Origin of the sequence: Acinetobacter lanii, from assembly GCF_011578285.1 — a bacterium.
GTDB classification, from domain to species: Bacteria; Pseudomonadota; Gammaproteobacteria; order Pseudomonadales; family Moraxellaceae; genus Acinetobacter; species Acinetobacter lanii.
Window position 1 is genome coordinate 1,787,599 of record NZ_CP049916.1, and the last position, 461,373, is coordinate 2,248,971.

A 461,373-nucleotide genomic window follows, 5' to 3' on the forward strand; every position below is an offset into this window, starting at 1 on the left:
TTAATGACTCCGCCAAGATTTCTCTGAGTTTGAATTTCTGAATTTTACCTGAAGGGGTCATCGGAATTTCTTGCCAGACTTCTAAACGCTCAGGAATATATTGCATGGCTAAATTATGGGTTTTGAGGAAATCGCTAATATTGCTCAACTCAAGTGTTTGAGCACTGTCTTTGAGTTTCACAATGGCACATGCCCGTTCACCTAAGCGCTCATCGGGGTATGCCACTAGTGCCACTACAGCAATATCGGGATGCTTATAGAGCAAGGATTCAATTTCAGCAACAGGAATATTCTCCCCGCCCCGAATAATCACATCTTTTTTACGCCCGCAAATACGGATATAACCTTGCTCATCTTGATAGGCAATGTCCCCAGTATCAAACCAATCCTCAGCATCGGTGTCGTTCAGATGTGGGCGTTTCAAATATCCACCAAAACTTGAACAGGCACGAATCATTAAACGACCTGCTTCACCATGGGCTTTAATATTACCTGCTTTATCGACGATTTTGATTTCAACCCCGGGTAAACCGATGCCATCAGTGTTAAATGAACGTTCATCATCATCACTGATTAAAGTGGTCGTAATAGCACCACATTCGGTCATGCCCCAAGCTGAAATCACTTTGACACCCAAAGCATCACGGGCTTTTTGAACTAAGGGTCCGGGAATCGGTGCACCTGCGCAAAGGAAGGTTTTCAGTGAGCTGACCTGTTCTTTCTGTTCGGCCACTGTATTGGATAAATCATTTAAGAAAGGTGTCGATGCCATGGTGAAGCTGACTTTGTATTTATGAATCAATTCAATCGCTTGATTGACATCCCAAACATCTTGCAAAATCGCTTGAGCATTCAATTCAATCGGCATAATCAAGCCATACATAAAGCCGGTTTGATGTGCCATTGGGGACGCCATCAGCACTACATCATTTTTATTCAAATTCAAACGTTCTGCATAAGGCACGATATTGGCATACAGTGTATTTGCCGTATGCATCACGCCTTTAGGTTCACCGGTTGTGCCTGAGGTAAAAATCAGTTGGGTAATATCATCCGGATGTGCTTCAAATTGATCAAGCTCAGCAATTGCAGATGAATTTTGCTCTAAAGCATGATTGACCAAGACTTTGTCAAAATTGTTATCCGCTTTGCCATTGATCACAATCACATGTTCTAAAGTGGGCAGTTTTGCTTTCAGGGTATGTGCCAACTGTTCATGGTCAAAACCACGGTATTTTTCAGGCACCACAAAAACTTTAGATTCACCATGTTTCAACATGAATTCTAGTTCACGTTCTCGAAAAATCGGCATAAGTGGGTTCAGCACTGCACCAATACGGCTACATGCCAAATAAAGCAATGTAAACTCCCACCAGTTGGGCAATTGGCAAGACACTACATCATTTTTGACCACACCCAATTGCTTTAAACCCAAGGCAATTTTATTGGTGGTATCCCAGATCTGCCGATAAGTGAAACTTTGCTCTGTCTTGGTTTCTGTTCTAAAACTGACCAAGCCGACTTTATCTGGATTGTGTTGCACTGCTGAACGCAGTGATCCAATCACGGTTTTGTTTAACCAGAATCCATCCTTCAGCATCTTCTCCCGTCTGGGAGCAATCAGAACCGCATCAAATTCCATTTCATGACATCCTATTCTTATAATATTTGGGTTTTTTTAATCCTAAATCAGGCTTTTAGCACCATTTCAGTTTAAGCCGGAACAGACTTACGTCCGACTTTGTGACGTGCAATGATGGTTTTCATAATTTGCGCCGTACCATCACCAATTTGGAAGCCTAAAACATCACGCATGCGCTGTTCCATCACTCCACGGTCATATCCTGCATGACCAAAGGTCAATAAGCATTGATGGATCACGTCATAGGCAAGCTTCGGCCCCCACCATTTACACATACCCGCTTCTGAGGTATGTGGCAGATGATTGTCTTTGAGCCACAAGGTCTGTAAGCACAATAGGCGTGCTGCTTCGACTTGGGTTTCATAGTCTGCCAAAGGATGTGACACGCCTTGAAATGCGGTGAGCGGTTGACCAAAGGCTTGACGTTCTGCCGCATACGCCCATGCTTCATCTAAGCTGACACGTGCAACTGCCAAGACTTGTAAACCAATCAAGGCACGGGAAAAGTCAAAACCTTGCATCACTTGTACGAAGCCTTTGTTTTCATCACCTAAGCGATGGTTAACTGGCACACGCACATTATCAAAGAAGATCGATCCGCGTCCGATGGCACGTTGCCCATGACAGTCAAAACGTGTGGTGCTAATGCCCGGTAAATTCATCGGCACCAATAAAGCAGTCACGCCATGTGCGCCATCTTCATTGGCACCTGTACGTCCAAATACCACCGAAGCATCGGCTTGATCTGCGGCAGAAATCGAGGTTTTTTCGCCATTCATGACGTACTCATCACCATCACGTTCGATTTTTAAACGCAGGTTTGCTGCATCAGAGCCACCACGCGGTTCTGTTAATGCAATGGAGAAAATCACTTCACCTGCGGTGAGTTTTTTTAGCCATGGTTCAACCACTTCAGGCTGACCATGTTCTGCCAAAATTTGACCATTTAAAGATGCAAGCAAATTGATATAGGAAAAACTCAAATCTGCTTTAGCTATCGCTTCATGAATCACGCCTGCTGCCAAGCGTCCTAATCCTTGCCCACCATATTGCTCAGGCAGTTCTGGAGCAATAAAGCCCATTTCGCCCATCTTTTTGACTAAATCTCGGTCAAAGACACGACTTTGATCACGTGCTAAGAAGCCTGGAGCCACATATTTCTGTGCGAATTTTTCTGCAGTTTCCGCCAAGAATTCTAAATCTTCATTGATATAAGGATTTTTTGACATGTTTTGACTCCTTATTTAAAGAATTTACGGAATTCAGGTTTACGTTTTTCTTTCAGCGCATTGACGCCTTCACGCGATTCTTCCGTGTCGTAATACAGTTTCAACGCATACATGCCCATGCCTGCAATACCAGCTTGGTGTGCGGTGTCCATATTGAAACTACGTTTTGCAATCGCAATCGCGGTTGGGCTTTTTTCACAAATTTCTTCCGCCCAAGCTTGTACTTCAGCATCAAGTTGATCTGCGGGCACACATTTGTTGGCTAAACCAATATCCACCGCTTCTTGACCTTTATAGCGACGGCATAAATACCAAATTTCACGGGCTTTCTTTTCACCCACGACACGTGCTAAATACGCTGTACCAAAGCCGGGATCGACTGAACCCATTTTTGGACCCACTTGACCAAATACCGCATTTTCAGAACAGATGGTAAGATCGCAGATGGTCGCTAAAACATTACCGCCACCAATTGCAAAACCTTGCACACGTGCAATCACCGGTTTCGGCACATCACGAATGGCAGCATGTAGTTCTTCCATCGGCAGACCAATCGTGCCACGACCATCGTAATTACCATCATGTGCAGATTGGTCACCCCCGGTACAGAATGCACGGTCACCTGCACCGGCAAGCACGATTGCACCGACTTCACGGTCATAGCCGGCTTTGTTTAGGGCTTTGATCAGTTCATCACAGGTGGTACCACGGAAAGCATTCATTTTTTCTGGGCGGTTAATCGTGATCCATGCCACGCCATTTTTAACTTCATATAAAATATCTTCAAAATTCATTTTGCTACATCCTTTTATGTGTTTTCGCTCAGGTCATTGAGCCTACATTTCATGTGTTTTTTCTGCACCAAACTTCTGGTTTAATGCTTTTTAATTTTTTTTAATCTCAATTAACCATTCATGGTTAAACCGCCAGATACGCTTAGTACCTGACCGGTGATGAAACTTGAGTCATCACTTAAGAAAAAAGCAATCGAAGAGGCCAAGTCATCAGGCTGACCTAAACGACCCAATGGAATCGCTTTGACAAAGGCTTCACGTAATTTTTCAGGGTTGGCTGCACCATCTGTGACTTGTGCCAAAAGTGCAGTATCTGTAGGACCTGGGCAAACCACATTAACCGTAATGTTATGACGAGAATGTTCACGCGCTAAAGTTTTAGAAAAAGACAGCAACCCACCTTTGCACGCTGCATATACCGCTTCACCAGAAGAGCCGACACGTGCAGCGTCGGAGGCAATATTGACAATGCGTCCAGCTTTACGTTCCACCATGCCTTTAAGAACTGCATGGTGCATATTTAACATACCGACCAAGTTGATTTGAATCAGTTTTTCCCATTCTTGCGGTTCAGATTTCACAAAAGGTTTGAAAATATCAAAACCCGCGTTATTAACTAAACCATCGATCGGACCCAATTCAGATTCCACTTGTGCAACCGCTTGGTTGACCACATCGTGTTGAGTAATGTCACATTTGATCACTATAGCTTGACCATTTTGGGCTTTGATTTCATCTGCAATCTTATTTGCTGCTTCAAGATTCATATCAAATATCGCCACTTTGGCACCTTCTGCTGCCAAACGACGACAGGTTGCAGATCCAATACCACCTGCGCCACCGGTTACGATTACCACTTTATTGTGCAGTCCTTTCATTGTTGTACATATCCTTATTTTTACGGCTCTAGGTCATTGTTATTGAGCATCTAGAATCAGCATAATTTTAAGCTGAATTTATGTCAACATATTTACCTAATATTTTTATAAATTATTTTTAGTTATTAAAATTCAATACATTATAAAATTAAATTAGAAAGAACTTGACATAAATTTTAAATCTCCTTAGCTTTTTCATGAACTTAATTAATTTAAATCACATTTCAATTCAATCGATCAAGGTAAAGTTTTCTATGCATAAAAAAGGTTCGGTACATGATCGACAGGCGTTATATCAGGTACACAACCGATTATTTTTTCGTCTTTTTCAAGTCAGTAATCGTCTTGATCGCCAGTGCTTAAATGAGCTTGGGTTATCTTCTATTCATTGGGCGGTACTTGGCGCACTCGCTCGATCACATGTTGAAAACGGTATGGTTTTTTCAGATTTGACTGAATACCTACAAGTCAGTCGTCAAAATTTAGATGGTGTTTTAAAACGACTTGAGCGAGATCAACTGGTGCAAAGGCGAATTAATCTGGATGATCGTCGTTCTAAAATCGTGTCATTGTCTACTCAGGGACAGCAGTTATGGCAAGATTTACAAGACAATATTTCTATTTTTTATCAGCAGGCATTAAGTGATTTAGCTTTTGATGATTTAATCAGCTTGGTGCATCTACTCAATAAAGTCCACTCAGGTCTAGAACAGATTTCAATTCACTCAGCAAAAGTGGAATACCCAAGTGTATTAAATAATTGCAATCAATAGGATGAGGTTGATCACCTCATCCTATTTTGGTTTAAGCTTGTTGTGGGTCGTATTGTTTATCTTTAATAAATAAACCTGAAACAGCACCACATAAGAAGTAAGCACCCCCCATAATTAGGAAACCTAAACCAATTGATCCTCCACTTGCTGCTGCCCCAATAATGGCAGGTGCAAACATGGCACCAATACGTCCTGCATTATATGCACCACCCACAGCTGTACCCCGAATTGAAGTCGCAAAGCTTTCAGTCATATAGGTCGCATTAATGGCATAAGGAATGCCATACAAGAAGCCAAAGAAAATCAATAAATAAGCAATATTATCTGGGCTGTTAAACAACACAATAATCGGTAAAAAAATAGCCGTTCCGATTGCACCAAAAGCAAAGACAAAACGTCGTCCTAAACGATCTGCTGCATACCCCGCAAGAACTTTGCCAAAAATCATCGCCACATACGTCCCGATCATATAGCCTGCCATGGATTTAAAATTCATATGCAGTTCTGACTCTAGGTATGCTGGCATCCAGTTATTGACACCGTAATAGCCGAACTGTAGGAAACCTGCAGTTAAAATCCATAACATAAACATACGGCGGTTGGCAGGTTCAGCAAAAATCGTTTTAAAGGTGCTTTTCTTTTCAACCGTAGTGGTCGTGAATTGCTCAGGTGCATGTAGACGCATGAGTCGTGCACGTTGCCATGACTCAGGTTCAGGCACTAATTTTTGTATAAACAGCGCCAATACCGAAGGAATAATCGCAACGAAGAAAAGCATACGCCAACCATGCTCAGGAATGATCCACCCTGCAAGCAATGTCGCTACAATGTAACCCACGGTCCAACCGGCTTGGAGTGTGCCAAGTACTGTGGTGCGATATTCAGTCGGTACATATTCAGCCATTAAAGTATTGGCTGCAATATAAAGTGAACCAATCCCAAAAGCAGATAAGAATCTTAAAACTGCAAATTGTTCAAAATTTTGTGTAAAGCCCAATGCTGCAGTCAGTATTGAGAAAACTAAAATTGAGATAACGACGGTTTTTACACGACCAAGCCGATCACACGCCCAGCCTCCCATAAAACCACCCACAGCCATTCCTGCTAAAGTAAAACTGCCGAGCGCACCCGCTTGTAAATTACTCAAACCAAACTCGGCTTTTAAGCTGTTTAAGCTAAATGAGAGCAACAGCATATCGGCACCATCGACCAGTAAAGCGATAAAGGCGAAAATAAATGCAATCTTTTGTGTGGTTTTGGTGGTGGGCTGAATCTTATTGAGTGCAGCAGTTAATGTATCTGACATAAGGTAAAAATCCTTCTCATTCATTCTATTTGTTTTGTATGACAAAATTTTATTCTGCTCCGTAGAATAAAATTTATTACCCTTACTGTTGATATGTACTTAAGTTAAATGACCTATCTTTTTAGATATTGTCTTTCAATTTCTCCTTAGTTGATTCAATTTTTATAGTCAGACTACGCATTCATGTATAAGAATTCAACATTTTTTGATATTTTATTTTGTATAATGAAATTTACAATCATTTAGACCTATAATCTTCAAACTGAATTGCTAAACAAAAAATTCAGTGAGAAGTCAGAACAATAAACAACATGGAGTGTGAAATGGGTGCATTAACAGGTTATCGGGTATTGGATTTAAGTCGTATTTTGGCAGGGCCTTGGTGTAGTCAAATTTTGGCGGACTTGGGTGCTGAAGTAATTAAAATTGAAAAGCCGCAACATGGAGATGACACGCGTAAATGGGGCCCCCCATGGCTCAAAGATAATGCAGGCAATGATACACGTGAATCTGCTTATTATTTGTCTGCGAATCGTGGCAAACATTCCGTTGCTGTCGATTTGTCCACCCCAGAGGGTCAAGCCCTGATTCAAAAAATGGTCATTGAAAGTGATGTATTAATCGAAAACTATAAGGCAGGTTCACTTAAAAAATATGGTTTGGATTATGAAAGCTTGAGTCAACTTAATCCCAAACTGGTTTATTGTTCGATTACAGGTTTTGGCCAACACGGTCCGAGAGCGGCGGAACCGGGTTATGACTTTATCATTCAAGGCATGGGTGGCATGATGAGTGTGACCGGTGAACGAGATGATTTACCTGGCGGTGGACCACAAAAAGCGGGACTCGCCTTTGCAGATTTAACCACAGGTCTATATGCAGCAATTGCGATTCAAGCCGCACTGCTCTCCCGTGAAAAAACTGGAGAAGGTCAACACGTCGATATGGCGCTATTGGATACGCAAGTCGCCTCATTATCTGTATTGGCTATGAATTATCTTACATCTGATAACATTCCAGGTAGATTTGGTAATGCTCATGCCAATATTGTGCCTTATCAAGTCTTTAAAGCTAAAACTGGGGAATTTATTATTGCCTGTGGCAATGATCAACAATTTAAAGCTCTATGTCGCAGCATTGAACGAGCTGATCTTGCAGAGGATTCACGTTTTGAAACCAATGCCGGTCGTGTGATTCATCGTGAAATTATCACAGATCTTTTACAACAGCATTTTTATACCCAAGCTGCAGAATTTTGGGTCGATCGAATCCATGCAGTTAATGTCCCTGTCGGTATGATTAATAACTTAAAGCAAACGCTTGAAGAACCTCAAGTCATTGTCCGTGACATGGTCATTGATATGCCCCACACTTTGCGTAAAGACTACCGTTCGATTGGCTCTCCCATCAAACTCTCTAAAACCCCAGTGCAATATCAAAAAGCGCCGCCTTGCTTAGGCGAAGATACCGATCAAATCCTGAGAAAATTTCTTTCAACTGAAGAGTTAGCACAGTTAAAGTCCAAAGGAATTATTCAACAAAGTTAATCATTTAACGCATCTTAGATTAGCATTAAAAAAGGAACCAAATGGTTCCTTTCTTATTTATTCAATCACAGATGTGGATTGAACGAACTCGATTCATCTTATAGCGATCCAAAACGTCAAATACCACAGTCAACAAACTAAAGCCCAAACCAAATAGACAACATCCCATCCACCCCCAATGCGACCAAGCATATACACCAACCGTAGAACCTAATGCCGCCCCCATAAAGTACAGAAACATATAAATTGAATGTTGGCGTGACCGGGTGTCGTCCGCTTGTCGTAAAATTAAACTTTGATTAAGTACGTGTAAGACTGAGATTGCAAAATAGCCACTCAATAATCCAATGATATAAATGACTAAAGATTGTTTGGCAAAAAATAACATCACCCATTGCAAAATCAATAAAGTACATCCCATGATCGCCACTTTCTTTTCTCTAAAGGCATCGATATGTCGCCCTGCCCATTTGGTTGCATAAACACCCGCCGCACCGACCAAACCAAACATCCCAATATAGAATTCAGACATCGAATATGGTGGATTGGCCAATACAAATGCCATGGTACTTAAAGCCAAGATCATAGAGGCAAAAGCCATTGCACCGACGCAACCGCGTCGTATCAGTTGAGGTGAACGCCAAGCAATATGCAACATGGAATGATAAATCGAAAACAGTTTGATCTGCTGAGTGACAGGTTTAGGCACCGGTAACTTAAGATACATCACTAAGGTCAAGATCAGCATTAAAATGCCACTGCTTATATAAACAGTATGCCAGTCAGCAAAAGTACTGATTGCACCTGCATAGGCTCGTGCCAACAAGATTCCCAAGAATAAACCACTCATTAATGTGCCAATGATCTGCGACATTTTTTCTGAGTCGCCTAAGCTCGAAATGAAGGGAATCAGCACTTGAGAACCAATTGAAAATGTCGTCGCCAAAAAAGTAAGTAAATACAAACTCCATAGCTGCTGCGAGTAGCCAATTAGAATTTGAGCGATACCACTGATGCTCATCAGGCAAAGTACCAGTTTACGTTTAGAGAATTTATCTCCCAAAGGAATCAGTAAAATTAAACCCAACGCGTAGGCAAACTGACTGATCACGATGGTAAATGCTGCTTTTTCGACAGGCACCTGCAGCGTCTTGGCGATTTCATACACCAAAGGCTGATTATAGTAATTGGAGCCTGCACAGACACCACAGGTAATCGCCATAATTAAAATAAAACTACGGCTAAATGTGGTGGATGTTTGCATCAATCAATCCTTCCGTCGGTTTCAATTAAGCAGATTGTTTTGGGTTTGATAAAGCCGTACGGGCATCAATCAATGCACATCCTGTCATTTGTTGTAATGCCTCAAAACTTAAACCGTCCACAATTTCAAGGACGTATGCTTTTTCATCTTTTAATTCAATAATGCATAGATCCGTATAAATACGGTCAACACAGGTTTTGCCGGTTAAAGGATAGGTTAACTGCTCAACAATACGCGCTTCACCATTTTTAGTGACATGCTCCATACACACGTAGACACATTTCGCACCGACAGCCAAATCCATTGCTCCGCCAACAGCAGGTACCGTTTTGGTCGATCCTGTATGCCAGTTGGCAAGATCCCCATTTACTGCAACTTGGAAAGCCCCCATAATGCAGCAATCTAAGTGCCCACCGCGCATAATGTCAAAAGAGTCCGCAGAATGCATAAATGCACCACCCGGCAACATAGAAATCAGTTCTTTACCCGCATTAATCAAATCATCATCCGCTTGCTCAGCATCAGATAACGCTGTAAATCCTAAGACGCCATTTTCTGAATGAAGCGTAATATCCTGTTCTGGCTTTAAGTAGCCTGCCACTTTTGTAGGCAAGCCAATACCTAAATTCACATACGCGCCATACGGAATATCTTGAGCAACACGTTCTACAATTTGGTCACGGGTTCTTTTTTGAAAACTCATGCAATATCTCCTACACGAACAACATGCTGAACAAAAATGCCTGGGGTAATAATATGTTCTGGGTCTAATGCACCTGAGTCGACCACTTCATGTACCTGTGCAATTGTGACTTGAGCCGCTTTTGCCATCAGTGGCCCAAAGTTTCGAGCAGCTTTACGATAAGTTAAATTCCCCAATGGATCAGCTTGATTGGCAAAAATAAAGGCATAATCTGCCGAAATGGGATATTCCAACACATAATGTTTACCGTTAATCTCACGAGTTTCTTTCCCTTCAGCCACAGCGGTTCCATAACCTGTAGGGGTAAAGATTGCGCCTAATCCTGCTCCTGCTGCTTGAATACGGGCTGCGAGGTTCCCTTGGGGCACCAATTCTAAATCGACTTTTCCAGCACAATACAGCTCTTCGAACACTTTGGTATTATTGGCTTTCGGAAATGAACAAATCATTTTCTTCACTAAACCAGACAGTAGTAATTTGGTTAGACCACGATCGCCAGAGGCTGCATTATTATTAATCACCGTTAAGTCTTTGGGTCCAAAATCAATCAATGCCTCAATCAATTCAATCGGCTGCCCTGCAAGACCGAATCCACTGGTCATAATGCTCGCACCATCTGGAATCTGCTTTAAAAGCGTTTCAACATCCTGTGTGATTTTATTGATCATACGTCTTCCTTATCCTTTATTCTCAATCTTCACTTAATCTGCTTTTTGCGGGTCAAATAAACGGTCTTTAATAAATAACAGTGGGATCAGACCACATAAAAAGTAAGCAATGCCCATGATCAATAACCCTGTTCCAATTGAACCCCCTTGGGCAAAGAAACCAATGGTCACAGGCGCCAACACCGCACCCAAACGTCCGATATTGTAGGCACCGCCAATAGCTGTACCACGCACTTTGGTTGAAAAACTTTCTGTCATATAGGTGGCATTAATGCCATACGGGATGCCATAGAGAAAACCGAAGAACAACATCAGCCATAAAATATTGTCGGGAGAATTACCAAACACAATGATTGGAATAAAAATTGCGGTTCCCATGGTGCCAAAGGCGAAGACCGCACGACGACCAATTTTGTCCGCAATCATGCCTGCAATGACTTTGGTACACATCATGATGATGAATGTCCCAATCATATACATGGTCATGGCTTTAAATTTGATGCCTAAATCGGACTCAAGATATGCAGGTAACCAGTTACTGACACCGTAATAGCCAAACTGTAAAAATGCCGTACTGAATGACCATAGGATAAACATGCGACGACTTGAAACATCCTGCATCACCATTTTAAAGGTATTTTTTGGTTTATCTTTGATATTACCCGACGTTTTCAACAGCTCACGTTGGCGACGGCTTTCCAGCCATGCTTTGGGTTCTGGGACCAAGAAATGCATGGCCACTGCTAACACAATGGGAATAATGGAAATGAAGAATAAAATGCGCCAACCATGTGTTGGGATCAGCCAACCTGCTAAACCCGTTGCCACAATTGAACCTAAAGTCCAACCTGTCATAAGCGCTGCTAATGCGGTGGTACGATATTTGGTTGGGACATATTCCGCCATTAAGGTGTTACAGGCAATATAAAGTGCCCCTAATCCAATGGCGGAGATAAATCGCAAAGTCACAAACTGCTCATAACTTTGAGTAAAGCCTAACCAAAACGTTAACAAAGAAAACAGTGCTATAGCCAAAACAATCACTCTGACACGTCCAAAGCGGTCACATGCCCAACCACCAAAGAAGCCACCCACAGCCATGCCTGCTAAGGTCCAACTACCGAGCGCACCCGCTTGAATGCTACTTAAGCCAAATTCTTGTTTTAAACTGGTTAAGCTATATGACAATAATGCGATATCAGCACCATCCACCAACAATGCAAGAAAGGAGAAAATAAAGGCAAAAAGCCATACTTTTTTAGATGGGGCGTCCTGACTTACCGCTTCAGTTGCAGAATTTGCTGTCATTTCAATATCCCTTTTTGTTAAGCACTCCTGTGCTTTCAACATCTTGTTTTGAAATACAGTGGATTCACTGTATTGAGTATTAAATCTAATTTTGGTTTTAGCTGTGACAAACGTTGATCCATTACGTTTGGTCTATATATGTCTCTTCTCTTGTTCTCTACAAAACGAATGTCGTCCAATCCACATCATTTTTTTAAAATGCAAAAACCTAAGATGAATACTTTCGATTCAACTTTGAGAACTTGAGAAAAATGACCTAGTGATCACTAGGTCATGGTTTGAGACTACTTAGTTAGAAAAGGCAGCAATTCCAGTCTGTGCACGACCGAGAATTAAAGCATGCACATCATGAGTCCCTTCGTAGGTATTCACCACTTCAAGATTGACCAAATGACGTGCTACGCCAAACTCATCAGAGATCCCATTGCCACCCATCATGTCACGTGCGACACGTGCGATATCGAGCGCTTTACCACAGTTATTACGTTTGATCAGTGACGTTCCTTCAACTGAAGCAATACCTTCGTCTTTCATACGACCAAAACGCAGTGCGATTTGTAGACCGAGTGCAATTTCAGTTTGCATATCTGCCAATTTCTTTTGTACCAATTGGTTCGCAGCCAATGGACGACCAAATTGTTTACGATCCATAGTGTATTGATGTGCAGTATGCCAGCAGAATTCAGCAGCCCCCATTGCACCCCAAGCAATGCCATAACGCGCACTGTTCAAGCAAGTGAATGGACCACGTAAACCGCGAATCTCAGGGAAGGCATTTTCTTCAGGCACAAACACATTGTCCATCACGATTTCACCTGTGATCGAGGCACGTAAACCGACTTTACCGTGAATTGCTGGTGCAGAAAGCCCTTCCCAGCCTTTTTCTAAAATGAAGCCACGAATATCACCGACATTACCTTCAGCTGAGACTTCTTTTGCCCACACCACAAATACGTCAGCAATTGGACTATTGGTGATCCACATTTTCGCACCCGTTAAGCGATAACCGCCATCCACTTTCTTAGCACGAGTAATCATGCTGCCTGGATCTGAACCATGGTCAGGTTCAGTTAAACCAAAACACCCAATAAACTCGCCTGTTACCAATTTCGGTAAGTATTTTTGTTTTTGTTCTTCTGTACCAAATTCATTAATTGGCACCATTACCAGTGAACTTTGTACGCTTGCCATCGAACGGTAACCTGAGTCTACACGTTCAACTTCACGTGCTATTAAACCATAACTCACGTAGTTCAGACCTGCACCACCGTATTGCTCTGGAATGGTTGGGCCTAATAAACCCAATTCACCCATTTCGCGGAAAATCGTTGGATCAGTTTTTTCATGACGGAATTGCTCCAACACACGAGGTTGAAGCTTATCCTGACAATAGGCGCGCGCAGATTCCATAATCATACGCTCTTCTTCCGTCAGCTGTTGCTCAAGTAAAAATGGATCTTGCCAGTTGAATCGAATATTTGCAGCCATGCTCTATTTTCCTTAAATTATTGTAATCAACATTATGCGCTTACTGATTTAATCATTTCACGCGCAATAATAATCTGTTGAATTTGGGTAGTACCTTCATATAAACGGAACAAACGCACATCACGGTAGAAGCGTTCAATTGCATATTCACTGATATAACCTGCACCCCCGTGAATTTGCAAACAACGATCTGCGACACGTCCACACATCTCGGTTGCAAACATTTTTGCACACGATGCTTCAACAGTGACATTCTGACCCGCATCTCGCTTACGTGCTGCATCGAGTACCATACATTTGGCTGCGTAAATCTCAGCTTTTGAGTCGGCCAACATGCCTTGAATCAACTGGAAATTAGCAATTGGCTGACCAAACTGTTTACGCTCAGTCGCATAATTTAAGGCATCATTCAGCATACGTTCTGCCATACCTACGCTGTATCCTGCGATATGTAGACGGCCTTTGTCCAATACACGCATTGCGGTTTTGAAACCAATCCCTTCAATACCACCAATCAATTGGTCTTGATGCACACGACAGTTATCAAAAATCACGTCACAGGTATATGAGCCATGTTGCCCCATTTTTTTGTCAATTTTACCCAAGCTTAAACCTGGGGTACCTGCTTCCACTAAAAATGCAGAAATGCCACCTGCCCCTTTAATTTCAGGATTAGTACGCGCCATAACAGTAAATGTCGTTGCACGCGGAGCATTGGTAATAAAACGTTTAGTGCCATTTAAGATGTAATGATCACCCTCTTTAACTGCTGAGGTTTTAAGCGATGCTGCATCCGAGCCTGAATCAGGCTCAGTTAAACAAAATGAACCAATGATTTCACCACTGGCATAACGAGGTAAGTATTTTTGTTTTTGCTCTTCTGTACCGTCAATAATGATGCCACTCGAACCAATGCCATTATTGGTCCCAATTAAAGAGCGGAATGCTGCTGATGTTTGCCCTAGCTCCATGGCCACTAGAATTTCTTCTTCCATGGTAATGCCCAAACCACCGTATTGCTCTGGAATGGTTAAACCGAACAAGCCCAGTTCTTTCATTTGGCCGACAATATGCTCAGGAATCGCATTATTTTCTTCAACTTCATGTTCAAGCGGCACCAGTTCATTTTGAACAAAATCACGAATGGTTGATAGCAGTTGATCAAGCATCTCAGGATCACGAATCATTCTTTACTCCATATTTATAGTATTGGGATAAATTCCTTTATCCATTTTTGTATTTCGCAATACGAAATAAATAACCACATATTTCAAAAAATATCAATAAAATTTCAGTTTTTTTCATCTTTTCTTTCGAAAAACCAGCCTAACATTCGCAGAGTAAAAAATGAATTAGACTCAAAATGTATCGTCCAAACGTGGCATTTTTGAATCAATTCTACCCACACCAACACCCTTCGCTAAAAAGGCTATTCAAGGAGAAATGGAATAAACGCGTGCCAAATTTTAGATTTTTAATATTTAAGAAAGACGGTGATAACGCTGAAATTTTGAGAAACTGAGATGGTATCGTAGAATTTTATCTTAGCTTAAGCACATTAAATTTGATCAAATATCATTTTAAATACAATACTTTATTCAAAAAATTTCATTTATTTTGAATATTTTTTTATTGAAATTTTATCCTGATAATATCGATTTAAATACGCTCTTAAACTGCATTAAAGACATGAGTGATGACTCACTTTAGATGATGATTCAATTGATTTTCAATGCTGTAATCTCAAAAGATACCCTTATAAATATGCCACGCATAAAACATACTCAAACCTTAAAGAGCGATTCAACCATAGAAAAATTGAATTAAATGATGAATTTATTTTGTATCGTGAAATTATATTGATATCATGCATTAAATTTACTATGAACGCTTTCACATGACTCTAAAAAATAAATCAGGCGAACATCCCAATTTTGATGAGATCCGTTTGGATCCTATTTCGCATATTCATCGCGAAAATAATCCGCAATTTATCGCTTCAATTGCACGAGGCTTTGAAATTTTACGCTGCTTTTCATCTACCAATCAGCTTTTGGGTAATCAAGAGATTGCTCAGCTCACCAATCTGCCTAAACCGACTGTAGCCCGTATCACCAGTACATTGGTCTCATTGGGGTATTTAAAGCAATTACCCAACACCACCAAATACTTACTCGATGTTGGCGTATTGGCCTTGGGTTATTCTGCGCTATCTAATATTTCTGCACGTACCCAAGCACAACCATTTATGCAAGAAATGTCCCAATATGCTCAAGCGCCTGTGGCTATGGCAACCCGCGATCGTTTGAATATGATTTATTTAGATGTCGTGCATACCGAATCAACATTAACCATGCGTCGTCCAGTGGGTTCTACACTTCCGATTCATTCGAGTGCCATGGGACGTGCTTGTCTTGCAGCAATGGAAGCCAAAGAACGGGATTATTTAATTGACGCGATTCGTCAACGTAATTTAGAGAATTGGCCTACGATTAAACGTAATTTAGAACGTTCTTTACGTGATTTTCAAGATTATGGCTATTGTCTTTCGATTGGAGATTGGGCACGTGATGTGAACTCAGTGGCTGTTCCCCTGATTCATCCTAAGCATGGTATCTTGGTATTTAACTGTGGTGCTCCGAGCTATTTACTCAATCAAGAAAAATTAGAAAATGAAATTGGTCCACGCCTCATTCATATGGTCAGTAATATCTCCATTGGCTTAAATAATAACTAACTCATCCTGTAGCCATAACCGACTTAATTCTGTTGTGGCTACAATGAATTTCGATTCAAACATGATTGTGTCACACAGCGACTGTCATGTTTTTTCATAAGATCATCAGTCTATTTTTCGCTGTTACACATATCATATACACACGCTATTTATAGGCTATCCCCCTATTTTTCTTAAAGTTAAAATCTGTTCACTTCTTCCAAATGGGCCTTTGCTATCATGCAAAATAGCACTAGTCATGCCAATGCCATCTTCACCAAATTGTTGAATCGCCTCCATACCTAACCAATGTCCTTCTGGATAGCGTAACAAATGAATTTGAAGATCGAGGTTCGGATATGCCCAGCCTTGAGCAGGATCAATTCGGGAAACAATGCCATTGGCGGTATCCACCATGCCCATCAATTTCACAAAATCTGAGGTGACTTGGTTTTCCACCATGTCACATTCATTGGTCATCCATACGATGCCTTTGCCATGACGATGCTCATCATTGGCACGCGTAATCGTGCTCTGAATAAAACCGCCAGGCCATTTTTTCATTTCTTCCCATATTTGACACTGTTCAGGTTGTCCTATTGCAGTATCCTCTTGCCCTGAAATACTACGGGTGTCTTGGGTTTGCATACGCCACGCACGTGCCACAATACAGGTTTTACCTTCAGCCTTCATTTCTGCTTCAATCAGTTCAATGGTTTTTCCTGCACGAACTACCCGTGTCGTAATACTAAAATCACCAAAATGAATTAATCCAAAAATGTCTAGACTGATACGCCCAATACGCATATGTGATCGCGGCTGAAAATTCTCCAGCTCTAGACTCAAAATTCCGGTCGCAGGTGCCATATGCTGCTCATGCGGATTCCATGCGCCTTGTGCATGAATGTTTGCTCGATAATAGGCTGTTTCAGATCCATCTGAATGTGATTCACGATTGAGTAATGAATAGTATGCTGACATATATTTCCCTATAGATTATTGATTATTGATTATTATCATCTTCAATAGTTATGATTGAGCTACTGAGTAGCTTTAAATGAATGCTTTCTACAATCTCCTGTATCGACTTTAAATGATTTTTTGCATGAAATGAACGACTTTTTATAGGTGTTGCGTCATTAAAAAACCTGAGCTTATCGCTAAATAAGACTCAGGTTCTATGTTGCTTTAAATCAATATGTGAATCATCAAATTTTAGATCATTCAATCATGATCATTCAATCATGATCATTCAATCATGATCATTAGATCTCTTGCAAAAGTCGAAAAATATTCAAAATTGAATAATAAAATGAAGATTGAAAGGTTCCTTTAAACTTTACGAGAAGGTCGGGATGAGGGGAATTTTCATATAAATCCTCTCCCTAACCCTCTCCTTTAAAAGGAGAGGGAACTTTCATTATGAATTAAACCGTGGTTAAAATTTGATTTATGCAAGAAGTCTATTGATTTTCAAATTGTAGCTTAGGTTTCACCACAGGCTGTGCTGTTAATTCCGCACTGATGGCAGCATCTGAACGACGGTGGTTAATCAATGACAATGCCACCGCACCAATCAAACCAGCCAAGCTGATGACCATGAAGTTTTGTTCAATCGGCAAGTTTAACGCCACGATGAAACCGATCAGTAATGGTGCCAAAATAGCCCCCATACGACCGATGCCTGCGGCCATCCCAATACCGGTTGAACGAATCGCACTTGGGTAGAACTGACCGCAATAGGCATACGCCACAATTTGCGCACCTGTTGTACATGCCCCTACGACACCAATCACGATATACAACATTTCTGTCGCCATTGGTAAAGTCATCATGTAGAGGAACACACTGCCCAAAGCGTACATGGTCACCAAGACCCATTTGATATGGAATTTGTCTGCAAGCCAACCACCACCGACTGCGCCAACCACTGCCCCTACGTTCAGTGCAATCACAAAGCTTAATGCAGAACCTAAACTATAGCCTGACATTGCCATCAGTTTGGTTAACCATGTGCTTAAGGCATAGACCATAAACAGACCCGTGAAATATGCGCCCCAGAACATAAAGGTACTCAATGCACGACCTTCTTGGAACAATTGTGCAATCGCAGGTTTAGAGTCATCGGCTTGAATGGTTTGGGTAAACTCAACGGTGTGATCCAATTGAATGGACGGTTCCATATCACGAACCACTTTTTGCAGATCTTGCTGATTTTGTTTCTTTAACAAATACGACAACGACTCAGGCATTGATTTCAAAATAAAGGGTAGTAATAACACCGGTACTCCCGCAGCGAAGAACACCACTTGCCAACCAAATTCTAAAATGAATTGTTTACCAATGACTGCGGCTAGTACACCACCAATGGCATAGCCTGAGAACATAAATGTAGTCATTAAACTACGAATTTTCTTTGGTGAATATTCTGTCATTTGCGCCACGATATTTGGCATGACTCCACCAATACCTAAGCCTGCAATAAAGCGCAAAATACTAAAGGTCACAGGATCATCGGTCAGACCTGCTGCTGCTGTAAACACACTGAATAAAAATACGCAGATTGCAATCGTCAATTTACGACCAATTTTTTCAGAAATTGAACCCAAGAAAATTGCACCAAACATCATGCCGAATAATGCTGAACTTGCCATGAACCCTGCTGTAGAGGCATCTACACCCATCCCACTCATAATTGAAGGAAGTGCTGCACCTGCCACCGCAATATCATAACCGTCGATAATAATGATGATAAAACACCAAGCTAAAACTTTTGCATGAAACTTATTAAATTTCGCTTCATCTGCAACCTTATGTACATCGATGTACTGCATGATCATCTCCTTGATTTTCATGTTTTTTATTTATTATCAAAAAATCAAATCATTTGATTTTTGAGTTATTCAACGATTAAACAGTCAATAATCCGCTCATTGCATCTGTTTAAAAGCCTGTTATATCCAATCAAATTTAATCGTTAAGGTATACTTAATAGTCATTGATTAAAAATAACCCACCCCAACAAACTAATCACTATCAAAAATTATGTCAATATCATTACACATATAATTTTATACTTTTTAAATATGATCTTTTAAAAAATATAAAATCCATTAATTTAAAATTAAAATCAATAACTTATAATTAAAAATAGATAGAATGATTATTTTATAGATTTTAAATTTATGCAGTTTTAATTAGAATTTACTTTTAGAACCTTAAACCAGAAATAAGTTAATAAAATATAAATCACGTAAACAATTTAATAATTTTTAATAGTGAGTCAATTCCGACCACGATTAATGAAATATCACGGCTTTGATCTTTATTTTTGTATAAACATAGAGGAGATTAAAACAGATCCACTGATCATCTAATCAAGATAAAAAGATGAACAATAGATCTGTTGCAAAAGTCGAAAAATGTTCAACATTAAACAATAAAACGAAGATTGAAGGGTTCCTTTTCACTTTGCAAGAAGGTCAGAATGAGTAAATTTTTCATATAAATCCTCTCCCTTGCGTACTCAGAATATATTCTAAGGATACTCATCTGCTTTAAAGGGAGAGGGAACTTCCATTATGAATTAAATCGTGGTTAAAATTTGACTTATGCAAGAAGTCTAATATATTGAAAGTTGGTCAAAAAGTCGCTACTGGGATGATCTAATGATGGGTCAATGTTTAAGTTGCATGGATGAGAATGCACAACAAAGTAATCGATTAGAATCTGGAAATAAACGAAAAATTAAAGATTAGATTTCAGCGATAGAGGTACTTCAAAGATCATTTCAATATTTTGGGATTAACAGGATAAAACGCTTCATCGCTTGGCACGTTTAGACTTAAATCTTGAGTTACTCGATCCAACATATGAATTTTGGGATAGCCCTTCTTTCAGCAAAATTCAAATCCGGTTTAAAACGTAAGTCAGCTTATTTTTAATTTAAACAGCATCTTGATCAATATGAACCTGCGCCATACTTTCATTTAACTTATTGATTAAATGTACGAAGGTCACCATATCATCAAAGGAAAATCCTTCAAAGGTTTGCTGATAGAACTGAGAAATCTTGGTTTGTAGCTTAACCCAAGCTTGTTGTCCTTTTTCAGTCAATGCCACATTTTTGACTCGACGATCTTGGGTATCACTGACGCGCACCACCTCCCCATCACGTTCTAATCGTTTTAGTACACCATCTAAGCTTTGACGACTCACCCCGAGATAACTGGTGAGCTGTGAAAAAGTCATGCCTGATTGAACCGATGGACGTGATAATGCGCCTAACACTGACCAATGAATAGAAGAAATACCAATCTCTTTTTGGCATTGGCGGTCTAGCGTATTACTTGCCTGAAACAAACGGAAAAACAGTCGATTATGAATCGGAGCAACTGTATTAAGATAAACCGATGGGTCAACTTGACTCATTTTTAATCCTGTATCCGTAATAGTGTAAGGCACTGTCTAATCTCTAAAGGAAATTATTGAATGATTTAGAGGTATGAAGCATTTATTTTTAATGGATTGATCATCCAATTTAGCTGTTTAATTCTACACAACTTCATCTCTTAAGTATTGACTTTTCAGCCATAATTTTAATAATGATCGCCATTTTTATTTTGTAATTCAATGCATTTCTTTGTCTCTTTTGCACTTTTGTGAGCTTAAAGCCGTCTTATCTTAGAAAACTGCGCGATCATAACGAATCGCTTCTAAGTCATAAACTTGATAAATACAGTCAAACAGTGAACGAATATGTTCCCCTTCATCCATGCTCCGATGTGCCAAAAAGATTGGACTGACCGCTGCATCATCTAATAGTGGAATATAATTTAAATGCGATAAGTTAATGGTTCTGGCACTCGCAGGTACAACACAAACCCCTTCTCCTGCAGCGACTAAACCAAGTGCCAATTGAATCTCTCGAATTTCATTAATGTTTTTTGGGTCTAACCCATATTCAGAAAATAAAGCGCGCACTTGGGTAGAAAAATTCGGTTTATTATAATTGGGGTATAAAAATAAATGTTCATCGACAATATCTGACAGATATACGCCTTGTTTTTGTTGCGCAAAACGATGCCCACTATGAACCGCCACCATTAAGGGTTCTTCGCGCAATAGCACTCGACGTACTGCTGGATCTGAAATTCGCAAACGTCCAAACCCCACATCAATACGCCCTTCTTTTAAAGCATCAATTTGATCTTTGGTGTTCATTTCCACCAATTCAATTTTTAAATTGGGGTGTTGCTGCCGAAACAAATACACGATATTCGGCAGTAATCCATACAGCAAAGAGCCGACAAAACCCATGGTCATGGTTTGTTGCACCAAGCCCACGCGTTGAGTCATGGTTTTAATTTCTTCAGCATTAGACAAAAGTTTAAGCGCATGCTGGTAAAAGAACTGACCTGCTTCAGTGGTCAACAGCGGTCGACTGCCCCGCTCAAACAGTTGCACCCCCAATTCAGCTTCTAAATTCTGGATCTGACGACTTAAGGGAGGTTGTGCAATAAACAGTCTTTCTGCAGCTTTGGTAAAGCTTTGTTCTTCAACCACTGCCACAAAATAGCGTAAATGTCTGAGTTCCATGTCTTATTCTCCATGTTTTATTTCATACCTTTAAAGCATATTAAAATGCTAATTTGGTCTTAGACAGTCTATTTTTATTCTTTTAAGGTATATCACAAGAGATACATAAAGCAAGGTTGCTGAGAATTCCAATGTATAAATCGATTGAAACACTCATTGTTGATATTCCCACGATTCGTCCACACAAGATGGCCGTGGCAACAATGCAAACCCAAGCGCTGGTGCTAATCAAAGTCACAACGGATGATGGCTTGATCGGCTGGGGTGAAGCGACCACCATTGGTGGCTTAGGCTATGCTGAGGAAAGCCCTGAAAGTGTACGCACCAATATTGAACATTATTTTGCACCTCTGTTGAAGTCGTTGAAAAACTTGAATGTGGCGCAAACCATGCAGATTTTAAAACGCAATATCAATGGGAATCGTTTTGCCAAATGTGCCATTCAAACGGCGTTACTGGATATTCAAGCACAACGCTTAAATGTGCCCTTAAGTGAACTTTTAGGCGGTCGTTTACGTGACAGCGTGCCTGTGCTTTGGGTGTTGGCTTCAGGAAATACTGAAAAAGATATCGCTGAAGCGAACAAAATGATTGCGGCGAAACGCCACAATACCTTTAAGCTCAAAATTGGCTCACGCGCTGTCGAAGCCGATGTTGAACATGTCTTGGCCATCAAAAAAGCGCTGGGTAAGGATGTCTCAATTCGTGTTGATGTCAATCGTGCATGGTCCGAACTTCAAGCCATTAAAGGCATTCAATTGTTACAAGATGGTGGTGTCGATTTGATCGAGCAACCGTGTGCGATTGATAATTTGGATGCGATGCAACGCCTCACCCGACGTTTCGACATTGCGATTATGGCGGATGAGTCTTTAATGGGACCACAGAGTGCATATGAGATTGCACGACATAACGGCGCTTCAGTTTTTGCTGTGAAAGTGGCGCAATCAGGTGGCTTAATCGAAGGATGTGAGGTTGCAAAAATCGCACAACTTGCTGGTATTGATCTTTATGGCGGCACCATGCTCGAAGGACCTGTAGGAACAGTTGCATCTGCACATGCATTTTCGACCTTCGAAAATTTGGCCTATGGCACTGAATTATTTGGTCCCCTATTACTGACTGAACAAATTTTACAAACACCACTGCAATATGAAAATTTTGAATTGAAATTACCTAATACACCGGGTTTAGGGATCGAACTCGATTTGGACAAAATTGATCATTTACGCCGTCGTTAACACAGCGTCATTGAATTAGATTTAAGGAGTTAAAGAATGTTGTTTCAAGTACGTATGGATGTGAATATTCCTCGAGATTTACCTGTTGATCAGGTCGATCAAATCAAGGCAACAGAAAAATCCTATTCACAGGATTTACAACAACAAGGTAAATGGCGTCACATTTGGCGCATTACAGGACAGTATTCCAACATCAGTATTTTTGATGTGGAAAGCAATGAAGAGTTGCACAACATTCTGCAAGGTTTACCGCTTTATCCCTATATGACTATCGAGGTGGTGGCACTCAATCGACATCCTTCATCGATTCGTGACGATGATCGATAAAATGCTTAGAACATGTCGAAAAAATGGATGATAAGCAAAGGATTCGAACTCAAATGAATTGAGAAATGGATCAATAAAACAGGGATTGTGGCCAGCTGTAGGTTCAATGAACGAACATTGCCCGCCACACAAAAATAAAGACATACTTAAGGAGATTAGTATGAACCGTCAACAAATTGATGCATTGGTTAAAAAAATTAACGTTGACTCAGCGTCAGGTCCTGTCGATGCCCGTGTACAACAAGTGGTTGTACGTTTATTGAGTGATTTATTTCAGGCCATCGAAGATTTAGATTTAAGTCAATCTGAGGTGTGGAAAGGTTTAGAGTATTTCACTGATGCTGGTCAAGCCAATGAACTTGGTCTATTGGCTGCAGGCTTGGGCTTAGAACATTTCCTTGACTTGCGTGCAGATGAAGCCGATGCCAAAGCAGGCATCAGTGGGGGTACACCACGTACCATTGAAGGTCCACTCTATGTTGCAGGCGCACCTGAATCTGTGGGTTTTGCCCGTATGGATGATGGTTCAGAATCCGATCATGTCGATACCCTGATCATTGAAGGTAAAGTCACTGATACGGAAGGCAATCTTATTCCCAATGCCAAAGTTGAAGTGTGGCATGCCAACAGTTTAGGCAATTACTCTTTCTTTGATAAATCCCAGTCTGACTTCAATCTACGACGTACCATTTTCACAGATGCAGACGGTAAATACACGGCTCTTACCACAATGCCAGTGGGTTATGGTTGCCCTCCTGAAGGCACCACACAATTTGTATTAGACAAACTCGGTCGTCATGGCAACCGTCCATCACACGTCCACTACTTTGTCTCTGCACCGGGTTATCGCAAACTTACCACGCAATTCAACATTGAAGGTGATCAATATCTATGGGATGACTTTGCTTTCGCAACACGTGATGGCTTGGTTGCAACAGCGCATGACATTACCGATGAAGCTGAAATTCAACGTCGTGGTTTAGAGAAAGCCTTTAAACACATTCAGTTCGATATTGAATTGGTTAAAGAGGCTCAAGCAGCACCAACGACTGAAGTTGAACGCCGTCGCGCAAGCGCTTAAGACCTATAAAACAAACATACAATGGAACCGAAATATTTGATCAATCTTTCAATATTTCGGTGACTTCCACACATTTGGAAAGTCGGAGAACGGATATGCCACGTATTCCCGTGATTAATACGAGCCACCTCGATCGTATAGATGAATTACTCGTTGATAATTTTGAAACAGGTGAATTTAAGCTTCATCGTTCGGTATTCACAGATCAAGCCCTCTTTGATTTAGAAATGAAATACATCTTTGAAGGCAACTGGGTCTATTTGGCACATGAAAGCCAAATTCCAAACAATAATGATTTTTATACCACCTATATGGGCCGTCAGCCGATCATCATTGCACGTAACCGCAACGGTGAACTGAATGCCATGATCAATGCCTGCTCACACCGTGGCGCACAACTGTGTCGTCATAAAAAAGGGAACAAAGCCACATATACCTGCCCTTTCCACGGTTGGACATTTAACAATTCAGGCAAACTACTTAAAGTCAAAGATCCTGCGGATGCAGGCTACTCAGACTGCTTTAACCAAGACGGTTCACACGACTTAAAAAAAGTCGCGCGATTTGAAAGCTACAAAGGTTTCTTATTTGGTAGTTTGAATCCAGATGTACCGAGCCTTGAAGAATTCTTAGGTGAAACCACCAAAATTATCGACATGATCGTAGGTCAGTCTGATCAAGGCTTAGAAGTACTGCGTGGTTCTTCAAGCTATACCTATGAAGGCAACTGGAAACTGACCGCTGAAAATGGTGCCGATGGTTATCATGTGTCAGCTGTACATTGGAACTACGCTGCCACCACGCAACAACGTAAAGAAAAACAAGCAGCAGATAATATTCGTGCCATGAGCGCAGGCGCTTGGGGCAAACAAGGCGGTGGTTCATATGGCTTTGAAAATGGTCATATGTTGCTATGGACCCAGTGGGCCAACCCCGAAGACCGTCCAAACTTCCCTAAAGCGGATGAATATACTGAAAAGTTTGGCGCTGCGATGTCGAAATGGATGATCGAACGCTCACGTAATTTGTGTCTCTATCCGAATGTGTATTTTATGGATCAATTCGGTTCACAAATTCGAGTGTTACGCCCAATCTCAGTCAATAAAACTGAAGTCACGATTTACTGTATCGCGCCTGTGGGCGAAGACAAAGAAGCACGTACCCGCCGTATTCGTCAGTATGAAGATTTCTTTAACGCTTCAGGTATGGCAACGCCGGATGACTTAGAAGAATTCCGTGCCTGCCAATCCGGTTATGCCGGCATTGAACTTGAATGGAATGATATGTGCCGTGGTGCAAAACATTGGATTCAAGGCCCTGATGACGCTGCCAATGAAATCAACCTGAAACCGATTTTGTCCTGTGTAAAAACGGAAGATGAAGGGCTATATTTGGCACAGCATCAGTACTGGTTGAAGCAAATGAAGAAAGCCATTCAAGCTGAAAAAGAATTGGTCAATCAGCAATATGCAGAAGGAGAAGTCGCATGAATGCCGCTACTCAAATTAATAGCATCTCCATCGACAAAGTTGCTCAATTTCTGTATCAAGAAGCACGCTTTTTAGATGATGAACAATGGGATGACTGGCTTCAATGCTATGCCCCAAGTGCAGAGTTTTGGATGCCTGCTTGGGATGATGACGATCGACTGACTCAAGACCCTGAATCTGAGATTTCATTGATCTATTATCCAGACCGTCAAGGTTTAGAAGACCGTGTATTCCGTATCAAGACAGAGCGCTCCTCTGCCACGATGCCCGATACCCGAACCAGTCATAACATCAGTAATGTTGAAATCATTGAACAAAATGGTGATCAGATTACCGTTCGTTTTAACTGGCACACCTTAAGTTTTCGCTATAAAACCACCTATAGCTACTTCGGTACGTCGAAATACGTGATTGATTGTTCAGGTGAACAATTCAAAATTTTAAATAAATATGTGGTGCTTAAAAATGATTATATCAATCAAGTCATTGATATATACCACCTCTAATCAAGCATAAATAAAAAAAGACTGTAAAACTTCAGCCAAATGGAATACCCATGATTGGGTTTGGCTGAAGTCAATCAATACGTTAAAGGATGCTCGCTATGTCTAATTTAAATGTTGCCCTTCAGTTTGAAGACGGTGTTACACGCTTTATCAGTGTTGCTGAAGGTGAAACCTTGTCAGACGCTGCATACCGTCAAAAAATTAATATTCCCTTGGATTGCCGTGATGGTGCGTGCGGAACCTGTCGTGCATTTTGTGAATCCGGCAGCTTCGATATGCCTGAAGAAAATTATATTGAAGATGCATTAACACCTGAAGAAGCTGAACAAGGTTATATCTTGGCCTGTCAATGTCGTCCAACCGCAGATGCCGTCTTCCAGATTCAAGCATCCTCCGAAGTGTGCAAAACACAAATTCATCAGTTTCAAGGCACCCTGACGCGTGTAGAGAATTTATCTGACTCAACCATCACTTTTGATATTCAACTTGATGATGACCAACCTGAAATTCATTTTCTCGCAGGTCAGTATGTCAATGTCGGAATTCCGGGGACAACTGAAACACGTTCATATTCATTTAGTTCAAAGCCGGGTAATCGTTTGACGGGTTTTGTAGTACGTAATGTGCCTAATGGCAAAATGAGTGATTATTTAAGTGCTCAAGCCAAAGTGGGTGACAAAATGACCTTTGCAGGTCCATTTGGAAGTTTCTACCTCCGTCCTGTCACACGCCCTATATTGATGCTGGCAGGTGGAACAGGCATCGCGCCATTTATGTCCATGTTACACGTCCTTGAAGAAAAAGGTTCAGAACACCCTGTGCGTTTGGTTTTTGGTGTGACCAATGACTTTGATCTTGTTGCGATCGAAAAACTCAATGAATTGCAGAACAAGTTGGACTGGTTTGAATATCGAACTGTGGTTGCCCATGAAGACTCTGCTCATGAACGTAAAGGCTATGTCACAGGGCATGTTGACAACAACTGGTTGAATTCAGGTGATGTCGACATTTATCTCTGTGGCCCTGTTCCTATGGTGGAAGCCGTGCGTGGGTGGTTAGATACTGAAGGCATTCAACCTGCAAGCTTCTTATTTGAAAAGTTCTCTGCCAATTAAGGATTGAAAACATACTTATTTACTTCAGGGAATGCTCTTCATGAATGAATGTCAAAGATTTAAAGATAAAGTCGTGATTGTAACGGGTGCTGCGCAAGGCATTGGACGTGGCGTTGCGATCCAGCTTGCTGCTGAAGGTGCACTTTTAGTCATGGCGGATATCTCTCCCTTGCTTGAAGATGTGCATCAAGAAATTCAAGTGACTCAAGGTCAAGCGACACCGATTATTGCAGATATGGAAAGTTATGCAGGTGCTGAAGCTGTGGTCGCAAAAGCGCTGGAATTATATGGCCGTGTTGATATTTTAATTAATAATGTCGGCGGAGCTATTTGGATGAAACCCTTTGTTGAATTCAGTGAACAAGAAATCATCAAAGAAGTGAGTCGTTCTTTATTTCCAACCCTGTGGGGATGCCGTGCGGTTCTGCCATACATGATCGAACAACAGCACGGCGTCATCGTCAATGTCTCTTCCATTGCGACGTGTGGCATTCATCGTATTCCCTATTCTGCATCCAAAGGTGGGGTCAACAGCATGACTAAATCTTTGGCCTTTGCCCATGCCAAAGATGGGATTCGAGTCAATGCGGTCGCTACAGGTGGAACCGATGCACCACCTCGTAAAATTCCACGCAATAGCACACCTTTAACGCAACAGGAAAAAGATTGGATGCAAGACGTGGTGGATCAAACCATTGATCGTAGTTTTATGCATCGTTATGGCAGTATCCAAGAGCAAGTCAATGCCATTTTGTTTTTAGCCTCGGACGAAGCTTCTTACGTGACGGGCACAGTTCTGCCTGTCGGTGGTGGTGATCAAGGTTAAATGAAAGGCCAAGACACTTTGACCCATGGATCAGATCAAGACGACAAAGTATTCGGTATTTGATCCATGAAAAGATAAATTGAATATGCATGACATATTCACAGCAATGTTAATGTACTGCATCGAACATAACGAAAAATAAAATGGAATGATCAAAATCGATAGGATGGTTGAGTTGCATGGAGGCAAACCAAGATGACAACAGTATTGAAGACACTTAAAGAAGATTGGTCAATTTCGGCAACGGTGGCTGGATTTTTAGCTGTACTGATCTCGTATTCAGGACCGTTGATCATTTTTTTCCAAGCCGCACAAAAGGCCCAAGTGTCGAATGCCATGATGGTGTCATGGATCTGGGCCATCTCGATTGGTGCTGCCATCGCGGGCATTTTCCTTTCGATCAAATTCAAAGTCCCAATCATTACTGCATGGTCGGCACCTGGCACTGCACTATTAGTGACCTTGTTTCCCAATATTAGCTTGAATGAAGCGATTGGCGCCTATATTGCTTCAGCCATTGTAATTTTCATCGTGGGGATTACGGGATATTTTGACAAATTACTCAAATGGATTCCTCAAGATGTTGCCGCAGGGATGATGGCAGGCATTTTATTTCAATTTGGTTTGGGTCTTTTTACTGCAACAGATTCGATGCCCATTATCGTTTTTAGCATGCTGATGGTATTTCTCATTGCAAAACGTATTAATCCCAGATATGCCATGATTTGGGTCTTGGTTGCAGGTACAGCACTCAGTTTAATCATGGGTAAAATGAACCCTGTCGATGTCCATTTTAGCCTCGCGATTCCGCAGTTTATTTCACCTGAATGGACATGGAATGCCACCTTAAACCTCACAATTCCTTTAATTCTCGTCAGTCTAACGGGACAATTTTTACCCGGCATGGCGATTATGCGCTTAAGCGGTTATGACACACCTGCCAGACCGATCATTACTGCCACCAGTTTAGCTTCACTCGCTGTGGCCTGTATTGGAGGGATTACGATTGTTTTGGCCTCTATTACTGCGGCTTTATGTATGGGGAAAGATGCCCATGAATTCAAAGAAAAACGCTATATCGCTGGGATTGCCAATGGCATTTTTTATATTTTAGGCGGGCTATTTGCAGGCAGTATCGTGATGCTGTTTAGCTTACTGCCGAAAGAGTTGGTGGCTGCCTTAGCCGGTCTTGCATTATTAGGCGCCATTGGCACCAACATTACTGCAGCGATGAAAAATGATGAACACCGAGATGCGGCGTTGATTACTTTCTTGGCCACAGCATCAGGTATGAGTTTTTTAGGATTAAGTTCGGTATTTTGGGGCATCTGTATTGGCGTGATTGCACATTTGATTTTGAGCAAGAAGCCCGATCAAGTGATACCGCAACCTCAAACTGAGTCTGCATCTATAACTGCAGCAACAACAAAAACATCATCCACAACACCGAATTCAGCTTCATCATCCAGAATTGCAAAAGCAAAAAACTCATAACCCACATTGAACAACGAATTACATCAGGTCAGATATTATGATTGATAAAACTACCGCTTCATTACAACAAGCCCTCACACAGATCAAAGACGGCGCCACCATTATGATTGGTGGTTTTGGCACCGCAGGTCAACCCGCAGAACTCATTGATGGTTTAATTGAGTTCGGTGTCAAGGATTTGGTAATTGTAAACAATAATGCCGGCAATGGTGATTATGGTCTCGCTAAACTGCTCAAATCAGGGGCGGTGCGAAAAATTATTTGTTCTTTTCCGCGTCAGTCAGACTGTTATGTGTTTGATGAGCTTTACCGTGCAGGAAAAATTGAATTGGAACTTGTCCCTCAGGGTAACCTAGCTTGTCGTATTCAAGCTGCAGGCATGGGGCTTGGCCCGATCTATACACCTACAGGTTTTGGGACACTTCTGGCTGAAGGTAAACCAACCTTAAATTACGACGGCAAAGACTATGTCCTTGAAAACCCTATCAAAGCAGATTTCGCACTGATCAAAGCGCATCAAGGCGACCGTTGGGGAAATTTGGTCTATCGAAAATCTGCACGTAACTTTGGTCCGATTATGGCGATGGCGGCAGATGTGACCATTGCCCAAGTATCCAAAGTGGTTGAACTCGGTGCTTTAGATCCAGAGCACATCATTACACCCGGCATTTTTGTACAACATGTTGTGCAAGTCCAACCTGCACAGTAATCACGGATAAGGAGAAGAGAAATGAGCTATACCAAACTAACCCGTGACCAAATTGCAGAACGTGTTGCACAAGATATTCCTGATGGTGCTTATGTCAATCTTGGCATTGGTTTACCCACCAAAATTTCAAGCTATTTGCCAGCAGATAAAGATGTATTTTTACATTCTGAAAATGGCTTGCTTGCCTTTGGTCCACCACCGGCGGAAGAAGACCGTGATCCTGAACTGATTAATGCAGGTAAAGAATTTGTCACGTTATTAGCAGGCGGTGCGTATTTCCATCACGGTGATTCATTTGCCATGATGCGTGGTGGTCATTTAGATATCGCTGTCTTAGGTGCATTCCAAGTGGCACAAAATGGTGACCTTGCCAACTGGCATACTGGCACGCCGGATGCGATTCCAGCCGTAGGAGGTGCAATGGATTTAGCCGTTGGAGCAAAAAAAGTCTATGTGACCATGGATCATGTGACTAAAAATGGTAAAGCTAAAATTGTGGAGGATTTAAGTTACCCTGCAACAGGTTTGAAATGTGTCGATCGAATCTATACCGATCTTTGTGTGATTGATGTGACAAAAGATGGAATGAAAGTGATTGAGAAAGTACAAGGTTTAAGTTTTGAGGAACTCCAAGCCAAAACAGGTGCCAAATTGATTGATGCGACCTAATTACTTGTCTTAATTCTATCTACTCACCGATATTCACTGATTGATCAATAAGGACAGTATCATGCCAACTATTACTTCAAACCAAGCTCAAATTCATTACCACACCTTTGGAGATCCTACTCGTCCTGCCATTATTTTTTCCAATTCTCTGGGTACGCAGTACAGTATGTGGCAGCCACAAATTGACTTTTTTCAAGATCATTATTATGTGGTGTGTTATGACACCCGTGGACATGGCAAATCCTCTACACCACAAGGTCCATATACGCTCGCGCAATTGGGTGAAGACATCATTGCCTTACTTGATCACCTGCATGTAGAAAAAGCCAATTTTTGTGGCATTTCAATGGGCGGGCTGACGGGTCAATGGCTTGCAATTCATCATCCAGATCGTTTTAAACATATCATCATTGCCAATACCGCAGCGAAAATTGGACAAGAACAGGCTTGGCTTGATCGTGCACAATTAGTCCGTAAACAAGGTTTGCAACCGATCGCAGACACTGCGGCTGCTCGTTGGTTTACGGCAGGTTTTATTGAAGCACATGCAGAAACAGTTAAACAACTCAGTGAAAATTTAGCCAAAGGAAGTGCTGAAGGTTATGCCAGTTGTTGTGAAGCTTTGGCCAAGGCCGATTTAAGATCAGACTTAAAAAAAATCACTGTGCCTGTGCTGATTATTACAGGTCAGCAAGACCCTATCACCACAGTTGCAGATGGACAAGCCATGCAAAATGTGATTCCCCACAGCCAGTTGTTTCAAATAGAAGCTTCGCATATTTCCAATATTGAGCAAGCTCAAGCCTTTAACCGTGCTGTGTTCGACTTTATCCAAGCATAAAAAAGAGAGTGCTCTGCCACTCTCTTTTATGTTTTTCTCTCGATGAACTGAATCAGCAAAAGTGGGTTTAGCCTACATCACTGCGAATATTGTTCACCATATGCAATAAACGAGGTGCAATCTCCTGCTGTAGCTTGTCTTGATTTAACACAAAACTTGGACCACCACAGTTAAACACCAATAAACCATGTTGATCATGGAAATATGGCACAGCAACAGAATTGACATCTTTATGCCAATCGCCCATTGAAAAACAGCAACCATATTGTGCGTAGTCACGAAAAGCTTGATCTAAAGATGCCTTTATTTGCTCCCAATCTTCAGGATTTTTCTGCTGAATGGCACGCATCAAAAATTCACGTTCATCCACTGGCATAGCCGCAAGACACGCACGCCCCATTGAACTTAAGTGAATCGGTAAATAGGTTCCGACCTGCCGACGCATGGTCACATTGCCTTTGCCTTGTACTACATCCAAATACACCATATTCAGACGATCTCGACTCGCCATTGCCACAGCCGCCTGTGCATAGTCTGCTAAGTTTTGCATATGCGGATGTGCAATCGAACGTAACGATACATTGGCAATCATTGAATATCCAAACGCCAATACCCCAACCGACAATTGATATTTACTTGAATTGGGCACTTGCTTCAAATAGCCCAAACGCGACAAAGTATGTGTGAGTCGAGTAATGGTCGGTTTGGGTAAACCGGTCATTTGCGATAACTCTTGGTTGCCTAATTGTTGATGTTTGGGTGTAAAGCAGCGTAATAACTCTAATCCCCGCGCCAAAGCTGTAATATATTGACGGTCATTTTCTTCAAGCATGTCCTCTATGGGATGCAATAATTCATGCCGAAGCGGAGCCATCATTTCGTCTTGATACTCCAGAGTGGTCGTGTCATTCATCTCTGATTCAGCCTAAATTGTATTTATGTTTCGCATAGCGAAAATTATAGTCTATATTTTCTATGAATAGCAAAGCCGTGTACCCTCCATCACTACGGCGGATGCCAATTGAATAATCTATTGTTTTTCTTATTCAATTTTAAATGGGCAATCTTGAATTGCCCAAGCACATATTAACCAATAATCCCTTGTTGTTTGAGTTGCTGAATTTTTTCTTCATCCACCCATTGTGACAATACTTGGTCGGTATGTTCACCCAGCATTGGTGGCGGGTTTCGATATTCGACCGGTGTACGGGACAACTTCATGGGTGAGCCAATCACGGTCAGCTTTTCTTTCAAAGGATGAGGAATCTCCACCAACATGTCACGCGCTTGTAGCTGTGGTTCTTGAAAAGCTTGCTCTAGATTATTGATCAAACCCACAGGCACTTTTACCGCATGAATCACATCTACCCAATGTTTAGCGGTATTGGTCAGGAAATGCTTGGCTAAAAGATCAGTGATCTCAGCACGATGTTGAATACGTAAAGCATTGGTCATAAAGCGAGGGTCTTGAGCTAAGTGTGCAAGTCCAATTGCCGCACTCAAAGCGACAAATTGTTTGTCATTACCACAAGCAATAATAAAGTCCTGATCAGCTGCACGGAATACTTGATAAGGCACAATATTGGCATGGGCATTGCCATAGCGACCTGGGATTTTACCCGAAGCTAGATAATTCATACCTTGGTTCGCCAGTAAAGCAACCTGTACATCAAGCAATGCCATATCGATATGCTGACCAAGACCTGTGACATGACGGTTCAACAAAGCCGCCTGAATGGCAATGGTCGAATATAAGCCTGTGGTCAAGTCTGCAAAAGCCACGCCGACTTTTTGCGGTCCACCACCTGGTAAATCATCTTTCTCACCCGTGACAGACATTAACCCGCCCATCCCCTGAATAATGAAATCATAACCTGGTTCAGGGGCACGTGGACCGGTTTGACCAAAACCGGTAATTGAGCAATACACCAGTTTAGGATTGATTGCACTCAGGCTATCATAATCCAACCCGTATTTCTTCAATGAACCCGCTTTATAGTTTTCAATCACCACATCTGAATCAGCAGCCAATGCCTTAACCAGTTCCTGACCTTCAGGTGTCGAGATATCAATGGCAACGGACATTTTATTACGATTCGCTGACTGATAGTAAGCCGCTTCACGTGTATTTTCACCTTGGTCATTCTTCATCCAAGGTGGCCCCCACATCCGAGTATCATCGCCCGTTTTTGGACGCTCTACTTTAATGACTTCCGCACCCAAATCTGCTAAAATTTGACCACACCAAGGACCAGCCAGTACACGACTCAAGTCCAATACACGAATTCCAGTTAATGCACCCATGTGTTCTTCCTTTTAAACACGCTCAATAACGAGTGCAAGACCTTGACCTACGCCAATACATAAACTAATCACGGCATATTTTTTACCGCTACGTTGTAATTGTCGTGCAGTACTGAGAACCAAACGGGCACCCGATGCTCCCAATGGATGCCCAATAGCAATGGCACCCCCATTTGGATTCACGCGTGGATCATCAAATGCCACATCTAAACCTTTTAGACATGCCAACACTTGCGAAGCAAATGCTTCATTGATTTCAATGATGTCCATGTCATCCAACGTTAGGTTGGCACGTTTTAAAGCCAATTTAATCGCATCCACCGGCCCTGCGCCCATAATGCGTGGCTCAATACCTGCAGCCCCTGAAGCAATGATTTTCGCCATGGGTTGAATGCCCAGTTTTTCCTGAGCGGCTTCAGAACCAATAATCAATGCTGCTGCACCATCATTGACTCCGGATGCATTGCCCGCAGTGACTACTCCCCCTTCAAACAATGGGCGCAGTTTTTGTAAGGCTTCAAAATTAGAAGATGGTCGTGGATGTTCATCTTGATCAACCAGTTTAGGGGGTAATTTACGACCTTGTGGTACTTCAACACCCACAATCTCGCCTGCGAAAAATCCGGCTTGTTTAGCGGCTTCATATTTGGCTTGGGATGCTGCTGCGAATTGGTCTGCATCTTCACGAGTGACCCCATATTCCACCGCAACGTTATCCCCAGTTTGCGGCATAGTATCGTTACCAAACTGTTTTTCGATTTTTGGATTGGGAAAACGTGCACCAATGGTGGAATCAAAGACTTTAAAATCACGACTAAATGGCGTCTCTGACTTGGCAAACACAAAAGGTGCACGAGACATCGACTCGACACCACCAGCCAAGAATATATCCCCTTCATCGCAGGTCACTGCACGTGCCGCATCAATCACCGCTGCAAGCCCCGAAGCACATAAACGATTGACAGTCTGTGCCGGTGTTTTCACATCCAAACCTGCCAACAAAGTTGCATGACGAGCAATATTACGGCTGTCTTCACCTGCTTGGTTGGTATTCCCTAAAATCACATCACTGAAGATATCGACAGGTAATTGGTGTTTTTCCACCAAAGCTTTAATCACATGGGCAGCCAAATCATCTGGACGAACTTGAGCTAAACTACCTGCATGTCGACCAAATGGGGTACGTAATCCATCATAAATATAAGCATTTAGCATAATTTTTATTCCTTAAACTGCTACAGTATGAAGTAAAGACAGCTTTAAACGAGCACGACGTTGTAACCATGGGCTTGGGCGATAGCGTTGATCCCCCGTATTGGCGAGCATTCTTTCTAAAATCAGTAAAATACGATCTGCACCCAATACATCTCCCCATGAAATTGGACCATATGGATAGCCCAAACCTAATTTTACTGCTTGATCAATATCTGAAGCCGTTGCAATTTGTTGTTGAGCAATATCACATGCCAAATTCACCACCATGGACAAAACACGCTGTGAAATAAAGCCAATACTCTCTGCAATCACCGATACACCGTGACCATTTTTAGCGAACAGCGCATGTGCCTGATCAATATAATTTTTCTCGGTCACGATAGAAGGCATGAGCGTCCGATGTTTAGCAAAGTCTGTGAGTAAGTCGATACTGACTGTACGTGTTGCATCGACTCCAAAACGAAGTGCGGCAGTCGTGGTGTCTTCACCATAGGTTGCCAATACAATTAAGCTATCTTGAGCAGGTGTCTCAGCATGATCTAGCGTGATTCCCTGCTCACGAATATACGCTGCCAATAAGTCTGCATCTTCAGCACGATCGGTTCTTATCCAAACTGTATTAAAGGTCCGTACATCTGGAACTTCTTGAGCAGAAACCTCATTGATCTTTTGACCATCGACATATTTATAAAAGCCTTCACCCACTTTACGTCCGACTTTTTTACCCGCCAACATTTGACGAGTTAAAGCGCTTGGACGGTAACGATCTTCTTGATAATACTGATTAAAAATCGACTCCATGACTGGATGTGACACATCCAATGCGGTGAGATCAAACAGTTCAAAAGGTCCCATACGGAAACCTGCACCTTCACGTAGAATACGGTCGATCTCTGAAACTGAAGTCACACCTTCACCGAGGATTTTCAATGCTTCAGTGCCATAAGCACGGCCGGCATGATTCACAATGAATCCTGGCGTGTCTTTGGTACGAACACCCAAGTGCCCCATACGTTGTGCCAGTTCGAGTAGATCCGCAACCACCTGTTCATCGGTCGCCAAACCTGCAATCACTTCGACAATTTTCATCAACGGCACAGGATTAAAGAAATGGAATCCCGCCATACGTCCTTGATACTCGAGATTGGAAGCAATCGCGGTCACTGAAAGTGATGAGGTATTGGTGGCCAGAATGGTCTCTGGCGAAACAATAGATTCCAGTTGTTTAAATAAACTTTGCTTGATGTCCAGATTTTCAATAATGGCTTCAACCACCAAATCAACGCCAGCTACTTCTTCAATACTGTCCAATATCTTGAAACGTGCCAAAATTTCATTCAGGACTTCTTCGGTAAATTTGCCTTTAGCTTGTAATTTTTCTAAAGTCGCTTTGAGTTTAGCCAACCCCGCTTCTGCTGCACCAGTTTTTGCATCGAACAAACGCACTTCTAAACCTGCCTGAGCTGCAATTTGCGCAATGCCCATACCCATTACACCAGTACCAATGAGCGCCATAGTTTGAATAGTCATGTCTTATTCTCCAATGTACTGTGCAGGACGTTTTTCAAAGAACGCGTTCACGCCTTCTTTTTGATCTTTGGTATCAAATAATATTTGGAATGCTTTACGCTCTAAAGCCAAAGCACCTTGCAAAGATTGATCTTGACCAAGATTGGTCACTTCTTTGATCTGCTGAACCGCAATTGGTGAGAAAGATGCAATGGTTTGAGCAATTTTAATGGCATGTGCAATGGTATTTTCATCTGCCACCACTTCTGAGACCAAACCCATACGCTCAGCCTCAGCAGCTTTTACCAGTTTACCCGTGAGTACCCAAAGCATGGTTTGATATTTACCAATTGCACGTAATAAACGTTGTGTTCCACCCGCACCTGGCATCAAGCCAAGTTTCACTTCAGGCTGACCGAATTGGGCACTTTCACCTGCGATAATAATGTCAGCATGCATTGCCAATTCACAGCCACCACCCAGTGCATAACCATTGACTGCCGCAATAATCGGTTTTGGACAATCAGTTATGCTCTGCCAGTATTGCTCAGTATGGCGTAAATACATTTGGCTTGTGGTCGCCGTAGTAAAGTCTTTAATGTCTGCACCTGCAGCAAATACTTTTTCACCGCCTGTAATCACGATGGCACGCACAGTCGAGTCTTGACTGAGTTGTTGAAACGTTTCAGACAATTTTTGTCGTAATTCTAGATTGAGTGCATTTCGTGCTTCAGGTCGATGTAACTGAACTAATGCGACACCCTCTTGTGAAATATTTAAAGTTAAAATCGAATTGTTTTCCATAACACTTCCATTTCGCAGTGCGGTATTTTTAACTTAATATACAGCATAATGAGCACTTGTAAACGCCTTTAAAACAGATCAAAGAAAAACAAATATTTTTTTATTTTATATTTATTTTTAAAATTCAATAATTTAAATATAAAAAATACACAACACTAAATACCGCTATGCGAAATTTATTTTCAAAATAGTTTGATTCTTTTTATTTTCTTATTTACTATCCGACCAAATTGATTCTTTTGCGACCATTTTGCATATGTTCATGAATGGCGCATTGACAAAAATAAATGGAGTAAACACATGGTTCGTGACCAAGAAACACTAGATCAACTGGTGGATATGATTCGTCAATTTGTTGAAGGTGTACTCATTCCAAACGAAGAAATCGTGGCTGAAACAGATGAAATTCCACAAGACATCATTCAGCAAATGAAAGAGCTTGGTCTCTTTGGATTAACGATTCCTGAACAATATGAGGGTCTTGGTTTAACCATGGAAGAAGAAGTTTATGTAGCCTTCGAATTGGGTCGCACTTCTCCTGCCTTCCGCTCTCTCATAGGAACCAACAATGGTATCGGCGCATCAGGTTTAATTATTGATGGTACGGAAGAACAAAAACATCACTTTCTGCCCAAATTGGCGAGCGGTGAAATCATTGGTTCATTCTGTTTAACTGAACCAGATTCAGGTTCAGATGCAGCATCTTTAAAAACAACGGCAATTAAAGATGGTGATGAGTACATCCTGAATGGTACCAAACGCTTTATTACCAATGCACCACATGCTGGGGTGTTTACAGTGATGGCACGTACCAATACTGAACTCAAAGGTGCAGCGGCGATTTCCGCATTTATTGTCGATAGCCGCTTACCCGGTATTTCTTTGGGTAAACGTGACAAGAAAATGGGACAAAAAGGTGCGCACACCTGTGATGTGATCTTTGATAACTGTCGTATTCCTGCTTCATCACTAATTGGTGGCGTTGAAGGTGTCGGTTTTAAAACCGCGATGAAAGTCTTGGATAAAGGTCGTATCCACATTGCTGCACTCAGTGTGGGCGCCGCAACCCGTATGCTCGATGATTCACTACGTTATGCGGTTGAACGCAAACAATTTGGTCAACCAATCGCCAACTTTCAACTCATTCAAGGCATGTTGGCAGACTCAAAAGCTGAGATTTATGCGGCACAATGTATGGTGCTCGATGCTGCACGTAAACGTGATGCAGGACTCAATGTGAGTACTGAGGCTTCATGTGCAAAAATGTTTGCAACTGAAATGTGTGGTCGTGTGGCTGATCGTGGCGTTCAAATCCATGGAGGAGCGGGTTATATCAGTGAGTATGCGATCGAACGCTTCTACCGTGATGTCCGTTTATTCCGTCTATATGAAGGTACAACACAAATTCAACAAGTGATTATTGCGCGCAATATGATTCGCGACGTTACGCAGTAACTCTTTTGGCTAGGTCAATTCTCCTTGTGACCTAGCCTTTTTTTATTCATAGGTAATGGATTATGGCAATAACAAATACGATGTCCAGAATTGGACCGCACACATGGAAAATTGCATTTATATTTGCATTCCTCGCACTATTGGTGGATGGTGCAGATCTAATGATGCTGTCTTATAGCTTAAATAGTATTAAAGCTGAATTTGGCCTGAGCTCCGTTCAAGCCGGTATGCTGGGTAGCTTTACCCTAGCGGGTATGGCCATTGGGGGGATCTTTGGTGGATGGGCTTGTGACAAGTTCGGACGTGTTCGCATTGTTGTTATTTCTATCCTTTTGTTCTCCATACTCACTTGTGGTTTAGGATTTACCCGTACCTTTGCTGAGTTCGGTATTCTACGTTTTTTTGCATCTTTAGGTTTAGGATCTCTCTATATTGCCTGTAATACCCTAATGGCAGAATATGTACCGACTAAATTTCGTACCACTGTATTAGGAACGCTTCAAGCAGGTTGGACTGTTGGGTATATCGTTGCAACAGTATTGGCAGGTTGGCTGATTCCTGATTACGGTTGGCGCGCCCTGTTTTATGTTGCCGCTATTCCTGTAATTATGGCCATTATGATGCATTATCTCGTCCCAGAACCTGCTGCATGGCAAGAAAACCGTTTTAGAAAAGTGGAAGCGAATGCACCGAAAGCTCAATCGACATGGAAAATGATTTTCCAAGATAAACCTAATCGTAATATGTTTATCCTTTGGGCACTGACCGCAGGCTTCCTTCAATTTGGTTACTATGGTGTAAATAATTGGATGCCATCTTACCTAGAAAGTGAACTCGGTATGAAGTTTAAAGCCATGACGGCTTATATGGTGGGAACATATACGGCCATGATTTTAGGTAAAATCTTAGCCGGGTATATGGCAGACAAATTAGGTCGTCGTTTTACCTATGCATTCGGCGCAATGGGTACCGCGATTTTTCTTCCATTGATTGTGTTTTATAACTCACCTGAAAACATTCTGTATCTCTTGGTGATTTTTGGATTCCTGTACGGTATTCCATATGGCGTAAATGCAACCTACATGACAGAAAGTTTTGCAACCAATGTTCGCGGTACAGCCATTGGTGGTGCATATAACGTCGGACGTCTCGGTGCAGCGATTGCACCTGCAACCATTGGTTTCTTGGCAAGTGGTGGTTCTATTGGTCTTGGTTTCTTAGTTATGGGGGCTGCTTACTTTATCTGTGGTGTCATCCCTACACTCTTTATCAAAGAAAAACTCTACGATCCACAGAAATCCTAATACTCAAACTCAGGTCTATTTATAGACCTGAGTTTATTTGATGTCTACTTAAAACAACAAAATTAACATACTCAATCTAGGTCTTGATATTATGGAAAATATTGTTCGTGAAGCCATGGAATTTGACGTCGTTATCGTTGGCGCAGGCCCTGCCGGTCTTTCAGCCGCGATTAAAATCCGTCAACTTGCAATTGAAAATAACCTAAACGATTTGTCCGTTTGTGTCGTCGAAAAAGGCTCTGAAGTCGGTGCGCATATCCTCTCCGGTGCTGTGCTTGAACCGCGTGCCATGAATGAGTTGTTCCCAGATTGGAAAGAACAAGGTGCACCTTTAAATGTACCTGTAACTGAAGATAAAACTTTCTTCTTACTGTCTGAAACAACCTCTAAAGAAGCACCGCATTGGATGGTGCCGAAAACCATGCACAATGATGGTAATTACGTGATCTCACTGGGTAACGTGGTACGTTGGTTGGGGCAAAAAGCAGAAGAGCTTGAAGTGTCGATTTTCCCTGGTTTTGCCGCTTCTGAAATCCTTTACCATGAAGATGGTTCTGTAAAAGGCATTCAAACCGGTGACATGGGCATTGGTAAAGATGGTGAACCAACGCATAACTTTACCCCAGGGTATGAACTACATGCCAAATACACCTTATTTGCTGAAGGTTGCCGTGGTCATTTAGGTAAACGTCTCATTTCTAAATTCAATTTAGATAAAGATGCAGATCCTCAGCACTACGGGATCGGGATTAAAGAACTGTGGGAAATCGATCCAGCAAAACATAAACCGGGTACGGTGATGCACGGTGCAGGTTGGCCTTTAAGTGAAACAGGTTCTTCAGGCGGTTGGTGGTTATACCACGCTGAAAATAATCAAGTGACTTTGGGTATGATCGTGGATTTATCGTATGAAAATCCGCATATGTATCCATTCATGGAAATGCAACGTTGGAAAACACATCCGTTGATTAAGCAATTCCTTGAAGGTGGTAAGCGTATTTCTTATGGTGCGCGTGCAGTGGTTAAGGGTGGTTTTAACTCACTTCCTAAACTGACCTTCCCTGGCGGTTGCCTCATTGGTGATGATGCAGGTTTCCTCAACTTCGCCAAAATCAAAGGCTCACATACTGCAATGAAGTCAGGTATGTTGGCAGGTGAAGCGGTATTTGAAGCCATCGCTGCCGGTGTAGCAAAAGGCGGTGATATTGCGGTTGCCCGTGTGACTGAAGGTGAAGACCTATTTGTTAAAGAACTGACCTCTTACACCGACAAATTTAACAACAGTTGGCTGAAAGAAGAGTTATATAACTCTCGTAACTTCGGCCCTGCGATGCATAAATTTGGTCAATGGATGGGCGGCGCCTTTAACTTCATCGATCAAAATGTCTTTAAAGTGCCATTCACACTACATGACCTAGTGACTGACTTTGGTGCTCTAAAAACAGTTGATGCTGTGAGCTTTAAACCAAACTATCCAAAACCAGATGGTAAGCTCACATTTGACCGTTTGTCTTCTGTATTTGTATCGAATACGGTGCATGAAGAAAATCAGCCTGCGCATTTAAAACTCACTGATCCTTCGATTCCAGTGAATGTAAACTTACCAAAATGGGATGAACCTGCTCAGCGCTACTGCCCTGCGGGTGTTTATGAAATTATGGAAAATGATGATGGTTCTAAGCGTTTCCAAATCAATGCTGCAAACTGTGTGCACTGTAAGACCTGTGACATTAAAGACCCATCACAAAATATCACCTGGGTAACACCTGAGGGTGCGGGTGGTCCGAATTATCCAAATATGTAATGTATTCAATTTGAATGAACCCGCTTAGGCGGGTTTATATTTTCACTTATAAATTTATATTTTTTTTAATTGCATTACTCTCAACTCCCCTTCCTAAAACTCTTCGCAAACGCAATACATACACCAACAAAAAATTATTTTTTATAGTTATCACAACTACTTATACCATTTTTATTATAGTATAAACCTATAACCCATGAACTCAGATCATCATATGTAATTTCATCACCATTTTGATTTTTTTCAATTGGATTCTGAGGATATAAAATACTTAACAACTGATATAGCTAAAAGTTTAAGATGAGCTACAATAGAAAAAACTTTAATCTTTAAGACCATGCCAAAAACATATTCTGTCGATTTACGCGAAAAAGCCATGCAGTTTTATAAAGAGTCAAAGCATAAATCTAAGACGTGCGAAATATTTAATATTGCCAGAACCACGCTCGATGATTGGATCCTGATCGAACAGCAGACTGGTCAACTCAAACAACCTAAGTCTCCAAATGTAGGACGTCCCTCAAAGATTCTGGACCTGCAAGCTTTTGAAGCATTTGTAAAAACAACGCCATTTACCCAAGCTAAAGATCTTATTCCTTTGTTCGAACAGAAATTCGGTTATAGCGTTGGCTATCATGTCATTTTAAAAGCTCTAAACAAGATGGGTTGGTAATCCTCCCATAAATAACCGAAGTTAAAAGTAGAGGTTAAGCAGCCATTAGAGGTGGCTTTCCTTTGTTTGCTTGATGTGGTCTTTCATGGTTGTAATGCCACAGCCAACTCGTTGCATAATCTTGTACTTCATCCAAAGTATCAAATAAATGTTTACTCAGCCAGCTATAACGTATGGTCCGATTATAACGTTCAATATATGCATTCTGTTGTGGCTTACCCGGTTGAATATATTCAATACGAATGCCGTGCTCAGTAGCCCAACGTACAAATTCATGACTGATAAACTCCGGGCCATTGTCACACCGAATAACTAACGGTTTTTCTCGCCATTCCAATAGCTGATTCAACGTACGAATAACCCTGATTGTGGGCAATGAGAATCCTGCTTCAATGGCTAGGCCTTCGCGGCGGTAATCATCAATTACATTCAATAGCCGATACTTTCGACCATCGGAAAGCTGATCATGCATAAAATCTAATGACCAAACTTGATTTTCTCGGATTGGTTCCTTTAGTGGTTCTGGTGCATGTCTTTTTAGTCTTCTTCTTGGCTTAATACGCAGATTCAGTGCCAACTCACAGTAAATGCGATAAACCCGCTTGTGATTCCAGCAGTGATTCTCAACATGTCGTAAATATGAGAAGCACAGACCAAATCCCCAATCTGTATTTTCTTCAGTGAGTTCAATGAGCTGTTCAGCAATTAATGCATTGTCATCGCTGAGTTTGGCTTGATAGCGGTAGCAGGTTTCACTAATGCCAAATGCTTTACAAGCCAAACGAATACTAATGGCATGCTGGGCAACTACCTGATGTGCCATCTTACGCCGGCAAGATGGCTTCACCACTTTTTTACCATCGCTTCCTGGATGATCTCTGCCTTTAATCGTTCTTCCGCATACATCTTTTTAAGTCTGGTATTTTCTGCTTCCAGCTCTTTCAGTCGAGCCATCAATGAGGTATCCATACCGCCATATTTGGCACGCCATTTATAAAACGTGGCATTACTCATGCCGTGTTCACGACAAAGGGCGGCTACAGGTGTGCCAGATTCCGCCTGCTTCAAGATGGACATGATCTGACTGTCAGTAAATTTCGATGTTTTCATGCAGAATCTCCTGCTTGTATCTTAAGAGAAAATTCTACTTTTAGATCCTTTTATTTTTAGGGGGGATTACCGGTTAGCTGGGATCCCTATTTAAGTGTAATTGAACGAGATTCTAAAGTACGCACACTTATCGATGACGAACATTTCCCTGATGCTTATCAATTTTATATCGCAAACCCGAAATTTCTAAGCACTCATCCAACTGCTGTGCCTAAATTCATTCAAGCGACGCATGAAGCGAATACATGGATTGCACAACATCCTCAGGAAGTTTTAAATTTCTATTCAAAAACTGTTGGATTAGATTCAGATATAGCAAAAAAATACTTAGACAAACGACCTTCAGATATTACGGTAAAGCCGATTGATGAGCTTGTGGTAAAAATCCAACAAGCCATTGCAGATACTTTCTTCCAAGAAAAGTTGATGCCTAGAAACGTAGACATTGCCAAAGCTGTTTGGAAATAAATCAAGACCGCCGCATCGATGCGCTAATACAATCCTCTATCCTGTTGTTTAGCGCAGATTTACAATTTGCATAGCTAAAATGATTGTTATCTCATCAAATATTCAAGCCAACTTCCAATGCAGTATTAGAATTTTAGCGCTGTCCGTTTAAACTTCGATTAAAAGATTTCAACAAAACGTGCAAATCATGAAGCAATTAAGAACAGCCTCTACCTAAAAACACATTTGCTTACCTACATTAACAGTATGTAGCTTTATACCGTATTCGTGTAAAAAAACTACTTTTCCATCATTATTTTTGTTTAATTATTAATCATTATCAGTCACACAGGTTTACACGATGTTCTCGTCGAATACTGAATCCATGACCGATGGTGAGCAATTCATTTCTGCTGAAGATTTGATCGCACAGCACTTTCAGCCTGAACAAGCCTATGCGCTATTTCTTGATATTGATGGTACGATTTCTGAATTTCATGTCGATCCTCAGCAAAGCTTTATTCCAAAACACACTTTAAAAGCACTCGAAAATTTACAACAACATTATCCCATTATTGCGGTGACCGGACGCTCAGTCTCAGACGCTTATCGGCTTTTTAGCCCTTTAGATTTAGCTATCGCAGGTACCCATGGTCTTGAAATTCAGCTTTCTCAACAGTCTGACATTCAACATCCCAAACATCATTTAAATTTTGATGATCTATATTCGGACATTGAACAGGCGTGTCGTGACTATCCAGCATTATTGTTCGAACGCAAAAAGTATGCAGTAGCGATCCATTATCGCAGTCAGCCTGATTTAGAGGCAGATGTTAAAGTCATTGCGCAAGCACTATTAAAAAAATATTCAGCTTTAAAACTCAATTTAGGCAAATGTGTGGTCGAACTAATCTTAGCTCAAGCAGACAAAGGACAAGCCATTACGACTTTATATACGCAACTTGATTTAAACGGTGTCACACCGATCTTCATCGGTGATGATGTTACCGATGAATCGGGTTTTAAAACAATCAATGATTTAGGAGGCATATCCATCAAGGTCGGTAGCGGGGCTACCCATGCAAAATATAGATTTAAGAGTGTGCAAAACACCTTGCGCTTTATTGAATTATTTTTGGCGTTTTCTAACAACAATAAGACTAGACAGTCTCATGTCTTAACAACGGATGGAGAAATCACATGTCTAAATTAATCGTACTTTCAAATCGAGTCAATTTACCGACCCCTGAGGGTCATTCTGCAGGCGGTTTAGCAGTTGCACTTCAAGACGCACTATCGGATATCGGTGGCGTTTGGTTGGGTTGGAACGGCGAACAAATCCAAAATCAACAAGATCAATATTTTAATTGCACAGAAATCAACGGAATCGAATACATCACCTGTCCACTGACTGAACAACAATATCAACAATACTATTCAGGCTTTGCCAATACCACCCTTTGGCCGGCAATGCATGATCGCGATGATTTGATCACATTCGACCCACAAGAATTTCAAACCTACCAAAATGTGAACCGGCTTTTTGCTGAGCAGTTACATCGCATTGCGGGCGAGGATGACATGATCTGGGTGCATGATTATCACTTTTTGAGTGTCGCAAAATATTGTCGTGATTTAGGCATGAAAAATCGTTTTGGCTTCTTTTTACATATTCCTTTTGCAGATCTTAACATCTGGAAGCAATTGCCTATTGCCCAACAATTGATTGAACATTTATCTGCATTTGATGTGGTGGGTTTACAAACCGAGCATGATCAACAGAATTGTCTGGATGTGATGCAATATTATGTCGGTGGACAGATCGATGCCGACATTTTAAAACTGTCTGAGCGTGAACTTAAAGTGCAATGCTACCCGATTGGGGTGAATCCTGATTTAATTCAACAGGTCGCACAAACCCATGACAATGAACTTGAAAATTCAGTGTTTAAATTTGATGAATTGTCCAATCAAAAAACCATTATTGCGGTGGACCGTATAGATTATTCTAAAGGTTTAATTGAACGTTTTAATGCCTATGCTGAGTTTTTAAATCAACATCCTGAGTACCATGAATTAGTCACTGATTTACAAATCGCCTGCCCTTGTCGTATGGAAATCCCAGCCTATGAAGACTTATATAAACGGGTTCAAGCTAAAGTAAACTCAATTAATTTAAAATATGCACAAAATGAATGGGCACCGATTAACTGTGTTCATGAGACTATCCAACACGCGCAGCTGATGCAAATTTATCGTCGCGCGGATATTTGTTGGGTCAATTCATTGCGGGATGGTATGAATCTGGTGGCGAAAGAATTTATTGCCGCGCAAGACCCCAGCGACCCCGGTGTGCTGATCTTATCCAAATACGCCGGTTCTGCCGAGCAAATGCCGGAAGCCATTATTGTCGATCCTGAATCAAAAAGCAGTATGATCAGTGCTTTAAAACAAGCCATACAAATGAACAAGGCGGAGCGTATTGAGCGTTATCGACATTTGATTCGAGGAATTAAACATTTTGATATTAATGACTGGCGCAATGCCTTCTTAAAAGATTTAAAGCATTTCAACAGCTCTTTGTTACAGCGTACTCCTATTAAACAGGCAACAGTTTACAGACCGCTTGTCACTTGAACTATAAATACTGCAATTTAATAGCCGATAAAAAAAGCTGAAGTTGAATTATCAACTTCAGCTTTTGAATGAATGCTTTGGATGAGCGATCTATTTAGCATGATGCCTTTTTTGCAATCCATGCATTTAACAACGGAATCAACAGAATCATCGCTGCAATCGCGATAAAGACTTTCGTTAACCCAAAATACTCACCACAAAACCCGATCATGGCAGGTCCAACCAATACCCCACTATAGGCAATGGTGGATACATAAGATAAAGCGGTGGCTTGTGGCATCACATTTTGACGACCCACTTGCGAAAAAATCAAAGGGACAATGTTCGAGCAGCCAAGCCCCATCATTAAATATCCCACCAGTGCACCGATCCATATTGGTGAGAAGACCACAGTCATTAAGCCCGTCATTGCCAGTAAAGCACCATAGACAATGGTATTTTTCTCACCCAAATAGCGTTGAATGCTTTGGCCAGCAAAACGCCCGATGGTCATGGCAATCGCAAAACACGTATAAGCCAATCCCGCATAGGCATGATCAATGTTAAATTGATCGATTAAATAAATGCCACTCCAGTCCATCGCTGAACCTTCGGATAAAAAGCCGATAAAACACATCACGCCAAACACCAAAATTAACGGTTTAGGTAATGTCCATTTTTTGTTTTTTACATTAGAGTCAACCGATTGATCGCCTGTTTCTGTACGATTTAAGCTTTGTGGCACGGCAAAACAGCACAGTGCAATCATCAAGCCACTGATCACCATTGCACTCAACACCGGCTGACAACCGAGTGCCAATAACAGCGTCACAAACATCACACCGAGTAAGCCACCCAAACTTGCCATTCCATGGAAACTCGACATCATATTGCGTGATAAGTTTTTTTCCACAATCACCGCTTGGAGATTGATTGCCACGCCTAAACCGCCTGCAGCACTGCCGAAAACAAACAGCGCGATCGCCATCATTTGTGCGCTAGGTGCTAAAGTTAAAATGGGAAGCACCACCAATAACACACTCAAAAGCATCGCAATTACGGCTTTACAGCCCAGCTTTTGAATAATCAATCCTGTGGCAGGCATTGCAATCATTGAACCCAAACCGCCACACAGTAGTAGGCCTCCAAAATCGGCGTGGTTCAGATGAAGACGCTGCTGCGCAAATGGAATCAAGGGTGCCCAAGCGGCCGTACTAAAGCCTAGACAGAAAAAGCATAACAATGTTGCAATATGTTGATAAGGTTTGGTTTGAACTGTATTTTCAAGATGAAAATATTTCGAAAATTGCATAGTGATTCGCCATTTTAAAATACCGCCCGTCATTCCTTACCCAGTCAGCATCCATAGAAAAACCCCTGATCTTTTATAGATAAATCTATAAATACACAGGGGTTGATTTGGCGAAATTATATACAGTTGAAAATAATTTAAAAGCGATTTTTTTAAAATTTAAAAAAAGATTTGTAAGCCTAAAATCCTTTATTCATGGCATGTTTAACTGTTTTTGCTTTGTTGTTCAATTTATTCAGTTTTTATATTTTAAACATTTAATCTTCAATCTTTTTTTATAGATATAATGTCTAAATAAAAGAGATCAAGATGAAGCTGATGATTGTGTAAGAAGTAGTGTAAAAAACAGCATTAAGATGCATCTAAAGGTTTGGTCTCACTTTCGAGAGTCTTTAAAAAATAAGAAAACCCTTCAGGTGTTTTGGCATTTAAACGACTACTGGTTTTCACCCGAATTTTATTCGACCACAGAATATTCAGACCAAGACCTTGCATTTGCTGGACCAAATCGACATCCTCATGGCTGCAAAGTGCTTTAAAACCACTGGTCCGTTGGTAAGCCTCCACACTAAAACTTAGATTGGCACCATGAATATGCGAATGGCCCATTTTATCTTGATAATGTGCCTGATATTTTGCTTGAGCAGATTGGGATAAATGCTGCCAATCATCCACCTCAACCACTCCACAAATCAGATCTATCGGCTGGCAACTCAGTTGCTGAACCAACCATGCGGTATCTACTTGCGAGTCCGCATCTGTACAGGCAATCCATTCATAGCCTTGCGCTATACAATGCTGCACCCCAAAATGACGCACAGCGCCGACACATTCAAACTGACACACTAAAACGTTTAGTTTAAAGCTCAAGCTTGGCTTAAGCTGCTCAACTCGCTGCTGTGAATGATCGGTACAACTGTCGAGTACCAGCACCACTTCGATCTGCAAATTTGGGTCATCGACCTGTTTAATCGCGATCTCTAAGGCACTCAAACATGCAGGAAGATAATCCTGTTCATTGTAAGCAGGAATCACCACAGCTATTTTCATATTAAGCCCTCATGCTGGGCTAGGCTTTCAGACTGGACACTCCATAGATCAATCATAAAATCAGGATCATGACAGGCCAGATAATGATGCAACGTCAACTCAGACTTTAAAATCTCATGCACAGTCTCACCATTGAGCTCAAAACCTTCGATTGGGTAACGCCAGTGACAGCATAAAACCACGCCGTCTGAGGTGAGTGCCTGTTGAACTTGTGCCATACATTGGCGTAATTCGGCCTCGGACAAATAATATAAAATTTCACTGATCACGATCAGATCATATTTCTGTTCAGGAAATTGGTGCGGAATACAGTGTTGCTGAAGATCAACATGACTCAGATGTCCCAATTTTTTTTGCGCCAATTGAATTGCTTGTGCGTTGGCATCTAAACAAGTCAAACGCTGACAGCGCTCAGCCAATTGTTGACTAAACACCCCGTTGGAACAGCCAATTTCTAAGCCATGCTGATACTGCTCTTTCATTAACAATGACAAGCAGATTTGACGCTTACGTGCTTCATACCAACGCTTCTCATAGCCCCAAGGGTCATCATTGTTGTGATACAGCACATCAAAATAGCCCAATTGATTTGGATCAGTTCGCATCGAGATAGACCTCATAAGGCATTAATATACGGTCAATGGTCTGCGCGGATAAAATCGGCGCTTGTCCGGTGCTCGAGTCGGGCTCAATTTGGCTTTTAAAACATGCGATTGCCTGCTGCTTTTTAAGGACTTGCTGGGTACTTAAATCAAGCCTGTAGGCATGTTGCCAAGCAATTTGAGGGTCATTGGGCTGCGCCCAGTGCCATGCCCAAATCAACACCTGATAATGTTTTAACTGCTTTGCCTGTGCAATCTCTTTTACCAATACGGCGGTGTACTCATGATCAGGATGTCCATCCTTTTCAAAAGTCGTGATCAGAATATCGTCTTTCTCTAGGATTTGATCTAAAAATGCATATAGCTGCTGTTGTGACTGACGAATTTGTCCATCTTGAATACCCGCTTCAAGACGAAGCACATGTGACAGCCCTAATACCTTCAATGCAGATAACGACTCCTGAGCACGAAGCTGTCCAAGTTGCTCAGGTGTAAATTGCTTTGAATGGGGATGGCTGGCTGTGCCATTGGTCACTGCAATGAGTACAATTTCATGTGTCAAGGACAACTGTTGCATTAAGCCTGCACAGCCTAAAATTTCATCATCAGGATGAGGTGCCACAATCACCACACGCGCATCTTGATTAAAATGCTGATCTAATCTAAAACTGTTTAAATCTTTAAGCCCTTGCCAGTTTAGCCACTGCTGTTTGGGTGTGCCATCAGCGTAAATCAAACGATCGGATTGAGCAGAATCGTCTTCTGATTGATTCGTCTCACTTTGATTCATTTTAGTTTTTTTTATGTTATCACAAACCTGGTTTAAAGCTGACATGAGTACTGCTCCGAAAGCCCCAAGACTGCAATCTGTTTCAAATCAAAGGCCGCATGGCTCTGACGCATAAAGACCGGTAAGTCCGCCGCATGTTGAGCAAATACCGCATCTTCACAATAGGGTCTTGCACCAAGCGCTTTGCCGACCCGATCCAGCACTACCGTCGCAGCGTGTTCTACGTGCGCTCTTAAAATCCGAATGGGTAACTCATGACTCAGTTCGGGCTGTTGATCAATGAGTTCAGCCACGCGATAAAAATGCTGTTTTGCAGTCTCTAGGGCGGTGATCACTTCACCTAAATACATTAAGTGATAATCATGCTGACGCGTTTCACAAGCGCCAATTAATATCTGTGCTAAACGTGATGCACTCCCATACCAACAGGCAGCAACACCAGCAGCACCATGCCAAAATCCAGCACGGGTTAAATACTGATTGGGCTTCCCAATCAAGGTGGCTTTCACCTGATTAAAATCAATGATACCGGTTTGCGTATGTTGCATCCCCAGCGCATGCCAATTGGAAATGTCTGTGTGTATACCGGCTTGATCGAGTTCGATACTGATTAATTGTGACTGTTGCTGTTGATTTTTATAGGTCAATACAGCTTGTTGAACCACACCAATGCCAGAACACCATGTTTTTAAACCGCTCACATAGCCATCTTGATAACTTAAAGGCTTTGGACTTCCCTCTGCCGCCCAAATTGCCCAAAGCCCTTGCGACTCATTTTCAATACCCAACTCATGTAAAATACTTAAAGCATCTAGATGTGACTCAAACCATTTCACCAAATTTAAATTACACGATGCGACTTGCGCCAAAATTTGCCAACGTTTTAAGGTTTGTCCTTCAGCAGGATGTGGTATAGACGGCGTCAACTCAACCAGTTGAGCAATAGCCATTTTTAAGCGTGTAGGCAAATCAAGATGAGAATACTCAAATTCATTTAATATGCTTTTAATTTGATCCATGAACTGCCCTGTATCTGCTCAAAATAAATGATGGTGTTGAACTTCTATTTCGTTATTCTTTCTTGTTTAAATGCTCGATCTTAAAATCGTTTTTTAATTTTTGGTTATATGGCTTAGTGAATTTGATCTTCAATATATAATTACCTTAATCTGTAACCCTCTACGCAATAAATCGAATTTCATTGCTGATCATTCCATTTAAAAAAATTGATCAAATATAAATTCTTAATCTGATTGAAATGCACAGCAATGTAGGTATACATTGCTGTGCAAAAATATGTCATTACATGAGTTCATCACGTAAAAAGATCATATAAAACGATCATGCAAGAGCATAGGCTTTAAGCAGGGATACCTTCTGCTGCTGGCTCACGCTCCCATACACGATGATCAATAATCAATTGTTTAAACTGATCTTTGACTTGATCGAAACGATCGGTCACAAGGGTGCCCTTATCTTTGGTCAAATCTAAGCGATCAATGAGCTCAGACTTGTCGCCTAAGAATATGATCGGTTTTAAGTGCTTATACGCTTCTTGAAGATAATGCTTGGTCACACCATCTGCCTTAACGGCATCGAGATTATCTCCATCAACAATAATCACTGCATCATAGGCAATCGAAGGCTCCGCTTTTTGCATACCATCTGAAGCGACTTCTGCTTTTTTCAGGTCTTTCACCGGTGCCGGTGTTGGGGTGAGTACTTCTGCAACCGCACTTTCAGACTCTGCCCATTTTTGAATGGCTTTGACCTGATCCCCATTAACCTGATCATGCACCAACACAGCAATTTTTTTGGCTTTAATGTCTTTCGGTGCAAATGCTTCCATGGTCAACTTCTTCGATGGTTTAACCTCCGCATTATTTTGATCTTTAGGCTTATTCAGTGTAATCCCTAGATTATCTGCGACTTGTTGAGCCAAATCTAAATCGATATAAGCCAACACTTCATTGACCTCACGCTCACGAATATGTGGACGCTCAACTTTACTCAATTCAAAAGTATAGGCATCGACCACGTGTTTTTGCTCATGTTTAGCAAGGCTTTGATAGTACAAACGCGCTTGAGAGAAGTGATCTGAGAATGACTCACTGCGCTGACGAATTTTATTGCCATCGATACGCTCTTGATAACTTTCAAAGCCACCGTATTGCGCTGCAGCAGGCGTTTCAGCCGGCCAATTCTGATCAATTGAGTTCGGTTGATACGCCGCTTGACCTTTATGAATATGACCTTGATGCATGGCGTCACGTTGTGAATTATGGAATGGACACACCGGTTTATTAATAGGTAATTGATGGAAATTCGGTCCACCTAAACGGCTGATTTGCGTGTCGGTATATGAGAATAGACGTGCTTGTAACAATGGATCATTGGTAAAATCAATCCCCGGCACCACATGACCCGGACAGAACGCGATTTGCTCAATTTCAGCAAAGAAATTGTCAACATTGCGGTTTAATACAAATTTACCAATCGGTGTCACAGGCACCAATTCTTCAGGAATAAGTTTGGTTGGATCCAACAAGTCGAAATCAAATTTCATCTCGTCTTCTTCTTCGATCACCTGAATCCCTAGTTCCCATTCCGGATAATTACCGGCTTCAATCGCATCATATAAATCACGACGGTGGAAGTCAGGGTCTTTACCTGCCAGTTTTTGTGCTTCATCCCATAACAGTTGGCTCAAGCCTTGTTTAGGCGTCCAATGGAATTTAACAAATACGCCTTTACCTTCAGCATTGATTAAACGGAATGTATGTACCCCGAAACCTTGCATAGAACGTAAGTTACGTGGAATTGCACGATCTGACATCGCCCACATCACTGCATGCGCAGATTCAGGGACTAAAGAAACAAAGTCCCAGAAAGTGTCATGCGCTGAGCCACCGGTGGGAACTTCATTGTGTGGCTCAGGTTTAACCGCATGCACAAAGTCTGGAAATTTAATCCCATCTTGAACGAAGAAAACGGGTGCATTATTGCCCACAAGGTCATAGTTACCTTCTTGGGTATAAAATTTAATCGCAAAGCCACGAATATCACGCACCGTATCTGCTGAACCTCGAGGGCCCTGAACGGTTGAAAAACGCACGAAAATTGGCGTTTGAATACTCGGATCTGTTAAAAATCCTGCTTTGGTATATTTTTCATTGCCTTCATAGGCTTGGAAATAACCATGTGCACCGACACCACGCGCATGCACAATACGTTCAGGAATACGTTCATGGTCAAAATGGGTGATTTTTTCTCGTAGAATAAAATCTTCAAGTAAGGTTGAACCACGTACACCCGCTTTTAAGCTATTTTGATTGTCTGCAATTTTAACCCCTTGATTGGTGGTTAATGCCTGACCTGTAGCATCGCGACGATATTGCTCCAATTGATCTAATTTAGTGGACGTATTTTGTTTATCAGGTGCATCTGCCCCTGCCATTTGACTTTTTTGTTCGCTATTGTTCGGATTTTTATTGGACATACCCTTGGCTACCTTATTGTGCACCGATACGAACTTTTCAAAAGCACATATCTGTGATGATTTATTTGCTGTTGGTGATGATGAAACGTTAAATATAAAAGCTAAATTGAATTGCGCGAAGGTTAAATACTGATGAATAACCGTATCTCATTACAAAAACCATACATTGTGGTGATTTACAATGAAGTCCATCTAAATATTTTAAATATCACACAATTAAATTAATTGTTAACTATGAGCATACGACTAAAAAATGGACATGTTGTTGCTATTGGTAAAGTTATGTATCCAAGTATGTAATTTCAGTAACAACTTAAGATTTATTTAATTAAGTTATTCAAAAACCACAAAAGTTAACAAATTTGATATAAGCCAATGCTGTTTGACATGCTAATACTAAAAATTCACGTTTAAACATAAACATAGGAAATTAAAAACATGACTACAGAATTACAAACCGTTTCCAATTTTGATTTAAACCGTTATTTAGGGACGTGGTACGAAATTGCGCGTTTGCCGATGAAGCATCAACCAGAAGACAGCACCGATATTTCAGCGACTTATACATTACAAGAAAATGGCAATGTTAAAGTCGATAATCGTTGCTTAGATGGCAACAAAGAATTGGATGGTTCGATTGGTGAGGCAACCATTGTCGATGGTCCAAATGCTAAGCTTGAAGTGAGTTTTTTACCTGAAGGTTTCCGCTGGATTCCATTTACCAAAGGTGATTACTGGGTATTGAAATTGGATGCCAATTATCAAACCGCATTGGTAGGTGAACCAAATCAGAAATACTTATGGTTATTACACCGTGATACTGAGCTTGATGAAGCAACCAAAGCGGAATATTTAAATTATGCCAAAAGTATTGGTTATGACCTAAGTGATTTGATCCATACTGTGCATACCGGTCATAAAACGGCTTAATTTTAAAATCGCTTTTCAATATTCAGTTTAACTGAATCATAGCTCCAAAATATCGCTGATGTTTTGGGGCTTTTTAAAGCCTCAGAGATTTATGCTTAAATCAGAATCTTCTATTAAAAAATTCAAATTAATTAACACCTTAATCATGCCCACTTTCCCTCTTATCTAGCTCCATGATGCATTGTGTTAGGGAGAATTAAAGTACTTTAAAATTTAACTCTATGCGCTCAGAATTGCTGATCATTATGCATCGGTAAATCACTTTTTGAGTTTGCTGTTTTTTCTTATTGATTCAGTGTGGATCATCTCAATCGTAGCTTAAGTGATTTTTAAGACTCGCGCTTTAATCTATAGACATCAAATACCCATTATTTAAATCCAATGTCTAGATTCCTCGCGCGATATAAAAATGTTCAGCCAATTTCATTAAGTTCATTTAATTTGATTTTTTCGCTTTGGATTGCTTTTGGTCTAAATATTAGGGTGTGTTCTCATTTGGCTTTACACCAAATAAATATACAGGCGAGTCTAAGCATGGCTTTATAATTTCTCGCTAATTTATCAAATCTTGTTGCTATGCTACGAAAATGCTTTAAGCGTGCGAAGGCATTTTCTACTAAATGGCGTAGCTTATATAAGTAAGCATCAAATTCAGGATTGCTTTTGGCGCTATTGGATTTTCTAGGAATAACTGCAATCATGGCGTGATTTCTAGCATATTCTCTAATTTTTTCAGAGTCATAACCCTTATCTGCCACCAAATATTCAGCACTCCCAATCAAGTCAATTAACCGCGGTGCAACTTGACTGTCGTGGACTTCACCTCCAGTGATTTCAAAATCAAGCGGATATCCATTGGCATCGGTGGCCAAGTGTATTTTTGTAGTTGCTCCGCCTCTTGAGCTTCCAATTGCTCTATTTTCACCGTACCTAGCTCCACTTGCATGCTGATGAGCGCGGATGTAGCTTCCATCAATGAATACCCATTCTGTATCCAATGTTCCTCGTAAGCTAAAAAAAACTTATCCCACAAGCCCTTAATAGCCCAACGATTAAATCGATTATAAGCCGTTTGCCAAGGACATAAGTCTTCAGGGATATCGCGCCAAGTTGCTCCAGTGCGCAGCTTCCAAAATATGGCTTCCATGATATTTCTACTGTTTTTAGAGCGGTAACATCCATAAAGCTGCATTGTTTCTTGTAATTGCAACCATATATCATCTGTTATAACTCGGCGTGTCATGTTCAAAATATCAATAAAATGAATAAGAAGTAGATTTTACACTGATCGAATTATGCTTACACCATCATTCTTTGAAATGAAAACACGCCCTAGATTTCTACAGCAGTTAAAAATGCTGACGCCGTATCAAGGGCTGCATTCGCTCTTGTTTATTGCGGCTTCAGCTTTTGTCCTGACGGCTTTATACAATCTTATTTTTCAAGTCATTCATTGGAAGTTCAATGCCAAATGGCTGGCTGCTATTTGGATTGTTTTAGGCGGGATGAGCGCTTATTTCGTCAATAGTTTGGGGGTAACCATTAGCCCTGATCAAATTCAAAATATGTTGCAAACCGACACCCGAGAGACGTTTGATTTAATTACTCCGACTTGGATAATGTGGGGTGTGGCTTTTGTGGTCTTACCGCTGATCGTTCTGTATCTCATCCAGATTAAGCCTGAAGCACTAAGTCAAATCATCTTGAAGAAAACCATGAGCAGTACCTTCTCCTTGATGGTTATTGCAAGTTTAATGTTTGTCTATTACGTCGATTATGCTGCAATCTTTCGGGAAAATCGTGATTTAAAAGGCATGATTTCTCCTCAAAATCTCATCGCCTCGTCTATTTCTTATTATCGACACCTGTCACCTGAAGCCCATTTACCCTTCATTGCTTATGGGCAAGATGCGCATCTAGTTCAACATATTGACTTAAAACATCACCCGAAGCTCATGGTGTTGGTCATCGGCGAAACGGCCCGTGCTGAAAGTTTTACTTTAAATGGTTATCAACGCCCGACCAACCCAGAACTGTCTAAGCTGGATATGATTAATTTCAATCAAGTCAGTTCTTGCGGTACCGCAACTGCGGTTTCAGTGCCTTGCATGTTTTCAGGCATGCCACGTCAAGACTATGATGAACGTTTGGCGAGTCATCGTGAAGGATTACTCGATATTGCAAAACGGGTCGGTTATCAGGTGACTTGGATTGACAACAACTCAGGCTGTAAAAAAGTTTGTGACCACGTCAATACCTTTGTCATTCCCCAATCGCTTCAAGATAAATGGTGCGATGCGGAGGGTGAATGCCATGATGAAATCTTGGTCGATGCTTTAAATGCGTATGTTCAAGCGCTACCGAAGAATGATACCCACAATCATTTGATTGTGTTACATCAGATGGGCAGTCATGGTCCTGCGTATTACAAACGCTCGACGCCACAATACCAACCGTTTAAGCCTTTTTGTCAGACTACTACCATTCAAGGCTGTAGCCGTGCTGAATTGATCAATAGTTACGACAATTCAATCGTGTATACCGATCATGTCTTGAGTTCGATCATTCAAGAATTAAAGCAAATTTCGCATTATCAAACGGGGTTTTGGTATCTGTCGGATCATGGTGAATCCACGGGTGAACATGGTTTATATTTACATGGTGCACCCTACCGTATTTCACCGACACAGCAGACCCATGTGCCGATGTTGATGTGGTTTTCAGACGCATGGAAAAATCATCAAGCCCATGAAATGATGTGTTTAAATGCGCAAAAAAGTGCACCGTTATCGCAGGATCATCTGTTTCCAACCTTGTTGAGTCTGTTGGATATTAAAAGTAATGTGATCAATCCGAATCTCAATATCATTCACCACTGTAATCCCACCAAGTTGCCGAGAACCTAACCATGCCGAGACTATTGATCATTGAAGATGATTTTATGATTGCTGAATCGACTCGCACTTTGCTTGAGTTTCAGCAATTTGAAGTGGAATGGGTGAATAATGGTTTAGATGGGTTAAAAAAATTGCTTGAGTCTAGTTTTGATGCGGTATTACTTGATTTGGGATTACCGATGATGGATGGCATGCAGGTGCTAAAAAAGATCCGCACTCAATATCCCGAGTTACCGGTGCTGATTATTTCAGCACGCGATCAATTGCAAAACCGGGTCGATGGACTTAATCAAGGTGCAGATGATTATTTGGTTAAGCCTTATGAGTTTGAGGAACTGTTGGCGCGAATTCATGCTTTATTAAGACGCGCCAATAAAGATATGAAAACGACACAACATCAGATTTTAAAATATGGCGATTTAGAACTCGATCTTGAGCTGCATATTGCTCAGTTTAGAAATGAAGTGATTGAGCTTTCAAATCGTGAATGGGCGGTTCTGATTCCCCTTATGACGTTCCCCAATAAGATATTTTCCAAAGCCAATTTGGAAGAAAAATTATACGATATAGACCGTGACATTAGCAGCAATACCATTGAAGTGTATATACATCACATACGTGCCAAGCTCGGCAAAGATTTTGTGCATAATGTTCGGGGCTTGGGTTACCGTCTAGGTATAGTTGAAGCATAAATGATGATGCCGAAAAAAGCTTATTCACTGAAAAAGAAGCTGATTTTTTATACTTCATTGTTCAGTATTGTTATGGGTTGTCTGTTGGTGATTTCGGCCTACCGCATTGCTCTTGAAGAAACCAATGAAATTTTAGACGCGCAAATGAAAAATTTAGCCGAACGCGTGGCAAAGTTTCATCCTGAACCGACTCAAAGTGAGTTTAACCAAGATCAGCATTATCACGAAGAAGATCTATTTGTCGATGTGTGGTCTTATCAACATCAAGCAGATCTCTCGCATCAATTTAAACTGTTGGTCAGCCCGGTTAAATCAGCCGGTTTTTATGAACATGAAACGGCACAAGGTGCATGGCAAACCTATGTGCTTCCCCTAAAGGATTTACAAGTTCAAGTCAGTCAGCAAAAATCGGTTCGGCGTCATCTCGCACTTGAATTGGCTGCCAATATGTTTTGGCCGTATTTACTGATCATGCCCTTTGCGATTTGGGGTTTGAGCACCATTATTCGTAAAAACTTCGAGCCCTTTGAGCATTTTAAAACTGAGCTGATGCATCGTGACCCGAATGAACTAACAGCGATCTCTGCTAAAGACTATCCCACCGAAATCATTCCCAGTGTTGAAGAAATCAATCAATTGTTTGCACGTATTTCAGAGGCACAACAAGAGCAGCGCCAATTTATTGCAGATGCAGCCCATGAATTACGCACCCCGATTACCGCACTGAATCTGCAAACTCAAATTTTATTGCGTGAATGTCCAAATCAAGCCTCGCTCCTCAAATTGAATAAGGGTCTAGCCCGTATTCAACATCTGGTCACTCAACTGTTAAGTTTGGCAAAACAAGATGTCTCGGTACTCAGTCATGAGCAAAAATCAGACCTATTGGTCAGTGATGTTGCATTGAACTGTATCGAGCAATTGATTCATTTCGCGATGGAAAAACAGATTGATTTGGGCATGGAACGCGCTGAAGAAATCCGACTGTTCACCCAAGAATCTGCGGTTCATTCGATTATTTTCAATTTAATCGGCAATGCAGTCAAATATACCCCCGAACAAGGGATGATTAATGTGTCTATTTTTAAAAAGAATCACATTGAACATCATCAAAATAAACAGCTTGCAATCATCCAAATCGAGGACAGCGGTCCCGGCATTGCACCTGAACTGTATGATCAGATTTTAAAACGGTTCTATCGTATCCATCAGCACTTAGAAATGGGCAGTGGCTTAGGTCTTTCCATTGTCGATAAAGCGACTGAACGTTTGGGTGGAACGCTTCGTTTTTCGCAGAGTGAAAGTTTGGGTGGCTTAAAAGTCACAGTTGCTTTGCCTATTGAATAAATGATGGATGTAATTTGATTAAAACAATCATCTGCATCAGACCACAGGATCAACAGCCGACTTTGTATTGAATGACCATAAATATGGGGCTGTTCACATGGATCTGTGTTTATTTTAAAGGTGACAGACAAAGCTATCCATTTAATTTCGGGCAGAATTCAAATTCAAGTCAGTCAAAAAAGCTGTTCATAGCTTCATTTAAACATCATGTCCAACATTTGCGTTATTCTTTAAGCGCTTGTTTCTTTAAGTTTCAATTTGGATTGCAATATTCCATACACCATGACATTGATTGCCCACGTGATCCAGCCTGTCCAAAGATTATGGCTGAGAAAATGGGCACCGCGCATCATTTGCGCCCAGCCCATAGCAAACCCTAAAATCAGACCCGCCAGCAAATAAAAGTGTGCACGTTTTTGATCTTGATCTTTAAAGGCAAAATAGCCTGCCCATAATGCAAAGCCTGTAGAGGCATGCCCACCTGGGAAACAATGTCCATTTATTTTATGCATCACCCAGCTATAACTCTGCTGCTGTTGCAGGATCATATCCGAAGGACAAGCATGATCTGATTGTGATTTTAAAATGCCAATCGTGGAGGTTGTGATGATCACCAACATTAAAAAATAGCCATAACGGGAGCGATTTTTTTGCAATGTAGAATATTTGGTAGTGTACAAAAACAACGTGTTTTAATTTAGAATAGACGTGAAAATGTCTGAGCAATAAACCTTTAACATGATCATAGAAAAGACAACTTATGTCTGCACCCGTTGCCAATCACCCAATATCCATAAGAATGGTCACAACAAAAGTGGAAATGCACAGTTCAGATGTAAAGATTGTGGGCGCTCTAGTGTACTCAAACCCAAAATTAAATATACCGAAGAACAGAAAGAACTCATTATCAGTACCTATCTTGAACGAGGCAGTTTGAGAGGCATGCAGCGTCTATTCGGTGTTGCACCCGAAACACTGATGGGCTGGATAAAAAAAAGTAAACAGCAGGAAACTGAGTGACGAATTACTTGATGCTCATCCAACAGATGTCCTTGAGCTTGATGAGTTATGGAGTTTCGTAAAAGCCCGTCGCCATAAGGTTTGGACTTGGATTGCACTCTGCCATCGTACACGCCAAGTAGTGGCTTATGTGTGTGGTCAGCGTAATGATAAAACGTGTACAGATTTACGTTGCCGTATTCCCACAAGCTACTTTAATTTAGCAACCTGTAGTGATTATTGGTCAAGTTATGCTGAGGTATTTGATCCTGATACTCATCGCTCTGTAGGTAAACATACAGGTTTAACCAACCATGTTGAGCGTTTCAATGCCACATTAAGAAATCGCTTAGGGCGTTTTACACGGAAAACTTTAAGCTTTTCGAAGAAGAAAGAAAATCATGAAGCTGTCTTGCATCTATTTTTATTAAAATACAATCAAGACATGAAAGATAGGTGGTTAACACGTCACATTTAGACACTACCGAATATTTAAAAGATGCAATGATCAGCATGAGAAAACTCAAATACACAGCAATTAAAATAGTTTTGACATATTGGTGATTCAGCGCCTCTAAATAAAAATTATGCTTGAGATAAAACTCACCTGAAGCGGTGATCCAAGCTTGAATGAGATAAAAATTTAAGCTTCCATCAATTGGAAACCCTTGCCATAGCAAGAAAAAAGTGAAGACCAATAAAAGAATCTGTTGAGTGATGAAATCGGTTTGAATCATAGAATAATGGACAAAGCTAAATTTTTAAGCCATTAAAATTCAAGCAACTTAAAATAGGCTTAAATCCTGTTACTCTTCATTTAAGCATCTAAGCTTTAATTAACTTTATTTGCATTGCGACTTTTATGAGATCCCTTCTTATCTAAAGGCTTTTATTGATATATTCGAATGCAAACTAAAGCGTTAAAGCATAGCTTCGATTAAAGAGTGATCTCTTTCATCCTATCTAATAATGTAAAAAATATTTGCTTGAAACGATAAATACTTTAAACATAGAAAACAAAAAAAGCTTCAATTCTAATTTTTTTAGTGCTAAAGGTAATACTTATCAACTTTTATCATATAAAAATACCTAGCATTCATATGCCCCGATGAAAAAAAAGGAAGAACAAAATGGAACTTCAACAGATTTTTATCCCTCACGGTAAACATCAAATACAAGCCGATCTTTATGGGAATTTCAAACAGCAATCCTCTGCTGTCATCCTGATGGCACATGGTTTAGGCGGGGAAAAACAATGCGGATTACAATCATTTGCCGAATTTTATACAGATCTTGGTTTTAAGGTCTGTGTATTTGACCATCGTGGTTTTGGTCAAAGTACAGGTGCTATCAAAAACTTAGTTGATAAGAACAGTCAATTAGAAGACTGGAATTGTGTTATTCAATATATGCAGCAACATTTTCATATTCCTACAGAACATATGATTCTATGGGGTTATTCATTTAGCGGTGGACATGTACTGACACTGGCAAGTCAGCAAAATTTTAAAGGAGTCATTGCCAACTCCCCCCATGTCGATGGATTGGCAAGCCTGACCTTATATCCTAAAAAATTTTTAACGCCTGCCACGTTCGTCGCTCTTCAAGATTTAGCGCTCGCACCTTTTGGTAAAGTTAAAACCATGCCCGTAGTGGCTGAAGATCGTTTTGCCATATTGGCAGGTGAAGATTGTTATGCCGGCTATCATTCGCTTATTCCGCCAAATGTAAATTGGGATAATGCTGTACCGGCAAGAATTGTGGCAACCATTGGATTATATCGCCCAACAACAGTTGCTCATAAAATCCAATCGCCGACTTTAATACTCGGTGCTGAAAATGATTCCTTAATCCCAATTTCTGCTACACGTAAAACGGCGCAAAAAATAAAAAATGGGCAATATTATGAGTTAGCCTGTGGTCATTTTGATTTATTTCATGCGCCATTTCAATCGGAAGTAATGAATCAGCATCAATTATTTTTAGCAACACTTGAGTAAATCCAACTGGCTCATAAGATGATTCGATTTAGGGCTTTAAGCTTTTAGGGCTTTTTAGTATTGGCGTGGATATACAGGTCACTAAGCTGAAGACATTCTCTTAAAACCTCAGGGTTAATACTGCCAAATTTATAAAAACTATGTTTCATTAAGGCAAAAACAATTTCAATTAAATAACAGATTTGTTCATCCCGCTGAAAAATTAAAGGCGGTTGTTGCTGTGCAAATAAGGTTTTTAAATCTTCCGCGATTTTTTCAATCACCATTTCTTGAAGATTAAAACCATCGACATGCACAGGACCTCCTAAAATCAATACACTAGCTGCACGATTGGCATTATAAAACTGTGCCACTTTATTGATTAAATCATGGGTAACCGACAAAGTTTCCCATTGTCTGTAATGCTCACTTTTAAAAGAGACATACTGTTGAAGTTCATCCAAGTAGCGTTTTACCAGAATACTCAGTAAATGATTCACCGTGGGAAAATATTGATAAATATTAATTTTGGGCAGATTCGCCACTTTGGCAATTTCTGGAATGGTGCATTTTCCAAGTCCCTCTGCTTCCAAAATTTTGATGGTCGATTCAATCACCAATTCTAATCTTGCCTTACTTCTTTTTTGCACAGGCAATTTAATTTCTTCAAACAGCATGCAATTTCCTTTGGTCTTGCCGATCAAAAATAAATCAATTATAGTCTCTAAATCCAACTATAGTTGGTTATGAATAAAAATAACATTCAAGGATGAGAATATGAGCACAGTTTGTATCATTGGTGCAGGACCATCAGGCATTACAGCCGCGAAAAATTGCCAGCAAAATGGCATTGCCTACGATATTTTTGAAAAAAATGACAAAGTCGGTGGCAACTGGGTATTTAACTCCAAAACTGGACATTCATCTGTGTATGAAAATACCCACATTATCAGCTCACGCACCATGTCTGAATATGAAGACTATCCGATGCCGGAAGACTATCCTGATTATCCACGACATGATCATTTACAACGTTATTTTGAAAATTATTCCAAGCATTTTAACGTTTACGACCAAATTAAATTTCAGCATACCATCAACCATGTCCATAAAAATGGTGATGGAAAATGGTCAGTCGATTACACCGATGATCAAGATCAAAAACATACTAAAATTTACGATTATTTAATGGTCTGTAATGGACATCATTGGATGCCCAAGTATCCCGAATATGAAGGTAAATTTACCGGAAAATGGATGCATTCGCATGACTTTAAAGGTGTCACGGATGAGTGGCGGGATCAAAGAATATTGGTCATTGGCGCAGGAAATTCTGGCTGTGATGTCGCAGTTGAATCTGCGCGTGTATCTAAAGAGATCTATATTTCCATGCGTAGCCCGCAGTGGTTTGTACCTAAATTCATGCTCGGTTATCCAGCGGATATTTTGGTTAAATCGATTGAAAAACTTTCACCGAAAATGCGTCAAAAGCTCCTCACCAAAATGGTAAAAACCTTTACTGGTAACTATGCTGACTTTGGATTACCGGTCAATACCAAACCGATGCTGACTCAACATCCGACCGCAAACTCAGATTTTATTGATTATATTCGTCATGGCAAAATTCATCCCAAACCTGCAATAAAACGCTTAGATGGCAGCTTTGTCGAATTTATCGATGGAACCCGACACGAATTCGATATTATCTGTTGTTGTACTGGCTTTTGGACGGTGTTTCCCTTCTTCGATAAAGATTTCATCGATTTCCAACATGCCGAAAAATTACCGCTTTATCGCAAAATGATGCATGCCGAACATGACAATCTGTATTTTATTGGGCTTTTCCAACCTTTAGGCTGTATTTGGCCTGCCTCCGATCATCAAGCCAATTTGGCTTGCCAAGAAATTCTAGGCAAATATAAACGCCCTCAAGACATGAATAAAGCCATCCAACAAGAACTTGATCATCCGCATCATCAGTTTGAAGGTGGTCAACGGCATGCGGCGGAAGTGGATTACAATGACTTCAGAGCTGAATTGGTGGCTGATTTAAAAACCGCAGGGATTCACATTCCTGAACGTAAGCCGAAAGTGTCTTTACGCCAATTATTGGGTTCGCTCCTTACAGCCTAAAAGACTTTGACTTGTAACTTTACTCGATGGACTTTTTAGTGTATTGATTTAAAGACCAAATCATGAGAACGATTTGGTCTTTTTAATCCTGTATTTTTAAATTTTAAAAATGATTTTCTAAGCAAAAATAAGCACATTCAACTGAATATTAAAAACAAGCATTCAAGGCTTGAACCACAATGAAAATAAGGAGCTTTCCATGCATGGACGTATGATGTTTCAACCTTTACTGATCAGTGATTTACTTGAGCATGCCGCTCAGTATCATGCAGATACACCGATCTATTCAAAAAACACCAATGGTCAAATGTATGAAACCCATTGGAAAAATATTGCAGACAATGCCAAACGAGGCGCCAAGGCCTTTGAGGCTCTCAAACTTGGACACGGTGATTGTGTCGCAACCTTGGCTTGGAATAATCATCGGCACTTGGAAGCGTGGTACGCCATTTCAGGCAGTGGACTGATTTGCCATACCATTAATCCTCGTTTATTCCCTGAGCAATTGATCTTTATTATTAATGATGCCAAAGACAAAGCGATTTTATTTGATAAAACCTTCTTGCCTTTAATCAATGCCATTAAGGCGCATATTCCGTTGGTTAAATCCTTTATTTGTTTGGATGCGCCTGATGCCGAAATCGTGAAAGCGCTGCCTGAAGTGCTGTTTTATGATGATTTAATTGCGGCACAAAGTGCTGAATATACATGGCCTGAATTTGATGAAAATACCGCAAGTTCATTGTGCTATACCTCAGGAACCACAGGCAATCCGAAAGGTGCATTGTATTCACACCGCTCTACCGTATTGCACTCATTGGTGGCAAGTTTACCGGATTCCATGAATTTGTCTGCCAAAGATATTATTTTACCTGTGGTGCCGATGTTCCATGTGCATGCATGGGGAACACCTTACTCAGCTGCTTTGGTAGGTTGTACTGTTGTCCTGCCAGGGCCAGGCTTAGATGGGGACAGCTTAGTGAAATTGATTGACGATTATAAAGTCACGATTGCACTTGGCGTCCCGACCATTTGGCAGAGTCTATTGGTTGCAGCCAAACAAAGCGGAACAAAATTAGAGTCACTCACCCGCAATGTGATTGGCGGTTCTGCATGCCCACCGTCGATGCTGGCAACCTTCCGAGATGTCTACCAATGTGAAACCATCCATGCATGGGGTATGACTGAAGCCAGTCCTTTAGGTACGGTCAATCAACCCAAAGCTAAACATTTATTATTGCCGATTGAGCAACAACATAAATTGCGTCTGTCGCAAGGTCGTCCACCTTTTGGGGTGAAACTCCGCTTGGTCGATGAAGAAAATGGCACAAATGAAGTCGCTTATGACGGCGAAACCCATGGTAATGTTCAACTCAAAGGTCATTGGATTATTGAACGTTATTTTGGTAAAGATCAGAGCAGTTTAACTTCAGACGGTTGGTTCGACACCGGCGATATCGCCAGTCTGGATCAAGATGGCTACCTGCATATTTCCGATCGTGCCAAGGATTTGATTAAGTCTGGTGGTGAATGGATTTCTTCGGTAGAGCTGGAAAATATAGCCATGGGTCACCCTGAAGTTGCGATGGCAGCGGCGATTGCTGCAACCCATCCAAAATGGGATGAACGCCCTGTCCTGATTGCGGTGAAAACCCCTGAAAGCACTTTAACTGAAGAGGCTCTCATTCAATATTACAATGACAAGATTGCCAAATGGCAGATTCCTGACCGTGTAATTTTTGTCGATGCCATTCCACTGAGCGGTACAGGAAAAATGCTCAAGCGTAAATTGCGTGAAGACTTTGGCGATGTGTTACTGAACAGCGCTGAAGCGATTTAGACAGGATGAGATTTGAATCTTAGAAACAAACGTTCATCCAGAAATCAACGCACTGAAAGTTTTAAATTCTGATAAAAAAGTCCCCAAAACAGCAGACCGTTTTGGGGATTTTAAATGACACTAAAATCTATAATTTATGATGCTTTCATCTGTCCTGTTTCTTCAAACTGTGCATGCCACGATAAAGCTTCTTCTAATATATGCGGGGTTTGACCACCACGAACACAGGCACGCTCAAAATAATCATTTAAAGCCTCTTTATAACTTGGGTGTGCACAATGATCGATGATTTTACGTGCACGCTCACGTGGCGCTAAGCCCCGCAAATCCGCTAAGCCCTGCTCAGTTACCAAAATATCAATATCATGTTCATTGTGATCGACATGACTCACCATCGGCACCACAGAGGAAATTGCCCCATTTTTCGCAATCGATTTTGACACAAAAATCGCCAAATGTGCATGACGGGTAAAATCACCTGAGCCACCAATGCCATTCATCATACGGGTTCCCATGACATGGGTTGAATTGACATTGCTATAAATATCGAACTCGAGTGCCGTGTTGATTGAGATTGTACCGAGACGGCGAATCAATTCAGGATTATTGGACACATCCTGCGGACGTAAAATAATCTTGTCTTTGTAACGATCAAAATTTTTCATCACATGCGCATTGCCCTGTTCAGACAAGGTCATGGAACAGCCTGATGCAAATTTCATTTTGCCTGCATCAATCAGCTTAAAGGTACAGTCTTGTAGCACTTCAGAGTACATTTCCAAATCTTTAAAATTGGAATGCTCAAAGCCTGCAAATACGGCATTGGCGATCGAACCCACACCCGACTGTAAAGGGCCTAAATTGTCCGGTAAACGACCTAAAGCCACTTCCTGTTCAAAAAAGCCAATCAAATGTTGTGCAATGGCCAACGTTTCTTCATCGGCTTCGTCCATTTTAAACGATGAATCTGGAATATCATTCATCACAATCGCGGCAATTTTTTCCGGATTGATATGAATGCCGATTGTACCAATACGATCATGGGACTGAGTCAATGGAATTGGACCACGATGTGGGCGTGACGGTGCCACATAAATATCATGCGCCCCCTCTAAAACTGGATTGATGGTGCAGTCTATCTCCACAATCACTTGATCGGCAAATTCAGCAAAATTGGCGGAATTGCCTACCGATGCTGTTGGAATAATTTGACCATCTTCGGTAATGGCAATCGCGGCAATAATCGCAATATTCGGGCGCGGTAAATTATGATGGCGCATATCATCTGCGGTGGAGGATAAATGCTGATCGACATACATCACTTCGCCATTGTTAATCATTTTACGTAACACAGGATCTGCTTGGTAAGGATAACGACGAGATAGGGCTTGCGCTTCACCCAATTTTTGATCAATTTTATTGCCTAAACTTGCGCCCGTTGCCAAAGTGATTTTCAATGGATGTGTTTGTGCATAATCAGCCAAAGCCAAAGGCACTGTTTTGGCTTCTCCTGCCCCGCCAAAACCACTCATACCAACCACCATGCCATCTTGAATCAACTGAACTGCCTGTTCAGCCGACATCACTTTTGCATGGAGTGATGTTAATCGGATGCGTTCTAAACCGTTATTCATATAAAAAATCTCAAATCAAGCACACGATCAAATCCCTTTATCTCGATCCAATGAGATAAAGGCTTTGATCTATTTTTAGGGTTTATAAATAGGGTTTTTAAATCTTGATTAAACCAATTCAACCGCAATGGCTGTGGCTTCTCCGCCACCAATACATAAGGCTGCAATGCCTTTTTTCGCACCAGTGCGTTTTAAGGCATGAATTAAAGTGACAATAATGCGTGAACCTGAAGAACCGAGTGGATGACCGAGCGCACATGCTCCCCCATTCACATTGACCTTTTGTTCATCGAGCTGAAATGCATCCATCGCCAACATGGTCACCATAGCAAAGGCTTCATTAATCTCCCAAAGATCCACTTCAGCCGCAGTCCAACCCGTTTGCTTCAATACTTTTTCAATCGCACCGACCGGCGCAATGGTAAATTCAGACGGATGCTGTGAATGTGTCGCATAAGCCACAACTTTGGCCAGCGGGGTTAAACCACGTGCAGTCGCAACGTCTTCAGAAGTGATCAATAGCGCTGATGCACCATCGGAAATCGAGCTGGCATTGGCTGCGGTAATGGTGCCGTCTTTCTTAAACGCTGGACGTAAGCTTGGAATTTTGTCGGCTTTGGCATTTAAAGGCTGTTCATCTTGCGCAACAGTCACATCACCTTTACGGGTTGAAACTGTAACTGGTGTGATTTCAGCGCTGAAATAACCATTGTTGATTGCGGTAACGGCTTTGTTGAGTGAACTGATTGCAAAAGCATCTTGCTGTTCACGGCTATAGCCTTTTTTATCGGCCATATCTTGCGCCAATACGCCCATAGAAAGACCCGTTTCAGCATCTTCCAAACCTTCTTGGAACATATGATCGGTGGTTTTACCATGTCCCATACGGTAACCCGCACGTGCTTTTTCTAAAAGATACGGCGCATTACTCATCGACTCCATACCTCCCGCCACAACCATGTTCGCTGAACCGGCTTTAATGGCATCGGCCGCTTGCATCACTGCTTTCATGCCCGAACCACAAATTTTATTAATTGTGGTCGCCCCCGTTGAATCAGGCAAACCGGCTTGACGCATCGCTTGGCGTGCAGGCCCTTGCTTTAAACCGGCAGGCAGTACACAGCCAAAAATCACTTCATCCACCTCAGATGGCGCTACACCTGCACGTTGAATCACCTCTTTAATCACCACCGCACCTAAGTCAGGTGCTGTGCATGCTGAAAGTGAGCCTTGAAACCCACCCATTGCGGTACGGACTGCATCTACAATAACGATCATTATTTTGTCTTCCTATTTTGTGTTGTTGAGCACAGGTCATTCAATTGACCTATGTTTTTCCATGTGTCTTAAGCACATGCTTGCTTAATTTTTAAGCCTGAGCGGTGAAATAATCATGCTGAAATTGCATCATCACTGACGCGCCGGATTGAATGCGTGCCGCACGTGCCGCCAAATCAGGTAAGACTTTGGCAACATAGTATTCACCTAGCATGATTTTATTTTGGTAAAAAGCTTCAGATTTGCTTTGCGCCGCTTGACTGATCCGCGCAAACATATACACAAAACTCAATAAGCCTACGGCATGTAAATAATCCACAGCGACTGCACTTGGGAAATCAGCTTGTGTTTTGGCTTGTTCAACAATGAACTGGGTCAGGTCTTCAACCTGCTGACAAATCGCTAAGGTTTTGGCTTTAATGGTTAATGCATCGTCCAAACTTGCAACCGATTCACGAATTTCAGCTAAATATTCGCCCATATAACCTGCATTACATTTGATGGTTTTACGACCAATCAAATCAAGAGCTTGAATGCCATTGGTGCCTTCATAAATCTGCGCAATACGTAAGTCACGGATACACTGCTCCATACCCCATTCACGAATATAACCATGACCGCCAAACACCATTTGCGCATCTAAAGTGGCTTGCAGCGCAGTATCGGTTAAATAGGCTTTAGCAATCGGGGTTAACAGTGCGACACGATGATTGGCTTTTTCGACCGCCTCTGCATCTGTTGAAAATTTGGTGATATCCAGTTGTTGTCCCACATACACTGCAAAGGCACGAGAAGCTTCATTGTTGGCACGCACATTTAACAACATACGGCGCACATCGGCATGTACCAAAATTGAATCGGCTGGCTTTTCAGGTGAATGTGCGCCAGTACTGGCACGACCTTGTAAACGATCGGTTGCATATTGTGCGGCGTTTTGATAGGCATATTCAGATGCCCCAATGCCTTGAATGCCCATCGATAGACGCTCATAGTTCATCATCACGAACATTGCCGCTAAGCCTTCGTTTTCATTACCAACCATATAGCCTGTTGCAGCATCGAAGTTCATCACACACGTAGCTGAGCCTTTAATGCCCATTTTATGTTCGATAGAACCTGCAGCCACCGCATTGCGCTCACCCAATGAACCATCGTCATTGACCAAATATTTAGGCACAATAAACAAAGAAATCCCGCGTGAACCTGCCGGTGCATTTGGAGTCTTCGCCAACACCAAGTGAATAATATTTTCACATAGGTCATGCTCACCGCTGGTGATGAAAATTTTGGTGCCACTAATTTGATAGGAACCGTCTGCATTGGGTTCAGCTTTGGTCTTAATGATGCCTAGATCTGTACCTGAATGCGGTTCAGTCAAACACATCGTGCCTGACCACTCGCCGCTATACATTTTGGGTAAATAGGTTTGTTTTTGTTGTTGAGAGGCACGATCATTTAACGCCATGCCTGCACCGACCGTTAAAAGTGGATAGAGCATAAACGATGGGTTGGTGCTCCAAATCATCTCGTCCGCCAGAACAGTCAGCATTTTCGGCATATTTTGCCCGCCCCATTCTTCACTCGCGCCTAAGCCTACCCAACCACCATCTGCAAATTGCTTAAATGCTTCTTTAAATCCCGCCGGTGTGGTGACTGACCCATTGTTAAACTGTGCACCGCCAGATTCATCAGCTGGACGGTTTAAATCTAAAATCACATGTTTGGCAAATTTCGCCATTTCTTCTAAAATCGCGCTCGCGGTTGCCCTATCTATATGTGCAAGATTTTGGTTATTTTTCCAAAATTCATCCGCCTTAAATACGTCATTGAGTATAAATTCCATATCTTTCAGAGGTGCATTATAAATTGGCATAGGATTTCCTTGTAGTGAACGTGCGCTTAGCTTGCGTGAGTCGTTCAATTTTTTAAAATAACCATCTCAAAACATCATCGCTTGGCATTATTCAGTCGATTCTAAACAAACCCTCGATATCATTTGTCTTAAGCTAAAACCCAAAAACAATATGCTAATTTTTTTTAAATAGGAAACAGATTCTGTAAAACTGACCTCAAGGGGTCAGAAATATTGACTAGTATTATATATTGTGTTTATGTGATTTTTCATTTATTTGAATTTGATTGGTTACTTTGTAAGTTATTAACAAGACCAAGGTTGAATTTTATTAAAACTCAATTGGGTTAAGCTGAGCGAGCTACGGATAGATATCAGCGCAAAGGCGAAAATAATGAATTCAGTTCGCAAAGAAAATTTCCTGTTACGTAAGGAAAAAATTTTAGCGATGGCAGAAAGCCTGCTGTTGGATAATCATCAAGATATTACCCTTGCAGAATTGGCTGCCGAATTGGATATTGCCAAAGGGACGATCTACAAACATTTTAAAAGTAAAAATCAGCTGTATTTAGAATTGATCATTCTCAATGAAACACGATTACTTGAGATTTCTAAACGTTATAAGCACGATATGAAAACCTATACAACCCAATATATGTTGTATAACTTGCTCAATTCAAATCGCACGATTTTGTTGTATATGATTGAAGAACGCCTCACCAATAATGAAAAAAATTTGAAAACATTATTTGAAGCGCTGTACTTGATCCGTGAAGAACGGATTATTGAAATTAAAGAGATCACCGATCAGTATTTAAAATCGTTTGAAAGTGACATGTCGATCCGAGATTATTTATCTTATATTTGGACAGTGACCTACGGGGCATGTTTACTGCTGAATTCAAGCCATTACCAAAAATCAATTGGCTCAAGGGAGCGTTTGATCAGCTTATATATCAATCAAGCTCTAATGACACCGAATTCTAATGCTGTTGTTTAGGGTGTCTTTTAGTATTTTTTTACGACATATTCAGATTTAACGTAAAGACTTAAGTTTAAAAGCTCGATATTAAAATCTTTGCTCAATTTTCAAAATGTAAATGTTGATTCAGCCACTAAAATTATCAACAAAGCATCATAGTTTGTGTAAAAGAGGTATAAAAAACACCCTAAATTCAATTGAATTTAGGGTGTTTTTAAAAGCTGAAATCATGCAGTCAATGGATTAAGTATCTCTTCATCCATTCTGATCTAACAAGCATCAATCCGCAGAGATATCTTCAAACAACACAGAAGATAAGTAGCGCTCACCTGCATCCGGTAAAATCACCACAATATTTTTCCCCGCATGTTCAGGACGTGCTGCCAATTTCGCCGCTGCAGCCAATGCCGCACCACTTGAAATCCCCACAAAAATCCCTTCTTGGGTTGCAGACTTTCTTGCGTAATCAATCGCCTCTTGATTAGAAATCCCAATCACTTCATCGACTAAATCTAAATCCAAATTACCCGGAATAAAGTTCGCGCCAATCCCCTGAATTTTATGGGGTCCCGGAGTCAAGCTTTCACCGCTTTTCGCTTGAGCAATGATCGGAGAATCCGCTGGTTCAACTGCTACAGAATACAATGCTTGACCTTTCACTTGTTCAAAGTAACGTGAAATACCGGTGATGGTACCGCCAGTACCGACACCCGCCACCAAAATGTCCACTTTACCGCCTGTTGCTGCAAAGATCTCAGGACCCGTGGTTTCCTCATGAATTTGTGGATTGGCGGGATTTTCAAATTGTTGTGGTAAGTAATACTGATCAGGATGTTCTGTGGCTAAGCGTACAGCTTCTTCAACTGCCCCTTTCATGCCTTTAGCAGGATCTGTGAGTACTAGTTTTGCACCCAAAGCTTTCAACACTTTACGGCGTTCGATACTCATGCTCGCAGGCATGGTTAAGGTAATCTCATAGCCTTTCGCTGCCGCCACATACGCCAAAGCAATCCCGGTATTCCCACTGGTCGGTTCAACAATATGCATGCCTTTTTTCAACTTTCCAGTTTTTTCAGCATCAGCAATCAGTGCAGCACCCACACGGTCTTTTACCGAAAATGCAGGATTACGGCTTTCAATTTTAGCTAAAACAGTGGCAGCACCGGTGATCAAACGATTAATGCGTACCAAAGGTGTATTACCAATCGCTTCAGCATTATTACTATAAACGGCTATACCTAAATTTTCATTTTGTGGAAATTGTGGATCTGTAGACATGACCTTTCCTATTTCAATTATTTCAAACTGTTGAATTGATCATAATCCTTTTTAAATCAAGTTGGATAACCATTTGTAAGCAATTGATATAAATTTATTCGAAATATTTATGGGAAATTTTGCACTAGAACAGTGCTGTTCGTAGATTCCATCATCTATAAAGCTGAAATGCATCCTCCATTTCACTATAAATTCAAGCATAATAGTGCGGTATCAAAAGGTCTTGAGATTTAAATGGCAACAAACGCGTTTCAAAAGATGTATCGTCAATTGAGTAAAAAGATGATGGGCACTGTGGTACGTCCGCAGATTTTAGGCGACCGTGAGCTTGTCACATCCGCGTTAAGTGATGAAGATCAACGCAATACGCCGATCTGTTATGTCATTCAAGACAATGCCATGTCGAACAAGGTGTTAATTGATAATGAAACTGAGAGCAATCAACTCCCAAGCGCCTTTACACCATTGGTTTTACAAGATCATTATCAAGAAGATGATTGCTTTTTGGTGTTAGAGCCTAGCAAAAATAACAGCTCCGATTATTATCCTGACAAGATTATTCGCATGGTCGAATATTTACTGAAACATCCTGAAGAAGATGTTTTGCTGATTCCAACCACCATCCTTTGGGGTCGTGCACCTGAGCATGAAGATCGTTGGTATAAAGCCTTACTTGCTGATGCATGGACCAAGCCCACCGGTTTAAAGCAAGCACTCAATATCAGTTTATATAACCGAGAAAACTATATTGAGTTCCATCGACCCGTGTCCTTACAAAGTCTGGTGCAAACCGCAGTTGTAGTAGCGCCCCATCATGCTGCTGCGCATTATGTGGTAAAAGAATTTGAGCAGCTTTTCAAAGACTATAAAGAAGCGATTTTAGGGCCTGATCTCTCGGACCGACGTAATGTCATCCATCAATTGATGGTTTCCGAAAATGTCAAAGCGGCCGTATTGCAAGAAAGTATTGGCAATCAAATTAAAGTCAGCGAAGCAGAAAATCGTGCACGAAGTTACCTTGAAGAGATCGTGTCAGACTTTTCTTATTCAACCTTACGTTTTGCACAGTTGGCCTTATCTAAACTTTGGACACAATTATATGATGGCATTGAAGTTCATCATTTTGAAACTGTTCGTGAACTCGCCAAAGATTACCAGATTGTATATACACCCTGCCACCGTAGTCATATTGATTACTTACTCATGTCTTATCTGATCTATGATCGTGGTTTGATGGTCCCTCATATCGCTGCAGGGATTAATCTGAATATGCCTGTCGTAGGTCAGATTTTGCGTGGGGGCGGTGCGTACTTTATTCGCAGAAGCTTTAAAGGCAATGCCTTATACACCGCCGTATTTAAAGAATATATGCATAGTTTGCTCAGTCGTAACACGCCACTTGAATACTTTATTGAAGGCGGACGCTCTCGAACAGGTCTATTACTGCAACCGAAAAAAGGCATGTTAGCGATGACGATTCAAAGTCATTTACGTGGCAATAGTAAACCCATTGCTTTTATCCCAACGTATTTTGGCTATGAAAAACTGCTTGAAGGTTCAAGTTATATTAAAGAATTAGGGGGTGAGAAAAAACAAGCAGAGTCTTTGTTTGGTTTACTTAAATCCATACAGAAAATTGAAAAAGTATTTGGTACTGTGCATGTCAGCCTAGGAGAACCTGTTTTCTTGGAACACATTCTTAAGCGTAACCAAGCACCTGAAAAACTGAGTATTCAAGAAGAAGTCCCTGAATCTGTCAAACAAACCGTCGATGATGTGGCGCAAAACATTCTTGAGAATATTAATAAAGCAGTCGTGATCAATCCCGTCAGCTTAATTTCGTTAGTACTGCTCAATGCCCCTACATATGCCCTGTCAGAACGTGAGGTCTTACTTCGATTACAGCAACTGCGTAATTTATTGCAGTTTCATCGTTATGATGCACGTATGAGTATTACAGCGTTATCCAACAGTCAGATTATCCAATATGTCATGGACCTCAAACAAATCGAATGGATGGAGCATGACCACGAACGTTGGGTTAAAGTCAGTGATACGCAAATTGGCTTACTCAAGTACTTCAGCAATAATATTTTACATACCTTCATTTTACCGGCTTTAGTTGCGCATATATTGAAAGTGCGATTCGAAAAACATGATGGGTGTATCACACGTGCTCAAATCAATACTGAAGTCAAATTGGTCTATCCAGATTTACAACGCCACTATTTCCTAAAATGGAATGATCAAGACCTTCTTAATGAGATTAATGAAATTTTAAATTTCTTGGTTTCAGAGAAAGTCATTCAGATTAAAGAGGCAGAATTCCATGTTTCAAGTGAGGATCAGAAAATTAGATTCTTAGCGTCGTTAGCACATTTGTACGATGTGAATGTGTTGGAGAAGGATACTCTTTCATCATCCACGATGATCAATTGATATTTTGATGAAAGGCATCGATCTGCTGAAGATTGGTGCCTTTTTATTTATAGCCTAGACTTCCATAATACTGAAGCACTTGAGCAAAACGATGCACAGATTGAAAACCCACGTCTTGGTACAACGCCTTCAACTGATCAATACTGATCAAACTAAAGTCATCCTCCAAGCGATTTAACATTGCATCTGCTTGTGCTTCTGCCAAGCCCGTATGTAGAGCCATTTGTCGAAGCACCTGTTGATCCATATCCTGCTCCAATTGTGCCAATTCAACACTGATACACAGACCACCTGACTTTAGACTGTCATATAGATCCTGAAAAAAATACTGCTTTGCAGGCATCGGAATAAAGTGGGAAACCAAAATACTGAGCACAACATCAAATTTCTCGTGAGGTGCTGCATCTCCCCCTTTGAGTACCTGCGTATCACCCATACACCATTCCAGATTTGCTTGAAATCCATTTTCACTCATCCGCTGCTGCGCATATTCGATCATTTGAGCTGAAGGGTCTAAAGCAACAATGGTTGCATGAGGAAATAATCGGGTTAAATAGGTTAATTCATACCCTGTTCCACAGCCTGCAACCAAAATTCGAGGACTTGCGATCTGTTGAGATTGTATATAGATCTCCAAAATCGATTGAATCTGCATATGAAACAAGTCATAGCCCGGAATCAACTTTCGGATATGCGTATCGTAACTTTCGACCACTTTAGGGTGATTAAAATCTTTTGCCATAGGAGTATTGATTTGTATGTAAAGATCAAAGAAATAAAAAATGCCATATCTACACCAGGTAAAAATGGCATTTAAAATTGAAAGTTAATTATGCTGTTGCATCCAGCAGATTCAGTTCTTTACACATCAATTCTTGTAGCTTGAACTTTTGTGCTTTACCTGAAGCGGTCAATGGGAATTCATTGACAAAACGAATATAACGAGGAACTTTATTGTGCGAGATGTGCTCTTTGCAATATGCACGAATACTTTGTTCAATCGCATCATAATCATGCGTTGTGCCTTCATGGTCATGTAAAATAATGCAGGCACATAACTCTTCACCATAACGCGGATCAGGCACCCCAATCACTTGAACGTCAGACACGGCTTCATGTTTATACAAGAAATCTTCGATTTCTTTCGGGAATAGATTTTCACCGCCACGAATCACCACATCTTTAATCCGACCTTTAATTTTAATAAAGCCATAGTCATCCATTTCGGCAATATCCCCGGTATGCATCCATTTCGCCACATCGACCACTTCACGGGTTTTCTCTTCTTCCTCCCAATAACCGAGCATTACTGAATAACCACGCACGCACAGTTCACCCAATTTACCCCGTGGTACGACTTTCCCCTGTTCATCCACAATTTTAATTTCAATATGCGGATGCACACGACCGACCGTACTGACACGTTGCTCTAAAGAATCAGAAGTTGAGCTTTGTGCACTGACAGGTGCGGTTTCTGTCATACCATAACAAATCGTAATATCACGCATATGCATACGGTCAATCACGCGTTGCATAATCTCACGCGGACATGGACTTCCCGCCATAATACCGGTACGTAAACTACTTAGATCAAAATCATCAAATTGCTCTAGCTCTAGCATGGCAATAAACATGGTCGGTACGCCGTAAGCGGCTGTACATTTTTCTTTTTCAATGGCTTTTAAACTTTCAAGCGGATTAAAAACTGCTGCCGGATAAACCATGGTTGAACCATGAGTAATACATGCCAGATTACCCATCACCATACCGAAGCAATGGAACAGTGGCACAGAGATACACACCCGATCTTGTGGGGTTAAATGGATGGCTTCCCCAACAAAATATCCATTATTTAAAATATTGTTGTGAGTTAGCATGGTGCCTTTCGGATTACCCGTGGTACCTGAGGTGAACTGAATATTGATGGTTTCATCAAACTGTAGTTCACTGGCAATCTCTTGTAATTGCTGTAATTGTTCTGCTGTCGGTTTAGGCATCAAATCACAAAAACGATGAAAGCCGACATGCTCCACATCATCAATTTTAATCACCGCTTTTAAATGCGGTAACTTTTCAGCGTTGAGGACTTTATCGGTCGCTTGCGTAATTTCAGGGGCAATTTTAGTCAAAATTTCCTGATAATCCGTGGTCTTAAAGCTTGATGCAATAATTAAAGCCTTACAAGACACTTTATTCAATACAAACTCAAGCTCGCTACTTTTATAAGCGGGATTCAAATTCACCAAGATAATGCCTGCTTTAAACGCAGCAAATTGTGCGATCGTCCACTCGACGCAATTTGGCGACCAAATACCCAAGCGATCGCCTTTGACCAAGCCAAGTTTAAGTAAACTGCAGGCAAATGCATTCACTTTTTGTTGTAACTCAGCATAGCTGAGGCGAACATTTTGATGAACACTCACCACTGCATCTTGATCTGCATATTGTTGACATGCTTGATCAAATTTATCGCCAATGGTCATACCCAGTAAGGGTTGCTGACTGGTGCCATAGGCATAACTGAGTTTTAATGCTGTCATTGAATCTTACTCCTTGATTCTTTTCTACTTTTTATTTCTTGATTTTAAAATTATAGGTTTTTAAATTAGATCATTAAACATGCTTAAACAAACACATTCCGCTGTGTTTGCTGCTTCATTTGCGTCAGTTTATTTAAATTGTATTTCCCCCCTTTGGCTGCACCGCATTGACACAAAAATCAGCGATTTGTTTAACAAAATAACCCTTATAACCTTCATCAAACATCACATTGCGAGAAGGATTGAGCGGCTCAATCACCACAAAAGTCATGGCACCGACCACACACAATGCAGCGGTATTGAGATCTTCAAAATCAAACTCGCCATTAATTTTCCCTTCCGCCAGAATCTCTTTAATCGATTGTTTGATCAATTGCTTACTTCGAAAACGTTCATGTTCCAAGGTCGGATCAATCGGTTCAAACATCAATGAATAAGACAATTGCGGGCTATTCAGCGCACGTTTCACAAAGGTCGTCACCGCTTTGTGCAATTTTTCTGTACTGCTCAGTTCACTTTTAGAAATGTGATTTAAGATTCCCACTTCATGTTGAATGGCATTGGACAGTACCTCAATCAAAATCTGATTTTTATTTTCAAAATAGCGATACACCAAACCACTTGAAACACCAGATTTCTCAGCAATAGCCTGCACTTGCGCATCTTTAAAGCCACCTTCCGCAATCAATTCACGGGCAGATTGCAATATCGATTGTCTATTTTGTGCCATGCGCTCTTGCATCAAAGATGATCTTTTATAGCTCATAATTGTGTACCAAATCAACTTAAATGAATTATAAATCATTTTGTGAATTTAGGTTCACTTTTTCAAAAAATAAATGTATTGTATTTTCTAAGCACAACAAAAAATGCTTTTTACGGAATAAAAAATAGAACGTTAAGGAAGAAACACTATGAACTTACAAAGCATCGACTTTGGCCTAGATGAAACTTTAATCGCACTACGTGATTCAGTTGCTGCGTTTTGTGCAAAGGAAATTGCGCCCATTGCGGCCCAAGTGGATCGTGACAACCTATTCCCTGCACATCTATGGAAAAAGTTTGGTGATATGGGACTACTGGGTCTGACTGTGAGTGAAGAATATGGTGGCGTAAATCTAGGTTACTTGGCTCACATTATTGTGATGCAAGAAATCTCTCGTGCCTCAGCATCGATTGGTCTGTCTTATGGTGCACATTCAAATCTGTGTGTGAATCAAATTAACCGGAATGGTTCTGAAGAACAAAAACAGAAATATTTACCAAAACTGATTTCAGGTGAATACGTCGGTGCCCTTGCAATGTCTGAACCCAATGCTGGTTCTGATGTCGTGAGCATGAAACTTCGTGCAGAAGATCATGGTGACCATTTCGTTTTAAATGGTTCAAAAATGTGGATCACCAACGGTGGTGATGCCGATGTGTTGGTGGTGTATGCCAAAACAGATATCAATGCGGGTGCCAAAGGCATGACCGCTTTCCTGATCGAAAAAGGCTTTGAAGGCTTTAGTCACGGCAGTCATTTAGACAAACTCGGTATGCGTGGATCTAATACTTACCCACTGTTTTTTGACAATGTCAAAGTACCGAAAGAAAACGTCATGGGCGGTGTAGGTAATGGGACTAAAGTCCTGATGAGTGGTTTGGACTATGAACGTGCTGTGCTCAGCGGTGGTCCACTCGGCATTATGGATGCCTGCTTAGACGCTGTCATTCCATACATTCATGAACGTAAACAATTTGGACAAGCCCTCGGTGAATTCCAATTGATGCAAGGCAAAATCGCGGATATGTACTCAACTTGGCTGGCAAGTAAAGCACTGGTGTATGCAGTCGGTGCTGCATGTGATAAAGCCGATCATGACCGTGGTCTACGTAAAGATGCAGCCAGTGCAATCCTCTACTCTGCTGAAAAAGCAACCTGGATGGCAGGCGAAGCGATTCAAACCTTAGGCGGTAATGGTTATATCAATGACTATGACACAGGTCGTTTATGGCGTGATGCGAAGCTTTATGAAATTGGCGCAGGCACATCAGAAATTCGCCGTATGTTAATTGGTCGTGAACTGTTTAACGAGACCAAATAAGTTTCATTTTCCTAACCCTCTCTTCAAGGAGAGGGTTAGATCAAAATTTAAAAATAATTGCTTTCAAAAAAATCAACAAAATACAAAGCGATTAGAAATAACTGCTTATGAATACAAGGACGTAGGAATGAACGAGATTCAAAGTAAAATTAATGTTCGATCTGAAGATTTCAAAATCAATCAAGCTGCCATGCAAGCTTTGGTCGATGATTTAAAACAAAAAGCGCAGACGATTGCTCTGGGTGGTGGTGAAAAAGCACGTCAAAAGCATTTAGACCGTGGCAAATTACTGCCTCGTGAACGGATCGATCAACTGATTGATGCAGGGACGGCATTTTTAGAAATTGGACAACTCGCAGCTTATCAAGTCTATGCAGATGATGTGCCTGCCGCAGGTGTGGTTGCAGGTGTGGGTCAAGTGCATGGCGTGACCTGTATGATCGTGGCCAATGATGCAACCGTAAAAGGCGGAACTTATTATCCACTGACTGTAAAAAAGCATTTACGTGCACAAGAAATTGCTGAACAAAATCATTTGCCATGTATCTATTTGGTCGATTCAGGCGGCGCATTCTTACCACTACAAGACGAAGTATTCCCAGATCGCGATCATTTTGGACGTATTTTCTATAACCAAGCCCGTATGTCGAGCATGGGCATTGCCCAAATTGCTGTGGTGATGGGTTCATGTACTGCGGGTGGCGCTTATGTACCTGCAATGTCAGATGAAACCATTATTGTACGTAACCAAGGCACGATTTTCTTGGGTGGCCCTCCTCTGGTGAAAGCTGCGACTGGTGAAATCGTAAGTTCTGAAGACTTGGGTGGTGGGGATGTACATACCCGTCTTTCAGGTGTTGCCGATCATTTGGCTGAGAATGATGAACATGCGATTGCGATTGCGCGTAACATTGTGAAAAACCTCAATATCAAACCAAACCCACCCTTACAAGCGATTGAAGAACCCCTGTTCGATGCCAAAGAACTTTATGGTGTCATTCCTAGTGATTCACGCAAACCATTTGATATTCGTGAAGTGATTGCCCGTATTGTCGATGGTTCACGTTTAGATGAATTTAAAGCGCGTTTTGGTACAACTTTGATTACTGGCTTTGCCACCCTATATGGCATGCCAGTTGGGATTATCGCCAACAACGGGATTTTATTTTCTGAGTCTGCGCAAAAAGGTGCACATTTTATTGAACTGTGTACGCAGCGCAATATTCCGCTTATTTTCATTCAAAACATTACTGGTTTTATGGTTGGCCGTCAGTATGAAAATGAAGGCATCGCCAAAAATGGGGCCAAGTTGGTAATGGCAGTGGCAACAGCCAATGTGCCTAAACTGACCCTAGTCGTCGGTGGTTCATTTGGTGCAGGGAACTACGGCATGTGTGGTCGTGCTTATTCGCCTCGTTTCCTGTGGACTTGGCCAAACTCACGTATTTCGGTGATGGGTGGTGAGCAAGCAGCCAGCGTGCTTTCGACCTTAAAGCATGACCAAATTGAAGCGCGTGGTGAACAATGGTCTGCCGAAGAAGAAGATCAATTTAAACAACCCTTCCGTGATCAGTTTGAAAAACAAGGGCATCCATATTATGCCTCAGCACGTCTTTGGGATGACGGTGTGATTGATCCTGCTGAATCTCGCCAAGTGTTGGGCTTAAGTCTAGCTGCTGCATTAAATGCACCGATTCAACCGACCAAGTTCGGCGTGTTCCGCATGTAAGGTCAGGGAGGAAGAAATCAAATGAGTTATCAATATTTAGAACTCGAACAAAAAAACCAAGTGGTCACCGTCTGGCTCAATCGTGCGGAACTGCATAATGCATTTAATACACAAGTGATTGAAGAATTGGATACTTGCTTTACTGCATTGAATACACGTGATGATGTACGTGTGGTGATTTTAGCCGGTCGTGGCAAAAGTTTTTCTGCAGGTGCGGATCTGAACTGGATGAAACAAGCAGGTCAGGCATCGAAAGATGACAATGAAGCCGATGCCTTAAAACTGGCAAAAATGCTGAAAAGTTTAGCGACTTTAAAACAACCCACCATCGCACGGGTGCATGGTATTGCTTTTGGTGGCGGTATGGGGCTCGCTTCAGCCTGTGATATTTGCGTGGCAAGCTTTGACGCTAAATTTGCAACTTCAGAAGTGCGTTTAGGCCTAGCCCCTTCCACCATTAGTCCTTATGTGATTCGCGCCATTGGTGCGCGTCAAGCATCGCGATATTTCCTTACGGCTGAACGTATCAGTGCGGAACAAGCACAGAATATTGGCTTAGTGCATGAAGTCTGTTCCGCTGAAGACTTAGATCAAAAAATTGACGAGATTGTTCAAGCCTTATTGCTCGGTGGGCCTGAAGCGCAAGCAGCATCTAAACAGTTGATTCAATTGGTCGATCAACAGGAACTCACGGAACAATTGTTGCTTGAAACTGCACAACATATCGCGCATGTCCGCCAAGGTGCAGAAGCCAAAAATGGACTGACTGCATTTTTAAATAAGCAAAGCCCAGATTGGATTAAGACTGCGGTTTAAAACACCAATAAGAATAAGGATATTGTTATGTTTAATAAAATTTTGATTGCTAACCGTGGTGAAATTGCATGTCGTGTGATTCGCAGTGCGAAGAAACTGGGTATTAAAACGGTTGCGGTTTATTCAGATGCAGATGCCAACTCACAGCATGTCAAACAAGCCGATGAAGCGATTTATATAGGCAAATCCCCTGCTGCACAAAGCTATTTACAAGCGGATCGTATTATCCAAGCGGCTTTAGACACAGGTGCTGAAGCAATTCACCCAGGTTATGGGTTCTTGTCTGAAAATGATCAATTTGCTGAAGCCTGTGAAAAGAACAACATTACTTTTATTGGACCTCCAGTTGCGGCAATTTTGGCCATGGGTTTAAAAGCCACTTCTAAATCCCTGATGGAAAAAGCAGGTGTACCTTTAACACCGGGCTATCATGGCACCAATCAAGATGCTGACTTCCTAAAACAACAAGCGGATGTCATCGGTTATCCTGTGCTGATCAAAGCCTCAGCAGGCGGTGGTGGTAAAGGCATGCGTTTGGTGGAACGCAGTGAAGATTTCTTAAGCTCATTAAGTTCATGTAAATCTGAAGCCAAATCAAGCTTTGGCAATGATGATGTGTTGATTGAACGCTATGTGGTGAATCCACGTCATATTGAAGTTCAAGTTTTTGGCGACAAACATGGCAATTATGTGCATTTGTTTGAACGTGATTGTTCAGTACAACGCCGTCATCAAAAAGTATTAGAGGAAGCCCCTGCGCCAAAAATGCAGGAAGCAAAGTTAGAGGCCATGCGTGAAGCAGCGATCAATGCAGCGCGTGCGGTCGATTATGTCGGTGCAGGAACAGTCGAGTTTATTGTTGAACAAGACGGTACGGCTTACTTCATGGAAATGAACACGCGTCTCCAAGTTGAGCATCCTGTAACGGAAATGATTACAGGACAAGACTTAGTCGAATGGCAACTTCGCGTCGCATTCGGTGAGCCTTTACCAAAACAACAACATGAGCTGAGCATTTATGGTCATGCACTAGAAGCACGTGTCTATGCAGAAGAGCCTGAAAAAGGCTTTATGCCTGCGATTGGTAAAATCAACTATCTGCATTATCCAGAACAAAATGCGGGTGTACGTGTAGACAGTGGCATTGTTGAAGGCGATGAAATCACCACTTTCTATGACCCGATGATTGCTAAGCTGATTGTTTGGGGTGAAAACCGCGAAGCAGCTTTGGTGCAAATGCACAATGCACTCAGCCAATTCCATGTTGAAGGACTGGGTAATAATATTGCCTTCTTGGATCGTTTAGTGGCGAGTGAATCATTCACCCATGCCCATCTCGACACCAATTTGATTCAACGTGAAGATAACTATTTATTCAAATCAGAAGATCAAACATCGAATGAGTTAATTGCATCTGCAGCACTGACTGAACTGTTACTGCGTTTAAATCAAAACAAAGTGGCGAACAATCCGGTTTGGCAAGCTAGTACTTTATGGCGCAGCAATGTGAACAGCCGCTTCCCTGTCAAATTTAAATTGGCAGATCAAGAACTTCAAATCAACCTGTTTGCAAAACCCGATGCGGCTCAGAAAGATGTATTTGTCGCTGAAGTGAACGGCCAACAGATTGAGCTTCGTGGTGAATTGCTCAATCGAAATACAGTCGCGGTTCAGATTCAAGGCAAAAAAGACAAATTGGCGTTTAGTCAATCGAAAGATGCGCTGACCATTTTTAAAAATGGCAAAACCTATGCCTTCCATTACGTGAAGAACAACTTTAGCAGTGATGAAGCAGCAGGTTCAGATGCCAACTTAAAAGCGCCAATGCCGGGTGCTGTGACACAAGTGTTTGTCTCTGCAAATCAGAGCGTGAAAAAAGATGAAGTGCTACTCACGCTTGAAGCGATGAAAATGGAATATGCCATTCGTGCACCTGCGGACGGGGTTGTCGTCGCTTCGTATTTCCAAAAAGGCGATCAAGTGAAAGCGGGCGACGAACTGGTTGAATTCCAAGCACTTGAGGAGGTTGCATGACGACTTTCTCTGAACACCTAACGCACAGCAATTCGAACTTTGTCAAAATCGTTGAAGTCGGTCCGCGTGACGGACTTCAAAATGAAAAGACACCGCTGACTTTAGATGACCGTAAAAATCTAATTTTGGATTTGATGAAAACCGGACTCAAAAATATTGAAGTCGGTTCATGTGTCTCTGCCAAATGGGTGCCACAAATGGCAGATAGTGATGTATTGTTTAGCCAACTCCCGCAAGACCCAAATATTCAATTCAGTATATTGACGCCGAATTTGAAAGGTTTTGAGTCTGCACTCGCGGTCGGCTGTACTGAAGTTGCGGTCTTTACCGCAGCGTCAGAAAGTTTTACCCGAAAAAACATCAACTGCACGATTGATGAAAGTTTTGACAAATTTTCCGATGTTTTAGCTTTAGCCAAAACCCATAACATCAAAGTACGTGGCTATGTCTCTTGTATCGTGGACTGCCCTTATGAAGGAGCCATTTCACCTGAAAAAGTCGCGTATGTGGCAAAGCGACTTTTGGATATGGGCTGTTATGAAGTGTCTTTGGGGGAAACCATTGGCACAGCAACGCCTGATCGGGTCAAAAAAGTATGGGATGCCTGTTTAGCCCAAATTCATGCTGAGAAACTCGCAGGTCATTTTCATAACACCTATGGCATGGCGATTGCCAATATTTACCAATCATTGCAACAAGGTATTCGGATTTTCGATTCTTCAATTGCAGGACTCGGTGGTTGCCCTTATGCCAAAGGAGCTTCAGGCAATGTGTCTACTGAAGACCTGTACTACTTGCTCTCAAAAATGGGCTTCGAAACAGGGATTGATTTAGATGCACTGATGCAGGCATCGCAAAACATCAGTCAGGTGTTGCAACGCCAAAATCCATCCAATTATGCCAATGCCTATTGGCAAACCCGTTGTGCATAAAAATGAATTCATGCTGAAGTTGAGTCTGTTCAGCTTCAGTCACTTATAACAATGAAATCAACACCGAATGCTGAAAAGGTATTTGGCGACACACTCAAAATAAAATTGAAATTGAGAAAGAGGTGTTCAATGACCAATAAAGTATATGACAGCGCTGAAGCTGCATTAAAAGGCATCGTTCAAGATGGACATACCTTAGCTGTGGGTGGCTTTGGTTTGTGTGGTATTCCTGAAGCCCTCATTACTGCACTCAAAGAGACAGGTGCAAAAGATTTAACCTGTATTTCAAACAATGCAGGCGTGGATGGTTTTGGTTTGGGGCTACTGCTTGAGACCAAACAAATCAAAAAAATGATTGCCTCTTATGTCGGTGAAAACAAAGAATTCGAACGCCAGTTTTTAAATGGTGAACTCGAGGTGGAACTGACCCCTCAAGGCACATTGGCGGAAAAACTCCGCGCAGGGGGGGCTGGCATCCCTGCTTTCTTTACCCAAACAGGCGTGGGCACACTCATCGCAGAGGGTAAAGAAGTCCGTGAATTTAAAGGCAAAGAATACATTTTAGAAGAATCGTTAACTGCCGATGTCGCATTGGTGAAAGCCTATAAAGCCGATAAAGCAGGCAACTTAATCTTCCGTAAAACGGCACAAAACTTTAACCCTGTTTGTGCTATGGCAGGAAAAATCAGCATCGCGGAAGTGGAAGAAATTGTTGAGATTGGCGAACTTGATCCTGACGACATCCATTTACCCGGTATTTATATCAACCGTATCGTGTTAAATGCACATCCAGAAAAGCGCATTGAACAAATGACGTTAAAGGCGGAGGCTTAACCCATGGCTTGGACACGCAATGAAATGGCGCAGCGCGCAGCTTTAGAGCTTGAAGATGGTTTTTATGTGAATTTAGGTATTGGATTACCGACGTTGGTTGCCAACTATATTCCTGAAAATATCAATGTTTGGCTGCAGTCTGAAAATGGTTTATTGGGCATAGGTGAATTCCCTACTCAAGAAACCGTGGATGCTGACCTCATTAATGCAGGCAAGCAAACGGTGACTGCCCGTAAGGGTGCTTCCTTTTTTTCCAGTGCTGACTCATTTGCCATGATCCGTGGCGGTCATGTCAATATCGCGATTTTGGGTGCAATGGAAGTGTCGCAAACTGGTGACCTTGCCAACTGGATGATTCCCGGTAAAAAAGTCAAAGGCATGGGCGGTGCCATGGATTTGGTTGCGGGTGTACAAAAAGTCGTGGTGCTGATGGAACACTCTGCCAAAGATGGTACACCGAAAATCGTCGAGCAGTGTGCTTTACCTTTAACCGGTAAAGGTGTGGTGCATCGTATCATTACAGATTTAGGCGTGATGGATATTACTCCACAAGGCGTAAAATTGGTGGAATTGGCAAAAGACGTAAGTTTTGAAGACATTCAAAACGTCACGGGTGTGTCACTTATTCAATAGCAGTTGATTCAATAGTATTAAAAATTGAGCATCCTCACAGGACACATCCTGTGGATCATCTACTTGGTTTTTTCATTCACCCTATCACTTCGGTTTTAGGGTGAATTCCATTTAGACAAACATTAATGTGTAAAAAATGAGTCGTGATTTCCAACTCAATTTCAAATAATAAAATAGGACTAGAATTATGGATAATTCTCAAAATATATTGCAAAGATTTGCTTTAAAAGTCAGTGATTGGTCAGAGAAATGGTTTCCTGACTCCTATATTTTCGCTTTACTTGGGGTGATTATTGTTGCCGTCGCGGCACTTGCCATTGGTGCCCCTGCTAAAGATGTTGCGATTTCATTTGGTGATGGATTTTGGAGCCTAATTCCTTTCACCATGCAAATGTGTATGTTGATCATTGTGGGCTATGTCGTTTCAGTCTCCAAACCGGTTGAAATTCTTATTCAGAAAATGGCACGAATCCCAAACTCAGGGCGTAGTGCGATTGTTCTGGTTGCGACAGTGAGTCTATTGATTTCATTGATCAATTGGGCAATGAGTACTGTGTTGACAGCACTTTTGGTGATTGCTCTAGCAAAACGTAAAGAGCTGAATATGGATTATCGCGCCGCAGCTGCAGCTGCAATTATTGGCATGGGCGCAACATGGGCACTTGGTATCAGCTCCTCTGCGGCTCAGCTTCAAGCCAATAAAACCAGTCTTCCTGAACCGATATACAACTTAACCGGTGTCATTCCCTTTACGGAAACCATTTTCCTCCCTCAGTCGATGATCATGACTGCAGTACTCATTGTGGCGTCTATTGCAATTTGCTATTGGTCAGCACCGAAAGGCAACCACATCAAAACCATAGATCAATTTGATGTTCAACTTGATGAAGAAAAACCTACCCAAGATGCAAATGCGCCAAAACGTCCGGGCGATTGGTTAGAAAACTCTCCGATTTTAAGTATTTTAATCGTTGTTCTAGGTCTGATTTGGATGTTCAACGAATTTGGTAAAAGCAATCCGATTCTTGCCATTTCAAGCCTGAATACCTATAACTTTATATTTCTGATGCTCGGCATTGCTTTGCATGGCACGCCACGTAACTTTTTAAATGCTGTGTCGAAAGCCGTTCCTGCTGTAGCAGGCGTACTGATTCAGTTTCCACTGTATGGCAGTATCGCCTTTATTATGACCAAAGCTTTAAATGGCGCAGATCTATCGCTTTCTCATTATATTGCGGAATTCTTTGTGTCGATCGCTTCTAAAGAAACCTTTGCCATCGTGATGGGCATTTATTCTGCAATCTTAGGTTTCTTTATTCCTTCAGGTGGCGGTAAATGGATTATTGAAGCGCCCTATGTAATTCAAGCGGCACATGATTTAAAAGTACATTTGGGTTGGTCAGTGCAAATTTATAATGCGGCTGAAGCCTTACCGAATTTAATTAACCCGTTCTTTATGCTCCCCATGCTTGGCATTTTAAAACTCAAAGCCAAAGACGTAATTGGCTTTACCGTGACCCAACTGATTTTCCATGTCCCATTGGTGCTGTTCTTATTGTGGATTTTAGGTCGATCACTCGCCTACACCCCACCTGTTTTCTAAATGACTATTTTTTAAATGGCTGCTTATAAAATTTACCCAATAAAAAACCGCCAACTAAGGCGGTTTTTCAATTGAGTTTAAGCAGTGATTAGCATGCTCGTTTTTCTAAACGGAACATTTCATGAAGTCCAGTATAAAAACTACGACCATCCAAGTTTAATTCAATTTCTAAACCAGATTGAAGAAGCACTTTTTTACCCACTTCAACCCATTTAAATCCATCACGGGTACTTTGCATTTTTTGAGAAGGCACCAACGATACAAGAATTTCACTACCATTTACAGATTTTGCAATTACATTTTCGATTTTGTTCAATTTCTACACCAATAATTTATTTTTTATGGTCATTCAAGACATTACATGCCCTGCAAAACCATTTTGCATAAGATATTGATCAATATTTTAAGAGAGCTTATTAAATTTGCTTAAGCATTCATTGGGGAGGTAATCATGCAATTCAGTTTTTTTAAAAATTATGAATCACAAACTTCGGCAATATTAGATTAGTTAAACAAACACATATTGATCATCGATCATTTTCACCAATCGTTTAACGCACGCTTTTTTCTCTGAGCATACATTTTATGATTGGTAGCGGGAGCTGGATTTGAACCAACGACCTTCGGGTTATGAGCCCGACGAGCTACCAGACTGCTCCATCCCGCATCAATAACAACAGTTATACGCTAAAGGTATTAATATAACAATCTAAATTATGTACTTTAATGTCAAAGATGCAACAACCGTCTAGTTATTAAACAAATACAGGTTTTATTCGAATGAATGGTCAATTTTTCTAACTACTGAAATATAAATAAACGATAACTGGTAAAAAAATGAAACGTTCTAGGGTGAGATTTAATTCGAATATTGATACTGCGTTGAATCTAAATCATCAACATCTAAGTTAAACATTAAACTTAGACTCATTTAAACACACACGACTTCACTTGTGAGTGGGCTTGATCAATAATAAGCTTATTACTCTTAATATTTAAGGTGTTGGATTTGCGCTCTATTCAGTATCTGTGTTTCGCCATGACATTGGGAATCAGCCTCAACCCTGTGGCACATGCAAATCCGGATTTTCTCCCTGCTGAACAAGCCTTTCAATTTTCAGCAGAATCGATCAACAAACAAAAAGCACAGTTAAAGTGGGAGATCGCAGCGCATTATTATCTGTATCATGATCAGTTTAAAGTGCTTATCGATAGTCAAGATGATTCTGCGAAGAAGAACATAATCAGTTTAAAACTGCCTCAAGGGCATCAAAAAAATGATCCGACATTCGGTGTGACAGAAGTGCATTATGATGCAGTTACTGCAGAATTTATTGCAAAACCCAATACCACCTACACTGTGTATTGGCAAGGCTGTTCCCAAGATGGACTGTGTTATCCACTGCAAAATAAAACCATTAAAACCGATGCTGATGGATTACTGGCTCAAGAATGGTCAAGTTTAGGATTTAGCAATAGACAATTGCTGAATTCTTCTGCCAATAATCATGCAAATCTATTAGGCAATAATGCAATTGATGCGCGGTCTAATTCATCGGTCTCAAGCAGTGATGCAAGCTCTACGTCGGATTTAAGCCAAATAGATCAATCACAAATTTTGCAAGATAGCGCAATAGAACAGCAAGACTTAAGCAACACCGATCTTAACGATAACCCAAAAAATCAAAAAGCCAATATTAGTCAATCCAACGTCAGTTCAACGTCATTACAATGGAATGATGATCAATCCTTTTTTAACTTATTATCTAAAGATTCAATATTTCTCAACCTTTTAATTTTTTTAGCACTCGGTGTCTTATTGGCATTTTTACCCTGCTCACTTCCCCTGATTCCGATTATTTCAACCCTGATTATTCAACGTAAGACCGGTTATAAAGCTGTAGCGATTGTCAGCAGTTTTATTATGAGTATGGCCGTGGTGTATGGCTTGATGGGTGTATTTGTCGCTGAAATTGGCTATAGCTTTCAGCGCTGGTTCCAAAGCCCAATGTTCATTTCAGCTTTTGCACTATTGTTTGTGATCTTTGCATTGAATTTATTTGGGTTATTTCAACTGTCCTTACCACAAAGGTGGATCAACACACTCAATCAATTTCAAAATAAGCAAAAAGCAGGCACCTTGCTCGGTTCAATCGGTATGGGGGCGTTGTCCGCACTGATTGTAGGTCCTTGTATGAGTGCGCCACTTGCAGGTGCCTTATTGTTTGTTTCGCAAAGTCATAGTGCGGTTTTAGGCGGGCTATACTTGTTTGTGTTGGGTCTCGGCATTGGACTTCCGCTGTTGATCGCCAGCCTATTTGGTACTCGACTTTTGCCTAAACCCGGACTGTGGATGAATCATTTAAAAGTCTGCTTTGGTTTTATGATGCTGTGCATGGCGATTTATTTTATCCGTCCAATGCTCAGTCAGATGCTGTATAGCGGGCTCTTGGCTATGATTGCGCTAGGCTTGGCTATATATTTAATCAAGGTCTTTAAGGACACGCAGACTGCTTTGAATAAAGGCTTGGTGATATTTGCTATCATGGCTTCAATCGCAACAACTTTTTACTTTGCCTATCAAGCTTACCTAACGCAATTGATTGTTCATCAACACAATGATCGTTCTTCATGGCAACAAGTTTCAACCGAAACCGCATTAAACCAAGCTTTAGAACAAGCCAAAGCTCAACAAAAGTTTGCGGTTGTTGATGTCTATGCGGATTGGTGTGTGGCCTGTCAACCTTTAGAAAAAGAGGTTTTTCCACGTGCAGATGTACAGCGCGCATTACACGATTTTGTTTTAATCAAACTTGATCTATCCACTTATGAAAAATCACAAGATCTGATTTTAAAACAACATGAAATTCTAGGTCCTCCGACCCTATTGATTTTTAATGCGGAGGGTGAAGAAATCCGCGACTTGAGGTTAACCGGAAGCTTTAAAGCAGAGCAATTGATTCAACAACTGCAAAAGACCGAATGATCTAAACATTTGACCATAAAAAAACCACTCCTTTGAGTGGTTTTTTATTGAAGCGATAATAATTACGGTGCTTAGAATGCATTCATCAAAGATACACCCAAGCCAACGTAAGTGGCACGGTGGTTATAGTCGATTAAGCTCTCTCCATAACCATCAAATAATTGAAAGTGTCCACGCAGTTTGCCACTGATTGGGAATGCCCAATCAAATTGCGCTGCACCATGTGCATCATCCCCACCTTTTAAAGAATGACGCAGCATTAAGCTGAATTCATTGTCTTTCCAACGATAGAACGAGGTCAGATCACCCCGACCGATATAATTTTTAATGTCTGGATTATTATCATCTTTAAAGTCTTCTTCTATGCGATACCACGGACGCACCATCATGGCAAAATTGCCACGTTCAAAGCCCAAATTCAGCATCAAACGGTTCCAACTACGTGATAGCGGATCTGAACGACCATTGGATTGGTGATTCAACGTTAAACCCAATAAGCGACCATTTAACCCCAGAACATTATAGTTGGTATGGAACACCAAACTTGCTTCAGGCTCATAGTTGGTTTCACGAAATGGTCGTGATTCTTGCGAGTTATACACCTGCCAACGTGAAGATTGGGTATAGCCAATCCAAACATCGCCATTATTGCCAATCAAATTTTCAAGCGCTTTGGTCTTTAATGAAATCTGAAATTTCGCTTCCATTGATTTAAGGTTTTGATCTTCCTCTACCGTATTTTCAGGGTTTTCACTTTGAGGAAATTCATTCTTTTTTGAGGTCCAAAATCCTGGCAATAAATACACGGGCTGATGGGCACGAATATTCCACGTACCCAGCTTACTGTCTTCAGACAGTTCCCAGCGTTTATCTAATAAAGAGGTATTCGGGTCGACTTTAGCCCCATGAATAGAAAAAAGATTTTCGACTTTTTTTTCAATTTTATCGGTTAAAGTTTTAGGTTGTTGTGTGTTTTCTAATTCTTGTGCTGCACGTTGTTCTGAAACATAAACCGGTTTATCAGGTTCTGTCGTTTTAAACAATGCATCGTAACATGCCAAGCGATCTGCATTTGATTCCAAAGCCACACAGGCTTGGGAACTTGCGGGTTTTATTTGTTCTGATGAGTCTTGCGCATAGCTTGAAGTTACGCCCCAAAAACTGAGCATCGTGACGATGCTCAGGTTCAATGGTGTGCGTTCAATCCTATTGAACGACATAGAGTTCTCCCATATTTTTAATTTACTTGTTTTATATCAAACCCCATTTGTTGAAGGGTTTCTTTTTTCGCTACAGGTGCAACAACTGCTTTGGTTGGCTTTTGTGCTATTAAATACGTTTTTGCGACACGTTTCAAATCCTCTAGCGTCACTTTTAGCAAACGTTCACGCAACATCTTTCTAAATGCAGGCGTACGACCATGCAGCAATGCATAGCAAGCGGTAATCGCTTCACCAGCAGGTGAACCCGGTTTGTCCATCCCAGAGACTAAACCTAAAATCGCTTCTTCGAGCTGATGCGGTTTTTGTTCTGTATTCAGCAACCATTCCACACTTGCTTCAAAATCGTCAAAGGTTTCTGCTAAACGTGGGTCACGGTAGCTATAGAAACGGAATGCACAGGCATTGCCATCGTAGCTTGCGCCCCCGCCGTATGCGCCGCCTTTTTCACGAATGGCACTGTGCAAGAAACCATTACGCAAATAGCCTGCCAATGCCATCAGGGGCGGTGCATCTGGATGAGAAACGTCTACCGCAGGATACGCTGACGCACAGAATTGAACATTGGCTTGAATGAGCCATGCTTCATCACGATCTGATGGGCTAAATTCAACTGATTTAAGCGCAACAGGCGTTTGATCAATCGCCAGTTTGTCCCATACCGTTTGTATTTCTTCAATCAGACGCTCTGAATGATGCTCTTCACACACCAAAAGGAACTGTTTTGGCGCAAGTAACAATGCACGGTGAATGGCTTTTAATTGACTGATCAAGTCATCATAGGCTGCTTGATCTTTTTCAATTTTAGCGACCAATTCCCCGAGCCAATTTAAAGCACCCAAACCTGTGGTGTTGTAATCACGCTGTGCTAATGCGCTCATGTTACGCGAGGCAATTTGCATCGCATAACTATGACCTGAACCCGACAAACGAGATGCCCAACGGGTTTTACGCTGTTGTAGCAATTCAATTATGCGGTCTTTTTCATCAAAGCGAAGCTGCTCAAATGCCAATTTCAGCAATTGAATCGTATCTAATTTATCGGTTAAAGATTTGGTGGTGAGGGTCAGCCAAGCACTGATTTGACCTTTATTGTCCACTTTACTACGTAGTGATGCGCCCATACCCAAACCACCACTTACCGCAGTTTGCAGTTGTTGTAGCTCGAGGTAACCATACTCACCTGCACCCACTTCACCCATTAAGATTGACAATAGGTTGAAATATGGAGATTGCACGATGTTATCTGGAATTTGAATCAAGACTTGTTGGTAATAAATACCGTTGGTACCTGCATGGTATAGATTCAAAGGGGTATCTAAACCATTGCAGATAATCTCACGTAACTGTCCTTGCACAATCGCCAATTCAGCAGGAATGTCTTCTAATCCCACTTTTGGTAACAGATCCAAATTATCAGGTGTGGCTTGACGCTCATTGAGCGCTTCCGTTTGACGAATGATCTCCTGACGTTGTTCTTCGGTTAAGTTTGCACCGATTTCTGCTAAACGTGCTTTTTCTGCTTCTGCTTCTTTTGCAGATTTGCTTGCATCTGGAATTAAGGTCATTTGTACACGGTGTGGATTGTCAATCAAATGAGTTTTGATTAAGTTCGATATCCACATTGGGTCTTTGAGTTCTTCTTTAACTTTTTCGATGGTTGCATCGACATCCCATACTTCAATTGGATCATTGTGATGAATTGCACTGCCCAAACCATTTAAAATCAGGCTTAAACCATAAGGTGTACCATCACCACCAATTTCACGTTGATGCAATTCAATTTGATGCAGAATTGCATCAATCAAAACAGGATCGACAGGTTTAGACGCGACGTCCTGAAGAATATTTAGAACCCCATTTTTAAAGGTTTCAGCATGTTCAGCATTAGACCCTTGGACACCGACATAAAAGGTCATTTCAAAGTTCGAATCATCTAAACCTAAAATTGGACCCGTCGATTGTGCATAACCACAGGTTTCAAGGTAATGACGTAACGGTGATGCTGAGTCTTCGAGTAAAATCCCTTCAGCCAAACGTAAACCTAAACGGAGTTTAGTGTCGCTTGACTCAGGCAATAACCAAGACATGACATGATAGGTTTTGTCATTGAGGTCTTCTGCATCCACTGCATAGGTTTCAGTCACTTCAATCGGCGCAGCTAAACGCTGTTCATGCACAGAGCTTAAAGTTTGCCCTTTTTCAAACTTAGACAATGCCAAAGTTTCAAACTTCTCTTGTAGGTCATAAGCCGATTCATTACCAAAGGTCATAAAAATCGCATTACTTGGATGGTAGTGTGACTTATAAAAATCAACTAACTCTTGGTAAGTCAGGTCGGGAATATCTTTCGGATCACCACCTGAGTTGTAGTGATAGGTGGTTTTTGGGAACAAATGATGGGCTAACTGATGATAGAGCTGATCTGAAGGAGAACTCATCGCCCCTTTCATTTCATTGAACACTACGCCTTTATAAACCGGCTCACCATTTTCAAGCTCAATACGAATACCTTCTTGCGCAAAATCAAGTGGATTTAAATTTGCTGCAAATGCGGCATCCAAATATACCGCCAATAAATTTTGGAAATCTTTTTTGTTTTGCGTCGCAAATGGATACGCCGTCCAATCTGCTGCGGTAAACGCGTTCATAAAGGTATTAAGTGAACGGCGAATCATCAAGAAGAACGGATCACGTACAGGGAATTTTTCAGATCCACACAATGCCGTATGTTCTAAAATATGCGCCTCGCCTTTTGAGTCCATCGGCTGAGTACGAAACGCCACCAAGAATACATTTTCATCATGTTCTGTGGCTAAATGATAGTGAACAGCATTGGTCACTTTATGTTTATATTCAGATACTAAGATATCGAGTGCGGCTACATGGTGTTGACGTACCAACTGAAACGCAGGATGTACAGTGTGGGAAATGGTTTCAGTAACATCTACTGTCATGTGAGCTCCTAAAGCTAAATTATTCTCATTCATCATTATACCGATCCTTAGACATAATTCACTCATTAATACTCGGCTGATTCAAAATAACCGAGTATTTTACTCAGAATAAATTTGTCATTTTAAATCTCGGCATATTTGTGATTGCCTTGCCGCAAATTGTGATTTTAAAAGTTTGAAACTAAATCTGCTTAGGCTATTTTAATTGGGTTATTGATTATCGCCTTAGCTGTACCCATGCCCTGATCTCAGTTTAAAGATTGCAATGAATAAGCATAACTAAACTGTTGCTTTACAAACTCATGTTATTTAATTTTAAAAAGACTTAGATCTAGTACGGCTACATCTTGAGATCAATCTATATTGCAAATTGACTTGAATTACAGATTAATAAGCGATCTCTAGCCTGCATTTTTTCAAATTCATTATTAAGTTAAAGCCAGTATTTGTTTAAACGTCTGACACCTCTCTCAACCCCATTGTTGGATGACATAAATTGAATATATTTGCCGACTGTACTTAGCTAACCAGTCCATAGATCGCAACACATAGCATTTAAATATGAAACTTCAAGTGAGTAAGCGTCGACATCATCCCTTCTAAGGTGGATTGATTGCGCTGATTTAAATCACGGTGTTGTTTTTTAGTTTCACATCGAACAGACGCGATATGGTCTGTTCGAAATAATCAATGTAATGAATGACTCAAATTAGATCATTGACTGAGTTGGTTCATCAAGCGTCATTCAACTGAACCCAATGAATTGATCAGATATTTAAAATAGTTGTAGCTCGGATGGTTAGCCACATGTACATAATTCATTTTTTGGTAAAAATGCGCTGCGGATTGCGTGTCGGTATTGAGACACAGTGCCGAAAAATGACTTACAGCTTTCTTTTCTAAATGCTGAAGCAATTGTTTACCGACCCCATATTTACGATACTGCGGTAATACATAAAAACGACGCACTCGACCAATGTGCTTGCCATGAGTGTCTTCACTGCGTTGTTGATTTAAGCCCCCACAAGCAATCAGTTTTTTGCCATCATAGGCCATCAGTAAAAACTCACCCTGCTGATCAAATTTGTTTGTCCCATTGTTAAATTCTTCAATCATTCGACCAACAAAACTAAAGCCTTCAGACACTGCCTGTTTTTCTAATTCGGCAATTTCTTTTGGTAATTCTGTAACTGGTTGAATTTCAATATCCATGGATCCATTCCAAATCTTTATTTTCCTCCTTTTTACACCAATTCCAGTTGAAAAATCACCCCATCTTGAATTTTATTCATCAATCTATAGTCTAAGGAGATATTGGTGTAAACTTTGCTCTTTTACATTGATGTGATTAAGAACATGGCTACTGTTGACCTTTTTGCAATTGGTAATGCACTGATTGACCAAGAATTTAAAGTTTCAGATGAGTTTTTAGCAGAACAAAATTTGCAAAAAGGCACTATGCAATTGACCGATGGTGAAACGCAAGCCCAACTTTTTCAAAATCTACAAAACAGTCAAGTCTATAAAGGTCAAGCCTCAGGCGGTTCAGCTGCCAACACCACTGTGGCTTTTAGCGCACTGGGTGGTTCTGCTTTTTATGGTTGCCGTGTGGGTAATGACGAATTAGGCAGCGTGTATCTAGATGGTCTCAATGATGCCGGCATTCTCACTTCAAAAAAATCAATCAGTGAAGGCGTCACAGGCACTTGCATGGTTTTGGTCAGCCCTGACTCAGAGCGTACTATGCATACCTATTTGGGGATTACCGCAGAACTGACCGATAGCCAAATCGACTTTGAGTCGCTTAAAACAGCAAAATGGTTGTATATCGAAGGTTATTTGTCTACCAGCGATAGCGCACGTGTAGCGGTTCAACAAGCGCGCCAAATTGCCAAAGATAATCAAGTGAAAATCGCTTTAACTTTGTCTGATCCTGCAATGGTGCAATATGCACGTACAGGCTTAGAAGAACTTTTGGATGATGGTGTAGATCTATTGTTCTGTAATGAGCAAGAAGCAGTGATGTATACCCAAACAGAAACTATTGAGGCTGCTTTAGCTGCTTTGAAAAGCTTGGCGAAAACAGTGGTGATTACACTGGGTGCTGAAGGTGCTTTGGTTGCAACTGCCGAAGAGCATATTCAAGTTGCCGGTCGAAAAGTCACTGCTGTTGATACCAATGGTGCTGGAGATGCATTCTCGGGTGCATTTTTATATGCCTTAAATGCCGGTAAAGATTTACAAACGGCAGCAGAATTGGCTATCTTAATTTCTAGCCAAGTGGTTGCACAGTTTGGACCACGTTTAGCTGTTGCAGACTACCCAAAATTACTCAAACAACTTGAAGTGGAAAGCGTATAAGATGGAAAAAATTTGCATGATGGAAGAAATTCCTGAACGTGAAGCTCGATCTTTTGAAACGAGCGAGGGAGATAATATCTTTATTACCCAACGAGATGGTGCCTTCTTCGCATACCAAAACTTGTGTCCACATCTGCAAGTTGAACTTGAGTTTTTAGAAAACCAATTTTTAGATCGTGATCAGCAGTTTATTGAGTGTTCGACCCATGGCGCGCTGTTCGATGTTGAAACAGGACTGTGTATTTCAGGACCTTGCCAAGGCGACTCGCTTGAAAAAGTAGAGATCAAAGTGCATTCCGATGGTGGTATTTATTTACAAGATTGATCCCTTGCATCAAGTGATGCGATGATTGATTAGAACTATTGATTAGAACTTCAAAATGTCCCATTCAAGTGCTGAATGGGATAGCTCTAAAGATTTAGAACAGTTAGAAATACTTCAATAATATCGCTTAATAGAAACATAACCCGAGAGTTCACTATGCTTGCATTCTTATTTGAATATGACTTAATGCCGTTTCATCTAAGTGTGCTCATGCTGTTTATGCTCAGTATGGCAGAAACCTTAGGCTATTATATTGGGCTGCGTCCAAGTACCTTTTTTAAAAAAGTTGCGCCACATTGGCTGATTGACTCGCCATGGATTCAAGTCAAATTTTCCAAAGTGCTGATCTTTGTCTTTCTACTGATCAATTTCAGCTTCTCAGGGTATTTCATCCAACTGATCAGCTTTGCTTATCAACACGAATTTATGCCGTGGTACTACGCTGTTTTGCCTGCCTTGATCATTGGCATTTTTTTTACTGTGTTTATGATTCATTGTTTGGATCAAGTGATTCGTCCAAAGTTTCAAACCTCTCATTCCAATCTGCTCGGTCGTTTAGCCACCGTGTCAAGTGGCAATGCCCGCCCCGGTTTTTCCGCACAAGCGCGAGTGCGTGATGAATTTGGACAACTGCATTATGTGCAGGTTGAACCTGAATTTGGTGAGCTTGAGTTTCAGTCACAAGTGCTATTGATCCGCTTTAAACGCTCACATTACATTGCCAAGAAAATTGCCCACTCCAATCAATTGTTTTGCGCCGAACAAATCTAAGCTATAAACATTTAAAGTCAGCATTCCAGATTAAATTTCTCTATTCCGACTCCTTAAAAATGATCAGCAGAGTCGTCAGCTACGTCCTTATTTTTTTAAATTTGAATTCATTCCTGTATCGATCGATTGTGATGTATAGACACTTTTTGATCAAATACCATTGTCAAATATTACTCTTCCTTGAGTGCATTTTACGAATATTGCTTGTGTTCAAACTGCACTATTATTAAACGTCTTTCATAAATCAATTTTCATCCTATTAAAATTTAATAATGGAGATTCCCTCTCCTTTTAGGAGAGGGCTAGGGAGAGGTTGTTTTTAGATTAAAATACCCTTATCCCTACTTCCTCACAGAGAGAATAGGAAATTTGATTGATCCTTTAGATCGTGGTTCTATGATCATTTTTTGATTTTGAAAGAGCTCTATTCTGATGACATATAGCTAAGTATAGAATATAAGCTACATCATCTTGAATGCAATATCCAAAGCGTCGGGAAGTGTTTTATTGCTATGGGCAACCATATGTCTGACTTTACTTTTTAGGACAGACCATGCTCTCTCAATAGGATTTAGATCAGGACTATATGCAGGTAGATAAACAATTCTTATCTGATATCGTGCTGCCAAGTCATCAATTACTCGACCTTTATGAATGGATGCATTATCTAGAATCAGCAAATAACTCTTAGTCTGATCATCCTTTTGCTTTAAATCCTGCAACAAATATTCCAACCAACAGACAAAAATATTCCGATCACACGAACCGTGAAAAACTAAAGGTTGAGTAAACTTGAATGGTGCATTTGATCTGACCGCACTGATCATACTGAGTCTCGTGCCATGCCCACCTGACTTAAATGCATGACAACGTTGACCTTTTGGAGACCAACCATATTCTGCGGTTTCATTGGTATTGATGCCTGATTCATCGATATAAAGAATGTGATCTTCACCATATTGCTGCTTCCACTGAGGCAAACACCATTCAAATACAGCACGGCTTAACTTGCAGGCTTGTTTGTAGAGAAAACTCTTTTTTTACGCGTCCAACCCATCTTATTTAGAGCTTTTAAAATGACATGATAGCCAACGCTATAACCGAATTTCTGTTCAAACAAAGGAATAAGATCTTTAGCTTGGGTAAATGGCGTTGTTTTTACAAATGCTTCAAAAGCTTGCAGGTCCAGAATCTTTGAGGGACGTCCTACATTTGGAGACTTAGGTTGTTTGAGTTGACCAGTCTGCTGTTCGATCAGGATCCAATCATCGAGCGTGGTTCTGGCAATATTAAATATTTCGCACGTCTTAGATTTATGCTTTGACTCTTTATAAAACTGCATGGCTTTTTCGCGTAAATCGACAGAATATGTTTTTGGCATGGTCTTAAAGATTAAAGTTTTTTCTATTGTAGCTCATCTTAAACTTTTAGCTATAAAACCCTCTCAATCCTTTATTTTTAATTTTAAATTGATTTTTATTTAAAACCAAGCAAACAAGTTGGTTATTAAAAAATTAAACCCTAGCATTTTAATCAGTATTATTTTATTAAAATCAACCAAATTAGTCGGAATTAAATACTCATTAAATTAGAATATTTTTTGTTTAATTTATTTTTTAAGTTGATGTTTTATATATAATTAAAAAATTAATAATATTTATATTTTTTGATCTATTTATTTTATGTTTCAATTTGTTTAATAATATACCCGTAACAACAAATATAGGCTTTTTCTATGAGCTTAAATACCAAAGATTCAAACAAAAATCTGATCAAAGAAATTACTTTTATTCTGATTATTAAAGTCATTCTTTTGCTGACGATTAAAAATATTTGGTTTGATGCACCGACGATTCCCAAAAATTTTGATAACCAAGTTGCCGAGCGTATTGCTGGCAGTTCTTCCTCAATCAAGGAGACACGTTGATGATTTCTGAAAGCGTGGTCGATCTTTCGCGGTTCCAATTTGCAATGACCGCAATGTATCACTTTATTTTTGTACCACTGACCATTGGTCTTGCCTTTATTCTTGCCATTATGGAAACCACCTATGTGATTACCGGCAAAGAAATTTATCGTGACATGACCAAATTTTGGGGCAAGCTTTTCGGGATTAACTTTGCCTTAGGTGTGACCACAGGTCTGACCATGGAGTTTCAGTTTGGTACTAACTGGGCCTACTACTCGCACTATGTGGGAGACATTTTCGGGGCACCATTGGCCATTGAAGGCTTGATGGCGTTCTTCCTCGAATCGACTTTCATTGGCCTATTTTTCTTTGGCTGGGATCGCTTGTCTAAAGTGCAACATTTGGCCGTGACTTGGCTGGTGGCCATTGGCTCAAATATGTCAGCGCTGTGGATTTTGGTGGCGAATGGTTGGATGCAAAATCCTGTTGGTGCGGCATTTAACTATGAAACTATGCGTATGGAATTGGTGGACTTTGGTGCGCTGATTTTTAACCCTGTGGCACAGGTGAAATTTGTCCATACAGTGTCCGCAGGTTATGTCACTGGTGCGATTTTCGTGTTGGCTATCTCAAGTTTTTACTTACTGAAAAAACGTGATGTGCCCTTTGCACGTCGTTCATTCGCCATTGCGGCTATTTTCGGACTCGCATCTACACTTTCAGTGATTTTATTGGGTGATGAATCGGGTTATGAATTAGGCGATGTTCAAAAAACTAAACTTGCAGCGATTGAAGCAGAATGGGATACCCACCCTGCGCCTGCGCCATTCACTTTGTTTGGTATTCCAAATCAAGAAGAACAACGCACGGATTATGCCATCAAAATTCCATATGTGATGGGCATCATTGCAACACGTTCTCTTGATAAAGAAGTGATGGGCATTAAAGACCTGATGGTTCAGCATGAACAACGCATCCGTAACGGTATGGTGGCTTATGCACAACTTGAACGTTTACGTGCCGGCGATACCTCTCCTGAACTGAAAGCCGCGTTTGATCAAACTCAAAAAGACTTAGGTTATGGCTTACTCCTGAAGAAATACACGCCTGATGTGGTTGACGCAACAGAACAACAAATTCAAGCCGCAACCAAAGACACCATTCCGAATGTGACTGCATTGTTCTTTTCATTCCGTGCCATGGTTGCATCTGGTTTCCTTATGTTGCTGTTGTTTATTTTGGCGACCTTTGCGGTGGCAAAACGCAATGCCGAAGAAAAACCATGGTTACTTAAATTTGCGTTGTACTCTCTTCCATTGCCATGGATTGCAGCACAAACCGGTTGGTATGTGGCTGAGGGTGGTCGTCAACCTTGGACCATTGGTGAAGTTTTACCTACTCACCTTTCTGCATCTAGCTTAAGCACAGGTGATGTCTGGGGATCCATCATTGCTTTGGCAGCGTTCTATACCGTCTTACTGATTATTGAAATGTACCTAATGATTCGCTTCTCACGTCTTGGACCAAGTTCATTGCATACCGGTAAATACCATTTCGAGAAACTTGAAGCGAAACAAGCTGCGCAGGAGGCTCAATCATGATCGAATATGAATTATTGAAAATCATTTGGTGGGTGCTTGTTGGCATACTCTTGATCGGCTTTGCGTTGACCGATGGTTTCGACATGGGCTCCATGGCGATCATGCCCTTTGTTGGTAAAAAAGATGAAGAACGTCGTGCAGCCATCAATACCATTGCCCCGCATTGGGATGGTAACCAAGTTTGGTTTATTACCGCAGGTGGAGCTTTATTTGCGGCATGGCCAATGGTATACGCCACTGCCTTCTCTGGCATGTACTGGGCACTGCTGTTGGTACTATTTGCTCTGTTCTTACGCCCTGTGGGCTTCGACTATCGCTCTAAACTTGAAAATAACCAATGGCGGAATGCATGGGATTGGGGCTTAGCCGTTGGGGGTGCCGTGCCTGCACTCGTGTTCGGTGTCGCGTTTGGCAATATGTTCTTGGGTGTCCCGTTCACCTTAGACGAAACCGTACGCTCAACCTACACAGGTAGCTTCTTTGCCTTACTCAATCCATTTGCATTGGTCTGTGGTCTGGTAAGTTTATCGATGCTGTGTGCACATGGGGGTGCATGGTTGATGCTGCGTACTGACGGCGACTTACGTGCTCGTTCTGCAAACGCAACGAAACTGATGGGCATCCTATTCTTAGTGTGCTTCTTAGGTGCAGGGGCTTGGTTATACTTCGGCAATATTGAAGGTTATACATTAGCCCAACCATTTGACACCAATGCAGCAGCCAATCCTTTGGCGAAAGAAGTAATCACCAATAACAATCATGGTTGGATGAATAACTATTCAATCTATCCAATCACCATGGTTGCACCCATTATGGCAATTATTGGTGGATTGATTATTGTGATCGGCGCAGCTAAAGCCAAAGCCGGTATAACTTTTACAGGTACATCATTGGCGGTAACAGGTTCGATTTTAACAGCAGGTTTTGCCCTATTCCCATTCCTGATGCCTTCAAGCTTGAACCCAAATGTCAGCTTAACCATGTGGGATGCGGTATCCAGCAAAATGACGCTTAGCGTGATGACCGTTGCGGCGTGTATCTTTGTTCCACTTATTTTGTGCTACACCACTTGGTGCTACTACAAAATGTGGGGCGTCATTACCAACAAACATGTGCAAGACAACTCGCACAGCTTGTATTAATCCAACCGATTCGGAGAATAAAAATGTGGTATTTCGCATGGATCCTGGGTGTTTTGATGGCTTGCTTTGCAGGTGTACTCAGTGCCATTTATTTAGAACAATATCAAGATTTGGATGAGGAATAAGCCATGACAGAAGTTGCAATGACACAAGAAAAGAGTCAGCCAAACCGTTTTGCCATGCTTATTTCTTTCCTCATGGCATTGCCACTTGCAGCGGTTTTGTTGATTCATCCAAGCATGATGCTCGATGCCAATGGAGAGTATAGCCACCGCGCCATGATGTTCATTATGATCGGCATTTCAGGTGGATTTATTCACGGTGTGGGCTTTGTTGCCAAGTTTTGGCTATGGAAATATTTATTTAACCCTTATGTGGCGTGGCCATTAATGATCTTTGGCTATTACACGTGGCTGTTTAAATAGTTGATTTGCATAGGCTCAAACAATCGGCACGATTAAAAAAAGCCCTCAATTGAGGGCTTTTTTTAGCAAGATTGAAGAATAAAGCACAGATTCTTTTTTGGTTTTCAGTTAAATCAACGAATCGTATGAATATAAACAATAAAAATTAAGTCCCGACTTGCTTTTGCATTTGAATCATTTTCAGTTCAACCAGCGGTTCACCGACATCCGCATCCGCTGGATAGTCTTCCACTACACCGGTCACCACATAGCCACGGCGTTCATAATAAGCAATCAACTCTTCACGCACATCCAAAACCCACATGGTGAAAGTTTTCAATTTCGGTTCATGCTTAATCGCATATAATTCTGCTGCTTGTAAGACTTGTTGACCAAACCCTGAGGCTTGCCAAGCCGGCGCAATACAATAAGTGCCAATTTCAGCATCGAATTTCGAGTAGCTCAATGCAATACAGCCCACGATTTCTTCATGTGATTGGGTGTTCAGTTCAGCAATCAACAATTGCGCGTCATGACTAGGGCTATGTTGACGCTGTAACAAGGCCTCAAGTTGCGCTTGATTAATACGATCCCCCGAAATAATACCCGCTTCACTGGTCCAACTTTGATCATGTTGCTGTCGATATGCGGCATTAATCATTTTCAATAAGGGTGCAATGTCCTTGTTTTCAGCCAATCTAAACTTAAGCGTTTGCATACCATCCATCTACATCCATATCATCTTCACTGTTTTAGCACAGATTGATTCAAGTTTTGATGAATATTTTTAGCTATATCAGTCACTCATGATCGCTTAACCAAGATATAAATTTTTGTCGCTCAGGTTTTGACGCCTTTTGCCACAGTTCAATCATTTGCTGATCTTTGGACACTTGCATTTTATTATTGTCAGCGTTGGTTAAAGGCGAGTGAATCACTGATAGATTAGATGCTGTTGGGCTAGGAACTGACTGCTTGGATGTCGATTGATTTACAGTGGCAGGAGCATATACATCTGTTTGAAGCTGACCAAGCAAACCACTCAATAAAGATTTTGAACGTTGCATATTGCGTTGTTGAATTGCAACCTGTTGATGATTTTGGTCATATAAAGCGATGACAGGTTGCTCAACATATTTCTTGGCTGCATCAAAGTCTTCAGGCGCTTGCACTAACCCCAATCGGTAACGCTGTTGATCTTGTAGCTTGGGAATTTGAATCAATATGTCATCGGACTTTAAAATGTCATGTTGCGAATTACCATGATCAAAATACTGTTGATAGCGTACCGTCAATTCAGCAGGGCCTGACTCAATTTGATATTCTTTCGCATTCTTCAAAAAACCACTTTTGACTGCGTGTTGGTTAATCGACAGCACCACAATATTTTCAGGACTGTGCAAAGTACTTGCTGACCATACGCTGGCACTGAATAAACCACTTATACAGATCAATGCTACTTTTAATGCGTGATGACGAAACTGGATATTTTTAGGTTTAAAGTCTGATTTGAAAAAAAATTGCTTGGATTTTAATCCAACAATGGATAGTGGGTTCAACATGCGTCATCGTAATTTTATAAGAATGTTGTAGTGAATATGCCGATCACTTATTGCATTTATATGACAATGCTCAGCGCACATCCCAAATTGACACAAAAAAGGATGCCGAAGCATCCTTTTCACATCAAGACATGGATTGAAACTTAGTTAAAGGTTTTAAAACGAGTCGCATCATCAATAAAGGTTTTATCACCTGCAGGAGCTTCAATTGAACCCAATACCAATTGGGCACGAAGTTTCCAACTTGCAGGAATATCAAACGTTTGTGCCACTTCTTCATCTACAATTGGATTGTAATGTTGTAGTGATGCACCAATATTCTGTTCAGCCAATGCTGTCCATACCGCAAATTGTGCGATTGCAGTCGAATGTTCAGACCATACTGGGAAGTTATCTGCATACAGTGCAAACTGCTCTTGTAATGCTTTGACCACATCTTGATCTTCATAGAACAATACGGTCGCATAGCCTGCTTTAAAACTGTTGATCTTGTCACTTGTCCCTTGGAATGCATCGGCAGGCACAATTTTACGCAAGGTTTCAAGGACAATTGTCCAGAACTGTTCATGCGATTGACCAAACAAAGTCACCACACGTGAAGTTTGTGAGTTAAAAGACGATGGACTGTGCTTTACTGCTTCTTTGATGATGCTTTCAATTTTAACGTTGTCTAAAGTGACATTTTTACCAATGGCATAAATGGTACGACGTTGTTTAATTTGATCTAAAAATGACATGTTTAAATCCTTATTTTGCGATAGAGGTCTTATTAAGATGAATCCATCATATAAACAAATTTTCAATCCGTCAGCCTGATCTATATAACAATGTGTTCTAAATTTGGAACACAAGCTGCTAAGCCAACTACCGCACTACGCATTCATTGCTTAGAAATAATGGATGAAGATAAAAAATCCGAAGATGGCCTTCGGATTTTGTTGATGACTTAAATCTAAGCTTTCAATACCCTGTTAAATATCATGATAAACACGGAACAATGTTTCATCATCTTCAACAAATTTTTCTGCCGCCGACTTTTGAATTGAACCAAACACCAATTGTGCTTTCATATGCCAGCTTGCAGGCAAGTCAAACATCGCTGTCGTTTCAAGGTCAATTGCAGGATTATAATGATGCAAAGCTGCCCCTAAACCTGCACTCGACAATGCAGTCCACACTGCAAATTGTGCCATACCTGAAGTTTGTTCAGACCAAACCGTAAATTCTGCCGCTTGTAGCGGTTTAAGTTTTTGCAGTTGACGCACCACTTCCAAATCTTCAAAAAACAACACCGTGCCATAGGCTTTCATACACTGATCAATTTTCATATGCGCACTTTCAACAATGTGTTCAGGTAAGTTTTTCGCTTGAACACTTTTGACCATGTCCCAAAATTTAAAATGCGCTTTATCGGTCAAAATAATCACCCGCACACTTTGAGAGTTCAGTGCAGATGGACAGCAATGTACCGCTTCTTTGATCAAATCGCTTAAAGAATCTGAACTATACAACACCTTTTTACCCAAGCTTTTGATGGTGCGGCGCTGTTTCATATAGTGCAGTAAATCTTTATCTGCCTCTTCATTACTCCGATTTTTCTGACGTGAATCGCGCGATAAATCGGTTTTTAATACCTGCCCCAAGCGTGACAATAAAGCCATGACATCTTCCCCAAGAAAATCTGCATTATTAAAATTTAATGATTCTATTTTAAAGACTTATGGCATATTTCGCACTTTTCTGGAGCTTAAATTGCACAGTTATAAAGCAGTTGAAGCGCTAAAAGCAGAAAAACCCTACATTAAGTAGGGTTTTTCTAAATTCAAGTTCAATTTTCACATTTAAATATTGAATTTTAAACTGATCAAAAATTATTTATCAGTCTCAAACAGTGCTGCAACAAATGATTTTGCAGAGAATGGACGTAGGTCATCAATTTTCTCGCCGACGCCAATAAATCGAATCGGTACATGAGTACGACTCGCGATATTGAACAATACCCCACCTTTGGCAGTACCATCGAGTTTGGTAATGGTTAAACCGGTTAAACCCACCGCTTCATCAAACATTTCAACCTGATTAATCGCGTTTTGACCGGTACCTGCATCCACCACCAACATCACTTCATGTGGCGCAGTCGCATCAATTTTTTGCATCACACGTTTAACTTTGGTCAGCTCTTGCATCAAGTGACCTTTGTTATGCAAACGACCTGCGGTATCTGCAATCAGGACATCAATGCCTTTGGCACGCGCACTTTCGAAAGCATCAAAAATCACAGAAGCACTGTCAGCCCCATGACCTTGCGCAACCACGGCAATATTATTGCGCTCACCCCAAATTTGCAGTTGTTCAGTCGCTGCGGCACGGAAAGTATCGCCCGCTGCCAACATCACCTTCTTGCCTTCACCTTGCAAGCGTTTTGCCAATTTACCAATCGTGGTGGTTTTACCTACACCATTCACCCCAACCACCAAAATTACATACGGACTTTTAGCCGGGTCAATGTGTAAAGGTTTCACACGCGGTGCAAGCAATGCCACCAATTCTTCCTGAAGCGCTTTATACAGTGAGTGTGAGTAAATCAAATCACCACGCGCCGTACGTTCGGTTAAATTGGTAATAATGGTTTTGGTCGCTTCAACACCAATATCGGCAACCAACAATTGCTCTTCCACTTCTTCAAGCAATTCATCGTCAATCTCCTTGCCACCGATCAAAATATTGACCATACCATCGGCAAAGTTTTTACGAGACTTGCTTAAGCCCTCTTTCATACGGCTAAAGAAACCGCCTTTTTTTGGCTGTTCTTCTTCAGTTTCAGACTCAATACTATTCGCCACAGGCGTTTGCGGTGCGTGTACTGCAGCGCTTACTTTATTATTTTCAATAATAGGCACATCAACCGCGGGCAAACTCGGTAAAGTGACATCGTCATCACCGATATCCGCATCAATCAAGAATTTATTTTGCTGTTCTTGCATGCCGATTCCTTGAAAAGCATAGCGATTAAAAGAAATAAGTTTAGCATAGATTCTTGATATTTCATGTCCTAGCGCGACTTTTAAAGCGCTAAACCAAAATGCAACACGCTGAACTTGCAATCAAATGCATTATTTTGAAAAATAGCATAGATAATAAACACATTCGGATGTCATGTGATTGGTTTCAAATCTTCTATTTGGGCATATAGGTCACATCTATCAGGTTTTAGCTCACGCTTCTGCGCAATCAGTCTGAGCTTAGCGGGTCTCTTTCACTGCACACAAATTCAAGCTGCTGAATCTGTCAATGCTAGTCGTAACACCATTGATACAACCTTGAGCAATGGACTCAAAGTGATTATTCGAGAAGATCATCGCGCGCCGATTGTACTGAGCCAAATTTGGTATGCGGTGGGCAGTAGCGACGAATCTGGTAATCTGCTCGGCATTTCGCATGTACTTGAACACATGATGTTCAAGGGCACCAAAAAAGTTCCTGATGATGAATTTACCCGCTTAAGTCGGATTTATGGCGGCAGTATCAATGCCTTTACTTCGACCAATTACACCAACTATTTTCAACTTTATCCCAAAAAATACTTTCCACTGGCTTTAGAGCTAGAAGCCGATCGTATGCGCAATCTGGTGTTACGCCAGCAAGACTTTGAACCTGAAATTAAGGTAGTAATGGAAGAAAGACGGCAACGGACCGATGACAATCCGCGTAATTTGGCTTTTGAACGTTTTAAATGGATTGCTTACCCCACCAGTCATTATCGCCAACCCACCATCGGTTTAATGAAAAATTTAAATAACATTCAACTCAAAGACTTACAACACTGGTATCAAACCTGGTACACCCCGAATAATGCCACTTTGGTGATTGTTGGCGATGTCAATCCCGAAGCGACCATTCAACTGGTTGAAAAGTACTTTGGTCAAATCCCGAAGCAAAATACGCCTGATCGTAATGATGTTTTAGAATTTGACCGTTTAGGCTTTCGCCAATTGGAGATGAATCTGCCGGTACAAGTGCCCAATCTCTATATGGCATGGAATGTCAAATCCTTAAAAACTGCCAAAAACCCGCAAGACGCCTATGCCCTCACCATTATTCAAACCCTTTTGGACGGCGGAATTTCATCCCGTTTACAAGATCGCTTGGTTCGAGATCGTAAAATTTTAACGTCGATTGATGTCAGCTATGATCCTTATAACCGTGGTGACAGTCTGTTTATTATTTCAGCCCTACCTGCTGATGGAGTCAGCCTCAATCAAGCGCAAACCGCCATTCAAGCTCAAATGGATTTATTTAAAACTGAATTGGTCAACCAAAATGAATTAGACGCAGTCAAAGCCAATTTCGTGTCGCATTTGGTCTATAGCCAAGATGATATTGCTGGACAAGCTCGGATGATTGGACAACTTGAAGTCAATGGATTGGACTATCGTTTTCTCGATCAATTGCCCAAGCATTATGAGACAGTGACTTCAGCAGACATTCAACGGATTGCCAATGTATTTTTTGTCCGAGACAATTTAAGTGTTTTGCATCTTATGCCTGAACAACAACAAAAATAAAGGAACAAAATATTGATGTTGAATTTGAAAAAAATAAATACACAATCGAAAGATTTACAGGCAAACATTCCATCTGCAGAGCCGCAATACCTTCAAAAAAAATCAGCTTGGCGTTTAAGATGTGTTGTTCATCCAGTCTTCAGTTTATGTTTATACCTATTATTTCCATTAAGTAGCTTTGCCGATGTTGAACAATTGATTAATGAAAATGAAGACTCAAGTCTATCCACCCGTGGCTTAAAATCGATTGCTGTGTTGCAAAGCCTAAAGCATCTTGAAAAAAAATCTTTAAATTCCGCACCCTTTGTCCAAGAACTCCCCAATGCACAACAGGTCCGTAGCTTATTTGTAGCGACTCAAGCCTTACCCATTGTCGACATTCAACTGACCTTTCATGCCGGTTCTGCACATGATGAAAGCATTGAAAAAGGCCTATTTGGTGTGGCCAACATGGCAGCAAAACTTATGCCCGAAGGGACCGATCAATACAGCGCTAAACAGCTTGCTCACGCCTTTGATGCTTTAGGCGCACAATTCAATGTCAATGCCTATCGGGACATGTTTATTGTGCGGTTAAGGGTACTGTCGGATCCGAAAAAGTTAGAGTCGGCTTTAGATTTAATGTTGCATTTGATTAATCATGCCAACTTTAATGCTTCAGGGCTGAATTTAGTCTTAAACAACACCAAAATTGGACAAAAACAAGTTCAGGAAAATCCAAGTCGGCTGATGGGAATCAAATTTTATCGGAGCCTATATGGTCAGCATCCTTATGCTGAACCCAGTGTGGGTACGCAAGGCAGTGTCAAAAAAATCACGCCTGAAAGGCTTAAAACCTTTAGAGATCGATTGTTAGTGGCGCAGAATTCTAATATTGCCATTACCGGCGATTTAACCGCACCCCAAGCCACAGCATTGGCCAATAAAATTACACAAAACTTACCGCAAGGCGAGCCAGCAGCCGCCATTCCTGAAGCGATTGAACACCAAGATTTTAATCTTCAATTTATCCCACATCATTCAAGTCAGGCATATATTACTATGGGGCATTTGGGCATACGTCATGCCGATCCTAATCGGGCAGCACTCGAGGTCGCCAATCGAATTTTTGGTGGTGGAAGTTTCAGCTCATTACTCTCGAAAGAACTTCGAATAAAACGCGGCTACACCTACAGCGCATCGAGCAATTTAACCAGTACTGAAGCTCCCGGGGTGTTTTCACTGACCTACTCCACCCAACAAGATCAACTGATGGACAGCATTCAAGTTGCGCATCAAACTCTGATCAATTTTATTCAACAGCCTTTAACCAAAACCCAACTCGAAGAAACCAAAGAAGGTTTGTTACGCGCCTATCCGATGAGTTTTAGCAGCAATGCCAACATTAATGCACAAATTGCTTCAATTGGTTTTTACGGTCTACCCACCGATTATTTGAATCAATACCAAAAGCAAATCAACGCCCTCACTGTGAAAGACGTACAAAAAGCAATACACCAACACTTACATGCAGATAAGTTGACTGTCGTGGTGGTGGCACAATCGCTTGATATGAAAGCCCTTAAGAACAGCTTAAACCGCAATATCGGGATTGAAGTGGAGCAGAATGTTCATTCCACTGATGCCAAGACACCAACTAAAACTACATTAGCAACCCAATAAGGGCATCAGACATAAGGTATTGTGATAGCGTCTAGGTCTAAATAACAGAGCTGATTCTATTCGTCTTCTATCGCCATTGCTGGATATTGATTAATACGCGAAGATTCAAAGTGATGTGCATGCATTAAACGATAAAACTCAAAGTTACTCATTTTTTCTTGAATTAAAAGTTCGCGTGCCATCTCTTGGGTTTCGGCAAAAGACTGCTGTTTGGACAATTGCACCACTTGGTTGAATTGTTCATTATTGACTGGACGGATTAAGGCATAAATTGCAGTCATTAAAATGAACGCAATAATTCCACCTAAAATGGCATTAAAGAGAGACTCGATTTGAAATTGCGATTTAAATTTTAAAAATTGATCTTTGGAAATGAGCATGTACTACCTCTAATTGCAGGTAGTTTAATCGGGCTTGCGTAAAAAATACAGTGTATCGCTCAACAAGGCATTGAAAATACTTTGCTGAGCGCATTTCATCACGTTCTCTATAATTGTCCAAAGCACTCTATTTCGAAAGCTTTCTAAACAAAAATAGATTTGAATAAATGGATTGTATGCTTAGGAAATCATGCCACGAATCACTGTAAAGTACAAAATAAAGGCAATCAGTGCTAAGGCTAAAATAATCACAAAAACGCTAACCCCTGCCTCAGCATGTGGAGGATGCAGATCATCATCATCTGCAATACGGCGTAGCTCGCCATCATAGTAACGATAAAACGCTGCTTTTTGCGCAGGATCTAAAGTGTTGACGAAGTCATAGACGCGTTTGCGCTGTGCCAAGCAATAATCACCGAGCCGAATATCTTGACGAAAAATTGCTTCATCTAGCTGTTTTCTATGAAATTGTGCCAATGCAACCACTTGAGACTCAACTGGAGGAACATCAAAATTAAATCCATCAATTGTATTTGACATCTTCTTCTCCTTTTAAAATTTTATTAGATGACTTAATATACCGCTATTATGCTTAAAGTTTAAACATTTAAGCAATCATAATATGAATAAAACAATTATATTTAGTTGACAAGTTAAATAATTTGTAATATTAGTTTAACAATACGATGTTATCTTGATTTTTGACCTCTTGGGTCATCTTCATCTGTAATTGTTGTACATATCATAATTAGAAAATAAGGAGTTTTATATGATTAATCAAATCTCTCAACAAGAACTCGAGCATTTATACTCGAACGCTGTAAACACCATTCAATTTGAAATGAATTTTTCAGATGCGGTGTCTGAACTTGAACAAGCAGCACGCGCTGGTCATGGTAAAGCAGCAATGTTCTTGGCTGAATTATACCTTCAAGGTTTCCGTGTTGAACGAGACTCGCTCAAGGCGCAGTATTGGCAACAGATGGCCACCATGCAAGCATAAAACGTCACTTCGGTGGCGTTTTTTAAACCCTAAATTTCTTAAACATATTGATAAAAATTCATAAATTCTTACGATTCAGATCAAAGCCGCAACTGAACTTTCACATAATCAATTTATAATAAAAACACTAAATTTTTAGTGATCAATGTTCCATCGTCATGAAAAAATATATTAAGTTGCACCCTTCAGCAAAAGATTCAATGTTAAAAATTTCAATTCTAAAAACCATGATGTATTGCGGGGTACTTTGGGGCCTTTATCATCCTGAACATCAAGGCTGGGCGATTAAAGCCGAAAAAAATGATTATATCTTCCCGTTTTGGCTCAGTTCTTTACAAGCCATTCATTACGCCAAAATCCATTGGCCAAACTATGTGCCAAAAAAAATTACACCCAAAGACTTTGAACAATCACTCATGCCGACATTGACCCGTTTGCATGTTTCACCGACCTTGTTTAACCATAAATCACGCCGTTTCAAACTGTCTACTGCACAGATGCGTTTGTTTTTCTTTAATGATGCTGATTTAAACTTGGCAGTTGCTTAACTGCGTTTAGGGTATGCAGATCGACATTATCACTATAGCGTCATGCATGATCTGTTTGAACTCGAGCGTACTGTGTTGAAACCATGAAAGTCATTGCAATCACAGATAATTTGGTTTATTAAAATAGTTAAATAAATAGAACAATGCCAAGCGAGGTACATACATGACTACCGTTGCACAAGTGCTTCAAAATAAAAACAACGTTGAAACATCAACCATACCTCCAAGCGCAACTGTCCTTGAAGCCATTCGCCTAATGTCCTCTAACAGTATCGGTGCGATTGTGGTGGTTGAGTCAGAAAAAGTCGTCGGCATTCTTTCCGAACGGGATTACACCCGCAAAGTGGCGTTAATGCACCGTAAATCAGATCAAACTTTAGTATCCGACATTATGACTTCCAACGTGATTTCGATCAGTCGTAGCCATAGTGTAGATGACTGTTTAAGCCTGATGACCGAACGCCATATTCGTCATTTGCCTGTCGTTGAAAATGAACAATTGATTGGCATAGTCTCGATTGGAGATTTGGTCAAAGCCACTATGCAAGATCAGAAAGTGCTGATCGAGCAGCTACAACAATATATCTCAAGCTAGTACACCCAGCTTCCATCGAAAAGCATACTCATAACGCATAAAAACCTCTCAATCGAGAGGTTTTTTAGCTGAATCAAACTTTAAAATCAATTCAGTCCGAGTTTTTCAGCCACATAATCTGAGTCTTTATCGCCACGACCGGAAAGATTGACCACAATTTTGGTGTCTTTTGACATTTGTGGCGCTTCACGAATCGCCCATGCCACTGCGTGTGAACTCTCCAATGCCGGCACAATCCCTTCAACGCGTGACAGCGTCATGAAAGCATCTAAACACTCTTGGTCTGTGGCAGTACTGTACTGCACACGGCCTAAATCTTTTAAGAAACTGTGCTGCGGCCCCACGCCTGGATAGTCCAGACCCGATGCAATCGAATGCACCGGTAATGGCTCACCATTCTCATCTTCAAGCACATAGCACGCCATACCATGAATTTGACTTGGTTTGCCCAACGTCAACGTTGCAGAATGTTGTGTGGTGTCTAAACCATGACCTGCAGGCTCTACACCCACTAACTTTACTTCAGGGTCATTTAAAAATGCAGTGAAAGCACCCATTGCGTTTGAACCCCCGCCTACACACGCCACAATATAGTCAGGGTAGGCATTAAAACGGTCTTGGCTTTGTACTTTAATTTCATCACCAATAATGGCTTGGAAGTCACGTACCATTTTTGGAAATGGATGTGGGCCAACCACAGAACCAATCGCATAAATAAAGTTTTTCGGGTCTTTTAAATATTCCTCAAAAGCGCTATCCACCGCATCTTTTAAGGTCGCAGTACCACGCGTCACGGAAATCAGGGTTGCACCCAAAATTTTCATTTTCACGACATTAGGATGTTCTTTTTCAATATCCACTTGTCCCATGTGAATTTCACATGGAATGCCCACCAAAGCACATGCAGTTGCCAAAGCGACTCCGTGCTGACCTGCACCGGTTTCCGCAATGACTTTGGTTTTACCCATATATTTGGCAAGCAATGCTTCACCCAAGCAATGGTTGATTTTGTGTGCACCGGTATGGTTTAAATCTTCACGTTTTAAGTAAATTTGCGCGCCACCCAACTGCTCTGAAAGTCGTTTGGCATGAAATAAAGGACTTGGACGTCCGACATAATGCGCAAAGAGGTCTTTCAGCTCATCCTGAAATTCTTTCGTATGACGAATTTCTTCATACGCAAGATTGATATCATCCATGGCTTGTTTTAAATCAGGTGGAATAAACTGACCACCGTAGACACCAAAGAAACCCGCTTCATTGGGTAATGCAATTCCATTGATTTGATGATCCATATCTTTTCCCCCTCGATTTTATTGAACAATGTTCTTGAGTAATACCAATCCATGAACGTGTTTAACCATCAGCATATTACAAATGATTCATGCTTGAATCGAACATTAAGCCATTTTTAGCGAGATAAATATTTGGTCATCTCTTCAATGCCTTTCAAACTCATTGGGTACATATGATCATCAAAAATTTGTTTGATCAAACCAATGGTTTGGGTGTAATGCCAATAGTTTTCAGTTTCAGGATTGAGCCAAGCGGTTTTTTCATAATGACTGCGTAGACGACGTAACCAGACTTCACCCGCTTCTTCATTCATATACTCAACCGAACCGCCTGCTGAACGAAGCTCATACGGTGCCATACTGGCATCGCCAACCACAATTACACGATAGTCTTTAGCATAGGTATTGAATAAATCTTGCGTATTCATACGGGTTGAATTACGGCGGTAATTGTCTTTCCAAACATAGTCGTAAAGGCAGTTATGAAAATAGAAATATTCAAGGGTTTTAAATTCGGTTTTGGCGGCACTAAACAGTTTTTCACATTGCGCAATATGCGCATCCATTGAGCCACCGACATCAAAGAGCATCAGGACTTTAATGCGGTTACGACGTTCAGGCACCATCTGTACATCTAAAATGCCTTGTTTAGCCGTTTCTCGAATGGTTTGATTGATATCAAGTTCTTCTTCTGCTCCTTGACGTGCAAACTTACGCAAACGACGTAGCGCCATTTGCATTTGGCGTGTCCCTAAAATCTGCTCATCATCCAAATTTTGATATTTGCGTTGTTCCCAAACCTTTACTGCTGATCGTTTACGTCCCGGCCCACCAATCCGCACCCCTTCAGGATGATCACCAAAAGCACCAAAAGGTGAAGTTCCACCGGTACCAATCATACGATTGCCCCCTTGATGCTTTTTATGTTGTTCGCGCAAACGCTCTTCCAACATTTTCATCAATTCTTCAAGCGAACCCGCTTTCTGTAAGGCTTCTCGTTGTTCAGGGGTAAGATGTTTCTCTAAAAGCTCTAGATCAAACCATTCTTTCGGCAGTTGACCTACTTTACTCAACAGATCTTCGACATCAAAGGTATGAATCCCCTCAAAGTAGTCTTTCATAGCACGATCATATTTATCAAAGAAGCGTTCATCTTTGACCATGACCGTTTTTACAAGCTGATAAAAATCATCTTGATCAGCAAAGACTAAACCGGCACTAATGGCTTGATTGAGATCGATGAGTTCACGCGTCGAAACGGGAATCCCGTATTTTCGCAAGGTATAAAATAATCTTACGAACATCAGCATTCACCCCATTAACGACGTGTCATAAACGCGAGACGCTCAAGCAGTTGTACATCTTGTTCGTTTTTAATCAGTGCACCATACAGCGGTGGTATGGCTTTAGAACGATCATGATTGCGTAGCACATCTTCAGGCATATCATCTGCCATGAGTAAGCTTAACCAATCAATCAATTCAGAGGTTGAAGGTGGTTTTTTTAAACCTGGAATTTGGCGAAGTTTAAAAAATACCTGTAGTGCTTCACTGACCAAAGTGCTCGATATACGCGGGAAATGCACCGCAATAATTTCACGCATGGTCGCTTCATCAGGAAATTCAATATAATGAAAGAAGCAGCGACGTAAGAATGCATCTGGCAATTCTTTTTCATTATTTGAGGTGATAATCACGATCGGACGCTGTGTCGCGGTAATGGTTTCCCCTGTTTCATAGACAAAGAACGACATTTTATCGAGTTCATGCAACAAATCATTCGGGAACTCAATGTCTGCTTTATCAATTTCATCAATTAACAGTACACAGCGTTCTTCGCTGGTAAAAGCATCCCACAATTTGCCCGGTTTAATGTAGTTATTGATGTCATAAACCCGTTGATCGCCCAATTGGCTATCCCGTAGACGAGACACCGCATCATATTCGTATAAGCCTTGTTGCGCTTTGGTGGTCGATTTGATGTGCCAAGTAATCAGTTTTAAACCTAAACTTTCAGCCACCTGTTCAGCCAATAAAGTTTTACCTGTACCTGGTTCACCTTTAACCAACAGTGGTTTTTGTAATGCACGCGCTGCTTTCACAGCAAGTTTTAAACTATCCGTAGCGATGTACTGATCAGTACCTGAGAATTGTTGAGCGTCCGCTGTCATGTTTGACCTTATTTTTATTAAATAACAATTAAAGTGGAGAAGAAATTTTTACTGTTTTAGAAGCCTGTGTAGCAGCTTTATTGGCACGATATTTCGACCAAAAATAGCCTGCGATTAATCCCACCGCCATGACAAATGCAATCAGAGAAAGATTAGACCAAATTAAAGGTGAATCCTTGGTCAATACACCAAACAGAAAACCAAAGGCCGCAGGTGCAATCCCTGAATTTGGACCTTCGGAAATGGTCGGTGTGGCTAAAATGGCAAAAATCACCACCCACGTGATGCCACCGAGTGGCGAAGGCATGCGTTTTGCAATCGCATACCAGCACCACAAAATGATCAATGTGCCAAGAACATAAACTGTAATGGCAATACTGTCTTCAGGGATTGAATCGAGTACTGATAAGACGTTGGTCCATATTCCTGATTGATCTTCACGCACCGCGCAATCCTTCTGGTTCTACCGCATTTGGGTTGATTAAGCCTTCTGGTGGCAATTGAATATAATAGCCTTTGGTTTGAATGGAATCCATCACATGTAAGACATTAGCACGGGCTAACTTTTTTTCTGCATGCAATTCAAGTTTCATCACAAACGTAGCACGACCAAATGCTGTTTTCAGCGCATCTGACAACACCGCCAATGGATCAGCTTGCTCTTGCTCATCTGAACCATTTACACTTGCAACGTAAAGATACATTTCATCTTTTTTGCTTGATTTGTAGATTTCACACAACATTTTTATACAACACCCATAAAACACAATGCAAAGCATACAACAAAATAATGTTGGAAACATTAAGCTTTGTTAACGCAGCAGTCGTGAATAGAATCTAAACACCTTAGTTGTTAATTCTTTGATCAATTGATGCTATAAAAGTGCGATTTAAACGCAGGCTCACTAAACAATCCTGACCATTAATCATCCACTTTCATTTGTGCAGTTAAATACGCGGCGTCTTTATTTAACAACTCAATTAAAGGACGGGTGAGCACTTCATAACGCCAGCCCAACAAATAACTCGGTAAATCTTGTTCATCACCATGAAAAACCACATGCTGATACAAAGCACTCAGCCACTTCTTACGCATCAACACTTCTTTAGGTATATCGATTTCAGTGGCTATTTGCGTGATTAAATCATCGACATCTTGGGTGACCCCTTTCGATGAATGACGTATTGGACGCGCAATGCGGAGTGGCCATTCTTCTGCCGGCGGTAACATTTTAATAATGTCTAAAATGGTTTTACCGTGTTCACGGATCACGTTGGGACGGATTTGCTTAATCTGAGCCAATTGGAAGTTATTCTTCGGATTTTGCTCGACCAAATCAATCATGGTGGCATTTTTTAAAATAAAGCTGCGCGGTTGATTCAGCGCTTTGACCATTTCTTCTCGCCATACACTGAGTAATTGCAACTGCATCAACTGACGGCGCGAATGACGATAGTTGCCCACATCGGTGTAGAGCTTTTGTTTGGGCGTTTCGGTGGCAATCTCGAGGGTGAGATTGCGACAATCTTCTAAAACCGCTTCATACATGCCTTTGGTATGCAGTTCACATTTCAGTTTATCTGCCAATTGCATAATGTACAGTACATCATTGGCCGCATAATTTTTCTGTTCAATGCTTAAAGGACGTGCCAACCAATCTGAACGGGTCTGATCTTTATCAATATCAATATTTAAAATATTTTTCAGGGCATTTTGATAACTGACTTGTAAGCCATGTCCTAAGAAAGACAAGGCCACTTGCGTATCAAAGACATTATTCAGCGGTAATTGATCTGCATAATGATAAATGAGATCAATGTCTTCACCACAGGCATGAAATACATTTTGATTGGCATTAAAAATTTTTAGCCAAAATTGAGAAAGATCTAATGTGGTGCCATCGAGCAGAAAAATTTGACCTTTGATATTAATTTGTAAAACGCCTAGCTTCGGCCAAAAAGTATCAACTTTAATAAACTCGGTATCTAAACCATAGATGGTCGTCTGATCCATCAGGTTCAGCACATTCTCAAGTTCGCTTTGTTGACTAATAAATTGGAACATAATATGTATGATTTAAAGTTTTAGATCTTAATAGCTGATAATTCTAACCTAATTATCCATTTTAAATATAATACTTTAAGCCACATCCTCCTCAACTATCTGTTTTTTAACCAGTTCAATTCATATGATCTATAGTTTAAATGAATCAGTTAAAACCACACATTCGAGTGCATTTTTATTCAATAAATCGATTATTGTTGATTTACTCCGATTGAAATAATGTTACATATCTGAAATGCATTACCGTAAAGATTTGTAATTTATAGATAAAAAAATAAGCACATTGAGTGCTTATTTCATTTGCATACGATTATGAAGCGCTTGGCTTAAAGTATGGCTGTCGACATACTCCAATTCGCCCCCTTGTGGAACGCCTTGAGCAATGCGGGTCATCCGAATCGGCAAATGCCGTGTCGCCTCAACCAAGTAGTGTGCAGTCGCTTGACCTTCCACCGTGGCATTGGTGGCCAACACCACTTCCTGCACATGCCCTGCGGACAAGCGTTGAATCAGAAAGGGAATCCCGACTTCTTCAGGACCAATCCCATCGAGGGGTGATAAATGTCCACCCAACACATGATACTTGCCACGGAAACTGCCACTTTGTTCAATTGCCATCACATCTGCAGGTGATTCAACCACACACAATAAACTGTCATCGCGTTCATTGGACAAGCAGATATGACATACTTCATCCTCAGTCAATGAGTGACAGATCGAGCACTCATGAATATATGAGGTTGCTTCATTAAGTGCATGTGCTAAACCTACTGCGCCTTGCTTATTTTTCATAATCAGGTGCAATGCCATACGCTGAGCCGATTTCGGCCCAACGCTAGGTAGGATTCTCAATGCCTGAACCAGCTGATCAAAACGATCGCTAAACATTGATGATCTTCCTTAGAACATACCTGCTAAACCAGGTGGCAAGCCCATGCCTGCATTGGCAGACTTCATTTTTTCTTCAGAGATCACTTCTGCTTGACGTGCTGCATCATTCATTGCAGCAGCGATCAAGTCTTCGATCATGTCTGGATCATCTTGAAGTAGTTCAGGGTTGATTTCGATGCGTTTTACCACATTACGACAGGTCATGGTCACTTTCACCAAACCACCGCCCGCTTCTGCATGAACTTCAGTATTGGCAAGCTCTTCTTTGGCTTTCTTGACATTCACTTCCATGTCTTTTTGCATGCGCTGTGCTTGTTGCATCAACATATTAATGTTCATAAAGATCTCCGAACATAAATTTCAATTTTAAATCAGGGAATAATCGGTTCTAAAACGATCTGTTGTTAAAGCAAATCTAAACCACGTTGAATATCACGAATGATATCATCAATATCTTCTAAACCAACAGAGACACGGATTAAACCTTCACTAATTCCAGCAGCTTGTTTGGCTTCAGCCGACATTCTGCCATGCGATGTGGTCGCTGGATGGGTAATGGTGGATTTTACATCCCCTAAATTACTGGTGATGGACAAGAATTTAGTGTTGTCAATCACCGTCCAAGCGCCTTGACGCTCACCTTTCACCACAAAGGACACCACGCCACCAAAACCGGACTGCTGTTTCTTGGCAAGCGCATGACCTGGGTGCTGTGGTAAACCGGCATAATAGACTTTTTCTACATTCGGATGTGCATCTAACCATTCAGCAAGTTTTTGCGCGCTGGCACAATGTGCCTTCATACGCAAACTTAATGTTTCCAAACCTTTTAAGAAAATCCAGGCATTAAATGGACTGAGTGAATTACCCAGTGTACGAATCACACCGGTAATCTCTTCCATCAGTTTTGCACTACCAACCACAGCACCACCTAAAGCACGGCCTTGACCATCAATGTATTTGGTGGATGAATAAATCACCAGATCCGCACCAAATTTTAACGGGCGCTGCAATATCGGTGTACAGAAAGTATTGTCGACTGCAAACAATGCCCCATGTGCATGGGCAATGTCGGCAATGGCTTGCATGTCACCCACTTGAGCCAATGGGTTGGATGGCGTTTCAATAAACAGTAAGCGTGTGTTTGGACGAATCGCTTGCTTCCAAGCGTCTAAATCGCCCAAATCGACAAAGGTCACCTCTACGCCAAATTTGATCACATATTTTTCAAATAAAGACAGAATCGAACCAAACACTGCGCGCGAGCAAACCACATGATCACCCGACTTTAAATACGCCAAGGTAATCGCATGTACACCGGCCATACCTGAACTGGTTGCAACCGCAGCTTCGGCACCATCTAAAACGGCCAAACGCTTTTCAAAGGCTTGTACCGTTGGATTGGTATAACGTGAATAGGTATTGCCTTCGATTTCACCTGAGAATTTGGCTGCGGCATCTGCTGCATTTTCACATACGAAAGATGAGGTTAAAAAAATCGGTTCGCTGTGTTCGCCTTCGGCTGTGCGATTGTGACCGGTACGGATGGCTAAAGTATCTAAGTGATATTCGATGTCGTCTTGCTGGCTCATTGTCATTACTCAGTCCATCGACTGCCTTTGTGAATAATTGCCAACATTTTGAGCGTTTCAAGCATTTAAGGTCAAGGCAAAATAAGCAATTATCGTATACACTTCGAACAAATCATATGATTCTGAGATATTCACTCCTCATGCAACATTTAAAAAAGCACTTGAAAGATCAACAAACTAAATTTAAAAATTTGGGCAAGCGTGTTTTTTACGGTAAATCACTGGTCTTATCTCAGGCCATGCCCTATGAGGTGATTGGTGAATATAAAAAATCAAAGATTCGTTATTATGCCTCTCCCAATAAAAAATATGCTGAGCCCTTGGTCTTTGTTGCCCCGTTGGCGATCAAAATGGATATTTATGACCTCTATCCATATCGATCTTTAATTAAATATTTTGTTGAACAAGGCTTTGATGTGTATTTGTTGGATTGGGGTCGTTTTAGTTATCAAGACCGTGATCTTAATTTTTTAAGTTTTATTGATGATGCGATCCCTGAGTGTATTGCTCAAATTCGTGCACATTCAAAATCAGATCAAATTTCATTGCATGGTTGGAGTATGGCCGGGGTTTTTGTGACCTTATATACCGCACTTCAGCAACCGAATTATGTAAAAAACTTGATCGTGTTAGGTACGCCAATTGACAGTTTTGCATCCGGTGCAATTGGTAAACTTTACCAAAAAATTAACCAATTTTTAGATGGCAAATATGCCCTGCAACATCGCCTGTATCACGGCGGTATTCCAAAACGTCTCCTGCATACGCCGGGAGTGCTCAATGCGATTGGCTTTAAAATTTTAGACCCGAAAGGTTGGTACGAGGGTCAAAAGCAATTGCTCTCCAATTTAGATGACACTAAATTATTGCATGAACATGCCACCTTAGGTCATTTCCTCAATCACATGATTGACTACCCAGCAGGCATCAATCAGGACATGCTGTTCAATGTTTGGCTCAGAAATCCACTCAATCAAGGCTATATACAATTAGGCGATAAGAAAATCGAATTAAAACATATAGATTGCTCGCTCTTTGTTGGCGCGGGTCGCAGCGATCAAATGGTCACAGCGGATGCTGTACGACCATTGACTGGATTGACAAATAGTGGAGATGTCACGTTTACTCTGATTCCCGGAGGACACTTGGGACTGATGTCGAGCCAAAGAAGTGCCGATGAATTTTGGCCTCAATTGTCCACATGGTTGGCGGACAGATCGACCTCTATTTCAGCAAGCAAAACGCAAAAAAATGCTTAACAGATGAGGTCGAGGTTCAATCTATTCAACATCGCTTCACATTAAACATGACATAAAAGAGACAGACATGACGACAGTTGCATTCATTGGATTAGGCGCAATGGGTTACCGCATGGCAGCGCATTTACCCAAACATTTTGAGACCGTTTGGGTATGGAATCGAAATTTTGAAAAAGCCAAACAACATGCAACTGAGTATGGCACCCAAGCGGTTGAATTGAGCCAAGCCGTACAAGCCGATCTGATTTTTTCATGCTTACCCACCAGTCAAGACGTTGATGCATTAATCGATCAAGTGCAGATTAAATCCGGCGCGATTTGGATCGACTGTACCAGTGGTGTGCCTGAAGCAGCTCGCGCTTTATCGAGCAAGCTTCAACAGCACAATGTGCAATTTTTAGATGCGCCTGTCAGTGGTCAAACCATTGGTGCTGAAAATGCCACACTGACCTTTATGGTCGGTGGTGATGCAGATGTATTTGCACAAGCGCTGCCTGCGATGCAAGCCATGGGTAAACTGATCAAGCATGTCGGTGAATCAGGTGCAGGTTTTGCGGTAAAAGCGGTGAATAATATGCTAATGGCGGTACATTTGTGTGCTGCGGCAGAAGGATTTACCACTTTAAAAGCGCATGGTGTGAATTTGCATGAAGCACTAGATTGTATCAATGAATCGAGTGGTAAAAGTGGCGTGACTGAAAATGTATTACCACAACGTGTACTGAATCGTGCTTTCCCTTTGACCTTTGCATTGCCTTTACTCGCTAAAGACACTGGTATTGCGGTAGATCTGGTGCGTGAAGCAAAACTTTCAGCCCCGATTATTGGCTTAACCCAAAGCTTAATTCAAGCCGCGAATGACACTGCTGCGCCTGATAGTGACTTTTCTGCTGCAGTAAAAATGTACGAATCATGGAGTAAAATTACCTTAGAATAATTTTTAAGCATTGAAATCCCTCAATCTGACCCTATAATAAAAAGTAAGACAAAATATTACATGTCTCATTGAGGGCTCTCATGAAAAAATTATTTCTAGGTACCATGTCTGCGATTTTAATGACATTTGGGGCAAGCGCATTTGCTGACAATGCGAAAGAATGCGAAAAACTGCAGGATGATTACAATGTGATTTATGCAGCCAAAGGCTTCTGCTTTAAAGACCCTGAAACCAAAGCCAAGTTTGGCAATGACAATTGCAATACCACCAAGCCAAAATTCTCAGAAAGAGAACAACAAAAGCTTGACGCCATCAAGGATCGTCAGAAAGAATTGAATTGTAAATAATTCAATTTTCAACTGAATCAAGGAATACACAATGACTTACGATGATCAAAACATTTTTGCACGAATTTTACGTGGTGAACTTCCTGCAATTAAAGTCTATGAAGATGATCAAGTCTTGGCTTTTATGGACATCATGCCTCAAGCTGATGGCCATACCCTTGTGATTCCGAAATCACCTGCGGTGACCTTGTTAGATTTGGCGCCTGACGCTGCAGCCTATACCATTCAAATTGTACAAAAAGTGGCAAAAGCCATTGAAAAATCCTTGGATGCCAAAGGCATTGTGTTGATGCAATTGTCGGGTGCTTCAGCGGGTCAAACGGTACCGCATGTTCACTTTCATTTAATTCCAAGCTCTGTACATGAGTTAGGCAAACACGCCTTAACCATGGGTGATCAAGAAAAAATTAAAGCACTTGCGGAAAAAATTAAAGCGGCGCTTTAAATCATAGTCATTCATTTATTGTCATTTCAAGCATATAAAATAAGTAAAGAAATGAGGCCCAGTGCCTCATTTTTTATGCCCTATTTTTAATGAACCCATTGATATTTTAGTGCTTGAATGAGCCTAAATACGCTGCAACTTTTCATCAGCATTATTGACAGTGGTTCTTTAAACCCATTCAGTCATTGCACTCTTTTGTGATTCTAATAAAGTCCATTTCTACATCCAGACCTAGACCTTGTCATATTTCTTCAATCAAATCTTCATCATTTTGCAAGATAAGCTTCATTAAACTGACTTATCTATATCCAATACTGAGTCCAACCAATATATCTTCACAATCTGTGTAAGGTATTGAGTCAAAACCAAATATAAGGCGTTGTTGGAGCAAAAATGAATAAAACAGTCTGTGTATTTACCATTGGGGCAATTTGCATGACATCGGTCTTAAGCCATGCTGCAGACGTTAAAATTTACGGTCGCGCAAATATTTCGCTCGACTATTTAGATGATGGCAAAGACTATAACGTGTTCACAGTCACCTCAGATGCGTCACGCATTGGTTTCAAAGTCGACCACAAACTTGAAAATGGCATGACGGCTTTTGCACAAATCGAACAAGAAATTAATTTTGCCACAGGCACCAATGATGCCAAAGCCAATACTTTTGCGACACGTGATACTTTTGCCGGGATCAGCAGTGAGCAATATGGTCAACTGCGTGTCGGACGTTTTGATGGCCCCTTTAAAATTGCACGTAGTCCGGTCAATTTCTTTGGCGATATGGTCGGTGACATGCGTAACTTGACCCGTGCAGGCAGTTTAAGATTTGATGAACGTAACGACAATACGGTGGAATATAAATCACCAAAATTTGGCGGTGGCTTTAATGTTTTAGCCGGCATCTCAATGCAAAATGGCGTGCAAGTGGCTCAACAACCCAATGGTGATGAAGTCAGTGACACCAAAGCCTATGATGCAGCCATTACCTATAAAAAAGACCGTTATGATTTGGCAGCGGCCTATCAAAAATTTGAAGAAAATGCATCAAATTCTTCACCGACCACCGCCCGTGATTCTTACCGTGTGGCAGGCGCTTATAAAATCACTGATGCACTAAATCTTGGTGCTTTATACCAGTATTCTCAATATGATGAAAACACCGCAAGCAATGCTGATGCTCAGATTTTTGGTTTAGCCGGTGAATATAAATTCACCCCAAAAACCTTGCTACGTGGTGAATACTTTTACCGAGATGTCGATGCCGAGGACAGCAACTCAAGCATGATTGCTTTGGGCTTGGAACATAAACTTGACCCACAATTTCGGGTATATGGTAATGTCGCAACCGTCTTGAATGACGAAAATGCCAACCTTGCACCTTGGCGAGAGGGTCGCGCCAACGCCAATGCAGCCTCTCCTGTGCTAGCAGCGATGGGTGAAAATGCCACAGCGCTTTCACTGGGTTTCCGATACGACTTCTAAAGAACTGATTCAGCGTTTCGTGATTAAATTTTTATTTAAACCCTATAAAAAAAACACGCTACGGCGTGTTTTATATTTTTATACGGACAAAACTGGAATTAACTTAATAAAACAATACACAGGCAAATGAAAAAATCGATACCGCTTCTATGATCTCGATACTGGCGCCTACCGTATCCCCTGTAATCCCACCAATACGCTGAATAAATTTATGCCTTAAATAGACTAAGCTGAACATAGCGATCATCGCCGTGAATATACCAACCCAAGAAAAGATCAGACACATCAGCAAGCCGGCAATGATCATGATACTGGCCCACATTTTAGGGAGATGTTCCCCCATCGCTGTACCCAAACCTTTTTGACGCACATAATTTGTGCTTAGAAATAGGAACAAAGGACACAGTCGGCCTAAGATGGGAAATAAAATCAAGGCCAAACTTTGCTGTTGTTGCAAGATGATATAAACACTTACAAACTTGATCATACATACCATGATCAAACTCAACACCCCAATTGGACCACAGCTCGGATCTTTCATAATGTTTAAGGTGCGTTCAGCATCGCCAAAACCGCCTACCCAAGCATCTGCAGTATCCGCCAGTCCATCGAGATGTAAGCCTCCGCTCATCCAAATCCATAGCACACTCACCATGACCGTCAGCAGAATCATCGGCAGTGCATGTAAAAGCGTCACGATTCCAAATAAAACCAAGCCCATCAATAGACCGATGATCGGATAAAACAACAAGGATTGCGCATTTTCTTTGGGGGTCGGCATACGTTTAAGCTGTACAGGCAAGGTGCTTAAAAACTGCAATGCAATCCAAAATGGCATCATGGTTGTTGCTCCAACAGGCGAATCCCTCGTTCATCACTCAATAGGAATCGATTCAATTGTCCCAACTCGGCTGACATACTGAGGATCTTATCTAAAGGTTGGTTTTCAGCTAAACATTTGAGTAATTTAATCACCCCACCATGCGTGACCACCAAAGCCGATTTGAATTGATGTTGATGCATCGTCTGTTGCATGTGCGCTAAGGCTGTGCCAACACGATGTTTAAAATGAGCTAAGCTTTCCGCATTTGGGGGTGTATAGAAGGTGGGCTGCTCCCAAAACTGCGCCAATAAATCAGGCGATTTTGCATAAATCTCAGCGGTGGAAATCCCCTCCCAGTCACCAAAATGCATTTCTTGAAGCGACGCATCCAAAAACAGAGGAAGTTGTCGTTGTGCTGCCATAGATTCAGCAAATAGTCGACAACGCTGTAAGGGTGAGCTAAAAATCACATCCCACGAAATATGATGCTGTTGTATCGACTGATCTACCGTAACATGCATTTGTTGCCAACCGAGTTCCGTCAAAGCATCATCGGTAGAGCCTCGCAAGGTATGACTCAGCGTGGTTTCTCCATGGCGAAGTAGATCAATCTGATACATCTTTATTATCCCTTTGCCATTCAGACTTTATCACCAATCACAGCCGCTTCGGCAAAGGTCGCCATGTGATTGTGTAGACTGCATGCCAGTTTAATCACCCCCAATGCTGCCCCTGCACCACTGCCTTCACCGAGCCTTAAATTGAGTTTCAACAAAGGTTCAGCTTTAAGTTCAGCCAGTAAGCGGCGATGACCATATTCTGCTGACTGATGACCAAATAGCATCCATTCACGTACCGCAGGATTTAAGCGCACAGCGACTAAGGCAGAAACCGTACTGATAAAGCCGTCCACCACCATCGCTAAACCGAGTTGCGCACAACGAATATAAGCACCGGTCATGGCCGCAATTTCTAAGCCACCTACTGCACATAAAGCTTTAAATGGATCTTGAGCCACATAGTCTTGATGCAATGCAATTGCTTGATCAATCACCTGTTTTTTATGACTCAGTTGTTCTTGACGAATACCTGTGCCCACACCGGTGAGTTGTTCCGCTGGTTCATTTAATAAAAAACACGCCACAGCAGAAGCTGAACAGGTATTACCAATGCCCATTTCTCCTGCCACATAGATCGAAGCACCTTTTGCCACCGCATCTTCTACACTTTTAGCACCCAGTGACATAGCTGCTGCACATTGAGCTTCAGTCATGGCTACGGTTTTAGCAAAATTCGCTGTTCCTGGGGCAATACAATGACGCTCAACCCCAGCATATTCATAAGTATCGCCGACTGAACCACAATCAATCACCTGTAAGTGCGCATTATATTCTTTGGCAATCACACTGATACAGGCACCGCCAGTGGTGAAATTTTGCAACATTTGGCGGGTGACCGCTTGCGGGTAAGCCGAGATATTCTCTTCCATGACCCCATGATCACCGGCAAAAATGCTAATCCAAGGTGCATCAACATTGGGCCGTGGCGTGTTTTGCAAACTTGCCAAGGTGATTGCTGTATTTTCAAGTTCAGACAATGAACCGGTCGGCTTAGTCAATTGTAGTTGGCGTTCAGTCGCCGCTTGTTTTGCCTCGATACTCGGGACTTTGCATGACGCTAACCACCAATTCATTGTTTCTCTCCTTTTAAGGTCATGGGAAATCCCGCAACACAAAATATAACGCTATCGGCAATTTGTCCCAATTGCTGATGAAGTCTTCCCGATTCATCGACAAATTTTCGACTCAACTGCCCCATTGGCACTACACCTAAGCCGGTTTCATTGCTGACTAAAATGACATCGGACTTTAATTTTTTTAATACCTCTAGTAGCTTTTGACATTCAGTCGCTTGCAGGGCTGACTCATCATGGATAAGTAAATTACTCATCCACAAAGTCAAACAATCCACCAAGATCAAATGCTGTTCTTGATCTAACTGTTCTAAGCATTCAGCCAAATACAGCGGTTCTTCCACCAAAGTCCAGTCAATCGGTCGTTGCTGTTGATGATGCCCAATACGTGCACGCATTTCATCATCATGCGCTTGCGCCGTGGCAACGTAGCTGACCAATCGACCCGATTGAATCGCATGTTGTTCTGCCAAGCGACTTTTGCCGGAGCGTGCACCGCCCAAAATCAGTTCAATCATAATGACCTCAATGGATAGTGATAAAGTTCAGTCAAAGGACCTTGTAACTGTTGCGCTTGATAAATGCCAAAGGTGAGCTGGTGTACCTCAAATTCAAACTGTTGTTGTGGCATCGCCTCAATTCGCTCAAAAATACGCTGACTCAGCATCTCATGCTGATACAAACCGAGCGTAATATGCGGACAATAACTCAGCGGTGCGATTTCTTGCGTATCCGCTGAGAAAATCGATCGAATCTGACTGAGCATCTGTTCTGAATCTTCTACTTCTACAAATAGCGCACTGTCAAAACTGTTAATTCGACCGGTTTTTAGCTTAAATTGAGTCAGTTTATGCGTGTCTAGGTGTTGAATCTGGTTCTTGAACTGACGCTGAGAGAAATCATCATCAAAGATTGGGGTTTGTTCTGTATAAAATCCGCAAATGAACAGCGTAATATGAAACTGACGTGTGTTGGGCTGAAACAAAAGGTCTGAACACTGGTGGCGCAAATCATTCAAATAGCTGAACAGCGCTGGATCATGCAGCTCTAAATACCACAGTGCATAGTGCTGACGACCACGATGCCACTCCGGATAATCATGCGCTTGCGTGGGAATCACCAAGGTGTCAGGTTTTAAAAACACATTCTATTCACGAGCGAAAATGGAGTGCTATTAAAACATGAAATATCCTACGCTTTGCATAGGAGCAAAGTCTAAAACGCTCATTTTTCTTCAATTTATGTCATTACTAGGGTCGAGTTGAGTCAATCTGATACACATTTCTCCTCGTTTGATCTCGCTTTTCATCTTGGGCTGATGCATCAGCGTGAGTTTTCGTGTACAGCATGATGATCAACTGAGGTTTCATTCAAACTGTGTGGGTGGATATTGCGCTGAGTAGCTAGATATTTTTCACGCCAGGCATACGCTGTTAATGCGATTAAGCCGATGATGAGTAAGCCATAAGGTAATGTGCTATGCCATTGGTACAACCCTGTACTGATCAGTGGACCGATGACGAAACTCAAGGCTTGGGTGGCGGTACACCAACTGGCGACTTGAGTTTGCATATGTTGTGGGGCTTGCGCTGCTGCCCCTGTGCTAAAGGCCGGCATCAAACACGCCACGGCGATGCCATAGAACAGATAACAGGATTGGAAAATCCGCAACTGATCCGTGCTGATACTAATGATCAGCCCCATTGCCATCGCTAAAATTCCGACACCCAATAATCGATACAGCGACCATGTTAAATAACGCGCAATCAACACTTGCATACACACCATACTGATTCCGACGATCAGTGAACATTGTGAAAAATACATTGCACTGTCTTGGATGCTTATTTGAAAATGATCTTGCAGATAAAAGCCTGCGGTTAAATTTAAGGTGACAATAGCCACATACAGATAAAAGCCAAGACTCAACCAAAACAGCATCTTTCGGATTGAAGCTTTAGCATTTGCTATATTTGGATGATCGGTTTGTGGTACAGCATCTTTTATCGGGCTTAACTGATCCTGTGGTATCACACCTGTTGAGGGCTCGCTTGAAACAAGGGTTAGGTCTTGCGTTTGATCCTGATGTTCATAGCAGAACACAATCAAAATCGTCACTACAGCCAGCAGTGAAACCGCAATCCAGAGTGGGGTTTGCAAACCTCCAATCAAAAAAACTGTGGTCAGAAAAGGCCCTATAACGATGCCTAGACTATTTAGAGCACCGAATTTTGCCATGGCTTGGCTTCGGGTGTGCTCTGCATTGAAAGCAGTCATCACATAGCTTTGTAAGGCGATTTGTGGCATGGCCATAAAAACGCCAGTACTGGCGCGCGCCACGAGCAACCCTAGGAAAACACTCATGATGCCAAGTGTGCTATTGAGGCTATATAGTAGTACCCCTGAAAACAGTGTCCAAGTCAGTGTCATTCCCACAAAGCCAAGCATAAGCAGTTGATAAACACTGTATTTGGCAGGATGTTTTGAAATATATAGCGCTGCAATCGCCATCCATAGTGCACCTGCTGAGACCATTGCCCCACCTTGTAATTCAGACAACTTTAACTGCCGAATAATCGGTGCCAGTAAAGGTAAAATCATGGAAAAGCTGATGCCATTGACCAAACTGGCGAGGCTAAAAATATGTTGATTGCGCGTCATACAGCAGTTTCACTCTGTCCATTTTTAAGAAACATCAATAAAAAGATGCAACTTAAAAAAGGGAGCAATGCTCCCCTTAAAATTGTGTTTAGTATTTGAAGCTATAGCTCAAACCATAGGTTCGACCTTGCGCAGATAGACTGGAAATCGGGCCATAGACCGTTTCAACCGACTGACTATAGACGGACTTATAATCGGTATTCCATGCATTATAAATCCCTAGCCCCAGCGTTCCCGGTCCGACTTTGGCATTGGCAATTACATCCATGGTCACAAAACCTTTAATTTCAGCAGGCACGACCTGTCTTTGTGCAGCGACAACGCTACTGTTAAACGCTTGTGCATCTTTGGCGGCTTTGTCCGTCCCTGCAATCGCTAAGGCTTGGACTCTTAGGCTTTTATTGTCATCAAATTGCCACTCTGAATAGGCCGTCCCTTTTAAAGGCGCGACCCGAATCGCATCCAATTCTTGCCATTTATTTAAGCTATTTTTAAATTGTCCTCGGGTATAGGCCAGCGTTCCCCCGACCGTCCAATCTTTACTGAGTTGATAGGATGCATTGCCCTCGACCCCATAAACCCGTTCATCGGTGTCGACCACATCAATGGTGAAATTAGGACGACCAAATTTCAGGCTTTTATCTGAGTCATTGTAGAAAGCCGTTAATCCTGCATTCAGACCACGATCGGACTGGGTACGCCAACCCAATTCATAACTGTTGACTTTAATCGGATCAATCGACTGACTGTTCACCGCAAAACCTGCAGGCACATCACGTAACATGCGCTGTACATCCGGCAAGTTAGAGCCTTGTGAAAAATTGGCGAACAGCTGTTGCGCATCGCTTAGGTGATAGACCCCACCGATATTAAATAATGTCGCATCATGTTTGATTTTACCGCCATTTAATGGTTTTGGATCATAGCCAGCAACGCCATCTGCGACAATTTGCTCAGAGTATGGGGTCGACTGACTGACCTCACTTTGCACACGTTCATGGCGAATCCCGGCTTGTAGCCCAATACGATCACTCAAATCGAATTGACTCTGTACAAAGAAACCCAATTTGTCGGTTTCTACATCCGGTCCAAATGAATAACGTTTTTGTGGACTGTAATTTAAGCCATTACTTTGCATAAAGGTGTTTAAATCGTATTGACGAATGCTGGCTTGATCGGTTTCATTTTCATAATCCACCCCATAAGTCAGACCGAGTTTTCGACCATTTAAATCAACGTCTTTTTGCAAAGCCAGTCGTGCACCCCATACATCAATATCGGTTTCGGATTGATAGACCAAATAGGTTGATTGTGGCAATGCACTATGCGCTAAACCGCTGACTGAGGGATAATAACGTGCCAACTCATTACGATAATAAGCCTCAGCATTTAAGCTGTGTCCCAAGAGGTCACTATTTTCATATTGGGTGTTCACGCTATAGCGTTCAGTTTTCGGTTGATCCTTCAGCTGTAAGCCTAGAATGGCGTTTTGCGAAGGTTTGGCACCGAACAAAACCGCCAAATTGCTTCCATAATCTGGCCCATAATCACTGTCTTGTTCATCATTAAAATACTGTGTGCCCACACTTAGACTTTGAGTATCACTGATTGACCATTTGACACGACCATTGACATCCAATGTATCAGTGTCTTGACGATCAGTTTGTGCGACTTCAGGACCGACTCGATCACCATGACTGTCTTGAAATTCCCCGCGTTTGGCATAACTTGCACCTAAACTGCCTTTCAGCGCACCTTGATTAAAGGATAGGGTTTGCGAGGCTTCATAGGCCATTGCATCAGATTTGACGTTGCTGCCTGAGGTAATACCGAGCTTGGTTTCAAAATTCAGCGGGTCTTCACCGCCTTGTTTGGTGATGATATTGATAATCCCGCCGGTTGCGCCTGAACCGTAGATACTGCTTGCACCGGATACCACCTCAATCCGCTCGATCATGGCAGGACTGATACTGTTCAACTGACGTGAACCATCGCGATAACCGGTTTGCGGTACGCCATCAATCATGTATTGCACCACCCGCCCACGCATGGTCATGCCATAATTGGAGGTTGTACCACTGCCTGCGGTTAAAGATGGCACAAGTAAACCTAAAATATCTGAGGTGCTTTTTCCAGCATTGGCTTGCTTTTCAATCTCTTCACGATCAATGCGATACACCGTCCCTGCAATATCAGCAATGCTTTTGGCAGAACGGGTGGCTGTGGTCACAATCGCAGATAACTGAGTGGCCTTATTATTTGAGGCTGTCGCAGTAGAAGTTGATGATATGTCATTTTCAGGCTGTGGCTCTCGTGCATACAGTTGCGTTGAAATGGCCAAACTCAATAGACTGAGTTGCATCGGCTTTTTCAAATGGGTAAATGAACGATGTACTTTGAAAGTTTTTTTGAGCTGTTGTATGGCTTTTTTTTGATTTGATCTTGTCATTTTTTAACTACTCATTTTGATCGATGTTGTATTGAGACATTAGGGATTGAGGGATGGATGCTGCACTGAGACATTTTTTTGGATTTGGGAGATAATCAGTTGACTCAAAATCACACTGAGTAGGGATGCAATGGTGAGCACCACATAAAAGTTGCCATAACCGAGTGACTTGGCGAGAAAGCCTGAACTGGCACCGCCAATGAAATACACCAACAGCTCAAAACACACCAAAATGGTGAAATCTGTTCCCGCCTGTTTTTTGGAACTGGTCTGCATGAAGTAAGCATAAAGGGAGGTCATGGCGATATAGCGAATCGCCAATAAAGCCACCACAAACAGCCCTAACAGCAAATGCCATTGCGTAAGCCAACCCAATAAAATCGCAGCGCCTAATAATGCATACAAGGCTGTTCGACACCAACCTGCCCATAACAGCAATCGCGTGGCTTGGACTTTTTTGAGTAAATATGCAGCGCTGACCGCTGCCACCAAGCCCACTCCTGCCCCGACCACTGACATTAAGATGCCGATTTGTGATAAGGACCATTTTAGATCGATGAGCATGGGATTAAGCATCGCCATAGCCGGTGCTTCAACCACACGATAGACCACGATCAACAATAATGCCCACAGCATGTCTTTACGTTTAAAGGCACGAATTAAGCTCGGACGTTCATGTGTGGTTTGATCTGATATCGGCTTTTCTTGAATTTTAAAAACCGCGAGCATGGTTAAAGCAGTCATCACTGCCAAACTGGTCAGTGCCACTTTCCAACCATAATATTGGTACAGCCATAGCGTGACCGCGCCCCCGATCATACTACCGAGTGCCACGCCCATACTTTGTGCCATACTGCCGAGTCGATATTCAGATTCATTGAATGCCTCAACCGTATAGCCATCGATGGCAATGTCTTGGGTTGCTGCAAAACTGGAAATCCATAACCCTACGACGACAAATTCGGTCAAGCCATAATCAAACTGCGTCCACGCTAAAACCAAAACACCGAAGACCAAAGCCATTTGTGTCAGCAATAACCAAGTTTTGCGTTTACCGAGGGCTTTGATATAAAAACGATCAATCAACGGCGCCCAAAAGAACTTAAATGCCCACGGGATATACAACAAAGACAACATGCCAATCCAACGCAAATCGACCCCTTGAGAGCGGAGAATGGCAGGTAAAGCCACATTATAAAAATACAGCGGTAGAGCATGTGCCAAGTACAGCACCACCACCACGCTGAGACCTAATGTGGTGACGGTTTTGAGCGGCGCCGTTGACGATGTCACGGATGAAGGATTTAAGTTGGACATAGCCACCTCTGTACGGCCCATTGCAACGCATCAGCATTGTTGAGGGTCACGTAATACGGTACCCGCCATGCAGCATGCAGAGCTGGTGAATTGAGACGTTGTTGATCGTGTCGATCCTGTGCAATGCGCACCAGACCTAGACAATATTGAAAGAAAAGTTGCTTATATGTTTTATACCAAACCGCTTGTAGCTGGCGGTATTCTTCAGGGAATGTGGTGCCCACAGCGCTGTGCATGACCAAAACAAAGTGCTGTTTTTTTAGTAACAGTCTTTCAACTTGCGTCAGCCACAGTTCAAACTCGGCGATACTGACCTGCCCAGAAAAGCGCATGTCCATAATTTGCATATGCGTGGCAACGTAGCTCATGCTAGCGCCTCAATAGTTGCTCCTTTTATGCCTTGCTGTGATGCTAATGTTTGGGCATAGGCATTGGATTGAGCGAGGTAGTCAGCAAATTTTTGGTAAAAAGCTTCACGGTAGCAGTAATACAACATGGCAGTTTTTTCCGGCATCGGAATCAGCCCTTGTGGCTCATAACACAGCTCCTCAACCACTTTGGCATAGGGCTTAACGGTATGATCAGGCTCGCCCACGATTTTTGCTGAAGCGGCATGTTCAAAAATGTAAAAACTCAATAGACGCATCACAGGTCTTAAATAACCTTTGCCAAATACTGATTTTTCACCGAACAATAAATGCCAACCGAGATCTAAATCATCGCCTTTGTAATAACGCCCAATTCGATCACGCTTGCCTTCATAAATTTCGGTATAACCTACATCTTGACCATTTACACCCACAATCAATAAGCGTTGATGATCATCCGCCAACATCTTGTCGTAATAGACCGTTAGTTCCAGTTCAGATTTATTCAATTGCCACTGCTTTATCACGTGCGGTTCATTCATCCACTGGTGTAAAAGTGGAATATCTTGCGGATATTGCACCTGACGTAAATAATATTGCGTCTCATTCTCATGGTATGGATAAAAATCAGGGAGTTGCTGAGATAAAGTCGTCATATGTTTTGCTCTTCATTCGGGTTTAAATAAGGATTAATTCGCTGTCTTAAGCACTTAAAGTGCCTTGAAAATCAGGTGAAGATTCATCTTTGTGAATTTGATCGGTATCTGCCGCATGCGCACTGTTTTGAATGTGATATTGATCTGCGTATTGGGTTCTATTACGCCAAATTTTTAAAGTATCGGGGCTGACAGGATTAAATATAGGATCTAAGAACACTGGCACTGGGCGTTCAGCTTCATCGTTATAACTGGTGGTAAATAGACGGACCCGATTCAGACAAATTTTGTCAAATTTTGCTCTAAAAATGTCAAATTTAGCGATGCGCTGTGACAGTTCAGGATGTGCTTGATGTAAAGCTTCAATACTCTCTGAAATGGTCTGCCAAAACTCAATTTCACGATGCTGCGAATATTCTTTAAGAAATACATTACAGATATAACGGTAATGCACCATAAATAATCCTGTGAAAATAAAATGACTCAGTTCTTGGGCTGGGTGTCGAAGCAAAAGATCAGCTTCCGCTGGTAAATTTTTTAACTCAGGGAAATCTTCATCGACCAAATTGATATCATCGACAAAGTCTTTGAGCACCATGGCTTTAGGCAGACCCTGTTCATGCACCAGCATGCTGTTTTCACCATGTGGAGAAAAAGCCAAACCGTATTTGTATAAGCAAATCAATAAGGGATGAATACAAACATCGGCAAAACAGCGTAACCAAGCCAATGGATCCAAACCTGATGCCTCAATCAGAGTTTTAAGGACTGAGTTTCCGTCGAGATCGACATGCAGTAATGCGGCTTGCGACAACACCTGTTGATGTGGCTTTACATAAGCATCGACACTTTCACGCCATAAACAACCAAACAACTCTTTAAATTGATACGGCGCACTCTCAATCTGATCAAAACAGGGTTGCTGAATGGTAAGGCTTGCCACTTCACCCAAGAAAATCACCCCTGACTTTTGCAGGTCATGATCTTGCACATGTATCTGTTTTAACCATTGGGTCACTACAGGTGCAGCTAAATTACGTTTAGAGGGCAATCCACGATAAACGGCTGTATTAAAAATACTCACCGGTAACTTAATATAATGACGTTGTGCTTGTGTTGTATTACACAAGGTACGAATCGATTGCATCGGGATATAAGCGTCATGACTCATGCCGAGTTCAATGATGCGCTGATCGACTATTTCATTGGCATAGGTCGCCACCAACCATTGATTCCATTGCCAATCATGTACAGGAATCAAAAAATAATCATGGGTATTAACCTGTTTGTCTTGTAACACTTGCTCAAACTGCTGTAATTCGGATGGGTCAAATTCATGCTGATATAAGGCTTGTGCATGCCACTCATTTGTAGACCGGTACTGCGCTAAATCACGATGTACCGCCAGCCAAAGTACTTTGACTTCAGGTGAAAGCTCAGGTGCGGCATTTAAATAATCATCATAGCCAAATCCCATCCGACCTTTACTCATGATTAACCAAGGGTGACCTCGGAGCATGCCTTCAATTTGATGGTGCGGTGCAGTCAACACGGCTTGGCTAGGCAAACGTTTTGGATCAAATAAATGCGCTTCAGCCAACCATGTATTGTTCATCTCCTTGATTAAGTAGGCACGTGTAAAAGCTTTCACTTGTGCTTGCTCAGAAAATGCAGCAATAAAATGATGTAAATTCCAAGCAACCGCTTCAGTGCCTGCGGTCATATCGCGTACAGAACCTGATTGGATCTGCCAATGCCCGAGTAAATATTGGTAGCCCTCAAACTGATAACATCGATCTGCCAATTTCAGTTCGAAACGATTTTCACTCAAGTGTTCAACTTGAATGATTTCCTCATACAAAAACTCTGCAATTGCCATTTCAATTAAGCGTTGCCCTGCCGCTCGCCACTGCTGTTGATTAATTTGTAATGTTGCGAAAGTCATATGCTTTTCTCATAGCGCACAGTCGAACTGTGATTTTTTAAGAATTGGGTTTCAGATGCGTCACGCAACATGCAGATCTTTTTTGCATCCGATGCCAGTGCGTGCTTGCCCTGTTTTTCTCGCTCGTGTTGCGAGGGTTGATAGGGTTGAGAATTTTGATCGGTTCGATCGTGTGGCGATGGTTGCGAAGATTGATCGTGTTGATGTTTTTGTGAATCCAGCGCGGCAATCATCTGTACATGCGGATTATGATCAGGTTCGAAATGCTGAAAACATTGCGATTGACCTGATATTTCATAGAGTTCAAATCCTGCCAGTTGATTGGCTATGATCGCAGCTCGATAAGCCCCCATGCCTAAGTCGGGTGTCACCACACCATGACTGTGCATCTCTTGATTTTGAACATAAATTTCGCCATAGCCACTATAAGTTACTCGGTAATCCTGACTGATTTTCCAATGCCCTTGATGGTCTTGTTCGATCCACTGTTCTAGCGGTTTTAAAAATTCAAATTTCGGAGTCCGGTATCCGGTTGCAGCCACCACGACGTCAGCATCCAGATAAAACTGTTGTTGAGTGAGCTTATGCTCAAACACCAAGCGAATACGGGTATCCAATTGCGGAATTGCATTAACCAATTGAGATTGACTGTGTAAATGCGTTGCAGGCGGTGTATTGGCAATACTGCGGTTGTATAATTTTTCATAAATGGCAGTGATATTTTTGCCACTAATCCCTTTATAGAGCAGTCCCTGCTGTTGCAATTGAGCCTGCTTGCACGATGCATCCAAGCGATAAAAATGCTGTGCATAATCTGGACTAAAATGTTCGAGTCCTAGAGGGCTATATTCCATTGGGAAAAAACCCTGCGACCGTGTCAACCAATGCAAGTTAAACTGTGGCAACTGCATTTGATCATGCTGAAATTGACGATCAAATAAATCTTGGAATACTTCTGCGGCCGATTGCCCTGAGCCCAAGACCACCACATTGCCCTTGAGCATTTGATCTGATTTTTCGACTACATTTAAGTATGCTGCGGAATGCATACAGCGCTCGGGATACTGCTGCTGCACCTGTTCTAAGCATTCAGGTAAATTTGCCACATTGCCTGAACCTAAAACCAAATTTCGGCAACGATAGCGGTTTAAAATACCAGCTTGTTCAACCGTGACTTCAAAACCAAGCTCTTTGGGAATGACCGCAATCACAGTGGATAAGTATTGAATCGAATCCAACTGATCTGCCACCCATTGGCAATAATGGTTATATTCACGGCGTGGAATATGCGCTTGTTCTAAAAAATAAAACTTGTACAGGCGTTGTTGCTGTTTTAAATAGTTTAAAAAACCAAAGGGACTGGTCGGATCAACCATCGAAACCAAATCTGCCATAAAGGGCACTTGCAACACGGTATTGGGAAGTTGCATACCCGCATGCCAATCAAATTGTGCTTTCTGCTCAAAAAATAAATAATTTAGAGACGTTTTGGCGTGTAGCAGACTGGCCAAACTTAAATTAAATGGGCCAAGTCCAATCGCAATAAAATCAAGCATAGGCCACATCCTGGTGTTGTATCTGTAATGGATTAGCCAATTGAATATAGACCGACTGCTCTGACACCGGTGCAGTCAGTTCATCCAATTCATACAGACGGGTCAATAAATTGCCTTTATAGGGCAAGGTGTCCTTATACAGTAACCCGTGTAATAGTGTGCTTTCAGGATATTCCAGCAACAGTGATTTAAGTTTTTCTTGTAAGGCATGAATTAAGCGCTGTTCAGTTATATAGCCTGTAACGCCAATCGCATTGATGATGCCAAATAAAGTATTGCCAAAGAAATAATAACTAAAACGCTCATCGACAAAGGCTTGTGTTCCCACCGCATGCGCTTTATCGCTTAATTCGGGGAATGCCACTAAAATGTCGTGTGCCAATTCTTCAATATAATAAAACCCTTGATTGTCACGTAGCCACAGGTGTTTTGGCATACCGTGTTCCAGTTCCACCAGCACATTTTGTTGATGCGATTCAAACGCCATGCCATAGCGATGATAGAGACACATCATCGGATCGAGACTGATCTCTAAAAATCGCTGAAACCACGACAAGGCAATCTCGGATTTCTGCCCTTTTGAAGCCTGCTGAATACCTTGATCTTTTTCAATATGCTGAAACAGCGCATTAAAACGATTGATCGGTTGGGTTAAATGATCTTCACATAAGGAAGCAATACAGGTGATTTGTTGGGTCGAATGAAAAGGTTGTTCTCTAAAAATGCATAGGCTTTCATTGATCAATTGTCCGTCTATTTTTAATGACATCCAAGCCGGATCATTAAGTGCTTTCAAGCTTGGACATTGCTGTAAAATCTGTTGACCCAAAGGGCTATGCCACAGCTTATACGTCATCACACCACGATGACCTTCTTTTTCTAAATTAACGCGGACTGAGTTGGTCACCATAACTGACAATGACGGTTTGAATTGCCACGGCGCATCAAAACTCGCTAAGGTGCGAACAGAGGTTGTTGGGGACAACTGCCACCCCAGCTCACCTAAATCAATTAAATGATCCTGTTGTTTCAGTGCTTTAAACCAAGTCTGAGATTGTAAATAACGTGCTTGCCAAGGATGAAGCGGGACAAGTTTATAATTCGGATATTGTGCGAATAATTTCAACTCACCTTCAGACAGGACTTGTTGAAGCTCGGTTTTTAGTTGCTCTGAAATTTCAAGATATGTTGTTTGTTGAGAAGATTTTGAAGAATGATTGGATGGTGTATCTGATGCGATGCATTCAGATTGCATTAAGGCAGAATCTTCAGCCACATATTCAGATGAAACCAACCAAAAATTTAATTGGACTTTAGCTTTTGTTTCAGGTGAATATTTTTTCCAATCATCGTGTATGAAACCAGTCCGACTTTTTGGCGCAGGATGCATACTGTGACCACAGATTAAGGATTGTTCAGTTTCAATAAAATTTTGCTCAACACCTCTCATCTGATTAAAATCATGTTTTCGCTCATTTAAAAAGTGTGCAAGTGCCTCACGACTTTGAATCCAACGCTCTAATAGAGAGGCTGAGTCTAGGGTTCTCACTGTGTTTTGTAGCAGTTCTTCCAACAATAAACTTGCGAGGGTTACTGAACTAAATGAATGTAAATGACCTTTAATCCATATATTTGGCAGAGCCGCAATGCGATGTCTGCCCACCAAACTCACATAAGAAAGTGGAACTAAAACTTGACCTTTTAAGTGGTCAAGTGAAATCGATAACAACGTCAAGCCTTGGCTAAACGAAATTTGAGTCGAGTTTTGTTGATATTTTTCAAGTAACGTGGCTTGACCCGTTTCTTGAGCATATGCATTGACTAGATGTTGCATCGCCAGTCGATTGGCAAGCTCTTTCATCTGACCATATCCTCTTCTTGAGATTTCCTGTGAAATCTTATGTCCGTTTGATCATTATTAGATACGCGTTGGCCAACGCAAAGTTCATGTTAATGATAATCGTTATTATTTATATTTGCACTTTTGTGAAGATTGGTTAATCAATACGATAAGAATCTTTAAGTGACTATTTTTGATCATTTTAATGATTCATATTATTTTTATTGATAAAGCTAAGCGCTAAATCAGAAATGGTTTAAATAGATGAGCTTTGATTTCAGGATTCGGTTTCCCTATAAAATATCCATATAAAAAATAAGCCTTAATGTACGCATTAAGGCTTAGAAAGGAGTTAAAGGGCCACATTAAACCCTAAACACATTTATTTTTAAGACTTCAATCCATAAACTTCTTTCATTAAATAATTTTCACCCTATTAAAATTTAATAATGAATATTCCCACTCCTTTTAGGAGAGGGCTAAGGAGAGGTTATTTTTAGTTTAAAGTACCCTCATCCTCTTGCGAAGCAGTGCTTCTCATCCCAGAGGGAGAAGGAAATTTCATTGATCATTTAGATTGTGCTTCTATTTCCATTTTTTTAATTTTTGAAAGAACATTAATAGACTTCTTGCATAAATCAAATTTTAACCACGATTTAATTCATAATGGAAATCCCCTCTCCTTTTAAAGGAGATGAGTATCCTCAGAATATATTCGGAGTACGCAAGGGAGAGGATTTATATGAAAATTTTCCTCATCCTGCCCATCTCGCAAAGTGAAAAGGAACCTTTCCATCTTCATTTTATTATTTAATTTTGAACATTTTCGACTGTAGCTAGAGATCTAATAATATCCAATTTAAGCATTGAATGCTGGTTACGATTAATCCAATACATCTACAAATTGAGCAGACAGCACCTGTGCCAAATCTTGAGGTTTTAGACCAATATCCAAACCGCGTTTACCGCCACTGACATACATTTTGCTCAAAGATTCTGCACTTGCATCAATCACCGTTTTCAGGCGTTTTTTTTGCCCCACTGGACTGATCCCCCCCACCAAATAACCAGACAAACGTTCTGCGATTTTTGGATCTGCCATCTGCAGTTTTTTACAGCCAAATGCTGCTGCTACTTTTTTCAGATTCAACTGGTGATTGACCGGTAGTACAGCCACGAAGTAATTTTTGTCATCTGTGACCATTAATGTCTTAAACACTTCTTCAAGTTTCAGATTCAGTTTTTCAGCCGCTTCTAATCCAAAACTTTTGGCATTGGCATCATGCTCATATTCGTGAATGGAATATTCAATTTTATTACTTTTCAAAACTTTACATGCTGGAGTCATTTCACTATCTTTCATGATTTTCGAACATGTTGAATTATATGCCCTTTCTCAAAACTTGTTAATTTGCTTAGGCTATTTATTTGATTGTACAAGCCATTCAAATTTGCTTAAAATTAAATCAAATATAAATAAAAATGATAACAATGCCATCCATTTATCAATTGAAACCTGCCTTTCAAAATCTACTCCGCCCATGGGTCCAAAGACTGTTTAGCCTCGGCATCACCGCCAATATGGTGACACTGTTTGCCATGTTAATTTCTTTGGCTGTGGCGGGCTTTATTTATTTTTATTATCAACATCATGCACCTTCACTGTGGTTGTTGATCTTCCCGATATGGATGTTAATCAGAATGGCATTCAATGCGGTTGATGGTATGTTGGCACGTGAGTTCGGTCAGCAATCGCATTTAGGGGCTTATTACAATGAGCTATGTGATGTGATTTCGGATACGGCGCTTTATAGCTGCCTCATGTGTTTTGGTTTTATTCAGCCACAGTTACTTTTAGCAGTGGCTTTTTTGGCCAATTTGTCTGAATATGCTGGTGCCATGGCACCTCTAATTGGTCAAGCACGTCGTTATGACGGTCCGATGGGCAAAAGTGACCGTGCGTTTTGCTTTAGTGTGGTGGTGATCATAATCATGATCTTCCCCTATTTCTCAGCCAATGAAACGATGCTTAGCGATATCATCAATACGATCTTTGCCATCATTAGCTTACTATTGTGTTCTACCCTGTATAATCGAATTAAAAATAGCTTGGCTGACGCGCATAACTTGATTAAATGAATGCGACAAAATTGTACCGACTGAATGTCGTGTATTGATATCAGCGTATTTTGATCCGCTGCTATGAATAGAAGATATGAATAAAAATTCAAAACCCAATTTTAAAAATAATGACCTTAAGCAGTTTAAGGCTAATGACATAAGAATGAGAATCTCACATGCATCACAATACACAGCACACCTTTGTCACCCACGATCAAACCAAATTGTTTTATCAACATTGGGCATCCAAGCACACAGCAACTCCAACCCCATTCAAACAAGATCAATCCAACCATGATCAATCTCACCATGCTCAAAGCACATCCGATAAAAAAGCCATTTTAGTCTTTCATCGCGGGCATGAACATTCAGGTCGAATGCTTCATTTGGTTGAAGAGTTAAATCTACCGGATTTTGATTTTTTTGCTTGGGATGCACGGGGGCATGGACAGTCACCCGGTGAACGTGGCGATGCACCGAGCTTTTCAGCCTGTGTGAAAGACATTCAAGCTTTTGTACAACACATTCAAGAGCAATATGGCATTCAGTCTGAAAATCTAGCGATAATTGGCCAAAGTGTCGGGGCTGTCATGGCTGCAACTTGGGTACATGATTATGCCCCCAAAATCCGTGCGCTTTGTCTTGCCTCACCTGCCTTCGACATTAAATTGTATGTGCCCTTTGCAGAACCCGGTTTACGGGTCTTAAATAAAATCAAAGGCAATTTTTTCATTCAAAGCTATGTCAAATCCAATATGCTGACCCATGATCTTGAACGTGCAGCAAGCTATGATGCCGACCCGCTGATTGCACGGGCAATTTCAGTTCGCATGCTTTTAGGCTTATACGATGCTTCCAAACGCATCGTGGATGATGCACAACATATTTTTGTACCCACCCAAATCCTTTGTTCAGGTTCAGATTTTGTGGTGCGCCGACAACCTCAACAGGACTTCTATCAAAAGCTCCCTCACCCACAAAAAGAGTTTCACATTTTAGATGGGTTTTTCCATGACACACTTGGAGAAAAAAATCGGATTGTTGCGATGCAGAAAATACGTCGCTTTATCTTGCAATGTTTTGCTCAACCCTATCGAGCACCCGATGTGTTAAATGCCGATAAAATTGGAGCAAGTTGCGCAATCGCTGAAAATCTAAGTGCAACACTGCCAGAAAAATCCCTCAAAAATGCATTTTGGCAATTGATCAAGAACAATCTAAAAATCGGGAGTCTGTTCTCAACAGGCTTAAACATTGGAGAAAAGACCGGCTATGACTCAGGCAGTACCCTCGATTTTGTCTATCGCAATCAAACCGAAAGCCGTAATCCTGTCGGTAAAATCATCGATCGACAATATCTGAATGCCATTGGGTGGCGAGGAATTCGCGTCCGAAAACAACATATTGAGCAACTTTTTACTCGATATGCCGAAAAAATACAACAACATAAACCCCTGCATATTTTAGATATTGCCTCAGGGCATGGTCGTTATATTTTGGATGCTGTGGCACAGTTAAAACAGCCGCCTGAATCCATTGTGCTCCGGGATTATAGCGAGATCAATGTCAAAGCAGGCACTGATCTTATTCAACAACGTGGTTTAAGCGCAATTGCACAATTTTTCCAAGCAGATGCCTTTGATGCTCAATCCTTAGCCTCCATTCAACCCAAAGCCTCTTTAGCCGTGGTTTCTGGGCTGTATGAATTGTTCAGTGACAATGATCTGTTGCGTCAGTCCTTATATGGGCTAAGTCAAGCTGTGGAGCAAGGGGGCTATCTGATCTATACCGGACAAATCTGGCATCCTCAGCAAGCGTTTATTGCACGTGCACTGACCTCACATCGTGAGGGAGATGCGTGGGTCATGCGTCTGCGTTCACAGGCTGAAATGGATGCCTTGGTCGAGCAAGCCGGCTTTCAAAAAGTGAATCAATGTATCGATGAATACGGCATCTTTACCGTATCCGTTGCACAAAAAATTTAATTCAGCGAGAACAGATCATTGCTGCGCCAAACAAATTCGAATAAAAACCAATCATAAAGTGTGTAATTGAAGATGCTAAAAAACTTGGAACGAGAACATGGAACTTGGAAGTGGGGACTACTGTGTTTAGTGGTTTTAGCCCCATTGTTTTTTTTAAGCTATGGTTTTGCCAATCAATATGCTGCGAGTCTAAGCCATGTGCCCTCTATCGTATTTGACTGGGAAAAGCATATTCCGCTCTGGCCATGGACGATTGTGCCGTATTGGTCTATTGATCTGTTTTATGGGCTTTCACTGCTCTTGTGTTGGAATCGATTCGAACTAAAACAACATACACTGCGCTTGCTATTGGCACAGTTGATCTCGATTGCTTGCTTTCTCCTGTTTCCGCTCAAATTTAGCTTTGAACGTCCTGAATTTCAGGGTTTCTTTGGACTCTGGTTCGATGTATTGATGGGCTTTGACAAGCCCTTTAATCAAATGCCGTCCTTGCATATTGTACTGTTGGTCATACTTTGGGATTTTTATCGTCGGCATAGTCCAGCACATTTGAAGTACATCGTCGATGTTTGGTCTTTCTTAATTGCACTCTCCATCCTGACCACTTGGCAACATCACTTTATTGATCTACCGACAGGGCTGATCGTGGGTGGTGTATGTATTTGGTTATTGCCTATCGAGACGATTTCACCTTTTAGTAAAGACTCTTTACAACGCTTAACCCCCAAGCATTTAAAGTTAGGGGGATATTATCTCTTGGCATCGATAGCACTCGGCATGATTGCTGGGTTATTCAAAGGGATCTTTCTTTGGCTCTACTCCCCGGCCATCAGCTTATTTTTGGATAGCTTGGCTTATTTTCTCGTGCGTCCGCATTTCTTCCAGAAAACTTCAAATGGACACATGAGTGCAGGAGCATGGATTTTATTTGCGCCTTATTTTTTATTTGCATGGTTGAATAGTCGCATTTGGACCAGAGCACATCCCGAAGATTCATTGCTCATCGACAATCAACAGCTTCAAATCTATTTGGGTCGAATTCCACATCCTAGCATTGCGCAAAAATACACCCTTCTCTTTGATTGTTGTGCAGAACTTCCTTGCTCAACATCCATAACTCAGACTCAACCTCAACCTCAACCTCAATGCAATGGTCATTATGCAGCCTACCCAAGTCTAGATTTAATTCCATTACAAGCCAATCAGCTCCATCATGCTGTCGAACAATTGGATCAGCTCTATCAAGATTTTCAACAACCTGAATTAAAGCATCCAAAACTGCTGATTTTCTGTGCGCTGGGATACTCCAGAAGTGTTTCAATTTTGGCAGCATGGTTGATCAAACATCATCATTGTCAAAATGCACATGACGCCATGACATTCATCCAAAACGCCAGACCTTGGATCGTGCTCAAAGATGAGCAACTGAAAAACATCAATCTTTATGCATTGAAATTAAAAGGTTTAGCCCCCTGATGATGAATTTTTATGTGCTGTCTAAATTACTCAAACAAACGCATTCTGTGCTGTGGTCTGGCTATTTGGCTTTACTGATATGCCTATATTTTCTTTTACATACTGCCATGACGGGTATTGTTGTTCATGTGATTTTTATCGCCCTCATTACGCTATCTTTGCTGCATCACTACATTTCATTTCGGGTGCAATTCGATGCCGATCTTTTAGATCAGTTCAGTCAAACCCATCATGATCAGCCTGAAAATATTGAACAGATGACTCAAGCATTGGATCAAAGTTTAATGTATTTTAAATTAATGCCAGCAGATAAAGCAGGACGGGATTGGGCGACCCGCTTTCGAGGTTGCCTTAAGCTTTTTAAAATTCAAATTCTACTGGTCATTTTGCAATGGATCTCGGTGATCTTATTATTTTAATACGCATAATCAAAACGGGAATAACATGAACAATTTACCCGAATCAAAAGCCGATCGAAACAATAAAATTAAACCCAACAATGTCTTGACGCAATCATGTGGCAGATTGATTGCGTTTTTAACACGTCGTAGTGCACGTCTGCTGACAGGTGCTAGAAGTGTTTGGTTAGGCTGTGAGCCTGAAAGGAAGCAAAGAATCTATTATGCCAATCACAACAGTCATATTGATTTTATCTTACTGTGGTCCTCTCTTCCTACTGACATTCGCAGAATGACCCGACCGATTGCGGCATCTGATTATTGGATGAAAGATGCTTTTCGTCGATTTCTGATTCAAGATACCTTTTCAGGTGTCACCATCAACCGCAATCGCAGTGATCAAAATGATCCTTTACAACCCGTCAAAGAGGTCTTGGCTGATGGGTATTCCATTATTTTCTTTCCTGAAGGGACACGGAATCTAGAGGATGATATTGACCTATTAAATTTCAAAAGTGGTCTTTATCATTTATCGCAACAATTTCCACATGTTGAACTGATACCTGTATGGATTTCCAACTTAAAAAGAGTCATGCCTAAGGGTTCAATTGTGCCCCTGCCGTTACTTTCAACTGTTATTTTTGGTACACCTTTAAACTTAAACGCCCATGACAATAAAACAGAATTTTTACATTACGCCCAACAAGAATTACTGAAACTTAAACAGGTAGAAAACCAATGAGCTTCAATAACTTGCAACAAACCTATGTTTTATTCGGCATTTTTGCAGCAATATTGGTTTTCGCATCATGCATAGGGTATATCCTCAAAAGAAAAACTGCCGCAAAACCCTCGCCAGTCATCGATAATTTAAATGCCCGAATTAATGCGTGGTGGGTCATGCTGATTGTGATTGGCGCTGCCATTTTAGTCGGCAATATGGCTTTTATTGTTCTGTTTGCATTGGTTTCACTGTTCGCATTACGCGAATTTATCAGTTTATTGCCGACCCGACGGGGTGACTATTTTCCATTATTGGTGGCATTTTATTTTGTCATCCCCTATCAATATTATTTAATTTATATCGATTGGTATGGCTTATATTCTATTTTTATTCCACTTTACGTGTTTTTACTCATCCCGATTGCAAGCTTAAAACAAGAAGATACCACCCATTTTTTAGAGCGCAGTGCCAAAATTCAATGGGGATTGATGATTTCAGTCTTTTGTATCTCCCATGTCCCCGCTTTACTCAATCTCAAATTAAAACACTTCGATGGTGAAGCGATTTGGCTTGCGATTTGGCTGATTATGGTGGTGCAAGCCTCTGATGTACTTCAATACGTTTGTGGCAAACTTTGGGGTAAGCATAAAGTTGCCCCTATATTGTCTCCATCAAAAACGGTAGAAGGTCTTTTAGGAGGGATTCTATTGGCCACTGCTTTGGGCACAGCCATGGCATGGCTAACACCTTTTACCTATTTCGAAGCAATATGTATTGGACTCGTGGTGTGTATATTTGGCTTTTTGGGTGGACTCGTGATGTCCGCCATTAAACGCGATCGTGGTGTCAAGGATTGGGGGCAATTGATTCAAGGTCATGGAGGCATGCTGGATCGGATCGACTCAATTTGTTTCTCGGCACCTGTATTTTTCCATATTCTACGTTATTGGTGGGTGTAGCGTTGCTATGGTTAATTATAAATACACGATATTCACGTAAGCCATAGCCTACATCAAATGGCGTTTTATTCGCCTATACACGGGCTATAGACGAGCATACATTAGAAATAACAGGAAATAGGATGTTTCCGGAAACCTAAAACAATAATGATAAGTTTCTACATCAGGATGTGAGATAAAACCTCAGTTTTATCGCAAAGACTCATAAAAAAAGCTCAATTGTATTGAGCTTTTTTTATTGGCTGAGAGATAATGATCAATTCAACATGTTTATTTAACTTGAAGATCATCATCAATACGCAAAGTTTAACAAAACTTAAAATTTCAAAAGTTTCATTTACTTGACCCATAGACTATTGCCCCATACTATCCCTATATCCTAGCTGTATAGTGGTTTTGATTTTGTTCATTCTGTTTAAAACGCAAAAGCCTCGTTCTTCATTTACTCAGCCATTTTTCAATTGGAAAATAATCACTCTTTCACTCTGCTTAAGTGCATTGGCAGGCTGTTCAAGCCTCGGTGGTGGCTCCGTAGAAAAACGCGCAGGAAAATTAGCTGTGGGTATTCAAAAAGCCTACCGTGTTGATGCAACGACTGCACAACGTGTTTCGCCGATGATTGTACAAAGCGCTGAACAATATGCTGTAGATCCAATTCTTATCGCAGCACTGATTCGTCAAGAATCTTCCTATCGGAACTCTGCCGTTTCGCCAGCAGGTGCTGTTGGTTTAACCCAGATTATTCCACGTTATTGGCAACAAAGCTGTCCAGGTGACTTATTTCAAGAAAATATAAATATCAATTGTGGAACGTATGTACTTGCGCGCTACAACCAAAGAGCTGGAAACTGGAAGAAAGCATTGGCTTATTATAATGTTGGACCATCAGGTTATAACAATCAGCGAAAAATGAAAAAGCAAGGTAAGCGTTATGCTAAACAAGTGAAACAACACCAAAAAACACTCAAACAAGCACTTTAAAGTCTTAAACTCTCAAATGAAGTGCCAACAATGGCACTTTTTTATGGGTATCCAAATTATCGTCCGCCCATCAAAAAGACCCGGATGAATCCATCCGAGTCTCTGTCCTGATTAAAATATCAGATTGTATTTTTATAAATGAATAAAATGGACTGAAACTTTACTCAACAATCACCTTTGATGTCGGAACAATTGAAGTTTGAGCTAAATTGGTTTCCTTTTCTCGTTTAATGCATAAAATAGCCATTCCGCCAACTATGGCGGGGATCGCAACCGCGATAAAGTTCATCTTATGAGGTAGCTCTAAACCCAGCAAATATCCTATGACAATAGGACCCACAATCGCACCCATACGCCCAATACCAGATGCCCAGCCTAAACCTGTTGAGCGTACCGCCAATGGATAAAATTGTGCAACGTAACTATATAGTAAAATACTACAGCCGACTGAAGCTGCTCCTGCCAAAGAGACCAATAAATAAATCACCGGCTGCGGTGAATTAAAGCCCAGACCGATGAGTGCTAAAACGCCCACACTGAGCATAGATATAATAACGGGTTTAATATGAAAACGATCTGCCAAGATCCCACCACCTGCGGTTCCAATGACTGCACCGATATTCAGAGCCAAGAGAAACATTAGACTGCTACCCAAAGAATATCCTGCTGCCATCATAAGTTTTGGCAACCAACTACCCAATGCATAAAGCATCAATAAGCACATAAAAAAGGCTAACCAAAACAATAAAGTACCGGTTGCTCGTCCTTCTTGAAACAATGCAGATATAGATGCCGCAGGCACTTTACTTTCATTAAAGACCAAAACCGTTTGCGAAGTCACCCGGTCTTCAGGTGATAATTTTTGTACGATAGCCTTCGCTTTATCTATCTTTTGTTGTTTAACTAAAAAGGCCAATGATTCAGGCAAAAATTTCCAAATTAAAGGAAGAAGCAGAAGGGGTACACCGGCAATCCAAAACATGATCTGCCAGCCAAAACTTGGTGTAAACCACGCACCGAATAATGCAGCCATGATACCACCCATCGCATAACCACTAAACATACCTGTCACTAAAGTACTTCGTAGTTTTTCAGGCGCATATTCAGAAGTTAGGGCAACCAAATTAGGCAATACACCCCCAATACCTAGACCGGCAATAAACCGCAACACACCAAACTGAGTTGGATTGTTAGAAAAGCCACCAAGGAACGTAAATCCACTGAATAAGGCTACACAAATTAAAATGACATTTTTACGTCCAATTTTATCGGCTAGCATCCCAAAAAACATTGCGCCAAACATCATGCCTGCCAAAGCTGTACTGGCAAGCATACCCGCTTGCACTGCACTCATTCCCCACTCTTGCATGAGAAGCGGTAAAGTAACACCATTAATCGCGAGATCATAACCGTCAAATAACACAATAATTAAGCACCAAAGTACCACGGTCAAATGTAAAGGTTTAAACTTTGCTTTATCGACTACAGCATTCACATTCATTGTATTCGTTGCCATTTAAGCTCAACTCCTATTGTGAGTTTTTCTTATGATTTAAACGCTTTCACTTGCGTTTTATCAGTTGTGATTCTTATCATTAAAAAACTAAATATCCTTTTAGTTTTATACAAAATGGAGGATTAAGAACTAAATGTCTAGGCAATAGAAGCTAATAATGTTGGCACTACACCCAAAGTATAATCATTCATTTTTTGAATGATAACTTTGTTTCATATTTTAATTAATTATCAACCAAAATCATCAAATTTTAATATTCGCCAATGCATTTATTTTCAAGCATGAATACTCGGAATATCATGATGTCTTATCTTTGTTTTAATATTTTATTTCGCGCATAAAAAAACACCCTGCTCATGAGAGACAGGGTGTTTTTAGGAATAATGAGCTGGCGATGACTTACTCTCACATGGGTAACCCCACACTACCATCAGCGCTAAGAGGTTTCACTTCTGAGTTCGGGAAGGGATCAGGTGGTTCACTCTTGCTATTGTCGCCAGCACAACTGTTTATGGATACTCGCTTAGTCTTACGTATGTGCTAAGTGTTTTTCCAAATGAGTTATTAACAGAAATACTTGAGTTGTTTAGTTTAACTAGCTTGATCACTAAATCAAGGTGTTTTGATGAATATCGAATCAACTGATGCTTTATACAACAACTGTTTGGGTGTTGTATAGTCAAGCCTCACGAGTAATTAGTATTGGTCAGCTTCACATATCACTATGCTTCCACATCCAACCTATCAACGTTGTAGTCTTCAACGGCTCTTTAGAGGACATATAGTCCTAGGGAAATCTAATCTTGAGGTAGGCTTCCCGCTTAGATGCTTTCAGCGGTTATCCCTTCCGAACATAGCTACCCGGCGATGCGACTGGCGTCACAACCGGTACACCAGAGGTTCGTCCACTCTGGTCCTCTCGTACTAGGAGCAGATCCTCTCAAATTTCCAACGCCCACGGTAGATAGGGACCGAACTGTCTCACGACGTTCTAAACCCAGCTCGCGTACCTCTTTAAATGGCGAACAGCCATACCCTTGGGACCTGCTTCAGCCCCAGGATGAGATGAGCCGACATCGAGGTGCCAAACACCGCCGTCGATATGAACTCTTGGGCGGTATCAGCCTGTTATCCCCAGAGTACCTTTTATCCGTTGAGCGATGGCCCTTCCATACAGAACCACCGGATCACTAAGACCTACTTTCGTACCTGCTCGACTTGTGGGTCTCGCAGTTAAGCGCGCTTTTGCCTTTATACTCTACGCGTGATTTCCGACCACGCTGAGCGCACCTTCGTACTCCTCCGTTACTCTTTAGGAGGAGACCGCCCAGTCAAACTACCCACCAGACATGGTCCTCGCTCCAGATCATGGAGCAGAGTTAGAACCTCAATATTACCAGGGTGGTATTTCAAGATTGGCTCCACTAGAACTGGCGTCCTAGTTTCAAAGCCTCCCACCTATCCTACACAAGTAAGATCAAAGTTCAATGTCAAGCTGCAGTAAAGGTTCACGGGGTCTTTCCGTCTAGCCGCGGGTACACCGCATCTTCACGGCGAATTCGATTTCACTGAGTCTCTGCTGGAGACAGCGCCCCCATCATTATGCCATTCGTGCAGGTCGGAACTTACCCGACAAGGAATTTCGCTACCTTAGGACCGTTATAGTTACGGCCGCCGTTTACTGGGGCTTCGATCAAGAGCTTCGCTTACGCTAACCCCATCAATTAACCTTCCAGCACCGGGCAGGCATCACACCCTATACGTCCACTTTCGTGTTTGCAGAGTGCTATGTTTTTAATAAACAGTTGCAGGGGCCTGGTTTCTGTGGCTGTCAATAGCTCAGGAAGCAAGTTCCATCACCGTCGACAGCGTACCTTCTCCCGAAGTTACGGTACCATTTTGCCTAGTTCCTTCAGCAGAGTTCTCTCAAGCGCTTTGGTCTACTCGACCTGACCACCTGTGTCGGTTTCGGGTACGATTCCTGTGTAACTGAAGCTTAGAGACTTTTCCTGGAAGTATGGTATCAGCCACTTCGCTGTACAAGTACAGCTTGCTATCAACTCTCAGCATAGAGCACCCCGGATTTGCCTAAGATGCATGCCTACTGTCTTTCACCTGGACAACCAACGCCAGGCTGACTTAACCTTCTCCGTCCTCTCATCGCATTACACAGAAGTATTGGAATATTAACCAATTTCCCATCGACTACGCCTTTCGGCCTCGCCTTAGGGGTCGACTCACCCAGCCCCGATTAACGTTGGACTGGAACCCTTGGTCTTTCAGCGAACGAGTTTTTCACTCGTTTTGTCGTTACTCACGTCAGCATTCGCACTTCTGATACCTCCAGCAGACTTCTCAATCCACCTTCATCGGCTTACAGAACGCTCCCCTACCACTTGCAATAAATTGCAAATCCGCAGCTTCGGCATGTAGTTTTAGCCCCGTTACATCTTCCGCGCAGGCCGACTCGACTAGTGAGCTATTACGCTTTCTTTAAAGGGTGGCTGCTTCTAAGCCAACCTCCTAGCTGTCTATGCCTTCCCACATCGTTTCCCACTTAACTACAATTTTGGGGCCTTAGCTGGCGGTCTGGATTGTTTTCCTCTTGACTACGGACGTTAGCACCCGCAGTCTGTCTCCCGGATAGTACTCATTGGTATTCGGAGTTTGCATCGGTTTGGTAAGTCGGGATGACCCCCTAGCCGAAACAGTGCTCTACCCCCAATGGTATTCGTCCGAGGCGCTACCTAAATAGCTTTCGGGGAGAACCAGCTATCACCAGGCTTGATTAGCCTTTCACCCCTATCCACAAGTCATCCCCTGGCTTTTCAACGACAGTGGGTTCGGTCCTCCAGTTAGTGTTACCCAACCTTCAACCTGCTCATGGATAGATCGCCTGGTTTCGGGTCTACACCCAGCAACTAAACGCCCTATTAAGACTCGATTTCTCTACGGCTCCCCTATGCGGTTAACCTTGCTACTGAATGTAAGTCGCTGACCCATTATACAAAAGGTACGCAGTCACCGAACAAGTCGGCTCCCACTGCTTGTATGCATGCGGTTTCAGGATCTATTTCACTCCCCTCACAGGGGTTCTTTTCGCCTTTCCCTCACGGTACTGGTTCACTATCGGTCAGTCAGGAGTATTTAGCCTTGGAGGATGGTCCCCCCATATTCAGACAAGGTTTCACGTGCCTCGCCCTACTCGACATCATCATATCAGCCCTTTCGTGTACAGGACTATCACCCACTATGGTTGCACTTCCCAGAGCATTCCACTAAAACTGATATGACTTAATGGGCTTTTCCCCGTTCGCTCGCCGCTACTAAGGGAATCTCAATTGATTTCTTTTCCTAAGGGTACTGAGATGTTTCACTTCCCCTCGTTCGCCTTGCAACACTATGTATTCATGTTGCAATACCTACCTTATAGTAAGTGGGTTTCCCCATTCAGAAATCTCCGGATCACAGGATATTTGCCGCCTCCCCGGAGCTTATCGCAGGCTATTACGTCTTTCATCGCCTCTGACTGCCAAGGCATCCACCACATGCACTTAATTACTTGACTATACAACCCCAAACAGTCGTTAACCCTTACAAGTGGGGTTAGCAACAGATCGATTGCTCGATCATACAGTTGGCGTCTCGTAGATTTAACTACAGTACAGCTTCAATTAGATTCATATACCAAAACGCTTGATTCAGTTAATTTCGCTAGTTCTCATTCAATCACTTCAACTTCATAACTTACGTTATGTCGTTTCCGCTTTTGGAATGAGTTAAACAATTAATTTCAACTCAAATATATTCTGTTAATGATTGTCTACGTCCTCATCGGAGCGCAGCAACTGTGATAAATCACAGAAGTTAACAAGACGCGCATTATACGCAATTTCTTACTAATTTCTATAATCTAACCAACTGATCGCTTACTCAGTGCTCGAAGTATAACTTCTCGCTTAAATTTTAAGGAAAAGCAGTGCTTTTCTGATCTTAAAATTTGGTGGAGACTAGGAGAGTCGAACTCCTGACCTCCTGCGTGCAAAGCAGGCGCTCTACCAACTAAGCTAAGTCCCCAGCTTATCATATAGATTCGATATATCTTTACGTTCTGTTCGCTTCAGTATTTTCATACTGCGTTAGTCAGATAGTGGTGGGTCTGACAAGACTTGAACTTGTGACCCCACGCTTATCAAGCGTGTGCTCTAACCAACTGAGCTACAGACCTCAGATACATCTTCATGAAGAACAACTTGTTGTGGATTCTTACCGATCGTCAATCTTTCGTTAAGGAGGTGATCCAGCCGCAGGTTCCCCTACGGCTACCTTGTTACGACTTCACCCCAGTCATCGGCCACACCGTGGTAAGCGTCCTCCTTGCGGTTAGACTACCTACTTCTGGTGCAACAAACTCCCATGGTGTGACGGGCGGTGTGTACAAGGCCCGGGAACGTATTCACCGCGGCATTCTGATCCGCGATTACTAGCGATTCCGACTTCATGGAGTCGAGTTGCAGACTCCAATCCGGACTACGATCGGCTTTTTGAGATTAGCATCCTATCGCTAGGTAGCAACCCTTTGTACCGACCATTGTAGCACGTGTGTAGCCCTGGTCGTAAGGGCCATGATGACTTGACGTCGTCCCCGCCTTCCTCCAGTTTGTCACTGGCAGTATCCTTAAAGTTCCCGGCTTAACCCGCTGGCAAATAAGGAAAAGGGTTGCGCTCGTTGCGGGACTTAACCCAACATCTCACGACACGAGCTGACGACAGCCATGCAGCACCTGTATCAGAGTTCCCGAAGGCACCAATCCATCTCTGGAAAGTTCTCTGTATGTCAAGACCAGGTAAGGTTCTTCGCGTTGCATCGAATTAAACCACATGCTCCACCGCTTGTGCGGGCCCCCGTCAATTCATTTGAGTTTTAGTCTTGCGACCGTACTCCCCAGGCGGTCTACTTATCGCGTTAGCTGCGCCACTAAAGTCTCAAAGACCCCAACGGCTAGTAGACATCGTTTACGGCATGGACTACCAGGGTATCTAATCCTGTTTGCTCCCCATGCTTTCGTACCTCAGTGTCAGTATTAGGCCAGATGGCTGCCTTCGCCATCGGTATTCCTCCAGATCTCTACGCATTTCACCGCTACACCTGGAATTCTACCATCCTCTCCCATACTCTAGCCAACCAGTATCGAATGCAATTCCCAAGTTAAGCTCGGGGATTTCACATTTGACTTAATTGGCCACCTACGCACGCTTTACGCCCAGTAAATCCGATTAACGCTCGCACCCTCTGTATTACCGCGGCTGCTGGCACAGAGTTAGCCGGTGCTTATTCTGCGAGTAACGTCCACTATCTCTGGGTATTAACCAAAGTAGCCTCCTCCTCGCTTAAAGTGCTTTACAACCAAAAGGCCTTCTTCACACACGCGGCATGGCTGGATCAGGGTTGCCCCCATTGTCCAATATTCCCCACTGCTGCCTCCCGTAGGAGTCTGGGCCGTGTCTCAGTCCCAGTGTGGCGGATCATCCTCTCAGACCCGCTACAGATCGTCGCCTTGGCAGGCCTTTACCCCACCAACTAGCTAATCCGACTTAGGCTCATCCATTAACGCAAGGTCCGAAGATCCCCTGCTTTCCCCCGTAGGGCGTATGCGGTATTAGCAGTCGTTTCCAACTGTTGTCCCCCATTAATGGGCAGATTCCTAAGCATTACTCACCCGTCCGCCGCTGAATCCAGTAGCAAGCTACTTTCATCCGCTCGACTTGCATGTGTTAAGCCTGCCGCCAGCGTTCAATCTGAGCCATGATCAAACTCTTCAGTTTAAAATCAGTAGTGCCTAAAGGACACCAATCTTGGCTCATCAATTTTCTGACAAATATTTCTCAAATAAACTTCGAGTAATTTCTACCATCAATCAATGAAAATAATTTCGATCAATCAACCAGTAAAATCCACACAAGTTGTTCTTCATAATCTCTTAATGATCTTCTTGCTCTTCGTCAGAGACAAGTTCAACGCAAAACATCTAACAACTTAACCTATTCAGCTAAGTTCGTTTGCTGTATCGCGTCGGGATGCTGCGTATTCTATACAGTTTCAAACCAAGCACAACCCCTATTTTCATTTAATTTAATCGGGTGTTTATTTTTTAAACCAAATATCCATAAAATCTAGTTTTACGGTGATTTAATCATCAAGTTGGTCGAATTAATTTGATTTATTGTCTGTAGATAATCAATTTAGCATGCGACTCTAAGCTGCAATTGCTGTTTTTGAGAATAAGTTATTCGAACTACTATTCATGAATCAAATGATTCACTCTCTCAAAATACTCAATTAGGCTTTGAGGATAGAAACAACGAGGAGCGTGTTTACTGTTTACTCTAAAGGCTGTGAAAATTTTGCAGAAAAGCGTTCTGCCAAAGCGGTAATGGTTAAACTTGGATTCACGCCCACATTGACAGGTATCGCACTTCCATCCACCACATACAGGTTAGGATAGCCAAATACCGCATGATTGGCATCGATCACGCCTTCATTGGGGATTTCAGCCATCACCGCACCACCGAGTAAATGCGCGGTCACTGATAAATTGCCGACACTTTCTAAAAGGACATTATGCGGTTGTCCACCACTCACTTCAGCATAAATCTGAGCGGCTTGATTGGCACGTGCCAAATAGGAGGGTGATCGCTCTCCTACCGAAATTTGAGACTTGAGTGATTTACGAAATCCTTTTAACAGTGATCGACCATAACTAAATTTAAGTTGATTGTCTGCCTGTTGCATGACGGTCAGTACAGTGACTTTTTTATACCAATTTTTTGTACGCCATACTTTTGAACTCCTGATCGGATGCAGCAGCATTTGAGTCAACACTTTAAGCGCACGTCTGAATGGCTGCTCACCACTTATCAACGGCCCCATATAAAACTTCATAAATTCATAACTTTCAGGAAAGCGATTTTGAGTGATATGGGTTTGATCATCGGGATGGAAATGACTCGAGATAGTCGTACCCTGTGTGACATCGGTCTGTTCATCATTCGATAAAATGCTTACGATGGCTTCGCTATTGGTTCGTACATGTTCCCCAAGTTGCGCTGAAATATTGGGTAAAGTTTTATAATCATCACGTGATGCAAATAAAATTTCTAATGTTCCAATTACCCCTGCGGACAGGATCACCATTTTAGCTGTCCGTGGCTGTTGTGGATTTTTTTTCCAAGGGTGTTTGCGATGAATGCGATAACCATCTGCATAGCATTCCACATGGGTCACTTTAGATTCAGCAATAATTTCCACGCCTAATTGTTCAGCTAGATAAAGATAATTTTGATCGAGGCTATTCTTTGCACCTTGCGCACAACCGGTAATGCATTGACCACATTGATTACAACCACGGCGTTCAGGCCCCTTCCCATCTAGCAAAGGATCTGCAACAAACTGATCAGGGTTTCCAAAGAATATTCCTTGCGGGACCGTGCCGTAAGTATGTTGAGCCTTCATACGAATCGCAGTTTTTTCTAACCATGCATCTTGTATACCTTTATAGGGGTTATTGGCGACACCAAGCATTTTCTTCGCTGTTTGATAATAAGGTGCCAATTCCTTTGACCAATCGTCACTGAGGTTTTTCCAGGTTGGATCTTGATAAAAGCGTTCGCCCGGCTCGAGTAACACCGCAGCATAGACCACACTGCCCCCACCGACTGCAATTCCTCGTACCACGCCCATATGTTGATAAATATCTTGTGCTAAAAATCCATAGCGTCCTAGCGCAGGTGCCCATGTTAAATATTTACTATTTTTTCCTGCTCGCGAGAGATCCTCAGGTGTGAGTCGTCTACCTTGTTCTAAAACACACACTTTATAGCCTTTTTCTGCCAAACGTAACGCAGAAACACTTCCCCCAAAACCTGAGCCCACGATGAGCACATCATAATCAAAGATTTCACTCATGATTCACGACTTAGAATAAAGGGAAAAGAAAAATGCTTTAAAACAGGTAGATTGATCACGGTCATACACAAGAAGGTATTCTGATCAAGGGTGCGCATTTCATCGATGACCCAACGCCAAGGTACAACTGCATCATCCCTATACTGCAAGGCAACACTGCGTTTTCCATCGATCAACGACGTGACCGCACTACAACGCATGTGCAGCTTTTCAGACACACCCTGTTTATTTTGAATGATATTGGTGGCATGAAAAGGATCGAGGAATTTTTTTCCCTGCCATCCACCGAGACCACTGAGTGCAATACTGGGCATCGCACTAACACGTAGCCACCATGGACCGATAAATGAGGCACGAAAAAAACCTTGACGCAGCTCCTCAGAAACAGGGTCTAAATTTTTAAATACCTCACGGATCTGACTTAAAGATGCTTTTGCTAATGAATCCATCTGCATGACTTGAAACTCTCCATAGATTCAAGAACCACGATTTACGTAATGCTTTCCAAGCTAAAGTGATATATTTTTTATGTTGTTAAGCGCTTATTCTGATTAATTATTATGCATACTTATAAATTAAACCCAAGCGCTTTCAATAGAAAATTAAGCGATTACCTTACCTAATGCTCAGTTTATAGAATTAGTGTGATTTAAATCTAATTGCTTGAGATTTATATTTAGGTTGAGTGATATTTATATAACGAAACTACATTAACCCCAAAAAGTTGATTCATGCTTAGGTTAAATCAAATTCAAACAATTAGTTTAAGCAAGAAAAAACCAACTTAAATCAAGTTGGTTTTTTTCATGCAATATATTGCAATCCAGCTTATTTTTTCAAAAAGGCTGAAACCAAATTCAATACATTTTGAATATCTGAATTTGCTTCATGATGATCCGTTTCACCTGCTTTCGGTGTTAACGAGTCAATAATTTCAGGCAATACCGATGAAATCGCGCCATAGACTTGGTTGGTCGGGACTTGCGCTTGCTGTGCAACTTGCTCAACCTCATTTTGATCAAATAAATTCTGAACCGCTTGTTCATTTATATTGGCGTTAGCACCAGGACCTGTTGATACCCAATCATCAACTTGGCTCGTTAAACCTTGTCCTTTGAGTTTATCTAAGGCACCTTGCAGACCGCCATTTTTTTGAATCCATGCCAATACAATCGGCACAACTGCAATTAGTAACGACTGAGCATTAAAACCACTTGATTGTTGAGCAGGCGCATGTTGTTGACCACCAGTCAAATTACCCAACACTGAACCTAAAATCCCGCCCAAACCACCTTGTTGTTGGGTTTGTTGTGGCTGTTGAGATTGATTGCCCAAATTACCCAACACTGAACCTAAAATACCACCCAAACCACCTTGAGATTGAGCATTCGATTGCTGACCGCCAAGCGCTTGCTTCGCTAAAATTTCCACGATATTGCTTAAATTTGTCATATTCTTATCCTGAATAAAAATCGCTATACAGAGCGAATGTCTTATTTATAAATGATTTATTGGTTTGCATTGTTGTATTTTGATGATGTTAGAACACTACTGCTTATTTTACCAACGGAATTTATTCCAATTTTCCGGATTTGCCCAAAATTTAGAATTAAACCAATCGGGTACATGCTTATAGGTCAGAATATTGAATTGCCAAAGTGCAAAATCTTGATCATGCTTAGTCTTGTCAATGAGTTGGGTAAAACCCAAACTTCGCATCAATTGTTCGTCCTTTAGTGCAGTCACCACTACGATCCGTTTTGCCATTAAGTCCCTTAACTTGACCAGTAATTGAGATTTCTGTATCCCGGCTAAATCTTTAAACTCATCTGTGTCCATCAACACGAAACCCAAATCATAACGCTGCGTAAAAGGAAGCATTAAAAACTCAGTTACGCTAAAATATGTCCACTGAATTAATTGATGATGGTCTGGGTTTAAATTCTGCCCTAGACATAATGCAGTTTGAATTGGCTGTTCTTTAGATAAATCGTCTAGCATTGACGTGATGACATTTTTCTCAGCCATAACTGCACCTTAATATTGCGAGAGTATTGAAATGGAACTACACGGCATTTGCCATAAAATGCATGCAGGTTTAAGCAACCTAAGTGTAACTGAACAACAAACACATCAGGCAAATGTAGAATATAAATTTATTTTAGATCGTTCAGAAGTCGATTTTCCGTTCAACTTAGGGCAAGAGATCGAGATTGAAGCTACAGGCAATATTTACTGTGTGTCTTGCGGGACCAAAACCCCAAAATCTTATTCACAAGGTCATTGCTTTAAATGCATGAAAACCAAAGCTTCTTGTGATATGTGTATCATGAAGCCAGAAACCTGTCACTACCATTTAGGCACCTGTCGTGAAGAAAGCTTTGCACAAGAAGTGTGTTTTCAACCGCATATTGTGTATTTGGCCAATTCAAGTGCACTCAAAGTTGGGATTACTCGCTTAGGGCAAATGCCAACCCGCTGGCTCGATCAAGGTGCGACTCAAGCACTCCCGATTATGAAAGTCGGTTCACGTCGTTTATCAGGTCAAATGGAGGTGATGTTTGGCGCTGAAGTGGCTGACAAAACCGATTGGCGCAAACTGCTCAAAGGTGAAGCTCAGCCTTTAAATTTGATTGAAATTCGAGATGAATTGCTCGATTCATTTGCCCCGCAAATTGAATTGATTCGTGACGAATTCAGCATGAGCTTAGATTTTAATGAAAACGTCGAAATTTTGGAAAATGAATTACCGCGTGAATTTATTTATCCAGTTGAGCAATATCCTGAAAAAATCAAATCACATAATTTGGATAAAACGCCGATCATTCGAGGAAAATTACACGGAATTAAAGGTCAGTATTTAATTCTGGATACAGGTGTAATCAACATTCGAAAATACACAGGTTATGAGATCAAGATCCGCGCTTAATGATCTTTAACCCATAAAAAAGCGACTCAATTGAGTCGCTTTTTTATGCAAGAACTATTGAATCAGTTTTAAAATTTCACTGACAGGATCTTCACTGTTATCTGCCAATAATTGCTTATGCATGGTCAGCAATTGCATCGATTGAATCTTAGATTTTTCAATATCCATTAAACTTTCAATTTCAGCGGCTAATTTTTCAGGCGTTGCATTGCTTTGAATCAGCTCCTCAATGACTTTTTTGCCAGCAATGATATTTGGTAAAGAATAATAAGGAATTTTCACCAATAACCTGGCAATAAAATAAGTTAGGCGATTGAGCTTATAGAAGGTCACCATAGGACGATGTAACAACATTGCCTCTAAGGTTGCAGTCCCCGATGCCAATGCCACAATGTCACTAGCATCCATGACCATACGCCCAATTTTTGATTCAGTGTCTATATTTTCAAGCAATTGAATCTTGTTTTTTAAGTCTTGAGGGTAAGTGTCAAGCAGACTTTCAATTTGCTGTTTTCGCGCATCATTGATCGCTGGAATTATAAATTGATACTCAGGATGTTTCTTAGAGACCAATGCCGCAGCATCCAACACCAAAGGTCCGAGTTTTTCAATTTCACCACGACGACTCCCCGGCAGCAGCGCTATATGTTTTTGCTGAAGATTCAGTCCGAGTGCCTGTTTGGCATCCATCAATGCATTTTTCAAAGGCAATTGGCTTGCCAATGGATGCCCGACAAATGCGGCATTCACCTGATATTTTTCATAGAAGGCTTTTTCAAATGGGAATAAACACAGCACCAAGTCAATAGTCGCTTTAATCCCATGCACACGGCCTTGACGCCACGCCCAAACCGACGGACTGACATATTGAACGGTTTTAATCGGTAGATTTTTTTGTTTAATGCTTTTTGATAGACGCAAATTAAAATCAGGTGCATCAATCCCAATAAAAATATCAACAGGATTAGCAGTCCATGTCTCAATTAAACCATCACGTACGGCGAAAAGCTTTTTGATATCTTTCAGGACTTCGACAATTCCCATGACAGACAGAATATCCATCGGATAATAGCTTTTGAAGCCTTCCGCAATCATTTGTGGACCGCCAATGCCTTCAAATTCAGCATCAATCCCTTGTTCTCGAAAACGTCGAATCAGTTTTGCACCTAAAGTATCACCTGATACTTCACCAACCACGATGCCTATTTTTAATTTGGACGAAATCAATGAATTTTACTCAAGTTTAAAATCTTCAGCAGTTTAACATGTCCGACAAATGAATGACCATGCAACTCGTATGCATTTAAATCACTGTGCAATTGAATGTTTTAAAATATTCAAAGTTTTAACTTTTCAAAATTTGCTTTCAGTGTCGGATTCTGAAGTTGTTCAGCATATTCAATCCATTGATCTAAATCACTTTGTTTTGCGTTCTTTAAAATCTTGTTTCGATCTAATAATTTAGCAATAGCGTCAAGGGCTAATTCAGAATTCACTTGGACTGCTTTTTCATAATATTCGTAGGCTGTTTCCACATTCTTATCAACACCACGCCCTTCTTCAAATAATATACCCAATATATAATGTGCATTTGGATTATTCTGTTCGGATGCAGCATGTAAATAATGAGCTGCATTTTGTTCATCTAAATAATCATCTTCGGTCAAATAAATATAGCCAAGGTTCAAAAGTGCATCTGAGTCATTCTGATCAGCAGCTTTATTGTACCAGTCGATGGCTTGTGTAATATCCTTTTTAACCCCTTTGCCTTTATGATAAAGGTAACCCAATGCAAATTGCGCATCAGAATAGTCATCTTTTGCTGAAAGACGATATAAAGCTATCGCTTTTTTAGGATCGGGCGACACACCAATCCCGTAATCATACAGTTTTCCTAATAAATATTTAGCAACTGTTCCACCAAATTGAGCTGATGTGGGGTTTTTTTCTATTTCCAGGGATTTTGTTGCCCATAGAAAGGCTTCATTGGGGTTATAAATTGGAGTGTTCGGAATTATTAACCAGTCCACCAACAGGTTTATTGATTCTATTAAATCTTGATTGGCATTTTTTAATATTATTTTTTTGGCTTCAGCATAGTTTTGATCTACCCCCTCTCCATTGGCATATTTTATAGCAAGATTCTTTATCGCTCGAGTTTCACCTTGATCTGCAGATTTGCGATACCATTCAATCGCATTTTTATGATTTTGCTCAACTTCTTCACCCTGATCATAGGCATAACCCACATAAAATTGTGAAAAAGAATCACCTTCTTTCGCACTTTCCAACATACTTTTAAAATATTCTTCATCTGCATGAACGATCAAAGCCAGGTGGAGCAAAAATATAAGGGCTAGAATTTTTTTCATTTTAAGTCTCTAATTTTATAATATTGAATTTTTATCAATTCGTTTTTACTGACCCAGTATAAAAGTGCTCACCATAAATTAACAATCAATTTTTAAGCAAAGCTAAACTTACTTCATTGTTTATAATTCAACTTCTTTAGCATTTTTTGGAATAAGTAAATCAATAATCAAGACAACTACTTATCTTTAAAAGTCATAAGATAAGCGCGTTTTTAGATATTGGCATATATAGATGTTTGGACCTTTAGAATTTATTTTAGCTGGCGTGCTAGTTGGTTTTTGTGTCGGCATTACAGGTGTCGGTGGTGGTTCTTTAATGACGCCAATTCTAATCACCTTATTACGTGTTGAACCGCATATCGCGATTGGCACAGATCTTCTCTATGCTGCTATTTCTAAATTTTGTGGTTCTTTGGTTCATGCCAAAAAAATGAATATTGTCTGGCCCATTGTGATTTGGCTGGCAGTAGGCAGTATCCCTGCTTCTTTTGCAACGCATTGGGTGTTAGATAACTTCCTCAGTCAATCCACGCATTACAAATCTGTCCTCACTATGGTACTCGGTTTCATGTTGACATTGACGGGCGCGTCGATTGTATTTCGTGCACAAGTTGAAAAGTTCTTTAATAAATACCGCAAGCAAGAATCGACCGATTTAACCTTTGATATGGAAAAAGTGAAACAGCAAGCCAAAGACAAGCGTTTCTATATTATCTTTATGGGCATCGTTTTAGGTATCTTTGTGACCTTGTCTTCTGTCGGCGCAGGTGCTTTCGGTATTATGGCATTGATCTTAATGTTCCCGAATTTGCCCATGATTCGTATTATCGGTTCAGACGTGGTGCATGCGGTATTACTTACACTTGTCGCTGGTTTAGGTCATATGAGCTCAGGGAATGTCGATTTCACATTACTCGGTTGGTTACTCTGTGGCTCGATTCCTGCCATTGTGATCGGTACTTTAATCAGCTCACGTATGCCTGAGAAATTTATCCGTAAAGTTTTGGGGATTACCTTGTTCTGTCTAGGCATCAATTTCATTGTGAATCCAGTGAAATCTAAACCTGTAAAAGCAGCTGAGCCTGTAGCAACGATGCAGGTGGAAAAAGCACAGTCTATTTAAGCTAACTATTTAATCTAACTATGTGATTGATCACTTTTTCTTGAAGGATGTATTCGTCTTTTTTATAACAAAGTGACCTGTTAATCATGTTATATTCAAGCAACTAACAATATCTACGTATCTTCTAATACCAGTGACGGCAATGAATACACAACAGTCTAATAGCATTACACAATCTGAAATTAATGATGTGAATGTGCAAAGTTTTCAACCTCTTGTTCCACCGGCACAGCTCAAAGCAGAGCTTCCTCTGAATGAAAAAGCCTATCAAACTGTGCTTAATGGTCGCGAAACTGTTCGTCGAATTTTAGATGGTGATGATAAACGTCTGTTTGTAGTGATTGGACCATGTTCAATTCATGACGTCGAAGCTGCGCATGACTATGCAGATCGGTTAAAAGTGTTAAGCGAAAAAGTGAAAGATACGCTTTATATTATTATGCGTGTGTATTTTGAAAAACCGCGTACCACGGTCGGCTGGAAAGGTCTGATCAATGACCCTGATATGAACGACTCATTTAACATTGAAAAAGGCTTACGTTTAGGTCGTAAACTTTTACTCGAATTGAATGAAAAGGGTTTGCCCTGTGCCACTGAAGCACTCGATCCGAATTCACCACAGTATTATCAAGATTTAATTTCATGGTCTGCCATTGGCGCACGAACTACTGAGAGCCAAACACACCGTGAAATGTCTTCCGGTCTTTCATCCCCAGTGGGCTTTAAAAATGGTACCGATGGCGGTTTAACCGTTGCAACCAATGCCATGCAATCGGTTAAACATGGTCATAGCTTCTTGGGTCTAAACGATCAAGGTCAAGTGTCTGTGATTCGTACCAAAGGCAATCCATATGCACACGTGGTATTGCGTGGTGGTAATGGCAAGCCCAACTATGATGCGGGTTCTGTGGCAGAAGCTGAAAATGCATTGGCGAAAGCGAAAGTCAGCAACAAAATTATGATTGATGCCAGTCACGCCAATTCTAATAAAGACCCGTACCTCCAACCGCTTGTTCTGAAAAACATTACCGAACAAATTTTAGAAGGCAATAAATCAATCGTGGGTATTATGGTTGAGAGCCATTTAAAAGGCGGTCGACAAGATATTCCTGAAAATCTTTGCGATTTAGAGTATGGTAAGTCAGTAACAGATGGTTGTATTGATTGGGAAACCACTGAGAAAGTACTGCTTGAAATGGATGCAGCACTGAAAGATGTCCTTCCCAACCGATAAAGAATGACGAACGCCATCGTCAGATGGCGTTTTTTTTGGGTGTAGAAGAATTTATATGAATAACCTTGAAACAGAATTAAGTCATATTCCTCAATTTCAATTTGTTCATGAGCATCTATTCAGCTCAGGTCAGCCTTCCGCTGAGCAATTTAAACAAATCAAAGAATATGGTGTGGACACCGTTATTAATTTGGCTTTTACCGATGCTGAATTGCACCTTGAAAATGAAGATAAAGTATGTGCTGAACTGGGCTTGAACTATATTCAAGTGCCGATTTTGTGGGAACAACCCACCGATGAACAATGTTTATTTGTGCTAGATCTGATTGATCATTTGGTACAAAACAAGATGGTCTGGATTCACTGCACTGAGAATAATCAATGTAGCTGTTTGATGTATTTATATCGTCAATACTTTATGGATATGGATCTGCCTACAGCACAAGAACTCATGCATCAAATTTGGGAACCGAATGAAACATGGACCGGTCTAATTCATGCCGTGTCTTTGCAACTGCAAGGTCGTAAAGCGACTTTAGATTTGCAACATTCTCTGATGCATGCCGATCAATTTTCATAAAATACAATGCTAGTAGAAAGGCGCTTCAATTGAGCGCCTTTCTTTTTTTGTAGTTTTCATCAAGCTTAAGCTTGATGGATAATGAGTACCGTAGCAGTTGATAAAATCCCTTCCTGACGTCCAGTAAAGCCCAATTGTTCTGTTGTGGTGGCTTTAATGCTGATTTGATTGACATCCACTTGCAGGACATCGGCAATACTTTGGCGCATGCTTAAATTATGCTTCGCTAATTTTGGTCGTTCACACGCCACGGTAATATCTGCATTACCGAGCACATAGCCACGATCTTGAATCAACTGATAAACGTGTTTAAGTAGCTCACGACTGTCCGCACCTTTGAAATTTGGGTCTGTGTCTGGAAAATGTTGTCCGATATCCCCCAATGCTAAAGCACCGAGTAAGGCATCACAGAGCGCATGCAACACCACGTCACCATCTGAATGGGCTTTTAAGCCCTGTGTATGTGGAATTTGCACGCCTGCAAGCGTGACAAAATCACCTTCTTCAAAGGCATGTACATCAATCCCCTGACCAATACGAATGGGTGCGTTCACGTTGAACTCCTTTATACACATTTTATTCGAGAAATCTTGTATTCGTACTTTCTCTTTCGCTATAGTACGTATGCAAACATAGTGAAAGTATAAGCGATCATGTTGTTGAAAAACGTATCGAATTCGATGAAAACCATAGTTTCTGGGTTCTTTTTAAGCGCTTTAGGAACCATAACGCTTCATGCGCAACCCTTGCAGTGTGAAAGTAAAAATTCGCCTCAATACTTGGCTCAAATTTGCTCAGAAAAATTCAAAGACTTGCGTAAAGAACTGAATGAACTACAACATACTAGTTATTTGGTGACTGATGCCCCACTCAGATTGTTGGCAGATACGCATCAGCTCTGGTTTAATCGGATGCAACAGTGTAAAAATTCAGCGTGTTATAAACAGCAACTCAATTTAAGAATTGAAGATTTGAATTTTTATACATCCATGAATCAAAGCTTAACCCAACACTATCTTAAATTTGAACATGGTCAGATTGCTCAACAGCCGATTCAACTTAAAGTGCATCAATTGACTAAAGATCGTATCAAGATCGAAGGCTTCGCTTATCGTAATCCCAACAACCGCTTAGAATCACAAGCGATTCCCCTATTGGCTTACACCACACCTGATCAAAAAAATGAAATTTTGGACAATGAACATGACTGTAAATATCAGCTCAATTTCCAAAAGGCATTGCTAGTTGTGAACACAACTCAAAGTGGCTGTGAACGCTTTAAAGGGGTGTATCGTTTATACGATTAAGCTTCCCTAGAGCAAAGTATTACAACTACCTTTGATAGAGATAGATTACAGCCATTCCATGACATCTCATTGAAACACTTAGGCTATTTTATAAAATCTGATTAAGACCTGAAACTAAATTGCCAATGCTAGACAAATAACACCTGCAATTGCTAAACCCAAGCCAAGCATCGTCATTACATTGACTTTTTCTTTAAAAATTAAGCTTCCCGACACTACACCAAAAACCACGACCAAGATATTCATTCCTGCAAACACAATTGCAGGTGAATCTTTAAGTAACATATGCGCTTTGACATAAAGTGCAATGTTGGCAAAGTTTAATACACCTAAACTTAAACCTGCCAAAATATTATTTTTATTCCATTCGGTTTTACGGATAGTTAAATAAGCCATGGACAAAAGAAATGCAAAGATAAACATCAAGTTCAGTGAAACAGCAAATTGCAGTCCTAAACTGGTGGTGTATTTCAGTAAAATATCAACCAAGGCATAACCACCCCAGACTGCCAGTAAATATAGACTGGCTTTATGCGATTGCTGAGCGGATGATGTGCCACCTTTGGTAAAAACAATCATCAGTACCGCAATCAGTCCGATCGCAATGCCAAAAAACTTCAATGAACTAAAGGATTCATGAAATAAGAAATAGGCTGCAATTAAAGAAAGAACCACAGATAGTCGTTGTGCAACTTCCGTTTTTAAAATCCCTGCTGTTTCTAATGACTTTGCAAGGCATAAAAAGATACTCGGCAAAATCACACCTAGTGTTGCAATCAGCCACCACGGTGTTTGAACAAAGGACAAATGCACCAAATCAGGTTTAAACCAAAAAAAACACAATATACTTGCAGCAGCATAATTCCATGCAATCATTTGCAAAGGATCAAAGCCTTTGGTTTTACAGACTTTTAATAAGATCGAGACTAAAACACTGCACAGTGCCGCTGAAAAAATGAGTTCCATTCAATGCTCTTATTGTTGCTATTTCAGTTGAGATAAAAAAAGCCCACATTCAATGTGGGCTTTTCAGTATAAACAATTTTAACAATTATTTATAACGACTCACCATTTTCTCTAAAGAGATCGGGCGAATTTTGTCAGCGTTACCCGCTGTACCAAATGCTGTATAACGATCAACACAGATTTGCTTCATTGCATCAACAGTTGCAGAGAAGAATTTACGTGGATCAAATTCGCTTGGTTTTTCAGCCATCATACGGCGCATTGCACCAGTAGACGCTAAACGTAAATCAGTATCGATGTTAATTTTACGCACACCGTGCTTGATCGCTTCAACCAACTGTTCAACAGGAACACCATACGTTTCTTTGATGTCACCGCCAAATTCATTGATCACTGCCAACCATTCTTGTGGCACAGAGCTTGAACCATGCATAACAAGGTGCGTATTTGGCAACGCAGCATGAATCTCTTTAATACGGTCAATCGCTAGAATGTCACCTGTAGGTGGACGCGTGAATTTGTACGCACCGTGTGAAGTACCTACAGCAATCGCAAGTGCATCGACATTGGTATCCGCAACGAATGAACGTGCTTCTTCAACAGAGGTCAACAGTTGAGAATGGTCAAGAACGCCTTCAGCGCCTACGCCATCTTCTTCGCCCGCCATACCGGTTTCAAGGCTACCTAAGCAACCAATCTCACCTTCAACTGAAACGCCACACGCATGTGCCATTTGAACCGTACGACGAGTAACGTCTACGTTATATTCATAGGTCGTTGGTGTTTTACCGTCTGCACCTAAAGAACCATCCATCATCACTGATGAGAAGCCCAATTGGATTGAACGTTGGCAAACATCAGGATCTGTACCGTGATCTTGGTGCATTACCACTGGAATATGTGGCCACTCTTCGATTGCAGCCAAAATAAGATGACGTAAGAACGGTGCACCTGCATACTTACGAGCACCCGCAGATGCCTGTACAATTACAGGTGAATTCGTTTCGTCTGCGGCTAACATAATTGCGCGCATTTGTTCTAAGTTGTTTACGTTAAATGCTGGTACGCCGTAGTTGTGTTCGCCGGCGTGATCCAAGAGCTGGCGCAATGAAATAAGAGCCATAATTTCCTCCCAGGTAATGCCCCATATTCTACCCTGTGATCTGTTTCAATTCAGCAATAAATCACAGTATTTGAAAAAAAATCCCTGCTTTTGCAGGGACATTTAATTAAATTACAACATTTATGCCATATAAATCGCTTAATGTGCTGTATCAGTCTGTGCATCAACAGCAACAGTGGCTTGATCGGCTGGTGCATTTGCAACCGATTCAGGTACATCCGTATTCTTTTCATCAAGCACCGGTTGATCTAAAGCATCAATGGCTGTTTGCTGCTCTGGGGTCAATTTTTCTGTGCTTTGACTTTGTGCATCAGAGGTAGAGGTTTGTTGAGCTGCAGGTGCACTTTCCTGTTTAGAACAAGCCGTTAAAATGATTGGCGTAAATAAACAAACAAAAGCGATTGATTTTAAAGTCATACGATATCCAAAGATGATCTTCTATTTGAAGGTGAGTTTATTGCAGTATTATTTCATTTTTATGACTAAAAAAAGAACAACCCTTGTCTTTCAATCAGTTTTATTGCGTAAAAAAAGCTGGCATAGAGCCAGCTTTTTTCAAGAGATTTAATCTAGACATTCATTTTCATCAGTGAATGAAATCTAAATCCCTTCGAACGTTTAATTATGCACGTTCGATCAATGCCGCCACTGCCAGAAGTGTTTTACCTTCAACGAACTCAAGGAATGCACCACCACCAGTAGAGATATAACCAATTTTGTCAGCAACTTCGTATTTGTCGATTGCAGCCAAAGTATCACCACCACCTGCGATAGAGAAACCTTCAGATTCAGCAATGGCTAAAGACAATGCTTTGGTACCTTCACCGAACTGATCCACTTCGAACACACCCACTGGACCATTCCAAAGAATGGTTTTAGACGTTTTCAGAATTTCAGCAAATGCTTGAGCTGTTTCTGGACCTACATCTAGAATCATATCGTTATCAGTGACATCTTCAACTTTCTTCACCACTGCTTTCGCTTTTGCTAAAGAACCTAAGAAGTCTGCAAAATCGATTTCAGCTGCGTCAGCAACAACCACATCTGTAGGAAGTGGTACAGATACTTTGGCTGCAATCGCTTTTGCTGTATCGATCAAATCATTTTCACACAATGATTTACCGACATTGAAACCAGCCGCTGCTAAGAATGTATTGGCAATACCACCACCAACAATTAATTGGTCACAAATATCAGACAGTGAAGTCAATACATCAAGTTTAGTCGAAACTTTAGAACCTGCAACGATTGCAACCATTGGTTTCGCTGGCGTTTGTAAAGCACGACCCAATGCATCTAATTCAGCAGCCAACAATGGACCTGCAGCAGCCACTTTCGCTAAACGTGCAACACCCTCAGTTGATGCTTCAGCACGGTGTGCTGTACCAAATGCATCCATTACGAATACATCACAGAGTGCAGCATATTTTGCAGCCAATTCTGGATTATTTTTCTTTTCGCCTGCATTGAAACGGCAGTTTTCAAGAAGAACCACTTGACCTGGAGCAATATCAACACCGTCAAGGTATTCAGTAACCAATTTCACTTCTTGACCTAATGCTTCAGTTAAGTAAGCAGCAACGGGTGCAAGAGATTGTTCAGGCTTTGGCTCACCTTCAACTGGACGACCAAGGTGAGAATACACCATTACTGCTGCACCTTTTTCAATCGCAGCTTTAATGGTCGGCAATGCCGCACGTAAACGTGCATCACTGGTAATCACACCGTTTTTAACAGGAACGTTTAAATCTTCACGAATAAGAACACGCTTACCTGCCAAATCCAGGTCTGTCATACGCTGAAAGTTCATGTATAGCTCACTTTATAGATATCAAAATCGCGTAGATTCTAAATGATTATGTGAAAAAAAGTTAGCAACTTTTGCAGAAATGCTGTCGAAACCCGTGGATTTGATTATCATAATCACAGCTCAATCAAAATAGTATGATTATGTCCATTCATCCAGATCCAAAGATTAACCGTTTAAACGTGCTTGGCGAACCGTTGGCAAGCTGTTGTTATGATCCTATTACGGGATATTTCCGTAATGGTTTCTGTCATACCGCACCATCTGACCTTGGGCAGCATACGGTATGCGCGGAAATGACCTCTGAATTCTTAAGTTTTTCTCAGCGGATCGGCAATGATCTGACTACACCTTTACCTGAAGTCGGATTTCCAGGCTTAAAACCCGGTGATTTTTGGTGTATCTGTGTGACTCGTTGGGTCGAAGCCTACCAGGCAGATATGGCACCGAATGTAAAACTTCAGGCGTGTCACCAGTCCGTCCTTTCTTATGTCCCTTTAGACCTATTAATGGAATATGCGGTTTAAATATCCTAAATCGCATTACAACGCTATTCATCATAATGGGTGAAACAATATTCATCTAAGTTATTGCTAAGGACACCATTCAGCTATGGAAAGTACCATGCGTCAACCCCAAATCATTTTGGCTTCTAGCAGTCAAACTCGTAAAGATCTCATGAATCGTTTGGGTATTGACTATCTGGCGATTTCTCCTGATATTGACGAATCCCCACAAGGTGAACGTCATGCAGATAAATTAGCTCAGCGATTAGCTTTTGAAAAAGCCAAGGCGATTTCTCTACTACATCCGGAAGCCATCGTGATTGGTTCTGATCAAGTGGCTTGGCGTGAAGGTGCCCCTGATATTTTCATAGGTAAACCCCTCACTCTCGAAAATGCTGTAAAACAACTCCAAGCCAACTCTGACAAAATTGTGTATTTCAGTACTGCGCTCAGTGTTCAACAACAATCATCGGGATTTGAACATACACTTGTTGAACATTATAAAGTAAAATTTCGCAAACTTGGCTTGGCTGAAATTGAGCGTTATGTGGAGCGTGATCAACCTCTGCAATGTGCTGGTAGTTTTAAATGTGAAAGTTTAGGCATTAGTTTGTTTGAGCAGATGATTGGGCAAGATCAAACTACTTTGATGGGGATGCCGATGATTCAGTTATGTAATATTCTACGTGAGTTAAACATTGTACTGCCTTGATTTATGAGCTTTTCATTCGTAATATTAAATGACGAAACCATAATTTCGATAGCAACGTAAAACAGTAAAATTCAATATAAAGAAGCCCAATCTGTTGAGATTGGGCTTTTTTATAATCTTAAAATATTGAAATTAAATAGCTTTAACCGATGTTGTTATTCCCAAGTAGAAATGTCCTACCTAATAACCAAATAGAAATGTCCTATATGTAAATTTCCAAGTCAAGCACAGGATTCAGATTTCGTTGTTCAATCGCTGTTTTCTGTGCTCGTCTACGTGGCATCTTTTGAGAACGATTGCGTTTGTTTTGTTGTTCCAGTTGTTCATGCTGTTGTTGAATATGTGCCAGCACAGAACCCAAACGTTTATTCTCAACGATCTCTCGTTGATTGAGCTGACTTAATTTATCGAAGAGGCTGTAATTGATCTTTCGACCATCATGCATGAGGGCTACAGTACCATCCGGGTATTCCAGGAACTCAAGATACTTACCGATCAACCTTTGATTTTCTTCGCTGTTTTCCAAGATATATACGCATTTATCATAAGTAATCGTCAAGCTGTTCGTGACCCTACGGAGTTCACGTCAGGTAAAAACATCATCTAATTCTTCGGCTGTTTCAGTGATAGTCCGGTGCAGATCCTTGGGATTAAAGGCCATCTTGGCAAATTTACGATTAAATTGCTCAATAAAGCACGGCAACCACGTATTGGCATCTGCAATCGAACTGATGCCTTCCAGACGCATCTCTTTGATCAGACGGTCCTGAAGCGTTCTATTGGCGCGTTCTACACGGCCTTTGGCTTGAGGGGAGTTAGCGAAAATGATATCGATATTGAGAGTGCTCAGAACACGTCCAAACTGGGTAATCTTGGTGTCTTTCTTGCTGCTTTGATTCACCCTAAAAACTGAATGTTTGTCACTGTAAAATGCCAATGGCTTACCATGCTGTTCGACATATAAACGTGTCGAAATCATATAGTCAAAGGCTGACTCTGACGCACAGAAGCGTAAATGCTGTAATTTTCCTGTGGCATCATCGATGAATACTAGCAGACAGCATTTAGGTGCTCGACCTTCAAACCAATCATGGTGTGAGCCATCAATTTGGATCAATTCACCATAACAATCTCGGTTATAACGAGGCTGATATGGGCGTTTCAGGCGCTTGCAGCGAGGAATCCATAAATCGGCTGCAATCATCCAGGAACGCAGGGTTTCTACTGAAAGATCGAATCCATGCACGGTGGTGAGCTTTTCATGCGCTAAAGTGGGTCCGAAACCATGAAGTTGATCTGAAACAATATTGAGGCACTTAAGTCTGAGTTCTTCAGGAAGTTTGGAATTGCTGATTTGGCCACGACCGGCATGGGCTAATGCAGCGGGACCTTGAGCTTTGTATTTCTGCAGTAAGCGTCTGATCTGACGTTCTGAGATATGAAGTAGCTGAGCAGCCTGGGATTGAGTTATGCGTTGATCACAGATTTCCTGCAAGACCGACAATCGTTTAAGTTCTTTATCCGACATAGACACCAACATATCAAACCGTCCGCTAAGGAAATTGCAAAAGTGCATATTCTAAAAGCGGACATTTTTACTTTGGAGAAACCGGACATTTCTATTTTGGGCTTACAATAGCATTTCGCATAAGGTGTATTATGTTAATTATAACCCGAATCATGGATATGAAATTCAGTTGAAAAAAAGATGACTGAGTTGATAAGTGAGTTACGACACAAACCATTCAACCAGCCATCCTATGCTCGAGTTTACAACTTTATTCTGCACGATTGATGATTTTTTTCAAAAAAATGAAGCGGTCTATTGGCAGTATCTAAAACAAGAAAATCCTAAAGTCAGACAACGATCAGGTGTTCTATGCTTATCTGAAATTATTTTTATCGCAGTTTGGTATAAAAACTCTCAACTTCATCATTTTAAAGCCTTTTATGGAATGATAAAGCGCTTTTACTCCAAGCTTTTTAAAGCATTACCATCCTATCAACGGATCGTTTATTTGATCAACCAACATCAACTCGCACTTCAAGCATTACATATTTCTTTCGCTTCCAATGCTCAAACAACGTGTGCTTGGGTTGACTCTACAACTCTACCCGTATGTAAAAATCAGCGTATTCAACGCCATAAATCTTTAAAACAAATTGCCACACGAGGTAGAAGCTCAATGGGTTGGTTCTATGGATGCAAATTGCATGTATTGGTGGATGCTCAGGGTCAATTTATTCAGACCCAACTCTCGAATGGCCATACTTCAGATATAAAGCTTCTGCCGAAGCTCGCTCAAGGTTACATCGGTAAGATCTTCGGTGATCGTGGCTACATCAGTGAAACTGTAAAAGATAAACTAGGTGCACAAGATATTGAATTAATTACGTATCATCGCAAGAACATGCGAAGAGTAGAATTATCACCAGAGGATGAAATCATGCTGAGACAACGCAATAAAATAGAGACGATCTTTAGCTTATTGAAGCAACAATACAATCTAGTAAGCAGTCGCCATCGTTCCATTTCAGGTTATTTCGCTGGGATTTATGCATCACTCTGTGCTTATCAAATCTGTCATCAGAATAAGCCTCAATTTATAAAGATGTAAAATCAGGCTTATACATGATTCGGGTTAATTATAGTTTGATCTAATTAATTTATATTTTCGAAAGTTCGAACGCTTTAATTTTTTCTTCCATTTTTTCAAAAATGTACTTTTCTGATAAGAAATACTCTATAAAACTCTTTGTAATCTCAATATTTTTATCAACAGATATATCTATTTCTATAGAAAGAATATCGTATTCACCTTCTAGTTCATATTCATTCTCTTGCTTAAATATACCTATTGAATATGGCGGGGTATCAAATTTCGGTAGTGTACAAAAACAACGTGTTTTAATTTAGAATAGACGTGAAAATGTCTGAGCAATAAACCTTTAACATGATCATAGAAAAGACAACTTATGTCTGCACCCGTTGCCAATCACCCAATATCCATAAGAATGGTCACAACAAAAGTGGAAATGCACAGTTCAGATGTAAAGATTGTGGGCGCTCTAGTGTACTCAAACCCAAAATTAAATATACCGAAGAACAGAAAGAACTCATTATCAGTACCTATCTTGAACGAGGCAGTTTGAGAGGCATGCAGCGTCTATTCGGTGTTGCACCTGAAACACTGATGGGCTGGATAAAAAAAAGTAAACAGCAGGAAACTGAGTGACGAATTACTTGATGCTCATCCAACAGATGTCCTTGAGCTTGATGAGTTATGGAGTTTCGTAAAAGCCCGTCGCCATAAGGTTTGGACTTGGATTGCACTCTGCCATCGTACACGCCAAATAGTGGCTTATGTGTGTGGTCAGCGTAATGATAAAACGTGTACAGATTTACGTTGCCGTATTCCCACAAGCTACTTTAATTTAGCAACCTGTAGTGATTATTGGTCAAGTTATGCTGAGGTATTTGATCCTGATACCCATCGCTCTGTAGGTAAACATACAGGTTTAACCAACCATGTTGAGCGTTTCAATGCCACATTAAGAAATCGCTTAGGGCGTTTTACACGGAAAACTTTAAGCTTTTCGAAGAAGAAAGAAAATCATGAAGCTGTCTTGCATCTATTTTTATTAAAATACAATCAAGACATGAAAGATAGGTGGTTAACACGTCACATTTAGACACTACCAAAAATTTTATATATTTATTCATTTTAATTGCCTTTACCCATTATATGCCCTAAAAAAACTGTTCCATCAATTCGTCGTGAGTTTTCATTTTTAAGATCTTTTCTAGGAAATTGTTGTGCAAAAACTCCGTTAAAGTATGAAAAAGTGTAATGCTTATGATAAACACCATCATTTCTTTTTGATTCGTAAAATTCTTTCAATTTTTTAGTCGCTATATCAGCGCCTTGCTGAAATGATTTTCCTTTTTTTAATTCTATTTCTTTCCTTACAATATCTATCGCTCTCATTACATAAAAATAACTAGGTGGCGTCTTTTGTAACCATTTAGCTAAAGATGGTGTAGGAACCCCTTTGCCTATAAGCATATCTGTTCCTTCTTGAGATTGAATATTACCTCGATGTTCTTCTTTCTTTTTACATTTCTGATTATCAGCGGTACAAGTCGCATCTTTCTCCTCAACTTTAGACTGAGACTGCGTTTGAGTTTTACCACCCATCATCACACCTGGATTATTCAATCCACCTTCTTGTGGTTGACCTGTTACCCCTGGAATTTTATCTGAACCTTCACCTAAACTTTGTGAAGCAAATATTGCTCCTAATCCGATAATTACAGGTCCAAGCCCCCCTGTAGCAACTTTTGCACCGTTTGAAAAAATTCCGCCAATATTAACCCCTGTTATCGAAGGAGCTGGAACTGCTATACCCATAAATTCACACCATTTCTTCTAATTTTTGATAAAACTCTTTTTGTGATGGATCAGCTGTGATCACAGCCAAGATTTTCATTAAAATATCGACCCGTTTATAAGGGTGCCATAGCTTTTCTGTGAGTATTTTCTGAGTGAAAGGATGTTCATCAAAGTTTTCACCAATATGAAACTGTAGCCCTAAGTAACCTGAAAGCCAGCGGTTAAACTGAGGGTCATTTTCATAGCCAGCCATATATATTTTGGCTTTCTTCACACCCTTGGTCATATAAGCGATACCATCGGTATCCGTTGCACCAATTTCTTGAGCACGTTCAGGAAACATCTTTTTATAATCATCCCAAGCAAAACTCGCTAACTTTTCTTCACGAGTTGTAATGAATGAATCAATTTGTTCTTGTGTAAATTTAATTGCCATATCAATTGCTCACTAAATGCTTAAAGGTATTATTTGATTTTTGCACCCACCAATTGTTGATTGGTTTGAATAATTTTTGGTATTCCTGTTCATCCAACATCTTATCTAAAACTTGTGTAATCAGCGGATCATAAAATCGGAATAAAGCCAGTCCACCATCGGGCATTCCTGCCTGTAGAAAGGGCTTGAAACCCCTATTCTAAAAGCTGCAGAAAAAAGAAATTATTGGATTAAAAAATATCTAAAAAATCGTCAAGACAAGTTCTAAAATTATTTTTTTAAAAATTTTCTTGAATTTCCCAAAGTTCATCAAAACTGAGTTTCTTTTGAAAATATGTTTTCAAGATGTCATTTAGCTTTTGAAAACTTGCCAGTTTAGGTAAATTAAGAGTAATTTGAAAGATGCTATACCATTCATCTATAGGTGCATCGTCATTCCATTTATCACCATAAAAATCATCTCTTTCTACATTTAAGCTAATTTCCGTCAGTTCAGACATATTCTGTCGATTATCAGTTAGAGCAAAAAATAAAACTTGCTCTCTTTTATGATTAATACAAGTCATTAGAGAATAAAATGTTGCTTGATCTCTGCGCCTATGATCATAATAATTCGATGTAAATTGCCAGTCATCTAGCTCAAGCTCAGGTATGTATGCTTTGACCAAATTTAAAATCAATAATCGGGCAGCACAGTATTGATCATAATCAGAGTAATACTGAGTAAAAGGATAATTAGGATGATTTTTGAAAAAATCAATTATGTTTATAATTTTACTTTTCATTTACCTACTTATTTAAACACCATTTACTTATAATTCAACGTATTATGATTTGGAAAATTAAAGAAGACCTTAAAAATATTACTCTATAATTAATTCAGAAAAATTTCCATTCTCATAGTAGCCACATAATTTTTGTAGCTCATCTATTTTTTTTGAAAAAAATAAATCTAAAATTTTATCAACTTTTAATAATGCTTCATCATATTGAGTATCAAAATAGATATTCAATTCATAGTAAAATTTTTGATTACTATTTACCTCATCATATTTATATGCTTCCCAATAAAAAGTTTCTTTTTCTAAACTTACTGACATTGAAAAAAAATCTTTTTCGTCATTTCTTGGAGTTCCTAAGGACAGCACTAACTGTGCATCATGATTTATACACCCAAAAGGGTAGTAAACGCCCTCAGAGCCATCAATTCTAAAGTTAATGTAAGAACTTTTAAATTTCCAATTAGAATCATTAGAAGTATTTTTTTTTAATTTTACTATATTTAATAACAATAAATTTATTGCACAATATTCGTCATAATCGATATGCCAATTTAAGAATGGATATTTAGGATGTTGCTTAAAGAACTTATTCAAATTTAAAATTTTATACATTTTTTAATATCTCACCTTCAAATACATCCAAATCTATTCGTCTATCTTCAATAGTATTTTTTCCTAAAGGTGGTTTAGCTCCCATATAAAACTTACCATCAAAATTAAAGGAATATTTATTCACAGGCACACCATTAGGTGTTTTTTCTTTCATCCATGCAGTTAATTTAAAATATGCTTTATTAGCTCCTATTTCAAAATCAACACCTTTTCCTTTTTTAGGTGAGTGCCCCTTCAGATTTAACATATGTACACGCATAGATAATGCAAACATGTTACAAAGTGTTAATGATGGAGGATTTGGCAAAGCAATCCAATTTGTTCCAGCATCTTCAGCTGAAACAATGTCTTCAGCACCATCTTGAGAGTGTACTTTACCTCGATGCTTACGTTTATTACATTCTGAATTATTTGACCTACAAGGTTTGCTCGTTTCTGCTGCAATCATTTCTTTAATTTTTTGTTGAGCTTTTGCTTTATCTGATGGTGATATTTTACCACCGATATTTATTGCATTTTCTGCAGTACCGAGCGCTACTGTGGCTTCTAGCGCTTGATCAGCTTTTCCACTTAGTCCACCTGTACCTATATGTGTGAAAATTGTTATAACTCTTCCTGCTGGAGTATTCATTGCTCCACCCAATATAACTTTTTCAGCAGTTTCAGCTATCCCCATTTTTGTTTCTCCAAAGCAGCATAGAATTTTTGAGAATCAGGGTTATTTAAACTACTCTCTAGTACACCAGCCAAGATGTCTATCCGAAGGAAATGAGGCCATAACCTTTCCTCTAAAATTCCTCTATTCCATGGATCATCATCAATTTTATTATCATTTAGAATAAAGCAAATCTCACCATATACAGTGCGCCACTGATTGTAGCCATCATCATCTTCAACTTCAGTTAGGTATTTTTTTACACGAGTATGAGCAATTTCTAGAAATTTAACGCCTTTATCAACATCATTGTTAAAATATTTTTCAGTTAAATCTGGATAAATAACTTTTAATCTATTCCAATTCAACAAAGCTAAGTCTTCTTCACGAGTTGTAATAAATGAATCAATCTGCTCTTGGGTAAATTTGATCGCCATCTCAATCACTCACTAAATTCTTAAAAGTATTATTTGATTTCTGCACCCACCAATTATCGATGGGTTTGAATAGTATTTGGTATTCCTGTTTATCCAACATCTTATCTAAGACTTGTGTAATCAGCGGATCATAAAACCGAAACAAAGCCAGTTCACCATTCGGCATTTCTGCCTGTAAAAAGGGCTGTAGATGCTTGATGAGTGCTTGTTTAGACAACGATGTTTCAATGAGACCAAACAACCCTATAGTCTCGCTGACTAAAAGTGTTTGTTGCAGTGTTTTATTGTTGGCTGAGTGGATACTCAATAACAAGGGTGAAACCTCTAAAGGTGAGCTTTCATCAATGGTGCCTTGAAATAAATTCCCAATTTGGTTGAGTTGGTTTTTTGACTGTGTCTTTAGCCATCTTTTGATATAGGTGTGATGTTTCGCACTATCCATCAGTAAAAAGAAATTTGAATCTTTTGATTCTATATTTTCATTTTTATGTTCAAAAAGATGATCCAGAAATTCATAACAGTTCATCTCAAATCTCCCGATGTACAAAGGGGAGTGCTTTTCTCGCAGCATCGAGTAAACAAGGGATACAGATTTTGCTGGAGATATTAGGTAACTGAAAGTTATGCTTGGTGCCTTTAATAAACTGGGTTTGAGCAGATTTCACTTCAATTAATCCAGGGCTATTAATTTCAATTGACCCATCTGTTTTAATTTTGATATAGCCACCGCCACAGGTCAGCATAATTTCTTTCTTTGCGGCAATCGTTACCGCATTCTCAATACTCATGATCTTGCAGTCTTTTAAAGATGCTAAATCCAGCTCATCATTTTGTGCATGAATCTTAATCTTGCCTTGAGTAGCAAAGGCATTGATGCCATTTTCTTGCGTGTAAAAACTTAAGCCTTTGGCTGCATGGGCAGTTAACTCTCCTGATGAACTTAAATCAAACTGTTTACCTGACATAATTTTTATATTGTCTTTAGCCACATGAGTTTGGTTCTGCTGGCTCACTGAAATGAAATCTTTAGGCGCACTAACTAAAATATTCGGTTCTTCGAATTTCTCTAAGGTGCTCTCCACTTGGGTCAGAAGATCCTGACTAATTTGATAATTTTCATCTTGAAAGGCTTTACTGGTTCGCGCATTGGTTTCTAAGGTTTTTAGTTGATCAAGTGACTCTTTTAACTGTATTAATAGCTCTTCAATATTGAGTTGAATATCCGAGGCACTATCTTGACTTGCAGCACTGATTAATAAACCTTTGCCTGCTCTGACAGCGCCCCATTGATCTGTTCTCAGCTCAAAGCCTTCACCTCGACCCTCACTTTCCGCAGTTTCTTTAGGATGGCTCAAGCTTCCTAAATTCAGTTGTGTTGCCCCATGACTACTCTGTAACTGGCTACTGATCTGTCCTGTCGTATCATCAAAGCGGAGTTGGTTAAAACCTCCACCACCGACTTCCTGAGAACGAATACCACTGATTTTTTTGGTATCTGGGAGTTGTCCTTTTAAATCGAACTGAGTTGGGCTTCTTTGAGCTTCATGAATACGACCTGTGACAAAAGGGCGGTCAATGTTGCCATCAAAGAAGTCGATGACCACCATTTCATCTTTACGGGGTAAGAACCTTGCGCCATAACCTTCACCCGCCCAAGGGGTGAGTACATCCACCCAAGCCGAATCCGTATCATTGTCATTGGACCCTGCACCGCTATCATGTCCATGATCTTCAGGTCGTGTAAATAAGAAGCGAACTTTAATTCGTCCCCATTCATCAACATGAATCTCTTCACCATCACTGACTACTTTGGCACGCTGTACATGTGCAGTTGCTCGATGAACTGCTGGATCATATTCAGGGACAATCTTGATGTTGCGACGCACTAAAACAAGTTCATTGTTTTGTCGTTCTTGTTCACTGTCTTGATTTAAGTTCCAATGATTCAGACTGAGTAAATGATCGAGCTGATCTTGCATATCTTTGGGTAAGTTATTCTGATTATAAAAGTGCTTACTTAAGATGATGAATTCTTTATCGCTTCCACCATGATTTTGATCCAACTCGGGATGATCATTGAGTTGGAACCAATAACCAACTTGGGTATCTCGGACATTACTGTATGCAGTGAAGTATTTTGCATCGAGTATTTGGTAGTCATGTAATTGTTTATTGAGCTTTTCTAATTGCGCATTACTTGAAGCAGTGGCTTGATCTTCACCCTTTAGATCTCGAATCCAAGCGGGAGAAATCGTCCAAGCCTGTTCTAGACTCAGACTGGCATTGTCACGTTGACTGCTCTGTAAATGTGAGCTGATGACTGAACCACTGCCATCTTCTTGACTAAGTAGATCCGCCTGCCAACGTTGTACGTGAATGGCTGTCGGTTGTAATGTTCGTTGAGCCACGAAACGGCTGATGGTGTCGTATTTTTCAGTAGCACTGTTGCGATGGAATCGAACACTGCGACGATCTAAAGCCTTGTATTGCTTGTTATTGTCAATCAGGCGCAGTTTTTGTGGTTCTATGCTTTGATTTGAACTTGCGACGATGTAGTTTGCTTCATCAATCAACCAACTAATGCCTTCCTCGCGCATTAATCGAGTTAAATAGTGGTAATCCGTTTCATTAGATTGCATTGAGAAAGGACGGATATCATAGTTCTTACTCAGCCCACTGCGATCCAGTTTTAAACTTGCAGCAAATAAAGCACTTTTGCCTTGCCATTCTTTAAACACAGTATCAATTATTTCAACCGCCGTCTTATTCATAAAGACACGACTATTACGTCGTTTGTGCCAAAGGCTACTGGCATCCTCTAAGGTCAATCGATAAATGGCGAAAGCACCATCACTCTGTCCCTGGCTGGCCCCAGTGATAATCCCTGTTGTGCGAAAGAGTTTTCCGGAATCTGTGACTTGGTCTACCGCCACTTGGCAACCAATAAATTCTTTTAAGGCGATATATGGGTTGGTGGATAAACAAATAATTTCGGCAGAGAGCCCTTGGTTAATGGCATGATTGCCATCTATACGTTGAATCAGGACTTGATTGTTGAGTGAGCCATTTGAAAATTGAATGCTGATGGCACGTTTTTGTGCACCAAAACCCAGCTTATCCAGCACATCGACAATGTTATTCAACATTTTATTTTTTTCTTATAAAGTTTTGATTTATGAAATTATAGTTATATTTGTGATTTATGTCACACTATTTTAGGTTTAAATCGTTAAGTTAAATGAGTTTTCAACTCAATTTACGACCATTAAAGATAAGCGAAGTTATATTAAGATGCATTAGACATGATTTATCGTCTGATGCTCATGAAAAATAAAAACCAATCTGTTCGCTTTTTGCTTGCCCAAAATAAAATATGATTTTTTCAGCTTAGTAACTTGCAGTACGTCTATCGTTCAAGGGACAATAAGCCAAATTTAATTGTAGAACTTAACATGTCCCAAGCTTTAGACGTTCTTGGCGGAATTACCGCTGAACAATTTCTCTCAGAATATTGGCAAAAGAAACCTTTACTGGTTCGTAATGCACTTCCTGAAATCGCAGGCATTTTAGAACCAAACGATGTTATGGAACTGGCACTCGAAGACGAAGTCAGTGCACGTTTAATCAAACAAAAAGACAAAGATCCCAATCAATGGACAGTGAAATCATCACCATTGATCAAAGGCGATTTCCAAAAAATGCCGAAGCTTTGGACATTACTTGTTCAAGCAGTCGATCACTACTCTTTTGATATGGCTGAACTTTGGAAAAAATTCCCATTTATTCCACAGTGGCGCCGTGATGACATTATGGTGTCCTATGCACCTAAAGGCGGTTCAGTCGGAAAACATTTCGATTTTTATGATGTATTCTTAGTACAAGGTCATGGTCATCGTCGTTGGCAATTGGGACAAATGTGTGATGCTTCAACTGAATTCGTTGCAGGTCAACCGCTTAAAATATTACCTGAAATTGAAGTGACTTTTGACGAAGTACTTGCACCAGGTGACTTACTCTATGTGCCACCGGGTCTAGCACATTACGGCGTAGCAGAAGATGATTGCTTAACTTATTCATTTGGTTTCCGCATGCCAAATGTTGCGGATATGGTCGATAGCTTAAGCGACAGCATGGCTGAAAATGATGCACTTAAAAATCCTGTGATGGATATTCAGCGTAAACAGCCGACTAAAATTGGTGAAATTAGCACGAATGAATTGAGCTATTTACGTGAGCAATTGATGTCTCAATTGCAAAATCCAAGTGTCCTCAGCGATGCATTGATGTGTTTAATTTCACGCCCTGCTTATCCAAACAACATCCCTGAAAATGATGAAATTGGGACAGGTGATTTAGAAGAAGCCCTTGATCAAGGCTATTTACTCAAACTCGAACCTGCATCGCGTTTGCTTTATAGCGAGTTAGACGGCGTTATTCATTTCTGGGCAAATGGTGAACGTTTAAATATTTCTGATGTATTCAATGAAAACCTACAGCGTATCGCTGATGGTGAAGCGATTCCTTTAAATGATGAAATGTACGACCCTGACATTTTGGAAGATATTGCAGAACTTCTAAATAGCTCGATCATTATGCTGCTTCCTTCTGAAGAATAAGCACTCGATTTTTTTCTTATAAGTATCAACAACACCTGAACATTCAAATAATGTTCAGGTCTAACAAATCACTACTTGCGATGCACACTTATTGTTCGTTATGGTTAAGCTATAACACTTAGGAACAATAACAAATGGCGAGTCCAGCTCAAGCAATTCGACACAAACTCCTCAACACCTTTTTTTCACGCCATTCCATTTGGTTTTTATGTATCATTGTTGTGCTCAGCATCACTTGGCTTAGGCTATTTTATCATCCGCATTATATTTATTATTTCTTGTCTGATACCGCGATCAATATCCTTTGGCTGGTGAGCGGACTATTAAGCCTACTTGGCCTCTATGATGTTTTGCAAAATCGGCATTCAATTACTAAAAACTATCCGATCATGGGTCATTTTCGCTTTATTTTTGAAGATTTTCGTCCTGAAATTCGTCAATATTTTATTGAATCTGATCAAGATGCTTTGCCCTTTTCTCGGATGCAACGCAGTCTGGTCTACCAACGTGCCAAAAATGAAAATGCCGATAAGCCTTTTGGTTCGATCATTGATGTTTATCAGCAGGATTATCGTTTCATTACACATTCGATGACCCCTAAGCTCCCTGCCGACCCTAAAACATTTCGTATCACCATTGGCAATGAACAATGTGCACAGCCTTATAGCGCATCGATTATGAATATTTCAGCGATGAGTTTCGGAAGTTTAAGTGCCAATGCGATTCGTGCTTTAAACTTGGGGGCGAAAATGGGCAATTTTTACCATGATACCGGTGAAGGCAGCTTAAGTCCCTATCACTTGGAAAATGGCGGTGACATTGTTTGGCAAATTGCCAGTGGTTATTTTGGCTGTCGGACTGAAGATGGCAAATTTGACCCTGAAAAATTTAAGCAACAAGCCCAACTGCCTAATATCAAAATGATTGAGGTTAAACTTTCACAAGGGGCTAAACCCGGTCACGGCGGAATTTTACCAAAACATAAAATCACGGAAGAAATTTCTCGGATCCGCGGGGTCCCGCGTGATCGCGACTGTATCTCTCCACCAACGCATTCGAGTTTCCATAATCCGATTGAAATGATGCAGTTCATCCAACAATTGCGTGATCTTTCAAATGGTAAACCGGTGGGTTTTAAACTGTGTCTTGGGCAACCGTGGCAATTTATGAGCATTGTAAAAGGCATGCTGAAAACTGGGATTTATCCTGATTTTATCGTGATTGACGGTTCTGAGGGGGGTACTGGTGCAGCCCCAATTGAGTTTAGTGACAATATTGGCACACCACTGCGTGAAGCTTTGCTTTTTGCTCACAATACCCTTGTGGGGGCAGGTTTAAGAAACAAAATTAAATTGGGTGCAAGTGGAAAAATCATCAGTGCTTTTGATATCGCCAGTACCTTTGCCATTGGCGCGGATTGGGTTAACTCTGCTCGTGGTTTCATGTTTGCTGTCGGTTGTATTCAAGCACAAAGCTGTCACACCAACCAATGCCCAGTGGGTGTGGCCACCCAAGATATTGACCGTCAAAAAGCCATTCATGTTCCCACCAAAGCGGAGCGTGTGTTTAATTTCCATGAAAATACATTACATGCATTGTCTGAAATGATTGCTGCGGCAGGTTTAGAACATCCAAGCGATATCAAAGCGCATCATTTGGCCCAGCGCGTCAATGATCGTGAAATCAAAAATTATGCTCAACTACACTTTTGGTTAAAAGAAGGTGAATTGCTGACTTGTGATAATAAAGACGATGAAAATTTTTATTATCGAATGTGGAATTTAGCCAGCGCCGAACAATTTAATTAATACGTTGCATAGCCACTCAAAATCAAAAAGGAGCGTCATCGCTCCTTTTTTATGTCATGTATATAGGTGAATACAGGGCTTAATAATAGCCTTTACTACTTTGTGCATGGAGAAAAGCTGGAATCAATCCAGTCAATGCAGCACGAATATCCGCTCGCTCATTAATCAACTGATGCGATCCTTCTTCCAACATCAGTAAGGTTTGCAGACGGAATTTTTGCCGAATAAATTCGATGTTATAACGCCAATCTACGGTTTGATCTTGCGCCCCTTGTGCTAGCCACACAGGAATACGACATGCAGGGCGTTGCTCCATTTCCTGCATCCATTTTGACATCGCTAAAATCCAATCCATACCCATCATCCGCGGTTGTAAAGGATCTTTTAAACGCACAAAACGCAAAAACTCGGGATTATGGTTATTGCGTTTAAAGTGACGTGGCACTTCCCGCTTAATGCGTCGAATAATGCCGAGCCCTACAGGATTGTGCCACCACGAGGTTTTTGCAGGTCGTACCAACGGAGACAACAACAACACGCGTTCCACAATTGGATTTTTACGTTGCTCGGCATACTCAAGCAAATGATGCATCCAAATTGCACCACCGGTACTTTGTCCGATCCCTAACCATGGCTGTGGCAACTGATCAGCATTTTTAACGTATTGATGCACTGCATGTAACACTTGTTGATAATGATCAAAGTTTTGAATGCTGGCGGCATTACCATCACTGAGTCCATGACCCGGTAAATCATAGGTCAACACACTAAAACCTTGCTCAAGGAGCTCGCGAATAATCGGTTGATAAATACCACTATGTTCCAAATAGCCGTGCAATAAAAACACCGTGCCACGAATATGATCTGTTTTCGGCTGGAACACTTGTACATGTAATTTAAACAAAGGCATTTTAATAAAGCCTTGCCAATACTCACATTCAAGTTGATCTAAAGCATATAAACGACGGTAGGCTTGGATATCTGTATTGGGCACATAAGCACGATTTAAATTGAGTGCTTCAAGCAACAAGGGCGTTGAACTTCGATTGGGAATCGGTAGGTCAAGTTGTGCCAAAACACTGGGATTTAAAAATGGAATATCAGCCATTATGGCACCTCTCTACAGCCACTCGAGCCAAATAATACATCACGGATGGTCGCCAACATTTCATAATTGGCACGACGGCTGTGGTCATAATTTTGTTTGCTTGGACGCCATGCAGTTAATTGGGTCGGCATAGGCGCTTCAACGGGTATGGTTTGGATGCCATTTAATGCAAAAAGACGGCGTGTACGTGGCATATGATAACGGTCAGTAATCAAAATCACGGTCGGGGCTCCTCCTTTTTTTTGTAATAATAGAGAGCTAAAACGTGTATTTTCACAGGTGTTCATACTGCGGTTTTCGAGCAAATTGGCTTCGACCCCTTTATTTTTTAACCATGCCTGCATATAGGGCGCTTCCACCCCGCTTAACACAATGGGTAATTGCGTCTCATGTTCTACATCTAAGGTCTTTTCTAAACGTAGTCGAGTGTATTCATTCACCACAATGTCTAGACGGTTGTCGCCTAAGGTCAATCCCCCGCCTAAAACCACAATTGCATAGGGTTTTGATAATTCTTTCTTTTTGGCATCATTGAGATTTTGATGTTGAATTTGTGCTATATCTTTATAAATCTGATCATCCACAGTCACTTCAGGTTCATTGAGTGGATGTTGCAACAAAAACTCTGTGTATCGTTCTCTTAAGGCTTGATCTGCGTCACTTTTCAACAGTTGAACAGTGCTATCAGCTTCAGAAATAAGCGGCTCTGAAAGGTCTTTTTCTAAAATCATCGCTTCTGACACTGCTTCTTCAGAGATGGTTGCTTCAGATGTTAAGTCCTGTTGATCCACTAAATTTAGATTTGAATGACTTGCACTTGAGGCTCCTGTTTCTTCATCAGGACGAGCAATCACAACAGGAATCTTCGCGATCTTGTGTTTTGCCTCACTGTCTTTTGCTTGATCTTCTAATCTCTGTTGCTTGTCAATTTCATCTAACAGAATTTTATAACGTGCTTGAATGGCAACCAAATCTTGAGTATTGCTTTCACGAATTTTCTGTTCCATTAAACTCAAATAGGCTTGACGTGCAATCCAAGATTTAGAGCCTGGCTCTAAATCTTCTGTTTCAGTCAATGCAGCCATTTGCTGGCTTTGTGCTGCCACTTCATCCACATTGACCGGCACAAAGCTATCCAATGCCTTTGCCACCAACTTCGAATAAAACGGTGTATACCAAAAAACCATCAGACAGCCAACGAGTACGAACAGTACCGCAATCGTTCGTACCAATGAAATCATCCAATGTTGTTTCGGCATACGGTCCTTTTTAATGTGTGTTGTATTCAGTGATTATTGGCTATGTGGTTGAATTAAACCTGTAGAATCAAACAAAACCGGTTCAGGTTCTAAAAGCACGTTGAACTTTTGTACCACATCTTGTTGCACGGCGCGATAGGTTGCTTGTACATCCTGTAACTTTGCATCTGCATAATTGACCAAAACCAACGCTTGTTTTTGAAACATCCCCACTGAGCCAAGTTGTTTACCTTTCCAGCCGGCTTGATCAATCAACCAACCTGCAGCAATCTTAACAGAACCATCCGCTTGTGGATAATGCGGCAATGTTGGAAATTGTGAACTTATTTGTTCATATTCAGTGAGTTGAATAATCGGATTTTTAAAAAAACTGCCGGCATTGGGGTATTGTTTTGGATCTGGCAATTTACTTTGACGAATGTTGATGACTTGTTGTTGTAGATTTTCTGGCGTGAGCTCATCTCCTACTGCCGCTTTTAAATCACCATAACTGATTTTTAAATCAGCTTTTTTTAGAAGCTTAAACACCACATGGGTAATCACATAACGATTTGGATCATCTTTAAAAATACTATGGCGATAAGAAAATGCACAATCTTGTGCAGAAATTTGACTCAAACACTGTTGCTCTCGATCATACACTTCAACCGTCTCAATAAACTCACCGACCTCAACACCATACGCGCCAATGTTTTGCACCGGTGATGCACCGACAAGACCAGGAATTAGAGCTAAATTTTGTAGGCCATACATTTTCTGCGCCGTCGTCCATAGCACAAACGCATGCCAATTCTGTCCTGCACCGACACGTATCGTATAGCTGTCTTGATCCTCATGTAACAGTTCAATCCCTTGAATGTTCATATGCACCACCAAGGCTTGAATCTGTTCAGGCAGCAGCATATTACTGCCCCCAGAGAGAATCAGCACATTCAATTGCTGAGCTTTGGCATAGTTGAGTGCATCGACCAAATCTTCGGTTGTATCAACTTCCACATAGTCAGAACCAACAGCATCTAAACTGAGTGTATTGTATGGTTTAAGTTGAAATTGCTTTTGAACATTGATCATAGGAAAAACTACACTCGTTTCGTTTCAGTGGTTCAGAATGGTTAATGGGTCTAACAAAGAGGATGGCACAAAGTCACGATAAAACTGTGTTTTACACCGCGTCACGATGCACTTTTTGTTTTAAATGCGCTACCCACGCATCACTACTCGATTCACATTGATCAAGCACACGTTCAAAACCTGCATCTCCACCATAGTATGGATCAGGTACAGCTTGCTTTGAAAACTTAGCATCATGCTCACTCATCAAGGCAACTTCAGCACGGAGTTGATGTTGACCATATTTAATGAGGGCTTGCTGTTTTAAAGTTAAAATGTCTTGTAGATTGTCTAGATCCATTGCCAAAATCAAATCAAAATCGACGAAGTCACTCATCAGCAACTGTCGTGCCCTTAACGCAGATAAATCGTAACCGCGTTGAAGTGCATGCTTCTGACTACGTAGATCAGGCGCTTTATTGGGATGATAATTACTGGTTCCGGCAGAATCGACCTGTACTGCTAACTTTTGAGCTTCACAGCGTTGACGCAAGACCACCTCAGCTGTAGGTGAACGACAAATATTTCCAAGGCATACACAGAGAATTTTGTATGGCATTTTCGTTGGCATCACTGTCTCAAAAGCTCATATCTTTTATGGTGGTATATGTTAAGTTATTTGTAGGATGAATCCTATAGACCCCGAAAACAATAATGTTGAATAAATGCCAAAAGGATAGTGTATGAGCCAGTTTCAATTTCAAACCGTGGGAAATATTATTTCAGGGTTAGGCTCAATCCAGCAACTGAGTCCAATTTTAAAAGCACGTTCATTTCAAAAATTATTACTGGTCACGGATGCCGGTATGATTCAGCATCAACTTCATCTTCCGCTACTTGAAATTCTAGACGCAACCCAAACCCCTTTTGTGATTTTCTCAGATGTACAAGCAGATCCACCTGAAGACCTCATTCTTAAAGCGGTCGAATTTGCTAAAAACGAACAAGTAGATGCTGTACTCGGTTTCGGTGGCGGCAGTTCACTCGATGTTGCAAAAGTGATTGCGATACTTTCAGATCCAAATCAAAGCCAAACCATTCAGCACCTTTATGGTGTAGATAATGCCAAAAGCCCAAGACTGCCACTGATTTTAGTACCCACCACTGCCGGTACGGGCTCGGAAGTTACCCCAATCTCGATTGTCACCACCGGCGAAACAACCAAAACAGGCATTGTGTCTCCGATTTTATATGCAGATGTTGCCATTTTAGATGCAACCTTTACCCAAGATCTGCCGGCTCATATTACGGCAGCCACAGGGATTGACGCGATGGTGCATGCCATTGAAGCCTATACTTCAAAAATCAAAAAGAATTTCTATGCAGACCTTTTGGCCAAACAAGCTTTAAGCCTACTCAATCAAAATTTAAAATTGGTTCTGCAAGATGGACACAATCTTGAAGCACGTCAAAACATGTTGCTCGGCTCTATGTTGGCAGGTCAAGCCTTTGCCAATGCGCCAGTCGGTGCGGTACATGCGCTTGCCTATCCTTTAGGGGGTCATTTTCATCTCTCCCATGGACATACCAATGCGCTGGTTCTAGTTGAAGTGTTAAAATTTAATGCTTCAGCAGCCAAACGCTATTATGCGGAATTGATTCAATGGATGGACCCGTATAGTAAGGGCAATACCGATGGACTCTGTGATCTGTTTATCGACCATATGCAAGGTCATTTAGACAATAGCGGTTTAACGTTAAAACTCAGTGAGCTGAATGTTCCCGAAGACAGCTTAGAGAGGTTGGCTGCGGATGCCATGCAACAAACACGCTTATTACAGAACAATCCAAAAGTGTTAGCTCAACAGGATGCCTTAAACATTTATCAAGCGATTTACTAATTTTTGTATTTCTCCTTAGAGCAAAAAATACACCTAGCCTTGAAAACATATAGAACTTAGAACAAACATGATGAAAACAACTCCACGCACCCGCAACCAATACGCCTTTATTTTCCCGATTCAAACCCGTTGGGCAGATAACGACATCTATGGTCATGTCAATAATGTCACCTATTACAGCTACTTTGATACCGCAGCCAATGCACTGCTGATTCAAAACACTGGTTTTGATCTACAACATTCGCCTAGCATAGGCTTAGTGGTCGAGTCGATGTGCACATTTCTTGAAGAATTGAGTTATCCCGAAATCATTGAGGTTGGCGTGGCGATACGTAAGTTGGGCAATTCATCAGTCTGTTATGATCTGGCTATTTTTAAACAAGGCAAAGAACAAGCATCGGCACAAGGTCATTTTGTGCATGTTTTTGTTGACCGCCAAACACGAAAAAGCACCTCGATTTCAGATGAAATGCGAGATGCTTTAAGTAATTATTTGCACGTTGTTGAGAACGAAAGCTCGGCGTAATCAGAATTGATTACACATTTGCTTAAGATTTGAGTTGGATATTATGCAAATCCGCACCAAAACTATGAATCAACCCTTTGACCGCATCTTCATTTTGCAAGAGTTCAGCAGCACGTTCATAGGCACGTTCTTTACGCAGCACTTGCTGATCATAAGGGGTTGCACCTGAAACATCTTGATACTGCACACTAAAACGCGTATTTGACCAATGCTTTTTCAGTTCTGCTTCAAGCGTATCTTGAAATTGGCTTAACAGGGTTTCATATTTCTGCGGAATATTGAAAATCGACTCACCATCAATCTGACCCGTCATTAAACCTTGCTGTGCCAACTCTTGCACTGCCGGAGACAACTCACTGTTACGGAACCAAAATTCCCATTTATCAATGCTCCATTCGCCTTCCAAGACCTGAGGGCTTAACTTCAAAATGTCTTGTGGCATCAAGCCATCAGCCAATGTACCGTTTGGTTTTACAACTTCAGTCACCGTTGCCTGAGCTGCAAGCGCATTTAGACGTTGCATCACGTCATCTTGAACGGCTTCATTCATAGATTCATTACTAATAGCTGAATCTAAATTCGGCTGTAGTTCTGATGAAGTGATATTTGCAGTTTCATGTTCAGCTGATTCAGCTTGCTCAGGATTTAAGAAGAAAATATCTTCAACCTCTGCAGTCGATTGAACTTCAGGCTGCGCTGCGGGTGCATCACCAAATAGACTCAAACTAGGTTCAGCATCGCTCAAGGGTGCGTCATTTAAACCTACTTCAAACTGCGAATTTTGCTTAGGCTCAGATTGTGGCTCAGCTTGTGTTGCCTGATCAGAATATGAAACTTCATCATTTCGAGATGCCGAACACTCCCCTGTAGGCACAGCAAGATCGGATTCTATTTCATCATCAAGAAAATCATCACTGCTTGGCTCATGCGTAGTGCGCTGTTGGCTACCCATCGCAAATTCTTCATCCACATCACTAGCATCATCTGAACCAAATGCTGGATCTGCAAAGTGTGCATCACGATTGATTGTCGTGGTTGCAACAACACTAGGCGCATCTTGAGTTATATCTGCTGTGACAGTCGCAACTGAAACTACGCTTTGCTGTGCATCAAGTCTGTTGTGTTCAGAAGGAGTATCAACAGGGTTAAACTGTGAATCTATCGTGGCTGTAGATGCCGAAATCACCGCTTGTGGCGCTGATGCTGAGGCTTGATGCATCGCTACTTCATTGACCTGTAAAGGTCTGAATGCCAGTAACCGCAGTACGGTCATTTCAAAACCTTGCTCTTGGGTCACTGCCAATTGCAAATCTGCACGACCTTTACATGCAACTTGATAATACAACTGTAAATCTTGCGCAGAAATAAGCGCAGACAACTGCATAATTTTGGCATTGATTTCGGCGCTATATTTCAAGCTTAAATCTGGCAAATATTGCAACAACGCCAACTCATGCAACGTTGAAATAAACTGATCCAACACCAAAGACACATCTAAAGCTTGTTGTCTAAACTGCATCAATAATTGACTAACACGTTGTTGCTGGTTTTGATGAATGGCGAGAATCAAATCAAAGATAATGGTCCGGTCAATCAAGCCCAACATTTCTTTGACATCTTGATGCTTGATCGCACCTTGACCATAGGCAATCGCTTGATCGGTGAGTGACAAGGCATCCCGCAATGAGCCTTGTGCAGATTCAGCAATTTGCCAAATCGCATCCTGCTCAGCAGTAATGTCTTCTTTGGATAAAATATCGGTCAAATGGCTGGTGATTTCATCGACCGCCAATGGACGTAGGGTAAATTGCAAACAGCGTGAAATGACGGTAATCGGCAATTTTTGTGGATCTGTGGTTGCAAATAAGAACTTCACATGCTCTGGTGGTTCTTCTAAAGTTTTCAGCAATGCATTAAAAGAATGCGTTGAAAGCATATGCACTTCATCGATTAAGTAGACCTTAAATCGACCTTGCGTCGGTGCATAAGGCACATTGTCTAAAAGCTCTCGGGTATCTTCTACTTTTGTTCGTGATGCCGCATCAATTTCAATGAGATCGATAAATCGACCTTCATTCACCGCAGTACAGGTTGCACAAACTTCACACGGCGTAGAAGTAATTCCGGTTTCACAATTCAGGCATTTCGCTAAAATACGGGCAATGGTGGTTTTCCCCACTCCACGTGTGCCGGTAAACAGATACGCATGATGTAATCGACCACGCTCTAAAGCGCTCGTTAATGCACGTGATACATGGTTTTGACCAACGAGTTCAATAAAATTGCGTGGACGATATTTACGTGCAAGTACCTGATACATGAATGCTCCCTTTTTACAGGCTTAAGCATACTGTTTTTTTAATCAAGAGTGAATGAAGATTGCAAATTCTCTTGCAAACTGTTGAATAGAAAACCAAGTCTTGTATGTTTAAGCCTGATCTCTTTTCATAAACGAGATAAACGCATATTTTATCCGCATATTCTGAAGTAGATCTGAGATCCCCCACCCAAAATATTTTGTCCAAAATATGCTTACTAATCTATAACCAGATCTAAAACCAGCCTTTATGCCCTTTCAATACCGCATCCGCACAGCGCAAGGTTTCTTGAGTCAGCCCCCACAAACGATAATCTCCAGTAATCGAAGCAGCAGTAAAATTATGCGTATAAGCGAAACTCAATTCACGCTCAGGATCACACCACGCACCAGAGCCGTTATAGCCAATATGCCCAAAGCCTTGTTTGGCGCGCTTGCCCATACTTAGTACACGGTGATAACCCAAACGCCATTTCATTGGAATCGGCATGACACGATCACGTTGATTGTTTTGAATCGTTGCAAGTGTTTTAAATGTTTCAGCATCAATCAAGCTTTGACCCTGCCACTCACCACGATTTGCCAACATGGCATACACTTTTGCCAAACTCCTTGCCGTAAATGCACCATTGGCAGCGGGAATGATCGCTTGAATTGAAGCATCATCAAAAAAACTGAACTCACGCATGCGCTTGGGCACCATGGCATCTAAAAAGTCTTGCGGATCCTGCCCTGACCACTCAATCAATTTTTCTGAAAAATTAAATTTAGGCTGTTTGGTTTTTTTAGCTGGGGGTTTATTATCTGGGGTGTTATTCGGTTGATGATCCACCTGAGGCTTTGGCAATGGTTTGGCTACACGAGCCAATTCAGACTGCGGTACACCAAAGTATGCACCATCCAATTCAAGTGGCTCTACCAAATACTGTTGCATCAACTCTGTTAAAGATTTCTGACTCGCTTTTTCTAAAACTCCACCGACCAACCACCCGAAAGTCAGCGCTTGATAGGCATTCTCTTGACCGATATTAAATCGCGGTTGTGCATTTTCCATAACCTTGAGCATATGTTGCCAATCAGCCATTTCAGCGGCTTTGCTGATGATATTTCGAATATCAAATAAACCACTTTGATGACTCAAAACATGTCTTAAGGTCATTTTGTCTTTGCCATTTTGCGCAAATTCAGGCCAATAGTCAGCAATCGGCTGATCATAGTCAAGCATCCCTTGACTGACCAAGATATGCGCCAATGTGGCAAGCACACCTTTACCTGTGGAATAACAAATTGAGAGCGTGTCTTGCGCCCAAAGTTCAGTATTTGATTTTTGCCCTGTGTAAATATCTGCAACTTTCTCACCACGAAAATAGACCACCAAGGCAGCCCCACCCAAGTGACTGCGTTGATCTTGCAGTCGACTAAATTGTTTTGCGAGATCGATAAATCGAGGATCAACCTCACCCATGTAATTCTGAGTGTTCGCAAAAAGCACTTTTGCAATTGAATTCATGCTACATCCTTATATTTTATTGTTTTTTCCATACACATGCTGTGCGCACAGCATTTATTTGATTGTGAGATTTATACAACTAAAAATCACTGATGAAAATGCTCATAAAAAAGCCCAAATACATGATTTGGGCTTTTTTGATTATAAGCTTGTGATGATTCCGCTCACATGCGGTTTTTGTGATTTTTGATTTCGAATCAAGAGATGTGTTGTGCCCTTATCTTCAGCAGTCAAAAACTCAACTTTGGATGGCAAAAACATCGGCAACTTGAAATAGACATCAGCATCATACGCCTCTGGCAAATTTAAACTTGCCAATGCGCGGGCTTTACTCCACATGCCATGTGCAATGGCTTGTTTAAAACCAAAGGCTTTTGCGGTCAAGGCATGAATATGAATTAAGTTAAAATCACCCGATGACATGGCATATCGGCGACCTGTATTTTCAGCCACATCCCACACTGCTTTTGATTCAAAATTAGGGATTGCTTCTTCTTTCGGTTTTGCCACTGGTGCAGCATCCGTTTTTTGACGTGAAAGATAGGTGGTTAGCCCTTCCATCACCACTTCACCTGCGACCTTAACCGTGGTTAAGAAATCAAATTGTAAGCCTTTGTCATGCGGTTTCAAATCACCAAATTTACAGGCAATGCTTAAATTTTCATTCACGGCAATTTTACGATGTTGTCTCACTTGGTTACGGATATGCACCAAACCCAATAAAGCAAATGGAAATGCTTCAGTGGTCATCATATGCATTTGCAAACTTTGCGAAATCACTGCCAAATAAGTTGCAGGAATAGAACCGTTGTTTTGATAGCCACAAATTTCGTTGTATTTTTTTAAATGTTCTTGATCAACCTTAAATGAATCCACCACATATTCAACTTGTGGCAGAACCTTTTCACCTTTTGGTTTTTTAAAAATCAAACCTTGGATGACTTTTGGATACGCCAAATACGGTTTTGGCAGTTGACTAAAATGGCGAGTATTCATACTGAACCTTTGGAATTTTCTTTATTTATGAGTAAATGGAGTTCTCTCTCGCTTTGGGAGAGAGCTAGAGAGGGTTAATAATATTTCCCTCTAATTTCCCTCTCCTAAGTCCTCTCCCAAAGGGAGAGGAGTTTAATAGATTAAGCCCCGAGCAGACTCTGACCGCAGACACGAACCACATTACCATTTAAGCCTGTAGACGCAGTCGATGCAAATAATGCAATGGTTTCTGCCACATCCACAGGTTGACCGCCTTGACTCATCGAGTTCATACGGCGTCCCGCTTCACGAATCGCAAATGGAATGGCTGCTGTCATTTGCGTTTCAATAAAACCGGGTGCCACCGCATTAATGGTAATGCCTTTTTGCAGTAATGGCGCAGTAAATTTCACCACACCAATCACACCTGCTTTCGATGCAGCATAGTTGGTTTGTCCCAAGTTACCCGCAATCCCTGAAATAGAGGACACACAGACAATACGACCATTTTCATTGATGCCCGCATGTTCAAGCAAGTAATCATTGACACGCTCAATGGCAGATAAGTTAATGTTAATCACCAAATCCCACAGCTCAGGCTTCATATTTGCCAAAGTTTTGTCACGGGTAATGCCTGCATTGTGAATGATGATGTCTACCCCCCCTTTTTGTGCTGCAGCAGCTTTGATTTTTTCACCTGCATCGGCAGCTGTGATATCAATTGCGAGTGTAGAACCGCCAATAGCACTTGCCACACGATCAAGATCCGCTTGCTGTTGTGGTACATCTAGACAAATCACATGCGCACCATCACGCGATAGTACATGCGCAATTGCTTCACCAATCCCGCGACTCGCACCCGTCACCACAGCTGTTTTACCTGCAAGCGGTTTCGCCCAATCCACATCCACCACATTGGCTTTAGCAACACGAATCACTTGACCCGATACATAAGCAGAACGTGGAGAAAGCACAAAGCGTAAAGTGGATTCAATGTTTTGACCTGCATCCTTGTCGACATAGACCAACTGAGCCGCGATGCCCTTTTTAAATTCTTTACCAACAGACTTTACAAAACCCTCAAGCGCACGTTGCGCAATCGCTTGCTTAATGGTCGGTGCTTGCTCAGGCGTTAAACCCACCACAATCACACGACCCGAACTTTGAATTTGGCGTGCAATTGGATTAAAGAAGGCATGCAACTCACTTAATTGTTCTGAGTTTTGAATACCAGATGCATCAAACACCACTGCTTTGAATTTGGACTCTTTATCGCCATCATTGAACGCACTAACACTCAAACCCACTTTAGCAGCCGCTTGCTGAAGCGCTGAATTATTGCCTGCATAGGTATTGGCATGAATGTTACTGAGCACTTGTGCAATATCACCTGTCAGCACGCTATTCGGCGCAGCACCAAACAAAACCGCACCTTGAATCACAGGCGTTGCAGATTGAAAACGGTCTAATTCTAATGGCGATGGCAAACCTAAATTTTTAATGACAAATTTACCAATTGGAGATTTTGAAAAAGCTTGATATTGGTCAGTCATGAATGTGATCTCTCGACAAAATAAATGTTAGTGGACCTAAGTGATCTATGAACTTCAGTGTAATCTCAGATACTTATAATGTAATTGATCCATCTGTTTCAGATAAATAATACTTGAGTTAATCTATGTATGTCTTGACCTGAACGCACTCTTAAATGTCATTATAGTCAATACGACCTGTTTTTGAATGTGTTAATGTTAGCAGCAAGAATATCGTCCACATGCTTGGAAAAGCCTTATGAGCAAAACAACTCAAGAAAATCCAACAGTCGAGAATTCTGCGAAAGAAACTGTGTCAAATACATCAAAGACTCGTGCAAAAACGAGTAAAAGTACCGAAGCAGTTTCTGCCGTCGCAAATACTCCTAAAACGTCGCGTACACGTTCTGCAGCTTCACGCAATAAAAGTACCACTCAAAATACAAAAACAGCTGATACAAAAGCTCAAACACTTACTCAAACTTCCGATGCTCAGGATCAAATTATGAGTCAAAATACCGTTCGCCGTGTTGCTATTATTGGGGGAAATCGTATTCCCTTTGCTCGTTCTAATGGTGCTTACTTTAAAGCGACCAACTCAGATATGCTCACTGCAGCATTAAATGGTTTAGTTGAACGTTTTAATCTACAAGGTCAACGTTTAGGTGAAGTGGTTGCAGGTGCAGTTTTAAAACATAGCCGTGACTTCAACATGACCCGTGAATGTGTATTGGACACCGAGCTTGCACCTGAAACGCCAGCATACGACATTCAACAAGCCTGTGGTACAGGTTTACAAGCGGCTTTTGCTGTTGCCAATAAAATTGCGTTGGGTCAAATTGAAGTCGGCATCGCAGGGGGTGTTGACACTACATCTGATGCCCCAATCGCATTCGGTGATGGTTTACGTAAAGCTTTGCTTGAACTCAACATTGCTAAAACAGCGAAAGACCGTTTAAAAGCACTGACTAAAATCAACGTCAAAGATCTACTTGATGCACCAAAAAATGGTGAACCACGTACAGGTTTATCGATGGGTGATCACCAAGCGATTACCACGCTTGAATGGGGCATTTCACGTGAGGCACAGGATGAACTTGCTGCATCTTCACATCAAAAAATGGCCAAAGCCTACGAAGAAGGTTTCTTTGATGACTTGATCACACCATTTTTAGGTTTAGAACGTGACAATAATTTACGTGCTGATTCGACTGTAGAAAAATTGGCGAAGTTAAAACCTGCCTTTGGTAAAGGCGATGCACGCACCATGACAGCGGGTAACTCTACCCCACTGACCGATGGTGCTTCTGTTGTATTGCTCGCTTCAGAAGAATGGGCAAAAGCCAATGGTCATGAAGTACTGGCTTATTTAAGTTTCTCTGAAACTGCTGCAGTCGATTTTATTGGTAAGAAAGAAGGTCTATTGATGGCACCGGCGTATGCTGTGCCACGTATGCTTGATCGTGCAGGTTTAAAACTTCAAGACTTCGACTACTACGAAATTCATGAAGCCTTTGCTTCACAAGTGCTCTCGACTTTAAAAGCATGGGAAGATCCAAAATTCTGTAAAGAGCGTTTAGGTCTAGATGCTCCACTCGGTTCAATCGATCGATCTAAACTGAATGTTAAAGGTTCATCTTTGGCTGCGGGTCATCCATTTGCAGCAACAGGCGGTCGTATTATTGCGACTGCAGCAAAACTGTTAAATCAAAAAGGTTCAGGTCGCGTACTGGTTTCGATTTGTGCTGCGGGTGGTCAAGGGGTAACGGCGATTATTGAAAAATAATCGAATCCACCCATAAAAAAGCACCGATTCAGGTGCTTTTTTTATTTTCAGACTTACGGTTCATCATGGCATACAACGAGGTTCAACATTTGCACCAAACCATGCCCACTTTGATGTATCACTACAGTGCAAATAATTTCAAAAGAATCACCGCACCCAATGACAGTACTGCATTATTTAGCATATGAATCAATAAAACATGCCAAATATTACGCGTCCATAGGTAGACCACATTCAAAAACAGTCCTGCCACCATAAAGCTAACAGTAGCGATCAAATGGCCATCAAAATTATGATAATGAATCAAACCAAACAATATGGAATTTAACAACACCAAAATTATTCTTATACCAATTTTGGGGACAAACAACTTGTGCAATAAGGTATAGCGAAACACGATGTCTTCAATCAGTGCTGTAAAAATAGGACCCAGTGAAATGAACAGCAATGGAATAAATGCAATCGTTTGAGGATCGATAGGTGCTTCCTCTATTGGATTCACCGAATGATGCATAGGTAAAAAAGCGCGTGTGATGCTGATTAAGCCTTGCAAAACAATAGCGCCTACAATCACCAACAACCAAGACTTTAAGCTTGCCCGATTAAAATACTGCCAATGCCGAATTAACATCTCTTTATAGAGATAACACAGTACTAAGAATAAGCCACCGCGAAAGATACTATCTACGAGTGCAATCTGCGTTGCCTGACTGAAGAGCAGACTCGCCAACCACCCATTCAGCATGATCAAAGGACTTAGTAACAATACAAAGGTGTCTCGATATTGCCATTGTATCTGTTGAGGAAAAGCTTCAGCATGTACGACTTTAAAGTTACTCATATTTTTGATTATTCTATTATCACTATGGATTACATATAAATATGGATTAAATAAAGGGATGCCATTAAGCGCATCCCTTTTATTGGTATTTTTTTGGATCAACATTTGTTTCAAAAAATTTTGATCCACAATATTTTTTTAACTAGACCGATGAAATGAAAGTCTAGATGAACATCTCAGATTAGATCTATTCGATGCTTGAAAAAGTCGCTGAGTTAGGCTGTAACAGGTCTAAGCCCTAATTTGGTCTCGATTAAGTCATAACACCATTGGAAAATAAAGGTATAAACTAGAATACACAGCGTCATACTGAGGTCCGTTAAGATTGCTTGCCAAATCGGCATCTTCAAAGCATACGCCACCATCGGAATCGTCGCCAACATTAAGCCACCTTCAAAACCAATCGCATGGCAAATACGGACTAAAACCGTTCTTTTCAGTTGATGTTTGGCTTCGTATTTTTCAAAAAAATGATTGAAAATCATATTCCAGACCACTGAAGTCACTGCCATCGCAATCCCTAAAGTCCCAGTGACCTCCATAGGGGCTTCAAACACAAAACTCAAGACAACCGCAATAATCACCAGAAGAATCACTTCATAGGTCAGCGCATGAATGATTCTTCTTTTAGATAAAAACATGGAAAAGCTCGTTCATTTTCTTTAGTGATACAATTCTATTTGGAAATATTTGATTAATCGAGTTAGCTTCTTTCAATATTATTGATAGATAAAACTTAAGCTATGAATATCAATCAAGAACAACTAACTATTTTTAAAACTGTGATGACTTTAGGCTCGTTTTCAGCCGCTGCAAGGGCTTTGGGTAAAGTCCCCTCAGCCATCAGCATGTCCATTGCCAACTTAGAGGTCGATTTAAATCTTCAATTGTTTGAACGTGTTGGTCGAGAGCCTAAACCTACACCACAAGCGTTAATTTTATTCGAGAAGACACAAGCCTTGTTAATCGAAATGAATCAATGGAAGCAGCATGCCTATGCACTCAGTGAAGGTTTGGAGTCTTCATTAAACATAGTGGTGGTCTCAGAGCTGTTGCATACCCAATGGACGGAATACATTGCGCTGTTGGAGCAGCAATTTCCAGCACTACAAATCAACATTATTTCAGCCCCACAAGAAGATGCCTTGAAAATGCTATTCAATCAGAGTGTCCAACTTGCGTTTATGTTTGAACGTGAAGTATTGGAAAATAGCGAACAATTTGTCGAAGTGAAACGCGAACAACTCCTTCCTGTGATTTCAAATCAACATCCATTGGCAGAATTCGATCAAGTCAGTTTTGAACAGATTCGACAGCATCGTCAGATTGTGGTGGCGAGTCGGGATAAAAGCATTAAACCTGAATTATTGTTTTCGAAGGATTATTGGCGCACAGACAACCACCATTCAGCCTCAATGATTATTTTAGAAAATTTAGCATGGGGTGTTTTACCCTTTCAAATGTTTGAAGAAAATCCTTTGCTAAAAGAAAAACTCAAAGTCCTCAAACTTTCAGATTTCACCCCGAAATTTGAATATTATGTCGATTTGGTCTGGAGCCGAGAAAGTCAGTTGGGTGCAGCTGCTCGTTTTTTGATTAATCACATCAGAAATCAGCGTATTTCTGTAAAATAATGCTGATTTCGAGTGTATATACGGATGATATAAAATCATCCTGTGATATAAATAATCCAACAAGTATTTTAACCAAGAATTAGATCGTAATGACACAATCAGCATTAAACCAACTCAAAGCCTTAACAACAATCGTTGCCGATACAGGTGATTTAAATGCCATTCAACAGTTTCGCCCTTTGGATGCAACCACTAATCCTTCATTAATTACCGCTGCTGCATCGCTCCCTGAAAATAAGCAACTGTTAAAAGATGCCTTTGCTCAAGCCAAATCTGAAGGCTATCAAAGCGATGAATTGATTGAACGCACTATTGATATTTTAACCGTCAAACTGGGTGCTGAAATTCTAAAAATTGTAGAAGGTCGTGTTTCAACTGAAGTGGATGCTGCCTTGTCTTACGATACTGAAGCCACCATTGATAAAGCCAAAGAACTATTAGCTCTGTATAAAGCCTATGGTGTCGATCAAAACCGTATTTTGATTAAAATTGCATCTACCTGGGAAGGCATACAAGCTGCCAAAGATTTGGAAGCTGAAGGTATTCATTGCAACCTGACGCTCTTATTTGGTTTACACCAAGCCAAAGCCTGCGCAGATGCTAAGGTCACGCTTATCTCACCATTTGTGGGACGCATTTTGGATTGGTATAAAAAAGCGGAAAATGTCGATCATTACAGCATCGATAAAGATCCAGGCGTGCTGTCAGTGAAGCAAATTTATCACTTCTATAAACAGCATGCGGTTAAAACTGAAATTATGGGAGCAAGTTTCCGTAGTGTTGATCAGGTATTGGGACTTGCAGGCTGTGATCTTTTAACAGTTTCACCGAATCTTTTGGCTGATTTAGAAAAAGATCAACGTGTAGTCGAAGCACAGCTTAGCGCTGAACATGCGCAAGCGCATCAAACTCACGACAATAGCCCATTGACTAAAGAACAGTTCAAAGTAGAGCTTGAACAAGATTTAATGGCATTCCAACTGTTACAAAGCGGAATCGATGGCTTTATTAAAGCGCGGGAACAACTGAGCAATTTATTACGTCAATCTTTTGGCGTAGATGCTGAGATTCAAGCCTAAAAAACTTTATCATTACACTCAATCTGATTATGATGAATCGAGTCTTTGGACTCGATTTTTTATTGAATATTCCACGATATAAGCGAGATGCGTTGTGTTCGGCATTACTGACCTGATGACCTATATAATTGGTACTGTGCTGATCATTTTGCTTCCTGGTCCAAACTCCCTCTATGTGATGTCGATTGCCACACGTTATGGGGTCAAGACTGGCTATATCGGTGCTTTGGGGGTATTTTCTGGCGATACGATTTTAATTTTATGTACCGTACTTGGTGCTGCGACCTTATTACATAACTTTCCTTGGATTTTTATTGGATTAAAAATTGTAGGCGCACTGTACCTTGCCTATTTAGGTACGCGCTTGCTGATGGCGGGTTATCAGACTTGGAACAATACAAGTCAAAGCATTCAAAAAAACACTGAAAATGCCAAACCTCAGGCCTTTCACCCTTTTCGTACAGCGCTCATGGTTAGCTTACTCAATCCGAAAGCCATGCTGTTTTATCTGTCTTTCTTTATCCAATTTGTCGATCCTAATTACGCTTATCCCGCTTTAAGCTTCACGTTGCTTGCTATCATTTTACAAATTTTAAGCATGGCCTATTTGAGTGCATTAATTTTTTCAGGGATTAAAATCGCTTCATTTTTTAATACACGCTACAAACTATCTGCCGTTACTGTCGCTTTAGTGGGCTTATTGTTTTGTGGTTTTGGGCTTAAGTTAGCGCTTTCCACCATGTGATGATAATAAAGATGTGATTGATCTAGACTGATAGCAATCGCTGTCATATTTCAGAAATAAGATCTCATTGCTTTTTCTTTCACTTCAAAATAATTCTGCGTATGATGAAAAATAACGCATATTTATAAGATAAAAATTCTGCGACTCATCATGCAAAAACTCATCGACGACTTTTCTATTCCTGCTGTTTTTGCTGGCTTCATTACCTTTCTCATCGGTATTAGTGTTTCTTCGGTCTTGGTCATCCAAGCTGCTCAACATTTGGGTGCCCATCCAGCGCAGATCAGTTCTTGGTTTTGGGCATTGGGACTTAGTATTGGTCTATGTGGACTTTTACTCTCGTGGAAATTTAAATATCCAGTGGTGACCTCTTGGTCGACCGCTGCGCTTGCACTGATCATTGCTACTGCAAATGGCTATAGTCTTAATGAAGCCATTGGGGCTTTTTTAATGTGTGGTTTAATCACGGCAGTGTTTGGATTTATCGGTGCTTTTGAAAAAATCTTGACTTACATACCACAGAGCTTGACCAGTGCCATGCTGGCAGGTGTGTTACTCAAATTCGGGATTTCAATTTTTGCCCATTTGGAAAATGATTGGGGTTTTATTATCTCACTACTCTCAATCTATATTATTTCAAAAAAAGTATTACCCCGTTATTGCATTGTCATTACAGTTTTTTTGGGTTTCGCCATTTGTCCTTTATTTATGCGCTTTAGCATCCCCATACTTAATTGGGGCATTACGCAACCGGTTTGGATGACCCCGCATTTTAGCCTGTCCGCAATCTTAGGTTTAGCGCTCCCTCTATTCATCATCAATATGGCATCCCAATATTTACCCGGTTTAGCCATGATCAAAAGCTATGGCTATCAGCCGCATGTCAAACACTTGGTCGGTTGGACAGGTTTAGCGCAAACCGTGTTTGCACCCTTTGGAGGTTTTTCCACCAATATCGCTGCCATTAGTGCCGCCGTAAGTTTAGATGATCAAGTTCATCCTGATCCTAAAAAACGTTATATTGCCGGCATGAGCTGTGGTTTTTTCTATATTTTAATGGGAATTTTTGCTGCCACGCTGACCAGTATATTGATGTCCATTCCTGAAGTGTTCATCGTTGCACTCGCAGGGATCGCCTTGTTTGGTACCATCAGCCAGAACATTGCCCTTGCCTTTCACGACATCGATGAGCGTGAAGCTGCGCTGATGACCTTTCTTTTCTCAGCTTCTGGCGTGCAATTTTTTGGGATTGGTTCTGCTTTTTGGGGACTGTTATTCGGCTGTGCAGTGCATACACTTTTTAAACTCAAATTAAAAAAATAATCTGAATCACAACTTATATTTTCAGCATTCAATGTCAATCGCAGATCGAATTTTATCTATAAAAAAAGCCGATTTGATGCAATCGGCTTTTTTATTTTATTTAAATAGCAGGATAATCGCCTGTACCTTCAGGCCATGGGGTTAATAGTTCAAACCCTGTATCTGTGACGACCACCATATGTTCCCACTGTGCAGACAACGATTTATCCGCCGTGATCACCGTCCAACCATCCTTAAGTTCTTTAACTCGGGCTTTACCGGCATTGACCATCGGCTCAATGGTAAACACCATACCTTTTTTTAACACCACACCCTGTCCTGGTTGACCATAGTGCAAAACATTCGGTTGTTCATGATAGATCTTACCAATCCCATGACCACAGTATTCACGCACAATGCTATAACCTTCACGCTGTGCAACAGACTGAATAGCATAACCAATATCACCGAGCGTTGCGCCTGGTTTCACCGCATGAATGCCTGCCACCATAGCTTTATAGGTTGTATCGACCAATTTTTTTGCATCAGGTTTGATACTCCCGACATAATACATACGACTGGTATCACCAAAATAACCGTCTTTAATGATTGCAACGTCAATATTGATAATATCGCCGTCTTCTAACACGGTTTTACTCGATGGAATACCATGACACACCACTTCATTCGGTGAAATACACGTGGTCTTGGTATAGCCATAATAACCGACGTTAGCTGGAATCACTTTTAAGGTATTTACAATGAAATCATTGCAGATATCATCCAAATATTCAGTCGTCACGCCCGGCTTGACATATTCACCAATCATTGCCAAAACATCTGCTGCCAAACGACCAGAGATTCGGAGTTTCGCAATATCTTCTTCTGTTTTAATGCTGATTTTGCCAGCCTTCATGGGAATGACCTCTAAATAATTGGAATATATTATATTCCTTTCTTTTATTTTTTCCTTAAAGATGAAATAAAACTCAGTTGTTTTTTCCGTTGAAACTGAGTGATTTTGACGATTATTTAAACACTTAAATTTCAAGCAACTTTTCAGCTTTATGAATTTTACGCATTAAACTTAATACATATAGCGTTATATAAAAAATTAATTAATATTTATCAGCCATATAAGTTTATCAATTTTTTAAATCCTGTTCAAAAACAGACACAAAAACTATTTCCAGTTAAACAGCTTGAGTAAAATAAACTCCAAAAAAGAGATATTTTCTACTAAAATCCCTTTTTTGTTCGAACCATCTCCCTCTATGACGAATCTACGTACACGGGATATTATTGCCTTAGGTTTTATGACCTTTGCACTATTTATTGGTGCGGGCAATATTATTTTCCCACCGATCGTAGCTCAACAAGCAGGTGAACACGTTTGGATTGCTGCATTAGGCTTCTTGGTCACTGCAGTGGGTCTTCCTGTGATTACCATTGTTGCGCTTTCTCGCTTTGAAGGATCGATTCAACTTTTAAGTTCACCCTTGGGTAAAGTTGCAAGTTTAATTTTAACCATTGCATGTTATTTAACGGTTGGTCCTTTATTCGCAACACCCCGTACTGCCACAGTCTCTTATGAAATCGGTTTTTCATCGTATTTCGGTACAGGCAGTAGTAGTTTATTTATCTATAGTTTGATTTATTTCAGTATCGTGACTTTGGTGTCACTGTATCCAAATAAATTACTCGATACCGTCGGTCACTTCCTTGCTCCAGTGAAAATTATTTCATTGGCGATTTTAGGCATTGCAGCCTTTGTGATTCCAACCGGCATCATTCATCCTGCGATTAACAACTATGTATCTAGTCCTGCCTCAGAAGGTCTAGTCAATGGTTATTTAACCATGGACACTTTAGGTGCGCTTGTCTTTGGTATTGTGATCATTAAAGCCATTCATTCGCGTGGCGTAACTGACACCAAACTGGTGACCAAGTATGCAGTCATTGCAAGTTTGATTTCAGGTGTAGGCTTAACTTTGGTGTATTTAAGCTTATTTAAATTGGGCTTAGGTAGTCATGAAGTTGCTCCAAATGCCACCAATGGCGCGGTGATTCTACATGCTTATGTACAACATGCATTTGGTGATACTGGATCATTATTCCTAACGGGCATGATCTTCTTGGCATGTATGGTGACTGCGATTGGTCTCACTTGTGCCTGTGCTGAATATTTCTCGCAACTCACCAAACTCCCTTACAAACTCTTTGTCTTTGTATTGGTCGGTTTCTCTTTGGTGATTTCAAATTTGGGTTTAACCAAACTCATTGCAGTATCTGTACCTGTATTAAGTGCAATTTATCCGCCTGCGATTGTAGTGATTATCATGAGTTTCTTATTGAAATTTATGCATAAACCAAGTGCTGTAATTGCGCCTGTGACAGCCGTTTCGTTGGTTTTCGGTATAATCGACGCGTTAAAAGTCGCTGGTTTCGAGCAATTGTTACCGCAATGGATGACCAATTTGCCTTTGAGTGAACAAAGTCTTGCATGGTTTATTCCATCATTAATCGTATTCATTATTTGCTTCATTATCGATAAAGCAAAAAAATAACAGATTGCGTTATGTGGTTTAACTGAGTTTTACCCAAACTCTGTTAAATTGGTGATCAATAACTGACAGGTTTACCCAACATGCTTTTATTGTTACACCCTTAACCCAATCTTGTTCATATTGATGCTTGATCGGTTCTGAATACGAGGCAGCCTTTGCCAAAATTTTTAGTTCTAGTGCTGTTTTAAAAATAATTCAAATATTTCATTGGTGTCATATTTCAAATATGACAGTCGCCTAAATTCATTCAATGTTCTCTAATTCTTCAAAAATCAAACTTTTCACTTTAATGTGAATATTCTAGCAACCCTTAAAAAATTGTTTAAAAACCGACAATAACGCTTGTTTTGTGGATTAAATCACACTATCTTAGAGTGATCTGACTATTTTTCAAACAGCGCTTCAATATTTCAAAAAAAAGCTAAAAATATGAAATATTGTCATAATACTGTCACAATTAATTTAGATAATAGTAGTATTTGCTCTTGAAATATTCAAAAAATCAGGTATAACTATAATAACAATTCCGACCAATCTTATTTGGATTGATCAAACATCAACAGGAGGGATGGAGATGTTACCATTACATTTCAATAAGCAAGTCTTCATTAGCACCCTGAAGGCAAATAACAATACAGTGGTTTTTTTAAGTACAACCATTGCTTTGATGCTGACATTATTATTACAAGGCACCATTCAAGGTAATCTTAAACCAGAATTTTTCGTCTATGCAGTTGTGGTATCTATGGCGTTTTATGCTTGGGCTTTCATTGACTACAAATTCCGCTCAGTAAAAATTTCAGAACAATCTCTAGAAAACGACTAGAAAATGGATGACTCGTCATCCATTTTCAAACAGTCGAAATCATAACAATAAAAATATACCCATTCATATTCCTCCTTAATCCCCCCATATTTCAGCTCAATGATGAATACAGCTCCTATTTCATTTTTTGCTATTCATTCTTTTTATTGTGCTTTATTAAATAATATTGAAAAAACTCACACACTTTAGCTTAGCTAATTTTTAAATTTTATTCTTGAAATACCCTATTTTTAAAACAAGGTTTTAACTGTGCCGATTAACAGCACACAGGTTGCACCTAATTCCCCCATTACCAATAAAATCATTGCGCTACGCATCATTAGCGTGGGTATTGAAAAACGTCCGAGTTGATGCGGTTGCTTAAATTGATTGTTGGTGTCTTTTAAAAAGCCATGCAGGATATAACTTAAGATGGAAAAACTAAAAAAGAACAGATTAATTACAACACAAATAAAATTAATGAGCGCTGACCACGCAGAACAGTATGCCAATACTGCCAAGATCAGGGTCGCAGGTGCATACAATAAACTACTGCGATGCGCGACATCGACATAATAATGTGATTTCGCATGCGGGCTTTGACTGATCTGAATATACTTCCACACCCCAGTCAACATACCAACCCAAAGAAAAATCCCACTAAATACAATTGCCAATTTTACCGAACATTCCCATTGTTCAATGATCAATTTTCCATCCTTTTATGATTTTATTGATGACTATTTGGTCAGCTTTAAACCCGCAATATCCTGCGAAAGCTGTGTAAATTGAGTTCAATTTGAGTTCATTAATATAACTCATGACTCAAAACTTTAAAAATCTCGATATCTCTTGCGCTCATGGCTACAAATTAAGTGCACGCTTTTATCCAAGCCAAAATGAGCAACACTTAAGTCCGATTTTAATCTGCCCTGCAAACGGGATTGTGAAAGGCTTTTACCATGCATTTGCCTCATGGTTGACTGAACAAGGCCATGCTGTCATGACCTTTGACTTGCGTGGCATCGGTGATTCATTACATAGTGCTTTAAAAAAGTCAAAGGCTAGTATCCAAGATTGGGGACAACTCGATATTCCTGCAGCAATTGATACATTGATTGAAAAAACACAAGCACAACAGGTCACCTTGATTGGGTATAGTGCAGGCGGGCAATTATTAGGTATTGTCCCGAATTACCATAAAGTGAATCAATTAATTGCGATCGCAGGCTCGACCGGTCATGTAAAAGGTTTGAAAGGTCGCACAAAAACACTAGCACCTCTGATGTTTAAGCTGGTCTTTCCGATTTCTCGGATATTCAAAGGCTATGGTGCTACTAAAATGCTCGGCATGGGTGAAAACTTACCCAAAGATGTGGCAAAACAATGGGCGCAGTTTTGCAGCAAACCCGGCTATGTCATGAATGCAATGGGTACAACCATCTTTGATGATTTCCACGAGAAGATTCAAATCCCGATTACGGTGCTATGGGCATCTGATGATGAAATTGCTACGGAAGCCAATGTAAAAGATTTACTCCGACTCTACCCCAATGCAAAAACGACTATGATTGAAGTGAAACCGCAGCAATATCAACATAAAGCAATTGGTCATATGCATATGTTTAGAAAGTCGCATCAAAATATTTGGCCACTGATTAAAGAACAAATTAAGGCTTAGGCTATTGTTGTATCCGCAATAAAAAAGCCTCCAAGAATGGAGGCTTTTTAAGAAACTTCGTTAAGGATGCTGCAGAGAAATTTTTACCGTTTTAATCCGATTTTGATCCATCTCTAACACTTCAAAATACACACCTCGATGCTCAATATGCGTACCTGTTTCGACATGACCTTGGGTTTTATCCAACATTAAACCTGCAACACTGAAATAACCTGAATCTTCTTCAACCAAATCAAGCATACCCAATTCCAGTTCAAGTTGATACAAATCCAACATACCTGAGGCTTTCCAGTTTTGATCATCCAGCTTTATTAGCTCAAGTTGTTCATCCGCATCAGGGAACTCCCCCGCAATCGCTTCAAATACATCAAGCGGCGAAATTAAACCTTGAATACTGCCATATTCATTGGTCACTAAAACTAATGAACCTTTCGAGGTTCTTAAGGTATTGATCGCATCGATGACTTTCATTTTTTCGTAAATGTAAATCGGGCGAATACGCTTTAACAACTTTGCCATCTGCTCAGGTTCATCTAAAGCATCAATCAATTCTTTGGCACGAACGATGGTAATGACTTTGTCTAACTGACCACGACATACGGGAAATAAACTGTGGGGTACAGACAGCACTTGCTCACGGATCACTTCAATATCGTCTTCGATATTGACCCAAGAAATTTGCGTTCGAGGCGTCATGATTGAAGCAACCGGACGCTCAGCCAATGAAAGCACACCACCGACCATATAACGCTCTTCATCACCAAAGGCTTTTTGCACTTCTTCAGCTTCCACAGTACCTACCAAATCTGCGTCCAACTTACTGCCCATGAGTTTTAAAATCGAATCTGCAGTACGGTGACGCAGTGGAATTTTCGCTTCATGCTTGGCAATGTTACGGTTTGAAAATTGATTAAATGCTTCAATTAAAATCGCAACCGCAATACCTGAGTAAATATAGCCTTTAGGAATATGGAAGCCAAAACCTTCAGCAATCAAGCTAATACCAATCAGTAGTAAGAAACTTAAACACAGCACTACAACCGTAGGATGTTTATTCACAAAAGTGGTAATCGGCTTAGAAGCAATCAGCATCACGACCACAGCAATGGTAACTGCAGCCATCATCACATAAATATTATCGACCATACCGACAGCGGTAATGACAGAGTCGATTGAGAATACGGCATCCAACACAATAATTTGTGCGACCACCGCCCAAAAGCCCGCGTAGACCACAGCACCTGAACTTTTCACTTCAGGTTTTCCTTCCATTTTTTCATGAAGTTCGGTGACGGCTTTATACACCAAAAATAGACCACCACCCAACAAAATTAAATCTCGCCCGGAAAAGGACAGATTAAAAATTTCAACAATCGGTTTGGTTAAGGTGACAAGCCAAGAGACGACAGACAACAAGCCTAAACGCATTACAAGCGCAAGCGATAGCCCAATAATGCGCGCTTTATCGCGTTTTTCAGGGGGAAGTTTTTCAGCCAAGATGGCAATAAACACGAGATTGTCGATACCGAGTACAATCTCAATCACAATCAGTGTGATTAAACCAATCCAAATACCGGGATCTAATAAAAATTCCATATTAGATCTCCTTGTTATTCTTATTTAAACAAGACAAACACAACAAACAACACGACGATGGGTCCATAACGGTGACCTTTTCAACTAGATTGCCTAATATTATGCATAATAAAAAGTTTTTGTAATTATTTTTTTAAAAACAATTTAGAATGTTTTGTATGTTTTTCTTACTTTTTATGCGCAAATATCAGTATTAATCTCACTTCTAAGATTTAGGCTTAAGCTGATTGGAAAGCTATGATTGAAATAGCTAACTGTATAGAATACATAAGATTGTAATGAATCCTTGCACCTGTTGATTGTATGTCTTGCCTTGCTAAAGAAGTCCGAGCAGTTGCATGAAAAATTAAGTGACTGAGAAATTTTTTATTCATTAAATTGATAAATATTTAAAGTTCGAGTATAAATACGACGAAATGCGATCTTTTTAAGTATTAAGTGATTGATCATGTGTTGATTTGTACAATAAATATCCATTAATATGAGTTTGTGCTTCATTATAATCAACCATCAATAAAAAAAATTAAGGACACAACAATGTCAAAGAAGTATGCAAAATTTCTACCGACCAACGATTCTTTTAATTTAGAGAACTTTCCATTTTTTTGGGTGACTCAAGTTCATGCGCAATATGTCTTAAACGTTGATCATGTTTTAAAAAAACATGGGGTGGATAACTCACGTCGTCGCTTATTATTGGCACTTTCGACCAAACCCAATGCCAGTGTGTCTGATTTATCCGAGATGATCGTGTCTAAAATGTCGACCACCACCAAAATTGTTTATCGATTAAAAGATGAAGGTTTTGTAGACACCTATTCGTGTGAAAACGACGCGCGTATTACCCGTGTCATTTTAACTGAAAAAGGTGAAAATATGACGCAAAAAATCAACGACTTGATGACTGTGGTTTTAGAGCAATCTTTTGATGGTTTAACCCCACTGCAAATTGAAAAAATGATGGAAAGCTTAAAACACATCTTTAAAAATCTTGCACATTAAGCATAATTTAATTTGTTTATGCAGCATTGTGTCCGTGAGTTAATCCGTTTCACCTGCTGGTATAAGTATGACAAATGTCAGAAAAAATTAAGCTGTAATGTGTTGTCCCGATTTTTAGGTTTTGGACGATAGAAGCATTCAAACTCTTCAACCGGAAAACCCTGAATAAAATAACTCAAATCTGTAGATTTGTGTTCTAACCATGCATCACGCTTTTCATTTGGAATAACGATTACTGAACGTTTCACTTCTCCAGGTTCATGAAATTCACGCATCATTGCATGGTCTTTGGCATCCATGGTGATCATGCTGGCTGAGCGAATGATTTCATTTTGAATCTTGGCAATTTCATATAGTGCTGCGATGTAAAAGGCTTGACCATCTTTGCGTTTTACTCCCCAGCGCTGTGGACGTCCATTGATATATTTAGCTTCAAAAAATTCAGTCACCGGAATCAAACCAAATTTATGTTTCATCAAGGCATCTTGGAAACTTCGTTTTTCATGCAGTGTTTCATTACGGGCGTTATAGGTATATTTTGCAGCATCACGGTCGCTTGCCCATTTTGGAACTAAACCAAAATTAACCGCACGCCACTCTAAGCCTTGATCAGACTTAAACAATAAGGGCGTGTCATAAGATGGAAAGACTTCCTCAGGATATTCAAATGCAATCTCTGGAAGTCCTAGCGCTTGAAGCTGGGCTAGCGTTAATGGTTTGAAATTTGCACACATATAAAAATGAGCCAATCGAAATTAGCTCATTATATTCAATCTAAAAGTACTGTATTGTATTAAAATTTCACGCTTATTTATTCACCGTGACCCAATGTGTCCGACTAAACTCTTCCAAAATCCAATGCCCATTAAAACGACCTAAGCCTGAGTTTTTCTCTCCGCCAAAAGGTGCTGTCGGATCATCTGCCACTGAAATGGCATTAATATGTGTCATGCCTGCATCAATGCCCAAAGCAAATTGCAAACCTCGCTCTTTGTTAGTAGTACACACTGCACTTGAAAGACCAAATCGAGTGTCATTGGCAAGTTCCAGCGCATGTGCTTCATCTTTGGCTTTAATCACAGGCAATACAGGACCAAAACTTTCTTGTTGTGCAAGATCAGATGCTGGATCAACATTGATAAAGATATGTGGTGGAATCACATTGCCCACCACTTCGCCTTTCAGTGCCAATTCAGCCCCTTGTGCAATACCTTTTTCAATGATTTCTTGAATCTTCTGCACCTGTCCAGCATTAATAATCGGTCCAATGAGTGTCGAATCTGAACTTGGATCACCATATGGAATCTGTTGAGCACGTGCCAATAGTTTCTTGACATAAGCTTCATACACTTTTGCATCTACAATGACACGGTTGGTGCTCATACAAATCTGACCTTGATGCAGAAAACGCCCCATCACTGTCAGTTCCACTGCCAAATCTAAATCAGCATCATCCAAAATGACCAAAGGTGCATTACCGCCCAATTCAAGTGCAATCCGTTTGAGATGCTCACGCCCTACAGCCAACTCAGCAACACGTTGACCCACTTCCGTTGAACCGGTAAATGAAATCAATTTAGGGATTGGGTGTTCTACAAAGTAATCACCAATTTCACTGCCTGAACCTGCGACCACACTGAAAAGACCTTGAGCTAACCCTGCCTCTTCAAAAATTTTTGCCAATAATAAACCACCTGTAATGGGTGTATCACTGGCAGGTTTAAGCACCACTGCATTGCCAATGGTCAGGGCTGTTACGACAGAACGCATACTGAGATGAAATGGAAAATTCCATGGACTGATCACACCAATCACACCTAAGGGTTTTCTATACACCCAACTATGTCGTTCTGGGTCAGGTGATTTAAGCTTGCTATCGAGTAATCGATTTGGAAAAGTGGATGCTTCATGCACAATGGCCAAAGCTGCATCCACTTCAATATTGGCCTTGATTCGGGTACTGCCCGACTCTTGAATTAACCAATCTACAATTTCTTCTCGACGGTTTTGGATAATTTCAGAAACTCGATCCGCCAATTGCTTGCGCAATTTGGCTTCTGTTTTGGCCCATGATTTTTGTTGTTTTTCTGCTGAAGAATAAGCCGTGTCGACATCAACACTACTTGCCGCTTGTAATTCGAGTAAGGTTTCTTGATTATACGGATTGGTATTTTTTAAAATATTGGTAGATGTGCCTTTGACCCACTGCCCTGCAATAAATTGTTGATCTGAAAACTGATAAGCAACCATTTGATGACATCCGTTTTGTAAAGGGTTTGCTCTACTCTAGGATGGATTTCGCTGAAGTGCTACTGAATTTACCAATTGTATCAACTTGGCTTTATCGCTTGCATAAAAAAGCCTCCGAAGAGGCTTTAAAACATGACTAAAACTTAAAACTTAACGATTCCATCATGATTTTAGCCGAAATCATTTAACCAAATAATTTTTTAAACTTCGCACTTAAACCATGCACAAACTTATGTTTAGCATTGGCCTTATCACTGGTTAAAAAGTTGATTTGAATCGACTGACGTTGTCCTTCATAAGGAATATAACCATGCCAACCATTGTCAGTAACTTTAAATGCAACCAAATCACCGGGACCTGAATTGATCTCTGCCACGTAGTCATTCATATCGGTTGCATTGTTTAAAATCCGTAAGCGACCTGTTTCAGCTTCCCAAGATTCATTTAAATAAATCAAAATCGTCAGCAGTTTACTTTTCGAGTCGGTATGAATACGACCATCTTTTTGACGTGAATAACCCCGAAGCGTGATCATCATTGGATGTTCCATCACATCCACACCAAATTTATCGGTTAAAATTCGACGGAATTCTGGGGTATCAATTGATTTTAACAGACGATCAAAGTTCGGTTTGATTTCAACATCATCTAGGTTGTAACTACCACCTTGCTTGATTTGTGGAAAGTCTTGAATAACCGCTTTAACTTCGCTGTCTAGAATTGCATTCTCAACCACGAAGTAGGGATAGGGTGTTTCTGACACAGGTGCATTTTTGAGTGCATCTAATTTCAATATTTGTGACATGAATGTGTTCGGCTGAAAAAATTCTGTTCAGTCCATATTAGCAGTTTTTTTGAATAAGCAACGCATTGAAAAATACGATATAAAAAAGCCTCCGAAGAGGCTTTTTCAAAACAGCAGCTTAAATTCGAATGCGATATTTAAGCTCAAGCAACATTAGTCACCCGTATAGCCTTTTAATTTTAAACGTGCAGCATGCAGAAGTGGCTCCGTATAACCTGAAGGTTGCTCACCACCTTTGAACACGAGATCATAAGCTGCTTGGTAAGCATAACCATCAAAACCAGGTGCCATTGGCGTATACGCTGGATCATGGGCATTTTGCTCATCCACCACTTTCGCCATACGTTGCATCACTTCTTCAACTTGTGCAGCAGTCACCACATTATGACGTAACCAGTTGGCAACGTGTTGAGATGAAATACGCAAGGTTGCGCGGTCTTCCATCAAGCCTACGTTGTTAATATCAGGTACTTTCGAACAACCCACACCTAAGTCAACCCAACGAACCACATAACCTAAGATCCCTTGAAGGTTATTTTCAAGCTCCTTGATTTTCTCTTCTTCAGTCCAATTGGTGTCTTTCGCAAGCGGCGGCGTTAACAAATCATCTAAAGGCAATGCTTCGGTTGCCAACAAGTCTTGTTGACGGTTTGCGACATTGATTTGGTGATAATGAATCGCGTGAATCACCGCACCTGTTGGCGAAGGCACCCATGCACAGCTCGCACCTGCTTCAGGATGCTCAGTTTTGGTTTTGTACATGTCTAACAGCATGTCTGGTTTAGGCCACATGCCTTTACCAATCTGTGCTTTACCACGTAAGCCAGCGTTTAAGCCCACCATCACGTTACGGTTTTCGTATGCAGGGAACCAAATTTGACCTTTGACTTCACCCTTACGAACGAATGGACCTGCTTCCATAAAGGTATGGATTTCATCCCCTGTACGATCCATGAAGCCTGTATTAATAAAAATGGTACGGTCTTTGGCTTGTGCAATACAGTTTTTTAAGTTTACAGACGTACGGCGTTCTTCATCCATAATCCCGATTTTTAAGGTTTTTGCAGGAAGACCTAGCGCTTGTTCTGCACGCTCGAATAACTCAACCGCAAATGCAACTTCTTCAGGACCATGCATTTTCGGTTTCACGATGTACATTGAACCTTTACGAGAGTTCTTGATGGTGTTTTCGCCTTTGATGTCAGCGAATGATAACAATGGCGTGATCAACGCATCCATGATCCCTTCGTAAATTTCCGCACCATCAACAAGGATGGCTGGATTGGTCATCAAGTGACCTACGTTACGAAGCAACATCAAAGAGCGACCGTGAATCTTGGTTTCACCGCCAATCAAGTTTTTGTGCGAACGGTCTTTGTTTAAAGCACGAGTAATGGTTTTGCCATTTTTCTCGATTTTCTCTTCCAAAGTCCCTTTCATTAGGCCTAACCAGTTACGGTAGCCTTCAACTTTCTCTTCTGCATCGACAGCAGCGATTGAGTCTTCCAAATCTTGAATCGTGGTCACAGCGGCTTCTAAAACTAAGTCTTTAACGCCTGCTGCATCTGTTTGACCAATTGGGCTGCTTGCGTCAATTTCAACAATAACGTGAAGACCATTATTTTTAAATACGATCTCAGTCGGCGCTGATGCTTCACCGTTATAACCGACAAATTGTGCTTCATGCGCTAACGTGGTTTGAGAGCCATCTTTCAAGCTCACTACAAGTTTGTTGTGATCAACGGTGTAGCTGGTGACATCTGCATGCGAACCATTTGCCAATGGGAAGGTTTCGTTTAAGAAGTTTTTCGCAAATGCGATAACTTTCTCACCGCGAACGGGGTTATAGCCTTTACCTTTTTCCGCACCACCTTCTTCAGAGATGACATCGAAGCCATAAAGCGCGTCATATAAAGAGCCCCAACGTGCATTGGCAGCATTTAAGCAGTAACGTGCATTACGTACAGGAACCACCAACTGCGGACCTGCCAAGAGTGCAATTTCTTCGTCCACATTTTCAGTGGTAATTTTAAAATCTTCTACTTCTGGTAGTAAGTAGCCAATTTCTTTCAGGAAAGCTTTGTAAGCTTCTAGTTCAAATTCATTGTTGCGATGCCATTCATCAAGTTTCGCTTGGATGTCATCACGCTTAGCAAGCAATGCTTTATTTTTAGGGCTAAGATCAACAACAACTTGTTCAAAGTTTTTCCAGTATGTTTCGCTGTCTAAACCAGAACCGGGTAATGCTTCATTTTCGATGAAATCGTAGAGTTCTTTAGCAATCGCTAACTTGCCTTTTTGAATACGTGCAGTCATTGTCTTTCCTGATCATTGCTACTTTTTATACAAGAGATTCTAGTATACCCATTTATACTAAGCTGAATAGTAATATCACATTCCTAAATAGTGAGCATTTTAATTTCAACACATATTCAAACTAAATACCTTAAATCACTATAGAATTTTGATTTACCTCAACTATTTAAATCTCAGTTCACACTAAAGAATTTTTTTCAAAATCAACATTAGACTTAAGTTTTGCTTGGTGTGATGAAATATTACGCATCAGTCATTTTTAAACATCGTTTAACAATTCAAAAAAATCAATCTCAAAATAAAAAGCATTAAAAAAGCACCCCTTGGGGTACTTTTATTTCAAACAAAATGATCGATACCATTTTGTAATCTGTTTTATGGTTACGCCTTTTCAGCCGCATCTAATTGGCGGTGTGCGGACTGCAAATAATCATCTGACTGCATTTCAAGTAATCGAGAACGGGTTCGCTCAATTTCAAAGGCCAAACGCTCACCGCTATAAAGTTCAATAATACTCGCTTGTGAAGTTAAAATCAGCTTCACCCCACGATCATAAAATTCATCGACCAAATAAATGAAACGACGCGTCCCTTCAGACAAAACATCATCCAAATTCGGTACATTACTCACCAAAACGGTGTTGTAAATATTGGCAATTTCAATAAAGTCTGCCGGACTACGCGGCTTCATACACAGTTCTTTAAACTCACACCAGAGTACATCTTCGGTATGCCCTAAAGTTTCGACCTGACGAGTATTAATCGTGATTGGTTCTTCAGAAATGGTTTGTGAAGCAGTTAAGGCACTGAAACGCTTTGCCATCCACAGTTTATGTTCATCAGTGAGTGGTGATTTAAATAACTGTGCTTGTTTGAGCACACGTAACCGATAATCCACCCCTGCATCGACATTCAGCACCACACAGTTCTTTTTCACCATCTCAATCGCAGGTAAAAAACGGTCACGGTGAATTCCGTTTTTGTATAAACCATCTGGAGCAATATTTGAGGTAGCCACCAAAGTAATGCCACGGGTAAAGAGTTTTTGAAACAAGTCACTGATGATCATGGCATCAGTCACATTGGAAACAAAGAATTCATCAAAGCAAATCACCACCGCATCTTTGTAAATTTGATCTGCCACAATATCGAGTGGGTTTTGTTGACCTGAATTCTTGTTGAGCTCTTTATGTACATGCTGCATAAAGTGATGGAAATGCATACGCGTCTTACGACGAAATGGAATCGACTCAAAGAATTGATCCATCAGCCAAGTTTTACCACGGCCTACACCACCCCACATATACACACCCTGCGGTGCGGTTTGACGGCGGAAACGGCGGAACGCCTTTTTTGAAGCCTTATAACGACTGATCAGCTCTTCCCAAACACGATTCAGTTGATGTACTGCTTCGGCTTGCGCATCATCTGGCATAAATTGACCGGATGAGATGGCTTGGGCATATCGCTCTGATGGAGATTGAATGTGAACACTTGTCTTATTTTGAGTTGAATTCTGATCTGACATAAATGTGGTTTACTATTTTAGGCTAGGGAAAGTATATCGAAATATCTGAATAGATAAATAACACTTTGGCATTAATCGAGAAACGAAGGATTTATTGATTTAAAGTTTGATTTAAAGCCTCACTTTAAAAAGAAACATTTCAGCTTCTAAAATGACGTTTTCAAACCAATATTATCTAAAAATCCAATTTAACTGCGATGCTTAAAATGATCAAAAAACTTGTCATTTTTTAATCTAAGACATGGTTGTACATCAACTGAATCAAAAAGTGAATTGCCAATCTGATCAAAATAAAATAACGCTTCAATCATATCGTTTGGATTTTGATTTCTCTATGATGCTTTGAATGATAAAAAAGACCGGATGCAGCAACATGCAAGATGCAATCAAACAAGAACCGAAGAACAACACTCAAAATGATATGAATCAACACCTGTCTTCAGTTGAACACCGCTCACCCAATGATATACAAAAATTCAAAGTGGCGATTGTTGGTGCAGGTTTTGGTGGCTTAGCCACAGCCATCCAACTGCTGAAACACCATATTCAAGATTTTGTGATTTTAGAAAAAGCTCAGGATGTTGGCGGTACATGGCGTGAAAATCAATATCCGGGTGCGGCCTGTGATGTGCAATCGCATATGTACTCACTGTCTTATGCACCCAAAACTGATTGGTCTAAACGTTACGCTGAAGCACCTGAAATTTTCCAATATATTCAAGATTTGATTCAAGATTTTAATTTAAAAACATACATTCAATTTAATCAAAAAGTGACACGTACACGTTACGACGAAAATACCTGTCAGTGGCATATACAGACTGAGTCAGGCGATCAAATTGAAGCGCAATTTTTAATTTTTGCTTCAGGCCCCCTGCATGTACCGCAAATTCCAAAAATTAAAGGCATTGAAAAATTCAAAGGTGAAATTTTCCATTCCTCAGCATGGAATCATGACTATGACCTAAAGGGAAAAAAGGTTGCATCCATAGGGACTGGCGGCAGTGCGATTCAATATATTCCTGAAATCGCACCTTTAACTCAACAATTGTATGTGTTTCAGCGTACCGCAGCTTGGGTGATCCCACGGGATGAACGTGCTTATAACCGCCTCGATAAAAAACTGTTCGCTAAATACAATTGGTTTAGAAAGTTACATCGTGCTCGACTGTATTGGTCGAATGAGTCTCGTGTGGTGCCGATTGTGCAGCCCAAAATGATGAAAGCAGGACAGAAACTGGCTGAATTGTTTATCAAATATCAAGTCAAAGATAAAACAATCGCGAAGAAGCTTACCCCAGATTACATCATGGGCTGTAAACGTATTTTGGTCTCCAATAAATACTTCCCCACTTTTAACCGCCCCAATGTTGAATTGGTGACTGAAGCGATTCAGGAAATCACCGAAGATCAAATCGTTACCAAAGATGGCACAGCTCGTCAAATCGATTGTTTGATTTATGGCACAGGCTTTATCACCGACCCACGGATTTATTTGAAGTCTTTTGAATGCTATGGTGAAAATGGCATTGAGCTTAAACAAGCGTGGAAAGACGGCGCAGAAAGTTATTATGGTATTTCCACCAAAGGCTTCCCTAACCTGTTTCAGCTCTTAGGTCCAAATACCGTACTTGGTCATAACTCGGTGATCTTTATGATCGAATCTCAAGTAGACTATATTTTACAACTGATTCAAACCGTTGATCGTACGCAGACTCAAGCAATCGTGGTGAAAGATCAAATTCAAGATACTTTCAATGCAGATCTTCAACAACAATTTGCAGGGACAGTGTGGCAGTCGGGTTGTGTAAGTTGGTATCAACAAGATGGTGGTAAGAACTTTGCCCTTTGGCCATCGTATACGTGGAAGTATTGGCTCAACACCAAGACAGCAAACCCAGCAGATTATCGCTTCCTTTCGGCTTCTCGCGCTGTTTCAACTCAAGTATCTGAAGTCTCAGAAGATGCTTCAAAGAATGTGAAAACAAACCTGCAAAGCACTGTTTAAAGTTCTATAACACGGCATAATAAGCAGCTATTTATTAGCTGTTTATTTTTATGCAATCGCTCTGGCTGATTTTCCAACTGTTATTTTGTCTTTTTCTGGGCTTTATTTTGGCACGTCGACTGCCACAGTGGCTTGAAAAAATTGCCTTTCACATTCTGCCTTATTTTTGCTATGTGTTACTCATCGCCATTGCGGTTGAGTTTTCACAGACTTTGCATGAAATCAGCAGCCCAAGCATTATTCTCAGCAGTGCAATCACTCTCTCCTTATTGTGTTCGGTTGGTGCTTTTGCTTGTTGTTATCTGTTGTTCAAAGCCATGGGTTATCAAGCGACCTCCGGACGAGTTTCTGCAGATCTACTTTTGAAATCCTTGATCAATATCAGTTATGCCTTTATCGCATTGGGTGCAGGCTATGGGCTTGCAGAACTAAGTAATAGGTTCGATTTTAATCTTCATCTCAGCACTTGGCACTTGCTTCTGGTCTTTATGTTCCTGATTGGGCTTGATTTAGCCTATTCACCACTGGATCGGAGCTGGTTAAATTGGAAAATATTGTTGGTGCCTGTAGGCTGTATCATCGGATCCATTGTTGGGGCATTGATTGCAAATTTGTTTTTAACCAATATTGCACTCAAAGATTTAATCATGCTGTCCCAAGGTTATGGCTTTTATTCCATGTCAGGCATTGTAGTGACTGAGTTGAAAAATCCTGAGCTGGGCAGTATCGCTTTGATAAACGATTTATTTCGTGAAATCTTTGCCATTGTGCTGATGTATATGATTGGCTGGCGTTATCCGCGATCTGCCATTGCATCAGCAGGCGCAACAGCGATGGATGTGACTTTACCGATGGTGAAGCAATCTTGTGGCAATGCATTTATTCCCCATGCCATGGTCAGTGGTTTTATTTTGTCAGTGCTTGCACCTATTCTAGTCAGTGTTTTGGCTGCGTTATAGGTCATCCAATTTATTTGAACGAATTTTAAAACTTCAAGAGAAATCCTTGAAGTTTCTTATTTCAAAACGCTATCATATTAAAATAATTAACCTTTTTAAAAATTAAATAATTTCAACATTCCACATAGCTTGGGGACAACCTTGGACGTACAACCGAAAAAATTAGCTGTATTGATTGATGCCGACAACTCATCTGTCAGCTCTATTGCATTAATTCTAGAAGAAGTGGCGAAATATGGCATTGCAAGTGTCAAACGCGTCTATGGTGATTGGAGTAATGAAACTCTAAAAAATTGGCGCGATATTTTACTTCCCAATGCCATTACCCCTGTTCAGCAATTTGCGTATACCGTTGGCAAAGATGCAACCGATATGGGCATGATTATTGATGCAATGGATTTACTCTACAGTGGTGCCTTGGATGGTTTTTGTATTATTTCAAGTGACAGTGATTTTACCCCACTTGCATCACGTATCCGTGAAAGCGGTTTAGTTGTTTATGGTTTTGGTCGTAAAAAAACACCTGAAGCCTTTCGTAAAGCCTGCGATAAATTTATTTATGTTGAAAATTTAACTGAAGAAGAAAAATCATTAATCGACATTAAACTGCTCGATGTGACAACTGAAGAAAAAATTGAGGATAAAGAACCATCTAAAAAAACTCAAAACGAATCCGCTTCGAAAAAAACTCCTGAAAAAGAACAACCACCTACTGTTGATCGCGCTACGCTTAATCTGATTTATAAAGCAGTGAAAGACAACTCTGACGAAAGTGGCTGGGCGAATCTATCTACCGTTGGTCAATATATCAGTATGGTTAAACCTGATTTTGATGCACGAAATTATGGACGTGCAAAACTTTCAGGCTTAATTAAAATGCTCGAACTGTTTGATACTAAAATCGAAGGCAGCCAAATGTATTTAAAGAAACAAAAGAAAATGAGTTAATAAAAAAATCAGCTCATAAGAGCTGATTTTTTTTATTTATTTGGCTAATGCCTTCTCTATATCTTCTTCTAATGCTTCAGGCTTGGTGGTCGGTGCATAACGATTGACCACCTTACCATCCTTACCGATTAAGAATTTGGTGAAGTTCCATTTAATACCACTCCCCAAAACACCTTTACTGTTATTGGTTAGATAGCGAAAGATCACATGCGCTTCGGGTCCTTTGACGTTGACTTTAGCAAACATCGGAAAGGAAACGCCGTAATTCTTTTGGCAAAAGGCACCAATTTCCTCATGACTGCCCGGATCCTGCCCACCGAATTGGTTACAGGGAAAACCAAGCACTTCAAGTCCTTGGTCATGGTACTTTTCGTATAATTTTTCTAAGCCGGCAAACTGTGGGGTAAAGCCACATTTACTTGCAGTATTGACCACCAAAAGTACTTTGCCTTGATAATCGGAAAATTGTTTATTTTCCCCATTTAACAACTCAGCTTCAAACTGATAGATGTTGGTCATGGATAGGTTTCCTCATCATTTTTTTCTTGTGATTTTAATTCTAATGACGCTGAGTTAATGCAATAACGAAGCCCTGTAGGCTCTGGACCATCTTCAAAGACGTGCCCCAAATGTGCATCACAATTGTGGCAAATAATTTCTACACGTTGCATCCCATGTGAATGGTCATCATGCTCTTCTACAGCAGACGGCGAGATCGGACGCACGAAGCTTGGCCAACCACACCCACTGTCATATTTTGCATCTGATGAAAATAACTGTTCTCCACAACAACGGCAAGTGTATGTTCCTGCTTGTTTCGAATTCCAATACTGTCCAGTAAAGGCCGGTTCAGTTCCTTTCTGACGGGTAATTCGGTACTCTTCAGGCGATAACTCTCTTTGCCATTCTCGGTCTGTTTTATTGAGTTTACCCATGACTACGTCCCTTTGTATCGTGCTTTTAAAATAGGATAATCCTATATTTACGTCATTCATTGTGAAATTTCTAGTGTTTATTTTACAAGTTACAAAAGATATAAAAATATAAAAAAAGCAAAAAGGAAGCAAAATAAAATATAAAAGTAAGCATTTTTTCAAAACCACTGCTTTTTTGTGAGCAAATTAAGTGTTAATCTAGTGCAATTCTTGCTCAGGATTAAAAAATGTCGCAGAAAAAAAGCGTAATCTTTAAATCTTTGCTGCCGATGATTAAACAATATCAACAGGCAGGGTTTACGCATGAAAAAATTGTGACTTTACTTCGTGATGAACATCAGCTCGATTTGGTCACAACCGAGACATTTAAAAGCTATTTATATCGTTATGCAAAAGTGACCTCCACTCTTTCCGAGAACATTAAAATGCCGAACACCATCCACACCCCACGACAAATCAAGAAATCGTCTAAGCTCGAGCATGTATGCTACGACATTCGTGGACCGGTGTTGCGCGCCGCCAATGAAATGGAAGAAGCAGGTCATAAAATTATTAAACTCAATATTGGTAATCCTGCGCCATTCGGCTTTGAAGCGCCACAAGAGATCATCAATGATGTGGCTTTAAACTTACCTAATGCAATTGGTTATACTGACTCAAAAGGGATTTTCCCGGCACGTAAAGCCATTTGTCAGTATTACCAACAAAAAGGGATTTTCGATATGCATGTCAATGACGTGTATATCGGCAATGGTGTGTCTGAACTGATCGTCATGGCGATGCAAGGTCTACTCGATGACGGCGATGAAATGCTCGTCCCTATGCCGGATTATCCATTATGGACAGCGGCGGTCAATCTTTCAGGCGGTACGGCGATTCATTACAAATGTAATGATGAAGACAATTGGTATCCTGATATTGCAGACATGGAAAGTAAAATCACGTCGAATACCCGTGGTATTGTGATTATCAATCCAAATAACCCAACCGGTTCAGTCTATCCACGTCATGTACTTGAGCAAATTGTCGCATTGGCGAAGAAATATGATCTGATTTTATTTGCCGATGAGATTTATGACAAAATTGTGTATGATGGCATCGAACATGTGTCTGTCGCTGCACTTGCCGGCGATCAACTCTGTGTTTCTTTTAATGGCTTATCTAAATCTTACCGTATTGCAGGCTACCGTTCAGGTTGGATGGCGATTACAGGTAATAAAACCCGTGCAGCAGACTACATTGAAGGTTTAGACATGCTTGCGTCTATGCGTTTGTGTGCCAACCACCAAGCGCAATATGCCATTCAAACCGCATTAGGCGGTTATCAATCGATCAATGATTTGATTCGTCCGGGTGGGCGCTTATACGAGCAACGTAACATTGCTTGGGAAATGCTGAATGAAATTCCGGGTGTATCATGCGTCAAACCTGAAGGTGCAATGTATTGCTTCCCGAAACTCGACCCAGAAATTTATCCGATAAAAGATGATGAGCAGTTGATGCTCGATTTATTAAAAGCAGAAAAAGTCCTCTTGGTTCAAGGTACGGGCTTTAACTGGCCAACGCCGGATCACTTCCGTGTCGTGTTCCTACCTGCTGAGAATGAACTTCGAGAAGCGATTAATCGTTTAGGACGTTTCTTGGCGAAAATGCGTTAATTAAAAATACCAAAAGGCACTTCATGAAGTGCTTTTTTTATGAGAAAAAAATGAATTAAATTTATAAATAAAAGTGAATCACTTATGCATAACACAATTGTAAAAAAACCAACAATCATTGATATCTATCAAATCGATGCTTTTACTGACCGACCATTCAGTGGAAATCCTGCAGCAGTCTGTCCACTTGATCATTGGTATGAAGACGACTTTTTGCAACAAATCGCAAATGAAAATAACTTATCTGAAACTGCATACTTTGTTGCGGAGAATGATGGCTATCGTCTGAGATGGTTCACACCGACCGTTGAAGTCCAACTCTGTGGACATGCAACTCTCGCCGCAGCATGGGTATTATTTAATCAACTTAACTATCCACATAAATCCATTACATTTTTCACTCTCAGTGGAGAGTTGATCGTTACAAAAGAAGGTGATGGCTGGTTAAGTATGGATTTTCCTAGCAAATCAACATCCGTTATCGATGAGCCTGACGGATTATTCTCTGCTTTAGGATTAAAGCCTGATCAAGTTAAACAAATTTGTAAATCTGATGATATTTTAATTGAAGTTGATCATGAGGATATAGTCAAAAACCTTAATCCTAATTTCAATAAACTTATCCAAATTCCTACCCGTGGCGTCATTGTTACGAGTAGATCTAAAAAATTTGACTTTATCTCAAGATGGTTTGGCCCCAATGTAGGTGTCAATGAGGACCCTGTCACTGGCTCAGCACATACAACACTTGTCCCTTACTGGATAAAACAAATCGAAAAGCCTATTTTCTTAATTCAGCAAGGTGGCTCACGCAAGGGACAACTTAAAGCCTCCCTAAGTACAAATCAACAGCGTGTATATTTATTAGGTCAAGCATGTCTAGTCATGCATGGAAAGCTAATGATTTCCCTTTAATCCTTTTTCATTTTTTTAGTTTACTTATTTTGATGAATTATCAATATGAATGAGTAAATCTAACTTAATATTCGAAATTAAATATAGATAAATTTCTTTTTTTTGTATTAATGTTAAATGGCATGAGAAATGCTTGGAATGCTAAACAGAACATAAAGGAACTCTGATGAAAAAAACATTGACTGCCCTCACCCTCAGCTTAGGTGTAATGCTGCCTTTCAGCACATTTGCGAAAAACAATGTGGTGGTCGTAGCAACAGGCGGTACGATTGCGGGTGCAGGGGCAAGCTCAACCAATAGCGCAACCTATACAGCAGCAAAAGTACCTGTAGATGATTTACTCAATGCAGTGCCACAAATTCAAAATCTTGCCAATGTCAGTGGCGTTCAAGCCTTACAAGTGGCATCAGAAAGTATTACCGATAAAGAGCTATTATCACTAGCACGTCAAGTCAATGATCTGGTCAAAAAGTCTGATGTGAATGGTGTGGTCATCACACACGGTACAGACACGCTAGAAGAAACGGCCTTCTTTTTAAACTTGGTGGTGCATACTGACAAACCGATTGTTTTGGTTGGCTCAATGCGTCCATCTACCGCACTTTCTGCAGATGGCCCGCTTAACCTATACAGCGCAGTCGCTTTAGCTGCTGATGACTCAGCTAAAGGCAAAGGCACCTTTATTTTAATGAATGACAGCATCTTTGCAGCACGTGATGTCACTAAAACTATTAACCTACACACCAATGCCCTTACCAGCCAATGGGGTGCGCTGGGCACGCTAATTGAAGGCAAACCGTATTGGTTCCGTCAGTCGGTCAAACGTTTTAACAATCGTTCTGAATTCAACATTGAAAATATCAAAGGTGATGCCCTACCGATCGTTCAAATCGTATATGGCTCTGGCAACATGCTTCCTGATGCGTATACAGCGTATGCCAAAGCCGGTGCAAAAGCGATTATCCATGCGGGTACAGGCAATGGATCGGTGGCGAATTACATTGTGCCTACTTTGACGGATCTACAAAGCAAAGGTGTTCAAATCATTCGTTCGGCACGCGTGCCTCAAGGCTTCGTTTTACGTAATGCAGAGCAACCGGATGACAAATACGGCTGGGTGGTTGCACATGATTTAAATCCACAAAAAGCCAAATTGCTGGCCGCTTTAGCGCTTACAAAAACCAAAGATGCCAAAGAAATTCAACGAATGTTCTACGAATATTAATGTGCAACACTAAAAAAGTGCCTTAAAACAGGCACTTTTTTTAGAATTCTGATTACGCTTATACTCAAGCGTCTCGCCCAACCAATGATTAATTAAATTTTTTAAAATCAATTTCATATAAAATTTTTAGACGTTGACTGCTTCGCTTCAAATACCACACTTTATTGTTCATTCTATGCTTTTGGCAATTTGGGCAAAAACTTATATACTTCACCCTCATATAAAATCTATTAAAAATAAAGAATATGCAAACTCATAGAAAAGCAAAAATTCAAAACGACTTTAACGGGCTATTGATTCAAATTCCTGCAGGCAAGAACATTTTAGTGCTGATCTTTTTCACAATTTGGCTCTGTGGCTGGTTCTATTTCGCTGTCGATGTATTTGAAACATTACAAAAACCAGAGGAGCATCGTAATTATTTTTTGATGATTTGGTTGGCAGGCTGGACCCTTGGAGGGATACAAGTTTTCAGAAGTATTCTCTGGGCGCTGTTTGGTAAAGAGATCATCAACATTTCCAACTATGAAATTAAGCTCAAGGATTCAACTCTAGGATTTGGAAAAACACATCGTTTTTCTATTCATGAACTTAAGTCAATTGAATTCAATCAACCCTCTGTCTCTGAGGAATCAGATTATCCGGGTAAAATACTCTTGCACCGTAATTCTCAAGTGTATTCTTATGGGACCAACCTAGATGAAATTGAAGCCAAATCGATTATTGATTTAATTAAAAACAAAATACCTCATCTTAAGCACTCGCCTATCACTACAAATGAAACGTGAATGATCTTTTAGCCGCGCTCCCCCACTCCTCACTCAAAATATGAAATCTTCGAACAATGAGATACGAATTGACCAACAATCCGATGGTACAACAACCATTACGATTAACTTCAAAAAATCGATCTATTCAAGCACGATACGCATGTACTTCGTGTTGACACTGATTTTTTTGACGGTTGGCCTGAGTGTGCTCATGAAGTCATTTCTCGACCATGCTTTCGATGATGTTTTATTTTCATTTTTTTGGTTATTTTTAGTGTTTCTTTTTGGCTATCTGCATTATGAAACCATCTTATGGCTACAAAAAGGCAAAGAAGCAATGACTTTAAAACATGACCACGTCATTCTCCAAAAAATATATCCCCAACATCGACTGTATGGTTCAACCGCCCCGCAAATCACGACAATTGAAACCAAGCAGTTACAACGCGTTTATTATTCCAAGTACATTCCATATCGAAACAGCTTACCCAGTAAAAACAAAGGCAATCTACACTTTCAAGATCACCAACAGACCTATTCTTTTGCCATTAATTTAACCCAACAGGAATGCACGCCGATTATTCGTTTAATCAAACAAAATATTCCGAACATCGAAATTAATGTCTAAAGGTTTAAATTAATTCTTGAACAAATGCTCTTCAATTAGAATCAGAATCAATCTAGTCATGTTAAACTTACGAATGATTTAAACAGGGATTCATTTATGCAGTTTGTACATCTTGGTATTCATACAGAATTTTCGATCACGGAGTCGATTGTACGAATACCTGATTTAATGAAAGCTGCATCTAAAGATGAAATGCCTGCGCTTGCCATTACCGATTTATCGAATTTGCACGCCGCGGTTAAGTTTTATAAAAAGAGTCTCGATAAGGGCATCAAACCCATTATGGGCAGTACGATTCGCTTAAATGACGAATCGCATCGTATGATTTTACTGGCCATGACCAATACCGGTTGGCGTAGTCTGACTGAGATTGTTTCGCGTGGCTTTATTGAAGGTCAGCAACTCAGCATTCCCTGTGTGAAAAAAGAATGGGTGTTAGAGCAAAGCCAAGACATTATTGCTTTGCTGGGGATTCAATCTGATGTGGGTGAAATGCTGTGCTCAGGTAACCCGCAAAAAGCGGAACCTTTGCTTGAAGAATGGATTGAAAAATTTGGCAATCGGGTTTATCTCAACTTAACCCGCACCAATCGCCCAATGGAAGAAGATTTCATTGTGGAAGCGGTCAAATTAGCAGCCAAGTATCAAATTGGCGTGGTGGCGACCAATGATGTGCACTTTATTGATCCTGTGGATTATGAAGCACATGAAGCCCGTGTCTGTATTGCGGATGGTTATGTGCTTAATGACAACCGCCGTCCAAAAATCTATAGCCCAGAGCAATACTTTAAAACCGCTGAAGAAATGACAGCGCTGTTCTCTGACATTCCGAGTGCCATTCAAAACACAGTCGAAATTGCCAAACGCTGTAATGTCACCCTACGTCTGGGTTTTAATGACTTACCGGATTATCCGATTCCTGAAGGTCATACCATTGACACCTACTTTGCGCATGTGTCGCAAGAAGGTCTAGAAGAGCGTCTTAATTTTCTTTATCCACCTGAACAACGTGATGAAGACTGGCCTGAAATTCGTAAGCCTTATGATGAACGCTTGGCCTATGAAATTAAAATTATTAATGAGATGGGGTTCCCTGGTTACTTCTTGATTGTCATGGACTTTATTGGCTGGTCGAAGAACAATGGGGTGCCTGTTGGCCCGGGTCGTGGTTCTGGTGCAGGCTCCTTGGTGGCGTATAGTTTAAAAATTACCGATCTTGATCCACTGCGTTATGATCTGCTTTTTGAACGTTTCTTAAACCCTGAACGTGTTTCAATGCCCGACTTTGACGTCGATTTCTGTATCGCTGGTCGAGATAAAGTCATCGACTATGTCGCACGTCACTACGGTCGTGATGCGGTTTCACAGATTGCCACTTTCGGTACCATGGCGGCAAAAGGTGCCATTCGTGACGTGGCTCGTGTTTTAGGTAAATCCTATGGTTTAGCCGATCGTATTTCAAAAATGATTCCAACCAAACCTTTGGGTTTGAGCTTATTGGAGTCATTAGAAGCCGAGCCACAACTGAAAGACATCGTCACCAATCCGTCGAATCCAGACAATGATGATGCCGCTGAAATTTGGGAAATGGCACTTAAGCTCGAAGGGATTACCCGAAATACCGGTAAACATGCGGGTGGTGTGGTGATTGCACCGACCAAAATCACCGACTATTCAGCAGTCATGTGTGAAGCGGATGGTACTGCACGTGTGGCACAATTCGACAAAGACGATGTTGAAGCCGCAGGTTTGGTGAAGTTCGACTTTTTGGGACTACGTAACTTAACCGTAATCGAAGATGCAGTTCAGCATATCAATGCGCGCATCAAATCGGATACCCCTCTCGACATTTCTCGCATCAAGTTAGACGATCCAAAAGCTTATACCATCTTCGCAGATGCCAATACCACTGCGGTATTCCAGTTTGAATCCGTCGGCATGAAAAAGATGTTGAAGGAAGCCAAGCCAAGTAAGTTTGAAGAAATTATTGCCTTCGTATCGCTCTATCGACCGGGTCCAATGGATCTGATTCCTGACTTTATCCATCGTATGCATGGCGGCGAATTTGAATATTTGCATCCGCTGCTTGAAGGGGTCTTGGAGCCGACTTACGGGATTATGGTGTATCAAGAACAGGTGATGCAGGCAGCGCAGTACTGTGCAGGCTATACTCTCGGTGGCGCGGACATGCTGCGTCGTGCCATGGGTAAAAAGAAACCGGAAGAAATGGTCAAACAGCGCCAGATCTTTATTACGGGTGCGGCTGAAAAAGAGATTGATGAAGCCACAGCCAACCATATTTTTGACTATATGGAAAAGTTCGCAGGCTATGGTTTTAACAAATCACATGCCGCAGCATATGCCTTAGTTGCCTACCAAACGGCATGGCTCAAAGCCTACTACCCTGCTGAATTCATGTCAGCGGTTCTCACTTCAGAGATGCAAAACACCGACAGTATTGTGTTCTTGATTGATGACTGTCGTAATAATGGCTTAGAGGTGTTACCCCCTTCAGTCAATATGTCAATTTACCAATTCCATGCCACCAATGAAAAGACCATTGTCTATGGTCTAGGAGCAATCAAAGGCGTGGGTGAACAAGCGATGCAATCGGTGATCGACTCTCGTAATCAATTGGGCCCTTATAAAGACCTGTTTGATTTCTGTCACCGTATTGACTTAAAAAAAATCAATAAACGTACGCTAGAAGCACTCATTCGATCTGGAGCGCTCGATTGCTTAGGGCTTGAACGTTCAAGCCTCATGGCACAATTGCCTGAAGCGGTACAAGCGGCAGAACAAGCCCGTAGTAACCGTGAATCTGGCATGATGGACTTGTTTGGTGAAGTTGAAGAAGTTCAACGTAAACCAGCGAAACCCGTTAAACCTTGGGCGGATGAAGTTCGCCTCAAAGGTGAAAAAGACACCTTAGGCTTATATTTAACCGGCCATCCGATTGATGTGTATCGTCCAGAACTGAAATGTTTTGTGCCGAATAAAATTAACGAGCTTACGCCTACACGCCGTGGGGTCACCACGGTGTTTGCCGGCTTGGTGGTGGATATTGCCAACTTCCCCAACCGTATGATGGTCACACTGGATGATGGTACGGCTCGTATTGAAATTTCAGCCAACCATGAACGATTCCAACGTTTCAAAGACATCATTGTCAATGAACAAGTGGTGGTCATTGAAGGTGAAATTTATGAACGTGAAGGTTTTGACCGTCCAATGGGACGCTTGACCAAAGCCTTTACCTTAAATGAAATTCGTCAAAAACGTGCCACCAGTATTCAGGTTAAATTGAATCCAGAGCATATGCTGCCTACGCTGAGCTCAGACTTGCAGCGGATTTTATTGCCTTATTGTAATGTCGATATGTGCAATCATATTCCTTTACAGATTTTACTGGATTATCCATACGCGACTGCAGAACTGCATTTGGGCGCGAATTGGAATGTTGCCCCTTTAGATGAACTGCTTGCCAAACTGCGGGATTACTTTGGTAAAGAAAGTATGCATGTTGAGTATCAAGTCAAATCAAAAGCAGCCAAAAGTAAGGCAGCTCCACAGCAATCCACTCCACTCGCCCCTCCTCCGAGTGATATGAGTATGGATGATGCCATGGATCTGTACCAATCTGAAGTTAGCCAATACTCTTAAATTATCGGATTTATTATGAATATTATTGACAATGCTGCGGTATCGCAGCATTTAGCACATGTACGTATTGTGATGGTGAATACCACTCTACCTGCCAACATCGGTAGTGCTTTACGTGCCATGAAGACTATGGGCTTATCAAAATTGGTCTTGGTTGCCCCAAAAACTTACCCGCATCCTGATATTGATGCATTAGCTGCAGGTGCGACTGATCTCATTGAACAGATTGAAATCGTAGAAAGCTTGGAAGATGCGATTAAAGACTGTCATTTGGTGTTTGGCACCAGCGCACGTACACGTACCATTCCATGGCCACTATTGGATGCTCGCCCTGCTGCACAAAAGTCAATGAATGCTGTATTGAATGAACAGCAGGAAATCGCGGTGGTTTTTGGACGTGAAGACCGTGGCTTAACCAATGAAGAATTGGCGATGGCCAATTATCACGTCACTATCCCGGTGAATTCAGACTACGGCGTGTTAAACGTTGCCCAAGCGATTCAAATCATTAGCTATGAAATGCGCATGGCTACCGTTGAATTGATGGATAAAGAAGTCGATCCCGATGCAGTCATGAAAGTGACCGATGAAGAGGCGATGCATTGGGACGAGCCTTTAGTCACGCATGAGCAAATGGAACAGTTCTATCCGCATATTGAAAAAATGCTCGCGGATATTGAATTTATGGACCCGAAAAATCCACGTTTATTACCACTACGTTTACGCCGATTATTCGGGCGTATACAATTAGATAAGATGGAATATCACTTGCTTCGTGGTATTTTCACCCGAGTTCAAGCCTTAAACAATGGCACATGGAAAAAATCAAAAACCAAAGAGGATCAACCTAATGCTTAAACAGCTGAAAGAAGATGTTCAAGCGGTGTTCGCGCGTGATCCTGCCGCACGTAACACGTTTGAAGTTTTAACAACTTATCCTGGTATTCATGCCCTGATCATGCATCGCATGGCACATGAACTATGGAATAAAGATTGTAAAACTTCAGCGCGGATGTTGTCTTCTTTTAGTCGTTTTGCCACGGGTATTGAAATTCATCCGGGTGCTAAAATTGGTAAACGCTTTTTCATCGACCACGGTATGGGGATCGTGATTGGTGAAACGGCCGAAATTGGTGACGATGTGACCCTGTACCATGGGGTGACTTTGGGTGGCACCACTTGGAATAAAGGTAAACGCCATCCAACCTTAGAGGATGGTGTGGTGGTCGGTGCAGGCGCTAAAATTTTAGGGCCTTTTACGGTGCACAAAAATGCCAAAGTCGGTTCCAATGCAGTCGTGACCAAAGAAGTACCCGAAGGTGCTACGGCGGTGGGGAATCCAGCTCGATTTATTTTAAAAGATAAAAAAATTGAAGAAGCTGAAAACCCACAAGCAGAAGTGGTAAATACCGTTGAGCAAACCACATTTGAGCCGTATGCAACTACACAAGATCAAACCGATCCAATGCTAGAAGGTATGCGCGTCCTGCTCAATCGCATTCAACAAAACGAACAACGCATGAACACCTTGTGCCAGCGTTTGTCTTTACTTGATCCGACCTTTAAAAATCCTCAACAAACCGGACAACCGTTTAGCGAAGAAGAATTGAAAATTTTGGATGAAGTTCGCCGTGAATGTGAGGCACAATCTGTACAATCGAAAGTTTAATGTATAAATTTTAATAACGTAGATGATTTATGGTTGCATGTTGCTGCTGCATTTTTTAGACTGACCCTAAGCCTCTCTCTACACATACAACAATATATTGGACCGACTTATGACGATCAAACCCCTCCTGTGTGCAATGCTCGCAACAGCATTTCTAACAGCGTGTAGTACAGCCCCTGTTAAACAAAATAAAAATACCGATTCAATCGTTTTTACAGAGCCTGATTTGAGTGCTCCGTTTTATGCTTTAAATCCGTTTGACTATGCCCAACCGCCGGTATTCGAATTGGAATTGAAAAAAGCAGCTGCTCAACCGGTAACGAAACTTGAAGTGACCGATCCTAAAACCAATAAGAAAGTGGTTTTAGACACCAACAAGTTGATCATTCCTACAGTAAACAGCACACAACGCTCAATGAAGTATGCAGCGCTTGCGGGTCAAAATGAAATTGATATCACCGATATCGATGACTTCTTGCAAATGGTTGAGGGTAAAGCACGTCACTATCCACCGCATTTCACAGACCGCCAAGAACGTAAAGGCTTTGAGACGAAGCTAAAAGAAGTGTCTGCACAGCTCGATGAATTGGCTTCTAAAAACAATGCATCCTTTGATATTTTAATCCGTGCATTTAAAGCCAGCATCATGGGTCGTAATTTAGACTTAGGTTCTGCCTATACAACAAAATCACTGAAATATGCACAACAGATTTTGAAGATCAATAAAGAAGATGCTGAAGCAAACTTCTGGTTTGGTTTCTCGTTGTCTGAGGGTGGCGGTCAAAAAGAAGCGATTCCATATATCGATAAAGCCATCAAAGCCGGCGTTCAAGAAGCATATTTAGTGTCTGCAAATAACTTCATTTATATGGATCAAAAGAAAAATGCGATCCAAACTTTAAAAAATTACAAGGTGAAATATCCTGATGAAGCTGAAGTGGCAGATCGTTTAATTGCAGAGATTGAAAGCAAAGGCCGCTATAACGTTTGGCAGATTTTAAATAATCCTGCGAAATCATAAGCCTTAACTCTCATTTTATGATCAAAAATAGACTGTTTCGACAGTCTATTTTTTTTGGCTTATTCTTAATTGAAGCAAAATCAAGTATGCTTTTTCAAATCTCTTTCTTGTAATGCGCATATGAAGCAAACAAACACAAAAATAATGCTTGCCCTCTTTGCCGTATTGCCACTGTTTGTCAGTGGTTGCCAAGTGGTTAGTGTTAAAAATCAAAAACTCAACGTCACCATTGCCAACGAACGTGACAGTATTTTAACCCGTAAAAAAATGAGTGAAGCCAGCCTCAATGTGCTGTCTATGACGGGGAAAGAAGGGGAAAAATGTGCCGAGGAACCTGAAAAATGTATCAGTGAAATTCAGGACATTCCGCAAATTCAAGACGAACAGCTCTACTCCGCAGCCAGTGAAATTTATTTAACCAAGGCATTAACTCTAGGCAACTCTTCAGCCTGTGCAGTGAGTCGTATTGCTCGTTTTCAATCTGAAGAAAAGCAACTCAATAATCGACAAAGTTTTGAATCCTGCCTCGATGAACAACTCATTTATCTCGATAAAAGCATCCGCTATAGCTATGCCTATTTGTTTGTGACCAAGCGTCATCCGAGTGATCGTATTTTTGACAACCGTCAGGTTCAAATTCGTGACTTTTATAATCAAGCCATTGCCAAATTGGTGACCAATTACGGTCTACGCTACGACCGTGAACGTGTGCCTAAAGCCATTAAAGTGGGTCAAAGTACCTATCATGTTAATTACGATCATTACTCACAAATTGCAGGTAAGCGCTTAGAAAGTTTGCTGTCGAGTTATATCTTAAATTTCTCAGGCTTCCGCTCGATCAACCGTCGTGATGGTTTTGGCTCCGAATTTGTAGCAACTTTACCGCCTGAAAAAACCCGTAAAAATTTCAAATACATTGTTGACCCGATCAACCATCAATATCCCAATGGGATTAACCCCAATATTCATGACCCACGTTATTTGGCGGTAACCATTACCGCTCAACCCAAATCGGGCAATACCGTAGATGCGATCTTAAATAGTCCAGATTTTCAGTTGAATATTTTCGACCCCTATGCCAATGATCGGGTTGAAGTTGCGGGTCATGCCTACCCCCTAGCCGCTAACTTCTCTGCACCTTATGGATTGTGGCTGGCGGAGAATAATCTCGGGGCTTCAGCATATTTGAGTTTGATCGACCGTGACAACAGCATCACTATGCCGCAACTGTTTAAACTCGAACCTTATAACCCCAATAAAAAAGTGATTGTGTTGGTGCATGGTTTGGCAAGTAGTCCTGAGGCGTGGATTCGCCTGACCAATGATATTATGGGCGACAGTGTGCTGCGTGAGCACTATCAGGTGTGGCAAGTGTTCTATTCCACCAATATGCCGATTTTAGAAAGTCATTATCAGATCAATGCTTTAGTGCGTCAGACCTTTCAACAACTCGACCCGAAAGCCAATGCAGCTAAAGATGCGGTATTGATTGGTCACAGCATGGGTGGCATTATTGCGCGTCTGATGGTGAGTAATGCTGACGTTTCTGAAAAAGCCAACACGGTGCTTAAAACCCAAGACATAAAAAAACTCACCCAGGAACCCTTGTTTAAACAACGCTTGGTGATTCAACCGATCGATAATTTTAGTCGTGCGATTTTTTTGTCATCTCCACATCGTGGTACAGAATATGCGGAGCGTTGGTTTACCCTTGCCCTACGCAAAATCATTAAGCTGCCCGGTGCTTTTATCGGTGCATTTGCAGAAACCTTAATGGAGCAAGACATTAAGATGCATGACTTTATGCGCAATATTGATCATGGCTTAATTCAAAATGGACCAAGTGACCTGAGTGACCGTTCTAAATTCACCAAGCTGACTGAAGATATCGTGCCACCTAAGGGCTTTGTGTTTCATTCGATTCTCGGCAACTTATCTAAATCCAATGATAAAAGTCAGATCAATGATGGTGTGGTGGCTTATGAAAGTGCCCACCTCGACGGCGCTGCCTCTGAAACGATTTTAAAAGGCGGACACTCGATTCAGGAAACCCCTGAAGCGGTGCTTGAATTGCGTCGGATCTTAAAATTGCACTTAAAAGAACATGGCATAACGCAATAATTCCAACTTCTCATGAAGCCCCGATATGGGGCTTTTTTTATAGGTACATTATTGACAATCATTTTCGATCATCGTTAAAAAAATGGCATATAACCGTTAAAACTGGAGGATGAAAGCATTAGCTTGAATCATCATTTGCATTAAACTCCTGCGGGCTGAACAGTAAAAAAACCGCGATATGAAATTGAGCTACTGTTATGCATTTTCACAATTTCATGCCAAAGCCAATACCACTTTAAATGTGGTCATGATAATTTAGCGTCATTGAAGGATTTTAGATTTTTAATGAACACAGACAGCACAGCACTCGATTTTTCTACCCTCACACCCATGATGCAACAATACATGTCAATGAAAATGCAACATCCGCATGCATTGATGTTTTATCGTATGGGGGATTTTTATGAGCTATTTTTTGACGATGCCCACAAAGCAGCCAAAATTTTAGGCATTACCCTAACCCATCGTGGTAAAGCTAACGGCAATCCGATTCCAATGGCGGGCGTACCTTATCATGCCGCGGAAGGCTATATCGCGCGCTTGGTCAAAAAAGGTGAAAACGTTGTCATCTGTGAACAAATTGGTGAAGTGACCGGTAAAGGGCCGGTTGAACGCGGTGTGGTGCGTATCATTACCCCCGGTACATTGACTGATGATGCACTGTTAAATGCACACCAAAGTTCAAATTTGGTGGCACTATGCGTACAGCAAAATCAGATTGGGATTGCGTTACTTGACCTAAGTGCGGGTATTTTCAAAGTTCAACAGCAAACGTTTGATACCGATCAACTCCCACTTGAATTGGCTCGTCTGATGCCAAGCGAGTTGGTGATTGATGAAAATATGTTTGAGCAAAATGCATCACTTCAAAGCATGCTTGAACAGATTAAATCACAGATGGATTGCCCGATCAGCAAAAGACCGAATGTCGATTTTAATTTAAATAATGCGCAAAAAACCCTATGTGATCAATTCGCTGTGTCCACACTTTCAGGTTTTGGCATTGATCATTTACCTTTAGCCAAAGCGGCGGCTGCTGCGCTGATTCACTACGCCAAAGAAACTCAAAAAACAGCGTTGCCACATATCCGTTCAATTAAGCTTGAACAAAGTTCTGACTTTATTGCGCTTGACCCCGTGACCCGTCGCAACTTAGAAATCATTGATCCTTTATTCGAGCACGGTACATCACTGTACGCTTTGATCAATGACTGTCAAACCGCGATGGGCGGACGCTTACTGGGTCGCACCTTGATGCAACCGATGCGTGATACGGCACAACTCGATGAGCGTCTAGATGCGATTGAGGTGCTGTTGAAGGGCTACCATGAAGCCGCTGTACGATTGGTATTAAAAGAGATCAGTGATATCGAACGTGTGCTGAGTCGTATCGCATTAGGCAGTGCACGTCCACGTGACTTGGTTCAATTGCGTCAAGCCTGTGCCCAAATTCCATATTTGCGTCATGCCCTGCAACCGATTGTGTCGAAGCAACAATCGCTACTGCTCACCCAACTGAATGAAGAGTTGGGCGACTTTCATGGATTGCATCAACGCTTGATGTCGGCCATTGTGGAAAATCCACCAGTTTTACTTCGTGATGGTAATGTCATTGCTGAAGGTTTTGACGCTGAGTTGGATGAGCTACGTCAAATTCGTGATCATGCCGGTCAATTCCTGATTGATCTTGAAATTCAAGAACGTGAAGCCACCGGCATTAACACCTTAAAAATTGGTTATAACCGCGTTAGTGGCTACTATATCGAACTGACCCGTGCCCAAGCAGAACAAGCGCCTGATCACTACATTCGTCGTCAAACACTCAAAAATGCAGAGCGCTATATCACGCCAGAACTGAAGGCCTTTGAAGATAAAGTGCTGTCGAGCGAATCTCGTGCTTTGGCCCGTGAAAAACTGCTGTTTGAAATGCTATTGGATGAGCTACGTCAAGACATTGCCAATCTTCAGATGATGAGCAGTGCAATTGCTCAGATTGACTTGATCAGTAACTTTGCTCATCAAGCACGTTTGCAGAACTGGAGCCGTCCTGAGTATAGCCCCGAAATTGGCATCCACATTGTGGCAGGTCGTCATCCTGTGGTGGAATCGCTGATTAAAACGCCATATACCCCCAATGACACTCAGCTTGATTTTAACCATCGCATGGCGATTATCACCGGTCCAAATATGGGCGGTAAATCAACGTTTATGCGTCAAACCGCTTTGATTAGTTTATTAGCGTATTGCGGTAGTTATGTGCCTGCTAAGTCAGTCAAACTCGGCCCAATTGACCGCATCTTTACCCGAATCGGTTCTGCTGATGATTTGTCTTCGGGTAAATCAACCTTTATGGTCGAAATGACGGAAACTTCGCAAATTCTACACCATGCGACCAACCAGTCTTTGGTACTGATGGATGAAGTGGGTCGTGGCACCAGTACCTATGATGGTTTATCTCTGGCATGGGCATGTGTACTCGACCTAACCCAACGTATTCAATGTCTGTGTCTATTCGCGACCCATTATTTTGAACTGACTGAATTGGGCAAACAAGCCTTTATTGAAAACTACCATGTCACTGCGCAAGAAATAAATGGCAACCTGATCTTGCTACATAAAGTTCAACACGGTCCTGCCAGTCAAAGTCATGGTTTGCAAGTGGCCAAACTTGCCGGGATCCCCGCAGCTGTAATTAAAGAAGCACAGCATCGTTTACGCATTTTGGAAAAACAACATGTGCATAAGCCAGTTGCTGTACAAAATGACTTATTTGCAGCTGAGAGCTATGTAGAACCTGAAGTGATTGAACGTGTGATTGAGATCGAAAAAGCCTCACCTGCACTTGAATTACTCAAAAGCATTGATGTGGATAGCTTGACGCCACGTGAAGCGCTGCAACAGCTTTATGCGCTTAAAGACCAATTGCAGACTTAAGCCTCAAAGTTCAAGCTAAACAAAAAAATCCCGTATTGCATTAATACGGGATTTTTTTAATCCATCCATTTTCGCAGTTGCTTACTGCGTCGAATCAGACCCAAGATTTCTTTACGTTGCATAATTTCATCATCCGAATAAGGCAACGACTGTTTCAATTCTTCATGCGTCAAATTGCAATGTTCAATCAAGTAACAATCTTGCGCTGTGGTCCAATTTGAAGGCGGAATGATCGGTTTTCGATAAGGACGTTTTTTCATAGGCCTATTATAGGCGATAAAATAAGCAAGATTTAGATAAAATATGTATATCCTGAAAGGCTTAAACATTATCTCCTACCATCTACACCTCATCGAAAGATCAGTTCAACAGCGAAACGATTTTCATTAAAATCTATTTTTAGCTTATACATCAATTTTATTGATAATAACTGGATATTTTTTTGCTTTTCACACATATAAATAACAAATATCAATAAAAGGAATTGTTTGTTGAACCCATTTTTGCCTAAAATACGCTATTCGTCATTAGAACCATATTTTTTAGGTAGCTGTCGCCATGACCTTTGTTGTCACTGAAAATTGTATTAAATGTAAATATCAAGACTGCGTAGAAGTGTGTCCTGTAGATTGTTTCTACGAAGGTCCTAATTTCCTTGTCATTAATCCTGATGAGTGCATTGACTGTGCATTGTGTGAACCAGAATGCCCTGCAAATGCAATTTTCTCAGAAGATGAGCTTCCTGAAGGTCAAGAAGTTTTTATCGAATTGAATGCTGAATTGGCTGAAAAATGGCCGAACATTACGCAAATCGGTGATCAGCCTGCTGACCGCGAAGAGTGGAATGGTAAACCAGATAAATTACAATATTTAGAAAAATAAAAGACTTAAAGATCAGCTACGGCTGATCTTTTTTTATTTAACTTTATACCCAAAAAGTACATTTAATTGCAATTTATGCAAAATCTCTTTGCATTTTTAGACTAGAATAATCTCTAAATTCATTCAGTAATGTTCATAATGAAACAAATTTTGAAGGGTCTACTGACCATCGGTGCAATTTCGCTGGTGACGTTTGGCTGTACTTCTTCCCCTAAAAAAAGTCACACGGTACTTACCCCTACGGGACACCGAATTTATATACCACAAGAAAAAATCATTGTTGACCGACCTGTTAAACCCAAAGTCATGCCAAACTCTTACCGTAACTGGATCATGCTCGGTGACAACCAATCACGTGTGCGTGAATATGAGCGTTATTTAGAACAGAATAACGTCGGCAATATTATTCCGAGCTTTGAATTGATGAAATCGGCACGTGACTGGCAGAAATGTGGACGTACCGAATATATGGTGCCGAGCAAAGAGCTGTGGCGCAATCAGTTGCCGACTTTAAAAGTGTTTAAATATTTGGTTGCGGCTAAAGTGTTAACCGATTTTGAAGTGACCTCAGTCTATCGTGACCTGCCTTTAAATCAGTGTGCCGGTGGTGCAGGCTCTTCACGTCACTTATTCAATTCAGCGATTGATTTCCGCATTGGGCCTGAATACCCCCGTGCAGATGATTATGCCATGATTCAAAATCAAAAATTTAAACTGTGTCAGTTCTGGATCAATCATGGTCAGAGTTTAAATATGGGCTTAGGTCTATATGCTTCCGGTCAAATCCATATCGACACGCAAGGTTACCGCACTTGGGGTCCTGATTTGACGCGTAATTCGTCATTATGTAATTACTAAATTGGTTCAATCTACTTAATTAACTATAAGAGGTCTTGATGATCTCTTTTCTTTTTTCGCGCTTTTCTATTTCCGAGCTATTTATAGCGCACTTTAAAATCTGACTATATTTTATTCAACAAAGGCTATAAAAATTGCACTCAGTGTTGAAATGATTACAATGCACATAATCAAATTCAGGTTATCTAGGTAAACATACTATGCAACAAATGTGGTCAGACATCGATGCCTATATCGAGTCACATTTAATACCCGAAGACCCAATTTTGACTCAAACCTTAAAAAATACGGATGATAAAGGTTTTCCTGACCATTTAGCTGTTGCTGCCAATCAAGGCATGCTGTTACAAATGCTCATTGAAATGAACAAATGTAAACGTGTCTTAGAATTGGGAACCTTTGCCGCCTATAGCACCATGTGGTTAGCACGTGCCTTACCTGAAGATGGCTATATCCTCACCATTGAGGGACGTGATACCCATGCAGCTTTAGCTCAAGAAAATATTAATAATGCCAAGCTCAAACAAAGCGTTGAATTAAAAGTCGGACGTGCCGCTGACATCATTCGTGCCCTGCCTGCTGACTTTGAACCATTTGACTTTATCTTTATTGATGCCGATAAACAAAGTTACCCTGAATATTTAGAATTGTGTTTAGAACGCTCACATTCAGGGACCATCATTTTCTTAGACAATGTCATCCGTGCCGGCGACATCATGAACCCTGAAAATGTAAAACCGAGTATTCAAGGTATTCGTGATATGTATGCTTTAATGCAAAATCACCCGCGTTTACGCTCAAGCACGGCGCTACAAACTGTGGGCTCTAAAGGGCATGATGGCTTTGCTTTGGCGATTGTGAAATAAGCCTTAAAATTAAAAGAATGATCATTTAAAAAAGCTCCATTTTCATATGGAGCTTTTTTAAGCAATCTAAAAAAATGAGTCAAGACAATCAAGCAAAAGTTATCCCCGATTATTGTTGATAAAGCTGTGGATAAAATTAAATTTTAACGATAACACAATGATTAAATACAATAATTATTAAAAGATTATAAAACAATCAAATATTTTAGACCTAAGTCATCGGTCACAGTTTTAAAATATCGCTGAATATTTAAACATGATTGTTCATATAAATTAGCATATCTATGAACAATCTGTTATCAATTTTAGATTCACATTTGATCAAATGAATTATTTTGCGACCAACAGCGGCACTGGTGAATTTCGGAAAATATTGGTAGTAATACTGCCCAAAAAGAACTGCCGAACTTTACTTCGACTATAAGCACCCAATACGATCAATTGGATCTGGTGTTGATGTTGATAATCCAAAATATTTTCAGCCACATCGCCATAACGATATTCAACCACAACATCAAGCCCTGCATCTTTGAGAAATTCTGAAGGTGTATTGAGAATCTCTGGATGATCTCCCACATAGAGCAAATGGCACTGTAGCTGACGTAAGAAATCACTTTTCGCCACCCGTTGCATCATCTCTTTACAGGTCGGCGAATCTTCATAAGCAAAAATAAAGCGTGTTGGTGGCTTAAAGCTTTCCCCCACGGTCATCACAGTACATTTTGCGCCTCGGATAAAGTTTTCGACATTGCTCCCCAAACTTTTATTCTTTTCCGCAGAGCGCTCACCAACCCGACCAATCAACACAATGTCCGTTTCACGTAAGGCATTGAAACTTTGTTCGAGAAAATCGCCTTTTTCTTGAATTTGTGAGGGTTTAATCTGATATTTTTGTTCAATTAAATCTGAAATATGATTGAGCAAATTATTACTATAATCGAGTGCCAACTCACTTTGCTTTTGTTCTAGCTCTGCCAATTCTTTTAACAGCATGGCATTGCTTTCAAAGCCAATCACACCGCTGATTTCACCCAAATGATAACTGGCAGGATAGTAATCGAGCACTTGTAATAACACCAATTCACGCCCTGTTTTCTGCGCAATCCATGCCGCTGCATCGGCAATAGCATTGATACAAGGAGAAGAGTCAATACATGCAATGACACGGTTCATGATAGCCTCACTTTGACTTTTTGTCGGTTATTCTTCTAGTTTTAAATTAGCATAAGTTTTTTAAAAATGACGATTTTTTGTGTAATGATCCTGTGTTGCCAGCACTCATATTAAGCTTAAATTACTTTAGACTGAATACACACTGAATCTATGTCTATAAATGCATGCCTGAACTAGACAGAAATGTGGTTGCTATACCATTCGATATCTTAGTGACGCGATACCACACGGTTTTCTCTCAATCAAGCTAAGCCTAGCCACTAAACCACATAACGCTTGCTTAACCCCATTTCAGCTAAGAGTCGTCGGTAGAGCGTCGATGACCGATCCGCTTCAAAATGTGCTTCCATGCTGATATCCAGCGGCAATTCTTCAGGCTTTTGACTTTCAACCAAATCCTGATCTTCAGCAAAAATCTGTGCATTAAAATCATATACCGCTTGCAGATCTCCTGTGGTATCAAAATTTCTCGTTAAAGGTACAAACAGCCGGGTTTTGTTATGTGACACCGGACAACAAGCATTAAGAATTTTTAAAATTCCCTCTTTAGGAAAATGTACCGTCAAAATCGCCGCAAAAGGCGGATAAACATTAAACACACGTTTCCATAGAAAATCGGGTGGTGCCAAATGCTGTAAACCATGCGGATAATTACTGACATTACTGACATATTCAGTATGCAGTCCATAGCGTGTTCGTTCAGTGGAGTAGCGAGGTACCACTGGATTTTCCGCATTGGCAAATGAGTTGTGGTGTACAAATGCAAAATGGGCAACATCAATAAACCCCTCTAACTGCCGACCACTCGACCCTGCAATATCCACAAAAGGTGGCAAGATTGCTTGGTGCTGCTCGGAATCCCAAGTGTCCATCAGTGGAAAGTTGGCTTTATTTGGATCACGTCCAAAAAGACTGGTCCAGACTAAGCCGTATTTTTCGACCACAGGAAATGTGGTTAATGAAAAGCGATCTGAAATTTTGGTTAAATCCGGTTGTGCCGGAATTTTGGTACATTTACCGTGTTGGTTATATTCCAAACCATGATATGGACACACGATATGCTCGCCTTTTACCCAACCTTTGGTCAGCGGTACACCACGATGCGGGCAAAGGTCACGAACCAAATGGATACTGCCTGATTCAGTTTGATACAAGGCCATATTTACATCGAGCAAGGTCACCCGTTGTGGCGTTGTAGAGACATCTTGTATCCGAGCAACAGGGAACCAATGCTGCGCCAAAATCTGCCAGTCTTGAGCTTCAAATTGGCTATTACAGGGTTGCTCAAATACATTGATCACTGGAATTGCGTTCATACCATGCCCATATAGATTCAAATTTGTTGTAAAACTGGCTGATGCATTAGGCTTGTTCAGATTAATCACATCAGCCTCTTGACTTGACATTGAAACTACCGAAAATGCAGGCTTTGCGTCTATTAGAATGTTTAGCAATAGTGATTCTAAAAATTAGAACGGATAAAACATGGTGCTTTTTTAAGGCTGAATATCCAGCTTTGGCATAGATTTCGCTTAATCATGGCTCATATTTTTTTAAATTTTCAAAGGTTGCACCGAACTTGAGCAAAATTTTAAATACGCCTTTTTCTCGTTTTTCTGATTATTTTATTGCCGTTGCTAAAACAGGCAGTTTACGTAAGGCTGCCGACCAATTGTATATCTCTGTGTCAGCAGTACATCGTCAGATTGATTTAGCCGAAGAAGAACTGGGGATTGAGCTGTTTGAGCGCTTGCCTTCAGGTTTAAAACTCACTTTGGCAGGTGAATTGCTGTATGCCGATCTATTAAAATGGCAAAAAGAGTTTCAACACACCTGCATTCGTTTTGATGAGATTCAAGGTTTAAAACGCGGCACCATTGAGTTTGGACTGATCTCAGCATTGAGTGAAGGTTTTATCCCGCATTCCGTGAAACATATGTATACGCACTACCCATGGATTAATTTTAAGATTCAAGTGGCAGACAGTGCAGTGATTGCAAAAAGAATCATGCACGCCGAACTGGATTTTGGTCTGATTTTAAATCCCAAATCGCATCAACAATTGCAAGTCATGCATTTTTTAGAGTTACCTTTAGGTTTCGTACTGAGTAAACACCATCCATTGGCGCAGGCAGAGAAAATTTATTTTTCAGATACGCTAAATGAAAACCATCTGATTGCGGCATCGCCTTTGATGATTCATGACTATGTTCAGGCTATGTATAAACATCATCAGTTTAATCCCACACGTAAAACAGAATCTAATGATATTCGATTGATCAATACCCTGATTAAAGATCAACTTGGGATCGGTATTTTGAGTTATTTAGATGCACTGCCCGGTCTTGAGCGTGATGAAATGGTGTTTAAACCCATCATTGAGCAAGGGGTACATCCATTAACCGTGGCACTTTGTGTTGCACCGAAGCGTCAAGTGTCACGGGTGTCGCAAATTATGATCAAGCATATCATTGAACAGATGGAACGCTTAAAATCGCAACGAGACATACCGAGCCTAGTGCGTTGAAGACCATTAAAGCACCTTGTATTGGATGATCTAAATCTTCATGTATAAGAACAAGCTCATCAATAACTCAAGGAATATCCTTAGAAGATCAAACGTTTTACTGGTCTCTTAACCGTATGAACTGTGCGGGATTTCCTGCCACAATCTGTTGTTCTGCAACATCTTTGGTGACCATACTGTTCATACCGACAATGGCATGCTTGCCAATTTTAATGCCATCTTTAATCCCCACATGTGCACCCAGCCAGACATCTTGTTCAATCTCAATCCCTTGTGAGCGTACAGCCTGCTTATAAATCGGCTGATCAAGCGCCATGCCATGGTCAAAAGCATACAAATGACAATACGCCGCTATGCGCACTTGATCATGCAGCTTAATCCCTGCACGTCCGCCATCTAAGATACAGTTATGGTTAATTGCCACTTCATTGCCAATCTCTAAAGGCCCATGCAAAGTACAGTCTGCTGCAATAAAGCTATTGTCCCCAATCACAATCTTACGCCCCGGCTCTGCAAAAATATGGGCTAAGGGTGAGATAAAACAATTTTCACCAATCTCTATGGTTTCCATATCCATTAAATAGGCTTGGTATTCTTGCTGCCACGCTTCAGCCCAGACACGATTTTTTGGTTTGAGCGACCAATATAACCACGGCATATAATTGAGTCGATGTTTATGTTGTTCACGATATTTCAGCAGTCGAGCGTCTTCAGTCATCTGTTTTTTCCTCAACTTTAAGCTGCTCACGCCCGCGGGTGACATCCTGAATTTTTATTGCAAGCGCATCAATTTGATGGACTTGTAATTTGGCTTCAATCATTACACCATCAGCGGTATAGTCTTCAACATAATCAATATTTTGAGATTTTAATTCATATTGAAAAATGGCCCATTCATTGAATAAGCATTGAAAACGTACCTCTTTCTTTTCTATTAATTCAGTTTTTTCAGCGAGCATCAAACACTGACCGGCACAGCCACCATAAGCACGCACTAAACCGCCTGTGCCCAACTTAATTCCACCATACCAACGATTAACCAAGACAATCACATTGGTTAAGTCATTGCCTTCAATAGTGGCTAAAATCGGACGCCCAGCAGTGCCTGAGGGTTCACCATCATCATTAAAACGCACATGATGACCGATTTTCCATGCCCAGCATTGATGTGTGGTGGTCAGGTCTTTATGATGTTCCAAAAAGTCTTTTACATCTTGTTCATTTTCAACCGTTGCCGCAATGGCTTCAAAACGGCTTTTTTTAATGTCTTCTTCAAAGCGAACTTCAGAAACAAGGGTAAAAGGCATAGAAATTTAATATGTACAAATAAGAGCTTATTATACCTGTAGAATCTACAATGCAAAAAAAATCCCCAACAACTTGGGGATTTTTTTGCATCTAGATCAATAAATAATTTGATTATTTTGTAGGAGTTGATCAAGAGATAACTCACGATCTTGTAATGTGATTAAATGAGTTAATTCAAACTGCGATTGTGAGCTGGTATTTGGTGTTGCGCCTTGACCATCCCGATCGATAAAGACTTGCGTATCTCCATTGACTGTACTCACACTCACATACTGTTCAATATTGGTTGATGTTGCACCATCCAACAATGCCGAAATATCAATCTTATCTTGATGATCAAAGTCTTTCCAAGTATCTGTTCCATTACCGCCACGTGCATCTAAAGTATCTAAAAGATTAAAGATGACTGTGTCTGCACCATTTCCAAGAAAATAAACATCATCTGCGGAACCACTTTCAACACGATCTTCCGTATTAGACCCAATCACATTTTTTGCAACATCGATTTCCAATGTTGCTTTATCGCTATCGCCTGTAGGTGAAATCAGTTCGTAAACAAAAATTTCTTTTCCACCCCCCTGCCCATTTGCGACATATTGATATTGACCATCGGACTGTATATGAAGAACGCCATATTGACCCGTTACAGCAATATCTTGAGCTGTTTTGCTCGGGTCAAGCAATATGGTTTTACCATTGATTTTTAAAATGGTATGAGACAATAACGCATCATTAAATGAGTCATTTGCAATTAAGTTACCCGTCACTCCAGGGTCTTGTGCATCAGGGTCATGCACCCATTGATCAGGATACTGATTGTATACCTTAAAATCATAACCAAAATAACGGAACGATCCCGCTTTACCTGGCATATTTAACACAAGTTCGTATTTACCCCCCGCCAAATCATGGAGTTCAAGATTCAAACTTGCTTGAGCAACTTGAGAAATTGAATCTGTGGCAATCACTTGATTTACGGTTTGTCCTAAATGATTTTTCACCAAGACCAGACTATAGGTCAGATCAATTTTATATGAGCTCACATCTGCTAAACCTTCAAATTTTAACTTCAAGCCTTTTGATGTCTGATTTACATCAATGTCAAAGTTAATTTTTTTTGAAAATTTATCTAAGGCTGTGGCTTGAACTTTATTTGATTTAGATAATGCTGACGATGCATTAAAAACCACATCACTTTCATTTAGTTTATTGGTCAGTGTCGCATATGTCGTGAGCTGTTGCCCGTTTTCATCCACACGATCGGACTGTGCATCTACAGAAGAAAATTTAACATTGAGGACAGATACCGTACTTTGATCGGTTAAAGTGTCCGTGACCACATAACTGAAAGTATCCACATTGCCATATGGCGGCGTTGGTAAATTTGGATTAACTTGATATTGATATTGACCTGTCTCGCTGATAGTAAGCGTTCCAAAATCTCCTACAAGCGTTATTTCTCCACCATTCAGGTTCTGATTTTCAATAGCACTTAATTGTAAATGGTCAGCTAATCCGAGATCACCTTCCAGATAGCCTTGATAATCATCGACATGGTTATAATCATAGACCGTCATATTATCAGCACTCAGTGTAGTTCCACCAATGACACTCACACCCTGCGTTACCAAGTACGCAATATATTCCCCTTCAGAAAAGACCACTTTTTCAGGTGTATTATAAATACCGCCTAAAGGTATACCGAGCACAGCCAGTGGAACGATTAAGAAACTGTCACTAGAATGATAAAGTTCATATTTACCCGTCAATGAATTTTTCTTATAAATCATCAAATCAGAAACATTACCCAGTCCCACGACCGATGAACCTGTGGCACTAAACTGAATCGAAGCCAATTCACCTTGCTTAACTTGAATATTAAGCCCCGGTTTAGATGAAATAATATCGGCAGATAAAACGTTGCCTAGTCCAATATCAACCACACCAAATCCAGTGGTAGATTTTTTGCCCTGAGTGACACTATTTTTTACACTTAAATCTTTATAATAAGTTTCACTTGGATCAATCACGAGATCTACTTTAACCATATCCATTTGTGGTGTGTAATCGACCAGATCTAATGTGATTTTAAGTTCAGCATTTTGCCATTGGTTTAAAATTGGATCGTAAACTGTATACGTAAATATTTCAGTTTCACCATAGTTAAATGTCTTATTGTTATAAGCTGTATAGGTATAATCACCATTGGCAAAAATTTCTAATTCACCATATTGACCTTGAATTTTTAAACCAGAATAGTTTTGATCACCTAGGATATTCTGTCCATTGGCTGCTGTAATATAAAGTGCTTCTAAATTTGGACTATAGTCCTTACTTCCTTGCGTCTGATTAATATCATCAATCACGTTTCCACTTGCTTTTCCGTATACAGCCAAAGGATTAGCGTAATCTAACAATAAATCTTGGGTGGTTTTCAATGTATAACCATATAATGCATTAATCCCACGTGTGGGTTCAATTAATGCAATATATTGACCAGACTCGAGCGTATAGGTGATTTCATCTGAAACCCCGCCCAATAATGCCACGCCAAACCAATCCTGATGTTGTTTATATAGCTCATATTGTTGGAATTCTGCATTCCATTTATAAATAAATAAATCAAAGTCTGTTAAGACTTGCACACCGCCAGATTCAGCTTTTAAGGTCACAACACGTGATGTATCGTGCTCAATATTGAATTGCAAAACATTTTCAATTCTAATCGCATTTAAATCCAGTACACTGCCTAATCCAACATATGCAAGCCCACCTGCCGTCACTTGCTGTAGATTTTGTTGGATGACCGTTGGATCGACAGCCAGTTGCAGATAATTTTCATCATCCACAGCGGTTAAATTGAGTGCATCATTTCCGTTAATTTTAATGATTAAATCAATGTCTTTTTGTTCGCCATTTAAAATAACACTGTATTTGAAATACTCATTGCCTTTGATTTCATGACTATTGGCAAAAGCGCTATAACTATATTCACCATTGGATCCGATTCTAAGGATACCAAATTGCCCCACGACTTCTGTCAGTGATCCCGCCTGAATATCGTATGACTGATAAACGTTTCCATCAAATACTTTAACGGCAATTAAATTCAGATCATTGATATCACTATAATCGTTAGTGAGCACATTGCCAGTAATGACCTTGGATTGAATATAGCTTTCTGTGTAACTAATATTCACATTTAAGTTATGCAACAGGTCGATGGTATTGGTCACAACTGGCGCAACCACATAATCCACAAATTTATCAAGTGCGAATAGAATATGTCGAAATAAAGGCAAGTCTGTGATTCGATCTAAAATAAAAGAAATCGGTAAAGTGACGGTGTTGACACCAACAAGTAAAGTCTGAATAAATGAAATTAATTGCTGAGTAGAAGGACTGTCTTGACCTAAAGTTTTACTGACCAAATCAATTAAAAAATCTTGATTTTTTTGTCCTAGCAGGGTTCCCTCTGCCCCCAAATTAGACAACTCAAAATCTTTTAAGAACTGAGTTAATTCACTAGGAATAATATAGCTAGAAACACGGTACTGCCCTTCAGTTAAACCATTAAAGGTCAACGTTCGTTCACCATCATTATCCACGGCACCAAGCGCATATTGTGTGCCCAACGTTGCAACGACACCATTCTGAAATAATGGTGCTGACATATGATATTGCCATACGCCATTGTCATCGAGCTTTTGTAAAACGATGCCATAGGCTTTAGCGACTGTTAATAGAGATAAATCTTGAAAACTCAATGTGATTTTACCGATGGTATTGCTTTTAATTGTAGTTTCCGATGGATTAAATAAATTTCTTTGTTGACTGGTAAGTGAACCGATTTCTAAAGCTGAACCATTTTCGAGTTCACCCTTTAATCGATCAGAAATATTCAAAAGATTAATAAATTGAGTGGAATTTACAGTCTCTAGTGAATTTTGAACATTGACTTGTTCAAAATCGATTTCATTAATATCCGGTTGAGCGAATTCAGATGGTTCAGTTGTATTGATGGTAATTACAAAGTTTGCAGGCTCGCTGGTGCTGCTATATATTTTGCCCTGAATTGTTTTGATTTGAGCATCAGCATAAATTATCCCTTCACCTGCTAAAACAGTAATATCATTTAAAGGAATTTCTGCAGTCCAGTAACCATTTTGATCAATATTCAGTGATTCTATTTCAATAAATTCATTTGAATTAGGCAGCCTCACTTTAATATTTATGCTTAATGGAACATCATCAGCATAAAGACCGACTAGACGTCCTTTTATGCTGAGGAATCTATCCTGAATTTCATCTTCAGTCACAATAAAATCTGTTCCCTCAACTTCAGTGATCACATTCTTGGCTGAGCTTTGGTCTTGTTGATCAATTGGAACCCTTACAATCGTCCTATTACCGTATACATCACTTACACGGATCACAATTATAGAGGTATTCAAACTTCTCGGAATTTCATAAGTATATGGGGTATCTTTTTCAACTCTTAAATAAAGAAGATCTTCTAAGTCATCATCCCTAAGAAAAATCTCTCCATCTTTATTACTCATAAAAGTTATGACATTATTTTCATAGCTATAAGTAACGATGGGTAAAGTGGTATCCACTCTAAATGAGGCTATACTGTCAGCTGGATTTAATCTATCATTCTGCTGATTAAAATCATTGTTTTGTGATGAATTATTTAACGACATTTCGGATTGTTGATTTACTTGAGCATATGTTTCAGTCAAATAGAAATTTGAATCTCTAAATCGAGTTGTTGACATATCTAAAGATTCATTATTTTGCTGTATTTCGCTTAGATTAGTCATTTTTATGCCAAATTTAATTATAAATTAGTCAAACGATACTCAAATATAGTCTATTAAACAAGCAATCAAAGATCGGTGGTATGATGCTTTTTTTTATATTAGTTCTTGCTTTTTAAAACAACTAACCAATACTTATTCATTTTATTTTATTAGGCAAACTAGATCACATTATATTTTTTTTAATTTAAATATATCTTATTTTCCATTAACTCCATCTATTAATTCATTAGCAAAACTTTATTATAGAGTTTTTCTGATATCGATGCTTGGTTTTATAAAAAAGCCTCCTATATAGAGGAGGCTTTTTTTAAACAATCTTTTTATCTTTCACGCAGTGCTTCTTTAGCTTTATTGAATGGTTTCAACAGATACTCAAGAATCGTTTTCTGACCCGTTTTAATATCCACTGACGCCACCATACCCGGCGTAATTGCAAAAGCTTTACCGGCTTTGTTATACAGCTTATCGGTATTGGTCCGAATATAAACACGGTAGTAGAACTGATCTTGTTTCACTTCATCACGAATGGTATCTGGAGAAATGACTGTGACTTTGCCTTTTAGACCACCAAAGATCGAATAGTCATAGGCTGTGATTTTCACCAATGCTTCTTGACCCGGATGAATGAACGCAATGTCACGTGGTGAAATGCGCGCTTCAATCAACAGCTGTTCATCAAGCGGTACAATGGTCATCAACTTACCATTTTGTGGAACGACACCACCTAAGGTCATCACATCAATTTCTTTGACGATACCACGTACAGGCGCTTTAAACACAGTACGGTTTAAGCTGTCAGATTTACCTTTGACCACTTGTTGTTGGGTTTCAACATCGGTGTTCGATTTAGACAATTCTTCACGTGCTTGTACATAGTACTGATTTTTAACGTCATTAATTTGATTTTGCAATTCATTGGCTTGACGCTTTAAACGCAGTACTTCCACTTCACTGGCTGCACCTTTTGCTACCAAAGGCTCAGTCATTCTTAGTTCTTGTTGCACCAAAGTCAATGCCTGTTTTAAGCCTGCAATGGACTCTTCCATATTTGAACGGCGCGATTGATACAGTTGTGTTTCCTCTTGTACCAATTTTGGAATATTACGCACGCTTTCAGGAAAGACCAGTGGTCCACCATTGACCTCGGCACGCAAACGCGCAGATGTCGCTTGGGAAGATAACAGTAATGACTCAGACTCACCGACATTCGATGCAAAGCGTGTTGGGTCAAGTTGTGCAAGAGTTTGCCCCTTTTTCACAATGTCCCCCTCTTTGACTTCAAGCTTGGTTAAAATACCACCTTCAAGTGATTGAATAACTTGCTCTTTAGAGGTCGGTACCACTTTACCTGTACCTTGTGACACTTCTTCGAGTTTAAAGACCCATGCCCAGATCAGCAACACCAACAAGCCGATCCCAATCACCCAAATGGTAATACTGACTTTAGGCAATGGCGGTTCTAAATGAGTGACTTTCAGGGAACGGGGTTTTCTTACTTCTTCGCTCATGATCTCGCTCCTGAATTTTGTTGTGCTGTATTATTTAAAATCTGATCTCGCGGTCCATCCATCACCACACGACCTTCATTCACCACAATAATACGGTCGACCAATTCCAAAACTGCACGACGATGCGTTGCCACCACTAAGGTGCGGTGACCGAGCCATGCTTTCATATGATCAATCAGTTGTTTTTCAGAAACATCATCGATCGATGCAGTCGGCTCATCCAGCAGTAAAATATTCGGCTGACAGATCAACAGACGCGATAACAGCAATGCTTGACGTTGACCACCAGAGAAGCCCACACCGCCTTCCAGAATCACATGATCAAGTCCTTCTTTTTTCTCTTGAATGAAGTTCAAGGCACCGGTAACTGATAGGGCTTTTAATAAGTCTTCATCGGTTGCTAGCGGTGCACCTAAGGTCAAGTTTTCACGCACTGTACCGAAGAACAAATGGGCTTGCTGATTGAGTAAGCCAACATCACGGCGCACATCGGACGGATCAAGTAAGGTGATGTCGATATCATCGAGTTTTACTTTGCCTTGTGTCGCAACCTGCATACCAGAAAGCAATTGTAGAATGGTGGATTTACCTGCACCATTTCGACCTAAAATCGCAATTTTTTCCCCTGGATTAATCACCAGTTTCGGAATAATTACACTCGGTTTAGGATCTTCATCGCCATATTTAAACACCACACCGCTCAGCTCATACTGACCATTTAAAGCCGCACGTTGAATCAACTGTTGACGTGGTGGATGATCTACAGGTTTACGCATCAATTCATCCAAACCTTCTTTCGCAGTTTTGGCTTGTTGATAACGCCCTAATACGCCAGTGACTTGTGCAATTGGCGCCAACATACGTGAAGACAGAATCGAACATGCCACCAAAGAACCGGTGGTCATATCGCCTTTCATCACCGCAAAACAACCGACCAAAACCACAATCGCAAAAGTTAGACCTTGCAGTTTTTGCGTCCACAAACTCAACACACCTACGATTTTACGTTGCTTCATACTGACTGAAGCTGCAACGTCATTCATGTGATTCCATTGGTTTTGGAAGCGTGATTCAGCACGTAACAGTTTAATGTCTTCAATGCCTTGAACTGCTTCAACCAAGATTGCATTACGAATCGAAGATTCACGCATCCCTTCTTTGGCCAAGGCTTCCAATTTCTTTTGTACCAACAGTCCCGGAATAATCATCAATGGCACAACCACCAAAATCACCCAGAACAGATGACCGCCAATCAACCAGAATATACCGAGGAACAAGAAGAAGAACGGCAAATCGGCAAATGCGGTAATGGTGGTGGAAGTGACCAACTCACGTACACCTTCAAGCTCACGCACTTGTGAAATAAAGGTCCCTGTTGATTTTGAGCGTTCTTTATTTTGAATACGCAGTGCATGACCAAAGACTTTGTCTGAAATCCTAAGATCGGCACGTTTACCAATCATATCGGACAAGATCAGACGTGAATATTTTAGTGCAAATTCAAAAATTGCCGCCAGTAATACCCCACTTGCCAAGACCCAAAGCGTTGGAATCGACTGCGCTGGAATAACACGGTCATAGACGTTCATAGAGAACACAATGGTTGCCAAAGCCAAGATATTTGCCAGCATTGAGGCAAACATAATGTCGACATAGCGCTTCCAATCTTTCAGTACGATGTCCCAAAACCAGCTCTTCTCGTACGGTTTGATGTATTCATCAATACGTGCGTCAGGAATGGAGGTTTCAGGACGAAGAATGTAGACATTTTCAATCACTTGTGCCAAATGATCAGCTGTGAATGTTTGTGCTAAACCTTCATCACCACTCAATTGAACACTGACATTGCCTTCAGCATCCGCTTTATCGATGACACCGACTTGACCATCTTTAAAGCCGACTAAAACTGGTAAGCGCCAAGGGTTGAGAATTTCAGTACTAAAATCCACTTTGCGTAAATGCAGTCCCATTTGACGGGTAATGATCGCCAAAACATCATCAATACTTTGGTTTGGATTCCAATTGAGTTCCAAACGAATTTTTTCAGCTGATGTTTCAATACGGTAGTGTCGAGCTACAGTCAATACACCCTGTAACCAGGGTTGATAATTTATTCTTTTATTCATGGCTGTATCTCTACCCCTTGAATGGTAAGGTTATTAAGCTGATAGACATCACGGGTTTTCCCTGCGGCAGCAATGTACTGCACCAAATTGTCATAAATATCGTATCGCGCAGTTTCTATTTGAGAATTCGCGCTGTGAATGGCTTGCTCTGCATTCAGTAAGTCAACTGCGGTTCGCGTCCCCAATTTATATTGTTCTTGATACAACTCTTTTGTTCTCACTGTGGTTGCTTGTTGTGCGACTAACACTTGCATTTGACGTTGCTTGTTTTCAACCTGCTCTTGGGCCAATCGAATTGAGTTCATGGTATCCAAATAAACCGCATTGACTTTGGCCTTGGCTGCTTCTTCTGCATAACTTGCAGCTCGGGTTTGTGACGCAATCGCGCCCCCTTGATAGAAGTTACTGGTCGCCTCTAACATGATCGAACTGTCTGTGCCATTGTCTTTGTTGTTATTTGGATTCGTCCCATTCACCGCCTGACTTAAAGTCCCTTTGACATTTAGGGTCGGATATCGCGTCAAACTGGTTTGTTTCTTTTCAGAGGCAGCAACATCGACTTGGGCTTTGGCCAACATCATTTGCGGAATTTGATTGAACTGTGGATCACTATAAATATTAGAGCGAGCCACTAAACTTTCCGGGACTTCCCAATCTAGATTCGACACATCACTGCCCAATAAAGTCTTTAAACGTTGACGATACAGATTCAACTGAGTTTCTTGCACAATTAAATTGGATTGAGCAGCTTCCAAATACGATTGCGCTTGAATCGGATCAGCCTGACTACTGATGCCGGCTTTGGCACGTAAATTGGCAATTTCTGCAATTCTTGAAATTCCCTTGATTTGCTCACGCGCAATTCTTGAAATCTCTTGATAGCGCTTAATATTGACAATAGCAGAGGCCACTTCAAGTGCAATTTGATCAATCGCCACCAAGACTTCTGCCTGAGATGCCATCAATTTCGCTTGCTGCGTATTCACACCACTTTTGGTTTTACCAAAGTCATAGAGCATTTGGGTGGCATTTAAATTCAGCAACTGCTGTCCGCGTTGTGATCCTGAAGTGAAATCTCCGGTCGACACACCCGCACTTAACTGCGGGTAATAACCAGCACGCGCCACATCAATATTGGCATTTTGCGATGCCAAAGCTGAAATGGTTTGAGAAATATCCGGATGTCTTGACACTGCAAGCTGCACCGCTTCAAAAAGATTCAGCTTTTTTGAAGGGATGTAACTCGATTCCGCAGTCAAGGCTTGAGAGCGCGCAGAAACCAAGGGTAAATCTTGAACTTGACTGGCATCAAACTCAAACTTACTCAACTGATTCAGTTGTACCTTACGAAAATCTTGAGAGGATTCTGGTGTAAAGAGTCGTTGCACATTATCTTTCACAGAACGTAGATTGATTTTTGATTCTTCAGCATGTGAATAACTCGCATACAAACTGAATAAAATCAAGGTAATCCGCCCCACCCCATTCGATTTTATTTTATTTTTTGCCACATCAATTCTCATTTATTAAGATTTATGATTAACATCACAAAATTTCTTGTATTCTACCTATTTTTTATATTATTTCTAAATAAATTATAATCTTAAACACTAATTAAAATAACTTACATTGTAAACACTTATAAAACAAGATTATTTTATAAGTGTCACAAATATTTCTTATACTGTGAAATCATCACCTAAGTATACTTTACGGACAGTTTCATCAGCAAGTACTTGATCTGGTGTACCTTCTGCAATCACTGCACCTTCACTGACGATATAGGCATGCTCACAAATCGCTAAAGTTTCACGCACATTGTGATCGGTAATCAGCACACCAATGCCACGATCCTTCAATGTGGTGATGATGTCTTTAATATCGCCCACAGAGATCGGATCCACACCGGCAAAGGGTTCATCCAATAACATAAACTTCGGATCGGCTGCCAAGGCACGGGCAATTTCCGCACGGCGACGTTCACCACCCGATACGCTCATACCTAACGAGTCTTTAATATGGGTGATTTTAAAATCTTCCAACAATTCTTTTAAACGCTGTTGCCGTTGTTGCTTATCAAGATCCTTACGGGTCTCAAGAATCGCCATAATATTATCGGCAATACTCAGTTTACGGAAAATTGACGCTTCTTGCGGTAAATAGCCAATGCCGTGACGAGCACGTTCGTGCATCGCCAAGTCCGAGATATCTACACCATCAAGATGAATTTCACCTTTGTCCATACGTACAAGACCCACCACCATATAGAAACTGGTGGTCTTGCCGGCACCATTGGGACCCAACAAGCCCACGATTTGCCCGCTTTGCATACTAAAAGAAACGTCTTTCACTACCCAACGTTTACTATACACTTTTGCCAAATGTTTGATGGTGAGGGTTTGCACTTGATTTTCTGAGGCTTGCATTAATCTTTTGCCCCTGGGAATGATTTGGTTGCAGAAGGTGGGATGATCATTTGCACACGACCTTTACTACCACCATTGGCATTTGAGCCACCTGACACCTCAATGTCACCTTTATTCATACTATATTTTAAATTCGCACCGCGGATACTTGCGCCATCTTGGTACAGTGAAGCATTGCCCGATAAATTCAAAATTCCAGTTTCTGCGTTATACACAATTTTTTGACCTTCACCACGGGCAATGCCACGATTGGTCTCTAATTGTTGCTGAAATTTAGCCGGTGAACCCGTCGCAGTAATGGTACTGATTTGCTTTTTCGAATTCAGCTGTGCCACGATTGATGCAGCATTCAATTTCATGGTGCCTTGTTCAATCACCACATTGCCCGAATAAGTGGTTAAGCCTGTTTTTTCGTTATACGTTGCACGATCAGCAAGTAAAGAAATCGGTTGATTACGGTCGCTCGGCAGTGCAAAAGACATTACAGAAAATGCACTAAGACCCACGCCTAGAATCACGTGTTTCATGAAAGATAAGGTGCGTGAGTGTTGATTAGTGTTGTGCATACTTTCCTCGAATATTAAAAAATTCGTATTGACCATTATTCAAGTTTGCTTGTAATCCTTGACTTACAAATTGACCATTTGGAGAATTCACAGTAACTTTATGTTTGGTATCAAAGGTTTTTAACTTAGGATAACCTGTTAACTGATCCGTTAGAAAGACCATTTCACCCTGCTTTGTCAGTCGCGTGGCTTTTACATTGCCCGTCAATATCACTTTTTCATTGTCATTATAACCATGCGCCTGCTTGGCATAAAAAGTTGAATCGACTTGATTGGCAGTATACATCGAAGCATTTAAATTACTGAGCTTCGAGGTTTGGTCTCGCATATCTTGTTCAAGCGAATCCACCGTCGCTCGAACATGCAGTTGACCCTGATCATTGGTTTGTAACAGATTGATGCCATTCGCTGAGTATGTCATCGACTGAGCCGTGTTGGCATCCAATTTTTTGCCTTTACCACTGTAATAATAATAACCACCCGTGATTGAGGCAATAATTATCGCAGCGATATATAGGACTCTAGTATCCATAAATCATCAACTATTTTGATATAGCTACAATGTCTATATTAATGTGGGATGCTTAAATATTTTTCAAGCAGTTCTTGATATGCGCCTTTGGCAGAGAGCAGCATGTCACAGATTTCACGCACTGCGCCACGCCCACCATAGGACTGGGTGACCAAGTCCGCACGACGACGAACTTCGACATGTCCATTAGGAACCGTAACTTTCATTCCTGCAAGAGCAAATGCAGACAAATCTGGCCAATCATCGCCCATGTACAAACAGTCTTCAGGTAAAAGATCAAGTTGTGCGCACGCTTCTCGCAGTGCAACACCTTTGTCTTCACGACCTTGGAAAATTAAATCCACACCCAAGTCAGTCATACGTTTTTCCACGATCTGACTTTTACGACCCGTGATAATAATCACTTTCAATCCGGCTTTTTGCACCAATTTCATTCCCAAGCCATCTCGGATATCAAAGGATTTTAGCTCATCCCCGGTATTGGTCAGTGTGACAAAACCATCACTTAAAATACCATCTACATCTAATACCAAAGCTTGGATATGACGTGCTTGTTCTAAAAGTGCATATGAAGCCATGGTTTAGTTTACTCCAGCTTGAATCAGGTCATGCATACCAATCACACCAATCACTTGCTGTTGATCATTCACCACAGCAAATTGATTGATTTTTTTCTCATTCATTTGTTCTAAAGCTTCAACCGCACGTGCTTCCTGAGAGATGGTCAACGGATTTTTGGTCATCACTTCAGATACAGGCAAATTCACATCAAAGCCTTGATGTTTATCAATCAAACGACGTAAATCACCATCGGTAAATATCCCCAACAGGACACCATTGTCGTCCACAATTGTGGTTAAACCTAGACGTTTATTGGAGATTTCGTAAAGCACTTTGTTCATTGGTGTATCTGGCGACACTTTTGGTAATTCTGCACCGGTATGCATCAGATGTTTCACATGCAACAACAAACGTTTACCGAGGGCACCTGCGGGATGAGACATCGCAAAATCATTGGCAGTAAAGCCACGTGCTTCAAGTAAAGCCACCGCAAGCGCATCACCGAGCGCCAAAGTTGCTGTGGTACTCGACGTAGGTGCTAAACCCAGCGGACAGGCTTCATGAATCTCACCTAAAGTCAGTGCAACATCGGCATTTTGAGGCATCGGCCCTTTGTCATCACCTGAAATGGTAATCAGTGGCACACCTAAATGCTTAATCAATGGCATGAGCATCATGATTTCATCACTTTTGCCCGAATTTGAAATGGCAATCAGCACATCACCACGGACCAACATGCCCAAATCGCCATGTCCCGCTTCTCCGGGATGCATAAAGAAAGAAGGCGTACCTGTTGAAGCAAATGTCGCTGCCATTTTACGACCAATATGCCCAGATTTCCCCATGCCCGTGACCACTAAACGCCCATGACATTGTAAAATAATTTCACAAGCCCGGCTAAAGCGTTCATCAATCTGTTGAGCTAAGACGGCTAAAGCTTGTTGTTCAATCGACAATGTTTCGATTGCAACCTTTTGGAAATCAATCTGATTTGGCATATTTTCGGAATTCAAAATAAACGTACCTTAACTCGAAAGCGAGTTTGTGATTTCAATCAACGGAATATTTTGCCTATATTAACATATCCAAACCAAGGCGGATTTGCTAAATGTACAAATTTCATTTGCATAGAAAAATAACGTATAAAACTTTATGAAAGATAAGTCATAAGTTATGATGAGCCATCATTTTTTGAAGCTTTTTGAAGACCTATGCAACCATTTGTTCTATACAACTCAGAGCAACGTAAAAAAGTAGAATTTGTGCCACGTAAAGAAGGACAAATTGATCTGTATGTGTGTGGTATGACGGTTTACGATTACTGTCATATTGGTCATGCACGTACGGTGGTTGCATTTGACTATATTATTCGCTTCTTACGTAGCCAAGGTTGGCAGGTTAAATACGTCCGTAACATTACCGACATTGACGACAAAATCATTAAACGTGCCAATGAAAATGGTGAAAGCATCTCCGCTCTCACGACGCGTTTTATTGATGCCATGAATGAAGATTTCGCCAAATTGGGCTGTGTTGCACCGGATGCTGCGCCTAAAGCCACGGACTATATCGATCAAATGCAAAATATGATTGGCACCCTAGTCGATAAAGGTACAGCGTACCCATCGAACAATGGTGACGTATATTTTGAAGTTGAAAAATTTGCCAAATATGGTCGCCTTTCAGGTCGTAAGCTTGAGGATATGCAAGCTGGGGCGTCTGAACGTGTTGATGTAGAAGTTGAAAAGAAACATCCTTTTGACTTTGTACTTTGGAAACATGCCAAGGAAAATGAGCCGTCATGGGCTTCACCTTGGGGTAAGGGTCGTCCAGGTTGGCATATTGAATGTTCAGCAATGTCGACTTGCTGCCTAGGCAATCATTTTGACATTCATGGTGGCGGCGCTGACTTAAGTTTCCCACATCATGAGAATGAAATTGCGCAATCTGAAGCAGCCACTGGTGAACAATATGTGAATTATTGGATGCATGCAGGCTTCATTAATGTAGATGGCGAGAAAATGTCGAAGTCACTCGGCAACTTCTTCACCATTCGTGATGTGATTGAGAAATTCCATCCTGAAGTGGTGCGCTACTTCATTGTGTCATCACACTATCGTAGTCCAGTCAACTATTCAGATGTGGCATTAAAAGAAGCCAAACAAACCTTAATGCGCTTTTATAATTCGTTTAAATCTTACCAAGCGGTTTATGGCGAACATCTTGTAGATACTTTGGATGAGCAATTGGTTGAACGTTTCAATGCTGCAATGCGTGATGATTTCAATACACCGGAAGCGATTGCGGTATTGTTTGAAATTAACAAAGCCCTCAATAGTGCCATCAAAGAAGAAAATGCGGAACAAGCTGCGATCTACTATTCCACTTTACGTCATTTGACCAATATTTTAGGGTTGGTTCAATATGATGTTGAAGCGTTCCTCAAATCTGATATTGGTCAAGAAACCTTAAGTTTAAGCCCTGAGCAAATTGAAGACCTGATTCAACAACGTAAAGATGCCAAAAAAGCCAAAGAATTTGCGCGTGCAGATGAAATTCGTCAATCTTTATTGGATCAAGGTGTAGTACTTGAAGATACACGTCAAGGTACAGTTTGGCGACGCGCTGATTAATTAATCAAACAGTTCTTCGGGTTGTTATAGAGAGTTGACACTGCTGTGAAATTCTCTATAATGGCCCTCATTGCGGGAATAGCTCAGTTGGTAGAGCATAACCTTGCCAAGGTTGGGGTCGGGAGTTCGAGTCTCCTTTCCCGCTCCAGAATACGAAAAAGCCCTCATCTTTCGATGAGGGCTTTTTTTATTGATTTTATTTAAGATTTTCACTCATCAAAAAATCTGATACTTTAAAAAGTATGCACTCACAGTGTGTCCACAAAATCGGTGGTTATTCAATTATTTGAGTTAAAAAAAAGAACCCGCAGGTTCTTTTTTTTGCATCTGTTTGGAAACAGTTATAGCATTACTCTCAACTATTAATAGAGAATCTGCTGATTTTTTAGTAACTCATCAAGGCTAGTATCCACACCATTCAAGGTTAACAATGCTGTTGCAGAATAGTTAGTTCCTGCACCATCACGATCTACATATAATGTGGTATTCGTACCATTTGAAACTGCAGATAAAATATTCTTGATGGTTGTATCGTTATAAGTTGTCGTATGGTCTTCTAGTAAGCCTCTAATATCAATGAAATCAATATCGGTATTGGTTGAAGTCGACTTCGCAACTGTAAATCCATTCCATGAATCGTGACCTGTCCCATTGGTATTCCCACCTGTGGCACTGGCTTTATCCAACAGGTTATAGATCAAGGTGTCATTACCTTTTAAGGAGTTAATCACATCATTTGAACCTCGACTCACAAATACGTCATCACCTGATGTATAAGTTCCGCTTGAACTGGTCGCATAAGTACGATCTGTTCCTGTTAAGGTCGCTGTTCCAGTATCCGCAGTATGCATAATCGTACCCGAAGCTGAAACATTGATTGATAAATTTGCACTCGAGTTCTGTACGCCATCACCCGTGATGGTGTAATTAAACACTTCTGTTTTACCTAAATCGTGACGATCCAACCCTGTCAATGTATAGGTACCATCGGCTTTCATATTTAGCGTTGCACCAGTTTTTGCTCCAATAATATTAGAACCCGCCGTAGTTACAGCAATGGTATCCACAGTAGTAACTTTTGCAGCAAATTTACCGGAATCATTATCAATGACATTACCTGTAATACTTGAATTCACAACCAATGAAGAAGATTTAAAATTCTTTTCATAGTTGTAATAACGAGCATCTGTAGACAGGCTATAGAAGTAAACCGTATTACTACCAGTTGCAGTTGGAGTATTCAGAACAATTCTATAGGCTGTAGCCGCATTGTCAGCATTGTAAATTGCGATATGACCTGGACTTGATGTAGATGGATACGATGACGTATTGTGCGTTACACCTGTAGAAACAGTTGTCCATGTGCCACCCACATTCTTTTCAACAGTTAAATTAAAATTACCTGAAGGATAATTAGAGTAATAATTCAACTGCATGATTGAGTTTGCTGCTACTGTCACATTTGCATAGTTGACATTATTGCCAGTGGTTACAGCACCCGTTGATGCACCAGAGAAATCAATAGAACCATTATCAGGTAAACTATCAGGGCTAGAAATTTTTCCTTGTGTACTCGAGCTGGTGTTATAAAGCGTTTGCGAATTTTGTACTGTCAAGTTAGTCGCAGTCGTCTTAGTATCATTCACTGCTGTCACAACGATTGAAGCATCAGCAGCAGGATTCTCTGGGTTAAACACAAATGCATTTGGTTGATCTTTCGAATGAATTTGAATATTCAACACATTCGTAGACGTATGACCCCACTGATCTGTAATGGTATAAGTAAATGTATCCGTTTTACCAATATGCTGTTGGCCATAATTATCGCCATCTGTGAAGCGCGTATAGCTATAGCTACCATTTGAAGAAATCGTCAAGGTTCCATGTTGTCCAGTGATCGACGTTGAGGTACCTGTTAGAGTAACTCCTGCCGTATTCATTTCTGAAGCTATCTTAGACAATGTCACTGTACCTGAATGAATATCATTCGAGCTAATCACATTACCTGTGGTGGTCACTTGGCCGTAATCGTAGTCTAGACCACTAAAATCAAAGGTTCCACTAACTGAACTATTGGTAAACCCGAAATCAGCTTTACCATACATCACAAAACGATAAGTACCTTGTCCTAAACTAATATCAGACCATGTACCATCAGCATAGTTACCGATACCAAGCGCAAACGATGCTGCTGTACCAAAATTTGCATTATTTTGTATATCAGTCCATGTTCCATCGGCATTTTGCTTTTGAATCACTAATCCTAAAGTAATAGAGGTAATTGCGTTAAGTGTAAATAACGTGCCGTCAAATACGAGATCAATCTCGGCAATATTACCTGGAGCAACTGTAAAGGTCTGTGTTGCAGCAACTGCGTTATTTGCACCACTTAACCAGCCATCATACAAACTTAAACTATCAACCGTGAAATCAGCAAGATTAGTTGGTTTTTGTACAGGAATGAAATTGGTCTGAAGAGTACCTAAGTCTGCATTTGCCAATAGATCCACTACACGCACATCTTGACTGTCTGTAACTTCAGCCACATTACCGGCAGCATCAACTACTCTTGCTGTATAAGTATAGTTCTGTGCAGATAAGGTTGTTGTGTCGACAACAGACCAAGTTGTACCTGTCGTAATCGCATCTAACCAGTTCACGCCATCATGCGAAACTTGAACGGTTTCGTCAGATTCTAGTGCTCTTGAAATCGTTCCACTCACAGTCAACGTTTTATCAATCGTTATAAAGTCATTGGTATTTGTACCAGTGTCTTCACTGATCGCCTTAATATCGACAGTAATGTTTTGTGGTGGCGTAACATCTGTTACTGGTGGAATGACAATTGCAACCAAACTATTTAAGCGGTCTTGGAAGCCATTAATCACCTCTTGCACCTCTGCTGGTAATGCATCCACTGCTGCTTGCGCATTAGTTTTCGCTTGTTGTGCATCCGCCAAGTCTTGGGTTAAGACATCAAACTCAGTTTGACTGATTAAGCCATCTGCTTCTGCTGCCGCCAAGGCATCTGCTGCATCGCTATACGCTTGTTCTGCTGCCGCAACTGCTGCTTCTGCATCTGCAATCAGGCTATCTGTTGCATCATCAATGCCATTGTTGTCCGCATCGTTGACCGCTGGGATCACAATATCGGTCAAGGCATCAAGACGTTGCTGGAAGCCATCAATCGCTTCTTGGGCATCTGCTGGTAATGCATCCACTGCTGCTTGCGCATCAGTTTTCGCTTGTTGTGCATCCGCTAAGTCTTGGGTTAAGGCATCAAATTCAGTTTGACTGATCAAGCCATCTGCTTCTGCCGCTGCCAAGGCATCTGCTGCATCGCTATACGCTTGTTCTGCTGCTGCAACTAAGTCTTCAACCAGAGCAACTTGATCTTCAGTCGAATCGTCTACGCCATTGTTATTGGCATCATTTACCGCTGGGATCACGATATCGGTCAAGGCATCAAGACGTTGCTGGAAGCCATCAATCGCTTCTTGGGCATCTGCTGGCAATGCATCCACTGCTGCTTGCGCATTAGTTTTCGCTTGTTGTGCATCCGCTAAGTCTTGGGTTAAGGCATCAAATTCAGTTTGACTAATCAAGCCATCTGCTTCTGCTGCCGCCAAGGCATCTGCTGCATCGCTATACGCTTGTTCTGCTGCCGCAACTGCTGCTTCTGCATCTGCAATCAGGCTATCTGTTGCATCATCAATGCCATTGTTGTCCGCATCGTTGACCGCTGGGATCACAATATCGGTCAAGGCATCAAGACGTTGCTGGAAGCCATCAATCGCTTCTTGGGCATCTGCTGGCAATGCATCCACTGCTGCTTGCGCATCAGTTTTCGCTTGTTGTGCATCCGCCAAGTCTTGGGTTAAGGCATCAAACTCAGTTTGACTGATTAAGCCATCTGCTTCTGCTGCTGCCAAGGCATCTGCTGCATCGCTATACGCTTGTTCTGCTGCCGCAACTGCTGCTTCTGCATCTGCAATCAGGCTATCTGTTGCATCATCAATGCCATTGTTGTCCGCATCGTTGACCGCTGGGATCACGATATCGGTCAAGGCATCAAGACGTTGCTGGAAGCCATCAATCGCTTCTTGGGCATCTGCTGGCAATGCATCCACTGCTGCTTGCGCATCAGTTTTCGCTTGTTGTGCATCCGCTAAGTCTTGGGTTAAGGCATCAAATTCAGTTTGACTGATTAAGCCATCTGCTTCTGCTGCCGCCAAGGCATCTGCTGCATCGCTATACGCTTGTTCTGCTGCTGCAACCGCTGCTTCTGCATCTGCAATCAGGCTATCTGTTGCATCATCAATACCATTGTTATTAGCATCGTTTACCGTTGGGATCACGATATCGGTCAAGGCATCTAGACTCTCTTGCAAGCCATCGATCGCATCTTGGACTTCAGCTGGCAATGCATCCACTGCTGCTTGCGCATTAGTTTTCGCTTGTTGTGCATCCGCTAAGTCTTGGGTTAAGGCATCAAACTCAGTTTGACTGATTAAGCCATCTGCTTCTGCTGCTGCCAAGGCATCTGCTGCATCGCTATACGCTTGTTCTGCTGCCGCAACTGCTGCTTCTGCATCTGCAATCAGGCTATCTGTTGCATCATCAATGCCATTGTTGTCCGCATCGTTGACCGCTGGGATCACGATATCGGTCAAGGCATCAAGACGTTGCTGGAAGCCGTCAATCGCTTCTTGGGCATCTGCTGGTAATGCATCCACTGCTGCTTGCGCATCAGTTTTCGCTTGTTGTGCATCCGCCAAGTCTTGGGTTAAGGCATCAAATTCTGTTTGACTGATTAAGCCATCTGCTTCTGCTGCCGCCAAGGCATCTGCTGCATCGCTATACGCTTGTTCTGCTGCTGCAACCGCTGCTTCTGCATCTGCAATCAGGCTATCTGTTGCATCATCAATACCATTGTTGTCCGCATCGTTCACCGCTGGGATCACAATATCGGTCAAGGCATCAAGACGTTGCTGGAAGCCATCAATCGCTTCTTGTGCCCCTGCTGGCAATGCATCCACTGCTGCTTGCGCATTAGTTTTCGCTTGTTGTGCATCCGCCAAGTCTTGGGTTAAGGCATCAAATTCAGTTTGACTGATTAAGCCATCTGCTTCTGCTGCCGCCAAGGCATCTGCTGCATCGCTATACGCTTGTTCTGCTGCTGCAACTGCTGCTTCTGCATCTGCAATCAGGCTATCTGTTGCATCATCAATGCCATTGTTGTCCGCATCGTTCACCGCTGGGATCACAATATCGGTCAAGGCATCAAGACGTTGCTGGAAGCCGTCAATCGCTTCTTGTGCCTCTGCTGGTAATGCATCCACTGCTGCTTGCGCATTAGTTTTCGCTTGTTGTGCATCCGCCAAGTCTTGGGTTAAGACATCAAACTCAGTTTGACTGATTAAGCCATCTGCTTCTGCTGCCGCCAAGGCATCTGCTGCATCGCTATACGCTTGTTCTGCTGCTGCAACTGCTGCTTCTGCATCTGCAATCAGGCTATCTGTTGCATCATCAATACCATTGTTGTCCGCATCGTTCACCGCTGGGATCACGATATCGGTCAAGGCATCTAGACGTTCTTGCAAGCCATCGATCGCATCTTGGACCTCAGCTGGCAATGCATCCACTGCTGCTTGCGCATTAGTTTTCGCTTGTTGTGCATCCGCTAAGTCTTGGGTTAAGGCATCAAACTCAGTTTGACTGATTAAGCCATCTGCTTCTGCTGCTGCCAAGGCATCTGCTGCATCGCTATACGCTTGTTCTGCTGCCGCAACTGCTGCTTCTGCATCTGCAATCAGGCTATCTGTTGCATCATCAATGCCATTGTTGTCCGCATCGTTGACCGCTGGGATCACGATATCGGTCAAGGCATCAAGACGTTGCTGGAAGCCGTCAATCGCTTCTTGGGCATCTGCTGGTAATGCATCCACTGCTGCTTGCGCATCAGTTTTCGCTTGTTGTGCATCCGCCAAGTCTTGGGTTAAGGCATCAAATTCTGTTTGACTGATTAAGCCATCTGCTTCTGCTGCCGCCAAGGCATCTGCTGCATCGCTATACGCTTGTTCTGCTGCTGCAACCGCTGCTTCTGCATCTGCAATCAGGCTATCTGTTGCATCATCAATGCCATTGTTGTCCGCATCGTTCACCGCTGGGATCACAATATCGGTCAAGGCATCAAGACGTTGCTGGAAGCCATCAATCGCTTCTTGTGCCTCTGCTGGCAATGCATCCACTGCTGCTTGCGCATTAGTTTTCGCTTGTTGTGCATCCGCCAAGTCTTGGGTTAAGGCATCAAATTCAGTTTGACTGATTAAGCCATCTGCTTCTGCTGCCGCCAAGGCATCTGCTGCATCGCTATACGCTTGTTCTGCTGCTGCAACTGCTGCTTCTGCATCTGCAATCAGGCTATCTGTTGCATCATCAATACCATTGTTGTCCGCATCGTTCACCGCTGGGATCACGATATCGGTCAAGGCATCTAGACGTTCTTGCAAGCCATCGATCGCATCTTGGACCTCAGCTGGCAATGCATCCACCGCCGCTTGTGCATCAGCTTTGGCTTGTTGTGCATCCTCAAGCGCTTGTTCTAATTCAGCCACTTCACTTGGGTTGATCAGATCATCTGACTGTGCATTCGCCAATGCATCTGCTGCATCTTTATATGTTGCTTCAGCTGCTGCAACTGCTGCTTCTGCATCTGCCACTAAGCTGTCTGTGGCATCGTCAATACCATTACCATCTTGGTCGTTTACCGCTGGAACAACAAGATCAGTCAAATCATCTAAACGATCTTGCAGACCATCTTTGTTTGTACTGTCTGGTAGCGCATTCACTGCATCTTGTGCCGCTTGTTCAGCCGCAGTCGCTGCATCCACCGCATCTTGAATCGCTTGTTGTTCTTCAGGGGTGATCAGACCGTCTGCTTCTGCACCGGCAATCACATCTTCTGCCGCTTGATGCGCGGTTTCAGCTTCAGTTACCAAGGCATCTGCTGCCTCAACCGCATCATCTACACCATTACCGTCTTGGTCATTTACATCTGGAACAACAAGATCAGTCAAATCATCTAAACGATCTTGCAGACCATCTTTATCTGTACTGTCTGGTAGCGCATTCACTGCATCTTGTGCCGCTTGTTCTGCATTATTTGCAACATCCACCGCATCTTGAATTGCTTGTTGTTCTTCAGGGGTGATCAGACCGTCTGCTTCTGCACCAGCAATCAGATCTTCTGCTGCCTGATGGGCCTGCTCTGCGGCATCTACTAAATCTTCAGCGAGTGTTAATGGGTCTTCCGTTGAATCATCAATACCATTGTTATTAGCATCGTTTACCGTTGGGATCACGATATCGGTCAAGGCATCTAGACTCTCTTGCAAGCCATCGATCGCATCTTGGACTTCAGCTGGCAATGCATCCACTGCTGCTTGCGCATTAGTTTTCGCTTGTTGTGCATCCGCCAAGTCTTGGGTTAAGGCATCAAATTCAGTTTGACTGATTAAGCCATCTGCTTCTGCTGCCGCCAAGGCATCTGCTGCATCGCTATACGCTTGTTCTGCTGCAGCAACTGCTGCTTCTGCATCTGCAATCAGGCTATCTGTTGCATCATCAATGCCATTGTTGTCCGCATCGTTGACCGCTGGGATCACAATATCGGTCAAGGCATCAAGACGTTGCTGGAAGCCATCAATCGCTTCTTGGGCATCTGCTGGCAATGCATCCACTGCTGCTTGCGCATCAGTTTTCGCTTGTTGTGCATCCGCCAAGTCTTGGGTTAAGGCATCAAACTCAGTTTGACTGATTAAGCCATCTGCTTCTGCTGCTGCCAAGGCATCTGCTGCATCGCTATACGCTTGTTCTGCTGCCGCAACTGCTGCTTCTGCATCTGCAATCAGGCTATCTGTTGCATCATCAATGCCATTGTTGTCCGCATCGTTGACCGCTGGGATCACGATATCGGTCAAGGCATCAAGACGTTGCTGGAAGCCATCAATCGCTTCTTGGGCATCTGCTGGCAATGCATCCACTGCTGCTTGCGCATCAGTTTTCGCTTGTTGTGCATCCGCTAAGTCTTGGGTTAAGGCATCAAATTCAGTTTGACTGATTAAGCCATCTGCTTCTGCTGCCGCCAAGGCATCTGCTGCATCGCTATACGCTTGTTCTGCTGCTGCAACCGCTGCTTCTGCATCTGCAATCAGGCTATCTGTTGCATCATCAATGCCATTGTTGTCCGCATCGTTGACCGCTGGGATCACGATATCGGTCAAGGCATCAAGACGTTGCTGGAAGCCGTCAATCGCTTCTTGGGCATCTGCTGGTAATGCATCCACTGCTGCTTGCGCATCAGTTTTCGCTTGTTGTGCATCCGCTAAGTCTTGGGTTAAGGCATCAAACTCAGTTTGACTGATTAAGCCATCTGCTTCTGCTGCTGCCAAGGCATCTGCTGCATCGCTATACGCTTGTTCTGCTGCCGCAACTGCTGCTTCTGCATCTGCAATCAGGCTATCTGTTGCATCATCAATGCCATTGTTGTCCGCATCGTTGACCGCTGGGATCACGATATCGGTCAAGGCATCAAGACGTTGCTGGAAGCCATCAATCGCTTCTTGTACCTCTGCTGGCAATGCATCCACTGCTGCTTGCGCATTAGTTTTCGCTTGTTGTGCATCCGCTAAGTCTTGGGTTAAGGCATCAAACTCAGTTTGACTGATTAAGCCATCTGCTTCTGCTGCTGCCAAGGCATCTGCTGCATCGCTATACGCTTGTTCTGCTGCCGCAACTGCTGCTTCTGCATCTGCAATCAGGCTATCTGTTGCATCATCAATGCCATTGTTGTCCGCATCGTTGACCGCTGGGATCACGATATCGGTCAAGGCATCAAGACGTTGCTGGAAGCCGTCAATCGCTTCTTGGGCATCTGCTGGTAATGCATCCACTGCTGCTTGCGCATCAGTTTTCGCTTGTTGTGCATCCGCTAAGTCTTGGGTTAAGGCATCAAACTCAGTTTGACTGATTAAGCCATCTGCTTCTGCTGCTGCCAAGGCATCTGCTGCATCGCTATACGCTTGTTCTGCTGCTGCAACTGCTGCTTCTGCATCTGCAATCAGGCTATCTGTTGCATCATCAATACCATTGTTGTCCGCATCGTTCACCGCTGGGATCACGATATCGGTCAAGGCATCTAGACGTTCTTGCAAGCCATCGATCGCATCTTGGACCTCAGCTGGCAATGCATCCACTGCTGCTTGCGCATTAGTTTTCGCTTGTTGTGCATCCGCTAAGTCTTGGGTTAAGGCATCAAATTCTGTTTGACTGATTAAGCCATCTGCTTCTGCTGCCGCCAAGGCATCTGCTGCATCGCTATACGCTTGTTCTGCTGCTGCAACTGCTGCTTCTGCATCTGCAATCAGGCTATCTGTTGCATCATCAATGCCATTGTTGTCCGCATCGTTGACCGCTGGGATCACGATATCGGTCAAGGCATCAAGACGTTGCTGGAAGCCGTCAATCGCTTCTTGGGCATCTGCTGGTAATGCATCCACTGCTGCTTGCGCATCAGTTTTCGCTTGTTGTGCATCCGCCAAGTCTTGGGTTAAGGCATCAAATTCTGTTTGACTGATTAAGCCATCTGCTTCTGCTGCCGCCAAGGCATCTGCTGCATCGCTATACGCTTGTTCTGCTGCTGCAACCGCTGCTTCTGCATCTGCAATCAGGCTATCTGTTGCATCATCAATACCATTGTTGTCCGCATCGTTCACCGCTGGGATCACAATATCGGTCAAGGCATCAAGACGTTGCTGGAAGCCATCAATCGCTTCTTGTACCTCTGCTGGCAATGCATCCACTGCTGCTTGCGCATTAGTTTTCGCTTGTTGTGCATCCGCTAAGTCTTGGGTTAAGGCATCAAACTCAGTTTGACTGATTAAGCCATCTGCTTCTGCTGCTGCCAAGGCATCTGCTGCATCGCTATACGCTTGTTCTGCTGCCGCAACTGCTGCTTCTGCATCTGCAATCAGGCTATCTGTTGCATCATCAATGCCATTGTTGTCCGCATCGTTGACCGCTGGGATCACGATATCGGTCAAGGCATCAAGACGTTGCTGGAAGCCGTCAATCGCTTCTTGGGCATCTGCTGGTAATGCATCCACTGCTGCTTGCGCATCAGTTTTCGCTTGTTGTGCATCCGCCAAGTCTTGGGTTAAGGCATCAAATTCTGTTTGACTGATTAAGCCATCTGCTTCTGCTGCCGCCAAGGCATCTGCTGCATCTTTATATGTTGCTTCAGCTGCTGCAACTGCTGCTTCTGCATCTGCCACTAAGCTGTCTGTGGCATCGTCAATACCATTACCATCTTGGTCGTTTACCGCTGGAACAACAAGATCAGTCAAATCATCTAAACGATCTTGCAGACCATCTTTGTTTGTACTGTCTGGTAGCGCATTCACTGCATCTTGTGCCGCTTGTTCAGCCGCAGTCGCTGCATCCACCGCATCTTGAATCGCTTGTTGTTCTTCAGGGGTGATCAGACCGTCTGCTTCTGCACCGGCAATCACATCTTCTGCCGCTTGATGCGCGGTTTCAGCTTCAGTTACCAAGGCATCTGCTGCCTCAACCGCATCATCTACACCATTACCGTCTTGGTCATTTACATCTGGAACAACAAGATCAGTCAAATCATCTAAACGATCTTGCAGACCATCTTTATCTGTACTGTCTGGTAGCGCATTCACTGCATCTTGTGCCGCTTGTTCTGCATTATTTGCAACATCCACCGCATCTTGAATTGCTTGTTGTTCTTCAGGGGTGATCAGACCGTCTGCTTCTGCACCAGCAATCAGATCTTCTGCTGCCTGATGGGCCTGCTCTGCGGCATCTACTAAATCTTCAGCGAGTGTTAATGGGTCTTCCGTTGAATCATCAATACCATTGTTATTAGCATCGTTTACCGTTGGGATCACGATATCGGTCAAGGCATCTAGACTCTCTTGCAAGCCATCGATCGCATCTTGGACTTCAGCTGGCAATTGATTGACCGCTGTTTGTGCTTCGTCTTTGGCTTGTTGTGCATCCTCAAGCGCTTGTTCTAATTCAGCCACTTCACTTGGGTTGATCAGATCATCTGACTGTGCATTCGCCAATGCATCTGCTGCATCGTTATACGCTGCTTCTGCTGCCGCAACTGCTGCTTCTGCATCTGCCACTAAGCTGTCTGTCGCATCGTCAATACCATTACCATCTTGGTCGTTTACCGCTGGAACAACAAGATCAGTCAAATCATCTAAACGATCTTGCAGACCATCTTTGTTTGTACTGTCTGGTAGCGCATTCACTGCATCTTGTGCCGCTTGTTCAGCCGCAGTCGCTGCATCCACCGCATCTTGAATCGCTTGTTGTTCTTCAGGGGTGATCAGACCGTCTGCTTCTGCACCGGCAATCACATCTTCTGCCGCTTGATTCGCTGTTTCAGCTTCAACCACCAAAGCGTTTGCTGCCTCAACCGCATCATCAACCCCATTACCGTCTTGGTCATTCACGTCTGGAACTTCAAGATCCGTCAAGGCATTAATTCGATCTTCTAGATCCGATTTGTCCTCGCTATCTGCTAAGGCAGTCACTGCATCTTGTGCCGCTTGTTCTGCTGAAGTCGCTGCATCCACCGCGTCCTGAATCAATTGTTGTTCTTCAGGCGTGATCAGACCGTCTGCTTGTAATTCAGCAATCAGATCTTCTGCCGCTTGATGCGCTGTTTCAGCTTCAACCACCAAGGCATCTGCTGTGCTTGCATCAGTTGCATCATCGATACCGTTGTTATTGGCATCATTCACCGCAGGAACTTCAAGATCCGTCAAGGCATCAAGACGATCTTCTAGACCTTCTTTGTCAGTGCTCTGTGGTAATGCAGTCACTGCCTCTTGTGCCGCTTGTTCAGCTGCCGTCGCTACATCCACCGCGTCCTGAATCAATTGTTGTTCTTCAGGCGTGATCAGACCGTCTGCTTGTAATTCAGTAATCAGATCTTGTGCCGCTTGATGCGCGGTTTCAGCTTCAGTTACCAAAGCATCTGCTGCCTCAACTGCATCATCAATGCCGTTGTTATTGACATCGTTCACTGCAGGGACTTCAAGATCCGTCAAGGCATCAATTCGATCTTGTAGATCCGATTTGTCCTCGCTATCTGCTAAGGCAGTCACTGCATCTTGTGCCGCTTGTTCAGCTGCCGTCGCTACATCCACCGCGTCCTGAATCAATTGTTGTTCTTCAGGCGTGATCAGACCGTCTGCTTGTAATTCAGTAATCAGATCTTCTGCCGCTTGATGCGCTGTTTCAGCTTCAACCACCAAGGTTTCTGCTGCGCTTGCATCAGTTGCATCATCGATACCGTTGTTATTGGCATCGTTCACCGCAGGAACTTCAAGATCCGTCAAGGCATCAAGACGATCTTCTAGATCTTCTTTGTCAGTGCTCTGTGGTAATGCAGTCACTGCCTCTTGTGCCGCTTGTTCAGCTACAGTCGCTGTATCCACCGCGTCCTGAATCAATTGTTGTTCTTCAGGCGTGATCAGACCGTCTGCTTGTAATTCAGCAATCAGATCTTCTGCCGCTTGATGCAACTGTTCTGCTGTATCCACCAAGGCATCTGCTGCGCTTGCATCAGTTGCATCATCGATACCGTTGTTATTGGCATCGTTCACCGCAGGAACTTCAAGATCCGTCAAGGCATCAAGACGATCTTCTAGATCTTCTTTGTCAGTGCTCTGTGGTAATGCAGTCACTGCCTCTTGTGCCGCTTGTTCAGCTGCCGTCGCTACATCCACCGCGTCCTGAATCAATTGTTGTTCTTCAGGGGTGATCAGACCGTCTGCTTGTAATTCAGCAATCAGATCTTCTGCCGCTTGATGCAACTGTTCTGCTGTATCCACCAAGGCATCTGCTGCGCTTGCATCAGTTGCATCATCGATACCGTTGTTATTGGCATCGTTCACCGCAGGAACTTCAAGATCCGTCAAGGCATTAATTCGATCTTCTAGATCCGATTTGTCCTCGCTATCTGCTAAGGCAGTCACTGCATCTTGTGCCGCTTGTTCTGCTGCAGTCGCTACATCCACCGCGTCCTGAATCAATTGTTGTTCTTCAGGGGTGATCAGACCGTCTGCTTGTAATTCAGCAATCAGATCTTCTGCCGCTTGATTCGCTGTTTCAGCTTCAACCACCAAAGCGTTTGCTGCCTCAACCGCATCATCAACCCCATTACCGTCTTGGTCATTCACGTCTGGAACTTCAAGATCCGTCAAGGCATTAATTCGATCTTCTAGATCCGATTTGTCCTCGCTATCTGCTAAGGCAGTCACTGCATCTTGTGCCGCTTGTTCTGCTGAAGTCGCTGCATCCACCGCGTCCTGAATCAATTGTTGTTCTTCAGGCGTGATCAGACCGTCTGCTTGTAATTCAGCAATCAGATCTTCTGCCGCTTGATGCGCTGTTTCAGCTTCAACCACCAAGGCATCTGCTGTGCTTGCATCAGTTGCATCATCGATACCGTTGTTATTGGCATCATTCACCGCAGGAACTTCAAGATCCGTCAAGGCATCAAGACGATCTTCTAGATCTTCTTTGTCAGTGCTCTGTGGTAATGCAGTCACTGCCTCTTGTGCCGCTTGTTCAGCTGCCGTCGCTACATCCACCGCGTCCTGAATCAATTGTTGTTCTTCAGGCGTGATCAGACCGTCTGCTTGTAATTCAGTAATCAGATCTTCTGCCGCTTGATGCGCTGTTTCAGCTTCAACCACCAAGGTTTCTGCTGCGCTTGCATCAGTTGCATCATCGATACCGTTGTTATTGGCATCGTTCACCGCAGGAACTTCAAGATCCGTCAAGGCATCAAGACGATCTTCTAGATCTTCTTTGTCAGTGCTCTGTGGTAATGCAGTCACTGCCTCTTGTGCCGCTTGTTCTGCTACAGTCGCTGTATCCACCGCGTCCTGAATCAATTGTTGTTCTTCAGGCGTGATCAGACCGTCTGCTTGTAATTCAGCAATCAGATCTTCAGCGGCTTGATGCAACTGTTCTGCTGTATCCACCAAGGCATCTGCTGCGCTTGCATCAGTTGCATCATCGATACCGTTGTTATTGGCATCATTCACCGCAGGAACTTCAAGATCCGTCAAGGCATTAATTCGATCTTCTAGATCCGATTTGTCCTCGCTATCTGCTAAGGCAGTCACTGCCTCTTGTGCCGCTTGTTCTGCTGCAGTCGCTACATCCACCGCGTCCTGAATCAATTGTTGTTCTTCAGGCGTGATCAGACCGTCTGCTTGTAATTCAGCAATCAGATCTTCAGCGGCTTGATGCAACTGTTCTGCTGTATCCACCAAGGCATCTGCTGCGCTTGCATCAGTTGCATCATCGATACCGTTGTTATTGGCATCGTTCACCGCAGGAACTTCAAGATCAGTCAACGCATCAAGACGATCTTCTAGACCTTCTTTGTCAGTGCTGTCCGGTAATGCAGTCACCGCATCTTGCGCTGCTTGTTCTGCATTATTTGCAGCATTCACCGCATCCTTAATCGCTTGTTGTTCTGCTGGTGTGATTAAGCCATCTTTTTGTGCATCCGCAATTACATTTTCTGCTGCTTGATGCGCCTGTTCTACTGCATCTACTAAATCTTCAGCAAGTGTTAATGGATCTTCCGTTGAATCATCAATGCCATTGTTATTCGCATCGTTCACCGCTGGAATCACGATATCGGTTAAGCCATCCAAACGTTCTTGGAAGTCATCGATCGCCTCTTGGACCTCTGCTGGCAATGCACCCACAGCTGCTTGAGCATCTGCTTTTGCTTGTTGGGCATCTTTGAGTGCTTGTTCTAATTGAGCCACTTCGGTTGGGTTGATCAGGTCATCCGCTTTTGCTGTCGCTAACGCAGTCGCTGCATCTGTATACGCTTGTTCTGCTGCACCAACTGCGGCTTCCACATCCGCAACTAAGCTGTCGACTACATCATCAATGCCATTACCATCTTGGTCATTCACTGCTGGAACAACGAGATCAATTAGATCATCCAAACGATCTTGTAAACCATCTTTGTCTGTACTGCCTGGTAGCGCATTCACTGCATCTTGTGCAGTTTGTTCTGCATTATTTGCAGCATTGACTGCATCTTGAATCGCTTGTTGTTCTGCTGGTGTGATTAAGCCATCGGTTTGTGCATCGTTAATTTTATTTAATGCATTTTTATAGGTATCTTCAGCATTTTTAACTAATTTTTCTGCTATATCACGTTCACTATCACTATTATTGACATTTGATGAACCATTCGACTGATTTGTCGCAACAGCAATTACAGCTCCACCTAATGCAGCCCCTATCAGCCATGGTACAACACCTTCATTTAAAAACGATTCTGTAATAGGATTATAAATAATTTTATCTAGAATTACGCCTGATGAGTCCGTAAATTCTGCCCAATATAATGAACCATCATCACCCTCGAAAAATATTTTTTGAGAGTCAATTGGATAATCAAAGAAATTTTCAATAATGATTTCCTCACCATTATCCAAAATAATAACTGCTGCTTGACCTTGCTTCTCAATCTTTTCAACATGTTTAAAATTAATATTTACTTTAATATCAGCCTTTTCAGCCAAATTAATTCGATTACTATCAGTCGTTTCAATTACTGATCCCTTTTGTTGAGAAATAACCTGTACCGTTGGCATAAAATGTTCCTTTTTATTGTGTTAATTTTCATTAGTTATCTAGTATTAGCAGAACTAATTCAGAATAAAAAACCCACAAAAACACTCTACATAAAACATTTTCTAAACAATCTGTTTATATTTTCAAAATAATCAAATATAATTTTATAAGGCACTGTTTATAAACATTTTCATATTTCGCAGATAAAAGCACAAAAACTGTTATTTTTATAAGAAAAATATCAATTTTATATAATAACGCACACTTGATCACATTTAACAAAACACAATTAAACACATAAAGGAGGCAAAAATTTACAAAAAAAAATAATAAGTAATATTAATTTTTTTTAATTAAAACAATAGGTTATATTATTAAATTATTTTTATGTTATTTTTTGATATATATATGTTTGAGAAAAATCTAGAAAATTATTGAATCAAATTACTACGTCAACTGGCATAATGTTACAGATTTATATCGATTATCATCTGATTCAGAAAAATAAAATATTATTCACATTTTATTTAAATTAGATCTTGTATCTTAGCGCTTGTAGTGATTAGCTTGCACTATATGCAAATTGTAGAGTTTGTAATAGACCTAAGACTTTTAGTCTGTGAAAGAGATAAAACCTACAATTTGCCCTAACCACTTGCACAACTCTGGACGGTAACTAAGCACTTTGATGCTGTATTCACAAGAAAAGACGGTGGTTATGCTAAAACAATAATTGAATAAATAAAGCAGGTAAAAATTATGTTTTATCTTGGTATTGATGTTGCTAAAGCTAAAATTGATTGCTGTTTAATTTTAGAAAACTCTGTAAGTAAAAAGAAGACTAAAACTTTTTCAAATACACCAAAAGGTTTTGAGCAACTTCAAACTTGGCTAAAGCAGCATGCTGTAACTTCTACGCAGACCATTACTTTAATGGAAGCAACTTCTATTTATCATGAACTCTTGGCGAAATATTTATTTGATGCGGGCTATCAAGTCTGCGTAACCAATCCTGCCAGAGCTCGATATTTTGCTCAGAGTATGTCTAAGCTGAATAAAACAGACAAGGTAGATAGTGAGGTTCTAGCCCGATTCGCAATGACTGCTGATCTACATTTTTGGCAACCTTTACCCCAACATATTCAATTGCTGAATGCTTTGTTGGATAGAAGAGCTGCTCTTTGTGAAGATTTACAACGTGAAGAGAATCGTTTGGAAAAAGCAGAGTCTACCTTCACGATGGAACCTGTACTTCAATCTATCCATAAGAGCATTGAACAGTTAAACAAACACATTCAGGGTATCGACCAGCAAGTTGATGATCACATTGATCAGAATCCCGATTTAAAAAATGATAAAGAACTGCTCAGCAGTATTCCAGCCATTGCAGATCGAACCAGTTTATTAATGCTGAGTTTCTTGCGCAGCCATACGTTTGAAAGGGCTAGTCAAGCGGCTGCCTTTGTTGGCTTGGTTCCCATTCAAAAGCAGTCGGGTAGCTCGATTCATGGTAGAAGCCGTTTATCCAAAGCGGGCTCTTCCAAAATACGTGCTGGTTTATATATGGCAGCCATTGTCGCAACTCGACATAATCCTCATATCAAAGGGATGAATAAAAGGTTATTGGCCAATGGTAAAACCAAAATGATAGCGATTGGAGCTGCGATGAGGAAGTTGGTTCATCTTTGTTATGGTGTACTCAAACATCAACAACCTTACCAAGCAGATTATTCAGCATGAATTTTCAATAATTTGCTTGACGTTTCAGACGGTATCTCTTTCATAAATCAAAAAACGCTCTATCTCTTGCTGATTATTTGTATCGAAGAGTTTTAAATATTCATGCATAATTTGCGGATGAAATACATCGACTCAAAGAAGCTTTCTGAAACACAGTTTAAGCGATATACAGGCATCTCATGTTCAACCTTTGACTTAATGGTTGAACAACTGAAAATGCATGTCCCTGCAAAAGGTAGACCACCTAAGTTAAGTGTATAAGATCAGGTTTTACTCTGTCTGAGTTATTGGCGTGAATACCGAACCTTATTCCATGTCGCAACAAGTTATGGGGGGCTTTGTTGGACAAAGAATTGAAAGACAGCGCTCTCCTAATTGAACCAAATTCAAGTGACATTGGGTATGAGGATGACCTAATTCTGTGAATTTACTCAAGACGGCTACGCGTGCATGAATCTCATTCACCTGACTAGGAAAACTCCTTACTGTTAATTTACCCCCTAAATAACTTGATGCAATGCATCTTTGCTTCTACCAAACTTCGACGATGATAGCCAGACCACTTTTCCAAATCATTCTTCCTAAACGGTTGACTGTTTTTAATAACTCATTCCTATCTAAAGATCTTAATTTCTGATCTTTCCATGGTTTTGCATTTTTTCTTGGAGGAATGACCGCATGTGCATCTCGATCTAAAATGACTTGTCTGCAGTGCTTCGTGTCATAAGCACCATCTGTATAGACTGAATTAATTTGTTCATCCACAGGAATTTGAGCGAGTAAGTCTTCGGGTACTTGTGAATCGCTGACATTGTTTGTGGTGAGTTGTACTGCACGTATTTGAAGGGTTTCAGCATCGATAGCAATATGAAGCTTACGCCATTGACGACGATATTCAGGTCCATGTTTCTTACGTTTCCATTCACCTTCACCCAAAAACCTCAAGCCAGTAGAATCGACGAGTAGATGCATTCCATCGCTACTTTTTTGGTAGTTAATTGCAATATCAATGTGCTTTTGTCTACGACAGATGGTGGAATAATCTGGCGCTGTCCAATCTAATCCGCAAATTTTAATCAGACTTTGAACAAAACCTGTGACCATGCGTAAAGAGAGTCTGAATAAAGATTTGATCATTAAACAGCATTGAATTGCGGTGTCAGAGTAAGTTTGATTTCGTCCTTGTTTGCCTTTTGATTGGGCATACCACTGAGTCTTTGCATCAAACCAAATGGAAATATTACCTCGGTTAATGAGGGCACGATTGTAGGGAGACCAGTTGGTTGTGCGATAGGTTTTAGGGGGAGATTTATTCATTTTGAAATTATATGGCTGAATAAATTTTCCCTGCTAGGTTTGTGCAACAAAGCCCTCCAGAATACGAAAAAGTCCTCATCGAAAGATGGGGGCTTTTTTATAGCTAAGTATAAAATATAAGCTACATCATCTTAAATGCAATATCCAAAGCGTCGGGAAGTGTTTTATTGCTATGGGCAACCATATGTCTGACTTTACTTTTTAGGACAGACCATGCTCTCTCAATAGGATTTAGATCAGGACTATATGCAGGTAGATAAACAATTCTTATCTGATATCGTGCTGCCAAGTCATCAATTACTCGACCTTTATGAATGGATGCATTATCTAGAATCAGCAAATAACTCTTAGTCTGATCATCCTTTTGCTTTAAATCCTGCAACAAATATTCCAACCAACAGACAAAAATATTCCGATCACACGAACCGTGAAAAACTAAAGGTTGAGTAAACTTGAATGGTGCATTTGATCTGACCTCACTGATCATACTGAGTCTCGTGCCATGCCCACCTGACTTAAATGCATGACAACGTTGACCTTTTGGAGACCAACCATATTCTGCGGTTTCATTGGTATTGATGCCTGATTCATCGATATAAAGAATGTGATCTTCACCATATTGCTGCTTCCACTGAGGCAAACACCATTCAAATACAGCACGGCTTAACTTGCAGGCTTGTTTGTAGAGAAAACTCTTTTTTTACGCGTCCAACCCATCTTATTTAGAGCTTTTAAAATGACATGATAGCCAACGCTATAACCGAATTTCTGTTCAAACAAAGGAATAAGATCTTTAGCTTGGGTAAATGGCGTTGTTTTTACAAATGCTTCAAAAGCTTGCAGGTCCAGAATCTTTGAGGGACGTCCTACATTTGGAGACTTAGGTTGTTTGAGTTGACCAGTCTGCTGTTCGATCAGGATCCAATCATCGAGCGTGGTTCTGGCAATATTAAATATTTCGCACGTCTTAGATTTATGCTTTGACTCTTTATAAAACTGCATGGCTTTTTCGCGTAAATCGACAGAATATGTTTTTGGCATGATCTTAAAGATTAGAGTTTTTTCTATTGTAGCTCATCTTAAGTTTTTAGCTATATTATGTAAAAAAATTAACAACTCAAATTTGCAATCACGTTATAAATAGACTTTCACCATTACACATACAAAATAATTAAATTTGTTTTTTCTAAAAGCAAATATACCAATCGCCCACCTACAAACCAATAAAAAAGCGCCCGAAGGCGCTTTTTTATTACATCAATGATTAATAGATAATTTGATTGTTATTGATTAAATCATCCAAAGTAACTTTTTCGGCTTGATTCAGCAGTACCAACAAACTCTCTGACTGATAATGATCTTGTGATTTACCATCACGATCAATCGCAATCTCTACTTGTTGCTGAACAGCATCGTAGTTTACTGATACAAAATCAGATAAATTATCGGCATTTGCTGTATCTGACAGTAATGCTGAAATGTCGATTTGCTGAGTAGAATCCACTTCAACTGTAAAGTCTTCTACTGTACGAAGTTGATTACCGCCCAAGTTATCATCATTTAATAGATCAAAGATCATATCGTCATTAATCGGCAGTTCCAATGCAAAGCGCGTAGCTACTGGTATTACTTCAGCGGATAATGCTTGCACATTGTTTGAATCATTCAAATCATTTTGCAAATCATTTATAAAGTTTGTATCAACAATGATACCTTCAGGTGCTTTCACTATGATCTTGAAATCATTAGAAGTATCTGCTTTTGCTGCATCTTTATAGACATAGTAACCATTTTCACTTTCAGTGACTGTCTGACCATTCACAGTAACCTGCAAGCCAGATAGACCATCTAATGAAGGTGCTTTAAATTGAATACCGTCTACTTGTAATGTACCAGTATCATCTTTCACAACCTGTGATTTAAGAACAAATTCGTATTTGTCATACACCTGTTGTTGTGGTTGTTTACTCTCAAACCCATCTGTTTCAGGATTGTAAGCAATGATTGTACCATCAGAGAATGCAATACCATGAATATTATTAATGACTAAATTCACATTCACCCCATCATGTGAGATTAAGAATGTGTAGTTATCAATATGATTATTCACATCTGAGTTATTGGTCATAATCTTGTCAACTTTAAAGGTGTTTTCATTGAACGGTTCATCAAAAATCACCCAATCCTTTTGATCATCACCACGATTGCCCGCAATACCTTTTGGCATTTTACTCAAGAAATCCTGACCATTGACTTTTGTTGAATATAACGCAATCAGATCAGCATAATTGAAGACAAAAATCTCATGATGCTCTGCACTTGCTGTATAGTTCGATAAGCGGTCTAATGCACTTGCAGCGACATTAAAGTCTGTAGCATTCTTGATAATATCAGCAGCTAAATCGTAATAGTTAACAATTTCAACATTCTCTGTATCTTCAGGCAAAATAATATAATCACCATTTACATCGCGATAAATATTTTTTAATCCCTCTAATGATGCATCATACAATGGTTGAGGTTCATCACTTGAATCCGATAAATCTTCAACTACTTTGTGATGCTGAACAGTACCGACTAAAGATGCTGTTACTTCAGGCAGATCTAATTGATCTTGATCTAACAGATCCAACTCAACAGGTTTTGTTGGTGCGTAAACAGTCACATCAACTGTGACGCTGTTATAAGCCTTAGAATCATTCATTTTCTCAGTTGCGATCGCATCAATAGTAATATTCATCACTTTGTTTTGATCAACAAGATTGTAATCACCTGGAACTCGAACAAATAATTTCGCACCCGTTAGATCCAAACCATTAACGTCATAATGAATAATACCATTGGCATCAGCTTTACCAATAACAACAGTTTGACCATCAATGATAGCTGTTAAAGTTGTATTTTGAATTAAACCCTTAAATACAAGTTCCAAGCTTTCTGAACCATCTTTATCAACAAGTGAACTATTCAAGTCACCTAAATAGATTTGATCTCCAACTTCACCTTCACGAGCATCATAAATGCGGTAGAAGAAATGCTTATCGGTATCTGTAGACGAGGACTGAATTTTATCTGATACAGAAATATCATCTATACCATAATAATTATCGAGCGCTTCTTTAGCAGTTTCAAGATCAGGATAATATGCCAAGTCTTGACCAGATGCTTTCTCAACCACTTTATAATCAAAACTACCCACACCTGAAGCATTATGCATGTAGAAATTGTAGGTATAAAAACCACTTTTCGTCACAATTAATGTGTCTGTTGCAGTCGTTGGTACACCCTGCCAGCTCACATGGAATGGGTTATTATCACCAATCAATAACATAGCACTGTCATCAGCTGAGCCTTGGTACTCATACTCCGTACCAGCTTTCAAATAGACATAGCCTGTCATTGCTACACCCGTATATGCTGATAAGTTACCTGACGTTGGTACACCTTTGTCATTCTTATCTTTAAAACCTAAAGCTTCAGAATCTAGTTGATACACTTCCGAACCAAATTCATTTGATGCCTTATACTTCGTTTGACCTGAAGTTAAATACTCAAATGCACCGAATAACGTATCAGCTTTAGCACCACTACCAGCATCAGGTCTACCTGCTGCATTAGTACCATTGAGTAAGTTATATGAAATATTACTATCAGTGGTAACAGTCTTAAGATCACGCCAAACCGTCATATTCAATGCAATATTTTCAAGATCTAAAGCCGTTGAATTCAAGCTTATTTGAGGAACATCCGCAATTGCTTCAACATGAATATTAACTTGCGCTTCTTCAGATGCTAAACCTTCTTTATCTTCAACAACATATTTGAATGATGTGTCTCCACTCCAATCCTTATTAGGCTTAAAGATTAAACTACTGCTACTGTCAAAGTAATCACCAGCTTTCAGAGGAGTCGTACTACCCTGAAGAATCAATACACCATTTAATGGTAATTCAGTGATTTGATATTTATTTACACTACCATCTTCAACATCTGAACCATTTATCTGAATTACAACAGATGTATCTTCATTAGTAGTCGCTTCAACTGCAATAGCTACTGGTGCATCATTATAACGATCCAAGCCATCTTTACCTTCTGGTAACTCATCCGTTGCATCAATTGGATGACCGTTACGGTCTTCAGTGGTCGCAACTACTGTTAATTCACCATCCGCAAACTCAGTAGGTACTTGTGCTGTATAGCTGCCATCTGTATTGACTGTGGTTTCTACAGTCGCTTCAACTGGCGCACCATTTTTGTCTTGACCGGTGATGGTCAAGGTTACCGTGCTGTTTGGTTCAACGTCAGTGGTTTGACCTGTGATCTGACCTTTCGTATCAACATCAACCGTGATCGTACCAGGTGTACGGTCTAAGCCACCTTGTTCTGGTGTTGCTGGATCTTGATCAGTATCTGTTTTCAACAAATCATCAGTATCACTAATCACTGTACCGTTACGGTCTTCAGTGGTCGCAACTACTGTTAATTCACCATCCGCAAACTCAGTAGGTACTTGTGCTGTATAGCTGCCATCTGTATTGACTGTGGTTTCTACAGTCGCTTCAACTGGCGCACCATTTTTGTCTTGACCGGTGATGGTCAAGGTTACCGTGCTGTTTGGTTCAACGTCAGTGGTTTGACCTGTGATCTGACCTTTCGTATCAACATCAACCGTGATCGTACCAGGTGTACGGTCTAAGCCACCTTGTTCTGGTGTTGCTGGATCTTGATCAGTATCTGTTTTCAACAAATCATCAGTATCACTAATCACTGTACCGTTACGGTCTTCAGTGGTCGCAACTACTGTTAATTCACCATCCGCAAACTCAGTAGGTACTTGTGCTGTATAGCTGCCATCTGTATTGACTGTGGTTTCTACAGTCGCTTCAACTGGCGCACCATTTTTGTCTTGACCGGTGATGGTCAAGGTTACCGTGCTGTTTGGTTCAACGTCAGTGGTTTGACCTGTGATCTGACCTTTCGTATCAACATCAACCGTGATCGTACCAGGTGTACGGTCTAAGCCACCTTGTTCTGGTGTTGCTGGATCTTGATCAGTATCTGTTTTCAACAAATCATCAGTATCACTAATCACTGTACCGTTACGGTCTTCAGTGGTCGCAACTACTGTTAATTCACCATCCGCAAACTCAGTAGGTACTTGTGCTGTATAGCTGCCATCTGTATTGACTGTGGTTTCTACAGTCGCTTCAACTGGCGCACCATTTTTGTCTTGACCGGTGATGGTCAAGGTTACCGTGCTGTTTGGTTCAACGTCAGTGGTTTGACCTGTGATCTGACCTTTCGTATCAACATCAACCGTGATCGTACCAGGTGTACGGTCTAAGCCACCTTGTTCTGGTGTTGCTGGATCTTGATCAGTATCTGTTTTCAACAAATCATCAGTATCACTAATCACTGTACCGTTACGGTCTTCAGTGGTCGCAACTACTGTTAATTCACCATCCGCAAACTCAGTAGGTACTTGTGCTGTATAGCTGCCATCTGTATTGACTGTGGTTTCTACAGTCGCTTCAACTGGCGCACCATTTTTGTCTTGACCGGTGATGGTCAAGGTTACCGTGCTGTTTGGTTCAACGTCAGTGGTTTGACCTGTGATCTGACCTTTCGTATCAACATCAACCGTGATCGTACCAGGTGTACGGTCTAAGCCACCTTGTTCTGGTGTTGCTGGATCTTGATCAGTATCTGTTTTCAACAAATCATCAGTATCACTAATCACTGTACCGTTACGGTCTTCAGTGGTCGCAACTACTGTTAATTCACCATCCGCAAACTCAGTAGGTACTTGTGCTGTATAGCTGCCATCTGTATTGACTGTGGTTTCTACAGTCGCTTCAACTGGCGCACCATTTTTGTCTTGACCGGTGATGGTCAAGGTTACCGTGCTGTTTGGTTCAACGTCAGTGGTTTGACCTGTGATCTGACCTTTCGTATCAACATCAACCGTGATCGTACCAGGTGTACGGTCTAAGCCACCTTGTTCTGGTGTTGCTGGATCTTGATCAGTATCTGTTTTCAACAAATCATCAGTATCACTAATCACTGTACCGTTACGGTCTTCAGTGGTCGCAACTACTGTTAATTCACCATCCGCAAACTCAGTAGGTACTTGTGCTGTATAGCTGCCATCTGTATTGACTGTGGTTTCTACAGTCGCTTCAACTGGCGCACCATTTTTGTCTTGACCGGTGATGGTCAAGGTTACCGTGCTGTTTGGTTCAACGTCAGTGGTTTGACCTGTGATCTGACCTTTCGTATCAACATCAACCGTGATCGTACCAGGTGTACGGTCTAAGCCACCTTGTTCTGGTGTTGCTGGATCTTGATCAGTATCTGTTTTCAACAAATCATCAGTATCACTAATCACTGTACCGTTACGGTCTTCAGTGGTCGCAACTACTGTTAATTCACCATCCGCAAACTCAGTAGGTACTTGTGCTGTATAGCTGCCATCTGTATTGACTGTGGTTTCTACAGTCGCTTCAACTGGCGCACCATTTTTGTCTTGACCGGTGATGGTCAAGGTTACCGTGCTGTTTGGTTCAACGTCAGTGGTTTGACCTGTGATCTGACCTTTCGTATCAACATCAACCGTGATCGTACCAGGTGTACGGTCTAAGCCACCTTGTTCTGGTGTTGCTGGATCTTGATCAGTATCTGTTTTCAACAAATCATCAGTATCACTAATCACTGTACCGTTACGGTCTTCAGTGGTCGCAACTACTGTTAATTCACCATCCGCAAACTCAGTAGGTACTTGTGCTGTATAGCTGCCATCTGTATTGACTGTGGTTTCTACAGTCGCTTCAACTGGCGCACCATTTTTGTCTTGACCGGTGATGGTCAAGGTTACCGTGCTGTTTGGTTCAACGTCAGTGGTTTGACCTGTGATCTGACCTTTCGTATCAACATCAACCGTGATCGTACCAGGTGTACGGTCTAAGCCACCTTGTTCTGGTGTTGCTGGATCTTGATCAGTATCTGTTTTCAACAAATCATCAGTATCACTAATCACTGTACCGTTACGGTCTTCAGTGGTCGCAACTACTGTTAATTCACCATCCGCAAACTCAGTAGGTACTTGTGCTGTATAGCTGCCATCTGTATTGACTGTGGTTTCTACAGTCGCTTCAACTGGCGCACCATTTTTGTCTTGACCGGTGATGGTCAAGGTTACCGTGCTGTTTGGTTCAACGTCAGTGGTTTGACCTGTGATCTGACCTTTCGTATCAACATCAACCGTGATCGTACCAGGTGTACGGTCTAAGCCACCTTGTTCTGGTGTTGCTGGATCTTGATCAGTATCTGTTTTCAACAAATCATCAGTATCACTAATCACTGTACCGTTACGGTCTTCAGTGGTCGCAACTACTGTTAATTCACCATCCGCAAACTCAGTAGGTACTTGTGCTGTATAGCTGCCATCTGTATTGACTGTGGTTTCTACAGTCGCTTCAACTGGCGCACCATTTTTGTCTTGACCGGTGATGGTCAAGGTTACCGTGCTGTTTGGTTCAACGTCAGTGGTTTGACCTGTGATCTGACCTTTCGTATCAACATCAACCGTGATCGTACCAGGTGTACGGTCTAAGCCACCTTGTTCTGGTGTTGCTGGATCTTGATCAGTATCTGTTTTCAACAAATCATCAGTATCACTAATCACTGTACCGTTACGGTCTTCAGTGGTCGCAACTACTGTTAATTCACCATCCGCAAACTCAGTAGGTACTTGTGCTGTATAGCTGCCATCTGTATTGACTGTGGTTTCTACAGTCGCTTCAACTGGCGCACCATTTTTGTCTTGACCGGTGATGGTCAAGGTTACCGTGCTGTTTGGTTCAACGTCAGTGGTTTGACCTGTGATCTGACCTTTCGTATCAACATCAACCGTGATCGTACCAGGTGTACGGTCTAAGCCACCTTGTTCTGGTGTTGCTGGATCTTGATCAGTATCTGTTTTCAACAAATCATCAGTATCACTAATCACTGTACCGTTACGGTCTTCAGTGGTCGCAACTACTGTTAATTCACCATCCGCAAACTCAGTAGGTACTTGTGCTGTATAGCTGCCATCTGTATTGACTGTGGTTTCTACAGTCGCTTCAACTGGCGCACCATTTTTGTCTTGACCGGTGATGGTCAAGGTTACCGTGCTGTTTGGTTCAACGTCAGTGGTTTGACCTGTGATCTGACCTTTCGTATCAACATCAACCGTGATCGTACCAGGTGTACGGTCTAAGCCACCTTGTTCTGGTGTTGCTGGATCTTGATCAGTATCTGTTTTCAACAAATCATCAGTATCACTAATCACTGTACCGTTACGGTCTTCAGTGGTCGCAACTACTGTTAATTCACCATCCGCAAACTCAGTAGGTACTTGTGCTGTATAGCTGCCATCTGTATTGACTGTGGTTTCTACAGTCGCTTCAACTGGCGCACCATTTTTGTCTTGACCGGTGATGGTCAAGGTTACCGTGCTGTTTGGTTCAACGTCAGTGGTTTGACCTGTGATCTGACCTTTCGTATCAACATCAACCGTGATCGTACCAGGTGTACGGTCTAAGCCACCTTGTTCTGGTGTTGCTGGATCTTGATCAGTATCTGTTTTCAACAAATCATCAGTATCACTAATCACTGTACCGTTACGGTCTTCAGTGGTCGCAACTACTGTTAATTCACCATCCGCAAACTCAGTAGGTACTTGTGCTGTATAGCTGCCATCTGTATTGACTGTGGTTTCTACAGTCGCTTCAACTGGCGCACCATTTTTGTCTTGACCGGTGATGGTCAAGGTTACCGTGCTGTTTGGTTCAACGTCAGTGGTTTGACCTGTGATCTGACCTTTCGTATCAACATCAACCGTGATCGTACCAGGTGTACGGTCTAAGCCACCTTGTTCTGGTGTTGCTGGATCTTGATCAGTATCTGTTTTCAACAAATCATCAGTATCACTAATCACTGTACCGTTACGGTCTTCAGTGGTCGCAACTACTGTTAATTCACCATCCGCAAACTCAGTAGGTACTTGTGCTGTATAGCTGCCATCTGTATTGACTGTGGTTTCTACAGTCGCTTCAACTGGCGCACCATTTTTGTCTTGACCGGTGATGGTCAAGGTTACCGTGCTGTTTGGTTCAACGTCAGTGGTTTGACCTGTGATCTGACCTTTCGTATCAACATCAACCGTGATCGTACCAGGTGTACGGTCTAAGCCACCTTGTTCTGGTGTTGCTGGATCTTGATCAGTATCTGTTTTCAACAAATCATCAGTATCACTAATCACTGTACCGTTACGGTCTTCAGTGGTCGCAACTACTGTTAATTCACCATCCGCAAACTCAGTAGGTACTTGTGCTGTATAGCTGCCATCTGTATTGACTGTGGTTTCTACAGTCGCTTCAACTGGCGCACCATTTTTGTCTTGACCGGTGATGGTCAAGGTTACCGTGCTGTTTGGTTCAACGTCAGTGGTTTGACCTGTGATCTGACCTTTCGTATCAACATCAACCGTGATCGTACCAGGTGTACGGTCTAAGCCACCTTGTTCTGGTGTTGCTGGATCTTGATCAGTATCTGTTTTCAACAAATCATCAGTATCACTAATCACTGTACCGTTACGGTCTTCAGTGGTCGCAACTACTGTTAATTCACCATCCGCAAACTCAGTAGGTACTTGTGCTGTATAGCTGCCATCTGTATTGACTGTGGTTTCTACAGTCGCTTCAACTGGCGCACCATTTTTGTCTTGACCGGTGATGGTCAAGGTTACCGTGCTGTTTGGTTCAACGTCAGTGGTTTGACCTGTGATCTGACCTTTCGTATCAACATCAACCGTGATCGTACCAGGTGTACGGTCTAAGCCACCTTGTTCTGGTGTTGCTGGATCTTGATCAGTATCTGTTTTCAACAAATCATCAGTATCACTAATCACTGTACCGTTACGGTCTTCAGTGGTCGCAACTACTGTTAATTCACCATCCGCAAACTCAGTAGGTACTTGTGCTGTATAGCTGCCATCTGTATTGACTGTGGTTTCTACAGTCGCTTCAACTGGCGCACCATTTTTGTCTTGACCGGTGATGGTCAAGGTTACCGTGCTGTTTGGTTCAACGTCAGTGGTTTGACCTGTGATCTGACCTTTCGTATCAACATCAACCGTGATCGTACCAGGTGTACGGTCTAAGCCACCTTGTTCTGGTGTTGCTGGATCTTGATCAGTATCTGTTTTCAACAAATCATCAGTATCACTAATCACTGTACCGTTACGGTCTTCAGTGGTCGCAACTACTGTTAATTCACCATCCGCAAACTCAGTAGGTACTTGTGCTGTATAGCTGCCATCTGTATTGACTGTGGTTTCTACAGTCGCTTCAACTGGCGCACCATTTTTGTCTTGACCGGTGATGGTCAAGGTTACCGTGCTGTTTGGTTCAACGTCAGTGGTTTGACCTGTGATCTGACCTTTCGTATCAACATCAACCGTGATCGTACCAGGTGTACGGTCTAAGCCACCTTGTTCTGGTGTTGCTGGATCTTGATCAGTATCTGTTTTCAACAAATCATCAGTATCACTAATCACTGTACCGTTACGGTCTTCAGTGGTCGCAACTACTGTTAATTCACCATCCGCAAACTCAGTAGGTACTTGTGCTGTATAGCTGCCATCTGTATTGACTGTGGTTTCTACAGTCGCTTCAACTGGCGCACCATTTTTGTCTTGACCGGTGATGGTCAAGGTTACCGTGCTGTTTGGTTCAACGTCAGTGGTTTGACCTGTGATCTGACCTTTCGTATCAACATCAACCGTGATCGTACCAGGTGTACGGTCTAAGCCACCTTGTTCTGGTGTTGCTGGATCTTGATCAGTATCTGTTTTCAACAAATCATCAGTATCACTAATCACTGTACCGTTACGGTCTTCAGTGGTCGCAACTACTGTTAATTCACCATCCGCAAACTCAGTAGGTACTTGTGCTGTATAGCTGCCATCTGTATTGACTGTGGTTTCTACAGTCGCTTCAACTGGCGCACCATTTTTGTCTTGACCGGTGATGGTCAAGGTTACCGTGCTGTTTGGTTCAACGTCAGTGGTTTGACCTGTGATCTGACCTTTCGTATCAACATCAACCGTGATCGTACCAGGTGTACGGTCTAAGCCACCTTGTTCTGGTGTTGCTGGATCTTGATCAGTATCTGTTTTCAACAAATCATCAGTATCACTAATCACTGTACCGTTACGGTCTTCAGTGGTCGCAACTACTGTTAATTCACCATCCGCAAACTCAGTAGGTACTTGTGCTGTATAGCTGCCATCTGTATTGACTGTGGTTTCTACAGTCGCTTCAACTGGCGCACCATTTTTGTCTTGACCGGTGATGGTCAAGGTTACCGTGCTGTTTGGTTCAACGTCAGTGGTTTGACCTGTGATCTGACCTTTCGTATCAACATCAACCGTGATCGTACCAGGTGTACGGTCTAAGCCACCTTGTTCTGGTGTTGCTGGATCTTGATCAGTATCTGTTTTCAACAAATCATCAGTATCACTAATCACTGTACCGTTACGGTCTTCAGTGGTCGCAACTACTGTTAATTCACCATCCGCAAACTCAGTAGGTACTTGTGCTGTATAGCTGCCATCTGTATTGACTGTGGTTTCTACAGTCGCTTCAACTGGCGCACCATTTTTGTCTTGACCGGTGATGGTCAAGGTTACCGTGCTGTTTGGTTCAACGTCAGTGGTTTGACCTGTGATCTGACCTTTCGTATCAACATCAACCGTGATCGTACCAGGTGTACGGTCTAAGCCACCTTGTTCTGGTGTTGCTGGATCTTGATCAGTATCTGTTTTCAACAAATCATCAGTATCACTAATCACTGTACCGTTACGGTCTTCAGTGGTCGCAACTACTGTTAATTCACCATCCGCAAACTCAGTAGGTACTTGTGCTGTATAGCTGCCATCTGTATTGACTGTGGTTTCTACAGTCGCTTCAACTGGCGCACCATTTTTGTCTTGACCGGTGATGGTCAAGGTTACCGTGCTGTTTGGTTCAACGTCAGTGGTTTGACCTGTGATCTGACCTTTCGTATCAACATCAACCGTGATCGTACCAGGTGTACGGTCTAAGCCACCTTGTTCTGGTGTTGCTGGATCTTGATCAGTATCTGTTTTCAACAAATCATCAGTATCACTAATCACTGTACCGTTACGGTCTTCAGTGGTCGCAACTACTGTTAATTCACCATCCGCAAACTCAGTAGGTACTTGTGCTGTATAGCTGCCATCTGTATTGACTGTGGTTTCTACAGTCGCTTCAACTGGCGCACCATTTTTGTCTTGACCGGTGATGGTCAAGGTTACCGTGCTGTTTGGTTCAACGTCAGTGGTTTGACCTGTGATCTGACCTTTCGTATCAACATCAACCGTGATCGTACCAGGTGTACGGTCTAAGCCACCTTGTTCTGGTGTTGCTGGATCTTGATCAGTATCTGTTTTCAACAAATCATCAGTATCACTAATCACTGTACCGTTACGGTCTTCAGTGGTCGCAACTACTGTTAATTCACCATCCGCAAACTCAGTAGGTACTTGTGCTGTATAGCTGCCATCTGTATTGACTGTGGTTTCTACAGTCGCTTCAACTGGCGCACCATTTTTGTCTTGACCGGTGATGGTCAAGGTTACCGTGCTGTTTGGTTCAACGTCAGTGGTTTGACCTGTGATCTGACCTTTCGTATCAACATCAACCGTGATCGTACCAGGTGTACGGTCTAAGCCACCTTGTTCTGGTGTTGCTGGATCTTGATCAGTATCTGTTTTCAACAAATCATCAGTATCACTAATCACTGTACCGTTACGGTCTTCAGTGGTCGCAACTACTGTTAATTCACCATCCGCAAACTCAGTAGGTACTTGTGCTGTATAGCTGCCATCTGTATTGACTGTGGTTTCTACAGTCGCTTCAACTGGCGCACCATTTTTGTCTTGACCGGTGATGGTCAAGGTTACCGTGCTGTTTGGTTCAACGTCAGTGGTTTGACCTGTGATCTGACCTTTCGTATCAACATCAACCGTGATCGTACCAGGTGTACGGTCTAAGCCACCTTGTTCTGGTGTTGCTGGATCTTGATCAGTATCTGTTTTCAACAAATCATCAGTATCACTAATCACTGTACCGTTACGGTCTTCAGTGGTCGCAACTACTGTTAATTCACCATCCGCAAACTCAGTAGGTACTTGTGCTGTATAGCTGCCATCTGTATTGACTGTGGTTTCTACAGTCGCTTCAACTGGCGCACCATTTTTGTCTTGACCGGTGATGGTCAAGGTTACCGTGCTGTTTGGTTCAACGTCAGTGGTTTGACCTGTGATCTGACCTTTCGTATCAACATCAACCGTGATCGTACCAGGTGTACGGTCTAAGCCACCTTGTTCTGGTGTTGCTGGATCTTGATCAGTATCTGTTTTCAACAAATCATCAGTATCACTAATCACTGTACCGTTACGGTCTTCAGTGGTCGCAACTACTGTTAATTCACCATCCGCAAACTCAGTAGGTACTTGTGCTGTATAGCTGCCATCTGTATTGACTGTGGTTTCTACAGTCGCTTCAACTGGCGCACCATTTTTGTCTTGACCGGTGATGGTCAAGGTTACCGTGCTGTTTGGTTCAACGTCAGTGGTTTGACCTGTGATCTGACCTTTCGTATCAACATCAACCGTGATCGTACCAGGTGTACGGTCTAAGCCACCTTGTTCTGGTGTTGCTGGATCTTGATCAGTATCTGTTTTCAACAAATCATCAGTATCACTAATCACTGTACCGTTACGGTCTTCAGTGGTCGCAACTACTGTTAATTCACCATCCGCAAACTCAGTAGGTACTTGTGCTGTATAGCTGCCATCTGTATTGACTGTGGTTTCTACAGTCGCTTCAACTGGCGCACCATTTTTGTCTTGACCGGTGATGGTCAAGGTTACCGTGCTGTTTGGTTCAACGTCAGTGGTTTGACCTGTGATCTGACCTTTCGTATCAACATCAACCGTGATCGTACCAGGTGTACGGTCTAAGCCACCTTGTTCTGGTGTTGCTGGATCTTGATCAGTATCTGTTTTCAACAAAATCATCAGTATCACTAATCACTGTACCGTTACGGTCTTCAGTGGTCGCAACTACTGTTAATTCACCATCCGCAAACTCAGTAGGTACTTGTGCTGTATAGCTGCCATCTGTATTGACTGTGGTTTCTACAGTCGCTTCAACTGGCGCACCATTTTTGTCTTGACCGGTGATGGTCAAGGTTACCGTGCTGTTTGGTTCAACGTCAGTGGTTTGACCTGTGATCTGACCTTTCGTATCAACATCAACCGTGATCGTACCAGGTGTACGGTCTAAGCCACCTTGTTCTGGTGTTGCTGGATCTTGATCAGTATCTGTTTTCAACAAATCATCAGTATCACTAATCACTGTACCGTTACGGTCTTCAGTGGTCGCAACTACTGTTAATTCACCATCCGCAAACTCAGTAGGTACTTGTGCTGTATAGCTGCCATCTGTATTGACTGTGGTTTCTACAGTCGCTTCAACTGGCGCACCATTTTTGTCTTGACCGGTGATGGTCAAGGTTACCGTGCTGTTTGGTTCAACGTCAGTGGTTTGACCTGTGATCTGACCTTTCGTATCAACATCAACCGTGATCGTACCAGGTGTACGGTCTAAGCCACCTTGTTCTGGTGTTGCTGGATCTTGATCAGTATCTGTTTTCAACAAATCATCAGTATCACTAATCACTGTACCGTTACGGTCTTCAGTGGTCGCAACTACTGTTAATTCACCATCCGCAAACTCAGTAGGTACTTGTGCTGTATAGCTGCCATCTGTATTGACTGTGGTTTCTACAGTCGCTTCAACTGGCGCACCATTTTTGTCTTGACCGGTGATGGTCAAGGTTACCGTGCTGTTTGGTTCAACGTCAGTGGTTTGACCTGTGATCTGACCTTTCGTATCAACATCAACCGTGATCGTACCAGGTGTACGGTCTAAGCCACCTTGTTCTGGTGTTGCTGGATCTTGATCAGTATCTGTTTTCAACAAATCATCAGTATCACTAATCACTGTACCGTTACGGTCTTCAGTGGTCGCAACTACTGTTAATTCACCATCCGCAAACTCAGTAGGTACTTGTGCTGTATAGCTGCCATCTGTATTGACTGTGGTTTCTACAGTCGCTTCAACTGGCGCACCATTTTTGTCTTGACCGGTGATGGTCAAGGTTACCGTGCTGTTTGGTTCAACGTCAGTGGTTTGACCTGTGATCTGACCTTTCGTATCAACATCAACCGTGATCGTACCAGGTGTACGGTCTAAGCCACCTTGTTCTGGTGTTGCTGGATCTTGATCAGTATCTGTTTTCAACAAATCATCAGTATCACTAATCACTGTACCGTTACGGTCTTCAGTGGTCGCAACTACTGTTAATTCACCATCCGCAAACTCAGTAGGTACTTGTGCTGTATAGCTGCCATCTGTATTGACTGTGGTTTCTACAGTCGCTTCAACTGGCGCACCATTTTTGTCTTGACCGGTGATGGTCAAGGTTACCGTGCTGTTTGGTTCAACGTCAGTGGTTTGACCTGTGATCTGACCTTTCGTATCAACATCAACCGTGATCGTACCAGGTGTACGGTCTAAGCCACCTTGTTCTGGTGTTGCTGGATCTTGATCAGTATCTGTTTTCAACAAATCATCAGTATCACTAATCACTGTACCGTTACGGTCTTCAGTGGTCGCAACTACTGTTAATTCACCATCCGCAAACTCAGTAGGTACTTGTGCTGTATAGCTGCCATCTGTATTGACTGTGGTTTCTACAGTCGCTTCAACTGGCGCACCATTTTTGTCTTGACCGGTGATGGTCAAGGTTACCGTGCTGTTTGGTTCAACGTCAGTGGTTTGACCTGTGATCTGACCTTTCGTATCAACATCAACCGTGATCGTACCAGGTGTACGGTCTAAGCCACCTTGTTCTGGTGTTGCTGGATCTTGATCAGTATCTGTTTTCAACAAATCATCAGTATCACTAATCACTGTACCGTTACGGTCTTCAGTGGTCGCAACTACTGTTAATTCACCATCCGCAAACTCAGTAGGTACTTGTGCTGTATAGCTGCCATCTGTATTGACTGTGGTTTCTACAGTCGCTTCAACTGGCGCACCATTTTTGTCTTGACCGGTGATGGTCAAGGTTACCGTGCTGTTTGGTTCAACGTCAGTGGTTTGACCTGTGATCTGACCTTTCGTATCAACATCAACCGTGATCGTACCAGGTGTACGGTCTAAGCCACCTTGTTCTGGTGTTGCTGGATCTTGATCAGTATCTGTTTTCAACAAATCATCAGTATCACTAATCACTGTACCGTTACGGTCTTCAGTGGTCGCAACTACTGTTAATTCACCATCCGCAAACTCAGTAGGTACTTGTGCTGTATAGCTGCCATCTGTATTGACTGTGGTTTCTACAGTCGCTTCAACTGGCGCACCATTTTTGTCTTGACCGGTGATGGTCAAGGTTACCGTGCTGTTTGGTTCAACGTCAGTGGTTTGACCTGTGATCTGACCTTTCGTATCAACATCAACCGTGATCGTACCAGGTGTACGGTCTAAGCCACCTTGTTCTGGTGTTGCTGGATCTTGATCAGTATCTGTTTTCAACAAATCATCAGTATCACTAATCACTGTACCGTTACGGTCTTCAGTGGTCGCAACTACTGTTAATTCACCATCCGCAAACTCAGTAGGTACTTGTGCTGTATAGCTGCCATCTGTATTGACTGTGGTTTCTACAGTCGCTTCAACTGGCGCACCATTTTTGTCTTGACCGGTGATGGTCAAGGTTACCGTGCTGTTTGGTTCAACGTCAGTGGTTTGACCTGTGATCTGACCTTTCGTATCAACATCAACCGTGATCGTACCAGGTGTACGGTCTAAGCCACCTTGTTCTGGTGTTGCTGGATCTTGATCAGTATCTGTTTTCAACAAATCATCAGTATCACTAATCACTGTACCGTTACGGTCTTCAGTGGTCGCAACTACTGTTAATTCACCATCCGCAAACTCAGTAGGTACTTGTGCTGTATAGCTGCCATCTGTATTGACTGTGGTTTCTACAGTCGCTTCAACTGGCGCACCATTTTTGTCTTGACCGGTGATGGTCAAGGTTACCGTGCTGTTTGGTTCAACGTCAGTGGTTTGACCTGTGATCTGACCTTTCGTATCAACATCAACCGTGATCGTACCAGGTGTACGGTCTAAGCCACCTTGTTCTGGTGTTGCTGGATCTTGATCAGTATCTGTTTTCAACAAATCATCAGTATCACTAATCACTGTACCGTTACGGTCTTCAGTGGTCGCAACTACTGTTAATTCACCATCCGCAAACTCAGTAGGTACTTGTGCTGTATAGCTGCCATCTGTATTGACTGTGGTTTCTACAGTCGCTTCAACTGGCGCACCATTTTTGTCTTGACCGTGTGATGGTCAAGGTTACCGTGCTGTTTGGTTCAACGTCAGTGGTTTGACCTGTGATCTGACCTTTCGTATCAACATCAACCGTGATCGTACCAGGTGTACGGTCTAAGCCACCTTGTTCTGGTGTTGCTGGATCTTGATCAGTATCTGTTTTCAACAAATCATCAGTATCACTAATCACTGTACCGTTACGGTCTTCAGTGGTCGCAACTACTGTTAATTCACCATCCGCAAACTCAGTAGGTACTTGTGCTGTATAGCTGCCATCTGTATTGACTGTGGTTTCTACAGTCGCTTCAACTGGCGCACCATTTTTGTCTTGACCGGTGATGGTCAAGGTTACCGTGCTGTTTGGTTCAACGTCAGTGGTTTGACCTGTGATCTGACCTTTCGTATCAACATCAACCGTGATCGTACCAGGTGTACGGTCTAAGCCACCTTGTTCTGGTGTTGCTGGATCTTGATCAGTATCTGTTTTCAACAAATCATCAGTATCACTAATCACTGTACCGTTACGGTCTTCAGTGGTCGCAACTACTGTTAATTCACCATCCGCAAACTCAGTAGGTACTTGTGCTGTATAGCTGCCATCTGTATTGACTGTGGTTTCTACAGTCGCTTCAACTGGCGCACCATTTTTGTCTTGACCGGTGATGGTCAAGGTTACCGTGCTGTTTGGTTCAACGTCAGTGGTTTGACCTGTGATCTGACCTTTCGTATCAACATCAACCGTGATCGTACCAGGTGTACGGTCTAAGCCACCTTGTTCTGGTGTTGCTGGATCTTGATCAGTATCTGTTTTCAACAAATCATCAGTATCACTAATCACTGTACCGTTACGGTCTTCAGTGGTCGCAACTACTGTTAATTCACCATCCGCAAACTCAGTAGGTACTTGTGCTGTATAGCTGCCATCTGTATTGACTGTGGTTTCTACAGTCGCTTCAACTGGCGCACCATTTTTGTCTTGACCGGTGATGGTCAAGGTTACCGTGCTGTTTGGTTCAACGTCAGTGGTTTGACCTGTGATCTGACCTTTCGTATCAACATCAACCGTGATCGTACCAGGTGTACGGTCTAAGCCACCTTGTTCTGGTGTTGCTGGATCTTGATCAGTATCTGTTTTCAACAAATCATCAGTATCACTAATCACTGTACCGTTACGGTCTTCAGTGGTCGCAACTACTGTTAATTCACCATCCGCAAACTCAGTAGGTACTTGTGCTGTATAGCTGCCATCTGTATTGACTGTGGTTTCTACAGTCGCTTCAACTGGCGCACCATTTTTGTCTTGACCGGTGATGGTCAAGGTTACCGTGCTGTTTGGTTCAACGTCAGTGGTTTGACCTGTGATCTGACCTTTCGTATCAACATCAACCGTGATCGTACCAGGTGTACGGTCTAAGCCACCTTGTTCTGGTGTTGCTGGATCTTGATCAGTATCTGTTTTCAACAAATCATCAGTATCACTAATCACTGTACCGTTACGGTCTTCAGTGGTCGCAACTACTGTTAATTCACCATCCGCAAACTCAGTAGGTACTTGTGCTGTATAGCTGCCATCTGTATTGACTGTGGTTTTCTACAGTCGCTTCAACTGGCGCACCATTTTTGTCTTGACCGGTGATGGTCAAGGTTACCGTGCTGTTTGGTTCAACGTCAGTGGTTTGACCTGTGATCTGACCTTTCGTATCAACATCAACCGTGATCGTACCAGGTGTACGGTCTAAGCCACCTTGTTCTGGTGTTGCTGGATCTTGATCAGTATCTGTTTTCAACAAATCATCAGTATCACTAATCACTGTACCGTTACGGTCTTCAGTGGTCGCAACTACTGTTAATTCACCATCCGCAAACTCAGTAGGTACTTGTGCTGTATAGCTGCCATCTGTATTGACTGTGGTTTCTACAGTCGCTTCAACTGGCGCACCATTTTTGTCTTGACCGGTGATGGTCAAGGTTACCGTGCTGTTTGGTTCAACGTCAGTGGTTTGACCTGTGATCTGACCTTTCGTATCAACATCAACCGTGATCGTACCAGGTGTACGGTCTAAGCCACCTTGTTCTGGTGTTGCTGGATCTTGATCAGTATATCTGTTTTCAACAAATCATCAGTATCACTAATCACTGTACCGTTACGGTCTTCAGTGGTCGCAACTACTGTTAATTCACCATCCGCAAACTCAGTAGGTACTTGTGCTGTATAGCTGCCATCTGTATTGACTGTGGTTTCTACAGTCGCTTCAACTGGCGCACCATTTTTGTCTTGACCGGTGATGGTCAAGGTTACCGTGCTGTTTGGTTCAACGTCAGTGGTTTGACCTGTGATCTGACCTTTCGTATCAACATCAACCGTGATCGTACCAGGTGTACGGTCTAAGCCACCTTGTTCTGGTGTTGCTGGATCTTGATCAGTATGTTTTCAACAAATCATCAGTATCACTAATCACTGTACCGTTACGGTCTTCAGTGGTCGCAACTACTGTTAATTCACCATCCGCAAACTCAGTAGGTACTTGTGCTGTATAGCTGCCATCTGTATTGACTGTGGTTTCTACAGTCGCTTCAACTGGCGCACCATTTTTGTCTTGACCGGTGATGGTCAAGGTTACCGTGCTGTTTGGTTCAACGTCAGTGGTTTGACCTGTGATCTGACCTTTCGTATCAACATCAACCGTGATCGTACCAGGTGTACGGTCTAAGCCACCTTGTTCTGGTGTTGCTGGATCTTGATCAGTATCTGTTTTCAACAAATCATCAGTATCACTAATCACTGTACCGTTACGGTCTTCAGTGGTCGCAACTACTGTTAATTCACCATCCGCAAACTCAGTAGGTACTTGTGCTGTATAGCTGCCATCTGTATTGACTGTGGTTTCTACAGTCGCTTCAACTGGCGCACCATTTTTGTCTTGACCGGTGATGGTCAAGGTTACCGTGCTGTTTGGTTCAACGTCAGTGGTTTGACCTGTGATCTGACCTTTCGTATCAACATCAACCGTGATCGTACCAGGTGTACGGTCTAAGCCACCTTGTTCTGGTGTTGCTGGATCTTGATCAGTATCTGTTTTCAACAAATCATCAGTATCACTAATCACTGTACCGTTACGGTCTTCAGTGGTCGCAACTACTGTTAATTCACCATCCGCAAACTCAGTAGGTACTTGTGCTGTATAGCTGCCATCTGTATTGACTGTGGTTTACAGTCGCTTCAACTGGCGCACCATTTTTGTCTTGACCGGTGATGGTCAAGGTTACCGTGCTGTTTGGTTCAACGTCAGTGGTTTGACCTGTGATCTGACCTTTCGTATCAACATCAACCGTGATCGTACCAGGTGTACGGTCTAAGCCACCTTGTTCTGGTGTTGCTGGATCTTGATCAGTATCTGTTTTCAACAAATCATCAGTATCACTAATCACTGTACCGTTACGGTCTTCAGTGGTCGCAACTACTGTTAATTCACCATCCGCAAACTCAGTAGGTACTTGTGCTGTATAGCTGCCATCTGTATTGACTGTGGTTTCTACAGTCGCTTCAACTGGCGCACCATTTTTGTCTTGACCAGTGATGGTTAATACTACGGGTTCACCTGGTTCAACGTCAGTCGTTGTACCTGTGATCGCACCATCAGTATCCACTTCAACTGTGATTGTACCTTTTGGTGATAATGGTGCTTCATCTTTACCTGGCTTAGACGTTAAACCAGTCTCTGGATCGGTAACCATCGCTTCTGTTGGAATCTTTCCATTCAGCGGTAAATCAGCTGTTGGCACTTCAACAGTCCAATCGTATGTACCTTCTTCATTTGGCTCTGGATTAACCTTTACAGGTATATCTTGACCACCTACATTGACAATGACATCCGCATTCGGATTATCAACCGTACCTGTCACTGTGGTTTTTTCTTCATCCGAAGGAATCACAGGATCAATCGTTACAACCGGTGCTTTTGGCGGTTGTGGTGCTTCATCTTTACCGGGCTTAGACGTTAAACCAGTCTCTGGGTCTGTTAGAGTCGCTTCTGTTGGAATTTTTCCATTTGGCGGTAAATCAGCTGTTGGCACTTCAACAGTCCAATCGTATGTACCTTCTTCATTTGGCTCTGGATTAACCTTTACGGGTACATCTTGACCACCTACATTGACAGTCACATCCGCATTTGGATTATCAACCGTACCTGTCACTGTGGTTTTTTCTTCATCCGAAGGAATCACAGGATCGATGGTCACCACTGGTGGTTTAGGTGCTTGTGGTGCTTCATCTTTACCTGGCTTAGACGTTAAACCAGTCTCTGGATCTGTTACGGTCGCTTCTGTTGGAATTTTTCCATTTGGCGGTAAATCAGCTGTGGGTACATCAACCGTCCAATCGTATGTACCTTCTTCATTCGGTTCTGGATTGATGATTACAGGATAGTCTTCACCACCCACATTTACAGTCACATCCGCATTCGGATTATCCACTGTACCTGTCAGTGTTGTTTGATCGCCTACATCTGGAACCACTGGATCAATTGTTACGATTGGCGCTTCAGGAGGAGCATCTTTAGATGAATCATGCTCCGCAATTGCTATAGTTCCACCAATAATCGCTGCTCCACCAGCAATCCAAGGCAATGCAGTTAAAAAGTTCGAAGGTGCGTTAGGCAATAAAACTTCAAGCCCTGTTAACTCTTCAAAACCAGCAATACCATCTTTGAAATTTAATTTTACAAAGTTACAAACATTATCGTCCAAAACAAGATCCGTATCTTGTCCTTCTGGATTTTCTACAAAATAGTTTTCAATTTGAATCACTTCACCATTTTTAAGTTTAATGATTAAATGATTACCTTCTTGAATAAACTCTAGAACATCTTCACGCACAAATTTTGCGTGGATAATCGTTCCAGGCTGAGCAACCAAATGCTCAGTATTTACAATCTGTTTATCGAGAGTTTCTTTATTAATAACGACAAAATGAGACATTTTTTATACCACAATATTAGTTTTAAGCTTTGAAAAATTATTTAGAAATACCAGTGATTTCGACAGTAACTCGTCGATCAGGCTGTAAACATTCTTTGAGTTTTTCAGAAGGCTGAATACCGTAACAACCATTCGTTACAGGCTTACTTTCACCCATACTTTGTGTTGAAATAATGTCTTTAGAGATACCGTTTTGGATTAATACTTCGCTCACAGTTTTAGCGCGATTAGCTGCCAATTTATCGTTATAACTTACGCTACCTAGGCGGTCTGTATGTCCGGTCAAACGAATGTGCTTAATTGAAACAAAGCCTTGTTTCACTTGTGCTGCTACATTTAAAACTTCTTGATATCCTTTAGGTAACAGATCATTCAGCGATGAACCATCAAATTTAAATAAAGTATCTGCAGCCAAGTTTACTTCTACTGTTTTTTCTTCTTGAACAGGTACAATTTGTTTTTCATTCAGCTCAGACTTACAGATCAGCTTTTTATCCCCATCCAAAATCACGGGATAGCCACTTTCATCAACAGATAAATGAATAACATTTTCTTTTACCTTAGATAGGTCGACTTCGGCTTCACACACAAAACACTCGTCTGTACAGTTTTTTGCCTTGAGATTATAGAGCTCCGGTTTTAGCACCAATTTCGCTGAGTTGTTAATATAAAAATCACCTGCCTTAATATCATCTACATAGAACTTGATCGGACAATTTTGGTCATCATAAGTTTCGTTAGAACATAATTTTTCATCGCGAATCACAGTCAAATGTTGTGTTTTGCCATTTACCGAACTTTGAAACTTCAAGTTGCTTGGATGTTGGTACGGATTTGATGAGCAGCCAACCATACCTAGAGTGGTTACACAAAACATGATATAGCTCAATTTATTTAATGTGGACACGGCAACCTCGAAGAATCAGCACTTGCTAGAAGACTTAGCCAAAACGGCAAAATAGTAGAAAAATACAGCATTAAATTATATACAAAAAATCAACAAAAACAAATTATAAACAAAAAACAATATTATTCTAAAATATTAATATAATTCATATATTTATTTTTAAAATCTACTTAAACATTAATTTTTAAAGTTTAAAACAATATACAATTTAAGAAAAAAACGTGATTTTTATCATTTTTTTTAAAGTAGAATTATTACTCTATTTTTCTAATAAAAAATCTAGCTTTCAAAGATTTGGATCATTATTCAAGAAAAACCAAAGCGCTTTTTGATCTATATTTTCATCCTTTTACCAACATTCAATTTAAGTATTTCTACATAGCAAAGCCTCTTCAAAAATTTACTTAATATTCGAATTCAACTCACTAAAGCGATCAACCCAGCCTTTTACTATTTTCAAACAAAATATGACTCTTCTGCCATTTTCACTTAAAATAATTTAAGCAAAGTCTCTAAATTCACTGTGAACAAATAAAAAAAGACCAATCAATGATTGGCCTTTTAAATACTTTATTATTTAATTATGACATGGGATTCGAATTGTTACATTGCTTCAATATCGCTTTAGTGTGGGGTTCTTTCTTATCCACACCTAAATAATCCACTTGTGCAAAATTCTTACCTTCTTTATAAAATAAATCAACTTTATAATCACCATAGACTCTTGATAATTTATTGTGATCCTTTGAAAGATTCTGCTCAGAATCACTTTCTGTAAATGTTGCATATTGTGCTTGCGCATCGATTAAACGTGCCATGGTTTGTTCACCAATCACATAAGAAAGTTTATGTGCATTTTTCTTACCACATTTTTTTGCATAACGCCCTTCAAACTGAGCAAATGTGCTAATAGCATTTGTTTGATCGACTGGAATTTCAGCAAGAACGGTATGGCTTAAAATCATACCACTTAAGCCGATAATTAATTTTTTCATCGAATAACCCAAATAATGTAAATTTAATCATGGGGAAGCAAATACTTCCCCATACAAAGTCTTAGTAGATAATTTGGCCGTTTTTCAATAAGTCATCTAAGCTTACTGTGGTGTCCTGAAGAATAAGGAACTTCGTATCTGCAAATCGATCTTCAATCAGCTTTTTATCATACTTCATGGCATCACCATCACGATCAATGGACAACACAGTATTACTACCTTCAACTTCCACTGAAATATATTTGGATAATTCTGTACTATTGATAGCATTGTCAGATAATAGTAGTTTAGAGATATCAATTCGATCAGCATTTAAATCTGAACCAATTTTACCTACATGGAAATCATTCCATATATCTAAACCATTACCACCAACATCATCATGCTGGTTCAATAGATCAAAAATAACGGTATCACTACCATTACCCATCGTATAATTATCATTCGATGAATCACTATAGACATATTCATCGATATTTGAACCTTTGACGATCTTAGCAACATCAATTTCAATCGTTGATTTATCTGTTTCACCTGTTGGAGAAATTAATTCATAGGTCATGATCTCACGGCCACCACCTTGACCATTTGGCGTGTAAGTATAAGCACCTGATTTATCAATAACGAATGTACCGTATTGACCTTCCACTGTAATTGTCTTAGCACCCACGACTGGATCCAAAGAAAGGACTTTGCTGCCAACCTTAAGAATCGTCTGGTCTCTTAAGCCTTCACTAAAGATATCATTTGCAAGCAAATTGCCTTGCACAATATTAGCTTCATCAGCATAGTTGTAATCAGGATCTGCCATCCAACGATCTTGGTAATCTTGAATACCCTTTAACGAATATTGATAATCCGTTGACAAAAGTGCAATTGGTTGAATATTCATTTCCAAAATATAGTAACCAGCATCCAAATCTTCTAAATCAAATTTAAAGTTGACTTCCTTTTGCTTAGCTTGGCCTAAAACAGCATCTTCAATAACTGTTTTAAAAGTTTGTTTACCTTGCTCATCATAGATTACTCGCATAAGCTTATATGATGCTTCAACCTCTGCTTTTGATGCTTTTGCATCAAATGTAAATGTTAAAGAATTGGTCGAATAATCAGAATGTGGTGCTATCGTAAATTCTTCTACAATCGTCTTATCCTGACCAACAACGCCAAGTACTTTCGCATCATCTTGATACGTAATCTCCTTCGTGACAAAATCATCATGACGAAGAATCATACCCGATTCAGTTGATGAAGGTTGACTATTGATATCTAAGACATCACGTTGCGCATCTACACTACCAATTTTCACATTGATTGCGGAAACAGCTGTCTCACCTGTTAATAAGTCTTTATAAACATATGTAAAGGTATCGATAACACCATAGTTTGGCTTCTGCGAAGTTGTATCAGCTGTATATGTATATGAGCCATCTTTCGCCACAGTCAATATACCAAACTCACCTTTGATATCTAAACTTTCACCAGTGAATTTTTTACCATCAACTTGAATCATTTCAATTTGATCTACTTCCAGCTCAACTAAATGACCTTCAGCGATTGCTTCATATGCATATCCATCGGTAGTTTCGCTAGGCTTGTAATAATCAGCTACAACTGCGCTATCTAATTTTAGTGTTGAACCACCCAATACTTTCACACCGCGATCTGTGAGGAATGCTTTATATTGCCCTTCTGTTAAAGCCAGTGTGAGCGGATCATTATGAATGCCGCCTAAAGGAATACCAAGTAACGATAGTGGTACGATCAAGAATTGATCTTGGAAATGATATAACTCCCACTGATTCGTCTTCTCATTTAACTTATAAATTGCAAAGTCTGAGATTGCTGCAACCCCGACCACAGAAGTGCCTGTTGCAGAGAATACAGTTTCAATCACTTTACCTGCACCAACATTTAAGCTAATTGCATTACTTGAACCAATGATGCTTGCATCCAATAGATTGCCTAAACCAACACCTGCAACCCCAAATGATGTTGCTGATGCTTTACCGTCACCTAAAAGCTCTTTGATTGCAATCGTTTCAAGATCCGCTGGCTGGTACTTTTCTGAGAAATTAACTGTTAACTCCGAAGCCTCAACGTTCATGTGAGCAATCACAGTATCCACGTCTAATTCAACATCGTGTAGATTCAACGTAATGTCAAGATTTGCCTCACTCATTTGACCTGAAATTGGGTCATAGATAGTATATTCGAAACGATCGACGTCACCATAGTTGAAGTTTTTCGTTTCAAATGCTGTATAGGTGTATTCACCATTGGTAAATAAAGTTAATGCACCATATTTACCATCAATTTTAGTTCCCACAAAGTTTTGATCATCCTGAATCATGACTGTCTGGGAATTTTCAAGTGTCATACTTTTCGCAGAAATCACATAGGTTACGTCTGGATTGAGGAGTAAATCCACTTTGTTGTCTTTGTTCACATCACTGATCACATTACCTGTTGCTTGACCAGCCACTGAAATTGGTTTCACGTAATCCAGTAACAAATCTCGTGTGGTTTCTAAAGTATAACCAAACAATGCATTGATACCACGCGATGGCTCTAACAGTACAATATATTGCCCTGCATCCAATTTCTTGGTGAGCTCTTCAGATACACCACCTAACAGTGCTGCACCAAACCAGCCTTCAACCTGATCGTCGAGTTTGTATTGCTTGGTAATTTCATCGTATTTATAAATAAATAGATCAAAATCAGCGAGTACTTGTACACCACCTGTTTCAGCTTTAAATGTGATTAAGCGCTCTGTATTTTTAGCAACATTAATTTCAAAACGGTTTGCAGGATTGATTGCACCTAAGTCAAGCACACTCCCTAAACCGACATAAGCCACGTTGAATGTTGATTTAGATACCAAAGCTTGACTTTCTACGCTTGGATCAACTGCAAGTGTCAAATGGTTCACATCGTCATAAGCAACGACTTCCGTTTGAGCACCACCATTAATCTCAATCATCAGTGTATTTTGATGAGTCAATTTTCCATTTGTCGCAGTGAACCGTACCGGGTTTGTCGGAGACCAACTTTCTTGAGAGAATGTCCCAATGACAAAACCAAAATATACCCCTGAAATCAGAGAAAGAGCGGTTCAATTATTGATTGAATCTGAAAAAGATTATCCTTCTACTTGGGCTGCAATCACAGCAATTGCACCTAAGATTGGCTGTACTCCTGAAACACTACGTTCCTGGCATCAGAAGTATTTGAATCAACAGAATCCAATCAAAGTACAGCAGCTTTCAGACCAAGAACGCATTAAACAACTTGAACGCGAAAATAAAGAACTGCAACGAGCCAATGAAATTCTACGCAAAGCAGCCGCTTTTTTCGCCCAGGCGGAGCTCGACCGCCCACACAAATAATGGTGGATTTTATCCATAATAATAAAGAGCTGTACGGAGTCGAGGCGATTTGTAGAATTTTACCTATCGCACCTTCAACCTATTACCGAACTTTAGACCTCGCGGACAATCCAGAACATCGAGCGAAACGAGATTTACATGACTTGCATCATGCTGAACAAATTAAACGAATTTGGAAGGAAAGTTCAGGTCGATATGGTGTACGTAAAGTTTGGCAAAAACTGAAACGTGAAGGCTATATTATTGCGCGCTGTACAGTTGCTCGATTGATGCAAAAGCTAGGTATACAAGGTGTTTGGCGAGGTAAGAATAAACAAACGACCCGTAGCCGGGATGATCAAAAACGAGCAGATGACTTGGTGAAACGCAATTTTAGTGCTGATCAGCCTGACCAGCTGTGGGTCGCTGACTTCACGTATATTCAAACAAATTCAGGCTGGGTCTATACCGCCTTTATTATTGATGTGTTCTCACGAGCAATTGTTGGATGGAAAGTATCAACACGTATGAATACAGACATGGTGCTCGATGCACTGGAGCAAGCATTGCATGATCGAGGCATGCCAAAGAACGTGATTCATCATAGTGACAGAGGCGTGCAATATCTTTCCATTCGTTATACCAATCGTTTAGAAGCAGCAAATTTACGAGCATCAGTCGGTACGACCGGTGATTCATACGATAATGCTTTGGCTGAAACGATGAATGGCTTATACAAAACAGAGGTGATTGAATATTTAAAAGCAGATTGGCAAGGTTTAGCGGATGTACAACTTGCGACACTAAATTGGGTAGATTGGTTCAATAAAGAACGTGTACATAGTGCACTGGGTTATGTATCACCTTTTGATTTTGAAGTAATCTACTATGATAAGATTAACCCGTTAGGTCAGGTGGCCTAACTTAAATAAAAAGTCTCCGACAAACCCGGTACGGTTCAGTCATTTTCTAAGATGTTACCTGAACGCTCAGAATCCTCATAAAAATAAGAACTGAATTCAACATTCAACTGAGACTTGTTCAGTAGAGTCAATGTATTACTTACTAATTGAGCAACGACTTTATCCACAATAAGGTCACCTAGCCCAACCACATCTTTAACTAAATCTATATTCAAAATTTTATTTAATAAAAGTGAAACTGGTAAAGTCAATACATTTACAACTTTAAGGGTTTCTTCTAGATACTTGACTAACCATGCAGTTGATGGACTCTTATCACCTAAGAGTTCAGAAACTAAATCTAGTACGATCTGCTGATTATCCTTACCTAGCAAACCACCATCACCGAGTGCACCTAAACGAAGATCTTCAATTGCTTCAGTTAATGCACTATCAGACTTATAAGGAACAACGCGATAATCACCTTCAGTTAATCCACTGAAAGTAACCTCATAGTTATCATTTTTCACTGCACCTAATGCGTATTGCGTACCTAATGAAGCAACAACCCCATTACCATTCAATGGAGCAGACATAACAGCTTCCCATTTCTGAGATGCTTCACTCCACTGTTGCAGTTGAATACCATAACCTTTCGCAACAGTGAGTAAGCCGACATTGGTAAATTCCGCACGAATTTCGCCAATTGCAGCACTTTTCACTTTGATTACTTCACCTGCTGTAGTATCTACTGCATCGAAGGTCATCATACGCTGTTCAGATGGTTGAACTGTACTAATTGAGCCCTCAACAGCAGCTTTATCTTCTCCCTCTAAACTGATACCACCACCAATGTTTCCTAATAAACCAGCAAATGTGAAGCTTGTTGCATCGCCTTCAGATGTATATTCACCTACACCCGTACTTAACTTAACTTCATCTGGTTCAGTTAGACCTAACTCAACATTAAATTCTCTAGAGGCATTTAACCCTAAAGTATTTCCTTCAGTATCATTAAGCCCCGCAACAGCCTTAACATTTGCAATGCCATCTACTAAACTCATGTCAGAAATATTGAGATCAAGAGACCAATTGAGATTACCCATTTCGTCTTTGGTCAAAATAAAACCATCCATTTCTTGATTTTGATCAAATGCTGTCAAATCAATTTTACGTTCAATAGTATTGCCATTAATTAAGATTGAAACAGTGAGATCAGTAACATTGACATCGCTAGACAATTCAGCAATTTGACCTTTTACAGTCACATAACCATCTTGAACTTCGGATGCATCAACTTTAAAGTCAGTCCCTTCAACTTCTGTAATTACATGTAATCCATCAAGATCAAATGTCGGATCTAATACTTGGATATCAAGCGTGAAACCTTCTGTAACTGGAACTTCTAAAGTATTACCCGCATCATCCACAATAACAGCAATAGCTTGAACTGAAGGTTGATCACCATGTTCAAGATTTAGACCGGTTGTTGAAACATCAGCTGTCCATTTACCATCTTTATCAGCTATGACAGTTACTTGCTGTGTCACACCCTTATTGGTAATACTTACTACAACTTCTTTTAATGCATCACCAGCAGCAGTTGCGATACCAGATACATCGCCTTGAATGGTGATCTTGCCATCTTTTTGCTGGCTTTCATTCACAACAATCGTTTGTTTTTGATCTTCGATAAATAATGCTTCACCTTCAATCTCAGTAATACGAATTACCGCATCTTGTGACGCAGTCTGAGTATCAACAGTAAACTTAAGTTCAGGCGATAAACCTTGTGTTACACCATTACTGTTAGAAACAGTATAGCTCACGACATAGTCACCATCATTCAATGGTTGTGTGGATGTATAACTCCAAGTACCGTCACGACCAACAATAATTGCTTGATCCGTAACAACAACTTCACCATTTATTGTCAGGGTAATGATCTCACCTTCTACATGACCAGAACCTTTGATTTCTGGTTTGTTATCATTAGTTTTAGCATTTGATTCGATTAAACCAAGAATTAAAGGAACATCATCCCACGCTTCTGGTGCTGTAGTCGGTTCACTTGGTACTAATGTCCCAACAATAATTGAACTAGAAAAAGAATCGACATTGTCCCATTCATCTGTTGCAGTCACTTGAACAGGATTCAACCCTTCACGTACAGGCATATAGATATTTAGTGTTTTTGCCTGTACTTCGGCAACCGTTAATACATAACGATCACCATTTACAGACACAATATCGCCTGCCTTAGCATCTGCACCAAGAGTTACTTTTAACGACGTATAGAATTTTCCGCCCATTTCAGCAGCATTTAGAGAACCATCTTCGTTGATATCATTTAAGAAGGTCAATGATTCAACGATATCGCGCTCTGTACCAATGACTGAACTATCTACATCAAAGAATGTAAATTCGACATCCGTTTGTTTTTGGGCATTTTGAGCATCAACTTTGATAAAGTTGAATCCATCCAATACAGGAACATCATTAATCGTCGCAAACTTGTTACTAATATCTGCAGCTGTAAGCTTATATTCAATACCATTAGCCTTAATGATATCACCTGCTTGAGCATCTTCCCCTAAATCAATTTTAATGTTGATCTTCGAACCTGGTAACAGTTCATCTGCTGTAATTTTGCCATCGCCATTGTTATCACTTAGTAATTCAATGTTGGTGACTAAATCAGCTGAACCTGATGCTCCATTTAAAGACTCAAGCCATTCCGCTTCTGATAAAACTGGTTCACCAGCTGCTGAGGCTTGTTCAACATAAAGCTCGTATGCAGATTTACCATCAACGCCTTTTGCAGAAATACCTGTATCCGTTGTACCAATAAACCAGTTGCCGTTACTACCGATATATGGTGTTAAACCGTTTTGACCTGCTGCACCAGTGGCACCTGCAGCACCTTGGGCTTGAACGCCTGTATCAACACCATTCACATGCCAGTTGCCGTTGATGATTTCAACTTTGGCTTGTACTGGAATATTGGTGCTCTCTTGACCGATGTACCAAACACCGTCTTTGATTGTCGGGCTGATGCCATCCTTACCTGCAGCACCTGCAACGCCTTGGGCTTGAACGCCTGTATCAACACCATTCACATGCCAGTTGCCGTTGATGATTTCAACTTTGGCTTGTACTGGAATATTGGTGCTCTCTTGACCGATGTACCAAACACCGTCTTTGATTGTCGGGCTGATGCCATCCTTACCTGCAGCACCTTGGGCTTGAACGCCTGTATCAACACCATTCACATGCCAGTTGCCGTTGATGATTTCAACTTTGGCTTGTACTGGAATATTGGTGCTCTCTTGACCGATGTACCAAACACCGTCTTTGATTGTCGGGCTGATGCCATCCTTACCTGCAGCACCTGCAACGCCTTGGGCTTGAACGCCTGTATCAACACCATTCACATGCCAGTTGCCGTTGATGATTTCAACTTTGGCTTGTACTGGAATATTGGTGCTCTCGTCACCGATGTACCAAACACCGTCTTTGATTGTCGGGCTAATGCCATCCTTACCTGCAGCACCTGCAGCGCCTTGGGCTTGAACGCCTGTATCAACACCATTCACATGCCAGTTGCCGTTGATGATTTCAACTTTGGCTTGTAATGGAATATTGGTGCTCTCTTGACCGATGTACCAAACACCGTCTTTGATTGTCGGGCTGATGCCATCCTTACCTGCAACGCCTTGGGCTTGAACGCCTGTATCAACACCATTCACATGCCAGTTGCCGTTGATGATTTCAACTTTGGCTTGTACCGGAATGTTGGTGCTCTCTTGACCGATGTACCAAACACCGTCTTTGATTGTCGGGCTGATGCCATCCTTACCTGCAGCACCTGCAACGCCTTGGGCTTGAACGCCTGTATCAACACCATTCACATGCCAGTTGCCGTTGATGATTTCAACTTTGGCTTGTACCGGAATGTTGGTGCTCTCGTCACCGATGTACCAAACACCGTCTTTGATTGTCGGGCTGATGCCATCCTTACCTGCAGCACCTGCAACGCCTTGGGCTTGAACGCCTGTATCAACACCATTCACATGCCAGTTGCCGTTGATGATTTCAACTTTGGCTTGTAATGGAATATTGGTGCTCTCGTCACCGATGTACCAAACACCGTCTTTGATTGTCGGGCTAATGCCATCCTTACCTGCAGCACCTGCAACGCCTTGGGCTTGAACGCCTGTATCAACACCATTCACATGCCAGTTGCCGTTGATGATTTCAACTTTGGCTTGTACCGGAATGTTGGTGCTCTCTTGACCGATGTACCAAACACCGTCTTTGATTGTCGGGCTGATGCCATCCTTACCTGCAGCACTGCAGCGCCTTGGGCTTGAACGCCTGTATCAACACCATTCACATGCCAGTTGCCGTTGATGATTTCAACTTTGGCTTGTACCGGAATGTTGGTGCTCTCTTGACCGATGTACCAAACACCGTCTTTGATTGTCGGGCTGATGCCATCCTTACCTGCAGCACCTGCAACGCCTTGGGCTTGAACGCCTGTATCAACACCATTCACATGCCAGTTGCCGTTGATGATTTCAACTTTGGCTTGTACCGGAATGTTGGTGCTCTCTTGACCGATGTACCAAACACCGTCTTTGATTGTCGGGCTGATGCCATCCTTACCTGCAGCACCTTGGGCTTGAACGCCTGTATCAACACCATTCACATGCCAGTTGCCGTTGATGATTTCAACTTTGGCTTGTACCGGAATGTTGGTGCTCTCTTGACCGATGTACCAAACACCGTCTTTGATTGTCGGGCTAATGCCATCCTTACCTGCAGCACCTGCAACGCCTTGGGCTTGAACGCCTGTATCAACACCATTCACATGCCAGTTGCCGTTGATGATTTCAACTTTGGCTTGTACCGGAATGTTGGTGCTCTCGTCACCGATGTACCAAACACCGTCTTTGATTGTCGGGCTAATGCCATCCTTACCTGCAACACCTGCAACGCCTTGGGCTTGAACGCCTGTATCAACACCATTCACATGCCAGTTGCCGTTGATGATTTCAACTTTGGCTTGTACCGGAATGTTGGTGCTCTCTTGACCGATGTACCAAACACCGTCTTTGATTGTCGGGCTAATGCCATCCTTACCTGCAGCACCTGCAACGCCTTGGGCTTGAACGCCTGTATCAACACCATTCACATGCCAGTTGCCGTTGATGATTTCAACTTTGGCTTGTACCGGAATGTTGGTGCTCTCTTGACCGATGTACCAAACACCGTCTTTGATTGTCGGGCTGATGCCATCCTTACCTGCAGCACCTGCAACGCCTTGGGCTTGAACGCCTGTATCAACACCATTCACATGCCAGTTGCCGTTGATGATTTCAACTTTGGCTTGTACTGAAATATTGGTGCTCTCTTGACCGATGTACCAAACACCGTCTTTGATTGTCGGGCTGATGCCATCCTTACCTGCAGCACCTGCAACGCCTTGGGCTTGAACGCCTGTATCAACACCATTCACATGCCAGTTGCCGTTGATGATTTCAACTTTGGCTTGTACCGGAATGTTGGTGCTCTCTTGACCGATGTACCAAACACCGTCTTTGATTGTCGGGCTGATGCCATCCTTACCTGCAGCACCTGCAACGCCTTGGGCTTGAACGCCTGTATCAACACCATTCACATGCCAGTTGCCGTTGATGATTTCAACTTTGGCTTGTACCGGAATGTTGGTGCTCTCTTGACCGATGTACCAAACACCGTCTTTGATTGTCGGGCTGATGCCATCCTTACCTGCAGCACCTTGGGCTTGAACGCCTGTATCAACACCATTCACATGCCAGTTGCCGTTGATGATTTCAACTTTGGCTTGTACTGAAATATTGGTGCTCTCTTGACCGATGTACCAAACACCGTCTTTGATTGTCGGGCTGACACCGTTTTGACCAGTTGATGTAAAACCAGTATCTATACCATTGATCCACCAGTTGCCGTTACTGCCTACATATGGTGTATAACCGTCTTTACCATCCGCACCTGCATCACCTTTTAATGATGCTAACCATTCGCTTAACGTACCAGCAAAACCATTTTCAACCGCTAAGTCATAAGCTGACTTACCTTCAGCACCAATCACTTCAATGGTTAAGCCATCTAACCATTCTTGGATCGTACCTTCATAGCCATTTTCAAGCGCGAGTTCATAGGCAGATTTACCATCAGCACCATCCGCACCATCTTTACCAATCAGTGACGCTAGCCATTCTTGCTCTGTACCGGTGTAGCCATTCTCTTTGGCAATCTCAAATGCAGATTGACCATTTGCACCTGCTTCACCTTTGAGCGCAGCCAACCAGTCTTCTAATGTACTGGTATAGCCATTGTCGACTGCAAGCTCATAAGCAGATTTACCATCAGTACCATCTTTACCCGCTTCACCCTTATCACCTTGCTCACCTTTAAGGTCATTCAACCATGCTGATTCATCAAGTATCTTGCCTTCAGATTCCGCTTTAAAAATCGCATCTTCTTGCGCTTGCTTAAAATCGTCTTCTGTTTTGTCTTGGTTTTCAGGTTGAGCTAACCATGTATCTTTATCTGTATCGCTTAAACCTGCATCAGACAAGACTTTATCTTCCGCTTGATCACGGTAGATATCATAACCAGATTGACCTTGTTCACCTTGCGCTTGAATACCCGTATCTTTTTTACCAATGAACCAGTTACCATTTGCGCCGATATACGGTGTTAAGCCATCTTGACCTGCTTCACCTTGATCACCTTTAAGGTCATTCAACCATGCTGATTCATCAAGGATCTTGCCTTCAGATTCCGCTTTGGCAATCGCTTCATCCTGCGCTTTTTTAAAGTCAGCTTCAGTTTTATCTTTATTTTCAGGTTGCGCCAACCAAGCATCTTTATTTGAATCAGTTAAACCTACATCAGACAATACTTTATCTTCCGCTTGATCACGGTAGATAGTGTAAGCTGAGTCACCTTGTTCGCCTTCGTTACCTTGCGCTTTGATACCCGTATCTTTGTTACCAATAAACCAGTTGCCATTTGCGCCGATATATGGTGTTAAGCCATCTTGACCATTAATACCATCTTGACCAATGTTAGTTTCATGACTTTTATGTCCATCGCTCGATGCAATAGCAACAACTGCTCCAGCGCCTGCTATTGCTGCAGCACCCCACAAAAGATCAGAAGAAACTTCATTTTGTTCATAAAGTAGTGGTTCAATATCATCTAACAGTAAAAACTTAACCTGATCTAAAATGTTTCCATTTTCGTCTTTAAATTGAACCCATAGTAATTCTTGGTTCTCGTTTTCAACAACTAAGCTATGATCAGAGTTGAAGAAACCTTTTAAGATAATTTGCTGATTATCTTCAAAAATAATAATTACATCATTATTTTCAACCTTAATTTCTTTAATTTTTTTATCTAAATTCTCAAGCTTAATCAGAGTTGCATTCTGAGGTAAATTGATCACTTCTAAATCATCAATATTATTTAATTCCACATGTGATTTTTTATCAATAACCAAAAAATTACTCATAACCCAAACCCATAAATAAGCAAACAAAAAGTAAAGAAATTATACAATCATTATAATAAATATTCACCAATTCAAATAAATAACAATAATCACAATATTCAGTTTAAAATAAATTAAAAACATATATTTAGAAAAACATGACTACATAATAATAAAATTCTAATTGTTTAAAAAAAACACGAATGAATTTATTTTTTAAACTTAAAATATTAATTTGATTATAAAAAAAATAAAAAATTAATAAAAAAATACAAATTGAGATATAAGTCACACAAAATTAGCAAAATAAAAAATGAATAAATATCAAATTGAGTAATCAATCACATAAAATATAAATTTTTAAACATAGACATATTCCACATAAATTAATAAATATGCGAATTAAATATCACTCCAAAGATCAGTCAAATTATGGAATATACTTAAAAATCACTATAAATTTACCACTTCATCTATATCCTTCGAAATTAACAACCTTGAGAAAGGAGCTCTTATCTCGTCACTCTATATAGCTGTTAAGATTATTTTCTTTATACTATGGGTTGATAAAAGTTTGTCAGCGTCATTCTTGACGAATTAATTAGACGATTCTCCCAATATGCAAAATCAGCACATTATAAATATTGAATCGCAATCGCCATGCACTGTAAAAGCTCAGTAGGAGGATTCTTTGACTGTCAGTTTCACCCTTTTATAAATCAGTCAGTATGTGATCAGTACAACTTCATCAAATAAAAATACAGCAGATGTAAAATGGTTAAGCGATTGGTAGAAGAGTAAAAGCAAATTTATATGTCCATCATGGCTATACCAGCCACGAAATAAAGATCAGATTAAAATTACAAGCTATTGATTTAATTAGTTATCACCAAAAGAGTAATCAATTTAAATACCATTATAAAATAAAACCATGTCTATCATTTAAATATAAACTATTATTCAGTAAACAGTTAAATAATAAGCATTGAATGTTTATTAACCAGAATGTCTGCTTTTACATATCGACCAATTACACAAAGAACAACCCTATCATTTGAGTAGCGAAATAATTTGTTTAAACAGAATCCGTGTCAATTAAAAAGCCAAACCAAAAAGAAATTAAATAAAATACCTTTAAATTAAATGTTTATTTTTAATTAATCACACCCAAAGTCATAGATCATGTTAAATTATTAAAATTAATGATACTTTAATACTCAAATTCTGACATTAAATTAGCCTTCCTCCAACACGTTAAATCTGTATTTCTTAACTATTTCATATAATGTCTAAATCCTAAAAACTCGCACTAAGCCTAAAGTCTTTGATTCAGAACAAGACTTGGCAAGCTCACCAAAAGCTACCCTCTTTAAGACAACAAGCAGAACGATCAGGTTTTAGTTTAATTACCGTGCTCAACGCTTACCGCCAATTAGAAGCAGATGGACTAATTTATGCGAAGGAAAAGTCGGGTTATTTTGTTGCAGAGCATAGATCTTCACAAAACAACAAAAGCTTAAGCCAGATTCATCAACTCGAAGTGAATCATCACATAGAGATCAATTCTAAAGTTTTTCATTATCTTAAATCGATTCAAGCTGAACACACGGTTCCTTTCGGCTCAGCATTTCCAAACAGTCAATTGCTGTATTCAAAAAAACTGATTCAAACCTTGGGACAATTGGCAAAGCACAGACACAGTTACGAACAAACGCCCTGCCTACCACCTGGAAACTTTGAGCTCAGAAAAATCATTGCGCAGCGTTATTCTATGCAAGGCATTGCCACCGATCCTGCCGATATTGTCATCACCTCTGGTGGATTAGATGCATTAAATCTATCTTTGCAAGCCATTACGCAAGCGGGTGATTATATTTTGCTACAGCAAACTGTTTTCTACGGTGCATGGCAAGCGGCAGAACGATTGGGTTTAAAGGTCATCACCATTCCTGAACATGGCTTAGACTTAGATGCCTTTGAACAAGCGGTGCAAAATTACCCGATCAAAGTCTGTTTATTGATGCTGAATGCGCACAATCCAATTGGTTTCACAGTGAGCGATAAAAATAAGACAAAACTCTATCAATTATTGAAGAAACATCAGATCCATTTAATTGAAGATGGTGTTTATGAAGAGCTTTATTATGCTAAAAAAAAACCCTTGTCGATGAAATATCTAGACCAAGATCATCTAGTACTCCATTGCTCTTCTTTTTCCAAGACTTTAGGCTCAGGTTTTCGCGTGGGATGGGTCTATGCAGGACAGTACTCTGAACAAATCCAACATATCCAACTGATGAGCACCCTTTCAGCCAATCCCTTTATTCAAAATGCTTTGGTTGAATATTTATCACAGCGACATTATAACAAACATCTTAAAAATCTTCGCACAACACTGCAACATAACAAAAGTGCCATTTATGATTTTTTAGAACAACACTTACCCAATGAATGTTCGATGCAGTATCACCCATCAGGTTATTTCTTATGGCTAAAACTGCCTCACTACATCAACAGAAGAAGCATTTTTGAGATGATGTTAGCACAACAGATTAGCGTGGCACCGAGTGATTTATTTAGTGCCAATTCCACCTCAAACCATCATTACCTCAGAATCAATTGTTCATTTGAATTAAATGAAATCCACCAAAAAGCCTTGCTTCAACTGATTCAATACATCCACGCACAGATCACTCAACACTCATCCAATACACTTATGAATGTTGATCTGATTGAATAAGATCACGATTGAATGAATAACTCAAAATACTTAAAACTAGACATGACTTTTAAAACTATAACAGTTTTAGCGAAACTCACTTATCTGTTATAGTTTTTTCGATCCATTGTGTATCTAGTTTTTTTGATAGACTGAGTCATAATCCAGTGCAATCCAAGTATTCAGATTGAGGAATAATCATGCTGAAATTTTTCAAGAAAAAGAATAATGCAAGTTTTGTATTTTTCATCATTACCCTGTACTCAATCCTTGGCTTTACCATCGGCTTCGTCATCTGGGAATACTTCCTGAACGTGTAATGCAGACACTTGCACGAAGATTGTGATAGGTTTATAGAATTGATCTCAAGTATTTCTTATTCAGCACTCCTTTAAATACCCTCATCATACACTCATTCGGCACTCATTCAGCCATGTCTCTTAATCCATTTTAGGCAGGGTCATTGAGTGCTTTTTTAAGTCGATTACGCATCAAAAAAATACTTTCAAATCTGCGGCATCTCCCTATCGAATTATGCATATTCAATAGCCTTCTTGCATAAATCAAATTTTAACCAAGATTTAATTCATAATGGAAGTTCCCTCTCCTTTTAAAGGAGAGGGTTAGGGAGAGGATTTATATGAAAATTTTCCTGATGCCGACCTTCTCGCAAAGTTAAAAGGAACCTTTCAATTTTCATTTTATTCTTCAATTTTGAACATTTTTCAACTTTTGCAAGAGATCCAATACAGTATTCAGTATATTTCAACCAAAATGCTTTTAATTTATCTGATCAATACAAAAACTGATTATAACCACTGATCACATTTAAAAATAAAATAGAGAAAACCATCACACATTATCACCTAAATATTATAGGTGAATAACAATAATACGAATTATTAATTATTTAAACTTAACAATAGTTGATGCACAAAACCAAAATTAAAATCAACTCATAATAAAAACATATAAAATGATATATTTTAAATATTATTAGCAAAAGTTAAAATCCTGAACGTGATAGAGGTCTCAAAATATCAAAATCAAACCAAAAAAAATAAAATTATTTTTATGTTTCAATACTTTATATTATTAAATATAAATAAAATATGTTTTAATAAATTAAATAGATCAATCATTAATATCATTTTTTAGAGCTTATACTTTATAAATATTTTTAATTTTAGTGATTAAAATCACACTATAACAATCAAAAGTTAATACAGCTCAAAAAAATAATTAAAATAATGTTTGTTTAAATTTAATAAACATTGGACAATAAACATACAAGTTAAATTACTGTTTATTTCGCCGATTAAAAACATCGGCATTCATAAAAGTAATCTGATTCAAGTTATCTCAAATAGGTATGTTTTATGAAATCTCTAGCGCTTGGTGTATTCACTTCTATCGCAGTTGCATTAACTGGATGTGTTAGTACAACCTCGATGGGAACTGGAGCAGATCGTAAACAGCTTATGGTTATTCCAGAATCTGCTTGGAATAAAATGGCTGATCGTAACTATAAAAAATTCGAACAAAAAGCCAAAAGCAAATCGGTTTATATTTTAGATGAACGCTTAGACAAAATTATGGCGCGCCTTATTCCAGTGGCGAATGAATATACAGCAGACAAGAAAAAACCAATCAAATGGAAAATCAATGCCAATTTGAGTAGCAAACCGAATGCACACTCATTTCCAAGCGGTCAAATTGTGGTCAACACTGCGGTATATATGTTTGAAGACTTAACAGATGACGAATTGGCGACCTTAATTTCTCATGAAATGGCGCATATCATTCGTAACCATAGCCGTGAAAAGGCCTCTATTTATGCCACCACCAATTTGGCACTCATGGGTGCAACCATGGGCGCAGGTACTGCATTGGGTGTCGCTGGTGGTGTCAGTGGAAACTATGGCGTTTATATGCCACATAGCCGCCACCTTGAGGAAGAAGCGGACCTCATCGGTCTAGATTTAATGTTAGGTGCAGGCTTTGAACCTTCGGCAGCACTTTCATTTTGGGAAAAATTCGAAGCGAATTTAAAATCTAAAAAATTAGATCCGAAATACCCGACACTTCTATCGAGTCACCCACAAAATGCTGAGCGCAAACAAATGCTAAGCGATCACATTTTGGCAATCACCACACAAAAAACCAATCCATCTTTCTCAGCACAAAACTAAGTTCATAAGTTAAAGCTTTAGAAGATAAAAAGCCCAATCTAATGATTGGGCTTTTGTTTTAAATGCTTAATCATCCATTAAGCATCAACAAATAAATCGACCATCAATTCTTCATCCGATGCTTCCACCCGATACTGCTCAAAATCAGTCACACCTTGTTCGCGTAAAATTTCTTCATCAATCAATAAACGTCCAGTCAATGAACGACCTTGGCTATTCATAATCGCATAAGCTGCATCTGCCATAATCGCTGGTGTTCGCGCTCGGGTAAATAATTCACGTCCACCTAACGAGAACTCAATGGCAGCAGTGGCAATAATGGTTCGAGGCCACAAAGCATTGACGCTGATGCCATATTTTTCAAATTCTTTATTCATGCCGATGGTGAGCATACTCATTCCATATTTGGTGATGGTATACGGCGCATGTACCCCAAACCATGTTTCTTTCATATTCAGTGGCGGGGAAAGACTGATAATGTGCGGATTAGTGCTTTGTTTTAAGTAAGGTAAGGCTGCTTGACTACACACCATCACTGCTCGAGTATTGACTTGATACATCAAGTCGAAACGGTTCGGATCTAAAGCCTCCACACCATTTAAATTAATCGCACCGGCGTTGTTAATGAGTATATCAATCCCGCCAAAATGCTCAGCCGCTTGCTTCATCGCAGCAGCGACTGCATCTTGGTCTCGAACATCCAATTGAATCGGTAATGCTTGACCACCCGCCTCTTCGATTTCTTTGGCAACAGAGTGAATCGTTCCACCCAATTTAGGATGTGCTGTAGTCGTTTTCGCTGCAATCACAATATTGGCACCATCTTGTGCAGCTCTTAAAGCAATTTCACGACCAATCCCTCGACTTGCACCCGTAATAAATATGGTTTTTCCTTTTAGCGACATAGTTCCCTCGGTTTTATTTATGCATGGATGGATCATTTCACTGTACAAAATTAAATCAGCAATGCGCAAAAAGTCTTTGAACCTAGAAGTCGTCTAAGCAGATATTCTGCTATTTCATTTCATCACAGACTTTGCTAGTCACAGCTTAATTTCACATAACTGATGATTATTTATTCATTTTATTATTGCTGTTGCATTTGCATTTTATGCCAATTTTCTCGATAAACTTTATGCAACAGACAATTCTATATTCAAGCCTGATCATAGCTTAAAAAATATGCTTCAATTTATACATAACAAATTCTAATTTTTAGCCATTACATCGTCTCGCAATGTGGGCAAATGCCATAACCCACCCACCGCCTTAACGATGTAACACGCTCAGGAGACAATATGTCCAATTCCAGTATTTACACAATTCAACCCATCGAATTTCGACTCGACTTAAAAGATCCTTTTTTATTTACCGCGCATCATATCGACCACTTTCCAGCAGGCAATACACAATTAGGTCCAACAGTTCCCTCTACGCCTGAGAAGCCGTACCAAATGTATTATGGCGATGTCGTTCCCGGCTTCCCTGAACATCCACATACCGGCTTTGAGACCATCACCTTAGTCGAAAGTGGCTTTGTCGATCACTTTGACTCATTGGGCAATAGCGGGCGTTATGCTCAAGGTGATGTGCAATGGCTCAGTACCGGCAATGGCGTTGAACACTGTGAGATGTTTCCTTTGGTTCATCAAGACAAAGAAAATCCATTTGAGCTTTTTCAAATTTGGTTTAATTCATCCCCTGAAGAAAAAAAGCAAGATGCAGATTATAAAATGATGTGGCGGGAACAGATTCCGCATGTACTTCAAACCGATTCCAATGGTCATCAAGCAGATATACGTGTGGTTTCAGGCTCTTTTTTAAATACTGATGCTCTATCACGTCCCCCCCATTCTTGGGCTGCAGCCAAGGAAAATCGTGTCAATATTTACATGATTCGACTTGAACCGCATGCTGAACTGACTATTCCTGCAACGACTGCAACATCCACACGCTTTGCCTATTTTTATAATGGCCCATTGCTCTATATAGATGGTCAGGAAATTCCATTCAAGCATTTGGTCGAGCTTAAGCCTGATACAGAGATTCATCTGAAAAATTCAGATCAAGTTGCCAGTATTATGTGGCTTGAAGGTGAACCGATTGGTGCCCCTGTTGCGATGCGTGGACCTTTTGTATTGAACTCAACGGAAGAACTGAACGTAGCATTTGCACGCTATCGTCAAACCCATTTTGGACCTTGGCCGTGGCCAACGCCTGCTCCGGTGTTCCCTCGCGAACAAGAGCGCTTTGCCAGTTATCAAAAAGGCGTTGACGTGGAATATCCTGAACGGATGTAAAGCAGGGTTTTAGCCAAGCTAAAAACAACAGACAAAAAAAAGCCCAAGGAGGAGTATGTTCTTTGGGCTTAGTAAACGAATTCGATTTAAAATTAATATACCTTATTTTTTCGAAATAAGAAGTCCAAAACATAATTAATTTTCATTGGTTATATTACAAAATATAACTGTTTGTATCGATTATGTTCAATTATATGAGCGTTGAGTAAGCATTGCGGATTTTTTCAGCTATTTTAGTTTTTCTCTTTCACGATGCAGTTTTAACTGATCAATCTCAGCATAAAGTAAGCTCTGTAACTGATCTCGAAATGCTTTGATCTCTTGTTCTGAATTCAGCTGATCAACATTTAAACGTGGCAAAAATTTAAAATAAAATGGAATACGTTTGGGAATGATGTTTTTAGGCACTGAGGGAATGGCTTCACCATGACGCAGTAGTTGATCAATTTTCGGCACACTCAGAATTTTCTGAAACCATTTATTTTCGAGCAACTGATTAGCATCAAAAGCCAAATCAAAAATATCATCACCTCCCAATGCGACAAAAGGTGCGATCTCATAACCAAACTCTTGCGCCAATTTAATAAAGCCGTAGCGCTCTTTCCAAATCAGCTGATAAGCCTCACCCTTTCGCTTAGACACTTCACGCCCGCCGCCCGGAAAAACCAACACAGAGTAGCCCTGACGCATCGCTTCACGTGCCGATTCCTTATAGGCTTCAATTCCGCCCATACGCTCAACCAAACCTCGCCATCCCGGCACTTGAAAATGCATATGATCAGCTAGACTAACCAAGGCAATCTTGTGCTCGGTATACAGATAATCAATCAATACAGGCGAATCAAACACGCCATAAATGGTGTGATTGCCGACATACATTGCTGGTTTATCCGAGTTAAGATGCTCACTGCCCAAAAAACGCGGCTTAAAATAAAAGCGTTGCAACATACTGCCCAAACGAATAATTTTCGAATTATGCTGTATATGCAACGCTTTATTTTTCATACTTTACTCATCAGTTGAGCCAGATGAATTTTGCCTGTTGTATTTTATACCTTAAGCAACATGCTTTTGAACAAGGATCGAACCTACAGAGTAACCTGCACCAAATGAGCAAAGTACGCCGTATTCTCCATTGTCCACCTGATTTGCAGTACGGTGTAACGCAATAATTACACCTGCAGATGAGGTATTGGCAAATTCATCTAGAATAATTGGAACCAAATCGGGTTGAGCATGTTCTTTGCCCACCACCAATTTTAGAATCAATTCGTTCATGCTTGCGTTAGCTTGATGTAACCAAAAACGTTTTACGTTTTCGGGTGCAATTTCATTTTTAGCCAATTGTTTGGTAATCATTTTTGCCACCAAAGGACAAACTTCTTTAAACACTTTACGTCCATCTTGACGGAAGCGTTTATCATCAGCATTGGTGGTTTCACTCGGGTTCAAGAAACCAAAATTATTACGGATATTGTTTGAAAACTGGGTGAACAAACTGAAATCTAAGATTTCAAAGCCCGTTTTGGTTTCGGTTTCTTCAATAATGGTTGCTGTTGCGACATCACCAAAGATGAAGTGACAGTCACGTGAACGGAAATCGGTATGTGCAGAAGTGATTTCCACATTCACCAATAACACACGGCGTGCACCTGCTTTAATCGCATCGTAAGCTTGCTTTAAGCCAAACGTTGCTGCTGAACATGCGACGTTCATATCATAAGCATAACCTTGGATACCTAAAGCAGTTTGGATTTCAATCGCGACTGCTGGATACGCACGTTGCAAATTAGAGCAAGACAAAATCACCACATCAATATCTTCAGCAGTCACGCCTGCATTTTCCATCGCTTGTTTAGCAGCGGTTACACCCCATTCTGCTTGCAATGAAATTTCATCGATTGAACGCTCACGAATCAAAGGACGTAACCGGTTTGGATCTAAAATACCTGACTTCTCAACCACATAACGTGCTTTGACGCCAGATGCTTTTTCAATAAATTCTGCACTTGAACCACGACGAGCTTCCAACTCTCCTGCTGCGATTTTCTCAGCATTGTCTTGGTTGTACTGTTCCACATAAGCATTTAAAGCGCCAACCAATTCTTCATTGGTAATGACTTCTTCAGGATGAAACAAGCCTGTACCCGTAATGCGGATGCCCATGTAAAACTCCTTTTCAAAAAATGAAAAACTTAAACTTGCTCTATATTAACTGATTCCGAGACGATCCCATACTTTTTGTAATCGTGTTGGCGATATTGGCATCTTGGTTTTCATCGGCTGAGAGAATAATGAAATTCTCAATTCTTCCACCATGAAATATAACTCTTTCAAACGTGGATCATTTTTGTATTTAAACAACTTGTCCATCCACGGATCGACCTGAGCAATCGCTGCATCATCACGGGTTAAGTTATTCGGTAAGCGATCTAAACGCATAATCAAGGCTTTTAAGAAGCGCGGATATTCCTGCCAAACATCAGGCGTTTGACTATAAACAAAATCAGCTAAATTCATCAGATCCAGTTGATCTTCAATATCATCGATATTTTTGGCAAAGATATTCTGATTGACCATCAACAATTTCTGACGTATTTCCTGCCATTGCACAAAAATCTCGGTCATAGTTTTTAACACCATTTGACCATGACTTAAAAACTCTTGTTTTACTTTGTTTAGTAAAGCCTGATATTCCACTTCATTGATCGGCAAATCTTGAATCGCCATTTGTAAAGTCGCATAAATTAGCATTTGCTCAAGCTTGGCTTTATCGCCCAATGGTGAAAATGCCAGAGCCAACGGTTTTGAAATTTGCTTTTTCAATTGACGAATCAAATCGCCCAATTGCATATGAATCAGGCGAATCACACCATTACGATGCTGACGAATCGCCTCCGCTTGATCATTAAAAGTTTGAATCACAATGCCAGATTCATCTTTGGCATCAAGTTGTTCAAAAGATTTTGTCGGTACCAGTGCTTGGTATTGCTTCACCACTACACCTGTCACTTTTTGCGATGCTTCAAACACAAAACGTTCAGGGAAACTTTTAAACTCGCCTTTGAGCTGTTTCACTGGGCTGTGTGTTTCCGTACGACAACGGGCTTTTAATTCTGCTAGATCACGTCCTTTCTCAATCACACGACCTTTTTCATCCATCACCTTAATCAAGGGCAATAAATATTCTTCAATTCGCTCAAATGAAAAATCTTTTTCGGTGATTTGCTCACCCCGTAACTGGAAGCCCAAATAGCTAAAAATATGCTGTTGTAGATGCACCGCATCGATTGATTTCATCAGCTTTTTCGCAGTATCCGGAATTGGCACGAGATTACGACGTTTGTCTTTGGGTAAGGCTTTCAGTAAAGCTTCGATTAAATCTTGACGCCACCCCGGTATACCCCATGACCACAGATTCTCATCGACTTGCGCTAAGGCTTGGATAGGAATTTTAACCGTTGCGCCATCTTCGTCATGACTTGGATCAAAACGATAGCTTGCCGCCAAACGCAATTCACCATTTCTTAAATAATCTGGAAATTGTTGCGTGGTTGGACGGTCATCCATCCACAGCGACTCTTCCTCAATATATAAATATCGCGGCTGACTTGGCTCAACCGTGGCACGCCAATCTTCAAAACTACGACGACTTGCGACCTCCAGAGGAACTTTGGATGCATAGAATTGGTAAATGGTTTCTTCATCGACCACCAAATCACGACGACGTAACTTGTCCTCGACCCGTTCTACCTCTTCGAGTTTCAATAAGTTATGCTTTAAAAATGGCGGTTGAATGCCTAAATTGCCCGTGGTCAGGGCATCACGTAAGAAAATTTCATGCGCCGCAGGCTGATCCACTTTTTCATAATTGGTTAGACGTTTCGGCTCAATAATCAGACCAAACAAGGAAATCTGATCATAAGCATTGACAATCCCGGCTTTCTTCGACCAATGCGGTTCGAAGTAATGGTGCTTCAGCAGATCGCCTGCAGCCAATAAAATCCATTCAGGCTCAATTTTAGCCAAACATCTTAAATAAACTTGAGAGGTTTCCACCATCTCAAACGCCATCACCCAAGGCGTATTGGTTTTATGTAAGGTCGATGCAGGGAAAACACGGGCTTTCTGCTGACGCACAGCCATAAAGACATTGCGTTCATCAGTCTTATTAGCAATGAACGATAATAATCCTGTCAGCAAAGCACGATGCAAATTCTCATAGCTGGCTTTCTTTTCATTAAAAGAGAGTTTTAAGCCTTTAGCCAAATCCACCAATTGCTCATGCGTTTTTTTCCACTCGCGTAAGCGTAACCAACTCAAGAAATGATTGCGTGCAAAGGTACGACGCTTATTCTCACTCATATCACGGTTTGCCACCAAGGTTTCCCATAACTTGGTATAGAACAAGAAATCTGAATCCGCTTCTTTAAACAGCGCATGCTTTTGATCTGCTTGCATTTGCTTTTCAGCAGGACGTTCACGCGGATCTTGTACTGCGAGTGCAGCCACAATAATCAATACTTCATTCAGCACACCAAAATGTGCTCCCCCAATGATCATACGGGCAAGACGCGGATCAATCGGCATTTTCGCCATTTGTTGACCAATCTTGGTCAGTTGATCACGTGGTACCGATTTTTGTTCTTTTAATTGCTGAGACTGAACGGTTTTAGATTCAGCAACCTCTTGTGCAGAAGGCGCTTTTTTCTCCGACATCGCCCCCAATTCAATGAGTAACTTACGTCCATCATTCACTAAACGATGATCTGGTGGCTCAATAAAATCAAACTCTTCCAGTGAACCTAAACCGAGGCTCTGCATCTGTAAAATCACCGATGCCAAATTTGTTCGCTTAATTTCAGGTTCAGTAAATTCAGGACGGCCAAGAAAATCATCTTCAGAATAGAGACGAATACACACACCCGGTGCAATACGACCACAACGTCCTTTACGTTGGTTGGCTGCCGCTTGAGAAATCGCTTCAATCGGTAAACGCTGAACCCGTGAACGATAGTTATAACGCGAAATACGGGCAAAACCACTGTCAATCACATAACGAATATTGGGTACAGTCAGTGCGGTTTCAGCGACGTTAGTGGCAATAATAATGCGACGACCGCTACCGCCTGGATTAAAGATTCTTTGCTGTTCCCCGATCGCAAGACGTGCATACAAAGGTAAAATCTCGGTATGTCGTGGTCCATGCTTTTGTAAAGTTTCTTGCAGCTCGCGAATTTCTTGTTCTGTGCTGGCAAAAATCAGAATATCCGCATGTTCAGGATGCCCTTTTTCTTGCGCATCTTGGAAACATTCTTCAACCGCTGATACTACAGCACGCGGTAAGTTTTCTTCAAAATCATCAAATTCATCATCATCACTGCCCCCGACTGACATTTCAGAAATTGGGCGATAACGTGTTTCGACAGGAAAGCTCCGCCCTTCGACTTCAAAAATTGGGGCATTAAAGAAATATCCACTAAAACGATTTACATCTAAAGTTGCAGAAGTAATGATGACTTTAAGATCACGACGTTTATGTAAGAGTTGTTTTAAATAACCCATAATAAAATCGATATTCAGCGATCGTTCATGCGCTTCATCGATAATAATCGTGTCATATTTGGTCAAGAATTTATCATTGGCCAATTCAGCCAACAAAATACCATCCGTCATTAAACGAACAATCGAATCTTGAGAGCCTTGCTCATTAAAACGGACTTTATAACTGATCGCTTCACCGAGCTTTTGTCCAACTTCTTCAGCAATACGCTGCGAAACCGTACGTGCGGCTAAACGTCGAGGTTGAGTATGACCAATCAGCCCCGTTAAACCCCGTCCTGCCATCATGGCAATTTGGGGTAATTGTGTGGTTTTACCTGAGCCTGTTTCCCCTGCAACAATAATCACTTGGTGCTGTTGAATGGCTTCAACCAATTTTGACGCATATTGAGTGACAGGCAAATCCTGATTGAGTTTGATAGTCGGAACATGACTGAGTCGCTTACGCACCATCGCATTGGATTTTTCAAACAATGCTTGATATTGCTCAGGATTGGCGTCTTTGCCTTTTTGCAGTCGATTTAAACGATGACGGTCACGCGCCATAACGAGTTGATCTACATTTAAATGACTCTGCACAGAAAAAACACCCTAATTTCACAAACGACAATCGGTTATTTTACGCTGTAATGACATTCAGTGAAAGAACTGCCGTTTTTATAATTTTCAGGTTTATTTTCAATTTAGCTCTTGAAATTCAGTTGCATAGACACCATGTTTAAGCACGATTGGTATAAAGATGGTTTTGTCATTTAAACAACATATTTTTGTGTTGAATTGGCTCTATACTTTCTCTAATTGAAATGGAAGTCTGAATCCTGTTTAATTCGGTTTTTCCGATTTCAGTTATGCAAAAATACTGTTTCAGCAATAACATAAGTTTCGATATTCTATTCGACATTAAATACAAACCTCAATCATGGAGACAATGATGAGCTTAATTAATACTGAAGTTAAACCATTCAAAGCAACTGCATTCCAAAATGGTCAATTCATCGAAGTAAGCGAAGCTGATCTTAAAGGTAAATGGTCAGTAGTATTCTTCTACCCAGCTGACTTCACTTTCGTTTGCCCAACTGAATTAGGTGACCTTGCTGACAACTACGAAGAATTCAAAAAATTAGGCGTTGAAATCTACTCAGTGTCTACTGACACTCATTTCACGCATAAAGCTTGGCACGATTCTTCTGAAGAAATCAAAAAAATCCAATACGTAATGGTGGGTGATGCGAACTGGACACTTGCTAAAAACTTCGACGTATTAATCGAAGCTGATGGCCTTGCTGACCGTGGTACTTTCGTGATCGATCCAGAAGGTAAAATCCAAATCGTTGAAATCAACGCTGGTGGCGTTGGTCGTGATGCTCAAGAACTTCTTCGTAAAGTTAAAGCAGCTCAATACGTGCACGCTCACCCAGGTGAAGTTTGCCCAGCTAAATGGAAAGAAGGCGATGCTACTTTAGCGCCTTCAATCGACCTAGTTGGTAAAATCTAATTCGTTTTAGATTGAACTGATTCAAAAAAACCACGCTTCTGGCGTGGTTTTTTTTATGGCTTTTAATCTGTCTGAATCATTATTTGCATATGATTTTTAGCTTGAATCGCCATTACAAAACTTAAATTCAATGGATGATCTAACTAGATATCAAATTATGTGACAGAATATTTATTTCAAAAATATCAAAAAAATACTCCATATTAGCGATACCAATGCAGCTCATTTAATTGATAAGTATGTCATTTTTTATGCTTTAAAGTTAACAATATTGCTATACATCGCAATTTACTTATGTCATAACTTGAAAGGAGCAGTATACCCTTCTGCTTAGATTACCTATAAAAATAATGAGGAGGTGCAATATGGTTACATCGCTTGCCGTGACTTCTTGGAAATACGATTCACTTTCGCGATATTTAAAAATTTTTTATAACAATGGTTCAGGTGAACTGTATCACCCTGTTCCCAATTTTATTTATGACAACTTATTACGTTGTAGTGATAAAACTAAATTTGTTCAAAAATATTTGGAGTATGACCTACACTTCACTCGTATAACCATTTCTTAAATTTTAGAAGGCATAAGACATTTATGCCTTCTTTTTAATGTTAAACACATTTAAAGATATGATTATTCTGTAGATTAGTTCAATAAAAAATTATAAACTACAATAAAAATAAACATATATTTACATAGGGTTACAATGCAAAACTACATTCCATATAATTTAAGGCTATTGATTACGCAAGTAGATCCACGCTTAGACTATAAATGGGAAGAAAATTTAGGCGAAATTTTTTCCAACTTAAATGACGAAGAAAAAGACAATATTGATAAACAAATATTAAGAAATAAGCAGATTGCTTGGAATCCTGAAACGAATACCTTTAGTTTTAAACATACCACTAGTTTAGATAGTTTAAAGAACAACACCAATCATGCTGGTATGAAAACATTAATTCAAAAAATCATGATTTCATTAGACCAACTCAATCAGTATGTAAAAACCACAGAAATTGCAGATTATTTAGAAAGCATCTTAAAACAAATTGACAATATTGACGTAGAAGAAAATATTGATTTACAACGAACGAAACAACAAATTCGTATTGAATTTATTTACGAAGCAGCAAATATTATTAAAAATAAAAGAGTTTTAGAAATTCCTGAAAACTCACGAAATTTATCTCCGCAAAGTGTGAAATGTTTTATTTTAGAGGTTTTTTTAAAGCATCAATTGTTGAGTTTTTGGTTTAAAACATTACGCCCAAGACAACTCAGTGATCGACCGGAACGCGTCATCAATCAATTTCTAAAAAACGAACAACGTATTCGTCAACTGGAAATTGTGCAAACATCAATGTTTGTTTATGCAATAGCACCGAGTCGAAACCATGACATCAACCCATTTTCGATTCGACGATTCCTGAATGAAGAAAAAGTCACTTTTTCAGACAATGTTTATCTTAATGCAGCCATTATGCCGATTAAAGAATTGGGCAATCCGGAATTTGAAGAAAGTTTCAAATGGCAAGTGAGTCGGATCGTCACCATTGAAAAACAACTCAGCACTGTAATTACAGATCTGGTTGATTCATTCGAAGTAGCCAATTCCAATATTTTACTTCCATTACTGTTTAAACCTTTAGATTCTTCAGGTTTTGCAACAGATAAAATAACGCAGCAACGCTTATGGGACTTTGAACAGCAGCTCAGTCTTAGAATTTTTGAGCCATTAGAGTATGCTTTACGCAATCTAGTTACGAGCCAAGAAGAACATGATTTTCTTTACGTGAGCTTGCGTCAAATTATGGGAGATATCAATAGCTACTATAAAGACTTCCAGCAACAACCAGCGATGATGTTTGATAACTATGCCAATTTATTTGCTGCACGACTGATTGCGTATTTAACCTTAATTGAAAAACGCAAAAGTGATATTTTTGTTATGCAGTCAAATGAGGATTATCAAAGCAACTTAACTAAACTTTCTGAACCCATCAATATTTTAAGAAATTTGGCCAAAGATTCTCTTGATAAGATGCGTGCCCTACGTGTAGAACTCAAAGATGCACAAAAAAATTTAAAAGAAAAGGAGAACTCTTTTCTCTCTAAATTCTTTAAAAAACACGAAAAGCAAAATGACAAAATCGAAGCTATACGCCGAGAAATTTATGAACATAGAGAACACACCTATTTCGAAATCGTGCGTATACCGAAGAAATATCCAACAGATACCGTATATCTTGAGTTTGAATCCTTGATCTCAATTAATGATATGGAACGTCACTACGCCTTTACATCGGGGAAAAACTGGGTTCGCAGGCTTCCAGTCCTTGTTCAACTTCCTGAGGATCGTAACTTATTCAATATTCAAGAGATTTATAACACGCTTGAATTCGACCTGAGTAAAATGAATCAGAAATGGGCTGATGCTGCTTAATTTTCCAATTAAATTAAATCCGCTTTATGAGCAATAATCCTGCCCCCAATGGAATGATCATTGATGTAAATCGGTGATCATTTTTAACTTTAGCCATAAACTTTTCTACTTCATGCGCATGCGAAATAACATTATCCACCACTAAAACACCATGATCTGTTGCAAGCATATTTTGTAAATATACCCAATATTCCACATATGCATCGCGCTCAGCATCCAACAAAATTAAATCATATTGCTCATGATTCGATACTAAAAAGGCTTTTGCATCCCCTACCCAAAAATCCACAGATTCACTCAAACCAAATTCTTCTATGTATTGCTGTGCCTGCTGTGAACGCACAGCATCTATTTCTAAAGTGGTTAAATGCCCTTGCGTTTTTTGCACAGCATCTGCTAACCAAAGTGTTGAATAGCCTGTTGAAGTGCCAATCTCCAAAATAGTCTTTGATTGCTGTATGGACACCAGCATCGATAAATATTGTGCTGATTCTGGTTCAATATTGCGATAACGCGCAATACGATCATGTTGTTCAGCATCGTGCGCTACAAAATCTTGGTAAAGCTGTTCTAAGCGTTTGAGTTGCATTGCATCCATGCGCATTCGTCCTGATTCATCTTATTTTTAATGTTATATAATTCTCAATCTTAAAGCTCAAATGTTTCAGGTTAAATCCTTAAAAAGTTTCTTGGATCAATTCAAAACGTGGCAGATCTTTACCCTCAATGTGAACAGTTTCTTTAAACATGCTCAGTGGTCGAACCCAAGTCGAGTAGTCTCCATATAAACATTGATACACCACTAATTTTTCTTCAGTTTCACTGTGCGTTGCAACGCTAAAGACTTGGTAAAGTTGACCTTTGTAATGCTTATAAATACCTTTTTTCAACCCGATACCTTTTACGATCAATCGATGAGAATCGCTGATTATAACATTCTGTGATTTATTATTTTAGCCCTCAATCCAGTCACCATCTCACCATCAATCGCTTTAAAATTCGCATAACTCCCTCAAGCCAACTTTCATTGGATTTCCGACTTATTCAATGACTTGAATACCTTGAGTCATACCTCATGCAATTCAAAAAACCGATTAATTAAATATAAACAACCTGTTTCCTCGATTTAATAAGTGGGCTTATAGTGCACTTATCAAATAAATATTAACTCCTTTGGAGACGTTAGCAATGTTAGATCAAAATACTTCAGCGCAATTAAAAACACTTCTTGAACGTTTAGAAAGCCCGATTGAAATCGTGGCAACTTTAAATGGTTCTGATAAATCAGACAAAATTAAAGAATTAGTGACTGAAGTGGCAGCATTATCTCCACAAGTGACTGCTCGCTTCGACGGTTCAAATAAACGTGCACCAAGCTTTGGGATTGCAAAAGTCGGTGATCAACCCCGTGTAAACTTTGCCGGTTTACCAATGGGGCATGAGTTCACTTCATTGATCTTGGCATTGCTACAAGTTTCGGGTTATGCACCTAAAGTCTCTGATGAAGTTTTAGCGCAAATCAAAGGCTTAAACTTAACATCTGACTTTGATGTATTCGTATCACTTAGCTGCCATAACTGCCCTGACGTGGTTCAAGCCTTAAACTTGATCGCAATTTATAACCCAGGCACAACAGCAACCATGATTGATGGCGCATTCTTCCAAGACGAAGTTGAAGAACGTAAAATCATGGCTGTTCCAATGTTGTTCCAAAACGGTGAACACATCGGTCAAGGTCGTATGACATTGGAAGAAATCATTGCCAAATTGGATATAGGCTCTGCTGCGAAAGACGCTGAAAAACTCAATGCCAAAGAAGCCTTTGATGTGCTTGTGATTGGTGGTGGTCCTGCGGGGAATACCTCTGCGATCTATGCTGCTCGTAAAGGCATTAAAACGGGTATCGTGGCTGAACGCTTTGGTGGTCAGGTGATGGATACCATGGATATCGAAAACTATACCTCGATCCAAAAAACGCAAGGTCCTAAGTTTGCAGCAGAAATGGAAGCCCATGTCCGTGAGTATGGTGTCGACATCATGAATCTGCAAAAAGTATCGAGCATCAAAGGTGCGGATCAAACTACAAATGGTTTGGTTGAAGTAACGTTAGAAAACGGTGCAAAACTTGAATCGAAAACCGTGATCCTGTCTACAGGCGCACGTTGGAGAGAAATGAATGTACCAGGTGAGAAAGAATACAAAACTCGCGGTGTTGCATACTGCCCACACTGTGATGGTCCACTGTTCAAAGGTAAACGTGTTGCAGTGATTGGTGGCGGTAACTCAGGTGTAGAAGCAGCGATTGACCTTGCAGGTATTGTTGAGCATGTAACCTTAGTTGAGTTCGATACCAAACTCCGTGCTGACCAAGTGCTTCAAGACAAACTCAACAGCTTACCAAACACCACGGTGATCATGAATGCCTTGTCGACTGAAGTGGTGGGTGATGGTTCACAAGTGACTGCACTTAAATACAAAGACCGTGCGACTGATGTTGAACACACTGTTGAGCTTGCAGGGATCTTCGTACAAATTGGTTTATTGCCGAACACGGACTTCTTAAAAGACTCACCAGTTGAACTGTCAAACCGTGGTGAGATTGTGATTAACGAACGTAACGAAACCAATGTCAAAGGTGTATTTGCTGCCGGTGACTGTACTACAGTACCGTACAAACAAATCATCATTGCCACTGGTGAAGGCGCAAAAGCATCACTATCAGCCTTTGATTACATCATTCGTTCAGGTCAATAAGTTGCATTTATAAATTTTAATGCAATCAAAATCGCCTACATTGTCCATGTGATGATGTAGGCTTTTATTTTTTAAGCCAATAAAATCTTTACAATTTTTAATAATTACTCAGCCCTTATTTGTATATATTAGGGTCATCCAGACCCTTGGATCAAAAAATAATAGGTCAATAAAGGTATAACAAATGAATAAAATCCTTCTTGCTTTAGGTCTTGCTGCGACAGTAGCAATGGTTGGTTGTCAGAAAAAAGAAAATCCTGAAACAGGTGCGACAACGGGCGAACATCTTGAAAATGCAGCAAACCAAGCTGGTGAAGATATCAAAGATGCAACAAATAATGCCGCTGCCAACACGGCAACTGCTGTAGACAATGCAGCAGATGCTACTGCAAATGCGGCTGATAACGCTGCGGCTGCAACAGCCAATGCTGCTGATGCAACAGTCGATGCAACTAAAAATGCAACTGCTAATGCTGCTGAAGCAGTTGAGCATGGTGCTGCCAACGTAAAAGAAAAAGCGCAGCAATAAGTTTAAAAGTAGATGTTTTAAGAAAGCCCCTAACTCGGGGCTTTTTTTAATGCTTTGGGATTTGATAAGTAAAGCTTTTGTCTTGAATAAACTGGATCTCTATAACAATCGTGTATTCACCTGGTCTAAAAATATGATTCGTTATTGATTGGCTATGGATTTGAATTTTAGGCAAACGATGGACTGATTGCTATCATCAATTCCATACTTGGATCATGACGAATTAAGTGCCTTACCAACAATGTCATTAACCACGCTTGGCAGATGATCTAGCTGTGTTGCAGGGACTTCAATTTTGCGGGATTGTTGCAGAATCACTATAGTGCTGTTGATGCTTTATAGCTTTCAAATTGGACTGTTACTCAATCTCCATTGATTCAGAATGATATTCCAATAATAAACATCAAGACCTAAAAAAAGCCCTCTCAAGGGCTTCTTAAAAAAATTCATTTTTATTTTGTCGGATTGTTTAGCGTTGCATCTAATTGTTCTTTATCCAGCGCTTTGTCCCATTTCGCAACAACAATCGTTGCACAGGCATTACCGACCAAGTTGGTCAAGGCACGACATTCAGACATGAAACGGTCAATACCGAGAATCAATGCCATACCCGCAACAGGAAGACCCGGAACAACTGACAATGTTGCAGCCAAGGTAATAAATCCAGCACCGGTGACACCAGCAGCACCTTTAGAACTGACCATGGCAACCAGTAATAATGTGATTTGTTGGGTCAACGTCAATTCAATATTACACGCTTGCGCGATGAATAATGCCGCCATGGTCATATAAATATTAGTCCCATCTAAGTTAAACGAATAACCCGTTGGAATCACCAGACCCACCACCGACTTTTCACAGCCGGCTTTTTCCATTTTATTCATCAGAGATGGCAATGCTGCTTCAGATGAACTGGTCCCTAAGACTAACCACAATTCATCTTTAATATAACGAATGAGCGCCAGAATTGAGAAGCCATTGTAACGTGCCACTGCACCTAAAATGATTAAAATGAAAAGTAGTGAAGTAATGTAGAAGCATAGGATTAACTTAACCAAGTTACCTACACTCTCGATGCCATAGGCCCCAATGGTAAATGCCATTGCGCCAAATGCACCAATCGGCGCAAGTTTCATCAGCATACCTACAAGAGTAAATACTGGCGCCGTTAAATGATTTAAAAAATCTGTTACAGGTTTGGCTTTTTCACCGACTTTAGCAAGTGCCAAACCAAACAATACCGCCACAAACAATACTTGTAGAATGTCATTGCCGACCAATGGACTGACTAAAGTGTTTGGTATGATATTCATAAAGAAGTCGATAATCGACGCGTCATGCGCTTTTTCGACATAGGTTGCAACTTTATCCGCTTCCAACGTCGCAGGGTCAATATTCAACCCTTTACCTGGCTGTATAAAGTTGGCAACGACCATTCCCACAATAAGTGCCAGCGTAGAGAAGGTAATGAAATAAAGCATCGCTTTACCCGTTACACGCCCGACCGACCCCATATTGGTCATACCCGAAATACCGGTAACAACCGTCAGGAAAATCACCGGCGAAATGATCATTTTTACAATTTTAATAAAAGCATCGCCCAAAGGCTTAAGGCTCGTACCGAGCTCCGGCATAAAATGCCCAAGTAACATCCCTGCTATGATTGCGACAATAACTTGAAAATATAGAACTTGGTAGAATTTTTGCTTCTTGGGGGGTTGAGATTGCTCATCAACATGAATATCCATAGAAGACCCTATTAGATTGGAAGAGAGAAACAATCATTGAATTATTTGATATCAACATCAATTAAAAAAATGATCAATATACGAATTATAGTCGATTTGCTGAATGCTTTTAAATACGCGGATTCTCTGAAGATTCAGATTCATATCGTTCATGGGTCTAATACGAATAAAAAACTAATTTTTGATGTTAAAGTATGATCAAATACTCAGCGAAAATTGATGCGAACTCAATTTTGATAATTATGAAGAAAATCGCGTTATAGGCTAAATAAATATTTGTTTTTAATATAAATTAAACAAATATGAGGGATTGGTATGAATGATTTAAATATTTAAGATCCAATCGCTACATGCTTGTTTATTTTAGTAAAAAATTAAGATAAAAAAACGATTAAAATATTGAAAAAACTTAAATCTTAAAGTATATCAATTCACATTAAATTGATATAAATATGGCATTTTAAAGGCAAAAAAGCAGCACAATCCGCTCACAATAAATTCAGATATAGTTTAGATCATGCTTGGATCATTAGCTTAATGAGCGCTTTTTTGATTTCCCCTAGACAATATTTGGATTCTTTCAGCTTTATATTGAAATCCATCAAATGATCTTTTCATTCATATAGCGCCAATAACGCTTAGGCACATATTGAATATGCAGTTTGGCATTTTTACGGGCTTTGATATTGACGCTATTAAAATAGTCTTTCCACAGTTGATCATACAAGACTTCTTCATCATCCAATTCCACGCTAAAACTTTGACTAAAACCGCTTTGAATGGTCTGGTCAATCTCGAGTGCATTCATGTGCACTTGATGCACCTGATCTAAATCGTAATAAATTCCATAGTGACGTTTTTCATCGTAGATTAACCATTTTTGATCTTGGTACCGACTTTTAAAATGCCGCTCAATCAGAGGCAGTACATTAAAATCGGGACGCACTAGACTTAAAAATAGACCGTCCTGACACTTTTTAAAGCGCACAAACGCTTCCATGCGATGTTTTTCACGCCCCACTTGCTTTGACCACTGTGAAAGTCCCAGTACATCCACATGACCATAGTCCCGATCAATCGGACGTTGCGACTGAAAGGCATAGACACTGAAATTGAACAGGTGCTGAAACGCAACAATTTGCTCAGATAAAAAGGTGTAATAGAAGTTACGAATACCATTGGCAGAAACTTTTTGTTTAAGCCCCTGCCAAACGCGCTGTGCTTGATCTTCATTAGATTCAACTTGGATCATTTCGTCAAACAAGCCGGTTTGCATGCAATCTTGGGTCATGACTTGCACATCAAATTCTTTAAATTGAAATGCCCGAAATACGCAGCACAGTAATCCGGTCATGGTGCCATCAAAGACGTAATTTGCCATTTAAATGCCCTAGTTACAATTCAATTTATAGATGACTGGCTAGAAACCAAAGCCCAACTGTGGTGATAATTGTTGACTATATTTAGAGTGACCGCTTTGTAAAATCTGGGTACGAATTTGGCTCGGTAATTGATCTTTCACAAACTGCGGTGTGTCTGCGCAACGAATAAAATGTTGTGCACGATTATACGCCACGCCCATACGTTTCAATTGATCGATATGAATCCGTCCAAAACGACGCGCATGGACAATTTTTTTGGCTGAGCGCACCCCAATGCCGGGCACACGTAAAATCATGCGATATTCAGCTTTGTTAATATCGACCGGAAATTGCTCAGGATGACGCAGTGCCCAACCCAGCTTCGGATCAACATCGAGATCTAAATTGGGATGACTGTCATCTACAATTTCATTGGCATCAAAACCATAAAAGCGCATCAACCAATCGGATTGATATAAGCGATTTTCACGCAGTAATGGCGGCGCAGAACCGACCGCAGGTAATGCCTTTTCTTCGTCATTAATTGGAATATAACCTGAATAGTAGACCCGTTTCAGTTTGAATTCTTTGTAATGACGATCTGCCATCAAAATCACATCTTTATCAGTTTCTTGATGTGCACCCACCACCATTTGCGTGGTTTGTCCGGCAGGCACGAATTTAGGCACGGTTTTAATCAGTTTGCGTTCATCTTTGAGTTCAATCAAACGATCTCGAACAATCCCTAAATCTTTTTGAACTTCTCCGTGTGATTTTTCAGGTGCAAATTTCTTCAAGCCGTCTTCGGTTGGCATTTCTAAATTAATGCTCATCCGGTCGACATAAAGTCCTGCTTCATGAATAATTTCTTGGGATGCACCCGGAATGGTTTTTAAATGGATATAGCCGTTAAAGTTTTCTTCTAGGCGTAGTTTTTTCACCACTTGCAGCATACGTTCCATGGTGTAATCTGCGGATTTAAAAATCCCTGAACTTAAAAATAGTCCTTCAATATAATTTCGACGATAGAAATTAATGGTCAGATCGACCACCTCTTGTACGGTAAAAGCTGCGCGTTTGACATCGTTGGAACGGCGTGACACACAGTAAGAACAATCAAAGATACAAACATTGGAAAATAGAATTTTAAGCAGCGAAACGCAGCGACCATCTTCGGTATAACTATGACAAATCCCTGCCCCAGTATTACCCAAGCCCTTATCTTTATTTTTACGATTGCTGCCACTCGAAGAACACGAGACATCATACTTGGCAGCATCAGCTAAAATCTGTAGCTTTTCACGGATACGATCTGACATGTAAGTGACTTCTTAAACTTAGTGACCTTACATTATAAATTTGATGATTTTATAGCGGTGGACAGTCATCTTTTAAGCGACATGAGATGACGCGCTTTTTTTATCATCAACGCAACGATTTCAGAACATTGATTTTTAAGCACCGATTTCAAACACTGATTTCAAAAACATCTACGCCTTTAGTCTTGGCATTTTTCAAATAAATATTGAGTATAAGTTGCTTAGTCCTGAGGGCTTAGGCACATTGAAACAAATCAAGGAGCTTAGATATGTCTATTTTGGAATTACTTGACATCAAATACCCCATTTTTGTTGCACCCATGGCAGGTGTGTCCACACCGCAATTGGCTGCTGAAGTGTCCAATGCAGGTGGTCTAGGCTCTCTCGGTTTAGGGGCAGCTTCAGTTGATGCTGCTCGAAAGCAAATTTTGGAGACACAACAACTCACTACACAGCCTTTTCAGGTGAACTTCTTCTGTCATCAATCGGTTTCCTCTAGTACCACCGCTAATCAAAACTGGATTGAATATTTAAAACCTCAATTTGAAAAATTAGGTGCAACCCCACCGCAAGATCTCGATTGTATTTATCCAAGCTTTATGGACAATGATGACCTGCTGAATTTAGTACTCGAAACCAAACCTAAAGCCGTAAGTTTTCATTTTGGTATTCCACATCCACATCAAATTCAAGCGTTGAAAGAGGCTGGTATAATCACCATGGTCTCTGCGACCAACTTAGCTGAAGCCAAAGCTATCGAAGCTGCAGGTATTGATATTGTCATTGCGCAAGGGATTGAAGCGGGTGGACATCGCGGAATTTTTAATGAAAATTTTGATGCTGGGATTAAAACATCCGATTTAGTCAAGTTATTCACTGCTCACATTCAACTCCCTGTGGTTGCAGCAGGCGGTATTATGAATGGCTTCCAAGCACAATACCTGATTAATCATGGCGCTCAAGCAGTACAGCTCGGCACCGCATTTGTGCAATGCCCAAGTTCAAGTGCCAATTCAGCTTATCGTGATGCTTTATTCAGCAAACCCATTACTCAAGTGACTTCCAGTATTTCAGGACGTCCGGCTCGCGGCATTGTCAATGCTTGGGCGATGGAAATTGATCTACCGACACGTACAGCCGTTGCGCCCTACCCGTATGCCTATGACTTGGGTAAACAATTGCATGCAGCGGCAACTAAACAAGAAAATCAAAGTTTTGGTGCATTTTGGGCGGGTTCCAATGTGACTCAAATTCGTCAGCTTGATGCAGAAAATTTGATGGAACAATTGGTCGTGGAAATGGGTCAGTACGATTAAATTGTTTTGCCATTCATAAAAAAAGCGCTCATTCACAAGAGCGCTTTTTTTATTTTAGGATGCATGGATAGACATATGCTACTTAGGCGAGTTGGTCACACTTCCAATAAACTGAAAGCTTCGGTCTGTACATCACTCATAATTAAGCCTTGATCCAGCAACAGATCAAAATAATCTTCTACCACTTTGGCTTGTTCAACTGTACTTTCAACTTTATACATATGCTGGCGGAATTCATTGCTTGAACGTAACCCTTTGGTGTACCAAGCAATGTGTTTACGTGCAATGCGACAACCTGAATATTCGCCATAGAATTCATACAGTTCAGACAAATGCCCCAACAGCACCTCTTTCACTTCCAAAATAGAAGGTGCTGCCAAATGTGTGCCTGTTTTTAAATAATGGTCAATCTCACGAAAAATCCAAGGACGTCCTTGCGCTGCACGACCAATCATAATGCCGTCTGCACCGGTATAGTCGAGGACATATTTGGCTTTTTCGGGACTATCAATATCACCATTGGCAATGACGGGAATATGCAGCATCGATTTCACGTCTTTAATTAAGCTATAACGTGCGGTATTTAAATACATGTCTTCACGCGTGCGACCATGCAATGCTAAAGCTGCAATGCCGGCTTCTTCGGCACGTTTTGCCACGCGCATAATATTTTCATGACCGTTTAAATAACCCAAACGCGTTTTTAAAGTCACCGGGACATCAACGGCGGCAACCACCGCATCTAAAATTCGAGCAACCAAATCTTCATCTTTGAGTAAAGCAGAGCCAGCGAGCTTACTGCATACTTTTTTCGCTGGGCAGCCCATATTGATGTCAACAATTTGCGCACCGTTGGACACCTGATATTGCGCAGCTTTGGCCAATTCCTCAGGCTCAGAACCGGCAATTTGCGCTGAAATAGGCGCCAATTCACCATCAAAATTTGCCCGATACAAACTTTTTTTGCTCATGCGTAAGGTTTGATCCGAGGTCATCATTTCACTCACCGCATGCCCTGCACCAAAGTACTTACACAAGGTTCGAAATGGACGATCTGTGACGCCCGCCATCGGTGCCACGATTAAATTATTTGACAGTTGATACGGACCAATATACATATATATTCATACAATTTACGACCAACATAGTATACTGCATCCGCCAAATTGGCTCACAAATTTATTTAAGAATCTAAGAATCTGAAAATTTATAATGCTTAACCAATTCTACGTTTTTAAACGAACTTTCAATTTTTTAGTTCAGTGTGGCATAAAAAAAGCCAGTGCATATAGCACTAGCTTAGAATTGATATCGGACATCGAACTGATTGACACACGTCATTATGTGTTCAATGATCAAATTTAACCTTAGATATCACCATATTAAAGCACAGGCAAAACTGAAGGAATAATATCCTTTATGGTTTTACCATGACAGGTTTCACCCAGTGCTGACATTTTCCAAGCACCATTGTGTCGATAAACCTTAGCAATAATCAACGCAGTAAAGTCACCTTTAGCAGTCAAATTATATTGAGCAATTTCAGTATTGGATTGGTCATCAACCAATCGACAGAATGCATTTTCGACTTTAGCAAAGGTTTGCCCACGGAAACTACTGATGGTAAATACGATCGATTTGACGTTATCTGGCACACGAGTGAGATCCACATAAATCTTTTCGTCATCGCCATCGCCCTCTCCGGTTAAATTATCACCGGAGTGCCAAACACTGCCATCACGGCTTTTGAGTTGTGCAAACCAAACGTTATCGACTACATTTTTATTTTCATCAAAAAGAATGGCTGAAGCATCTAGATCTATCGAACCACCTCCCGTGAAACGCCCAAACAGACCGCCACCTTTTGCTACGTCCCAACCTGCACCTAAATAAATCTTACTTAAAGAAGAACCGTCACCTTTCTCTAATGAAATTTTTTGACCTTTAACCAGACTAATACCCATTTTTTATTCCTCAGTTTGAATTCGAATTATTGCGACCTAATGCGCTTGCGAGCCATTGTAAATAATTGGCTCGATTACGTGAGCAAACAATGATTTTGCCTTGTCCACGAAATTTGATAACCAGACCTTCACCGCTGGTGAAGCTGTTGAAAAGATTACCGACGATGCCACCGCCCGAGTTAGGCATCCCAATATTATAATTTAGTGTGGCATCCCAAGCGGCGACATGACCATTGTCAATGGTGACCTCGCCTTGTTCAGGGGTAATATCCAGTTCCAATAAGGTTCCACTCCCTGAAATACACACTTGACCTTGACCACTGGTTTCCATCACCGCGAAGCCGCCTGTCCCACCAAACAATGCGCCACCAATATTGGTTTGGATCTTGGCATTGATCGCGGTATTTTGCGTTGCAGCAACAAAGGAACCGTCAGATAAAATATATTGACGTGTGCCGACCTCCAAAATTTGCATGTCACCATCTAAATTGGGAGATAACAAACATTCGCCATCTCCTCGTACAGCTTTAATTTGTTGCTGAAACAGCGATTCACCTGAAGTGAAGCGTCGCATGAACGATTGAATTAAGCCACCACGTAACTTGCCACTTACTTCAAGATTTTGTTCAATCATCACCATCGCATCTGATTCACAGAAGATGGATTCACCTTGTTTCATACTGACATGCAAAAAAGGTTCGGGACTTCCTACCAATGTAAAAACTGTCATGCTTAAACTTTATCCTCTCAATATGTTTTTATTTTTAGCTTCGTTCAGCCACTGCGGAAATTCTTGCAACAATTGGTCATATAAGGTCGAATCGGAGATACTTTCGATATGCTCAATTTCAAAAAAGTTGCAATTATCAACGATACGCCCTTCCATGTTATCGAGTTTTTCAAGCACACCATAATTACGCCCACCGATGCCAACAAACTGCCAAAAAATTGGTTGCAGGGATGCTTCTTGCATTATTTTTTTGATCTTACGGGCTTCAGAGACACCGCCATCCGAGATAAACACCACGTACACCGGCAAATTGGATGGATGCTGTTTGATAAAATAATTGATGACCGCTTCTAACACCGCAGGTTCATTATTATAGCCTGCACCGGCTTTCCACTTCTTATATCCGCCTTGTTCAGTCTCAATATAATTGGATAAATTATTTAATTTTACATCACTTAAACGTAAGGCTTTTTCAGCAAATGCCCAACATTCAAAACATCCATCGTCATCGAAATTCAGTGCTAAAGGCATAACTCTGTCTAAGACTTTTTGAACATCGCCTTTTTTATATTGTGATGTCATTGAACCTGAATAATCTAAGACCAATGCCACTCGTGCTTTGACATTTAACAAATTATTTTTTTCTAAGCTCAGCAATGACTTTTTGGTCAGATCAATCAAATGTGGCGCTGCTTTTTCAACTTTGTCCAAAACGATTTTTTTTCTAAGATCTAATGTTGCAAGATTTTCAAGCGGTTGTTGTTGAGCAGCAACAGTGTGTAGCTGAGCAGAAAGATTCTCCTGCGTTAAATGTGTTGAATCAACGCTATCTTCTGCAACCTCTCCGCCAAAATGCTTAACCAAAGCTTTTAACCCACCGTTAAAGCCTTGACCGACGGCAGAAATACGCCAAGCCTCATTTTTAAAATAAATTTCAGTGAGCATCACTGCTTTTTCATGCTGGAAATGACTGGCATCTAAGCTATAACTTGCAAGCTCTTGACCCTCCTGATTCATCAGTTCAACTTTAGCATGCTGAATATTTTTCATGCCCAATTGCGCATGATCCACCGTCGCACAAATGACAAATCGAGGGGTTTGGTCCACATTGATATTTTTTAAATCAAACTCAAATAAGTGTTGATGGTCGTGTGTGGTATATTTGACTTCTTGTTTTGGCGTAATTGGCTGATTATAAAACGTCATATAATCATCATGAAAAAGTTTACCTTGTGCATTGAGGGCAAAACTCGAAATATCGACTTCAAAGGGTGCTTGAAACACCACCCGAAGCGTAAACTGGGTGTGCTGTTGAATCAATTGTGAGAGGACTATTTTTTGACCTGAAACAAGTTTCATTTTTTATGCTCAGTGAGTCGCTTTGCAGCGCTTATTTGTTTTTATAATATCTGTGTTAAACCATCCAACAGTTGAGATGCTTCAAAAATAATAAAAGGATTTAGGAAATTCGCCTTATTGAATCAGTGTTTATTAAGGCGGTATCAAGTGCTAAGAGATAAATCTCTTAGCACGGGTCAATCGATGCGATCTAACGAGCAGTTAGATTCAGAATAGCTACTGTTAAACCGATACGCCATAACTTGCAGCCAACGGTCCTAGTCCACCGTTAAAGCCTTGACCGACCGCTTTGAACTTCCATTCACCGCTGTGGCGATATAATTCACCAAAAATCATCGCCACCTCAACACTACCATCTTCAGATAAGTCGAAACGTGCTACTTCTTCACCATTTGCATCTTGATTGATCACACGGATATACGCTTTGTCGACCATGCCGAAATTTTGATTGTTCTGTTGACCTTCATGAATGGTCACAGCAAAAACAATTTTGGCTACATCTGCAGGCACTTTCGATAGATCCACAGAAATGGTTTCATCATCACCATCGCCATCACCTGTACGGTTATCGCCATTATGGGTCACGGAACCACATGGTGAAACTTTTTGATTAAAGAAAACAAAGTCACCATCGGCACGAACTTTACCATTTTCACCGGTAATGAAAGCCACTGCGTCTAAGTCAAATGCTTTACCATCGGTTGCGCGTGGATTCCATCCTAGACCTAAATCTACTTTATTCATGGTCGGAGCAGTTTTAGATAAATTAACGTTGCCGCCTTTAGAGAGATTAATCGCCATTTTTGTTTCCTTATAAGATGTTGTTTATGTTGATTGTTGCTTTTTACTGTAAGAAATAGAAGAGAGTACCGCCCACACAATGAAAGCGACACCGATTAAACCGGTTACCACTTCGGGTACATGAAGACCGGTACCACTCGCGAGCATGATGAATGCCAAAGCGCCAATTGCATAATGCGCACCATGTTCCAAATAGATGTAAGCATCCAAAGTCCCTTTTTCTACCAAATAAATGGTCATTGAACGCACAAACATTGCACCAATGGCAAGTCCGAGCATAATAATTACCACATCATTGGTGATCGCAAAAGCACCGATTACACCATCGAAACTAAAAGATGCATCAAGAACCTCTAAATATAGAAATCCACCAATACCACCTTTCACGATTGTACCGGTTGCGGATGCGCCATTGGCTGCTGGTGCCTCTTCATCTTCCGATGATTCAGCATTGCCTTCTAGCAAATGCCCAATCACTTGCACACCCACGTAAACCACGATGCCCCAAATACCCGCCATCACCACAACCAAACGTGAAGTGTCAGGGACAAATTGCGCCATGATCAGAAGTGCTATTAATGAAATAAACACAGAAATGGCTTGAATACTGGCCAAATCTGAAAGTTTAGATTCTAACCAATGGAACCAATGCTCATCCTTTTCATCATCAAACAAAAAGTTTAAGAAAACCAAAAGTAAGAACATGCCACCAAAAGCTGCAATTTCTGCATGATGTGCCATCAGTTTTTCAGAATAGGTTTTTGGGTCATTGAGTGCTAATTTAGCCACCTCAATCATGCCCATATCGGCTGTTACACCAACAATAAGCAATGGGAAGACCAAGCGCATACCAAACACAGCCACAATAATACCGACTGTTAAAAAAAGTTTACGCCAAAATTGGTCCCAATGTTTCAGTACCGATGCATTGACCACAGCATTATCAAAGGATAAAGACACTTCCATCACAGCAAGAATTGCCGTCAATGCAAGTACTTTGAACATGGTCATTAAGCCTGCTTCCGGACCATGGGTAAATCCCCAGTAGGCAGAAAGCGCTAAACAGACAATGGTAAATAAAATTGAAAAACGAAAATGTTTCATTAAAAAAACTCAAGTACTAAATTTGAATACCAAATTGGCCACACATTGCACTCAAGCCACCATTATAGCCTTGGCCAACTGCTCTGAATTTCCACTCACCGTTATGACGATACAATTCACCAAAGATCATTGCGGTTTCAGTTGAATAATCTTCATTTAAATCAAAACGGACAATTTCCACGTGACTCTGATCATTCACCACGCGAATAAAGGCATTCTGTACCTGACCGAAATTTTGGCCACGACTTTGTCCATCATGAATGGTCACGGTAATCGCAATTTTTTGGATCTCAGCGGGAACTTTCGATAAATCAATTTTTATTGCTTCATCATCGCCGTCGCCATCTCCGGTACGATTATCTCCGGTATGCTCAACTGAACCTTCTGGCGAACGGGTTTGGTTATAAAAAATAAAATCTGATTCACCACGAACTTTGTCATTGGCACCCAGTAGAAAAGCCGATGCATCTAAGTCGAAATCTACACCATCTGTTGCGCGTGCATCCCATCCTAGACCAACCAAAACCTGAGTTAAGGATGGATCAGTTTTACTCAGTGATAAGTTGCCACCTTTGCTTAATGAAATTGCCATATAAAACCCTCTTGTTTTGTGTTTAAAACTTTAAAAAATTAGTCTAATTTTGAGCAATCCAGCTATTATTTTAATCTTTAGAACCGTGCGTCCAACGGAAACCAAAACCATAATGTTGGTCAACATATTGTTGGTCTTTGAAATAACGCACTTCGCGTTTGGCTTGAATATCTCCCTGAATATTTTTTAACTCCACGATGGCGCAAGTGCTGAGTTGGTTGCCCTCAGTGAGCCGAACTTCGATCTCAGGTTGGTTAGGGATGTGAATGGTGACGACACCATCTGTGGCTGCCCACTGTGCGACCCCCTCATAGATGAATGCGTAAATAAGCACTCTGTCGATTCGCTCCCAATGATCTCCATTGATCATTAAGTTTTCCCCATTGAGGGCTGAACCGGTACGGTCATCTGCCTCTAAATAAGCATAGGGCGGTCGATCATAACTGCCGAACTGATTCCCTAAAGCCTGTACCAACTTAATCTCACCATTTTTAAGCTGAACCATTGCGCCTAAATCAAGATCGATTCCTTTTGCACCCATCAATTTTTTAAAGAAGGATTGTTGTTGAACAACACCTCGATTCCAATTCAAGTTCACAGAAATTTTGCCAAAACGCCCATTGGATTTGCTTAAATTAATGCTTGAGGTGTTTTTGTCGAGTTTGATTTTAGATAATTTAATCGTTGGCGTTGGCGTTGGCGTTGGCGTTGGCGTTGGCGTTGGCGAAGAGTGATTCGAATCTTCGGCTATTTCAACGCCAAAATGCTCTGACAAAGGTTTTAAGCCACCGTTAAATCCTTGATCAACAAATCTGAACTTCCATTGCTGATGATGTTGGTACAGTTCTGCCAAGATTAATGCTTTTTCCGTTCTGTTTTTTACATTGACCTGCGCAACTGCCACAACTTGCCCACCTGCATGAATGGCCAAATCAATTGAGCTTAGCTCACTTACGGTGTTGTGATCATTTAAACTTAAACAAAACACGATTTTATGAATCTGTGAGTCAATTCGAGCGCTTTGAATCAAAAACGTTGTACTCAATGAATTTTGACCGGACGCCTCAATCAACTCAATACTTTGGTTGGGTGTTTGGGTTTGCCCATAGAAAATCATGTCCTGATCGCCACGGACTTTTGAGGTCGTTTGCGCTAATAAATATGCGCTCATGTTCAAATCTATCGGTTTAGGAAAACAACTGGTGATATGTAATTCAATATGTTCTGAAGGTATTGCAATATTCCCACCGGCAACCAATTGCATAATTTCATCCTAATTTTTATTCAATTTTTTTATAAATATTTTTGATATTCAAAGCGTGTTTCTAAGCAAATTCATCTTCAATGGTTCAATTTCAAACCCACCTAAATGTTTTACCATAAAAATATAAACGACCAAAGGATAAGTGGCCATTTTTTGTGAATTTTAATTATAAAATTGTATATAAACAAAACATTAAATACATTGAATCTGTGTTCTAAATTGACTATATATGTGATGCATTCAAATACTTGATTATCAATATTATAAATTTCGTAACTTATTATTCGAATTTCATATCAAAAAAATTTGAATCTAAATGATTAGAGAACAATTGTGCTACCACCAAAAACTATATGGATTGCTGAAAGTTATTCCTGTCAAAAAGATGTGATTTGCTTACTTAGATCTCACTATTCAGAACAACAAATTAAAATCATTGCTTCACATAGCGCAATGCGTCCTGAACTACAACATCATGCTGACATTTTTATCCAACAACCTGAGGTTGAAAAATCTGCTGAATGGCTATTAGAACAATGTATTAACCATCAGGTGGCATTGTTATTTTGTGGCAAGCATGCACATTTCATTGAACCACTGCGCCCTGAATTTGAACAACATCATATTCAACTCGTCACAGGCGCCATCGGTTTAGAACAGCATCAAATCATCAATGACAAATACCGCTTCACCATGCAATGTATGAGTGAAAATCTTCCGGCAATTCCTTGCTTAAAGGTGAATAATACAGCACAACTGGTGCACGCCATTGAAAAGTTTCGCCCAATTTACCCTGAAATTTGTGCAAAACCCGTTCACGGCGTTTATGGTGCAGGTTTTGTACACCTTCGAGACGATGTGAATTACTTTAAAAAATTCCAGTCGTCTACTGTATGTAATACCCAGCAATTTATTGAAGCGTATGCACAACTTGAGCCGGCTATAGATTACATTGTGCTGCCTTTTTTAACAGGGCTGGAATGCTCTGTCGATATTGCCTGTGATCGTGGTGTGATATTGGCTCAAGTGACGCGAATCAAATATGATTTTTTTCAAGAGTGTTATACCGAGCATCCCTGCCATGAGATTTGTCAGATTTTAGTCAATCTTTTCCAGTGTGATGGTTTGATCAATATTCAATTTAAGCAAGATCAAGATTTGAACTGGCATATTTTAGAAATCAATCCACGCCCTGCGGGTGGTTTTGCCTATACAGCACATACGGACGTTAATCTCATTTCAACACTGATTGCTCAAAAATTAAATTTACCAATGAATAACTCCTCCAAACAGAAAATCGATTCTTTAAGACCAATGACTCAGGTTTGCCCTATTTCTAGCAGTATGCGTGTGGATGAATGCCGATCATGAAAGCAAAAACAACAATGAAAAAAATACAACTAAGCCGGGGTGAAATTAGCGTATCTGTCGATCGTACGCATCCACATTGGCAGCTTGACGATTTACTCGAATTTGCTGAACGCATCAATCCTAAACGCGCATTTTTATTTGTCTCTAAAGTTTTAGGGAAGCATATTCCGGTTGCCCCTTCTGTCATGCATAGCAGTTATATTGACTTAGCTGCCTTAATTCCAAAGGATTTAGCTTATCCAATAACGGTCATTGGAATGGCTGAAACGGCGGTGGGTTTAGGTGCAGGTGTCTACCGTGAGCTAAAAAAAACGCATGCTGAAAATGCAATCTTTCTCACCACTACACGTCATCCGATTTCTGACCTGCCCACTTTAGGTCTGTTTTTGGAAGAACATAGTCATGCGCAAGATCAGTTTATTTTAAGCAGTCATGATCAACGCAAGCATCAACATATTTTAGAGTCTAAGACTTTAATCTTGGTTGATGATGAGATTTCAACAGGCAAAACCTTTAAGAACTTAATCAAAAGCCTTCAACACTCTGGGTTAGAACAGGTTGAACGTGTCATTTTAGTCACCTTGGTGAATTGGGCGGAACAACATTTAACTGATTTAGATGTGGGTCTGCCAATTGAGGTAGTATCGCTCTTGCACGGTGAATGGCAGTGGCAATCTAACAATGAAGTCGTACATATTGAGATGCCTGATGTCAGCTCAACCGAGCAACACGCCCACAAAATTATATCCCCTCATGATTGGGGACGTGAACCTAGCTTTCTGAATTGTTCTGCTTGGCAACAGGTCAAAATTAATCATCAACATGAAAAAATTTTGGTTTTAGGTTCAGGTGAATTTAGCTGGATTCCCTTTTTGATTGCTGAACAATTGGAGCAGCAAGGCGCTGAGGTTTATTTCAGCTCAACCACTCGCTCTCCGATTATGCAAGGTCATGCGATTCAAAGTATTTGTTCGTTTAAAGACAATTACGGACTGAATATCGATAATTTTGCGTATAACGTTAAACATCAAGATTTTGACCGCGTACTTCTGGTCATAGAAACCGCTCGAGACAGTGTCGATCCTACGCTTTTTGAACAAATAAAAAATTTGGAAATTATCAGTTATGAATGTTAAACCTTTGGCTTTTGTTGATCTTGACGATACGCTTTTTCAAACGCATCGGAAACAACAACCGAGTGAACAGCATAAACTTGCAACCACAGATAAAAATGGTCAGCCACTCTCTTACATGGGTCCAAAACAACAAATCTTTGTCAATTGGTTACTAGCCTCTGCTGAAGCTGTTCCTGTGACGGCGCGATCCGTTGAAGCCTTACAACGGGTACATATTCCTTTCCAACATGGCGCAATTTGCTCACATGGCGGTACGATTATCGCCCCCGATCAAAGCCTAGATCTAGAGTGGTTAGAGATTCAAAGACAAGCAGCTAAACAGCTTGAGCATGTATTACAAACATTGCCAGATGCTTTACATGAGTATGCCAAAGACTTGGGCAGCATTCGAACATGGACTGTAGAAGAAAATGGCTTAAGCATTTATACCGTTGCCAAACAAAATCAGCCTGAGTCACTGTTCTTAGATCAGCTTATTGATCATTTGCCCAATGAGATTATTCAACAATGTTATGTGCATATTAATGGCAATAACTTAGCGATTATTCCTAAGCATGTCTCAAAACAAAAAGCTGTGGAATTCTTTATTCAAAAGTATGATCCGCAATCGGAACGCGCCATCGTCGGTTGGGGCGATAGCTTGTCGGATTTTGGCTTTTTAACCTGTTGTGATTGGTTCGGCATGCCCAAAAACAGTCAATTGGATCGTTTTTTGACGGGTCACCTTGAACATGATTACGAGCGTAAAGGGTTTTTAGGCCATGTCTGAATTTAATCTAATTAACCCCTATTTAGCAGAAATCGGCTTTCATGGTTCCTATCGTGCTGAAGATGTCACCTTCTTAATGAATGTAAGTCATATTCAACCTACGCCACTGGAAGAAAAGGAATACTTAATTCAATCCGGTAAAATGCATTATTCACAAATGATTAGTGTTGAAGAACCACCAAGTGAGGCACAACTGGCACATTTTAATCATGCTTTTGAGCATGGTGCTGTGCGGCTTGCAATCGAAGTTCAAAAACTCGCAAATACTTTAATTCAACGCTTTAAACAACAACCGATTATTTTGATTAGTCTGGTTCGTGCTGGTGTGCCATTAGGGGTTCTACTCAAGCACCAAATTTCCAAGACGCAGCACTGTTATCACTATGGCATCAGTATTATTCGCGATCGTGGAATCGACTTTGCTGCTTTACATGCCATTATTGAGCAACATGGCGCCGAAAATATTGTGTTTGTTGATGGTTGGACAGGTAAAGGTGCGATCTGTAAAGAGTTAACCGTAAGTCTCAAACATATACCGCAATTATTTGACCCAGGCTGGCAGATTCCTCGTCTGGTGACGTTGTCTGATTTGGCCGGTTACTCTTGGCTAAGTGCCAGTTGCGATGATTGGTTGATTCCGTTCGGGATTCTTGGTTCGGTCATTTCAGGGCTCACCTCAAGAACCATTTTAAAAGATGCCATCGATCCAACCATGGCTCACCAACATTGTAATGAACCGCAGTATTGGCACAGTTGTTTAATCTACAGCCACCTTGAAGCGCATGATATTTCGATTGAATTTACCCAAAAAATTCTAGCGCTCATGGCACTTCATCCGACATCTGAATCAGTGCAATGGAGTGATGCCATTCGACTGAAACAACAACACCAGTGTCAAGAGACCATAGATTGGATCTCCAATCATTATCAAATTCAAAATATTAATCGAATCAAACCGAGTATTGCCGAAGCCACACGTGCTGTATTAAGACGCGTCCCTGAACGTATTTTATTACGTGATGAACATAACCCACACGTCCAACTTTTATTGCACTTTGCTCAAGAAAAAAATATTCCTGTGGATATTTTAGGCTCGAAATTAGGCCCCTATCACGCAGTGACGCTAATTAAAAAAATTGAGAAATCCTCATGAAAACAATACAACATGCGATTGAACTCGGCGCCACCATGTATATTCCGGCAACACATCCACAACTGTGGGAAGTCACCGAAGGACAAAAATTTCCCTTGCTTAAATCTGTTGCAGTGTGCTTAGAAGATGCAGTCCTCGAAAAAGACCTACAAACGGCAATGGTAAACTTAAAGCATCTTTTACAACGACGTGCTGAATATCCCAATCCTCAAGCACCTATTGTATTTATTCGTCCTCGTCATATTGAAATGGCGAAACATATTTTAGATTGGAATTTAGAACACACGTTTCATGGGATGATTTTACCTAAATTTACCCTACACAACCTTAAACAATGGATGGCGGTGCTTCCACCCAAGCTAAAGTATATGCCCACATTTGAGACCAAAGAAATTTTTGATCTTGGCCATAATGTTGAACTACATCGGGCTTTAAAGTACGACTTTCATAAGACCTTATGCTTGCGTATCGGCGGTAATGATTTACTGTCATGTTTAAATTTACGCCGCCCAAAAAATACCACCATTTATGACACCCCTGTCGGCAATTTAATTCCGCAATTGGCTGGTTTATTTATTCCAGATGGCTTTCAACTGAGTTCCCCGGTGTGTGAGCACTTTGAAAATACCCATTTGTTGATGCAAGAAATTCAGCAAGACATGAACAATGGTATTTACACCAAGACCGCGATTCATCCCTCTCAAATTGGGCATATTCATTTGGCTTTGCAAGTGAATCCCCAAGATTTCCATGAAGCACAACAGATTCTTTCTCAAGATGCACAAAGTGTCTTTAAAAGTCAGGGTTCAATGTTAGAACCTGCAACCCATAGAAATTGGGCAGAAATGATTCTACTGCGTTATAAAACTTTTGGTTTGGTTAAAACGCATCTGCTTAATCAAGACAAAATTTTGAGTAATTTTTAATTCACAACTTCAATTTATAAATAAATAAAGAGATAAAGTGGATCATTTGAGTGAGCATGAATTCAATCATTGATGCTCACTCATATAAGATAGATTCAGATAGATGACTTCAGTAGATCTCTTGCAAACGTCCAAAAATATTACAAATTAGACCACAAAATGAATATTGAAAATTTTTTTCCTAGGTTGCAATTAAATTAGGGTGTGGGAAATTTTTCATATCAATCCTTTCCCTAACCCTCTCCTTTAAAAGCAGAGCTAAATTCCAATATGAGTTGAATCGTGGTTGAAATTTGATTGATGCAACAAGCCTAATGCTTAGGCTATTTAAATGACTTAATGTCGCAGATAACAATCGAATTTAAATGCAGTATCAATTTAAGCTATGACTCACTTTTATTCAAAGCTGTGCTTCTCTGATTAAGCTTCAACCATTTGTACCACCGCTAAGCGTCCACCGTCTTCTTTGGACAATAAAATTTGAGCACCGTCTTTGAGCTCTATTTTACCGCCGATCGGAATCGTGGTTTTAGTGCTTACATCGGTCAAATCAGGTAGCGCTTCATTGACTAACCACCAAACGTTTTGATGCAACACAAAATAACCTTTGCGTTTGGTTTGTTCAGGGGTCAATCGTTCATTCGGCGCAATCATATTATTGACATGCCATGCAAAAATCGACTGCCCCGTCCAGACCATGAGACGATGATTATCGGGTCTAAAATTACCCTGCTGACGTGCTGAATACAGATTTAAAATCGGCAATTTGCCATGAAATGGCGTATGACAAAATGGACATACTGGCTGGGTCGTATTGTCAAATACGTACCATTTTTGACTACAGGCGGGATTTTGACAGGGCTGAATTAAATCTACAGTTTTGACCAGTGCGATTTCCCAATCATTGGCTGAAGGACGTTTAGCGGGATCATGTAATCCATCAATAAAGCTTTTGTTAAACAGTTCCGTTAAATAGGGACCGGTCACTTTATAAGAAATTTGCGCAGGATCAGCCCATGGTAGTTGTGAGGATTTGAGTTGATTGGCACGTACCGCATTACTGTGATCGGTGGGATGTTCAATAAATAACGCACGCTCCCCCATGCCCAAGTTTTCGTCTTTTTGCGGATCGTTCATGTCATGAATTTTTCCACCACGCAGTGGATGACGATACAACAAATACATATAGATCAGCACCGCCAAGGCATGTTTATCGGTCGCGATACTGGGTAAGTTACGGTGTGGGTCGTCTTTGGATAAGTGATTGGTCATCACTACTTCAGGGGCAATAAAGTCAGGCGTTCCCACCACATCAGGAGGGTATTTACCGGGCACTACTAAGCCGTCCACATCAATGACACAAGCACTGCCTGTCACAGGATCGATTAATACATTTTTATAAGACAAATCTGAATGCGCCAAACCTGCGGCATGCATGCGCCTCACTGCACGAGAAATTAAAATATTGATTTTTAAATAATTCAGCCATGTGCCTTTTTCACGTTCATCCAAGAAACGATTTTGATTATTGGCACTGGCAAACCATTTCCCCTCTTTTTCTTTGCCTTTGATTTTTAGGATATCATTGTTCTTTGAACCATAATCAAAAAAGAAATGTTTCTTATAGGTTGGCGCAGTAATCCCCAGTAAATTATTGTACTCAACCAAGCCATCTGGCCAACAAAAAATCCCTTTCCAATAGTCACCGCCGACACCATTAAAAATCCCTTGCCACTTATTGCCCACAATTTCTTTAAGCCGATCTTTTTGCTGTTCTAAACTGGCTTTCGATTCATAAAACTTATTTTTTTCTTTGCTAAAAAAGCACACCACATAACTACGATCTGGTGAAAAATACACATCTTTCATGGCACCTGAACCAATGATTTCATCGACAAACTCAATTGCTCGACCATCGGTTGTTGTGCATTTAATAATTTTTGCTGCCATCTGCTATCCAACTTTTATAATTATGATTCATTGAGCAAACCTTCGCCCAATCTACACCTTGATGATTAAAGAAAGTTATCTTTTCCAAAGCACCGCCATGGTACGGTCATCATGGTGACCGGGCGTGAAAAAGTGCATCCACTCTAACAGTGCGGTATCGGCGACATCCGTTTTCATCAGTGGATCAAGCTCCGTATACAGTTTTTTCCAGCGCTCATGCTGGGTTAGCCCCACATCGGTTTCAAACAGCGGATCCGAAATTCCATCGGTCATGACCATCACGGCATCAATGGCTTCAAAACAGCCAATTTTGACCCGCGTGCCAAATTCTTGCGCAATGCTTCGATCTAAAAATTTGGTTTGACCTGCATATTCGCCACCATCTGCAACATTCATAATGCGTACACTGCTGTCGTTATAGACCGCTATCGCACCATCGCCAACGGAGAAAGTACTGATAAAGTTTTTATTCGGTTGGCTATACACCACAGCAACCAAGAGTGTGGTGGAAAAGAGCTTAGCTGCAACACCCAGTTCACTGGCTTGCAGCTCAATTTGGTGAATGATCGATTTATAAATTTCATAATACACATGATAAAACTGCTGATTCAGTTTATTGGCGATCGCTTGAGTCTCAGGTTCTTGACTCCCAATCTGCCACTGTTCCACATCGGCATTGAGCGATGCAATGGTGGTGCCTGTTAAATAGCGAGCGAATTCACTTTTGACGATTTCTACGGCGATCCGTGAACCTTCTCTTGAGTAGCCAGCACTCCCTGCACCATCAGCAGCCACTAACACTGACCATGGGCTGTCTTCGATTTGTAGCAAGCCAAAGTCATCATCTCTAAACGTCCCCCCATGCTCATGCGAACGTCCACGACGGCTTGCTGCAATCAATTTGTAGTCCTCTAACACCAACAGTGCCTGATCGGTATGTGGCTTTGCATAGGGTTGCCCTGCTTCAGGCTCAAGCACCTTCCATAAACTACGTGGATCTGCAATTACATTGATTTTACACTGCGCTGTACGCGTTTCATTGTGCAGACAGTATTGAAATGAAAACGTCAGCTCTTCTGGAATTTCGGGTTGTCCTTGAATCGTCTGCGTAGCGTCGTCGAAGTAGAAATTCTCTCGGCTAAACTTAAAACTCTCAGACTTATATCGAATCAATGTACTGTCGTGATTTGAAGTCACGGTGATTTTAGAACTGTACAGCTGACCTGATCGTGCATTATCCACTTGAAACTTCACATCAGGATTAAACATAGGATTCGGTGCCTGCCTAGATTCTGCTGATTTTGCAATGGCTGCATCTTGAACTGCTCGCGCATTGGATGACGTTAAAACATTTTTTTGTTGTGGGGGTTCTAGTTCTTCGATTTCTTGTTCTTCGATTGCTTGTTCCTCTATTTCGCTTTTTTGGTTTTTTTCTGGCTCCATTGGATCAGATGGAGTATTTTGTAAGTCATTATTTTCTAAACGCTGATTTGGACTTTCTAAATTTCCTAGGTGATTATCTTCAGTCTCATCCCCTTTAAGATCCGTCATTTTACGATCAATACTTTGACTCGCGCTAAACGCAATATCAGTCTGAACAGATTCAATTTTTTGATGCTTAAGATCTGTACTTAAATCATCTGCTGTATCAATAGCATTTAAATTGGACGCTGAGTCAGATGCACCAATAGTATTTGAGATAGGCTGAATTTGAGCATGATCCATGCTTGGCTGATGTACAGCGTCTGCATGCAGTAAATCATCACATTCGTTCTCACTAGATTCTTGCTCAACATGCGCAGTAATCTCCACGCTTTGATTTTTTTCTAAAACATCAATGCTGGGTGTTAAATCATGCTTTTGTCTATGTTCTAAATCTTGATTGTGTTGAATCATCGGCTCAACAATTTTGACGGACGAACTTGAGCACTGTATGTTTAATAATTCTATTAATTTAGACAGTTGCACAAGGTTTTGATCTTGGGTCATAAAGCTAACAAACTCAGTCTCGAATTTGATCTGATTGTCTTTAAGTAATTGTTTAATTTTACAGTATCGTTCCGCCATTTAAATTTCCTTATTATTCTATTTAAGCCATTGTTAATCCGTGCAAGGTTCTATTCAAGCCAGCTCCGATTTGAGCAAAATTATTTTCGATTCAGTTTCTAATTGAGAAAAGGATTAACCTTGTCCACGGCTTAAATCAAAATCTCCACCTGAAGATTCAAAGCTGATTTGACGCTGACACCATGGACAAATCACCAATTCACTATAGCCGTCATAACACATCAAATTACCACAGGCACACATCGCAAAAGCAGTTTCTGCATGGCAATGTGGACAGTTCGACCAACCTTCTAATACCGAGGTATTGATCTTCGGTTTCTCAGCGGTTTGATCTGTCCAACTGAAATAGTCCTCAGAAATGGCTTCACAGGTGTCTAGTTTGAAGTTATAAACATTAATATTCAGATCCGACAAGCCTGAATAATGCAAATTTCGGCTGTATTTTAAAATATAAGGATGATGCAACTTCTGACAACGCCCGACAAAGGTCACTGTGCGATCATCCGCTTGGCTCTTTCGAAACGTGAGTTTCTGTTTCGCCAAATGCATATAACGTTCATCCAGCGGTAACAGATCCTGTTTATCCAAGTTTTGTCCCACACTGATACTTTGTGATACCACCGATGCGCTGATCCATTTGCACAGGCCTTTAATATAATCCTGATCCATCTGATCCAGTGCAATGCAATGTTCAGTCAGTTTTTTTAAAATACTAAAATCCACGTCTTGACCCAATCCGAGTGCGATCACGGTCACTTTATTGTCATATTTGGCTTTAAAGCGTTGGATCGCATCTTCGTAATCATCGGTCGGTCGCCCATCGCTAAACAAGTACACAATCGGTTTCCAGTCGCCTTTAACCTCTGCGGTGGTTTTCATCACTGAGCGATCAATTTCTTTGCCTAAATGATCCAGTGCTTTACCCAAATGGGTACCGCCACCCAAAGGCAGTTCACAGTCACGGTAGGCAAACAGCTCAGTCAATGGCACCAAAGTACGCACGATGCCTGCATAGGCAATCAAGGAAATATAAACCGTTTCCAAGGCATAAGGGTCGGTGCGCAAATTTGACATAATAAAATCAATGCCGTCTTGTACCGCTTCTATGGGTTTTCCGACCATCGATTCTGAGCAGTCAATGACAAAAAACACCGGCAATCTACGCATAGGGTGACCTCAGTTGTTGTTTTTATAATGTTTTATTTTCAATCTAAATCATGTTGATCTAGAATTTTCTTTAGTCGGTTTAATTTCTATTTATCTAATTCGTCGCACATCCCATGCTGAGCGTAGTTTTATAACACCAACTGAATTTCAGACGGCGGCGGTGGTAAAGCAATTGAGTCACTCACACCTGCACTGCTACTACCTGCCACCACACTCGCAGAAACCCATTTAAAGAAACTGGCAAATGAATGTGCATCCATAGTATCGAGCACCACCACCCGATCGGTGAGTTGCAGTAAGCTTTCAGTTTTGGCTTTGGGACCTGCCGCACAAGCCACAATACTGGCAAAGTTCAATTGCTTAATCACAGGAATCACTTGTTGATAGGCATATACATCCGAAGGCGAACCATCGGTCATTAAGAACAAGAGTGGACGCCAATCGCCTTTTTGATCTTCGGTACTTTTTTTGACATTTTTTTGTACTTCATCTGCCAGTAGTTCTAAGGCTGCGCCCATAAAGGTTGCGCCTACATTAGGCACATCAATCTCCGGAATCTGGATTTGATCCAAAGGTGTTAGCGGTAAATAGACTTTTGCCTGCATATCAAAAGTAATCAAACTCAAATACACACTTTCTAATGCATAGGGATCTTGGCGAAGTGCACTGAGCATCGACTGCAAGCCAACATTGACAGAGTGAATCGGTTCACCACGCATTGAACCTGAAGTGTCGAGCAAGATATATACCGGTAAACGTCGCATAGGATCCTCTTCTGTTTTATTATTTATATGATGATGTCCAATGCGACACCATTAGGCATAGTCCTTTAACCAATCTACAAAATTATCTGAAGCGGAAGATTGACCCACCGCTTTAAATTTCCAACTGTTATTTTCTCGGATCAGTTCAGCAAATAATAAAGAGCGTTGTTGCTCATACTCTCCTTTGCCTGACAATTCAAAACGTACCATTTCTTTGCCTGACGCATCTACAGCCCGGATAAAGGCATTTTTTACTTCACCAAAATGCTGATTGTTGGTTGCCCCTGCATAGATCTGTACGATAAACACAATCTTATGATAATCCTGTGACAGGTTATTCAACTTGACAATAATCTGCTCATCATCTCCATCGCCTGCACCTGTGCGGTTATCCCCAGTTAGCCAAATATCACCTGAACGATGCTTCAAATTATTAAAAAAGATCACATCGCTGTTGTTCAGCGTCGGCTGACCAGCGGAGTCACGTCCTAAATTACGTACTTTACCTTGTGCATCACATAAAAATGCAACCACATCCAAGTCATATTCTGCTGTCTTACCAAACAACCCACCGAATAGTCCTTTCTTTTGTTCTGCTATATCCCAACCTAAGCCAATGGTCACTTGAGACAAGTTATGTTCGGATTTTTCTAAAGTGAGACCTTGTCCTTTTGCTAAGCTAATCGCCATATCAAAGTTCCTTATTCATTATTTTCATCGTATTATTCTAGGTCTTTATTTCTTATAAATTTTATTACTAAATACTCACACTGAATCAATTTTATAACACCACATTTACTTCTGGTGGTGGTGGGGGTAAATCACTCAGTCCTGTCACTTCTTTTTGACCTGCATCGACTTTTTGACTGCCTGTGGAAATACTTGCAGAAACCCATTTAAAGAATGCTTTAATGGTATTTGAATCCGCAGTCGATAGCTCAACCACCACTTCAGTGATTTGTTTCAGCACACTGGTATCTGCGTTATGACCCGCAGCACAGGCGATCACCATACCGGGTTTAGCTTGTTTTAATTTGGCTAAACCTTGGGTCCAACTATCAGTCGGTGCACCATCGGTCATAATAAACACCAACGGTTTCCAATCCCCACGAATCTCTGGCGTAGTTTTTTGTACTTCCTGTTCAATTTTATCTGCCAGTAGGCTTAAAGCCTCACCCAATTGTGTCGTCCCTGTGGCCTGTAGTGCAGGCGGATTAAACATGGCAATTTCAGTCAGCGGAATCAATTGCTTGGCATAAGTATCAAAGGTAATAATCGACAAAAAAGCGGTCTCGAGTGCATAAGGGTCTTGGCGCAAAGAGGATACTAATATTTCAACGCCATTTTTTACCGCTTCAATCGGTTCGCCTGTCATTGAGCCCGAAGTATCGAGCAATAAGTAAACCGGTAATCTTCTCATTTATTTTGTCCATTTTTTTCAATTTATTATCAAACGAGTCTAACTTAAAATAGAATAAAAAAAGAACAGCTATTTTCATTTTTATGACGTTTTATTTCATCCTTGATCTTTTCATGCATAGTAAAATTTATATAGCACAAGAGATCAATATAAAAATTGAGGATGAGATGAATCGCAATATGTTTAGAAAATCACCCTATTTTGCTTAAAGCTATCGTCAACAGAACGATAAAATGAGTAGATTTACCGATTATCCCCTAAATGATTTGACAGCTTAAACCGATCAATATACATATATATTCATACAATTTTAACCCAACATAGTATAATTCTTCCGCCAAATTGGCTCACTCATTTCTCAATGTGTTTTGTTATTATGACTAAAAGTTTTCACCGAAATTTCTTATCTAAAGCATGTGGTATTGCGACCTTAAGCATAGTGTTAAGTGCTTGTGGTGATGCTTCATGGTGGAAAGACGAAGGCAAAACCTTAGATGACAAACAGATTAAAACCCTCATTCCACCTCGGGTCAGTGAACGCACGGAATGGGCAAAAGATATTTTTGATATTACCGAGCAATTGGGTATCCCGCAGTCTAAAGAAAATATATGCACTATTGTCGCAGTAGTCGATCAAGAGTCGAATTTTCATGCTGACCCTACTGTGCCGGGTTTAGGTGCTAAGGCGGTTAAAGAAGTTCAAGATCGTTTTGATGAAAAGTTTAAAGACAAATTGGGTGACAGCATTGGCGGTACGATTGCCGGCTATTTCCAAGAAGTGTTAAAAAATCAGCCTAGCCCTGAAAACAACTACTTAAAACAAATGTCTCGAGTCACCACTGAACGCCAACTCGACGAACTGTATCGTGAAATTTTTGCGCATATGTCAGCGCACTATCATGTCAGTGCATTGACCGGTGCTGCCAAACTCGTAGGTCAAGACATTGGGGAAAAGCTCAATCCGATTACCACTTTAGGTTCGATGCAAGTGCATATTGGCTATGCCAAAGCGCATAAACGTCAGAGTGGCAACATCGCTGAATTACGGACAGATATGTACACTCGATATGGCGGACTCTATTATGGCATCCATCGTTTAATGATGTATCCTGCCGACTATGACAAACCGATTTATCGTTTTGCCGATTATAATTCCGGTCGTTATTCAAGCCGTAATGCGGCATTCCAGAGTATGCTGAATGACTTAACCGCAGCAGAATTGAGTCTCGATGGCGATTTATTACTTTATAGCAAGAATGGCAGCCCTCGTGCTGAAAAAAGTGAATCTGAGCGAGAGCTCATTAATGTTTTTGCAGCCAATAATGTATTGATTACCCCTAAACAAATTCGCTCAGACCTGAAGAATGAAAAAGAAAAAGACTTTGAAGATACTCAAACTTATAAAGCTGTGATTGAATTATTTGAGAAGAAAACCGGTAAAAAAGCATTCTATGCCCTAATGCCTGAAGTGGTGATTTCCGGCCCTAAACTGAGCCGTGAATACAACACCAATTGGTTTGCTACCCGTGTAAATGGACGATATCAAACATGTATGCACAGAGCACAACGAATAAAAATTTAGCCTTATTCGATTTTGATGGTACCCTGTGTATCAAAGACAGTTTCACAGGCTTCATTTTTTATGCCTTAAAAAAACGTCATATTGTAAAACAAGGCATTAAAATTCTGCCTTGGATTCAGGCTTATTATTTAAATATTTACCCTGCGCATGCCATGCGTCCTAAATTATTTAAAGCGATGTTTAGTGGCATGCCTGCGCAAGAGATTCTTGATTTAGCACTTGAATACTCACACCAACTTCGAAATAAACTATCGCCTGAACTTTATAGACAATTACTCAAGCATCAGCACAATGACGATGATGTAGTGATTGTTTCAGCTTCGATTAATATCTATTTAAAAGATATTGCTGAACTTTTAAATGTCGATTTGATTTGCACTGAAGCTGAGATTTTAAACAATCATTTTACTGGGGCATTTTCCACGCCAGATTGTAGCTCTGAGCAAAAAAAAATTCGCATTTTAGAAAAATATGATCTCAATCAATATGATTGTATTTATGCCTATGGCAACTCAAAAGAAGATTTAGAGATGATGAGTCTCGCCGACTACAGTTATATGGTCGGTGAAAGCAATCCGCTTCCTCAAATTGAACAGCAAAAAAAGCTCGCCTAAGCGAGCTCAATTTATATATTCCTTCTACCCAACTCAGAGCACATTTCTAGAGTCAGGGCACATTTCTAGAGCAGAGCAAGTTTCCAAAGCACATTTCACGACTGCCTTTACATATCAATTTCGATAGCATCAGTGTCTTCAATAATTCAAACAAAGCTGTCGCTACAATGTCTTTAAGCAGAACCCTACATTAAAAATAGTATGGACGTACAAAAATTAATAAGATCGCCAATACAATCATCAACCATTTCAATACGTAATAAAGACTACGATTGGATTTCTTCAACGCTCTCACTTGCAGACGAACCAGTTGCGCATAACCATAAAGTTTATTGATTCGACCCGTTTGATCTCCCACCTCATTGGGTGAGCTTGCTGCAGTCATGACATTACGCGCAAACCAATGATTAAAACGTGTTGCCCAAGCATGCGTTAAAGGACGCTCAACGTCACAAAATAGAATAATACGATTCTGTTCTGTCGCATTTTCTGCAGAATGAATAAAAGTTTCATCAAATACCACACTTTGACCATCACGCCATGAATGACGCTGACCATCCACCTCAATATAGCAACGGTCATCGTTCGGGGTAATTAAACCTAAATGGTAGCGCAATGAACCGGCATACGGATCGCGGTGTGGATTCAAATGGCTATGTGGTGCCAATTCAGCAAACATCGCTGCTTTGATACTCGGTAAAGTTTTCAATAATGCAGTCGTTTTTGGACAAAGCTCCGATGCTGAAGGATGTGCTGATTCATACCATTTCAGATAAAAACGTTTCCAACCTGTCTTGAAGAATGAATTAAAGCCAACATCATTATCTGAACTGGCTGCTTTAATTGCCCCTTGTTCATAGAGATGTTGAGCTTCGGCACGAATCATTTCCCAATTTTCATCGAGCACTTGAAGATCTTTAAAATATTGGCCCTCAATAAATGGCTTATTCGGGACTTTCGAAAAGACATACATGATGAAATTAATCGGCGCAAACAGAGTGGCATGATTAAATATTTGCTTATAGAGTGACAATCTCTTTTTCCCACGGAAGTGGGTGTAGAGCGTGCACAATAAAAAAATCGCCAAAATGATCCACTTAATCATTGGTTTATTTCCGATATTTTAAGGTCAGACATGATGTATATTTTCAACTTTGAAATCTTATCTGTGTCATATTCAACACGATCAATAAGGAATAAAAATATCATTTCATGTTCAACATAGTCTCACAGGGAAGAATGAAATTCATAAGCACTTTGAGGTGGCTCATAGGCAACATGCTCAGCCTCATTCAAAGCTTGAAATATTTTGCTTGTAGCACTTAGGCTGTTTAAATTCCCTGATTACAGTTTACAAAACAAAAAGACTTAATTCTGTTTAGAATTAAGTCTTAGGGTTAAAGCGAATTTACTTAAATTTTAGTAAATTGCCATATGGTTTCGATGGATCATCTCTAAAGAACGAGCTTCGCCTAGAACCTGATGTACTTTATCTGAAGATAAACCTTTCACGATTTCAGCCGAACGGGAACTAAAGTTAACACGCCCCACAGCAACACGACCACCTTGTTGATCAACACATTCAACCACATCGCCACGTTCAAAGTGACCCTCAACGGCTTTTACCCCTACAGGTAAAAGACTCCGATGGTTTTCTTTAATGGCTTTTACTGCACCATCATCAATCACCAAACGACCTGCAGTTTGCAAATGCGCTGCCAACCATTGCTGATGCGCTGTAATTCGGTCATTGTCAGTAATAAACAGTGTCCCGAGCATCTCACCCGCCATCAGGCGTGCAAGTACATGGTCACTTTCACCACTAGCAATCAGTGTTGGACAGCCTGATTTAGCCGCTAAACGCGCAGCACGAACTTTGGTCAACATACCGCCACGACCAAATTTACCACCACCGCCTGCCATATCAAACAGACTCTCATCCAATGCACGTACGGTTGAAAACAGCTTCGCATTCGGATTTGAACGTGGGTCTGAGTCAAACATGCCTTGCTGATCAGTCAAAATAATCAACAAATCAGCATGGACTTGACCTGCAACCATTGCGGCTAAAGTATCGTTATCGCCAAAACGAATTTCATCAGTTGAAACCGTGTCATTTTCATTAATGACAGGAATCACTTTCCACTCAATCAAGTGTTGCAACGCATCACATGAGTTGAGGTAACGGCGACGATCTGCCAAGTCATCATGGGTCAATAATACCTGAGCCGTTTGAATTGCATGTTTTTCTAACACACTCGACCAAGTATGAATTAACCCCATTTGACCAATGGCAGCGCACGCCTGAAGACTGGGAAGATCTGTGGGTCGGCTGTCAAGCTTCATGCGAACCATCCCTTCAGCCACAGCACCTGAGGACACTAAAATAATTTCGTGTCCTGCAAGATGTAGATCTGCGATTTGTTTCGCCCAATGCGAAATCGCATCTAAATCTAAACCTTGTCCATTTGCTGTGAGTAAAGATGATCCGATTTTAACAACGATTCGTTTACACGCTTCGAGCTTTCGTTGCCCATCTACCACTTCTATCATCTTGTCCTCAGTAGTTCTTTTGCAAGAACTTAACGTACGTAAAATACTTCCGCTTCACCGTCATCACCATCTTCGTCTTCATCGTCATCAGCCAATAGACCAGCAAGACGTTGTTGACGACGCATTTCACGATATGCTTCTTTCGCAGCAATCGTTTGCTCACGTGTTTCAGCTTCAAGCTGATCACGGAACGCTTTCATTTCCGCTGCATATTCAGGATCTTCAACTTCACGCTCACGCTGTTCTTCGATCGCATCCATCAAGTAATACACAACTTCTTTAGTGCCTTCCGACATTAAGCCAGAAGTTTTGAACACAGGACCTTCCCACTGTAATTCTTCAAGAATATGGTTACACCATTCTTCACGAGATTCTTCAGGCAGTTGATCTACTTTATTCAATACCAATACAACCGGTAATTTTGAAAGGGTTGGAGAAAATTTCAACAACTCATTCAAAATTGCTTTTGCGTTATACGCAGGGTCTGAACCATCAATCGGTTGAACATCAACGATATGCAACAAAATACGTGTACGTGCCAAATGCTTCAGGAAGCGAATCCCAAGACCTGCACCTTCAGATGCACCTTCGATAAGACCAGGAATATCGGCCATCACAAATGAACGATGACGGTCAGCATCCACTACACCTAGGTTTGGAACCATCGTGGTAAATGGATAGTCTGCTACTTTTGGTTTCGCTGCAGATACTGCACGAATAAAAGTAGATTTACCTGCATTTGGCATACCCAATAAGCCAACATCCGCAAGAACTTTAAGCTCTAAACGAATTTCACGGAATTCACCTTTAGTCCCGTGAGTACACTTACGTGGTGAACGGTTGGTTGATGATTTGAAATGAGTATTGCCCAAACCACCTTCGCCGCCTGCCGCAACCATGACACGTTGCCCAGCAGTGATTAAATCGCCGATGATATCGCCAGATTCTGTATCTACAATAGTGGTTCCCACTGGAACCAATAACACGGTGTCTTCACCGCCACGACCTGAGCAGTTAGCTCCACGTCCGTTCTTTGCACGCTCTGCACGGAAACGACGTGTATAACGATAATCTACAAGGGTACTGGTGTTCTCGTCAGCTTCAACATATACGTTACCGCCACGTCCACCATCACCACCATCTGGACCACCAAATGGTACGAATTTTTCACGGCGAAAACTGGCTACGCCATTGCCACCGTCGCCAGCCTCTACGGTAATGACTGCTTCATCAACAAAGCGCATGCTGCCAATCCTCTAAATACTTTAAAACCGCATATTTTGCCATATTTTAAAGAATTTCTCGACTATATTTATGGACTATTCCATGAAGTTGGTTCATCTTATGTAGAATTTCATTCACTTAGACCGCAAAACAAAGTTTTTTCATTAAAAGTCATAGTTTTTTAGAAGCTTGCTTTAAAAGTTTTTTAAATAGCTTATAAAAAAATTTTGATTAGGCATCAGTTATTTGAATTTACTTAAGCTATATGTAGCCCGCTCGACTTCATCAACTTACTGAGGGTTCAAACAGATTTTCTAAAAATATAAATTTAACCCGAATCCTGCTTAAGCCGATGATTCCATAATTTGAATCGTTGGCTTGTTTCGATGGGTTAATTGATATGCACATAACGAAGCATAAATTCCGCTGAGAAATCCATAAGTACTACGTGCTTTACTCGTCACTAAATGATATTGCCCTTTCAATAAGCTGAATAATGTTTCTATCTTATTGCGTTGCCTTAGGTGATATTCATCTGGTGCACTGAGTTGAAAAGATTCCATATTCCTCCCATGATAAGTAATTAAATCAATACTGAACCGTACCGGGTTTGTCGGAGACTTTTTATTTAAGTTAGGCCACCTGACCTAACGGGTTAATCTTATCATAGTAGATTACTTCAAAATCAAAAGGTGATACATAACCCAGTGCACTATGTACACGTTCTTTATTGAACCAATCTACCCAATTTAGTGTCGCAAGTTGTACATCCGCTAAACCTTGCCAATCTGCTTTTAAATATTCAATCACCTCTGTTTTGTATAAGCCATTCATCGTTTCAGCCAAAGCATTATCGTATGAATCACCGGTCGTACCGACTGATGCTCGTAAATTTGCTGCTTCTAAACGATTGGTATAACGAATGGAAAGATATTGCACGCCTCTGTCACTATGATGAATCACGTTCTTTGGCATGCCTCGATCATGCAATGCTTGCTCCAGTGCATCGAGCACCATGTCTGTATTCATACGTGTTGATACTTTCCATCCAACAATTGCTCGTGAGAACACATCAATAATAAAGGCGGTATAGACCCAGCCTGAATTTGTTTGAATATACGTGAAGTCAGCGACCCACAGCTGGTCAGGCTGATCAGCACTAAAATTGCGTTTCACCAAGTCATCTGCTCGTTTTTGATCATCCCGGCTACGGGTCGTTTGTTTATTCTTACCTCGCCAAACACCTTGTATACCTAGCTTTTGCATCAATCGAGCAACTGTACAGCGCGCAATAATATAGCCTTCACGTTTCAGTTTTTGCCAAACTTTACGTACACCATATCGACCTGAACTTTCCTTCCAAATTCGTTTAATTTGTTCAGCATGATGCAAGTCATGTAAATCTCGTTTCGCTCGATGTTCTGGATTGTCCGCGAGGTCTAAAGTTCGGTAATAGGTTGAAGGTGCGATAGGTAAAATTCTACAAATCGCCTCGACTCCGTACAGCTCTTTATTATTATGGATAAAATCCACCATTATTTGTGTGGGCGGTCGAGCTCCGCCTGGGCGAAGAAAGCGGCTGCTTTGCGTAGAATTTCATTGGCTCGTTGCAGTTCTTTATTTTCGCGTTCAAGTTGTTTAATGCGTTCTTGGTCTGAAAGCTGCTGTACTTTGATTGGATTCTGTTGATTCAAATACTTCTGATGCCAGGAACGTAGTGTTTCAGGAGTACAGCCAATCTTAGGTGCAATTGCTGTGATTGCAGCCCAAGTAGAAGGATAATCTTTTTCAGATTCAATCAATAATTGAACCGCTCTTTCTCTGATTTCAGGGGTATATTTTGGTTTTGTCATTGGGACATTCTCTCAAGAAAGTTGGTCTCCGACAAACCCGGTACGGTTCATACCTTGAACTTGCATCCTGCGCTTTAATTCTTGGCTGATGTAGCCTCGATCCCCGTAAAGTTTTCCTTTTAGGCCATCAACTAATTGCTCAACCATTTTTATGTCAGCAACATGTCCATTCGATAAAGCAGAACAGGTAATTTCACCAAATTGATTCATCGCAATATGTAATTTACAGCCATAGAACTAGCCCATTGAGCTCCTACCACGTGATGCAATTTGGACTAATGATTTATGGCGTTGAATACGTTGATTTTTACAAACTGGCGGAGTTGTTGAATCAATCCATAAATATTGTGTTTCTTGACCTTTCATCAGCGCCACATGCAAAGCGTGTAGAGCCAATTGGTGCATATTGATCAGATGAATCATCCTTTGATAGCAAGGCAAGTACTTAAATAAATAGCTTTTATCTTCTTTTAACCAAGTGAAAAAGGCTTTGAAATTAGTGAAATGAGAGGATTTATACCAAATAGCAATAAAGATAATTTCTGAAAGACTGAGTTGAGCAACTCGGATTCTTGAAAGTTGGCCATCTTGCTTGAGGAATTTCCAATAAGTTGCTTCAAATTGTAGAAAAAAGTCATCAATTAAGCAGAACAATTCGGTATTATTGAACATTAGGACTAGGGTTGTGAGTTTGGTGTGGTAACTCAACTGATGGCTCTAGTCCTTCTATTTTTCAAGTCAATTTCTTATCCGCGATTCGGGTAAATTTATATAAAATTCATTAAATTTTACTCTTCCTATTATTTAAATGATGTATCGAAAGCCACATATTTAATTAGTAGTTCTTGATATAAGTTATATAGTGAAATGAATTGCTTTTCCTGTTTAAAGATTCGAGCGGAATCAAGATAAACACTTTTTTCAACTAATTCTTTTTGAGATTCCATCACCAGTAAATTTATATAGTGTGATATTTCAGCTTCAAGTTTGTGCAGCAATTTTAATTCATCCTTAGACAAATAAAAGCATATTGATAAATCATCTTTACTAGAAGTGAATCTTTTTTTTGATAATTTATTGAGAGATTGGTCAAATAACTCTTTGTCATGGTTATAATTTTTATTTGAAACTAGATTTCTAAATGCCCACTCCAATTGATTCAGTTCATGCATAATTTTGGTATATTTCTTTAAATCATTTCGAGCCAATCTCGATATTAATTCGGCTTTCTTCTGCTTATTCCAACTCGTATACGTCATCAAAACGGCAATAGGCGCAAATAGTGTTGCTGTCCAAATCAATAGATTTGTGCTCAATGCAATATCGATATTAAATTCTTTAATCACTGCATAAAGCGCAATGCTAATCGTTAATAAAATTGCATAAATCGCCAACAGAGTCGCAACTAAGCTCTCAGATTTTTTCATATATTGCCTCCCCAAAAGCAATAAATTTTAAGTACTTACTCTATCTTTATTTTCTAAAATCTCAGGTAAATTTCGCTCAATCCATCCCACCAATTCCACCATCTTATTGGCAGCTTGCGACCCTATAATCGTCAGTTGATATTCCACTTTCGGTGGTACCACAGGATAAACCGTACGGATGACAAAACCATCTGCCTCTAAGGTCTTTAAGGTTTGAGCCAACATTTTTTCGCTGATCCCTTCTATACGTTGTTTGAGTTCACTAAAGCGATGCACCCCCTCACTTAAACAGCGTAAAACCAACACACTCCACTTGGTGGTCAAGTGCTCTAAAATTTCCCGAGATGGACATTCGTTTGAAAGGGTTTGACCGAGTACTTCACTTGTTGCATATCGACTATTCATCAACACTCCAAAAATTAAAATCAATTATTTTCATACTTACTTTTTAGTACGTACTTACATTAAGTAAGTCACTATAATAAGATGAGTCAAGCAAGTATACAAATTAACCAACCAAAAAGGTAAATAAAATGAAAATTGCGATTACAGGTGCGACAGGTCAACTCGGTCAATTAGTGATTGAGTCTTTATTAAAACAAACAGATGCTAAAAATATAGTGGCTTTGGTACGTGACTTAGACAAAGCATCAGTTTTAAAACAACAAGGCATCGAAACGCGTTTATTTAACTATGACCAACCTGAAACTCTGGTTCCTGCTTTAGTCGGGATTGAAAAATTATTACTCATTTCAGCCAATGAAGTGGGTCGTCGTACAACACAACATCGTGCTGTGATTGAGGCAGCCAAAGTCGCTGCCATTCAACACATTGTCTATACCAGTGTACTTCGTGCAGATCAATCTCCGCTTGGGCTAGCTCAAGAACATCGTGAAACTGAGGCCTTGATCAAAGACAGTGGTTTGCGTTACACCTTATTGCGTAATAATTGGTATAGCGAAAACTATTTGGCAGGACTCGCACACAATATTGAATCAGGCATTCTTTTCGGCGCTGCTAAAGACGGTAAAATCAGCTCAGCCCCACGTCAAGACTATGCTGAAGCAGCAGCGCATGTACTACTTGAATCAGGTCATGACAACAAAACCTATGAACTCGCCGGTTCTACCAGCTTTAGCTTAAATGATCTGTCTGACTTTATTTCAACAGCTTCTGGAAAAAATATTCACTATCAAAATCTCAGTCCTGAAGATTACACAAAAGGATTAATTCAAGCCGGTTTGCCTGAAGAATTAGTCCAAGTGATTGTGGATGCTGATGTTCAAACGCAGATAGGTGCGATGTTCAGTGAATCTAAAGATCTTGAAACATTACTTGGGCGTAAAACCACGCCGATTTTAGACACGATAAAATCCTTACTTTAAATAATGATCTCACACCTACATCAAACCAAGTGATGCACACATAAAATCACCTAGCCATTTAAAAAGCCTCCATCTGGAGGCTTTTATTCAATCTTCATTCCGTATGATCTTTAAGAATTATGGATGAATATTTTTAAGCGGAAGTGTCATATCCAATTTTAGATCTGCTTTGGAATGTTGCACAGTGTTATACATGGTTGCATCGAAAGCAGCGATTTTGCGCATAGTGATCCGATCATTAATCTTTAAAGTAGGATTCAACTGATGCTTCACCGCCAAGTCGATTCTCTCATTTAAGTCCAGATATACAGGGCCATTAAAGGCGATTTGAATCGGGACAACATAATCACGATGAATTTCAAACGGCACATCCATTTTAATAGGAATATCAATTTTTAAAGGCAACTTAGGCATATAGGACTGTGGAAATACCAAAGCTGATGTGGTTTCCAAAGGCATCACTTGATCAATTTTTATTTTGGTTTTGTAATCCACTCGGACTTTCACAGGTACAGTGACATTAAATTTCAGGTTCGCCAAGTATTTACCTTTTAAAGGAATATTTACTTTTCGATCTAAATTAATCTGCGTATCAAGCTTACCCTGACTCATGGTTTCTAAATAATTCCCCACTTCAATTTTCACGGGTAAAGATTCAGGCAACTGTATCTGGGAATTTTGGGCGGTAACTGACATCGACGCTTGTACATTCAAATATAGCCAAAACAGACTTGCGATGATGAAGACAATCAAGATAAAGCTAATGACGATGCCTTTCCAAGACTTTAACATCCACATGATTTAATTCGCCTTCGCCAAACGAACAGAACTCAGTGGAATGTTAAGATCGCCTTTTTCAATTTTAACCGGTAAAGTATTTTTTACATCCACCGACGCTTTTAATGCAGTTTTAATCGGAACATTTAAGTGCCCTTGAATTGGAATATTGGTTTTTAAGGTCGCATCAAGCGGAACAATTAAATTTTCTTTTAAAGCTGTTTGTACAGGTGCTGAAAATTTTAATTGTATTTTTTGATCTAGCGGCACATCCATTTGAATCGGCACATCCAATTTAATTGGAATAACCCCTTTTAAGGGCAAACTAATAAATTTACCCAAGACTTTGACTTGAACTTTGGTATCGACGTTTAAATCTTCATTGATCTGAACTTTTTCACGTACAGGAATCAAAGTTTTGATGGGTACTAAATTGTCAAAATGCACGATTGGATTTAAGGTTTGTGTCAGTGGAATATTTAAGGTTTCTTTAATTGGAATTTCAGCATTGACCCGACCGGTGACGTCTACATCTAAGGCATCATGAATTTGCACTTGAGCCTGCAAAGGCTCCTGTAGATCAATACTGACATGTTGATTTTCAAGTGGAATATGAATATTGAAATGCTTAAATACCCAAACACCCAATAACACACCACACACACTGGCCAATGCAATAAATACGATTCCACTCAGTACATACTTGATCTGCAAGCTTCAATCCTTTTGACTTTTATTTTTATCTGCTTATTTTTATACAGTTATTTGTTTGATTTTACGTGATGAAGTTTGCAATTTTTTGTATTTATAGTTTGCTCAATATGAATTTTGCCTGTTGTATATCAAACCATCCAAAAAAAGACACAAATAAGGCTCTTTTAAACTACTTTATAGATACGGAACTTTTATAACCAATTTGACCTTGAAGTTTTGAGCCTATTAAAATTCCATCAATGTATTTATGAACATCTTAACCATCAACTTGTTGATCTATGGCTGACTTTTAATCTCATACGATCTTATCTTACTTCACTCCAATAACATTGTACTGTTGTATATTTACCATCTTTAGCAATAACTAAACCTGCACCCTCTTCCTTTTGATTTTTATTCCATTTAATTTTATTAAACTGTTGTTTGGCTGAACTTGTTGATAGATCAAAATATAAATATTCACTTAAAGTGTGAGATCTCCCCCAAGAAAATTCTATCTTTTTAACTGCTAAACCTTGATAGATCGTACTCTTCAAAGTGTATATCGTTGTTGCATAAGCTTGATGCTCTTCAAAATCTTCTTTAGTTACATGATTTTTTAGAATTTTTACTATTTTTTCACCTTCTTCAGTCATTTTATGCAAATCATAATTTGGTCGTACTGCGCAATTATTTTCAAAACGATCCTTTAAATAAGGAGTCAAATCCAATGTTTTATTTGGTGCAGCATACAATACTGTTGAGAGACTCATACAGCCAGCAAATGTTGCTAAGATATTTTTTTTCATGACTGATCTCTTTGATAGAAATTATTTATTAATTTTTTAAAGTAATATAGAAAAAGAATATAAAAAAAAGAGCTTCTATAGAAGCTCTTTTTAAACTACTTTAAAAATTATGCATTTGTTTCAGCAGGAACTTTTGGATAGCTTACGCCGCCCATTTGTTCAGCAATACGCAATACTTGGCAGCTATAACCCACTTCATTGTCGTACCAAACATAAGCAGTTAAACGGTTACCTGAAGTGATTGTCGCTTGCGCGTCAAATACACCTGCAGTACGTGAACCGATAAAGTCAGAAGAGACCACTTCAGTCGAGTTGGTATAACCAATTTGACCTTGAAGGTTAGAACTGATTGAAATTTGACGAATGTATTCGTTCACTTCATCACGATCAACTTCTTTATCTAACGTTAAGTTAAGAATCGCAAGTGATACGTTTGGTGTTGGTACACGTACAGAGTTACCTGTCAATTTACCTTGAAGCGCAGGAAGTGCTTTAGCAACAGCTTTAGCCGCACCTGTTTCAGTGATCACCATGTTCAACGTCGCAGCACGACCACGACGATCCGCTTTATGGTAGTTGTCGATCAAGTTCTGGTCGTTTGTGAACGAGTGAACAGTTTCAACATGACCATTGATCACGGTGTATTTGTCATTTAACACTTTAAGTGTTGGTGTGATGGCATTGGTTGTGCAGCTTGCAGCAGAAATGATGGTATCTTCATCTAGGATATCCGCTTGGTTCACACCGTAAACCACGTTCTTCATATCACCTTTACCCGGTGCAGTTAGAATTACACGTGCAGCGCCTGGGCATTTAAGGTGTTGAGCAAGACCTTCAGCATCACGCCATTTACCTGTGTTGTCGATCACAAGTGCATTGTTAATGCCGTATGCAGTGTAGTCTACTTCAGACGGATTAGACGCATAGATCACTTTAATGAATTGACCATTTGCAATGATTGCTTCGTTCTCTTCATCTACAGAAATTGTACCTGCAAATGGACCGTGAATAGAGTCACGACGTAACAAAGACGCACGTTTTTCTAAGTCACCATCAGATGATTTACGTACAACGATTGCTTTTAAGCTTAAACCACGACCTAAACCAGATTGACCAATCATCAAACGAGCAAGGATACGACCAATACGACCAAAACCGTAAAGAACAACGTCTTTGTGTTCTACAGTTTTCGCACTGCCTTCAAGCGATTGAACAGCGCCCGCAACGAATGCATCGATGTCGCCACCTTGTGCTTTATACGCTTCAGCAAGTTTACCTAGATCAACTTCAGCAGTACCGATGTTGTCAATTTTAGATAATGCTTCAAGAATTGGGAAAGTGTGAACAACAGAAAGTTCAACGTTCAATACGCGAGTACGACGGTGCGCTTTCAAAATTTGAATCACTGAACGGTTAATTAAAGAACGACCGTAAACTGTAGCTACGATGTTTTTCTCACGATATAACTGACCCACAAGGGCAATCATACGCTCCGCAAGTTCTTCACGGTTTTTCCAGCGACCTTGGTGCTCTGCATGTAGGGCAACGATAGTGTCTTTGCTCACAGATACTTCCTCTAATTTATATATCTAGGCATAAATTTTTAAACCCGGCAATTGTAATAGAATTATCTTGGACTTGAAATCAAAACTACGTTTATTTTTTATAATGCAGTGGATTTATGAAAAATAGTTAAAAATATATTATTGTTTTTAAAATTAATTTTATAATTAAATCCTACCATTTCTTCTAATTATACTTTTATATAATGAGCTAGTTTTCATACAGCCATGTTAGAGCATAAGCTCCCTCAAATAAAATCAAATTTGCAAAAAGGCTGCTTTTCTATCATCTACATCATATGATCACTGTCATCAGCACAGGCTATTACATCGTCGGTGAGAAACGTAAATCATAACTTATACCTGAATTGAGCTCTTCTAAATTAAAATGCTCTAGATTCTCAGGCAATTTCACCAATAACGGTAACCGCGTAATACCGTTATCCCCACAAGGAAACGCATAATGACGCTCCACTTCACTGGTGGCAGCAAAACTTTCAAATTCAATAAAGACGCTATATTTACGGAAGTTTTTAGGAATGGTTAAAATATCCAAATACGCCTGCTTTTTGACACGTAAGGCGGCAACCGTGACCTGCTGTAGTTCCTTATCAATTTTATCGCCTTTCATCATACGTTTCATAAAAGAACCTTGCGCTTCAGTCTGCTCTTTCTTTAAACGCCCCATATGCAAGGTTAACTCTTTGTAGTCATGGATATGACGGCTTAAATCGTTTTGCAAGGTCATGATCGGTTGTTCTGAACGATCATTCATCACTTTCCATTCATATTGATTTAAGGGTACAAAAATTTCATCTTTACGTTTTTCCAAAATTTTAAGGTAGGCTAAAATTTTATATTCAAACAACTGCACAGTATGGTTAAAGAACAATGCCGGCTGTTCTTTAAACTCTTTGTAGTGCGCCAAAATATCTGAATAAATACGATGAATACTGACAAATAAATACTGATATTCTTCAATATGGGATAGATGGTTACGCAATGCATCACGCATCGGAATCATCAGTTCATTGACTAAAATATTTTCAAAATTGCGTAAGTGTTGCTTGGCCACCACATCACTATTTTTACCAATGGTGGGCAGCGACTCGGTTAATAACGGAATCAGCTTATTCTCCGCCAGCTCTTCAAACTCTTGTACCACCTGCACCACATCTTTATGTACTTGATGCTGGATGGTCACCATCATTTGCACTTGCTGGGTGAAGTCTTCCATATAACTTTTATCGCCATAACGGGTCATGTCGAGCACGATCCCATTCAGATAAATTTGCTCGTTATATTCTAAAAAATCTTCGAACAAGAAACGTCGAATTGAATAAGAATTATTTTCAAAGTTATTGACTGGCGCAATGATGAATAAAAATTCTGATGTTTTGACAATATCAAAGCGACGCACCGCCTGCTCTTTCAACAACCAAAACTTAAAAAATGGATGCTGCATCAACTGCGAAGTACGTGGTAGTAAGGGTTTAAACCAATAGCCTAGTAATTGTTGCTTGATATAGACTTCAATAATAAAACTTTTGATCTGGGCTGAAGTTAGATTCCGCACTCCCCCTGGCGGTTCAATATCAAGACTACGGACTAACTTTGCCACATCTTGTAAATAAACACGGCGCATCAGCATTTTTTCACGCTGCAATTTCAGATCATCTTCAACAGGAATCTGATCAATTTGATGCAAGGCATTTTCAAGATAATCGGCGATTTGTACAGGGTCGGTGATATTTTTCAACCAATTGATGGATTGACTGAGTTTGGATGCAATCGAGCGCATGCGCTCACTAGAAAAGCTATGTTTTAAAATCGCAAGAGAATTGGTGACCTTATATTCAAAGGTATTGGCGACTCGATTCCATTGAATTTCTTTTGGCTTCAAGATTTGACGATCGATTTCCTCACGAACCTCAATGTCCGCTTCATCAAAAATTTTGCTTAGAAGCCCTTCCCAATGGGCATCTAAACTTGGTTCCATCTGCAACAAAGTTGCACGAATTTGATAAGGTATCATCATAGTCAAGTTATTTATTTTCTTTTGCGTAAAATAGCATAAATTGCAAATAATGTTAAGCAGTTAACATTATTTTTAGTTTTCCATTTATAACTGATTATCGTGTTTTAGGTTAAATATTGATTCAAATAAACTCAACGATATAACCCTTCACCCCGTTCAATTAATATGATTAATTTTTGTTTTCATTCAGGCTTAATAATCTTAATTCAGTCTGTTTAATATAATATAAATCAAAATAAATGATTAAAAAACAAAAACTTTATTATTCTATTCTTTGTTTTATCTTTTCAGCATTACGCTGCAAATTTTGGGCTTGCTTTTGGCGTTTAATCATATACACCACTCCTTCCACAATTAATAGTGCTACCGCCATCCAAATGGGAATATAAGTCAGCCATTCTCCGCCTTCGACTCGCTCGCCTAAAGCAATCGAAGCGAACGCCAATAATACCGGTTCTAAATAACTCAATAAGCCAAAAATAATAAAAGGTAAAAAACGACTGGCTAGAATATAACTCCCGAGTCCCATCGCACTTAAGAAACCTAAACCTAAAATTGCCCAAATCAAATGCGGAAAATCTGCAATCAGGGCAATTGAATGTGAATGACTGAACGCCAAATAGCATGCCACAGGCAAAATCAAGAACAGGTCCCACCAAAAACCACCCAAGTGATCGGTTTGAAATTTACGTCTAAGGAAAAAGTAAATCGGATATGCAACTGCCACATAAGCCGTTTCCCATGCCACAGTGCCAATCCGCCACAGTTCATGACTGACACCAATTACCGCACAGACGACCGCTGCGATCTGCCATTTGCTCAATTTTTCTTTATACAGCACACAACCAAACAGCACCATCACCAAAGGAAGTAGGAAATACCCTAAGGAGACTTCCAAGCCACGCCCATTGATCGGCCCCCATAAGAACAACCACAGTTGCGTGGTACATAAGAATGAGCTAATGAGCAACCAAAGAATCAAGATCGGCTGTTGAATCATTCTTTTGAAGATTTCAGCCACGTGCTTAAGATCGCCCGACCACCACATAAATAAGGTTAAAAAGGGTAAGGTCGACAACATGCGCCAAGCAAAGGTTTCCTCACTGTCTAAAGGCTTCAAAAAATGGGTATAAAAATACAATACACCAAAAGTCACCGATGCCAATACTGACAACGCCACGCCTTTAAACATTTGAATACTCACCTTTTCGTCGCAGGCATTATAACCAATTCCAACTCGATTTTTTCTAACTGTCTGTAAATATTCAGCAATAAAAAAGACCACGCATGCGCAGTCTCGTTTTAAACATTCATCAGCTTGGTTAAATCAACAACTAAATTTATGCTGATGTATGAATATTATTTAGCCGTTTGTTGGGTTTTAATTAAGTCACCCAAATCATAACCAACTGACTTGGCATAATCTAAATACTCATTTACCACCGCTTCACTCGGATGCGCTGAACGTGACAATACCCATAGATATTTACGCTTTGGCTCACCGACCAATACAGTTTGATAATCATCATCGATTTTTAGCACCCAATAATCACCACGACCGACCGGTAACCAACGGATGGCACTCGGTAAGAAGCTCACTTTAAGTTTTGAGTTAAACGGCGCATTTTGCACATACGCTTCACCAATCGACTGATTTAATTTACCGTCTTTGGAATAGCATTTATTGTCGACATTAACATTGCCGTTTTCATTTAAGGTATAGGTCGCCGTCACATCACGATCACACTTGTTTTGAAAATACAGCGGTTTACGGGCAACCTCATACCAAACCCCTAAATATCGATCAAGCTCAACCTTGTCGACTGTTTTGAGGGGTTGATTTTGAGCATACGCAACTGTTGCCATACCCAAACCCATCAGTAGTGCCCCACCCACTGCAATTTTACCGATTTTATAGCCTGCTTTAGGAAGATTTTTCATTGTCATGCTCAACCTGTTCGTCAAATTAATATTGAAATTATGATTTAAATTTGATGTTTCAATTCTAAAATAACGTTTAACAAAGCACTTCACTGTAGCGTTATGTAATGATTTTGAAGCATTTTATAGCTTAAGCTATTCTTCAAAACCACCACATCATGAGCCTTTCTACTGAATCAATTGTGCTTTTAAGCGTACAATTTCATCACGGAAACGCGCGGCTTGTTCGAATTGCAATTCTTTCGAGGCCTTAAGCATTTCTTTTTCGAGCTTGGCCAACTGTTTCGCTAAAAGTTTTGGATCAGACAAGATATGTCGCTCATCCGCACTTAGGGCACGAGCCTGATCCGAGACTTTTTCTTCGATTTGATCATCATCTAGCACCTCACCATCATCAATCTCTTTGATATTTTGACGAATGGTTGAACGTGGCGTAATACCATGTTCTAAGTTGAATTGAATCTGCTTGGCACGACGGCGATCTGTTTCATCAATGGCTTTTTGCATAGAATCCGTAATGCGATCAGCATATAAAATTGCTTTACCTTTCACATTACGGGCTGCACGACCAATGGTTTGAATCAGAGAACGCTCTGAACGCAAGAAGCCCTCTTTGTCGGCATCTAAAATCGCTACCAAAGATACTTCAGGCATATCTAAACCTTCTCGGAGTAAATTAATCCCCACCAGTGCATCGTAAACCCCTGAACGAAGTTCGTGAATGATCTTCACCCGTTCCACGGTATCGATATCTGAATGCAGATAAGCCACTTTGATGCCATATTCTTTCAAATATGAGGTCAAATCTTCTGCCATTCGTTTGGTTAGTGTCGTGATCAACACACGTTCATTGCTCGATTTACGTAAATTAATCTCAGAGAGCACATCATCAACTTGGGTCAGCACCGGACGAATCTCAATTTCAGGATCAATCAAACCGGTTGGACGCACCACTTGCTCTGCGACTTGTTGTGATTTTTCCAGTTCATATTTGGCAGGTGTTGCACTGACGTAAATCGTGGTCGGGATGATGCGTTCCCATTCCTCAAATTTCATTGGTCGGTTGTCTAATGCACTCGGCAAACGGAACCCATAATTGACCAAATTTTCTTTACGTGAGCGGTCACCTTTATACATCGCACCAATTTGCGGTACCGACACATGCGATTCATCGATAATCAACAAAGCATCTTCAGGAATATAATCAAACAAAGTCGGCGGCGCTTCACCTGAAGGACGACCCGATAAATGGCGTGAGTAGTTTTCAATGCCGTTGGTATAGCCCAACTGTTGCATCATTTCCAAGTCATATCGTGTGCGCTGTTCAATACGCTGTGCTTCAAGCAATTTATCTTCGGCTCTAAAATAAGCCAAACGTTCTTTAAGTTCTTCACGAATGGTGCCAATCGCACGTTGTAAATTGTCTTTTGGCGTTACATAGTGGCTCTTTGGGTAAATGGTAATACGTGGCACTTTACGCACCATTTTTCCGGTTAGCGGATCAAACCATTTGATTGAATCGACTTCGTCATCAAACAATTCAATACGAATGGCATTCTGATCGGATTCCGCAGGAAAAATATCTAAAATTTCACCTCGAATCCGATAAGTACCGCGTAAAAACTCCAGTTCATTACGGGTATATTGCATTTCCACCAAACGGTGAATCAGTTCATCACGACTGACGCGATCACCCTGCACGATATGCAACAGCATACTCATATAGGCATTTGGATCACCCAAACCGTAAATGGCAGACACCGAAGCCACAATGATGGCATCTTTCCGCTCTAACAATGCGCGCGTCGCTGAAAGACGCATCTGATCAATGTGATCATTGATAGCCGAATCTTTTTCAATGAAGGTATCTGAAGACGGCACATAGGCTTCAGGTTGGTAATAATCATAATAACTGACGAAGTATTCCACGGCATTGTTGGGAAAGAAGGCTTTGAATTCGCCATAGAGTTGCGCCGCCAAAGTTTTATTGTGCGCCATGACAATGGTCGGACGTTGTAATTGCGAAATGACATTGGCCATGGTATAGGTTTTACCTGAACCCGTTACCCCCAACAGCAATTGATCGTGATAGCCCTTACGTACACCGGATACTAATTTTTCTATGGCCTGAGGCTGATCTCCAGCAGGCTGATAATTGGTCACCAGTTCAAATGGACGGCTTTCATTCACAATAGTGCTCTCTCAATGATGTTCAATTAGATGCTGAATTGAGTGTAACAGATGCCAAGGTTGGACTGGCCAAGCAACAGGCTTAAATCAATCCGTTTGGAATGCTTCAATAATGGGGTTGCTTTGTTTTTAATCAACCCAGTTTTACCCCTAGAATACTGAATAAATTGTATTCCCATAAATTAATCGCATAATTGTGTTCATTTTGCTTGACCCTCAGCCCGTTCAATTGCAACATGAATCAAAGCCTGATGATGTGTGAACGCTTATGACTTACCAATATCATGATGAAACAATTGTAAAGCAGTTAGCTGAAGATACGGTGTTCGTATTCGGCAGCAATATGGCAGGAACACATGCAGGTGGTGCAGCCAAAACTGCGCTGTTACATTTTGGCGCGATGAAAGGTGCAGGGCGCGGTTGGTCAGGTCAGAGTTATGCGATTCCGACCATGAATGAGCATTTACAGCAAATGCCATTGTCACAAATTCAGCACTATATTGAAGACTTTAAAATCTATACCAAAAATCACCCAAAACTAAAGTATTTCATTACTTCAATCGGTTGTGGCGTGGCGGGCTACAAAGTCGAAGAAATTGCGCCGATGTTTAAAGGCATTTCAAAAAATGTGATTTTTCCGATCTCATTCCGCCCTTTTGTGGAAAAAACCTTACCCAAACTGAATCAACATTTTTTACAGTCGCTGTATCAAGAGGATGTCATATTAAATGATGATGCTGAAGCCAAAATTCAAACACTTGAACTGACGGATGCCGAAAAGAGTCTAGCCACGATTATTTTAAATACCCCGATGTATCCTGAAGACAGCAATGGGCGTGATCGTCAGTTTGAAATCCAAGATATTCTGCATAGTTTGAATGCTAAAATTTTCAAGCTTTCCATCCAAGACGATAGTGATTTGGTCTTTGGCGGTGCCATTTTAGCTTTACTTGAGCTGTATCATTTAAACGAGAAAGATTTTGTGGATATTTGGACTGGAGCACGTGTGGTTGCGCCTCCTCGTCCTGCGCATCAGGCTAAAAAATAAAATACACCACGGTTATTGATTATTATTTTGAATTGATTGAATTTTGTGCCACACTTGCTTAACGGGATAGCTTTGATAAAAACCAATAAAACTTAAATTAAATATAGAGGGAAAGCGATGGAGCATGCGGATTTAACGTATTTCGATTTGTCTCCGATCTCTATGTGGTTACAAGATTTTAGTGGCGTGAAGAAAATATTTAACCGTTGGAAAGCTGAAGGGATTCAAGACCTCGAGGCTTTTTTAATGCAGGACACGCAACGGCTGTTCGAATGTCTAGAAACCATTCATACCCTACATGTCAATAAAAGCACCCTTCGACTGTATGAAGCCCAAGATTTGGATGAAATCTTGGCGCATTTCATTGCTTTTTTAACCCCAGAAGTGACTGAATTTCAAATCAAGTTTTTCTGTGCCTTATGGAATGGCAATGCGCATTGTGCGATTCCGGTGGTGAATTACACCTGTAAAGGCAAACAAATCGACATTCAACTCAGTGCGACCATTGTTCCGGGTTATGAAGAGAGCTGGGAAATGCTGATGTTGACCACTGAGGAAATCTCCGCCTACCAACAAGCTCGGCGCTTTGCTGAATCAGTTTTTTTACACTCGCCGACTGCCCTTTGGGTCAAAGACTATAGCCTGATCAAAGCGCGTTTTGATCAACTTAGAACTGACGGCATTCAGCATCTTGATGCCTATATTGAACAGCATCCTGAATTTTTAAGACAGAGTTTTGAGCTGATTCAATCTAAGCAAATCAATCAAGCGTTTCAGACATTATTTAAAATTGATGATCAGCAAGATTCACTGCAGCAACTCAATCAACTGTTTACGCAAAACAATGATCAATATCTGTATCACCAACTGATGCATTTATGGAATGGACAGCATCATTTGCAACGCGAATATGAATACACCCTGCCCAATGGCGCTAAGATCTTCGTGTTAGAACAACTCAATATATTTCCCGATGCTCAGGACAGCTGGCGCACCATTCAAGTGTCTTTCACCGATTTAACCGAGCGTAAGTTGCTTGAGGACCATTTACATTATCTCAGCCAATATGACCAGCTGACCCAATTGCACAATCGCACCTTTTTTAATGAAGAAATACAACGCTTACAACAGCAACAAATTTACCCAATTGCTTGCATCTATATGGATTTAAACGGCTTAAAAGTGATTAATGATGTGCAAGGACATCATCATGGTGACCTGATGTTAAAACGCTTTGGCAATATTTTGATTGATGCCACACAAAACAAAGCTTGTAGTGTCTCGCGTATTGGTGGGGATGAGTTTGTCGTGTTGATGCCGAAAGCCAATTTAGCTCAAGCTGAAGCACTGATGCAAGAGATTGAACATCGTATTTTAGTTGAGAATCATCACAATGCAGGACTGAGTGTCGCGATGGGGATTGCCTATAGCGAACAGTTTGATCACTTAGAAAGTTTAATTAAACTCGCGGATCAAAATATGTACCAAAGCAAACGTAAACATTATCAAATGATGCAACAATAATCTGTAAAAAATCTGTCGATTGTTTTATTTGCTGTGAAGCCAATTATTAAAAGACTATTTATAAAAAATTCACAATCCTTTTTTATTCTAAAATCGTTTAGAAATAAATGGTTAAAATTAAAACGTTTAAAATGACAATCAAAAAAATTATTTCATTGATTTAAATCACACTTTTAATAATTAGTGTAAAATAAATATCATTTTTAAAAATAAACGTATTTGCTATCACGTTGTTTCTAGTGATATATTTGAGCTTATAAACACATAAAAACAGTAGGAATAAGAAAATGGAGATATTAGATTCATCAATATTTGATTTATCTCCCATCCCAATGTGGTTAGAAGATTATAGCGATGTAAAAAAACAATTAGAAAATTGGAAGGCGCAAGGGGTTGAAAATCTTAAGGCCTATCTGGAAGAAGATATTACGCGTGTTACTCAATGTGCACACCAAATCAAAATCTTAAAAGTTAATCATAAAACCTTAGAATTATTTGAAGCACAAAGTTTAAAACACCTGACTCAAAATCTAAATGCAATCTTTCAACAAGAAATGTTTGAATCGCATATTTTAGAATTGGTGCAATTGTGGGATGGGCAAACCGAATTTAACAGCACTGCGACCAATTACACCCTGTCAGGCAAACGTCTCGATATTAAACTGCGTGCCGTGATTCTGCCAGGTTATGAAGATTCATGGGAAAGAGTTTTACTGACCACTGAAGACATTAGCGATTATCTCAACGCCAGTCGTTTAGAACAAAAAAATCGTCAATTGGCGGAAGCACGTTTTAATTATTCACCAACCTCACTGTGGGTGGAAGATTTTAGCCGTGTAAAATATCGCATGGATCATTTGAAAAAAATTGGCATAGATGATTTCGGGACTTTCTTGGACGTGCATCAAGATTTCGTACACCAATGCGTGGAAGATATTATTCTCCTTGACGTCAACCAAGCGACTTTAGATTTATTTAAAGCACCTGATAAAGATACCCTGTTTAAAAGTTTAGATAAGATTTTTACCAAGGACATGCATGTCACATTCAAAGAGCAATTAATTGAATTGTGGAATGGCAATATTCACCATAGTCGTGAAGCGATTAATTACGCACTCGATGGCTCAATTCGCAATGTGTTATTGCAATTCACGGTTTTCCCCGGCTATGAAGATGATTGGAGCATGGTACAACTGGCACTCACTGATATCACGGCACGAAAAAAAGCCGAAAGTTATCTTGAGTATCTAGGTAAACATGACGTCCTAACCAAACTTTATAACCGATCGTTCTTTACTGAAGAATTACATCGTTTAGAACGTGGCATCGTGCGTCCTGTTTCAGCGATTTTTATCGACATGAATGGGATTAAAGAAATCAATGATAACTTTGGTCATGATGCTGGCGATGATGTACTGCGCCGTATGGGTAATATTTTAAATCGTACGGTACACAATACCAATTTCACCGCTTCACGGATTGGTGGGGATGAGTTTGTGGTGTTGATGCAAGGTGCGACACCGACCACAGTTCAATCAACCTTAATGACCATTCAAGAATTGATGAATATTGACAATCAATATTACTCAACCCATCAACTGAGTATATCCATGGGTTATGCCTCTACCTTTGAAAATGAATCCATTGATGAAATGTTAAAACGTGCCGATCAGGCAATGTATCAGCAAAAAAATGATTTTTACGCTTATATGCGAGAGCAAGCCAAAGCAGACAATGCCGAGCTTAGAAGGAATCGCGCGATTTAGTTGTTGCTCGCTCTTTGGCAAGTTCGATAATGCTTATCTAGACAAGCTAAGCTGATGGATCTTTAAGACCAATACAATGAAAATAAAAAATAGGTGCTTAAAGCACCTATTTTTTACGACATTCGTATGGGCGTTAAGTTTAAAACATTAACGTTTACCAAAAGAACGACGTGTGCCGCGTGGTGGCATCCAAGTACGATCTGCATAAGGCTGCGGTTTCGGACGAAGGTCTTCAACTTCTTCATCTGCAGGTTTCGCATCATTCACATTTTGGATTGGGAAAGGTAATTTCACCACAGGCTTTTTCTTGGGAGGATTTTGCGCGCTCATTAGCATAACTCAATTCAATCTGCGCATATTGTACGAAAAAAACATGATTTTAGCGAGTCCATTGGAAACACAACTAATTCTGAATAATTCAATTTTTTTTTATGATTTTGGTGAGTTTTTTGCTAATTCGAGTACATTTCGAACGCCCTTATGAAAGTTTTTAAGCTAAGATAGTGTGCTTTTTATTTTTTAATCCCTATAAGAAGGAATACTGCCGTGGACGTACGTCTCTCTGATCGTGTAAATAGCATCAAACCGTCCCCTACACTTGCTGTAACCAATAAAGCTGCAGAATTAAAAGCTGCGGGTAAAAATGTGATTGGTTTAGGTGCAGGTGAACCGGACTTCGATACTCCGCAACACATCAAAGATGCAGCAATTGCCGCAATCAATAATGGTTTCACAAAATATACCGCTGTTGACGGTACGCCGGGTCTTAAAAAAGCAATCATTGCTAAATTAAAACGTGACAACAACCTTGATTACGCTGCAAACCAAATTTTGGTGTCTTGTGGTGGTAAACAATCTTTCTTTAATTTGGCTCTAGCTTTGTTAAACAAAGGTGATGAAGTGATCATCCCTGCGCCATATTGGGTCAGCTACCCAGATATGGTAATCATCGCTGAAGGTGTACCTGTAATCGTAAAATGTGGTGAAGAACAACGCTTCAAAATCACACCTGCGCAATTAGAAGCAGCGATCACAGACAAAACCCGTTTAGTGGTGTTAAATAGCCCGTCTAACCCAACAGGTATGATCTACACCAAAGAAGAACTCCTTGCTTTGGCTGACGTACTGCGTAAGTACCCTGAAGTACTTGTTGCATCTGACGACATGTACGAACCAATTCGTTGGGATGATGAGTTCTACAACATCGCAACTGTTGCACCTGATCTTTATGACCGCGTAATCGTACTGAACGGTGTATCTAAAGCTTATGCAATGACAGGCTGGCGTATTGGTTATGCAGCCGGTCCTGCGAAACTGATTGGCGCGATGAAGAAAATCCAATCTCAATCAACTTCAAACCCAACGTCAATTTCGCAAGTTGCTGCTGAAGCTGCATTGAATGGTCCACAAGATGTACTTGAGCCAATGATTGAAGCATTCAAACGTCGTCATGACCTAGTTGTGAAAGGCTTGAATGACATCAATGGTATCACTTGCTTACCTGCGGATGGTGCATTCTATGCCTACGCCAATATCCGTCCATTGATTCGTGCGAAAGGTTTAAAATCTTGCACAGAATTCTCTGCATGGTTATTGGAAGAAACCGGTGTTGCGGTTGTTCCGGGTGATGCCTTTGGTCTCGGTGGTTATATGCGTATTTCGTATGCAACTGCTGACGAAGTGCTTGTTGATGCGCTTGCTCGTATTAAGAAAGCGGCTGATTCAATTGAAGGCGTTGACGCTGCGATTGCATCGATTGCTGCTGAGAAAAAATAATTTAAGTGTAATCACTTAAATCAAAAACCCGCGTTGATCGCGGGTTTTTTTATATACTGATTTTAGCCATCAGACATAAAAACCATTAAATCACTTTCAGTTCGACTAAATCCGGTTGATCTGCATCAGTCCACTTGCTGCCCCACTTCACCATTTCCATTAAAATCGGTTTTAACTCCCTTCCTTTCGCAGTCAACACATATTCATAACGCTGCTGGCGGTCGATATAGGCTTGTTTTTCAAAAATCCCTTGCTCCACCAAACGGGATAATCGTTCAGCCAACACATGTCGAGTCAGCCCTAAATTTTTTTGAAAATGTTCAAAACGCGTCATACCAACAAAGGCATTGCGAATAATCAGTAAGGTCCAACGATCACCAAAAATTGCTAAACTTTGTGCGATGGGGCAATTCTGTTCTGTTGCTTCAATCCATTTCATGACTTTACCATCCACAAAAAATAATCATCTTTCTATTGACGATACTTTATCCACTTCGGTATGGTGTTCACAAGTTCTTTTTTGGAACTTATTAAATAAAGTGCTTAACAGCCCAAATAAACTATGCACAAAATAAAAGGTATCACTATGAACCCAAAAGAAATGACTGGATTACAACTCTTACAAGCCATGGCTGCAGGTCATATTCCTCCCGCGAGCATTAGCCAAACCATTCCAATGAAACCCACTAAAATTGAGAGTGGACAGATCACCTTTGAGGTGCAGGCAGATGATCGACATCTGAATCCATTAGGCGGTGTGCATGGTGGTTTTGCTGCGACGGTATTAGATACGGTTACCGGCTGTGCGATTCATACTGTATTAGAAGCAGGCGTGGGCTATGGTACCATTGATTTGAATATTAAAATGTGTCGCCCTATTCCAAAAAATAAAGCCTTAACCGCAATTGGTAAGGTGATTAATACCAGTAAGAATTTGGCGATTTCTGAAGGTCAGATTATTGATGAAAATGGCAAACTGTATGCGCATGCCACAGCCACCTGTATGATTATTCATCCTTAATTGCATATATTAGCCCTGATACGCTATTGAATCGTGTATCGATACGATTCAATATTTTTTGAAAATTCACTTTTTTGATCATGCAATATGTTCAAGGAATGCTGCCATTTTATTTACGATCAATTCAGGATATTCATGATGAGGCACATGCCCGCACTGGGCAATCAAATGTAATTCATTCTTTGCTTTTAAAGCTTTCACAATTCGTTCGGCTTGATCAACACGACCATATTCGTCATTTTCAGGATGGATAATCATGGTTGGACAGCTTAATTGTGCAATTTCATGTTCAATTGACCAGTGTTCAAAGCGTGGTGAAAGCCATGAGTTAATCCATGCATTCAGTACAGATTCAGCTTTATCAGCATGATATAAGGCAAGTCGTTGCATCCACTTCGGATTCTGAAATGCCACTTGAGCTTGACGTATGCCCGCACGCATATGTTCATCTGCATGTGCCAAGATTGACTCGATGATTAAAGCATGACAATCTTCAGGATATTCGAGTGCACAACCTGCTGCATAGCCACCCCCAATGCTATGTCCAAACACCACAAATTGCTGCATATTGAAATATTGACGCAAAATCGGCAAAGTTTGACGAGCTTCCAATCGAACAAAATCAGGTTGAACTAAGCCTGTTTGACCTGTCGACTGTCCAAAACCAATACGATCATAAGCGATGATAGAACGCCCTGTTGCATATGCCAGTTGTTCAGGAAATTGTTTCCACTGTTGCACACTCCCTAGGGACTCGTGAAATAAAATTAAGGGAGCGAATTCACTTGCAGCGTTATACCAATATTTGGTGTAAAGCTCACCCTGTGGATGAGACAAATATACATCCTGTATATCGAGTTGTATTTGCATAGGTCCATGAGCATTGGAGAAGATTCCTGACTGTACGACGCACAATCGATCTGCTTCAAGCACTCTCCAGTCATCCTAGAGAAAAACCAAAATCTTGTCACTTGGCTTATTTGAACTGAAGTTCAATATTCATTTTTTTTACTTGGTCTTATTGCTTCGTTCTATAAAATGGGCTGATCAACATAAGCAGCTTTTACCGCTCTTTAATTTTTATCGATTAGTTAACTTGAAATAATCCACTAAAAATCAAATTAAGCTGTGCTTAAGAGGCAATGGCATCGTAGTTAGACTGAACTAAGCGTGGGCGTTGGCAAGCAACAAATTCACAATAACTCTTTAAAGTCAGATTCAGATTCACTATATGACTCCGTTGATCCTCTAACGACCATACATGACTCTTATTTGCACCATTCAATGCATTGCCTTGAATTGCATAAACATAGACGTTTGAATTTTGAAAATATTGAACATCAACAGCCGCCAAATATTCTTCGATCTTAAAATCTAGTAAGGGTTGGACTTTCCACTTTTCAGCAAACCACAACTGTAATAAATCACCTAAATACAAGCTTTGCTTTTTAAATGGCCAAACATGAATAAACGCGCCTTCCACCTGCGTGTAATATTGTTCAGGACATTCGAGAATATTCAGGTAGTGGTCTTGATAAAAAGAAAGATTAGAAAAGATTTGAGCAATCGTCAGCGTATACATTCGCTTTCTCCGTATTTAGCCATTTAGTGCTGGCAAGTTGGTTTAAATCCACACAGTTTGAGCTGATACCCAAACGTTATTTATGCGGTTCAATCTAGCAAGTGAATGATGGGTGTGCAAGTCATTTCTTTTAATTCTACTTATTTGCTTAAATATAGACCATACAATAGCAAAATGAACGTTTTATCACACTTTTAGCTTGACCCTTGCTAAAATCTCCTTATAATCGCACTCAGATTCTCCAATAGCTCAGTCGGTAGAGCGACGGACTGTTAATCCGCAGGTCCCTGGTTCGAGCCCAGGTTGGAGAGCCAAATACCAAAAAGCCCACTCATTACGAAGTGGGCTTTTTTTATTTCAGTTGATTCAAAAAATAAAAGTCTTGAGCCAAAGTTTAGTCTTATTTTTTAATGCAATGCTTGCACTGAATTATTCAGACCTTAAGACACTTCAATGCAAAATATTTACTTTTCTTATTTTGCTTTTTTAACCAATCAAAAAATAAACCCCTCAAAGTTCAAGACTTTAAGGGGTTCATTTGCTTGCTTAGTGATTAAGCCGCCTTTGCAGGCACACCACTATGGAAACGGAATAATTCATCTGGCGTTAAAATTAGATTTTTTTCCACTTCACGAATGTGATCAATCCGCATTTGAATATCCTCTTCAGGATTTTTCAATTTATGCGTTTTTGCCACATCCACCGCCAATGCCAAATAATCTTCATAATGGCGTGATTCAGACTTAAGCAAGTAGCGGTAGTATTTACCCAACTCTTCATCTACCAGCGGTGCAAGCGCATAGAAGCGCTCACATGAGCGTGCTTCAACGAATGCCCCAATCACCAAAATATCAATCAACGCTTCAGGCTCATAGGTGCGCACTTCTTTGCGCAAACCACCTGCATAACGCCCTGCGCTGATGGACATCCACTCTTGACCACGTTTTGCCATCAGTTCAAGCACTTGTTCATAATGCAGCATTTCTTCACGCACCAACTGCGCCAAACGCACTTGTAGATCCGAAAAGAAGCTATAACGGAACATTAAGTTCATCGCCGTACTGGCTGCTTTCTTTTCACAGTTGGCATGATCTTGCATCAATATATCAAGGTTGTTGACAGCTTCGTCCAACCACGCTTGCGGTGTTTCACATCCCAAGAACCCGATTACAGGTTGCATGAGTTCTTCATAATTAATTTTTGACATCGTTTAACTTCAATTAACCTGCATTTTGAATCGCAGTTTTCATATCTTTAACCGCTTGCTCCAAGCCGACAAAGACACTTTCAGCGATAATTGAATGTCCAATATTCAATTCATGAATTTGAGGAATTTTAGCAATCGGCGCAACATTCTCTAGGTTAAGACCATGACCTGCATTGACCACCAAGCCTTTTGACGCAGCATATTCAGCGCCTTTCACAATACGCTCAAGCTCATGCGCTTGAGCTTCTGCTGTTTCAGCATCGGCATAGGCACCCGTATGCAATTCAATAGTCGGCGCACCACATGCAACCGCCGCATCAATTTGTGCAAAATCCGCATCAATAAATAAAGATACGTCGCAACCAATGGCAGATAGTTCTTGTGTGGCTTTTTTCACATCTTCAAAATGCCCAATCACATCTAAGCCGCCTTCAGTGGTCACTTCTTGACGCTTTTCAGGTACAAAACAGACATGATGGGGTTGAATCTCTTTGGCAAAGGCCACCATTTCATCTGTGACTGCAAGCTCAAGATTCATATGCGTTTTTAACACAGGACGCATACGACGTACATCATCATCTTGAATATGACGACGGTCTTCACGTAAATGCAAGGTAATCCCTTCTGCACCTGCTTGCTCACATATCAATGCGGCTTTTACAGGATCGGGATATACCGTTCCACGTGCTTGTCGAAGCGTTGCAACATGATCAATGTTTACACCAAGCAATGCAGCCATAACATTTTCCTAATTCGATTGTGTTTGAAAATTTTGAATCCACAATTGACGACTTTTTAAGGGACGATCTCCCAACAAAGAGGCAATCATTTGTCGATAAAGTTTACCCAATAATTGTAACTGTTCAGCACTGAATTCCATACCCTTTTCATAGTCCAGCATACTTAAAATCTGCTGTCCTGACAGTGTGGCATTGGACTGATGTACAACCGGAATAAAGCCTTCATTGAGTTGAAATTGATAGCGATGATCAGCAAGGATCGGCTGTTGAGTCGAATCGACAGCGAAATCGAGGGCATAGCCAAGTTCTTGCAATAAAACATGCTCAAACTGACGCAAGATTTGTTTTAAGAATGCATTCGGATCTGTTTGCTCAGCCAAGTGTTGCAAATGACCCAAAGTTTGATGATATTGCTGAAAGGTTTCAGACATCGGTTCTTCAAGCGGACACAAGCGAAGGACAATTTCGTTCAGATAGAAGCCGGAAAAAAAGGCATCGCCATAAAAGAAAATCGGATGATTGAGTATTTCTAATTGGGTGAAATTTTTCAGTTCCGACTTACCTGTGGCTTGCAAGGTAATCGGTTGATATTGGGGAGGAGGCATCTGTCTGAGAATACCGTCCATTCGGCCGTATTCCTCAGTAAATAAATGCACAATATGACTGCGCTCACGGTATTTACGGTGGTGAATTAAATAACCGTGTAAGATTTCATTACGCATCGCAGGATGACTGCATTTGTTTAATCATCTTTGTCTTTTTTCTTGTTCTCTTCTTCATCATCCCCATCGGGAATGACCGCACCCACAACAGCAGCAGTGCCTTTGACCACACCTTTGGTGGTTTTATAGGCCACCTTAACGGGAACCGTAACGATTTTATGAATACACCCTTGCAACATGAATACACAAGTCAACACAGCCAACACTTTGATCATTACGGTTCTTCCATTAAAACGTGAGATTTAAATCCAATTAAATATCACTATATCCTAAACTTTTCAGTGCACGTTCGTCGTCAGACCATCCACCTTTCACTTTCACCCAAAGCGTCAGCATAATTTTCTGTTCGAACATTTTTTCCATGTCCGCACGCGCATCCATACCAATCTTCTTGAGTTTGGCACCTTTTTCACCAATCACAATGGCTTTTTGACCTTGACGATCGACAAAGATGGTCGCATCGATATAGGTACATGCAGGCTTCATACGACCGGTTTTTTCATTCAAAACAGCATCTTCAATTTTAAAAGATTCAATTTGAACGGTTAAGTCGTAAGGAAGCTCTTCACCCAATTGACGCATGATTTTTTCACGAATCACTTCAGACGCCAAGAAACGCTCTGAACGGTCGGTCAATTGATCTAAAGAATATAGCGGTGGCTGGAACGGCAAGTAGCTTTCAATCGTATCACGCAGGTGATCTAGGTTTGCACCACGCAGTGCAGACACAGGTACGATTTCAGCGAAATTCATTAATTTTTGACGTTCTAAAATCAATGGCAATGCTTTGTTTTTGTTTTCTAAGGTATCAATTTTATTGATCACTAGAATCACAGGCATGTCTGCATTTTTCAGTTTTTCCAACACGAGGTCGTCGTTTGGTGTCCACTTTTCTGCATCAACCACAAACAACACCAAGTTTACATCACGTAAAGCTGAGTGTGCTGCACGGTTCATCATTTTATTGATGGCACGGACTTCTTTCTTATGCATCCCTGGAGTATCGACAAACACTGCTTGAGATTTTTCACGTGAATCAATCCCGACAATTTTATGTCGTGTGGTTTGAGGCTTACGTGAAGTAATCGATAGTTTTTGCCCAAGAATGTGGTTCATTAATGTTGATTTACCAACATTAGGTCGACCAACAATAGCAACAAAACCACTTTTAAAGTCCGCAGGAATTTCGGTTCCTTGCGAACTAAAAAAGTTATTGATTAAGTCATCAGGATTGTTAGTCGATTCGTGATCAGCATCGATGTGATCGGAATGAGTAGTCATTAAGACTTTTGCTCCAAAATTTTTAAAATATCTGCCGCAACTGTTTGTTCAGCAAAGCGACGGCTTGAACCCTCACCATATTTAACAGGCAAGCCTTCAACCAAGCATTCTACTTTGAAATGTTGATTTGGAGCATCACCTTGAATATCCACCACTTCGTAAACCGGGAGAGGTTTTTTACGGGCTTGCAGATATTCCTGTAAACGTGATTTCGGGTCTTTGAGTTGATCCGTCGGTTCAATATGATCTAAATACGGTTCGTACCATTTTAACACAATGGCCTGAAGTACATTTAAATCGTGACAGTCGGTATAAATCGCACCAATAATCGCTTCAACGGTATCGGCTAAAATCGATTCACGATGATGACCACCCGATTTCAACTCACCCATACTGAGTATTAAACTCTGACTCAGTTTCAAATCTGTTGCAATTTTACCCAATGCTTCCTGACGAACCAAAGTCGCACGCATACGCGTTAAACGACCTTCATTTTCGTTGGGATAAGTTTCATAGAGGTAATTGGCAATGATCATCCCTAACAATGAATCGCCTAGAAATTCTAGACGCTCATAGTTATGTTTATGACTCACCGATCGATGCGTCAGGCGCAAGCTGCAAAAGCTCAAGTTTTTTAAACTGATAACCGATACGACTGAGTAAGCGTGGATCACTTACTTTGAACTGACCTTTGATCAAAACTTTTCTCGAATGTTAAGACTAAATCGATATTCAGCAAGAAAGGTTTTCTTACTTCATAGCATTTAGTCACTTCTAAACCCTTTTCCGTTGAAACACGGGCAATATCATCAAAATTTAAATCTCTGATATTGTTCATGTTCAGACTTTGATTCATCTGAGACGAAAACTGTGACGATGTGATCGTTGAAGGACTTTTTTTCAAAAGATCTTCAATTTGACTGTTGATCACACGATCATCCCAATATGATGGCCAAATTGCTAAAATGATTTTCACCATAAAAGCAAAAGCCACCACCCCTAATAAAATCGAAATATACGAAGCACCTGTTTGAGCGTTACGCATTTTTATTTTCCGTAATATAAAACGTTTTAATTATTGAATTTTACCGTTACGCGCAAAGGATGGCAGTTTTAGACCCGGCTCTTTATGCATCCATACATAAACCGCCTGACCCGTTAAATTCGCTTCGGGAACAAATCCCCAAAAACGACTGTCAGCACTCTGATCACGGTTATCGCCCATCGCGAAGTAATAACCTTTCGGTACATTGACTTCCCAACTTTGACCATTAGATTTCACAAAACGATCATTGGCGGTTGCTACAAACGGTAAATCTTTCTTCTCTTGCGCATAATTAAACTGCGCAATCAACGTATTTTGACCTTCCAAATTACGCACCAAATGTTTATGCGCACCGAGTGTTTCATAATGGTAAATCGATTGTGGTGTATCTAACACATCTTTTTCACGACTGAATTGGGTCGCTTCAAAGGGGATGTCTTGACCATTGATGTTCAGTTTACCATTTTCGTAAACAATATGATCACCCGGCAACCCGACAATACGCTTAATATAGCTAATCGTAGGTTGTGGTGGATAACGGAAAACCGCCACATCACCACGTTCAGGTTCATTGATATTCAACACTTTGGTGTTGGTAATCGGCAAACGCACACCATATTGGTATTTGTTAACCAAGATATAATCACCTGTTTCGAGTGTAGGTACCATAGAGTCCGATGGGATGTTATACGGTTCAAAAAAGAATGAACGCAACACCAACACTACAGCCAGTACAGGCCAGAAGTCATAGGCCCATGTGATAATGAAATTTTCATTCCCCTTACCTTTGGTTTCCCGTTGCTTTAGCACAAATTTATCAAGCAACCACAGACCATAAAAGATCAGCGTGACAGGTACGAGGATTAAATTAAAATCAAAATCCATGGGTCTATATCCTCTATTTTATTATCTTTCTACTTTCAACACAGCCAAGAACGCTTCTTGTGGGATTTCAACACTACCCACTTGCTTCATGCGTTTCTTACCTTCTTTCTGTTTCGACAACAGTTTCTTCTTACGCGACACGTCACCACCATAACATTTCGCCAAAACGTTTTTACGCATTGCTTTTACGGTTGAACGAGCAATGATTTGCGCGCCAATCGCCGCTTGAATCGCAACATCGAACATTTGACGTGGAATCAAATCTTTCATTTTTTCCACAAGAGCAATACCACGATGACGTGCATCCTGACGGTGACAGATCATCGCCAAAGCATCCACTTTATCGCCATTGATCAAGACATCGACTTTCACCAATGAAGAAGATTCAAAACGGACAAAGTTATAATCCAGTGATGCAAAACCACGTGAACATGATTTCAAACGGTCGAAGAAGTCCATCACCACTTCTGCCATTGGAATTTCAAACGTGATCGCCACTTGGTTCGCCATAAACTTCATGTCTTTTTGGATACCACGACGCTCAACACATAAAGTCATGACATTACCCAAGTATTCTTGTGGTACCAAAATATTACATTCAGCAATTGGTTCACGTAGGTCTTCTACGGTTGAACCATCTGGCATTTTTGATGGGCTGTCGATGTAAACCGTCTCACCATTCTTCATCACGGCTTCATAAATGACCGTCGGTGCAGAAGAAAAGGTCAAGATCGTACTCACGCTCTAAACGCTCTTGTACGATTTCCATGTGTAGCATACCTAAGAAGCCACAACGGAAACCAAAACCTAAGGCATCTGAACTTTCAGGTTCGAAGAACAGTGCCGAGTCATTAATTTGCAATTTTTGTAAGGCATCACGGAACGGTTCAAAATCGCTTGAATCGATTGGGAACAAACCTGCATAAACCTGTGGCTTCACCTTTTTAAAGCCCGGTAAAACTTCAACATCAGGTGTGGTTGACAAGGTAATGGTATCACCCACTGGCGCACCAAAAATGTCTTTAATCCCTGCAATCACAAAGCCTACTTCACCTGCTTGTAACTCACCTGTTTCGGTGTGTTTCGGGTTAAAGATACCCACAGAGGTGACGATGTGTGTTTGACCTGTTGATTTCACCAACATTTTGTCGCCCTTACGGATACGACCTTGTTTCACACGAACTAATGACACAACACCTAAATAGTTATCGAACCATGAGTCCACAATTAAGGCTTGAAGTGCAGCATCACGGTCACCGACTGGTGGCGGAATCACATCAACCAAACGCTCAAGTACACCCTCAACACCTAAACCGGTTTTCGCAGAACAGGTCGGTGCATCTGTCGCTTCTACCCCAATAATGTCTTCAATTTCTTGAATCACACGTTCAGGTTCAGCTTGCGGTAAATCAATTTTATTCAGTACTGGAAGAACTTCAAGACCTTGCTCAATCGCGGTATAACAGTTGGCAACTGACTGTGCTTCAACACCCTGTGCCGCATCGACCACTAGAAGCGCACCTTCACATGCCGCCAATGAACGAGACACTTCATACGAGAAGTCCACGTGCCCTGGGGTATCAATGAAGTTCAGTTGGTATTCTTGGCCATTTGGATGGGTGTAATAAAGCGTCACTGAAGCTGCTTTAATGGTAATCCCACGCTCACGCTCAATATCCATGGAGTCAAGAACTTGCGCTTGCATTTCGCGATCTTGTAATCCACCACAGGTTTGAATAAAGCGGTCGGCTAGAGTTGACTTACCATGGTCGATATGAGCGATAATGGAAAAGTTACGTATGTTTTTGATATCTACGGATTTTTTAGCTTGCGCCATGGGTTACCTTGAACAATAAATTGCGCTATGTATGAAAAGCAGACTACATAGCAAAAGCTGTTTAACAAATTGCGCACGATTATAACAGATGGATTTTTTAAAGTATTCATAATAATCATCAAGTGCTGATGAAATATAGAAAACTTTAATCAAGCGATGAGCAAGTTAAGCAGTTAAAGCGCAACATCATAATGTTGACTAAAATCTAAGGCGTTCAGATCTTCCGCAATCGGTTGATAGGCTTGAATAAAAGTCGGCGATAAACGCTTTGGTCGACCTGTGGCAATTTCCACACACGCCCATTTGGTCATCGCAGTAAAAACGATGCTTTGATCCGATGGTCGGTAGAACACACAGTGTCGAAATGAGTACATGGCATTAATGTCACTGAACCAAGTTCTTAAAATCAATTCATCCCCTTCTAAACAGGCTTTACGGTATTGCACTTGATGCTCAACGGCGACCATGGCATGTTTCATTTCCAAATACTGATCGATACCTAAACCAATATGCGCAATATGTGCCAAAGCCACGTCTTGCATCCAACTGACATAAACCACGTTATTGACATGCCCTAAAGCATCAATATGTTCTGCTTTTACACTTAACTTTAAATCGAAAATACTGTTCACAGAACCCCTTTTTTATGTGAAATGTTGAATACCGACAATCTATCAAAGTAGATGAATGAAATCTAATATTTGAAAGGCATTCACAGTCGATAAATAGTATTCAAAATACATTGCTCAGCGCTGTATTAAAAAAGCCACTCAGATCGAGTGGCTTAAATTGATGCTTATTTGATTCGCAATCCAATAATGGCATTTTGTCCCTGACGCACAATGGCCACGCGCGCCACGGTATTTTGTTTTAACTCTGACACGGCTTCCACAAAATCATTTGGATTGAGGACTGCTGTGTTATTGATCTGAGTAATCACATCTCCCGGTAAAATACGTGACTGCGATGCCAATCCTCCACGCACCACATCTTGCACATAGATTCCACCTTTGACGCCCAATTGCTGCACTTCATTGGCACTTAAGGCACGAATCGATACCCCTAAAACAGGTCCTTTCTGGGCTTTGGTCGCAGACGCACCTGTTGCCTTTGCCGGTGTGTCATCCGGTGCTGAGGTTAAAGTCGCAGAAATCACTTTGGCTTTGTCATCACGTAACACTTCAAGCTGAATGCTTTGATTCGGCAAAGTCCGATTCAGGTAATTCAGTAAATCACCCGTTCTTGAAATCGGTGTGCCGTTATATTTCAGAATCACATCGCCCGCTCTAAAACCGGCTTTGGCTGCTGGAGAGTTCGGCGCAACTTGGGTGATCAATGAGCCTTCCGGTTTTGGCAATTTATAGGCTTCAGCCAAATTACGGTCGATATCTTGCAGCATCACACCCAAATATGAACGGGTCACTTTACCGTTCTTTTTCAACTGATCTGCAATATCCATTGCTACATCAATTGGAATCGAGAATGACAAGCCCATATAGCCACCGGTACCACTAAAGATCCGTGAGTTTACGCCGACCACTTGCCCCTGTTGATTAAACAAAGGACCTCCTGAGTTCCCTGGGTTCAATGCCACATCGGTTTGAATAAACGGCACCGAAGTTTCACCCATCATATTTCGTGATTTGGCGCTGACAATACCCGCTGAGGCTGAATAGTCAAAGCCGAAAGGCGAACCAATCGCTAGCACGGGCTGACCGACTTTGAGTTGGTCAATATTGCCTGTGCTCAGTGCAGGGAAATTATTGCCTTCCACTTTCAGCAGTGCCACGTCAGTTCGCGCATCACTTCCCACCACTTTCGCATCGATTTCACGGCGATCATTCAGCATAATGGTGACTTCAGAAGCATCTTCTATCACATGGTGATTGGTGAGTAGATAGCCATCTTTACTGATAAAAAAAGCACTGCCGTAAGCGGTTTTTTCTTGCGGTGCTTTTTGCTGTGGAATAATGATTTGATTACCAAAGAAACGCTTTAGAATTTCAGGAACTTGTTGTTGTAACAGTTCTTCCTGTGTCATTTTCTTGACGACATTGACACTCACGACCGCAGGACTCACCTGTTCTACTAAATTCGAAAAATCAACCGGACTTGCTGCCTGAGCCTGTGCTGCCATGGTAAAAGCAACGGCGTACATTCCTTTTTGAACAAAGCGATGTTTCATAAAACACTTACTCACGTTTTTTGATTTTCTAGATAACACTGTTTTAGCATAATAAAGTATATATTTACGTAAATAAATGTTTCTAAATTTTTAAAAAACAACGCTTTACTTAATTTTTTCTTAAATGATTTCTTATTGCACATTTTCGTTATTTTTTGACCGGATTGACCCTTGTTTTTTTGTGCAAAAAGGCGTGTGATAAGCAAACTTATTTTAATCATTAGCGAATGGACATGTCTGATTTAAGTAGCCGTCATGACTTTGATGTCATTATTGTCGGTAGTGGGGGCGCAGGATTAAGCCTAGCGCTGTCTTTACCTGAGCATTTAAAGATCGCCGTATTGGCAAAATCGCATTTGACCGATGCAAGTACCTATTATGCACAAGGCGGTGTGGCGGCGGTTTTAGATCAAGCAGATTCGATTCAACAACATATGGATGACACACTCATCGCAGGCGCACATCTGTGTGAACACCAAGCAGTACAACATACTGTAGAAGGCGGCAAAGCATCGGTTGATTTCCTGCTCAATCAAGGGGTGAAATTTACCCTTGACGAACATGAACAACTGCATTTAACCCGTGAAGGCGGGCATTCTCAGCGCCGCATTATCCATGCGGCGGATGCCACAGGCAAAGCCATTTCCACCACCTTGGTTGAACGCATCCAAGAAAAAAAGAACATTCAAATTTTTGAACATTTCATAGCCATTGATTTAATCACGCTGCATAAACTCGGGCATACAGATCAAGACAATCGTGCCTTAGGTCTATATGCGCTGGATGAACGAACCGAAAAAGTTCATACCTTTTTGGCCCCATTCACTGCATTGGCCTGTGGCGGAGCCATGAAAGCCTATCTCTATACTTCAAATCCGGATATCGCGACCGGTGATGGGATTGCGATGGCGTATCGTGCAGGTTGCCGTGTCGCCAATATGGAATTCAACCAATTCCATCCGACGTGTTTATATCACCCTCAAGCACGATCTTTTTTAATTACAGAAGCAATGCGCGGTGAAGGCGCTTATTTACGCCTACCCGATGGTGAGCGGTTTATGCTCCGATTCGATGAACGTGCTGAACTTGCCCCACGGGATATTGTGGCACGTGCCATTGACTATGAAATCAAGCGCCTCGGCATACGACATGTCTGGCTTGATATCACCCATAAGTCCCCTGACTTTGTGAGAGACCATTTCCCTACTTTATATGCGCGTTTGCTTGAACTTGGCATTGATATTACCCGCGAAATGATTCCTGTAGTACCTGCTGCACATTACACCTGTGGCGGTGTGGTGGTCGATGACAACAGCCAAACCGATATCATGGGTTTATATGCGATTGGAGAAACTTCATACACAGGTCTACACGGTGCCAATCGTATGGCGAGTAATTCTTTACTCGAATGTTTTGTCTATGGCATGCGTGCCGCTGAGCATATACAACAGCAATTCAATGACCCCATTGAATATCCCCATATCCCTGCATGGGATGCCACTCAGGTTGAGAACCCCGATGAAGATGTGGTGATTTTACAAAACTGGGATGAGTTGCGTCAGACCATGTGGAATTATGTTGGTATTGTGCGTACCACCAAACGTTTAGAACGTGCGTTGCATCGCATTGAAATGCTCAAAAAAGAAATTAATGAATATTATCAAGGCTACCATGTCAGTAAGAATTTGATTGAACTGCGCAATTTGGTGTTGGTGTCTGAAATGATTGTTCGCTGTGCCATGCAACGTAAAGAATCTCGGGGTTTACATTACACTTTAGATTATCCTGAACTTTCCAATGAACTCAGAAAAACCGTACTGACCCCGCCGAATTTTCAAGTCAGAACACCTTTAGTGAATGAAGCCTAAAGCTTCAAACTAAAAGAATCAAAAGAGCGTCAAGGCGCTCTTTTTTATGATTACAATGCTGTTGATAATGTCGTATTGGAAAGTAACTTATTGACAAAAAGACCTTATCGTTTCGGCGGTATCGAATAGGTACCCGTCACATGCGCAATCGGGTCATCCGAATCAACCGAATATAAATAGACCTCTCCAACAATTAACGCCCTGCCCACTTTCATCAATTTACACACGCCACGAATATCCTTACCACCCGACGGTTTACGTAAAAAATTAATATTCATACTAGTGGTCACGCTTAATCCGACAATACCAATCTCGCCAAGAATCGCAATATAAAGTCCATAATCTGCTACGGTCATCATGGTCGGTCCTGACACTGTCCCGCCGGGTCGTAGATCTAAATCATCTACGTGATAAATGACGGTTGCGCCTTTGTCGACCACCGATTCAATTTCACATTTGATTAAACTTTGTGGAAATTCACGCTGTAAAAATTGAATAATCTCTTGTTTACTTGTTTTGGAGGTGTTCTGTTGCATCAATGCGTTTCCCTGTTTTTTATTATCCCTGAGCATCAATATAGTGACTTCATCCCTTCGATGCATTAACTCAAGCGTTCAAAAGAAGAGTTCAGCTTTCAAATCATGCTCAACATCAGATCACACAGGATTTGGTGAATCGATCTGTATTGTCATATTAAGAGAAAATCTAATCATAAAAAGAGCCTAACGATCTTGTGACCACTAGGCTTTGGATTTCTGCGAGCAATAAGATTACTATTTAAAGCATATAAGACATCGCTTCTTCAAACACTTGCTCGGAGGTTTGTGTGGCATCTAAACGCTTCATACGATCTGGCTCTTGCAAATGAATTTCAGCAAAACCAGAACGCACTTTTTCAAAGAAAGTGATTTTTTCTTGCTCAAAACGATCAAGTGCACCACGCTCACGCGCACGCTCCATCCCCACTTCAATCGGTGCATCGAGCCAAAAAGTGATATCCGGCATTTTCTCCACAAAGTTTTCATTAAGCAGTTTAAGCTTGGTTTTACTTAAACCTCGACCTGCGCACTGATAGGCAAAACTCGAATCTGCAAAACGATCACACAGCACTACTTTTCCTTCAGCCAATGCAGGTAAAATTACTTGAGTCAAATGCTGAGCCCGTGCTGCGTACATCATCAAGAGTTCGGTATCATGGCTCATGCTTTCTTCATGATTCACCGCCAATAAAATCGAACGGATTTGCTCCGCCAATGGTGTTCCACCCGGTTCACGGGTCAATACAACGTCTTTACCCAATGCTTGAAAATGTTCATAGAATTTACGAATCAGCGTGGTTTTGCCCACACCCTCCGTGCCTTCAAAACTGATAAACATGCTCACCCCTTAGTTTGATGAACGAATGACTGAAAGATAATCTTGAACTGCGCGATTGTGATCTTGCAGATTAGAAGTAAAGGTATGTCCACCATTACCTGTTGCCACAAAGTAAATGTTATTACTTGCGTCCGGATGCATCGCTGCCTCAATCGCTTTCTGACTTGGTAAAGCAATTGGGGTGGGTGGTAAACCATTAATGGTATACGTGTTATACGGCGTTGGTGTGCGTAAATCCTGACGGGTGATGTTGCCTTGATAACGATCCCCCATACCATAAATAACAGTAGGATCTGTTTGTAAACGCATACCCATTTTTAAACGGCGCACAAATACCCCTGATACTTGCTCAAGCTCGCTGTCCACACTGGTTTCTTTTTCAATAATCGATGCCATGATCAACGCTTCATATTTATTTTGATAAGGCAAATCTGTGGCACGTTTTTCCCAAGCGGTATCTAAAGCTTTCATTTGACGCTGATACAAGTCGGTCAGAATTTTTTTATCGCTTTCACCTTTGGCAAAGAAATAAGTGTCCGGTGCAAACAAACCTTCAGGATGATCAAACGAAATATTCAGCGCTTTTAACATTTGATCATAGGGCAGATTGACCACTTCTTTGCTAACCAAATCATCTTTCTTTAATGCCTCAACCAATTGCTTAAACGTGGTGCCTTCAATCACCAAAATACGATTCATTTGCGCATTTTCTGCATTGGACAATAAGCTCAATACTTCACGTACCGTCATGCCCTGTGTCGCTTCATAAACGCCGGCTTTGAGCGTGTCATGAATAAAAAACTTTTGATACAGCTTTAACACCATTGGAAAACTGACTTTATTTTCCTTGGCCAAGCGATCGATCAAGCCTGAATAAGTATCCCCTTGATTAATGGCAATCATTTGCTTATCGCCTTCAACAGGATAGGCTTTGAATAGGCTCGACCACAGCACCATCAATGCCACCAAGATTAATCCCACCAGCAACACCAAAATACCTTTCAGTTTTCCAGTGGCGTTATTTTTTTTGTTATTCGTCTTTGTTTGAGGATTGGACATAATCGTGCATCTGATTCAATTGAAGGGTTTTAAATAGCTCAATACAAGGCTGAAGATCGAGCGGTCGCTGATCAAACACATCAACGGCTTTCATCGGACTTAAGGCATTGCAAAAAAATAAACTTTGAATTTTGGATATTTCATCCAGATCGACATAGCGCTGCTCACAGGCAACACCATGCGTTTGCATACGGGCTAAAATTTCAGCACGCATCACACCATGTACGCCATTATAACGAAGTTCAGGGGTAATCCACCGATTATTGATCCGAATAAAGCAATTACTGCTCACACCTTCAACAATTCCCCCTTGAACATCGCTGACTAGAGCTTCGATCCAGCCTTTTTCAACTGCTTCATGCTTTAACATGACCTGTTCAAGCCGGTTTAAACTTTTAATGCCCACCAAATTGGGCATAGATAGTCCGATCGCTTGATCAAGCAAACCACTCTCTATGCTTTCGATCTGAAAACTCTGGGTTTGCTGCGGGTAGTATAAGACATAGAGATCCGCAGCATGGTCAGGGAAGGCATAACCTCGCTGACCTTCGCCCCGACTGATGATGATTTTTAAAGTGCCATTTAATACTGAATATTGCGCACGAAGTTGAAGCAACGTGGCTTCAATCAAGTTTAAATCCACATCTAGCATTAACCGTTCAGCGGAAAGTTTTAAGCGTGCGTAATGCAGTTCAGCCAATTCAAATTGGTTTTGGTGCAACCGCGCGGTGCTAAAACAGCCATCTCCATAATGAAAAGCACGGTCTAAGATATGGATAGAATCAATTTCCTGAGCATTTTTAAAGCACTGCATTCAAAATCCCTATGTACAACAGATTGATTTAAGGCGGTGAATACTTGATTCTATATCTCTTATTTTTATATTAAATTCGTTTTTTATTATTTTTTATGGATAAAGAGTCGCGTTATTCTGCACGCATATTAACAAACAACAATACCTTTGGGGTAATTCATGCGTCAATCTAAACTTAAAATCGGTCTTTTGGCCGCACTTGTTTCTTTGTCTTCGGTTACCTACGCAGCAAAGGACTTTTTAAATGTGTCTTATGATCCAACCCGCGAACTATATGAAAATTTTAATAAGGAATTTCGCAACTACTGGAAATCCAAAACAGGTCAAGACATTAATTTTAAACAATCACATGGTGGTTCAGGTAAACAAGCGCGTGCGGTGATTGATGGCTTAGATGCCGACGTTGTGACTTTAGCATTGGCTGCGGATATTGATGAAATTGCGGCACGAGGTTTACTTGCAAAAGATTGGCAAAAGAAATTCCCACAAAACTCAACCCCATATACCTCAACTATCGTATTCCTGGTTCGTAAAGGCAACCCAAAAGCGATCAAGGATTGGGGTGATCTGGTGAAACCGGGCGTTGAAATCATTACCCCAAACCCAAAAACCTCAGGTGGTGCGCGTTGGAACTACCTTGCAGCGTGGGCGTGGTCAAAACACCAAGCAGGTGGAACAGATGCCAAGGCACAAGACTTTGTTCGTCAAATTTATAAACAAACCAAAGTTTTAGATTCAGGCGCACGTGGTGCAACCACAACATTTGCTGAACGTGGCATTGGTGATGTGTTATTGGCTTGGGAAAATGAAGCACATTTAGCGGTGCGTGAACAACCGGGTAAATTTGAAATTATCACCCCATCATTGTCAATTTTGGCTGAGCCACCGGTGGCGATTGTCGATAAAAATGCCAAAAAAGATGGCAATGAAAACTTAGCCAAAGCCTACTTAAACTATTTGTACTCGCCTGCAGGACAAACCGTTGCAGCGAAAAACTTCTACCGTCCACGTAATGCAAGCGTTTTGGCCAAGTACAGTAATGTATTCAAACCACTGAAACTAGTGACCATTGATAAAGAGTTCGGTGGTTGGAGCAAAGTGCAGAAAGCCCATTTTGAAAATGGCGGAATCTTCGATCAAATCGTGAAAGCCAATTCGAAATAAGTTTAATGCGTTTTGAAAATATCAATTAGGGAGCAGACAACATGCATACAATTATTGTCCCAGGCGTAGGTGGAAGCGATTACGACCATTGGCAGTCTTGGTTGCAACGTCAGTTGATGTCTTGCTCCCGCGTTCAACAGCAAGATTGGAATGCTCCTTTACTCAGTACATGGGTGCAAAACTTTGTTAACACCGTCGCGAAAGTCAATGAACCGATTCAAGTGATTGCGCATAGTTTTGGTTGTTTAACCGCCGTCTCTGCATTAAACGAATATCCTGAGCTGACTCAGAAAATTAAGCAAATGGTCTTGGTCGCTCCCGCCAATCCTGCACGCTTTGGTGAGCAAGGTTTTGCTCGAGATAGCAGCAATGACTATTCAGCTTATTTTCATCAACTTAAATTAAAAGTACCATGTGTGATGATCATCAGTGAAAATGATCCTTGGTTAAACTTTGAGGATGCTAAACAATTGGCCAAAGCGTGGAATTTACGTCCACATAACTTAGGTCAAGTTGGACATATTAATGTCGCATCCGGTTTTGGTCCTTTTCCTGAAATTTATAATTATATGATGATGGAAAATCAGAACCAGCACATCAGCACTGTTGATGAAAGTGAGTTGTTTTACCGATTCGCCATTTAAATTAAGCGTTTTTCGCTTTATGCAATATTCAAATTATTTGCTTACTGACTTCAGTAAGCTTTCTCTCTTTTGAGGAGTCGTCATGTCGCAGCGATCCCGAGTGCTGCCAGGATTTGGTCTTTCTCTAGGCTTTACCCTCGCGTATTTATCTTTAATCGTGCTGATCCCTTTATCCGCCGTATTTATCAAATCTTTTGGTATCGGATGGGATGGTTTGTGGGAAATCCTAACCTCCGAACGTATTATCAAATCGTTGCAGTTAAGTTTTAGTGCTGCATTGATTGCCGCTGTCATCAATGTGGTTTTTGGTTTACTCCTGGCTTGGTGCTTAGTGCGCTATAGCTTCCCGGGTAAACGCATCATTGATGCTTTGGTTGATTTGCCTTTTGCGCTACCGACTGCGGTAGCCGGTATTGCACTCACTTCTTTATATGCACCGACCGGTTGGATTGGTCAGTACCTTGAGCCGATTGGTATTCAAGTGGCTTATACCCCGATCGGGATTACCCTAGCGTTGATTTTCATTGGTATTCCATTTGTGGTGCGTACCGTACAACCGGTGTTAAGTGATCTTGAAACAGAGCTTGAAGAAGCGGCTGCTGCTTTGGGCGCCAACCGTTTCCAAATTGTCACCAAAATTATTCTACCGATTCTCTTCCCTGCACTACTGACTGGCTTTGCTTTGGCATTTGCACGCGGTGTCGGTGAATATGGTTCAGTGATCTTTATTGCAGGGAATCAGCCTTACAAAACTGAAATTGCCCCGCTCATGATTATTTCTCGCTTAGAAGAATATGATTATGCCGGTGCAACCACCATTGCTGTGGTGATGTTACTGATCTCATTTGCGATTTTATTCCTGATTAACTTGTTACAAGCATGGGCAAGTCGTCGTACAGGGAGAACAGCACAATGAGTTTACAAACCAACAGCAACGCTTTGGCAAAAAAATTGCAATCTCGCGATGCCACCCGCGAACCGACTTGGGTCAAAAACACGCTGATTATCATTGCCATGATTTTCTTTATGAGTTGCTTGATTCTGCCTTTGGTTTTGGTATTTGTAGAAGCTTTTAAACAAGGCGTGGGTGTCTATGTCAATGCTTTGATCAATCCAGATACCCTATCTGCGGTGAAGCTAACGCTACTGACTGCTGTAATCGCTGTACCCATGAATGTCGTATTCGGCGTCGCTGCCGCTTGGTGCGTAGCAAAATTTAATTTCCGTGGTAAATCCATTCTCACCACAATTATTGATATGCCTTTCTCGGTTTCGCCTGTAATTGCAGGTTTAATGTTGGTGCTGATTTTCGGTACGCAAGGTTGGATGGGCAATTGGCTCATGGATCATGATATTAAAGTCCTGTATGCCGTGCCTGCGATTGTACTTGCCACCGTATTCATTACCGTACCTTTTGTTGCGCGTGAACTGATTCCACTCATGGAAGCGCAAGGCACAGAGGAAGAAGAAGCAGCAATTGTACTCGGTGCTTCAGGTTGGCAAACCTTTTGGAAAGTCACCTTACCCAATATTAAATGGGGTCTGATCTACGGCGTAATCCTGTGTAATGCCCGTGCCATGGGTGAGTTTGGTGCGGTGTCTGTGGTTTCAGGTCATATCCGTGGTGAAACCAATACCTTACCGCTACACGTCGAAATTTTGTATAACGAATATACCTTTAGTGCTGCATTTGCTGTGTCTTCACTCTTGGCCTTACTTGCAATCGTGACTTTGATTTTAAAATCGTGGGTTGAAATTCGCCAAGAAAATTTAAATAAACGTAATGAAGATTCACACGCTTCTTAAGGAATGACATCATGAGTATTCAAGTCAAAAATATTGAAAAACACTTTGGTGCGTTCCATGCACTCAACAATATCTCTTTAGATTTTCCAGATGGTCAATTGGTCGCATTACTCGGTCCATCCGGTTGTGGTAAAACCACGCTACTGCGTATTATTGCGGGCTTAGAATCTGCAGATAGCGGTCGCGTGATTTTGGAAGGTGAAGACTCAACCAACGTGCATGTCCGTGAACGTCAAGTCGGTTTTGTATTCCAGCACTATGCATTGTTCCGCCACATGACCGTATTTGACAATATTGCTTTTGGTTTACGTGTACGTCCAAAATCGACTCGTCCTTCTGAAGCAGAGATCAAAAAACGAGTGACCCGTCTTTTAGATCTCGTTCAGTTGGGCTTCTTGGCCGATCGTTATCCTGCGCAATTGTCAGGTGGTCAGCGTCAACGTATTGCCTTGGCACGTGCGTTAGCGGTTGAACCTCGCGTATTGCTTCTAGATGAACCCTTTGGTGCCTTAGATGCCAAAGTACGTAAAGAACTGCGCCGTTGGTTACGCACTTTGCATGACGAATTACACATCACCTCAATTTTCGTGACGCATGACCAAGAAGAAGCACTTGAGGTTGCTGATCAAATCATTGTGATGAACAAAGGTAATGTCGAGCAAATTGGTTCACCACGTGAAGTTTACGAGAAACCAGCAACGCCATTTGTATTTGACTTCTTGGGTCAAGCCAATCGTTTTGAAGGTCAAAATCAAAATGGCATCGTGCACATTGGTGAAGATCGTATTCAAGTGCCGCTTGCTAAAGATGCACCGAATGGCGAGGTGATTGCCTTTGTCCGTCCAGATGAACTGACCATTCATGCGCAACCGACTGAAAATGCGTTCCAAGCCACCTTCTTACGTGAAGTTTGGATCGCAGGTCGTGTAGTAGCCGAGCTACAAGGTCGCCAAGGTAATTTAATCGAAATTTTATTAACACCGGATGAAGCTCGCCTGCATCAATTTAGACCAAACCAAACCGTTTGGTTAAGAACCAATACTTTGCATCTTTTTGCAAATCAGGTTGCTTAAGAACAACACGGTGAGGTTGTCATGACCTCACCCATATAGGGTAAATAGCGTTATGAATTTCCAACAATTAAGAATTATTCGTGAAACGGTTAGACAGAATTTTAATTTAACTGAAGCTTCTGCTGCACTGTACACATCTCAATCCGGTGTCAGTAAGCATATTAAAGATTTAGAAGATGAATTGGGTGTTCAACTATTTATTCGTAAAGGTAAGCGCCTACTCGGTTTAACTGAACCCGGTCAGTCTTTACTGGGCATTGTGGAGCGCATGTTGGTCGATGCAGATAATATTAAGCGTCTGGCAGATGATTTTAATCGTGTCGATGAAGGGACTTTGACCATTGCCACCACGCATACCCAAGCACGCTATGTTCTTCCCCCGATTGTAAATTCATTTAAAAAGCTATTCCCTAAAGTTCATTTGGTTCTGCAACAAGCCAGCCCTGTTGAAATCACTGAAATGCTGTTGATGGGTGATGCCGATATCGGTATTGCAACAGAGTCCTTAACCACTGAAGACAATCTTGCCAGTGTGCCGTTCTATAATTGGAAACACTGCATCATTACCCCACAAAATCATCCATTAACCCAAGTTAATCCTCGCGAAATTAGTTTAGAGCGTCTGGCTGAACATCCGATTATTACCTACCATGGCGGTTTTACAGGGCGTTCAAAAATCGATAAAGCCTTTGAAGATGCTCGCCTTGATGTGGATTTGGTGATGTCAGCACTCGATGCCGACGTGATCAAAACTTATGTAGAACTGGGTATGGGTGTCGGTATTGTCAATGATGTGGCGTATGACACGGAACGTGACCACCGCCTAAAACAAATTGATACGGATTTGTTCGGTGTAAATACCACTTGGATCGCGGTTCGTAAAGGTCACTTACTGCGTGGTTATGGTTATGAGTTTATCTCGCTGTGTGCACCAAGCGCTGACATTAAGGCACTGAAGAAAGTGGCATACCCTGAAGATTAATTAAGCAAGCATCTAGATGAAGAAAGGACCTATGTCCTTTTTTTATTGTATAACATGTAAGAAGTGGTGATGTTTAAGATTTCGATCATGAATCTAATTATTGAATTTGAATAAAGTTCTAATATCTTAATGATTGAATTCTTTTTGAACTGCTTAACCTCTTAGATTAGCATTCAAAATAGATTAAATTCAGACATAAAAAAACGAGCCGAAGCTCGTTTTTTTAATTTGATCTTACCAATGGAAGCTAAGACCCACTTTACCTACTGGAAGCCATTCATGCTTATCATCATTTCTGAATTTACTTTCTTCAAGAGCAATATTTTCTTCTAAAGTACCACGTTCAACGTTTGGAGCAGCGCCGCCACTTACTAAGCTGATATCAGCACTTGGATTACCTGTGTAATATGCACCGATTTCACCAAATACACCCCAGTTTTTAGTAATTTTTGGTGCCCAACCAAAACCTACATATGGAGCAATTTCGTTGTCATAATGCATTTTACCTGCAATACGAGCACCATTTGGACCGGCTACGAAATCAGTATGGTTTACGCTGAACCCTTCGCCTGCTTTAACACGGCGATCAACATCATATTTATTATCTACATAGCCTACGCCAGCAGCCATGTAAAGACCTTGTGCCCAACGGTTATCACTTGCACCCCATGGACGAATTTCAGCATTTAAATAAGCCAAATTGTTGTCCATGTCTAGGTCATATTTAGAACCGTTCACTTTGACATCGTCAGACCAAGAGATATCACCACCGTTCCAACCTAAAGCCAAACCTACATATGGGTTAGCAGTCCAAAGTAAAGCAGCACCATAACCAGTCGTACCAATTTCAGCACGTACACCAGTCGGGATCAATTGATTTGCTTCAAAAGCATAACCACTTTTAACAACATTACTGTCAGCCATTGCAAAACCAGATGCTGAAATAGCGGCTGTCACTGCGAGTAGTTTTAACACTTTCATTTTTTTCTCCTCAAGGAAATGAGTTGTTCTTTAATCATTAATGTGTTCAGACTCGGGGCAATCATAATCGATAAATTGAACACAATTAATACTCAAATTGATTGTTTTTTGTTATTTTTTGATACAATTAGGTATTAGTGATTGTTTTTTATTAAATTTATGGTCAAAAAACAGCCACATCTTTAATCTATACAAGCTTAGTTATAATTTAGCATTAGTATTTTCGATTCATTTATGATTTTTTATCTAAACCCATGTCTTTTTGGTGTAGAATCTTTAAAATTTTTTTTTGGAAGAGAAGATCATGTCTCAGCTTTCGACAATCATTGAACAAGCGTTTGAAGATCGTGCAAACTTCACATCAGCTGATTGCCCCGCTGAAATCCGTCAAGCAGTTGAGGAAGCAATTGCTGGATTAGACAACGGTACACTACGTGTGGCTGAAAAAATTGATGGCGAGTGGGTTGTTCATCAATGGCTTAAAAAAGCGGTTTTATTGTCGTTCAAAATCAATGACAACAAACCAATCGAGTCATGTGATCTTCGCTTCTACGATAAAGTTGATACTAAATTCAACGGTTGGACTGAAGAACAATTTAAAGCGGCTGGCGTACGTGTTGTACCTCCTGCTGTGGCACGTAAAGGTTCTTTCCAAGCCAAAGGCGTGATCTTAATGCCTTCTTATGTCAACATCGGTGCGTATGTCGATGAAGGCACAATGGTAGATACATGGGCAACTGTAGGTTCATGTGCACAAATTGGTAAAAATGTTCACTTGTCAGGTGGTGTGGGCATTGGTGGTGTATTAGAGCCACTTCAAGCGAATCCAACCATTATTGAAGACAACTGCTTCATCGGTGCACGTTCAGAAATTGTTGAAGGTGTTGTGGTTGAAGAAGGTTCAGTGATTTCAATGGGCGTTTTCATTGGTCAATCAACCAAAATTTATGACCGTGCAACTGGTGAAATCCATTATGGTCGTGTTCCTGCAGGTTCTGTGGTTGTTGCGGGTAGCCTACCTTCTAAATGCGGTAAATACAGCCTATACGCTGCAATCATCGTGAAAAAAGTCGATGCGCAAACTCGTTCTAAAACGAGCTTGAACGACTTATTACGCGAAGACTAATTTTTTATTTGAGGAACGATTATTCCTCATTAATTTAGTCGCGTCCCGTCTCTACGATCAGTTTTGATCGTAGAGATTTTGTTTTTTTAACTGTGGTCATTTGCTATGAATTCTCTCCGATCTTCTGCTATTCCTGTTTCTGATCCGTCTGCGGGTTTGCGCATCACGGAGATTTTTTATTCACTACAAGGTGAAGCGGATACTGCTGGCTTACCCACTGTTTTTATTCGTTTAACCGGCTGTCCTCTACGCTGTACCTATTGCGATACCACCTATTCTTTTGAAGGTGGTGAACGTCGCTCGCTCGATGACATTATTCAAACCACACTCGATTTTAAAACACCTTACGTCTGTGTAACTGGTGGTGAACCACTTGCTCAACCGAATGCAATTCCACTCATGAATCGTTTGATTGAACTGGGCTGTGAAGTGTCGCTTGAAACCAGTGGTGCTTTAGATGTGTCTAAGGTTGATCCACGTGTGTCTAAAGTCTTGGATTTGAAGACCCCAACTTCGGGTGAAGATTCAAAAAATCTATACAGTAATTTTGAATACTTAACCCCGCATGACCAAATCAAATTTGTGATCTGCAACCGTGAAGACTATGAATGGTCTAAACAACAAGTAGCACAATACCAACTGAATGAGAAAGCGAATACGGTATGGTTTTCCCCTGCGTTTGCAGTTGAGAAAGGTGCTGTACGTTTACCACAGTTGGCGCGTGATTTAGCGCAATGGATTTTAGAAGATCATGTGCCTGTGCGCTTCCAATTACAATTGCATAAATTGCTTTGGAATGATGAAACCGGTCGTTGATCATTGCATTCTAAAAAATGATTTAAAAAAAAGCATCCCATTTCAATGAGATGCTTTTTTATTTGAGATTTGGTTTGTAGATGATTAATAAAACTTAATGACCCGATACTTTGATGGTGGTGCCATTCAAATTAAGCCCTCGCACTTCAATATCACCTATGGGCTTAATGTTTGGATTTTTAGTATCCCCTGCGGTCAGCCCCCATATCATGGTGTTCAAACCACCAGCATCACCGAGACGATTGATTTTTAATCCCAGCCCATCTTGATAGACTGAACCGGTCACATCAAAGTCCAAATTGGTCACACCAAAACGCCCCGGTTGGGAGTTTTGCATGCTGATATAGTCCATACCGATCGAACCGCCACCACCGGCATCATTGAGCTTATACCCTTCAATACGTAAACCATCTTTGAAAATCCCATTCATTTTCAGTAACCCGCCTTGTGGAGTTGAACCGAGTTGAATGTTGGTATTTAAATTAGACACATAGATTTTCATGTTGTCTAAAATTTTTACTGCATCAGTATAGCCACGTGCTGCACCATTTTTTTGTTTGGATGCACCAACCCAAATGTCACCTGTGTTAATGGTCAGATCTTGAGGCAGACTTACGCCAACATTTAAAAAAGAGCCATCTGTGCCTGTTCCGGCATCAGTATCAATTTTCAGAATAATGTTGATATTGGCTGAGCCTGAAGAAAGCGACAGTGGATTATTGCTTTTACCATCGGCGGTACCTAAAATTACCGCACCGGCTTTTGCCGTTCCGCCCAAATCTAGATTGCTCAGACCATCATTGTCATGGTAAATCACTTCAGCTTGTATCGGTCCTGTCGGTACAATACTGATGGTTAAACCATCTTGTCCTGTGAGGCTAGATAACTCTTCATCCGTCAGTGGCTCTACAGCCCAGACAGACGATGAAAAGCATGCCATTGCGAATGCGAGGCAGGTCATCTTTTTCATGTAATTTCCCTATCTTTTTTGTTATCCGATTGTTTATTTATTTTTAAATCGCTCATTAAGTATAGTGAATAAAAATCCATTTTCAATCACATTTTCAATCTTTTTATGTCAATCAGTTAAACATTATCAGACTATAATCGTACTAATTTTTTAAACCACAGAATCTCAAATCAAGCTTTAACCAACTGCTCAAATTAAGGCTATAATATCGCTTTAATTTTCATTCTTTTTTTCGGAGTTCATCTATGCGCCCTCGTGCCATCGTACTGTTATCTGGCGGTTTAGATTCGACCACTTGTTTAGCTTGGGCGCAAGCACGCTATGAATGTATTGCCTTAAGTTTTATGTATGGGCAGCGTTCGACCACAGAATTGGATGCTGCGCGTGAACTCACAAAGCGGGCCGGTGTAGAACATCGTGTCATTAATATTGATTTAGGTAACTTAGGTGGCTCAGCGTTAACAGACCATAGCATTGATGTTCCAGATCATGAACAATCCGGTATTCCTGTAACTTATGTACCAGCACGTAACACGATCTTTTTATCCTATGCCTTAGCTGCTGCCGAAGTTTTTGGCGCTGAAGCGATTGTGATTGGCATCAATGCAGTAGACTATTCGGGCTATCCAGACTGTCGTCCAGAATTTATTGAGGCCTTTGCCAACATGGCAAGACTGGCAACCAAAGTCGGCGTTGAAGGAAAACCTCTTAAATTTGAAACACCTCTGTTACATTTATCCAAAGCAAATATCATTCGCTTAGGCATAGAACATGGCGTAGACTACAGTCAAACGGTGTCATGCTACCAAGCTGATGACCAAGGTCGCGCTTGTGGTGTATGTGATAGCTGCCGTTTACGTAAACAAGGTTTCGTAGATGCAGGTGTGACTGATCCAACGCGTTATATACCGTCATAACAAGGTACAATTTATGAAGAATTTAAAATCAGGTTTCATTACAACAACTTTATTCGCAGCGGCTGCTTTTCTTGGGGCGACTGCGCATGCAGAAACTTCAGCATTGCAAAATGCCTATAAAAGCACCAATGTGAAATCTGCATTGATTGGCGTATGTAAATCTGAGACAGGCAAAAGCGGTAAACTAACCGCAGCTGAAGTATCAAAATACTGTACATGTGCAGTTGAGTCTGACGGCAAATTGACCAATGCGCAAAAATGGGAAATCCAAAGCTCGATCAATCAAAAGAAAAACCCTTCTAGCTTAAGCTTCGTTCAAAAACAGAACCAAGACTTAAAAGCATGTTTTGGTCCTCAATTGACGACTAAACTTGAAGGTTTAACTCAACAAGCGATGAAAGCGGCTCAAGAAGCACAATCAAAAGCGAAAAAATAAGTTCTGATGAACTTTTTAAATGAGCCACATATGTGGCTCATTTTTTTTGGCTGTATATCATCTTATTTTCTGTTTTAGGCATAGCTTTTAAACTATTTGCGCTACACTAACGGCATAAAAATTGGAGCATTTCATGAGTCTTGAAAATATAACTTTACCTAATCAAAGCTTTGCCACCACTCAAGGTGAAGTCAATCTTGCTGAATCTACGGCTGAGTGGCTGATTATTTATTTTTATCCTAAAGATTCAACCCCAGGTTGTACCACGCAAGCCGTTGGTTTTTCCTGCCTTAAAGATCAATTCGATGCGTTGAATGCGACCATTTACGGTGTATCACGTGATTCAGTGAAAGCCCATCAGAACTTTACCGAAAAACAAGCACTGACCATTGATTTGATTAGCGACAAAGAAGAAGTGTTGTGCCAACATTTCGATGTGATTAAACAAAAAAATATGTATGGCAAATTGGTCATGGGTATTGAACGCTCGACCTTTATTTTCCATAACGGTAAACTGGTCAAAACATATCGCAAAGTCAAAGCGGCTGGTCACGCTGAACAAGTGTTAGAAGATTTAAAAGCGCTACAAGCAGCTTAATTACATTTTCAAATGATCGAGCTTTTACAGCAATATTTCATACGATGAGGGCAAATCCATCTGATTGGATTTGCCCTTTTATTTTGATTCATTGCTTTGATTCGTTGTTTTGATTTTAGAAATGTTAAATCCCAGATGCTTTGTATCTTCAGCTAATTGAACAATCGTAGGATGGCGAAATTAAAAAATTAAACCGTAGGCAATCCACCACATCACCAAAGCAATAATGACATCTAAAACTTTCCAAGCATGTTCACTTTGGAAAATCGGCAATAAGTAGCGCGAGCCATAACCCAAGCTAAAAAAGAATAGCCAAGATGCAGAAATCGCCCCCAATAAAAAACTGAACTTGTGCTGTTCAAATTGGGTTGAGATTGAGCCGACTAAGACCACAGTATCGAGATAAACATGTGGATTCAGCCAAGTCAGTGCCAAGCACAACAGGATCATTTTTTTTAGTTGATGCGGTTGTGAAGCTGATTGCAGATCGATGTTTTGGGTTTGAAATAGCGCTTGATATAGATGTTGTGCACCATAGATCAACAGAAACAATGCCCCTAGATAGCGAGCCACGCTGACCGCTTCGGGCAGATTTAACACTACATAAGAAAAACCAAACACCCCCAATGCCAATAAAATTGAATCAGAGGCTGCGCAAATCAAACACAGATAAAACACATGCTGTTTCAGTAGCCCTTGCTTCAAAATAAAAGCATTTTGTGCACCAATCGCCACGATTAAACTCAGCGCAACACTTAACCCTTGTAGATAACTATGCAACATAATCAAGCCATGACTTCAGAACTGTGGCTATTATTACCGAGCTCTCTTTAAAATAAATATTCTTTAGAAAATATCAGCTTGATTAAGTTTTTCTAAGTTTATAAAGTGTACAAGTCACTTTAAAAAATAATGAGATAGGGATGTTGCATAGTAAAAACAGCGAAGCTTTTCTTGCCGTGATTGAAACTGGCAGTTTTGAGTTGGCAGCGGAGCGCTTATGCATCACACCCTCTGCAGTGACTTTACGTGTGCAAGCCTTGGAAAAACAATTGGGGCATATTTTAGTGATTCGTGAACGTCCTTGCCGTAGTACCTCAGCAGGACAGCAATTGTTGTCCTATTTACAACAAAGCAAATTGCTTGAGCAAAATCTATTGCAAGACCTACAAGGCAAAACCTTAGGTTCTACATTTTACACACTCAATATCGCCACCAATGCAGACTCATTGGCAACATGGCTGTTATCAACCATTCAAGCTGTATTGATTGATGAGCATATTGCGCTAAAGCTGAAAGTTGCTGATCAGACCCAAACCCATCATTTGCTTGAAGCAGGTTTGGTCAATGCCTGTATTTCGACAGAATCGAACAGTATTAAGGGCTGTGAAGTGAAGCCACTTGGGATCATGCGTTATCGTATGGTGGCAAGCCCCACATTTGTCGCACGTTGGTTTAATCAAGGGGTTAATCGTGAGACTTTAAGGCTTCCGCCCGCAGTCATTTTCAATGAACAGGACTTAATGCATCACGAAATCATTTCCAAGCATTTTGGCTTGAATATGTCGCAGTACCCGCACCACCTGATTCCATCGGCTCATTCTTTTTTAGAAGCTGTGCAATTGGGTTTAGGCTTTGGCATGGTGCCTGAATTTCAGATTCATCAAGCACTTACCAATGGTGATTTAATTGAGCTGTTTCCAGCTGCACAGACTGATGTTAAATTGTATTGGCATCACTGGAAAAGACAATCTGTGCAACTACAGCGCCTTACCGAACGCTTGATTCAGCATGCACCGCTGCATTTAAATCAAGCAGATCATTCGTAAATAAAATTTAAACAGTTAAATTGGTTTTATCTTGTTGCTCAAATTTGGCTTGAAGTTGTGGGTAATAGGCCGTGTTTTGAAATTGCCTTAAAAAGTTAACTGTACCTGCCGGAAACTCAGTCTCTCGAATCTCTCCCCGATAATAGGCTTCTCTGAGCGGCGTAGCTGACATTGCCCCGACAAGGCTATCCAATTCGAGCATTTTCCATTCAGGGAACAATTGTAAGTAATAAGAGGAGTCATCTTTAAAGTGTCCGATTAACCCCACGTTGTCTGAAGCTTGAACCAGATCACCCACTAAAGCTTTGACCAACTTCACCCATTTCACATCATTATAAACATCAATTACATGCACAAAATGAATGCGTTTTTGATCGGCTTCAGAAAAATTCGACAAGATCATCTGCTCACGTTCGAGTGCAGAAAAAGGATTTTTGATATTGCGTTCGTCTTGCGCTGAACCCAAGGCTAAAATCACATTTTCACTGTGTTGCAACGCGATTTCAACGGTTTGCATATGCGCCAAATGGAAAGGCTGAAAGCGCCCAATAAACACCAAATAATCAAATTCGTGATCAGATTTATATTTCATAATGATTCGTTGATTTTATGAACTCATCAGTTGTGTCAGCGAAATCAATTTGCGACATAATGAATGCATAAAATTAAATTCAGGCTTAAAGCAAGGATAGTACGATGACACTGAGCTGTATTCAACAACCACATGAACATTTAAATGCGAAATTAGACAATGGCATTTTGACCTTAGCCATTCACCGCCCTAAAGCCAAGAATGCGCTATATGGCGATTTGTATTTATGGCTTGCTAAAGCCTTGGATGAAGCCGATCAAGACAACAGTGTGCGTGTGGTGATTTTACGTGGTGAAGACGCTGACTTTACCGCAGGCAATGATATGCAAGACTTTATGAAGTTTGTAAAAACGCCTTTTGACGGCAAAGCAGGCGATACCCCACCTTTCGTTGTGCTTAAAGCGGCAGCTCGTTTTTCTAAACCGTTGATTGCTGCTGTACGTGGCGTTGCGATTGGCATTGGTGTGACGATTTTATTACATGCGGATTTGGTGTATAGCGATAATACCGCCCTGTTCCAAATTCCATTTGTCAGCCTAGGTCTGTCTCCTGAAGGTGCTTCAAGCAAGCTTTTGGTTGAGCAAGCGGGCTACCACAAAGCAGCTGAATTATTACTCACCGCACAAAAATTCAACAGCGAAAAAGCGTTAGATGTGGGCTTGGTGAATAGCATTGAAGATGATGTCTATGCACATGCACAAAAGCAGGCGGAAACTTTAGCATCACTACCTTTAGCATCACTTAAACAAACCAAAGCCTTGATGAAACACAATTTGGACGAAATTATCAAATGTATTGATGATGAAGCCGTGGTGTTTATGCAACGTGTAGCGCAACCTGAAATGATGGAAGCGGTAACTGCATTTATGCAAAAACGCAAACCCGACTTCACCCAGTTTAATTGAGCTTTAACAGCTCTGATTTTTAAGTTTAAGCGATTCAAAACTTTTAAAAATCTGCAAATTTGCAACATACCATCAAGGTTAAAATTCGTATCTTGATGGTGTATTCCCCTTCTCCTATTTAAGTATGCCTATGTCAAATTCTCAAGTTGAAAAAGCCCGTTATTTTGAAGCTGCTGCGCAAAATATTGACGTGGAAAATTTTAAAAAAGTGGTTCAAAGCCGTCGTTCTGTACGTAAATTTACCGATAAACCTATTCCTGCTGAAGTACTGGATGATTGTTTAGATTTGGCTTTACTTGCACCCAATTCATCTAACTTACAGCCGTGGACCTTTTATGTGGTGCAGTCTGAAGATAAAAAACAAAAGATTGTGAAAGCCTGTTTAAACCAATGGGCGGCACGTACTGCAGCGGAATTGATTGTTTGTGTGGCACGTACTGACCGTGTCAATGAAATGGCAAAACGCAACATTAATGAATTTCCATTTCCCGAAATTCCGCCTTTGGTAAAAAAGTATTACACCTATATTCCTTTGAATTATAAAACAGGTTACTTCAATGCTATTGGTCACTTTAAAAAAGTGTCTTTTGGGGTGGCACGTAAGTTTGGTAAACAATTGCCTGTGACGGCGTTTAACCCTGCCGATTCGATTTTATGGGCAAGTAAAACCACGGCTTTGGCCTGTGAAAACCTCGTATTGGCTTTACGTGCTTATGGCTTTGACAGTTGTATGATGGAAGGTTTTGACGAACCTTTGGTGCGTAAAACCTTAAATCTAGGTGATCAAGAATACCCTGTGATGGTGATTGGTGCAGGTGAACGTGCCACCGATGGCGTGTTCTTCCCGCAGTATCGTTTTGATCGTGACTTATTTATTCAGAAAGTTTAATCAATCTCGATGATTTGAATAAACTCAAAGGCAGGCTCTTCATAAGGATGGCTTGCCTTTAATGCTTCGGCAACTTGTTTGACTTTCTGTTCAGGGACAATGGTTTCCACACGCCATTCAGGCACTTGTTCGAGTTGATCTAACTGACCGATAAAAGGATTTGCCCCTTTTACAGGTTTAAACTGCCCTGTTCCTAGCACTTGCCACGCACAGTGCTCATAGTTTCCGATCCCACCTGCACCTGCTTCAAAAATAGCGAGTTTGGTGGATTCAAAATGGGATTCAGGCACGTAATAGATGAGTTTGAGCATAGTGATAAATAATCTAATGGTTAGATTTATATTAAATCATTTATCTAATTTTATGACCTACCTAGGGCTGAATAGAATAAGTGAATAACATAAAAAGGCATTGCATGAGAACCACAAACCCAAAGAATTTCCATCCTTTTTTCTTAATGCATTTTTATCTAACGACAAATAAATAGTAGTCTTGGTCATAGCATTACCCTATTTTAGCGAAAATAATCGCCCATAAAATAAGGCATGCAAAAAGTTAACCAAATATTCTAAGTTATTTAAATATTACTATATAAATATTTCTTGGATTTGTTCAAATGGGATATTTTTACCTTTACCAACATCAAGTGAATCTGAAGTAAAACTCTCATCGAATTTTTGACATATAAGTTGCCAATAGTTGCAAACAATACAATCAATATTTTCAGGATTATATTCTTTATAAAATTTGACTATTGTAGGTTTCAATTTGATTTTCAATTTTTCTTGTATAGGAACTAAGTCTTGAACAAAAGAAAATTGGCCAGTATTTCCAAAAAACAACTCAGGTAAGTCAAATTCATTTCTTACTTTAGCTTCTCTCAAAGTGCTAAAAGCAAATGGACCATTAGCTTCCCCATTACTTTCATCATTTAAATGTATAACTGAGCGTCTTAATATTTCACCCTTATATTCCGTTAATTCAGGCACAATATTTATCGTTTTATTTAAAAAAATCTTTATACCTTCGGGGCAATGCAAAAGCCCTTCTTTAAACCACTCTAGAGTTCCATCGCTTCCACAGCGATGATAATAGCTAACTCTAATTTTCATATTTTTTTGTTCAGGTTCTGCATCTAGCAATAATCTAATATGCCATGCATACGTACCTGAATCCCACTCAAGAGCATCATTTTTTAATAAAGTATTAATTTCATTCAATTTAGATTTAATTTTTTCAACACTAATACCGTAATACATCGAAAGACTATTCAATGCATCATTTTCATCATCATAGCTAAAATTATATATTTCCATTTTTATCTCTAAAATTTCATATTTTTAAACATATATTTACATCATAAAAAAGCCACCTTACGGTGGCTTTTTTTATTTAAAACTGATCACCCAATAAATTTACGCGCATTACGGAACATACGTAACCAAGCACCATCTTGATCCCAATCTTCAGGTTTCCAAGAATGTTGAATCGCACGGAAGTTACGTTCAGGGTGCGGCATCATAATCGTTGCACGACCGTCAGTAGACGTCACACCTGAAATCGCTTCAGGCGAACCGTTCGGGTTTAATGGATAGTGTTGAGTCGGATTACCATGGCTGTCTACATAACGTAGAATCACTTGATTGCCCGCATTTAACGCAGCAATACCTGACTCAGGTGCAACCACACGCCCTTCACCATGTGCCACAGCAATCGGAAGAATCGAGCCTTCCATGTCTTGCAACAACACAGAATTTGATTTTTCAACGCGTACATTCACAGCACGTGCTTCAAACATTTCAGAGGTATTACGATGGAAACGAGGCCAGTTGTCAGCACCCGGAATCAGTGGAGCCAATTGCGACAACATTTGGCAACCATTACAAATACCTAAAGAGAATGTTTCATCACGGTTAAAGAATTTCTCGAATTGATCACGTAGTTTTGGATTGAACAACACTGATTTCGCCCAACCACCACCTGCACCTAACACGTCACCGTAAGAGAAGCCACCACATGCCACCAAGCCTTCAAAATCATCAAGGCTGATACGACCTGCAAGCAAGTCACTCATATGAACATCTACAGTGTTAAAGCCGACTTTATCGAATGCAGCCGCCATTTCAACATGACCATTGACGCCTTGTTCACGTAAAATCACCATGTTTGGACGACGTGAATTGATAAATGGCGCTTCAATTTCTTCGTTCAAATCAAAGGTTGGTTTTGCAATTAAACCCGCATGTGACTTGTCTGTGATTAGTGCAAATTCTTGATCCGCAGTTTCGACATTATCACGTAAGCGTTGGATTTGATGAGACACTTCAGTCCAAGCCACTTGAAGATCGCTACGATCAAGGCTTAAACCGTTCACAGTTAAAGCATCCGTAGTGTTTACTGTACCGACAACTTGAATGGCATCTTTAATTGATGATGCAGCAACTTCAGTTTCAAGTGCTGCCCAATCCGCTTTAGAAATTTGCAATACCGCACCAATTTCTTCTGCAAAGAGTGCTTCTACAGATTGATCTTCTAAAGCCACACCTAGACGTGAAGCAAACATCATTTCTGCAACAGTTGCGATTAAACCACCATCACCAATGTCATGGTACGCTTTAATCAAGCCACGGTTGTTCCAGTCTTGAACCAATGCAAAGAATGCTTTGAAGTCATCGAAGCTATCCACATCAGGGGTGACTGAACCAATCGCTTTATATACCTGAGCTAAGATCGAACCACCCAAACGGAATTGACCTTTAGACAAATCAATACGAACCAATACAGATTCTAAGTTTTTAAGTTCTGGGGTTAGAGTTTTGCGTACATCTGTTACAGGAGCGAATGCAGTGATCACGCCTGACATTGGTGAGGTCACAGATTTGTCGATTCCTTCATCATTCCACGTGGTACGCATAGACAATGAGTCTTTACCCACTGGAATTGCGATACCCAAGGCAGGACACATTTCCATACCAATGGCTTTTACACCTTCAAATAATGCTTGATCTTCACCTTTTTGACCTGCTGCTGCCATCCAGTTTGCAGACAATTTAATGTCACTGATTTGCTCGATTTTTGCAGACATGATGTTCGAAATCGATTCGGCAACCGACAAACGCGCTGAAGCCGCAGGGTTCAACAATGCCACTGGTGGACGTTCGCCCATCGCCATCGCTTCACCTGTATACCCCACTAAACTTGTGGTCGTTACCGCAGCGTCCGCTACAGGCACCTGCCATGGACCCACAAACTGATCACGTGCCACCATACCGGTGATTGAACGGTCACCAATAGTGATCAAAAATGATTTAGAGGCAACGGTTGGGTTTTTAAGCACACGGTAAATCGCATCTTTGAGATCGGTCACTTTAAATGTATCGAAGTCATCGCCTTGACGTTCAATCGTTTCATAAGAACGGCTCATGCGTGGTGTACCACCCAACATCACTTGCATTGGCATATCCACCGCTTTATTTTCAAAAAGTGGATCTTCAACGGTTAAATGACGTGCTTCAGTCGCTTCACCTAAGACTGCAAACGGACAACGTTCACGGGCACAGATTGACTCAAACAATGCTAATGATTCAGGACGGATTGCAAGTACATAACGTTCTTGTGCTTCGTTCGACCAAATTTCCATTGGCGACATGCCCGGCTCAAGCGATGGGATTTTACGAAGGTTTAGAATCGCACCCAATTCATGGTCATTGACCAATTCAGGCATCGCATTTGATACACCGCCTGCACCGACATCATGCACAGACACGATTGGGTTATGGTTTTCCATGCGCCAGCAGGTATCAATCACTTCTTGGCAACGACGCTCCATTTCAGGGTTTTCACGTTGTACTGAAGCGAAGTCAAGGTTTTCACCCAATTTACCACTGTCGACTGAAGATGCTGCGCCACCACCTAAACCGATGAGCATTGCAGGGCCACCCAAAACGATGAGTAAGTCGCCCGGTAAAATTGCATCTTTTTCAACATGATCAGGACGGATATTACCGTAACCACCTGCAATCATAATCGGCTTATGGAAGCCTTTAACTTCACCATTGACTTTTTGTTCAAAAGTACGGAAGTAACCATTTAACGCTGGACGACCAAATTCATTATTGAACGCTGCACCACCGAGTGGCCCTTCGATCATAATTTGCAGTGGCGATGCCATACGGGATGGCTTACCATAGTTCTCTTCCCAAGGTTGTTCAAAGCCCGGAATATTCAAGTTCGATGTTGTAAAACCTGTTAAACCGGCTTTGGGTTTACCCCCACGACCTGTTGCACCTTCATCACGGATTTCACCGCCTGAACCTGTTGCAGCACCGGCAAATGGCGCAATTGCAGTCGGATGGTTATGGGTTTCGACTTTCATCAAGATATGGGCAGCTTGGCTCTTATATTTATACACATGCTGACCATTGGCTTCTTGAGTTGGATAGAAACGCTGTGTGTCAAAACCGACAATCACTGACGCATTGTCTTTATAAGCAGACAACACATCGTTCGGCGATTCTTTATAAGTGTTTTTAATCATTTGGAACAAAGACAATGGCTGTTTTTCACCATCAATTGTCCACTCTGAACCAAAGATTTTATGACGACAATGCTCAGAGTTCGCTTGTGCAAACATCATTAGTTCGATGTCATGCGGATTGCGACCCATTTTAATAAAGGCATCGGTCAAATAATCAATTTCTTCGTCAGACAGTGCAAAACCAAACTCTGAATTGGCTTTGACTAAAGCGTCTTTACCTTGGCCTAAAATATCAATGCTATTTAAAGGTTTTGGCGCTGTTTCAGTAAATAATGCCCCAGCATCTTCAATTTTATTGAACACACTCTCGGTCATGCGGTCATGTAAGACTTGTTTAACTGCATCAGAGAGCTCAGAAACACCCTTTAAAGTAAACAAAACACCGCGTTCAAGGCGGTGTATCGGGGTATTACAATTGGCAAAAATATCCGTCGCTTTAGATGACCATGGAGAAATGGTCCCTAAACGTGGTGTGACTAAAATCTGAACTTCATCTTGAGCCGCTTGGCGGACTTGGAATGATTCACCATCATTCAGCAGTTGTAGAGCAGATTGCTGTTGTTGCTCACCCAGCGCTTGGTCAAATAAATAGACCCATTGGCTTTCGATCGACTGAACTGAACTAATAGACGCTAAACGTGAAAGTAGTTGAGTTTTCTTAAAAGAAGAATGTGCAGGTGCACCGGCAACGATAAACATGCTGATTTTGGCTCCACGGGCAGGTGAGATGACCTTGCCACAATGTGACTTGAAGAGAGCGCATATTCTACTGTGTATTGACACAATCAGCTAGACAAAAAACGAAGAAACTATGAGTAATTGAATGAAGTTTTTATAAATAATGCGTTTAATTTCAGTGGAAAAATTTGAATGTAGTCCTACAGGTTAACACACTTTGTAACGGAAAAAGCAAAACATTTGGAGAATTATTTTACTCAGATCAATAGTCTAAATTTTAAGCATTTAGTGCAAAATCAATCGATTTAAAATCTGTATAGAACACAGCTCAACGCCTGATCAAGCTTTATTGTTCTATACCGTTATTCAGCTTATTTTTGATTTAAATAGTTTAATAAAGATAAGACCGCTTGACTGGCAATCTGCAATGACGCTGGATCGACTTGCTCAATCGTGTCGCAACTTTGGTGATAACACGGCGCAAATTCCAACACGTCGCCTTTCATTTGTTCATTAAATAAAATTAAAGAAGCGACAGGCACTTTGCCTAAAAATGGCGCAGTATCACTGGCAGTTAAGGTTGAAATATCTTCCTTCACTTGAATGCCTTTATGTCTAAAAAATGCTTTTAAATGTTGTTCTAAAGCCAAGTCCCCTACATGATTTGGAATACTCCGCAAACTGTCGGTAATCGGCTTATAATCCGCTTCATTCATACCTCTTTCTTTGAGCGTGGTTTCCATTTCGGTAATCGAGGATTGATCTCCATCTGCAATTTGAATGGTGGGATTTTTGGTGCCGACCATATCGACATTGATATAAGCCTGAATGCCTTTGAGCTGGTCAGCACTTAAACTTTTTACAAAAGCATTTGATCCAGCAATGCCTTCTTCTTCCGAATCCCAGAATGCGATATATAAAGTATGTTTTGGTTGCTTTGAATGCTTTGCATAGTGCTGAATCAGCTCTAACAGTAAGGCAACACCCGAACCGTTATCATTAATCCCTGGACCCATTTTTACTGAGTCATAGTGTGCACCAACCACGATCGCGGTATCTTTGGACTGCCCTGCAATTTCAACAATGACATTTTGACCCACTTCTTTTTTACGATTCTCAAAAGGGATCAGTTGGGCTTTTAAGCCTGCTTTTTTAATTTGATCACTAATATATTGCGCTGAGGCTTGACCACCACTAGTACCGACAGCGCGGTTTCCACCATGCATTTGTGCAATTTTTTCTAAGACTTTTAAATGTTGCATCATGGCTGTACTGTCTAAGCTACCCACCTGATGAGTGGGCGTTGTCTGAGTGACTGTGTGTGCATTGATATCTTGTTGATGTGTTATTGCTTGTTGTTGGCATCCTGCCATTAAAAAACCACTACACGCTAAAAGTGTTGAAAATATCCATTGATTTGAATGCATCATTGTCTTTATCTGAGTATCATCATGATCTATTTCTTTATATTAAACATTCTGATGAAGGCTAAAAAGTAGCGTTCAGTAACCAGTGTTCAAGTTAAGATGTACAGTTTTATTCCCGATAGCCGAATCAACTCACCATTTAAAACCCTTCTTTCTTGTTTATTTGAAGATTTATTCCCTCCAGAAACTTTCTATGCAATCAAAAAGAGAGGCTTAAGCCTCCCTTAATCTATTCAAAGTTTTTGATTTCTTTATCTAGGCAGATTCTCGAATTAAAGGATTAAAGTTGCCTTCAATCACACCATTTTCTCTGACATAGACCTGCCAATCCGCCAACAACTCTTGCAACTTTTCAGGATAGGTTTCTGCCAAATCCTGAGTTTCTCCTGTATCCTGTTTTAGGTTATACAGTTGCCATTGGTTCGGACCATTCGGTGCAGGGATAAATAGGGCTTTCCAATCGCCCTTACGCAAGGCTTTTTGCCCAAAAAGCTCCCAACCGGTGACATGATCTTGTTCATGGATATAATCACGGTCTTGATTCAAATACGGCAAAATGGACTGACCTCGTAGAGGCACTAAGCTACGCCCTTTATAGTGCGAACCGGGATGTTGAATATTCAATAAATCTAGAATCGTCGGAAGCACATCCATTACGGTTAAAAATTCATGACTGATCTGCTGTTGTTTTTGTAGTTTTGGATAGTGAATAAATGCGGGGGTACGAATGCCTCCTTCACTGGTATGGGCTTTGAATAATCGTGATGGTGCTGTCGCTGCTTGCGCCCAATGCTCACCATACCAAACGTAAGAATTACCATTGCCCAAGTTATCAAAGCTATTGTCATAATATTGATCTATCACCGCTTGCAAATTTGGACCAAATACAGGCAGTGCTTCAAGTTGCGCACCCTCTGCGCCATTGTCTGAAAGAAAAATAATCAGGGTATTGTCGTATTGATTTGTCCGTTTTAAATGCTCAATCACACGACCAATATTTTGATCCATGCGATCCACCATGGCTGCATAAATTTCCATACTTTTCGCAGAAGTTTTACGCTCTTCTTCTGTCAGTGCTTGCCAAAATTTACTCCGAGCCAATACCGGATGCACCGTTGAATCCTGCTCGACCAAGCCGATTGTTTTTAACCGTGCCAAGCGTTGTTCACGTAAAACTTCAGGACCTGCATCATAAACGCCTTTATATTTAGCAATGTCTTGTTGTGGGGCTTGTAAAGGCCAATGCGGTGCTGAGAAAGGCAAATACGCAAAAAATGGGCGATCTTGGCGTGCTTGGTCGTCCTTCAGATAACCCAATAAAGTATCGGTAAAATAATCTGAAGAATAGAAGTCGGATGGCAGTTCATGAATGAACGCATCATTTTCCGCATACAGTCCACGGGTGACTTTCAATAAACCCGGAACCTCCTCTTCAGGAATATCCGCTTCAAAGGCAAAATGATTGGCAGCACCTGGTAATAAAGCAAAAGATTTTTCAAATCCTCTTTTTGCAGGAAAGCGTTCTGGTGTTAAGCCTAAATGCCATTTACCTGACATGATGGTGTAATAACCTGCATCATGTAGTAACTCAGGTAAAGCTGCCACTTGATCATTCAGATAGCCTTCATAGCCCAATTTACCTTGCTGTTCGGGTCGTATAGATTCAGCCATTGAACCTAATCCAGCCAAATGGTGATCTGTGCCTGAAAGCAACATAGAACGTGTTGGAGAACAGGTCGACGCTGTATGAAAATTAGTCAGCCTTAAACCCTGCTCTGCAATGGCATCTAAATGGGGTGTTTTAATTTCACCACCAAAAGCACCTAAGTCTGAAAAGCCTAAATCATCTGCAACGATTAAGAGAATGTTTGGTTGGGTCATTTTATTTTTACATGGATTAAAATCTTGTTTAGACCTTAACTTCTTCGGTCAATCCATGCTGTCAAATAGATGACATTGTTTAGACAAATATTTGCTGAGTTAATCGTGATGAATGCAATTGAGTAAGTAATGATATTGATATCTAAGTTAAGCTTAGGCTATTTTATTTTTAAACATTCTTTTATCTATTTCGCAATAAAAAAAGAGCATTTCTGCTCTTTTTAATAACCCTACTCAGATTAGGTCATTAACCAAAACGCCCTGTAATATAAGCTTCGGTCAACTGATGATCCGGCTGCGTAAAGACTTTTTCAGTGGAATTGACTTCAATCAAATCCCCCAAATGGAAATAAGCCGTACGGTCAGATACACGGGCTGCCTGTTGCATCGAATGGGTCACAATGGCAATCGTATATTGCGTCGATAATTCAGAAATCAGTTCTTCAACTTTTGCTGTGGCAATTGGATCGAGCGCAGAACAAGGCTCATCCATCAAAATCACTTCAGGAGAAACAGCAATCGTGCGAGCGATGCATAGACGCTGCTGCTGCCCGCCTGAAAGCCCTGTCCCCGGTTGACTGAGTCGATCTTTGACTTCATCCCACAGCCCGGCTTTACGTAAACTGGTTTCTACAATCTCTTCTAAGTCATATTTATCACGGGCTAAGCCATGCAGCTTAGGGCCATAAGCGACATTGTCAAAAATGGACTTTGGAAATGGATTCGGCTTTTGGAATACCATGCCCACTTGCGCACGCAGTAAAACCACATCCAGTTTAGGGTCATAAATATCCTGATTATCCAGCAATACTTTTCCTGTCACTCGACAACTATCAATCGTGTCATTCATACGATTTAAGGTGCGTAAAAAAGTGGATTTACCACAGCCGGATGGCCCAATGAACGCAATCACTTCATTTTGGTAAATATCCAAATCGATGCCTTTAATCGCCTCAGCCTCGCCGTAATACACGTGCACATCTGACGTACTGAGCTTCACTGTAGACGGTTTCGACTCTTTTTTAGACGTAGATGTTTCAAATTGAGAGACAAAAGACGTGGTCGGACGTTTTGACTCAGTGTCTGGATGGATAAATTGTGATTGTTCTGGATTCACTGGCTTGTCCTGATTAAATACATGTGTTTTTGTTGTGCTCAGCGTATGCATAGTGTGCCCCCTTTTACCAACGGACTTCAAATTTCTTACGTAACCAAATGGCTAAACTGTTCAACCCAATCATCATCACAAGTAGCACGATAATCGCTGCTGCAGTACGCCCTTCAAAGAAGTTACGTAGTTCATTGCCCTGCCACAGGAAAATCTGTACAGGCAAAGCGGTAGATTGGTCAAACGGTGAAGTCGGCACACTGGCCACGAATGCACTCATACCAATCAACAGTAATGGTGCTGTTTCACCTAAGGCTTGTGCCACACCAATGATTGCACCTGTTAAAATCCCCGGCAATGCAAGCGGTAAAACATGATGAAAAACGGTTTGTAAACGTGAAGCCCCCAAACCTAAAGCGGCTTGGCGAATGGAAGGGGGTACGGCTTTGAGCGCTGCACGGGTGGTAATAATCACAGTCGGTAGCGTCATTAAACTTAAAACCAAACCACCGACCAATGGCGCAGATAAGGGCAGATGCATCCAACCAATAAAAATCGCAGCACCGAGTAAACCAAACACGATGGATGGTACCGCAGCCAAATTATTGATGTTGACTTCTACCACATCGGTAATCCAATTTTTAGGTGCAAATTCTTCTAAATACACTGCCGATGCCACCCCAATCGGAATCGAGATAAAAATCACGATCAGCATCATAAACAGTGAGCCCATAAATGCTCCTGCTAAACCTGAGGTTGCAGGCGAACTGCGTGAATCTGGGCTGGTGAAAATATTGCTGTTGAAGCTATTTTCAAGCATACCTTGGGCTTGCATATGATCGGCAATTTTGCGGATTTCTGGGCTCAATTGTTGCTGCTCATCCGATAAACTTCGGTCAATATTACCTTTTAACCACACATCTACATTGGCATCAGCCAAGACTTTGATCTCTTGGCTTTTACCCAACACATCAGGATTTGCCATAAATAGGTCACGTATACGATAGGCTTCCGAACTGGTGTATACACTGCTGAGTTCATCTTTCTGAGCAGCCAATGTAGGATCTTTTTTCAGCATCGCATTCACGATTAAAGCATCCCAGTCGACCATGCCTATTTCAGTTTGCCAAGCAATATAACGCTCTTGAAAATGTGCCGGGGCTTCATTGGGTTCACGTATGGGCTGTTTAGACACCTTGATAATGGCAGGGTCAAAATAGATCGGTAAAGTCATGCTACTCTGCCAAAAGGCAGGTAAGCCTTTCGCCAAGATACTGCCAAACAGAAGCACAACAAAAAACAGCCCCATGATCACGGCACTCAAACCAAACCATTTAAAGGTCTTTTCTTTGCGATGGCGTTTCGCCAACGAGTTTTGAATTCTTTGCGTACGTTTCTCACGTAACTCTGCTGCATGCGTATCGTAGTTTGGGTCGAGAGTTGTATTTGAAGTCGTCATTAGTCGTATTGCTCACGATATTTACGCACGATCACCAGTGCAACAATATTTAGCCCTAAAGTAATCACAAATAGAGTCAAACCCAGTGCAAAGGCCACCAAAGCTTGCGGGCTGGCAAAGTCTGTATCCCCCGTCAATTGATTCACGATGGTGATGGTGACTGTCGAAATCGCTTCCAATGGATTGATATGTAGCAGTGGACTGTTGCCTGCCGCCAAAACCACAATCATGGTTTCACCAATGGCACGAGAAGCCGCCAATAAAAATGCCCCAATAATCCCCGGCAGTGCCGCAGGAATCACCACTTGGCGAATGGTTTCAGATTGAGTCGCACCTAAACCAAGTGAACCATCACGGAGTGAACGCGGGACTTGGGTGATGATGTCATCTGAAAGTGATGAAACAAAAGGAATGATCATAATCCCCATCACAAAACCTGCCGTCAGCGCACTGGTCGCATTGATATCTAAACCAATATACGCCCCTGCTTGTTTGGCAAAAGGTCCAATGACCATCAGTGCAAATACGCCATATACGATGGTTGGAATACCGGCCAAGATTTCGATTGCAGGTTTAGCCCAAGCACGGAAACTTGGCTTTGCATATTCAGCCAAATAAATCGCAATCATCAGACCGACAGGAACAGCTACAAGCAGTGCAATCCCACTGACCATCAGTGTTCCCCACAGCAAGGGAATCAAGCCATAACTGCCTTCAGCATTACCTGAAGTACTAAAACCCGGATTCCATTCTGTTCCAAAAAAGAAACTCGCTGGATTGACAAAATGGAAAAAGCGCATCGCTTCACTGAACATCGACATGACAATGCCAATGGTGGTCAAAATCGCCACGCCTGAACACAGGGCTAGACCAAGGTTCATGATTTTTTCAACATGGTTACGTGCACGGTATTGAGCGGAAATTTTCTGTTTTGCCCAAGTTAGCCCGAGTAATGCTGCACAAATCACCACAACCACTTTGGCATAGCTTCCGGTCACTTGGAATTTTGACAATTGCTCGGCGGCTTTGAGCTCATAAAGTAAAGGCTGATCACTGACTCCGAAACCTGATGCGATGGATTGAACACGGTCAACCAACACACTCATGCTTGCTGGATCTAAGCTCCCTGCTACGGCAGCAGGAACATGATTCAACACCACATGTTTCAATACATTCGGTTCGACCATGTTCCAAACCAACATGATTAAAAATGCAGGAATGCCACACCATAAAGCGACCAAGGCACCATAGTAGCCCGGTCGAGAATGCAGCATGGCTGAGTTTTGCCCCGAACCCGCCAATTTACGACTTTTGCTTAAACCAATTTGGTAAGCAACGGCAATCAATGCCAGCAATACACCTATGAGTAGCAGATTCATCTACGTTCTCACCATCCTTTCGTCAGTAAAGTTCTAGTGCGTTAACATTCTAAATAGAAAAACCAATGGAATTTAGCCATTGGTTTTCAAATCATTATTGAACAGCTTTGCCCGCTTTAAAGTTTGCCAGCACTTGTGCACGTTCTTTATCCGACAAGGAAATCAGCCCTGCTTTTTCAAGTTTCGAACCTTTGCCTGATGCTTTTTTACTGATGAAGTATTCAGTATATTGGGACAAACCTTTGATCGATTTTAAGTGGTCGCCCTTCACATAAAAGAACAAAGGACGAGACACAGGATATGACCCATTTAAAATGGTTTGCTCGGATGGAGAGACACTATTCACTGTCGCTACACGTAATTTATCTTTATTTTGATCATAGAACCCTAGACCAAATACACCGACTGCATTGGGTGAGGTTTTTAAGCGTGCTAAAGTTTCAGTATAGTCACCTGAAATCTCAATGACCTTGCCATCTTTACGGAAAGTTGAGCAGGCTTTTTTCTGTGCCTCTTTATCGAGCTTCTTAAAGTATTCATAGGATTCACAACCTGCTTCAATCATTTTTTCTTGGAACACTTCACGTGTTCCGTGATTCGATGCAGGAATCACCAAAGTAATGGCTTCATCCGGCAAAGATTTATCAATTTGATTCCAACGGGTATATGGGTTTGCAACCAACTTACCATTGGCAGGAAGTTGTGCTGCTAACGCTGCAAAGACATGTTGAGGACGCAGTTTAAACGCCGATTTTTTTGCATTTGATGCAAATACAATCCCGTCATAACCAATCTTCATTTCTAAAATTTGGTTTACACCGGCTTTTTTACAGGCACTTAACTCTGTGTCTTTGATTTTTCGAGAGGCATTGGCGATATCAATGGTGTTATCTCCCACACCATTACAAAATTGTTTTAAGCCGCCAGAAGTACCCCCTGAACCGACAACGGGTGTTTTAAACTGTGGAAAATTATTGCCAAATTCCTCTGCCACGATACTGGCATAAGGCAATACTGTAGATGACCCTGCAATCTGAATGGTGTCACGGGCTGCATGTGCTGTTGTTGTGGCTACGCCCCCAATCAAGGTCAAAGCAACCACCGTTTTATTTAAGCTCATTGAATTTAAACGCATGCTGATCTCTCTCAGTCAATCCCAAAGTGGAGTACCCAACTTGTTATAATGAAGTCTTGTACTTTTTTCGTTGTTAACATCTTGAGTTTTTAATATGACAACCAAGTTACAGCGATATGACGATTTGATGATATTTACAAACAGCGTTTCTATACTAATTAAAGATAAATAAATCAATACTTTAATTTTTTAATTTATAGATCTAACTCTGAATTTTGAGCTTTGAATATGTAAATAAATATGTTTGAGAGAGGCTTAAAGCGCATTTAAGTTTGGATGACGAATATACAATTCCAATTCATCTATCGAATTTTCAAACTAAATCTTGAACGCTTTAAAGTTGTAGAAATAAGCTTGTTTTTTCAAAACTAACGCATCTTGAAAACAAAAAAAAGGCACTCAATAGAGCGCCTTTTCCTACACAAACAATCGATTAATCGATTGGGGGTGTATAGCTACCATCCGCAATAGCATCTTTAATACGATCAGCCTCATTTAGCACAAGTGCCAATAAGTTTTTCACATTGTCTAAAGTCGCAACCGGGCTTAAAGTGGTCATTTTCAAAGATTGAACTTGACCGACTTTGGTTACACCAATATTCGCTTCACCACGTGCAAACAATTCATCTGCCACGTTTTGGTTCAGTGTATCGAGTAATTCTGTTGGATAACCTTCAGGAATCACTCGGAACAATACCGATGCAAATTGTGGATCAACCAACATTTCAAGACCATCCGTTGCATCAATATAAGCCGCAACATCACGCGTTAAACCCACACCATGATCGATCATTGAACCGTAAAGTTCTTCACCGAGTGCTTCAACGGTCATCCACAATTTCAATGCATCAAAACGACGCGTGGTTTGTAGCGACTTAGACACAAGGTTGGGTACGCCATGCTCTTCATCATAAGCCGAGTTTAAGTACTCTGCTTCGTAATGCATGAAACGATAGTTCGCTTCATCTTTCAGCAAAAATGCGCCACATGAAATCGTTTGGAAATAATGCTTATGGAAATCAAGCGTTACTGAGTCAGAAAGCTCGATCCCGTCTAGCATAGAACGATAGTCATTCGAAAGAATCAGTGCACCACCCCATGCCGCATCGATATGCATCCACGCGCCATATGTGTTGGTGATTTCACGAATTTCTTTGAGTGGGTCAATTGCGCCTGCATCGGTTGTACCTGCAGTTGCCACCACACATGCCACGATCTTACCTTCGTTTTGAAGGTGCGCCATGGTTTTCTCAAGTGCGTTAACATCCATCTGTGCGTTGTCGTTCACAGGAACAGTGACCACAGATTGGAAGCCCATGCCCATCATCGCCATGTTCTTTTGCACAGAGAAATGTGCATTTTCAGAACAAATGACTTTGACGTTACGCATTGCATCGCTTGGTACGCCATCACGCTGAACAGACCACGGATTGCCGTTTTCGTCTTTCCAGTTTTTCGCGATGCACGCATCACGCGCAAGTAACACACCCATCAAGTTCGACTGTGTGCCGCCAGAGGTGAATACACCGGCTTGACCTGAACCGTAGCCGACTTTTTGACGAAGCCAGTCAATCAGTTGCACTTCCATCAATGAACCTGCAGGGCTTTGATCCCATGAATCCATCGATTGGTTGGTTGCGTTAATGAGCACTTCCGCGATTTGGCTTGTCACCATGGTTGGGCAGTGCAAATGCGCGAGTGAATGCGGATGATGGACTTTTAAGCTTTTATTAAGGAAAAGCTCAACCATACGATCCAAAGATTTTTGTACACCTAAACCTTCTTTAGAAGGATTGAATGCGATGGCAGAGCGCAGCTCTTTAATGCTACCACCTGTGTACATTTTGTCATTTTGCAACCATGCAGAGACAGCTTTTACAGCTGAATCCATTGCTGACTGATAGTCAGCAATAGACTCTGCATCATTGCAGAATAAGGCTTTACGATGTTCTGCAAAATCAACCATGTCTTATGCGCCTCGAGTTGCAACAAGTGCTTCAGCAAGTGCTTTCTTGAAGCGAGCGATCACTTCTACACATTCGTCATGATTAATAATCAGTGGGCAAAGTAAACGAATCACTGTACCGTTACGACCACCTTTTTCTAACAACAGTTTGTTGTCGAAGCATGCGGCTTGAATTGCAGCTGCCAATTGACCATCACCTGGCAATGAACCCATGTGATCAGCAGGCTTACGCTCATCCACGATTTCAACACCAATCATTAAACCACGACCACGCACGTTACCGATACATGGGAATTCTTGCGCTAATTTTTTCAATTCAGCTTGTAAGAAATCACCGCGTTCTTGTGCGTTTTGCGCCAAGTTTTGCTCTTTAATGGTTTTGATCGTTGCAAGACCTGTACCCATCGCCAATTGGTTACCACGGAATGTCCCCGTGTGACCTGCTGGCTGCCAGGCATCGAACTTACGTTTAATACCGAGTACAGCAAGTGGCAAGCTACCACCGACGGCTTTCGACATCACCACAACATCAGGCTCAATGCCCGCATGTTCAAAGGCAAACATTTTACCTGAACGTGCAAAGCCTGCTTGGACTTCATCTAGAATCAGTACGATGTTATGTTTTTCAGTCACTTCACGAATTTTTTTCAGCCATTTTACCGGTGCTGTCACCACACCGCCTTCACCTTGAATCGCTTCAAGAATCACAGCAGCAGGTTTGGTTACACCGCTCTCGACATCTTCAATAAAGTTTTCGAAATAATAAGTTAAAGCATCTACACCTGCTTCACCGCCAATGCCCAATGGGCAACGGTATTCATGCGGATATGGCATAAATTGTACGCCTGGCATTAAGCCATTCACCGCATTTTTCGCAGATAAGTTCCCTGTCATGGCTAAAGCGCCATGCGTCATCCCATGATAGCCACCGGAAAAGCTAATCACAGAACTACGACCTGTATAGGTTTTGGCTAATTTAATTGCTGCTTCTGTACCATCTGCACCAGATGGACCACAGAACTGTAGACAATACTCAGCCTTACCCCCAGGGAGTTGCTCAAGTAATGCTTCAGTAAACGCATCTTTTAAAGGTGTTGTTAAATCCAATGTATGCAACGGTAAACCGCTTGCAAGTGTATCTTGGATACTTTGAATGACCGCAGGATGATTATGGCCTAATGCCAATGTCCCTGCCCCAGCTAAACAATCGAGGTACGTCGTACCTTCAACATCGGTAACCCAGCACCCTAAGGCTTTTGCTATCGCTAATGGAAGTTTACGTGGATAGCTACGAACATTGGATTCCATTTGACTTTGGCGAGTTAAATAGTATTCGTTAGTAGACTTAGTGGCAGAATTTACTGAAGAAACGCTCATATCGAATTACCATCTCTGATATGGGTTGAAAGAAATAAGTCGGGGGACTTTCGGTCTTTTGACTCGGTGCTTTATGATTTTCTAGTCAGTTTTAAGAGCTCTTGTATGTAATGGCTAACTAGACGGCGGATAATACCTAATTTTTTTGAAAAATAAATAGGTATAAGTATCAAAAATGCCAAGAACAGTACAAATAATTGCAATTCAAGTGCATTTCGATTGAATATTCATCTTACAGACCACCCCATGGAATGAAAGCCTATTTTTATATCTATTTGTGTCGGGTTTTCAATCAATCAAATGTGTAAAATCAGAATTGTGTATGAGTTGGCATTTTTAAATAAAATATAAAATCAATAATCATTCTCAATTCAATTACAAATGCACCACATTTTATGCTTCATCTCACCAACATCGAGTTTTAACATAGATTCAAAAATATGAACTTGAAGTTCTGATTTTAAATTTATGATGTCTATATCAATCTATTTAAATATTAGGAAAGACCATGCGCTTACTCACCCTAGCTTCACTTTTCACAACAGTTGCTCTAAGCAATGCCGTCTTTGCCCAATCTACAGAAAACTTAAACTACAATGTGGTGAATATTCAAGCCGAAGCTACGCGCAAAGTCTCAAATGATGAAATGCATGCAGTTTTATTCATTGAAAAAAGTCACAAACAGCCGGCTGAATTGGCCACTCAAATTACCCAACTGATGAATCAAGCCCTATCATTGGCAAAAAAATACCCACAAGTTAAAGTTGAAACCGGTGCTCAAACCACCTACCCCGTGTATGACAATGACTCGACCAAACTCAAAGAATGGCGGGGCCGTGCTGAGGTCAATATTGAAAGTACCGATTTTAAAGCCGCTAGCCAATTGGTCAGTGAACTGCAACAGAATTTTCAAACTCAATCGATTAACTTCACTGTGTCAGATGCACAGCGTAAAAAAGTTGAAAATGATCTGATGACGGAAGCCTCCAAAAACTTTCAACAACGTGCGCAATTGTTGACTCAAGCATGGAACAAATCAGGCTATAACTTGGTCAGCCTGAATTTAAATACCAACAACGCATACCCACAACCAGTGATGATGCGTGCCAACATGGCCAAGTTTGCAGGCGCTGAATCCGCAGATGCTCAAAATGTAGCGGCAGGTGAATCTAAAATCACGGTCAATGCCAATGGCGCCATTCAATTCAAGTAAATTACTAGACTTCTTGCATAAATCAAATTTTAACCACGGTTTAATTCATAATAAAAGTTCCCTCTCCTTTTAAAGGAGAGGGTTAGGGAGAGGATTTATATGACCCCCCTCATCCCGACCTTCTCGCAAAGTTAAAAAGGAGCCTTTCAATTTTCATTTTATTATTCAATTTTGAACATTTTTCGACTTTTGCAAGAGATCTACTTTTGATCTAAGCCGGTATTTAAATCATTAGGTTTTAAATACGCTACGCTCACTGGATTATTACTGATAATCAACTAGCGATATTAAATTCTTAGATTCTCAAAAACACTGAAAGATTGATTTTAAAAACCGCTCAGAAAACCTTAGCGGTTTTTATGATTTGGTATTGGCTTTAAAAGCCGTATCATACAATCACACGGATGTGATCTTAAAAATAATGCTCTTCGAATCAATCAATTTTTCATTGGTGTTTTTTGCCTTTTGCGCGGGTCTAGTCGATGCTACTGTCGGCGGTGGTGGTTTAATTTTAGTCCCTGCGCTGTTGTATGCTTATCCCCAATTAAACATTGCGACGATCTTTGGCACCAATAAAGCCGTTGCTTTGGCCAGTGCCTCCTCTTCTGCGATTGGCTTCATTCGCCGCGTGAGTCTGCCATGGACGCTGATTATACCGACCATGTTGTCTGCATTTCTGTTTGCTTATTTGGGTGCAATATCCATTTCAGTGATTCCTAAAACATTCCTGCAATATGCGGTGTTTGTTTTACTGATCGTTATGGCGGTGTACACCTTTTTAAAAAAAGATTTGGGACATGTGCACAGACAAATTCAGATGGGTAAAAAACAGATTGTATCGGGCATTTGCTTTGGTGCTTTGATTGGCTTTTATGACGGTGTTTTTGGACCGGGTTCAGGTAGCTTCTTTTTGTTTTTATTCATCAAAGTGTTCGCCTTTGATTTTATCCATGCGGTGGCGGCTGCCAAACTACTTAATATTGCCACTTTTATTGCAGCGCTGATTTTCTTTATTCCTGAAGGTCATGTGATTTGGTCGGCAAGTATGTACATGGTTTTGGCTGCCATAATTGGCGCTTATGTCGGCACATTAGTGGCATTTAAATATGGCAGTGCTTTTATCCGTGTGTTTTTCTTGCTGTTGTTGCTGTTTCTGATTGGTCGAATGGGCTATCAATTATTTTTCTAAATGATTATGAATTGCTCCATAAAAAAAGCCACTAGATCAGTGGCTTTTTTCACATACTTAAGAATTATTTCTTAAATGGAAATGCATATTTCACGATACGTTTGATCACACTACCATACTGTTTAAGTAGACTTGCATTGTTATAATTCAAACCATATTTTTCACAGACGGCTTGTACTTTAGGCGCCATTTTACGGTAACGACGTGCAGGAATATCTGGGTACAAATGGTGCTCAATTTGGTGACTTAAATGTCCTGTCAAAATATGGAAAGCTTCAGACCCGGTTAAGTTTGAAGAACCACGAATCTGACGCATATACCAGTGTCCACGGCTTTCATTTTCAAGCACGGTTTTCGGGAACACTTCGACATCTTTGGTAAAGTGACCACAGAAAATAATACTAAAGGTCCAAATATTACGTAGACCATTGGCAACACAGTTCCCCGCAAGTACAGGTAAAGCCGCAGGACCAGCAATGAGTGGGAAGAATACATAATCTTTAAACATTTGTTTGCCAATTTTTTTCTTCATTGGCGTCAAACGTTGATTGAATTCTTTTTTGCTCATGCGACCTTTCAGGTATTTACCAATTTCAAGGTTTTGAATCGCAACGCCCCATTGGAACAACAAGCAAAACGGAATGCTATATAGCGGTTGTAAAAGGTAGCCTTTTTTCCAACGTTGCTCTGGGAATAAACGCAATACGCCATAACCAATATCATCATCCATACCTTTAATGTTGGTGTAGGTATGATGTTTAAAGTTATGGGTTTGACGCCAGTCGTCTGCCGTACCCACGATGTCCCACTCATAGGTGGTGCCTTTGAACTTTGGATCATTCATCCAGTCATATTGACCGTGCATGACATTATGACCGAGTTCCATATTTTCCATGATTTTGGCAAAGCCCAACAGACCGGTACCTAAAATCCATGCCGGCGGGAACCATCCTGCAAATAAGCAAGCACGCCCTAAAATTGAACTATAACGAATCGCGGCATAGACACGCTTAATATATTTTTCGTCTTTTTCGCCCAAGTCATCTAAGACTTCTTGTTTAATGGCATCCAATTCACGTGCAAGTTCATCTAACTGAGCATTGGTCAATTCGCGATTTTTTGGATTTTTAAAATATTGTAGTTGTACTGGCATATTCATATATGTACTCGCTTAAAGGTCGATCACTAAGTCAGTTTGGGCTGAATTCACACAGATTTTCAGCAAATTACCGGGTTCAGTATTGCTTGCACCTGTGACCAAATTTTGGGTTGCACCTTGTGCTTTATTACATGCACATTTATTACAAATACCCATACGACAACCATGTGTCGGTTGGATGTTTTGTTGTTCCAACCCCACTAAAATAGATTGACCTTTTGGAATAGACACTGTTTTTTGCGATCGAGTTAAGGTCACTTCGATAAAGCCAACCTCATCCGACACCAATTCACTTAAACTAAAAGCTTCACTTTTAAAAGTTTTCGCTGCTTTAAATAACTGTTCTGCTGTGCTGACAAAACCAGAGGGCCCACACACATAGACGGTGCTTTGTGCTAAATTTTCAATCTCACTCAAATAGCTTTCATTTAAACGCGCATCTGTAGGTTGTGTTTGGGTGTGCATCACTTCAAATTTAAAATTGGCATGTTGTTGCGCCAGCTGATCAAAAGTCACTTTAAACGCGACATCAGCTTCTGTTTTTACCCAATACATCAAATGGATCTGAGCTTTTGGATCTTTTTTTAATGCCTCAATGGTCAAACTGTACATTGGCGTAATGCCACTGCCTGCCGCCAACAGTACCAATGCCGATTGATCTTGTGGTAACAGCATATCGCCATAAGGTTGACCAAATTCAACGATATCACCAACTTCTGCGTGATCGATTAACCACGTGCTGACCACACCGCCATTGACCTTTTTAACGGTCAACATGACATGTTGTTCATCCACTTGAGTCAAGCTATAGGTTCGTTCATAACGACGTCCATCATGAGTAATAATTACCGGATGATGTTGCCCTGCTTGCGCTTTTTCGAAACGAGAATTGGTTTTTAAGGTGAGACTCACCGTGTCATGCGCGGTGCTTTGTTTTTTTACAATTTTGCCTAAGGCCTGATTTAAAGACCAAAGTGGATTTAATTTTTGGAGCCAAAAATTTGCTGCATCAGCATCAAAAACGGACTCAACCAAAGTTGTTCCGATAGAAGATTTGCGTGGTAAAACAGCGTGCATCATTTGCTCACTACAATAGGGTTTGGAATTATTATACATCTGTATATAAATTTGTATATATATTTGTTCAGAATCTTTCCATTCCCCTGCCTGCTGCTTAAAGGTATAATTCTGTAATGACTCTATATATTTGATCTTTATGCGCACTTCTTCACCTATTCCTGCTCAAACCTCTGCTCTTGAAGAAAGTCATGTATTAGGTCAATCGCAAGAAAAAGTACAGGTGCGTAGTGTGGGTCGTAAAGCCACCATTACCAAGGAAGAGTTATTCCAAGCTACACTCAATTTAATTGGTCCGAAGAAAAGTATTGCATCACTAAGTTTAAGAGAAGTCGCAAGAGAAGCAGGCATTGCACCGAATAGTTTTTATCGCCATTTTAAAGACATGGATGAATTGGCGATTGAACTGATTGATCGCGCTGCGATTGCCTTGCGTGAAATTTTACATCATGCGCGTTTAAAAGCCTCTTTAGACACCAGTATCGTGCGCAGTTCGGTGGAAGTCTTTATCGAGCAGTTAGATCGGGATGAAGGCTTTTTAAGCCTGATGCTCCGTGAGGGTCATACCGGTTCAGACTCCTATAAAGATGCCGTCGATAAACAGCTCAATTATTTCCAACAAGAACTACAAGAAGACCTGATTCGTTTAGAAGCGGCGCAGAACCGTACCATGCATCATCCTGATTTGGCGGCCAAAGCGATTACGCAATTGGTGTTTGGGATGGGCGCCAAAGTGATTGATTTATCACATGAGCAACGCCATGAAATCGCAGAACAAACCATTGCCATGATTCGGATGATTTTGGTCGGTGCCCGACATCTGGATGATTCCGCACTGCGTTAATTGTGATGCATGAACAATAAACCAAAAAGCCCTAAAGATTACCTTAGGGCTTTTTAAATTAAGCAAGATTCAGTTCAGCGATCAAATCATTCCCACACCACATGTTTAGACTGCTTGTACCACTCTTCTAAACGGTTTTCGTATTTCGCCTCAATCTTATTACGTTTGATTTTCATGGTTGGGGTCAGCATGTCATTGTCCATGGTCCAGAGGTCACGGATCACCACAAAGAAGCCAATTTTTTCATGCGGTTCAAGCTTCTGATTAATCTCATTGCGTAGATTTTCTAAATGCGCTTCGATTTCATCACGTTTACTGTCTTGTTGCAATTTATTGCGCACTTCTTCCGCCAACATCACAAAAGCCACCGGTTGGGTTTGACTGGCACCCCCAACACAGACTGACTCAATGATCGCATCATTACCAATCTTTTGCTCAATCGGCACCGGCATGACATATTTACCTTTTGAGGTTTTAAAGATGTCTTTAACACGCCCTGTAATTTTTAAACGCCCTTGACTGTCAATTTCACCCATATCCCCTGTGCGTAGAAAATGGTCAGGGGTAATATCTTCAGCCGTTTTCTCCGGGTTTTTATAATAACCCAACATCGTGCCCGGGCTTTTCACCAGGATTTCACCATTTTCATCAATCTTACATTCAACTTTTTCTTGAACATGCCCCACATAACCGCTTTGATACTGCCCCATACGGGTAATATGCGAATACCCCGAATTTTCAGTCATGCCATACACTTCTAACAGCTCTAAACCTAAGTTGCGATACCATTTAATAATGTTAATGGGTAAAGGTGCAGAACCGGTGAGTGCATAACGCACATGGTTTAAACCCAGTTTAGCCAACAACTTCTGCTTGATAATTTTGCCCAATACCGGAATACCAAACAGGATGTTTTGAACTTTAGGTGGAATCTTTTCATTGATGCCCAAATAAAATTTAGTCCAAAGCCGTGGTACAGAGAAGAAAATCGTCGGTTTGGCACGGTTTAAATCTTCGACAAAGGTTTCTAAAGAATTGGCGAAATACACTGTGAATCCAGCAATAAGAGATGAAGACTCAATAAAAATACGTTCTGCCACATGCGCCAAAGGCAAATAAGACAATGCACGTTCTTTCGAGGTCACTTCAAAGGTGGTACGCAACTCTCCTGATGGTGCAAGTAAGGTCGCAAAACTTTGCATCACACCTTTGGGCAAACCGGTACTGCCTGAGGTATAAATAATGGTCGCCAACTGTTCTTTAACGGGAAGCACAGGCTGAGTCGTCGGCTCAGTTTTCGCAATAATGTCTTCCCAAATGGGCGCATCATAATCTGGCGATAACGGCAACTTCACACACGGCATATCGGTTGGAATAATGGTTTTCACCTCGTTCCAACTGTCACCTTTACCGTCTAATTTGCCAATGAACATCATTTTGCATTCACTGTGCTCGAGCACGTACTGAGTGCCTTCTGCATTCAGCGTGGTGTACAACGGTACAGATACATGCCCCGCCATCCAAATCGCCAAATCCGCCATAATCCAATGCGCACTGTTCTTACCATAGATCGCAATCTGACTCGGTACAGTCAAATCTAAACTTTGAATGTATGCCGCCATACGACGAACTTGGTCTGCAATCTGTTTCCATGTATAGGATTTTACCTCTCCATTTGGAAAAGGTTGAATCAAATAATCACGATCCGGTGTTTGCTTCTCCCAATGCAACAGATAGTGAATATGCGAGGGTAAATTATTCAATTGCGTTAAATCTTCCATGTGTGTCGATTCCCTATCATCCCGATAAATTATTGAAATCCATATTGGCTATTTATTATTCAACTTTAGTCTTACCATAATATTGAGATAAATCAAGCCCAAAAATAATCATTCTCATCAACCGGGTTGAGCAGTTAAATCATTCATAAACTTAAAGATCATGACAGATCACACTCTTTTCGCGTTATGTGAATTTATACGTTTTGGAAATATCCAATTGGAAAATTTAAATGCTCAAGACTGACCAATTGTATGGGTGGATCTGATGATTATCGCCAATGAGTTTGCTGGTTTTTTAACCTATAACTAAAATCACTCAAGGAAAGACCCTCATCGATCGAGCGAACTTAAATGCCTAAAATAACAACATTAATTAAAGCAAAAGCAAAGCTTAAAGCCGTTCAAGTGCTGACCTATATCTTGCCAGTTTCCCACCCATTGGTCTTTGCAGGCCCCAATTCAGCCTTAAACTTATGTGACAACATTCAGCAATTGGGCATGAAAAAAGTCTTGATCGTGACCGATGCGATTTTATTAAATTTGGGCGTGATTCACCCCCTGCAAGATAAACTTGAGCAGGCTGGCATTCAAGTCACGATTTTTTCTGAAGTTAAATCTGATCCCACTTTTGATGTGGTTGAAAAAGGCATTGCGCTGTTTAAAAGCTCTGCTTCAGACAGTGTGCTCGCCGTCGGTGGCGGTTCAACCATTGATACCGCTAAAGTGCTGGCTTTAAGTGCCGCCAACAACAAAGCCCCGAAACAACTGATTGGCATATTGAAAGCCTGTAAACCCGCATTTCCGCTTTTTGTGGTGCCCACCACAGCAGGTACAGGCTCTGAAGTGACGGTTGCTGCAGTGCTTTCTGATAATCAAACCCATGTCAAAGGTTTAGTCATCGACCCTAAAGTGGTGCCTCTTGCCACTGCGCTAGATCCAGTGATCATGCAAGGTATGCCACCTGCGATTACCGCCGATACCGGCATCGATGCGTTGACCCACGCGCTTGAATCTTGGGTCAGTGGTTTTGCTACCCAAGAAACCGACTTTTATGCACGCGCTGCCACCAAATTGATTTTGGAAAATTTAGTTTTGGCTTGGCAAGATGGTAAAAATTTGGCAGCACGTGAAGCGATGGCACTCGGTTCGCACTATGCAGGACTTGCCATGAATAAAGCTGCGATTGGCTATGTACATGCGCTTGCGCATCAATTGGGTGCCAAATATGGCGTCCCACATGGTCGTGCCAATGCCATCATTTTACCGCATGTGCTTGAGTTCAACCGTGAAGCATCACAAAAACGTTTGGCAAAATTGGCCCGTGAAATTGGTTTAACCCAAACTGCCAATGATCGTGAAGCAACTGAGCTGTTCATTCAACGGATCAAAACGCTGCTGACTGAATTACAAATCAATACGCAAGTTCAAGGCATTCAACAGCAGGACTTTCCTGAGATGATTGAAGCAGCCTTTAATGAGGCACATGGCATGTACGCTGTACCGAAATATATGAATTATGCCGATGCTGAACAGATTTTAATGCGTTTGTAGTTTTCAATTCAGATGCAAATTATGTTTGCCAAACCAGCCTAATCTATTCGATTCAACACATCGCTTTTTTAAAATAAGGATATTTTAAAATGTTGACCTGTATTGAACAGCCCGTCCCACACCTCAAAGCACAGCTTGAACAAGGTATCTTGACCTTAATGATTGATCGACCTGAGGCCAAGAATGCCCTCGATATGGCGTTGTATATCCATCTTCGTCAAGCCATTGAAGAAGCGGGTCAATCCAATCAAGTACGGGTGCTGATTTTAAGAGGCATCGATGCTGACTTTAGTGCAGGCAATGACATGAAGTCATTTTTGCAATTGCCTGAGCTTCCTGCTGCGGGTGAGGCCGGCACAACCCCGCCATTTATGTTGTTGAAAGCTATCGCTCAGTTTTCAAAGCCGTGTATTGCCGCCGTGCGTGGCGTGTGTATTGGGGTCGCCAATACCCTACTCCTGCATTTTGATTTTATTTATGCCGATCAAACAGCAACCTTTCAAATGCCTTTTGTTAGTCTAGGATTGTCTTTAGAAGGTGCAGCCAGTCTTTTACTTGCCCAACGTTCAAGCTATTTACATGCTGCCGATATTTTATTTAAAGCACAAAAATACGATGCTGAAAAAGCATTACAAGCGGGTATATTAAGTGAAATTGTAGATGATCCCTATCAAACCGCTTTGACTGAAGCTCAACATTTGGCATCACTGCCTATTGCCTCGTTAAAAGCAGTAAAAAAATTGATGAAGCATGATTTAGAACGTGTTTTAAAATGCATCGATGAAGAAGCTGAAGTGGTGATGCAACGTGCCAATTCACCTGAAATGTTTGAAGCTGTCTCTGCCTTTATGCAAAAAAGAGCGCCTGATTTTTCACAATTTCATTGATAGCGCATTTAAACCGATAAAAAGCGCTGAATTGTTCAGCGCTTTTTTTTTGCATCTTAATTTCAAAGCATTGAATTAAACCGTTTCTGACAATTGTTCGGTCAATTTTTTGCTTTGTAATTGTTCCACTTGATCAGGTTCATTGAAAGTTACACGGTAGTTTTGACGACGGTTTGGCCAAAAATCGGCAATCGCAAAATGTTGCGTCAAACGATTGTCCCACACCGCAATGCCATTTTTTTCCCAACGATGGCTATAGGTATATTCAGGGTTTTTAATCCATTCCGCCAAGAAACGTAAAATATATTTGCTTTCGTTTTCAGGCACGTCATCAATACGCTTGGTGAAGGTTTCATTGACATACAAAACGGTTTTGTCCACTTCAGGAATGTATTTGGCAATTTTATGGTGTACTGGTTTGAATTTGGTCACACCTTTAATCAAAGCTTCATCGCCTAAAATTTCAAGGTATTCACGCCATTTACTCACTTCCCAAGTATGTGTTGCCGTCAAACCTTGTAAATAAGTTTTAAAGCCTTCAGACAAGCCTGCATAGGCTTTACTCATACTCGACCACACCGTATTCCCCCCATAAGGTGGCACTTCACGAATTTGAATCACGGTGCCACGCGGTGGATTTTCTACCCATGAAATATCGGTATGCCAATGATCAATTTCAGGTGGACGGCTGGCATCGTTTTCAATCACTTCAATTTCAGGATTATCCCCTGAACGTTGATGGAATGCCCCTAAAGAAATCGGGCCGAACACTCGAGCTAGCTCAACATGCTGTTCATTGCTAATTTCAACTGGTGGAAAGAAAATGACTTCAAAGTCCAGCAAGGCTTGGCGCAATTCTTGTTTCACTTCTTCTGTTAAAGCTTGGGTCAAATCGACCCCTTCAATCACTGCGGCAAAATTCGGTAACTGGGGTTTAGGCTGTATATGTTTATATCGTTCTGCAATGGGAACCAATTGGATTTGCTGACGTTCTGTAAATGTTTTCATAGTTGTAATTCCAATATCTGATGACTTCATCTATCTGTTTGTATGGCACGGTTTATGGGTTTAACGATTAAATGCTGTTTATGATTTGGATTGGCGAGCATGGGCCCAAAAGGCTTCACCGGCTTGAATCGGATCATGCGTTTTGGCTAAGGTGTCTACCCATACCTCGTATTGCGCAATAATCGGATGCTGACTCGGATGAAAATCCGCTTTAAACCAATCTAGATAGTGCGACTTCATTTTGGTGAGTTTGCCGTTTTTACCCAAAAACCACGGTAAGCCTTTGGCAAACAGTGTTGCGCGTTGAATTTTGCTAAAGCCGTCTTGCTTGAGCATTGCATTGGTACGGTAACTGTTAAAAATCAGCATCGTCACTGAAGCGACCAGCAAGGCCTTTTTACGGGTTTTCTCATCGACTTTGGCGACGTCTTTCATCACATCAAATGCGACATCGCGATGTTCCATTTCTTCAATTGAATGCCATGCCAACAATGCTCGCACATAGGGATGCACCTCTTGCATGGTGTCTTTTTCACCAAAGAAACACTCTGCCATTAAGGCAGTCAGATGCTCACTGGCTGCCGTCAAAGCGATGCAATAGGCCGGACTTTGATTTTTCAATACACCTTGAAAGCGCGTACGCAGCATGTGGGTAAATTTTTCCACCGGCATGCCTTGCTTGATCATCTGCTGATTCATGCGATCGTGAGCAATGCCGTGCTGTGCTTCCTGACGGATAAAATCTTTGACTTTGTGCTCTAAGATCGGATCTTGAATCTGATCACGGTACAAGCGCACACTCTCTATAAAAAAGCGTTCACCTTCCGGAAAAGTCAAACTCAACGCATCAAAAAAACGCGTTTTAAAGGGATCATTGCCAAACCAAAATTTTGGAATGTCTTCTATTTTAAAATCCAAATTGCTTCGAACCACAGGATCGACTTGGTGTTTAACTGCAACATTCATGTTTGATGCTCCGTCTAAGTCCATTTAGAAGTGATAGCCCAATTTGGCACCCCATGCCCAAGCATGGTTGTTGGTAAATTCACCGACATAGGCATTTTCCACATTGCCCGGAATGGCATAGTCACCGCGTTGCACTTTGGCATCACCGAGCCATAGGTATTTGGCACCCAATGAAACATCCAACTGTGGTGTTGGATTAAAACGCAGCCCAAGCCCCACATTCCAATAGCCATCTGTAGGCCCCAAAGTACTGATCGGATTCCCTGCACCACTGTCATAGCCCACCGAAATATTGCCAGCAAACTGATCACTGAGTTTACGCCCAATCCCGATATTGCCTGACCACTGATCTTTGGCATAATCGGTTAAGTCAAAGCCTTGGGTAAATGCGCCACCGGTTCTGATTTTTCCAATCGCGGTACTGGCCAAATTAAAGCCTTGCGGACGTAAATTAAAGGCTTTCCAATTGACCCAGCGTACATTGGCAAAGGCCACCGTATCTGCCGCCACGCCAGTTTGAAAATCAAAATTCACTGACTGTGGTGTGCTAATGGTGAATTCAGATTCAATCGGGTCTCCCACCAAAGGCACCAATTGACTTAACACATATTGATCGACAGGATTGCTTGCTCTTGCCAAAGCATTTTTAACTTGAAAGGCTTCATAGGTTTCAGCCTTGTGATCGATTTCAGAACGATAGGTCAATGAGGTTTTTAATGCGATGTTTGGAATTTCATAAGCCAAACCTGCCAACCAGCCATAACCCTCTGAGCTTTCAATTTTATTTTGATATCCACTTAAATAGGCAAAACCGGGGCCTGCAAATTGCACCTCCCCCTCCACGCGCTGATACACAGGCCCTGCATATAAAGACAGATTAGGAACAGGTTTATAACCCACCAGAATCGATAGATTTTGAGATTTTACATCGACCTCAGTATTGGCTTTAAAGCCGGCACTGCCCTGTTCGACCAAGGGGTTATTGCCTGTGTATTCAGCGGCCCCACCAAAGGGATGATCCCAAATTAAGCCAAATGAATATTGCTCGCTGGCTTGAAGCTTGATTGCGCCAGTAAAAAAATCATAGCTGCTGCCCATATCTGAGATCTTATTACCATCTTTATATTGTCCGGATACGGTGGGATCGATCTGTGAATATGAAATTTCGGCATAGTTCCCCGCTTGCAAAAATGGCGCAATCGATTGTCCAGAACGATCCATCGCTGCGGCAAAAGACGTTTGAGCTGCCATCAATAGGCTAAGTACCATAGCTGTTTTTATTGCTGTATAACGCATATTTCACCACATGATCTGTTGGCTTGAATGATTTAAATTTTGGGCTGATCTAAGCTGAGATTTATTCCTTGAATGTGGCGAATATATTTGATTTCTAAAGATTTAAAAGGATGAAAAAATGCATTTGTTATGAACTATTTTTATATCAATTTCGTGACTGATCAGTAAACGATGAATTTTAGATAAGTACATCATTTAAAAGCATAAATATACATGTAGATCAGATATGGTTTGCAGATATTCTGATTTAAATTTCAGCCCGTTCCTGCCTAGAATATTTCAAAATGATAATGCGAAGGAATGTTCATGGATCAACTCACACTCATTACCATATTACTGCCTGCAGCCCTGGGCATTATTATGATTGGGCTGGGTTTAGAACTCACCCTTGCAGATTTCAAACGGGTTAAACAACGCCCTAAAGCGGTTTTGGTTGCACTGTTTTGTCAGTTCGTTCTACTGACCTTAGTCGCTTTTGGTTTGAGTGAACTGCTTCATTTACCCCCTGAGTTGGCGGTAGGTTTGGTGTTACTGTCTGCATCGCCGGGCGGTCCAGTTGCGAACTTATACAGCTATTTATATAAAGGCGATGTGGCACTGAATATTACCCTCACCGCAATCAATGCGATTATTGCGGCAGTGGCATTGCCGATCATTGTCAATTTAGCTTTAGCACATTTCATTCACGATGATCAGAAAATTGGGCTGCAATTTAGCAAAGTGATTCAGGTGTTCTCGATTATTATTGTGCCTGTGATTATTGGCATGACTTTGCGTCACTACCAACCGCATTTGGCGCATCGTTTAAATAAGCCGGTGAAAATCTTTGCCATTGGTTTTTTAATTTTGATTATGGTCGGTGCCATCAGCCAAGAAGGCAAAAAGATGCTCGACTATGCCGCGCAAGTTGGTGTAGCAACCGCTCTATTCTGTATTGCAAGTTTAAACATTGGCTACTTTGTGCCACGTTTGTTTAACATCGAAGAAGCGCAAGCACGTGCCTGTGCCTTTGAAATCGGCATTCATAACGGCACTTTGGCAATGACCATTGCCATTACCGTACTCGGAAGTACAGCGATTGCGATTCCTGCAGCGATTTATGGCATTGTGATGTTGTTCTTCACTTGGATCTTTGGCTCGATCATTTCGCGTAAGGATGTCAAAGCTGAAGATAATCCAGCGC

369 protein-coding genes, 4 tRNA genes, 3 rRNA genes, 9 pseudogenes and 2 other annotated features (2 of these 387 cut by a window edge) are annotated in these 461,373 nt (G+C 41.0%); of the genes and pseudogenes, 156 read left to right on the top strand and 229 right to left on the bottom strand.

Features of this window, described 5'->3' with window-relative positions; translation table 11 throughout:
• From aliA to badH, 4 genes are all read right to left on the bottom strand, one after another.
• Window positions 1-1,642, bottom strand: partial view of a cyclohexanecarboxylate-CoA ligase gene (aliA, locus tag G8D99_RS08355; protein ID WP_166324386.1) — the 5' portion only. It extends 14 nt beyond the left edge of the window; only the first 1,642 of its 1,656 coding nucleotides appear in the window; it begins with the start codon at window positions 1,640-1,642; the stop codon falls past the left edge of the window.
• 71 nt (window positions 1,643-1,713) lie between these two features.
• Complete coding sequence (gene aliB / locus G8D99_RS08360) at window positions 1,714-2,871, bottom strand: cyclohexanecarboxyl-CoA dehydrogenase (RefSeq protein ID WP_166324389.1); 1,158 nt, start codon at window positions 2,869-2,871, stop codon at window positions 1,714-1,716.
• Window positions 2,872-2,882: 11 nt separating this feature from the next.
• Window positions 2,883-3,665 carry a 2-ketocyclohexanecarboxyl-CoA hydrolase gene (gene badI, locus G8D99_RS08365; protein WP_166324392.1) on the bottom strand — a complete coding sequence of 261 codons (783 nt, stop codon included), beginning with the start codon at window positions 3,663-3,665 and terminating at the stop codon, window positions 2,883-2,885.
• A 110-nt stretch (window positions 3,666-3,775) separates the two neighbouring features.
• Window positions 3,776-4,543, bottom strand: coding sequence for a 2-hydroxycyclohexanecarboxyl-CoA dehydrogenase (gene badH / locus G8D99_RS08370; RefSeq protein WP_166324395.1), 768 nt, complete (start codon window positions 4,541-4,543; stop codon window positions 3,776-3,778).
• A gap of 254 nt (window positions 4,544-4,797) precedes the next feature.
• Between badH and G8D99_RS08375 the strand changes: the two genes are divergently transcribed.
• Window positions 4,798-5,316, top strand: coding sequence for a MarR family winged helix-turn-helix transcriptional regulator (locus G8D99_RS08375; protein ID WP_227554289.1), 519 nt, complete (start codon window positions 4,798-4,800; stop codon window positions 5,314-5,316).
• A 31-nt stretch (window positions 5,317-5,347) separates the two neighbouring features.
• Here G8D99_RS08375 and G8D99_RS08380 read toward each other — a convergent pair whose 3' ends face one another.
• Complete coding sequence (locus G8D99_RS08380) at window positions 5,348-6,622, bottom strand: MFS transporter (RefSeq protein ID WP_166324401.1); 1,275 nt, start codon at window positions 6,620-6,622, stop codon at window positions 5,348-5,350.
• 323 nt (window positions 6,623-6,945) lie between these two features.
• On the opposite strand from G8D99_RS08380, the gene G8D99_RS08385 reads away from it, so the two are divergent.
• Window positions 6,946-8,169: a CaiB/BaiF CoA transferase family protein gene (locus G8D99_RS08385; RefSeq protein WP_166324404.1), complete on the top strand. Its 1,224-nt coding sequence runs from the start codon at window positions 6,946-6,948 to the stop codon at window positions 8,167-8,169.
• A 61-nt stretch (window positions 8,170-8,230) separates the two neighbouring features.
• Here G8D99_RS08385 and G8D99_RS08390 read toward each other — a convergent pair whose 3' ends face one another.
• From G8D99_RS08390 to G8D99_RS08415, 6 genes are all read right to left on the bottom strand, one after another.
• Window positions 8,231-9,433 carry an MFS transporter gene (locus G8D99_RS08390; protein ID WP_166324407.1) on the bottom strand — a complete coding sequence of 401 codons (1,203 nt, stop codon included), beginning with the start codon at window positions 9,431-9,433 and terminating at the stop codon, window positions 8,231-8,233.
• A gap of 25 nt (window positions 9,434-9,458) precedes the next feature.
• On the bottom strand, window positions 9,459-10,136 hold the full coding sequence (locus tag G8D99_RS08395; RefSeq protein WP_166324410.1) for a 3-oxoacid CoA-transferase subunit B: 678 nt from the start codon (window positions 10,134-10,136) through the stop codon (window positions 9,459-9,461).
• Window positions 10,133-10,804, bottom strand: a complete 672-nt coding sequence (locus tag G8D99_RS08400; protein ID WP_166324413.1) for a 3-oxoacid CoA-transferase subunit A — start codon at window positions 10,802-10,804, stop codon at window positions 10,133-10,135. Before G8D99_RS08400 ends, G8D99_RS08395 begins: the two co-directional genes overlap by 4 nt.
• A 33-nt stretch (window positions 10,805-10,837) precedes the next feature.
• A complete protein-coding gene (locus G8D99_RS08405; RefSeq protein ID WP_166324416.1) occupies window positions 10,838-12,112 on the bottom strand; it encodes an MFS transporter in 1,275 nt (424 codons plus the stop codon).
• Between the two features lie 288 nt (window positions 12,113-12,400).
• Entirely contained in the window at window positions 12,401-13,600 is a 1,200-nt protein-coding gene (locus tag G8D99_RS08410; protein ID WP_166324419.1) for an acyl-CoA dehydrogenase, read from the bottom strand.
• A gap of 32 nt (window positions 13,601-13,632) precedes the next feature.
• Window positions 13,633-14,787, bottom strand: a complete 1,155-nt coding sequence (locus tag G8D99_RS08415; protein ID WP_166324422.1) for an acyl-CoA dehydrogenase family protein — start codon at window positions 14,785-14,787, stop codon at window positions 13,633-13,635.
• 710 nt (window positions 14,788-15,497) lie between these two features.
• Here G8D99_RS08415 and G8D99_RS08420 point away from each other — a divergent pair.
• Window positions 15,498-16,337, top strand: coding sequence for an IclR family transcriptional regulator (locus G8D99_RS08420; RefSeq protein WP_166324425.1), 840 nt, complete (start codon window positions 15,498-15,500; stop codon window positions 16,335-16,337).
• 156 nt (window positions 16,338-16,493) lie between these two features.
• On the opposite strand, the gene G8D99_RS08425 is transcribed toward G8D99_RS08420, so the two are convergent.
• The 4 genes from G8D99_RS08425 to G8D99_RS08440 all read right to left on the bottom strand — a co-directional run bounded on the left by G8D99_RS08425 (window position 16,494) and on the right by G8D99_RS08440 (window position 21,914).
• Window positions 16,494-17,297 carry a thioesterase family protein gene (locus tag G8D99_RS08425; RefSeq protein WP_166324428.1) on the bottom strand — a complete coding sequence of 268 codons (804 nt, stop codon included), beginning with the start codon at window positions 17,295-17,297 and terminating at the stop codon, window positions 16,494-16,496.
• Between the two features lie 482 nt (window positions 17,298-17,779).
• Complete coding sequence (locus G8D99_RS08430) at window positions 17,780-19,150, bottom strand: MFS transporter (RefSeq protein ID WP_166324431.1); 1,371 nt, start codon at window positions 19,148-19,150, stop codon at window positions 17,780-17,782.
• Window positions 19,151-20,261: 1,111 nt separating this feature from the next.
• Window positions 20,262-20,747: a MarR family winged helix-turn-helix transcriptional regulator gene (locus tag G8D99_RS08435; protein ID WP_166324434.1), complete on the bottom strand. Its 486-nt coding sequence runs from the start codon at window positions 20,745-20,747 to the stop codon at window positions 20,262-20,264.
• A 252-nt stretch (window positions 20,748-20,999) separates the two neighbouring features.
• Window positions 21,000-21,914, bottom strand: a complete 915-nt coding sequence (locus tag G8D99_RS08440; protein ID WP_166324437.1) for a LysR family transcriptional regulator — start codon at window positions 21,912-21,914, stop codon at window positions 21,000-21,002.
• A 131-nt stretch (window positions 21,915-22,045) separates the two neighbouring features.
• Here G8D99_RS08440 and G8D99_RS08445 point away from each other — a divergent pair, with 131 nt between their 5' ends.
• From G8D99_RS08445 to pcaD, 11 genes are all read left to right on the top strand, one after another.
• Window positions 22,046-23,155 carry a muconate/chloromuconate family cycloisomerase gene (locus G8D99_RS08445; RefSeq protein WP_166324440.1) on the top strand — a complete coding sequence of 370 codons (1,110 nt, stop codon included), beginning with the start codon at window positions 22,046-22,048 and terminating at the stop codon, window positions 23,153-23,155.
• Between the two features lie 36 nt (window positions 23,156-23,191).
• Window positions 23,192-23,482, top strand: coding sequence for a muconolactone Delta-isomerase (catC, locus tag G8D99_RS08450; protein WP_166324443.1), 291 nt, complete (start codon window positions 23,192-23,194; stop codon window positions 23,480-23,482).
• Window positions 23,483-23,642: 160 nt separating this feature from the next.
• Window positions 23,643-24,563: a catechol 1,2-dioxygenase gene (gene catA / locus G8D99_RS08455; RefSeq protein WP_166324446.1), complete on the top strand. Its 921-nt coding sequence runs from the start codon at window positions 23,643-23,645 to the stop codon at window positions 24,561-24,563.
• A gap of 95 nt (window positions 24,564-24,658) precedes the next feature.
• On the top strand, window positions 24,659-26,053 hold the full coding sequence (gene benA, locus G8D99_RS08460; RefSeq protein WP_166324449.1) for a benzoate 1,2-dioxygenase large subunit: 1,395 nt from the start codon (window positions 24,659-24,661) through the stop codon (window positions 26,051-26,053).
• A complete protein-coding gene (gene benB / locus G8D99_RS08465) occupies window positions 26,050-26,559 on the top strand; it encodes a benzoate 1,2-dioxygenase small subunit (RefSeq protein ID WP_166324452.1) in 510 nt (169 codons plus the stop codon). Before benA ends, benB begins: the two co-directional genes overlap by 4 nt.
• Before the next feature lie 98 nt (window positions 26,560-26,657).
• Window positions 26,658-27,674: a benzoate 1,2-dioxygenase electron transfer component BenC gene (gene benC, locus G8D99_RS08470; RefSeq protein WP_166324455.1), complete on the top strand. Its 1,017-nt coding sequence runs from the start codon at window positions 26,658-26,660 to the stop codon at window positions 27,672-27,674.
• A 40-nt stretch (window positions 27,675-27,714) separates the two neighbouring features.
• A complete protein-coding gene (benD, locus tag G8D99_RS08475) occupies window positions 27,715-28,500 on the top strand; it encodes a benzoate diol dehydrogenase BenD (protein WP_166324458.1) in 786 nt (261 codons plus the stop codon).
• Window positions 28,501-28,695: 195 nt separating this feature from the next.
• Entirely contained in the window at window positions 28,696-29,994 is a 1,299-nt protein-coding gene (gene benE / locus G8D99_RS08480; protein WP_166324461.1) for a benzoate/H(+) symporter BenE, read from the top strand.
• A 37-nt stretch (window positions 29,995-30,031) separates the two neighbouring features.
• Window positions 30,032-30,703 (top strand): 3-oxoacid CoA-transferase subunit A, encoded by a 672-nt coding sequence (locus tag G8D99_RS08485; RefSeq protein WP_166324464.1) that lies wholly within the window; start codon window positions 30,032-30,034, stop codon window positions 30,701-30,703.
• Between the two features lie 21 nt (window positions 30,704-30,724).
• Window positions 30,725-31,372, top strand: coding sequence for a 3-oxoacid CoA-transferase subunit B (locus G8D99_RS08490; protein WP_166324467.1), 648 nt, complete (start codon window positions 30,725-30,727; stop codon window positions 31,370-31,372).
• Between the two features lie 61 nt (window positions 31,373-31,433).
• Window positions 31,434-32,213 (top strand): 3-oxoadipate enol-lactonase, encoded by a 780-nt coding sequence (gene pcaD, locus G8D99_RS08495; protein WP_166324470.1) that lies wholly within the window; start codon window positions 31,434-31,436, stop codon window positions 32,211-32,213.
• 67 nt (window positions 32,214-32,280) lie between these two features.
• Here the strand turns inward: pcaD and G8D99_RS08500 are convergent, their stop codons facing one another.
• From G8D99_RS08500 to G8D99_RS08520, 5 genes are all read right to left on the bottom strand, one after another.
• The gene (locus G8D99_RS08500) at window positions 32,281-33,126 is read right to left on the bottom strand and encodes an IclR family transcriptional regulator (RefSeq protein WP_166324473.1); all 846 of its coding nucleotides are present in this window, start codon (window positions 33,124-33,126) and stop codon (window positions 32,281-32,283) included.
• Window positions 33,127-33,299: 173 nt separating this feature from the next.
• Complete coding sequence (locus tag G8D99_RS08505) at window positions 33,300-34,517, bottom strand: CaiB/BaiF CoA transferase family protein (protein WP_166324476.1); 1,218 nt, start codon at window positions 34,515-34,517, stop codon at window positions 33,300-33,302.
• Between the two features lie 12 nt (window positions 34,518-34,529).
• Complete coding sequence (locus G8D99_RS08510; RefSeq protein ID WP_166324479.1) at window positions 34,530-35,732, bottom strand: 3-oxoadipyl-CoA thiolase; 1,203 nt, start codon at window positions 35,730-35,732, stop codon at window positions 34,530-34,532.
• Between the two features lie 12 nt (window positions 35,733-35,744).
• The gene (locus tag G8D99_RS08515) at window positions 35,745-37,262 is read right to left on the bottom strand and encodes a 3-hydroxyacyl-CoA dehydrogenase (protein ID WP_166324482.1); all 1,518 of its coding nucleotides are present in this window, start codon (window positions 37,260-37,262) and stop codon (window positions 35,745-35,747) included.
• Window positions 37,263-37,265: 3 nt separating this feature from the next.
• Entirely contained in the window at window positions 37,266-38,045 is a 780-nt protein-coding gene (locus G8D99_RS08520; RefSeq protein ID WP_166324485.1) for an enoyl-CoA hydratase, read from the bottom strand.
• 300 nt (window positions 38,046-38,345) lie between these two features.
• On the opposite strand from G8D99_RS08520, the gene G8D99_RS08525 reads away from it, so the two are divergent.
• The 4 genes from G8D99_RS08525 (at window position 38,346) to G8D99_RS08540 (ending at window position 43,281) form a co-directional block, all read left to right on the top strand.
• Entirely contained in the window at window positions 38,346-39,500 is a 1,155-nt protein-coding gene (locus tag G8D99_RS08525; protein ID WP_166324488.1) for an acyl-CoA dehydrogenase family protein, read from the top strand.
• Between the two features lie 62 nt (window positions 39,501-39,562).
• Complete coding sequence (locus G8D99_RS08530; RefSeq protein WP_166324491.1) at window positions 39,563-40,804, top strand: MFS transporter; 1,242 nt, start codon at window positions 39,563-39,565, stop codon at window positions 40,802-40,804.
• Window positions 40,805-40,895: 91 nt separating this feature from the next.
• Window positions 40,896-42,608, top strand: coding sequence for an electron transfer flavoprotein-ubiquinone oxidoreductase (locus tag G8D99_RS08535; RefSeq protein ID WP_166324494.1), 1,713 nt, complete (start codon window positions 40,896-40,898; stop codon window positions 42,606-42,608).
• Between the two features lie 337 nt (window positions 42,609-42,945).
• Complete coding sequence (locus tag G8D99_RS08540) at window positions 42,946-43,281, top strand: IS630 transposase-related protein (protein ID WP_166324497.1); 336 nt, start codon at window positions 42,946-42,948, stop codon at window positions 43,279-43,281.
• Between the two features lie 34 nt (window positions 43,282-43,315).
• Here G8D99_RS08540 and G8D99_RS08545 read toward each other — a convergent pair.
• Window positions 43,316-44,391, bottom strand: a protein-coding gene (locus G8D99_RS08545; RefSeq protein WP_104505755.1) for an IS3 family transposase whose coding sequence is annotated in 2 segments (ribosomal slippage) — window positions 43,316-44,139 and window positions 44,139-44,391 — 1,077 coding nt in all. Because the reading frame shifts where the segments join, the coding sequence is not laid out codon by codon here.
• A gap of 129 nt (window positions 44,392-44,520) precedes the next feature.
• On the opposite strand from G8D99_RS08545, the gene G8D99_RS08550 reads away from it, so the two are divergent.
• The 3 genes from G8D99_RS08550 (at window position 44,521) to G8D99_RS08560 (ending at window position 47,475) form a co-directional block, all read left to right on the top strand.
• On the top strand, window positions 44,521-44,859 hold the full coding sequence (locus G8D99_RS08550; protein ID WP_227554399.1) for an ABC transporter substrate-binding protein: 339 nt from the start codon (window positions 44,521-44,523) through the stop codon (window positions 44,857-44,859).
• A gap of 340 nt (window positions 44,860-45,199) precedes the next feature.
• Window positions 45,200-46,051, top strand: a complete 852-nt coding sequence (gene otsB, locus G8D99_RS08555; protein ID WP_166324500.1) for a trehalose-phosphatase — start codon at window positions 45,200-45,202, stop codon at window positions 46,049-46,051.
• The gene (locus tag G8D99_RS08560; RefSeq protein ID WP_166324503.1) at window positions 46,039-47,475 is read left to right on the top strand and encodes an alpha,alpha-trehalose-phosphate synthase (UDP-forming); all 1,437 of its coding nucleotides are present in this window, start codon (window positions 46,039-46,041) and stop codon (window positions 47,473-47,475) included. Before otsB ends, G8D99_RS08560 begins: the two co-directional genes overlap by 13 nt.
• Window positions 47,476-47,569: 94 nt before the next feature.
• Here the strand turns inward: G8D99_RS08560 and G8D99_RS08565 are convergent, their stop codons facing one another.
• The 6 genes from G8D99_RS08565 to katE all read right to left on the bottom strand — a co-directional run bounded on the left by G8D99_RS08565 (window position 47,570) and on the right by katE (window position 54,707).
• Window positions 47,570-48,766 carry an MFS transporter gene (locus tag G8D99_RS08565; RefSeq protein ID WP_166324506.1) on the bottom strand — a complete coding sequence of 399 codons (1,197 nt, stop codon included), beginning with the start codon at window positions 48,764-48,766 and terminating at the stop codon, window positions 47,570-47,572.
• A 351-nt stretch (window positions 48,767-49,117) separates the two neighbouring features.
• A complete protein-coding gene (locus G8D99_RS08570) occupies window positions 49,118-49,816 on the bottom strand; it encodes a glycosyltransferase (protein ID WP_166324509.1) in 699 nt (232 codons plus the stop codon).
• On the bottom strand, window positions 49,813-50,421 hold the full coding sequence (locus G8D99_RS08575) for an SAM-dependent methyltransferase (protein WP_166324512.1): 609 nt from the start codon (window positions 50,419-50,421) through the stop codon (window positions 49,813-49,815). The genes G8D99_RS08570 and G8D99_RS08575 overlap by 4 nt, the downstream gene beginning before the upstream one ends.
• Window positions 50,411-51,208, bottom strand: coding sequence for a PIG-L deacetylase family protein (locus G8D99_RS08580; RefSeq protein WP_166324515.1), 798 nt, complete (start codon window positions 51,206-51,208; stop codon window positions 50,411-50,413). Before G8D99_RS08580 ends, G8D99_RS08575 begins: the two co-directional genes overlap by 11 nt.
• 32 nt (window positions 51,209-51,240) lie before the next feature.
• A complete protein-coding gene (locus G8D99_RS08585; protein WP_166324518.1) occupies window positions 51,241-52,227 on the bottom strand; it encodes an acyl-CoA dehydrogenase in 987 nt (328 codons plus the stop codon).
• Between the two features lie 341 nt (window positions 52,228-52,568).
• Window positions 52,569-54,707, bottom strand: a complete 2,139-nt coding sequence (gene katE, locus G8D99_RS08590) for a catalase HPII (RefSeq protein ID WP_166324521.1) — start codon at window positions 54,705-54,707, stop codon at window positions 52,569-52,571.
• Window positions 54,708-55,145: 438 nt separating this feature from the next.
• On the opposite strand from katE, the gene G8D99_RS08595 reads away from it, so the two are divergent.
• Window positions 55,146-55,637, top strand: coding sequence for a lipocalin family protein (locus tag G8D99_RS08595; RefSeq protein WP_166324524.1), 492 nt, complete (start codon window positions 55,146-55,148; stop codon window positions 55,635-55,637).
• Window positions 55,638-56,128: 491 nt separating this feature from the next.
• On the opposite strand, the gene G8D99_RS08600 is transcribed toward G8D99_RS08595, so the two are convergent.
• Window positions 56,129-56,880, bottom strand: a protein-coding gene (locus G8D99_RS08600; protein WP_166324527.1) for an IS5 family transposase whose coding sequence is annotated in 2 segments (ribosomal slippage) — window positions 56,129-56,658 and window positions 56,658-56,880 — 753 coding nt in all. Because the reading frame shifts where the segments join, the coding sequence is not laid out codon by codon here.
• Between the two features lie 52 nt (window positions 56,881-56,932).
• Here G8D99_RS08600 and G8D99_RS08605 point away from each other — a divergent pair.
• The 3 genes from G8D99_RS08605 to G8D99_RS08615 are packed head-to-tail and all read left to right on the top strand — an operon-like array spanning window position 56,933 to window position 60,573.
• The gene (locus tag G8D99_RS08605; RefSeq protein ID WP_166324530.1) at window positions 56,933-58,543 is read left to right on the top strand and encodes a phosphoethanolamine transferase; all 1,611 of its coding nucleotides are present in this window, start codon (window positions 56,933-56,935) and stop codon (window positions 58,541-58,543) included.
• 2 nt (window positions 58,544-58,545) lie between these two features.
• Window positions 58,546-59,226: a response regulator transcription factor gene (locus G8D99_RS08610; protein WP_166324533.1), complete on the top strand. Its 681-nt coding sequence runs from the start codon at window positions 58,546-58,548 to the stop codon at window positions 59,224-59,226.
• Between the two features lie 3 nt (window positions 59,227-59,229).
• Window positions 59,230-60,573, top strand: a complete 1,344-nt coding sequence (locus tag G8D99_RS08615; protein ID WP_406741517.1) for a sensor histidine kinase — start codon at window positions 59,230-59,232, stop codon at window positions 60,571-60,573.
• A 230-nt stretch (window positions 60,574-60,803) separates the two neighbouring features.
• Here G8D99_RS08615 and G8D99_RS08620 read toward each other — a convergent pair whose 3' ends face one another.
• Window positions 60,804-61,193 (bottom strand): phosphatase PAP2 family protein, encoded by a 390-nt coding sequence (locus G8D99_RS08620; protein WP_166324539.1) that lies wholly within the window; start codon window positions 61,191-61,193, stop codon window positions 60,804-60,806.
• A 118-nt stretch (window positions 61,194-61,311) separates the two neighbouring features.
• Here G8D99_RS08620 and G8D99_RS08625 point away from each other — a divergent pair, with 118 nt between their 5' ends.
• The 3 genes from G8D99_RS08625 to G8D99_RS08635 all read left to right on the top strand — a co-directional run bounded on the left by G8D99_RS08625 (window position 61,312) and on the right by G8D99_RS08635 (window position 63,572).
• Window positions 61,312-61,593: an IS1 family transposase gene (locus tag G8D99_RS08625; RefSeq protein ID WP_166323682.1), complete on the top strand. Its 282-nt coding sequence runs from the start codon at window positions 61,312-61,314 to the stop codon at window positions 61,591-61,593.
• Window positions 61,586-62,050, top strand: a complete 465-nt coding sequence (locus tag G8D99_RS08630; protein WP_166327651.1) for an IS1 family transposase — start codon at window positions 61,586-61,588, stop codon at window positions 62,048-62,050. Before G8D99_RS08625 ends, G8D99_RS08630 begins: the two co-directional genes overlap by 8 nt.
• Before the next feature lie 652 nt (window positions 62,051-62,702).
• On the top strand, window positions 62,703-63,572 hold the full coding sequence (locus G8D99_RS08635; protein ID WP_166324542.1) for an alpha/beta hydrolase: 870 nt from the start codon (window positions 62,703-62,705) through the stop codon (window positions 63,570-63,572).
• Window positions 63,573-63,616: 44 nt separating this feature from the next.
• Here the strand turns inward: G8D99_RS08635 and G8D99_RS08640 are convergent, their stop codons facing one another.
• A complete protein-coding gene (locus G8D99_RS08640; protein ID WP_166324545.1) occupies window positions 63,617-64,228 on the bottom strand; it encodes a TetR/AcrR family transcriptional regulator in 612 nt (203 codons plus the stop codon).
• A gap of 100 nt (window positions 64,229-64,328) precedes the next feature.
• Between G8D99_RS08640 and G8D99_RS08645 the strand changes: the two genes are divergently transcribed.
• Both G8D99_RS08645 and G8D99_RS08650 read left to right on the top strand, forming a co-directional pair.
• Window positions 64,329-65,684, top strand: coding sequence for a flavin-containing monooxygenase (locus G8D99_RS08645; RefSeq protein ID WP_166324548.1), 1,356 nt, complete (start codon window positions 64,329-64,331; stop codon window positions 65,682-65,684).
• Window positions 65,685-65,883: 199 nt separating this feature from the next.
• Window positions 65,884-67,524 (top strand): long-chain-fatty-acid--CoA ligase, encoded by a 1,641-nt coding sequence (locus G8D99_RS08650; protein WP_166324551.1) that lies wholly within the window; start codon window positions 65,884-65,886, stop codon window positions 67,522-67,524.
• A gap of 134 nt (window positions 67,525-67,658) precedes the next feature.
• On the opposite strand, the gene G8D99_RS08655 is transcribed toward G8D99_RS08650, so the two are convergent.
• The 3 genes from G8D99_RS08655 to G8D99_RS08665 all read right to left on the bottom strand — a co-directional run bounded on the left by G8D99_RS08655 (window position 67,659) and on the right by G8D99_RS08665 (window position 72,309).
• Window positions 67,659-69,158, bottom strand: coding sequence for a succinate CoA transferase (locus G8D99_RS08655; protein WP_166324554.1), 1,500 nt, complete (start codon window positions 69,156-69,158; stop codon window positions 67,659-67,661).
• A gap of 108 nt (window positions 69,159-69,266) precedes the next feature.
• On the bottom strand, window positions 69,267-70,436 hold the full coding sequence (locus tag G8D99_RS08660) for a thiolase family protein (protein ID WP_166324557.1): 1,170 nt from the start codon (window positions 70,434-70,436) through the stop codon (window positions 69,267-69,269).
• 91 nt (window positions 70,437-70,527) lie between these two features.
• Window positions 70,528-72,309: an acyl-CoA dehydrogenase C-terminal domain-containing protein gene (locus G8D99_RS08665; RefSeq protein WP_166324560.1), complete on the bottom strand. Its 1,782-nt coding sequence runs from the start codon at window positions 72,307-72,309 to the stop codon at window positions 70,528-70,530.
• Window positions 72,310-72,682: 373 nt separating this feature from the next.
• On the opposite strand from G8D99_RS08665, the gene G8D99_RS08670 reads away from it, so the two are divergent.
• Window positions 72,683-73,288 carry a TetR/AcrR family transcriptional regulator gene (locus G8D99_RS08670; protein WP_166324563.1) on the top strand — a complete coding sequence of 202 codons (606 nt, stop codon included), beginning with the start codon at window positions 72,683-72,685 and terminating at the stop codon, window positions 73,286-73,288.
• 261 nt (window positions 73,289-73,549) lie between these two features.
• Here the strand turns inward: G8D99_RS08670 and cysK are convergent, their stop codons facing one another.
• The gene (cysK, locus tag G8D99_RS08675) at window positions 73,550-74,548 is read right to left on the bottom strand and encodes a cysteine synthase A (protein WP_166324566.1); all 999 of its coding nucleotides are present in this window, start codon (window positions 74,546-74,548) and stop codon (window positions 73,550-73,552) included.
• 234 nt (window positions 74,549-74,782) lie between these two features.
• Here cysK and plsB point away from each other — a divergent pair, with 234 nt between their 5' ends.
• Window positions 74,783-76,987: a glycerol-3-phosphate 1-O-acyltransferase PlsB gene (gene plsB, locus G8D99_RS08680; RefSeq protein ID WP_166324569.1), complete on the top strand. Its 2,205-nt coding sequence runs from the start codon at window positions 74,783-74,785 to the stop codon at window positions 76,985-76,987.
• A gap of 43 nt (window positions 76,988-77,030) precedes the next feature.
• Here the strand turns inward: plsB and G8D99_RS08685 are convergent, their stop codons facing one another.
• The 3 genes from G8D99_RS08685 to G8D99_RS08695 form a co-directional block, all read right to left on the bottom strand.
• Entirely contained in the window at window positions 77,031-77,729 is a 699-nt protein-coding gene (locus G8D99_RS08685; RefSeq protein ID WP_166324572.1) for a class I SAM-dependent methyltransferase, read from the bottom strand.
• Window positions 77,730-77,817: 88 nt separating this feature from the next.
• Complete coding sequence (locus tag G8D99_RS08690; RefSeq protein ID WP_166324575.1) at window positions 77,818-79,527, bottom strand: AMP-binding protein; 1,710 nt, start codon at window positions 79,525-79,527, stop codon at window positions 77,818-77,820.
• 133 nt (window positions 79,528-79,660) lie between these two features.
• Complete coding sequence (locus G8D99_RS08695; protein ID WP_166324578.1) at window positions 79,661-80,293, bottom strand: TetR/AcrR family transcriptional regulator; 633 nt, start codon at window positions 80,291-80,293, stop codon at window positions 79,661-79,663.
• Window positions 80,294-80,441: 148 nt separating this feature from the next.
• On the opposite strand from G8D99_RS08695, the gene G8D99_RS08700 reads away from it, so the two are divergent.
• The 8 genes from G8D99_RS08700 to G8D99_RS08735 all read left to right on the top strand — a co-directional run bounded on the left by G8D99_RS08700 (window position 80,442) and on the right by G8D99_RS08735 (window position 90,195).
• Entirely contained in the window at window positions 80,442-81,614 is a 1,173-nt protein-coding gene (locus G8D99_RS08700) for an isovaleryl-CoA dehydrogenase (RefSeq protein WP_166324581.1), read from the top strand.
• 127 nt (window positions 81,615-81,741) lie between these two features.
• Entirely contained in the window at window positions 81,742-83,343 is a 1,602-nt protein-coding gene (locus G8D99_RS08705) for a carboxyl transferase domain-containing protein (protein ID WP_166324584.1), read from the top strand.
• 21 nt (window positions 83,344-83,364) lie between these two features.
• Complete coding sequence (locus tag G8D99_RS08710; protein ID WP_166324587.1) at window positions 83,365-84,159, top strand: enoyl-CoA hydratase/isomerase family protein; 795 nt, start codon at window positions 83,365-83,367, stop codon at window positions 84,157-84,159.
• Window positions 84,160-84,186: 27 nt separating this feature from the next.
• On the top strand, window positions 84,187-86,193 hold the full coding sequence (locus tag G8D99_RS08715) for an acetyl/propionyl/methylcrotonyl-CoA carboxylase subunit alpha (protein ID WP_166324590.1): 2,007 nt from the start codon (window positions 84,187-84,189) through the stop codon (window positions 86,191-86,193).
• Window positions 86,190-87,125, top strand: a complete 936-nt coding sequence (locus G8D99_RS08720) for a hydroxymethylglutaryl-CoA lyase (protein ID WP_166324593.1) — start codon at window positions 86,190-86,192, stop codon at window positions 87,123-87,125. The genes G8D99_RS08715 and G8D99_RS08720 overlap by 4 nt, the downstream gene beginning before the upstream one ends.
• Before the next feature lie 129 nt (window positions 87,126-87,254).
• Window positions 87,255-87,959, top strand: a complete 705-nt coding sequence (locus tag G8D99_RS08725) for a CoA transferase subunit A (protein WP_166324596.1) — start codon at window positions 87,255-87,257, stop codon at window positions 87,957-87,959.
• A 3-nt stretch (window positions 87,960-87,962) separates the two neighbouring features.
• Window positions 87,963-88,592 (top strand): CoA transferase subunit B, encoded by a 630-nt coding sequence (locus G8D99_RS08730; protein ID WP_166324599.1) that lies wholly within the window; start codon window positions 87,963-87,965, stop codon window positions 88,590-88,592.
• 187 nt (window positions 88,593-88,779) lie between these two features.
• On the top strand, window positions 88,780-90,195 hold the full coding sequence (locus G8D99_RS08735; RefSeq protein ID WP_166324602.1) for a short-chain fatty acid transporter: 1,416 nt from the start codon (window positions 88,780-88,782) through the stop codon (window positions 90,193-90,195).
• Window positions 90,196-90,283: 88 nt separating this feature from the next.
• Here the strand turns inward: G8D99_RS08735 and G8D99_RS08740 are convergent, their stop codons facing one another.
• Window positions 90,284-90,511, bottom strand: a complete 228-nt coding sequence (locus tag G8D99_RS08740) for a hypothetical protein (RefSeq protein WP_166324605.1) — start codon at window positions 90,509-90,511, stop codon at window positions 90,284-90,286.
• A gap of 274 nt (window positions 90,512-90,785) precedes the next feature.
• A tRNA-Met gene (locus G8D99_RS08745) sits at window positions 90,786-90,862 on the bottom strand.
• Between the two features lie 372 nt (window positions 90,863-91,234).
• Between G8D99_RS08745 and dsbD the strand changes: the two genes are divergently transcribed.
• Window positions 91,235-93,181 (top strand): protein-disulfide reductase DsbD, encoded by a 1,947-nt coding sequence (gene dsbD, locus G8D99_RS08750; protein WP_166327653.1) that lies wholly within the window; start codon window positions 91,235-91,237, stop codon window positions 93,179-93,181.
• Between the two features lie 71 nt (window positions 93,182-93,252).
• Here the strand turns inward: dsbD and G8D99_RS08755 are convergent, their stop codons facing one another.
• The 3 genes from G8D99_RS08755 to G8D99_RS08765 form a co-directional block, all read right to left on the bottom strand.
• Window positions 93,253-94,401, bottom strand: coding sequence for a phospholipase A (locus tag G8D99_RS08755; RefSeq protein ID WP_166324608.1), 1,149 nt, complete (start codon window positions 94,399-94,401; stop codon window positions 93,253-93,255).
• A 17-nt stretch (window positions 94,402-94,418) separates the two neighbouring features.
• Window positions 94,419-97,358, bottom strand: coding sequence for an insulinase family protein (locus tag G8D99_RS08760; RefSeq protein WP_166324611.1), 2,940 nt, complete (start codon window positions 97,356-97,358; stop codon window positions 94,419-94,421).
• A gap of 741 nt (window positions 97,359-98,099) precedes the next feature.
• Window positions 98,100-98,570, bottom strand: a complete 471-nt coding sequence (locus G8D99_RS08765; protein ID WP_166324614.1) for a GNAT family N-acetyltransferase — start codon at window positions 98,568-98,570, stop codon at window positions 98,100-98,102.
• Window positions 98,571-98,714: 144 nt separating this feature from the next.
• Here G8D99_RS08765 and G8D99_RS08770 point away from each other — a divergent pair, with 144 nt between their 5' ends.
• The 3 genes from G8D99_RS08770 to G8D99_RS08780 all read left to right on the top strand — a co-directional run bounded on the left by G8D99_RS08770 (window position 98,715) and on the right by G8D99_RS08780 (window position 100,815).
• Complete coding sequence (locus G8D99_RS08770) at window positions 98,715-99,719, top strand: adenosine kinase (RefSeq protein WP_166324617.1); 1,005 nt, start codon at window positions 98,715-98,717, stop codon at window positions 99,717-99,719.
• A 16-nt stretch (window positions 99,720-99,735) separates the two neighbouring features.
• Window positions 99,736-100,044 carry a Rieske (2Fe-2S) protein gene (locus G8D99_RS08775; RefSeq protein WP_171522600.1) on the top strand — a complete coding sequence of 103 codons (309 nt, stop codon included), beginning with the start codon at window positions 99,736-99,738 and terminating at the stop codon, window positions 100,042-100,044.
• 156 nt (window positions 100,045-100,200) lie between these two features.
• Window positions 100,201-100,815, top strand: coding sequence for an OB-fold-containig protein (locus G8D99_RS08780; RefSeq protein ID WP_166324623.1), 615 nt, complete (start codon window positions 100,201-100,203; stop codon window positions 100,813-100,815).
• A gap of 461 nt (window positions 100,816-101,276) precedes the next feature.
• On the opposite strand, the gene G8D99_RS08785 is transcribed toward G8D99_RS08780, so the two are convergent.
• Window positions 101,277-101,795, bottom strand: coding sequence for an IS630 family transposase (locus G8D99_RS08785; protein WP_166323680.1), 519 nt, complete (start codon window positions 101,793-101,795; stop codon window positions 101,277-101,279).
• A 23-nt stretch (window positions 101,796-101,818) separates the two neighbouring features.
• Window positions 101,819-102,196, bottom strand: a complete 378-nt coding sequence (locus G8D99_RS08790; protein WP_166324626.1) for an IS630 transposase-related protein — start codon at window positions 102,194-102,196, stop codon at window positions 101,819-101,821.
• 354 nt (window positions 102,197-102,550) lie between these two features.
• Here G8D99_RS08790 and cydP point away from each other — a divergent pair, with 354 nt between their 5' ends.
• From cydP to G8D99_RS08815, 5 genes are read left to right on the top strand one after another with little or no spacing between them, the layout of a single operon-like run.
• Entirely contained in the window at window positions 102,551-102,742 is a 192-nt protein-coding gene (cydP, locus tag G8D99_RS08795; protein WP_166324629.1) for a cytochrome oxidase putative small subunit CydP, read from the top strand.
• Window positions 102,742-104,325: a cytochrome ubiquinol oxidase subunit I gene (locus tag G8D99_RS08800; RefSeq protein ID WP_166324632.1), complete on the top strand. Its 1,584-nt coding sequence runs from the start codon at window positions 102,742-102,744 to the stop codon at window positions 104,323-104,325. The genes cydP and G8D99_RS08800 overlap by 1 nt, the downstream gene beginning before the upstream one ends.
• Window positions 104,322-105,467, top strand: a complete 1,146-nt coding sequence (cydB, locus tag G8D99_RS08805) for a cytochrome d ubiquinol oxidase subunit II (protein ID WP_166324635.1) — start codon at window positions 104,322-104,324, stop codon at window positions 105,465-105,467. The genes G8D99_RS08800 and cydB overlap by 4 nt, the downstream gene beginning before the upstream one ends.
• 23 nt (window positions 105,468-105,490) lie before the next feature.
• Window positions 105,491-105,592: a cytochrome bd-I oxidase subunit CydX gene (cydX, locus tag G8D99_RS08810; protein ID WP_166324638.1), complete on the top strand. Its 102-nt coding sequence runs from the start codon at window positions 105,491-105,493 to the stop codon at window positions 105,590-105,592.
• 3 nt (window positions 105,593-105,595) lie between these two features.
• The gene (locus G8D99_RS08815) at window positions 105,596-105,892 is read left to right on the top strand and encodes a cyd operon YbgE family protein (protein ID WP_166324641.1); all 297 of its coding nucleotides are present in this window, start codon (window positions 105,596-105,598) and stop codon (window positions 105,890-105,892) included.
• A gap of 145 nt (window positions 105,893-106,037) precedes the next feature.
• Here G8D99_RS08815 and G8D99_RS08820 read toward each other — a convergent pair whose 3' ends face one another.
• From G8D99_RS08820 to ftsY, 5 genes are all read right to left on the bottom strand, one after another.
• A complete protein-coding gene (locus G8D99_RS08820; protein ID WP_166324646.1) occupies window positions 106,038-106,598 on the bottom strand; it encodes a GNAT family N-acetyltransferase in 561 nt (186 codons plus the stop codon).
• A gap of 73 nt (window positions 106,599-106,671) precedes the next feature.
• Window positions 106,672-107,433, bottom strand: a complete 762-nt coding sequence (locus tag G8D99_RS08825; RefSeq protein ID WP_166324648.1) for a DUF2057 family protein — start codon at window positions 107,431-107,433, stop codon at window positions 106,672-106,674.
• 143 nt (window positions 107,434-107,576) lie between these two features.
• Window positions 107,577-108,170, bottom strand: coding sequence for a nitroreductase family protein (locus G8D99_RS08830; protein WP_166324651.1), 594 nt, complete (start codon window positions 108,168-108,170; stop codon window positions 107,577-107,579).
• Window positions 108,171-108,404: 234 nt separating this feature from the next.
• Window positions 108,405-109,094, bottom strand: a complete 690-nt coding sequence (locus G8D99_RS08835) for a nitroreductase family protein (RefSeq protein WP_166324654.1) — start codon at window positions 109,092-109,094, stop codon at window positions 108,405-108,407.
• 210 nt (window positions 109,095-109,304) lie between these two features.
• Complete coding sequence (ftsY, locus tag G8D99_RS08840; protein ID WP_166324657.1) at window positions 109,305-110,417, bottom strand: signal recognition particle-docking protein FtsY; 1,113 nt, start codon at window positions 110,415-110,417, stop codon at window positions 109,305-109,307.
• A 285-nt stretch (window positions 110,418-110,702) separates the two neighbouring features.
• Here ftsY and G8D99_RS08845 point away from each other — a divergent pair, with 285 nt between their 5' ends.
• Window positions 110,703-111,998 carry a M16 family metallopeptidase gene (locus tag G8D99_RS08845; RefSeq protein WP_406741518.1) on the top strand — a complete coding sequence of 432 codons (1,296 nt, stop codon included), beginning with the start codon at window positions 110,703-110,705 and terminating at the stop codon, window positions 111,996-111,998.
• A gap of 15 nt (window positions 111,999-112,013) precedes the next feature.
• Window positions 112,014-113,660 carry a M16 family metallopeptidase gene (locus G8D99_RS08850; protein WP_166324660.1) on the top strand — a complete coding sequence of 549 codons (1,647 nt, stop codon included), beginning with the start codon at window positions 112,014-112,016 and terminating at the stop codon, window positions 113,658-113,660.
• 56 nt (window positions 113,661-113,716) lie between these two features.
• Here G8D99_RS08850 and G8D99_RS08855 read toward each other — a convergent pair whose 3' ends face one another.
• On the bottom strand, window positions 113,717-114,040 hold the full coding sequence (locus tag G8D99_RS08855) for a hypothetical protein (protein ID WP_166324663.1): 324 nt from the start codon (window positions 114,038-114,040) through the stop codon (window positions 113,717-113,719).
• 180 nt (window positions 114,041-114,220) lie between these two features.
• The gene (locus G8D99_RS08860) at window positions 114,221-114,580 is read right to left on the bottom strand and encodes a hypothetical protein (protein WP_166324666.1); all 360 of its coding nucleotides are present in this window, start codon (window positions 114,578-114,580) and stop codon (window positions 114,221-114,223) included.
• Window positions 114,581-114,809: 229 nt separating this feature from the next.
• On the opposite strand from G8D99_RS08860, the gene G8D99_RS08865 reads away from it, so the two are divergent.
• From G8D99_RS08865 to G8D99_RS08875, 3 genes are all read left to right on the top strand, one after another.
• Window positions 114,810-115,043: an SEL1-like repeat protein gene (locus G8D99_RS08865; RefSeq protein WP_166324668.1), complete on the top strand. Its 234-nt coding sequence runs from the start codon at window positions 114,810-114,812 to the stop codon at window positions 115,041-115,043.
• Between the two features lie 158 nt (window positions 115,044-115,201).
• A complete protein-coding gene (locus G8D99_RS08870; protein WP_166324671.1) occupies window positions 115,202-115,591 on the top strand; it encodes a DUF2750 domain-containing protein in 390 nt (129 codons plus the stop codon).
• 163 nt (window positions 115,592-115,754) lie between these two features.
• On the top strand, window positions 115,755-116,186 hold the full coding sequence (locus tag G8D99_RS08875; RefSeq protein ID WP_166324674.1) for a CBS domain-containing protein: 432 nt from the start codon (window positions 115,755-115,757) through the stop codon (window positions 116,184-116,186).
• A gap of 86 nt (window positions 116,187-116,272) precedes the next feature.
• Here G8D99_RS08875 and trpB read toward each other — a convergent pair whose 3' ends face one another.
• From trpB to G8D99_RS08920, 9 genes are all read right to left on the bottom strand, one after another.
• A complete protein-coding gene (gene trpB, locus G8D99_RS08880) occupies window positions 116,273-117,481 on the bottom strand; it encodes a tryptophan synthase subunit beta (RefSeq protein WP_166324677.1) in 1,209 nt (402 codons plus the stop codon).
• Between the two features lie 116 nt (window positions 117,482-117,597).
• Window positions 117,598-118,785 carry a vWA domain-containing protein gene (locus G8D99_RS08885; protein WP_166324680.1) on the bottom strand — a complete coding sequence of 396 codons (1,188 nt, stop codon included), beginning with the start codon at window positions 118,783-118,785 and terminating at the stop codon, window positions 117,598-117,600.
• A gap of 14 nt (window positions 118,786-118,799) precedes the next feature.
• Window positions 118,800-119,651 (bottom strand): AAA family ATPase, encoded by an 852-nt coding sequence (locus tag G8D99_RS08890; RefSeq protein WP_166324683.1) that lies wholly within the window; start codon window positions 119,649-119,651, stop codon window positions 118,800-118,802.
• Between the two features lie 28 nt (window positions 119,652-119,679).
• On the bottom strand, window positions 119,680-120,096 hold the full coding sequence (locus tag G8D99_RS08895; protein ID WP_166324686.1) for a hypothetical protein: 417 nt from the start codon (window positions 120,094-120,096) through the stop codon (window positions 119,680-119,682).
• Complete coding sequence (locus tag G8D99_RS08900; protein ID WP_166324689.1) at window positions 120,089-120,394, bottom strand: YcgL domain-containing protein; 306 nt, start codon at window positions 120,392-120,394, stop codon at window positions 120,089-120,091. The genes G8D99_RS08895 and G8D99_RS08900 overlap by 8 nt, the downstream gene beginning before the upstream one ends.
• A 179-nt stretch (window positions 120,395-120,573) precedes the next feature.
• Complete coding sequence (locus G8D99_RS08905; RefSeq protein ID WP_166324692.1) at window positions 120,574-121,716, bottom strand: ribonuclease D; 1,143 nt, start codon at window positions 121,714-121,716, stop codon at window positions 120,574-120,576.
• 291 nt (window positions 121,717-122,007) lie between these two features.
• Window positions 122,008-122,604 (bottom strand): recombination mediator RecR, encoded by a 597-nt coding sequence (gene recR, locus G8D99_RS08910; protein WP_166324695.1) that lies wholly within the window; start codon window positions 122,602-122,604, stop codon window positions 122,008-122,010.
• 12 nt (window positions 122,605-122,616) lie between these two features.
• Window positions 122,617-122,946: a YbaB/EbfC family nucleoid-associated protein gene (locus G8D99_RS08915; protein WP_166324698.1), complete on the bottom strand. Its 330-nt coding sequence runs from the start codon at window positions 122,944-122,946 to the stop codon at window positions 122,617-122,619.
• 65 nt (window positions 122,947-123,011) lie between these two features.
• Window positions 123,012-124,199 carry an O-succinylhomoserine sulfhydrylase gene (locus G8D99_RS08920; RefSeq protein ID WP_166327657.1) on the bottom strand — a complete coding sequence of 396 codons (1,188 nt, stop codon included), beginning with the start codon at window positions 124,197-124,199 and terminating at the stop codon, window positions 123,012-123,014.
• 140 nt (window positions 124,200-124,339) lie between these two features.
• Between G8D99_RS08920 and G8D99_RS08925 the strand changes: the two genes are divergently transcribed.
• The 5 genes from G8D99_RS08925 to G8D99_RS08945 all read left to right on the top strand — a co-directional run bounded on the left by G8D99_RS08925 (window position 124,340) and on the right by G8D99_RS08945 (window position 128,672).
• A complete protein-coding gene (locus tag G8D99_RS08925) occupies window positions 124,340-125,458 on the top strand; it encodes an alpha/beta fold hydrolase (RefSeq protein ID WP_166324701.1) in 1,119 nt (372 codons plus the stop codon).
• Between the two features lie 52 nt (window positions 125,459-125,510).
• The gene (locus G8D99_RS08930; protein WP_227554401.1) at window positions 125,511-126,395 is read left to right on the top strand and encodes an NAD(P)-dependent oxidoreductase; all 885 of its coding nucleotides are present in this window, start codon (window positions 125,511-125,513) and stop codon (window positions 126,393-126,395) included.
• A gap of 80 nt (window positions 126,396-126,475) precedes the next feature.
• Window positions 126,476-126,742 carry a YARHG domain-containing protein gene (locus G8D99_RS08935; RefSeq protein WP_166324707.1) on the top strand — a complete coding sequence of 89 codons (267 nt, stop codon included), beginning with the start codon at window positions 126,476-126,478 and terminating at the stop codon, window positions 126,740-126,742.
• 31 nt (window positions 126,743-126,773) lie between these two features.
• Window positions 126,774-127,187: an HIT family protein gene (locus tag G8D99_RS08940; protein WP_166324710.1), complete on the top strand. Its 414-nt coding sequence runs from the start codon at window positions 126,774-126,776 to the stop codon at window positions 127,185-127,187.
• Window positions 127,188-127,580: 393 nt separating this feature from the next.
• Window positions 127,581-128,672, top strand: a complete 1,092-nt coding sequence (locus G8D99_RS08945) for a porin (protein ID WP_166324713.1) — start codon at window positions 127,581-127,583, stop codon at window positions 128,670-128,672.
• A gap of 103 nt (window positions 128,673-128,775) precedes the next feature.
• Here G8D99_RS08945 and G8D99_RS08950 read toward each other — a convergent pair whose 3' ends face one another.
• From G8D99_RS08950 to ybaK, 14 genes and pseudogenes are all read right to left on the bottom strand, one after another.
• A complete protein-coding gene (locus G8D99_RS08950) occupies window positions 128,776-129,513 on the bottom strand; it encodes an adenosylcobinamide-GDP ribazoletransferase (RefSeq protein ID WP_166324716.1) in 738 nt (245 codons plus the stop codon).
• Complete coding sequence (locus G8D99_RS08955) at window positions 129,510-130,115, bottom strand: histidine phosphatase family protein (protein WP_166324719.1); 606 nt, start codon at window positions 130,113-130,115, stop codon at window positions 129,510-129,512. Before G8D99_RS08955 ends, G8D99_RS08950 begins: the two co-directional genes overlap by 4 nt.
• Window positions 130,116-130,135: 20 nt before the next feature.
• A complete protein-coding gene (gene cobT, locus G8D99_RS08960) occupies window positions 130,136-131,188 on the bottom strand; it encodes a nicotinate-nucleotide--dimethylbenzimidazole phosphoribosyltransferase (protein ID WP_166324723.1) in 1,053 nt (350 codons plus the stop codon).
• Window positions 131,185-131,706 carry a bifunctional adenosylcobinamide kinase/adenosylcobinamide-phosphate guanylyltransferase gene (cobU, locus tag G8D99_RS08965; RefSeq protein ID WP_166324726.1) on the bottom strand — a complete coding sequence of 174 codons (522 nt, stop codon included), beginning with the start codon at window positions 131,704-131,706 and terminating at the stop codon, window positions 131,185-131,187. Before cobU ends, cobT begins: the two co-directional genes overlap by 4 nt.
• Window positions 131,703-132,332, bottom strand: a complete 630-nt coding sequence (locus tag G8D99_RS08970) for a 2'-5' RNA ligase family protein (protein ID WP_166324729.1) — start codon at window positions 132,330-132,332, stop codon at window positions 131,703-131,705. The genes cobU and G8D99_RS08970 overlap by 4 nt, the downstream gene beginning before the upstream one ends.
• Before the next feature lie 179 nt (window positions 132,333-132,511).
• Entirely contained in the window at window positions 132,512-133,849 is a 1,338-nt protein-coding gene (locus tag G8D99_RS08975; RefSeq protein ID WP_166324732.1) for an MFS transporter, read from the bottom strand.
• A gap of 88 nt (window positions 133,850-133,937) precedes the next feature.
• A complete protein-coding gene (locus G8D99_RS08980; protein WP_166327659.1) occupies window positions 133,938-136,211 on the bottom strand; it encodes a TonB-dependent receptor in 2,274 nt (757 codons plus the stop codon).
• Between the two features lie 126 nt (window positions 136,212-136,337).
• Entirely contained in the window at window positions 136,338-137,615 is a 1,278-nt protein-coding gene (locus G8D99_RS08985; RefSeq protein ID WP_166327661.1) for an MFS transporter, read from the bottom strand.
• Window positions 137,603-137,983 carry a hypothetical protein gene (locus G8D99_RS08990; protein ID WP_166324735.1) on the bottom strand — a complete coding sequence of 127 codons (381 nt, stop codon included), beginning with the start codon at window positions 137,981-137,983 and terminating at the stop codon, window positions 137,603-137,605. The genes G8D99_RS08985 and G8D99_RS08990 overlap by 13 nt, the downstream gene beginning before the upstream one ends.
• Window positions 137,980-138,639 carry a GNAT family N-acetyltransferase gene (locus G8D99_RS08995; RefSeq protein WP_166324738.1) on the bottom strand — a complete coding sequence of 220 codons (660 nt, stop codon included), beginning with the start codon at window positions 138,637-138,639 and terminating at the stop codon, window positions 137,980-137,982. Before G8D99_RS08995 ends, G8D99_RS08990 begins: the two co-directional genes overlap by 4 nt.
• Before the next feature lie 145 nt (window positions 138,640-138,784).
• Window positions 138,785-140,584, bottom strand: a pseudogene (locus tag G8D99_RS09000) (IucA/IucC family protein); the annotation flags it as partial.
• A complete protein-coding gene (locus tag G8D99_RS09005) occupies window positions 140,581-142,140 on the bottom strand; it encodes a lysine N(6)-hydroxylase/L-ornithine N(5)-oxygenase family protein (RefSeq protein ID WP_166324744.1) in 1,560 nt (519 codons plus the stop codon). The pseudogene G8D99_RS09000 and the gene G8D99_RS09005, both read right to left, overlap by 4 nt.
• A complete protein-coding gene (locus G8D99_RS09010; protein ID WP_166324747.1) occupies window positions 142,133-144,001 on the bottom strand; it encodes an IucA/IucC family protein in 1,869 nt (622 codons plus the stop codon). Before G8D99_RS09010 ends, G8D99_RS09005 begins: the two co-directional genes overlap by 8 nt.
• An 862-nt stretch (window positions 144,002-144,863) precedes the next feature.
• Window positions 144,864-145,328: a Cys-tRNA(Pro) deacylase gene (ybaK, locus tag G8D99_RS09015; RefSeq protein ID WP_166327663.1), complete on the bottom strand. Its 465-nt coding sequence runs from the start codon at window positions 145,326-145,328 to the stop codon at window positions 144,864-144,866.
• 143 nt (window positions 145,329-145,471) lie between these two features.
• Here ybaK and G8D99_RS09020 point away from each other — a divergent pair, with 143 nt between their 5' ends.
• From G8D99_RS09020 to G8D99_RS09050, 7 genes are all read left to right on the top strand, one after another.
• The gene (locus G8D99_RS09020; RefSeq protein WP_166324750.1) at window positions 145,472-146,119 is read left to right on the top strand and encodes a CDP-alcohol phosphatidyltransferase family protein; all 648 of its coding nucleotides are present in this window, start codon (window positions 145,472-145,474) and stop codon (window positions 146,117-146,119) included.
• Between the two features lie 158 nt (window positions 146,120-146,277).
• Window positions 146,278-148,086, top strand: coding sequence for a bifunctional alpha/beta hydrolase/class I SAM-dependent methyltransferase (locus G8D99_RS09025; RefSeq protein ID WP_166324753.1), 1,809 nt, complete (start codon window positions 146,278-146,280; stop codon window positions 148,084-148,086).
• Window positions 148,087-148,158: 72 nt separating this feature from the next.
• Window positions 148,159-149,562, top strand: coding sequence for a phosphatase PAP2/dual specificity phosphatase family protein (locus G8D99_RS09030; protein ID WP_166324756.1), 1,404 nt, complete (start codon window positions 148,159-148,161; stop codon window positions 149,560-149,562).
• A complete protein-coding gene (locus G8D99_RS09035; protein WP_166324759.1) occupies window positions 149,562-149,981 on the top strand; it encodes a hypothetical protein in 420 nt (139 codons plus the stop codon). The genes G8D99_RS09030 and G8D99_RS09035 overlap by 1 nt, the downstream gene beginning before the upstream one ends.
• Window positions 149,982-150,006: 25 nt before the next feature.
• A complete protein-coding gene (locus tag G8D99_RS09040; RefSeq protein ID WP_166324762.1) occupies window positions 150,007-150,702 on the top strand; it encodes a lysophospholipid acyltransferase family protein in 696 nt (231 codons plus the stop codon).
• Window positions 150,699-151,643 carry a phosphatidate cytidylyltransferase gene (locus tag G8D99_RS09045; protein ID WP_166324765.1) on the top strand — a complete coding sequence of 315 codons (945 nt, stop codon included), beginning with the start codon at window positions 150,699-150,701 and terminating at the stop codon, window positions 151,641-151,643. The genes G8D99_RS09040 and G8D99_RS09045 overlap by 4 nt, the downstream gene beginning before the upstream one ends.
• Window positions 151,644-152,111: 468 nt before the next feature.
• Complete coding sequence (locus G8D99_RS09050; RefSeq protein ID WP_227554402.1) at window positions 152,112-152,624, top strand: transglycosylase SLT domain-containing protein; 513 nt, start codon at window positions 152,112-152,114, stop codon at window positions 152,622-152,624.
• A gap of 160 nt (window positions 152,625-152,784) precedes the next feature.
• Here G8D99_RS09050 and G8D99_RS09055 read toward each other — a convergent pair whose 3' ends face one another.
• The 9 genes from G8D99_RS09055 to G8D99_RS09095 form a co-directional block, all read right to left on the bottom strand.
• The gene (locus G8D99_RS09055) at window positions 152,785-154,140 is read right to left on the bottom strand and encodes an MFS transporter (RefSeq protein WP_166324768.1); all 1,356 of its coding nucleotides are present in this window, start codon (window positions 154,138-154,140) and stop codon (window positions 152,785-152,787) included.
• Window positions 154,141-154,526: 386 nt separating this feature from the next.
• Window positions 154,527-154,641, bottom strand: a 5S ribosomal RNA gene (gene rrf / locus G8D99_RS09060).
• Between the two features lie 174 nt (window positions 154,642-154,815).
• Window positions 154,816-157,708, bottom strand: a 23S ribosomal RNA gene (locus tag G8D99_RS09065).
• A 433-nt stretch (window positions 157,709-158,141) separates the two neighbouring features.
• Window positions 158,142-158,217, bottom strand: a tRNA-Ala gene (locus tag G8D99_RS09070).
• Between the two features lie 211 nt (window positions 158,218-158,428).
• Window positions 158,429-159,966, bottom strand: a 16S ribosomal RNA gene (locus G8D99_RS09075).
• Together the 16S, 23S and 5S rRNA genes with 1 tRNA gene alongside form the textbook arrangement of a ribosomal RNA operon.
• A gap of 556 nt (window positions 159,967-160,522) precedes the next feature.
• On the bottom strand, window positions 160,523-162,106 hold the full coding sequence (locus G8D99_RS09080; RefSeq protein WP_166324771.1) for a GMC oxidoreductase: 1,584 nt from the start codon (window positions 162,104-162,106) through the stop codon (window positions 160,523-160,525).
• A complete protein-coding gene (locus G8D99_RS09085) occupies window positions 162,103-162,561 on the bottom strand; it encodes a hypothetical protein (protein WP_166324774.1) in 459 nt (152 codons plus the stop codon). The genes G8D99_RS09080 and G8D99_RS09085 overlap by 4 nt, the downstream gene beginning before the upstream one ends.
• Window positions 162,562-162,934: 373 nt before the next feature.
• Window positions 162,935-163,558, bottom strand: a complete 624-nt coding sequence (locus tag G8D99_RS09090) for a YidB family protein (protein ID WP_166324777.1) — start codon at window positions 163,556-163,558, stop codon at window positions 162,935-162,937.
• Window positions 163,559-163,666: 108 nt separating this feature from the next.
• A complete protein-coding gene (locus G8D99_RS09095; RefSeq protein ID WP_166324780.1) occupies window positions 163,667-164,134 on the bottom strand; it encodes a DUF6231 family protein in 468 nt (155 codons plus the stop codon).
• A gap of 31 nt (window positions 164,135-164,165) precedes the next feature.
• On the opposite strand from G8D99_RS09095, the gene G8D99_RS09100 reads away from it, so the two are divergent.
• On the top strand, window positions 164,166-165,035 hold the full coding sequence (locus tag G8D99_RS09100; protein WP_166324783.1) for a DUF2797 domain-containing protein: 870 nt from the start codon (window positions 164,166-164,168) through the stop codon (window positions 165,033-165,035).
• Between the two features lie 54 nt (window positions 165,036-165,089).
• On the opposite strand, the gene lpxB is transcribed toward G8D99_RS09100, so the two are convergent.
• Window positions 165,090-166,262 carry a lipid-A-disaccharide synthase gene (lpxB, locus tag G8D99_RS09105; protein WP_166324786.1) on the bottom strand — a complete coding sequence of 391 codons (1,173 nt, stop codon included), beginning with the start codon at window positions 166,260-166,262 and terminating at the stop codon, window positions 165,090-165,092.
• A gap of 110 nt (window positions 166,263-166,372) precedes the next feature.
• Window positions 166,373-167,407, bottom strand: coding sequence for a tetratricopeptide repeat protein (locus G8D99_RS09110; RefSeq protein ID WP_166324789.1), 1,035 nt, complete (start codon window positions 167,405-167,407; stop codon window positions 166,373-166,375).
• 232 nt (window positions 167,408-167,639) lie between these two features.
• On the opposite strand from G8D99_RS09110, the gene G8D99_RS09115 reads away from it, so the two are divergent.
• The 3 genes from G8D99_RS09115 (at window position 167,640) to G8D99_RS09125 (ending at window position 170,344) form a co-directional block, all read left to right on the top strand.
• Window positions 167,640-168,530, top strand: coding sequence for a sulfite exporter TauE/SafE family protein (locus tag G8D99_RS09115; protein ID WP_166324792.1), 891 nt, complete (start codon window positions 167,640-167,642; stop codon window positions 168,528-168,530).
• A 142-nt stretch (window positions 168,531-168,672) separates the two neighbouring features.
• Entirely contained in the window at window positions 168,673-169,764 is a 1,092-nt protein-coding gene (locus tag G8D99_RS09120) for a 3-deoxy-7-phosphoheptulonate synthase (protein ID WP_166324795.1), read from the top strand.
• Window positions 169,765-169,819: 55 nt separating this feature from the next.
• The gene (locus G8D99_RS09125; RefSeq protein WP_166324798.1) at window positions 169,820-170,344 is read left to right on the top strand and encodes a protein tyrosine phosphatase family protein; all 525 of its coding nucleotides are present in this window, start codon (window positions 169,820-169,822) and stop codon (window positions 170,342-170,344) included.
• A gap of 65 nt (window positions 170,345-170,409) precedes the next feature.
• On the opposite strand, the gene ispF is transcribed toward G8D99_RS09125, so the two are convergent.
• Window positions 170,410-170,898 (bottom strand): 2-C-methyl-D-erythritol 2,4-cyclodiphosphate synthase, encoded by a 489-nt coding sequence (gene ispF / locus G8D99_RS09130; RefSeq protein WP_166324801.1) that lies wholly within the window; start codon window positions 170,896-170,898, stop codon window positions 170,410-170,412.
• A gap of 99 nt (window positions 170,899-170,997) precedes the next feature.
• On the opposite strand from ispF, the gene G8D99_RS09135 reads away from it, so the two are divergent.
• Complete coding sequence (locus G8D99_RS09135) at window positions 170,998-171,651, top strand: A1S_1983 family putative colistin resistance protein (protein WP_166324804.1); 654 nt, start codon at window positions 170,998-171,000, stop codon at window positions 171,649-171,651.
• 114 nt (window positions 171,652-171,765) lie between these two features.
• Here the strand turns inward: G8D99_RS09135 and G8D99_RS09140 are convergent, their stop codons facing one another.
• The 4 genes from G8D99_RS09140 to G8D99_RS09155 form a co-directional block, all read right to left on the bottom strand.
• On the bottom strand, window positions 171,766-172,617 hold the full coding sequence (locus G8D99_RS09140) for a DMT family transporter (protein WP_166324807.1): 852 nt from the start codon (window positions 172,615-172,617) through the stop codon (window positions 171,766-171,768).
• Between the two features lie 85 nt (window positions 172,618-172,702).
• Window positions 172,703-173,740, bottom strand: coding sequence for a class II fructose-bisphosphate aldolase (gene fba, locus G8D99_RS09145; protein WP_166324810.1), 1,038 nt, complete (start codon window positions 173,738-173,740; stop codon window positions 172,703-172,705).
• Window positions 173,741-173,878: 138 nt separating this feature from the next.
• Window positions 173,879-174,157 carry a hypothetical protein gene (locus G8D99_RS09150; RefSeq protein WP_166324813.1) on the bottom strand — a complete coding sequence of 93 codons (279 nt, stop codon included), beginning with the start codon at window positions 174,155-174,157 and terminating at the stop codon, window positions 173,879-173,881.
• 205 nt (window positions 174,158-174,362) lie between these two features.
• Window positions 174,363-175,550 (bottom strand): phosphoglycerate kinase, encoded by a 1,188-nt coding sequence (locus tag G8D99_RS09155; protein WP_166324816.1) that lies wholly within the window; start codon window positions 175,548-175,550, stop codon window positions 174,363-174,365.
• 140 nt (window positions 175,551-175,690) lie between these two features.
• On the opposite strand from G8D99_RS09155, the gene G8D99_RS09160 reads away from it, so the two are divergent.
• Together G8D99_RS09160 and G8D99_RS09165 are read left to right on the top strand one after the other, a co-directional pair.
• Window positions 175,691-176,074 (top strand): DUF2237 family protein, encoded by a 384-nt coding sequence (locus G8D99_RS09160; protein WP_166324819.1) that lies wholly within the window; start codon window positions 175,691-175,693, stop codon window positions 176,072-176,074.
• Between the two features lie 97 nt (window positions 176,075-176,171).
• Window positions 176,172-176,765 (top strand): Maf family protein, encoded by a 594-nt coding sequence (locus tag G8D99_RS09165; RefSeq protein ID WP_166324821.1) that lies wholly within the window; start codon window positions 176,172-176,174, stop codon window positions 176,763-176,765.
• A gap of 202 nt (window positions 176,766-176,967) precedes the next feature.
• On the opposite strand, the pseudogene G8D99_RS09170 reads toward G8D99_RS09165, so the two are convergent.
• Window positions 176,968-178,293: pseudogene (locus tag G8D99_RS09170) on the bottom strand (ISNCY family transposase).
• Window positions 178,294-178,525: 232 nt separating this feature from the next.
• Here G8D99_RS09170 and G8D99_RS09175 point away from each other — a divergent pair.
• The 3 genes from G8D99_RS09175 (at window position 178,526) to G8D99_RS09185 (ending at window position 180,458) form a co-directional block, all read left to right on the top strand.
• The gene (locus tag G8D99_RS09175) at window positions 178,526-179,383 is read left to right on the top strand and encodes an IS982 family transposase (RefSeq protein WP_166327667.1); all 858 of its coding nucleotides are present in this window, start codon (window positions 178,526-178,528) and stop codon (window positions 179,381-179,383) included.
• Window positions 179,384-179,719: 336 nt separating this feature from the next.
• Window positions 179,720-180,001: an IS1 family transposase gene (locus G8D99_RS09180; RefSeq protein WP_166323682.1), complete on the top strand. Its 282-nt coding sequence runs from the start codon at window positions 179,720-179,722 to the stop codon at window positions 179,999-180,001.
• A complete protein-coding gene (locus G8D99_RS09185; protein WP_166327669.1) occupies window positions 179,994-180,458 on the top strand; it encodes an IS1 family transposase in 465 nt (154 codons plus the stop codon). The genes G8D99_RS09180 and G8D99_RS09185 overlap by 8 nt, the downstream gene beginning before the upstream one ends.
• 32 nt (window positions 180,459-180,490) lie before the next feature.
• Here G8D99_RS09185 and G8D99_RS09190 read toward each other — a convergent pair whose 3' ends face one another.
• The 9 genes and pseudogenes from G8D99_RS09190 to G8D99_RS09230 all read right to left on the bottom strand — a co-directional run bounded on the left by G8D99_RS09190 (window position 180,491) and on the right by G8D99_RS09230 (window position 187,227).
• On the bottom strand, window positions 180,491-181,177 hold the full coding sequence (locus tag G8D99_RS09190; protein WP_166324824.1) for a hypothetical protein: 687 nt from the start codon (window positions 181,175-181,177) through the stop codon (window positions 180,491-180,493).
• Window positions 181,178-181,181: 4 nt separating this feature from the next.
• Complete coding sequence (locus G8D99_RS09195; RefSeq protein ID WP_166324827.1) at window positions 181,182-181,595, bottom strand: hypothetical protein; 414 nt, start codon at window positions 181,593-181,595, stop codon at window positions 181,182-181,184.
• A gap of 1 nt (window position 181,596) precedes the next feature.
• Window positions 181,597-181,773 (bottom strand): annotated as a pseudogene (locus G8D99_RS15915) (DUF4123 domain-containing protein); the annotation flags it as partial.
• Window positions 181,774-181,873: 100 nt separating this feature from the next.
• A complete protein-coding gene (locus tag G8D99_RS09205; RefSeq protein WP_166324833.1) occupies window positions 181,874-182,380 on the bottom strand; it encodes a hypothetical protein in 507 nt (168 codons plus the stop codon).
• A gap of 78 nt (window positions 182,381-182,458) precedes the next feature.
• The gene (locus G8D99_RS09210) at window positions 182,459-182,989 is read right to left on the bottom strand and encodes a hypothetical protein (RefSeq protein ID WP_166324836.1); all 531 of its coding nucleotides are present in this window, start codon (window positions 182,987-182,989) and stop codon (window positions 182,459-182,461) included.
• Window positions 182,982-183,665, bottom strand: a complete 684-nt coding sequence (locus tag G8D99_RS09215; RefSeq protein WP_166324839.1) for a hypothetical protein — start codon at window positions 183,663-183,665, stop codon at window positions 182,982-182,984. The genes G8D99_RS09210 and G8D99_RS09215 overlap by 8 nt, the downstream gene beginning before the upstream one ends.
• Window positions 183,656-184,081 (bottom strand): hypothetical protein, encoded by a 426-nt coding sequence (locus G8D99_RS09220; protein WP_166324842.1) that lies wholly within the window; start codon window positions 184,079-184,081, stop codon window positions 183,656-183,658. The genes G8D99_RS09215 and G8D99_RS09220 overlap by 10 nt, the downstream gene beginning before the upstream one ends.
• Window position 184,082: 1 nt before the next feature.
• Window positions 184,083-184,607 carry a DUF4123 domain-containing protein gene (locus tag G8D99_RS09225; RefSeq protein WP_166324845.1) on the bottom strand — a complete coding sequence of 175 codons (525 nt, stop codon included), beginning with the start codon at window positions 184,605-184,607 and terminating at the stop codon, window positions 184,083-184,085.
• 1 nt (window position 184,608) lies between these two features.
• A complete protein-coding gene (locus tag G8D99_RS09230) occupies window positions 184,609-187,227 on the bottom strand; it encodes a type VI secretion system Vgr family protein (RefSeq protein WP_166324848.1) in 2,619 nt (872 codons plus the stop codon).
• A gap of 306 nt (window positions 187,228-187,533) precedes the next feature.
• On the opposite strand from G8D99_RS09230, the gene G8D99_RS09235 reads away from it, so the two are divergent.
• Together G8D99_RS09235 and G8D99_RS09240 are read left to right on the top strand one after the other, a co-directional pair.
• A complete protein-coding gene (locus tag G8D99_RS09235; RefSeq protein ID WP_166324851.1) occupies window positions 187,534-188,697 on the top strand; it encodes a ribosomal protein uL16 3-hydroxylase in 1,164 nt (387 codons plus the stop codon).
• Window positions 188,698-188,831: 134 nt separating this feature from the next.
• On the top strand, window positions 188,832-190,505 hold the full coding sequence (locus G8D99_RS09240) for an FMN-binding glutamate synthase family protein (RefSeq protein ID WP_166324854.1): 1,674 nt from the start codon (window positions 188,832-188,834) through the stop codon (window positions 190,503-190,505).
• Between the two features lie 79 nt (window positions 190,506-190,584).
• Here the strand turns inward: G8D99_RS09240 and G8D99_RS09245 are convergent, their stop codons facing one another.
• The 4 genes from G8D99_RS09245 to G8D99_RS09260 form a co-directional block, all read right to left on the bottom strand.
• Window positions 190,585-191,613, bottom strand: coding sequence for an alpha/beta hydrolase (locus G8D99_RS09245; protein ID WP_166324857.1), 1,029 nt, complete (start codon window positions 191,611-191,613; stop codon window positions 190,585-190,587).
• Window positions 191,613-192,872: a YdcF family protein gene (locus G8D99_RS09250; RefSeq protein ID WP_166324860.1), complete on the bottom strand. Its 1,260-nt coding sequence runs from the start codon at window positions 192,870-192,872 to the stop codon at window positions 191,613-191,615. Before G8D99_RS09250 ends, G8D99_RS09245 begins: the two co-directional genes overlap by 1 nt.
• Window positions 192,873-192,905: 33 nt before the next feature.
• Complete coding sequence (murB, locus tag G8D99_RS09255; RefSeq protein WP_166327671.1) at window positions 192,906-193,940, bottom strand: UDP-N-acetylmuramate dehydrogenase; 1,035 nt, start codon at window positions 193,938-193,940, stop codon at window positions 192,906-192,908.
• Window positions 193,941-194,034: 94 nt separating this feature from the next.
• Entirely contained in the window at window positions 194,035-194,553 is a 519-nt protein-coding gene (locus G8D99_RS09260; protein WP_166324863.1) for a low molecular weight protein-tyrosine-phosphatase, read from the bottom strand.
• A 112-nt stretch (window positions 194,554-194,665) separates the two neighbouring features.
• On the opposite strand from G8D99_RS09260, the gene G8D99_RS09265 reads away from it, so the two are divergent.
• The gene (locus G8D99_RS09265) at window positions 194,666-195,823 is read left to right on the top strand and encodes an iron-containing alcohol dehydrogenase (RefSeq protein ID WP_166324866.1); all 1,158 of its coding nucleotides are present in this window, start codon (window positions 194,666-194,668) and stop codon (window positions 195,821-195,823) included.
• Between the two features lie 67 nt (window positions 195,824-195,890).
• Window positions 195,891-196,349: an acyl-CoA thioesterase gene (locus G8D99_RS09270; RefSeq protein ID WP_166324869.1), complete on the top strand. Its 459-nt coding sequence runs from the start codon at window positions 195,891-195,893 to the stop codon at window positions 196,347-196,349.
• 22 nt (window positions 196,350-196,371) lie between these two features.
• Here the strand turns inward: G8D99_RS09270 and dnaX are convergent, their stop codons facing one another.
• The 4 genes from dnaX to G8D99_RS09290 form a co-directional block, all read right to left on the bottom strand.
• A complete protein-coding gene (dnaX, locus tag G8D99_RS09275; protein ID WP_166324872.1) occupies window positions 196,372-198,669 on the bottom strand; it encodes a DNA polymerase III subunit gamma/tau in 2,298 nt (765 codons plus the stop codon).
• A 232-nt stretch (window positions 198,670-198,901) separates the two neighbouring features.
• Entirely contained in the window at window positions 198,902-200,176 is a 1,275-nt protein-coding gene (locus G8D99_RS09280; RefSeq protein WP_166324875.1) for a serine hydrolase domain-containing protein, read from the bottom strand.
• A gap of 141 nt (window positions 200,177-200,317) precedes the next feature.
• A complete protein-coding gene (locus G8D99_RS09285; RefSeq protein ID WP_166324878.1) occupies window positions 200,318-201,172 on the bottom strand; it encodes a MaoC family dehydratase in 855 nt (284 codons plus the stop codon).
• Between the two features lie 140 nt (window positions 201,173-201,312).
• Window positions 201,313-202,704 carry a 3-oxoacyl-ACP reductase gene (locus G8D99_RS09290; RefSeq protein WP_166324881.1) on the bottom strand — a complete coding sequence of 464 codons (1,392 nt, stop codon included), beginning with the start codon at window positions 202,702-202,704 and terminating at the stop codon, window positions 201,313-201,315.
• 238 nt (window positions 202,705-202,942) lie between these two features.
• Here G8D99_RS09290 and G8D99_RS09295 point away from each other — a divergent pair, with 238 nt between their 5' ends.
• Window positions 202,943-204,469 (top strand): acetyl-CoA C-acetyltransferase, encoded by a 1,527-nt coding sequence (locus tag G8D99_RS09295; protein WP_166324884.1) that lies wholly within the window; start codon window positions 202,943-202,945, stop codon window positions 204,467-204,469.
• Window positions 204,470-204,590: 121 nt separating this feature from the next.
• Here G8D99_RS09295 and G8D99_RS09300 read toward each other — a convergent pair whose 3' ends face one another.
• The gene (locus G8D99_RS09300; protein WP_166324887.1) at window positions 204,591-205,310 is read right to left on the bottom strand and encodes a CPBP family intramembrane glutamic endopeptidase; all 720 of its coding nucleotides are present in this window, start codon (window positions 205,308-205,310) and stop codon (window positions 204,591-204,593) included.
• A 215-nt stretch (window positions 205,311-205,525) separates the two neighbouring features.
• Window positions 205,526-205,951: a chlorhexidine efflux PACE transporter AceI gene (aceI, locus tag G8D99_RS09305; RefSeq protein WP_166324890.1), complete on the bottom strand. Its 426-nt coding sequence runs from the start codon at window positions 205,949-205,951 to the stop codon at window positions 205,526-205,528.
• Between the two features lie 102 nt (window positions 205,952-206,053).
• On the opposite strand from aceI, the gene aceR reads away from it, so the two are divergent.
• The 4 genes from aceR (at window position 206,054) to G8D99_RS09325 (ending at window position 210,091) form a co-directional block, all read left to right on the top strand.
• Window positions 206,054-206,944 (top strand): HTH-type transcriptional regulator AceR, encoded by an 891-nt coding sequence (aceR, locus tag G8D99_RS09310; RefSeq protein ID WP_166324893.1) that lies wholly within the window; start codon window positions 206,054-206,056, stop codon window positions 206,942-206,944.
• A gap of 89 nt (window positions 206,945-207,033) precedes the next feature.
• On the top strand, window positions 207,034-208,023 hold the full coding sequence (gene tal, locus G8D99_RS09315) for a transaldolase (RefSeq protein WP_166324896.1): 990 nt from the start codon (window positions 207,034-207,036) through the stop codon (window positions 208,021-208,023).
• A 94-nt stretch (window positions 208,024-208,117) separates the two neighbouring features.
• Window positions 208,118-208,768: a leucine efflux protein LeuE gene (leuE, locus tag G8D99_RS09320; protein WP_166324899.1), complete on the top strand. Its 651-nt coding sequence runs from the start codon at window positions 208,118-208,120 to the stop codon at window positions 208,766-208,768.
• Window positions 208,769-208,918: 150 nt separating this feature from the next.
• On the top strand, window positions 208,919-210,091 hold the full coding sequence (locus tag G8D99_RS09325) for a benzoate/H(+) symporter BenE family transporter (protein WP_166324902.1): 1,173 nt from the start codon (window positions 208,919-208,921) through the stop codon (window positions 210,089-210,091).
• Between the two features lie 100 nt (window positions 210,092-210,191).
• On the opposite strand, the gene map is transcribed toward G8D99_RS09325, so the two are convergent.
• Complete coding sequence (gene map, locus G8D99_RS09330) at window positions 210,192-210,986, bottom strand: type I methionyl aminopeptidase (RefSeq protein WP_166324905.1); 795 nt, start codon at window positions 210,984-210,986, stop codon at window positions 210,192-210,194.
• Between the two features lie 358 nt (window positions 210,987-211,344).
• Here map and brnQ point away from each other — a divergent pair, with 358 nt between their 5' ends.
• Window positions 211,345-212,637, top strand: coding sequence for a branched-chain amino acid transport system II carrier protein (brnQ, locus tag G8D99_RS09335; protein ID WP_166324908.1), 1,293 nt, complete (start codon window positions 211,345-211,347; stop codon window positions 212,635-212,637).
• 574 nt (window positions 212,638-213,211) lie between these two features.
• Complete coding sequence (locus G8D99_RS09340) at window positions 213,212-213,463, top strand: hypothetical protein (protein WP_166324911.1); 252 nt, start codon at window positions 213,212-213,214, stop codon at window positions 213,461-213,463.
• A 230-nt stretch (window positions 213,464-213,693) separates the two neighbouring features.
• Here G8D99_RS09340 and G8D99_RS09345 read toward each other — a convergent pair whose 3' ends face one another.
• Complete coding sequence (locus G8D99_RS09345) at window positions 213,694-214,152, bottom strand: hypothetical protein (protein WP_166324914.1); 459 nt, start codon at window positions 214,150-214,152, stop codon at window positions 213,694-213,696.
• 110 nt (window positions 214,153-214,262) lie between these two features.
• Between G8D99_RS09345 and G8D99_RS09350 the strand changes: the two genes are divergently transcribed.
• On the top strand, window positions 214,263-215,123 hold the full coding sequence (locus tag G8D99_RS09350) for an alpha/beta hydrolase family protein (protein WP_166324917.1): 861 nt from the start codon (window positions 214,263-214,265) through the stop codon (window positions 215,121-215,123).
• A gap of 60 nt (window positions 215,124-215,183) precedes the next feature.
• Here the strand turns inward: G8D99_RS09350 and G8D99_RS09355 are convergent, their stop codons facing one another.
• Window positions 215,184-216,719 (bottom strand): TerC family protein, encoded by a 1,536-nt coding sequence (locus tag G8D99_RS09355; RefSeq protein WP_166324920.1) that lies wholly within the window; start codon window positions 216,717-216,719, stop codon window positions 215,184-215,186.
• Between the two features lie 537 nt (window positions 216,720-217,256).
• On the opposite strand from G8D99_RS09355, the gene G8D99_RS09360 reads away from it, so the two are divergent.
• Window positions 217,257-217,721 (top strand): MarR family winged helix-turn-helix transcriptional regulator, encoded by a 465-nt coding sequence (locus G8D99_RS09360; protein WP_166324923.1) that lies wholly within the window; start codon window positions 217,257-217,259, stop codon window positions 217,719-217,721.
• A gap of 77 nt (window positions 217,722-217,798) precedes the next feature.
• Here G8D99_RS09360 and G8D99_RS09365 read toward each other — a convergent pair whose 3' ends face one another.
• The 5 genes from G8D99_RS09365 to zapE form a co-directional block, all read right to left on the bottom strand.
• Window positions 217,799-218,455 (bottom strand): SOS response-associated peptidase, encoded by a 657-nt coding sequence (locus tag G8D99_RS09365; RefSeq protein ID WP_166327673.1) that lies wholly within the window; start codon window positions 218,453-218,455, stop codon window positions 217,799-217,801.
• Window positions 218,456-218,528: 73 nt separating this feature from the next.
• The gene (locus G8D99_RS09370) at window positions 218,529-219,971 is read right to left on the bottom strand and encodes an aldehyde dehydrogenase family protein (protein ID WP_166324926.1); all 1,443 of its coding nucleotides are present in this window, start codon (window positions 219,969-219,971) and stop codon (window positions 218,529-218,531) included.
• Between the two features lie 184 nt (window positions 219,972-220,155).
• Window positions 220,156-220,776: a 2OG-Fe(II) oxygenase gene (locus tag G8D99_RS09375; RefSeq protein WP_166324929.1), complete on the bottom strand. Its 621-nt coding sequence runs from the start codon at window positions 220,774-220,776 to the stop codon at window positions 220,156-220,158.
• A gap of 153 nt (window positions 220,777-220,929) precedes the next feature.
• Window positions 220,930-223,092, bottom strand: coding sequence for a malate synthase G (locus G8D99_RS09380; RefSeq protein ID WP_166324932.1), 2,163 nt, complete (start codon window positions 223,090-223,092; stop codon window positions 220,930-220,932).
• A gap of 381 nt (window positions 223,093-223,473) precedes the next feature.
• Window positions 223,474-224,619 carry a cell division protein ZapE gene (gene zapE / locus G8D99_RS09385; RefSeq protein ID WP_166324935.1) on the bottom strand — a complete coding sequence of 382 codons (1,146 nt, stop codon included), beginning with the start codon at window positions 224,617-224,619 and terminating at the stop codon, window positions 223,474-223,476.
• 421 nt (window positions 224,620-225,040) lie between these two features.
• Between zapE and G8D99_RS09390 the strand changes: the two genes are divergently transcribed.
• From G8D99_RS09390 to G8D99_RS09400, 3 genes are all read left to right on the top strand, one after another.
• Window positions 225,041-226,627, top strand: coding sequence for a flavin-containing monooxygenase (locus G8D99_RS09390; RefSeq protein WP_166327675.1), 1,587 nt, complete (start codon window positions 225,041-225,043; stop codon window positions 226,625-226,627).
• Between the two features lie 50 nt (window positions 226,628-226,677).
• Entirely contained in the window at window positions 226,678-227,586 is a 909-nt protein-coding gene (locus G8D99_RS09395) for a lysine exporter LysO family protein (protein WP_166324938.1), read from the top strand.
• A 141-nt stretch (window positions 227,587-227,727) separates the two neighbouring features.
• Complete coding sequence (locus G8D99_RS09400; protein WP_166324941.1) at window positions 227,728-228,534, top strand: NYN domain-containing protein; 807 nt, start codon at window positions 227,728-227,730, stop codon at window positions 228,532-228,534.
• 36 nt (window positions 228,535-228,570) lie between these two features.
• Here G8D99_RS09400 and G8D99_RS09405 read toward each other — a convergent pair whose 3' ends face one another.
• Complete coding sequence (locus G8D99_RS09405; RefSeq protein ID WP_166324944.1) at window positions 228,571-229,053, bottom strand: glutathione peroxidase; 483 nt, start codon at window positions 229,051-229,053, stop codon at window positions 228,571-228,573.
• A complete protein-coding gene (gene msrB, locus G8D99_RS09410) occupies window positions 229,050-229,469 on the bottom strand; it encodes a peptide-methionine (R)-S-oxide reductase MsrB (RefSeq protein ID WP_166324947.1) in 420 nt (139 codons plus the stop codon). The genes G8D99_RS09405 and msrB overlap by 4 nt, the downstream gene beginning before the upstream one ends.
• A 227-nt stretch (window positions 229,470-229,696) precedes the next feature.
• Here msrB and G8D99_RS09415 point away from each other — a divergent pair, with 227 nt between their 5' ends.
• From G8D99_RS09415 to mutS, 11 genes are all read left to right on the top strand, one after another.
• The gene (locus G8D99_RS09415; protein WP_166324950.1) at window positions 229,697-231,127 is read left to right on the top strand and encodes a pyridoxal phosphate-dependent aminotransferase; all 1,431 of its coding nucleotides are present in this window, start codon (window positions 229,697-229,699) and stop codon (window positions 231,125-231,127) included.
• A gap of 84 nt (window positions 231,128-231,211) precedes the next feature.
• A complete protein-coding gene (locus tag G8D99_RS09420; RefSeq protein WP_166324953.1) occupies window positions 231,212-232,042 on the top strand; it encodes a PhzF family phenazine biosynthesis protein in 831 nt (276 codons plus the stop codon).
• 166 nt (window positions 232,043-232,208) lie between these two features.
• Window positions 232,209-233,267 carry a type II asparaginase gene (locus G8D99_RS09425; protein WP_406741489.1) on the top strand — a complete coding sequence of 353 codons (1,059 nt, stop codon included), beginning with the start codon at window positions 232,209-232,211 and terminating at the stop codon, window positions 233,265-233,267.
• Window positions 233,268-233,512: 245 nt separating this feature from the next.
• Window positions 233,513-234,055, top strand: a complete 543-nt coding sequence (locus G8D99_RS09430) for a hypothetical protein (protein ID WP_166324956.1) — start codon at window positions 233,513-233,515, stop codon at window positions 234,053-234,055.
• A 193-nt stretch (window positions 234,056-234,248) separates the two neighbouring features.
• Window positions 234,249-234,665 (top strand): hypothetical protein, encoded by a 417-nt coding sequence (locus tag G8D99_RS09435; protein ID WP_166324960.1) that lies wholly within the window; start codon window positions 234,249-234,251, stop codon window positions 234,663-234,665.
• A gap of 96 nt (window positions 234,666-234,761) precedes the next feature.
• Window positions 234,762-238,328, top strand: a complete 3,567-nt coding sequence (gene dnaE, locus G8D99_RS09440) for a DNA polymerase III subunit alpha (protein ID WP_166324963.1) — start codon at window positions 234,762-234,764, stop codon at window positions 238,326-238,328.
• A 15-nt stretch (window positions 238,329-238,343) separates the two neighbouring features.
• Window positions 238,344-239,186 (top strand): RNA methyltransferase, encoded by an 843-nt coding sequence (locus G8D99_RS09445; RefSeq protein ID WP_166324965.1) that lies wholly within the window; start codon window positions 238,344-238,346, stop codon window positions 239,184-239,186.
• Complete coding sequence (cysE, locus tag G8D99_RS09450; protein ID WP_166324968.1) at window positions 239,179-239,997, top strand: serine O-acetyltransferase; 819 nt, start codon at window positions 239,179-239,181, stop codon at window positions 239,995-239,997. Before G8D99_RS09445 ends, cysE begins: the two co-directional genes overlap by 8 nt.
• A gap of 109 nt (window positions 239,998-240,106) precedes the next feature.
• Window positions 240,107-241,018, top strand: a complete 912-nt coding sequence (locus tag G8D99_RS09455; RefSeq protein ID WP_166324971.1) for an ABUW_2363 family tetratricopeptide repeat lipoprotein — start codon at window positions 240,107-240,109, stop codon at window positions 241,016-241,018.
• Between the two features lie 144 nt (window positions 241,019-241,162).
• Window positions 241,163-243,139, top strand: a complete 1,977-nt coding sequence (locus G8D99_RS09460; protein WP_227554290.1) for an alpha/beta fold hydrolase — start codon at window positions 241,163-241,165, stop codon at window positions 243,137-243,139.
• A gap of 285 nt (window positions 243,140-243,424) precedes the next feature.
• Window positions 243,425-246,073, top strand: coding sequence for a DNA mismatch repair protein MutS (gene mutS / locus G8D99_RS09465; RefSeq protein WP_166324977.1), 2,649 nt, complete (start codon window positions 243,425-243,427; stop codon window positions 246,071-246,073).
• Window positions 246,074-246,129: 56 nt separating this feature from the next.
• Here mutS and G8D99_RS09470 read toward each other — a convergent pair whose 3' ends face one another.
• Window positions 246,130-246,333: an acyl-CoA thioesterase gene (locus G8D99_RS09470; protein ID WP_166324980.1), complete on the bottom strand. Its 204-nt coding sequence runs from the start codon at window positions 246,331-246,333 to the stop codon at window positions 246,130-246,132.
• Between the two features lie 298 nt (window positions 246,334-246,631).
• Between G8D99_RS09470 and fdxA the strand changes: the two genes are divergently transcribed.
• The 3 genes from fdxA to G8D99_RS09485 all read left to right on the top strand — a co-directional run bounded on the left by fdxA (window position 246,632) and on the right by G8D99_RS09485 (window position 248,679).
• Complete coding sequence (gene fdxA / locus G8D99_RS09475) at window positions 246,632-246,955, top strand: ferredoxin FdxA (protein WP_166011947.1); 324 nt, start codon at window positions 246,632-246,634, stop codon at window positions 246,953-246,955.
• 138 nt (window positions 246,956-247,093) lie between these two features.
• Complete coding sequence (locus G8D99_RS09480) at window positions 247,094-247,813, top strand: D-Ala-D-Ala carboxypeptidase family metallohydrolase (protein ID WP_166324983.1); 720 nt, start codon at window positions 247,094-247,096, stop codon at window positions 247,811-247,813.
• Window positions 247,814-248,013: 200 nt separating this feature from the next.
• On the top strand, window positions 248,014-248,679 hold the full coding sequence (locus G8D99_RS09485; protein ID WP_166324986.1) for an O-methyltransferase: 666 nt from the start codon (window positions 248,014-248,016) through the stop codon (window positions 248,677-248,679).
• Window positions 248,680-249,009: 330 nt separating this feature from the next.
• Here G8D99_RS09485 and G8D99_RS09490 read toward each other — a convergent pair whose 3' ends face one another.
• Window positions 249,010-249,852, bottom strand: coding sequence for a universal stress protein (locus G8D99_RS09490; RefSeq protein WP_166324989.1), 843 nt, complete (start codon window positions 249,850-249,852; stop codon window positions 249,010-249,012).
• Between the two features lie 260 nt (window positions 249,853-250,112).
• On the bottom strand, window positions 250,113-251,168 hold the full coding sequence (locus G8D99_RS09495; RefSeq protein ID WP_166324992.1) for an aromatic ring-hydroxylating oxygenase subunit alpha: 1,056 nt from the start codon (window positions 251,166-251,168) through the stop codon (window positions 250,113-250,115).
• A gap of 263 nt (window positions 251,169-251,431) precedes the next feature.
• Between G8D99_RS09495 and G8D99_RS09500 the strand changes: the two genes are divergently transcribed.
• Window positions 251,432-252,379 carry a LysR family transcriptional regulator gene (locus G8D99_RS09500; protein WP_166324995.1) on the top strand — a complete coding sequence of 316 codons (948 nt, stop codon included), beginning with the start codon at window positions 251,432-251,434 and terminating at the stop codon, window positions 252,377-252,379.
• 97 nt (window positions 252,380-252,476) lie between these two features.
• On the opposite strand, the gene G8D99_RS09505 is transcribed toward G8D99_RS09500, so the two are convergent.
• The 11 genes from G8D99_RS09505 to G8D99_RS09555 all read right to left on the bottom strand — a co-directional run bounded on the left by G8D99_RS09505 (window position 252,477) and on the right by G8D99_RS09555 (window position 267,230).
• A complete protein-coding gene (locus tag G8D99_RS09505; protein WP_166324998.1) occupies window positions 252,477-253,097 on the bottom strand; it encodes an acyltransferase in 621 nt (206 codons plus the stop codon).
• On the bottom strand, window positions 253,090-253,686 hold the full coding sequence (locus G8D99_RS09510) for an IMPACT family protein (RefSeq protein ID WP_166325001.1): 597 nt from the start codon (window positions 253,684-253,686) through the stop codon (window positions 253,090-253,092). Before G8D99_RS09510 ends, G8D99_RS09505 begins: the two co-directional genes overlap by 8 nt.
• Before the next feature lie 96 nt (window positions 253,687-253,782).
• Entirely contained in the window at window positions 253,783-258,249 is a 4,467-nt protein-coding gene (locus G8D99_RS09515; protein ID WP_166325004.1) for a type I secretion C-terminal target domain-containing protein, read from the bottom strand.
• 584 nt (window positions 258,250-258,833) lie between these two features.
• Entirely contained in the window at window positions 258,834-260,021 is a 1,188-nt protein-coding gene (locus tag G8D99_RS09520) for an HlyD family type I secretion periplasmic adaptor subunit (protein ID WP_166325007.1), read from the bottom strand.
• Window positions 260,018-262,147, bottom strand: coding sequence for a type I secretion system permease/ATPase (locus G8D99_RS09525; protein ID WP_166325010.1), 2,130 nt, complete (start codon window positions 262,145-262,147; stop codon window positions 260,018-260,020). The genes G8D99_RS09520 and G8D99_RS09525 overlap by 4 nt, the downstream gene beginning before the upstream one ends.
• Window positions 262,144-263,670 (bottom strand): TolC family protein, encoded by a 1,527-nt coding sequence (locus tag G8D99_RS09530; RefSeq protein WP_166325013.1) that lies wholly within the window; start codon window positions 263,668-263,670, stop codon window positions 262,144-262,146. The genes G8D99_RS09525 and G8D99_RS09530 overlap by 4 nt, the downstream gene beginning before the upstream one ends.
• 156 nt (window positions 263,671-263,826) lie before the next feature.
• Window positions 263,827-264,573, bottom strand: coding sequence for an LPS export ABC transporter ATP-binding protein (gene lptB, locus G8D99_RS09535; protein WP_166325016.1), 747 nt, complete (start codon window positions 264,571-264,573; stop codon window positions 263,827-263,829).
• Window positions 264,573-265,100 (bottom strand): lipopolysaccharide transport periplasmic protein LptA, encoded by a 528-nt coding sequence (lptA, locus tag G8D99_RS09540; RefSeq protein ID WP_406741519.1) that lies wholly within the window; start codon window positions 265,098-265,100, stop codon window positions 264,573-264,575. The genes lptB and lptA overlap by 1 nt, the downstream gene beginning before the upstream one ends.
• Before the next feature lie 25 nt (window positions 265,101-265,125).
• Window positions 265,126-265,671 (bottom strand): LPS export ABC transporter periplasmic protein LptC, encoded by a 546-nt coding sequence (lptC, locus tag G8D99_RS09545; RefSeq protein ID WP_166325022.1) that lies wholly within the window; start codon window positions 265,669-265,671, stop codon window positions 265,126-265,128.
• A gap of 38 nt (window positions 265,672-265,709) precedes the next feature.
• The gene (locus G8D99_RS09550; protein ID WP_166325025.1) at window positions 265,710-266,249 is read right to left on the bottom strand and encodes a KdsC family phosphatase; all 540 of its coding nucleotides are present in this window, start codon (window positions 266,247-266,249) and stop codon (window positions 265,710-265,712) included.
• A gap of 3 nt (window positions 266,250-266,252) precedes the next feature.
• Window positions 266,253-267,230: a KpsF/GutQ family sugar-phosphate isomerase gene (locus G8D99_RS09555; RefSeq protein ID WP_166325028.1), complete on the bottom strand. Its 978-nt coding sequence runs from the start codon at window positions 267,228-267,230 to the stop codon at window positions 266,253-266,255.
• A 213-nt stretch (window positions 267,231-267,443) separates the two neighbouring features.
• On the opposite strand from G8D99_RS09555, the gene cysS reads away from it, so the two are divergent.
• Together cysS and G8D99_RS09565 are read left to right on the top strand one after the other, a co-directional pair.
• Window positions 267,444-268,865, top strand: coding sequence for a cysteine--tRNA ligase (cysS, locus tag G8D99_RS09560; RefSeq protein ID WP_166325031.1), 1,422 nt, complete (start codon window positions 267,444-267,446; stop codon window positions 268,863-268,865).
• Window positions 268,866-268,937: 72 nt separating this feature from the next.
• Window positions 268,938-269,013: transfer RNA gene (locus G8D99_RS09565), tRNA-Gly, on the top strand.
• A 214-nt stretch (window positions 269,014-269,227) separates the two neighbouring features.
• On the opposite strand, the gene G8D99_RS09570 is transcribed toward G8D99_RS09565, so the two are convergent.
• The gene (locus G8D99_RS09570; protein WP_166325034.1) at window positions 269,228-284,605 is read right to left on the bottom strand and encodes a GA-like domain-containing protein; all 15,378 of its coding nucleotides are present in this window, start codon (window positions 284,603-284,605) and stop codon (window positions 269,228-269,230) included.
• Window positions 284,606-285,344: 739 nt separating this feature from the next.
• Between G8D99_RS09570 and G8D99_RS09575 the strand changes: the two genes are divergently transcribed.
• Window positions 285,345-286,325, top strand: a complete 981-nt coding sequence (locus tag G8D99_RS09575; protein WP_166322541.1) for an IS110 family RNA-guided transposase — start codon at window positions 285,345-285,347, stop codon at window positions 286,323-286,325.
• 396 nt (window positions 286,326-286,721) lie between these two features.
• Here the strand turns inward: G8D99_RS09575 and G8D99_RS09580 are convergent.
• The 13 genes and pseudogenes from G8D99_RS09580 to G8D99_RS09640 form a co-directional block, all read right to left on the bottom strand.
• A pseudogene (locus tag G8D99_RS09580) lies at window positions 286,722-287,642 on the bottom strand (IS5 family transposase); the annotation flags it as partial.
• Between the two features lie 121 nt (window positions 287,643-287,763).
• On the bottom strand, window positions 287,764-288,282 hold the full coding sequence (locus G8D99_RS09585) for an IS630 family transposase (RefSeq protein ID WP_166325037.1): 519 nt from the start codon (window positions 288,280-288,282) through the stop codon (window positions 287,764-287,766).
• A 23-nt stretch (window positions 288,283-288,305) separates the two neighbouring features.
• Window positions 288,306-288,683, bottom strand: a complete 378-nt coding sequence (locus tag G8D99_RS09590) for an IS630 transposase-related protein (RefSeq protein ID WP_166324626.1) — start codon at window positions 288,681-288,683, stop codon at window positions 288,306-288,308.
• Window positions 288,684-288,906: 223 nt separating this feature from the next.
• Complete coding sequence (locus G8D99_RS09595) at window positions 288,907-301,794, bottom strand: beta strand repeat-containing protein (RefSeq protein ID WP_166325040.1); 12,888 nt, start codon at window positions 301,792-301,794, stop codon at window positions 288,907-288,909.
• Entirely contained in the window at window positions 301,769-305,050 is a 3,282-nt protein-coding gene (locus G8D99_RS09600) for a beta strand repeat-containing protein (RefSeq protein ID WP_166325043.1), read from the bottom strand. The genes G8D99_RS09595 and G8D99_RS09600 overlap by 26 nt, the downstream gene beginning before the upstream one ends.
• Window positions 305,051-305,165: 115 nt before the next feature.
• Window positions 305,166-306,671 carry a hypothetical protein gene (locus tag G8D99_RS09605; RefSeq protein WP_166325046.1) on the bottom strand — a complete coding sequence of 502 codons (1,506 nt, stop codon included), beginning with the start codon at window positions 306,669-306,671 and terminating at the stop codon, window positions 305,166-305,168.
• Window positions 306,672-306,726: 55 nt separating this feature from the next.
• Window positions 306,727-307,152 (bottom strand): hypothetical protein, encoded by a 426-nt coding sequence (locus G8D99_RS15830; protein ID WP_166325049.1) that lies wholly within the window; start codon window positions 307,150-307,152, stop codon window positions 306,727-306,729.
• 92 nt (window positions 307,153-307,244) lie between these two features.
• Window positions 307,245-307,478, bottom strand: coding sequence for a hypothetical protein (locus tag G8D99_RS15920; RefSeq protein WP_166325052.1), 234 nt, complete (start codon window positions 307,476-307,478; stop codon window positions 307,245-307,247).
• A 127-nt stretch (window positions 307,479-307,605) separates the two neighbouring features.
• Window positions 307,606-308,292 (bottom strand): hypothetical protein, encoded by a 687-nt coding sequence (locus G8D99_RS15925; RefSeq protein ID WP_166325055.1) that lies wholly within the window; start codon window positions 308,290-308,292, stop codon window positions 307,606-307,608.
• Window positions 308,293-308,347: 55 nt separating this feature from the next.
• Entirely contained in the window at window positions 308,348-310,162 is a 1,815-nt protein-coding gene (locus tag G8D99_RS15930) for a BapA/Bap/LapF family prefix-like domain-containing protein (protein WP_166325058.1), read from the bottom strand.
• Between the two features lie 37 nt (window positions 310,163-310,199).
• The gene (locus G8D99_RS09630) at window positions 310,200-311,069 is read right to left on the bottom strand and encodes an OmpA family protein (RefSeq protein ID WP_227554291.1); all 870 of its coding nucleotides are present in this window, start codon (window positions 311,067-311,069) and stop codon (window positions 310,200-310,202) included.
• A gap of 581 nt (window positions 311,070-311,650) precedes the next feature.
• Window positions 311,651-312,064, bottom strand: a complete 414-nt coding sequence (locus G8D99_RS09635) for a hypothetical protein (protein ID WP_166325061.1) — start codon at window positions 312,062-312,064, stop codon at window positions 311,651-311,653.
• Window positions 312,065-312,125: 61 nt separating this feature from the next.
• Entirely contained in the window at window positions 312,126-315,071 is a 2,946-nt protein-coding gene (locus tag G8D99_RS09640) for a BapA/Bap/LapF family large adhesin (RefSeq protein WP_166325064.1), read from the bottom strand.
• 67 nt (window positions 315,072-315,138) lie between these two features.
• Here G8D99_RS09640 and G8D99_RS09645 point away from each other — a divergent pair.
• Window positions 315,139-316,358, top strand: a protein-coding gene (locus tag G8D99_RS09645) for an IS3 family transposase (RefSeq protein WP_166323496.1) whose coding sequence is annotated in 2 segments (ribosomal slippage) — window positions 315,139-315,415 and window positions 315,415-316,358 — 1,221 coding nt in all. Because the reading frame shifts where the segments join, the coding sequence is not laid out codon by codon here.
• Window positions 315,414-315,530, top strand: a sequence feature (AL1L pseudoknot). Its footprint overlaps the gene before it by 117 nt.
• A gap of 35 nt (window positions 316,359-316,393) precedes the next feature.
• Here G8D99_RS09645 and G8D99_RS09650 read toward each other — a convergent pair.
• Both G8D99_RS09650 and G8D99_RS09655 read right to left on the bottom strand, forming a co-directional pair.
• A complete protein-coding gene (locus tag G8D99_RS09650; RefSeq protein ID WP_166325067.1) occupies window positions 316,394-320,572 on the bottom strand; it encodes an Ig-like domain-containing protein in 4,179 nt (1,392 codons plus the stop codon).
• Window positions 320,569-323,901 (bottom strand): BapA/Bap/LapF family prefix-like domain-containing protein, encoded by a 3,333-nt coding sequence (locus tag G8D99_RS09655; protein WP_166325070.1) that lies wholly within the window; start codon window positions 323,899-323,901, stop codon window positions 320,569-320,571. The genes G8D99_RS09650 and G8D99_RS09655 overlap by 4 nt, the downstream gene beginning before the upstream one ends.
• Before the next feature lie 1,279 nt (window positions 323,902-325,180).
• Here G8D99_RS09655 and G8D99_RS09660 point away from each other — a divergent pair.
• The 3 genes and pseudogenes from G8D99_RS09660 to G8D99_RS09670 all read left to right on the top strand — a co-directional run.
• Window positions 325,181-326,620 (top strand): annotated as a pseudogene (locus tag G8D99_RS09660) (aminotransferase-like domain-containing protein); the annotation flags it as partial.
• A gap of 182 nt (window positions 326,621-326,802) precedes the next feature.
• Window positions 326,803-326,919, top strand: coding sequence for a hypothetical protein (locus G8D99_RS09665; protein ID WP_166327681.1), 117 nt, complete (start codon window positions 326,803-326,805; stop codon window positions 326,917-326,919).
• A gap of 1,059 nt (window positions 326,920-327,978) precedes the next feature.
• Window positions 327,979-328,791, top strand: coding sequence for a M48 family metallopeptidase (locus G8D99_RS09670; protein ID WP_166325073.1), 813 nt, complete (start codon window positions 327,979-327,981; stop codon window positions 328,789-328,791).
• Between the two features lie 77 nt (window positions 328,792-328,868).
• Here G8D99_RS09670 and G8D99_RS09675 read toward each other — a convergent pair whose 3' ends face one another.
• A complete protein-coding gene (locus G8D99_RS09675; protein ID WP_166325076.1) occupies window positions 328,869-329,696 on the bottom strand; it encodes an SDR family oxidoreductase in 828 nt (275 codons plus the stop codon).
• Window positions 329,697-330,089: 393 nt separating this feature from the next.
• On the opposite strand from G8D99_RS09675, the gene G8D99_RS09680 reads away from it, so the two are divergent.
• Window positions 330,090-331,091, top strand: a complete 1,002-nt coding sequence (locus G8D99_RS09680; protein ID WP_166325079.1) for a pirin family protein — start codon at window positions 330,090-330,092, stop codon at window positions 331,089-331,091.
• Window positions 331,092-331,319: 228 nt separating this feature from the next.
• On the opposite strand, the gene G8D99_RS09685 is transcribed toward G8D99_RS09680, so the two are convergent.
• Genes G8D99_RS09685 through hrpA form a run of 3 tightly spaced genes read right to left on the bottom strand, consistent with a single transcriptional unit; the run spans window position 331,320 to window position 337,232 of the window.
• Window positions 331,320-332,096, bottom strand: a complete 777-nt coding sequence (locus tag G8D99_RS09685) for a lysophospholipid acyltransferase family protein (protein WP_166325082.1) — start codon at window positions 332,094-332,096, stop codon at window positions 331,320-331,322.
• Between the two features lie 51 nt (window positions 332,097-332,147).
• Window positions 332,148-333,257 (bottom strand): beta-ketoacyl-ACP synthase III, encoded by a 1,110-nt coding sequence (locus G8D99_RS09690; protein ID WP_166325085.1) that lies wholly within the window; start codon window positions 333,255-333,257, stop codon window positions 332,148-332,150.
• A 45-nt stretch (window positions 333,258-333,302) separates the two neighbouring features.
• Window positions 333,303-337,232 carry an ATP-dependent RNA helicase HrpA gene (gene hrpA / locus G8D99_RS09695; RefSeq protein ID WP_166325088.1) on the bottom strand — a complete coding sequence of 1,310 codons (3,930 nt, stop codon included), beginning with the start codon at window positions 337,230-337,232 and terminating at the stop codon, window positions 333,303-333,305.
• A gap of 352 nt (window positions 337,233-337,584) precedes the next feature.
• On the opposite strand from hrpA, the gene ahpC reads away from it, so the two are divergent.
• From ahpC to G8D99_RS09710, 3 genes are all read left to right on the top strand, one after another.
• Entirely contained in the window at window positions 337,585-338,148 is a 564-nt protein-coding gene (gene ahpC, locus G8D99_RS09700; RefSeq protein WP_166327683.1) for an alkyl hydroperoxide reductase subunit C, read from the top strand.
• A gap of 365 nt (window positions 338,149-338,513) precedes the next feature.
• A complete protein-coding gene (locus G8D99_RS09705; RefSeq protein ID WP_166325091.1) occupies window positions 338,514-338,720 on the top strand; it encodes a KTSC domain-containing protein in 207 nt (68 codons plus the stop codon).
• Between the two features lie 135 nt (window positions 338,721-338,855).
• Window positions 338,856-340,595 (top strand): hypothetical protein, encoded by a 1,740-nt coding sequence (locus G8D99_RS09710; protein ID WP_166325094.1) that lies wholly within the window; start codon window positions 338,856-338,858, stop codon window positions 340,593-340,595.
• A gap of 13 nt (window positions 340,596-340,608) precedes the next feature.
• Here G8D99_RS09710 and G8D99_RS09715 read toward each other — a convergent pair whose 3' ends face one another.
• On the bottom strand, window positions 340,609-341,199 hold the full coding sequence (locus tag G8D99_RS09715) for an O-methyltransferase (protein WP_166325097.1): 591 nt from the start codon (window positions 341,197-341,199) through the stop codon (window positions 340,609-340,611).
• 73 nt (window positions 341,200-341,272) lie between these two features.
• Window positions 341,273-341,491 carry a DUF1653 domain-containing protein gene (locus G8D99_RS09720; RefSeq protein ID WP_166327685.1) on the bottom strand — a complete coding sequence of 73 codons (219 nt, stop codon included), beginning with the start codon at window positions 341,489-341,491 and terminating at the stop codon, window positions 341,273-341,275.
• A gap of 292 nt (window positions 341,492-341,783) precedes the next feature.
• Between G8D99_RS09720 and ahpF the strand changes: the two genes are divergently transcribed.
• Both ahpF and G8D99_RS09730 read left to right on the top strand, forming a co-directional pair.
• Complete coding sequence (ahpF, locus tag G8D99_RS09725; protein ID WP_166325100.1) at window positions 341,784-343,349, top strand: alkyl hydroperoxide reductase subunit F; 1,566 nt, start codon at window positions 341,784-341,786, stop codon at window positions 343,347-343,349.
• A gap of 184 nt (window positions 343,350-343,533) precedes the next feature.
• Window positions 343,534-343,878, top strand: a complete 345-nt coding sequence (locus G8D99_RS09730; RefSeq protein WP_166325103.1) for a hypothetical protein — start codon at window positions 343,534-343,536, stop codon at window positions 343,876-343,878.
• Between the two features lie 452 nt (window positions 343,879-344,330).
• Here G8D99_RS09730 and G8D99_RS09735 read toward each other — a convergent pair whose 3' ends face one another.
• The 3 genes from G8D99_RS09735 to G8D99_RS09745 form a co-directional block, all read right to left on the bottom strand.
• Window positions 344,331-345,626, bottom strand: a complete 1,296-nt coding sequence (locus tag G8D99_RS09735; RefSeq protein ID WP_166325106.1) for a dicarboxylate/amino acid:cation symporter — start codon at window positions 345,624-345,626, stop codon at window positions 344,331-344,333.
• A 601-nt stretch (window positions 345,627-346,227) separates the two neighbouring features.
• Window positions 346,228-347,007 carry a TIGR03915 family putative DNA repair protein gene (locus G8D99_RS09740; protein ID WP_166325109.1) on the bottom strand — a complete coding sequence of 260 codons (780 nt, stop codon included), beginning with the start codon at window positions 347,005-347,007 and terminating at the stop codon, window positions 346,228-346,230.
• A 39-nt stretch (window positions 347,008-347,046) separates the two neighbouring features.
• Window positions 347,047-348,306, bottom strand: coding sequence for a putative DNA modification/repair radical SAM protein (locus G8D99_RS09745; protein ID WP_166325112.1), 1,260 nt, complete (start codon window positions 348,304-348,306; stop codon window positions 347,047-347,049).
• A gap of 269 nt (window positions 348,307-348,575) precedes the next feature.
• On the opposite strand from G8D99_RS09745, the gene G8D99_RS09750 reads away from it, so the two are divergent.
• Window positions 348,576-349,622 (top strand): NAD(P)H-dependent flavin oxidoreductase, encoded by a 1,047-nt coding sequence (locus tag G8D99_RS09750; protein ID WP_166325115.1) that lies wholly within the window; start codon window positions 348,576-348,578, stop codon window positions 349,620-349,622.
• A gap of 95 nt (window positions 349,623-349,717) precedes the next feature.
• Here G8D99_RS09750 and dusB read toward each other — a convergent pair whose 3' ends face one another.
• The 8 genes from dusB to G8D99_RS09790 all read right to left on the bottom strand — a co-directional run bounded on the left by dusB (window position 349,718) and on the right by G8D99_RS09790 (window position 357,436).
• Entirely contained in the window at window positions 349,718-350,740 is a 1,023-nt protein-coding gene (gene dusB / locus G8D99_RS09755) for a tRNA dihydrouridine synthase DusB (RefSeq protein ID WP_166325118.1), read from the bottom strand.
• Between the two features lie 264 nt (window positions 350,741-351,004).
• Window positions 351,005-351,586 (bottom strand): TerD family protein, encoded by a 582-nt coding sequence (locus G8D99_RS09760; RefSeq protein ID WP_166325121.1) that lies wholly within the window; start codon window positions 351,584-351,586, stop codon window positions 351,005-351,007.
• A gap of 10 nt (window positions 351,587-351,596) precedes the next feature.
• Window positions 351,597-352,316: a TIGR00266 family protein gene (locus G8D99_RS09765; RefSeq protein ID WP_166325124.1), complete on the bottom strand. Its 720-nt coding sequence runs from the start codon at window positions 352,314-352,316 to the stop codon at window positions 351,597-351,599.
• A gap of 9 nt (window positions 352,317-352,325) precedes the next feature.
• On the bottom strand, window positions 352,326-353,675 hold the full coding sequence (locus G8D99_RS09770) for a vWA domain-containing protein (protein ID WP_166325127.1): 1,350 nt from the start codon (window positions 353,673-353,675) through the stop codon (window positions 352,326-352,328).
• A gap of 222 nt (window positions 353,676-353,897) precedes the next feature.
• Window positions 353,898-354,476, bottom strand: coding sequence for a TerD family protein (locus G8D99_RS09775; protein ID WP_166325130.1), 579 nt, complete (start codon window positions 354,474-354,476; stop codon window positions 353,898-353,900).
• Window positions 354,477-354,500: 24 nt separating this feature from the next.
• A complete protein-coding gene (locus G8D99_RS09780; RefSeq protein ID WP_166325134.1) occupies window positions 354,501-355,580 on the bottom strand; it encodes a DUF475 domain-containing protein in 1,080 nt (359 codons plus the stop codon).
• 16 nt (window positions 355,581-355,596) lie between these two features.
• Window positions 355,597-356,172 (bottom strand): TerD family protein, encoded by a 576-nt coding sequence (locus G8D99_RS09785; protein ID WP_166325137.1) that lies wholly within the window; start codon window positions 356,170-356,172, stop codon window positions 355,597-355,599.
• Between the two features lie 70 nt (window positions 356,173-356,242).
• Window positions 356,243-357,436, bottom strand: coding sequence for a TerD family protein (locus G8D99_RS09790; RefSeq protein ID WP_166325140.1), 1,194 nt, complete (start codon window positions 357,434-357,436; stop codon window positions 356,243-356,245).
• 333 nt (window positions 357,437-357,769) lie between these two features.
• On the opposite strand from G8D99_RS09790, the gene G8D99_RS09795 reads away from it, so the two are divergent.
• The 5 genes from G8D99_RS09795 to G8D99_RS09815 are packed head-to-tail and all read left to right on the top strand — an operon-like array spanning window position 357,770 to window position 362,791.
• Window positions 357,770-358,807, top strand: coding sequence for an ATP-grasp domain-containing protein (locus G8D99_RS09795; protein ID WP_227554295.1), 1,038 nt, complete (start codon window positions 357,770-357,772; stop codon window positions 358,805-358,807).
• A 14-nt stretch (window positions 358,808-358,821) separates the two neighbouring features.
• Window positions 358,822-359,943, top strand: coding sequence for a phosphoribosyltransferase domain-containing protein (locus tag G8D99_RS09800; protein ID WP_166325143.1), 1,122 nt, complete (start codon window positions 358,822-358,824; stop codon window positions 359,941-359,943).
• Entirely contained in the window at window positions 359,933-360,712 is a 780-nt protein-coding gene (locus G8D99_RS09805; protein WP_166325146.1) for an HAD family hydrolase, read from the top strand. The genes G8D99_RS09800 and G8D99_RS09805 overlap by 11 nt, the downstream gene beginning before the upstream one ends.
• The gene (locus G8D99_RS09810) at window positions 360,705-361,865 is read left to right on the top strand and encodes a cysteine protease StiP family protein (protein ID WP_166325149.1); all 1,161 of its coding nucleotides are present in this window, start codon (window positions 360,705-360,707) and stop codon (window positions 361,863-361,865) included. The genes G8D99_RS09805 and G8D99_RS09810 overlap by 8 nt, the downstream gene beginning before the upstream one ends.
• Window positions 361,862-362,791, top strand: a complete 930-nt coding sequence (locus tag G8D99_RS09815) for an HpcH/HpaI aldolase/citrate lyase family protein (protein WP_166325152.1) — start codon at window positions 361,862-361,864, stop codon at window positions 362,789-362,791. The genes G8D99_RS09810 and G8D99_RS09815 overlap by 4 nt, the downstream gene beginning before the upstream one ends.
• Window positions 362,792-363,211: 420 nt before the next feature.
• Here G8D99_RS09815 and G8D99_RS09820 read toward each other — a convergent pair whose 3' ends face one another.
• From G8D99_RS09820 to G8D99_RS09845, 6 genes are all read right to left on the bottom strand, one after another.
• Window positions 363,212-364,741, bottom strand: coding sequence for a helix-hairpin-helix domain-containing protein (locus tag G8D99_RS09820; protein ID WP_166325155.1), 1,530 nt, complete (start codon window positions 364,739-364,741; stop codon window positions 363,212-363,214).
• 75 nt (window positions 364,742-364,816) lie between these two features.
• Window positions 364,817-366,808: a PP2C family serine/threonine-protein phosphatase gene (locus tag G8D99_RS09825; protein WP_227554297.1), complete on the bottom strand. Its 1,992-nt coding sequence runs from the start codon at window positions 366,806-366,808 to the stop codon at window positions 364,817-364,819.
• A 114-nt stretch (window positions 366,809-366,922) separates the two neighbouring features.
• The gene (locus tag G8D99_RS09830) at window positions 366,923-367,975 is read right to left on the bottom strand and encodes a TerY-C metal binding domain-containing protein (protein ID WP_166325158.1); all 1,053 of its coding nucleotides are present in this window, start codon (window positions 367,973-367,975) and stop codon (window positions 366,923-366,925) included.
• A gap of 128 nt (window positions 367,976-368,103) precedes the next feature.
• A complete protein-coding gene (locus tag G8D99_RS09835) occupies window positions 368,104-368,739 on the bottom strand; it encodes a vWA domain-containing protein (protein WP_166325161.1) in 636 nt (211 codons plus the stop codon).
• A gap of 51 nt (window positions 368,740-368,790) precedes the next feature.
• Window positions 368,791-369,429, bottom strand: a complete 639-nt coding sequence (locus tag G8D99_RS09840; protein WP_166325164.1) for a TerD family protein — start codon at window positions 369,427-369,429, stop codon at window positions 368,791-368,793.
• Window positions 369,430-369,520: 91 nt separating this feature from the next.
• A complete protein-coding gene (locus tag G8D99_RS09845) occupies window positions 369,521-370,159 on the bottom strand; it encodes a vWA domain-containing protein (protein WP_166325167.1) in 639 nt (212 codons plus the stop codon).
• Window positions 370,160-370,535: 376 nt separating this feature from the next.
• Between G8D99_RS09845 and G8D99_RS09850 the strand changes: the two genes are divergently transcribed.
• Together G8D99_RS09850 and G8D99_RS09855 are read left to right on the top strand one after the other, a co-directional pair.
• Complete coding sequence (locus G8D99_RS09850) at window positions 370,536-371,741, top strand: DUF1615 domain-containing protein (protein ID WP_166325170.1); 1,206 nt, start codon at window positions 370,536-370,538, stop codon at window positions 371,739-371,741.
• Window positions 371,708-372,355: an HAD family hydrolase gene (locus G8D99_RS09855; protein WP_166325173.1), complete on the top strand. Its 648-nt coding sequence runs from the start codon at window positions 371,708-371,710 to the stop codon at window positions 372,353-372,355. The genes G8D99_RS09850 and G8D99_RS09855 overlap by 34 nt, the downstream gene beginning before the upstream one ends.
• 190 nt (window positions 372,356-372,545) lie before the next feature.
• On the opposite strand, the gene G8D99_RS09860 is transcribed toward G8D99_RS09855, so the two are convergent.
• The 8 genes and pseudogenes from G8D99_RS09860 to G8D99_RS09895 form a co-directional block, all read right to left on the bottom strand.
• The gene (locus tag G8D99_RS09860; RefSeq protein WP_166325176.1) at window positions 372,546-373,460 is read right to left on the bottom strand and encodes an aspartyl/asparaginyl beta-hydroxylase domain-containing protein; all 915 of its coding nucleotides are present in this window, start codon (window positions 373,458-373,460) and stop codon (window positions 372,546-372,548) included.
• 314 nt (window positions 373,461-373,774) lie between these two features.
• Window positions 373,775-374,908 (bottom strand): glutamate 5-kinase, encoded by a 1,134-nt coding sequence (proB, locus tag G8D99_RS09865; protein ID WP_166325179.1) that lies wholly within the window; start codon window positions 374,906-374,908, stop codon window positions 373,775-373,777.
• Between the two features lie 29 nt (window positions 374,909-374,937).
• Window positions 374,938-376,152, bottom strand: coding sequence for an Obg family GTPase CgtA (gene cgtA / locus G8D99_RS09870; protein ID WP_166325182.1), 1,215 nt, complete (start codon window positions 376,150-376,152; stop codon window positions 374,938-374,940).
• Window positions 376,153-376,476: 324 nt separating this feature from the next.
• A pseudogene (locus G8D99_RS09875) lies at window positions 376,477-376,725 on the bottom strand (IS982 family transposase); the annotation flags it as partial.
• A 40-nt stretch (window positions 376,726-376,765) separates the two neighbouring features.
• A protein-coding gene (locus tag G8D99_RS09880) for an IS3 family transposase (RefSeq protein WP_166325185.1) occupies window positions 376,766-377,985 on the bottom strand; the annotation gives its coding sequence in 2 pieces (ribosomal slippage) (window positions 376,766-377,700 and window positions 377,700-377,985; 1,221 coding nt in all).
• Window positions 377,594-377,710 (bottom strand) — a sequence feature (AL1L pseudoknot). It overlaps the preceding gene by 117 nt.
• Window positions 377,986-378,030: 45 nt before the next feature.
• Window positions 378,031-378,657: pseudogene (locus G8D99_RS09885) on the bottom strand (IS982 family transposase); the annotation flags it as partial.
• Window positions 378,658-378,785: 128 nt separating this feature from the next.
• Window positions 378,786-379,412 carry a hypothetical protein gene (locus tag G8D99_RS09890; protein ID WP_166325188.1) on the bottom strand — a complete coding sequence of 209 codons (627 nt, stop codon included), beginning with the start codon at window positions 379,410-379,412 and terminating at the stop codon, window positions 378,786-378,788.
• 27 nt (window positions 379,413-379,439) lie between these two features.
• Entirely contained in the window at window positions 379,440-379,817 is a 378-nt protein-coding gene (locus G8D99_RS09895) for a winged helix-turn-helix transcriptional regulator (RefSeq protein ID WP_166325191.1), read from the bottom strand.
• A 128-nt stretch (window positions 379,818-379,945) separates the two neighbouring features.
• Between G8D99_RS09895 and G8D99_RS09900 the strand changes: the two genes are divergently transcribed.
• Window positions 379,946-380,797 (top strand): SDR family oxidoreductase, encoded by an 852-nt coding sequence (locus tag G8D99_RS09900; RefSeq protein ID WP_166325194.1) that lies wholly within the window; start codon window positions 379,946-379,948, stop codon window positions 380,795-380,797.
• A gap of 117 nt (window positions 380,798-380,914) precedes the next feature.
• Here the strand turns inward: G8D99_RS09900 and G8D99_RS09905 are convergent, their stop codons facing one another.
• The 8 genes from G8D99_RS09905 to uvrB form a co-directional block, all read right to left on the bottom strand.
• A complete protein-coding gene (locus tag G8D99_RS09905; protein ID WP_171522794.1) occupies window positions 380,915-381,589 on the bottom strand; it encodes a hypothetical protein in 675 nt (224 codons plus the stop codon).
• A gap of 9 nt (window positions 381,590-381,598) precedes the next feature.
• Window positions 381,599-382,288: an MFS transporter gene (locus G8D99_RS09910; RefSeq protein WP_166325200.1), complete on the bottom strand. Its 690-nt coding sequence runs from the start codon at window positions 382,286-382,288 to the stop codon at window positions 381,599-381,601.
• A gap of 305 nt (window positions 382,289-382,593) precedes the next feature.
• Window positions 382,594-383,076, bottom strand: coding sequence for a hypothetical protein (locus G8D99_RS09915; RefSeq protein ID WP_166325203.1), 483 nt, complete (start codon window positions 383,074-383,076; stop codon window positions 382,594-382,596).
• A 107-nt stretch (window positions 383,077-383,183) separates the two neighbouring features.
• On the bottom strand, window positions 383,184-384,641 hold the full coding sequence (locus tag G8D99_RS09920; RefSeq protein WP_166325206.1) for a glyceraldehyde-3-phosphate dehydrogenase: 1,458 nt from the start codon (window positions 384,639-384,641) through the stop codon (window positions 383,184-383,186).
• A 322-nt stretch (window positions 384,642-384,963) separates the two neighbouring features.
• On the bottom strand, window positions 384,964-386,676 hold the full coding sequence (locus tag G8D99_RS09925) for a hypothetical protein (RefSeq protein ID WP_227554299.1): 1,713 nt from the start codon (window positions 386,674-386,676) through the stop codon (window positions 384,964-384,966).
• 262 nt (window positions 386,677-386,938) lie between these two features.
• Window positions 386,939-387,868 (bottom strand): EamA family transporter RarD, encoded by a 930-nt coding sequence (gene rarD, locus G8D99_RS09930; protein ID WP_166327694.1) that lies wholly within the window; start codon window positions 387,866-387,868, stop codon window positions 386,939-386,941.
• 167 nt (window positions 387,869-388,035) lie between these two features.
• On the bottom strand, window positions 388,036-388,623 hold the full coding sequence (locus G8D99_RS09935) for a lipocalin family protein (RefSeq protein WP_166325209.1): 588 nt from the start codon (window positions 388,621-388,623) through the stop codon (window positions 388,036-388,038).
• Between the two features lie 162 nt (window positions 388,624-388,785).
• A complete protein-coding gene (gene uvrB, locus G8D99_RS09940) occupies window positions 388,786-390,807 on the bottom strand; it encodes an excinuclease ABC subunit UvrB (protein ID WP_166325212.1) in 2,022 nt (673 codons plus the stop codon).
• 268 nt (window positions 390,808-391,075) lie between these two features.
• Between uvrB and G8D99_RS09945 the strand changes: the two genes are divergently transcribed.
• The 3 genes from G8D99_RS09945 to G8D99_RS09955 all read left to right on the top strand — a co-directional run bounded on the left by G8D99_RS09945 (window position 391,076) and on the right by G8D99_RS09955 (window position 395,145).
• Window positions 391,076-391,855, top strand: coding sequence for an A1S_2505 family phage non-structural protein (locus tag G8D99_RS09945; RefSeq protein WP_166325215.1), 780 nt, complete (start codon window positions 391,076-391,078; stop codon window positions 391,853-391,855).
• A 117-nt stretch (window positions 391,856-391,972) separates the two neighbouring features.
• Complete coding sequence (locus G8D99_RS09950) at window positions 391,973-393,379, top strand: GGDEF domain-containing protein (protein ID WP_166325218.1); 1,407 nt, start codon at window positions 391,973-391,975, stop codon at window positions 393,377-393,379.
• Between the two features lie 287 nt (window positions 393,380-393,666).
• Complete coding sequence (locus G8D99_RS09955; protein WP_166325221.1) at window positions 393,667-395,145, top strand: sensor domain-containing diguanylate cyclase; 1,479 nt, start codon at window positions 393,667-393,669, stop codon at window positions 395,143-395,145.
• A 147-nt stretch (window positions 395,146-395,292) separates the two neighbouring features.
• Here the strand turns inward: G8D99_RS09955 and G8D99_RS09960 are convergent, their stop codons facing one another.
• Entirely contained in the window at window positions 395,293-395,475 is a 183-nt protein-coding gene (locus tag G8D99_RS09960; RefSeq protein WP_166325224.1) for a hypothetical protein, read from the bottom strand.
• A 216-nt stretch (window positions 395,476-395,691) separates the two neighbouring features.
• On the opposite strand from G8D99_RS09960, the gene G8D99_RS09965 reads away from it, so the two are divergent.
• Window positions 395,692-396,921 carry a pyridoxal phosphate-dependent aminotransferase gene (locus G8D99_RS09965; protein ID WP_166325227.1) on the top strand — a complete coding sequence of 410 codons (1,230 nt, stop codon included), beginning with the start codon at window positions 395,692-395,694 and terminating at the stop codon, window positions 396,919-396,921.
• An 85-nt stretch (window positions 396,922-397,006) separates the two neighbouring features.
• On the opposite strand, the gene G8D99_RS09970 is transcribed toward G8D99_RS09965, so the two are convergent.
• Window positions 397,007-397,360 carry a winged helix-turn-helix transcriptional regulator gene (locus tag G8D99_RS09970; protein WP_166325230.1) on the bottom strand — a complete coding sequence of 118 codons (354 nt, stop codon included), beginning with the start codon at window positions 397,358-397,360 and terminating at the stop codon, window positions 397,007-397,009.
• A 147-nt stretch (window positions 397,361-397,507) separates the two neighbouring features.
• Here G8D99_RS09970 and G8D99_RS09975 point away from each other — a divergent pair, with 147 nt between their 5' ends.
• Window positions 397,508-397,942, top strand: a complete 435-nt coding sequence (locus G8D99_RS09975) for a PaaI family thioesterase (RefSeq protein ID WP_166325233.1) — start codon at window positions 397,508-397,510, stop codon at window positions 397,940-397,942.
• A gap of 78 nt (window positions 397,943-398,020) precedes the next feature.
• Here G8D99_RS09975 and G8D99_RS09980 read toward each other — a convergent pair whose 3' ends face one another.
• Entirely contained in the window at window positions 398,021-398,779 is a 759-nt protein-coding gene (locus G8D99_RS09980; protein ID WP_166325236.1) for an alpha/beta fold hydrolase, read from the bottom strand.
• Window positions 398,780-399,074: 295 nt separating this feature from the next.
• Window positions 399,075-399,524 carry a hypothetical protein gene (locus tag G8D99_RS09985; protein ID WP_166325239.1) on the bottom strand — a complete coding sequence of 150 codons (450 nt, stop codon included), beginning with the start codon at window positions 399,522-399,524 and terminating at the stop codon, window positions 399,075-399,077.
• Between the two features lie 238 nt (window positions 399,525-399,762).
• Between G8D99_RS09985 and G8D99_RS09990 the strand changes: the two genes are divergently transcribed.
• Window positions 399,763-399,838: transfer RNA gene (locus tag G8D99_RS09990), tRNA-Asn, on the top strand.
• 239 nt (window positions 399,839-400,077) lie between these two features.
• Here the strand turns inward: G8D99_RS09990 and miaE are convergent.
• The 11 genes and pseudogenes from miaE to G8D99_RS10045 form a co-directional block, all read right to left on the bottom strand.
• Window positions 400,078-400,731 carry a tRNA-(ms[2]io[6]A)-hydroxylase gene (gene miaE / locus G8D99_RS09995; protein ID WP_166325242.1) on the bottom strand — a complete coding sequence of 218 codons (654 nt, stop codon included), beginning with the start codon at window positions 400,729-400,731 and terminating at the stop codon, window positions 400,078-400,080.
• A gap of 13 nt (window positions 400,732-400,744) precedes the next feature.
• The gene (pdxJ, locus tag G8D99_RS10000) at window positions 400,745-401,470 is read right to left on the bottom strand and encodes a pyridoxine 5'-phosphate synthase (RefSeq protein WP_166325245.1); all 726 of its coding nucleotides are present in this window, start codon (window positions 401,468-401,470) and stop codon (window positions 400,745-400,747) included.
• Between the two features lie 9 nt (window positions 401,471-401,479).
• On the bottom strand, window positions 401,480-402,193 hold the full coding sequence (recO, locus tag G8D99_RS10005; RefSeq protein ID WP_166325248.1) for a DNA repair protein RecO: 714 nt from the start codon (window positions 402,191-402,193) through the stop codon (window positions 401,480-401,482).
• A 20-nt stretch (window positions 402,194-402,213) separates the two neighbouring features.
• Entirely contained in the window at window positions 402,214-402,408 is a 195-nt protein-coding gene (locus tag G8D99_RS10010) for an NF038104 family lipoprotein (protein ID WP_166325251.1), read from the bottom strand.
• A 37-nt stretch (window positions 402,409-402,445) separates the two neighbouring features.
• Window positions 402,446-403,474 carry a GTPase Era gene (gene era, locus G8D99_RS10015; RefSeq protein WP_166325254.1) on the bottom strand — a complete coding sequence of 343 codons (1,029 nt, stop codon included), beginning with the start codon at window positions 403,472-403,474 and terminating at the stop codon, window positions 402,446-402,448.
• Window positions 403,474-404,173, bottom strand: a pseudogene (gene rnc / locus G8D99_RS10020) (ribonuclease III). Before rnc ends, era begins: the two are co-directional and overlap by 1 nt.
• Window positions 404,145-404,519, bottom strand: coding sequence for a DUF4845 domain-containing protein (locus tag G8D99_RS10025; protein ID WP_166325257.1), 375 nt, complete (start codon window positions 404,517-404,519; stop codon window positions 404,145-404,147). The pseudogene rnc and the gene G8D99_RS10025 overlap by 29 nt, the downstream one beginning before the upstream one ends.
• A gap of 30 nt (window positions 404,520-404,549) precedes the next feature.
• Entirely contained in the window at window positions 404,550-405,404 is an 855-nt protein-coding gene (lepB, locus tag G8D99_RS10030; RefSeq protein WP_166325260.1) for a signal peptidase I, read from the bottom strand.
• A gap of 21 nt (window positions 405,405-405,425) precedes the next feature.
• Window positions 405,426-407,241 (bottom strand): annotated as a pseudogene (gene lepA, locus G8D99_RS10035) (translation elongation factor 4).
• A 173-nt stretch (window positions 407,242-407,414) separates the two neighbouring features.
• Entirely contained in the window at window positions 407,415-407,873 is a 459-nt protein-coding gene (locus G8D99_RS10040; protein WP_166325263.1) for an acyl-CoA thioesterase, read from the bottom strand.
• 164 nt (window positions 407,874-408,037) lie between these two features.
• A complete protein-coding gene (locus tag G8D99_RS10045) occupies window positions 408,038-409,426 on the bottom strand; it encodes a Do family serine endopeptidase (RefSeq protein WP_166325266.1) in 1,389 nt (462 codons plus the stop codon).
• Between the two features lie 227 nt (window positions 409,427-409,653).
• Between G8D99_RS10045 and nadB the strand changes: the two genes are divergently transcribed.
• Window positions 409,654-411,294, top strand: coding sequence for an L-aspartate oxidase (gene nadB, locus G8D99_RS10050; protein WP_166325269.1), 1,641 nt, complete (start codon window positions 409,654-409,656; stop codon window positions 411,292-411,294).
• A 104-nt stretch (window positions 411,295-411,398) separates the two neighbouring features.
• On the opposite strand, the gene G8D99_RS10055 is transcribed toward nadB, so the two are convergent.
• The 4 genes from G8D99_RS10055 to pabC form a co-directional block, all read right to left on the bottom strand.
• The gene (locus tag G8D99_RS10055; protein WP_166325272.1) at window positions 411,399-411,830 is read right to left on the bottom strand and encodes a PaaI family thioesterase; all 432 of its coding nucleotides are present in this window, start codon (window positions 411,828-411,830) and stop codon (window positions 411,399-411,401) included.
• 241 nt (window positions 411,831-412,071) lie between these two features.
• Window positions 412,072-412,671: a dTMP kinase gene (gene tmk, locus G8D99_RS10060; protein WP_166325275.1), complete on the bottom strand. Its 600-nt coding sequence runs from the start codon at window positions 412,669-412,671 to the stop codon at window positions 412,072-412,074.
• Window positions 412,672-412,680: 9 nt separating this feature from the next.
• Window positions 412,681-413,730: an endolytic transglycosylase MltG gene (gene mltG / locus G8D99_RS10065; protein WP_166325278.1), complete on the bottom strand. Its 1,050-nt coding sequence runs from the start codon at window positions 413,728-413,730 to the stop codon at window positions 412,681-412,683.
• A complete protein-coding gene (pabC, locus tag G8D99_RS10070) occupies window positions 413,702-414,544 on the bottom strand; it encodes an aminodeoxychorismate lyase (protein ID WP_166325281.1) in 843 nt (280 codons plus the stop codon). Before pabC ends, mltG begins: the two co-directional genes overlap by 29 nt.
• Before the next feature lie 159 nt (window positions 414,545-414,703).
• Here pabC and G8D99_RS10075 point away from each other — a divergent pair, with 159 nt between their 5' ends.
• The 6 genes from G8D99_RS10075 (at window position 414,704) to G8D99_RS10100 (ending at window position 420,213) form a co-directional block, all read left to right on the top strand.
• On the top strand, window positions 414,704-415,708 hold the full coding sequence (locus G8D99_RS10075; protein ID WP_166325284.1) for a sulfate ABC transporter substrate-binding protein: 1,005 nt from the start codon (window positions 414,704-414,706) through the stop codon (window positions 415,706-415,708).
• Between the two features lie 41 nt (window positions 415,709-415,749).
• The gene (locus G8D99_RS10080) at window positions 415,750-416,352 is read left to right on the top strand and encodes an RBBP9/YdeN family alpha/beta hydrolase (RefSeq protein ID WP_166325287.1); all 603 of its coding nucleotides are present in this window, start codon (window positions 415,750-415,752) and stop codon (window positions 416,350-416,352) included.
• A gap of 82 nt (window positions 416,353-416,434) precedes the next feature.
• Window positions 416,435-417,268 (top strand): sulfate ABC transporter permease subunit CysT, encoded by an 834-nt coding sequence (gene cysT, locus G8D99_RS10085; RefSeq protein WP_166325290.1) that lies wholly within the window; start codon window positions 416,435-416,437, stop codon window positions 417,266-417,268.
• Window positions 417,265-418,158, top strand: a complete 894-nt coding sequence (cysW, locus tag G8D99_RS10090; RefSeq protein ID WP_166325293.1) for a sulfate ABC transporter permease subunit CysW — start codon at window positions 417,265-417,267, stop codon at window positions 418,156-418,158. The genes cysT and cysW overlap by 4 nt, the downstream gene beginning before the upstream one ends.
• Window positions 418,159-418,169: 11 nt before the next feature.
• Window positions 418,170-419,231, top strand: a complete 1,062-nt coding sequence (locus G8D99_RS10095; RefSeq protein ID WP_166325296.1) for a sulfate/molybdate ABC transporter ATP-binding protein — start codon at window positions 418,170-418,172, stop codon at window positions 419,229-419,231.
• A gap of 52 nt (window positions 419,232-419,283) precedes the next feature.
• On the top strand, window positions 419,284-420,213 hold the full coding sequence (locus G8D99_RS10100) for a CysB family HTH-type transcriptional regulator (RefSeq protein ID WP_166325299.1): 930 nt from the start codon (window positions 419,284-419,286) through the stop codon (window positions 420,211-420,213).
• 234 nt (window positions 420,214-420,447) lie between these two features.
• On the opposite strand, the gene carO is transcribed toward G8D99_RS10100, so the two are convergent.
• On the bottom strand, window positions 420,448-421,194 hold the full coding sequence (gene carO / locus G8D99_RS10105; RefSeq protein WP_166325302.1) for an ornithine uptake porin CarO: 747 nt from the start codon (window positions 421,192-421,194) through the stop codon (window positions 420,448-420,450).
• A gap of 304 nt (window positions 421,195-421,498) precedes the next feature.
• Between carO and dapD the strand changes: the two genes are divergently transcribed.
• Entirely contained in the window at window positions 421,499-422,320 is an 822-nt protein-coding gene (gene dapD / locus G8D99_RS10110) for a 2,3,4,5-tetrahydropyridine-2,6-dicarboxylate N-succinyltransferase (RefSeq protein ID WP_166325305.1), read from the top strand.
• 105 nt (window positions 422,321-422,425) lie between these two features.
• Entirely contained in the window at window positions 422,426-423,136 is a 711-nt protein-coding gene (gene queE, locus G8D99_RS10115; protein ID WP_166325308.1) for a 7-carboxy-7-deazaguanine synthase QueE, read from the top strand.
• A 94-nt stretch (window positions 423,137-423,230) separates the two neighbouring features.
• Here the strand turns inward: queE and filA are convergent, their stop codons facing one another.
• On the bottom strand, window positions 423,231-424,106 hold the full coding sequence (gene filA / locus G8D99_RS10120) for a putative pilus system protein FilA (RefSeq protein ID WP_166325311.1): 876 nt from the start codon (window positions 424,104-424,106) through the stop codon (window positions 423,231-423,233).
• A gap of 245 nt (window positions 424,107-424,351) precedes the next feature.
• Here filA and queC point away from each other — a divergent pair, with 245 nt between their 5' ends.
• The 3 genes from queC (at window position 424,352) to G8D99_RS10135 (ending at window position 426,057) form a co-directional block, all read left to right on the top strand.
• Window positions 424,352-425,023 carry a 7-cyano-7-deazaguanine synthase QueC gene (gene queC, locus G8D99_RS10125; RefSeq protein ID WP_166325314.1) on the top strand — a complete coding sequence of 224 codons (672 nt, stop codon included), beginning with the start codon at window positions 424,352-424,354 and terminating at the stop codon, window positions 425,021-425,023.
• A gap of 13 nt (window positions 425,024-425,036) precedes the next feature.
• Window positions 425,037-425,459 carry a hypothetical protein gene (locus G8D99_RS10130; RefSeq protein ID WP_166325317.1) on the top strand — a complete coding sequence of 141 codons (423 nt, stop codon included), beginning with the start codon at window positions 425,037-425,039 and terminating at the stop codon, window positions 425,457-425,459.
• A 133-nt stretch (window positions 425,460-425,592) separates the two neighbouring features.
• Window positions 425,593-426,057 (top strand): peroxiredoxin, encoded by a 465-nt coding sequence (locus G8D99_RS10135; protein WP_166325320.1) that lies wholly within the window; start codon window positions 425,593-425,595, stop codon window positions 426,055-426,057.
• Between the two features lie 180 nt (window positions 426,058-426,237).
• Here G8D99_RS10135 and G8D99_RS10140 read toward each other — a convergent pair whose 3' ends face one another.
• Complete coding sequence (locus G8D99_RS10140; RefSeq protein ID WP_166325323.1) at window positions 426,238-426,840, bottom strand: LysE/ArgO family amino acid transporter; 603 nt, start codon at window positions 426,838-426,840, stop codon at window positions 426,238-426,240.
• A gap of 140 nt (window positions 426,841-426,980) precedes the next feature.
• On the opposite strand from G8D99_RS10140, the gene G8D99_RS10145 reads away from it, so the two are divergent.
• Window positions 426,981-427,886: a LysR family transcriptional regulator ArgP gene (locus G8D99_RS10145; RefSeq protein ID WP_166325326.1), complete on the top strand. Its 906-nt coding sequence runs from the start codon at window positions 426,981-426,983 to the stop codon at window positions 427,884-427,886.
• A 7-nt stretch (window positions 427,887-427,893) separates the two neighbouring features.
• Here G8D99_RS10145 and G8D99_RS10150 read toward each other — a convergent pair whose 3' ends face one another.
• Window positions 427,894-428,478 carry a nicotinate-nicotinamide nucleotide adenylyltransferase gene (locus G8D99_RS10150; RefSeq protein ID WP_166325329.1) on the bottom strand — a complete coding sequence of 195 codons (585 nt, stop codon included), beginning with the start codon at window positions 428,476-428,478 and terminating at the stop codon, window positions 427,894-427,896.
• A 104-nt stretch (window positions 428,479-428,582) separates the two neighbouring features.
• On the opposite strand from G8D99_RS10150, the gene G8D99_RS10155 reads away from it, so the two are divergent.
• Window positions 428,583-429,383, top strand: a complete 801-nt coding sequence (locus tag G8D99_RS10155; RefSeq protein ID WP_166325332.1) for an enoyl-CoA hydratase — start codon at window positions 428,583-428,585, stop codon at window positions 429,381-429,383.
• Window positions 429,384-429,513: 130 nt separating this feature from the next.
• Window positions 429,514-430,272, top strand: a complete 759-nt coding sequence (locus G8D99_RS10160) for a nitroreductase family protein (protein ID WP_166325335.1) — start codon at window positions 429,514-429,516, stop codon at window positions 430,270-430,272.
• Here G8D99_RS10160 and G8D99_RS10165 read toward each other — a convergent pair.
• The 11 genes from G8D99_RS10165 to G8D99_RS10215 all read right to left on the bottom strand — a co-directional run bounded on the left by G8D99_RS10165 (window position 430,269) and on the right by G8D99_RS10215 (window position 447,219).
• Window positions 430,269-430,583 (bottom strand): NGG1p interacting factor NIF3, encoded by a 315-nt coding sequence (locus tag G8D99_RS10165; protein ID WP_166325338.1) that lies wholly within the window; start codon window positions 430,581-430,583, stop codon window positions 430,269-430,271. The genes G8D99_RS10160 and G8D99_RS10165 overlap by 4 nt on opposite strands.
• Window positions 430,584-430,859: 276 nt before the next feature.
• A complete protein-coding gene (locus G8D99_RS10170) occupies window positions 430,860-431,588 on the bottom strand; it encodes a hypothetical protein (protein ID WP_166325341.1) in 729 nt (242 codons plus the stop codon).
• Window positions 431,589-431,674: 86 nt separating this feature from the next.
• On the bottom strand, window positions 431,675-435,508 hold the full coding sequence (gene purL, locus G8D99_RS10175; protein ID WP_166325344.1) for a phosphoribosylformylglycinamidine synthase: 3,834 nt from the start codon (window positions 435,506-435,508) through the stop codon (window positions 431,675-431,677).
• 350 nt (window positions 435,509-435,858) lie between these two features.
• Window positions 435,859-436,917, bottom strand: coding sequence for a M20/M25/M40 family metallo-hydrolase (locus G8D99_RS10180; RefSeq protein ID WP_406741490.1), 1,059 nt, complete (start codon window positions 436,915-436,917; stop codon window positions 435,859-435,861).
• 252 nt (window positions 436,918-437,169) lie between these two features.
• Window positions 437,170-438,795 carry an arylsulfatase gene (locus tag G8D99_RS10185; RefSeq protein ID WP_166325347.1) on the bottom strand — a complete coding sequence of 542 codons (1,626 nt, stop codon included), beginning with the start codon at window positions 438,793-438,795 and terminating at the stop codon, window positions 437,170-437,172.
• Between the two features lie 247 nt (window positions 438,796-439,042).
• Complete coding sequence (gene pstB, locus G8D99_RS10190) at window positions 439,043-439,963, bottom strand: phosphate ABC transporter ATP-binding protein PstB (protein WP_166325350.1); 921 nt, start codon at window positions 439,961-439,963, stop codon at window positions 439,043-439,045.
• 13 nt (window positions 439,964-439,976) lie between these two features.
• Window positions 439,977-441,362 carry a phosphate ABC transporter permease PstA gene (gene pstA, locus G8D99_RS10195; protein WP_166325353.1) on the bottom strand — a complete coding sequence of 462 codons (1,386 nt, stop codon included), beginning with the start codon at window positions 441,360-441,362 and terminating at the stop codon, window positions 439,977-439,979.
• Complete coding sequence (gene pstC / locus G8D99_RS10200; protein WP_166325356.1) at window positions 441,362-442,741, bottom strand: phosphate ABC transporter permease subunit PstC; 1,380 nt, start codon at window positions 442,739-442,741, stop codon at window positions 441,362-441,364. Before pstC ends, pstA begins: the two co-directional genes overlap by 1 nt.
• A gap of 94 nt (window positions 442,742-442,835) precedes the next feature.
• Window positions 442,836-443,861, bottom strand: coding sequence for a substrate-binding domain-containing protein (locus tag G8D99_RS10205; protein WP_406741520.1), 1,026 nt, complete (start codon window positions 443,859-443,861; stop codon window positions 442,836-442,838).
• Between the two features lie 448 nt (window positions 443,862-444,309).
• Window positions 444,310-445,842, bottom strand: coding sequence for a pyridoxal phosphate-dependent decarboxylase family protein (locus G8D99_RS10210; protein ID WP_166325362.1), 1,533 nt, complete (start codon window positions 445,840-445,842; stop codon window positions 444,310-444,312).
• Window positions 445,843-445,845: 3 nt separating this feature from the next.
• Window positions 445,846-447,219, bottom strand: a complete 1,374-nt coding sequence (locus G8D99_RS10215) for a diaminobutyrate--2-oxoglutarate transaminase (RefSeq protein WP_166325365.1) — start codon at window positions 447,217-447,219, stop codon at window positions 445,846-445,848.
• Window positions 447,220-447,727: 508 nt separating this feature from the next.
• Between G8D99_RS10215 and G8D99_RS10220 the strand changes: the two genes are divergently transcribed.
• Entirely contained in the window at window positions 447,728-448,432 is a 705-nt protein-coding gene (locus G8D99_RS10220) for an SIMPL domain-containing protein (protein ID WP_166325368.1), read from the top strand.
• A 421-nt stretch (window positions 448,433-448,853) separates the two neighbouring features.
• Complete coding sequence (locus G8D99_RS10225) at window positions 448,854-449,621, top strand: TSUP family transporter (protein ID WP_166325371.1); 768 nt, start codon at window positions 448,854-448,856, stop codon at window positions 449,619-449,621.
• A gap of 64 nt (window positions 449,622-449,685) precedes the next feature.
• Here G8D99_RS10225 and G8D99_RS10230 read toward each other — a convergent pair whose 3' ends face one another.
• Both G8D99_RS10230 and G8D99_RS10235 read right to left on the bottom strand, forming a co-directional pair.
• Complete coding sequence (locus G8D99_RS10230; protein ID WP_166325374.1) at window positions 449,686-450,780, bottom strand: fatty acid desaturase family protein; 1,095 nt, start codon at window positions 450,778-450,780, stop codon at window positions 449,686-449,688.
• A 12-nt stretch (window positions 450,781-450,792) separates the two neighbouring features.
• Complete coding sequence (locus G8D99_RS10235) at window positions 450,793-451,857, bottom strand: ferredoxin reductase (protein WP_166327698.1); 1,065 nt, start codon at window positions 451,855-451,857, stop codon at window positions 450,793-450,795.
• Between the two features lie 139 nt (window positions 451,858-451,996).
• Between G8D99_RS10235 and fabR the strand changes: the two genes are divergently transcribed.
• Entirely contained in the window at window positions 451,997-452,701 is a 705-nt protein-coding gene (gene fabR, locus G8D99_RS10240) for an HTH-type transcriptional repressor FabR (protein ID WP_166325377.1), read from the top strand.
• Between the two features lie 86 nt (window positions 452,702-452,787).
• On the opposite strand, the gene G8D99_RS10245 is transcribed toward fabR, so the two are convergent.
• Window positions 452,788-454,482 carry an AMP-binding protein gene (locus G8D99_RS10245; protein WP_166325380.1) on the bottom strand — a complete coding sequence of 565 codons (1,695 nt, stop codon included), beginning with the start codon at window positions 454,480-454,482 and terminating at the stop codon, window positions 452,788-452,790.
• 351 nt (window positions 454,483-454,833) lie between these two features.
• Here G8D99_RS10245 and G8D99_RS10250 point away from each other — a divergent pair, with 351 nt between their 5' ends.
• Together G8D99_RS10250 and G8D99_RS10255 are read left to right on the top strand one after the other, a co-directional pair.
• Window positions 454,834-456,033: an iron-containing alcohol dehydrogenase gene (locus G8D99_RS10250; protein WP_166325383.1), complete on the top strand. Its 1,200-nt coding sequence runs from the start codon at window positions 454,834-454,836 to the stop codon at window positions 456,031-456,033.
• A gap of 89 nt (window positions 456,034-456,122) precedes the next feature.
• The gene (locus tag G8D99_RS10255; RefSeq protein ID WP_166325386.1) at window positions 456,123-456,920 is read left to right on the top strand and encodes an enoyl-CoA hydratase-related protein; all 798 of its coding nucleotides are present in this window, start codon (window positions 456,123-456,125) and stop codon (window positions 456,918-456,920) included.
• A 75-nt stretch (window positions 456,921-456,995) separates the two neighbouring features.
• Here the strand turns inward: G8D99_RS10255 and G8D99_RS10260 are convergent, their stop codons facing one another.
• From G8D99_RS10260 to G8D99_RS10270, 3 genes are all read right to left on the bottom strand, one after another.
• Entirely contained in the window at window positions 456,996-457,928 is a 933-nt protein-coding gene (locus tag G8D99_RS10260) for a TauD/TfdA dioxygenase family protein (protein WP_166325389.1), read from the bottom strand.
• Window positions 457,929-458,006: 78 nt separating this feature from the next.
• Window positions 458,007-458,894 (bottom strand): metal-dependent hydrolase, encoded by an 888-nt coding sequence (locus tag G8D99_RS10265; RefSeq protein WP_166325392.1) that lies wholly within the window; start codon window positions 458,892-458,894, stop codon window positions 458,007-458,009.
• 24 nt (window positions 458,895-458,918) lie between these two features.
• Window positions 458,919-460,190, bottom strand: coding sequence for an OmpP1/FadL family transporter (locus G8D99_RS10270; RefSeq protein WP_166325395.1), 1,272 nt, complete (start codon window positions 460,188-460,190; stop codon window positions 458,919-458,921).
• A 306-nt stretch (window positions 460,191-460,496) separates the two neighbouring features.
• On the opposite strand from G8D99_RS10270, the gene G8D99_RS10275 reads away from it, so the two are divergent.
• Window positions 460,497-461,373, top strand: partial view of a bile acid:sodium symporter family protein gene (locus tag G8D99_RS10275; RefSeq protein WP_166325398.1) — the 5' portion only. 44 nt of this gene lie beyond the right edge of the window; the window shows 877 of its 921 coding nt (coding positions 1-877); the start codon lies at window positions 460,497-460,499; its stop codon lies off the right edge, out of view.

Bases quoted from the DNA above. Each gene is read 5' to 3' on its own strand.
- aliB (WP_166324389.1), bottom strand. From the start codon at position 2,871: ATGTCAAAAAATCCTTATATCAATGAAGATTTAGAATTCTTGGCGGAA.
- badI (WP_166324392.1), bottom strand. From the start codon at position 3,665: ATGAATTTTGAAGATATTTTATATGAAGTTAAAAATGGCGTGGCATGG.
- badH (WP_166324395.1), bottom strand. From the start codon at position 4,543: ATGAAAGGACTGCACAATAAAGTGGTAATCGTAACCGGTGGCGCAGGT.
- G8D99_RS08375 (WP_227554289.1), top strand. From the start codon at position 4,798: ATGCATAAAAAAGGTTCGGTACATGATCGACAGGCGTTATATCAGGTA.
- G8D99_RS08380 (WP_166324401.1), bottom strand. From the start codon at position 6,622: ATGTCAGATACATTAACTGCTGCACTCAATAAGATTCAGCCCACCACC.
- G8D99_RS08385 (WP_166324404.1), top strand. From the start codon at position 6,946: ATGGGTGCATTAACAGGTTATCGGGTATTGGATTTAAGTCGTATTTTG.
- G8D99_RS08390 (WP_166324407.1), bottom strand. From the start codon at position 9,433: ATGCAAACATCCACCACATTTAGCCGTAGTTTTATTTTAATTATGGCG.
- G8D99_RS08395 (WP_166324410.1), bottom strand. From the start codon at position 10,136: ATGAGTTTTCAAAAAAGAACCCGTGACCAAATTGTAGAACGTGTTGCT.
- G8D99_RS08400 (WP_166324413.1), bottom strand. From the start codon at position 10,804: ATGATCAATAAAATCACACAGGATGTTGAAACGCTTTTAAAGCAGATT.
- G8D99_RS08405 (WP_166324416.1), bottom strand. From the start codon at position 12,112: ATGACAGCAAATTCTGCAACTGAAGCGGTAAGTCAGGACGCCCCATCT.
- G8D99_RS08410 (WP_166324419.1), bottom strand. From the start codon at position 13,600: ATGGCTGCAAATATTCGATTCAACTGGCAAGATCCATTTTTACTTGAG.
- G8D99_RS08415 (WP_166324422.1), bottom strand. From the start codon at position 14,787: ATGATTCGTGATCCTGAGATGCTTGATCAACTGCTATCAACCATTCGT.
- G8D99_RS08420 (WP_166324425.1), top strand. From the start codon at position 15,498: ATGACTCTAAAAAATAAATCAGGCGAACATCCCAATTTTGATGAGATC.
- G8D99_RS08425 (WP_166324428.1), bottom strand. From the start codon at position 17,297: ATGTCAGCATACTATTCATTACTCAATCGTGAATCACATTCAGATGGA.
- G8D99_RS08430 (WP_166324431.1), bottom strand. From the start codon at position 19,150: ATGCAGTACATCGATGTACATAAGGTTGCAGATGAAGCGAAATTTAAT.
- G8D99_RS08435 (WP_166324434.1), bottom strand. From the start codon at position 20,747: ATGAGTCAAGTTGACCCATCGGTTTATCTTAATACAGTTGCTCCGATT.
- G8D99_RS08440 (WP_166324437.1), bottom strand. From the start codon at position 21,914: ATGGAACTCAGACATTTACGCTATTTTGTGGCAGTGGTTGAAGAACAA.
- G8D99_RS08445 (WP_166324440.1), top strand. From the start codon at position 22,046: ATGTATAAATCGATTGAAACACTCATTGTTGATATTCCCACGATTCGT.
- catC (WP_166324443.1), top strand. From the start codon at position 23,192: ATGTTGTTTCAAGTACGTATGGATGTGAATATTCCTCGAGATTTACCT.
- catA (WP_166324446.1), top strand. From the start codon at position 23,643: ATGAACCGTCAACAAATTGATGCATTGGTTAAAAAAATTAACGTTGAC.
- benA (WP_166324449.1), top strand. From the start codon at position 24,659: ATGCCACGTATTCCCGTGATTAATACGAGCCACCTCGATCGTATAGAT.
- benB (WP_166324452.1), top strand. From the start codon at position 26,050: ATGAATGCCGCTACTCAAATTAATAGCATCTCCATCGACAAAGTTGCT.
- benC (WP_166324455.1), top strand. From the start codon at position 26,658: ATGTCTAATTTAAATGTTGCCCTTCAGTTTGAAGACGGTGTTACACGC.
- benD (WP_166324458.1), top strand. From the start codon at position 27,715: ATGAATGAATGTCAAAGATTTAAAGATAAAGTCGTGATTGTAACGGGT.
- benE (WP_166324461.1), top strand. From the start codon at position 28,696: ATGACAACAGTATTGAAGACACTTAAAGAAGATTGGTCAATTTCGGCA.
- G8D99_RS08485 (WP_166324464.1), top strand. From the start codon at position 30,032: ATGATTGATAAAACTACCGCTTCATTACAACAAGCCCTCACACAGATC.
- G8D99_RS08490 (WP_166324467.1), top strand. From the start codon at position 30,725: ATGAGCTATACCAAACTAACCCGTGACCAAATTGCAGAACGTGTTGCA.
- pcaD (WP_166324470.1), top strand. From the start codon at position 31,434: ATGCCAACTATTACTTCAAACCAAGCTCAAATTCATTACCACACCTTT.
- G8D99_RS08500 (WP_166324473.1), bottom strand. From the start codon at position 33,126: ATGAATGACACGACCACTCTGGAGTATCAAGACGAAATGATGGCTCCG.
- G8D99_RS08505 (WP_166324476.1), bottom strand. From the start codon at position 34,517: ATGGGTGCATTAACTGGAATTCGTGTATTGGACTTGAGTCGTGTACTG.
- G8D99_RS08510 (WP_166324479.1), bottom strand. From the start codon at position 35,732: ATGCTAAATGCTTATATTTATGATGGATTACGTACCCCATTTGGTCGA.
- G8D99_RS08515 (WP_166324482.1), bottom strand. From the start codon at position 37,262: ATGACTATTCAAACTATGGCGCTCATTGGTACTGGTGTAATGGGTATG.
- G8D99_RS08520 (WP_166324485.1), bottom strand. From the start codon at position 38,045: ATGGAAAACAATTCGATTTTAACTTTAAATATTTCACAAGAGGGTGTC.
- G8D99_RS08525 (WP_166324488.1), top strand. From the start codon at position 38,346: ATGGTTCGTGACCAAGAAACACTAGATCAACTGGTGGATATGATTCGT.
- G8D99_RS08530 (WP_166324491.1), top strand. From the start codon at position 39,563: ATGGCAATAACAAATACGATGTCCAGAATTGGACCGCACACATGGAAA.
- G8D99_RS08535 (WP_166324494.1), top strand. From the start codon at position 40,896: ATGGAAAATATTGTTCGTGAAGCCATGGAATTTGACGTCGTTATCGTT.
- G8D99_RS08540 (WP_166324497.1), top strand. From the start codon at position 42,946: ATGCCAAAAACATATTCTGTCGATTTACGCGAAAAAGCCATGCAGTTT.
- otsB (WP_166324500.1), top strand. From the start codon at position 45,200: ATGTTCTCGTCGAATACTGAATCCATGACCGATGGTGAGCAATTCATT.
- G8D99_RS08560 (WP_166324503.1), top strand. From the start codon at position 46,039: ATGTCTAAATTAATCGTACTTTCAAATCGAGTCAATTTACCGACCCCT.
- G8D99_RS08565 (WP_166324506.1), bottom strand. From the start codon at position 48,766: ATGCAATTTTCGAAATATTTTCATCTTGAAAATACAGTTCAAACCAAA.
- G8D99_RS08570 (WP_166324509.1), bottom strand. From the start codon at position 49,816: ATGAAAATAGCTGTGGTGATTCCTGCTTACAATGAACAGGATTATCTT.
- G8D99_RS08575 (WP_166324512.1), bottom strand. From the start codon at position 50,421: ATGCGAACTGATCCAAATCAATTGGGCTATTTTGATGTGCTGTATCAC.
- G8D99_RS08580 (WP_166324515.1), bottom strand. From the start codon at position 51,208: ATGAATCAAAGTGAGACGAATCAATCAGAAGACGATTCTGCTCAATCC.
- G8D99_RS08585 (WP_166324518.1), bottom strand. From the start codon at position 52,227: ATGGATCAAATTAAAAGCATATTAAATGAATTTGAGTATTCTCATCTT.
- katE (WP_166324521.1), bottom strand. From the start codon at position 54,707: ATGTCCAATAAAAATCCGAACAATAGCGAACAAAAAAGTCAAATGGCA.
- G8D99_RS08595 (WP_166324524.1), top strand. From the start codon at position 55,146: ATGACTACAGAATTACAAACCGTTTCCAATTTTGATTTAAACCGTTAT.
- G8D99_RS08605 (WP_166324530.1), top strand. From the start codon at position 56,933: ATGCTTACACCATCATTCTTTGAAATGAAAACACGCCCTAGATTTCTA.
- G8D99_RS08610 (WP_166324533.1), top strand. From the start codon at position 58,546: ATGCCGAGACTATTGATCATTGAAGATGATTTTATGATTGCTGAATCG.
- G8D99_RS08615 (WP_406741517.1), top strand. From the start codon at position 59,230: ATGATGCCGAAAAAAGCTTATTCACTGAAAAAGAAGCTGATTTTTTAT.
- G8D99_RS08620 (WP_166324539.1), bottom strand. From the start codon at position 61,193: ATGTTGGTGATCATCACAACCTCCACGATTGGCATTTTAAAATCACAA.
- G8D99_RS08625 (WP_166323682.1), top strand. From the start codon at position 61,312: ATGATCATAGAAAAGACAACTTATGTCTGCACCCGTTGCCAATCACCC.
- G8D99_RS08635 (WP_166324542.1), top strand. From the start codon at position 62,703: ATGGAACTTCAACAGATTTTTATCCCTCACGGTAAACATCAAATACAA.
- G8D99_RS08640 (WP_166324545.1), bottom strand. From the start codon at position 64,228: ATGCTGTTTGAAGAAATTAAATTGCCTGTGCAAAAAAGAAGTAAGGCA.
- G8D99_RS08645 (WP_166324548.1), top strand. From the start codon at position 64,329: ATGAGCACAGTTTGTATCATTGGTGCAGGACCATCAGGCATTACAGCC.
- G8D99_RS08650 (WP_166324551.1), top strand. From the start codon at position 65,884: ATGCATGGACGTATGATGTTTCAACCTTTACTGATCAGTGATTTACTT.
- G8D99_RS08655 (WP_166324554.1), bottom strand. From the start codon at position 69,158: ATGAATAACGGTTTAGAACGCATCCGATTAACATCACTCCATGCAAAA.
- G8D99_RS08660 (WP_166324557.1), bottom strand. From the start codon at position 70,436: ATGATCGTTATTGTAGATGCAGTCCGTACCGCAATGGGTGGGTTTCAA.
- G8D99_RS08665 (WP_166324560.1), bottom strand. From the start codon at position 72,309: ATGCCAATTTATAATGCACCTCTGAAAGATATGGAATTTATACTCAAT.
- G8D99_RS08670 (WP_166324563.1), top strand. From the start codon at position 72,683: ATGAATTCAGTTCGCAAAGAAAATTTCCTGTTACGTAAGGAAAAAATT.
- cysK (WP_166324566.1), bottom strand. From the start codon at position 74,548: ATGTCTACAGATCCACAATTTCCACAAAATGAAAATTTAGGTATAGCC.
- plsB (WP_166324569.1), top strand. From the start codon at position 74,783: ATGGCAACAAACGCGTTTCAAAAGATGTATCGTCAATTGAGTAAAAAG.
- G8D99_RS08685 (WP_166324572.1), bottom strand. From the start codon at position 77,729: ATGGCAAAAGATTTTAATCACCCTAAAGTGGTCGAAAGTTACGATACG.
- G8D99_RS08690 (WP_166324575.1), bottom strand. From the start codon at position 79,527: ATGACAGCATTAAAACTCAGTTATGCCTATGGCACCAGTCAGCAACCC.
- G8D99_RS08695 (WP_166324578.1), bottom strand. From the start codon at position 80,293: ATGAGCTATAAAAGATCATCTTTGATGCAAGAGCGCATGGCACAAAAT.
- G8D99_RS08700 (WP_166324581.1), top strand. From the start codon at position 80,442: ATGAACTTACAAAGCATCGACTTTGGCCTAGATGAAACTTTAATCGCA.
- G8D99_RS08705 (WP_166324584.1), top strand. From the start codon at position 81,742: ATGAACGAGATTCAAAGTAAAATTAATGTTCGATCTGAAGATTTCAAA.
- G8D99_RS08710 (WP_166324587.1), top strand. From the start codon at position 83,365: ATGAGTTATCAATATTTAGAACTCGAACAAAAAAACCAAGTGGTCACC.
- G8D99_RS08715 (WP_166324590.1), top strand. From the start codon at position 84,187: ATGTTTAATAAAATTTTGATTGCTAACCGTGGTGAAATTGCATGTCGT.
- G8D99_RS08720 (WP_166324593.1), top strand. From the start codon at position 86,190: ATGACGACTTTCTCTGAACACCTAACGCACAGCAATTCGAACTTTGTC.
- G8D99_RS08725 (WP_166324596.1), top strand. From the start codon at position 87,255: ATGACCAATAAAGTATATGACAGCGCTGAAGCTGCATTAAAAGGCATC.
- G8D99_RS08730 (WP_166324599.1), top strand. From the start codon at position 87,963: ATGGCTTGGACACGCAATGAAATGGCGCAGCGCGCAGCTTTAGAGCTT.
- G8D99_RS08735 (WP_166324602.1), top strand. From the start codon at position 88,780: ATGGATAATTCTCAAAATATATTGCAAAGATTTGCTTTAAAAGTCAGT.
- dsbD (WP_166327653.1), top strand. From the start codon at position 91,235: ATGACATTGGGAATCAGCCTCAACCCTGTGGCACATGCAAATCCGGAT.
- G8D99_RS08755 (WP_166324608.1), bottom strand. From the start codon at position 94,401: ATGTCGTTCAATAGGATTGAACGCACACCATTGAACCTGAGCATCGTC.
- G8D99_RS08760 (WP_166324611.1), bottom strand. From the start codon at position 97,358: ATGACAGTAGATGTTACTGAAACCATTTCCCACACTGTACATCCTGCG.
- G8D99_RS08765 (WP_166324614.1), bottom strand. From the start codon at position 98,570: ATGGATATTGAAATTCAACCAGTTACAGAATTACCAAAAGAAATTGCC.
- G8D99_RS08770 (WP_166324617.1), top strand. From the start codon at position 98,715: ATGGCTACTGTTGACCTTTTTGCAATTGGTAATGCACTGATTGACCAA.
- G8D99_RS08775 (WP_171522600.1), top strand. From the start codon at position 99,736: ATGATGGAAGAAATTCCTGAACGTGAAGCTCGATCTTTTGAAACGAGC.
- G8D99_RS08780 (WP_166324623.1), top strand. From the start codon at position 100,201: ATGCTTGCATTCTTATTTGAATATGACTTAATGCCGTTTCATCTAAGT.
- G8D99_RS08790 (WP_166324626.1), bottom strand. From the start codon at position 102,196: ATGCCAAAAACATATTCTGTCGATTTACGCGAAAAAGCCATGCAGTTT.
- cydP (WP_166324629.1), top strand. From the start codon at position 102,551: ATGAGCTTAAATACCAAAGATTCAAACAAAAATCTGATCAAAGAAATT.
- G8D99_RS08800 (WP_166324632.1), top strand. From the start codon at position 102,742: ATGATTTCTGAAAGCGTGGTCGATCTTTCGCGGTTCCAATTTGCAATG.
- cydB (WP_166324635.1), top strand. From the start codon at position 104,322: ATGATCGAATATGAATTATTGAAAATCATTTGGTGGGTGCTTGTTGGC.
- cydX (WP_166324638.1), top strand. From the start codon at position 105,491: ATGTGGTATTTCGCATGGATCCTGGGTGTTTTGATGGCTTGCTTTGCA.
- G8D99_RS08815 (WP_166324641.1), top strand. From the start codon at position 105,596: ATGACAGAAGTTGCAATGACACAAGAAAAGAGTCAGCCAAACCGTTTT.
- G8D99_RS08820 (WP_166324646.1), bottom strand. From the start codon at position 106,598: ATGGATGGTATGCAAACGCTTAAGTTTAGATTGGCTGAAAACAAGGAC.
- G8D99_RS08825 (WP_166324648.1), bottom strand. From the start codon at position 107,433: ATGTTGAACCCACTATCCATTGTTGGATTAAAATCCAAGCAATTTTTT.
- G8D99_RS08830 (WP_166324651.1), bottom strand. From the start codon at position 108,170: ATGTCATTTTTAGATCAAATTAAACAACGTCGTACCATTTATGCCATT.
- G8D99_RS08835 (WP_166324654.1), bottom strand. From the start codon at position 109,094: ATGGCTTTATTGTCACGCTTGGGGCAGGTATTAAAAACCGATTTATCG.
- ftsY (WP_166324657.1), bottom strand. From the start codon at position 110,417: ATGCAAGAACAGCAAAATAAATTCTTGATTGATGCGGATATCGGTGAT.
- G8D99_RS08850 (WP_166324660.1), top strand. From the start codon at position 112,014: ATGTTGAATTTGAAAAAAATAAATACACAATCGAAAGATTTACAGGCA.
- G8D99_RS08855 (WP_166324663.1), bottom strand. From the start codon at position 114,040: ATGCTCATTTCCAAAGATCAATTTTTAAAATTTAAATCGCAATTTCAA.
- G8D99_RS08860 (WP_166324666.1), bottom strand. From the start codon at position 114,580: ATGTCAAATACAATTGATGGATTTAATTTTGATGTTCCTCCAGTTGAG.
- G8D99_RS08865 (WP_166324668.1), top strand. From the start codon at position 114,810: ATGATTAATCAAATCTCTCAACAAGAACTCGAGCATTTATACTCGAAC.
- G8D99_RS08870 (WP_166324671.1), top strand. From the start codon at position 115,202: ATGAAAAAATATATTAAGTTGCACCCTTCAGCAAAAGATTCAATGTTA.
- G8D99_RS08875 (WP_166324674.1), top strand. From the start codon at position 115,755: ATGACTACCGTTGCACAAGTGCTTCAAAATAAAAACAACGTTGAAACA.
- trpB (WP_166324677.1), bottom strand. From the start codon at position 117,481: ATGGATCATCAAATCAATGGAATTGCATTACCCAATGAAGCGGGTTTC.
- G8D99_RS08885 (WP_166324680.1), bottom strand. From the start codon at position 118,785: ATGTTCGTAAGATTATTTTATACCTTGCGAAAATACGGGATTCCCGTT.
- G8D99_RS08890 (WP_166324683.1), bottom strand. From the start codon at position 119,651: ATGACAGCGGACGCTCAACAATTCTCAGGTACTGATCAGTACATCGCT.
- G8D99_RS08900 (WP_166324689.1), bottom strand. From the start codon at position 120,394: ATGTTGTGTGAAATCTACAAATCAAGCAAAAAAGATGAAATGTATCTT.
- G8D99_RS08905 (WP_166324692.1), bottom strand. From the start codon at position 121,716: ATGTTCCAATTTATTAGTCAACAAAGCGAACTTGAGAATGTGCTGAAC.
- recR (WP_166324695.1), bottom strand. From the start codon at position 122,604: ATGTTTAGCGATCGTTTTGATCAGCTGGTTCAGGCATTGAGAATCCTA.
- G8D99_RS08915 (WP_166324698.1), bottom strand. From the start codon at position 122,946: ATGAACATTAATATGTTGATGCAACAAGCACAGCGCATGCAAAAAGAC.
- G8D99_RS08920 (WP_166327657.1), bottom strand. From the start codon at position 124,199: ATGAGCCAGCAAGACGACATCGAATATCACTTAGATACTTTAGCCATC.
- G8D99_RS08925 (WP_166324701.1), top strand. From the start codon at position 124,340: ATGCAACATTTAAAAAAGCACTTGAAAGATCAACAAACTAAATTTAAA.
- G8D99_RS08935 (WP_166324707.1), top strand. From the start codon at position 126,476: ATGAAAAAATTATTTCTAGGTACCATGTCTGCGATTTTAATGACATTT.
- G8D99_RS08940 (WP_166324710.1), top strand. From the start codon at position 126,774: ATGACTTACGATGATCAAAACATTTTTGCACGAATTTTACGTGGTGAA.
- G8D99_RS08945 (WP_166324713.1), top strand. From the start codon at position 127,581: ATGAATAAAACAGTCTGTGTATTTACCATTGGGGCAATTTGCATGACA.
- G8D99_RS08950 (WP_166324716.1), bottom strand. From the start codon at position 129,513: ATGATGCCATTTTGGATTGCATTGCAGTTTTTAAGCACCTTGCCTGTA.
- G8D99_RS08955 (WP_166324719.1), bottom strand. From the start codon at position 130,115: ATGTATCAGATTGATCTACTTCGCCATGGAGAAACCACGCTGAGTCAT.
- cobT (WP_166324723.1), bottom strand. From the start codon at position 131,188: ATGAATTGGTGGTTAGCGTCATGCAAAGTCCCGAGTATCGAGGCAAAA.
- cobU (WP_166324726.1), bottom strand. From the start codon at position 131,706: ATGATTGAACTGATTTTGGGCGGTGCACGCTCCGGCAAAAGTCGCTTG.
- G8D99_RS08975 (WP_166324732.1), bottom strand. From the start codon at position 133,849: ATGACGCGCAATCAACATATTTTTAGCCTCGCCAGTTTGGTCAATGGC.
- G8D99_RS08980 (WP_166327659.1), bottom strand. From the start codon at position 136,211: ATGCAACTCAGTCTATTGAGTTTGGCCATTTCAACGCAACTGTATGCA.
- G8D99_RS08985 (WP_166327661.1), bottom strand. From the start codon at position 137,615: ATGTCCAACTTAAATCCTTCATCCGTGACATCGTCAACGGCGCCGCTC.
- G8D99_RS08990 (WP_166324735.1), bottom strand. From the start codon at position 137,983: ATGAGCTACGTTGCCACGCATATGCAAATTATGGACATGCGCTTTTCT.
- G8D99_RS08995 (WP_166324738.1), bottom strand. From the start codon at position 138,639: ATGACGACTTTATCTCAGCAACTCCCTGATTTTTATCCATACCATGAG.
- G8D99_RS09005 (WP_166324744.1), bottom strand. From the start codon at position 142,140: ATGCTTGATTTTATTGCGATTGGACTTGGCCCATTTAATTTAAGTTTG.
- G8D99_RS09010 (WP_166324747.1), bottom strand. From the start codon at position 144,001: ATGAAAGAGCTTGCCAATCGACTGGCGATGCAACATCTAGTCAATGCA.
- ybaK (WP_166327663.1), bottom strand. From the start codon at position 145,328: ATGACTCCAGCATGTAAAGTTTTGAAAAGTAATAAAATTGAATATTCC.
- G8D99_RS09020 (WP_166324750.1), top strand. From the start codon at position 145,472: ATGCCATCCATTTATCAATTGAAACCTGCCTTTCAAAATCTACTCCGC.
- G8D99_RS09025 (WP_166324753.1), top strand. From the start codon at position 146,278: ATGCATCACAATACACAGCACACCTTTGTCACCCACGATCAAACCAAA.
- G8D99_RS09030 (WP_166324756.1), top strand. From the start codon at position 148,159: ATGCTAAAAAACTTGGAACGAGAACATGGAACTTGGAAGTGGGGACTA.
- G8D99_RS09035 (WP_166324759.1), top strand. From the start codon at position 149,562: ATGATGAATTTTTATGTGCTGTCTAAATTACTCAAACAAACGCATTCT.
- G8D99_RS09040 (WP_166324762.1), top strand. From the start codon at position 150,007: ATGAACAATTTACCCGAATCAAAAGCCGATCGAAACAATAAAATTAAA.
- G8D99_RS09045 (WP_166324765.1), top strand. From the start codon at position 150,699: ATGAGCTTCAATAACTTGCAACAAACCTATGTTTTATTCGGCATTTTT.
- G8D99_RS09055 (WP_166324768.1), bottom strand. From the start codon at position 154,140: ATGGCAACGAATACAATGAATGTGAATGCTGTAGTCGATAAAGCAAAG.
- G8D99_RS09080 (WP_166324771.1), bottom strand. From the start codon at position 162,106: ATGAGTGAAATCTTTGATTATGATGTGCTCATCGTGGGCTCAGGTTTT.
- G8D99_RS09085 (WP_166324774.1), bottom strand. From the start codon at position 162,561: ATGCAGATGGATTCATTAGCAAAAGCATCTTTAAGTCAGATCCGTGAG.
- G8D99_RS09090 (WP_166324777.1), bottom strand. From the start codon at position 163,558: ATGACAAATTTAAGCAATATCGTGGAAATTTTAGCGAAGCAAGCGCTT.
- G8D99_RS09095 (WP_166324780.1), bottom strand. From the start codon at position 164,134: ATGGCTGAGAAAAATGTCATCACGTCAATGCTAGACGATTTATCTAAA.
- G8D99_RS09100 (WP_166324783.1), top strand. From the start codon at position 164,166: ATGGAACTACACGGCATTTGCCATAAAATGCATGCAGGTTTAAGCAAC.
- G8D99_RS09110 (WP_166324789.1), bottom strand. From the start codon at position 167,407: ATGAAAAAAATTCTAGCCCTTATATTTTTGCTCCACCTGGCTTTGATC.
- G8D99_RS09115 (WP_166324792.1), top strand. From the start codon at position 167,640: ATGTTTGGACCTTTAGAATTTATTTTAGCTGGCGTGCTAGTTGGTTTT.
- G8D99_RS09120 (WP_166324795.1), top strand. From the start codon at position 168,673: ATGAATACACAACAGTCTAATAGCATTACACAATCTGAAATTAATGAT.
- G8D99_RS09125 (WP_166324798.1), top strand. From the start codon at position 169,820: ATGAATAACCTTGAAACAGAATTAAGTCATATTCCTCAATTTCAATTT.
- G8D99_RS09135 (WP_166324804.1), top strand. From the start codon at position 170,998: ATGTTGTTGAAAAACGTATCGAATTCGATGAAAACCATAGTTTCTGGG.
- G8D99_RS09140 (WP_166324807.1), bottom strand. From the start codon at position 172,617: ATGGAACTCATTTTTTCAGCGGCACTGTGCAGTGTTTTAGTCTCGATC.
- fba (WP_166324810.1), bottom strand. From the start codon at position 173,740: ATGGCTCTTATTTCATTGCGCCAGCTCTTGGATCACGCCGGCGAACAC.
- G8D99_RS09150 (WP_166324813.1), bottom strand. From the start codon at position 174,157: ATGACTTTAAAATCAATCGCTTTTGTTTGTTTATTTACGCCAATCATT.
- G8D99_RS09155 (WP_166324816.1), bottom strand. From the start codon at position 175,550: ATGAACTTTCAGCGTATGACAGACCTGGATTTGGCAGGTAAGCGTGTT.
- G8D99_RS09160 (WP_166324819.1), top strand. From the start codon at position 175,691: ATGTCCATTCATCCAGATCCAAAGATTAACCGTTTAAACGTGCTTGGC.
- G8D99_RS09165 (WP_166324821.1), top strand. From the start codon at position 176,172: ATGCGTCAACCCCAAATCATTTTGGCTTCTAGCAGTCAAACTCGTAAA.
- G8D99_RS09175 (WP_166327667.1), top strand. From the start codon at position 178,526: ATGCTCGAGTTTACAACTTTATTCTGCACGATTGATGATTTTTTTCAA.
- G8D99_RS09180 (WP_166323682.1), top strand. From the start codon at position 179,720: ATGATCATAGAAAAGACAACTTATGTCTGCACCCGTTGCCAATCACCC.
- G8D99_RS09190 (WP_166324824.1), bottom strand. From the start codon at position 181,177: ATGGGTATAGCAGTTCCAGCTCCTTCGATAACAGGGGTTAATATTGGC.
- G8D99_RS09195 (WP_166324827.1), bottom strand. From the start codon at position 181,595: ATGGCAATTAAATTTACACAAGAACAAATTGATTCATTCATTACAACT.
- G8D99_RS09205 (WP_166324833.1), bottom strand. From the start codon at position 182,380: ATGAAAAGTAAAATTATAAACATAATTGATTTTTTCAAAAATCATCCT.
- G8D99_RS09210 (WP_166324836.1), bottom strand. From the start codon at position 182,989: ATGTATAAAATTTTAAATTTGAATAAGTTCTTTAAGCAACATCCTAAA.
- G8D99_RS09215 (WP_166324839.1), bottom strand. From the start codon at position 183,665: ATGGGGATAGCTGAAACTGCTGAAAAAGTTATATTGGGTGGAGCAATG.
- G8D99_RS09220 (WP_166324842.1), bottom strand. From the start codon at position 184,081: ATGGCGATCAAATTTACCCAAGAGCAGATTGATTCATTTATTACAACT.
- G8D99_RS09225 (WP_166324845.1), bottom strand. From the start codon at position 184,607: ATGAACTGTTATGAATTTCTGGATCATCTTTTTGAACATAAAAATGAA.
- G8D99_RS09230 (WP_166324848.1), bottom strand. From the start codon at position 187,227: ATGTTGAATAACATTGTCGATGTGCTGGATAAGCTGGGTTTTGGTGCA.
- G8D99_RS09235 (WP_166324851.1), top strand. From the start codon at position 187,534: ATGTCCCAAGCTTTAGACGTTCTTGGCGGAATTACCGCTGAACAATTT.
- G8D99_RS09240 (WP_166324854.1), top strand. From the start codon at position 188,832: ATGGCGAGTCCAGCTCAAGCAATTCGACACAAACTCCTCAACACCTTT.
- G8D99_RS09245 (WP_166324857.1), bottom strand. From the start codon at position 191,613: ATGGCTGATATTCCATTTTTAAATCCCAGTGTTTTGGCACAACTTGAC.
- G8D99_RS09250 (WP_166324860.1), bottom strand. From the start codon at position 192,872: ATGCCGAAACAACATTGGATGATTTCATTGGTACGAACGATTGCGGTA.
- G8D99_RS09260 (WP_166324863.1), bottom strand. From the start codon at position 194,553: ATGCCAACGAAAATGCCATACAAAATTCTCTGTGTATGCCTTGGAAAT.
- G8D99_RS09265 (WP_166324866.1), top strand. From the start codon at position 194,666: ATGAGCCAGTTTCAATTTCAAACCGTGGGAAATATTATTTCAGGGTTA.
- G8D99_RS09270 (WP_166324869.1), top strand. From the start codon at position 195,891: ATGATGAAAACAACTCCACGCACCCGCAACCAATACGCCTTTATTTTC.
- dnaX (WP_166324872.1), bottom strand. From the start codon at position 198,669: ATGTATCAGGTACTTGCACGTAAATATCGTCCACGCAATTTTATTGAA.
- G8D99_RS09280 (WP_166324875.1), bottom strand. From the start codon at position 200,176: ATGAATTCAATTGCAAAAGTGCTTTTTGCGAACACTCAGAATTACATG.
- G8D99_RS09285 (WP_166324878.1), bottom strand. From the start codon at position 201,172: ATGAATACTCGCCATTTTAGTCAACTGCCAAAACCGTATTTGGCGTAT.
- G8D99_RS09290 (WP_166324881.1), bottom strand. From the start codon at position 202,704: ATGACTGACCAATATCAAGCTTTTTCAAAATCTCCAATTGGTAAATTT.
- G8D99_RS09295 (WP_166324884.1), top strand. From the start codon at position 202,943: ATGAGCAAAACAACTCAAGAAAATCCAACAGTCGAGAATTCTGCGAAA.
- G8D99_RS09300 (WP_166324887.1), bottom strand. From the start codon at position 205,310: ATGAGTAACTTTAAAGTCGTACATGCTGAAGCTTTTCCTCAACAGATA.
- aceI (WP_166324890.1), bottom strand. From the start codon at position 205,951: ATGTTTTTATCTAAAAGAAGAATCATTCATGCGCTGACCTATGAAGTG.
- aceR (WP_166324893.1), top strand. From the start codon at position 206,054: ATGAATATCAATCAAGAACAACTAACTATTTTTAAAACTGTGATGACT.
- tal (WP_166324896.1), top strand. From the start codon at position 207,034: ATGACACAATCAGCATTAAACCAACTCAAAGCCTTAACAACAATCGTT.
- G8D99_RS09325 (WP_166324902.1), top strand. From the start codon at position 208,919: ATGCAAAAACTCATCGACGACTTTTCTATTCCTGCTGTTTTTGCTGGC.
- map (WP_166324905.1), bottom strand. From the start codon at position 210,986: ATGAAGGCTGGCAAAATCAGCATTAAAACAGAAGAAGATATTGCGAAA.
- brnQ (WP_166324908.1), top strand. From the start codon at position 211,345: ATGACGAATCTACGTACACGGGATATTATTGCCTTAGGTTTTATGACC.
- G8D99_RS09340 (WP_166324911.1), top strand. From the start codon at position 213,212: ATGTTACCATTACATTTCAATAAGCAAGTCTTCATTAGCACCCTGAAG.
- G8D99_RS09350 (WP_166324917.1), top strand. From the start codon at position 214,263: ATGACTCAAAACTTTAAAAATCTCGATATCTCTTGCGCTCATGGCTAC.
- G8D99_RS09355 (WP_166324920.1), bottom strand. From the start codon at position 216,719: ATGGAATTTTTATTAGATCCCGGTATTTGGATTGGTTTAATCACACTG.
- G8D99_RS09360 (WP_166324923.1), top strand. From the start codon at position 217,257: ATGTCAAAGAAGTATGCAAAATTTCTACCGACCAACGATTCTTTTAAT.
- G8D99_RS09365 (WP_166327673.1), bottom strand. From the start codon at position 218,455: ATGTGTGCAAATTTCAAACCATTAACGCTAGCCCAGCTTCAAGCGCTA.
- G8D99_RS09370 (WP_166324926.1), bottom strand. From the start codon at position 219,971: ATGGTTGCTTATCAGTTTTCAGATCAACAATTTATTGCAGGGCAGTGG.
- G8D99_RS09375 (WP_166324929.1), bottom strand. From the start codon at position 220,776: ATGTCACAAATATTGAAATTAGATGCACTCAAAAATGCACCTGTGTCA.
- G8D99_RS09380 (WP_166324932.1), bottom strand. From the start codon at position 223,092: ATGACTGCACGTATTCAAAAAGGCAAGTTAGCGATTGCTAAAGAACTC.
- zapE (WP_166324935.1), bottom strand. From the start codon at position 224,619: ATGTCAGATCAGAATTCAACTCAAAATAAGACAAGTGTTCACATTCAA.
- G8D99_RS09390 (WP_166327675.1), top strand. From the start codon at position 225,041: ATGAATCAACACCTGTCTTCAGTTGAACACCGCTCACCCAATGATATA.
- G8D99_RS09395 (WP_166324938.1), top strand. From the start codon at position 226,678: ATGCAATCGCTCTGGCTGATTTTCCAACTGTTATTTTGTCTTTTTCTG.
- G8D99_RS09405 (WP_166324944.1), bottom strand. From the start codon at position 229,053: ATGACCAACATCTATCAGTTTGAAGCTGAGTTGTTAAATGGGGAAAAT.
- msrB (WP_166324947.1), bottom strand. From the start codon at position 229,469: ATGGGTAAACTCAATAAAACAGACCGAGAATGGCAAAGAGAGTTATCG.
- G8D99_RS09415 (WP_166324950.1), top strand. From the start codon at position 229,697: ATGTCGCAGAAAAAAAGCGTAATCTTTAAATCTTTGCTGCCGATGATT.
- G8D99_RS09420 (WP_166324953.1), top strand. From the start codon at position 231,212: ATGCATAACACAATTGTAAAAAAACCAACAATCATTGATATCTATCAA.
- G8D99_RS09425 (WP_406741489.1), top strand. From the start codon at position 232,209: ATGAAAAAAACATTGACTGCCCTCACCCTCAGCTTAGGTGTAATGCTG.
- G8D99_RS09430 (WP_166324956.1), top strand. From the start codon at position 233,513: ATGCAAACTCATAGAAAAGCAAAAATTCAAAACGACTTTAACGGGCTA.
- G8D99_RS09435 (WP_166324960.1), top strand. From the start codon at position 234,249: ATGAAGTCATTTCTCGACCATGCTTTCGATGATGTTTTATTTTCATTT.
- dnaE (WP_166324963.1), top strand. From the start codon at position 234,762: ATGCAGTTTGTACATCTTGGTATTCATACAGAATTTTCGATCACGGAG.
- G8D99_RS09445 (WP_166324965.1), top strand. From the start codon at position 238,344: ATGAATATTATTGACAATGCTGCGGTATCGCAGCATTTAGCACATGTA.
- cysE (WP_166324968.1), top strand. From the start codon at position 239,179: ATGCTTAAACAGCTGAAAGAAGATGTTCAAGCGGTGTTCGCGCGTGAT.
- G8D99_RS09455 (WP_166324971.1), top strand. From the start codon at position 240,107: ATGACGATCAAACCCCTCCTGTGTGCAATGCTCGCAACAGCATTTCTA.
- G8D99_RS09460 (WP_227554290.1), top strand. From the start codon at position 241,163: ATGCTTGCCCTCTTTGCCGTATTGCCACTGTTTGTCAGTGGTTGCCAA.
- mutS (WP_166324977.1), top strand. From the start codon at position 243,425: ATGAACACAGACAGCACAGCACTCGATTTTTCTACCCTCACACCCATG.
- G8D99_RS09470 (WP_166324980.1), bottom strand. From the start codon at position 246,333: ATGAAAAAACGTCCTTATCGAAAACCGATCATTCCGCCTTCAAATTGG.
- fdxA (WP_166011947.1), top strand. From the start codon at position 246,632: ATGACCTTTGTTGTCACTGAAAATTGTATTAAATGTAAATATCAAGAC.
- G8D99_RS09480 (WP_166324983.1), top strand. From the start codon at position 247,094: ATGAAACAAATTTTGAAGGGTCTACTGACCATCGGTGCAATTTCGCTG.
- G8D99_RS09485 (WP_166324986.1), top strand. From the start codon at position 248,014: ATGCAACAAATGTGGTCAGACATCGATGCCTATATCGAGTCACATTTA.
- G8D99_RS09490 (WP_166324989.1), bottom strand. From the start codon at position 249,852: ATGAACCGTGTCATTGCATGTATTGACTCTTCTCCTTGTATCAATGCT.
- G8D99_RS09495 (WP_166324992.1), bottom strand. From the start codon at position 251,168: ATGAACGCAATTCCAGTGATCAATGTATTTGAGCAACCCTGTAATAGC.
- G8D99_RS09505 (WP_166324998.1), bottom strand. From the start codon at position 253,097: ATGACTGAAGACGCTCGACTGCTGAAATATCGTGAACAACATAAACAT.
- G8D99_RS09510 (WP_166325001.1), bottom strand. From the start codon at position 253,686: ATGCCTTTTACCCTTGTTTCTGAAGTTCGCTTTGAAGAAGACATTAAA.
- G8D99_RS09515 (WP_166325004.1), bottom strand. From the start codon at position 258,249: ATGAGTAATAAAGATGGAGAGATTTTTCTTAGGGATGATGACTTAGAA.
- G8D99_RS09520 (WP_166325007.1), bottom strand. From the start codon at position 260,021: ATGAGCGAAGAAGTAAGAAAACCCCGTTCCCTGAAAGTCACTCATTTA.
- G8D99_RS09525 (WP_166325010.1), bottom strand. From the start codon at position 262,147: ATGAATAAAAGAATAAATTATCAACCCTGGTTACAGGGTGTATTGACT.
- G8D99_RS09530 (WP_166325013.1), bottom strand. From the start codon at position 263,670: ATGAGAATTGATGTGGCAAAAAATAAAATAAAATCGAATGGGGTGGGG.
- lptB (WP_166325016.1), bottom strand. From the start codon at position 264,573: ATGCAAGCCTCAGAAAATCAAGTGCAAACCCTCACCATCAAACATTTG.
- lptA (WP_406741519.1), bottom strand. From the start codon at position 265,100: ATGAAACACGTGATTCTAGGCGTGGGTCTTAGTGCATTTTCTGTAATG.
- lptC (WP_166325022.1), bottom strand. From the start codon at position 265,671: ATGGATACTAGAGTCCTATATATCGCTGCGATAATTATTGCCTCAATC.
- G8D99_RS09550 (WP_166325025.1), bottom strand. From the start codon at position 266,249: ATGGCTTCATATGCACTTTTAGAACAAGCACGTCATATCCAAGCTTTG.
- G8D99_RS09555 (WP_166325028.1), bottom strand. From the start codon at position 267,230: ATGCCAAATCAGATTGATTTCCAAAAGGTTGCAATCGAAACATTGTCG.
- cysS (WP_166325031.1), top strand. From the start codon at position 267,444: ATGCAACCATTTGTTCTATACAACTCAGAGCAACGTAAAAAAGTAGAA.
- G8D99_RS09570 (WP_166325034.1), bottom strand. From the start codon at position 284,605: ATGCCAACGGTACAGGTTATTTCTCAACAAAAGGGATCAGTAATTGAA.
- G8D99_RS09575 (WP_166322541.1), top strand. From the start codon at position 285,345: ATGTTTTATCTTGGTATTGATGTTGCTAAAGCTAAAATTGATTGCTGT.
- G8D99_RS09590 (WP_166324626.1), bottom strand. From the start codon at position 288,683: ATGCCAAAAACATATTCTGTCGATTTACGCGAAAAAGCCATGCAGTTT.
- G8D99_RS09595 (WP_166325040.1), bottom strand. From the start codon at position 301,794: ATGATTTTGTTGAAAACAGATACTGATCAAGATCCAGCAACACCAGAA.
- G8D99_RS15930 (WP_166325058.1), bottom strand. From the start codon at position 310,162: ATGTCTCATTTTGTCGTTATTAATAAAGAAACTCTCGATAAACAGATT.
- G8D99_RS09635 (WP_166325061.1), bottom strand. From the start codon at position 312,064: ATGAAAAAATTAATTATCGGCTTAAGTGGTATGATTTTAAGCCATACC.
- G8D99_RS09655 (WP_166325070.1), bottom strand. From the start codon at position 323,901: ATGAGTAATTTTTTGGTTATTGATAAAAAATCACATGTGGAATTAAAT.
- G8D99_RS09670 (WP_166325073.1), top strand. From the start codon at position 327,979: ATGAAATCTCTAGCGCTTGGTGTATTCACTTCTATCGCAGTTGCATTA.
- G8D99_RS09675 (WP_166325076.1), bottom strand. From the start codon at position 329,696: ATGTCGCTAAAAGGAAAAACCATATTTATTACGGGTGCAAGTCGAGGG.
- G8D99_RS09680 (WP_166325079.1), top strand. From the start codon at position 330,090: ATGTCCAATTCCAGTATTTACACAATTCAACCCATCGAATTTCGACTC.
- G8D99_RS09685 (WP_166325082.1), bottom strand. From the start codon at position 332,096: ATGAAAAATAAAGCGTTGCATATACAGCATAATTCGAAAATTATTCGT.
- G8D99_RS09690 (WP_166325085.1), bottom strand. From the start codon at position 333,257: ATGGGCATCCGCATTACGGGTACAGGCTTGTTTCATCCTGAAGAAGTC.
- ahpC (WP_166327683.1), top strand. From the start codon at position 337,585: ATGAGCTTAATTAATACTGAAGTTAAACCATTCAAAGCAACTGCATTC.
- G8D99_RS09705 (WP_166325091.1), top strand. From the start codon at position 338,514: ATGGTTACATCGCTTGCCGTGACTTCTTGGAAATACGATTCACTTTCG.
- G8D99_RS09710 (WP_166325094.1), top strand. From the start codon at position 338,856: ATGCAAAACTACATTCCATATAATTTAAGGCTATTGATTACGCAAGTA.
- G8D99_RS09715 (WP_166325097.1), bottom strand. From the start codon at position 341,199: ATGCGCATGGATGCAATGCAACTCAAACGCTTAGAACAGCTTTACCAA.
- ahpF (WP_166325100.1), top strand. From the start codon at position 341,784: ATGTTAGATCAAAATACTTCAGCGCAATTAAAAACACTTCTTGAACGT.
- G8D99_RS09730 (WP_166325103.1), top strand. From the start codon at position 343,534: ATGAATAAAATCCTTCTTGCTTTAGGTCTTGCTGCGACAGTAGCAATG.
- G8D99_RS09735 (WP_166325106.1), bottom strand. From the start codon at position 345,626: ATGGATATTCATGTTGATGAGCAATCTCAACCCCCCAAGAAGCAAAAA.
- G8D99_RS09740 (WP_166325109.1), bottom strand. From the start codon at position 347,007: ATGGCAAATTACGTCTTTGATGGCACCATGACCGGATTACTGTGCTGC.
- G8D99_RS09745 (WP_166325112.1), bottom strand. From the start codon at position 348,306: ATGTCAGATCGTATCCGTGAAAAGCTACAGATTTTAGCTGATGCTGCC.
- G8D99_RS09750 (WP_166325115.1), top strand. From the start codon at position 348,576: ATGTCTATTTTGGAATTACTTGACATCAAATACCCCATTTTTGTTGCA.
- dusB (WP_166325118.1), bottom strand. From the start codon at position 350,740: ATGTATATTGGTCCGTATCAACTGTCAAATAATTTAATCGTGGCACCG.
- G8D99_RS09760 (WP_166325121.1), bottom strand. From the start codon at position 351,586: ATGGGTATTAGTCTGGTTAAAGGTCAAAAAATTTCATTAGAGAAAGGT.
- G8D99_RS09765 (WP_166325124.1), bottom strand. From the start codon at position 352,316: ATGACAGTTTTTACATTGGTAGGAAGTCCCGAACCTTTTTTGCATGTC.
- G8D99_RS09770 (WP_166325127.1), bottom strand. From the start codon at position 353,675: ATGAAACTTGTTTCAGGTCAAAAAATAGTCCTCTCACAATTGATTCAA.
- G8D99_RS09775 (WP_166325130.1), bottom strand. From the start codon at position 354,476: ATGGCGATTAATCTCTCTAAAGGCGGCAACGTTAATTTATCTAAAACT.
- G8D99_RS09780 (WP_166325134.1), bottom strand. From the start codon at position 355,580: ATGAAACATTTTCGTTTTTCAATTTTATTTACCATTGTCTGTTTAGCG.
- G8D99_RS09785 (WP_166325137.1), bottom strand. From the start codon at position 356,172: ATGGCAATTTCATTAAGCAAAGGTGGCAACTTATCACTGAGTAAAACT.
- G8D99_RS09790 (WP_166325140.1), bottom strand. From the start codon at position 357,436: ATGCAATTGGTTGCCGGTGGGAATATTGCAATACCTTCAGAACATATT.
- G8D99_RS09800 (WP_166325143.1), top strand. From the start codon at position 358,822: ATGAAAAAAATACAACTAAGCCGGGGTGAAATTAGCGTATCTGTCGAT.
- G8D99_RS09805 (WP_166325146.1), top strand. From the start codon at position 359,933: ATGAATGTTAAACCTTTGGCTTTTGTTGATCTTGACGATACGCTTTTT.
- G8D99_RS09810 (WP_166325149.1), top strand. From the start codon at position 360,705: ATGTCTGAATTTAATCTAATTAACCCCTATTTAGCAGAAATCGGCTTT.
- G8D99_RS09815 (WP_166325152.1), top strand. From the start codon at position 361,862: ATGAAAACAATACAACATGCGATTGAACTCGGCGCCACCATGTATATT.
- G8D99_RS09820 (WP_166325155.1), bottom strand. From the start codon at position 364,741: ATGGCAGCAAAAATTATTAAATGCACAACAACCGATGGTCGAGCAATT.
- G8D99_RS09825 (WP_227554297.1), bottom strand. From the start codon at position 366,808: ATGGCGGAACGATACTGTAAAATTAAACAATTACTTAAAGACAATCAG.
- G8D99_RS09830 (WP_166325158.1), bottom strand. From the start codon at position 367,975: ATGCGTAGATTGCCGGTGTTTTTTGTCATTGACTGCTCAGAATCGATG.
- G8D99_RS09835 (WP_166325161.1), bottom strand. From the start codon at position 368,739: ATGCGACGTTTACCGGTATATATCTTGCTCGACACTTCAGGTTCAATG.
- G8D99_RS09840 (WP_166325164.1), bottom strand. From the start codon at position 369,429: ATGGCGATTAGCTTAGCAAAAGGACAAGGTCTCACTTTAGAAAAATCC.
- G8D99_RS09845 (WP_166325167.1), bottom strand. From the start codon at position 370,159: ATGAGAAGATTACCGGTTTACTTATTGCTCGATACTTCGGGCTCAATG.
- G8D99_RS09850 (WP_166325170.1), top strand. From the start codon at position 370,536: ATGACTAAAAGTTTTCACCGAAATTTCTTATCTAAAGCATGTGGTATT.
- G8D99_RS09855 (WP_166325173.1), top strand. From the start codon at position 371,708: ATGTATGCACAGAGCACAACGAATAAAAATTTAGCCTTATTCGATTTT.
- G8D99_RS09860 (WP_166325176.1), bottom strand. From the start codon at position 373,460: ATGATTAAGTGGATCATTTTGGCGATTTTTTTATTGTGCACGCTCTAC.
- proB (WP_166325179.1), bottom strand. From the start codon at position 374,908: ATGATAGAAGTGGTAGATGGGCAACGAAAGCTCGAAGCGTGTAAACGA.
- cgtA (WP_166325182.1), bottom strand. From the start codon at position 376,152: ATGCGCTTTGTTGATGAAGCAGTCATTACCGTAGAGGCTGGCGACGGT.
- G8D99_RS09890 (WP_166325188.1), bottom strand. From the start codon at position 379,412: ATGAAAAAATCTGAGAGCTTAGTTGCGACTCTGTTGGCGATTTATGCA.
- G8D99_RS09895 (WP_166325191.1), bottom strand. From the start codon at position 379,817: ATGAATAGTCGATATGCAACAAGTGAAGTACTCGGTCAAACCCTTTCA.
- G8D99_RS09900 (WP_166325194.1), top strand. From the start codon at position 379,946: ATGAAAATTGCGATTACAGGTGCGACAGGTCAACTCGGTCAATTAGTG.
- G8D99_RS09905 (WP_171522794.1), bottom strand. From the start codon at position 381,589: ATGTTAAAGTCTTGGAAAGGCATCGTCATTAGCTTTATCTTGATTGTC.
- G8D99_RS09915 (WP_166325203.1), bottom strand. From the start codon at position 383,076: ATGAAAAAAAATATCTTAGCAACATTTGCTGGCTGTATGAGTCTCTCA.
- G8D99_RS09925 (WP_227554299.1), bottom strand. From the start codon at position 386,676: ATGATGATACCTTATCAAATTCGTGCAACTTTGTTGCAGATGGAACCA.
- rarD (WP_166327694.1), bottom strand. From the start codon at position 387,868: ATGTTTAAAGGCGTGGCGTTGTCAGTATTGGCATCGGTGACTTTTGGT.
- G8D99_RS09935 (WP_166325209.1), bottom strand. From the start codon at position 388,623: ATGACAATGAAAAATCTTCCTAAAGCAGGCTATAAAATCGGTAAAATT.
- G8D99_RS09945 (WP_166325215.1), top strand. From the start codon at position 391,076: ATGACTTACCAATATCATGATGAAACAATTGTAAAGCAGTTAGCTGAA.
- G8D99_RS09950 (WP_166325218.1), top strand. From the start codon at position 391,973: ATGGAGCATGCGGATTTAACGTATTTCGATTTGTCTCCGATCTCTATG.
- G8D99_RS09955 (WP_166325221.1), top strand. From the start codon at position 393,667: ATGGAGATATTAGATTCATCAATATTTGATTTATCTCCCATCCCAATG.
- G8D99_RS09960 (WP_166325224.1), bottom strand. From the start codon at position 395,475: ATGAGCGCGCAAAATCCTCCCAAGAAAAAGCCTGTGGTGAAATTACCT.
- G8D99_RS09970 (WP_166325230.1), bottom strand. From the start codon at position 397,360: ATGAAATGGATTGAAGCAACAGAACAGAATTGCCCCATCGCACAAAGT.
- G8D99_RS09975 (WP_166325233.1), top strand. From the start codon at position 397,508: ATGAACCCAAAAGAAATGACTGGATTACAACTCTTACAAGCCATGGCT.
- G8D99_RS09985 (WP_166325239.1), bottom strand. From the start codon at position 399,524: ATGTATACGCTGACGATTGCTCAAATCTTTTCTAATCTTTCTTTTTAT.
- miaE (WP_166325242.1), bottom strand. From the start codon at position 400,731: ATGTCAAAAATTAATTATGAAGAACTCATGCAACCTGTAATCGGGTTC.
- pdxJ (WP_166325245.1), bottom strand. From the start codon at position 401,470: ATGGCTGCATTGCTTGGTGTAAACATTGATCATGTTGCAACGCTTCGA.
- recO (WP_166325248.1), bottom strand. From the start codon at position 402,193: ATGCGTAATGAAATCTTACACGGTTATTTAATTCACCACCGTAAATAC.
- G8D99_RS10010 (WP_166325251.1), bottom strand. From the start codon at position 402,408: ATGATCAAAGTGTTGGCTGTGTTGACTTGTGTATTCATGTTGCAAGGG.
- era (WP_166325254.1), bottom strand. From the start codon at position 403,474: ATGACTACTCATTCCGATCACATCGATGCTGATCACGAATCGACTAAC.
- G8D99_RS10025 (WP_166325257.1), bottom strand. From the start codon at position 404,519: ATGCGTAACGCTCAAACAGGTGCTTCGTATATTTCGATTTTATTAGGG.
- lepB (WP_166325260.1), bottom strand. From the start codon at position 405,404: ATGGATTTTGATTTTAATTTAATCCTCGTACCTGTCACGCTGATCTTT.
- G8D99_RS10045 (WP_166325266.1), bottom strand. From the start codon at position 409,426: ATGAAACATCGCTTTGTTCAAAAAGGAATGTACGCCGTTGCTTTTACC.
- nadB (WP_166325269.1), top strand. From the start codon at position 409,654: ATGGACATGTCTGATTTAAGTAGCCGTCATGACTTTGATGTCATTATT.
- G8D99_RS10055 (WP_166325272.1), bottom strand. From the start codon at position 411,830: ATGCAACAGAACACCTCCAAAACAAGTAAACAAGAGATTATTCAATTT.
- tmk (WP_166325275.1), bottom strand. From the start codon at position 412,671: ATGTTTATCAGTTTTGAAGGCACGGAGGGTGTGGGCAAAACCACGCTG.
- mltG (WP_166325278.1), bottom strand. From the start codon at position 413,730: ATGTCCAATCCTCAAACAAAGACGAATAACAAAAAAAATAACGCCACT.
- pabC (WP_166325281.1), bottom strand. From the start codon at position 414,544: ATGCAGTGCTTTAAAAATGCTCAGGAAATTGATTCTATCCATATCTTA.
- G8D99_RS10075 (WP_166325284.1), top strand. From the start codon at position 414,704: ATGCGTCAATCTAAACTTAAAATCGGTCTTTTGGCCGCACTTGTTTCT.
- G8D99_RS10080 (WP_166325287.1), top strand. From the start codon at position 415,750: ATGCATACAATTATTGTCCCAGGCGTAGGTGGAAGCGATTACGACCAT.
- cysT (WP_166325290.1), top strand. From the start codon at position 416,435: ATGTCGCAGCGATCCCGAGTGCTGCCAGGATTTGGTCTTTCTCTAGGC.
- cysW (WP_166325293.1), top strand. From the start codon at position 417,265: ATGAGTTTACAAACCAACAGCAACGCTTTGGCAAAAAAATTGCAATCT.
- G8D99_RS10095 (WP_166325296.1), top strand. From the start codon at position 418,170: ATGAGTATTCAAGTCAAAAATATTGAAAAACACTTTGGTGCGTTCCAT.
- G8D99_RS10100 (WP_166325299.1), top strand. From the start codon at position 419,284: ATGAATTTCCAACAATTAAGAATTATTCGTGAAACGGTTAGACAGAAT.
- carO (WP_166325302.1), bottom strand. From the start codon at position 421,194: ATGAAAGTGTTAAAACTACTCGCAGTGACAGCCGCTATTTCAGCATCT.
- dapD (WP_166325305.1), top strand. From the start codon at position 421,499: ATGTCTCAGCTTTCGACAATCATTGAACAAGCGTTTGAAGATCGTGCA.
- queE (WP_166325308.1), top strand. From the start codon at position 422,426: ATGAATTCTCTCCGATCTTCTGCTATTCCTGTTTCTGATCCGTCTGCG.
- filA (WP_166325311.1), bottom strand. From the start codon at position 424,106: ATGAAAAAGATGACCTGCCTCGCATTCGCAATGGCATGCTTTTCATCG.
- queC (WP_166325314.1), top strand. From the start codon at position 424,352: ATGCGCCCTCGTGCCATCGTACTGTTATCTGGCGGTTTAGATTCGACC.
- G8D99_RS10130 (WP_166325317.1), top strand. From the start codon at position 425,037: ATGAAGAATTTAAAATCAGGTTTCATTACAACAACTTTATTCGCAGCG.
- G8D99_RS10135 (WP_166325320.1), top strand. From the start codon at position 425,593: ATGAGTCTTGAAAATATAACTTTACCTAATCAAAGCTTTGCCACCACT.
- G8D99_RS10140 (WP_166325323.1), bottom strand. From the start codon at position 426,840: ATGTTGCATAGTTATCTACAAGGGTTAAGTGTTGCGCTGAGTTTAATC.
- G8D99_RS10145 (WP_166325326.1), top strand. From the start codon at position 426,981: ATGTTGCATAGTAAAAACAGCGAAGCTTTTCTTGCCGTGATTGAAACT.
- G8D99_RS10150 (WP_166325329.1), bottom strand. From the start codon at position 428,478: ATGAAATATAAATCTGATCACGAATTTGATTATTTGGTGTTTATTGGG.
- G8D99_RS10155 (WP_166325332.1), top strand. From the start codon at position 428,583: ATGACACTGAGCTGTATTCAACAACCACATGAACATTTAAATGCGAAA.
- G8D99_RS10160 (WP_166325335.1), top strand. From the start codon at position 429,514: ATGTCAAATTCTCAAGTTGAAAAAGCCCGTTATTTTGAAGCTGCTGCG.
- G8D99_RS10165 (WP_166325338.1), bottom strand. From the start codon at position 430,583: ATGCTCAAACTCATCTATTACGTGCCTGAATCCCATTTTGAATCCACC.
- G8D99_RS10170 (WP_166325341.1), bottom strand. From the start codon at position 431,588: ATGGAAATATATAATTTTAGCTATGATGATGAAAATGATGCATTGAAT.
- purL (WP_166325344.1), bottom strand. From the start codon at position 435,508: ATGTTTATCGTTGCCGGTGCACCTGCACATTCTTCTTTTAAGAAAACT.
- G8D99_RS10180 (WP_406741490.1), bottom strand. From the start codon at position 436,917: ATGATGCATTCAAATCAATGGATATTTTCAACACTTTTAGCGTGTAGT.
- G8D99_RS10185 (WP_166325347.1), bottom strand. From the start codon at position 438,795: ATGACCCAACCAAACATTCTCTTAATCGTTGCAGATGATTTAGGCTTT.
- pstB (WP_166325350.1), bottom strand. From the start codon at position 439,963: ATGCATACGCTGAGCACAACAAAAACACATGTATTTAATCAGGACAAG.
- pstA (WP_166325353.1), bottom strand. From the start codon at position 441,362: ATGACGACTTCAAATACAACTCTCGACCCAAACTACGATACGCATGCA.
- pstC (WP_166325356.1), bottom strand. From the start codon at position 442,741: ATGAATCTGCTACTCATAGGTGTATTGCTGGCATTGATTGCCGTTGCT.
- G8D99_RS10205 (WP_406741520.1), bottom strand. From the start codon at position 443,861: ATGAGCTTAAATAAAACGGTGGTTGCTTTGACCTTGATTGGGGGCGTA.
- G8D99_RS10210 (WP_166325362.1), bottom strand. From the start codon at position 445,842: ATGGTTGATTTTGCAGAACATCGTAAAGCCTTATTCTGCAATGATGCA.
- G8D99_RS10215 (WP_166325365.1), bottom strand. From the start codon at position 447,219: ATGAGCGTTTCTTCAGTAAATTCTGCCACTAAGTCTACTAACGAATAC.
- G8D99_RS10220 (WP_166325368.1), top strand. From the start codon at position 447,728: ATGCGCTTACTCACCCTAGCTTCACTTTTCACAACAGTTGCTCTAAGC.
- G8D99_RS10225 (WP_166325371.1), top strand. From the start codon at position 448,854: ATGCTCTTCGAATCAATCAATTTTTCATTGGTGTTTTTTGCCTTTTGC.
- G8D99_RS10230 (WP_166325374.1), bottom strand. From the start codon at position 450,780: ATGAATATGCCAGTACAACTACAATATTTTAAAAATCCAAAAAATCGC.
- G8D99_RS10235 (WP_166327698.1), bottom strand. From the start codon at position 451,857: ATGCACGCTGTTTTACCACGCAAATCTTCTATCGGAACAACTTTGGTT.
- fabR (WP_166325377.1), top strand. From the start codon at position 451,997: ATGCGCACTTCTTCACCTATTCCTGCTCAAACCTCTGCTCTTGAAGAA.
- G8D99_RS10245 (WP_166325380.1), bottom strand. From the start codon at position 454,482: ATGGAAGATTTAACGCAATTGAATAATTTACCCTCGCATATTCACTAT.
- G8D99_RS10250 (WP_166325383.1), top strand. From the start codon at position 454,834: ATGCCTAAAATAACAACATTAATTAAAGCAAAAGCAAAGCTTAAAGCC.
- G8D99_RS10255 (WP_166325386.1), top strand. From the start codon at position 456,123: ATGTTGACCTGTATTGAACAGCCCGTCCCACACCTCAAAGCACAGCTT.
- G8D99_RS10260 (WP_166325389.1), bottom strand. From the start codon at position 457,928: ATGAAAACATTTACAGAACGTCAGCAAATCCAATTGGTTCCCATTGCA.
- G8D99_RS10265 (WP_166325392.1), bottom strand. From the start codon at position 458,894: ATGAATGTTGCAGTTAAACACCAAGTCGATCCTGTGGTTCGAAGCAAT.
- G8D99_RS10270 (WP_166325395.1), bottom strand. From the start codon at position 460,190: ATGCGTTATACAGCAATAAAAACAGCTATGGTACTTAGCCTATTGATG.